Source organism: Pseudomonas fragi, from assembly GCF_025426255.1.
GTDB classification, from domain to species: Bacteria; Pseudomonadota; Gammaproteobacteria; order Pseudomonadales; family Pseudomonadaceae; genus Aquipseudomonas; species Aquipseudomonas kulmbachensis.
Genome location: NZ_CP104861.1, coordinates 911,917 through 1,373,289, shown reverse-complemented (window position 1 = coordinate 1,373,289; position 461,373 = coordinate 911,917). Strand labels below are relative to the sequence as shown.

The window sequence follows — 461,373 nt, the reverse complement described above, 5'->3', positions numbered from 1 at the left end:
AGATCACGTCATAGGCTTTGAGTACCAGGCGGGTTTTGACTTCCGGCGAATAGCTGAAGGAAGTGACGCTGGGGAAGAACTGCCGCACCAGCTGCGCCACGCCGCAGCCCAAGCCGGTGACATCGATGCCGATATAAGTAACCCAGTAGCGGTCGCAGACGCTTTTGATAAAGGCTGCCTGCTCCGCGAAGTCCATGCCCCGGAATTGATGGCGCTCCAGCACGCGGAATTTGCCGCCCGGTTCAGGACACGCTGTCGAGCACGCTCAAAAACAAGACCATCCGCGACATCATCAGTAATGTGCGTCAGGTATTCAGGCTTTACCGCACCCGCATGAAGGTGGCGCACGACCCAACCGAGGGGCTGTTTGTTCGCCTGCCCGATCCTGAAGCCCCTGATCCGTTTACCAGGGCAGAGATCAAACAGATTCTTGAGACGCCGACCAACCGCACGCAAGAACTGCTAATGATTCAGTTCATATTATGGGCTGGGCCACGGGTGTCCGAGACCATTGCCCTGACCTGGGAGGATGTCGATTTAAAACAAAGAACGGTGACGTTCCGCCGATCCAAGGTGCGCGGTGCGTACCGGGTGACAAAGACACGGCGCTCGCTGCGTAAGGTTCGGTTGCTGGAGCCAGCTTGGGATGCGTTGCGCAAGATCGACGCCATCAATCAGAACAAAATGCCCGAGACTGTGGATATCGTTGAGCGGGACAACAAGACGGTACGTAAGCACAAGTTGCACTTCGTTTTTCTGAAGACTAAAAGCGGATTGCCACACACCAATGACTTTGTTGTCCAGGATCGGTTTTTAAAGGCGCACTTGCTGGCTGCCGGTGTCAGGTATCACGGGGCGGGGCAGTGTCGGCATACCTATGCCAGTCAGTTGCTGACGACGGGGGTTGTGTCGATTGACTGGATCGCCGAGCAGATGGGGCATACCAACGGGAATATGATCCGCCAGCACTATGGGACCTGGATTAATGAGGATGGGCCGGATGTTGTCGGCATCCTGCAACACGCTCTAAATCTGCAGCCAACCAGCCCTGTAATCAGGGTTAATCGACGATACAAAAACAGCCGCCAGCCCCAGACTGGCCTCATATGGGCCTTTTTCGGCCTCCAGAAACCACAAACCCCCGACTTTCTCTAGGAAAATCAGGGGTTTGTGTTTACTTAATGTGGCGGTGAAGGAGAGATTCGAACTCTCGATACAATTTCTTGTATACACACTTTCCAGGCGTGCTCCTTAAGCCACTCGGACACTTCACCGTATCTCTTCAAACAAGTTCTGTCTGTCGAGGCGCGCTAATGTAGTCGAAAGCTTTCGATATGACAAATGTTTTTTTCAGAATTTTCATGCGCTTACGAAAATAGTCGTTTTTTAGGCACGGCCCTCGCGGGTGATTGCGCCAAATCCCGGGCCAGGCTCCTTTGCCCGTTCAGCCGTAATCGCTGCTGCGCCGCCTTCTATATAGAGGACGAAGGTCAATTGCCTGACTCACCAGTCAGTCATAGCCCTTTACCTGCGCCGTAGGGCTGGGTAACGTCTGCCCCACTTCATAACAAGGAATTGCGCCATGAGTGACTTGATTGCCTACCACCTGGAAGACGGTATCGCCACGCTGACCTTGAGCAATGGCAAGGTCAATGCCATTTCCCCGGACGTGATCACCGCGTTTAATGCCGCGCTGGATCAGGCCGAGCTGGATCGCGCTGTGGTCATCATTACCGGGCAGCCGGGTATTCTTTCGGGCGGTTATGACTTGAAGGTAATGACGGCCAGCCCTGAGCAAGCCATTGAGCTGGTCAGGCAGGGATCGACCCTGGCTCGGCGCATGCTGGCGCATCCTTTCCCGGTGGTTATCGCATGTACCGGTCATGCGGTGGCCAAGGGCGCATTCCTGTTGTTGTCGGTGGATTACCGCATCGGCGTCGAAGGCCCGTTCAGTATTGGCCTGAACGAAGTGCAGATCGGCATGACCATGCACCACGCCGGGATTGAACTGGCCCGCGATCGCCTGCGTAAATCGGCATTTCATCGTTCGGTGATCAACGGCGAAATGTTTAACCCGCTCACCGCGGTAGACGCAGGCTTCCTCGACAAGGTGGTCAAGCCCGAAGAGTTGCAGGCCGCAGCCCTGGAAGTGGCCCGCCAGTTGAAGAAGATCAATATGAAGGCCCACAGGAACACCAAGCTCAAAGTGCGCAAAGCACTGCTGGAGACGCTGGACAAGGCTATAGAAGAAGACCAGCTCCACCCGCTCTGACCTTATCCCCCCAGCACCGATCCCGATTGCAGCCTGCGGTCGGGATTCAGCCCCCTCCTCGCCTCGCGACAAATCCCCTTAAACATCTCTAGCCTGCACCTCAACCAGCCCGTTGAAACAAATGCTAAAACTTCAGCTATCTCCTACTTGTATCGGGGTAATTGCTGAATACAGTGCACATCCGTACACTGCGCCATCTTTAGTTTCAGCGAGCCTGTAAATGCTACTTTCGATACGTATGTTGTTGATGTGTCTGCATTTTATGATCGCAGGCGTGCTCGGTGTGCTGTTGGGCATGTGTCGTCCTTTCAATCCGGACAACAGTCGCCTGTGCGCGCGACTTTATGCCTGGCCGTCCAGATGGATCCTCGGGTACACGCTCAAGACCGAAGTCGGGCCGTTGATGGACAAGCCTCACAGCTGCGTGGTCATCGCCAACCACCAGTCCAATTACGACTTGTTTGTGTTCGGCAATGTGGTGCCGCGCCGTACGGTCTGCATCGGCAAAAAAAGCCTGAAGTGGGTGCCTCTGTTTGGCCAGCTGTTCTGGCTGGCGGGCAATGTGCTGATTGATCGGGGCAACGCCCAGAAAGCCCGTAAATCGATGCTGACCACCACGCGCACCCTGCAAGAAAAAGACACGTCAATCTGGGTGTTCCCGGAGGGCACGCGCAATTTTGGTGAAACCCTGTTGCCGTTCAAGAAGGGCGCGTTTCAAATGGCAATTACTGCCGGCGTCCCGATTGTGCCGGTGTGTGCCAGCACTTACAGCCAGCATCTGAAGCTCAACCGCTGGCACAGTGCTGATATCCAGATTCGCTCCTTGCCCCCGATCCCTACGGCGGGCCTGACCCTAGACGACATTCCTCGGCTGATGGAGCAGTGCCACGAGCAAATGCGCGAGTGCATCGAAGCGATGGACCGCGAACTGCTGAGCCAACATAAACGTCTGGCGCCACCCGTGGCCAGAAGCACTGCTTCAACCTCTAATCCGAACCTCTGAACGTTTGTCGACTCAAAGTGCAAGATTGCGCGCTAAGCTGCATATTCGTGCCATAACCCTTTGAAGAAGAAGCGATTAGAACTATGGGGAGAGTTGTTGCTGCTGCGGTTTACAACGCAGGCAAGAAAGTCACCGCTATCACTCTGGACGAAGGCATAGAGTGGGCCAAAAAGCCCGGCCACTTCGTCTGGATTGGTCTGGAGCAACCCGACGCGCAAGAGCTGAGCAACCTGCAACGCCAGTTCAACCTGCATGAACTGGCCATCGAAGACGCCCTTGAGAAACACAGCCGGCCCAAGCTTGAAACCTTTGGCGATGCGCTGTTTATTGTTATCTACTCGCCGGTTCGCCATGAAGGCAAACTGGAGTTCGTCGAAACCCATATTTTTGCCGGCAACGGCTACATCATCACCAGTCGCAATGGCCACTCAGCCTCGTACAAGGCCGTACGCCAGCGCTGCGAGGCGCGCCCGCTGCTGCTCGAGCATGGTGAAGATTTCGTGCTGTACGCCCTGCTCGACTTCGTGACCGAGAGCTATCAGCCCGTCAGCGAAGCCATCCATGCCGAAATCGACCAGCTCGAACAAAACATTCTGGGCAATGCACTCAATGAAGCCGATATCGTGCACTTGCATGCCCTGCGTCGCGATGTGTTGCGATTACGGCGCTATGTGGCGCCCATGGTCGAAATCAGCGAAGAATTGCAGCGCCTGACATTCCCTTTTATCGACAAGAACATGCGCCCGTATTTTCGCGATGTGCAGATTCATGTCACCCGCCAGATGGAAGACCTCACCACCCTGCGCGATATCGCCACGCAAACGATTGAAATCGTCGTATTGCTGGAGTCATCACGCCAGAGCATTGTGCAGCGCAAATTCGCAGCCTGGGCAGCCATTCTGGCCTTCCCCACTGCAGTGGCGGGCATTTACGGGATGAACTTTCAGAACATGCCGGAGCTGAGCTGGCATTACGGCTACTTTGGCGTGTTGGGGTTTATTACGCTGGGGGTGACCGGGTTGTGGGTCAGTTTCAAGCGGTCTGGCTGGTTGTGAGTTTCACTATCTGTCACACACAAGACCTGTAGCCGCTGCCACAGGCTGCGATGAGGCACGCAGCGGCCTCCTTATCGCAGCCTGCGGCAGCGGCTACAAATCAATAAGCGTTACACGGTTTCGGTTTGCGGCTTGTGCGAAACGAACCGCATCATCCACTCGGCAACGGTGCGGCCATGATGGTCTTGCTCCAGGCTGGCGATGCCAGTGCTGTAGATCTGCGCGCCCAAATGCTCCTGGCGCAGGTCAAGCAAGGCGCGTGAGTAGTCGTGGATAAACTCGGGGTGGCCCTGGAAGCACAGCACCTGATCGTTGATGTGGTAGGCGGCAAATGGGCAGAAATCGCTGGATGCAATGACTGTGGCATTGTCCGGCAAGGCCGTTACCTGGTCCTGATGGCTGATCAGTAGCGTCAGTTCCTCGACCACAGGGCTCATCCAAGGCGCCTTGGCCGCCAGTTTGTACTGATGGGTGCCAACGCCCCAGCCCTGGGTGGCACGCTCGCTCTTGCCGCCCAACAGCAGCGCCAGCAATTGATGACCAAAGCACACGCCGATCAACTTGTCGCCACGTTCAAAGCGGGTCAGCAGGTAGGCCTTCAGGGTCTGAATCCAAGGGTCGGTGCCAAATGAGTCGGCTTTACTGCCGGTCACCAGATAGGCGTCGAAGGCCTGGTCGTCTGACGGGTACTCGCCATGCATCACGTTGAACACACTGAATTGCGCAGCGATCGGCTGCGTGGAGAACAGGCGCACGAACATTTGTCCGTAGCCCTGATATTGATCAACAAACTCTGGACGCAGAATGTCGGTTTCCAGAATGCAGATGCGTAGCGACATAAAAATACCTGGCACGATAAAAGCGAAAGTAATGATGACAACTGGTCAGAGCCTGCCCTGAAAGGGTATTTCAAGGCAAGTACTGAACGTAGTAATAGCCTGTCCCGCCCTGAGAAAAGTACGCCTTGGCGGGACGAAAATACCCCGCTCCACGCTCCCGGACGAACGGTAGGGCACTAAGGATATCGACTGTAAACCAGCCCATTGCGTCTAGCTGCGGGGTGACAGCGCAAGCCAAGAAACCCTAATAGCTTTTTAGAAACCTACTGCACTTGAATGATGTAAAAGGGTTCTAAGCCATATCTTATGAGGGCTCTAAGGTTAAACCTGTCGCGGGGGGCGAGCTTTTTCAAGGATTGGTGCCCTTGTCGCTGGCATTGTCGTCCAGGAATAACAAAAAAAGGCAGATAGCCATGTTCAAACATACGAAAGTACGCCAGGCCGGACTCATTCTCTTTGCTACCACCTTGCTGCTGATCTTGCCGAACTTGACCAAGGTCATCGGCTAAAGACTCGCCCGGATGCCGAAGGCGTGCAGCCCCTGTGCGTCTTCGACGGCCATGGGTTACTGCACGCTTGAATGACCTCGCTTAAAACCAAAACGGCCAGCCCAAAGGCTAGCCGTATATACACCGCACGCGTATCAATTCAACAGGCCACGCACCTCCTGCTTGACGCCCCAGCCTTCAATAATCCCGCCCAGCGGAACCACTACCGCTTCAAAGTCCTGCTCAAAATCTCCAATACCACCATAGGTGGCGTACATCACTTTGCTTAATTCCAGATACCAGGCGCCGTCATCACGCACATTGATCTGTGCATTCAAGGATTCACCACAAAATTTACCTGCAGCTCTGCGCGCCCGCTCCTCGTCCGGGAAGATTGCGTAAAACTCGATGGGATGGATGCGTGAAAAATCAAAACCGCCTTCTTTCATGCGGCGCAGCACATAGCTGCTGAGGTCTTCTTGATGGGCTGTGCTCATGAAACGTCCTCCTCGCAATGGATAGACATTCAGCGCTTCCCTTTCGGCTGCAGGCAGGCCGTGAAAAGGGAAGAAATAAGCATGTAGCAAACAAGATCAGAGCCAGTCGATTACTTCGCTGGTCTGGATGCAGAGTAGCCCCAGGGCGCAGCGTCTGCCAAGGGGGCAAGCCATGAATTTCAACAGGTTTTACCTTTGCCGGGAAAACCGGCGCCCGGTACCCGGACAGATGCGCTGCCCAGGACCAAGCGGCCCACACCAAGGGTTACGGCTTTTCAGCGCGCTCCTTGAGCCCTTTGAGGGTGTTGAACGGAGCATCGACCACAAACTTGTTGGCCAACCAGGACGGCACGCTGCCACCCGGCTCGGTGTGCACCTGATAAGTCACTTCTGTCAGGTTGTCGCCTTTGGGCACAAGCTTCCAGAAGCCATCGACCTGGGCAACCCGTACAAAGCCCTTTTCTTCCGGGATGTAGGTCGGCTGCCCTTTGAGGGTACGGGTCAAGCTGCCATCGGCCCCTTGAACAGTGGTCACCAGCAACACCGAGTCACGCGGGGTTACCGGCCACGGCGTCTTGAACTGGGTGTAGGTCCAGCTCTGGTCGCCTTCATGCTTGAGCAGCTTTTGCGATTGGCACTCATGAATCCAGGCACAGGCGCTCGCCACGTCTTCCTGCAATTTGCTGATCTTGGCCAGTGGCGCCTTGATGGTGGTCACCCCCTGATAAGCCTTGTACTGGGAGCCGGCAACTTCGCTCAACGACACCTTGATGCCGTCCTGATCCTTGGCGACCTTCCAGTTTTCAGCCTGAGCCACGCCCACCAGCAGAACGCTCAAACCACATACCAATGCCACTCGATGCAACGAACCCATTGTCTTATTCCTTATTGTTGAAGGTCTGTTCACTGGACACAAACACACTACGCCGCGGTCATCTGCTCCCACCAGCCGATCAGGTTGATGGCTTCTTCACGGTTACTGCCGCACACCTCGATGTCTGCCTTGAAGTCGCCACACACCGCGGGACGCTCAGGCTGACCGAACAAACCGCACAAGTAGTCGACAGAAAGATGCAGGCAGCGTTCCCCGGCAGGCTTGCCATTGGGCATACCTGGCAGCGGTGTACTGATGGAAGGGGCTATGCAGCAAGCGCCACAGCCTTCACGGCAATTCATGACGTTAGCACCTCATTCGGGGCAAAGTGTGTTGATGACAAAGGATAGTACTCGCTGGAACAGGTGTTTGAAATTGACCGTTCAGCAGAATGTGCCGATAAATGACAGTGACTGAATAGTCAGTTTAGAAGCCCGTTTTTCAGCGCTCGACACTTATTGTTTGAACTCGAAATCCAGCGCTGCGCCTTCGATTTCATTGTGCCGGGCTTCATTGCGCAATTGCAGGTTCATCTCATTACTGAGCAGGCGGCCGTTGAGCTGAAAAGGGCTTTCTTCGGCTGCTTTCTCACCAAACATGTTAGGCAGTAATGGTTTGTGCGCGGGCATCGGGACAGCGCCAAGAGGATGGAGCTGCTTGACCATTTCGGGGGGCAGTCGCAAATCGAGGTGTGCGGCGGGCAAAGGATTTTTGGCGATCTCATGGGCCGACCTGGATTTTGAGGCCACGGGCGCACGCTTCTTGACCGGAGCTTTTTTCTCGCTGGCCACCGGCTTTGCGGGTGAATGGACCGTTTTTTTCTCCGCGGAGGTCGTTACAGGTTGCACTTGGGCCGCTGTCGCAACAACAGCATTAAGCGCACTCAAAACGCCCACTAACAGCAGGCCCACACAATATGTCGCTTTCATAACTCCCACAGTTTTAACCGTTCAGGTGCGTATGCTCGCGCTTTACGCACAGGGTGACAAGGTGATTATGGTCAAAAGGCCATCCCTGCGGCTGCCGCGCTTCCTCCGTAGAGGCCCGAGGCTTCCTGGCAGAGCTGGTTGGCAAGCATGCCCAAGGTCATCAAGGCCCGATCGGCTTCGCGGTTCCAGGGTATGGCGCAGTTTAGTCGTATGCAGTGATTGAACTGCTCAGTGTTACTGAAGATCAGCCCCGGCGCGATACTGATGCCTTGTTGCAGCGCCCGCACATGCAGTTCCTGAGTATTGACCCGGCCCGGCAAGCTGACCCACAGGATAAAGCCTCCGCTAGGGCGTGACATCTGTGTGCCTTCCGGAAAGTGCTGCTGAACAGCCAGTTGGAACGCACTCAGGTTCTTCCTGTATTCCTGGCGGATGAAACGCAAATGGCGGTCGTAACCGCCATTTTCAAGGTAAGCCGCCACGCCCATCTGCGTCACGCTGCACGCCGAATGGGTGGTGAAGGTTTGCAAGCGCTGGATTTCCTGCTGAAACTTGCCCGCGATCATCCAGCCAATACGCACACCGGGGGACAAGGTCTTGGAAAAGCTCGAGCAGTAAATCACCCGATCCAGGCGATCGTAGGCTTTCAAGGCCTTGGTACGACCGACCTCGAACATCAACTCGCCATAGATGTCGTCTTCGACGATCTGGATATCAAAATCGGAAGCCAGACGCAGCAACTGCTTTTGCCGCTCTTCGGGCATCGTCCCGCCTAATGGGTTACTCAGCCGCGTGGTCAGCACCAGGGCCTTGATCGACCATTGATTGGCCGCCAGTTGCAGGGCTTCAAGGCTCATGCCGGTCGCCGGGTCGCTGGGGATTTCGATGACTTTCAAGCCCAGCAGGTCAGCCAGTTGCAGCAGCCCGTAGTAGGTGGGGGACTCCGCCGCAATCAGGTCGCCGGGGCGGGTCAGCACGCGCAATGACATTTGCAGGGCATCGACACAGCCGTGGGTGATGATGACCTCCGAAGGGTCAACCACCACGCCAGCATCGCGCATGCGAATTGCCACCTGGCGCCGCAACGGTTCAAAGCCCGGGCTGAACATATAGCTGAACGCCCGCGGGCTGTGAAAGCGCGTGACCTTGGCCAGTTGCTGATGCAGCGCCCGCACAGGCAAGTAATCGACACTGGGCACGGCCGCACCCAGCGGGAACACGCCTTCACGACGGGACTCGACCAATACCTGCTGGATGATACTGCTCCGAGTGACCAGGCCTGGACGCTCTACACGGGCGATATCCGGGGTGGGAGCGGTCAGGGCCGGGGTCTGGTGCACGTAATAACCGGACTGCGGCCGCGCCCGAATCAAACCCTGATCTTCCAGATTGGCGTATGCCTGCAACACCGTGGCATGGCTGACGTTGAGCTGAGAGCTCATCTTGCGTACCGAAGGCACGCGCTCGCCTGGCTGATAAACGCCACGCCGAATATCCTCAGCCAACTGCTGAGCGATACGTTGATAGAGCAAAAGGTTGGTCATGGCGCAGCACTCGATGTTCAGGCTTTATTTTTGTGGAGAACAATACCGGAACAGTTTAGAAGTGTACGGGCACAGTTGTCACTTAACTAAGCCGTACAGGGTGTGCGCGGGTGGGAACTGTATGGGTGCGGATTAGCCACCCACGTAGCAGCTGCCGAAGGAACGAGGCTGCGTTCGGCGACGTCGTCGTCGCAAATCAGGCACCTCGGTGTGTCAGCGATATTGAGTACTTAGGTTTACGACGGCTGCGCCGCCGAACGCAGCCTCGTTCCTTCGGCAGCTGCTACAGGGCTTCAATGAAGCCCTTCGCTGCGCGCTTTAGCGAGCAGCGCCCAACTGACCTTTGTCGTCAGAAAAAACGATTTCGACACGGCGATTCTGGGCCCGACCGCGTTCGGTAGCGTTTACGTCCACCGGGTACTGATCGCCATAGCCTTCAACCTGGATGCGCTTTTCGTCGATCCCCAGGTCAACCAACACATCCGCCACAGCCTGCGCACGATCACGCGACAGCGTGAGGTTGTCCTCCTTGCCGCCAGTGCTGTCGGTGTAACCCTCGATGCGCACGATGCGCTTGGGGTTCAGCTGCAGAAACTGCACCAGTTTGAGCACCGTACGGTTGGCCGAGTTTTTCAAATCGGCTTCGCCCGTGTCGAACAATACGTCGCCCAGGGTCATTACCAAACCACGATCAGTCTGGGTAGTGGCCAGGCTAATGATTTGTTCTTCCAGCCATTGGCCCTGTTGCTGAACGCTCAACAACTTGGCTTCGCGCAAGGCCAGTTGCAGGCGCTGACGCTCGAGCTCGAGCTTGGCCGCACGTTCTTCGTTGAGCACCTGCTGCGTATGCTCGCGGGCAATTTCACTGTAGCGCTGGCTCACATAGGCGTAATGCGCCACGTCTTCGCCACTGCCCCAGTAGCTGGACAATCGGTCGGCGCGAGCGAGGGATTCGCCTGCACGAATCACGTCCTTGGGCGCGATGCGCAACACATTGGTGTCTTCTTTTACGGCCTGAAAATCGGTACTGGCCTGTTGCAAGGCCTGAGCGCTGTTGTGATGCCCGGCACACCCGGCCAGGCTGACGCAACCCACCACCAGCACCCCCATGAAAGCTCTGGACTTGAGGCTCATTGGGCCTCCGCCAGCTGTTTGCGCAAGCGCGAAATACGGGTATTGAGCACGTTCAATTGTTCCTGGCTTTTTTGCGTCAGCACGCGGGCTTCGGCCAATCGGGCATCAAGCTCAGCCTGTTCAGCCTGCATGCGCGCGTCTTTGTAGGATTCATCTGCCATATCTGCCAGCGCTTGGGCCAGCTTGTCTTCGGCTTGCTTCAGCTCAGCCATATCATCGGCTTTCGCACCTACGGCCTTGGCTTGTTCCAGGGCTTGTTCGGTCAAACGCAATTGTTCATTCGGCGCAGGATCGGCTGCACAACCCGCCAGAGCCAAAACGGCCAGGGCAGCGAAAAGAGGTCGAATTGTCACTAGGAATTCCTACTGTTTTGGGGCGCTGAGCGGTTGTAGCAACTGGGCTTTCCACCGCTCTAGATTGCGTTGCACTGCCGCCTCGGTCAGGCCGGACGCGGGCAATTCTGTCATCTTTTTGGCGAGCTGTCCGCGCAACCAGGGCTCATTGCAGGCCGAGTCATGGGAAATCGCCAAAAACAGCCCCGGTTGATCAATGGGCTGCGGGTGCGCTACCAGGTCATCGGCGATGCCCAAGGTTTGCGCAGTAGCCATACCGGCATAGCGGCCTGCCAGTACGTACTCGGCATTGCCGAGCAACAACTGCTGAAACGCCTGGGTCAGGCCTGGCAGGCGCTCCAGGGTTAGTTGGTGCTGGGCAAACTCGTTGAAGGTGTCGCTTAAACGGGATTTTTCCGAAACGGCGCCTGCATGGCCATGCAGGTCAGCCGGGGTTTCGTAGGCCAGGGGCGAGTCCTTGCGGGTCCACACCAAATAATCGTTACGCACCAGCGGGGGGTGAATGTAGTCGAACGATGACAGCCCGCTGACCGTCAGCGGCGCATCCAGCAGCATGTCCATACGCCCGGTACGTACTTCGTCCTGGGCCTGGGCGCGTTTGCCGCCATAGAGCACTTCAACCTTGATCCCCAACTCCTGGCCTGCCAGTTGTATCAGATCGGCACTGGCGCCGATCAAGTGCGCCGGGTCGGCCGGGTCGCGCCACAGATAAGGCGGTGCATCAGGGCTGCCAGTGACGATCAGGCGCTCGCACTTGCCCGCCGCCTCAGACAGCAGTGGCAAAAATGCCAATCCCACTAGCAGCCTGCTCAACTGACGCATATCCATACCCCTTCGCTCCATCCACGCAATTGACACGCATAAAAAAACCCGGTCACCCAGGCCGTGAAGAACGGGGCAAAACACTGAGTGTTCTGCCCTGCCCCACAGCCCCGATAACCGGGCTCTTTATAAGTGAAGCAGCTGGATTAAACCAGCTTCTCCAGCTCAGGTACTGCTTCGAACAAGTCCGCTACCAGACCGTAATCGGCCACCTGGAAGATCGGTGCTTCTTCGTCCTTGTTGATCGCAACGATCACTTTGGAGTCTTTCATACCAGCCAGATGCTGGATCGCGCCGGAAATACCAACGGCGATGTACAGTTGAGGCGCAACGATTTTGCCGGTCTGTCCGACCTGCATGTCGTTGGGTACAAAGCCTGCGTCCACTGCAGCACGAGAAGCCCCGACACCTGCGCCCAGCTTGTCGGCCAGTGAATACAGGTACTTGAAGTTGTCACCATTCTGCATCCCGCGACCGCCGGAGACGACGATTTTGGCTGCGGTCAGCTCAGGACGGTCCGACTTGGCCAGCTCTTCGCTGACAAACGACGAAGTGCCTGCATCGTGAACCGCTGCAAGTGCTTCAACCGCTGCCGAACCACCTTGTGCGGCAACCGGATCGAAACCGGTGGCACGCACGGTAATCACTTTGACCGGTGCAGTGGACTGCACGGTGGCAATGGCGTTACCGGCGTAGATCGGACGGGTGAAGGTGTCAGCGCTGATGACCGAGATGATCTCGGAGATCTGGTCAACGTCCAACTGCGCAGCAACGCGCGGCAGGATGTTTTTGCCGTTGGAGGTGGCAGCAGCCAGGATATGGCTGTAGCCAGCAGCAAGCTCAGCTACCAGCGGGGCAACGTTCTCAGGCAACTGATGCGCGTAAGCCGCGTTGTCAGCCACCAGGATTTTAGCCACGCCAGCAATGTTAGCAGCAGCTTCAGCTACAGCACCAATGCCCTGGCCTGCGACCAGAACGTTGATATCGCCACCGATTTTAGCGGCAGCGGCTACGGTGTTCAGCGTGGCCGGAGCCAGCGTTTTGCCGTCGTGTTCTGCGATTACCAAGATAGTCATGATTAGATTACCTTCGCTTCGGTTTTCAGTTTCTCGACCAGTTCAGCCACCGACTTGACCTTGATGCCCGCGCTGCGTGCAGCAGGCGCTTCGACTTTCAAGGTTTTGTTGGTCGACGCAGTGGAAACGCCCAACGCTTCTGGCGTCAGCACTTCAAGCGGCTTCTTCTTGGCTTTCATGATGTTTGGCAGGGACGCATAACGCGGCTCGTTCAAACGCAGATCCGTGGTGATGATCGCTGGCAAGCTCAGCGAAACAGTTTGCGCGCCACCGTCAACTTCACGGGTCACGACAACCTTGTCGCCCGCCACTTCAACTTTGGAGGCGAAAGTGCCCTGACCGTAACCGGTCAGCGCAGCCAGCATCTGGCCGGTCTGGTTGTTGTCGCTGTCGATGGCCTGTTTGCCCAGGATCATCAGCTGAGGCTGCTCCTTGTCGACCACTGCCTTGAGCAGCTTGGCCACGGCGAGCGAGGTCAGGTCTTCGGCGGACTCGACGAGAATGGCGCGATCTGCACCCAGTGCCAGCGCGGTACGCAGCTGTTCCTGAGCAGTGGTCGGGCCGATGGAGACGACGACGATTTCAGTCGCAACACCCCCTTCTTTTATAGAAAGCTCTTTCAGGCGTACGGCTTCTTCCACAGCGATTTCGCAGAAGGGGTTCATCGACATCTTGACGTTGGCGAGGTCAACGCCGGAGTTGTCCGCTTTGACGCGTACTTTAACGTTGTAATCGACCACTCGTTTGACAGCTACAAGAACCTTCATGGATTCCTCGTTACTCTCCGGTGAAAAGAAAGTCGCCTAGGCGAACCTGGCGGTTGATGCTCATCAGCACAAGGGCACCTCCAAAGATCGTTGCAATGCCCTTCTTATATAAAGAATGACGAGTGCCAAGTCCTTCTCTTGCGACCGCCTATCAGGTGTGACTAACAAGTCATACACCAAAAGGACGTGTAAACTCCGCTCAAAAAATGGCAGGCTCCTACAGGCTTGTGCCTATGCCCTGTCTTTAGAGGTGCTCTTGAAACCAACAATCAGCCTACGGCGAGCGCAAAACCGCCCGTATCTTGACCGGAACGCCTTTTGCGGTCAATACAGCAAATGGGCCAGTTTTGAGCCGCGTGTCTTTGATTTATCTGGCTTGCAGCGGATTCAAACAAACGTTTGTATTGGACGCTGCTAGTGGTGTAGATATAATGCCCGCCCATCAGAGAGAGCGGTGCGTCATCCATTGCATCTTCAACCTCAGGGTCGAGGGAATAATGGATGAAGCGCCAAACCTCCAATTAGAAAAATACCGTTGAGCCTTGAGTAGGAGATAGCCTGTGGAACGCGAATACATGGAATTCGACGTGGTCATCGTCGGCGCCGGCCCTGCCGGTTTGTCCGCCGCCTGCCGCTTAAAGCAGAAGGCCGCCGAAGCCGGTAAAGAAATCAGCGTCTGCGTGGTTGAAAAAGGCTCCGAAGTCGGTGCTCACATTCTATCTGGTGCTGTTTTCGAACCTCGCGCCTTGAACGAATTGTTCCCGGACTGGAAAGAACTGGGCGCACCGCTCAACACTCCAGTGACCCGCGACGATATCTATGTACTGCGCAGCGACAGCACCGCGACCAAGGTGCCTGACCTGTTTGTGCCTAAAACCATGCACAACGAAGGCAACTACATCATCTCCTTGGGCAATCTGTGCCGCTGGTTGGCGCAACAGGCCGAAAACCTGGGCGTAGAAATCTACCCGGGGTTTGCCGCTCAAGAAGTCCTGTTCGACGAAAACAACGTGGTCCGCGGGATCATCACCGGTGATCTGGGCGTTGACCGCGAAGGCAACCCGAAAGAAGGCCTGTACACCCCCGGCATGGAACTGCGTGGCAAATACACCCTGTTCGCCGAAGGCTGCCGTGGCCACCTTGGCAAGCAACTGATCGAACGCTTCAAGCTCGACAGCGAAGCTGATGCCCAGCACTACGGCATCGGCCTGAAAGAGATTTGGGAAATCGATCCGGCCAAACATCAGCCAGGTCTGGTCGTTCACACGGCTGGTTGGCCGCTGGATATCATCAGCAGCGAAAACACCGGCGGCTCTTTCCTGTATCACCTGGAAAACAACCAGGTCGTTGTCGGCCTGATCGTTGATCTGTCCTACAGCAACACCTTCCTGTCGCCGTTCGACGAGTTCCAGCGCCTCAAGCATCACCCGGTGCTCAAGCAATACCTGGAAGGCGGCAAGCGCATCAGCTACGGCGCCCGCGCCATTTGCAAAGGCGGCCTCAATTCACTGCCGAAAATGGTCTTCAACGGTGGCGCACTGATCGGTTGCGATCTGGGCACCCTGAACTTCTCCAAGATCAAGGGCAGCCACACTGCAATGAAGTCCGGCATGCTTGCAGCAGAGGCCGTGGCCGACTCGCTGCTGGCGGACTCCGAAGGCGGCGATGCACTCAACACCTACGTTGAAGCCTTCAAAGCCAGCTGGCTGTTCGACGAATTGTTCGCCAGCCGTAACTTCGGCCCGGCGCTACACAAGTTCGGCCCCATTGTGGGCGGTGGTTTCAACTGGCTCGACCAGAACATCTTCGGCGGCAAACTGCCGTTCACTCTGCACGACACCAAGCCAGATTATGCGTGCATGAAGCTGGCCAAGGACTGCAAGAAGATCGACTACCCGAAACCCGACGGCAAGCTCAGCTTCGACAAGCTCAGCTCGGTGTTCATCTCCAGCACCAACCATGAAGAAGAGCAGCCGTGCCACCTCAAGCTGCGTGATGCGAGCATTCCAATCAGCGTCAACTTGCCGCTGTACGATGAGCCTGCACAGCGTTACTGCCCGGCTGGCGTGTACGAAGTGATCACCCAGGAAAGTGGCGAGAAGCGCTTCCAGATCAACTCGCAGAACTGTGTTCACTGCAAAACCTGCGACATCAAGGATCCATCGCAGAACATCACCTGGGTTACCCCGGAAGGTGGCGGCGGCCCGACTTACCCGAACATGTAACTCATAAAGGCTCCTTCGGGAGCCTTTTTATTACCACCCAATCCTGTAGCAGCTGCCGAAGGAACGAGGCTGCGTTCGATTGCGAAGCGATCGTAAAGCCTGAGTCTACGCCTTAACTGATACACCGCAGACTCTGATCTCACGACGGCTCCGCCGCCGAACGCAGCCTCGTTCCTTCGGGAGCTGCTACAAGTGATCGCCAGCCTGTTAGCACCCCACCCCTTCATGCCCAGGGCTGCGCTCAAAGTAGCGCTTGTACTCGCGACTGAACTGCGAAGTGCTTTGATAGCCCACGCGCTCCGCCACTTGCGCTACACCCAGCCCTTCACTCAACAGCAACTGCTGTGCCCGCAACAGGCGCAGGCGCTTGAGGTACTGCACCGGCGACAGCAAAGTGCTGCGCTTGAAATGCTCATGAAAGGTGGATGCGCTCATATTTGCGCAACGGGCCAGCGTCTCGACATTCAGCGGCTGCGCAAAATGCTCGTGCAAATAACTCAACGACGCCGCCACCCGCGCAAACTGCCCTTGCTGCTCGACCAACGCGCGTAACACACCTGCCTGCGGACCGCGCAATGCCGCGAACAGCACCTCACGCAACCGCGCCTGCCCCATGATCCGGCACTCCAGCGGATCATGCAGGCAGCGCAGCAGACGCTCGACCGCCTCGCGCATGGCGTCATCCAAAACCGCCGAGGTCATCGACTCCGGCGTCTGCGCCACTGCACTGCGGTCAGGAGCCAGGCCCATAGCCAGCACCAACTCCCCCAGTACGGCGCGATCGATACTGATCGCAACTCCCAGCAATGGCATCTCTTCGCTGGCAAAGGTTTCACACTCGAAAGGCACCGAAAGTGCCTGCACCAGATAATGCCCGGCGCCGTACTCCAGAGTGCGCTGCCCCAGATAGGCCAACTTACTGCCTTGGGCAATCACCATTAGGCTAGGCTCATAGATCTGCGGCATACGGGCCACCACCCGGCATGCAGAAACCACCCGAACTTCAGGCAGCAGAGTCGACACAAAACCGGTTTGTGTCGCCAATGGTTCGATCAAAGACACCAGCGCGGCATTCTCATCTCGGTGACGAGTCAAAAACATGGATAAAGTTTCACAAGAGGATTAGACAGCCGCATCTTCGCAGAATTGGTCAATAAAGCGACAGTTCGCACGCGACGCCGGAGTATTAGGCATGACTTGCGGAGGAATCGTCATAGTCCTGCAAAGCATCAAGGCGCAAAATCGCCTCCTCTTCACAGTTAACGTTTCGCGAGGTTCTCATGTCCACTGTCACTTATAACGCTATCGGTTATGCCGCTCAGAATGCCAAGGCCCCTCTGGCCCCGATGCAGTTCAACCGCCGCGCCCCGCGCCCGGATGACGTATCCATCGAAGTGCTGTACTGCGGCGTTTGTCACTCCGACATTCACCAGGCTCGCAATGACTGGGGCTTCGCGACTTACCCGCTGATGCCGGGCCATGAAATCGTCGGCAAAGTAACCGCGATCGGCAGCAACGTCACCAAGCACAAGGTCGGCGACCTGGTCGGTGTAGGCTGCATGGTCGATTCGTGCCGCACCTGCTCGGCTTGCAAGGAAGACCTGGAGCAATACTGCCTGGAAGGCATGACCCAGACCTACGCCAGCCCGGACCGCATTGACGGCACGCTGACCATGGGTGGCTACTCAAGCAACATGGTAGTCAGCGAGCACTTCGTACTGAGCATCCCGAAAAACCTCGACCCGGCCAGCGCCGCACCGCTGCTGTGTGCCGGTATCACCACCTTTTCGCCGCTGCAACACTACGGCGTAGAGCCGGGCGACAAGGTCGGGATTCTGGGCATGGGCGGCCTGGGCCACATGGGCATCAAGTTCGCCAAGGCCATGGGCGCTGAAGTGACCCTGTTCACCCGCTCCCAAGCCAAGGCCGAAGAAGCCTACCGTCAAGGTGCCGACCACGTGATCGTGTCCACCGACCCGGAGCAGATGAAAGCCGCGGCCGGTAGCTTCAACTTCCTGCTGGATACCATTCCGGTGCCGCACGACCTGAACCCGTACCTCGAAACCCTGGCGTTTGACGGCGTGCATATTCTGGTGGGTTTGATCGAGCCGGTTGAGCCAGCACTGAACGCCTTTAACCTGGTGTTCAAGCGCCGCGTACTGGCCGGTTCGCTGATCGGCGGCATCGCTGAAACCCAGGAAATGCTGGATTTCAGTGCTGAACACGGGATTACCTGTGACATCGAAATGCTCGACATCAAAAACATCAACGAAGCCTTTGAACGCGTAGTTAAAGGCGACGTGAAGTACCGCTTCGTGATCGACATGAAAACGCTGAAGGCCTAAGCGTATCAGCGTTTGTGGGAGCGAGCAGGCTCGCTCCCACCGTCGTGTGCAGTGCGCTTTACCCGCCCAACTCCGCCGATATCTGCTGCGCTGCATGGGTAATGACCGGGATCAACCCGGTCATCTTCTCCAGTGACATGTAAGGCACGGTGCTGGCGATACTGATCGCAGCCACGATGTTGCGGCTGGCATCACGGATCGGCGCCGCCACACAACGGATCGACGGTTCGTTGTCTTCCAGGTCAAACGCATAGCCGCCCGCTACATAGCTGCGCATGCGCTCCTCGAACTGCTCCCACGAAGGCTCCTGATGATCTGGCCACAGCGGATTTTTACCGCCTGCCAGTTGCCCGGCTTCATACAACCGTCGCCACTCGTCCAGAGGTGAATCCAGCAACATCGCCTTGCCGATCCCGGTTCGCGCCAACGGCATGCGATGCCCTACCCGCGAACGCATTTCCGGGCCATTGCGCCCCGGGTTCTTGTGCAGGTACAGCACTTCATCATCCTCACGCACCGCCAAATGAATGGTGTCGCCGGTCAACACCGACAACTCGTCCAGATATGGCCCCGCCAGCGTCACCAGCGGCAACTCTTCACGGGCCTGAAAACCCAGCTCGATCAGTTTGGGCCCCAGCAGATACCCCACTTTTGGCAACACCCGCAGGTAACGTTCATCCACCAGGCAACTGGCCAGACGATGCGTAGTGCTGCGCGTGGTCCCGATCACCCGAGCGATGTCCTTGAGGTCGCGCGCGCCATTGGCCACGGCCTGCACCACCGCCAGCCCGCGGAGCAAGGTTTGAGTACCGGTGGGTGCGATTTTTGTGGAGTCGTCCTGCATAGCCAGCCTTTCCATTGAGAGGGGGGAGAACCGGGCAGCATTATGGTCGCCCGGCGGGCTGACTTCTACAGTTCGATCCGTTCAACCTTGCCCACCAGCAAGATGTAAGACAGAGCCCCCAGCAACGCCAGCACCGAAATATAGGTAATTGCCGGAGCAAACGAGTCGCCGCTGGCCAGAAAGCCGATCACGATTGGCGTGGTGATCGCTGACAGGTTGCCGATAAAGTTGAACACCCCGCCGGTCAGCCCCAGCAGCCGTGCTGGAGCCAGGGTCGAGACCAGCGACCAAGTGATCGAGGCCAGCCCGTTACCGAAAAACGCCAAGGCCAGGAACGCAATAACCAGCGGCGTTGAATCGACAAAGTTGGCGCCAATGATCGAGGTCGAAATCAGTAGCCCGGAAATGATCGGCAGCTTGCGGGCAAAGCCCACCGAGTACCCGCGACGGATCAACCAGTCGGAGAAGAACCCCGAACATAGCACCCCCACAAACGCGGCCAAAAACGGCAGCGAAGCCAGCAAGCCGGACTTGATAAAGTCCATTCCACGGTATTTAACCAGGTAGGTCGGAAACCAGGTCAAGAAGAACCACAGCGTCGAGTTCAGGCAGAACTGCCCCAGATAGATACCCCACAGCTTGCGCTTGCTCAGCACAATGCCCAGGTCCAGCCAACTGAACGGTGCCTTGCGCTCGGCGGTTTGGCTCTGGATATCCACCAGCCCGCCGCCCTCGGCGATCAGGTCGATTTCAGCCTGGTTGACGCCCTTGAAGTCACGGGGCTCTCGGTACACCGCGTACCAGATCCCGGCCCAGAGAATCCCCACCACACCGGTGCTGACAAACACCATGTGCCAGCCCCACTGATGCTGCAGCCAGGCCAGGACCGGGGTCAGAAACGCCAGCCCGACAAACTGTCCGGAGGTGTAAAAGCCAATAGCGGTGGCGCGTTCGCGTTCAGGAAACCAGGTGGTCACCACGCGGCTGTTGATCGGGTACGCCGGGGCTTCCAGCGCGCCCACCGCCATACGCAACACGAACAGGGCGATAAAGCTCGCCGCAAAGCCGAGCATCACCGTGGCCACCGACCACAGCAGCAGGGCAACGCTGTAGAGAATGCGCGGCGGCACGCGGTCCACCAGCCAACCACCGGGTATCTGCATGGCGGCGTAGGTCCAGCCGAATGCCGAGAAAATCAGGCCGACATGAATCGGATCGATCCCCAGATCGCTGGTCAGTGCGGGGGCGGCAATCGACAGGTTGCTACGGTCCAGATAGTTGATCACCACGGTGATAAACAACAGCACCATGATGAAAAAACGCTTACGGCTAGGCGCCACTAAAATCGCAGGCGCGACAGTGCTTGAAGATGACATGGGCATGCCTCTTTTTTATGGTTATTGAGGTCGTTGACTGACACCTGTAGCCGCTGCCGAAGGCTGCGGTGGGTTGCGAAGCAACCCTGTTTTGAAGGGCCTTCGACCCTTTTCGCAGCTTGCGGCAGCGGCTACATGAGTGGCATTACCACTCGGCAAAGCTGCCATCGGCATGGCGCCAGATCGGGTTGCGCCAGCGGTGGCCTACCAGCGCTCGCTCGCGCACATATTCTTCGTTGATCTCAATGCCCAGGCCTGGGCCATTGGGGATTTTGACGAAACCCTTGTCGTAGTCGAATACAGCTGGATCCTTGACGTAATCGAGCAGGTCGTTGCTTTCGTTGTAATGGATACCCAGGCTTTGCTCCTGGATAAACGCGTTGTAGCAAACCGCATCCAGTTGCAGGCACGCCGCCAGCGCAATCGGCCCCAGCGGGCAGTGCAAGGCCAGCGCCACGTCATAGGCCTCGGCCATGTTGGCAATTTTGCGGGTTTCGGTGATGCCGCCCGCATGGGATGCATCCGGCTGGATGATGTCGACATAACCTTCGCTGAGCACACGCTTGAAGTCCCAGCGCGAAAACAGCCGCTCACCCAGGGCAATCGGGGTACTGGTCAACGGCGCCAGTTCCTTGAGTGCTTCATAGTTTTCGCTGAGCACCGGCTCTTCGATAAACATCAGCTTGTACGGGTCCAGCTCCTTCATCAGCACCTTGGCCATTGGCTTGTGCACGCGACCATGAAAGTCCACGCCGATCCCGACATTAGGCCCGACAGCATCACGCACGGCAGCAACGTTGGCCAGTGCCAGGTCGACTTTTTCGAAGCTGTCGACAAATTGCAGCTCTTCAGTGCCGTTCATTTTGACCGCGGTAAAGCCCCGACTGACAGCCTCCATGGCCGCTTTGGCGGTGTCGGCCGGGCGGTCGCCACCGATCCACGAATACACGCGGATCTTGTCGCGCACCTGTCCACCCAACAGGTCACTGACCGACACTCCCAGCGCCTTGCCCTTGATGTCCCACAGCGCCTGATCGATACCGGCCAGGGCGCTCATGTGCACCGCCCCACCACGGTAAAAACCGCCGCGATAGAGCACGGTCCAGATGTCTTCGATATTGCGCGGGTCTTTTCCGATCAGATAATCCGACAGCTCATCTACCGCAGTTGCCACGGTATGGGCACGGCCTTCGACCACGGGCTCGCCCCAGCCAGTCACGCCTTCATCGGTTTCGATCTTCAGGAACAACCAGCGCGGCGGAACCAGATAGGTTGTCAGTTTGGTGATTTTCATCGTGTTATCTCTCTTGTTCTATTGAGCGCCGCAGCGCCAGTCAGTTGGCCTGACGCCGGGTATTCCAGGCGTGTACATAGGCCTTGGCGCAAACCGCCACTTGGTCCGGGCTCATCCCTGGCTTGAACAGACCCGAGCCCAGGCCGAAACCGGAGACGCCGGCATCCACAAACACCTGCATGTTGTCCGGGGTAATCCCGCCGACCGGGATCAGCAACGTCCCGGCAGGCAATACCGCCAGCCAGGCCTTGACCACGGCCGGGCCCATTTGCTCGGCCGGAAACATCTTCAGCACGTCGGCACCTTCGGCCAGCGCAGCAAAGGCTTCGGTAGGCGTGGCGACACCCGGCGACAAGTACAGACCAGCCGCCTTGGCCGCACGCAGCACTTTCGGATCGCTGTGGGGCATGACAATCACCTGCCCGCCTGCGGCCTTGACTTGCGCGACCTGCTCCGGCGTCAGCACCGTCCCCGCGCCGACCAGGCAGTCGGCGGGCAAGGTGCTGCGCAAAATACGGATGCTCTCGTAGGGCTCGGGAGAATTGAGCGGCACTTCAAGGGTACGAAACCCCTCGTCATACAGCACTTTTCCGATAGCTTGCGCCTCTTGAGGACGCAGACCGCGAAGGATGGCAATCAATCCGTTTTGTGCCAGTGCTTGCTTGAGCATCTCAGGCCTCCAGATGAGTGTGTTGGAGCAATCCGGCCGCTTGGGCCAAATGCCATAAACCCTGTTCGGTGGCCTGTTCTGCCAGGCTCACATCGGCAAACCCGCAGGCGCCAAGCGCCCGTTGATAGCGTTCACACAATTGGGAATTGCCGATCAGAATGATGGTGGGTAACGGCTGCTCACCCAGGTGTTGACGCAGCACAGTGCTCAGCGCCGCCAGTTCATGGCCGATCAGCAGGCCGGAGACATAATCAGGCTGCTGCGTGGCGCTCAGTTGCCCGGTCAGGCCCAGAGTGCGTGCACTGAACAGAGTCGACAGCGGGCCGAGCTGGCCTGCGGGCGACAACGCCACCTGCACGCCGCGCTCGAACGCGGCCAGATCAAACTGCGCGCTGTGCTGCTGGGTGCGACCCAGGATCGTGTGGGCGCAGACGGCGGCATACAACTCGCCCGTCATGAAAGTATCGAAATGCACCAGGCAGCCGTCTTGTACTTGCACCCATTTGGAATGGCTACCCGGCAGGCCGATCAGGTAATCGTTGAGATGGGGCAGCGTTTGCAGGACGCCCAGTACCTGGGTTTCTTCGCCGCGCATCACGTTGGGCAGGACCGAGTGCTGGATCACCCCCGGCACGATATGCACCTCAACCCCGCGTACGCTGCGTACCGTCTGCAGGGCAGTGCTCAAGGCATTGAGGCTGGCCGGTGTTTCGCGGTACGCCACTTCACGCCAGCCCTGGGCGCTGCCAACCATGCCGCAGGCAATCACCGGGATACCGGGGTTGGCATCCAGCCAGTCACCGCATGCGTCATCGAATGCAAGCTCAAAGCCATCAGTGCACCAGTGACCTGCGACCAACCGTGCCGCGTTCGGCAACTGCATGATCCCGCTGGCCAGCGAGCGTGTTTTCAGCACTTGCCCGGCGCAGCCGAGCAAATAAGCACGAAGGGAGGTCGTCCCCCAATCGAGCGCGATCAATTGCGCCTGCATCGCTTCACCTGTTTTGTTTTTAGCAGTGAATGCCGTCAATCAGTGCAAGAGACTATAAACCGAGGCCGCTATAAATCTCAACATATAAAATGCAGTCTCATATATAGGGATTTAAGCTTTTGTCTGATCGCGATAGAATCACCGCGATCAGGCAAATGCACCGAGTAGCCCGCATTGGGAGCAAGCCGCCGCCCCCTGAGCTATCAGCGTTGTTTCAACCGGTCGATCACCACCGCCAGCAGCAGGATCGAACCGCGGATCACGTACTGGTAGAAGGTGTCGATGTTCTTGAGGTTCATCGCATTTTCGATAATGGCCAGGATCAACACCCCCGCAATCACGTGCCGGATCATCCCAACCCCGCCGCTCAGCGACACTCCGCCCAATACGCAGGCCGAGATCACGGTCAGTTCGAAGCCCTGCCCAATCATCGGCTGGCCCGAGGTCATGCGCGATGCAAGGATCACCCCCGCCAGCGCACCGATCAGCCCGTGTACGGCGAAGATGATGATTTTGGTTCGGTCGACATTGACTCCCGCCAGCAACGCCGCTTCCGGGTTGCCGCCAATGGCCATGGTGTTGCGACCATAGGTGGTGTAGTTCAGCAGCCAGCCAAAAAACAGGAAGCACACAATGGTGATCAGGATCGGCACCGGCACGCCAAACAACTGACCGTTGCCGAAGACGAAGAACGACTCCTGGGACACCCCGACCGCCTTGCCGTTGGCGAAGATATACGCCAGGCCACGCACGATTTGCATGGTCGCCAGCGTGGTGATCAATGCATTGACCCGCAATTTGGCGATCACGATGCCGTTGACCAGGCCGACAATCAGCCCCATGCCCAACGCTGCACTAACGCCCAGAAACACGCTGTCGGTGTCACGCATGACCACCGCCGCCACGACCCCGGAACAGGCGATTACCGAGCCTACTGACAAGTCGAAATGCCCCGACGCCAGACAATAGAGCATGGTGCAGGCGGCAATCCCGGTGGTGGAAATCGCCAGCCCCAGGCCGCGCATGTTCAACGGCGACAAGAAGTTGTCGATCAGCAAGGTGCACAGCAGGAAGATCGCCAGCGCCGCCAGCAACATTACCCAGTCATCGAGAAAGCGTCGCAGATCCAAGGGTTTGCGCGCAGCGGGCAGTGACGTATTTTGCATTGTCATAAAAACCTCTTAGTGGATCACGCCTTCAGCCGCGCCGGCCTGGCAAGGCCATTTGCAACAAGTTGGATTCATTAGCCTGGTCGCGAGGCAGTTCGCCGCATACCCGACCTTCACACAGCACCAGAATGCGGTCGCTGATGCCCATCACTTCCATCAGGTCGCTGGACACCACGATCACCGCAATACCGCTGGCTGCCAGGGCATGGATGATTTGGTAGATCTCGGCCTTGGCGCCGATATCGATGCCCCGCGTCGGCTCGTCGAGCAGCAGCACTTTCATGGGCATCGACAACCAGCGGCCGAGAATGGCCTTCTGTTGATTGCCGCCGGACAGGTACATGATTTTCTGCGCTGCGCTTGGGGTTTTGACTTTCAGCGCCTTGATCTGCTTGTCGGCATTGCTGCGCTCCCACCCTCCGCGCAGCAGGCAACCCAGACTCGAGTGTGCGCCCCTGGCGCTGATATTGATGTTCTCGGCGACGCTGGCGAGCGGGATGATGCCCTCCTTTTTGCGGTCTTCCGGGCACAACAGTACCCCCGCATCAATTGCATCGCGGGGTGAGCGCAGCCTCAGTTCGCGGCCTTGCAGTTCAAGACTTCCGGCGCGGCAAGGGGTCAGCCCGCTGAGCAGGCGCAACAACTCGGTACGCCCCGCCCCCACCAGCCCGAACAGGCCCAGAATCTCGCCCTTGCGCACCTCGAAACTCACTGGCTCGCGCAACCCAGGGCCGAGCAGCCCCTGCACCTTGAGCGCCACCTCGCCGTGCTCACGCGGCCGGTAGTCATAAATATCCTGAATATCGCGCCCCACCATGCAGGTCACCAACTGGTCGTGGCTCAAGTCACTCATTTGCTCGAAAGTGCGCACGTAACGACCGTCCTTGAACACCGTGACCGCATCGCAAATACGGAACACCTCTTCCATTCGATGGGACACGTAGAGCACCACTTTGCCCTCGTCGCGCAGACGGGTAATGATCGCCATCAGCCGATCGATCTCGCGCGCCGAGAGGCTGCTGGTCGGTTCATCGAAAGCAATTACATGGGCGCCACGGGACAGCGCCTTGGCGATTTCGATCAATTGGCGCTGGCCCAGCGACAAGCGCGCGACCTTTTCCTGCGGGTCGATTTCGTCGGCCAGGCCCTTGAGCAAGTCCAGCGCTTGCTGGCGCAGTACGCGGCGGTTGATCAGGCCAAAACGCGCAGGTAAATGCCCCAGGAACAGATTCTCGGCCACGGTCATTTCCGGCACCAGATGCAGCTCCTGGTGGATCACCGCCACCCCGCTGGCGATGCTTTCAGCCGTGGACTTGAAGGTCAGCGACTGTTCACCGATCTGCAAATGGCCGCTGCTAGGCTGATATGCCCCACCGAGTATCTTTAACAGCGTGGATTTACCCGCGCCGTTTTCGCCCATCAGCGCATGCACCTGCCCCGGATGGGCTATGAAGCTGATATCGGCCAGCGCCTGCACCCCGGGAAACTGCTTGCCGATCCCGCTGAACTGCAGGCTGGCGGTACTGCTCATTAACGAGTTCAATTCCACAGACCAATCTTGGTCAGCTCTTCCTGGAAGTTGTCTCGGGTGATCAGCGTCACCTCATCCATTGCGGTGTACAGCGGCGGCTCTTTGCCCTCGGTGATCCACTCAAACATCATGGTCGCGGTCTTGTAGCCTTCGATATGCGGGCTGGGCAGCATTGAGCCGAAGAAGCCGCTGTTGGCCTTTTTCAGTTCGCCAATGGCGTCAGTGCCATTAATGCCAATACCGATCACATTCGCTGGCGCAAAACCGGCACTTTCCGTGGCGCGCACGCCACCGAGCACGGTGCTGTCGTTCATCCCGCCGATAATCAGGTTCTTCGCCGCGCCGGGCAGTTTGACCAGCGCCGAGTTGGTGGCGTCCATGCTGCCAGGCACATCGAGGGTTTTAAGCGCGGAGTACAGAATGTGATCGTCTGGCAGGCCCGCGGCCTTCAAGGATTTGACCGAGCCATCGGTGCGCTTTTTGCCGGTATCCAGTTCGTTAAAGGTGTTGATGACGGCGTAAGTGTCTTTCCAGTCCCAGTTGCGCTTTTTCGCTTCAGCGACCATCGCACTGCCCTGTTTCTCGCCGACTTCGAACGCCGCCATGCCGAGGTACGGCACATCCTCCATAAACTTGCCGCTGGCATCGACAAAGCGGTCATCCACGGCAATCACTTTCAGGCCGTTAAGTTTGGCCTTGGCCATGATCGCAGGACCGAGCCCCACATCCGGCGGGCAGATCACAAAACCCTGCGCGCCGTTGGCGGCCAAGCTGTCGATGGCCGACAGGGTTTTCTCGCCATCCGGTACGGCAATTTTAATCAGGGTGAAGCCTTTGTCCTTGGCGGCTTTTTCAGCAAACGCCCATTCGGTCTGGAACCAAGGCTCTTCAGCCTGCTTGACCAAAAAGCCGATCTTGACTTGCTCGGCGGCCAGCAGCGCACTACTCAGGCCGATGGCACTGACAGCCAATGCTGCACAACACAGGGAACGGATAACGGGACGCAATTTCATGGCAAACCCCTTGTTATTGTTTTTGAAGTGTTTGAGAGCCTGCTTCGTCCAGGCACAGGTTCAATCGTGGTACAGCACTGAACGCCCACCATCGATGGTGATACACGAGGCGTTGATAAACGGCGCTTCATCGCTGGCCAGGAACACGGCGGTCATTGCCACTTCCAGCGGCTGGCCGATGCGGCGCGGTGGGTGCAGATCGAGGGCGCGCTGACGCTCGGCGTGCGGGTCGGCGAAACCGTTCCAATAGTCAACGTTGAGTTGAGTCTCGATATAGCCCGGCGCGATAGCGTTGACCCGGATGCCCTTGGGCGCGTACTCGATGCCCAAGGCACGGGTCAGGCCGAGCAGGCCGTGTTTGGCCACCGGATACGGAAAGCAGCCGGGAATGATGTTGCTGGAATGGGTGGAGGCGATGTTGATGATGCTGCCCACGCCCTGCTCGATCATCTGTGGCAGTACCGCCTTGCAGCCATACCAGGCACCGTCCAGGTCGATGGCGAAACAGCGACGCCAGTCTTCCTCAGTCATCTGCAACGGATCACGGAACACGTTGACCCCGGCGCAGTTGACCAGCACATCGACCCGGCCATGCAGTTCCAGCGCCAGCGCCACCATCGCATGCAGGTCTGCCTGACAGGACACGTCGGCGCGGATCGCCTGCACGTCCCCCCCTAGTTCACGCCAATGGGCAGCGACCTTTTCCACCTTCTCGGTCTGAATATCACTAATGACCAGTTTTGCCTGCTGCGACACAAAACTGGCGACTATGGCTTCGCCAATGCCCTGAGCGGCGCCAGTCAAGACGACCACTTTGTTCTTCAGGCGTTCGCCACGGGGCGGCTCGGCAACCGGCGGCAAGGATAGAGCTTCAGCCATTGATCAGGACTCCTGGGAACAGGCACGACGAAAACCGGGCATCTGTCGATGACCGGTTAAAAAACATGGGGGATCGGGTAGGACGTGCAGACGCGCCTGCGCGCAGGAGCACCCTGGGATAGTTCGGCATCACTTCACCTGTTTTGTTTTTTTAAGTGTGAGTGCGTAGAGCTGAGGCCGACTATAAACCCAGGGAGAATTAAATCTCAATATATAATTTTACATCCCATATTAAGGGATCTTACTGCAAGCCGGGTACAACCGACTGGTTCAGGGCTCAAGCCCGATGGTGAAAAACTCGCCTGCGCTCCAGACACCCAGCCAGTTTTGCCCGTCGACTTCGCGCACCACCGCCAGCTCGACCAGTTGGTAGAACACATTGCGATGGATCAGGGCTTCGAGATTGCGCCGCACGTGCAGGTAGGGCGCGGGTTCCTGAGTAACGGGGTCGATGACAATCCGCAGCGGGTGCTCGCTGCCGGCACTGATCGACTCGTCGACATTAGTGGTAAAGCGCAGGACTTGTTGCTCACCCTCACCGTCCACATCCAGGGCAACCGCGACAAAGGGTGCGTCATCAACTTTGATGCCGACCTTCTCTACCGGAGTGATCAGGAAATAATCATCGCCGTCGCGGCGAATGATGGTCGAGAACAGTTTGACCATGGGCTTGCGACCAATCGGCGTGCCCATGTAGTACCAGGTGCCATCGCGGGCGATGCGCATGTCGATGTCACCGCAAAACGCGGTATCCCACAAATGAACGGGTGGCAGGCCCTTGTCGGCCCTGGGGATTTGCGCCAACAAATTGCTGACGTCTACCGGCTCACTCATGGTGCTCTCCTCGACTTATTGATCGCTCAAGCCTATCAAGCTGCGGGCGTACTTGGCGAGCGGCGGGCCGATCAGGTCGGCGGGCTTGTTGTCATGGAACGTCAGCAAACCACCGCGACTGCGAATGGTGGCAGTGTCGATCAGATACTGGGTACTGGTCTCGATCAGCATCACCTGGATCACCCCACTGTCGATTCCCAGACGGCTGATTTCTTCCTGGTCGAGCCATTCATCGCTGTTGCCGATCCGGTCGTCCGCCCGGGCAAAGCGGGTGTACAGCAAATAGTGTGCGCCAAAGCTGCGGGCCTCGGTCATTGCTTGATCGAGCCCCAACGGCTGCTTGGCACGGCGCACCATCGGGAAGTATTCGACAAAGCCGTTATAGGCTTCTTCAGCCACCACATTGGGCCGCACATTGGGATCACCGACCGGAGCAAATGCCCCTTGGGCGATGTAGATAAAGGAATCCGGCTGGATGCGCAGCGAGTTACTGCGCCGAGTGTTGCTGTGATCAAGCAGGCCCGCGTCACTCATCTGATAGCGCGCACCTTCGCCCAGATCGCTGACCGTCATGCAGCCGCCCAGTGTCAAAAAAGCCAGCCAAATAATCAGACCACGCATCCCGCTCTCCCGATGGCCGGTGACAGAAAACCGGCGAATAGTCGCGTGATGCAGATTGCGCGCCAGTTTTAGCGGAACAGTAGATAGGTCAAGCCCCTGTGGGAGCGAGCCTGCTCGCGAATGATCTTCGCGAGCAGGCTCGCTCCCACATTTGATGTATCTCTGCCGCCGCGAGTACCTTAGCCGCCGATGATCTTCATCACGGTGGCGCCGCCAGAGAAAGCGACTTCCTGCTTGTCGCCCAGGGCTTTCATCAGCAAGCCTTGCAGCGCAGGCAGGGCCTGGTGGCGCGGCTTGTTCAGCAGGTCGCCAACATAGTGGCGATTGCTCGACGACAGGCAACCATGCAGCCATCCCGTGGAAGACAGGCGCAAACGCGAGCAGGTTCGGCAGAAGGGCACGCTTTCGTTGGCAATTACCCCAAAATAACCGTGACCTGGGATCTGGTAGCGCACCGCCGTGGCATCAATTGGCGCATCGGCCTGCAAGTACTCGTAGCGCTCGCCAATCAGCGCCAACAGCTGTTGCAGGCTGACAAACTGTTGCAGGAAGGCATTGCCATCACTGGCCAGATGCCCCATGCGCATCAGTTCGATAAAGCGCAGTTCATAGCCGCGCTCAAGGCAATACTCCAGCAGCGGCATGACCTGATCCAGGTTCTGTCCGCGCAAGGGAACCATATTGACCTTGATCTTGATCCCCGCGTCACCGGCCTGCTGCATGCCGTCGAGCACGGTTGGCAGGTCGCCACCCCGAGCAATACGGCGAAATGCGTCAGCATCAAGCGTATCGAGGGAGACGTTGATGCGACGAATACCCGCGTCCAGCAGCAGCGGCAATTTGCGCGCAAGTAATTGGCCATTGGTCGTCAGGCTGATATCGCTCAAACCCAACCGCCCGACTTCGCGCATAAAGGTTTCAAGCTTGGGGCTGACCAGCGGTTCACCCCCGGTGATACGCAAGCGTTCAATGCCTGCGGCCTCAATCAGATAGGCCACCCCGCGCACCATCGCTTCGGCCGACAGCTCATCCTGCGCTGCAACCAGCCGCTTGCCGTTGGGCACACAGTAGGTGCAGGCGTAGTTGCAGGCAGAGGTCAGACTAAGACGCAAATTGCGAAAACGTCTGCCTTGGCGATCAACGATCATGGATGACTCCGGCACGGGGGAAATGGGGCGCGCCAAAACCTGACTCATAAATCAAGTTTTAGCAAGACCCAAGCCTGAGTATAAGCTTCAAGGCCATAAGCCATGAAGGAAATGCTTACTGCCCTGACTCTACAGCCGGGGTCTCAGGGTCACGCTTGCGCTTGTTGCCCATGCGCACGCCGATATCCATCAGGAACTGGAAAAAGCCTTCCTGATCTTCCAGCACATTGCTCCAGAACGGCGAGTGATACAGCGCCACCGCGCCGTGCACCAGAGCCCAGGCCGCACAGTAATGGAAGTAAGGCGGCACGTCTTCAAGCTTGCCTTCGCTGATACGACCCTTGATCAGCAGGGTCAGGCGCTCAAAGTTGGATGCGCGAATCTTGTGCAGTTCTTCGACCAGTTCAGGCACCTGATTGCCCTTGACGACCTTTTCTTCAAGGCGATCAAACAACCGGTAGCGCTGCGGGTCACGCATGCGAAATTCAAAGTAGGCACGCGACAGCGCCTCTTTGTCTTTATCCACGTCAGCAGAATGCAGCAGCTCATTCAAATCACGCTCGTAGTCGAGCATCAGGCGCAGGTAAATCTCGGCCTTGGACTTGAAGTGCTTGTAGATCGTGCCTTTGCCAATACCTACGGCATCAGCAATCATCTCGACGGTGACACTGTCTTCACCCAGGTCGAGGAACAGCTTGAGCGCGGTATCGAGAATTTCCTGCTCGCGGCGACGAAACTCACGGACCTTACGGGGTTCTTTGTGCATAAGAAAAGGTCTGTTTGGGTCAAAATAGAAGCGGAGTATTATGCATTAGTCACGCTAAATTGCACGGATCATCCTGCATATCGATACGTTCAAACGATTTACCCAAGGGAAAGTGAGCACTCAAGCGAAGCTCGGGTATTCCAAATCTGTTTAAAAAACGATCAATCCTGACTGGACGTTCGACAAAGCTGACCAATACTTAACATGTCGGCGCAACATCCCCCCCAAAGTGTTTCGCCGATATTGGCACCAACGGAGTGCGTGCCACTGTTTTACTCCTAATGGTCTTAACCCGGATTCCCCAGAGCCCGGGTTTTTTTTGCTTTAAAAATATGCCGCATGCCTTAAATGTAGCCGCTGCCGCCGGCTGCGATCGGGCCCGCAGGGGGCCGCCATTCGCGAAGGTCCTGCGGCCCTTGTCGCAGCCTGCGGCAGCGGCTACAGAATTATCCGACTCGTGCCAGCGGAAACAGGCGCTTGAAGTTTTCTGTAGTCTGCTCGGCAAAACGTTCGTAGGACTCACCGCGCAACATAGCCAGAAACTCGGCCACTTCACGTACGTACTGCGGCAGGTTCGGTTTGCCACGATACGGAATCGGGGCCAGGTAAGGCGAATCGGTCTCGACCAGCAAGCGATCGGCGGGCACCTGACGGGCCACATCGCGCAGGGCGTCGGCGTTGCGGAAGGTTACGATCCCCGACAACGAGATGTAATAGCCCATGTCCAGCGCGGCCTTGGCCATGTCCCAGTCTTCAGTGAAGCAGTGCAGCACACCGGCCTGGGGCAATGCCGCCTCACGCAGCATGGTCAGTGTATCGGCGCGAGCACCACGGGTATGAATCACTACCGGCTTGCCGGTCTGTTGAGCCGCCTCCAGATGCACCCGAAACGACAATTGCTGCAACTCGCCAGCTTCGGGCTCGTAGTGGTAGTCCAGTCCCGTCTCACCAATCGCCACCACCCGTGGGTGATTCAACTCGCCCAGCAGCCAGTCCAGCGCTGGCGCCGCACCCGGCTGGACATCCAGCGGGTGGACGCCCACCGAACAATCTACATCGGCATACCGATCGGTCAGGGCTTTGACATCGGCCGCGTTGTCGGCGCTTACCCCGATACACAGGAAATGCCCGACACCACGCTGGCGCGCAGCTTCAAGGGCGGCGTCCAGCGAGCCGTCATGGGCGCTCAGATCAAGACGATCGAGATGGCAATGGGAGTCAACCAGCATACAAAAATTACCTGTTTATCAATTCAGTCAAATCAGCGCTGGCCGGGCAGGCCAGCCCACTGCACCAGTAACGCTTCGATCAACAGATCACGATTAAGGTTGGCCTTGCTCAGCACTTTTTGGCGCTGGGCAAGAATCCAGTCCTGAATGCTCAGAACCTTGTCCTGCGGGGTCTTCTGCGCCAGGTATTGCAGCACTTTGCGCATGTCCTCAAGCCCCAGACCGCTTTCGTCCTGAGTCAGTTGATAACGCAGGATCAGGTTCGACCAGTCGCAAAACCAGTCAAACAACAACAGCAGCGGGATAGCTTTCCAGCTTTCAGCCAATTGACTGGCCGACAGCTCGCGCTTGAGCAACTTTTTAACCCCGTCCACCACCGCTGCACGCTGCTCGCGAACACCCTGGGCCTGCAACTTGACCGCCGCCAGCGGCGAACCGGCGGCAAGGGTCAATAACTCAACCCGCTCGGCATCACTGCTGTCAGGCAGCGCCTTGGCCAGCCATTCGAGGCTCAACTCCCGGCTCGGCAGCGGGCAAGCCTGCTGCACGCAACGGCTGCGAATGGTCGGCAGCAATCGGCTGGACTGGTGGCTGACCAACAGCAAGATGGTGTTGCCCGACGGCTCTTCAAGGCTTTTGAGCAAGGCGTTGGCGGCGTTGATGTTCATCGACTCCACCGGTTCGACCAGCACCACCTTGCGCCCGCCCAATTGGGCGGTCTGCACCACAAAGCTGACCAGATCGCGCACCTGATCGACCTTGATCGCCTTGTCCGCCTCTTCCGGCTCAAGAATGTAGTTGTCGGGATGGCTCCCGGCCGCCAACAACGAACAGGACTTGCACGCGCCACAGGCTTCAAGCCCGACGGGCTGTTTACACAGCAGGCTGGCCATCAGCCGCTCGGCCAGCGCCCGCTTACCAATGCCCGCAGGCCCGTGCAGCAAATAGGCGTGAGCATGTTGCGCGCGCCCCGCCATGTGCTGCCACAGGCTGTCTTGCCACGGATAGGCCTCAGCCACGGTGCATGCCCAGCAGTTCTGGCAACAAGGCATCCAGCTGGCCCTGCACCTGCGCCAGGGTTTGCGCGGCATCAATCAGGCGATAGCGTGCAGGTTCTACAGCGGCACGGCCGAGATAGGTGCTGCGCACCGCATCGAAGAACGTGCGACCTTCCTGCTCAAAGCGATCCAGTCGTCCACGCGCACTGGCCCGGGCCATACCGACCTCAATCGGCAGATCAAACACCAGGGTCAGATCAGGGCGCAACGACCCTTGAACAAAGGTTTCAAGGGTCGCGATGCGTTCATGCGACAAGCCCCGACCGCCGCCCTGATAGGCGTACGTGGCATCGGTAAAGCGATCACACAGCACCACCGCCCCACGCTGCAAAGCCGGACGAATGACTTCGGCCAGATGCTGGGCACGGGCTGCGAATACCAGCAACAGCTCGGTATCGGCGCACATGGCGTCATCACTGGGCGTCAGCAGCAGTTCGCGGATACGCTCTGCCAACGGCGTGCCGCCAGGCTCACGGGTCAGCACCACGTCGATACCTTCGGCGCGCAAACGCTCTGCCAGGTATTCACGGTTGGTACTTTTGCCCGCGCCTTCGGGGCCTTCCAGGGTAATAAACAAGCCAGTCACAGGCAGCAATCCTTAATCAGTGTCTTTCGGGCCTTGCGGCTCGACCGGGGTGCTCGCCGGTTCGGGCGCAGGGGTCGGCGCAGGGCTCGAACGGTAATCGGCCCGACGCTTGATCTGGAATTCGCGCACCGCATTGTTGTGCGCATCCAGGTCATCGGAAAACGTATGGCTACCATCGCCCTTGGCCACAAAGTACAAGCTGGTGCCCCCGACCGGGTGCAAGGCGGCATGAATGGCTTCACGTCCGACCATCGCAATCGGTGTCGGCGGCAGGCCAGGAATGGTGTAGGTGTTGTACGGCGTCGGCTCGCGCAAATGAGCTCGGGTCAGCTTGCCGTTGTAACGTTCGCCCAGACCATAGATCACCGTAGGATCGGTTTGCAGCGGCATGCCGATTTTCATCCGGCGCACAAAAACCCCGGCAATTTGCCCACGCTCTTGCGGCACTCCAGTTTCCTTTTCTACCAGGGAAGCCATGATCAGCGCCTGATAAGGATTGGCATAGGGCACATCCGGGTCACGCTGCGCCCATTCCTGGGCCAGCACTTTATCCAGACGGTCGTAGGCTTTTTCCAGCAGTTGGGCATCGGTCATGCCGCGCACAAAGCGATAGGTGTCAGGAAAGAATCGACCTTCAGGGAATTCGCCACCATGACCCAGTTTCGCCATGACTTCGCTATCGCTCAGGCCGTCGAGGGTCTGCTCGATTTTTTCATGCTTGGCCAAAGCGCTGCGCACCTGGCGAAAGTTCCAGCCTTCAACCAGAGTCAGGCTGTATTGCACCACTTCGCCACGCTGCCACAGGCCGATCAGGTCCTGGGCGGTCATGCCCGGGGTCATACGGTATTCGCCGCTGTGCAAGGGCTGGCCTTCGAGGTTGAAGCGCCAGTACAAGCGCAGCCAAAAGGCATCGCGCAGGGTGTCGTCAGCTTCCAGACGATTGAACGTGCCGGTCGGCGTGGCGCCTGCCGGTACGTCGAGTAATTGTTCCTGCGTCAGGTTGAGCGGTTGTTCCAGCGCCGAATTGAGCTTCCAGGCGCTAGCGCCCAGCAACAAGCCCGCCAGCACCAGACCTGTCTCCAGCAGCACCAAGAATTTACGTTTCACGAATCAAACATCCAATAGGGTGCGAGCAATGCCTTGCAGTTTACGGGTGAGTGGCCCCACCGGCCAGCTCAGGTCTGCATATGCACGTACGGGCCAAACGCCATACACGCTGTTACAGAGGAAGATTTCATCGGCCTGCTGCAGTTGCGCAAGGCTGATGTCAGTGACATGACAAGGGATGCCCAGACGCTCGGCCTCGGCCAGCAGTGCGGCCCGCATCACGCCTGCCACGCCACAGCGGTGCAGGTCGGCGGTCAGCAGAGCCCCGTCGCGCACCATAAACAAATTGCTGAATACACCTTCGATCACCCGCCCCGAGGTGTCGCGCATCAAGCCCTCGGCGTAGGCCGGGTCTTGCCATTCGGAGCGCGCTATTACCTGTTCGAGTCGATTGAGATGTTTGAGCCCCGCCAACAGCGGTTGCTCGGCCAAACGGGTGGCACAGTCAAATAGCGCAATACCTTGCAGCGCATAGGCCTCAGGGTAAGCAGCAGCCGGACTGGCTTGCAGGATTCTTCGAGGTAAAGCCTCGGGGGACGCGCCATAACCACGCAGGCTATCGCCACGGGTCAGGATGAGCTTGAGGACGCCCTCGCCCATCGCTTGCGCATAAGCCAGCAATTCGCTGCGGATCAAGGGTTGATCCGCAACAATTGCCAACCGGGAACAGCCCTGCGCCAGACGCTGCAAATGCAGCTCCAGCAACAACGGCGCGCCAGCCTTGACCGCGATGGTCTCGAATAGACCATCGCCGTAGGCCAGCCCACGGTCTTTAAGCGACGCCAGAGCGTTCGCCGGTTGACCGTCGACCCAGCTTTGCATCAGTCGGCGTACCGACGGAAAACCAACGAACCGTTAGTTCCGCCAAAGCCGAACGAGTTGGACAGCACCACGTCGATCGGCATTTCGCGCGCGGTATGCGGCACGAAGTCCAGATCGCAGCCTTCATCAGGCTCGTCGAGGTTGATGGTCGGCGGAGCGATCTGGCTGTTGATTGCCAGTACGCTGAATATCGCCTCAACCGCGCCCGCCGCACCCAACAGGTGACCAGTCATGGACTTGGTCGAACTCACGGCCAACTTGTAGGCGTGATCGCCAAACACCGACTTGATTGCCGCAACTTCTGCCAGGTCACCGGTAGGTGTCGAAGTACCGTGGGCGTTGATGTACTGCACCTGGTCAGCGTTCAGCTGAGCATCGCGCAATGCATTGGTGATGCAGCGAGCAGCGCCCGCACCATCAGCCGGTGGCGAGGTCATGTGGAAAGCGTCACCGCTCATCCCGAAACCAATCAACTCGGCGTAGATGGTCGCCCCACGCGCCTTGGCATGCTCAAGTTCTTCAAGCACCAGCGCACCGGCACCGTCAGACAACACAAAACCATCACGGCCCTTGTCCCACGGACGGCTGGCACGAGCCGGATCGTCGTTGCGGGTCGACAGCGCACGGGAGGCACCAAAGCCGCCCATGCCCAGACCACAGGCAGCCATTTCGGCGCCGCCGGCAATCATTACATCGGCTTCGCCGTAAGCAATGTTGCGTGCGGCCATACCGATGCAGTGCGTGCCCGTGGTACAGGCCGTCGAAATGGCGTAGTTAGGCCCCTGTGTACCCAGATGGATAGACAGAAAACCGGAAATCATATTGATGATCGAGCCGGGCACGAAAAACGGAGAAATCCGTCGCGGGCCTTGCTCGTGCAGGGTACGGCTGGTTTCTTCGATATTGGTCAAACCGCCAATACCCGAACCCATTGCCACACCGATGCGCTCACGATTGGCGTCGGTTACTTCAAGGCCGGAATTACGCACAGCCTGAAACCCAGCTGCCAAACCGTACTGAATAAACAGGTCAAGTTTTCGGGATTCTTTGACGGAGAGGTAATCCTCAACGTTAAAGCCCTGTACCGAGCCGCCAAAACGGGTGGAATAGGCAGAAAGATCCGTGTGTTCGATCAGACCAATGCCACTTCGGCCTGCCAGAATGCCTTGCCAGGTGGTTTGTACATCCGCACCCAGTGGCGACAACATCCCCATACCGGTGACTACGACGCGTCTACGCGACACAGCACTCTCCTTTATTCTATTGACGACACTTTGCATCACACCTAAAGAAAAAACCGCACGCCAGAGCGGCAGTGCGGTTTTTCCATGACAGCGAGCAACGATTACAAACTATTACGCCTGGTGGCTAGTAACGTAATCGATAGCTGCTTGTACAGTAGTGATCTTTTCAGCTTCTTCGTCAGGAATCTCAGTCTCGAATTCCTCTTCCAGAGCCATCACAAGCTCAACGGTGTCAAGGGAGTCGGCACCCAGGTCTTCAACGAAGGAAGCGGCATTGGTCACTTCTTCTTCTTTAACGCCCAGTTGCTCGGCAACGATTTTCTTGACGCGCTCTTCGATGGTGCTCATACCTTGTTTTCACTCCTAATGGACAAATTCAGGCAGCTGGCCAGTGGGCAAGTGTATCGAAAGCCTTTTCAGTTTTTCAACTGAAAGCTTTGCACTCACACCGCAACAACCGGCTGCCTATAAATAGATTGCAGCTTTATAACGGATTTTAGACAGCTCGTATGACATTTTTTTGAAGCAATCCGTCACATTTAACTCATGTACATCCCGCCGTTGACTGGGATTGTAGCCCCAGTCACGTAGGCTGCACCGTCAGATGCCAGGAAAGAGACCACGTTTGCGATCTCTTGAGCCTGGCCCAAACGGCCCAGCGGAATCTGTGTCTGCAAGGCGTCACGCTGTGCTTGTGGCAACTCACGGGTCATATCGGTATCGATAAAACCTGGAGCCACCGAGTTGACAGTGATTGAGCGCGAGCCCACTTCACGTGCCAGCGCACGGCTGAAACCTTCAAGACCTGCCTTGGCGGCGGCGTAGTTTACTTGGCCTGCGTTGCCCATGGCACCCACAACAGAGCCAATATTGATAATTCGTCCCCAACGGGCCTTGGTCATGCCGCGCAAAACCCCCTTGGACAGGCGATACAGACTGTTCAGGTTGGTATCGATAACGTCATGCCATTCGTCATCTTTCATGCGCATCATCAGGTTATCGCGGGTGATACCGGCATTATTGACCAGGATTGCCGGCGCGCCGAACTGTTCCTGAATGCTCGCCAACACCGCAGCAACCGATTCGTTGCTGGTGACATTGAGTTCCATGCCAGTGCCCTGAACACCGTTTTCTTTCAGGGTGGCAGCAATGCGCTCGGCACCGGCAGCCGAAGTCGCAGTACCAATGACAATGGCGCCCTGACGACCCAACTCCAATGCGATAGCCTGGCCAATGCCACGGCTAGCGCCCGTTACCAGTGCAACTTTACCTTGCAAGCTCATGCAGGCTTCTCCTGATTCAGGCCAGAGCCAATCGCGCAGCGGCGAAGGCATCCGGGGTGTTCAAATTGTGAGTGGTTACGCCTTCAGCGCAACGCTTGCTGATGCCCACCAGGACTTTACCCGGGCCGCATTCAACCAGATCAACGGGACCTGCGGCTGCCAATGCTTGCACCGACTCAACCCAGCGTACAGGCTTGTACAGCTGCTCAAGCAAATCGCGCTTGAGGGTTGGCAAGTCAGCCGCCACAGCAGCGCTGACGTTCTGCACCAGCGCAATGCTCGGCATTTTCCAGTCAATCGCTTCGATGGACTCGGCGAAACGCTCGGCAGCAGGACGCATCAGCTCGCAGTGCGAAGGCACGCTCACCGGCAACGGCAGCGCACGCTTGGCGCCTTTGGCCTTGCACAGCTCCATGGCGCGCTCAACAGCGGCTTTGGAGCCAGCAATTACGACCTGACCCGGCGAGTTGAAGTTAACCGCACTGACCACTTCACCTTGCGCCGCTTCGGCACAGGCTGCCAGCACGTCAGCATCTTCCAGGCCCAGGATTGCCGCCATGGCACCCTGCCCGGCCGGCACCGCTTCTTGCATCAGTTGGCCGCGACGCTCAACCAGCTTGACCGCCTCAGCCAATGTCAGGCATTCGGCAGCGACCAGCGCGCTGTACTCGCCCAGGCTGTGACCCGCGACGAAGTCGGGGCGCTTGCCGCCTTCAGCCAACCACAGACGCCACAGGGCAATCGAGGCAGCGAGAATGGCAGGCTGGGTAATATCAGTTTGATTCAGCTTCTCTACAGGACCTTCCTGGATCAGCGCCCACAGGTCGTAACCCAGAGCATCGGAAGCTTCTTTAAATGTTTCCAGGACCAGCGGATGCTCCGCGCCCAGCTCGGCCAACATGCCGAGGGACTGCGAACCCTGCCCTGGAAAGACGAATGCGAGGGATGTAGACATGTAACAAGCCCCTAATAATCTTGTCGTCGGAGAATTGACGTCCTACCGAGGTGGACGCAAGAAACTGACAGTTGGATGGCTGATTAGACCAAGCGGTCACATTTAAGCACCCGCCCGGTAAAACGCCTACGGTAACAACCCTTCCAGGCGTCCATACAAACGCTTTGGCAGGTCTTCATGGATTTCAATCAGTGCGCGCTCTATCGCACTCTGAAAGCCCTGAGCACCTGCCGAACCGTGACTCTTGACCACAATTCCCTGCAACCCGAGAAAGCTCGCACCATTATGCCGCGCCGGTGCAAGGTCGGCCTGCAAACGCCGCATCAACGGCAACGCCAGCATCCCTACGCAGCGACTGAACAGGTTACGCCTGAACACTGCCTCAAGCCGACTGGAAATCATCGTCGCCAGGCCTTCGCTGGATTTGAGCATGATGTTGCCGACAAAACCGTCGCACACCACCACATCTGCTTCGCCACGGTACACCCCGTCGCCCTCGACAAAACCGATGTAATGCAGCCCCGGCGCCGCCTGCAATAACGCCGCGGCCTCCTTGACCTGCTGGTTACCCTTGACGTCTTCGGTGCCGATATTGAGCAAGGCAACCCGCGGACGCAGAACACCCAGCGCCTGCGCCGCCACAGACCCCATCACCGCAAACTGGAATAACTGCGCGGCCGTGCAATCGACATTCGCGCCCAAGTCCAATAACTGACAGTAGCCAGTCTGGGTCGGAACCGCCGCCACCATCGCCGGACGATCAATTCCCGGCAAGGTCTTGAGCACATACCGGGACAACGCCATCAGCGCACCGGTGTTACCGGAGCTCACACAAGCTTGCACCTTGCCATCACGCAACAGCTCCAACGCAACACGCATGGACGAGTCCGGCTTGCTACGCAAGGCATGCGAAGGCCGCTCATTCATGGCAATCACTTCTGAAGCTGGGGTAATTGTCAGGCGCGAGCGATCCACAGCCGAATGGCCGGCGATCAGAGCTTCAAGTACGGAGGGTTGACCGACGAGGGTCAGGTGTAACGAGGGAGTTGCAGACAGGCAGGCAATACAGGCCTGAACAATGCTGCGGGGACCGAAGTCCCCGCCCATTGCGTCGATCGCGATGACCTGAGCGGACAAGTGATTACTCGTCAGCGCCCTTGTCGATCACTTTACGACCACGGTATACGCCTTCTGGCGATACGTGGTGACGCAGGTGAATTTCACCGGTGGTTTTTTCTACAGACAGAGTGCTAGCCGAAAGAGCATCGTGCGAACGACGCATGTCACGGGCAGAGCGGGATTTTTTGTTCTGCTGAACAGCCATAATTAATTAACTCCTAAACGTTTGGGTCACGCTTTAACTGCGCCAATACACTGAACGGGTTGGACCGCGTTACCTCGTCCTCGCTCGGTTCGGGCTCATCGAGACCCGCCGGCTGCTGGCATTCTTCCGGATGATGAGCAGGCACAATGGGCAAGGCAAGCAAAAGCTCTTCCTCGATCAGTGCCAGCAGATCCAAAGGATCTTCGCCCAGTTCCAGCACGTCATAACCTTGCGGTAACGACTGGGTATTTGCACCCTCTTTCACCACAGCATAACTGCACTCGCTGTGGATCGGCAGGGTGACCAGCTCAAGACAGCGCTGGCAAACCATTTTGACCTCGGTGTCGATAGAGCTGTGGATGACCACAGATCTACGTTCATCTCGTTCAAAAATAAACTTCGCCTGGACCGTTCCGAGAGTATCGGAAAGCGGGTCGCAGAGTCTCTCCAAATCAGCCAGCAGCACTTCACCTTGAAGGGTAGTGCCACGATCAGCTAATTTGCGCGGGTCAACGTGAGGTGGAATCGGGTCATTCAACATAGGCGCAGCATTTTAGGGACGACCCCCTCACCTGTCAAAGGAAATTGTGCCTGTGCGACATCCCGTGCGCCCGTTAGAATCTTCGGCCCACCACAGGAGTCGCGCATGCTGCCTTTATTACTTGCTTCAAGCTCGGTTTATCGCCGCGATTTACTGGCTCGCCTGCGCCTGCCTTTCAGTTGCAGCTCGCCTGATATCGACGAAAGCCACCGCCCTGGCGAGAGCGCCATTGAGCTGGTCAAGCGCCTGTCTCTGGAGAAGGCCCGAGCACTTTCTGCCAGCCATCCGAATCATCTGATTATTGGTTCGGACCAGGTCGCCGTTTTCGACGGACAGATCATAGGCAAACCCCACACCCACGACAAGGCGCGCCAGCAACTGATGAACGCCAGTGGCAACAGCGTCAGCTTCCTTACCGGCCTGTGCCTGCTCAACAGCCATACCGGCCTCCACCAGACCGACTGCATATCCTTCACCGTACACATGCGCACGCTAAGCACAGAACAGATCGAGCGCTACCTGCTCGCCGAACAACCCTACGACTGCGCAGGCAGCTTCAAAGCCGAAGGTTTGGGCGTGAGCCTGTTTCAGCGCACCGAAGGCGATGACGCCACCAGCCTGGTCGGCCTGCCGCTGATTCGCCTGGTAAGCATGCTGCTCGCCGAAGGCGTCGATATTCCCTAAATGAACAAGGATATCCGTAGCAGCTGCCGAACGCAGCCTCGTTCCTTCGGCAGCTGCTACGCGACCAACTTTTTGCCACACATAAAAAAACCGGCCCTCTCACAGGCCGGTTTTTTTTGAAGCACTCAACAATCAGCGCAGGGTCGGCCCCTGAAAGCCCATCCACATTGCCAATTGCTGAGCCACGCTGGCACCGAGCTTTTTCGAGAAGCGGTCGAAAGTGGATTCCTGAACCGTGAAGTCCACCAGCTCCTTGGCGCCGATTACATCGCGAGCGACCGAACTGGCATTACCCAGCCCATCGATCAGACCCAATGGCAGCGCTTGCTGACCGGTCCAGACCAGCCCCGAGAACAACTCCGGGTGCTCCTTGTCTTTCAAACGATCACCACGCCCCTGCTTGACGCTGGCAATAAACTGCTCGTGCGTCACATTCAGAACGCCCTGCCAAAACTTGGTTTCGTCCGGCTTTTCAGGCTCAAACGGATCCAGAAACGCCTTATGTTCACCCGAAGTGTAAGCGCGACGCTGAATACCCAGTTTGTCCATCGCACCGACAAAACCAAAGCCTGCCGCCGTCACACCAATCGACCCCACCAGACTGGCCTTGTCGGCGTAAATCTCGTCGGCCGCACTGGCAATGTAATAAGCGCCGGAAGCACCCAGATCGGAGATCACCGCATACACCTTGGTGTCCGGATGCAGGCCGCGCAAACGACGAATTTCATCGTAAACATAACCCGACTGCACTGGACTGCCGCCAGGGCTGTTGATGCGCAGCACCACGCCCTTGACCTTGGGATCCTCAAAAGCCGCCTGCAGACTGGTGACCAGATTGTCGGCACTGGCCTCCTCTTTGTCAGCAATCACCCCACGCACATCAATCAGCGCCGTATAGCCGGAGCCGCTGACGGCTGTACGCTCCATATCCAGCAGCGGCGTAAAAAGCACTAATACCGTGATCAGATAGCAGAACGTCAACACTTTGAAGAAGATGCCCCAGCGACGCGCACGACGCTGCTCTTGAACACCTGCCAACAAGGTTTTTTCCAGCAACTTCCAACTCTTGTCGTCACCGACAGCCGGCTCAGCCGCAGAGGGCGCCTTCCATTGATCAACCATGCACTACCCCAGCAAAAATCTTAATTAGCCTGGCGACCCAGCCAGGCGCGCAACTCGGGAAAACTATCAATCGCCAACTTCGGCTCGAACGTCAGCAAGCGCTCCATTGACTGAGCACCATAACCTACCGCAACGGAATCGATGCCCGCATTGCGCGCCATCAGTAAATCAAAGGAAGCGTCGCCCACCATCAGCGCCTGCTCCGGGCGCACATCGCAATGAGCCAGAATTCGGTTCAGCATCAAAGGATCAGGCTTGCTTGCCGTCTCATCTGCCGCACAGGTGATATCGAAAAACTCCTCCCAACCGTGAGCCTTGAGCACACGATCAAGACCGCGACGCGCCTTGCCAGTAGCAACTGCCAGGCGATAGCCCTGGGCACGGAATACTTCAAGCGACTCCCTGACCCCAGCAAACAGCGGCGAGGGCTCGGCATCCATGGCCATGTAGACATCCGCATAATGCTGGCGAAAGGCAATTACCTGCTCATGCGTCATATCCGGATAAAGCGTCAGAATCGCTTCAGGCAAGCCAAGACCAATAATCCCCTTTACCGAGTCCGCATCGCGCTCCGGGCGATCAGCACGCCGAGCCGCAACTTGCATCGCGGTGACAATACGACCGATGGAATCGGCCAGCGTGCCATCCCAGTCAAAGATCAGCAGCTTGTACTCAGTAGGGGACACTCAGTCGCTCCACGGTCTTGGCCCACATCTCATCTACCGGGGCCTGGAATTTCATTTCACCGCCATCTGGCATAGGCACGGTCAGCATATAGGCATGCAGAAACAGCCGCTTGCCGCCCAGATCACGGATCTCCTTGGAGAAGCCTTCATCGCCGTACTTGGTATCACCGGCAATGCAATGCCCGGCGTGCAGGGTATGCACGCGGATCTGGTGAGTACGACCGGTGATCGGCCGCGCCTCAACCATGGTTGCGAAATCACCGAAGCGGCGCAGCACCTTGAACACGGTCACCGACTCTTTGCCTTCTTCGTTGACTTCGACCATGCGCTCACCTGAACGCAGGTTGCTTTTCATCAGCGGCGCACGCACCTGCTTGATCGAAGCAGCCCAATTGCCACGTACCAGCGCCATGTAACGCTTGTCGATACCGTCGCCACGCAGCGCTTCGTGCAAGTGACGCAGCATGCTGCGTTTTTTGGCAATCATCAGCAGGCCGGAAGTGTCGCGATCCAGACGGTGCACCAACTCCAATTCCTTGGCGTCGGGGCGCATCTGACGAAATGCTTCAATTACGCCAAACGTCAGGCCGCTGCCACCATGCACGGCGATACCTGCAGGCTTGTTCAGCACAATCAGCGCCTTGTCTTCGTAGACAATGGCCGCCTCCAGGCGCAACAGCAAACCTTGCGCCACAGGCACCGGCTCGTCGCGCTCAGGCACGCGAACCGGCGGCACGCGCACGATATCGCCTGCCTGCAGCTTGTACTCGGGCTTGATCCGCCCCTTGTTCACACGCACTTCGCCTTTACGCAAAATGCGGTAAATCAAGGTCTTGGGAACACCCTTGAGCCGGGCAAGTAAAAAATTGTCAATGCGTTGGCCGGCATATTCCGGCGAGACCTCAAGCAGCTGGACGCTGGGGGTCGGGGGGGTAGTCGTCGTCATGCCGCGGATGATAACAATTTTTTATGGAATTGAAGCACTTAATCATTGCTGCTATAGTCGCGAACGCCGCCAAAAGCGGCCTGGACAGAGGATTAACGGTGAATAACCGGCCCTGACCAACGCTCTTAACAAGGACGCGAGGCCGTCCCACGGGGCTTTTGCTACACACGCAAGACCCGGAGTTGTAACAAGCGCAGGTGACATGAGGCCTGAAGCGAGCCTGGAAAGCGGAGTGAAAACTCGCCTTTTGCGCCGACATTCACGGCCAGTTCACAAAGTGCAGTCAGCTTCGGGAATTTCGAGCGAAAGCTTCGGAAACATCGCCTTTATTAGCCATGATGCGTGAACTCCCCTTTTGGAGAACACGGTAAATGCCAACCCGCTGCGGATTCTGCGCGCGGCAGCACCCGAATTATCAGGGATACGTGTAGGGTGGAGATGCACAACCGCCGGACTGTGTAGCAATAGGCTTTATCAAGACGCTTCATCTCGTCCACAGCCGCCGGTTGATTCCTCCTCCTGACCAGACTTTTGCTTAAGAGGTGCTTTAGCACCACAGCAAGCAGGAAGCGTAAGTCACGACTTCGTCCCCAAGGGCCGAACCTCGTTGTACACAGGAGTGGCCAACAACTCCTGACGCACCTGACACCGACCATGAGAAGTCGTGTGTGCCGAACGCCGTTTCCGGTAGCCCGGAAACCGACGGTACAACATGAAAAGAATGCTGATTAATGCAACTCAACCTGAAGAGTTGCGCGTAGCACTGGTAGATGGCCAACGCCTCTACGACCTGGACATCGAGTCGGGTGCACGCGAGCAGAAGAAAGCCAACATCTACAAAGGCCGTATTACTCGCATCGAACCAAGCCTTGAGGCTGCCTTTGTCGACTTCGGCTCTGAGCGCCACGGCTTTCTGCCACTCAAGGAAATCTCCCGCGAGTACTTCAAGAAAGCCCCTGAAGGCCGCGTAAACATCAAGGACGTCCTGAGCGAAGGCCAGGAAGTTATCGTGCAGGTCGAGAAAGAAGAACGTGGCAACAAGGGCGCAGCCCTGACCACCTTCATCAGCCTCGCTGGCCGTTATCTGGTTCTGATGCCTAACAACCCACGTGCTGGCGGTATCTCCCGTCGCATCGAAGGTGAAGAGCGTAACGAACTGCGTGAAGCGCTGAACGGCCTGATCGCCCCTGCCGACATGGGCTTGATCGTACGTACTGCAGGCCTGGGCCGCAGCAGCGAAGAAATGCAGTGGGACCTCGACTACCTGCTGCAATTGTGGACCGCCATTAAAGAAGCCTCGCTGGATCGCTCCGCGCCATTCCTGATCTACCAGGAAAGCAACGTGATCATCCGCGCCATCCGTGATTACCTGCGCCAGGACATCGGCGAAGTACTGATCGACAGCGTTGAAGCCCAGGACGAAGCCCTGACCTTCATCCGCCAGGTGATGCCGCAGTACGCCAGCAAAATCAAACTCTACGAAGACAGCGTTCCGCTGTTCAATCGTTTCCAGATCGAAAGCCAGATCGAGACCGCCTTCCAGCGCGTCGTTGAACTGCCTTCCGGCGGCTCCATCGTTATCGACCCGACCGAAGCCCTGGTGTCTATCGACATCAACTCGGCCCGCGCCACCAAAGGCAGCGATATCGAAGAAACCGCACTGCAGACCAACCTTGAAGCGGCTGAAGAAATCGCCCGTCAATTGCGCCTGCGCGACATCGGCGGCTTGATCGTCATCGACTTCATTGACATGACCCCTGCCAAAAACCAGCGCGCCGTGGAAGAGAAAGTCCGCGAATGCCTGGAAGCAGACCGTGCCCGCGTACAAGTGGGTCGTATCTCGCGCTTCGGCCTGCTGGAAATGTCCCGTCAGCGCCTGCGTCCATCCCTGGGTGAAAGCAGCGGCATCGTTTGCCCACGCTGCAACGGCACTGGCATCATCCGTGATGTTGAGTCGCTGTCGCTGGCCATCCTGCGCCTGATCGAAGAAGAAGCCCTGAAGGACCGTACTGCCGAAGTACGTGCCCAGGTGCCAATCCCGGTTGCCGCATTCCTGCTCAACGAAAAACGCAACTCGATCACCAAGATCGAACTGCGCACCCGCGCTCGCATCGTCATTCTGCCGAACGACCACCTCGAAACGCCGCACTTCGAAGTTCAGCGCCTGCGTGATGACAGCCCGGAAGCCCACACCAACCAGTCCAGCTATGAAATAGCTGCCGCTGCTGCTGAAGTGGAAGAAGTCCAGCCGGCTGCTGCCACCAGGACTCTGGTTCGCCAGGAAGCCGCGGTCAAAACAGCACCGCCGCGCACCTCGGCCCCGGTACCTACCGAAGCCGCCGCTGCACCTGCTCCGGCAGCACCTGCACCCGTTGCAACCATCTCCGAGCCAAGCCTGTTCAAAGGTCTGGTCAAGTCGCTGGTAAGCCTGTTCGCCTCCAAGGAAGAGCCTGTTGCTCCGACCGTAGTCGAGAAGCCTGCAACCCCTGAGCGCCCTGCTCGCAACGAAGAGCGTCGCAACGGCCGCCAGCAAAGCCGCAACCGCAACGGTCGCCGTGATGAAGAACGCAAACCGCGCGAAGAGCGTGCACCACGTGAAGAACGTGCTGCTCGTGAACCACGTGAAGAGCGCACACCTCGCGAAGAAACCCCGGTTGTTGCTCAAGCACCTCGCGAAGAACGCGCTCCGCGTCCACCGCGTGAAGAGCGTGCTCCACGTGCACCGCGCGAAGACCGCAAACCTCGTGGCGAAGGCCGTGAAGAACGCGTCCGCGAACTGCGCGAACCTCTGGATGCCGCGCCTGCCGTAGCTGCTGCCACTGCAGTAGTCGCTGAAGAGCGCGCACCGCGCCCACCGCGTGAAGAACGTCAGCCGCGCGCACCTCGCGAAGAGCGTGCTCCACGCGAAGAGCAGGTTGTAGCCGCTGTTGAAGACGAAGAAGTGCTGTCCAGCGAAGAGCAATCCCAGGACGAGAACCAGGACAACGCCGAAGGCGATCGTCCACGTCGCCGCTCCCGTGGTCAGCGTCGTCGCAGCAACCGTCGTGAACGTCAGCGTGATGCCAACGGCAACGTGATTGAAGGCTCGGAAGAGAACAGCGAAGAAGGCAACGCCCAAGACGCTCCTGCAACCACCCTTGAAATCGCCGCCGGTCTGGCCGTGACTGAAGCTGTTGCCAGCTCGGTAATCAGCGCTCCTGCTGAAGCCCAGGCTCATCAGCAAGCAGAGCGCGCTACTGAAGCAACCCAGGAATCGGCCCCGGCTGAAACCGCAGTTGCCGTAGAAGCTGCACAGGAAGTCATCGCTGTCGAAGCGCCTGCTGCTCAAGCGCCAGTTGCTGAAGCCACCGCTGTTGAAGCACCGGTTGTAGAAGCTGTCACTCCGATCGACGTGATCAAGGCTCCTGAAGTTGAAGTGGCTCCGGTTCAAGAAGCACAGCCTGAAGTCCAGGTCGTTGCCGAGCCGGTTGTTGCTGCTCCAGAGCCTGCCATCGAAGCCGTGGTGCAAACCCCGGTAGTTGAAGCACCGGCTATCGAAGCGCCAGTCGCCGAAAAGGCACCGGAACCTGTCAAGGAAGCCCGCTTTGTACGCGAGCCAATTGCAGAACCCGCCGTTGTTGAAGCCGCACCTGAACCCGTTGTTGCAGTTGAACCTGCAGTGGTAGCGGTTGAAGCTGTAGTCGAAACTGCAGTCACCGCACAGCCAGCTCCGGTTGAAGCTGTTGTGGCAACAGAAGTGGTTGAGGTTGTAGTGGCAGCCGCTCCGGTTGTCAGCGCCCCAAGCAATGGCCGCGCACCTAACGACCCGCGTGAAGTACGTCGCCGCAAGCGTGAAGAGGCTGCCGCAGCCGCTGCCGCTGCTCAGGCACCTGCAAGCGAAGCCGTAGCCCAGGAAGAACACGAGTCCAAACCCCTCGCGTAATTCCGTAGGCCACTAAAAAGCCCCGCCAGTTCTGAACTGGCGGGGCTTTTTTTATGCTTTCAATTTCAACTGCGAACCTCAGTACACGTTGGGTTCCATCTCCAGCTGTACTGAAAAACGCTGCAGAATGTCGGCCTGAATCCGCTGCGCCAGCGCCAGCAACTGCAAACCCGTAGCTGAGCCATGGTTGACCAGTACCAGCGACTGTAAACGATGCACGCCTGCATCCGCCTCGCGAAAGCCTTTCCAGCCCGCCGCCTCGATCAACCAGCCCGCCGCCAACTTCACCTGCCCATCGGCTTGCGGATAACCAATCAGGCCGGGGTGCGCCACTTTCAACTCAGCCGCCAACACCGCCGACACCAGCGGGTTTTTGAAGAAGCTGCCAGCATTGCCCAACACTGCCGGATCCGGCAGTTTTTCGCTGCGAATACTGCAGATCGCCCGACTGACATCACTGGCTGTCGGCTGTTCAATGCCCTGCTCGGCCAGGCGCTGACGCACAGGGCCGTATTCCAGATGCAGGTGCGTGGCGCGACTGAGGGCAAATCGTACGCGTAGAATCAACCAGCGCCCGGCCTGCTGCTTGAAGAGGCTATCGCGGTAAGCAAAGTTGCACTCAGCCAGGCTGAATTCGCGCAGCTCGCCAGTTTGCCGGTCAAGCGCCGTAAGCCCGGCGAACACATCCTTGATCTCGACGCCGTAGGCACCAATGTTTTGCATCGGCGCGGCACCCACGGTGCCAGGGATCAGACTTAGGTTTTCGAGCCCCGACAAACCCTGCGCCAGGGTCCACTGCACAAAGGCATGCCAGACCTCGCCCGCCTCGGCCTCAACCACAACCCGATCACCGTCTTCTTCCAGCACGCGAATGCCGCGACTGGCCATGCGCAAAACCAGCGCCGCAACATCACCGGTCAGCAGCAAATTGCTGCCGCCGCCAATGACCAGCAACGGCAACTTGTGATCGGCCGCACACAGCAACGCCTCACGCACATCGGCATCGCTGTGGGCTTGCGCAAACTGGCTCGCCTTCACATCAACGCCAAAGCTGTTGAAAGGCTTAAGCGACGCATTGACCTGCAGATCCAAACTCATGACTCCAGTAAGCGCCGAACGCGCTCGAGGTCTTCTACGGTATCCACTCCGGCAGGCGGGGCCTCAAGCACATCAGCCACGTGAATGCGCACGCCATGCCACAGCGCTCGCAGTTGCTCCAGACGCTCGGTATTTTCAAGCCAGCAAGGCCCCCAGCTCACGAAGTCATGCAGGAAGCCTGCGCGATAGGCGTAGATGCCGATATGCCGACGATAGGGCACGCCCGCTGGCAGTTTGTCCGGGTGTTGAGCGAAATCATCCCGTGCCCACGGCAACGTGGCCCGGCTGAATGTCAGCGCCAGCCCATTGATGTCACTGACCACCTTGACCACATTGGGATTGAACAGGGTCTCGACATCGTCGATCGGCTCGGCCAGAGTCGCCATGCTCGCTTCGCTGTGGGCGGCCAGGTTGACGGCAACCTGATCGATCACCTGCGGCGGAATCATCGGCTCGTCGCCCTGGACATTGACCACGATGGCATCGTCAGCCAAGCCCAACTGCGTGGCCACTTCGGCCAGGCGGTCAGTACCGGACTCGTGATCGGCACGGGTCAGCAGCACCTCGGCGCCAAACGCCTTGCAGGCCTCGACGATGCGCGCATCGTCAGTGGCAACCACCACCCGCTGCGCGCTGCTTTTACAGGCTTGCTCCCAGACGTGCTGGACCATCGGCTTGCCGGCGATCATTTGCAGCGGCTTGCCTGGCAAACGGGTCGATGCATAGCGCGACGGGATAACAACTGTGAAAACCGGAATCATTTATCCAGACGCTCATCAGCTGAAAGGGTGCGGGCTTCGGTTTCGAGCATGACCGGAATGCCGTCACGGATCGGATAGGCCAGACCTGCGCCCTTGCTGATCAGCTCGGTCTTGTCGGCGCTGAGTTTGAGCGGGCCTTTGCAAACAGGGCAAGCAAGGATATCGAGCAATTTGGTGTCCATAAGGGTTCCCCTGGATAAAGATGAGTCAGATCAAACGTGATCGGGCAAAAGACCCTGCAGCCGTTGATCAAACCATAGAACGAAAGCTGCCGACGGCACTGCGTCAACGGCCAGATACCACCAGTCGGGTGACGCAAAGCCGCGGCACTTCACCGCGTCCTTTTCGGTCATGACCACGGGCAGCTGCGGCGTAAAACTCAGCGCTTCGGCGCTGTAGAGCGCGTGATCGGCAAAAGCATGGGTAATTGGCCGCCAGTGTAGCGTTTCAAGAGTCGTGAAGAAACGCTGCGGATTGCCGATCCCGGCCACCGCATGCAGCGCTTGTTCAGCAGGAAAATAGTCCAGCGGCTGACGTTCACCAGTGAGCAGGTTAATCAGCGCAGTGGGCTTCAGCTCAAAGGCAAAACCGCCCTGCGGGTCGCTGCAAGCGCCGTTATACAACACCGCATCGACACTTTGCAGGCGCTCGACCGGTTCGCGCAATGGCCCAGCAGGCAGGCAGCGGCCGTTACCCAGACCTCTGGCATTATCGATCAGCACCAGCTCCAGATCCCGGGCCAGGCGGTAATGCTGCATGCCATCGTCAGACAGAATCAGGTCCAGCGATTCGCTGGCCAACAACGCTTTGACCGCACGACTGCGGTCCGGATCGATCATCAATGGCACGCCGGTACGCTGCACGATCAACAAGGGTTCATCCCCCGCCTGCGCGGCACTTTGCTCAGCGCTCACACGCCAGGGAAACTGAGGAGGCGTGGCGCCATAACCGCGACTGACCACACCGACCCGCAGCCCCTTGCGCTGGCAATGCTCGATCAGCCACAGAATCAGCGGTGTTTTGCCGGTGCCACCGACCGTGATGTTCCCCACCACGACCAACGGCACCGGGGCGCGGTAAATCTGGCCCTCACCGGCGACAAAACGTGCCCGTTTGCGCTCCACCACTCGACGGTAAAGACATTCAAGCGGGCGTAACAGGGTCAGCAGCGGGTGCCCGGTGTACCAAGCGCGCAACAAACGATCGGACATGGCCATCAGGGAGTCGCCTGCGCCTCAACAGTGGTCATGCGCAAATGGCTGAAGCCGAGCTTGCCGGCCGCGTCCATCGCAGTAATGACCGCCTGATGCCGGGTTTTACCGTCGGCGCTGATCGACAACGGCAGACTGGTATCACCGCCGGATTCTTTCTGCAGAGCCTCCATCAGGCTCGTCAGATCGCTCTTCGGCAACAACTGGTTGTTAACCGAAAACACACCGTCCGCGCTAATGGCGATATCCAGTTGCTTGGCGTTCTGGTCGTCGGCGGGCGAGCCGCTTACGGCCTCTGGCAGATCGACGCGCAGCTGGGTTTCGCGGGTAAAGGTGGTAGTCACGACAAAAAACAGCAGCAGGATAAACACCACGTCAATCAATGACGCGAGGTTGATATCGACCGTTTCCCGTGGCTTGCGGCGAAATTTCACGCTTTGCTCCCGACCACATCGACTTCGCGGTCGCCCTGTACCACTTCGACCAGCTTAATCGCTTCTTGCTCCATGCCGACCACCAGCTCGTCAACCCGACGTTGCAGGAAGCGATGGAAGAAGACTGCGGGGATGCCCACCATCAGACCAGCGGCAGTAGTAATCAGCGCCTTGGAAATACCCCCCGCCAGCACGGCGGCGTTGGTGGTCATGCCCGAGCCCATGAAGGAGCTGAAAATATCGATCATGCCCAACACGGTGCCCAGCAGGCCCAGCAACGGCGCCATTGCAGCAATCGTACCCAGCGCATTGAGGTAGCGCTCAAGCTCGTGAATCACCCGGGCGGCAGCCTCTTCGATGCACTCTTTCATGATCTCGCGACCATGCCTTGAGTTGGCCAGGCCCGCGGCCAGAATCTCACCCAAAGGCGAGTCGGCGCGCAGTAATTTGAGTTTTTCCTTGTCCATCTGTTTGTCTTTGATCCAGACCCAGACCTGGCCGAGCAGATGCTCCGGGGTCACGCGACTGGCACGCAGGGTCCACAGGCGCTCGACAATAATGCCCAGCGCGGCAACAGAGCTCAGAATGATCGGCAGCATCATCCAGCCGCCGGATTTGACCAGTTCCCACACAGTGACAATCCCCTCGAAAAAGTGCGCCACTCTACCACAGGGACACTATCAATCGCGCCAGAACCGGCGCTGGTCGCGCATGCTCTCGGCCTTGCCGTTCGCTCCCAAACGAAACCACACCGCACCTTGCTCGGCGCTGTCCCACACCTGCAACCCCAGCGCCTGGTAACGGGCCATCACGTGCGGATGGGGGTGACCAAAGTTATTAGCATGCCCCCGGGAAATCAGCACTGCTTGCGGCGCCAGCGCCTTGAGAAAAGCCATCGACGACGAGGTCTTGCTGCCGTGGTGTGGCGATTGCAACCAGCGGGTAGGAACAGCCAGCGAGCTTTTCAGCAGGGCGTGCTCGGCGCGGGCGTCGATATCGCCCGTCAGCAGCAGCCGCTCAGTACCTGCCAGCACCTGCAGCACACAGGATTTCTGGTTGCTGTCAGTCGCATCAGCCCACTGCCAGAGCGAAAACTTGACGCCATCCCACTCCCAGCCTTCCCCACTGACGCACGGCTGCGCCTGCAATTGCTCTGGCAGCCCTGGCACATCACCCCCGAGCACCCGGCCCACACTGAATGCTCGCTGCACCGCCAACGCACCGCCCGCATGATCCGCGTCGGCGTGGCTGAGCAGCATCACATCCAATGCCCCAACCCCCAATGAACGCAACGCAGGGACCACGACCCGCTCGCCCTGATCGAAATTCCGGACCTTCGGGCCTGCGTCATATAACAGCGTGTGATTACGGGTGCGCAAGACCAGCGCCAGCCCCTGCCCGACATCCAGTTGCAGTACCTCGACCTGGCCATGGGGGATCTGCTCACGGGGCGCAAATACCGCCAACAGGACCAACGGCCAACCCAACGGCCGGAGTGCTACCCCGGCAGGCAGCAGCAGGAGCAGGACTCCAAGGGCTGTCAGCAGCCAAATGTAAATCGGCGCGACTGCAGGCGACCAGGGATTAAAAACACCGCCCAGCAGGTGCAGCCCTTGAATCAATACGTCGAGCAAGCCGCCCGACAGCCACAGCAGATTTTCACCCAGCACGGGCACAGGTAGTAGCAACGTACCCAGCAGCGCTGTCGGTAGCACCACCAGACTGATCCAGGGTACGGCCATTAAATTAGCCAGCGGCCCGGTCAGGCTGATGGGCAAACCGAGGATCCACAGCAGCGGAAACAAGCCCAGAGCAATCAGCCCCTGCGGTCGCAACCATGCAGCCCGCCAGCTCCATGCCCCCAAACGCGCACTGAAGGTAAAAATCAGCACTGCAACGGCTGCAAACGACAACCACAAGCCCGGCCTCAAACTTGCCAGCGGCTCCACGAGCAACACCGCATTGAGGGCCAACAGAAAAGGCAGCCACACGCCCAGATGACGAAACCGCAAACGCCATATCAGCACCAGCCCCAGCATCACGCAGGCGCGCTGCACCGGCACTTCAAAGCCCGCCAGTGCGCCATACCCAGTAGCCCCCGCAAACGCCAGACCGCAGGCCCAGGGCAGCCACGGCAAAACCCGTGGCCACACACCATAACGCGCCATCAGGGCTATCAACCCATAGATCAACCCGGCAAACAGCCCGATATGCTGCCCCGAGATCACCAGTAAATGCACCGTGCCGGTCGCTTGCAGCAGCGCCCAGTCGTCACGGCTCAGCCCCGAACTGTCGCCCATGACCAGTGCCGCCAGCCAAGGCGTTCGACCATTGGCATCGATCTGCAACAGGCGCTGGCGCAAACCGTCACGCCAGGCATGACTGGCGGCCATCAGTAACCGGCCATCCTTGACCACACCTGTCGCACCAATCCGTTGCGCCAGCAACCAGGCCTGATAATCAAAACCCTGGGGGTTAATCAAACCCCTGGGCTTCTTGAGCTTGACCGCCAGCCGCCAACGTTCGCCACTGTTGACGGGCGGCCCGCCATACCAGCTCAACCTGATGGTCGTGGGCAATGTACCGTGGCGCGACATGGCGCCCTGCAATTCAAAACGTACTGAGCCGCCAGTGTGTTGCGGCAACCCGACCACTCGCCCTTCAATCCAGAGGGTGCGACCATCGAGTGAATCCGCCAGGCGGTCATCCAGCGCCCGTTGCCCCTGAACACAGGCCCAGCTCAACCCAAGCACAAAAAGCCCCACCTGCCAGGCGCGCGAGACCAAGAGCAATAGCCCCGCCAACAGCATCAGCAGCAACCAGCCCGCTGAGGGCAACGCGGGTAAAAACCGCAGCGCAATCAGGCCCGATGCGAGCGCAAACATCCCTGTGTACATGCCTATACTCAACTTATCCCTTTGACTCGGATTAGTTGGAATCGGGGACGCGCGCTTAAGAAATTGTCACAAAGTCTGAATAGGCATCCTGTCGAATTTGGGCATACTGCCCCCTTGACCTAGGGAGAGGCCCATGCCACGGCGTTTAATCAAACGTTTCATGCCAGATCCGGCCCTGATCAGGGAACACAAGTCCTTACGATTTTTGGGCACCTTGCTGCATGACCCCAACCTCTGGCACCTCAATCGTCACTCCGTGGCCCGAGCGATGGCAGTAGGGATCTTTGCCGCTTTTATCCCTATGCCGTTTCAAATGCTGCTGGCCGCCTTCCTGGCGATAAACGTGCGCAGCAATATGCCGATATCTGTAGGGCTGGTATGGCTGACCAATCCGATCACCATGCCGCCGGTGTTTTATTGCACCTATAAGATGGGCGCCTGGCTGATGAATGTGCCTGCACGCGCCCTGCCTGATGAATTGACCTGGGAGTGGATCAGCGGCCAACTTTCAACCGTATGGCAGCCATTTTTACTGGGCTCTGTAGTTTGCGGCGTGGTGCTCGGGACTCTGGCCTACTGCCTGACCATGCTCTATTGGCGCTGGTGGGTCAGCCGAAAGTGGAAAAGCCGCAAAAACCAGCGCCAATAGAAAAGGCCCCGAAAAGGGGCCTTTCTTATGGTCTGACCTGCAGCCGCTGAGGAGCGCAGCGAGGCAGCGATTGGCTGCGCAGCGCGCCCTGACATTCTGGCCCTTTTCGCAGCCTCATACCTCGTCAGCGGCTACAAGAGCTACTGACGCATCCCGCGGCCGCTGACCAGCAGCTTGGCGCAGCCCAAGTACAGCACGATCGTTGCGACCACCATAAAGGTCAGCGCTACGCTGATCTTGATGTCCGAAACGCCCAGAATGCCGTAACGGAATGCGTTGACCATATGCAGCACCGGGTTGGCCAGTGACACGCTCTGCCAGAATGGCGGCAGCAACGTGATCGAATAAAACACCCCACCCAGGTACGTCAGCGGTGTCAGCACGAAGGTCGGGATAATTGAAATATCGTCGAAGTTACGTGCAAATACGGCGTTGATAAACCCCAGCAACGAGAAGATCGTCGCCGTCAGCACCACGACCACAATGGTCAGGCCCAGGTGATGCACTTGCAGGTGAGTGAAGAACAGCGACAGCAGGGTCACGATCAAACCCACGATCAACCCGCGCAAAATGCCGCCGACAGTGAAGCCGATCAGAATGGTGTGGGGCGAAACCGGCGAAACCATCAGCTCTTCAATCGAACGCTGGAACTTGGCGCCAAAGAAGCTCGACACCACGTTGCCGTAGGAGTTAGTGATCACCGACATCATGATCAGGCCCGGTACGATGTACTCCATATAGGTGAAACCACCCATATCACCGATTTGCCGACCGATCAGATTACCGAAGATCACAAAGTACAGAACCATGGTAATCGCTGGCGGCAGCAGGGTTTGTGGCCAGATCCGCATAAAGCGTCGAACTTCGCGGTAAACAATGGTGTTCAACGCAATCAGGTTGGGGCGCAGCTCCGAGCTCATATCGCCACCTTTGCCAGGTTTTTTTCGACCAACGACACGAACAACTCCTCAAGGCGATTGGTTTTATTGCGCAGGCTCACCACTTCGATGCTTTGCGCTGCCAGCTGAGTGAACAGGCCGGTAATACCCACGGCTTTGTCGACTTGCACTTCCAGCGTAGTGGCGTCGAGCAATTGACTCGGATAGCCGATCAACTGCGGAGTCGCATGCTGGGGGTATTTCAAGTCGAGCAAAAAGGTCTCGACATGCAACTGGCCCAGCAGTTGGCGCATGCTGGTGTTTTCAACAATGATGCCGTGATCGATGATCCCGATATTGCGGCACAACTGCTCAGCCTCTTCCAGGTAATGCGTGGTGAGGATGATGGTGGTGCCCTGCTCGTTCAGCTCCGTGAGGAAGCTCCACATCGAGCGACGCAGCTCAATGTCCACGCCAGCAGTGGGCTCATCGAGAATCAACAGACGTGGCTCGTGCACCAGCGCCCGTGCAATCATCAAACGGCGCTTCATGCCGCCGGACAATGAGCGTGAAGGCGTATCACGCTTATCCCAAAGCCCCAATTGCGTCAGGTACTTTTCGGCACGTTCCTTGGCGACTTTCGCCGGGATGCCGTAGTAACCCGCCTGGGTCACAACGATATCAAACGTCTTTTCAAACTGGTTGAAGTTGAACTCTTGCGGCACCACGCCAATCGAGCGTTTAAGCGCGGCCGGATTACGATCAAGGTCATGGCCAAAGATATTCACCGTACCGCCGGTTTTGTTTACCAGGGTCGAGAGAATGCCGATGGTGGTGGATTTGCCGGCACCGTTAGGCCCGAGCAAGGCAAAAAAGTCACCTTCGGCAACATCCAGATCGATACCACTCAGGGCCTGGAAACCGTTGCCGTAGGTTTTGGTTAGCTGCCGTATGGACAGAGCGGAACTCATATCGGATTACGCACCAAGATGGGGAAAGGGGGAGGTATAAATAAGGGCGAACAGCCTGTAGGGCAAGTCCGACAAGGCCGTATGGTGCTTGGCCTCGCCGCACAAGTACAGTCGCCCGTATTAATAGTGGCTATTAAGTCAACGCGGTCATCACTGCATTTCTGTAGGCCGGACGCAGCTTCAGGCGCTCATACCAGGCAGCCAAATGCGGCAGGGCCGGGCGTTCGATGGGCATTTCAAACCAGGCATAAATGAAAGAGCCCAGCGGGATATCGCCCATGCCGATTTCATCACCGGACAAGTAGGGTTTTTCCGCCAGAGCCCGATCCGCAATAGCCAGCAACTCAGCGCAGGCATTAATCGCAGCGTTAATGGCCACCCAGTCCTGCTGCTCGGCAGGCGTGCGCAAGACACCCCAGAACACCGTGCGAAAAACCCCGGCAAACGAGGTGCTGGTCCAGTCCATCCACTTGTCAGCCTGAGCCCGGACACGGGCATCGGTCGGGTACCAGGACGTGTCCGCCCCGTATCGGGCCGCGAGATAACGCACAATGGTGTTCGATTCCCACAGCACAAAACCGTCGTCTTCCTCGATCACCGGCACCTGGCCATTAGGGTTCAACGCCCGATACTCAGGGCTGTTGACGACGCCAAATGCACCGCCCGCCTCTACCCGGCTATACGGCAACGCCAACTCTTCGACACACCACAATGCTTTTCGAACGTTCGACGAATTCTTGCGACCCCACACTTTCAGCATGATCTGGCTCCTGATTGATAGACGCCGAAGGAGTCTACGCCGGGATGACGAACTCCGTCTCCAACGCATGGTCACTATCCTTACGACCCTGATCGAAAGTTGCGACTAAGCTCACAAGGGTGCACGCCCCTGGTTTCATGGAGGATTGAATATGCTGTTGTTGTGGATATTGGTTTTGATTGTTGGCATCGCCTATATGGCGCATCGCCGCATCGCCCCCCTGACGACCATTGCCGTGGTCGCAGTGTATTTGCTAGCGATGGGTGTTATCGGCCATGTGCCGGGGTGGTTGCTGGCGATCCTTTGGCTGTTGCTGGCAGCGCCCACCGCTCTGCTGCTGTTACCAGACTTGCGGCGCAAACTGTTTACCGCCCCGTTATTCAACTGGTTTCAAAAAACCCTGCCGCCGATGTCGCAAACCGAGCGCGATGCGATAGACGCCGGCACAGTCTGGTGGGATGGCCAGCTGTTTAGCGGCCGCCCCGACTGGAACCAGCTGTTGGCCTACCCCAAGGCCCAGCTCACCGAAGAAGAACAAGCCTTTATCGATGGCCCCACTGAAGAGCTGTGTGCGATGGTCAGCGACTGGGAAATCGGTCAGGCCATGGATTTACCACCGCACGCCTGGGCGCATATCAAGGAACATGGCTTCTTTGCCTTGATTATCCCAAAAGCCTACGGCGGCAAGGGCTTCTCGGCCTACGCCCACTCCCAGGTCGCGATGAAGCTGGCCACTCGTAGCGGCGACCTTGCTTCCACCGTGATGGTGCCCAACTCCCTGGGCCCGGCCGAACTGTTGCTGCATTACGGCACCGACGAGCAACGCAACCATTACCTGCCGCGCCTGGCCCGTGGCGATGACATCCCTTGCTTTGCCCTGACCGGCCCGCTGGCAGGCTCCGATGCCGGGGCAATGCCCGACACCGGGATTATTTGCAAAGGCCAGTGGCAAGGCGAAGAAGTCATCGGCCTGCGCCTGAACTGGGAAAAACGCTACATCACCCTCGGCCCGGTCGCGACCCTGCTTGGGCTGGCGTTCAAGGCCCACGACCCGGAGCACCTGCTGGGCGACAAGGAAGACTTGGGCATCAGCCTGGCCTTGATCCCCATCGATACCCCCGGGGTTGAGATTGGCCGTCGCCATTTGCCTTTGGGCGCAGCGTTCATGAATGGCCCGAACTCGGGCAAAGATGTGTTTATCCCGCTGGACTACTTGATCGGCGGCCAGGAAATGCTCGGCAAAGGCTGGATGATGCTGATGAATTGCCTGTCGGTCGGGCGCTCTATTTCACTGCCTGCGGTGGGCACCGGCGCCGCCAAGTTCACCAGTCTGGTAACCGGGCAATACGCTCAGGTGCGCGAGCAATTCAATGTGCCACTGGCCGCTTTCGAAGGTATCCAGGAAGCCTTGGCGCGCATTGGCGGCAACGCTTGGCTGATGGATAGCGCACGCATGCTCACCGCCAACGCGGTGGATCTTGGCGAAAAACCTTCGGTACTGTCGGCGATTCTCAAGTACCACCTCACCGAGCGCGGCCGCGAATGCATCAGCCACGCAATGGATGTTCACGGTGGCAAGGGCATCATCATGGGGCCCAACAACTACCTGGGCCGCAACTGGCAGGGCGCGCCGATCTTTATCACCGTGGAAGGCGCGAACATTCTGTCGCGCAACCTGATGATTTTTGGTCAGGGCGCCATCCGTTGTCACCCCTTTGTGTTGAAAGAAATGGCCCTGGCGGCGCGCGAAGACAAAGATCAGGCCTTGCTGGAATTTGACGCCCTGCTGCTCAAGCACATCGGTTTTGCGATCAGCAACAAAGCCAGCACCTTTGTCTTGAACCTGGGCCTTGGTCGTTTTGAGCATGTACCGGGCAACGCCTTGAGCCAGGGTTATTTCCGCGCACTGAACCGTCAGGCTGCCGCTTTTGCACTGCTCGCCGACTTGAGCATGATGCTGCTGGGCGGCGAGTTGAAACGCCGCGAGCGTTTGTCGGCGCGGCTGGGTGATGTGCTGAGCCATATGTACTTGGCCAGCGCTGCGCTCAAGCGTTATCACGACCTCGACTCACCTGCACACCTCGACCCGCTGTTCAAATGGGCCATGGAGGAAAGCCTGGGGCATGCCGAGCGCGCACTGGATGAACTGCTGAAAAACTTCCCAAGCCGCGCTCTGGGCTTTTTACTGCGCGGTGTGGTGTTTCCGTTTGGCCGACGCCATACCGGGCCTTCAGACGCACTGGATGCTGAAGTCGCTGCGGTACTGGGGCGTGCCAAAGGTGATCCAACCCTTGAGGCGGTGCTCGCGGGTTGCTATCGCCCGCAATCGCCGGATGACGCCGTGGGTGCTCTGCAGCATGCCTGCGACCTGCTCAACGAGGCGCGCCCGCTGCACAAAAAACTCCACGATGCGCTGAAAAGCGGTCAGGTCAAACCGGCGGCAGGAGAACCGTCCATCGATGCGGCGCTGCAAGCCGGGGTGTTGCAACCGGCTGAAGCCCAGACGTTGCGCACCGCAGAAGCCGCGCGTCGCAAGGTGATTGATGTGGATGACTTCTCCAAGGAGGAACTGAGCCACAGCGAAGGAAAGATTCGCTAACAGGACAACCGGCGCCGGGGGCTTTATACTCCGGCGCCCGTTTTGCTCTAGAGGACACCCGCAATGGCCACCAACGATCTGAACCACAACCTCGTCTTGCTCGACATTCTGCGCAGCATTCTGGTTGCTGTCGGTGACGCTGAGCAGATCCCTGAGGAAAGCCACGCGTTGTTTCTGGAACGCTTTGACGATATGCGCAGTTCGCTGCCGGTTGACCCGATCAACAGCCAGTATCTGGGCCAGGACATCATGTGCCAGGTTATCGAACGCTACCCACAGATCGCCCACCTCGTCCCGCGTGACCTGCTGTGGTACTTCGGCGGCGCCTGCTTCAACTTCCTGTCGGATGAGGAGCTGGACATGTATGAGGCGCTGGAAGAGCGTCGTCACGAAGCTGAACAGAACGATGAACCGTTCGACTGGAATCAGGAAAAACAGCTGATGGCGATGCCTGTGTCTGAAGACAGCCCGAAGCACTGATTGCCCTACTGAATATTCAAAGCCCGCCCGGTTTACCTGGCGGGCTTTTTTTTGCTACTGCCAAAAATCGAAAGCCCTGTAGCCGCTGCCGAGGCACGAAGGCTGCGCTCCTCAGCGGCTACACCCGCGAACGCCAAATTTCCAGGGTTGGTTCCTGCGCCAGTCGCTCCACCAGAAAATCGATAAACACCCGCATTTTTGGCGGCAGGTAACGCGAAGGGGCATGCAGCAACCATGCTCCGCCGTGGTAGGAAGCAATAAAGCTCCACTCGGGCAACACTTGCACGACCTGCCCTTGTTCCAGCGCCTGGCGCGCCGTGAAATACGGCAAGCTTCCAATCCCTATGTGTTGCAATACCGCATCCAGTCGCACCCCGGTGTGGTTGGCCGCATAACGCCCGCGCACTCCAACGGTAACCGTTCTGGCGCCCTGTTTGAATTTCCATCGCGCATCGGCTGGTGTTTCCCCCAGATAAATACAGCTGTGCCCGCGCAAGTCTTCAGGCTGCGTCGGCACCCCGTGTTCTGCCAGGTAAGAGGGCGTGGCACACAACACATGCTCGATCGGGAACAACTGACGCCCCACCAGCCCTGGCGGCGGCTGGTCGGTAATACGAATACTCAAGTCAACGTTGTCATCAATCAGGTCGACATAGCGGTCTTCCAGAATCAATTGCACATCGACTTTTGGGTAGCACCGCAAAAACTCGGGCATATGCGGGTGAATCACATACCGCCCCACCGCCTTGGGCACGCTGACCCTAATCAGGCCTTCGGCACTCTGGGTAAAACGCCCACTGAGGTCCATCACTGACTGCGCAGCCCCCGCCACCTCACAGCAGCGTTTGAAGACCTCTTCACCCTCATCGCTCAGGCGTAATTTACGCGTGGTGCGTTGTAGCAAACGGATCGCCAGGGCTTTCTCCAGACGGGAAACACTACGACTGACCGCCGAGGGCGAAGTCCCTAGCTGACGCGCCACTTCGGAGAAGCTACCGGCCTCGACCACCTTCACAAACATCACCATTTCGGCCAGTAACGACACAGGTAGATTTATGCTCACAGCGCACAGGTCCATTGAAATTTAGGCGGATTATCACAATTGAGGCGCAACTCTATACTAAAAAAAGAAACCGACCAGGAAACCGCAATGACCCAACGCCTGTTTTTTACCGACGATGCACTGATTGCCGATATCAACGTGATCAGTTGCACCCCCCACGAAGACGGATTTGCCGTCACCGTGCAAGCCACCCCTTTTCATCCTCAAGGCGGCGGGCAGCCATGCGACCTGGGCCATATCGGTTACAGTGAAGTGGTCAAAGTGCTGCAAGAGCAAGACGCCATCGTGCATTACGTCAAACAGGTCGTAGCACTTGGCCCGGCCCGTGCGCAGGTGGACGCCCCCCGCCGCCACCTCAACGCTCGGCTGCACAGCGCCGGGCACTTGATTGGTGTGGTGGGGGAACAGGCCGGTTGGCTGCCGACCAAGGCACATCACTGGCCAGGCGAATGCCGTGTCAGCTTCACCCCCGGCGATGACGCTCAACCGTTGGAAGCGCTAGCCATCGAGCAACAACTTGAACGCTGGATCAGTGCAGACTTGCCGCGTCAGCTGAACCTCGACTCCCAGCAAAGAGCCATCAGCTTTGGCGACTTGCCGGGGTATCCGTGCGGCGGTACCCATGTGCGCTCGCTGGGTGAATTACAGGCTGTCAGTGTGCTGTCCGTGACCCTAAAAAAAGGCGTGCTCTCGGTTCGCTACCATCTCGATTAAGGGCTTTCCGTTGGCTGAACGTCCTTGAGTACGGCAAAGAAAACCCGATTAACCAAATCGCGGTCCATGTTCGCTCGATATACCGCGATGTAGTCGTCAGGGTTCCTGGCCTTGGCATACAGGGCCTTCTCACTCAAAAAACGCTGATCGGCAAATTTCAGATGCGCCACCTCAAAATCATTCACCGCAGAGCCCTGAGCCTTGTAGTGAACATGAGCAAACCATAATGGGCTGCCATCACGATCCTTGATGCTGAACTCTTGCAGGTAGTCCTTGCGTGGTCCCTTGAACAGATGCTGACGTGGCCCTTCAGCCGCGATACTCACCTCCCCCTGAGCCTTGAGGTATTCAACACCGGTACCGGTGGGCGGCAGTTTTTTAATCAGACTGATCCGCAATGCTCGTCCTTCCGCCCGTAAACGGAGGGCGCTGGCCTTGAGTTCGTGGCTCAACGTCGGCGTTGCGGTCTTGTCCTCCTGCTCCAACGCGGTAAATTCCGCACTGTCGGTGGCCACCACTTGATCAATTTTCTGAGCAATGTCTTCCAGCGAACGCGCCTTGAACTCCATGATTTCTTCAAGTTCGATCGGTATTTTTGAGGCCACTGCCCGCGCCCTGTTCTCCAGGATCGCGCCATCCACTCGCGCCAGCAAAGCCCTACCGTCGATCATCAACCTCGACAGATTTTTACTTTGAGAGATCAATACCGGGATCGGTTGAGGTGTTTTGGTGGCGCTGATCGTCACCCACTCTCCCCTTTCAAGACGGCGATAGGAGGTCAAGGGCTGACGTCTACCACCCTCCGCCTCTTCACCCACATCGACTATTTCGTCAGTGGCACCTGCAGCAGGCTCTCGTATAGTTCCGACCAAGGTTGTGTTATCGGTGGTCTTGAAGAACTTTTGCCGCGACTTGCCAGCCGCGACCTTACTGCGCACCGGCTTCATCAGCCGGCTGGGCCCCGGCCTCGGTTCATCCAGTTCTGAGGATGAGCTTTCAGAGTCGCGAATCACCATGGCCAATTGGACTTCAGCAAATTTGCGCAAATACGTGGACAACTGCGCGTCCGGGCGAAGCATGCGCTGCAGCATTCGCCAACCAGCCTCGGTAAATCCGCACTCGCCCTTGATCTTTTTCTCCAGTGCGAGCATGGGCAATTGAATGCTCATCTGGGTTTTATACAGGGCCAATCGGCCGGTTGACTCGGTGGTGTCCTCGATCAGCTTTTGTTTGAGCAGTTCGATGTAACGAGTGCCAATATCCAGTTCATCCACCAGGTTTTTGACGTAATCCACGCTCAACCAGCCCGGCAAAACCTCACTCTCCCGATCCGCAACATTCATCAGCGCTGAAGGTTTGCCACCGATATACGCCAGTGCAAACTCGGTCAAAGGCATGGCTGTTTGGGCAACCTGCCCCAATGCAAGGTTTTCAATGATCACTTCCTGGACAGTGATCTGCGCTACATCCACTGCAGATTGTGGGTATTGCGCCTTGATACGGGCCGCAAGCAACTGCTCAGCAAAAACAGGCAACGCAACAATGCCCTCCAGAAACGTTTGCCCTTTGGTCTGCGAGTGCCAAATGACTTGCTTGATCATCAGCTTGCTGTAAGCCAACAGGTCCAGCGCGCTGGCTTGCTTCAACCACAAGGGCAACCGGGACATGATGTGGTCGTAGTAAAGCCGCTGCGCCGGGCTGAAAAAAGGGAATACAGAACAGGCATCATCGAGAGTCAGTACCAAGCGCTCCACGCTCCAGCGTTCAGCCTGGGCTCTTGGGCCTGTGGCGCCAATGTCTTGAAGCTTTTTATCCAATAGGCTCAGAGCCAGGGCGGTAAAAAAATGACCTTCCGGCTCGTACAAGCTCCAGTCAAACACGCCCCCTGCACTCACACCTTGCACATACTGGCTCAAGGAAGCCCCGAACGACTGCAAGGTGTCGTACAGCTCAACCCCTTTGTCTTGCGAATAACTCAAGATCAGCAATCGATCTGTCATTTGTCGCGTCACCAGCATCATGCCTGGCAGTTGAACAAAGCCGGAAAGGTTGTTTGGAGTGCTTTCAACAGCGACCAGATAAGCATGCAAAGGGGTTTCAGCGCTGACTTGTAGACGCTCGGCCTTGTCGGGAAAGCTAACCACCACGGCCAGGGCAGCAGCCTGTTCATTCGAGAGTGCCGATCCCCAGGCTGAATTGGGCACGAAGCTGCTCACACCCGCCTGCAAGGCCCGCTTCAACCACTCAACCGGGCTGATGTTGCCTGCACTGTTCTCGCTCCAATACCGGGCCAGTGCGTGTTGATACGCTGTAATCAACAACGCAGCACAGTCGTTGATCATTACCTGCACTTGCGCCATGTCCACGCTCAGCAGGTACAGGTCTTCGACATCATCATCGGCGACCAGATAGTGGACGCCCTGTATCAGGCGAAGCGGCTGTGCGTCGATATAGCCCTGAATCATCACATCCACGACGGGCATATATCGAAAACGGGGGGAAAGGCTGGCAGATTCGGTCTCGAAAAGATCCGGATAAGGGATGGGTTCAACCAGCTTGAGCTGGCCGACGTGCACATCCCTGGAAGGGTATTTCTCTAGCCACTGCTCTTTGAACAGTTGAGCGATTACGCCTTGAAAGCTGGGGTGCGGCGCAAATGTCCGGGCGGCAAAACTGCTTATGCCAAGATCGCGCGGCATCAGGTCGGGCGTTGACGAGTGTGTGTTCATGGGCTGTCCATTGCGTTAGTCATCACAGAGCGGTCGGGCCCGAACTTGAACGCCCAGGCCAAACCTTTGCCGGTGATTAAATCCAATGAACATTTTTCAAAGGTGGTAACAGGATATTTGGCTTAAGACAAAAACAACCGTAGGGCCAGGGCCTTGTCCAGCTTCGCGCGGTACACCTGGATGTATTCATGCGCGGTCCTGGCTTTGGCGTAGAGCCCTTGCTCACTCCAGGTACGCTGCTCGGCCGTTTTCAGATGCGCCACTTCAAAGTTTTCGGCAGGGGTTTGCGACTCTGCGTAATGGAAGTGGGCAAACCATAACGCCTTGCCGTCCTTGTCGTTGATGGCGTACTCCTGGAGATAATCCTTGCGCTGGCCTTTGGCTAAATGCCGCCTCGGCCCAGCCCGGGAGACCGTGACATCCCCTTGAGTGTGCAAATATTCGACGTTCGGCCCCGTCGGTGGCAGTCGCTTGATGATCTGAATACGCAGGCTTCTGCCTTCATTACGCAACTGTACAGCGCTGGACTTAAGCTCGGCACTCAGCGCCAGTACCACAGTTCTGCGCTCATCGGTCAACGACTCGCTCTCGACTGGAGTGGCCATGACTATTTGCTCGATCTGATTGGCCACGTCCTCCATGGACTCAGCCTTGTAGACCAGGATTTCCTCGATTTCCACCGGGATTCTCGAGGTGGCGGCGCTCTCCCGGTTATCCAGAATCGCGCGGGTGAAACGCCCCAGCAACATCCGCGCATCGGCTTCAAGTTTAACCAGGTTTTTGCTGTGAGAGACCTGCAGGATCGGCGGCCGGGTACTGCCAAACTCCTCCCATTCGCCGCTTTCGACCTGGCGATAAGAGCGGAAATTCAGACCATCAATACCTTCGCTGACATCGACAATTTCGCTGTCAGCATCAGAGACCGGTTCGCGCTTGATACCGACCAACGTCTGTTTTCGCGTGGTTTTTATGATCTTCTGCCGCGGGTTCGGCAACCTGGCAGTGCTGCTCGGTGCGCCAGCCAACCGACTTGGTCCTGGCCGAGGCTCATCCTGCTCCGAGGACGAGCTTTCAGACTCGCGAATCAGTGATTCCATTTGGAACTCTGCAAAATCTCGCAGATGCCGAATCACGCTCATGGTATCGATCAAATACTCATTGCGAAAATGCTCTGAACCCAGCTCCATCAAGTTGCGGCAAACCCCCTCGGCCGAGTTGTATTGCTGGATGGCATTGTCAAAAAAATCCAGATGCTCATTGCTGTACAGGACGTCATAAAAGCGCATGTGTATCTGAGACCAGGCAGTTTCTGCCAGCGTTCCTTGCCCAAACATATCGAAGGCAAACTGCTCTTCAGGCATCAGATCAGTCGCATCACGCCGTATCAACAGCTCACTCAGAGTTGCCAGATACACCGCTCCCCAGTGACGATCAAAGTACTGGCGCCGGTAGACATCGCTAATACTCTTCAGCGCACTGTCTTTTGGTAAAGGCCGTTTCAGGATTTCGGTAATCGCCGCACTTTCGTAGACCGAATTTTTAAACAACCGTGCTTCAATCTGCTGTGCATCTTTTAATTTCGTCACCCATTGCTCATAAGCGACGCTCGATCCCGATTTTATATCCTCCACCAGCTCAATCAGTTCCGGGATATAGGTGCGCCGGTCATTGGTAACAGGTAATGCCCGCAGTGCTTCCTCCAGAAAATTCTGCAACATGAACAGTTTCATCACCAACTGTATCCACGTTTCCTGGACTCGCTGTTCATAGGCGGCAACAGGAAATATTTTATTGCATTTGGTGTTGATCCTTATAAGTTCCAGCATCCCTTTTCGCCACAAGCCGATTTCGGTTTCAAGACGCTCAAGCAGTGGCCCTTGCCGGTCAGGATTGTTTTTGAGCAGTTCTTCGGTGAGCACCAGCACCGAGTCGCGCTTTTTAAGGTCAGCCAGTAAACGCGACTCCTCCTCGAAGAGTGCCGCCAGCTTCAGGTTTTTATCATCACGCAACGCTTGAATACGCTTTTTCGGCCCGCCACCACGCAACCCCAATCGCAGATCAAGGACCCACTGTCCCGAGGCGTCCTGCCTAAGAGGCGGCCCGAGCCTTTGCGGCTGTAAATTATCCTGCAGCACCAGACTGTCTGCCTGGCGAGTGACGCGGTAGGCCTTGCCGTCCAGTCGTATAAAGGACTTGCCCTGATGCTGGATCACGCCTCTCAAGGGCCCCGTTTGCATGGGTGTTTCGCGGCTCAGATCAACGTCCGCCACAAACGTCTCCAGATGGATGCGCTGGCTATCGGTCAGCTGTAGCGAAGGCCCGAACCAGGAGAAGTCCAACGTTGAAAAACGGTCGAGGTCCTCAAACTCGGATACCTTTCTCTGCCTCAGAGGAGCGGCTTCCGGGGCCGCTACTGTCGCGGGCTTTTCATCCTCGCTCAAGGTGAACATCGGCTCATCAATGGGAGCTTTGCGGCGCAACCCATCATTGGCCTGGGCTTTAAATCGCAGCCCCTCATGCAGTAACGTCAGACTGATATTGAGCAACAGATCAATGATTGTTTGCCTCGCGGCTTCTTTATCACCGTCTATGCGGGCCTGTAAGCCACTGTGAAGACTGATCAGGGTTTGAAAGAGCCAGGCAGCTTTTTGCAGGGGGCCGCTGACAAAAAACGTCAAACCGTTAAACACATCCCATGCATAACGCTTGAGCAAAACCCAGCGACGCTCTGAGCGTGACACGGTCTGCCTGTCTGACAGGGTGATCAGGGCTTCGGCATTTGCCTGGAACAGTGCTTCGAAAATATCGCCTACTACGTATTGAGTACTTAGGGTGGCCGCACTGCGCGGTAAGAACGCCAAAGCCCCTTCCAGAATTACGCTTTCCAGGTGTGGCCGTTCAAAACCACCATCGGCGTAAAAACCGCGCGCTTCATCATCAAGCCAGGCCAGCACCAGTTCTTGCAATTCACCGGGCTGCTTGATGGCCGCCATCAATGCAGCCCACGTCGGGAACTCCAGCAACGCATCAGCGGCAAAGGGTCGATAAAGCACAAAGGGGCCAAACTGGATGTCGCGCGATCCGAATACAAACATGTTCGCGACATAATCCACCCCGGCCCCCTCGTAGGCGTGAAAACCCAATGGCCTGACGCATAGCGATGCCGGATCAAAATTGAGCAGGTGATCAAGCATCTGCCAGCCGTTATCCGTGAAACCAGCCTGCCCTCTGATCTTTTTTTCCAGCGCAAGCATGGGTAATTGAGTACTCAACTGGCGCTTGTACAACACCTGACGCCGCGCCGATTCAACCCGATCATCAATCAGCAGGCGTTTGAGCAATGCGATGTACTGGCTGCCAATATCAAGCTCTTCCAGCAGGCCTTTTACGTAACGCGAGGTCAACCAGACAGGTACGGGCTGCCCCCCTTGAATACTCACGGTCATCAGCCCCGCCGGTTTGCCGCCGATGTATTTCAGCGCAAACTCAGTCAGTGGGATGACCTCTTCCGTCAGTAACCCCAATTGCAGGTTTTCGATCGACACGTCATGGATCTCGACTTTCGATACATCCAGCGTTGAATGCGGCTGGTCCCGCTGAATCCGCGTGGCAAGCGTCTGAACGGCGTATTGCGGCAATAATGCAATGTCGTCCAGAAAAGTTTGGCCCCGGCTCTGCATTTGCCCGTTCGCTTGAGCGGCCATCAGCTTGCTGTAAGCCAATTGCTCCTGGCCCGTAGCCTGCTGGAGCCACAGCGGTAGTTTGGACATCACCCGTTCGAACTCGGAGCGCTCTTGCTGGCTGAAAAACCCAAACATTCCTCCCGCAGCATCCAGCGCTTGTTCCAGTCGCCCTACACTCCAGAGCTGCTCCTGAGCGGTTTGCCCTAACTGGGCCAAGTGCCGCAATTGTTCATCCAGCAGCGTCAGTGCCAGGCCGGTAAAGAGATTTCCGTCCGGCTCTTGCAACGACCAGGTAAATGACGGCCCCATGAGTGTCCCTTGCAAGCGTCGGCTCAAGACGCCAGCAAACTGCTGCATTGAGTCAAACACCTCGACTCCGCGGCTCAGCGAGTAACTGAGGATCAACAGGCGATCTGACATTTGCCGCGTAATCAAAACCGTTCCGGGCAACTGGAAATTCAGTGTCTCCGTTGCCTGGACACACTGAATATTGACCAGCCAGGTATGCAACGGGGTTTCTTCGGCCATTTTCGAGCGGGCCGTTTTATAGGGGAAATGTGCTGCGACGGCTAATGCTGCCGACTGTTCATTAGGCAAGTCCAACAATGGGATGGTTACGTGCAGCCCCACCTGCAGGACCTCCTGCAACCATTGAAACGGGCTGATGGACAGGGGATTGGCTTCGCTCCAGAACTGTGCCAACGCCTGCTGATAGACATCAACCACCAACGGCGCGCAGTCATTGACCAGTTTTTGCACCTGCTCCAGATCAACCGGCAAGGGCTGCGGGGCCAGCACTGTCAAGTCAGTGGTCAAGCGATGAAAGCCCTTTATCAGGCTTACGGGTGTGGCATCGATATAGCTTTGCATCAGCACGTCAGCCAGTGCCATAAACCGAAAACCACGGGGTTGGTTCGCAAGCGGCTCGGCTATCCAGAGCACCGCACTGCCAGTATCAAGGTTCGGATACTGATCTTGCAGCAGGCTCTTGAAGAGCTGGGCAATCACGCCTTGAAAGGTGGGGCGTAGAGCAAAGTCATGCTCGGCAAAACTGCCCAGCAGCGAGTAGCGGGCAATCAAGTCAGGCGTTGAAGAGAGTGTTTTCATGGCCAATCCATTGTTTGAATCACAAGAGGCGGCCTGGCTTTTAACGAATGTGTCTGCCAAACCTGATCTCGCGATTCAACGCAATGCAGCGACCTGCAAGGTAGTAGCCGGATATATGGCGCTAAGCGCTGACGCGACGACGCTGAACAAAACGATCGACATAGTCATCGGCAGGCGTCAGCAGAATGTCCTGTGCGGTGCCCACCTGAACCAGTTGCCCGTCCTTTAGGATGGCGATGCGATTGCCGATGCGCAGCGCCTCGTCCAGATCATGGGTGATAAAAACGATGGTCTTTTGCAGCGTGCGTTGCAGCGCCAGCAATTGATCCTGCATCTCGGCCCGAATCAATGGGTCAAGAGCACTGAAGGCTTCATCCATCAGGATGATATCGGTGTCAGTCGCTAGTGCCCGCGCCAGCCCGACGCGCTGGCGCATACCACCCGACAGCTGGTGAATAAAGGCCTGTTCATAGCCTTGTAGCCCTACAACTGACACCCAGTGTCGCGCCCGCTCATCGCACCGGGCCTGGGTTTCGCCCCGCACCTTGAGGCCATAAGCGACGTTTTCCAAGACGTTGCGATGGGGTAGCAGGCCGAAATTTTGAAACACCATGCTGATTTTGTGTCGCCGAAAATGGCGCAAGGCAGGCATGTCGTACTCAAGAATATTCTCTCCATCCACCAGAATCTGGCCGCTGGTAGGGTCGATCAAACGGTTCAAATGCCTGACCAGCGTGGATTTCCCCGAACCGGACAGGCCCATGATGACAAACACTTCACCGGCGCGAATCGACAGCGACAGATCGTTGATACCAATCACACATCCGGTTCTGGCCAACACCTCATCCTTGCTCTTGCCATCCCGGATCAGTGCCAGCACCTCCTTCTCGCGGTTGCCGAACACCTTGAACACGTTACGTACTTCGATCTTGTTGATCGCCACTTCACTCATTGTTGGCCTCCATGCCGAGGTCGGCCATACGCTTGGGTTATACGGTCAATGACCACTGCCAGAATGACGATAGCCAATCCGGCTTCCAGCCCTTTGCCAACGTTGAGGGTTTGAATGCCCACCAGCACATCCTCGCCCAGGCCTCGGGCACCGATCATCGAAGCGATCACTACCATCGACAATGCCATCATGGTGGTCTGGTTGATACCGGCCATGATGCTGGGCATGGCCAATGGCAATTGCACGCCAAACAACTGCTGCCAAGGGTTGGCCCCAAAGGCGTTGATCGCCTCCATCACTTCACGGTCAACCTGACGCAAGCCCAGATCGGTCAGACGGATCAGCGGCGGTACGGCATAAATCACCGTGGCGAAGATTGCCGGAACCTTGCCCAGACCAAACAGCATCAGCACCGGAATCAGGTATACGAAGCTGGGCATGGTCTGCATGATATCCAGCAGCGGTATCAATACAGAACGCAGGCGGTTGCTACGTGCAGCCAGGATTCCCAGAGGGATCCCCAGCAATACCGAAATAACCGTGGCCACCATCATCAGCGCCAGGGTTTGCATCAACTTGTCCCACAGACCAACCGCGCCCACCAGAAACAGCAGACCGACAATCAACAGCGTGCCGAGAATTTTACGCGTGGCATGCCAGGTAATCGCGCCAACGATGGCCAGCATCAGCCACCAGGGCGTTATGCGTAGCAGATGCTCGAGATTGATGATGGCCCACAGCAGCGTTTCGGAGATGTGCCGGAACACATCGCCGTAGTTGCTGACCAGCGCATCGACCCCGTCATTGACCCATCCAGCGATGGAAAACGTCAGATTGTCAGGAAACATGCCGTGCTCGTGTTCAATGGGTTAGTTGGACTTGAGCGCTGCATCGACTTTTTCAGCCGCTTGCGGGGTCACCCAGGCATGCCAGATTTGCGGTTGTTCGCGCAAAAAGGCTTCGGCAGCCTTACGCGGCTCGGTGCGTTTCTCGCTCATCTGGGCCAGGGTCGTGTTGAGCAACTCAATAGGGAAATCGACCTTTTGATAAAACTCGACCAATTGCGGGTATTGGGCTTTGAAAGGTGCTGATACGCCAATCGCCAGCTTTGCCGGTAATGAGCGCGTGCCCTTGGGGTTGGGGTTGTTGACGTCAGCCAGGGTCTTCCAGGCTTCGGCGTCAAAGGCTGGTTCTTCGAGCTTGATCAATTTGTAGCGCCCGATCAGCGGGGTCGGTGACCAGTAGTAGAACAACACCGGCTTGCCACGACGAATCGAGGAGCTGACTTCGGCATCCAGCGCCGCGCCTGATCCGGTGCGGAAGTTGACGAAATCCTTGTCTAGCCCGTAAGCCTTGAGCTTCTGGCTGTTCACAGTTTCGGAGGTCCAACCGGTAGGGCTATTGAGGAAGCGACCACGGGTCGGGTCTTCCTGATCGCGAAACACGTCTTTGTAGCGGGCCAAATCATTTACCGACTTCAAGTCCGGGGCCAACGCCTTGATGCCTTTTTCCGGGTCGCCCTTGATCACATATTCGGGCACCCACCAGCCTTCACTGGCGTTCTTGACGATGTCTCCCAAACCGAAAACCTTGCCCTCGGCTTCAGCCTTGATCCACACGGGGCTGCGCCCGGCCCACTCTTCGCCAATGACTTGAATGTCATTTTTGGCCAGGGCGGCCTCCAGGCTCACGGTGCTGCCGGGCAAGGTGTCGGTTGCAACGCCGTAGCCTTTTTCGGTGATCAGGCGCAGCACTTCAGTAATCAGGCTGCCGCTCTCCCAGGTAATGTCACCGAAGTGAACCGGCGCTGCCGAGTTGTCGGCCAGCACCGGCTGCGTGAGAAGCAAAAACGCCAATAGCGGCCCGCCGAGCCACTTCTTCACATTGTTCATACAGATTCTCTTGTTGATCCGCCCAAGAGGCGTGATTAAGCAAGTAGCATTTCCTTGCGCGCACTCAACAGTCGGGCAAATGAATCCCCGCCACACCTGTAGCGTAGCCGCTGAAATTCAGATAGCGATTCAGAGCACACCGAACGGATGCTCGCTGGAAAATAGAAACGCAGAAACGCAAAAAGCAGCCATAAGGCTGCTTTCTGTGTGTTTTTTGAAACTGCGTAGCTCCAAAAAACAAAATTTGGAGCGGGAAACGAGACTCGAACTCGCGACCCCGACCTTGGCAAGGTCGTGCTCTACCAACTGAGCTATTCCCGCAATAATGGCGTCCCCTAGGGGACTCGAACCCCTGTTACCGCCGTGAAAGGGCGGTGTCCTAGGCCACTAGACGAAGGGGACGTTGCCCGAAACATACAAGTACGTTTCAGTGCCAGATCACCAACAAAAGCTGATGTCTTGGCTTTCACTCAACTTCGCCCGAGAGCAAAGCTGCTTAAAAATGGAGCGGGAAACGAGACTCGAACTCGCGACCCCGACCTTGGCAAGGTCGTGCTCTACCAACTGAGCTATTCCCGCAATAATGGCGTCCCCTAGGGGACTCGAACCCCTGTTACCGCCGTGAAAGGGCGGTGTCCTAGGCCACTAGACGAAGGGGACGTTGCCCGAAACATACAAGTACGTTTCAGTGCCAGATCATCAACAAAAGCTGATGTCTTGGCTTTCACTCAACTTCGCCCGAGAGCAAAGCTGCTTAAAAATGGAGCGGGAAACGAGACTCGAACTCGCGACCCCGACCTTGGCAAGGTCGTGCTCTACCAACTGAGCTATTCCCGCAATGGCGTCCCCTAGGGGACTCGAACCCCTGTTACCGCCGTGAAAGGGCGGTGTCCTAGGCCACTAGACGAAGGGGACACGCTACAACTTCACTGGTTACATGCGTTTGGCTGTTCGCTTTACGCTGCAATTGGCGCGCATTCTAGGGATGGATTGGAAGGTCGTCAACCCCAATATGAAAATATATTGAAATCAATGACTTCCCGACTATTAAGGCATTTTCGTACATAGGCGCAAGCCAAGCTCCTGGCGCCTATATTCCGACACCCTACAAGGCGCTATGATTGCCGGGCCTCAGTGATGGCAGTTTGCTGCACATCGATCCTAAGCCTCTATATAGTCAGGCCGGCAGATCTCACCGAGACAGCGCATCCACACCCAGAAGAGGTTTTAACGTTGACGCCTTCCATGATCGCCCTGCTTGTCGTCGTCGGGATCGCACTATTGATCGCTATCGTCTACATGAACCATGTTGTGGAAAACAACAAACTGGAAAAAGCTCGCCTCAAGGTCGAGTTCAACGACCGTATACGTCGCTGCAGCGAGGTCAACGAGACCTTTCCCGGGCAACTGATGTCACCTGGCCTCAAGCTGCTGCTGACACGCCTTGAGCTCAATGCGACACAGCGCCTGCTGCTCCTGCAAAAATCCAGCGCGGCGCTAAAAGCCCAGGTAACCGAACTCAATGGGCTGATTGCCAAAGGCGAGTCGATACCTGTCAACAACCCGCCGAATCCTATCCTGACTGAAGCCAAAGCCAAGGACGTGCGCTTTTTGCTTGAGACCCTGCACGGTCAGATTACCCGGGCGGCCAAGGATGGGTATTTACCGACCAACGAAGCCAAACAGTGGATCAAGGAGATCCGCCACCTGCTGGTCGTTGTGCATATCGAATTTTTTAACAATCTGGGCAAAATCGCCCTGCAGAAGGACCAGCCAGCACAAGCACGCTTGGCCTTTGAGCGCGCCGTGCAGTACTTGCGCAAACAGCCGGTACCCGCCATGTACAACGCTCAGATAAAGGATTTCGAAGCGCAACTGGCACGCGCCAACGCACAGGTGCTGAGCACTCTTGAGCCGACTACGGAAGAAGTCAACGAATTGACCGAAGGCCTGAAAACAGACGACACCGATGCTGACTGGAAGAAAAAGTCCATCTACGACTGAGGCATATGTGCAGCTGCTACGAAACACTGGCCCACGCGAAATCACGCAGATCATTGCGTGCAGTAGGGCCAAGGAATTCGATGCTCGACCCAGGACAGGTCAGAGGGGCAAACATATAAAGGCAGCCCTTGGGCTGCCTTTATATTTGACGTCAGGCTACCGGATTGATCGGCTTTTCCGGGTACCACACGTCCAACAGCGGGCTAACTTCAACGCTGCTCAGCTCTGGGCGCGCTTTCAACCAGGATTCAACAGCTGCACGCTGTTCTTCGCTGACCGAGCCACGCTTTTGCAGGCAAACCAGACCGTAGTCGTCGCCGCCAACATAACCCAGGCCGTTAGCTTCCATGGCTTCAGCCAGGAAAGCTGCCAGGAATGCATCGATAGCCTCTTCCGACAGGTCTTCTTTGAAATCCAGGTTCAGCTCAAAACCCAACTCCTGAAATTCATCAACGCACAGTTTTTTGCGCAGACGCTGGGAACGATTAGTAGCCATTGAACAATCCTCTTAAGTAATAACGGGCGGCACTTTAGCAGTTTAAGAGAACCCTTGCCCGGTTCCGTGCGAACGGTTCATCGTTTTCTATACTTAAACCGCCAAACCCGGCAACAGGTGGATGCACAAGCCCGACAAGCTTGGGGCATAATGCCGACACTTTTAAGACCATTGAGGGAACTTATTATCATGCCCTCTTATTTTTTTCCCTCGCCTGCAGGGTTTTACTTCATATGATCAAATCTTTACGGCCACTGTTTCTTGCCAGCCTGTTTTTGCCACTGGCCTTCGGCGCCAACGCCGCCCCTGTCAACACCACTCTTTCGCCCAAAGTTCAGCAAGCGCTCAAGACCAACAAACTGCAGGACGATGCACTGTCTCTTGTCCTGTTGCCACTCAACGGCCCCGGCATCCCAACCGTTTACAACGCCGATGTATCCATGAACCCGGCCTCCACCATGAAGCTGGTGACCACCTACGCCGCTCTGGAAATGCTTGGCCCGACCCATCAATGGAAAACCGAGTTCTACACAGATGGCACCCTGAACAACGGGATCCTGCAAGGCAACCTGTACCTCAAGGGCGGCGGCGATCCCAAGCTCAACATGGAAAAGCTCTGGCTGCTGATGCGCGATCTGCGTGCCAATGGCGTGCAGCAGGTGACCGGCGATCTGGTGCTTGATCGCAACTTCTTCGAACAACCGCAACTCCCGGCATTCAACGACGACGGCAATGACAAGAACAAACCGTTCCTGGTCAAACCCGACTCACTGATGGTCAACCTTAAAGCCCTGCGCTTCGTGGCACGCAACGACTCAGGCAAGGTCCTGATCTCGGTTGAGCCACCGATTGCCAGCATCAAGATCGACAACCAGGTAAAAGCCCTCAACTCCAAGCAATGCACCGGTGACGTACGCTACAACCCGGTAACGCAAGCTGACGGCTCGGTACTGGTCACCGTCAGCGGGCAACTGGCCGATGGCTGCAACTCGCAGACCTATCTGTCACTGCTTGATCATGCGACCTACACCGCTGGAGCGGTACGCGCCATCTGGAAAGAGCTGGGCGGCAGCATTCAGGGCCAGGACCGTCAGGCCAGCGTGCCAAAAAATGCCAAATTGCTGGCGCGGGCCTTCTCGCCAGACCTGGCCGAGATCATTCGCGACATCAACAAGTACAGCAACAACACCATGGCCCAGCAGTTGTTCCTGAGCCTCGGAGCACAGTTCCGCAACGATGCCGACGGTGACGACGCCAAAGCGGCCCAGCGTGTCGTGCGCCAATGGCTAGCGAAGAAAGGCATTACCGCCCCGCACCTGGTCATGGAGAACGGCTCCGGCCTGTCGCGGGCCGAGCGCGTCAGTGCCCGTGAAATGGCACAAATGCTCCAGGCAGCCTGGAAAAGCCCCTACGCTGCCGAGTTCATCAGCTCCATGCCGATTGCCGGCAAAGACGGCACCATGCGCAAACGCCTGAAAACCACAGCCATGAACGGCCAGGCACATATCAAGACCGGCACGCTCAATACCGTGCGCGCAATTTCCGGCTTTAGCCGCGACAGCAACGGCAACACCTGGGCAGTGGTCGCTATCCTCAACGACCCCCGCCCATGGGGCGCTTCGGCGATTCTCGACCAAGTGCTGCTCGACCTGTATCGCCAGCCGCAAGTAGCCAACAGTGCGGTGTCCATCGCGCAATAAGGCGTTTGCCAGGCAATAAAAAAACGCCCCTGATCGCAAGATCAGGGGCGTTTTTTATTGTGGGAGCGAGCCTGCTCGCGATGCAGGCGACTCGGTTAGACGCAAAGCCGAGGTGACGCCATCGCGAGCAGGCTCGCTCCCACTACAGGCCCACCTCTACAAGAAGCAGGCAGACCAGCACTCACACACCCTTAGCGGGCCATGATTTTCCAGGCACGGTGGATTTTGCCGTTGCGAGCAAAGTCCGGATCGATAGTGCTGGCAGTAATTTCTTCGACCGCATAACGCGCTTCCAGGTTTTCATCGAGGATGAATTTGCGGAAGTTGTTCGAGAAATACAGCACCCCACCCGGCGCCAAACGCGCCATGGCCAGATCCAGCAATTGCACGTGATCGCGCTGCACATCGAAGATGCCTTCCATGCGCTTGGAGTTGGAGAAGGTCGGCGGATCGATAAAGATCAGGTCGTACTCTTCACGGCAGGCATCCAGCCATACCATCACATCGCCTTGCTCCAGGCGGTTCTTGTCCGAGAAGCCGTTCAGGGACAGGTTGCGACGCGCCCAATCCAGATAGGTTTTCGACAAGTCGACGCTGGTAGTGCTACGCGCACCGCCATTTGCCGCATGCACACTGGCCGTTGCGGTGTAGCAGTACAGGTTGAGGAAGCGCTTGCCTTCAGCTTCTTTCTGAATACGCATGCGCATTGGGCGGTGATCCAGGAACAGACCGGTGTCCAGGTAGTCCGTGAGGTTCACCAGCAGCTTAACGCCGCCTTCATTGACCTCGGTGAACTTGCCCTGAGCACTTTGACGCTCGTACTGCTTGGTGCCGCTCTGACGCTCGCGACGCTTGACGATCACGCGGTTCTTGTCGATGTTCAGCGCCTGCGGAATGGCCGCCAGGGCATCAAACATGCGTTCAGAGGCTTTTACCGGGTCAATTGATTTCGGTGCCACGTATTCCTGGACGTGAACCCAGTCGTGATACAGGTCGATAGCCATCGAGTATTCAGGCATATCGGCATCATATACACGGTAGCAATCGATGCCTTCGCGCTTGACCCACTTGCCCAGTGCCTTGAGATTCTTTTGCAGGCGATTGGCAAACATCTGCCCGCCTTCACTCAAGCGCGGCTGCTCGATCACCACCGGAACCGGCTTGATCGGGTTGCCGTTCTTGTTGAACTTCTCGTACTTGCCTGGCGCTTCGATGTTCGACGGCAGATCCGACTCAGCCTGCTCGCGATCGATCTGACGCTGCTCAGGGGTACGTCGCTCACCCGTCACGAACTGATCCGGCACAACCTTGATCAACAGCAGCTTGCACGGCAACGCGCCGTTCCAGAACGAATACTGTTTGTGGCTACGGATGCCCATGCGCTTGCCCAGATCCGGGGCACCGGTAAACACCGCAGCCTCCCAGTTCAAACAGGCCTGACGCAGACGCTCACCAAGGTTCTGGTAGAGGTAGAGCAAGCTCGCCTCGTCACCCAGACGTTCGCCGTACGGAGGGTTGCAGATGACCAGGCCTTTCTGGTTCTGGTCCGGGCGCGGCTCAAATGTCGCCACTTCACCCTGGTAGATTTTGATCCAGTGGCTCAGGCCCGCACGCTCGATGTTGTTGCGCGCTGGCTGAATCAGGCGCGGGTCGGCTTCATAACCACGAATCCACAACGGCGGCTTGGCCATACCGGCTTCTGCACGCTCAGTCGCTTCCTGGTGAAGCTTTTTCCAGATGGCCGGCACGTGACCGAGCCAGGCATCAAAACCCCAGTGAATGCGGTTGAGGTTGGGTGCCATGTCGGCTGCAATCATCGAGCCTTCAACCAGGAACGTACCCACACCACACATCGGGTCAGCCAGGGCTGCGCCTTCGGCAGCCAGACGTGGCCAGCCTGCACGAATCAGGATGGCCGCCGCGAGGTTTTCCTTCAGCGGTGCAGCACCTTGCTGAAGACGATACCCACGCTGGTGCAAGCTGTGACCCGACAGATCCAGGGACAAAATCGCCTCACCGCGATCCAGACGCAAATGGATGCGCATGTCGGGGCTGATCTTATCGATGGACGGACGCTCGCCAGACGGCGTACGCAATTTGTCGACGATGGCGTCTTTTACTTTCAGGGCGCCAAAGTGGGTGTTGTCGATGCCCGAGCCGTGGCCACTGAATTCAACGGCCAGCGTGCCATCCGGGACCATGTGGTCATGCCACTCAATGTCCAGAACGCCGTGGTACAGGTCTTCCGCATCTTTCATCGGGAAGCGCTTGAGCACCAGCAACACACGGTTTGCAAGGCGCGACCACAGACACAAGCGGTAGGCAGTTTCCATATCCGCCATGCCACGAATGGCCGAGGTATGCTCGCGAGCTTCCTCAAGGCCAAGGCCGGTGGCCTCTTCGAGGAGCAGGCCTTCAAGGCCTTTGGGGCAGGTAAGGAAGAGTTCGTAACGATCCGACATGGGATTCCTGGGCTTTTAGCTATCAGTGAGAAGGCAACGCATTGCCTGCTCCGTTTTCAATCAAGCGCTTTTCTTGAAGAGCGCTCGTGTGGCACGAAACTGTGCCATTCCACCGAGGCGTCATTCATGCCCTGAGGCACGAAGAGTTTAGACGCAGAGGCAGGTCATTCATGGAGAAACGATGAGTGATATTCAGACCCTTCGTCGAATAGTGCCCCAGCAAAACAGGCGGATATTCGCAGCAGAGAATGAAACGCATCATCTTTGTAAACACTCGCCCTATCAGGCTTTGGCCGTTTTCGGCGGCGAAAAAACGACCTTACTTATGGCCATAACACCAATATCGTTACGTCCTTATGACAAAACGATCATTCACACGCCTTGGCGCATTGGTTAGAACTCAACACAGGTTATCGCCGCACAGGCCATAACAAAATGCTCGCCACGCCGGCAGCGAGCACACCAACGGCAGAACACTCTGCCCCGACCTCAGTCAGGTCGACGCTAAACAAAACAGTCAACAAGTGAGGGCAATACCCTATGAGAAGACTTAAGCGTGATCCGTTGGAAAAAGCTTTCTTACGCGGATATCAATACGGTGTTAACGGAAAATCCCGTGAGCTTTGCCCTTTTACTCTACCGTCGGTACGCCAAGCCTGGATTAACGGCTGGCGCGAAGGACGCGGCGACAACTGGGACGGTATGACTGGCACTGCGGGCATCCACAAACTCAACGAACTTCACGCCGTCGGCTAACTCTGGGCAAATCCGACATCACCTCTAAGCTGTAACGACTCAACCTTGCCGCCCTATCCAGGCGGCGGGCTTCGGCCCAGGGGCTCCTTAGGGGAGCCCTTTTTATTGCCTGTCTGTTACGTCGCTACTTATTTTCGAGGCAAGGCAGAAATGGCATCGACTGCTTCGCGAATCAAGGCCGGGCCTTTGTAGATAAAGCCCGAGTAGATCTGCACCAGGCTCGCACCCGCAGCGATTTTCTCTGCTGCGTGCTTGCCTTCAGTGATCCCGCCTGCAGCAATGATCGGCATCCGGCCTGCCAGTTCACCTGCCAGCACCTGGACCGTGTGAGTGCTTTTTTCCCGTACTGGCGCACCCGACAAGCCACCCGCCTCGTCACCATGTTCCATACCCTCAACACCCACACGACTCAAGGTGGTGTTGGTGGCAATAACTGCGTCCATACCCGTCTCAAGCAGCGCCTGAGCCACGAGCACGGTTTCTTCGTCAGTCATGTCAGGGGCAATCTTGATCGCCAGCGGTACGCGCTTTCCGTGGCGCTGCGTCAGTTCGTTCTGACGCAACTGCAGGGCTTCGAGCAACTGCTTGAGCGAATCGCCAAATTGCAGGCTGCGCAGACCAGGCGTGTTCGGCGAGCTGACGTTCACCGTCACATAGCTGGCGTGGGCATACACCTTGTCCAGGCAGATCAAGTAGTCATCGACTGCACGCTCCACCGGGGTATCGAAGTTCTTGCCGATATTGATCCCCAGAATGCCCTTGTACTTGGCTGCCTGAACCCGCGTCAGCAAGTGATCAACCCCGAGGTTGTTAAAACCCATGCGATTGATGATTGCCTGCGCTTCAGGCAAGCGGAAAATTCGTGGCTTTGGATTGCCCGGCTGAGGGCGCGGCGTGACCGTGCCAACCTCAACGAAACCAAAGCCCAGCTGTGCAAAACCATCGATGGCTGCACCGTTTTTATCCAGCCCCGCGGCCAGCCCGACCGGGTTCGGAAAATCGAGCCCCATCACCGTCACTGGCAACCTTGCCGGCGCCTTGCACAACAAACCGTTAAGCCCAAGACGGCCGCCCGCACCGATCAAGTCCAAAGACAGATCGTGAGAGGTTTCAGGGGAGAGTTTGAAGAGCAACTGGCGGGCCAGGTTATACATGGGCTGATTGGACTCAAAGGGTAGTTTGAAAAGAACGCAATTATAGCTGTGCGGCCCGCTAAATCACAGGCAAAGAAAAACCCGGCCTAAGCCGGGTTTTTCTGAACAGCCGAGCTAAAAAATTACTTAGCTTCTGCTTGAACGGTAGCTTCTACGCGACGGTTCAGAGCACGGCCTTCTTCAGTTGCGTTGCTTGCAACTGGGTTGGCTTTACCGTGGCCGACTGCGTCTACACGGTTAGCTGCAACACCTTGGTTAACCAGAGCTGCACGAACAGCGTCAGCACGACGCTGCGACAGTTTCTGGTTGTAGGCGTCTGGACCTACGCTGTCAGTGTAACCAGCAACAGTGGTGTTGGTCGCAGGGTACTGCTTCATGAAATCAGCAACGTTGTTGATGTCAGGCATGTACTGCGATTTAACAACCGACTTGTCGAAGTCGAATTTCACGTCAAGTTCAACGCGAACAACTTCAGCGATCGGAGCTTCTGGCTCTGGCTCAGCGATTGGTGCTGGAGCTGGAACTGGAGCAGGAGCTACTTTACCGCCGTTGCCGCCGAAGTTCACACCCAGGCCAACAGTAGGAGCGTAGTCCCACTTGCCGTTGTCCAGTTTGTAGTCAGCTTCAACGCCTGCACGGGCGAACAGGTTGTCAGTGATGTACCACTTAACACCGGCGCCTGCAGTCAGGAAAGTAGAGTGATCGCGACCGCTGTGGCCATCAGCCTCAACGTTGGTCATGCTCTTGTGAGCAACACCACCGGAAACGTATGGACGCAGAGCGTCGCCTACGGTGCCGAAGTGGTACTGAGCGTTCAGACCAAAGTTGTCGCCTTTGATTTTCTGGTTGCCAGTGCCGTCATTCGAACGGGTGTGGTTGGTTTTGTCGTAGGTCAGGTTCAACGAAACGTCGTCGGTCAGGAAGTAACCGATCGATGCGCCTGGGTTGAAGCCGTCTTCTACGTGATTGACGCTGTCGTTGTACTGTTTTTTGTAGAACAGTTCACCCTCGACCGCGCCTTGGCCTTGTGCCAGGGCACCGAACGAAGTTGCGGCTACAAAGGAACCAATGGCAATGCCCAAGGTGTTTTTCAGTTTCATCCGTTAAATCCCCATCTGGTGATTGTAAAGCAGTCCCACATACCGGGGGACAACTCGGCGGCAAGTCTATCAGACCTTGCCTACACGTAGAGCCATTTGCGCTGAACTAAGTTTCAGCAATACCCGCAAATTTCTCACGCAATTTATCTAGAGCGCGCTTGTAACGCATTTTTGTCGCACTCAAACCCATATGCATTATGTCTGCGATTTCCTGAAATTCCAGTTCTGCGACAAAACGCAGCACTAAAATTTCCCGATCAATCGGGTTCACATGCACCAGCCAGCGATCAAGTCCGCCCTTTTCCTCAGGTTTCGGCGCCTTTTCTTCGGACGCTTCCTCGAGGGGGTCAATACTTAATGCGTCCATCAAGCGACGCTTTCGCCGTTCCTTGCGATACTGCGTAATGCATTCGTTGTAAGTGATGCTATATAGCCATGTCTTGAATTTCGATTTGCCTTCGAAATTTTTCAAACCGTACAGCACTTTAAGCATTACTTCCTGACAGACATCATCAGCGTCCCTATCGTTCCCTAAATACCTTGAACAAACGTTGAACAAAGTTCGTTGGTAACGCCGCATCAGCTCTTCATAGGCGCGCGTCACGTGAAACAACTCATCATGCGAGCGCGCCACCAGCTCCTCATCAGAGAGCTCGCGGGGGTCATAGCGCATGGATAGCGATTGGGCTTTATTCAAAACGAGTTGTGCCAACAGTCAGGTCAATGTCCGCCGCAGCCTGTAAATCAAGGCTTTTTCGCGGCGGCGTACATTAGCAGGGTTTGCCGCATCAGCGACTGGTTACGTGCTGTTCCAGCAAGATCCGATTCGAGAGGGAGACTAGCTCACCCTCATCGGTCAGCAACGTGGTTTTAACCGTGCCGATCTCTTCGATCTGCCCTTCGACCCCGCCTACTCGTACTTCCTGCCCAACTTGATACAACTCACGCACATAGATCCCGGCAAGTATCTGCCCCGCAATTTCCCGGCTACCCAGCCCCATTGCCAGAGCAATGGCCAGACCAACGGTAATCAGCACGATCACGATGACATGGTTCAGCAGGTCGGTTTTGACCTCTAGCTGGCTAATAGCCACCGATATACTGATGATAATGACCAGGCCTTGAGTAACCCGACCCAAACCACCGGCGTAATCAAAACCTACACTTTCGGCAGCCCCGCGTACCAGGCCATTGAGCACCTGTGCCAGCAGCACACCGGCCAGCAAGACCAGCAGCGCACCAAAGACCTTGGGCAGATATACCGTCAGCAAGTCCAACGCAGACGACACTCGATCGAGGCCCAGTGACTGCGCCGCCGAAACCAGAAATACCAACAGCACAAACCAGTACACGATTTTGCCGATCAACGTCGAAATCGGCACTTGAATACCGACCCGCGCCAGTATTTTGGTAAGACCCGTCCCGCCCATCAGGCGATCAAGGCCCAGTTTGGCGAGCAACTTCGACAGCAGGGCGTCAAGCAGTTTTGCAACCACGAAGCCCAGCAGTACCACGACCAACGCCCCGAAAAGGTTGGGAATAAAGTTGGCAATCTTGGTCCACAAGGCAGTCATTGCCGCGACCAGGCTTTGGGTCCAGACATTCAATTCCATGTTCAATCAGCCTTATCAACAGGACGAGCAGCAGGTTTGCGCCGCGAAACGGGCGCAATATGAGCCGAACCGCTGTTCAAAGCAATCATCAGTGCTTGTACCCAACGCCCCAGCAGACTGAAAAGGTCTCCCGCGCCAACCTGACGGTTAGCGGTTTTCAGTACGCGGCCCAGGCAAGCGTCGTCGTCACGATTTGACGTAGGCGCTTTGAGCATTTCACGTAAAGACTGTTCAAACGGATCGTGCATAAGCACCTCTCGGTAAGTCAGTAAAAGACGCAGGGACTTTTACCGGGGTCACATTCGCCCCACTCAAAGCCATTGCAAGCGGCGATAAAACCACCACTGCCCCGCTCCGATAATCAGCATCACACTGCAGGTCACCGCAAAACCATAAGGGTCATTGGAGAACGGTACGCCCCCCACATTGATCCCCAGCAAACCGGTAATAAAGGTGATCGGCAGGAAGATCCCCGTGAGTACGCCGAAGCGATACATGATGCGGCTCATGCGCACGTTCAAACGCCGATCTTCAGACTCCAGCACCAGCCCCACACGCTCGCGGGTCAGCTCAAGCTCTTCCAGATAGCGGGTCAGGCTGTTGTTCAATTCGTTCCAGTAGTCGGAATCATCTGCGCTAAACCACGGCAATTTGATACGGGTTAGCTGTCCGAAAATATCCCGCTGCGGGGCCAGAAAACGACGCAAGGCGGCAGCCCTTCGACGAACCTGCAAAATGGAGTTGTGGTCGGGGGTATACCGTTCGTCGGCATCTATCTTATCTTCTTCGTCGTCGACGATTTCTGATAGATCTCCGATCAAATCCTGCACCTTCAACGTCAGGTGCTGGGCCAGATACAGGATCAACTCAGAAGGGGTTTTCGGGCCTTCACCTTGGGCAAACTCACCGAGCAGCTCATCGGTAGCCCGCAACGGACGCATGCGCAGCGAGATAACCCGCTGCGCACTGCCGAAAATACGCAGTGAAACCATGTCTTCCGGCTCTGCACCAGGGTTCAGGTTGACCCCACGCATAAACAGCAGCAGCTCATTGTTGGGCAACGACACCAAGCGCGGACGGGTATTTTCTTCAAGCAGCAAATCACAGCTGAAATCACTTAAACCGCTCGAATCACGGAGCCAGCTCTGGGTCTGCGGGTGACTGCGATCCCAGTGCAACCAGACACTTTCGTGAGGCTGCAACTGCAGATCGTTCAGTTCGGTACGTGCAATCGCACGCGCACCGCCTTCCCCATCCAACACCAGCGCATGCACCAGCCCCCATTGAGCGTTTTCGTCCTCGAACATCCGTGATCCTTAGTAGTAATACGTTTAGCCCGGCATTTTCAGAGCAGTTGGTGAAATGATAACGCCATTGTTGTCGGCATAAATGAATTCTCCGGGGCGGAACGTGACGCCGGCAAACGTCACCGGCACATTCACATCACCCACACCGCGCCTGACGCTCTTGAGCGGATGACTGGCCAAGGCCTGCACTCCGAGATCAGTTTGAGCGAGCACATCGACATCGCGGATACAGCCGTAAATCACTATGCCTTCCCAGCCATTTTTCGCGGCCCTCTCGGCAATCATGTCGCCCAGCAAGGCGTGGCGCAGAGAGCCTCCACCATCCACTACCAGCACTTTGCCCTGACCCTCGAGCTCTGCCTGTTCCTTGACCCGGGAGTTGTCCTCGAAACACTTGATGGTCACGATCTCTCCACCAAAGGAGTCGCGCCCGCCAAAGTTGCTGAACATCGGTTCAAGCACCTGTACCAACTCAGGGTAGGCATCGCACAGATCGGGAGTGATGTAGTGATTCACGGGAAATCTCCTGTTCAGGGTGGGCACAACAGTGAAAACAACGGTAGCACTATGGTTATAGACGCTTTGGTGAAGGCTGGCTTTATAGATTCACAGCACCCCACCATGAGAGCCAGTTTGGATTAAAGCAACAAAGTATGACCAAGCTCGCCAATCGCGTCACAAATCAACCACTCTTGTGGGAGCTATCCTGCTCGCGAAAGTCGTTCGCGAGCAGGATAGCTCCCACGGTTGAAATTTTCTGTTACTCCTGCCTGCGAAGCAGCAGCGGCTACAGCTCGCTCAACCAATTACGCACCAACGGCCACACTTCTTGCTGAGCGGGCTGGCTGACCAGCATTTCGACATGACTGAAGTCAGAGCTGAAACCGTGCTCACGCCCTAGGCACACGAACTTGCGCTGCTCTGAACCCAATTGATCGAACAACTTTCGGCATGCCCACTCCGGTGTTTGCCGATCACCCACAGCGGCCACCACCAGAGCGGGTACCTGAACCTCGGCCAACCCTGCCCACCAGTCTTGCTCGGCGTCCTTGAAACGCCCCATAAAGCCATTCCAGCGCAAGGCTTCCAGAGCGATGCTGATCGGCTCATCTTCCGGCCCACGCTTAAGCCGCGTACCTGATAGCTGCTTGAAGCGCTTCAACAACAAATAAGCGCCCCACTGCACCGGCGGAATTTTCAGCGACCAATAGCGGCGATTGATCTGGCAGCCGAAGAACGCTGCCGACGCCACGTCCTTATCGTTCAGGTATTGCCCCCCGAGAGCCGCGGCCAAACTGATGGCGCCCTGGGAATGACCAATCCAGTGCGGAACCTGACCGCTCAACTCGCGCACAAATGCCACGATGGCAGGCAAATCGTAGCGAGCGTAATCCGCCACGCGGTTTTTGCCCCAGGCAATATTGCGCGACGAAAGACCGTGACCGCGCATTTCAGGCAGCCACACATCAAACCCGGCACGAGCCAAAAACGCCCCGAGCCCCACGCCTTTAGGCGAGTACCAGAAACGTCGATTGGAAAAGCTGCCATGTAACAGGATGACCGGCACGCCCCGCACTTGGCTATCGTCGGCCATGCCCAGTCGAGTCACCACCAGCTCAACGGAAATATCCGGGCTGTTGGCGGGTTTCAAGCGATAAACGTCTTCGCTCAAATCGCCCCGACGCTCAGCGCTAATCAGGGCAACGGGAAAAAGGAGACTGCTGCTTTGCATAATGCTCTTGCACAAAAAAGGGCGACTTCACTCAGGAACTCGCCCTACCACTGCTTATAAAGAGCAGAGCAGCCGTGTGGCTGCCCTGCCCCTCTCTCAACGACTTATGCCTGAGCCTGAGCCTGACCTTCTGCCAGGAAGAACCAGGTTTCCAGCACGCTGTCCGGGTTCAGGGAAACACTTTCAATGCCCTGCTCCATCAACCACAGCGCCAGATCCGGGTGATCGGACGGGCCCTGGCCGCAAATACCGATGTATTTGCCAGCCTTGTTGCACGCCTGAATGGCGTTGGACAGAAGCTTTTTGACCGCAGGATTGCGCTCGTCAAACAGATGCGCGATCACACCGGAGTCACGATCCAGCCCCAAGGTCAGCTGAGTCAGGTCGTTGGATCCGATGGAGAAGCCGTCGAAGAACTCAAGGAACTCTTCAGCCAGAATCGCGTTGGACGGCAATTCACACATCATGATGATGCGCAGACCGTTTTCGCCGCGTTTCAGACCGTTTTCAGCCAGCAGATCGATCACCTGGCTCGCTTCACCCAAGGTGCGTACGAACGGCACCATGATTTCAACGTTGGTAAAGCCCATCTCGTTGCGTACGCGCTTGAGCGCACGGCACTCCAGCTCGAAGCAATCGCGGAAGTTTTCGCTGATGTAACGCGAAGCACCACGGAAGCCCAGCATCGGGTTTTCTTCTTCCGGCTCGTAGAGCTTGCCGCCGATCAAGTTGGCGTATTCGTTGGACTTGAAGTCCGACAGACGCACAATCACTTTCTTCGGGGTAAACGCGCCAGCCAAGGTGCTGATGCCTTCAACCAGTTTTTCAACGTAGAAGCCAACAGGATCGTTGTAGCCCGCGATGCGCTTGTCGACGCTGTCCTTGATTTCCTGCGGCAGACCGTCGTAGTTCAGCAGCGCCTTGGGGTGCACACCGATCATGCGGTTGATGATGAACTCAAGGCGGGCCAGGCCCACACCGGCGTTCGGCAGTTGCGCGAAGTCAAACGCACGATCCGGGTTGCCGACGTTCATCATGATCTTGAACGGCAGATCAGGCATGGCATCCACGGAGTTTTTCTTGATATCGAAGCCCAACTCGCCTTCGAAAATAAAGCCCGTATCGCCTTCAGCACACGAAACAGTAACGCCCTGGCCGTCTTTCAACAGCTGGGTCGCGTTGCCGCAGCCCACCACAGCCGGGATACCCAGCTCGCGAGCGATAATTGCCGCATGGCAGGTACGACCACCACGGTTGGTCACGATGGCGCTGGCACGCTTCATTACCGGTTCCCAGTCTGGGTCGGTCATGTCCGACACCAACACATCGCCCGGCTGGACCTTGTCCATTTCCGACACGTCTTTAATGATGCGAACCTTGCCCGCACCAATACGCTGGCCAATGGCGCGACCTTCAGCGAGCACGGTGCCGGTTTCCTTGAGCAGGTAACGCTCCATGACGTTACCGGTGCTGCGGCTTTTCACGGTTTCAGGACGTGCCTGAACGATGTACAGCTTGCCGTCATCACCGTCTTTGGCCCACTCGATGTCCATCGGGCACTTGTAGTGCTTTTCGATGATCATCGCTTGTTTGGCCAGTTCGCTGACTTCAGCGTCGGTCAGACAGAAACGTGCACGATCGGCTTTGTCTACGTCGATCACCTTGACCGATTTACCGGCCGTGGCTTCGGCGCCGTAAATCATCTTGATGGCTTTGCTGCCCAGGTTGCGACGCAAAATCGCCGGGCGGCCCGCTTCCAGAGTTTGTTTGTGGACGTAGAACTCGTCCGGGTTTACCGCGCCTTGTACGACGGTTTCACCTAGGCCGTAGGCGCCGGTGATAAACACTACATCACGGAAGCCCGACTCAGTGTCCAGGGTGAACATCACGCCAGCGGTGCCGGTTTCAGAGCGCACCATGCGCTGCACGCCTGCCGACAGGGCGACCAGTTTGTGGTCGAAGCCCTGGTGCACGCGGTAAGAAATCGCACGGTCGTTGAACAAGGAGGCAAATACCTCCTTGGCCGCACGAATCACGTTTTCAACGCCACGAATGTTCAGGAAAGTTTCTTGCTGACCGGCAAAGGACGCATCCGGCAAGTCTTCGGCGGTAGCCGAGGAACGCACGGCAACAGCCATGTCCGGGTTGCCTTGGGACAGGGTGGCAAAGGCGGTACGAATTTCGGCGTTAAGCTTCTCCGGGAACTCGGCTTCCATGATCCATTTACGGATCTGGGCACCTGTTTTTGCCAAAGCATTAACGTCATCAACATCCAGCGCATCCAGCGCAGCATGGATCTGGTCGTTCAAACCACTCAGCTCAAGAAAATCACGATATGCCTGAGAAGTAGTGGCGAAGCCACCGGGAACTGAAACACCAGCGCCTGCAAGATTACTGATCATCTCGCCGAGGGATGCGTTCTTGCCCCCCACGTGCTCTACATCATGGACGCCGAGCTTATCGAGGGAAACTACGTACTCTACCAAGGTGATCTCTCCACTAACTGTGTTGGAAAAGCTCAGGGCGCTGGACCCTCATCATGAGGCATCGCAGCGATTGTGGCCTGGACCCGGAAAATAAGTGACACTGCCTGCCATGTAGCGCGACAAAATCGCGCCTATCATATCCAAGAATCGTCACCAGCTTAAGGGCCTAGGCGCAAATGAAACGATCTGCTTTCTTTATCTCCGATGGCACCGGCATTACGGCCGAAAACCTCGGTCAAAGTTTGTTGGCACAATTCGAAAATGTGACCTTCAGCAAGTTCACACGCCCCTATATAGACAGCGTGGAAAAAGCCCGGGCGATGGTACAACAAATCGATAACGCCGCCGAAAAAGACGGCTTTAGCCCGATAATTTTCGACACTATCGTCAATCAGGACATTCGCGAGATCCTCGCCACGTCCAATGGTTTCATGATCGACATCTTCTCCAGCTTCCTGGCGCCACTGGAACAGGCACTGGGTGAGCACTCCTCCTACTCGGTGGGTAAATCCCACTCTATCGGGCATAACTCCAACTATATGGAGCGTATCGAGGCGGTGAACTTTGCCCTCGACAACGACGACGGCGCCCGCACTCACAAATATGACAAGGCCGACCTGATTCTGGTGGGCGTATCGCGTTGCGGCAAAACCCCAACCTGCCTGTATATGGCCATGCAATTCGGCATCCGTGCAGCCAACTACCCGCTGACCGATGACGATATGGAAAACCTCAAGCTGCCTGCGGCCCTGCGCGAGCACAAACACAAGCTGTTTGGCCTGACCATCGACCCGGACCGCTTGACGGCCATTCGTAACGAGCGCAAGCCCAACAGCCGCTATTCCAGTTTTGCCCAGTGCGAATTTGAAGTCCGCGAAGTAGAGCGCCTGTTCCAGCGCGAAAACATCCCGCACATCAACTCCACACACTTCTCGGTAGAAGAAATCTCGGCCAAGATTCTGGTCGAAAAAGGCGTGGAGCGGCGCTTCAAGTAATCGCAGCACTGCCTGCGTGTAGCCGCTGCCGCAGGCTGCGATGGGGTGCGCAGGCCCTGAAGTTCCTTCGGCCCTTATCGCAGCCTTCGGCAGCGGCTACAAAATTCAAATCACCAGCAGGTCCACAAACCGGTTAACCGGCATCGCCTCCAACGCAGCCTGGTCCTTGCACAGCGCGAAAATTTCAGCACAACGCTGACCCACGAAACGGGTCGCCAAATTGGCCTTGAACTTGTCTTCCAGCAATGGAATCCCTTCTGCCCGACGCCGGCGATGGCCAATTGGATACTCCACCACCACTTGCTCTGTGCAGGTGCCATCGGAGAAAAACACCTGAATAGCATTGGCGATCGAGCGCTTATCGGCCTCCAGATACTCGCGGGTGTAGCGCGGATCTTCGACCACTACCATCTTCTCGCGCAACTCATCGATGATCGGATGCGCCGCGTGAAAGTCATCTTCATATTGCTCGGCTACCAGATTGCCAAAGGCCAGCGGCACGGCCGTCATGTATTGAATGCAATGATCCCGGTCCGCTGCGTTGGCCAATTTGCCTTGCTTGGAAATGATCCGAATCGCCGATTCATGGGTTGTAATCACGATTTTTTCGATTTCATGCAGACGATTCCTGACCTGCGGATGCAGCGTCACCGCCGCTTCGCACGCCGTCTGCGCATGGAACTCGGCCGGAAAGCTGATCTTGAACAGCACGTTTTCCATTACATACGTGCCATAGGGCTGGCTCAGGCTGAACTGGCGCTGACCTTCGGACTTGAGCGCCAGATCCTTATTGGTATGACTGAACAGCACATCGTAAAAACCCCACTGTGGTGCCGTAAGCACCCCGGGAACCCCCATCTCGCCTCGCAGCGCGATATCGGCTAAGCGCACGCCGCGACTTGACGCATCCCCGGCTGCCCAGGATTTGCGCGACCCCGCGTTCGGCGCATGACGATAGGTACGCAGTGCCTGCCCATCCACAAAAGCGTGGGACAAGGCCGACAGCAACTGCTCGCGATTGGCCCCCATCAGCTTGGCGCAGACCGCCGTTGAGGCGACCTTGACCAGCAACACATGGTCCAGACCGACACGGTTGAAGGAGTTTTCCAGGGCAATCACGCCCTGAATCTCATGGGCCATGATCATGGCTTCGAGCACTGCCCGTACCGTAAGCGGCGCTTCTCCATTGGCTACACGCTTTTGCGACAGGTGATCGGCCACCGCCAGAATACCGCCCAGGTTGTCCGAAGGATGCCCCCACTCCGCCGCCAGCCAGGTGTCGTTGTAATCCAGCCAACGCACGATGCAGCCAATGTCCCATGCAGCCTTGACCGGGTCGAGACGATGCGAAGTACCCGGCACCCGTGCACCAAACGGCACCACCGTACCCTCGACAATCGGCCCCAGGTGTTTGGTGCACTCCGGGAAACGCAACGCCAGCAGGCCGCAGCCCAAGGTGTCCATCAGGCAGTTGCGCGCGGTGTTAAGGGCTTCGGGAGAGGTAATTTTGTAGGTCAGGACATAATCGGCTATGTCCTGCAAAACCTGGTCATAGTCCGGGCGGTTGTTGAGGTCGACGTTGGCGCTCATGGGGTTTCTCCAAAGAGTGGGTAAGTGTCGAGTTCCATCCTCAGGGTCATCGTGCTTTTGCGGGTCTGGAGTGCCCGCTTGATGTATCCAAATCAAAAGCCCTCACCCCAATCCTTTCCCAAAGGGAGAGGATTGGGGTGAGGGCAAAGGATTCACGCATTCAAAACGAATCGCCCGGCACTCGCACCCAGCCTTCCATCAAGACTCGCGCGCTGCGGCTCATGATGGCTTTGGTCACGACCCATTCGCCATTGACCTGCCGTGCTTCAGCGCCCACGCGCAAGGTGCCCGACGGATGTCCGAAGCGCACGGCACTGCGTAACTCGCCGCCCGCAGCCAGATTGACCAGCGAGCCTGGAATCGCCGCCGCCGTACCGATTGCCACCGCAGCAGTGCCCATCATCGCGTGGTGCAACTTGCCCATCGACAAGGCCCGCACCAGCAAGTCCACGTCCTGTGCCGCCACCGGCTTGCCGCTGGATGACACATAAGCCACTGGCGGTGCCACAAACGCGACCTTGGGCGTGTGCTGGCGCTTGGCGGCATCTTCAAGCTTGTCGATCAGACCCATGCGCAACGCGCCGTGAGCGCGAATGGTTTCGAACATGGCCAAGGCTTTCGGATCGCTGTTGATGTCGTTTTGCAGTTCAGCACCGGTGTAACCGATGTCCCGCGCATTAACGAAAATCGTCGGAATCCCGGCATTGATCATGGTTACGTTCAAGGTGCCCACACCCGGCACTTCAAGGTCATCTACCAGATTGCCAGTCGGGAACATCGAACCACCTGCGCCCTCTTCATCCGCCGCAGGGTTAAGGAACTCCAGCTGAACTTCGGCTGCCGGAAAGGTCACGCCATCGAGTTCAAAACCACCGGTTTCCTGCACCGCACCGTCAGTGATCGGTACATGGGCAATGATGGTTTTGCTGATATTGGCCTGCCAGATACGCACCACAGCCGTACCGTTAAGCGGAATTCGGCTGGCATCCACCAGACCGCTGCTGACGGCAAACGAGCCCACGGCCGCCGACAGGTTGCCGCAGTTGCCGCTCCAGTCCACGAAAGGCTTGTCGATAGCTACCTGACCGAACAGGTAGTCCACGTCATGATCGGCGTGCAGGCTTTTGCTTACGATCACGGTTTTGCTGGTGCTGGAAGTCGCCGCGCCCATGCCGTCAATTTGCTTTTCATAGGGATCGGGGCTGCCGATTACCCGCAACAGCAAGGCATCACGGGCCGCACCCGGCACTTGGGCCACGGCCGGCAAGTCGAGCAGACTGAAAAACACGCCTTTACTGGTGCCTCCGCGCATGTAAGTCGCGGGGATTTTGATTTGCGCTGCATAGGCCATAAAACACAGTCCTGTTAAGGCCGGGGCACAGGGCCCCGGCGCAGTGATCACGCGGTGGCTGATTCCAGGAAGTCCTGGGCAAAGCGCTGCAACACGCCGCCCGCTTCATAGATCGAAACTTCTTCAGCCGTGTCCAGACGGCAAGTCACGGGCACTTCGACGCGCTCGCCATTTTTGCGGGTAATCACCAGGGTCAGCGTGGCACGCGGAGTGCGCTCGCCGATCACGTCGTAGGTTTCGCTGCCGTCGATCTGCAGGGTTTTACGGTTGGTACCCGGCATAAATTCCAGCGGCAATACACCCATACCTACAAGATTGGTGCGGTGAATACGCTCAAAGCCTTCAGCAGCAATGGCTTCGACACCCGCCAGGCGCACACCTTTGGCCGCCCAGTCACGGGAAGAGCCCTGGCCGTAGTCGGCGCCCGCAATGATGATCAGCGGTTGCTTGCGTTCCATGTAGGTTTCAATGGCCTCCCACATGCGCATCACCTGGCCTTCGGGCTCAAGTCGGGTCAGCGAGCCCTGCTTGACCTTGCCGTCCTCGATCACCATTTCATTGAACAGTTTCGGGTTGGCAAAGGTTGCGCGCTGGGCGGTCAAATGGTCGCCACGGTGAGTTGCGTAAGAGTTGAAGTCGACTTCCGGCAGGCCCATTTTCGCCAGGTACTCGCCTGCAGCGCTGTCGAGCATGATGGCGTTGGACGGCGACAAGTGGTCGGTGGTGATGTTGTCCGGCAGCACTGCCAGTGGGCGCATGCCTTTGAGTGGACGCGCACCGGCCAGCGCACCTTCCCAATACGGAGGACGGCGGATGTAAGTGCTCTGCGGGCGCCAGTCATACAGCGGCTCGACTTTCGGACCGGTGTCTTCGTGAATGGCGAACATCGGGATGTACACCTTGCGGAACTGCTCCGGCTTGACCGCAGCCTTGACCACGGCGTCGATTTCTTCGTCGCTCGGCCAGATGTCTTTCAGGCGGATTTCCTTGCCGTCGGCATCCAGGCCCAGCACGTCTTTTTCGATATCGAAACGGATGGTCCCGGCAATCGCATAGGCCACCACCAGCGGTGGTGAGGCGAGAAACGCCTGCTTGGCGTACGGGTGAATTCGCCCGTCAAAGTTGCGATTACCCGACAGTACGGCGGTGGCATACAGGTCGCGATCGATGATTTCCTGCTGAATAACCGGGTCCAGTGCGCCGGACATACCGTTGCATGTAGTGCAGGCAAACGCCACTACACCAAAGCCCAACTTCTCCAGTTCGTGGGTCAAGCCGGCTTCGTCGAGGTACAGGGCAACGGTTTTTGAGCCTGGCGCCAGCGAAGTTTTGACCCACGGCTTGCGAGCCAGACCGAGCTTGTTGGCGTTGCGTGCCATCAGCCCCGCAGCAATCACGTTGCGCGGGTTGCTGGTGTTGGTGCAACTGGTGATGGCCGCGATGATCACCGCGCCGTCGGGCATTTGCCCCGGCACGTCGTCCCATTGACCGGCGATGCCCTTGGCGGCCAGATCGGAGGTTGCGACGCGAGCGTGCGGGTTGCTCGGGCCAGCCATGTTGCGCACCACGGATGACAGATCAAAGCTCAGGTTACGCTCGTATTGCGCGCCCTTGAGGCTGTCGCCCCACAGGCCGCTGACCTTGGCATAGTTTTCTACAAGCTGCACTTGCTGGTCTTCGCGACCGGTCAGTTTGAGGTAGTCGATGGTTTGCTGGTCGATGTAGAACATCGCTGCCGTGGCGCCGTATTCCGGGGCCATGTTGGAGATGGTTGCACGGTCGCCTAGGGTCAGCGCGGCGGCGCCTTCACCGAAGAACTCCAGCCAGGCACCGACCACTTTTTGCTGGCGCAGGAACTCGGTCAGTGCCAGCACCATATCGGTGGCGGTAATGCCCGGTTGCAGCTTGCCGGTCAGCTCAACACCGACGATTTCCGGCAGGCGCATCCACGAAGCACGGCCAAGCATCACGCTTTCAGCTTCAAGGCCGCCGACCCCAATGGCGATCACGCCCAGGGAGTCGACGTGCGGGGTGTGACTGTCAGTGCCCACGCAGGTGTCCGGGAAGGCCACGCCGTCGCGCACCTGGATCACCGGAGACATTTTCTCCAGGTTGATCTGGTGCATGATGCCGTTGCCTGGCGGGATCACGTCGACGTTTTTAAAGGCCTTTTTGGTCCACTCGATAAAGTGGAAACGGTCTTCGTTACGACGGTCTTCGATGGCGCGGTTCTTTTCAAACGCCTCGGGGTCGTAACCGCCGCATTCCACCGCCAGCGAGTGGTCGACGATCAGTTGGGTCGGCACCACCGGGTTGACCTGGGCCGGGTCACCGCCTTGCTGGGCGATGGCGTCACGCAAACCGGCGAGGTCGACCAGCGCGGTCTGGCCCAGAATGTCGTGGCACACCACGCGTGCCGGGAACCATGGAAAGTCGAGATCGCGCTTGCGATCAATCAACTGGCTCAGCGAGGCATTCAGGGTTGCCGGATCACAGCGGCGCACCAGGTTTTCGGCCAGTACGCGGGAGGTGTAAGGCAGGGTGTCGTAAGCGCCGGGCTTGATCGCATCGACTGCCGCGCGGGTGTCGAAGTAATCCAGCCGGGTGCCCGGTAGTGTTTTGCGAAATTCAGTATTCATTGGCGCAGGACTCGATCACGGTAGTTACAAAAGGGGGAACTGGCTTGCGCAATCAGCGCAAGCCAGCTTCCTCACTCAGCGACGCTCGATTGGCACGAACTTGCGCTGTTCTACGCCGATGTACTCGGCGCTCGGACGGATGATGCGGTTGTTGGCGCGCTGTTCGAACACATGCGCAGCCCAGCCGGTGAGGCGTGAGCAGACAAAGATCGGAGTGAACAGCTTGGTCGGGATGCCCATGAAGTGGTACGCCGAGGCATGGTAGAAGTCGGCGTTGGGGAACAGCTTCTTTTGCTCCCACATGGTCTTGTCGATTGCTTCGGAAACCTTGAACAACACGGTGTCGCCCACTTCGTCTGCCAGTTTTTTCGACCAGCCCTTGATCACCTCGTTACGCGGATCGCTGTCTTTGTAGATCGCGTGGCCAAAGCCCATGATCTTGTCCTTGCGCGCCAGCATGCCGAGGGTGCCTTCCACCGCCTCTTGCGCAGAACCGAAGCGCTCGATCATTTCCATCGCCGCTTCGTTGGCGCCACCGTGCAACGGGCCGCGCAGCGAGCCGATGGCTGCCGTGATGCACGAGTACAGGTCGGACAGGGTCGATGCACACACCCGCGCGGTGAAGGTCGAGGCGTTGAATTCGTGCTCGGCGTAGAGGATCAGCGACACGTTCATCACTTTAACGTGCAACTCGCTCGGCTTCTTGTCGTGCAGCAAGTGCAGGAAGTGGCCACCGATGGACTCTTCGTCGGTCACGCAGTTGATACGTTTGCCATCGTGGCTGAAGCGATACCAGTAGCACATGATCGCCGGGAAAGCGGCCAGCAGTCGGTCGGTCTTGTCATGCTGCTCGGAGAAGTCTTTCTCCGGCTCGATGTTGCCCAGGAACGAACATCCGGTGCGCATCACGTCCATCGGGTGAGCGTCAGCGGGAATGCGCTCCAGCACTTCTTTCAGTGCTTGTGGCAGATCTCGCAGCTTTTGCAGTTTGGTCGTGTATGCAGCCAATTCGGCTTTGGTAGGCAGTTCGCCGTACAGCAGCAGGTAAGCCACTTCCTCGAAGCGGGCATCGGCTGCCAGTTCGCGTACGTCATATCCACGATAAGTGAGGCCCGCGCCTTCCTGACCTACGGTGGACAGGGCTGTTTGCCCGGCGACCTGGCCGCGTAACCCGGCACCACTCAATACTTTTGCTTCGGCCATTGCGCTTCTCCAATCTTGAATTTGTTAGGGATTCGGCAACTACTTGATTCAATACATACCACTGTGGGAGCGAGCCTGCTCGCGAACGTCGTCAATACCAGCGTTAACTTCGCGAGCAGGCTCGCTCCCACAGGATCACCGTGTTCTGTTACTTCTTCGCGGCAAACACCGCATCGAGCTTCTGCTCAAACGAGTGGTAGTTGATCGCGTCATACAGCTCCATGCGGGTTTGCATGGTGTCGATCACGTTTTGCTGGGTGCCGTCGCGGCGGATGGCGGAGTACACATTTTCGGCCGCCTTGTTCATCGCACGGAATGCCGACAGCGGGTACAGCACCAGCGATACGTCAGCGCCAGCCAGTTGTTCAGTGGTGTACAGCGGCGTGGCACCGAACTCGGTGATATTGGCCAGGATCGGTGCCTTCACCCGGTTGGCGAACAGCTTGTACATCTCGAGTTCGGTAATGGCTTCCGGGAAGACCATGTCCGCGCCCGCTTCAACGCAGGCTGCTGCACGTTCCAGCGCAGACTCCAGGCCTTCCACCGCCAGCGCATCGGTACGTGCCATGATCACGAAGCTGTCATCGGTGCGCGCATCGACCGCAGCTTTAATACGGTCGACCATCTCTTGCAGCGAGACGATTTCCTTGTTCGGGCGATGGCCGCAACGCTTGGCACCCACCTGATCTTCGATATGAATCGCTGCAGCGCCAAACTTGATCATCGATTTGACGGTACGCGACACGTTGAAGAACGAGGAGCCAAAGCCGGTATCCACGTCTACCAGCAGCGGCAGATCACATACATCGGTAATGCGCCGTACATCAGTCAGTACATCGTCCAGGCCAGTAATACCCAGGTCCGGCACGCCCAAAGACCCTGCCGCGACGCCACCACCCGACAGGTAGATCGCCTTGAAACCGGCACGCTGGGCCAGCAACGCGTGATTGGCGTTGATCGCGCCCACCACCTGCAAAGGATGTTCACTGGCGACTGCATCACGGAAACGCTGGCCTGGACTGTTCTTATTGCTCATGACTCACCTCGTGGAGTGGCTGTCTGCTGGGCGTCTTGATAGTGACGCGCAATATTGCGTTTCGAGGCGCCGATATGTCGGCGCATCAACAACTCGGCCAATTCGCCGTCGCGATCGGCAATGGCATCGAGAATACGGTGATGCTCGGCAAACGCCTGATGCGGGCGATTGGGCGTAGTAGAGAACTGGATGCGGTACATGCGCACCAATTGATACAACTCGCCGCAGAGCATTTGCGTCAGGGTGCGGTTGCCGCTGCCCTGAATAATCTTGTAATGAAAATCGAAGTCGCCTTCCTGCTGGTAGTAGCCGACACCGGCCTGAAACGCCTCGTCGCGCTCATGGGTTTCAAGTACCTGGCGCAACTCGGCGATGTCTTCATCGCTCATGCGTTCAGCGGCCAAGCGACAGGCCATGCCTTCAAGGGATTCGCGAATTTCGTAGAGTTCAATCAGCTCTGCGTGGCTCAGCGACACGACCCGAGCACCGACATGGGGCACCCGCACCAGCAAGCGCTGGCCTTCAAGGCGGTGAATGGCTTCGCGCAAAGGCCCTCGGCTGATGCCGTAGGTACGCGCCAGTTCAGGTTCGGAGATTTTGCTGCCGGGGGCGATTTCGCCTTTGACAATAGCCGCCTGAATACGCCGAAAGACATTCTCGGAAAGGGTTTCCGAATCGTCCTGAGGGATCATGGCTGGCTCTAGTGCTTGCAGCATATTGTCGACACCTTGCAAATCAATAGCGCCAAAACTAGCCATTTCGACCTGGCTAGTCAAAGAATAAATAGATATTGTCGACAATCGTCTAATAAGACCTTGATCGGACCCGCAGGACTTCCCCCTGTACAAAGCACCCCGGCGCTGGCGTCATAAAACCATCATGTTAGAATGCCGACCGCATCCGCCCTGCTCTCATCCATAGAGCAGCCGCACGAGGAAACTTGCTCTGTACTGCCAGTGCCTTGAACTGAAGATTGCAAGAGACGTGCACCGATTTATGAAATTTGCCCCCTTCTACATCCTCGCTTGCCTGCTGTGTGTACCGGGCTTGAGCCTGGCTGGCGAAAAAACCGTGTATGGCCTCAATGAATACGCCGAACTGGCAGGCATAGATCTGCAAGTGGCTGCCAAACTCGACACCGGAGCCAAAACCGCCTCACTCAGTGCCCGTGACATCAAGCGCTTCAAACGTGATGGCGAGAGCTGGGTACGTTTCTACCTGGCCATCGATGATGCCCACTCGCACCCTATCGAACGGCCGCTGGCACGCGTCAGCAAGATCAAGCGCCGCTCGGGTGACTACGACCCGCAGGCGGACAAGAACTACACCTCACGCCCGGTTATTGCCCTGGAAATTTGCATGGGCAAGGCTTTGCGCACCATCGAAGTGAACTTGACCGATAGAAGTGCGTTCCAATACCCGCTGTTGATCGGCTCCGAAGCGCTAAAACGCTTTGATGCGCTGGTTGACCCAAGTCTTAAATACGCTGCTGGCAAACCTGCCTGCGTCGCTAACGCTCAAACCGCAGAGTAATTGAAATGCGCGCGCTTACCCTTCACCTGAAAATCTTGATCACCATCCTTGTGGTGCTGGGCATATCGATTACGGCCTACCAGATTTTCGCCCTCGGCATTCCAGTGACCGAAGACGCCACGGACGACTTGTGGAATATCGACGCCAAAGTCGAATTCGTCGCCAGCTCCAAAGACCCGGTCAAGATCCAGATGTTCGTACCGCCGCTGAACCGCGACTACGTCAGTCTGAACGAGAGCTTTATTTCCAATAACTACGGAGTGAGCGTCAACCGGGTTGATGGCAACCGCAAAGTCACCTGGTCGGCCCGCCGAGTCAGTGGCAAGCAGACGCTCTACTACCGACTGGTGCTGACCAAGCGCTATTCGGGCGACAAGACCAAGGTCAAAGGCCCGGTTTTCCGTGACAGTATTGCCGTCGAAGGCCCGGAAAAAATCGCCGCCGAAGCCTTGCTGGCACCTATTCGCCAGCACTCGGCCGATGTCGAAACCTTTATCAGCGAGACCATCAAGCGCGTCAGCAACCCCAACGACGACAACGTGAAGCTGCTGCTGGCGGGCGATCCATCGACCGCACACAAGGCTCAGGTTATTGAACTGCTGTTGTCGATTGCCCACGTGCCCATGGAAAAAGTCCACACCATCCGCCTGGTGGCCGATCAGCCGCAAAATCCGGAGTTGTGGCTGCGCAGCTTTAACGGCAATGACTGGCTCTACTTCAACCCAGAGACCGGCGAGCAAGGCCTGCCCAATGACCGCCTGTTGTGGTGGATCGGCGATGAGCCAATGGTCACGGTCGATGGCGGTAAAAAACCCAACGTCACGTTCAGCCTGAACAACAGCGAAATGAACGCCATTCGCTTGGCCAAGCTGACGGACGAAAATACCGACGCCAACTTCCTTGAATACTCGCTGTACGGCTTGCCACTGCAGACCCAGCAAACCTTCATGATCATGGTGATGATCCCGATTGGCGTGCTGGTGATCCTGATCCTGCGCAACCTGATCGGCCTGCAGACCCTGGGTACCTTTACCCCAGTACTGATCGCCCTTGCCTTCCGCGAAACCCAGCTGGGCTTCGGCATCATCCTGTTTACGGTGATTACCGCGCTCGGACTGACGCTGCGTTCCTACCTTGAGCACTTGAAGCTGCAAATGCTGCCGCGTCTGTCAGTCGTGTTGACGTTTGTGGTGATATTAATTGCAGCCATCAGCCTGTTCAGTCACAAGCTGGGCCTGGAGCGCGGACTCTCGGTGGCACTGTTCCCGATGGTGATTCTGACCATGACCATCGAGCGCCTGTCGATCACCTGGGAAGAGCGTGGCGGCGGGCATGCCATGAAAGTCGCGATCGGCACACTGTTCGCAGCTACTTTGGCGTACCTGGTCATGAGCATCCCGGAACTGGTGTACTTCGTGTTTACCTTCCCGGCGATCCTGCTGATCATGGTCGGCTTTATGCTGGCAATGGGTCGCTATCGCGGCTACCGCCTGACCGAGCTGGTGCGTTTCAAAGCGTTCTTGAAGGCTGACTCCTGATGTTTGGCTTCTGGAAGACCTGGAAGGCCCTCGAAGCCAGGGGCATCATGGGCATCAATCGGCGGAATGCAGACTACGTACTCAAGTACAACAAACGCAGCCTTTACCCGATTGTGGATGACAAAATCATCACCAAGGAACGCGCCATCAAGGCCGGTATTCACGTACCGGAAATGTATGGGGTGATTTCCACCGAGAAGGAAATCGACAAGCTCGATGAAATCATCGGCGGTCGCAGCGACTTCGTGATCAAGCCCGCACAAGGTGCTGGCGGTGATGGCATTCTAGTGATCGCGGATCGCTTCGAAGACCGTTTTCGCACGGTCTCGGGCAAGATCATCAGCCATGAAGAAATCGAACATCAGATCTCCAGCATCCTGACTGGCCTGTACTCCCTGGGTGGTCACCGTGATCGGGCGCTGATCGAATACCGGGTCACACCGGACCAGATCTTCAAAAGCATCAGCTACGAAGGTGTGCCGGATATCCGCATCATCGTATTGATGGGTTACCCGGTGATGGCCATGCTGCGCTTGCCGACCCGTCAGTCGGGCGGCAAGGCCAACCTGCACCAAGGCGCAATCGGAGTGGGTGTCGATCTGGCTACCGGCCTGACTCTGCGTGGCACCTGGCTGAACAACATCATCAGCAAACACCCGGACACCACCAACGCAGTAGACGGCGTGCAACTGCCCAACTGGGACGGTTTCATGAAGCTGGCGGCCGGTTGTTATGAGTTGTGCGGCCTGGGTTATATCGGTGTCGACATGGTGCTCGATCAGGATAAAGGCCCGCTGATTCTGGAGCTCAACGCCCGCCCCGGGCTGAATATCCAGATTGCCAACGACTGCGGCCTGACCCTGCGCACCCATGCGGTAGAAGCCCACATCGAAGAACTGGCGGCCAAAGGCATCAAGGAATCCCCTGAAGAGCGCGTGCGCTTTGCCCAGGAGTTGTTCGGGCATATTCACCAATCCGAATAATCGCGAAAACCGTAGCAGCTGCCGAACGCAGCCTCGTTCCTTCGGCAGCTGCTACAACGGTTTGTGGCGCTCTCTAGCTGCGATCCACATAGATTTGCAGTCCTGCACAGGACTACAATCAGCCCCCCCGCTCCGATGGCTGATTTGCTTCGCATGTTGACCTGCTCCGTACACCCCCTGCCTTACCACGCCAACCCTGGCGCGTACTTTTCGGCGATTCGTCATGCGCCCGGTGCCGTGCTGCTCGACAGCGGCCGCCCCACTGCCGAGCGTGGCCGTTATGACCTGATGAGCGCATGGCCACTTCAGGAACTGCGGGTTCAGGCCGGAGAAACCGGTCGGGGGTTTCTACAGCGCCTGCGCGACAACCTGAAGCAACTGGGCCATGCCGTACTGCCCGCGCCGTATGAACTGCCTTTCGCTGGCGGCCTGATCGGCTATCTCAGTTACGACTTCGGCCGCCTGCTTGAGCACCTGCCAGCGCAGGCCAACAACGACCTGCAACTGCCCGAAGCGCAATTGGGCCTGCATGCCTGGGCGCTGATCAGTGACCATCATGCAGCTACCAGCCAGCTTGTATTTCACCCACGCCTCGAGACACAAGAGCGTGAGCGCCTGATCCAGTTGTTCAGCCACGCCTCACACGCGTGCAATGCGCCTTTTAGGCTCAAGCAGCCCATGCAACCGGATATCAGCGCCAGCCAGTACGAGCAGGCACTTGAGCAGATCCATCGTTATATCCAGGCGGGCGACTGTTATCAGGTCAATTACACCCAGCGTTTCAGCGCCCAGTGCCAGGGCGATGCATGGACTGCCTATTGCGCCTTGCGGGCAGCCTGCCCGACACCGTTTTCAGGCTTTATGAGCCTGACGGGCGACAACGCTATCCTCAGCCTGTCACCGGAGCGCTTTGTGCGAGTCAGCCAGAATCAAGTCGAAACCCGGCCGATCAAAGGTACTCGCCCACGGGGCAAAGACAGCAGCGAAGATGCGGCCAACGCCGCCGAACTGCTGGCCAGCCCCAAGGACCGCGCGGAAAACCTGATGATCGTCGACTTGCTGCGCAATGATCTGGGGCGCACTTGCCGCACCGGCTCGGTGAGCGTGCCTGAACTGTTCAACCTCGAAAGCTACCCAAACGTGCATCATTTGGTGAGCAGCGTTATCGGCGAGCTGGCCGACGGCAAAGACGCACTGGATCTGATCGGCGACAGCTTCCCCGGCGGTTCGATCACCGGCGCTCCGAAAATCCGCGCCATGCAGATCATCGACGAGCTGGAGCCAACCCGGCGCAGTATTTACTGCGGCTCGCTGCTGTACCTGGACGTGCGTGGCGAAATGGACAGCTCCATCGCCATCCGCAGCCTGCTGGTCAAGGACGGACAGGTCAGTTGCTGGGGCGGCGGCGGCATTGTGGCCGACTCCGACTGGCAGGACGAGTACCAGGAATCGATCACCAAGGTGAAGGTGCTGCTCGATACGCTGCAAACCCTGTAGCCCGCGCTTTTTGCTAAGATCGCGTCACTAGAGAGCGCCAAGCGCCATTCACTGTAGGAAGCCGCCTGATGAGCCATCCGTTTGACGTCGCCGAACTCGCAGCGACATACGCCAGCAAGTCCCCGCAAGACATACTCAAACTCGCCTTTGAACACTTTGGCGACGAACTCTGGATCTCCTTCAGCGGCGCCGAAGACGTGGTGCTGGTGGACATGGCCTGGAAGCTCAACAAGAACGTCAAGGTGTTCAGCCTCGACACCGGCCGCCTGCACCCCGAGACCTACCGGTTTATCGAGCAAGTGCGCGAGCACTACAAGATCCAGATCGAACTGATCTCGCCTGATCAAAGCAAGCTTGAACCCTTCGTCAAGGAAAAGGGCCTGTTCAGCTTCTACAAGGATGGGCACGGCGAATGCTGTGGCGTGCGCAAGATCGAGCCGCTGCGCCGCAAATTGTCGACAGTCAAAGCCTGGGCCACCGGCCAGCGCCGCGATCAGAGCCCTGGCACCCGCAGCCAGGTGGCCGCGCTGGAAATCGACGGCGCGTTCTCGACACCCGAGCGCACGCTGTACAAATTCAACCCGTTGGCACAGATGACCAGCGAAGAGGTCTGGGGCTATATCCGCATGCTGGAGCTGCCCTACAACAGCCTGCATGAGCGCGGCTTTATCAGCATCGGCTGCGAGCCATGCACCCGCCCGGTACTGCCCAACCAGCACGAACGCGAAGGCCGCTGGTGGTGGGAAGAAGCCACGCAAAAAGAATGCGGGCTGCATGCCGGCAACTTGATCGCGAAAAACTAGACAACCCTGTAGGCACGCAGATCCTCGTAGCAGCTGCCGAAGGAACGAGGCTGCGTTCGGCGGCGCAGCCGTCGTGAAATCAGGCTCTGCGGTGTGTCATTTAGAACCAGCACCCAAGTATTACGACGGCTGCGCCGCCGAACGCAGCCTCGTTCCTTCGGCAGCTGCTACTGAGTTCTTTGTTCCTGCCCATCGCTCAACTTGCGTTTACCCACGACTTTCGTTAAGAATTGGTAATTATTCTCAATAACGTTTAGGCAATGTCCTATGTCTTCGGGTGAACCGCCCTACCAGGCCGCCATTACAGAACTGTACTGCGAGCATCATGGCTGGCTGTTTGGCTGGCTGCGCAGAAAGCTCGGTTGCGCTCAGAATGCCGCCGATCTGGCACAGGACACCTTCACCCGAATCCTCAATGCCCGCGAGTCTGTGGCGACACTGCGTGAACCCCGAGCCTTTCTGAGCACTACAGCACGCCGACTGATCATTGATCAGGTGCGCCGTAAACAAATAGAAAACGCCTACCTGCAAGAGCTTGCCCTAACCGCTGAAGCACTCGAGGGTTTTCAATCACCCGAGCAGATTCTCACGACACTGGAAGCTCTGGAACAGATCGCATTTATTCTGGAGGGCATGCAGGACAAAGCGCGCCAGGCTTTTGTGCTGTATTACCTGGACGGCCTGACCCAAAGCGAGATTGCCCGACAACTGGAATTGTCTGACCGCACGGTGCGCAAGTATTTGATCCAGGCCTTGCTGCATTGCAGCCATAGCCTGGACACCTGATCCAGCCATGTCCGAGCAGCGCCAAAGTATTGATGAACAAGCCGCCGAATGGATTCTTCGTCTGCACGAAGAAGACTTCAGCGATGCGTTGCGCGCGCAATTCGAGTGCTGGAAACAACAAAACCCACAGCACGCAGCGGCGGCCCTGCGCATGCAGGAAGTGATCAACCGCCTGCAGTCATTGCGTGAGCAATCGGCCCCGGCCAAAGCGGCTCTGAACGCAGCATTCAACGGGCGAAAACCAGCAACCCAACGCAAACAGATCCTGCGCGCGCTGTTGATTGCCGGTTGCCTGGCAGTGCCGATCACGCTGGTCATGAAAAGCCATTATCCAGAGCAGTGGATGGCCGATATCAGTACCGGCCCCACTGACTGGAAGACCCAGCGCCTGGCTGACAATTCAACCATTACCCTGAGCGGCACCACCGCGCTCAACGTCCATTTTGACGGTCAGGAGCGGCGTATCGAATTGCTCCAGGGTGAAGTACTGGTCGACGTCGCCCATGACAATTCCCGCCCCTTTTTCGTACAGACCGCCCAAGGCAGCATGCGCGCCCTGGGCACCCGCTTCGTGGTCAAACGCCAGGGCGATACCACGGTGCTAAGCATGTTGCAGTCTCGGGTCGCGGCGCAAAGTGCAAACGAGCAACAAACCCTGGAAGTGGGAGCCGGTTCACAGGCCCTGATTCGCAGCGACTCGGTCGAACTCGGTGGGGCTATCTCCCCGGCCAGCATCAATCAAGCCTGGGAGCGCCATCAATTGGTGGTTGAAAATCAGCCCCTGCCCCAGGTTCTCGATGAAATCTCCCGTCATCGACGCGGCCATCTGCAGTTTGATCGCAAATCCCTGGCCGACCTGCGCATCTCGGCCGTACTGCCCCTGGACGATACCGACCGGGCGCTGCAACTGATCGCCGAAACCCTGCCCCTGCAGATCAAAACCTATACCCCGTGGCTGATTGTGATCAGCCAACTGCAACCGCCTAAAAAATAATAATTCCCATTCGTTCCGCTTTTCTCGAGTCAGCCGTCAAGTTAGATACATCGACTCATAAAGGACTGCGCCTTTCATGCTGACTTCCTACACATCTCGAGGACGCTTCAGGCCTCGTACCTGCACGCCGCTAGCCCTGGCCATTCACTTGGTTGTTGCTTCGACAACTGGACTGGTATGCGCTTCGACTGCTCAGGCGCAATCGGCGTCTGTGCAACGCTACGACATTCCCGCAGGCCCGTTGAGCAGCGCCCTTAATCGCTTTGCGCAACAGGCCGGTGTGGCGATTATTTTTCAGTCGAGCGACCTGGAAGGCCAGTCGACACCCGGTTTGCAGGGCGCCTATAACGAACAGAGCGGATTCGAGGCATTGCTGCGCGGTAGCGGTTATACCGCAGTCAAAAGTGCAAATGGCTACATGCTCAACGCCCTGCCCGCAGTCGGCGGTGCCCTGGAATTGGGCGCCACACAAGTCAGCGCCAACCAACTCGGGACTATTACCGAAGGCAGCGGCTCCTACACCCCCGGCTCCATCGCAACCGCAACCCGCATGGTGCTGACGCCCAGAGAAACACCGCAGTCGATTTCCGTAGTGACGCGCCAGGCGATGGACGATTTCGGCCTCAACTCAATTGATGACGTGATGCGTCACACCCCTGGCATCACTGTGGCCACCTACGACAGTGATCGCACCAGCTATTATTCCCGTGGTTTTGCGATCAAGAACTTTCAGTACGACGGCATCCCGATCCTGCAAGACCCACAATATTCTGCCGGGCACACCCTGACCGACACCGCGATCTATGACCGGGTCGAGATTCTCAAGGGTGCAACCGGCCTGCTCACCGGTGCGGGCGGTCCGGGTGGCACGATCAATATGGTGCGTAAAAAACCCACTCGCGAATTCAAGGCCCATATCGATGTGGGCGCAGGTTCATGGGACAACTACCGTTCCGAGATCGATGTCAGCGGGCCATTAACCGAAAGCGGCAATGTGCGGGGCCGGGCCGTAGCGGCCTATCAGGACAAGCACTCGTTCATGGACCACTACAAGCGCGACAGCGAGGTCTACTACGGCATTCTTGAAGTGGACTTGACTCCTGACACCCTGCTGACCCTTGGCGCCGACTATCAGGACAATAACCCTACAGGCTCAAGCTGGTCGGGCAGCGCTTCGCTGTTCAACTCCAAAGGTGACCGAATCAGCACTCCACGCTCGTTTAACAACGGCGCGAAATGGAGCAGTTGGAAGCAGTACACCCGCACGGTGTTCTCGACCCTGGAACACAACTTTGACAATGGCTGGGTAGTCAAAGGCCAATACAACCACCAGATCAACGGCTATAACGCCCCTCTCGGCGCGCTGCTCGACCCGGATGCGACCACCGGCCTGGCAAAAATGCTGGCCCGCAAGTACACCGGCGAATATGTCAGCGACAGCGGTGACCTGTTTGCCACCGGCCCGTTCAGCCTGCTAGGGCGCGAGCATGAGTTGGTCATTGGCGGTTCGGTCTCCAAGTCACACTGGACCGGCAAGGACTACACCAACGCCAATATGGTCAACAACGCCTATGACTACTACAACTGGAAAGGCGACAGCCTTGAGCCCGACTGGGGCAATGTCACTTCGTACAATGATGAGACGACTCGTCAGACCGGTACATACGTGACCGGCCGCTTCAGCCTGACCGACGACCTGAAGCTGATGCTCGGCACCCGAGTGGCCAACTACACCCTGACCGGCACCAGCCACGCCAAAGACACGGGCAAAGTGCTGCCTTATGCCGCCCTGATCTACGACATCAACGACAATATTTCTGCCTACACCAGCTATACCGAGATTTTCCTGCCGCAGTCGTACTATCGCGACCGCGACAACAAGATGCTTGAGCCCGATGAAGGCACCAACTATGAGCTGGGCCTAAAAGGCGAGTTCTTTGACGGACGTCTGAATTCAAGCCTGGCGTACTTCGAAGTGCATCAAGACAACCGCCCTGAAGCAGACACAGCCTACAACGGCAACCCGACCAATCCGGACATTGACTACGCCTACAAAGGCATCAAGGCCACGACCAAAGGTTACGAAGCAGAAATTTCTGGCGAGCTGATGCCCGGCTGGCAATTGCAGGCGGGCTATACACACAAGATCAGCCGTGATCAGGGCGGTAAAAAGGTCTCGACCTGGGAACCTGAAGACCAGATCAACCTGTACACCCGCTACAAGCTGACCGGTGATCTCGACAAACTGACCCTGGGCGGCGGCGTTCGCTGGCAGGGCACGGGCTGGCAGATGCTGAGCAACTGGAACAAAGGCGGCACCGAGGAGAAGTTCTCCCAGGACCCGTACTGGCTGGTTGATCTGATGGCGCGTTATCAGATCTCGAAAAACCTGTCGGCCACCGTCAACCTGAACAATGTGTTCGACAAGGCGTATTACACCAACATCGGTTTCTACAACTCGTCGTACTACGGTGATCCGCGCAACGTAATGGTCAGCACGCGCTGGGATTTCTAAGAAAACCTCTGCAGCAGCAGCTTGAGATACCTAAATAGTGGGAGCGAGCCTGCTCGCGAAGTTCAGTTCGCGAGCAGGCTCGCTCCCACAGGAGGCTTGATCTGAAACAGAGTATCTACAGGTTTTTGGATAACCGACAAAACACACGCGCACAAAAAAGCCTGCACTAGGCAGGCTTCTTTGCGTATCACAAGCGTTCAAGGGGCTTGTGACTCTAATATGGCGCAGCGGACGGGACTCGAACCCGCGACCCCCGGCGTGACAGGCCGGTATTCTAACCGACTGAACTACCGCTGCGCGTAACACTGAAAGTAAGTGGTGGGTGATGACGGGATCGAACCGCCGACCCTCTGCTTGTAAGGCAGATGCTCTCCCAGCTGAGCTAATCACCCTTTACTTCACTCTCGTTGCGGGGCGCATTCTCTCACACTTTTCGTGTAAGTGGTTGTTTTTATTTAAGTTTTTTTCAAAACCCTTAAAAACAACCGTTTCCAACGCCCTGCATCTTTGATTTCGTAGCGAACTACAAAATCGAAGCCTTTCAGGAAAAACCTGCATTCAGCTGGTTTAACCTAACCACAAGCGTTCAAGGGGCTTGTGGTACAAAAAATGGCGCAGCGGACGGGACTCGAACCCGCGACCCCCGGCGTGACAGGCCGGTATTCTAACCGACTGAACTACCGCTGCGCGTAACACTGTGAGCGAATGGTGGGTGATGACGGGATCGAACCGCCGACCCTCTGCTTGTAAGGCAGATGCTCTCCCAGCTGAGCTAATCACCCTTTCACTCTCGGTGTGGCGCGCATTCTACGTAGCGACCTATAGTCTGGCAAGCACTTTTTAAAATAATTTTTCTAACGGTGACAAAGGCTTAGCGCAGGGTTGGCCTATTAAGCTGATCAAGCGAATAATGCGTCTTTGTATATAGGAGTGATTCACCCCATGTGGTTCAAAAACCTGCTTATCTATCGCCTGACCCAAGATCTGCCTTTTGATACACAGGTGCTGGAAACTGCACTGGCCACCAAACTGGCACGCCCGTGTTCAAGCCAGGAAGTAGCCACCTACGGTTTCGTTGCCCCGTTCGGCAAAGGCGAAGACGCGCCGCTGGTTCACGTCAGCCAGGACTTCCTGCTGATCGCCGCCCGCAAAGAAGAACGCATCCTGCCAAGCAGCGTTGTGCGTGATGCATTAAAGGAAAAGGTCGAAGAGATCGAAGCCGAACAGATGCGCAAGGTCTATAAGAAGGAGCGCGATCAGCTCAAGGATGAAATCATCCAGGCCTTCCTGCCACGCGCCTTCATTCGTCGCTCGGCGACCTTTGCCGCCATCGCGCCTAAACAGGGCTTGATTCTGGTCAATGCTTCCAGCCCGAAACGTGCCGAAGACTTGCTCTCCACCCTGCGTGAAGTGATCGGCTCGCTGCCGGTTCGCCCGCTCGCGGTCAAAATCGCGCCAAGCGCCGTCATGACCGAGTGGGTCAAAACCCAAAAAGCGGCAGACAACTTCTTCGTTCTCGACGAATGCGAGCTGCGCGACACCCACGAAGACGGCGGCATCATCCGTTGCAAGCGTCAGGACCTGACCAGTGACGAAATCCAGCTGCACTTGAGCACTGGCAAAGTGGTTACTCAACTGTCGTTGGCCTGGCAGGACAAACTGTCGTTCGTTCTGGACGACAAACTGGTGGTCAAACGCCTGAAGTTCGAAGACTTGCTGCAAGACCAGGCAGAACAGGACGGCGGTGACGACGACCTGGGCCAGCAGGACGCCAGCTTTACTCTGATGATGCTGACCTTCGGCGAATTCTTGCCACAGCTGTTTGAGGCACTGGGCGGCGAAGAGATTCCGCAGGGGATCTAAAAGCCCCATCCATGTAGCCGCTGCCGCAGGCTGCGGCAAGGGCCGCAGGACCTTCGCCTCCTATATAGAGAGCAGAGGATGCTGCGCAACCCGGCGCAGCCTGCGGCAGCGGCTACAGGTTCCATGCCAGGACTTACCATAATCATAAAAAGGAACACCATGCGCGCACTCGCTGCTTTAAGCCGCTTTGTCGGTAATACCTTTGCTTACTGGGTGCTGATCTTCGCCGTACTGGCGTTTCTTGAACCCGGCTGGTTCGTCGGCCTTAAAGGCTTCATCGTGCCGCTGCTGGGCTTGGTGATGTTCGGCATGGGACTGACCCTAAAACTCGAAGACTTCGCCGAAGTCGCTCGCCATCCCTGGCGCGTGGCATTGGGCGTGGTTGCTCATTTCGTGATCATGCCCGGCGTGGCCTGGTTACTCTGCCAAGTATTCCACCTGCCACCCGAAATCGCCGTTGGCGTGATTCTGGTCGGCTGCTGCCCAAGCGGCACCTCATCCAATGTCATGACCTGGCTGGCACGGGGCGACCTTGCGCTGTCTGTGGCGATTGCCGCCGTGACCACCCTCCTCGCCCCCTTGTTGACCCCGGCGCTGATCTGGCTGCTGGCTTCAGCCTGGCTGCCGGTTTCGTTCATGGAGCTGTTCTGGTCGATCCTGCAAGTAGTGCTGCTGCCGATTGTGCTCGGCGTACTGGCCCAGCGCCTGCTTGGTGCACGCGTGCGCTTTGCCGTCGACGTGCTGCCGTTGGTATCGGTGGTCAGCATCGTGATCATCGTCGCCGCAGTGGTCGCGGCCAGCCAGGCACAAATTGCCAAGTCCGGCTTGCTGATCATGGCCGTGGTGATGTTGCACAACAGCTTCGGCTATTTGCTCGGCTACTTTACAGGTCGCCTGTTCAAGCTGCCGCTGGCCCAACGCAAATCCTTGGCACTGGAAGTCGGCATGCAGAATTCAGGGCTGGGCGCGGCATTGGCCAGCGCACACTTCTCGCCTCTGGCAGCCGTACCCAGTGCGCTGTTCAGCGTGTGGCACAACATCTCGGGGGCGCTGCTGTCGACGTATTTCCGCCGTATGAGCGAGAAAGAAGATCGCATGGCGGCAGCAAAATCCGAACTAGAGTGAACACACAGGGTTGCCCTTTTAACGAATAATGTGCACTATACTGCGCATCACGAGGACGACCTCGTGACTCAGTTGAGCGATTATTCGGGGACGACCCCATCAATTGATGGATATATTTATGCCCTGGATCATCCTGTTTTTCGCTGGCCTGTTTGAAGTTGGCTGGGCCGTCGGCCTGAAATACACCGAAGGCTTCACCCGTCCGCTGCCAACAACTCTGACCATCGGCGCGATGGTTATTAGCCTGGGCTTACTGGGTCTGGCCATGAAAGATCTGCCGCTGGGCACTGCCTACGCAATCTGGACTGGTGTCGGCGCGGTGGGTACGGTAATCGCCGGGATCATCCTGTTTGGTGAATCGATGGCGCTGTTCCGACTGGCCAGCGTTGCACTGATCATTGCCGGCTTGGTTGGCCTTAAAATCAGCGCATAACACCAACAACTGTGGGAGCGAGCCTGCTCGCGATTGGATCGACGTAGTTAACAACTGATCCCATCGCGAGCTGGCTCGCTCCCACATTGCGTTTTATTTACCGATTAGAGCCGCGCAACGCCATCACCCGCTCACGCAATACCTTTTGCGTAGCATCCCCGGCCGCTATCGGCACACCCGCAACCAGCGTTACCCGCGACCATAGTCGATGAAAAAAGCCCTTGTTCGGGTCACGACTAAAGAAGCTGCCCCACAACCCTTGCAATGCCATCGGAATCACCGGCACCGGCGTGCGCTCCAGAATGCGCGTCACACCCGCCTTGAACTCATCGATCTGCCCATCCGTGGTGAGCTTGCCTTCAGGGAAGATGCACACCAACTCACCATCGTTCAGATACTTGGCAATCTGGTCGAACGCCCGTTCGTAGATCACCTCGTCTTCGCCGCGCCCGGCAATCGGAATAGTACCCGCCGTGCGGAAGATAAAATTGAGCACCGGCAGGTTGTAGATTTTGTAATACATCACAAAACGAATCGGACGACGCACCGCGCCGCCTATCAATAGCGCGTCAACAAACGATACGTGGTTACACACCAATAACGCCGCGCCTTCATCCGGGATCAGTTCCAGGTTCTTGTGCTGCACGCGGTACATGGAATGACTGAGCAGCCAGATCATAAAACGCATGCTGAACTCAGGGACGATTTTGAAGATGTAAGTGTTGACCGCGATATTCATCAACGACACCACGAGAAACAACTCGGGAATCGTCAGCTTGGCCACACTTAGCAGCAGGATGGTGATAAGCGCCGACACCACCATAAACAGCGCATTAAGAATGTTGTTGGCTGCAATGACCCGCGCCCGCTCGCTTGGCGCTGTGCGCGACTGAATCAGTGCGTACAGCGGCACAATATAGAAGCCGCCAAATACGCCAAGCCCGAGAATATCGAACAACACCCACCAGGCCTGACTGAATCCCAACACGCTCAGCCAGTCGTTGGGCTGGATGTTTTGCGGCATCGACCCCGAATGCCACCACAGCAGCAGGCCAAATACGGTCAGGCCAAACGAGCCAAATGGCACCAGGCCAATCTCGACCTTGCGCCCCGAGAGTTTCTCGCACAGCAGTGAGCCCAGCGCGATACCCACCGAGAACACGGTGAGAATCAGCGTCACCACGGTTTCGTCGCCATACAACCACTCTTTGGCGTACGCCGGGATCTGCGTCAGATAAATCGCACCGACAAACCAGAACCACGAGTTGCCCACCACAGAGCGCGACACGGCAGGCGTCTGATTCAACCCCATACGTAAAGTTGCCCAGGACTCGCTGAAAATATTCCAGTTCAGCCGCAGCTGCGGCGTGTCAGCCGGTGCGCCGGGAATGGCGCGGCTGGCCAGATAACCCAGTACTGCCACTGAGATGATCACTACCGAGACAATTACTGTGTAATTGCCGGACGAGAGCATGATTCCCGCACCAATGGTGCCCGCCAGAATCGAGAGAAAGGTGCCCATTTCTACAAGACCATTGCCCCCGACCAGTTCGTCCTGATGCAAAGTTTGCGGCAGGATCGAGTACTTCACCGGCCCGAACAGGGCGGAATGAGTACCCATGGCAAACAGCGCAACCAGCATCAACGCCAGGTGATCAAAGGCAAACCCTATGGCTGCGACGATCATGATTGCGATTTCGCCGAGCTTGATCAGACGAATCAGGCGGTCCTTGGGGTATTTTTCACCAAACTGCCCCGCCAGCGCCGAGAACAAAAAGAACGGCACAATAAACAGCAGCGCACAGAGGTTGACCCAAATCCCACGGTCACCCTCGATGTTCAACTTAAAAAGGATGGCCAGAATCAGCGACTGTTTGAACAGGTTGTCATTGAGAGCACCCAGGGACTGGGTCACGAAGAAAGGAAGGAAGCGGCGCTTGCTTAGCAAACTGAATTGCGAGGGGTGACTCATCATCCATGTACTCACGTTGCGCTGATGGGCTTTCTCTTTGGAGGGCCGTTGTAACACTCAGGACACAACCTTGCTCGGGTTCTGTGTGCGATCACGGCCTATTAGCCGATTTCACACAGACCCCGAGCACACGTCTTACTTCTTCAAACCTGCAATACACGGCGATACAAACAGCTCACCGCGATAAGCGCCTTGCACGGTACGGGTGCCAACCAGCAGCCACATCAGCACCAGCGCCGCCACCAGCACACAACCGGCCACATCAAAGAAGCTCAGGTGCAGCATGCTGCCCAGACGCAAGGTGGCCAATGAGTACACCCCCAGCGGAAAGGTAAAGCCCCACCAGCCGAGATTGAATGGAATGCCTGCGCGGAAGTAGCGAACCGTGATTAACACCGCCATCACAATCCACCACAGGCCAACCCCCCACAAAATGATCCCGGAGATCAGCCCCAGACCTTCGGCAATTTCACCGATCCGCGCCAGGCCATTGGCAGCGAAGATCGCCGGAGCATCGGCCCCCAGCAACAGCAGGCCCAAGGCACCGGTGCCGATAGGTCCAAGCGCCAGCCAGCTGGACGCGGCCATGCTCTCGTGGGGCAATTTATGCAGCGCCATGCGCAGGATTAAAATGGTCAGGATACTGAACGCCACCGGCACCGAAAACGCCCACATCACGTAGCTGGTAATCAACACATGGAACTGCGCGACGGTATCGCTCAGGTAGGGCGCCAATAGCCCGCCACTGGCCGCCGCGACTTCTGCTGCTACCACCGGCAACAGCCAGACTGCAGTCATCTGATCGATACTGTGATCCTGACGCGTGAACATCAGATAGGGAATAAGCACCCCGCAGCCCAACGCCATGGCCACATCAATCCACCACAGCACCTCGGCCACCTGCACCATGTCGCCCCCCCAACGCGGCACACCGAATACCAGAAAACCATTAATGATGGTCGCCAGGCCCATGGGGATGGTGCCAAAGAACATCGACACCGTGGAGTGCCCGAAAATCCGCCGTGCCTCATGGAAATACAGGACCCAGCGTGCGCCATACAACACGCTGAACAGAATGAACAAACCGATATTAAACAGCCACAACCCCTCGGCAAAGGTATGCAAGCCGGGGATATGCACCGGTAATTGAGCCAGCGCCAACGCCAAAACCCCCGTGCCCATGGTCGCGGCAAACCAGTTCGGGGTGAACTGGCGAATCACTTCACGCGGGTGCTGCAAATGGCTGAATGGCCGAAATCCGGCTTGGGTTTTGTTTGGGCAAGTCATGGGTTACTCCTGATCCTCATTTGAGGTGGGCTTAGAGTAGAACCAAATCGAATATCTATATAACGGGTAATATCTCTAACTGTTATCTATTACGCCTATATATGATCATTGCGCACCACTTCAAATCCTGCGACACCTGGCCACGCATCGACCATGGTCGACACTGACGCGCCCCGAACATCATGCGAGACTAGCCTGCTGCTGCGGGCTTGCAGCCGCCTTATACCTTCAGGAGTGTCCATGTCGTTGTCCAGCGGGCTGATCGCCGCCGTCGCCCTGGCCTATATGGCCATCATGTTCGCCATTGCCTTTTATGGTGACCGGCGCAGCAAACCGCTGCCGCCGCGGGTTCGCGCGTGGGTGTACAGCCTGTCCCTGGCGGTGTACTGCACCAGCTGGACGTTCTTCGGCGCCGTCGGTCAGGCTGCCGAACAATTATGGGCGTTTTTGCCGATTTACCTGGGGCCGGTACTGCTACTGGTATGCGCGCCGTGGGTGCTGCAAAAGATGGTGATGATCAGCAAGCAGGAAAACATCACTTCGATTGCCGACTTTATCGCCGCCCGCTACGGTAAATCGCAGTCACTGGCCATTGTGGTGGCGCTGATCTGCCTGGTTGGCGTGTTGCCTTATATTGCCCTGCAGCTCAAGGGCATTGTGCTCGGGGTTAACCTGCTGATCGGGGCAGGCGCAGACGCCACCGGTTCCCGGGTCGAGGACACGGCACTGATTGTGACGTTGATCCTGGCGCTGTTTACCATCCTGTTTGGTACACGCAACCTCGATGCCACCGAGCACCACCGGGGTATGGTACTGGCGATTGCCTTTGAATCCTTGGTCAAACTGTTCGCCTTTCTCGCTGTCGGCGCATTTGTGACCTATGGCCTGTACGACGGGTTCGACGATCTGTTCAGTCAGGCCATGCTCGCACCGCGACTTGAAGAGTATTGGAAAGAGACCGTCAATTGGCCTTCGATGGTGGTCCAGACCGGCGTCGCGATGATGGCCATTATCTGCCTGCCCCGTCAGTTCCACGTCACGGTGGTTGAAAACATCGAGCCGCAAGACCTGCAACTGGCCAAATGGGTGTTCCCGGCCTACCTGATCCTGGCGGGAATGTTCGTGGTGCCGATTGCACTGGCCGGGCAAATGCTGCTGCCCAGCTCGGTATTGCCCGACTCGTTTGTGATCAGCCTGCCGCTGGCGCAAGCTCACCCGGCATTGGCACTACTGGCGTTTATTGGCGGCGCGTCGGCGGCCACCGGCATGGTGATCGTGGCCAGTGTTGCGTTGTCGACCATGGTTTCCAACGACATGCTGCTGCCGTGGCTGCTGCGGCACAAAAACGCCGAGCGCCCGTTTGAAGTGTTTCGCCACTGGATGCTCTCGGTACGTCGCGTATCGATTGTGGTGATTCTGCTTCTGGCCTATGTCAGCTACCGCCTGCTGGGCTCCACCGCCAGCCTCGCCACCATCGGCCAGATCGCCTTCGCTGCCGTCACTCAACTGGCCCCGGCCATGCTCGGCGCCCTGTACTGGAAGCAGGCCAACCGCCGCGGGGTGTTTGCCGGGCTGGCGACAGGCACCTTTATCTGGTTTTACACCCTGGTACTGCCGATCATCGCTCACAGCTTTGGTTGGCACCTGAGCCACTTCCCGGGGTTGGCGTGGCTGCACAGCAATCCACTGGGGCTGTCGATCACCCCACTGACTCAAGGCGTGGTGCTGTCGCTAACTGGTAACTTCACCCTGTTTGCCTGGGTCTCGGTGCTGTCGCGCACCCGCGTGTCGGAGCATTGGCAGGCCGGGCGCTTCATCGGCCAGGAACTGAGCAGCCACCCCAGCGGTCGTTCCATGCTCTCGGTACAAGTCAACGATCTGCTGGCCCTCGCGGCACGTTTTGTCGGTGAAGAACGCGCTCACCAGAGCTTTATTCGCTTCGCCTACCGCCAGGGCAAAGGCTTTAACCCTAATCAGAACGCCAATGGCGAGTGGATTGCTCACACTGAACGGCTACTGGCCGGGGTACTCGGTGCTTCTTCTACCCGGGCAGTGGTAAAAGCGGCCATTGAAGGCCGGGAAATGCAATTAGAGGACGTAGTACGCATTGCGGATGAAGCCTCGGAAGTATTGCAGTTCAACCGCGCATTACTTCAGGGCGCGATTGAAAACATCACCCAAGGGATTAGCGTGGTCGACCAGTCACTCAAACTGGTGGCCTGGAATCGCCGCTATCTGGAACTGTTCAACTATCCCGACGGGCTGATCAGCGTAGGACGCCCGATTGCCGACATCATTCGTCACAATGCAGAACGCGGCCTGTGCGGCCCCGGCGAAGCCGAAGTGCATGTGGCCCGCCGACTGCACTGGATGCGCCAGGGCCGGGCGCACACCTCCGAACGCCTGTTCCCCAATGGTCGCGTGATCGAGCTGATTGGCAATCCCATGCCGGGCGGTGGTTTCGTCATGAGTTTCACCGACATTACTGCGTTCCGTGAGGCCGAACAGGCCCTGACGGAAGCCAACGAAGGGCTGGAGCAAAGAGTCGCCGAGCGTACGTTCGAACTGTCGCAGCTGAACCAGGCATTGACCGAAGCCAAAGGTGTGGCTGAAACAGCCAGCCAGTCGAAAACCCGTTTTTTGGCCGCGGTCAGTCACGACCTGATGCAGCCGATGAACGCGGCACGACTGTTCTCGGCCGCCCTCTCCCACCAGGAAGAAGGCTTGAGTGCGGAAGCCCAGAAACTGGTGCGGCATCTGGACAGTTCCTTGCGCTCCGCTGAAGACCTGATCAGCGACCTGCTGGATATTTCACGCCTGGAAAACGGCAAGATAACTCCCGACATCAAACCTTTCGCCATTAACGATCTGTTCGACACCTTGGGCAATGAATTCACCGCACAAGCACAGGAACAGGGACTGAACTTCAGGGTTCGCGGTAGCCGTGTGCGGGTTAACAGTGATATCAAATTACTGCGCCGAATCTTGCAGAACTTCCTGACCAATGCCTTTCGCTACGCCAAGGGCCCGGTTTTGCTGGGTGTACGTCGACGCGGCGGCGAATTGTGCCTTGAGGTCTGGGACCGCGGCCCAGGCATTCCGGAAGACAAACTGCAGGTCATTTTCGAAGAGTTCAAACGTCTCGATAGCCACCAGACCCGTGCCGAAAAAGGCCTGGGCCTGGGCCTGGCGATTGCCGACGGCTTGTGTCACGTACTCGGACATACCCTGCGGGTGCGTTCATGGCCCGGTTTTGGCAGCGTGTTCAGCGTCAGCGTGCCGATGGCCAAGAGCCAGGCCGCACCGCAACCAGTCGTTGCCGAACAGAACGGTCAACCCCTGACTGGCGCTCAGGTGCTGTGTGTCGATAACGAAGACAGCATCCTGATCGGCATGCAGAGCCTGCTGACACGCTGGGGCTGCCGTGTATGGACCGCCCGCAACCGTGAGGAGTGCGGGGTATTGCTCAATGAAGGCGTGCGCCCGCAACTGGTACTGGTTGACTACCACCTGGATGACGGCGAAGTCGGGACCGAATTGATGGGTTGGTTGCGTACACAGCTGGGCGAACCGGTGCCTGGCGTGGTGATCAGCGCCGATGGCCGACCGGAAATGATTGCCGAGGTGCACGCGGCCGGGCTGGAGTATCTGCCCAAGCCGGTCAAGCCTGCGGTTCTACGAGCGCTGCTGAGCAGGCATGTGCCGCTCTGAATTGAACGGGTGTAGCCGCTGCCGCAGGCTGCGACAAGGACCGCAGAGCCTTCGAAATTCCAGGGCTGCTACGTAACCCTTCGCAGCCTGCGGCAGCGGCTACAGAAGTTCGGTGTTATTCCGCTGGATGCGCCACACCATCAGCGTCGGTCATGGCCCGCTCCAGCAGATCAGCCGGCAAGCTTTTGCTGGCTCGGGCCCCCAGGAGCTTGAGCTGCTCGCTGCGACTGACCAGATTCCCCCGGCCTTCGGTGAGCTTGTTACGGGCTGAACTGTAGGCCTTATCCAACTGCTGCAGGCGGTTGCCGACTTCATCCAGATCCTGAATAAACAATACAAACTTGTCATACAGCCAACCCGCGCGCTCGGCAATTTCACGGGCATTCTGCCCCTGGCGCTCTTGCTTCCAAAGGCTGTCGATCACCCGCAACGTTGCAAGCAACGTGGTCGGGCTGACGATCACGATATGGCGATCAAACGCCTCTTGAAACAGATTCGGTTCAGCCTGCAACGCCGCCGAAAATGCCGCTTCAATCGGTACAAACAACAACACAAAGTCCAGACTGTGAAGCCCTTCCAGACGTTTGTAATCTTTGCCGGCAAGACCCTTTACATGATTGCGCAGCGACAACACATGTTGTTTGAGCGCAGCCTGCCCAATCACGTCGTCATCGGCACCTACATACTGTTGATACGCCGTCAGGCTGACCTTGGAATCGACTACTACCTGTTTGTCACCCGGCAACATGATCAGCACGTCCGGCTGAAAACGCTCGCCGTCTGGCCCCTTGAGGCTGACTTGGGTCTGGTATTCGCGGCCTTTCTCAAGCCCTGCGTGCTCCAGAACCCGCTCCAGAATCAACTCCCCCCAGTTGCCTTGGGTTTTCTGGCCTTTCAGGGCGCGGGTCAAGTTGGTCGCCTCATCACTCAGGCGCAGGTTCAGTTGCTGCAAACGCTCCAACTCTTTACCCAGCGAAAAACGCTCGCGCGATTCCTGCTGATAGCTCTCTTCGACACGCTTTTCAAATGACTGAATGCGCTCCTTGAGGGGGTCGAGCAACTGCCCAAGGCGTTCGTTACTGGTTTCGGCGAAACGCTGTTCACGCTCATCGAAAATCTTGCCCGCCAGTTCGGCAAATTGCGCCCGCAGTTCGTCACGCGAACCTTGCAGGTCATTGAGCCGCTGCTGATGACTGTCCTGCTGCTCGCGCAACTCGGCAGCCAATCCAGAGGCGTGGGCATCCAGGCGGCGTAGCTCAATTTCTTTCTGATTGCGCTCCAGGTTCCACGCATGGGCAGCATCGCGCCCATTGTCGCGCTCAACCTGCAACAACTCGACCTCACGGCGCAGCGCAGCCAGCTCTGCTTGCTTGACCGCATTGGCCTGCCCCAGATCACTGACTTCGTCGCGACAGGCATCCAGCTGGGCACTCAGGCCTTCCTGGGATAGCTGGGCTGTAGCAAGACGCTCACCGAGCAACGCAAGCTCAGCGTGATGACCACTGGCACGGCGCTGCAACTGCCAGATAAACGCCAACAACGGCACGCCTGCTACTGCCAGGCCAAGCAACAGACTGCTCAGATCCAGGGCCATAACCCCTCCACACGAGGTAAAAGAGCAAGGTTAACCAACAGTCAGCGCCGAAGACAGTTCAGTCTTCGGTCTTGTTCAATTCCTGCTGGGCAACACGGTCGCCGGCACGGGCTGCCAGGCGCAGCAATTCATGGCCGATACGTTGATCGCGGGCGCTGCCGCACTCACGGCACATCAACTGACCCAAACGGCTCTGCGCCAGCACCACACCTTGGCGCGCAGGTTGTTTGAGCAAATGACCTGCCACGTGCTTGACGCTAGGGTTAGCGCTCAGACGAGGGTTATCCAGCAGCCAGATAGCAACCCGCAAAGAAAAGCGCTTGGGAGCTTCAGTAGGTGTATTGGGGCGAGTAACAGAGGAAGTAGCTGTGCGGAACTTCATACGACACTGTAGGGCAGAACAGAAGGCGCGCCACTCTACTCCTTTTTTCGTTTGGGTAAAGTCGAAAAAAGTCTACACCCTTGATCTAGAGCAAGCGCTTGGGACAATCCACAGAACCTGTGGATAAGTCAGTGGACAACCCCGCTTTAAGCTCCGCAAACGCCCACCCTACGGGGGCTACGGTCAAACTGTCGATTTTTTCACCAATTAAAAAAAACGATGTTTTTCATTGACTTAAATTTACAGGACAGGCTAGGAAGACTTCAATACGGGTATCTGCGCTGATTTTGTCAGCAGCACTGCAAATGTGCACAAGTTCACATTCAGAGCAACAAAGCGGACCGTAACCGAGCATGAAACGCAGGTCTACGCACCGCTACGGCGCGTCATCAAGGGCGTTTGTCAGCGATCCCCCCCTGCTCGAGGTGCGCTGGCAAATTATCAAAAGTGGGCTAATACCGTAGATAAATACCCGCCGGACTTGGCGAGACCAGCAGGTTTTGCCAGCCTGAATAGAGGCTACAGAATGTATTTTTCGCTAGCACACTTGCGTTTAAAAATTCAACCAGTTAGTATCCGCAGCGTTAGTACCAAGCTGAAAGTCAATTCGGGCCGAACAAATCCCTGCAGCCACCTTGCGTAAAGCAAAGAAGAAGCGCTGAAAAACGGGATCGACCCCCTAGATGGTTTCCAGGTAAACCTTGCGACGATACGGCCTTTGCACAAACGCACAGGGTATCGCGAAGTTCTTTTACTCTGACCGAACCAACCTGCAAATTGATCAGGATCTTCACCCGGAGCACGGAACCTTAGCTCCTGTTGTGACTGCCTGCCCTCCTAAGTACCTACCTGCCAGCCCAAGCGCCACATACTTAATGCGCTACAACTGGCGGCTTTGTTCCAGTCAGGTTCTTCGTCCAGCCAAAGAATGGCTCGACGTCACTGGAACGTTTTAACGCAGCACGGTTCTAAACCGTGTCATTTGTAGGAACACCTAATAACTATGTCTACTCAAATCCATACTCAGGATGCCATTCGCACCCTAACCAACGCCTTTGCTCCAATGAACTGCCTGATTATGGCCGCTCGCAAAGGATGCTTCAGTTTTACTCTGGTCAACGAACACGGCATCGCTCGTCACAGCGAACGCCTGTACCCCGATCAATACTCCAGCGCAGCACCTCTGCAAGCTGTGATCGAGCGTACTCGCCAGGCCCTGATAGCCTGAAAGCCTGAGCGCTACACAACAAGCCCTGCCTGATCAGCAGGGCTTTTTGTTGCCTGCAATTTAAGAAACATTCGGCATTGCTTAAGTCCTTGCGGATATATAACCAACAGCTCGAAGCCTGAAATGATTTAAAAACAGACCGTTACAGCAAAGATATGACACTACACTTCAACTCGAGCGGCACAACCCGCTTCCGGCGAACCCTCTCGATTCATGCTGCCAAGCTCTGGGTATCGCTGGTCATTTTCAGGCCCCGAGGACTTTATGGGTATCGCAGCCAGGGAGTTGAGCCTTTACGTAATTCGGCCAACGCTTTTGTATCTGGGCCAAAACAACCCGGATGCAGAAGCTCTGTTGTTGGGTATTGCGGCCAGCCAATCAAGCTTGGGCTCGGCCCTGCATGACCGACGAGGTCACGGCCTCTATTGCATACGCGAACCTCGGCATGCCGCCTTGTGGGAGGAATACCTTGCCCATGACCCAGACCTGGCGAGCCTGGTTCGCGGCCTAGCCAGCCAGCACGCATTCTTGCGCAGCCCTCACTTGGAACTCACGGTTAATTTACGTTATGCCACCGCCATTGCCTGGCTTCTTATCGAACAACAGAAAATAGCTATTCCTGCCGCTGACGACCTGCTCGGGATGGCAAGAATCTGGCGTCAAGCCTTTGAACCACATGGGCGTTTACGCGATTTCGCACAGGCTTGGCGCACCTGTGTTTCTCCTTTCAACCTTGTGACTTGAGATTTCTATAATCCTGAAATTCTGCAAATAACCTCAAACCGGTCGGATTGTCCTACAAAACATCGCTATCGTCTGCGATTTAGCCTATAGCGCTTCTACAAAAATGTTGGTAGTTTTCCTCCGGTGATCATAAGGAGTTCTAATAATGAAAAAAGTAATGCTCAAGACCACACTTGGCCTCGCTGTCACTTTGGCTTCCAGCCAGATTTTCGCCAGCGGCTTCGCACTTAACGAACAAAGCGTAAGCGGTATGGGGACCGGTTTCGCAGGTCGCTCATCTTCTGCCGATGATGCCAGCACCGTTTTTGGTAACCCTGCCGGTATGTCCCGCCTGAGCGGCCAACAAGTGACTGGCGGTATCGCCGTCATCGACGCTTCGACCGATATCAAGGATGGCCAAGGCAAATACCCTGGCACCAATAAAGGTGACATGGTGCCGTTCACCGGCGTTCCTATGGGCTTCTATACCAACAAGTTGAATGACCAGTGGGCTGTAGGCTTTGGTGTTTACGCACCTTTCGGCCTGGTTACCGACTATGAAGGCGGCTTCCAGGGTCGTGCCTTCGGCAAGAAAAGCGAAGTAAAGGTTGTCACCCTGCAACCTACCGTCAGCTATGCATTCAACGACAGGGTATCGGTGGGCTTCGGTCCGACCATCAACCGTATCAGCGGTACGCTGGAGTCCGACCTGACCGTGCTTAACCCCGCGTTCGGCGACACCAATGTAAAAGTCAAAGGCACCGATACTGCCCTGGGCTTCAACATCGGCGTTCTGGTGCAAGCAACAGACACCACCCGCATTGGTCTTACCTATCACTCCAAGGTCAGCTACAAGCTTGAAGGCCATACCAATGTGACGGCTGGGGCCAATACCCCTGCGGCATTGATGAAAAGCAATCGTTATGACGCGTCGCTATCTATCGATACTCCCGAGTCCTACGACCTGTCCGTCACTCAAGACCTGTCCGATGCCTGGAAACTCTATGCTGGCTCCACCTGGACCCGCTGGAGTCGCCTGAAAGACATCACCATTAACAACGACGGTGTTAGCCCCGGTGCTTCGGGTGCAGTCGGTTCGCAACTGTTCGGCTCCATTAAGGAAGAACAGAACTGGCATGATACCTGGGCATACGCCATTGGTACTTCCTACCAGTTGAACAAGCAGTGGGTAGTTCGTACCGGTCTGACCTGGGATCAGTCGCCAACCAACAACACCAACCGTTCGCCACGTATTCCTACCGGTGACCGTACAATCTTCAGCCTAGGTGCCGGTTATGCCGTCAACGAAAACCTGACTATTGATGCGGCTTACTCCTACCTGAAGGAAGAGTCGGTCAAGGTTCACGACCAGAACGCGCTTAACGAATACAGCGCCAAATATGAAAACAGCGCTAACGGTTTTGCTGTAGGTGCAACCTACAAGTTCTGATTCGCCGCGAGGCTAACCCCTCGCCCACCGAATCAAAAAAATCCCCGCTCTCGTTACCGAGGCGGGGATTTTTAATGGCTGCGACTCAAGGTTTTGAAGCAATGGCCTTGTCGATAGCCTCGATCAATTCCGGACTATCAGGCTTGGTCAGACTGGAGAAGCTGGCAATCACATTGCCCTGGCGATCAACCACGTATTTATAGAAGTTCCACTTCGGAGCGCTGCTCTGCTCAGCCAGCACCTTGAACATGTGCGCCGCGTCAGGCCCGCGTACATGCTGCGGATCGATCATGGTGAAGGTAACGCCATAGTTGACGTAACAAACCTTGGCCGTCTCCTCGCCGTCCTTGGCCTCTTGCTTGAAGTCATCCGACGGCACACCAATCAGCTCCAGCCCTTGCCCCTTGTAGCGCTGATTAAGCGCTTCAAGCCCCTTGAACTGCGGGGCAAAGCCGCAAAAACTCGCCGTATTGACGATCAACAGCGGCTTACCAGCAAAACGCTGGCACAGATCGATCGATTCCTTGGCCCGCAATTTGGGCAATGAGCCCTCCAGCAAAGGCGGGCATTCTGCCGCCCACACCGAACCGGCGCAGGCCAACAGCAGTACAGGCATCGCAATCCAGCGCTTGAGCATCATCGGTGTCCTTAAAAAAGTGGCAGGCTCAGAACTTACTCACCCGCTGCTGCACTAGCAAGCACCCATACCCAACTGCATCAAGGCTAACCCACCCTGATGCCAGCCCCACCAGATCAGAGCCAGCAGCAACGCACCGGTACTGACTGCACCTAACCAGATCAAGGTTGATGAATTCACCCCATACTCCCCTGCGCCTGCAAGCGGGCTACCGGACGCTCACGCACCGGCCAGTTCAGCGCGGCCGCCAACAGGCTCAACAAAATCGACACTTGCCAGATTAGAGCGTAACTACCGGTCTGATCATAGACCACGCCACCCAGCCAGCCGCCCAGGAATGCTCCCAGCTGATGGAAGAGGAATACGATGCCGCCCAGCATCGACAGGTTACGCACGCCAAACATGGTGGCCACCGTGCCATTGGTCAGCGGCACCGTCGACAGCCACAAAAAGCCCATGACCATGCCAAACAGGTACGCACTGAATTGCGTCACAGGTGCCCACAAAAACAATACGATCACTACGGCCCGCGCCAGATACAACGCCGTCAACAAGCGCGGCTTGGACATGCGCCCACCTAGCCAACCGGCGGTGTAAGTCCCAAAAATATTGAACAGGCCAATCAGTGCCAGCACGGTGGTGCCCACCGTTGCGGGCAAGTGCTGGTCCACCAGATAAGCCGGCAGGTGGATACCGATAAAGACCACCTGAAAGCCGCAAACAAAAAAGCCAAAGGCCAATAGCCAGAAGCCTGAGTGCGAACACGCCTCACGCAGTGCCTCTTTAAGGGTTTGCTCGCCGCCAAGATTGGGTAACGGACGATCCTTGAGCATGCTGACCAGCGGCACAATCAGCGCCACCAGCACACCCAACACCAGCAGCGCCGTCGACCAACCGAGCCAGCCAATCAAACCAAGAGTGCCGGGCAGCATGGCAAATTGACCAAATGAGCCCGCAGCGCTGGCGATCCCCATGCCCATGCTGCGTTTTTCAGCAGGTAATGCGCGACCGACCACGCCCAGGATCACCGAAAACGAGGTGCCGGACAGACCGATCCCGATCAACAGCCCCGCGCTCAAGGACAGCGACAACGGTGAATCCGACAACCCCATAAACAGCAGACCCACGGCATACAGCACACCGCCGACGATCACTACCTTGGCGGCACCAAAGCGGTCTGCCAGTGCCCCAGTGAAAGGCTGAGCCAGTCCCCAGATCAAGTTCTGCAAGGCGATAGCAAATGCAAAAACCTCACGCCCCCAGCCAAACTGCGCACTCATGGGCGGTAGAAACAGCCCGAATCCATGCCTTACACCTAACGACAACGCCAAAATAAGTGCGCTGCCAAGAAGGACCCAACCGCTGTTACGCCACACCGATGTCATTGTTGTTCTCCGGGAGCGGGTATATACCCATTTATAATCGAGCTACTGGCTTTTAGTCAGTACCTGCCAACTCATCCAATAGCTGTAACAGTTGTGCACGCTTGGTTTCACCCAAACGGTCCATCAAGCGCTGTTGTGCCGCTTCCCAGGCAGGCAAGGCGGCCTTCAAGCACTGATCGCCCGCCTCAGTCAGGCATACCAGCCGGTTACGCTGGTCAGCGCCCTCAGTCATCTTCAGCAGGCCTGCACCCTCAAGCACTCGCACGTTACGCCCCAACGTACTGCGATCCAGCCCCATGGCTTCTGCCAGGCTGGAGATGCTCGGTTGATCAAGACGCTTGAGATTACACAGCAAAGAATACTGGGCAACGTTGATCCCGAAGCCATCGAGAGCGCCGTCGTAATGCCTGCTCACGCCACGTGCCGCACGCCGCAGATTGGTACATAAACACTGGGTTGGTAACATTTTGTATGTATATACCCGCAATAAAATAGAATCAAGATTTAATACAGAACTTACTTCTTTGTGGGAGCGAGCCTGCTCGCGAAGCAAGCGTCAGGTCATTGCTGCATCAGCGCCAATCCCACCAGCACCAGCACTTCAAGCAACTCCAGCAACGCCCCAGCGGTATCGCCTGTGGTGCCGCCCAAACGGCGCATCATCACCCGGCGCAGCCATACAAACCCTACGGCTGCCAGCGCCAATGCCCACAGCCCGGCAGACCCGGCCAACACCACACAGGCCACGGCACCCAGCCCCAATACCCACCAGCCCGCCTTGCGTGGCAGATGGTCGGCCAGCGCCTGGCCCAAACCACCGGCACGCACGTATGGCGTGGTCAGGAACACCGCCAGCAAGGCACTGCGCCCGATCAAGGGCACGATCAGCAAAGCTGCGCCGTTGCGCTGCTCAAGTAACGCCAGCAACGCACAGAACTTGAGTAACAACACCAACACCAGCGTCACCACCGCAATCGGCCCGCTGCGCGGATCTTTCATGATGGTCAGCGTGCGCTCGCGGTCACCAAAGCCGCCCAGCCAGGCATCTGCACTGTCGGCCAGACCGTCCAGATGCAGCCCGCCACTGAGCAGCACCCAAACCGTCAGCAGCAAAGCCGCATGCAGCATCAATGGCGCATCGGCCAGCAATCCATTGAGGCCCCACAGCAGCAGACCAAACAGCAGCCCCACCAGCGGATAAAACAGTAGTGAACGCCCCAGTTCCTGGGGCTGCGGCATACCCGGCAAGCGAATCGGCAAGCTGCTTAAAAACTGCAAGGCAATCCAGAACGGCAACATTAGCCGACGACCTCGGTCAACTGACCCTTCGCGCCAACCTGCAACCCGAACAGCGCGCCATGGATCACCGGCACCTGCAGCAATTGCTCGCGGGGCAAGCCGCGGGCCTGAGCCAGCAGCAGCTTCATCACTCCGCCATGACACACCACCAGTACCCGTTCACCGGAAAATTCCTGCTGCATACGGCTGACGGCAGACAACACCCGCGCCGAAAACTCAAGTACCGGCTCGCCGTCGGGCGGGGTAAAAGCGTAGGGATCCGCCCAGAACAGACCTAGAGCTTCTGAATCGACTTCCATCAACGCCGCGGCGCTCTGCCCTTCCCAGGCACCAAAATGCAGTTCTTGCAGGTTCTTGTCGAACGACACAGGCAAATCGAGCTGTGCGCTCAACTCCCGGGCAAACAATGCGCAACGCTGCAACGGCGAACTGACAATCCGATCCCACGGCCCCTGGCCTTTAACGGCCTCACGCATTTGCGTCCAGCCCAACGGCGTCAAGGCGTCATCCAGGCTGCCGCGCAAACCACCGCCCAACTCGGTCTCGCCATGACGCAGCAAATCCAGTTGCACTGTCATGCCGGACGATCTGCAACGGCAGCTTCGGCAAATGTTGCCATCTGCCCGTGCAGGTCACACGCCAGGCGCATCAACGGCACCGCCAACGCCGCGCCGCTGCCCTCACCCAGGCGCAGGCCCAAATCGAGCAACGGCTCGGCTTGCAAGCTTTGCAGTACATGACGATGACCCAGCTCAGCCCCACGATGACTGAAAACCAACCATTCTCGACATTCAGGATTCAAACGTACGGCGACCATCGCCGCGACGGTGCAGATAAAACCGTCGACCACCGCCACGATGCCTTCCTGGGCACAGGCCACATAGGCCCCGACCAGAGCTGCAATTTCAAAACCACCCAGGCGAAACAGGGTCTGCAGCGGATCATCGAGATGGCCTGCATGCAACGCCAGCGCCCCTTCGATCACCCGCGCCTTATGGCTCACACCGGCGGCATCCAGACCTGTACCCGGCCCGGTCAACTGCGAAGCCGGGCAATCGAGCAGCGCACTGGCCACGGCACTGGCAGACGCCGTGTTGCCGATGCCCATTTCGCCGCCAATAAACAGCTCACTGCCCACTGCCTGCGCCCGCAATACGCTGTCACGTCCCGCCTGCAAGGCTTTTAATCCTTGGCTGTCGGACATCGCCGGGCCCAGCGCAAAATTGGCCGTACCTGCGCCCAACTGCAAATGACGCACACCCTCCAGCTCCAGCATCGGCGTGACCGTGCCCAGATCCACCACATCCAACTGCGCGCCCAACTGCCGGGCCAACACGCTGATCGCCGCACCGCCGCTGACAAAGTTGTGCAGCATTTGCCCGGTGACTGCTTGTGGGTAGGCCGAAACGCCTTCGTCGACTATGCCGTGATCACCTGCAAAAATCGCAATCCACAACTGATCGACACGGGGTTTGAGCCGCCCCTGCAGCCCGGCCAATTGCACCGCCAATGCCTCAAGCTGGCCCAGCGAACCCGCCGGTTTGGTCAATTGCTGCTGACGTGCGGCTGCAGCCAATTGCATGTCACGGTTAACGGGCTTGCAGGGGGTCAGCCACCACGGGGTGTTCATAGTGCAGTTCCTTTCAACGTCAGGGGCAGGCCCGCCACCGTCAGCACTACTCGCTGACAGCGCTCGGCCAGGGCTTGATGCAACCAACCGGCTTCATCGACATAGCGGCGAGTCAATTCGCCCAGCGGCACGACACCCATTCCGGTTTCGTTGCTGACAAACACAATTTCGCCCGGCAGATCAGCCAGGCATTCCAGCAGTGCATTACGTTCGGCAATCAACCGCTGAGGGTCTTCAAGCATCAACAGATTGGTCATCCACAGCGTCAGGCAGTCCACCAACAGGCAAGCATCGGCGCGAGCGTTATCGCGCAGTACCCGGGCCAGTTCGACAGGCTCTTCAATCAGCGCCCACTCGACTGGACGACGTTCGCGATGATGGCGCACGCGCTCGCTCATCTCGCCGTCCAGCGGCTGGCTGGTGGCGATATAGGTGACGGCGCAGCCAGACTCGGCCGCCAGCTTTTCAGCCAGGCGACTTTTGCCCGAGCGGGCGCCGCCCAAAATCAGTTGCAGCATGTCGATAAACCTCTGGATCTGCTGTGGGAGCGAGCCTGCTCGCGAAGTAATGTTTTTCGCGAGCAGGCTCGCTCCCACAGCTTTATATTTCGCAAAGCTCACGCAGGTAGGCCGTATCCAGGTGGTTTTCCACCAGGTCCGCCAGCCGCTCGATATCCCGCTCGCGCAGGGCGTGGTAGTCCACTTCCTGCACATCCTGCAAACCGGCCCAGCGCAGCAATGCGCTGCAAGCCGCAGGCGACTCGAACACGCCATGCAGGTAGGTGCCGAGAATTTGCCCGTCCGCACTTTGTGCGCCATCACAGCGCCCATCATCCAGCCGCACCACAGGCTGTTCCAGAGCAACACCGGTGGTCACCCCCGCGTGGATTTCATAGCCACTGACTTCGGCGTTTTCGAGAACCAGGTGCCCGCGTACATTGCGCAGCTGCTTTTCGGCTGCAAGCTCGGTGCTGAACGCCAGCAAACCCAAGCCGGCACTGGAACCCGGCGCGCCCTCAAGGCCCAGCGGATCATGAATCTGCTCGCCGAGCATCTGCAGGCCGCCGCAAATCCCCAGCAGCTTTCCGCCGTAACGCAGATGACGACTGATGGCCGCATCCCAGCCATTGGCGCGCAAATACGCCAGATCACTGCGTACGCTTTTGGAACCGGGCAGGATGATCAAATCAGCGGGCGGAATCGGCTGGCCCGGCCCCACAAACTGCAAGTCCACTTGCGGATGCAGGCGCAGCGGGTCGAAATCCGTGTGATTGCTGATGCGCGGCAGTACCGGCACCACCACCTTGAGCACCTGCTCGACCTTGTCGGTCTGGCGCTGATCGATGCCATCCTCGGCCTCGAGGTGCAAGTCCATCACATAGGGCAACACACCGATTACCGGCTTGCCGGTGCGCTGTTCCAGCCAGTCAAGACCGGGCTGGAGCAAGGCGATATCGCCGCGAAACCGGTTGATGATAAAACCTTTGACCCGCGCCTGTTCCGACTCGGACAACAGCTCCAGGGTGCCAACCAGATGCGCAAACACCCCACCGCGATTGATGTCAGCGATCAACACCACCGGGCAGTCCACCGCTTCGGCAAAGCCCATGTTGGCAATATCACCGGCCCGTAGATTAATCTCGGCCGGAGAACCCGCGCCCTCGACCATCACCACCGGATACGCCGCACTCAAACGCTGGTGCGAGGCCAGTACCGCCTGCATGGCGATGGCCTTGTAGTCGTGATACGCCACCGCGTTCATGCTGGTAACGGCACGACCATGAATAATCACCTGGGCACCGGTATCGCTGTTGGGCTTGAGCAACACCGGGTTCATGTCCGTGTGCGGCGCCAGCCCTGCAGCCTGAGCTTGTACCGCCTGGGCGCGACCAATCTCGCCACCTTCGGCGGTTACCGCGCTGTTGAGTGCCATATTCTGCGGCTTGAACGGCACCACTGCCACACCCTGGCGAGTCAGCCAACGGCACAGGGCCGTCACCAACGTGCTTTTACCGGCATCAGATGTGGTGCCTTGCACCATCAACGTACTCATAGGGTTTCCTTGGTGTACGCCGCTAATGCCAGCTCCAGGCGCAACCAGTCAGCCTCGGCAGCAGGCAGGCCAAAACGCACGCTGCTGTTGTGGGTAAACAGGCGCAGCAAAATGCCGCGATGCGCCATAAATTCGTAAAGACGGTCAGCATGGGGCGTGATCAGCCACTTGAACAATGCACAGCCCCCTTGCGGCGGTAAATCATGCAAGCCCAGCAACCGTTCCAGCCGCCCGCTAGCCAACTCGCTGCGTTCGCGCTGGCGAGCATGGCCGGCGGTGTCGAGCAGGCAGGCCTGACCGACAATGCGCGTCGGCCCACTCACGGCCCAGGGCCCAGCTTGCTCGGCCAGTAACTTGAGTAACTTTTGCTCGGCCAGTACAAAACCCAGCCGTACTCCGGCCAGACCAAAAAACTTGCCAAACGAGCGCAGCACAATCAGCCCAGTACGCTGGCTCTGTGCCGCTAGGCTCAGCTCTGGCGTGTTGTCCATAAAGGCTTCGTCCACCACCAGCCAGCCACCGCGCTGCACCAGCCGCGCATGCCATTCCAGCAAACGCTCAGGGGTCAGGCTCAGCCCCGTAGGATTGTTGGGATTGACCACGACTAATACGTCCAGCTTGTCGAGGTAGAAATCGACTTCCTGCTCCATGATTTCACGCACGATATGCCCACTGTGCCGCCAGGCATGCGCATGCTCGGCGTAACACGGCGACAGCACGCCAACCTTGCCACTGCGGCGCAGGCGCGGCAGTAACTGAATGGCTGATTGCGAACCCGCCACCGGCAGCACATTCAGTGCGCCGTAATAGGCGCAGGCTGCCTGCTCAAGACCGTCGTCGGTTTCAGGCAAGCGCGCCCAAGCACGTTCAGGTATCGGCGGAATGGCAAATGGCCAAGGCGCCAGCCCAGTGGACAAATCCAGCCAGTCGGCTTCGGCAATGCCGTAATGCAACGCTGCCCTGCGCAAACGCCCGCCGTGCTCAAGCATAGAATTCACTCCACACACACAGAATCAACAACCACAGCCACACGCCACGCTGCACCAGTTGCCAGCCACGACCAATCGAGTCGGCATCTGCCGGTACACCTTCACCCAACTGCGGACGCTCATGCAGTTCGCCGTGATAAATCGCCGGGCCACCTAGCTCAACACCCAACGCACCGGCACCTGCGGCCATGACCGGGCCAGCATTGGGGCTGTCCCACAGCGGGGCCTGTTTGCGCCAGCACTTCAAGGCCAGTCGGGTTTTACCCAGTACGGCGTAAGTCAGAGCAACCAGCCTTGCAGGAATATAGTTAAGAACATCGTCGATCCGGGCAGCGGCCCAACCAAATCGCTCAAAGCGTTCGTTGCGATAGCCCCACATCGCGTCCAGCGTATTACTCAAACGATAGAGCACCACGCCCGGCGCACCGGCCACGGCAAACCAGAAAATCGCCGCAAACACCGCATCGCTGCCGTTCTCGAGTACCGATTCGGTGGCGGCGCGGGCCACTTCAGTCGAGTCCAGCTCGCTGGTCTGGCGGCTGACCAGATACCCGACCCGGGAGCGCGCCTCATCCAGATCATTGGCGCGCAATGCCTGGGCAACCGGTTGCACATGCTCCCCGAGGCTGCGCATGCCCAGCGCGCAATACAGCGCCAGAATGTCCACCAACCAACCGATATAAGGCAGCCACGACAGTGCCGTGGCCAGAACCGTCAGCGGCAATACCGCCAGCACCCACGCCGTCACACCATGACTGCGCCAGCCACGACCACCGGAATTGAAACGCTGCTCGATACGCTCGGCCATCCGGCCAAACGCCACCAGCGGATGCCAACGCTTGGGCTCACCCAACAGTGCATCCAGCGCCACCCCGGCGACGCACAGCAACGCCACACTCATGGACTCACTCCCCAATAATTCTCATACACCAATTCACTCAGTGGGCGCGCTTGCGCCCACCCTTCCAGCACTAGCATCGGCGCCGGATAAAAAGCCTCGACCGGGCCCAGGCACAACACAGCCAGCGGCTTGGCGCCTGCGGGCAACCCCAACAGATCAGCCAACGCCTGAGGCTCGAACAACGATACCCAGCCCATGCCCAAGCCCTCGACACGTGCCGCCAACCACAGGTTTTGAATGGCACAGGACAACGATGCCATATCCATTTCCGGAAGTGTTCGTCGGCCAAAAATGTGCTTTTCGCGGTCGTCCATCAACGCCGCCACCAGCACCTCGGCGCAATCGTTGATGCCTTCGACCTTGAGCGTCATGAACTCATCGGAGCGCTGGCCCAGCGCCTCGGCGGTGCGCACCCGCTCGTCTTCGACCAAGCCCTGGATCTTGCCACGCAGCTCTCGGTCGGTGATGCGGATAAATCGCCACGGCTGCATCAACCCCACACTCGGGGCCTGATGCGCCGCTTCCAGCAAACGCGACAACAACTCGGGCGCCACACTGCCACCGCTGAAATGCCGCATATCGCGGCGTTCGGCAATGGCGCGGTACACGGCTGCGCGTTCTTCAGGGCTAAATGCGTTGTCGGTCATGGCGCCTTCACGGCGCATGGCGCAAACAACGCGGCAATGGCCTGAGGATTGGACGGGAAGTAAAAGTGCACATAAGAGGCGGTCATCCGCCCTTCGCGATATACCGCTTCAGCGCCACGCCCGCCGTTAGGGCTCAGGCCGCGGGCAATGGGCTCAAGCTCGGTACTGGTCAGTGAGTGATGATAGGTATGGCCGCGCAGCAACCCTTCGGGCATGTCCACGGCTTGCAACGCCAGCGCAGCCAGACGCTTTTGCATCGTCGCCTCCCCAGCCAGCAAACCCACCAGTTCAGCACGCTGCCCCTCAACATCGGTCAAGGCATCGAGCAGGTAAAGCATGCCGCCGCATTCGGCGAGCAGCGGCTTGCCCGCAGCGTGATGGGCACGAATCGCCTCCAGCATCGGCGTATTGCGCGACAGCTCAAGGTGATGCAACTCGGGATAACCGCCCGGCAAATACAGGCTGTCAGCCTCGGGCAAGCGGACATCGCGAATTGGCGAGAAAAACACCAGCTCAGCGCCCATCGCCCGCAACAGATCCAGGCTCGCACCATAGGTGAAGGCAAACGCTTCGTCACGGGCCACGGCAATCCGCACCCCGGCCAGCAACGGCTCGACCACAACCGGTTCAGGCGCCGCAAACTCGACCGCGGGCGGCAGCGCTACCTCACAGGTACTGGCCAAGGCATTCGCCGCCGCGTCGAGGCGTACATCCAGATCGTTCAGTTCACTGGCCTGGACCAACCCCAGGTGACGGCTCGGCAGCTCGATCCCGGTCTCGCGGGACAACGCGCCGTACCAACGCAAGCCTTCGGTCAGACTGCCTTCGAGCAACTGCGCGTGGCGCACCGTGCCGACCCGATTGGCCAGCACACCGGCAAACGGCAGATCCGGCTGATAGCGCGCCAGGCCCAAGGCCAGTGCACCAAAGGTCTGGGCCATCGCGGTACCATCGATCACCGCCAAGACTGGCACACCAAAATGCCGTGCCAGATCGGCGCTGGACGGTGTGCCGTCGAACAGACCCATAACACCTTCGATAAGGATCAGGTCCGCATCTGCAGCAGCCTCCCACAGCAGACGGCGACTTTCATCGGCGCCCACCATCCACAAATCCACCTGATACACCGGCGCACCGCTGGCGCGCTCAAGAATCATCGGGTCGAGAAAGTCCGGGCCACATTTGAACACCCGCACCTTGCGCCCCTGATTGTGATGCAACCGGGCCAGGGCGGCTGTAACGGTGGTCTTGCCCTGACCGGAAGCCGGTGCGGCGATCAACACCGCCGGGCAATGACGTGACGCTCTCATACTTCAACACTCACAATTCGATGCCTTTCTGGGCTTTGATCCCGGCCTGGAAGGCGTGTTTCACCACACCCATTTCGGTCACGGTATCGGCCAGATCAATCAGTTCAGGTTTGGCGCCGCGCCCGGTGACCAGCACATGCTGCATCGGCGGACGGGCTTGCAGGTCGGCGAGTACCTGCTCAAGGTCGAGGTAGCCGTGCTTGAGCGCGATATTCAGCTCATCCAGCACCACCAGCCCGATGGACGGGTCACGCAGCATCTCGCGGGACACTTCCCACGCGGCTTCAGCGGCGGCGATATCACGCTGACGATCCTGGGTTTCCCAGGTAAAGCCTTCGCCCATGACGTGATAACGCACCTGCTCGGGGAAGCGGCGGAAGAAGATCTCTTCGCCGGTGCTGTTGCGACCCTTGATGAACTGCACCACACCGCACTGCATGCCGTGGCCCATGGCCCGGGCCAACATGCCAAAAGCGGAACTGCTTTTACCTTTGCCGTTGCCGGTCAATACCAGCAGCAGCCCGCACTCATTGGGCGAGCTGGCAATGCGCTCGTCCATAACGGCTTTTTTGCGCAGCATGCGCGCCTGATGACGTTCGTCGCGTTCGGGGGATTCGTTCATGGCAGCTCTCCGTTGGGGCTCAATGATGCAAACGGGAGGCGGGGGACAATAAACAACGCACCATCGCCCGCCGCGAGGATGCTGGATGGATCAGGCCGGTCTCCGGGCTCACAAGCGGTTCCATCCCGAAGGACAACCCCTGACCACGCGCCTTCCCGTGCGTAAACACAGTGGCACTCAGCGTGGTTTTGACTCATTTACCGTTGCGGGGGCAGCGCCGGGATCATGGCGGTTGTGTGGGTCAAACACGCCCTCACCGGCTTCCCTGTTTCACTCTATCGATCCGGGACCATAGAGCACCTGAAACAAGCCGCGAAGGTTAGAGGGTTGGGGGTGGAGCGTCAATTAAAGGTGGCACCAAAACGCTTTATACAAGGCTCTGACCTGAACCTTTAAGCGGCTACGCTTCTCTATGACTTACAAGACCAAAACCTCATGGAGATACACATGTTCAAGCGCCAGCACGCTATTGTCATCGTACTTGCGACGGGGTTGGCTGCCTGCGGCGAGAATTCGACCCTGCAAGTGAGTGATGGCACGGGACCTACGCCGAAACTGCCCGAACCGAACAAGACACTCATCCCGACCGTCAATATCGCCCCGGCGATCGGCTGGCCTGACGGTGCCACGCCAATTGCCGCCCAAGGCCTGCAAGTAACAGCCTTTGCCGAAAACCTTGACCACCCGCGCTGGCTCTACGTATTACCCAACGGCGACGTACTGGTGGCAGAAACCAATTCACCGCCCAAACCGGATGACAGCAAGGGCATCAAGGGCTGGATCGCGGACAAGGTGATGGCCCGCGCCGGGGCCGGAGTGCCAAGCGCGAATCGGATTACCTTGTTGCGCGATGCTGACCACGATGGCGTAGCCGAAACCCGTACGGTTTTTATCGAGAATCTGAACTCGCCCTTTGGCATGACGCTGGTGGGCAATGATCTGTATGTCGCCGACGCCGACAAGCTGTTGCGCTTCCCTTATCAGGCAGGCGAAAACAGCATCAGCGCCCCACCCACCAAAGTCGTCGACCTGCCGGGCGGGCCGTTGAATCACCACTGGACCAAAAACGTCATCGCCAGCCCCGACGGCTCCAAGCTGTATGTCAGTGTCGGCTCCAACAGCAACGTCGGCGAGAACGGCATGGATAAGGAGCAAGGTCGCGCCGCAATCTGGGAAGTTGATCGCGCCACCGGCAATCACCGGATTTTCGCTTCAGGCCTGCGCAACCCCAACGGGATGGACTGGGAGCCCAAAACCGGAAAACTCTGGACTGCCGTCAACGAACGCGACGAAATCGGCAGCGACCTGGTGCCCGACTACATCACCTCAGTCAAGGACGGCGGCTTCTATGGCTGGCCCTACAGCTATTACGGCCAGCATGCGGATGTACGGGTCAACCCGCAAAACCCGGAACTGGTGGCCAAGGCCATTGCCCCGGACTACGCAGTGGGCCCGCACACCGCGTCTCTGGGCCTGAGCTTTGCCGCAGGAAGCAAACTCCCCGACTTTACTGAAGGCGCTTTTATAGGCCAGCACGGCTCCTGGAACCGCAAGCCGCACAGTGGCTACAAGGTGATTTTTGTGCCCTTCGCGGACGGCAAGCCCACAGGCATGCCGATCGATGTGTTGACCGGTTTTCTCAACGCAGACGAAAAGGCCATGGGCCGGCCGGTGGGCGTGGTCATCGACAAGCAAGGGGATTTGTTGGTGGCCGATGATGTCGGCAACAAGATCTGGCGGGTGTCAGGCAAGTAAAAGCCTGGCTGTAGCCGCTGACGAGGAACGAGGCTGTGATGGGCTGCCTAGCAGCCCCATATCCTGAAGGCCCTTCGGACCTTATCAGCGGCTACAGCAGGTTTGCGGTTACGGCAAACGCGCCAGATGCTGCTCGTTCGGCAAGACCCGCTTGGCGTTCAGATAGGCTTTTTGCCAGTAGGCTTTGTTGAGGCTGTCCAGCTTGACCGTACCGCCCGTGGCCGGCGCGTGTACAAAGCGGCCTTCGCCGACGTAGATCCCGGCGTGGCTGACCTGGGAGCCACCATTGGTGGCAAAGAACAGCAGGTCGCCGGTTTGCAGCTTGTCCTGACCAATATTCTGCGCCTGCATCACGATCATCTCGCGGGTGGTGCGCGGCAGCGAAATACCCGCTGCGTCGTTGTACACGTACTTGATCAGGCCGCTGCAATCAAAACCCGAATCCGGGGTATTGCCGCCCCAGCGATAAGGCGTGCCAACCAGCCCCAAAGCGCGAAACAGCACGTCTGCGGCAATCGGTGAGGTTTCTTCAGGGTGGCTGATAAATACAAGCGGCTTTTGCGCAACGGGAGGCGGTGCCGTGCGGTTCGCGCAGGCACTGAGCAGTGCTGCTAGAGTCAAAAGTGCAACGCGGGCCATGATCGACATAAACAGAATGTTCCTGATTCTGGATACGGCAACTCTGGCCGCGAAACCCGAAGCCGCGACAGGGGGCACCTTCGCGGCTTCAGGAATTTAACAATGCGACTGAATTCTAGCGCTTAGCAACAGAACTTCAAGTAAGACATTAACTTTACTTGCGAGCTACTACGCTCGAAGGTGCCATCGCGAGTGCGCGCTTGGCCTCAATAAAGGTCTTGCTCCAGTAGCTGTCACCCAGGTTATCAATCCGTACACCACCGCTGCGGCGGCTGCTGGAGTGGATAAACTGGTCATCGCCCAGGTAAATCCCGGCATGGCTTACACGACCACGACCATTGGTGCTGAAGAACAGCAAATCACCTGGTTTCAGATTGTTTCGTGCGACCAACGGTGCATTTACGTTGATCATTTCACGCGTTGAGCGCGGCAATTGCATGCCCGCCTCTTCTTTGAACAGATAACCGATGAAGCCGCTGCAATCGAAGCCTGCCTCAGAGGTGCCGCCAAAACGGTAACGCGTACCGATCAAGGCCATGCCACGCTCAAGGATGCTGTCAGCCAAAGCTGGCAGTTCGTAAGGCTTGCTGTTGGCGGAGAAGTCAGCCAGTTCTTTTTCGGTTGCCAGCTCTTCCTGATAAATAGCGGAAGATTGCGATACCGAGGATGACTTATGAGCCTGACGTTCGACGACTTGTTGCGACACAGGAGTGTGAGCAGCACAGCCAAACAACAGGGTAACGAGTGCGAGGGGCACGAGGGGTGCGAAGCGCTTTAGCATGGGCACGACCGTGGCTTGTAGGAAAAGTAGCCGCGACTATGCCTTCTATGATCCTCATTTGCAAATTCAATCGATCTAAATGTGACTCAAGGGTTTTCTCGATGCATCTAAGGCTTTACACCTCTGACAATCGACTTTGCGCGCGCAACCATTCTGCGACGCAGGCTTTGTGCCGCCTAAAAATTGCCGGAAAGGTCTGCAGGCTACGGTTTTAAAGGCGCGAGCTACCAGCCCAGGGTTTCTTTCAAGAACGGTATGGTCAGCTTGCGCTGCGCTTGCAAAGACGCCTGATCGAGACGTTCGAGCAAATCGAACAGCGCACTCATGCTGCGGGTGCCGCGCGTGAGAATAAAGTGCCCAACCTCGTCGGTCAGGTGCAAGCCACGACGCGATGCGCGCAACTGCAAGGCACGCAGCTTGTCTTCATCGGACAAGGGGCGCATCTGAAAGACCAGTGCAAGGGTCAGGCGGGACTTGAGGTCCGCCAGCTTGATTGGCAATTCACGGGGCGAGGTGGAGGCAGCAATCAGCAGGCGCCGCCCGCTGTCACGCAAACGGTTGAACAGGTGAAACAGCGCTTCTTCCCAGTCAGCACGACCGGCCACTGCCTGAAGATCATCCAGACAGACCAGTTCGTATTGCTCAAGGTTATCGAGGATCTCAATGCCGCGATCCAGCAACTCGGCCAGTGGCAGGTACACCGCCGGCTCACCCATCTGTTCAAAGCGCAGGCAGGCGGCCTGTAGCAAGTGCGTACGCCCGACGCCATGCTTGCCCCACAGATAGATCAGGCTTTCTGTCCAGCCGGCGTCGGCTTCGCACAGACGCTCGACATAGCCGAGTGCAGCGGCATTGGCGCCTGGATAGTAATTTATGAAGGTTGCGTCATCACGCAGACGCACACCTAGGGGCAGCTGAATCGGTTTCATGCTGACTGAACAGTTCAAACGAACCGTTAGTGGCCTCTGTGTAAGGTTTGAAAAGTTTATACCCGTCTCGCCGGGCACACAATGTAACAGACCACGAGCAAAATCAAAGGTTTGCATTATCTCTTTGAGCCACAACGAGTTTATTGATTGCGAGCTGGCACTGATACCCCCCAGCTTCGAAAACCTTCCCCACCCCTCCTCCTCGCCCGGCTTGACGCCCGAAACGAGCGCTTTCGCCTACGCATCGCTGCAGGACCTATCAATTCTGGCAGTAACCGACCGAGAAAAATCACAGATAAAGTTAAAACCACACACTGCCGAAAAAACCAATCACGCACTCCGTACCAGCCGAGGCCCCCATGAATAATGAACTGGAAATGTGGATCGAGATGAATGGCGCATCCATCATTTCAGATCGGGACACACTAAAAGGTGAGTCGCTCTATGCCTGCGCCATAAATAATCATAACGGTCAGGTGTTAAGCCTGGTCCACTACCAGCCTTCGGATGCGCAAATGGGTCACTATAGGTGGCCAAAATTTTTCTCGGACACGATTAACCAAGCCTCAGACTCAATCCGTGCAGGCAAAAAAATCGGCGAGACATTCAAAACTCATGACAGCGGCTATCCCAATAAGCTCTGGCATTCGAATCTGTGTGACATACGCGTATTTACGACGGCTTGTCATTTGGATAACTGGATAACCGCCGGATCGATTGAATCAGCAGCCAACTTGCTGCCAGACTCCTCCATCATCATCAAAGTGAAAGACAGTTCGACCGGGCACATACTTGAGACGTTGACCTTTCATCCAACGAAGAGTGAATCCACCCAATATAACTGGCCATTCTTTCTCAGTCATTTCATCAATACCAACAGTGTCTTCCTGCGCGCAGGAGAAAAAAACCTGGAAACAAGGCTCATAACCCCCCTGTTTAGCAGTTATGAAAATACGCTCTGGCTGCCTGCTCACAGTGCATTGACTGTCACTCTTGAGCATGCCCTCGCAGAGCAAGTTAAAACCAGCGCAAATACGGTTCATGGCGACCTGATTTACAAACTGCGATCCACCCCACCCGGCCAATCAGAAATTGACCACTGGATTTCCATGTTTAACAGCGGCCGTTTCTCGGATATCAAATACCCCTCGGGGAAAAAAATTAACCCTGCACCTCTTTACACTCACTTACAAAGGGCGCAAAGCATTGCCAACTATATTGCCCGAAATCAAGCTTCTGCCCCCGAGCGGTATATTGAATGCGCCGTCGATGCCTTGAATTTTTACAGCCAGCAAAATTATGACCCTGCCAACTGGTGGGATCTCAATATCGGACTGGGAAAAAGAGCTTCGATTGCAGCTCTCCTATTGTCCACCGTCGTTCGCAACAACAAGCTGAACATGTTCTTCGACTACATCAGGCAGGTGACGAACGCCGAGGCACCCGAAACCGGCGCCAACCTTGCCGACTATTGCTTTATCCAACTGATATGGAGCTTGGCCGCATGGAAAACATCTGCGGACAACGCAGAGCTTGGAAATACTTATGCGGCCTACCAGGTGCTCTCCTCACTTTGTTTTCCGGTCCATCGTCACGGCAAAGAAGAAGGAGAGGGAATCAGTGTCGACTACTCCTACAGTCAGCACAATCCAGAGTCTGGTAAGTACTCGCAACTGTATGGCGCTTCTTACGGACAGGAATTGCTTTCCAGAATATTTCAAAGTATCTCAGTCTCAAATGGGATCTTCTCCTTTACCCGGGAAGCCGTGACGTCGATCGAAGAGTTCCTTGTTCAGGGAATGGCCTGGATGGGGTATGCCAAAGTGTATGACTTTCATGCCTGCGGCCGGGCCCTGAGCCGAAACACACTGACAAACTCATCGCTGGCAGGTTGGGCCCAGCAACTTATCAACCAAGGGGCAAAGCACCCTGAAGTTTTGCTGGAACTCATCAGCCGTGCCAATGGAAACGAGGCAGACAATCAGTACTTCATCGGCAACAGGGTATTTTGGGTCAACGATTACATGTCCCACATAACCCCGAATTTTTGTCTGTTCGCTAAAATGATCTCGGACAGAAGCGTAGGCTCTGAAAGTGGAAACGGGGAAAACCTGAAGGGATATTACCTGGGAACGGGATCCTGTTTCGTTGTCAAGCACGGAGATGAGTATCGCAACATACAACCCGTCTGGGACTGGCAAAAAATCCCCGGCACCACGGTGGAGCAAGTTCCAGATTTCAAATTCCCACTAATTAACTGGGGAAACAGGGCATGGGGGAGCCATCCTTTTGCCGGCGGCGCCAGCAATGGGCATTGCGGAATCAACAGCATGAAACTGGCAAAAAATCAGATCGCCAACTCCCATAAAAGTGTCATTGCACTGAGCGAGGGCGCTGTTTTTCTGGGCTCTGCCATTAACACGATAACGACGACTCATCCGGTCACCACCACGGTCAACCAATGCCGCCTGAAAGGGGAAGTTACTGTAACGTTACATGATGGATCCCGCTCTAACCCATCCATTCCCTTTAAGATATCCTCCACTGATATCGCGCAAATCGAGCATGACGGGCTCTACTATCGATTCAGAAAAGAAGATGCTCAGGAAGTAACACTGCAACTGGCTGAGCAATCAGGTAGCTGGCGCTCGATCAATACATCAGGAAGTCTGAACATCCTGAAAGAGCCAGTATTTACCGTATGGATCAATCACTCCAAAGGTACACACGGAACGTACGCCTACGAATTAGGCAATATCGAGGTGCCCAGCAATGAGTGCCAGCGGATCTACAGTAATACTGTCCATATGGCATTGTTTTACTCACCCGCAAAAGCCATAGGTACTCTGTTCGACGCCAGCGTCAAACTCGACATCCCGCTCGGCAACGCACTGTCAGTCACACCGTTGGATGCTGTGTCCTTCATAATTGAGGAACGCGAGGGCTATCTGCATTTCACTTGTGCTGACCCGAGCCAACAACTTGAAGAGGCTCGATTTATCATTTCATTTCCTGCGCAAGGCACACTGGCTGATACCAGAGCGGAGCAGATCATCACTATTCCCTTGCCCTCTGATGACCTAGCTGGAAAAAGCGTTACGCATGCGTATCTCATCCCTTGAAAAACACACGAGTAACGCTCTTCCAAGACAACATGCAACCAGAGCACTTAATGGTCTACTACACGTTGGTCATCCAGTGCCCTGGGCTTTTATTGGCCAAGTTATAACTGAGGGTCTTCACTGCCTTTATAGACTTGGGAGTCTTTGTACAAATCCTGCACATGGCGCACCAGCACCATAATCACCGCCGCTAACGGCAATGCCAGCAGCACCCCGGTAAAACCGAACAGTTCACCCCCCGCCAGGATCGCAAAGATCACCGCCACCGGGTGCAGGCCAATTCGGTCGCCCACCAGCAGCGGCGTCAGCACCATACCCTCCAGCGCCTGGCCAACCATAAACACCACGACAATGCCGATCATGGGATACAAGTCGCCACCAAACTGGAACAACCCGGCTACCAGGGCAGCACCGATACCGATAATAAACCCCATGTAGGGCACGATGGCCGCCAGACCGGCCATCAAGCCGATCAACAACCCTAACTCAAGCCCTACCAGCATCAAACCGGCGGAATAGATCACGCCCAACGCCAGCATCACCAGCAACTGGCCACGCACGAATGCGCCGAGCACGTCGTGACATTCCTTGGCCAGCGACACAATCTGGTCGGCCCGTGAACGCGGCAACAGGTCGCGAATCCTGGCCATCATGATGTTCCAGTCGCGCAGCAGGTAAAACGCCACCACCGGAATCAACACCAGATTTGCCAAAAGGCCGATCAACACCAAGCTGGAAGCCGTTGCCTGCGACAGGACGATACCGACGATGTCAGTGGCCTGCCCCATGTTCTCGGTGATTGCCGCCTTGATCTTGTCGAACTTCCAGAAACTGTCGCTCAGGCCGAGCTTGGCTTGCACCCACGGCATTGCCGTGTGCTGCAACCAGTCGAGAACCTGCGGCGCCAATTGGTAGAGCTTCAACAGTTGCTTGGCCAGCAGCGGCACCAACACCAGCAGCAATGTCATCAAAATGACAGTGAACAACGTGAAAACCGTGATCGTGCCCCAGGTTCTTGAAAGCCCGAGCCTTTCCAGCCGATCAACCACAGGGTCGAACATATAGGCCAGAACGATCGCGACCAGAAAAGGCGTAAGTATCGGGTGCAGGAAATACACAAACAGGACGAACCCCAGCGCCACACCCCACCACACCCACCGTCGCGAATCTGCCATGAGCTACCCCATCCTTATATAAAGAAGATCAAAACCTACCAGCGAAACCGCAGTTGCGCCGCAGGCGCTGGCGTCACACCGGGCGCTTGCCCTGCGTCAGCCCCGGAAGACACCTGACCGGCAGGCACTTCCTGCAACTGCGCCAACCCCAGCTGCGAACGCAATTGCTCAGTACTGCCGTTTACCAGATACACAATACGATCACCGTCGACACTCTTTAGTTGCGCGCCGAAGGGTTCCAGCAAATGCCCAAGCTGCGCATAGCGTTGCAGCGTCATGCCCTGAACTTCGAGCAACTGCTCGGAGGAAACCCCGGGCTTCACCGCATAACGCGGGGCCAGACGCTGACTCACTGCAAGCATCACGGCATCGGCCAGCGCAGCTTGATCGGAAGCCTGAGCGCTGCCTTGCTCCTGCTGATCACCGACCCACAGACGCCACTTGGCGCTCCACTGTCCGGCGTCATCATGCGCATGCACCGCCAGCAGCGCATCCGCGCCATAGCGCTCGGATGCGTCCTTTAAAGGTGCAGGATTGCTGCCCTCAAGGTTTTCTGCTGTACCCACCAGCTGTTCACTCAAATCTGCCAACGGCAGGCGCAACGGCAATCCGCGATGCTGCGCCGCTCGGCGCAATGGCTCTGCCGCTGATTGACCGTCACCGACCAGGCTCGAACCATCGACCGAGTCGTTCAACCACCAGCCGAGCAATGCTGGACGGTTACTGCCCCACAACGACAGACCGGCCTGGCGCAACGCACGATCAGTACTCACCGGATCGAAGTCCACCTGCAGGCTTTCCGGCGGCCCCGCGTCATAGCCGTAGCGGCTGATGATTTGCTGCGGATCCTTGCGAATCGCCTCAAGACCCGGGCTTTGAATCGCCTTGGCGTCCCCGGTAAGACGAAGCACCAGGGTTTCCAAGGCCTTTTGCGTGGCCTGGGTACGCTCATCCGGCGATTGACTGGTGACCGGCTCATGCACCTGATAAAGACCCGTCAGAATTTCGGCATGACTCGCCAGGCTGAAAAATGACAAACAGCCCACGGCTAAAAATTGACTAAAACGCATGAAAAATTCCCGATGACAAAAAGCAGCCTGGAAAGGACGCCATAAAAACACTCGAACACACTTCAGACACGGCCACAGCCGAATCATTCACGCTCATCTCGCAGTTTTCATGCGGTCATAAAAACTCAAAACCAATTAGCTATACCTTATACAGGCCCGCGCGCAGACCCAAGTACGACTAAAAAAGGTTTTTTTCGACAGATATAACCCTGCCTGTCGGCCCGAGGATGGCCGCTGCCCCTCAAGCCTGATAAAATCGCGCGCCTTCGCAGACCGCCAACAGCCGGACACCCTGCAATTGCTCTGTTGCAATCATTGAGCACTTGCAAGCCTGCCCGCTGAACTCGGTCGATACCCCCGAATCCCCCCTAAAGGCCTGGATTATGAGCAAGCAACCATCCCTGAGCTACAAAGACGCCGGTGTAGACATCGACGCCGGTGAAGCATTGGTCGAACGCATCAAGAGCGTGGCCAAGCGCACTGCACGCCCGGAAGTGATGGGCGGCCTCGGCGGTTTTGGCGCCCTCTGCGAAATCCCGGCTGGCTACAAGCAGCCTGTACTGGTTTCCGGCACTGACGGCGTTGGCACCAAGCTGCGCCTGGCACTGAACCTGAACAAACACGACAGCATCGGTATCGATCTGGTTGCCATGTGCGTTAACGACCTGATCGTATGCGGCGCAGAGCCTCTGTTCTTCCTCGACTACTACGCCACCGGCAAGCTCAACGTAGAAACCGCGACCCAAGTGGTTACCGGTATCGGCGCTGGCTGCGAACTGTCCGGTTGCTCGCTGGTAGGCGGCGAAACCGCTGAAATGCCAGGCATGTACGAAGGCGAAGACTACGACCTGGCCGGTTTCTGCGTCGGTGTTGTAGAAAAATCCGAAATCATCGACGGTTCCAAGGTTGCTGCCGGTGATGCTCTGCTCGCCCTGCCATCTTCGGGCCCGCACTCCAACGGTTACTCGCTGATCCGCAAAATCATCGAAGTGTCCGGTGCCGACATCGAAAACATCCAGCTCGACGGCAAGCCGCTGACCGACCTGCTGATGGCGCCGACCCGTATCTACGTCAAGCCGCTGCTCAAGCTGATCAAGGAAACCGGCGTTGTTAAGGCCATGGCCCACATCACCGGTGGTGGCCTGCTCGACAACATCCCGCGCGTGCTGCCAAAAGGCGCTCAAGCAGTCGTTGACGTTGCCAGCTGGCAGCGCCCTGCAGTCTTTGACTGGCTGCAAGAGAAAGGCAACGTGGACGAAAACGAAATGCACCGCGTGCTGAACTGCGGCGTTGGCATGGTGATCTGCGTGGCTCAGGCTGACGTTGAAACCGCGCTGAACGTACTGCGCGAAGCAGGCGAGCAACCTTGGGTCATTGGCCAGATTGCAACGGCCGCCGAAGGCGCTCCACAAGTTGAGCTGCAAAACCTCAAGGCGCACTAATGCCTGATACCTGTGATGTAGTGGTGCTGCTTTCCGGCACCGGCAGCAACTTGCAGGCCTTGATCGACAGCGATGACGTCAAGGCCAGCCCGGCAACAATCCGCGCGGTAATCTCCAACCGCGCAGATGCCTACGGCCTGCAACGCGCCAAAGACGCGGGTATCGATACCCGCGTACTGGATCACAAAGCATTCGAGGGCCGCGAGGCCTTCGATGCTGCACTGATCAAGGTCATCGACGAATTCAATCCGAAACTGGTGGTTCTGGCCGGATTCATGCGCATTCTCAGCGCAGACTTCGTACGTCACTATCAGGGTCGCCTGCTCAACATCCACCCCTCGCTGCTGCCCAAATACAAAGGCTTGCACACGCATCAGCGGGCGCTGGAAGCGGGAGATCGCGAACACGGCTGCAGCGTGCACTTTGTGACCGAGGAACTCGATGGCGGACCTCTGGTCGTACAGGCAGTGATACCGGTAGAGTCCGATGACTCGCCGCACAGTCTGGCGCAACGGGTTCACACCCAGGAACACCGGATTTATCCGCTTGCAGTGCGCTGGTTTGCCGAAGGTCGCTTGTCACTTGACGAGCAAGGCGCATTATTGGACGGTCAATTACTCGCGGCCAGCGGCCACTTGATACGAACCTAGGAGAACTTATGCGTCGTGCCCTGTTTCTCGCCCTTGGCCTGCTGGCGTTCCCAGCAGTCCAGGCGGCCGATCTTCAGCCTTTCAAGGCCAGCTATACCGCCGACTGGAAACAGTTGCCAATGAGCGGCTCCGCCGAGCGTAGCCTGACCAAAAGCGACAACGGTGTCTGGACCTTGAACTTCAAGGCTTCGATGCTGGTGGCCAGTCTGAACGAAGAAAGCACCCTCAAGATCGAGAAAAACACGCTGATCCCGCTGACCTACCACTTTGAACGTGGCGGTCTGGGTAAAGCGAAAAAGATCGACCTGGATTTCGACTGGGCGACCAAAATGGTCACCGGCACCGATCAGGGCGACGCAGTCAAAGTGCCGCTACTGACTGGCATGCTCGACAAATCCACCTACCAGCTGGCGCTGCAGCGTGATGTAGAGGCCGGCAAAAAGTCCATGAGCTACCAGGTGGTTGATGGTAACGACGTAGACACCTATGACTTTCGCGTGATCGGCCCTGAAGTGGTCGAAACCAAGGCGGGCAAGGTAGACGCTATCAAGGTTGAGCGCGTACGCGATCCGACGCAGAACAAGCGCATCACTGAAATGTGGTTCGCCAAGAACTGGGATTCGCTGCTGGTCAAACTGCGCCAAGTCGAAAAAGACGGCAAGGAATACAACATCATGCTGCTGGACGGCACGGTGAATGGCAAAACGGTCAAGGGCAACTAAGCGACAAGCCTTTAGCTGCAAGCCGTAAGACAAAACCTCGCTTCGGCGGGGTTTTTTTGGGCCTTAAAATAGCCCTAAAACATGAAACTTTTGTCATAAAACTATCGGCAAAATCCGTAAACACCCCGTCTTTCAAGGGCTGCAGAGTTTTGCGGTTTTTAACGACATGACAGCCCGACAATTAGCTATTTACTTAGGAAGCTAACAGATTCTATAAAGAAGTCCTGCGACGCCTTGCCGCAGGCCCTTATCAGAATTTGGAGCAAGCAGATGACTATCAAAGTAACTGAGCGCGACGATTCACGTATGTTTCACCAGCTGGTAGCCCACGGTGTACACCTGTGGGATGTACATCAAGAAGACGTACTGGTTGGTATGTTCCACCGCGAAAGCGACGCTCACAGCTACAAGGCTGAGCTGGAAAAGCTGGAAGCGCAGAAACACCAAGCCTGAACTACAGCAACTACAGTCTTGAAAAACACAAACCCCGCCGAAGCGGGGTTTGTTTTGTTATGCGCTAACGCAAAACTCTGTGGGAGCGAGCCTGCTCGCGAAAGCGTTCGCGAGCAGGCTCGCTCCCACGGGTTGTGAGTGTTACCACATCAAATCGTCAGGGATCTGATAAGCCGCGTACGGATCGTCTTCTTCCGGGGTTTTCGGCTCGACCAGGATGTTCAACTGCACGATCCGACGCGGATCGCGTTCCTGGATCTTCAGCGCCGCCTCACGCGGAATGACTTCGTAACCGCCCTGGTGCTGCACGATCGCCAGCGAGCCATTGGCCAGCTTGTTACGCATCAACGTGTTGACCGACAGGCGCTTGACCTTCTTGTCATCAACGAAGTTGTAGTAATCCTCGGTAGTCAGCTTGGGCAGGCGCGAGACTTCGATCAATTGCTTGATCTGGGCGGCGCGGGCCTTTTGCTCGACCTTTTCCTGTTGCTGACGGTTCAGCTCCTGGTCGCGCTTGACCTTCTCGGCCTTGGCTTCGGCAGCCAGACGCTGCTGAGTGTCGTCCAGTTCGATCTGGCCTTTATGGGCCAGACGCTGCTGCTTCTGCTTTTCTTTACCGGCCTGCTTGGCCTGCTTCTCGTTAACCAGTCCGGCTTTGAGCAACTGGTCGCGTAGGGAAATGCTCATCTACTTACTCACTTAGGCAAACTCAGCCGCAGCTGGGCAAATTCTTTTCCTGGCGCTTGGCTTCGCCCCACAGGGCGTCCAGGTCTTCAAGGGTGCAACTTTCAATGGGACGCAGGGTATCGCGCAATGCCTGCTCGATAAACCGGAAACGTCGATCAAATTTTGCATTGGCGCCACGCAAGGCGGTTTCAGGGTCCACTTTGAGGTGCCGGGCCAGGTTGACCACGGAAAACAGCAGGTCGCCAATTTCGTCATGGATGGCCGCCGAATCGTTATCGGCCATCGCTTCCAGCACTTCGTCCAGCTCCTCGCGGACCTTGTCCAGTACCGGCAACGCGGCTGGCCAGTCAAAGCCGACCTGGGCAGCACGTTTTTGCAACTTGGCCGCGCGGGACAAGGCAGGCAGCGCCGCCGGTACATCATCGAGCAACGACAACTGTTCGGGGGCGGCGGACTTTTCTGCGCGCTCCTCGGCCTTGATTTCATCCCAGCGCTGCTTTACCTGCTCTTCGCTCAGGCGTGGCACATCCAGCGGCGCATACAGATCGCCGGTGGGGAACACATGGGGATGACGGCGGATCAGCTTGCGGGTGATGCTATCGATGACCCCGGCGAATTCAAAACGGCCTTCTTCGCGGGCCAGTTGGCTGTAATACACCACCTGGAACAATAAATCGCCCAACTCACCCTGCAAATGCTCGAAATCGCCGCGCTCAATGGCGTCAGCGACCTCGTAGGCTTCTTCAAGGGTGTAAGGCACGATAGTGGCATACGTTTGTTTGATATCCCACGGGCAGCCGTACTGCGGGTCACGCAGGCGGGCCATGAGGTGCAGCAGGTCGTCGAGGTTGTACATCAGTAATCCCTTTGGATAAAACCTGTAGGCCGCTGCCGCAGGCTGCGATGGGTTGCGTAGCGACCCCCTCCATCGAATTGACAGAGAAGGTCCTTCGGCCCTTATCGCATCCTGCGGCAGCGGCTACAGATCAGCGTGCTTCGCTGCGCCCGATCCGGCGGGTTTCGATGATGTTTGGCAATTGCGAGATACGCCCCAGCAAACGCCCCAGCGCGTCCAGCCCCGGAATCTCGATGGTCAAGGTCATCAACGCGGTGTTGTTTTCCTTGTTCGAGCGGGTATTGACCGCCAGCACGTTGATCCGCTCGTTGAGCAGTACCTGCGACACATCTCGCAGCAAGCCGGAACGGTCGTAGGCACGGATTTCAATATCGACCGGATACGTCGAGACCGGTATTGGCCCCCAGCTGACCTGAATCATCCGCTCCGGCTCGCGGCCGCCCAGTTGCAGTACCGAGGCGCAATCCTGACGGTGAATACTCACGCCACGGCCCTGGGTGATGTAACCGACAATTGCATCCCCCGGCAACGGTTGGCAGCAGCCAGCCATCTGGGTCAGCAGGTTGCCGACGCCTTCAATCTGGATGTCCCCGCGCTTGCCCGGCTTGTAGCCCGTGGCCTTGCGCGGGATCAGCTCCATCTGCTCGCTGCCGCGCTCCGGCTCGACCTGTTGCTGCGCCAGATTGATCAGTTGCGCCAGACGCAAATCACCGGCACCGAGCGCCGCATACATGTCCTCGGCGGTTCTCATGTTGGCTTTGTCGGCGAGCTTCTCGTAGTCCACCGCAGGCAGGCCCAAACGGCCCAGTTCGCGCTCGAGCATGGTTTTGCCGGCGGCGACGTTTTGGTCGCGAGCCTGCAACTTGAACCAGTGAACGATCTTCGCCCGTGCCCGCGAGGTGGTGATGTAGCCCAGGTTCGGGTTCAGCCAGTCGCGGCTAGGCGTGCCGTGCTTGCTGGTGATGATCTCGACCTGTTCACCGGTTTGCAGGCTGTAGTTGAGCGGCACAATGCGCCCGTTGATCTTGGCACCACGGCAGTTATGGCCAATTTCGGTGTGCACCCGGTACGCGAAGTCCAGCGGCGTCGCGCCCTTGGGCAGGTCAATGGCATGACCGTCCGGGGTAAAGATGTACACCCGATCAGGCTCGATATCGACCCGCAATTGATCGGCCAGGCCGCCGATATCACCCAGCTCTTCGTGCCATTCAAGCACTTGGCGCAACCAGGAGATTTTCTCTTCGTACTGGTTGGAACCGGCTTTGACGTCGGTGCCCTTGTAGCGCCAGTGCGCACAAACCCCCAGCTCGGCCTCTTCGTGCATGGCGTGGGTGCGAATCTGCACCTCCAGTACCTTGCCTTCAGGCCCGATCACAGCGGTGTGCAGCGAGCGGTAGCCGTTCTCCTTGGGGTTGGCGATGTAGTCGTCAAACTCCTTGGGGATGTGGCGCCACAAAGTATGGACAATGCCGAGCGCGGTGTAGCAGTCGCGCATTTCCGGCACCAGCACCCGTACCGCACGCACGTCATAGATCTGGCTGAAGGCCAGACCCTTGCGCTGCATTTTGCGCCAGATGGAATAGATGTGCTTGGCCCGGCCGCTGATATCCGCATCAACCCCGGTGGCCACCAGTTCGGTACGCAGCTGGTTCATCACTTCACTGATAAAGCGCTCGCGGTCAAGGCGGCGCTCATGGAGCAAGGTGGCAATCTGTTTGTACTGCTCGGGCTCGAGGTAGCGGAAGGACAAGTCCTCCAGCTCCCACTTGATATGACCAATGCCCAAGCGGTGCGCCAATGGCGCATAAATATCGAACACCTCACGGGCGACGCGGTTGCGCTTCTCGTCCGGGGCATTTTTGACGGCGCGAATCGCACAGGTACGCTCGGCCAGCTTGATCAGTGCAACCCGCACGTCATCAACCATCGCGACCAGCATCTTGCGCAGGTTTTCGACCTGCCCCTGAGTCCCCAGCACCATGGATTGTCGAGGGCTGAGGCTGGCGCTGATGGCGGCCATGCGCAATACGCCATCAATCAGTTTGGCCACCACGGGGCCGAAGCGCTGGCTGACGGCAGGCAACAGCACCTGCCCTTCGCGCACGCAACGATAGAGAATCGCGGCAACCAGAGAGTCCTGATCCAGTTTCAGATCGGCCAGGATCTCGGCGATTTCCAACCCGGTGCGAAAGCTTGATGTGCCCTCGGCCCACAGGTTTTTCGCGGCATTGGCTTGCTGCTCGGCCTCGCGTGCAAACTCGCACGCTTCTTTCAAGGCTTCACGGTCCAGCGCCACATCGACACTCACCGCATGATCGAGCCATGCCTCGAGGTTGAGACTGCCATCGGTGTTGATCGGCTGGTGTGCTCTGACCTGTACCATCTTGCTTACCTTCCCTACAGCGCACATCTAGTGCGCCGAAATCACAGGCCCTAATCCCAACCGCACGCTACAGGGCATAACTGCGCGGGTTGCGGGCCCGTCGAAATAGACAGACCGTCCTAGTCTGCTTCAAATAACGCCATCGCCTCGACATGCGCGGTTTGCGGAAACATATCGAGAATTCCGGCACGTTTTAACCGGTAACCCTGTTTCATCAACTCAACCGTGTCGCGCGCCAGCGTGGCCGGGTTGCACGACACATACACCAAACGTTTGGCCCCCAGGCCAGACAGCTTGCGCACCACTTCATAGGCGCCGTCGCGGGGCGGGTCGAGAAGCACGGCACAAAAACCCTCTTTGGCCCAGGCTGCATCTACCAGCGGCTGCGACAAGTCAGCCTGAAAAAACGCTGCATTATGCAGGTTGTTACTGACCGCGTTTTGCGCTGCGCGTTCGACCATGGTCGCAATACCTTCCACGGCCACCACTTCACGCACCTGTTGCGCCAGTGGTAATGCGAAGTTACCCAGCCCACAGAACAAGTCAAGAATCCGTTCGTCAGCTTGTGGTGCAAGCCACTTAATTGCTTGAGCCACCATGGCTTCATTGACGCCAGCATTGACCTGAACAAAATCACCGGGACGATACGCCAGCCCCAGATTCCACTGCTCCAATCGGTAACCCAGGGTCTGAGTCAAATCGACCGGCTGTGGCTCGCCTTCGCCATGCAGCCACAGTTGGGCATCATGGGTACGGCAAAAATCCTGCAAGACCTTCATGTCGGCATCGGTGAGCGGTGCCATGTGCCGCAGCAAAACCGCAATCGCTGAACCGCTGAACAACTCCACATGGCCCAGGGCCTTGGGGTTGCCCAGTTGCCGCAACATGGCGGGCAGCCCCGTCATGATAGGTTGCAAGGCCTGTACCAGGACCAAACAGTGATCAATCGCCACGATATCCTGGCTACCGGCGGCTCGGAAACCCACTTCAAGATGCTTGGCCCGCGCATCCCAACGCACGGCAATACGCGCCCGGCGGCGGTAGCCAAACTCGGGGCCGGTCAGGGGCGGCGCCCACTCCTGAGGTTCGACACCCGCCACACGAGACAGCTGCTCGGCCAACATGCGCTGTTTCAGTGCAAGCTGCTCCTCATGGGGCAAATGCTGCACGCTGCAACCGCCACACTTGCCCGCATGGGCACAGGGAGCCACGCGCCGCATGTCGCTGGCCTTGAACACTCGCTCGGTTCGGGCTTCTACGATTTTGCCGTGAGCGCCCAATACCCGCGCTTCAACTTCTTCACCGGCCAGTGCCCCCGACACAAACCAGGTACGCCCTTCAATAAAGGCAATACCCCGGCCGTCGTTGGCCAAACGCTCGATGTTCAAACGCTGTTTTTTGCCCGCAGGCACTTGCGCAGCCTTGGTGCCGCCAGCAGGCTGGAAGCGCAGGCCTCTCTCTTGCTTGGCCATCAGTTGGGCGCATCGTAAATGCCGGTCGACAGATAACGGTCGCCACGGTCACAAATGATCGCGACCATCACCGCGTTTTCGACTTCCTGGTTAAGGCGCAGCATTGCTGCCACCGCCCCGCCCGAGGACACACCACAGAAGATGCCTTCTTCACGAGCCAGGCGCCGGGTGACGTCTTCGGCTTCGCGCTGGGCCATATCAACGATGCGGTCAACGCGGTCGGCTTGATAGATTTTCGGCAGGTACTCGGTCGGCCAGCGGCGGATACCCGGAATGGCAGCACCTTCCATCGGCTGCAAACCGACGATCTGCACGCCCGGGTTCTGCTCCTTGAGGTAGCGCGACACGCCCATGATGGTACCGGTGGTGCCCATCGAGCTGATGAAGTGGGTGATCGTACCGTTGGTCTGACGCCAGATTTCCGGACCGGTGCCGGTGTAGTGCGCCTCAGGGTTATCACCGTTGGCGAACTGATCGAGCACGATGCCCAGGCCTTCGGCCTGCATCTTGTCGGCCAGGTCGCGAGCGCCTTCCATGCCCTCTTCCTGACTGACCAGAATCAACTCGGCGCCATAGGCAGTCATGGCTGCCTTGCGTTCGGCACTGGAATTGTCAGGCATGATCAAGATCATCTTGTAGCCCTTGATCGCTGCAGCCATGGCCAGTGCAATCCCGGTATTGCCCGAGGTGGCTTCGATCAGGGTATCGCCGGCCTGGATCTGACCGCGCCCTTCAGCGCGAGCAATCATCGACAGAGCCGGGCGGTCCTTGACCGAGCCTGCAGGGTTATTCCCTTCGAGCTTGAGCAACAAGGTATTGGTGGTGTTTCCTGCCAGGCGCTGCAAGCGCACCAGAGGCGTGTTGCCGACGCAATCGGCGATAGTTGGGTACTGCAATGTCATGGCGTATTCGCAATCCAGACCGCGGGGCCGCACATCATACCGACAAACGCCGACAGCCCATATCACGCAAAGTACGAAGCTTATGGCTAAAAGCTATAAGGACACCCTTACGCTCCCTTGCAGCCGCTGAAGCAGAAAGTCCTGCGGACCTTATCGCAGCCTGCGGCAGCGGCAGAGATACTTCAAGCGTGGGAGCGAGCCTGCTCGCGATCATTCGCGAGCAGGCTCGCTCCCACTGGGGCTTGACCTGGAACAGAGTATCTACAGAGGCAACTTTACCGGCAGCCGGATATGCACCCGCAACCCTGCCCCGTGGTTCTCGGCCCACAAACTTCCGCCTTGCAACCGCAACGCATTGCGCGCAATGCTCAAACCCAGGCCAAAGCCACCATCGCCAGGGCGTGAACCATCGAGGCGGGTAAAAGGCGCAAAAATCCGCTCCAGCTCTTCAGGCGCCACGCCACCGCCCTGATCATCGAGCCATAGGTGCCACATGTCGCCTTCGCGCTGCCCGCCAAGACTGACAATACCCTCGGGCGGCGAATGCCGGATGGCATTGCGCAGGATGTTCTCCAGGGCCTGGGCCAGGCTATTAAGGTGCCCACGCACCCAGCATTGCTCATCGACAAGGCAGGGCAACCGCGATTGCGGCCAGCCACTTTCGAAACGGGCATTTTCAGTCAGCATCTCCCACAGCGCCTGTACCTGAATGTCTTCGACCGGCAACGGCCCGCGCTCGGCATCCAGCCAGGCCAATTGCAGGGTGTCTTCAACCAGCCGCTGCATGCCGTCAACTTCACGGCTCAAGCGCTCACGCAGGGCCTCGAGGTCTTGCTCGCTGTCACATGCCACCCGCAGTCGGCTCAAGGGCGTGCGCAGTTCATGGGACAGATCGCGGAGCAATTGCTGTTGCTGGCTCACGGTGCTTTGCAAGCGCTCGGACATTTGATCGAAGGCACGGGCCAGTTCGCCTAGCTCATCCTGACGGCTGGTGGTCTGGCTCGACAGCCGGGCCCCCAACTGATCGGCCCGCCAAGCGTTGGCCTGCTCGCGCAAATGGTTCAGCGGCACGATCAGTACGCGGTACAGGCCCACGCACAGCAGTAACGTCAGCAAGCCGGGAATCACGCCGTTTGTAACGATCCGCCAGAGTACTTGTGAACGCCCCGGCATAAAGCGCTGCGGCAATTCGATCACCAGGCTGCCCGCCGATGGATCCTTGGGAAATGGAACCTTGATCCACGGGCGGGCCGTCTTGATATGGCTGATGGGCCAGTCCAGACCGCGCAAAAATGTCAAACGCTCACTTTCACGATCATTCAGCGGGTAGCTGCTAAGCGATTGCAAATCCTGGCCAATCACTCCGACCCAGCCGGGTTCCTTGTGCCCCATCGCCTGTAGCCACTGATCGACCCCCGTTTGCTGGCCGGTCTCCCAGGCGCGTTCAGCCTCACCGGCATAGCGCACCAGCGTGCCGTGGGCCTGCTCGGATAAAAACCCGGTGCGTTTGTCCATGTAGCGGCCCCAGGACCAACTGAGCCAAATCATCAACAGACAGAAGACCACCAGCAAACATGCCAGCTTCCAGAACACCGATTTTTTGCCGGGCACCTTACAGGGCATCGCTGGCGCTCAAGACATAACCCTTGCCCCACACGGTGCGCACTTCACGCTGGTGGTAGCCGATGGTTTTGAGTTTTCGCCGGATCTGGCTGATATGCATGTCCAGGCTACGATCATGGGCTGCATAGCCGCGTTGCAGCACCTGCTGATAGAGAAACGCCTTGCTCAACACTTCGTCGGCATTACGTTGCAGGGTATCGAACAGGCGGTATTCGCTGCGGGTAAACCCGGCCCATTGCTCGCCACAGCGCACATCGCACGCATCTTCGTCGAACAGCAGCCCGCTGTCGGCCGGAGGTTGATCCTCCGGAACCCGGGCACCAGGCATGCGGTCCAGGGCCACGCGACGCAGGATGGCCTGGATGCGCACCCGCAGCTCAGCCATGCTGAACGGCTTGGGCAGGTAGTCATCGGCCCCCAGCTGGAAGCCGCTGATGCGGTCGGCCTCGGCGCCCAGCGCGGACATCAGGATCACCGGCAAGGCGTGGGTCTGGCGCAATTGCGTCAGCACCTGCAAGCCATTCATGCCGGGCAGCAGGATATCCATCAGCACCACATCAAAGTGCTCTTGGCGGGCACGGGTCAACCCCTCCTGGCCGTTCTGGCACCAGATTACGTCAAACCCGCTGCGCACCAACTGCTCTTGCAGATAGGCGCCCAAAATGGGGTCGTCTTCAATAGCCAGAAGGCGCGAGGGGCTAACAGCTACGGGATTCATTAGCGTCTGCAAGTAATTCTCAATCATTGATTATTCAAGATTGAGCCACTGCGGGCAACCGGCACGGACTTTAGCGGGACCGATAATCGAAAATTGATGGCAAATTTTCAAAGATTTGCCAGGCACCAAGTGGCTACACTGCCACCTGGCCTGAACGGAATGCCCGGGTCACTCTTAAAAAATGCAGGGCTGGAGAGTTGCGTGCTTAAAAACCTCGGTATCAAAGGCCGCGTATTGCTGCTTACGTTATTGCCCGTCAGCTTGATGGCAAGCGTACTCGGTGGCTACTTCACCTGGCTGCAACAGTCCGAACTGCAATCCCAGTTGCTGCAGCGCGGCGAAATGATTGCCGAGCAACTCGCCCCGCTGGTGGCTCCGGCCATGGGTCGCCATGACACCGCATTGCTGGCCCGTATCGCCACCGAATCCCTCGAGCAGCAGGACGTTCGGGCCGTAGCGTTCCTCAATGCCAACCACGAGCCGCTCGCCCATGCCGGGCCGATCATGCTCAATCAGGCACCGCTGGGCAGCAGCACGCATCTGCAACAGCGTACCGACTACGATGCCACGCGCTATCTACTGCCGGTATTTGGCCGCCATCGCAACCTGGCCGGCGATGTGATCCCCAACGAAGCGCACCGCCTGCTGGGCTGGGTCGAGCTGGAGCTGTCCCACAACGGCATGTTGCTGCGCAGCTATCGCAACCTGTTCGCCAGCTTGCTGCTGATTGTTACCGGACTGGTGCTGACCACCCTGCTGGCACTGCGCATGAGCCGCACCATCAATGCACCTCTGGGCCAAATCAAACAGGCCGTGGCGCAGCTCAAGGACGGCCACCTTGAAACCCGTTTGCCACCACTGGGTAGTCACGAGCTGGACGAGTTGGCGTCGGGGATCAACCGCATGGCCGAAACCCTGCACAATGCCCAGGAAGAACTGCAACACAGCGTCGATCAGGCCACCGAAGATGTACGGCAAAACCTTGAGACCATTGAAATCCAAAACCTGGAGCTCGACCTGGCGCGCAAGGAGGCCCTTGAAGCCAGCCGTATAAAGTCCGAGTTTCTGGCTAATATGAGCCACGAAATCCGCACCCCGCTCAATGGCATCCTTGGCTTTACCCATTTATTGCAAAAAAGCGAACTGACCCCGCGCCAGTTCGACTACTTGAACACCATTGAAAAATCGGCCGATAACCTGCTCGGAATCATCAACGAGATTCTCGATTTTTCGAAAATCGAGGCCGGCAAGCTGGTGCTCGACACGATCCCGTTCAACCTGCGTGACCTGTTGCAAGACACCCTGACCATCCTCGCACCCTCGGCCCACGACAAAGGGCTGGAACTGGTCAGCCTGGTCTATCGCGACACGCCGCTGTCGCTGATCGGCGACCCGTTGCGGCTCAGGCAAATCCTCACCAACCTGGTCAACAACGCCATCAAGTTCACCCGCGAAGGCACCATCGCTGTGCGCGCCATGCTTGAAGACCAGGACGAAAACGAAACCGATGGCAGCGTGCAACTGCGCATCAGCGTGCAGGACACCGGCATCGGCCTCACCGCCCAGGACATCCGGGCACTGTTCCAGGCTTTCAGCCAAGCTGACAATTCACTGTCGCGCCAACCCGGCGGGACCGGGCTGGGGCTGGTGATTTCCAAGCGGCTGGTGGAACAGATGGGCGGTGAAATCGGCGTAGAAAGCACGCCCGGTGAAGGTTCGGTGTTCTGGATCAGCGTGCGACTGCCCAAAGCCCGCGATGATGTCGAAGACCTGCCCTGCGCGCCATTGCTGGGCCGCCGTGTAGCAATTCTGGAAAAACACGATCTGGCCCGCCAGGCCCTGCACCACCAACTGGAAGACTGCGGGCTGGAAGTCACGCCCTGCACCACCCTCGAAAACCTCACCAACTGCGTGACCGGCGCCCATCAGACCTCCCTGGCGATAGACCTGGCGGTGATCGGAGTCACGGCCAATGACACGCCGCCCGAGCGTCTCAACCAGCACATCTGGGACCTTGAACACATGGGCTGCAAGGTACTGGTGCTGTGCCCAACCACCGAGCAGGGGTTGTTTAACACCGTAGTCACCGCCCCCCACGGCCAGCTTCAGGCCAAGCCCGCCTGCACGCGCAAATTGCGCCGGGCCCTGGCCGATCTGGTCAGCCCCCGACAAGCCCGGGCCGAACCCGGTGAACCACTGGCCAGCCGCGCCCCGCGAATCTTGTGTGTCGATGACAACCCGGCCAACCTGCTGCTGGTACAAACCCTGCTTGAAGGCATGGGCGCCAAAGTAACCGCCGCAGACAGTGGCTACTGCGCAATTGAAGCGGTCAAGACGCAAGACTTCGACCTGGTACTGATGGACGTACAAATGCCCGGCATGGACGGGCGCGAAACCACCGAAGTCCTGCGCCAGTGGGAAAGCGAGCGCCAGTGCACACCGCTGCCGGTGGTCGCGCTGACGGCCCACGCCATGGCCAACGAAAAACGTGCCCTGCTGCAAAGCGGCATGGACGATTACCTGACCAAGCCGATCAGCGAACGTCAACTGGCCCAAGTGGTGTTGAAGTGGACCGGGTTGGCCTTGCGCAATCAAGTCAGCGAAAACCACCACGAACCGGTCCGCAACAACGCGCAATTGCCTGTGCTCGATCACGAAGAAGGCTTGCGCCTGGCCGCTGGCAAGCCGGATTTGGCCATCGATATGCTCGCCATGCTGCTGGCCTCGCTGGAAGCTGACCGCGACGCCATCCAGCAGGCGCGCAACGCAAAAGATAACAACGCGCTGATTGAGCGCGTGCACCGGTTGCACGGCGCCACGCGCTACTGCGGCGTCCCGCAATTGCGGGCGGCCTGCCAGCGCAGTGAAACCCTGCTCAAACAGGCAAGCCCTAACGCCAGCGCGGCCCTTGAAGAACTGGACGTGGCCATCATCCGCCTGGCCAAGGAAGCGCGCAGTAGCGCATAAAACAAACACATGCCCGCTCTCACAGACGGTCTGTGTACACCCACCAAGGAAGACCCCATGCGCACAATCCTTTTCAGCAGCCAGACCTACGACCGCGACAGCTTCGCCGCCGCCGAACAACCTGACGGTAACGAGCTGCACTTCCAGCCGGCGCGCCTGACCTTAGACACCGCGGCGCTGGCCCATGATTACGAAGTGGTCTGCCCGTTTATCAATGACGACCTGAGCGCTCCAGTACTGGAGCAACTGGCCGCAGGCCGCACACGACTGATTGCCCTGCGCTCGGCCGGCTACAACCATGTTGATCTGCCAGCGGCCAAACGCCTGGGTTTGAGCGTGGTGCGCGTGCCTGCATACTCCCCGCACGCCGTCGCAGAACATGCCGTGGCTTTGATTCTTGCGCTTAACCGACGCCTGCACCGTGCCTACAACCGCACTCGCGAAGGCGATTTCACCCTCCACGGGCTGACCGGCTTTGATCTGGTGGGCAAAACCGTGGGCGTGGTCGGCACCGGTCAGATCGGCGCCACTTTTGGCAAAATCATGGCCGGTTTCGGCTGCAAGCTGCTGTGCTTTGATCCATACCCAAACGCCGAACTGCTGGCTCTGGGCGCTCGATACGTGAGCTTGCCCGAGTTGCTGGCCGAGTCGCACATCATCTCCCTGCACTGCCCGTTGACCGCAGACAACAAGCACCTGATCAACGCCACCAGCCTCGCCACCCTCAAACACGGCGCCATGCTGATCAACACCGGACGTGGCGCACTGGTCGACACTCCAGCGCTGATCGAAGCGCTGAAAAGCGGCCAATTGGGCTATTTGGGGCTGGATGTATACGAGGAAGAAGCGCAGCTGTTCTTCGAAGACCGCTCCGATCTGCCCTTGCAAGATGATGTGCTGGCGCGGCTGCTGACCTTCCCCAATGTGATCATCACCGCCCATCAGGCATTTCTGACCCGTGAAGCGCTGAGTGCGATTGCCACTACTACTCTGAGCAATATCGCGGCCTGGAAAAACGGTACGGCGCAAAACCTGATCGAAGGTTGATCCTGGACTTTGATATCTGCGTGCTAGCATAGCGGCTTACTTGGAGGACCCATGGTCGAACACGATTTTCGCTACAGCCTGCTTAACCCGCAGCACACCCTGATTGAATGCCGCGCTCTGGCGCCAGGCCTGTATCAAGTCACCGGCAACGGTGGTTCGATTCAAGCCGGTGACGTGCTGATTGTCACCCTCAAAGGCAGCAAGACCCTGTCCATGCGCCTGAGCGTCGACAAGGTCCGCCACCTGATCAACCCGCGTGGCCAGTGGGTTGCCGTGACCAAAGGTCCGGTTTTCGGCGAGTTGGCGATTCACGAGTGGCAGGTCAACTGTGACACGTGCGCCAAAGAGTTGAAGTTCGAGTTTGCGGTCGACGCAAAACTGGGTACCAAGGCGCAAAAACCGGCAGCCTCGGCGCGTATTGCCGAATTGGGCTGGAGCACTGAAGGCAGCAAGCACGTGTGCCCGCAATGCCAAAAGGCCGCGCCATGAAACGCCTGATCCTGCTGGCTGTGCTAGGCGCAAGCCTGGCGGGCTGTGCGGGTGATCCGGTGAAGTTGCAGCAGAACCAAACCTACGTCCTGGAGTGGATTGGCGAACGTCCGTTGATCGACAGCAGCCACCTGACCGTGACCCTGGACAATGCTGGCCGGGCCTATGGCAGTGGTGGTTGCAATCACTGGTTCGCGCCTTACACCCTGGACGGCGACAAGCTGACCTTTGGTGGCGTGGGCAGCACCCGCAAAGCCTGCGCCCCGGCGCTGATGGAGCAGGAGCATCGGTTCTTCGAAGCACTGCAGACCGTACAACGCTGGGACATCTCGCCGGTTGAGCAGGTGCGTTTCTGGCCAACTGAAGGCAAGCCGCTACGGCTGTGGCCAGAAGAAGGCTGATACACCGCGGCGCCTGAATCGCGGGCAAGCCCGCTCCCACATGATTAGCGCAGAACGCTGTGGGAGCGGGCTTGCCCGCGATGGCATCACTCAAACCCCCTTCAATTCCTTGATCTTGGCCAACACCCCGGCCGCCGTCTGTTCACCCATCAAGGTCGCACGTACCTTGCCCTTGTCATCAATGATGTAAGTCACCGGCAATGCTTCGCTGCGCGGCAGATCGAACACTTCAGCCGGATCCTGCGCCAGCACGGTAAAGGTGATACCCAGCGCACTGCTCGCGTCACTCAGCTCCTTGCCCTGCAAACCATCGAAATTAACCCCGAACACCCCAACCGACTGCCCTTGCAGCTGTTTTTCCAACGCGTTGAGCTCAGGGATTTCTATGCGGCACGGCCCGCACCACTCCGCCCAGTAGTTGATGACCTTCCATTGCTTATCCAGACGCTCGGAGGCGATCTTCTGTCCGTGTTGATCGACCCCATAATCATTTCCGCAGCCAGCCAACAATAACGTGGCAGTGACGGCAGCTACTGCCATGAGTCGCTTTAACATGTGTTGATCCTTCTCGATGAATACATACAAAAAGCCATCAGCGAGCGGCCATTTACCGCATACGGTTCAGGCGCGCCCGTCAGGCGGGTAGAATAGCCGCCACCTTACGCAAGATGCGACCCGCACATGACCGATCTGACGCTTTATCACAACCCGCGCTGCTCGAAATCGCGCGGTGCGCTTGAACTGCTCGAAGCCCGAGGCCTGACCCCCACGGTGGTGCGCTACCTCGAAACGCCCCTGGACGCCGCGCAACTGCGCGAGCTGCTGGCCAAGCTAACTATCAGCGCACGGCAATTGCTGCGCACGGGTGAAGACGAGTACAAAGCCCTCAACCTGGCGGACACCAGCCTTAGCGAAGCACAGCTGATCGACGCAATGGCTGCGCACCCCAAGCTGATCGAGCGGCCGATCCTGGTCATAGGCGACAAGGCCGTGATTGGCCGCCCACCAGAAAAAGTCCTGGAGATCCTGCCGTGAGCGCGCCTTACATTCTGGTTCTGTATTACAGCCGCAACGGCTCGACCAGTGAGATGGCCCGGCAAATTGCCCGTGGCATCGAGCAAGGCGGCCTTGAGGCGCGCCTGCGTACCGTGCCCGCCATCTCCACCGAATGCGAAGCCGTGGCCCCCGCCATTCCGGATCAAGGCGCCATGTACGCCAGCCTCGACGACTTGAAAAACTGTTCGGGACTGGCCTTGGGCAGCCCGACACGCTTCGGCAATATGGCCGCGCCACTTAAATACTTTCTGGATGGCACCAGCACGCTCTGGCTAACGGGCTCGCTGGTCGGCAAACCGGCTGGCGTGTTCACCTCCACCGCCAGCCTGCACGGCGGCCAGGAAAGTACCCTGCTGTCGATGCTCCTGCCGTTGATGCACCACGGCATGCTGGTCACCGGCCTGCCCTACAGCGAGACGTCCTTGCTGCACACCACGGCGGGCGGTACGCCTTATGGACCGAGCCATCATGCGGGCGCCGATGGCAAACGCGGGCTGGACGAACACGAAGTGACCCTGTGCCGGGCTTTGGGTCAGCGTTTGGCCACTATCGCCCTGAAACTGGAGAACAACCGTGGCTAAAAAGCCAAAAGTGCTGCCGTCCATCGAGTGGCTGGAGCCACGGGTACGGCTGATGCGGGTGTTGAGCCTGGTGTGCTTCTTTGGTCTGATCGGCCTGTTATGCGCTTACTACCTGGTGTTTGCCGACCTGCATGGCGCACGCCCGTGGGTCATTCTGCTGATTGAACTGGTGCCGCTGATGCTGCTGGTGCCGGGCATGCTCAAAGGCAGTGCACGCGGGCACTCGTTCACCTGCTACGTGGTCAACCTGTACCTGATCAAGGGGGCGCTGGCCGCGTTCGACCCGAACCGCCAAGTGTTCGGCATCCTGGAAATCGCCGCCAGCGTGGCAGTGTTTGTCAGTGCGATGCTGTTTGTGCGCTGGCGTTACCAGCTGGATCGGCGCCTGAAAGGCGAAGGCGCGTAACCTCCCTTGTAGCCGCTGCCGCAGGCTGCGATGGCGGCCCTTATCGCAGCCTGCGGCAGCGGCTGCAGGGATTTGCGGTGTTAGTGATTCACCGTAAGCGCCAGCATCTGTGACAACTGGCACATCGGCCGGCCACTTTCTGCGTGCCACTGGTTGAACGCGTTCTGCACGATCGCCAGGTCCCGCAGGCTGGTAGGTGCCTTGTCCACCAGCTTCTGCGCGCTCAACGCGGCCACCACGTCATAGCTGGGCACAAAGGTGTCCTTGCCGACCATGCGCAAAAAGCGCGGCGCCGATAAACCGCCCAACTGATGTCCATGTTTGGCCAGGTACTTCCACAACCCCACGATATCGGTCACCGGCCAATCCGCGATAAACGCACCAAAGCTGCCGTGCTCATGGGTAATGTCGAGCACCATCTGCGCATTGCGAGGCACGCTCTTGAGCTTGCCCAGGTGGCGAATGATCCGCGCATCCTGCATCAACCGCTCCAGATGCTCGGCACCCATCAGCACCACTTTTTCAGGATCAAAGCCAAAGAACACCTCCTCAAACACTGGCCACTTGGCATCGACCACACTGTGCTTGAGCCCGGCTCGAAAAACGCGCAGGGCCAAGGTCGACAGGTAGCGATCATCGCTGATATGGCGCAATTGCTCCGCAGTTTTCGGGACGGGTAACTGGGCTTCCAATGCGGCTGACGAACCAAAGCGATTCAAACAGTATTCGTGCAGCCATTTGTAGTCGCGCATGCCCTCTCCTCTCGGCAATTTACAGGTTGAGCAGATTGACGAATCGCGACGCGGCGGTTTCGTCGATCTTCAGGCTCGCGAAATCAAACAGGTTACGGTCCGCCAACTGCGACGGCATCACATTTTGCAAGCTGCGAAAGATACTCTCGGTGCGGCCCGGCGTCTTGCGGTCCCACTCTTTGAGCATGTCCTTGACCACCTGGCGCTGCAGGTTTTCCTGCGAACCGCACAAGTTACAAGGAATGATCGGGAACTGCTGCCAGTCGGAGTAGGCCTGAATGTCCATCTCGTTGCAGTACGCCAGCGGACGGATCACCACATTGCGCCCGTCATCGGAACGCAGCTTGGGCGGCATTGCCTTGAGGGTGCCGTTAAAGAACATGTTAAGGAAAAAGGTTTCAATGATGTCATCGCGGTGATGACCCAAGGCCATCTTGGTCGCGCCGATTTTATCGGCAAAGGTGTACAAGGTGCCACGACGCAAGCGCGAGCACAGCGAGCAGGTGGTCTTGCCCTCGGGGATCAGTTCCTTGACCACCGAGTAGGTGTCCTTTTCAACAATGTGATATTCCACGCCCAGCGACTTGAGGTAGGCCGGCAGCACATCCTCGGGGAAGCCCGGCTGCTTTTGGTCCATGTTCACGGCAATGATCTCGAACTGGATCGGCGCGACCTTTTGCAGGTGCAGCAGCACATCGAGCAGCGTGTAGCTGTCCTTGCCGCCCGACAGGCACACCATCACCCTGTCACCGTGCTCAATCATCTTGAAGTCGGCCACAGCCTCACCGGTCAATCGACGCAGGCGTTTCTGGAGTTTGTTTTGAGAGACCGAAAGAGTGCCCATAGCGCTTCAATTCCGCGAGTTAAGACCAAAAGCCGCAGATTTTACCGAAAAAAACGCAACCAACGAACCCTTTGCCGCCTAAAGACGCCAATGCGATAAGCCCGTATCTGACAGCACAATATGCTCTAAAGGGCCGGTTCTATTGTCTGACAGGTTTCCTATACTTGCGTTTAAGGCCGCATGCCTGCCTGGTTGTTCATACGTTCTGGCTGCGCGACCGGCACGCGTCCCACTGGGGGCGATGCGTCTCATACAGGAGCGACAGCCATGATCCATCACGTAGTGGGCCTTTTCACCCACCCCGATCAAGAGTGGCGCGAGATCCGTTCTGATGCAGAAGAAAGCATCGGCCATATGTACTTCACTCACACGCTGATCCTGGCTGCGATTCCGGCCATTTCTGCGTTTATTGGCACGACCCAGGTGGGCTGGGTCATCGGTAATCGCGCACCGGTGATGCTGACCCTCGACAGCGCTTTGTGGATGACCCTGATGTCATACATCGCAATGCTTGCGGGCGTCGCGGTAATGGGCACGTTTGTCCACTGGATGGCCCGTACTTACGATGCCCAACCCAGCCTTCAGCGTTGCGTGGCCTTTGCCACCTATACCGCTACACCGCTGTTTATTGGCGGGCTGGCGGCGCTGTATCCGCATATGTGGCTGGGTATGGTGGTAGGCACCGCAGCCATTTGCTACACGGTGTATTTACTGTATGTCGGCTTGCCGACCTTTATGAGCATCGATCCGGATGAAGGCTTTCTGTTTTCAAGTTCGGTGCTGGCAGTAGGCCTGGTGGTTCTGGTGGCGATCATGGCGTTTACCGTGATTGTCTGGGGCCTGGGCGTAGGGCCGGTGTATACCAATTAGCAGGCACTACCTGTAGCCGCTGCCGCAGGCTGCGATGGGTCGCGCAGCGGACCTGATTTTTGAAGGTCCTTCGACCCTTATCGCAGCCTGCGGCAGCGGCTACAGGTTTTGCGTCATGACCATTCGGCACCTCAATACTTCGGAACCACCACGGCTTGCGGCATAATCGCCTGCTCTGGAGAACCGAATCGAATGCCCGAGTCACTCAATACCCGCGTCGAAGACTGTTTCCAACAGGCTGAAGTGTTTTTCAAACGCCCCTTCAAACGCCCCGTCGTCAGCTTCAAGCTGCGCGGGCAAAAAGCCGGTGTCGCCCATCTGCACGAAAACCTGCTGCGCTTCAATCCGCAGCTGTACCGCGAAAACAGTGAAGATTTCCTCAAGCAAACCGTCCCCCACGAAGTGGCGCACCTGATTGCCCATCAACTGTTTGGCGAGCGCATCGCACCCCACGGCGAAGAATGGCAATTGATCATGCGCGGGGTGTACGAACTGCCCCCCAATCGCTGTCATACCTACGCAATCAAACGGCGCAGCGCCACGCGCTATATCTACCGTTGCCCCTGCCCGGACAGCGACTTCGCGTTTTCGGCCCAGCGTCACGCACTGGTCAGGCAAGGCCGCGGCTATCTGTGCCGACGCTGCCGCCAGACCTTGGTGTTCAGCGGCCAAACCCGAGTCGAATAAGCAGGCATAAAAAAACCCGTCCGAAGACGGGTTTTTTATGCGCTCAAACTTACTTCAACAACACCGGGGCCGGGCCTTCGGCCACACCCAGGTCATCTTGCGGGCGAGTATCTTCCAGCGGGCGACCGCCGGAGTTCAGCTCTGTTTGCAGCGTGTCGGAGTCCAGCTCATTAACCCACTTGGCCACAACCAGAGTTGCCACAGCGTTACCGATCAGGTTGGTCAGCGCGCGGGCTTCAGACATGAAGCGGTCGATACCCAGAATCAGCGCCAGGCCTGCCACCGGCAAGTGGCCTACAGCCGACAGGGTTGCAGCCAGCACGATAAAGCCGCTACCGGTCACGCCTGCAGCGCCTTTGGACGACAGCAACAACACCAGCAGCAGAGTGATCTGGTGCGTGATGTCCATGTGGGTGTCAGTCGCTTGAGCGATAAACACGGCCGCCATGGTCAGGTAGATCGAAGTACCGTCGAGGTTGAACGAATAGCCGGTCGGGATCACCAGACCTACTACCGACTTCTTCGCGCCCAGGCGCTCCATTTTCACCAGCATGCGTGGCAGGGCTGATTCCGACGAGGACGTGCCCAGTACGATCAACAGCTCTTCACGGATGTAGCGGATCAGCTTCAGAACGCTGAAACCGTGAGCGCGGGCAATACCGCCCAGCACGATCAGCACGAACAGCACGCAAGTGATGTAGAAGCAGATCATCAACTGGCCCAGCTGCACCAGCGAACCTACGCCGTAAGCGCCGATGGTGAAAGCCATGGCACCCAGCGCACCGAGTGGCGCCAGCTTCATGATCATGTTGATGATGTTGAACATCACATGGGCGAAGCGGTCGATGAAGTCCAGTACCGGTTTGCCGTAAGCACCCAGGCGATGCAGGGCGAAACCGAAGATTACCGAGAACATCAGCACTTGCAGGATGTCACCGTTGGCAAAGGCGCCAACAATGGTCGACGGGATCACGTTGAGGATAAAGCCAACGATGCTCTGGTCCGCACCAGCTGTCACGTAGCCAGCAATTTTGCTTGCGTCCAGCGTGGACACATCAATGTGCATGCCAGCGCCCGGCTGAACCACGTTAACTACAATCAACCCGATCAACAGGGCAATGGTCGACACGACTTCGAAGTAAAGCAACGCATAACCGCCGGTCTTGCCGACCGATTTCATGCTCTGCATACCGGCAATACCGCTTACCACCGTACAGAAAATAATGGGCGCGATGACCATCTTGATCAGTTTGATGAAACCATCACCCAGCGGTTTAAGTGCAACACCGGTTTGCGGGTAGAAATGGCCCAGCAAGATGCCGATCGCAATAGCTACGATTACTTGAAAATACAGTGATTTGTACAGTGGCTGACGAGTCGTCATTGCTAAGTTCCTCAAGTGCGTCACTCAATCATCATTCCGTCTGAGACTGGTGATACCTAAAGCGCGAACCCTCCTGTACTTGGAGGGATTTGTTTTTGGAGCTGCTCTTACGGCAGACCTCTCGCACTTATTGCAAGCCGTGGGCCACATTGGGCAAAAACCCCTCAATGGCCTATAGCGCCTGATCTTGTAGGAAATTACAGACTGATTTTGTAGGACAGCATTTGGCGGGATTCCGCCCATTCAGGTCGTGGGGGCGGGTTAGATGGCGGATATCCGCCTCGCGAGCAGGCTTGAAGTATCTCTGTAGCCGCTGAGGAGCGCAGCGAGGCTGCGTTCGGCGGCGAAGCCGTCGTAAAACCAGAGATCACGGTCTTTCAGTTAAACCGCGGACACAGATTTTACGATTGCTTCGCAATCGAACGCAGCCTCGTTCCTTCGGCAGCTGCTACAGGACCACCGCCGGAAAATGAATCCGGAACGCCGCCCCGCCCAACGACGAATCATTCAGGGTCAAGGTGGCGTCATAGCTTTCAATGATGTCCTTGACCACTGCCAGACCAATGCCCTGCCCCGGATGCTGACGATCCAGGCGTTCGCCGCGTTGCAGGATCCGCGCGCGCTGATCCGGCGGCACACCCGGGCCATCGTCTTCCACGCACACCTCAATCCCGTGAATATTACGGTGAAAGCTGATGCGTACCTGGCTCAGACACAGCCTGTAGGCGTTCTCCAGCAGGTTACCCAACAGTTCCAGCAAGGCATTCTGTTCGATTGGTACATGGCTCAGCTCCGGAATGTCAAAACTGATCTTGACCCGCTTGTCGCGGTACACCTTGTCCAGCGTGTTGCACAGGCTTTGCACCACCGGCAGCAGCTCGACCTGATGACGTACCAGACCGCTTTTACGCAAGCTGGCCCGTTGCAACTGATAGCCAATTTGCTGATTCATGCGCTCGATCTGGCTTTGCAGTACCCAGGCCTGATCACGCTCTGCCGGGCGCTGAGCCATACTTTCACTCACCCCCTGCAATACAGCCAAGGGCGTTTTCAGGCTATGGGCCAGGTCGTCGAGCGAATCGCGATAACGCGTACGCTGCTCGCGTTCGCTTTGCAGCAAACGGTTCAGCGAGCCGGTCAGACGCAACAACTCCCGAGGGTGCTGCTCGCTGAGACTCTCGCGCTTGCCGGTCTCGATTTCATCCAGTTCCTGACTCAAACGTCGCAAGGCACGTAACCCCCACGTCAGACCAATCCATAGCAATGCCAGCAGCACAACCAAAGCGGCGCCGAAGCCCAGGTAAAGATTTTCGCGCAAGCCTGCCAGTGTCAGGTTGTATTCGCGCATCGGTTGCAAGGCAACAAAGCTGAAGGCGGCACTCTTGCCGCCTAGCAACTTGACCTCTACATCGTAGACAAAAAACTCTTCGCCATTGTCTTCGCGAATACTCGCAAACTCGTTGCCGCGCCCGTCATAGCGCGGCCTGTAGTTGATGGTTTCTTCTTGCGTCGCCCGCGACCGCCACACCAGGTGCCCCTCGCGGTCATAGATGTAGCCAAGCACGCGGCTGTCCGGCAGGTCGAATTGCTCATCCGGCAACAGCTCCGGCATTTTCAGGCGATTTTTCTCCATCTTTGCCGCTGAAATCAGCGTGGTTACATCCGACGCCAAACGTTGCTCAATAGCGTCCTTGAGCGCCAAACTGAACGCTCCCTGCATCGCTGGCAGCAACGCCAGCATAAACAACACGGCCAACAAGGTTGCCGCCAGCATCAATCGAACGCGAAGCGAACGAATCATCGGCAGCGCTCAGTAAACAGATACCCCAGACCGCGAACCGTATCGATTGGCTTAAAGCCGTTTGCCCCCTCAAGCTTGCGTCGCAGGCGCCCGACCAGCACCTCGATCACATTCGGATCACGTTCCTCGTCATCCGGGTACAGCTGTTCCATCAGTCGGTCCTTGGCCACCACTTGCTGGTGATGGCGCATCAGGTATTCAAGAATCCGGTATTCATAAGCAGTCAACGCCAGCGGCTCACCATCGAGCACTGCTTGCTTGCGGTTGATGTCCAGCACCAGTGCACCCGCCACGATGGTTGACTGGGTAAAGCCACTGGAGCGGCGCAGCAACGCATTGAGACGCGCTTCAAGCTCTTCAAACTGAAACGGTTTGACCACGTAATCGTCAGCCCCCGCAGCCAGCCCTTCGACCTTGTCCTGCCAGTTGCCCCGTGCCGTGAGAATCAGGATCGGAAACGTCTTGCCCCGGGCGCGCAGCTGTCGAATCAGTTCCAGGCCACCGAGCCCCGGCAAGCCCAAATCAATCATCGCCAAGTCATGATTGAACTGCTCGGTCTGGTACAACGCCTCTTCGGCATTGGCTACCGACTCGACCACATGGCCGCTTTCTGTCAGACGGGTTTGCAAGTGATGGCGCAGCAACGCCTCATCTTCAACCACCAGCAATTTCATCGCGCTCTCCCAAGCCAATCCGCGTCACGAAGGACGTGTGTCCTCTATAGCCTAGCTACACAGTAAGTCGTACGCCCTGAACATACTCTGAACAATTGCACAGCCGGACCAAGCCCCGGCACAATGCTCGGCATGAACCGACTTCCCGCCCTGCCTGCCTGCTGCACGCCTCTGCGCGCTGACTGGCCATTGCCTCAGGCACTGCCCGCCAGCGTATGGCTGAGCACCGACTTCAATCCTTCACAACTCGCAACTGGCGACTTTGCCCGTAGCGCCATTGAAATGCCTGCGAGTATTCAACGCTCGGTGGCCAAACGCCAAGCCGAATTTCTGGCCGGGCGACTCTGCGCCCGCGCAGCCCTGCTGCAATTGGACGACACCCGCGCCACTCCGAGCATTGGCGAAGACCGGGCCCCCGTCTGGCCAACACATATCACTGGCGCCATTACCCACAGTAACGGCCGCGCGGCGGCTATCGTCGCGCTTAAACGTGACTGGCAAGGCTTGGGCATAGATCTGGAAAAACTGCTCAGTACCGAGCGTGCCCAGCGTCTGGCCAAGGAAATCCTCACCCCGGACGAACTTGTGCGGATGGCCGCCGGGCCTGCCGAGCAGATCGCCCTACTGGTCACACTGACGTTTTCGGTCAAGGAAAGCCTGTTCAAGGCACTGTTCCCGCTGGTGCAAAAACGCTTCTACTTTGAACACGCTGAAGTACTGAGTTGGTCACCCGAAGGCCAGGTACGCCTGCGCTTGCTCACCGACCTGTCGCCTGAGTGGCAACACGGGCGCGAGCTGGACGCGCAATTTTGTCTGTTTGAAGGGCAGTTGCTGAGTGTGGTGGCGATCAGGGGGAACACCCACCCTGTCGCCTGATTTCGGGACCAGCCACAGCTTCAATTATTCGCTGGCCTGATAAGCCCGCCGAGTCAGCTCTTCGATCAGCAGATTGAGCTTCTGATCCCGAACAGATGCGAGTTCTGAACCTCTTTGCAACTCTGCTTCGTCCGACAGTCCGGGCTCCTCGGAGAGTTGTTGGTAATCGCGCTGGAAGTCGGCTTCGATGGCAGCGAAGCGGTCGGCATAAGTACTTTCCAGGAAACGCCGCCAAAAAACCTCGTACATGATCGAGTGCATGAACGCCGGGCTACCATCCAGAGCCAGCACACTGTCTCGGGCCTCGGCAAGCTGCTGGGCAGAAACCCCCACCGTGGATTCGTACAGCATTGACCTCGCCCGGGTCGGTAAATCAAGCGTCTCAGCCAGTTTTACCCGAAAAAAAAGTATGACTTCGGCCGCATCGGGGTTGCCACCCGCCGCTACGCGCTTCCTGACCTCGGCGTCGGAAAACTGGTCGACTTGCCTTAGACGGAACAACCGCTTGGCCAGTTTGAAAAGCTCAGCTTCACGTCCTACCTCGCCTGCATTATTCAGCGCCTCATGAATCAGCACTTGGACTTCCATGTTTTCCAACAGCACCATGGCGCCATCACCGCAGCTTCGCTCCTCACGAAATACTCTGCTCAGCAGCGAGTCACGCAGCTGGGTATTCGCCAGCATTTGCTCGACGAGTGTCCATACCCGGCCTGTCAGTTGCTCCCACGCAGGCGGCGTAATCAAGAACTGACTGGTGGTAAATAAAGCGATAGTTTCAAAAAAATCCTTAACTGCGCCTCCCGCCGCCTGCAGCAACGTCCACTGCTGCGTCCTTGCCTGCTTTTGGGCATCGGTCAGGCTCTGGGGCAGCCACGGGGCAATATTGTTTATCGACGATTGGGCCTGAGCCAAATCCATGGCATGGGCAATCGATGGGCCGTAGCCAAAATCGCTGCCGCCTCTAACCCAGTAAGCGATGATCTGATCACGGCTTTGTACAGAAATCGGGTTACCCGCGATGCTGGTAACAGCATTGGCGGTGGCCGCTTGGGGCGCATTAAAAACTGCCTCGGGGATGCTGCTGATCAGATTATTTCGAAGGTTCGCCCACAGCACATGAGTCAGCGCCCACAGCCCGTTGGGCCACTGGGTAATGTTGGTGTTTTGCAGGCTCAGATTGCGTAAAGCCGACAGTCGACTCACATCCGGTGTAGCGCCCAATGGGTTGTCATTGAGATGCAGTACCTCAAGCAATGAACCCGTGGCAAGCTGCTGAGCAGTCTGGGCGGTGAGCACAATCCGGTTGCTCGACAAATCCAGCGACCTCAACTGCGTCATGCCAGCGATAGCAGAAGGTATGCTGATCAGTCGATTGCCGGACATGTTAAGCGTGTGCAGTTGCGTAAAACCGCCCAAAAACTCGTTCGAGCCGTTACGCAAACTCATGCTGTCCATTCTCAGCACCCGGACATGGCTCAAGTCACCGCTCAGTGCGGGCAGGTCGCCTACATCAAGGCCATAAAAGTCGAGTATCGGCCCAATAGTACTGCCGTCAGTATCCCGGGCAATTTGCAACTCCCTGCGCCATGCCCGCCTGATTCGCTCGCAGACCTGGCGCCTGTGGCCAGGCGCCGCCATGCCCATATGCGAAGTACCCGTAGGGTAAAGCTGGATTTGCTCCCAGGCATCCAGCTCGGCCTGCATCGCCTTGAATTGTGCTGTGCTTGATGCCACCAGTGCCCGCCGGGAAACCTCAGTGCCCCCCAGCGCATCCAGATAACTGACAATTTTTGCGTAGCTCCATGCCGGGTAAAGGTTCTGTACTTCGCGCATCAAGTACAAGGAGTGATCCGAGTGGCCAATACTGAGCGTCAATGGATACGCGACAAACGACATATCCACATTCATCGGTGGTTTACGCGGTGATGCAGGTGGCTCCAGCCCCAGCAGCGTTCGAACATTTGCCCGGTCACTGATCGCCCGGTCACTGATTTTCTTTGCCAGGCCTGGGGTGTCGCCAACATCCTTGACCCCAATGACCGCACGCTCTTGCGGTGCAAGCACATGCAGAATCGAAGACAGCAAATTGTTGTCGTTCGCCGACTGCGCATTGAGCGCCTGACCCTCTGGCGAGCAAGCCAGATACTGCCCACCGTGCTTGACCAACACTCGCACGCTGGCAGCCTCAGCCCCCCCGATACTGTCGAGCAGCTCACCGCTGATTGCATTGCGCCGAACTTCGACCCTCACGCTTGCCGGCCAGCCCGGCAATGACTGCAGCATATGCAGGGAAAGCATTTCACTGTCAGGCGTGGCTGTGGCCCCCAGGAACAAGCCTTCATAAGCGCGGGTCAAGCGTATCTCCCTTGCCGTCCAACCGACCTGTTCCGAGAAACGCGGCGCAATCATGTCTTTATCGAAGTAGTTGGCTCGCTCTGGCCTCGTGGTATGCGTGAGCAAGTGCTCGATCACGCTCTTGGGCAGTTGCGGATAGCTTTTTTGAACCAGAGTCACGTGGGGATCCGCGCTGCGCTCCTGCCGTCCATAGAGCGAATTGAACACGTTGGTCTGGCGCTCGAGCACACGAGCGGCAACTTTTTTAGCCAGCGCCAGCATCCGCACCTCGATAACCGGGCTGTACTCGCCCAGCAGGCTCAACGTATCGGGCTGGCTCATGCGCGAGAGCAACGCGCGCAACAGCAGGCTGGCGTTATCGGTTTCATTGATCGTCAGCCTGATCCGAGACGCGCTGCTGTTCAGGACAGCGCCATACTCCTGCAGGGTATTGCCTTGCTGGTCGACAATGTGCAGCACCTTGTCAGTTGGCCAGCCGGGTAAGTCGGGTATCAGCAACAGGGGAAGATCGCTGCGAGCTTCGGCCAGGGAGTGATGCGCCTGCATTTGGTGGACGAAGCGCTGAATGTCGTTTTCGATCTGAAAACGCTTCCAGGTATCAATCAACAAAGGCGGTGGCGTGAGGTTGTTGATGTGCACCTGACGCAAAACGCCCTCGTCGATATTGCTCACAGCCATGATTTTATGGCCCATCTCATCACTGATCGACTCGGGCCGGGCGCGTAGCCTTCGCAACAGTTTGAGCCCCGCCCACTGCAACGGATTCTCAATAGTTTGGCGCCATGCGCCGTCGTAATTGTGCTCCAGCGTCGGCTCGTTAACCCCCACTTTATTCGGGTGTTTCATGCGCCATTTGTTGATCGTAGTGTCGAACTCGACCTGATAAACCGCGCCATATAAAGGCAAATAGTAGTTGCCGCCGATATCGTAAAGGCCTGCCTCGCCGGGCCGCTGATCACGCGGCACCACTACATTGCGCTCATATTGAAAAGTAGTGTTGTCCCACAAATCAACCTTGCCATCAGCCTGACGCCGGGCAAGCATGGCATCGCCCAGAATCTGGCGCAGGCCCGGTACGCTGGGGGCATTTACACCCAAGTCGATGCGTTCCTGATGGCGCAGCACCTGATTGATCGCCAGATAGAAACTGTCAGGGGTCAAACCAAAAGTGGCCGCTTCCCCGCGACGAAAGTCAGCCACTTCATAGAGACCATTGCCGTGATGGCGCAGTACGATTGTGGGGTCATCTGGCCCGGTGGATATGTAGTCCTTGGAAGTCGGGGCAGGCAGATCAATCACCACCAATCTGCGATTGAGCTTGTCGCGCAAAACACCTGCGGCAAATTCACGGGCCCACAAATCCATATCGGGGTTGTAGGCCCGTCGGTGATAAATCCCGTCCAGCGCCGCATCCACCCGTAACCTGGTCTGCAATTGCCCGGCTGCGCGGGTAAATGCCCACGGCTGTGCGCTGTGCTCCAGAGCCTGCGTAATCTGGGCCTGACTGAACGGGTGCGCAGCCAGTAAGGGTTCAAGACTTTCGATCGACAGTCCGTCATTAAGCTGATGAAGCTTGGCCAGCAATGGGGTTGTGGTGTCATGGAGTGGCGGGCAGCTCAGCGGCAAATACTTTCTGCTGGGGTCTGCGCTGGCAATCGGGTCGCTGCGTTTATGCCCGTCCAGCACTGTGAGCGCCTTGAACAGCAGGGTTTTGTCCTCTCGGGCCAACTGCGCAATTTGCTCGCGTACCGAGGCAATGCGCCCAGCCCGGCTCAGATGCGGATTGTTGTCGCGGCCAAGTGCTGAAGCCTCTGGCAATTGGTCGAGGATCAACGTGAACAGTTGCTCCACCTGGGCACTGCCTTGGGTGACATCGTTTTTGGCCACATACGAGCCGTGGTCCAGACGCTTGATCTCGATATGTCTCAACGAAGTGCCGGGCCGGTAATCCTTGCCATAGGACTCAAGCAGTTGCCCTTGCTGGCTGAACACATCGAGCACCGTGTCGCCTGGCCAGTGTTGCAGTTGGGTCAACAGGCAAAAGACCGTGTTGTCAGCGTTGACCGGCATTTCGCCGCGACGCGGCAAATCACTGACGATTTGCTCAAGCAGCCGGTCAGCCTGCAATCGACGAACGCCATCGGCCAACGGGCCGGGAATCAACTGGCCTTGCCAGGCATTTTGCAATTGCTCACGGGTGGTGCCGGTAATATTCAGCATCCGTTCAATGTCTACCAGCGCCGAATCAGGCACGTCCGACGGCAACATGCGCTGCAGCAACTGTTTATCGTCCAGGCTCTGCACATCATCCAGTGCCAGACGCCAGAGCTGCTGGCCGGAATCAAAGGCCACCGGCGGCCTGAATGCCCTGGGGTTATCGGTCTTGAGAAGGTAATGCCGAGCCTGGGGCTCATGGATGACTTCAACTGCGAGGATAGTGTCGCCCTGCTGGACCTTGGCATACAGCTTTCCATTGATCTCGTGTACACCCTGGGCATTGGCTACCCGGCCTTCGAGAAACGCAGCCGAAAAATGCGGGTAAGCACTCGGGTCCGGCCGCCACAGTTCGACGTTACCGGCCCGGTCGACAACCTTTCGCGGCTGGCCAAGAGTGCTCCACACTTTTTGCCTGCGCAGGCGCTGCGCCTTGGTGGCAACCCCCATCAAACGGGCGCTGATCAGCAAGTCTGCGCTGTCGGCCAATGAACTGGCGAAGGTATTGGCCTGCCCGCCACTGGCGTCCTTCACCCCTTGCACAAGGCTGTAGGTCAGGGAGCCGAATATGGCGGCCAGCATGATTTTATTGAGCCCCAGGACGCCACCCGGCATGGGGGTGATGAGCATTGTCAGCACCTCACTGCCAAGGTCGGACAATGCCTCCTTGAACGCTTGCCAATCCAATGCCGACTTGCTGGTGGCCAGCAGTTCCAGATTGGAACGCAAGCGCTGCGTCTGCTGCTCTCCAACCCTCTTGGCCAAAGGCTGAGAGCCGCTTGAGCGCATATCGACATACAGTTGCAGACTGTTCAAGTCGGGCTCGGGGAAGGTACTGCGAAAACTGTCATGCAAAACCCCTGCAAGCCACGTCATACCTGTAGGTCTGGGCTCGTCACTCAGCAGCGTGTTAAAAAACCCCAGGTCTTTCAGCGCCAGATGCCTGATGAACCAACCAAGCTGGCCTTTGCTGTGGTCGTGCCTGAGTTGCTGCACAAACTGCTTGAACCCGTGATCGACATCCTTGTGCCATAACAACGCGCCGCCCAGGCGCTGCGGGAAATAGCTGAAAACGCCTGACACCTCCGGAACTTTTACAAGAAACAAAGGCAGGGAAACTTCGCCCGTACCCACCAGCCCCAGGCTACTGTCGTTGCCAAACAACAGATTGGCGTCATCACGCGTGCCTGTCGCCTCGTGGGGGTAAAGCTTCGGTATCAGGGGTTTAAGCCCCATTGAAACCGGCCATATATGAGGCGTTGAGTCGCCTTTCAACATGCTGAGCAATCGTTCGTAATCCGTACGATTGACCTTTGACGCAAAGCTGTTGCGGTAAGCCTCCAGTAGATCGAACTCAAGACTGGCTTTAGCCGCTGCGACTACCAGCAGCATCAAAGAGCCATCAGCCCCTGAAGCCTGATCAAGTGCATGCTTGAGCTTCGTGCCCAAATCCAGTGTTCGCACAATCTTGATAAACGGGGCCGCAGGCCTGCCTGTAAAACCCTCGGCATAGTCGATGTAACTGGCTTGTTCAAAACTGTAGGGCCGGAGTAACACCGAGTCGGTCCGGTAGCTGAAGTTCTCACAAGCGGCCTCCCACAACGAGGCGGAGCGAAGGTGTTCAATGAATCTGGACTGGTCCAGTGCACGTGGTTCACGCGAAGGGCTGAAGGTGAACTTGGGCTCGCGGGCAACAGGCGGCCCACCGCTGATACGCGCCATGTACTCAAACAGATCCTCCTCGGTATTTTCGCGATAGCGGGTGTAGATCCGGGCGTGCTCGGGGTCGACATCCACGCCCAGCAGTGTTTTAAGCTCGGACTTGAGCACCGCAAGATGCGCCGACTTGAAATCGGCCTTGACCCGCGTGAGTTCCTCATCGACCGCCTTGTGGGCTGCCTGCGCCTGTCGATAAAGCACGGGGTAACTGAATTTTTGCGCTTCGCTCAACCCGGCAAAATTGGCCTGCGCGAGCGAAGATATATAAGAAAGCGCTTCTCTCTGAGCCCACTGCAGATTGGACAGCAGCAACGGCGCTCGACCGCGCACGGGGGGTAAATTCGTGATCATGTGTTTGATTCCGTTGGGGTGGAATCCAAGATACCCCTGAGAAAATCTGCGCCGCGGTAGATAGATATCCCTGCGCGGCCAAGGCGCTGGCGTCATGCTATGGTTCGCGCCCCCCTTTCGAGCGGTTTGCCACTATGCCTGTGACGTCTCGCGCCCTGCGTTTGGCGCTGTATTGCGTGTTGATTCTGGCCGGTGCGGCTGTGGCTGGCGGCTGGGCGATGCGTCAGGCCCAGGAACATGCGCTGGAAGAAAGCGCCAGGCGTGGGCCCGAGCAACTGAGCCTGTATGCCAACTCGCTGCACACCCTGATCGAACGCTATCGCGCCCTGCCCGCCGTACTGGCGCTGGACCCGGAGCTGGTGGCGGCCCTGAGCAAGCCCATGACCGCGCAAGTCCAGGCGGCGCTCAATCAAAAACTCGAACGCATCAATGGTGCGGCGCAGTCCTCAACCCTGGAATTGCTCGACAGCACCGGCCTGGCAGTCGCCGCCAGCAACTGGAATACCTCCAACAGCTATGTGGGCCATAACTATGGTTTCAGGCCTTACTTCAGCCAGACCCGCAGCAAGGGCGCCGGAAGCTTTTATGCCGTAGGCGTGACCAGCGGGATTCCGGGCTATTTCCTGTCCAGTGCAGTACTCGATGCCAACGGCCAGTTTTTGGGGGCGATGGTGGTCAAGCTGGAATTTCCGCAGCTTGAGCGCGAATGGAGCCAGGGCAACGACACGCTGCTGGTCAGCGACGCACGGGGCATTGTGTTTATTGCCAACCAACCCGGCTGGCGCTATCGCCTGTTGCGCCCATTGAGTGACAGCGATCGCAGCGAAATTGCCACCACCCGCCAGTACCATAATCAGCCGCTAACGTTGATGAAGACCCACACCCTGCGCAGCTTTGGTGAAAACAGCTACTTGACCCGCGTCGAAGGCCCCAACGGCCCGGCAGACTATTTATGGGACTCGCTGCCGCTCAGTGCTGAAGGCTGGACGCTGCACCTGTTGCGCCGCCCGATGGCAGCCGCTGAAGACAGCCGCAATGCTGCACTGGCTGCAATTGGCCTATGGCTGACAGGGGTGTTCCTGGGGCTATTTTTACTCCAGCGCTGGCGACTGGCGCGCCTGCGTCAGCGCAATCGCGAAGAACTCGAACAACTCGTCGAAGCCCGCACCCGGGATTTACGCACTGCCCAAGATGGGCTGGTGCAATCAGCCAAACTCGCGGCGCTGGGGCAAATGTCAGCGGCACTGGCCCATGAGATCAACCAGCCACTGACTGCCCAGCGCATGCAATTGGCGACCATGCGCCTGTTGCTTGATCACGGCCGGATCGACGATGCCTATAAAGCTCTGGTTCCGCTGGAACAGATGCTGACACGCATGGCAGCACTTACCGGTCATCTGAAAACCTACGCCCGACAAAGCCCCGGCGGCTTGCGCGAACGGCTGGATCTGGCGAGCGTGGTCGATCAGGCCCTGCAACTGCTGGAGCCGCGCCTGCAAGGTGAAGCCATCGAGCTGAGTACCAAGCTGGTACGCCCGGCCTGGGTTCGCGGCGACGCGATCCGTCTGGAGCAAGTGTTGATCAACCTGCTGCGCAACGCCCTGGACGCCATGCAAGACAAATCACGCAAGCGTCTGGAGATCCGCATCGAGGCCAATCAACAACTGTGGCACTTGACCGTTAGCGACAGCGGCGGCGGAATTGGCGAGGAGCATTTGGGTAAAATCTTCGACCCGTTCTTCACCACCAAACCCGTGGGTGACGGATTAGGCTTGGGCCTGGCGGTGTCTTACGCCATTGTTCACGAAATCGGCGGTCGCCTGACCGCCTGCAACCAGGCTGATGGCGCGCAATTCACGCTGACGCTGCCCGTCGCACAGGAATTTTGACACATGCTCAACTCGGTGATCGTGGTCGATGATGAGGCCAGTATTCGTAATGCCGTGGAACAATGGCTGAGCTTAAGCGGCTTTGACGTGCAGTTGTTCAGCTGCGCCGAGGATTGCCTGAACCAGTTGCCCGCGCATTTTGCCGGGGTGATTGTCAGCGATGTGCGTATGCCAGGGATGGGCGGCCTGGCCCTGCTGACCCGCTTGCAGCAACTGGACGCGGACTTGCCGGTGATCCTGCTGACCGGGCACGGCGATGTGCCAATGGCCGTCGAGGCCATGCGTGATGGTGCATACGACTTTCTGGAAAAACCCTTCAGCCCCGAGGCGCTGCTCAGCAGTCTGCGACGAGCCCTGGAAAAGCGCCAACTGGTGCTGGAAAACCGCCGTTTGCACGAACAGGCAGACCTGCGCGAGCAGATCGACGGATGCCTGCTCGGTGTATCGCGCAGCTTGCAAACCTTACGCCGCCAAGTGCTGGAGCTGGCACCGTTGCCAGTCAACGTGTTGATCCGTGGCGAGACCGGCAGCGGCAAAGAGCTGGTCGCCCGCTGCCTGCATGACTTTGGCCCGCGTGCCGACAAACCTTTTGTCGCCCTCAACTGCTCGGCGATCCCCGAGCAGTTGTTTGAAGCCGAGCTGTTCGGCCACGAAAGCGGCGCGTTTACCGGAGCCCAGGGCAAGCGCATCGGCAAGCTGGAGTATGCCGACGGCGGGACTTTGTTTCTGGATGAAATCGAAAGCATGCCGCTGGCCCAGCAAGCCAAACTGCTGCGGGTGTTGCAGGAGCAAAAGCTGGAGCGTTTGGGCTCCAACCAAAGCATCAGCGTGAACCTGCGGGTAATTGCTGCCACCAAACCCGACTTGCTCGAAGAGGCCCGCGCAGGGCGTTTTCGCGAAGACCTGGCCTATCGTTTGACCGTGGCCGAGCTGCGCCTGGCGCCACTGCGCGAGCGCCGCGAAGATATTGCGTTGTTGTACGACGCTTTTTCGCGCAGCGCCGCCGAACGCCTTGGCCGCAGCGCACAAGTGTTGAGCGGGCCGCAACTGTCGCGCTTGCTGAGCCACGACTGGCCGGGCAACGTGCGCGAACTGGCCAACGTGGCCGAACGGGATATTCTGGGCTTGAGCGAACCGCAATTTGAAGACGTCGGCGCAGGGCAATCACTGGTGGCACAACAGGAAGCCTTCGAGGCGCAATGCTTGCGTGCAGCGCTAACCCGGCATAAAGGCGACATCAAAGCTGTGCTCAACGAACTGCAACTGCCGCGCCGGACCCTGAATGAAAAAATGCAGCGTCACGGGTTGGTGCGTGAAGCGTTTACGCAAACCACGTAGTCGGCGGTTTTCCGCTTATCGCCACACCGAGCATCAGCGGATTCCCGCTCATTAATACCCCTCCCCCCTTGTAAACCGGGCCCTCCAGCCTTGGCACAACTCCTGCTATAGCTCAGTAAGCTCGCGTTTTGACGCGCTATAAAAAAACAATGAAAGAAGGATCCATTTAATGGATAACTCCAGCACCCTGCCTGCCGGGTCCGTGTCTGCGGCCCCTAAAGAAAAGACCACCTCCAGCCGTATCAAATCGATTTTCAGTGGTTCCGTCGGCAATATGGTCGAGTGGTACGACTGGTACGTTTACGCCGCATTCTCGCTGTACTTCGCCAAGGCTTTTTTCCCCAAGGGCGACACCACCGCACAACTGCTCAACACGGCTGCGATCTTCGCCGTAGGCTTTCTGATGCGCCCGATCGGTGGCTGGCTGATGGGCCTGTACGCTGACCGTAAAGGCCGTAAAGCAGCACTGATGGCCTCGGTGCTGCTGATGTGCTTCGGCTCGCTGGTTATCGCCCTGTCGCCAGGTTACGAAACCATTGGCGTGTGGGCCCCGGTCCTGCTGGTCTTCGCCCGTTTGCTGCAAGGTTTGTCGGTGGGTGGCGAATACGGCACCTCGGCTACCTACCTGAGCGAGATGGCAACCAAGGAACGTCGCGGCTTCTTCTCCAGCTTCCAGTACGTGACCCTGATCTCGGGTCAGCTCATCGCGCTGGGCGTGTTGATCGTGCTGCAACAAACCCTCACCGAAGAGCAGCTGTACAGCTGGGGCTGGCGCGTACCGTTCGTGATCGGCGCCCTGTGTGCCGTCGTCGCGCTGTACCTGCGTCGTGGCATGGAAGAAACCGAGTCGTTCAAAAAGACCAGGGTCAAGCCCAAGGAAAGCGCCATGCGCACCTTGATGCGTCACCCTAAAGAGCTGATGACCGTAGTCGGCCTGACTATGGGCGGCACGCTGGCGTTCTACACCTACACCACGTACATGCAGAAATACCTGGTGAACACGGTGGGCATGAGTATCTCGGACTCCACCACCATTTCGGCTGCGACACTGTTCCTGTTCATGTGTATTCAGCCGCTGGTGGGCGCGCTTTCGGACAAGATCGGTCGTCGTCCGATCCTGATCGCTTTCGGCGTGCTCGGGACCTTGTTCACCGTGCCGATCCTCACCACGTTGCACACCATCACCACCTGGTGGGGTGCGTTTTTCCTGATCATGGCCGCGCTGATCATTGTCAGCGGTTACACCTCGATCAACGCCGTGGTGAAAGCTGAACTGTTCCCAACGGAAATTCGCGCACTGGGCGTAGGCTTGCCTTACGCACTAACCGTGTCGATTTTCGGCGGTACAGCTGAATACATTGCGCTGTGGTTCAAGAGTGCAGGCATGGAAACCGGTTACTACTGGTATGTGACTGCCTGTATCGCCTGCTCGCTGGCGGTATACGCAACCATGAAAGACACCCGCAAGCACTCGCGAATCGAAACCGACTAACCGCGTAGCGGCCTCTGTGGGAGCGAGCAGGCTCACTCCCACGTTTGGTAACGGCTAAAGGTCAGGACAAGCCATCCCAGGTTGAGCTTGTCTGTTTTTGGCGTATGCCGCCCCGGCGATCATTGCCACCAATATCCCCGCCAACACCAGCGATGAACCGATAGTACCGAAGTCCAGCCCGCCCTTTTCAAGGGGTTTGGTCAGGAAATCGCCCAAGGTTGCGCCAAATGGGCGCGTCAGTACGAACGCTATCCAGAACAACACCACCGACGATATTTTGGTGAAGTAGCGCGCCAGCACCACGACTGCAATGGTCGCCCCGATAAACAGCGCGCCCCCCGCAAAACCCAGCCCTGAATCATCCGCAAGGTAATCGCCTAAAGCCGTGCCCAGCGTGTTGGAAAACAGAATCGCCATCCAATAGAACATCTCGCCACGCGGGCTCTGCACCTGGCTGACGTTTAATGATTCGCCGCTCCATTTCCAGAGCGCAAAAATCGCGACCAGAATCGACACCAAAATCAACGAGCCAGTGGCATAGCCCAGCCCCAGCGTGCGGTCCATAAAGTCGGACATGGTGGTCCCGGCTGTACTGGTCGACAGAATCACCAGCCAATACAGCACTGGGTTGTAGGTTTTGGAGAACAACTGAGTCAGCAGAGTCAGGACAAACACACTGATAAGGATCATTGAGCTGACGGCATAGCCCACATTGAGGGTCATCGACAGCAAGTCGCCCGCTGTCTCGCCCAAGGTAGTGGCGCAAATTTTCATCACCCAAAATGCAAGGGTGATCTGAGGAAGTTTGTTCATTCGGTCAAGGCTCCAGGACTCAAAGGGAAAAGCCGTTCTGGGTGCCGGCTTTTTGCAGGCTGAAGACTGGTACTTACAGGGTGAAAAATAGGTAGCGGACAGATGAAAAGCCTGTCTGTACGTATGATTTTTCCGAATTAATTGTCAGTTAATACTGTTAGTCCACTATCAATCTCAGCAAGACCTCTCGGGTCGACTGACTTGAGCAGCCGCCAACGGGAAGCAGGACAACGTGTGAAGCCTGTTTTTACGCGGGCGTATACATCGAATAAATAGATTATTTAACGCTATTTTTTGCGCTTTTTAATCAAATTAATCAGCGTAGTCTTAAACCCATAGCCACTGAACATCCCAAACACGAAACAAGGAGCTTCATCATGAAAACCAAAATTATCCTCGCCGCCGCTTTCTCCGCCCTGGCTTTCAACGCTTTTGCCGCCGATGGTTTCGACCACACCCACTCGTCGAGCTTTGCTGAAGACGGCTACAGCCGCACAGGTTCTGCTGCAGTTGCCGCCGATGGCTACGACCGCACAGGTTCTGCCACTTTTGCAGAGGACGGCTATGACAAAACCGGTTCAGCCACCTTCGCCGAAGACGGTTTCAGCCGCACCAAATCGGACACCTTCGCTTCTGATGGCTACGATCGCACCCACGGCGCCCACTTCAGCTAACACCTGAAGCAGGCACTCCAGCCCGGCCTCGGCCGGGCTTAGTCGTTTTTGGGGGAAAGCAAACTGCACAAATCTGTAGCAACTGCCAAAGAAACGAGGCTGCGTTGGCGTGGTGCGGCACTCCGACGAGGCCGTCGTGAAATCATGCTCCTGGGTGTATCAGGCAGATCGAGAACTCAGAATTTACGATTGCTTCGCAACCGAACGCAGCCTCGTTCCTTCGGCAGCTGCTACGGAGGGCTAGATCAAGCACAGATGTTTTGTCATTCACCCAAATGCCTTGCACTATATGGGCCCTCTATCTCAGCCGTTTGCGGACCAATCCCATGCATGACGACATTCACTTTTATGAACCTTCAAAGGGCCACGGCCTGCCCCATGATCCGTTCAATGCCATTGTTGGCCCACGTCCGATTGGCTGGATTTCTTCGCAAGATGCCCAAGGTCGGCTGAACCTTGCGCCCTACAGCTTTTTCAACGCGTTCAACTACATTCCGCCGATCATCGGTTTTTGCAGTGTGGGTCGCAAAGACAGCCTCAATAATATCGAGCAAACCGGCGAATTCGTCTGGAACCTGGCCACGCGCCCCCTGGCCGAGGCGATGAACCAAAGCTGCGCGATGGTCGGGCCTGAGGTAAACGAGTTTGAACTGGCAGGGCTGACAACCGTACCTTCACGGGTGATCAGCGTGCCGCGGGTGGCCGAAACGCCGGTGTCGTTTGAGTGCAAGGTCACGCAGATCATTCAACTGCAGCGAGCCGATAAAGAACGGGTGCCAAGCTGGCTGATTCTGGGGGAAGTGGTGGCGGTGCATATCGCCAGGTCGCTGCTCAAGGACGGGATTTACGACACCGCTGGCGCCGAACCGATTTTGCGCGGCGGCGGCCCGGCGGATTACTTTCAGCTAGGCCCCGAAGCCCTGTTCAAAATGCACCGCCCACGATAGAGGGTACTCTCGGTTACCAGACCAGCTCGGCGTCTTCAGTGACGCCCTGCAGGGCTTCGAGTTGCTCCGCCGCGGCAGCATCGGCGGCGGTTGCTGTTTTGAACGTTTGCTCGATCAGTATTTTGTGAAAGCGCGGCGTGCCACCTTCGTACAAGGCTTTGACCGCAATCGCCGCGTGATAGACCCCGGGTTCAACCGGAACCACGGCTGATACGGCTTCAAACTGTGCAAACTCTTTACGTGCCATGCTTCAACTCCCGGCCTATGGAAAAACCGGCATTCTACCTGTTCAACCCGCCCACATCGCTGAAGGTCTGAAAATCGAGGCTATCCACCACTTGCTGGTGTAACAGCACGCCGTAAACATCCATCAGCGATGAGTTGAAGTACGCCTGCATCGAGGGTTCATCCTGCCAATAACCCGCGACCTGCCACAGCAACGGGTCGCTCTGACAATGCTGCAAGGCAAAGTGCAGGCAACCGGGCCTCTGAAGTGTCGGTTCGATCAGTTGGCTCAGACAAGCCTCAACCTGGGCCGAACACCCTACGCGGGCGCGAACCAAGGTCATATGACTGACGGCATTGGACTGGGGCATGCTGGCCTCCACAAAGGAAAGTGGCGTTGGGGGAAGATTGAAATTTTAAAGCCCGACCTCTGACACCGTTAGTCGATTCCTGCCCCAGGCTTGCACGATTCTGCAAAACCTCACCTGCGCACCCTCTCCTTTGACCATTTGGCCTGGCGCCCACTGATCCTGATATCGAGCAAGGCTCTGCGTCTGCAACGGGTTTGGCAGGCACTTGATCTCCGGCAATGACAGGATCAGGCAATACAACAGCAGAAATCAGCTACCCCTTGGCCTTGCACAAACTTAAGCTGTGCCTGCCCCGCTGCTTTTATTAAGGATGCGCCCCATGACACTGTCGCAACCATTGCGGCCCGCGCTCGACCCCGCGCTAGAAAAACAGCGTGTGGAACTGGCCGACCTGATTTATCGCCACGCCCCTGAAGACGGCACCTTCAATACAGGGGTCGAAGCGCTGTTTGTGTCGCGCTACAGCCAGCCCAGCGATTTCGCTCCAAGCCTGCCAAAACCCGCGTTGTGCATCATGGCCCAAGGCCGTAAAGAGGTGCGTTTGGCAGATGAGCACTTCGCCTACGACCCGCTTAATTATCTGGTGGTTTCGGTGTCGATGCCGATCAGTGGCCGAGTACTGGAAATATCCCCCGAGCGGCCGGTGCTGGCCTTGCGCCTGGATATTGACCCGGTGGAAATCAACACCCTGATCAGCGATGCAGGGCCTATGGGCGTGCCGTCGCGACCTACCGGGCGCGGGCTGTACGTTGAGCCCATTGACCAGCCGATGCTCGACGCGTTACTGCGCCTGACACGCCTGCTCGATACACCCAAAGATATCGCGATGCTTGCACCCTTGATTCGCCGCGAGATTTTGTATCGCCTGTTACGCAGTCCGCAGGGCCATCGGCTGTATGAAATTGCCAGTGAGAACAGTCAAAACCACCGCGTCAGCCGGGCGATTTCCTGGCTTAACGGTAACTTCGAACAGCCGCTGCGTATCGACAGCCTGGCGCGAGAGGCCAATCTCAGCGTGTCGACGTTGCACCACCGATTCAAGGCCATGACCGCCATGAGCCCGCTGCAATACCAAAAGCAGCTGCGCCTCAACGAAGCCCGGCGACTGATGCTTAGCGAGGGCCTCGACGCATCGGCCGCGGGTTATCGCGTTGGCTATGAAAGCCCTTCTCAATTCAGCCGCGAGTACAGCCGGCAATTTGGCGCGCCACCGGTACGGGACCTGGCGCGCCTGCGCATGAGCCTATAGGCCGAGCGATTGCTGCCAGTTCAGCTCATCGATTTCGATCACGCTCGGCCCCTGGCGGTCGGCGGCATTGGCCAGGGCTATGCGCAATTGCGCCTCGCCCTCCACCGCCTGTGCGGCACAGCCCAAAGCCTTGGCCACTCCGATGAAGTCCGGGGTGTAGATATCGACCCCCACAGGCTCGATGGCCCGATTGAGCATGTACTTTTTGATTTCACCGTAACCCTGGTTGTTCCACAACAACACGATGATCGGCGTTTGCGCTTCCACCGCACTGGCCAATTCGGCCAAGGTAAATTGCAGGCCGCCATCGCCGATCAGGCACAACACCGGACCACCCGTCTTGCCTTCTGCGCAACGCCCCAGCCAGGCACCCACCGCTGCAGGCAGGGCGTAACCGAGGGTGCCGTAACCGGTTGAGGAGTTGAACCAGCGCCGTGGCTGCTCCGGGTTAAAGGTGAAGTTACCGGTGTACACCGGTTGGGTCGAATCGCCCACGCACACGGCATCCGGCAGCACATCGAACACGGCCTGCAAGAAGCGAGTTTGCGCCCGGGTCGGGGCATCCCATTCACTTTCCACCAGCGCCAGCAAACGACTGACCCTCGCTACGCCCCACTGCGTATCCCGTGGTGGTAATTGCCCAAGGCTCGCCAGCAAGGCCTGGGTCGCCAGATCTGCATCGGCCACCAGGGCCAGAGTCGGCGGGTAATTACGCACGGTCTGGTCGGGGTCAATATCGATACGCAGCAAGGCGCCGGGAATCTCGAAGCCGCCAGCAAAGGTGGCGTCGTAATCGGTTTCGGCCAGTTCGGTGCCAATAGCCAATACTACGTCCGCTTCGGCCACCAGCGCCCGGGTGGCAACCAGGGTCTGGGTCGAACCGATCAGCAGCGGATGCTTCGAGGGCAGCATGCCCTTGGCGTTAATGGTCAGGGCCACCGGCGCGCCGAGTCGTTCGGCCAGTTGCAACAGCGCGGGCGCCGCATCAATCGAGCCGCCACCGGCCAGAATCAACGGGCGTTTGGCTTGGGCCAAAAGTTGGCTCATCTGTGCGATGGCAGCAGGCGCGGCGCCGGGGCGGGCAATCCGGACGGGGTGACTGGCGAGCAGTGCATCGGCGTTTTCCACCAGCACGTCCAACGGGATCTCGATATGAACCGGCCGTGGCCGCCCGGCCTGAAACAGCGCAAACGCCCGCGCCAGCACGCCCGGCAACTCCGCCGCTGACATCAGCGTGTGGGAAAACGCCGCCACACCAGCTACCAGCGCGGCCTGATTCGGTAATTCGTGCAACTTGCCGCGCCCGCCGCCCAACTGGCTGCGCGACTGCACACTGGAGATCACCAGCATCGGAATCGAGTCCGCATAGGCCTGGCCCATCGCCGTGGTGATATTGGTCATGCCCGGCCCGGTGATGATGAAACACACGCCCGGCTTGCCGCTGGTACGGGCATAACCGTCGGCCATAAAGCCTGCACCCTGCTCATGACGCGGGGTTACGTGGTTGATGGCCGAACCCGCCAACCCACGATACAGCTCGACGGTGTGCACCCCCGGGATGCCGAACACCTGCTCAACCCCGTAGGCCTCCAGTAACTTGACCAATACTTCGCCGCACGTCGCCATGTGTCCTGCTCCTCTTCTTGTTCTGGAATGAACCATTGAAGCGGTCGGATGTGGTACGCACAACGTAAACGTGCTCATACTAGCCATGTCCTGGATTCATGGCTGACGACTGATGAAACGCCTACCGCCACTTCCCGCGCTGCATACTTTTTTGATCACGGCCCAATGTTGCAACTTCACCCGTGCCGGTGAGCAGTTGCACATCACCCAAGGGGCGGTAAGCCGGCAAATAGCCGGGCTTGAGGAGCATCTGGGCTATGCGTTGTTCCATCGCCAGGCACGCGGCCTGAGCCTGACCGAACAAGGCCAGGCGCTGTATCCGCGTATCGAACAGGCATTTGACCTAATTGGCGAGGCCATCGAGCACGCCAGCATTCGCCGTACCCCGCTGCAAATCAAGGCCCCAACCTGCATGTTGCGCTGGCTGTTGCCCAAGTTGCTGCACTGGCAAACGCTGCGCCCGGACGTGCCCGTGGAACTCACCAGCAGCATGCAGCACGGCGTGGATTTTCGTCGTGAAGCTTTCGATGCTGCCGTGGTCTACAGCCCGCTACCTGGGCCAAAACGCGTAGGGCGCCACCTGTTCGACGAACAACTGACCCCGGTCTGCGCACCTCATCTGCTGGATGGCCACGACGCCATCAACCAGCTGAGTGACCTGGCGCAACACACCCTGCTGCACCCCAGCCGTGATCAACAGGACTGGACCAATTGGCTGAATGCGGCTGGGGGAGATGTATCGGCTATCCGCAAGAGCCAGTACTTCGACACCCTGGACCTGGCCATGACCGTGGCCGCCCAAGGCAACGGCGTGGCCATAGGCGACTGGTCACTGATTGGCGATGACCTGAAAGCTGGCCGACTGGCCATGCCTTTTGATTTCAAAGTGCGGACCGGCGCCGCCTACTTGCTGGTGTGCTCACCGCGCAGCGAGCCATCGGCACCGCTGCGAGAACTGCTGGACTGGCTGGTGCAGCAGACAGAGCCTTAACTGCCGAAGTAAAACTCAATACCCCACAGTAAACCGCTGGCGGGAATGCTTGGGTTGTTCGACTTCATCGAGCATGGCGATGGCGAAGTCGGCGAAGGTGATCCAGCTTTTACCTTCAGTACCGATCAGCAGGTGATCGGTGCCCAAACGGAATTTACCCGTGCGCTCGCCTTCAACAAACTCGGCAGACGGTGACAGGAAGCTCCAGTCCAGGTCTTTCTCGGTACGCAGGGTGTCGAGGTAGACGCAGCCAGCCGAGGCTTCCGCCCGGTATTCGTCAGGGAAACCCGGACTGTCGATTACCCTGCTGTCGCCTGGCAACAGCAGAGAACCCGCCCCGCCCACAAACAGCAGGCGTTTAACCCCGGCTTTTTTCACCGGTTCGATAATTGCCGAAGCGGGCTGAGTCGAGAAATGCACCGCACTGAGCACCACGTCATGCCCCGCCACTGCGTCTTTTAGGGCCTGGGCATTGTTGATGTCGACGTCTTTGGTAACGACACCGGCACGCTCCCCCAATTTGGAGGCGTTGCGGGCAATGGCGGTAACGCTGTGGCCGCGACGTAGGGCTTCTTCCAGCAATTGGCTGCCGGCACGACCGGTCGCCCCGATAATTGCAATTTTGCTCATGATGCTCTCCAGTGAGTAGGTTTTACCGTTGGACACGTAAGCTGTTTCACCACTTCATTTCGCCCTTGGCCACTTTGGCACTCAGCTCAAGCGAAGACTCTTCGCCCAGGTCCGGGTAGCGTTTTTTCATTGCTGCAATCAGTTCGTCCGAGTTCCGGGCTTTGAGGGTTTCTTCGTCAAACGCCTTGATGTAGTCGCGGGTGAAGTGCACAGCATTCAACGAACGATCGCTCTCGCCCAGGTAATGGCCCGGCACCACGATTTTAGGTTGCAGGCTGTTGATGCGTTTGAGGGTCGCCAGCCATTGCTTATGCGATTGCGGCGTTTGGGTGTCGGCCATCCATACATGCAGGTTATCGGCCACTACCACGCCACCGACCACGGCTCTAAGCGATGGAATCCAGACAAAAGTGCGCCCCGGCTGGCGCCCGGTCAGGCCGACGATGTCCAGCTCACGCCCTTCAAGGTTCAGGGTATTGCCCTGCAGGGCCTGCGGCACAATCACCTTACTCGGTACATCGGCGCCCATTTTCGGGCCCCAGAACGCCAACTTGGCATCCTTGGTCTGGTTGATGTGTTCTACCGTCGGCGCCGAAGCCACGACCTTGGCGTCCGGGAACGCCTGGGTCAGAGTTTCAAGGCCAAAGTAGTAATCCGGGTCGCCGTGACTGATGTAGATGGTGGTCAGGTGCTTGCCGCTGGCGCGAATTTTGTCGACTACTTGCTCGGCCTGGCTCTTGCCGAATTGGGCGTCAACCAGGATGGCGTCCTTGTCGCCACTGACCAGCACCGAAGACACCGGGAAAATCGCCGCTGCTCCAGGGTTGTAAACGTCCAGGGTCAATGGCCCCGGCGCGGCGGCGGCATGCGCTGCAAAGCCCAGTACAACAGCGCTAAGGACGAAACGGCGAAGGGTCGAAAATCCGGTCATGGGTAATTCCTGAGTCAGCGGCCAAGGTCGGCAATGGACAAAGCTTAGTTGCACGATCGAGAACTAAAAATGCGATGCTTGAACATAGTTTGTTTCAGATATCGGGCAGATCATGGATCGTCTTATTGCAATGCGGGTATTTGTCACCGTCGTCGACCTCGGCAGCCAGTCAGCGGCAGCCGACCACCTGGACCTGTCGCGCCCTGTGGTGTCGCGTTATCTGGCCGAGTTTGAAGAGTGGGTGGGCGCACGCTTGATGCACCGCACCACGCGCAAGCTGAGCCTGACCGCGGCAGGTTACGAAACCCTGCCCCGCTGCCGGCAATTGCTGGAGTTGGCAGATGACATGCAAGCGGCCGTGGATGTACCCAGTGATGCGCCGCGCGGGTTGCTGCGCATCAGCGTCAGTACTTCGTTCGGCCAGGCGCAACTGGCTGCGGCGGTCACCGACTACGTTCGGCTTTACCCGCAGGTCAGCATCGACCTGCAAATGCTCGACCGCACGGTGAACCTGGTGGACGAGCGCATCGACCTGGCGATTCGTACCAGTAACGATCTGGACCCGAGTTTGATCGCCCGCAAGCTGACCGTTTGTCGCTCGGTGCTCTGCGCATCCCCGGTGTATCTGCGCGAACACCCGGCCCCGCAACAGGTCGACGACCTCAGCCAGCACAACTGCCTGACCCACTCTTATTACGGCAAGAGCCTGTGGCACTTCACCCAACACGGTGAGGAAACGTCCGTCCCGGTGCAGGGCAATATCAGCGCCAACGAAGCCAGTACGCTATTGAGCGCCACTCTGGCTGGCGCAGGGGTTTCACTGCTGCCCAGCTATCAGGCCGGGGAGTATGTGCGAGGCGGTGAACTGGTGCGCCTGCTGCCCGACGCCGAACCGCGTCTGATGAACATTTACGCGGTCTACGCCTCACGCAAACACATGCCCGCCACGTTGCGCAGCATGCTCGACTTTCTGGCCGCACGCTTTACCGACGAGCCCGGGTGGGACAAGGGCTTGTAACCGAATGCACCAATCTGCGTAGCAGCTGCCGAAGGAACGAGGCTGCGTTCGGTTGCGAAGCAATCGTAAATTCTGAGTGCACTTTTTGTCTGACACACCCCACCGCCTGAATTTACGACGACTTCGTCGGAGTGCCGCACCACGCCAACGCAGCCTCGTTCCTTCGGCAGCGGCTACAGAGGTTTCGTGTTCGAACGGCAACAGAGTTTACTCAACTAGTCCATTTGAGGGATGAAGCCGAGCATGACCACTCGTACAACTGGCATGGCAACTACCAAGGTCTGAACTAGCCTCAAGGGTGTGAAGTCAAGGGAGTGAATGCCATGACCACTAAAACAAAAACCAGATGCATGACCGTGTTTATCGTTTTTGCTGCCGCTGTTTTGTTTGCAAGCGCTTGCTATCGCGCCGAGCAAACCCGACAAGCAGTCGCTGTTACCGCCAGTTGCTCTGGCGCGCATTGCAATGCCATGTTCAGCGCTCTGAGGTAAGGAAGCCCCGGAGCATCAGGGCGGATTGATGCTGTCAGTCCGTCCTGTTCGAAATGCACTGGGTGAAGTCCCGGTCAGGCGCCGAAAAAACCGCGCAAAGTACGCCGGGTCAGCAAACCCCAAGCTGTCAGCCACTTCGCTGATGGTCATCGGCGTGTATATCAAATGCCGCTTGGCCTCCAATAACAGCCGCTGATGGATGATCTGCAACGCCGACTGCCCCGCCAGCTCGCGACAGATGCTGTTCAGGTGCGCCACTGAAATACCCACCTGATGCGCCAGTTGCTCAACATTCGGCTGTTCACGAAACAATGCCTCGACCCGTTGATTGAACAGGCTCAGGTACTCGCGCCCGCGTGCCGGTAACTGCCGTGCTTCGCGACGCTGTATCACTTGGCGCGCGACCCACACCAACAGCACGCTGATCAGCGACTGCAAGAGCATTTCGCGGGCGGGCTGTGTGCCGACATATTCGCTTTGCAGCTCACTGAACAGGTTATTGAGGTAATCGCGATCCTTGCCTGCCGGATAACTGGCGACCCGTTGCAGCAAGCTGATCGACCCGCCCAGCTGTGCTTGCAACTGAGCCACCAGCGGCGCGGCCAGGGTCAGTACAAATCCTTCAACGTTCGGTGAAAACTGAAACCCGTGCACAGACAAAGGCGGAATCACCTGAATCGCCGACTGCTCCAGCACATGGCGCTGACCTTCAACTTCAACCTGCGCCCGACCTTTGTGCACATAGAGCAACTGGCATAAGTCGGCATGCCGGTGGGGGCGAATTTCCCAGTCGTGGACGCGGCTGCGCAGCGAAATGGTTTCGCAGTGCAGCAAATCGGGGCTGAGCCAGTCTTGCTGCTCGCCATAAAGTTTGAACACCGGGATTGAAGGATTCATTGCCGCTGAGCCTGGAGATTACAGAAAACCGATAATCGCACTGATTATCGAAAAGTACCGGTAATGACGTCGTTATCACCTTCTATTGCCTATCTCGCAAGCGAAAAATACAGGCACAACTTTATAAGAACCATCTCGCCCCACAGGGTCGAGGCTGCGCGAGAGAACAATAATGAAAACTCAAGTCGCTATTATCGGCGCCGGCCCTTCGGGTCTGCTGCTGGGCCAACTGCTACATAACGCCGGGATCGATAACGTCATCATCGAACGCCAATCCGGCGACTACGTACTCGGCCGAATTCGCGCCGGGGTGCTGGAACAAGGCATGGTCGACCTGTTGCGACAGGCCGGCGTCAGCCAGCGGATGGACGCTGAAGGGTTGGTCCATGATGGCTTTGAGCTGGCGCTGGATGACCGCCAGGTGCATATCGACCTCAAGGGCCTGACCGGCGGCAAAACCGTGATGGTTTACGGCCAGACCGAAGTGACCCGCGACCTGATGGCTGCACGCGAGCAAGTCGGGGCACAAACCCTGTACAGCGCCAGCAATGTCCAGCCCCACGGAATGAAAACCGACGCGCCTTACGTCACGTTCGATAAAGACGGCGAAAGCTGGCGTCTGGACTGCGACTACATAGCAGGCTGCGATGGTTTTCACGGCGTAGCGCGTCAGTCTATTCCGAGCGATGTGCTGAAGGTTTTCGAGCGGGTATACCCCTTTGGCTGGCTTGGCGTCCTGGCCGACACTCCGCCGGTCAACGACGAACTGGTGTATGCCAAACACGACCGGGGCTTTGCTCTGTGCAGCCAGCGCTCGGCCACGCGCAGTCGCTACTACCTGCAAGTTGCGTCCGAAGAAAAGGTCGAGGACTGGTCCGATCAGCGCTTTTGGGACGAGTTGAAGACCCGCCTGCCCAAGGCGCTGGCCGAGCGGCTTGTAACCGGGCCGTCCATCGAGAAAAGCATCGCGCCGTTACGCAGCTTTGTGGTGGAGCCGATGCAGTACGGCCGTATGTTTCTGGTCGGCGACGCCGCGCACATTGTACCGCCCACCGGCGCCAAGGGCTTGAACCTGGCAGCCAGCGATGTCAGCACGCTGTTCAACATTTTGCTCAAGGTCTACGCCGAGGGGCGCACCGACCTGCTGGAACGCTACTCCGAGGTGTGCCTGCGACGCATCTGGAAAGCCGAGCGATTCTCATGGTGGATGACCTCAATGCTGCATCGCTTTCCCGACAGCGACAGCTTCAGCCAACGCATTACAGACAGTGAACTGGCGTATTTCGTCGACTCCGAAGCAGGTCGCACGACCATTGCAGAAAATTACGTAGGGCTCCCTTACGAGGCTATCGAATAGCAGGCTATCGAGTAGACTAGCGGCATTCCACCACAGGTTTGCCGCCCACAGGTGTTTCGTGACCAGTCTGAATCAGCCACCCCAGACCAAGCCCGCCATACGCAGCATTCTGATCGCCCTGATGCTGGCGATTTTCCTGGGGGCGCTGGATCAAACCATCGTCGCTGTTTCCATGCCCGCCATTTCCGCCCAGTTCAAGGATGTCAGCCAACTGGCCTGGGTGATCTCGGGCTATATGGTGGCCATGACCGTGGCTGTGCCGATCTACGGCAAACTCGGCGACTTGTACGGGCGCAGACGCCTGATGCTGTTTGGCATGGGCCTGTTTACCGTGGCCTCGCTGTTTTGCGGGCTGGCGCAGAACATGGAGCAGCTTGTTCTGGCCAGGATCATTCAGGGGATAGGCGCGGGTGGGATGATTTCGGTCAGCCAAGCGATCATCGGCGACATCGTGCCGCCCCGCGAACGCGGGCGCTATCAGGGCTACTTCAGCGGCATGTATGCGCTGGCCAGTGTCGCCGGACCGGTACTGGGCGGCTATATGACCGAGTACCTGTCATGGCGCTGGGTGTTCTTGATCAATTTGCCGCTGGGCCTGGCTGCCTGGTGGATTTCCTATCGCACTCTGGTCGGGCTGCCTGTTCCGCAACGCAAGCCGATTATTGACTACCTGGGCACGATGCTGATGATCCTGGGCCTGACCTCATTGCTGCTGAGCATTACCTTTATCGGTCAGGGTCAGAGCTGGCGCGACGATCAGGTCGCCGGGCTTCTGGCGGTTGCGTTGATCGCGCTGGGGCTGTTTGTCTGGCATGAACGACGCACGCTAGAGCCGCTGTTGCCGATGCACCTGTTTGCCAACCGCAATGCGGTGCTGTGCTGGTGCACGGTATTTTTCACCAGCTTTCAGGCCATTTCGCTGATTGTGCTGATGCCGCTGCGCTATCAGAGCATCACCGGCGCGGGTGCCGACAGCGCGGCCCTGCACCTGTTGCCCCTGGCCATAGGCCTGCCGATGGGGGCCTATTTTGCCGGGCGCATGACCTCGGTAACCGGGCGCTACAAACCAATGATTGTAAGCGGGGCGGTGCTGATGCCCCTGTCCATTCTCGGCATGGCCTTCAGCCCGCCGAGCGCGGAGCTGTTGAGTGGCGTGTTTATGCTGTTCAGCGGGATCGCTTCGGGCATGCAGTTCCCGACATCGCTGGTGGGGGCGCAGAACTCGGTGCGCCAGCACGACATTGGTGTGGCGACCAGCACCACCAACCTGTTTCGAGCATTGGGCGGTGCGATGGGGGTGGCCTTGATGTCGGCCCTGTTGCTGGCATTGCTGCACGACTCGCTACTGGCGCCTGTTGGCGGTCAGCCACTGCTGGGGGAAGGCAGTTCGGGCAATGTGTTGCTGGACGGGCTGAATGCCGTACAAGGCCCGGCGCTGGACAGCCTGCGGGCTGAACTGCTGCTGACCTTCCGCCATCTGCTGAGCATCAGCGCGGTGATTTCACTGCTGGGGCTGGCTGCGGCGATCGCCATGCCCAATCAAGAACTGCGCGGGCGTGAATACAAGGCGCGGGAGTAAATCCTCAACTGTGGGAGCGAGCAGGCTTGCGAAGGTCTCCAGAGCCTCGCGGTTACTTCGACCTTCGCGAGCGGGCTTGCTCCCACATATGTTGCGCACGCTTAAATCGAGAGGCAAAACTGTCAACGCAGACTCAAGGCCTGGCGCTGATCTGCTTCTGCAAGTTCTGAATCTGGCTTTGCAGGGTATTGATGTTGCGTGTCATCTGCGCGCGGAACACATCGAACTCGGCGGCATTGGCGCCTTGGGCCGATGCCGGACGGTTTTCCAGTTCGCTTTTGAGCACGATCATGTCTTGCTCCAGACGCTCGACAGCAGCGCTCGGATTACCTTGTTTTTTCAAGGCCGCCACGTCGACCGCCTGTTGCCCAACACTGGCCTTGAGCGTCGACAGCTCGCTGCCAAGGCCTTTGATCTCGGCCTCGAGGCGGGTCTGGGTTTCTTTCTGGGCCGTCACCTGCAACAACATCGCGGCATTGATTTGCTCAAAACGCTGATCCAGATCGCCCTGCTGCCCGACCACCAGGCCTTGCTGACGCTTGCTCTGCTCAAGCAACTGCTCTTCGAGCTGCTTGATCTGCAACTTCAAGGCTTCGCTGCCGTTGTTGATCGTCGATTCGCTGGCCACCACTTTGCCGGAAATAGCCTGCAAACGCCCCGCAGCTTCTTCGCTGATACGGGCGAAGCTCTCCTGGGTCGCCACCAACTGCTGCTCCATCAGTGAAATTTGCTGAAAACTCCACCAAGCCAGCCCACCAACAGCCAGCAGCAAGGCACAGATCAACGTCCACAATGGCCCGGTAGCAGGGCCCTTGACCTTGATCACCGGCGTGTTGCGCGAGTACACCGTGGTGCGCTCCCGTGCTCCGGCTGTTGACCCCAATTCATCGTGGTCATGGGCATCAGCACGCAGGGTTGGCACGTTGTCAAAATCGTCACGGGCATCGTTACGCATGGAAAACCTTTAAAAATAGCGGCAAGTGGTTAGCGGTACGGAGACTCCTGAGCCTTCCACCAGCCGCAGAATTCATCAAGCGCGGCCCACAGACTGACTTTTGGGTCATAGTCGAGGTAGTGCCGGGCGCGGCTAATGTCGAGGGTAAAGTCTTTGTCCATGATCTGCACCCCCAAACGCGAGAGCGTCGGTTCGGGTTGACCGGGCCACAGCTTACAGGCGGCCTCGCTCAGCGCGCCCATAGCGTAGGCACGGCCGTAGCCGCGATAACGGGTTACTTGCGGTACGTTCATCTGGCGCATCACATAATTGACCACATCCCACAACGGAATAGGCGTGCCATTGGTGATGTTGTAGGCCCTGCCCAAGGCCGAGCCACTGCACAGCAAGCTGCTCATCAGCACCTCGTTGAGATTTTGCACGCTGGTGAAGTCGACCTTGTTCAGACCGTTGCCAACGATGGCCAAACGCCCTTTGCGCTGCAGCTTCAACAACCGCGGGAAGATACTCATGTCCCCTGCCCCCGTGACAGAGCGTGGACGCAGGGCAATCACCTCAAGACCGAATTCCTGGGCACCGAAGACTTTTTGCTCGGCCAGGTTTTTGGTCGCGGCATACGGGTGACTGAAGCGCTTGGGCAACTGTTCTTCAGTCAATTGCGTGTGCGAACGACCATCGAAGTACAACGAGGCCGAGGACAAGTACACCAGACGCCGCACCCGCTGCTTCAAGCAGGCCTCAACCACGTTTTCGGTCACCAGCACGTTGTCGCGGTGGAAGTCCTGATAACGCCCCCAGGCGCCCACGTGGCCCGCACAATGCACCACAGCGTCGACATCGACACACAAGTCACGCACCAGTAAACCATCGGTCAAATCACCCGGGATAAATTCAGCCCCGCGCCGCACCAGGTGTTCAACACCCTCAGCCCGTCGCCCGCTGACCCGTACGTCAAAGCCCTGCTCCAAGGCAAAACGCGCAAAGCGTCCGCCAATAAAGCCGCTTGCGCCGGTGACCAGAATCTTCATCAATCACTCCAAATGCTGTAATTCTTGCTGCTTGCTCTTTAAACGCTGGCTATCAGGCCAAAGGCACTAGCCGAACGAGACAAATGTTCGGTCAATTGCCTCAGCAGTTCTCCGCCATTGCGCCAATGATGCCAGTACAGTGGCACGTCGATGGGTTTATCTGGCAAAAGCTCTACCAGCGTTCCGCTTTCAAGCTGCTCGCGCACCTGCAACTCAGGGACCAGCCCCCAACCCAGACCAGCCTCGGTCAAGCGGATAAAACCTTCGGAAGACGGGCACAGGTGGTGCTCGAACCCGCCATCAACGCCCAAGGCAGCCAAATAACGATGTTGCAGGAAATCATCCGGGCCGAACACCAGCGCAGGTGTTTTCGACAGCTGCGCGGCGCTCACGCCCTGAGGAAAATGCCGCGCAATAAAAGCAGGGCTCGCCAGTGCCCGGTAGCGCATGGCCCCCAGCAACACGCTGCGGGCTCCGGCAACCGGTCGCTCACTGGCACACAGGCAAGCTGCCACTTCACCGGCACGCATGCGTTTGAGGCCAACGGTCTGGTCCTCAACCACGAGGTCCAGCAACAGGTGCTGCTCGGCGCAGAAATCACCCACTGCCTGCGCCCACCAGGTGGCCAGGCTGTCGGCGTTCAAGGCGATCCGCAGCCGTTCGGGCAAGCCCTCATCGTCCAGCGCCGGTACTGCACTTTGCAGGTCACGCTCCAGCAAGCGCACTTGCTGCACGTGGTTGAGCAAGCGCCGGCCAATCTCGGTCGGGCTAGGTGGCGTGGCCCGCACAAGCACCGGCAGACCGATACGCGCCTCAAGCAATTTTATGCGCTGGGAGACGGCCGATTGCGACAGGCCAAGCACCTGCGCAGCCCGTTCAAAGCCAGCCTGTTCTACTACCGCGGCCAGGGCCGAAAGCAATTTATAGTCGAACATCAGTTTTCCTAATGAGCGATCAGCAATATTGGTTTTTCTTATACAGCCAAGCACCTGACAATAGCCAGCAGCAACCCCGCCTGCTGTACGACGAGTAACTCTTATGTGGCAAAGCTACCTTAATGGCCTGTTGGTCGCGTTCGGCCTGATTATGGCTATCGGCACCCAAAATGCCTTTGTGCTGGCGCAAAGCCTGCGCCGTGAGCACCATCTCCCCGTGGCGGCGTTTTGCGTGGTGTGCGATGCCTTGCTGGTGGCGGCCGGGGTGTTTGGCCTGGCGACCATTCTGGCGCAAAACCCGTTGTTGCTCAGCGTTGCTCGCTGGGGGGGCGCGGTGTTTTTGCTGTGGTACGGCACTCAGGCGCTGCGCCGCGCGTTTTCAAAGTCGAGCCTTGAGCATACCGCTGGCCAGACTGCCCGCTCGCTAAAGGCCGTGATGCTCAGTGCGCTGGCCGTCACCCTGCTCAACCCTCACGTGTATCTCGACACGGTATTGCTGATTGGCTCTCTCGGCGCGCAACAGAGCGTGCCAGGGGCCTATGTGGTGGGCGCGGCCAGTGCTTCGCTGCTGTGGTTTTTCACCCTCGCATTGGGCGCCGCTTGGCTTGCGCCATGGCTGGCACGACCAAACACCTGGCGCATACTGGACTTGCTGGTGGCGGTGATGATGTACGCGGTGGCAGTGCAATTGATTGTTTCGGGCTGAGATTAACCCCGTTGGAAATACTTGGCAGGCTCAAATTCAGCACTGAACATACAGGCCAAAACTGATCGGCTTTTTCTATCAATCGAGCTGAAACGTCTATCCCACACAGTTGTCTCGTGGTTATGCCGTCACCCCGGTGCTATGATCCTGACCCTGCGCCGCAAAGAGTAAAAACTCATCGGCGCGTGTTTGGCCGCCCGTGATCGGCCTTGCGCTCATCGCAACTGACCTGATTAGGAGAATCATCATGGCTTTCGAATTGCCGCCGCTGCCGTACGCACACGATGCCCTGCAGCCGCACATCTCCAAAGAAACCCTGGAGTTTCACCACGACAAGCACCACAACACCTATGTCGTGAACCTGAACAACCTGGTGCCAGGCACCGAGTTCGAAGGCAAAACCCTGGAAGAGATCGTTAAAACCTCTTCGGGCGGTATCTTCAACAACGCCGCTCAGGTCTGGAACCACACCTTTTACTGGAACTGCCTGGCGCCAAACGCCGGCGGCGAACCAACTGGCGCGCTGGCTGATGCCATCAACGCAGCCTTCGGCTCGTTCGACAAGTTCAAAGAAGAATTCAGCAAAACCTCCATCGGCACTTTCGGCTCCGGCTGGGGCTGGCTGGTGAAGAAAGCTGACGGTTCCCTGGCTTTGGCCAGCACCATCGGCGCCGGTAACCCGCTGACCAGCGGCGACACCCCGCTGCTGACCTGCGACGTTTGGGAACACGCTTACTACATCGACTACCGCAACGTGCGTCCGAAGTATGTTGAAGCATTCTGGAACCTCGTTAACTGGAAGTTCGTTGCTGAGCAGTTCGAAGGTAAAGCCTTCACTGCCTAAGCCTGACTCCAGGGAAAAACCCGGCATTGCCGGGTTTTTTTTGGCTCGATTAAAAGTGCCAATTGACCCGCCCGACTAATCCGGGCCAGCTAATATGAGAACGTCGGTTTTTTTATTCCGCGCCTCAAGTTCGAGATACCTATACCGACACAGTAGCGATCGTGAACGTTGCACGATTGCTGCTTGTATACCTGCAATAAAAATTGCCACATAAAAGAAAGGCCATAGGCATTATCGGCAAGGAACAAGGAATAGCGTTTTGAAGCGGCAATTCAAGAACAGCTTGTCACTGAAGTTACTCCGGATCGTATTGCTGTCAGCAGTCGTCGTCGGGGCGGTGCTGAGTTGCGCTCAAATTGTGTTTGACGCTTACAAAGTCCGACAAGCCGTCGCGATTGATGCTGAGCGCATCCTGGGCATGTTTCGCGATCCTTCAACTCAGGCGCTATATAGCCTGGACCGTGAAATGGCGATGCAGGTCATCGAAGGCCTGTTCCAGGATGATGCCGTGCGCCAGGCAACTATCGGCCACCCCAGTGAAACGAACCTCGCGCAAAAGACACGCGAGCTGAAAGCTTCGTCAAGCCGCTGGCTGACCGACCCAATTTTAGGCAAGGAGCACACTTTCAGCACTCCATTGGTGGGTCAGGGGCCTTACAGCGAGTACTACGGCGACCTGAGCATTACCCTCGACACCGCCACTTACGGCGAAGGCTTCCTGGCCGATGCCGCGATCATGTTGTTATCCGGTATGTTGCGCGCCCTGCTGATGGGGCTGGTGTTGTACCTGGTCTACCATTGGCTGCTGACCAAGCCGCTGTCACAAATCATCGGCCACCTGACCAGCATCAACCCGGATCGCCCCAGCGAGCATGTGATCCCTCTGTTTAAAGGCCACGAACACAACGAGCTGGGGGTTTGGGTCAATACCTCCAATCAGTTGCTGGCCTCGATTGAACGCAACACCCGATTACGCCACGAAGCCGAAAGCTCCCTGCTGCGCATGGCTCAGTACGACTTTTTGACCGGCCTGCCCAATCGCCAGCAACTTCAAGGTCAACTGGGCAAGATCCTCACCGATGCTGGCCGCTTGCAACGCCGGGTCGCGGTGTTATGTGTTGGCCTCGACGACTTCAAAGGGATCAACGAGCAGTTTGGTTATCAAACCGGCGACCAGCTGTTGCAGGCCCTGACCGATCGTTTGCGTGCCCACAGCGGCAGCCTGGGTGCGCTGGCGCGCCTGGGTGGTGATCAGTTCGCTCTGGTTCAGGCCCATATTGAGCAGCCCTACGAGGCTGCCGAGCTGGCCCAAAGCATTCTGGATGATCTGGAGATACCGTTTACCCTTGATCAGCAAAACATCCGCTTGCGCGCCACCATCGGCATAACGCTGTTTCCCGAAGACGGCGACACCACCGAACAGCTGCTGCAAAAGGCCGAGCAGACCATGACCTTGGCTAAAAGCTACTCGCGCAGCCGCTACCAGTTTTATATCGCCAGCGTAGACCGCGAAATGCGGCGTATGCGCGAGCTGGAAAAAGACCTGCGCGAAGCCCTGATCTGCAACCAGCTCTACCTCGTCTACCAACCACAGATCCGCTACAGCGACCACTGCGTGGTCGGGGTCGAAGCCCTGTTGCGCTGGCAGCACCCGGAGCACGGCATGGTCCCGCCCGATCTGTTTATTCCGCTGGCCGAGAAAAACGGCAGCATTATCGCCATCGGCGAATGGGCTCTGGACCAGGCTTGCCGCCAACTGCGCGAATGGCACGATCAGGGCTTCAGTGAACTGCGCATGGCGGTCAATCTGTCCGCCGTGCAGTTACACCACGTTGAACTGCCGCGAGTGGTCAATAACCTGTTGCAGCGCTACCGTTTGCCAGCGCGCAGCCTGGAACTGGAAGTCACCGAGACCAGCCTGATGCAAGACATCAGCACCGCCGCCCAACACCTGCTGAGCCTGCGCCGCTCCGGAGCGTTGATCGCGATTGATGATTTCGGCACCGGTTACTCGTCATTGAGCTACCTCAAAAGCCTGCCACTGGACAAAATCAAGATCGATAAGAGTTTTGTTCAGGACCTGATTGATGATGGCGACGATGCAACCATCGTGCGTGCCATCATCCAGCTCGGTAAAAGCCTCGGCATGCAGGTCATTGCCGAAGGCGTCGAAACCACCGAGCAAGAAGCCTATGTCATCGGTGAGGGCTGCCATGAAGGCCAAGGCTATCTGTACAGCAAACCCCTTGGCGCGCGGGAATTGCTCGCTTATCTGAAGCAGGCCAAGCGGCGCAAGACCGTCATTATGTAATTCCATGTTTCATCTTTCGCGAAAGATCCGCTGCAGAGCTGGGTAAATAAGAAATATTTCCAACAGTAACCCTTTACACAAAATGCATATCTTTCGCATTATGTGGCAGTTTTGCGTGCAGCCGCACGCTTGTCCCACCTCTCGAAGCAGGATTTTCGCCATGATTCGTATGCCTCTGGCAACCGCCAGTCTGCTGGCCATTGCTATCTCACTCGCCGGTTGTGGCGACAAGGACAAGGAAAAAACCGCCGCAGCTCCTGCGCCAGCAGCTGCAACCAGCACCGCGACCCCTGCCGCTGACATCAGCGCGGCAAAAGTTGACGAAGCTGCAGCCAAGGCCGTCGTCGCACATTACGCGGACATTGTTCACGCCGTGTTCAGCGATGCTGAAACCACCGCCAAAAAGCTGCAAAGCGCTATCGATGCGTTCCTGGCCAAACCCAACGACGACACACTGAAGGCCGCCCGTGCCGCTTGGGTTGAAGCCCGAGTGCCTTACCTGCAGAGCGAAGTTTTCCGTTTCGGCAACACCATCATTGATGACTGGGAAGGCCAAGTTAACGCCTGGCCGCTGGACGAAGGCCTGATCGACTACGTTGACGCCAACTACGCTGGCGCACTGGGTAACCCTGGCGCTAACGCCAACATCATCGCCAACACCCAGATCCAGGTCGGCGAAGACAAAGTCGACGTGACCGAAATCACCCCTGAAACCCTGGCCAGCCTGAACGAGCTGGGCGGTTCCGAGGCCAACGTGGCTACCGGCTACCACGCCATCGAATTCCTGCTGTGGGGCCAGGACCTCAACGGTACAGGCCCGGGTGCAGGCAACCGCCCTGCTTCTGACTACCTTGAAGGTGAAGGCGCAACCGGCGGCCATAACGATCGCCGTCGCGCTTACTTGAAAGCCGTAACCCAACTGCTGGTGAACGACCTCAACGAAATGGTCGGCAACTGGGCACCGAACTCTGCCGACAACTACCGCGCTACGCTGGAAGCCGAGCCGGCACAAAACGGACTGCGCAAAATGCTGTTCGGCATGGGCAGCCTGTCGCTGGGCGAACTGGCTGGCGAGCGCATGAAAGTGTCTCTGGAAGCCAACTCGCCGGAAGACGAGCAGGATTGCTTCAGCGACAACACCCACAACTCGCACTTCTACGATGCCAAGGGCATCCGTAATGTGTACCTGGGCGAATACCTGCGTGCTGACGGCACTAAAATGACCGGTCCAAGCCTGTCATCGTTGGTAGTGGTCATTGACCCGGCCACAGACGCTACGCTGAAGTCCGATCTGGCCGACACAGAAGCCAAGATCCAGGTCATGGTTGACCGTGCCAACAAGGGCGAACACTACGACCAACTGATCGCAGCCGACAATACTGCGGGCAACCAGGTGGTACGTGATGCCATCGCCGCTCTGGTCAAGCAGACCGGTGCTATCGAGCAAGCCGCTGGCAAGCTGGGCATCAGCGATCTGAACCCGGACAACGCCGATCACGAGTTTTGATCTGCCGCGTTTGAGTCAGTGAAAAATGAGGCGACCTTCGGGTCGCCTTTTTTGTGCGCTCTATCATGTAGGCGTAGTCACTATCGATGGCTGCAGTCTCGCACGAAGCATCAGCGTTTTTAGTTTTTGCATATTATGCGCAACGCGCTTTCTATGGGCTTAAGCCTTACGCAAAGGCACTTTCGTCACACAGACACAACTTTGATGCACTTGGAATCAAGCGCCAATATTGCTATAGACAATACATATGCATAGCCATCACTGCATTTAAACCTGATTCAATTAAAGCCCAACAACTTACTGAACGAGTAACGCATGGCTATTAACTACACCCCTTTCCAAACTAGCGGCACCCCCTTACTTCCACCAAATCAAATGATGTCGCCAGGGCAATATCTTATGTCCGAAAACGGACATTTTAGACTGGTACTACAAGCCGATGGAAACCTGGTAATTAAAGAGGGTGAAACGATCGTCTGGATGGCCGATAGCAATCAGGCTTACAGCAAAACTTTGCAGCGCAAAAAAATGCGCGAACACCTTCATTTCGTCATCAGCAATAGTGGTTTTCTCTATGATCCGTCCAGAAGGCGCTTGTGGATTGCTGAAAGCACTCACAGCGTTGATAAATCGCTCTGGTACAACGCGTGCATGGTCATACAAAACGATGGGAATTTGGTCATATATGATCAACGCACAGGAAATCTATGTTGGGCTCGGTTTGGGTTTACTCCAGGTCGCATGCCAAAAAGAACATTCACCGTGGTCAACATACTACCGAACGGAGTACCGTTTACCTTATGGGAGTTTTAACTCACCAACCCCGCCTCGACCAACCATTTGCGGCACCATTAATTTTTAAATAGCGCTGGAGGGTGCAGACAATAAAAACCGTACGGGTCAGTCTGGCACTTATAAGCAAGTTCAGGGCTATATCCTTTAGGAAATAGCCGACCGTTTGCACAGCCAGAAATCGCGACCAATATAAACACTGTCAAAAGCGTTTTCATACTTACTCCGTTTTTTTGGAAAGCATAGTATTCCAAGGAAAAACTGCATATCGTTTATCTCTGATTACTCTGTGGGAAATACCTTTTGTATTACGAAGTCATGTAGGATTTAACTCATGCGAGTTAATGGCAAGCCTAATGCCAGTCAGTCAAGCTGATTGGCATTTTCAATCATGATCGATTTAACCTCTAGACCGTACTGGCCGCCATCGCAGGCAAGCTCGTTCTCGTGAATTTGGCTGCCACAAGCCAAACCAAACGCTAATCCCTCTTATTTCAATTCACCTTCCCTGATAAACTTTGCGCCCTCGATTTTGCTCACTGATCTGGACGCTTGATGCCTTTGCTGCCTCTTCGCCTGTCCCTGCTGCTGCTGGCCCTAAGCCTTGGCGGTTGTGATGATGCCCCGCGCTTTACCAAACCCGAGCCCGGCGAAGCCCGCTCCGGCGGGGCTACTACGGTGCGCAAAACCGATCAGAATGCGTTTTCCATGCCCTCCGCCAACCTTTCGCCCACCCGGCGTCTGGATTTCAGCGTCGGCAACAGTTTCTTTCGCAGCCCCTGGGTCATAGCCCCGTCCACCACCACCGCACGTGACGGCCTTGGTCCGCTGTTTAATACCAATGGCTGCCAGAACTGCCATATCAAGGATGGCCGTGGCCACCCTCCCGCTCCCGGCGCCAAAAACTCGGTGTCGATGCTGGTACGCCTGTCGATCCCCAACGACCCCACTTATGCCACGTTGATCGAGCAAGCCGGCATCGTGCCCGAGCCGGTATATGGTGGTCAGTTGCAGGACATGGCCGTGCCTGGAGTAGCCCCTGAGGGCAAGGTGCGGGTCGATTACGACCCCGTCACTGTGAGCTTCAAGGACGGTACTGAAGTCGAGTTGCGCAAGCCAATGTTGCAAATCACCCAATTGGGTTATGGCCCGATGCACCCCGACACCCGTTTCTCGGCGCGCATCGCGCCGCCGATGATTGGCCTGGGGCTGCTCGAAGCCATCCCGAACGAAGCGATTCTGGCCAATGCCGACCCTCAGGACAAAAACCGCGACGGCATCACCGGACGCCCGAATTGGGTATGGGATGACGCTCAACAAAAGACAGTTTTAGGCCGTTTTGGCTGGAAAGCCGGGCAACCCAACCTCAACCAACAAAATGTTCACGCCTTTTCTGGTGATATGGGCCTCACGACCTCCCTGAGACCCTTCGATGATTGCACCAAGGCTCAAACGGCCTGCCTCGAAGCACCCAACGGCAATGGCCCGGATGGCGAACCCGAGGTCAGCGACAACATTCTGCGCCTGGTGGAGTTCTATACCCGCAACCTGGCCGTGCCCGCCCGACGTGATGTCGGTGCGCCGCAAGTACTGGCCGGTAAAAACCTGTTCTACCAGGCTGGTTGCACATCGTGCCATACGCCGACGTTCACCACTTCAGCCAACGCGGCCGAGCCTGAACTGGCCAACCAGGTCATTCATCCTTACAGCGACCTCTTGCTCCACGACATGGGCCCGGGCCTTGCCGACAATCGCACCGAGTTCGCCGCCACCGGCCGCGACTGGCGCACCCCTCCGCTATGGGGCATTGGCTTGACCCAGGCGGTGAGCGGTCACACTCAGTTTTTGCACGATGGCCGTGCACGCAACCTGCTGGAAGCCGTACTGTGGCATGGCGGCGAGGCTGAGCCTTCGAGGCAACAGGTTTTACGTTTTAATGCCGAGCAGCGCGCTGCGCTGCTGGCGTTCCTGAACTCTCTTTAACGCCTTACAAGATCGGGGACCCCGACATGTTTCGACCCAAGCTTTTGTTCACCAGCCTTGCCGCTATCGCCTTGGCTGCATGCTCGCCACAAGACCCGCAGGCCGTCACCTCGGCAGCCATTGCCAAGCAAGTAATCTTGCCAACCTACAGCCGCTGGGTTGAAGCCGATCGCCAATTGGCGGTCAGCGCTCTGGCTTACTGCCAGGGCAAGGAAAACCTTGAGACTGCCAAAGCCGACTTCTTGCACGCGCAAAAAGCCTGGGCAGAGCTGCAGCCTTTGCTGATCGGGCCTCTGGCCGAAGGCAATCGTTCGTGGCAGGTGCAGTTCTGGCCGGACAAAAAGAACTTGGTCGGCCGTCAGGTTGAGCAGTTGGTGGTTGCCCAGCCGCAGATCGATGCCACCGCACTGGCCAAGTCCAGTGTTGTGGTGCAGGGCCTGTCGGCTTATGAATACATTCTGTTCGACAGCAATATCAACCTTGCTGACGATGCGCAAAAAGCCCGCTACTGCCCACTGCTGATCGCCATCGGCGAACGTCAAAAGCAACTGGCCGAAGAAATCCTGGCCAGCTGGAACAGCACTGACGGCATGCTCGCTCAAATGAGCAAGTTCCCGAACCAGCGCTATGCCGACTCCCACGAAGCCATCGCTGACGTGCTGCGCGTGCAGGTAACCGCGCTCGATACCCTGAAGAAAAAACTCGGCACGCCAATGGGTCGCCAAAGCAAGGGCATTCCACAGCCATTCCAGGCTGATGCCTGGCGTAGCGAGTCGTCACTCAAAAGCCTGGCAGCCAGCCTGGCGGGTGCTCAAACCGTATGGGTGGGTGTCGACAACAAGGGTTTGCGCGGTCTGTTGCCTGCCGAACAAAAACCATTGGCTGACAAGATCGATGCTGCGTATGCCGCCTCGCTCAAGCTGCTCAATGACAATCAGCACACTCTGAACGAACTGCTGGCAGATGACGCTGGGCGCGCTCAACTGAATGCTATCTACGACAGCCTGAATGTGGTTCACCGCCTGCACGAAGGCGAGCTGGCCAAGGCCCTGGGCATCCAGCTGGGCTTTAACGCCAACGACGGCGATTGATGAAGGAAGGTTCGATGATGCGCAGGCAAGCTCTCAAGCTCGGTGGTTTATTGCTCAGTGCCGTCACGCTGGGCGGCTGGTCACTGTTCAAGCACAAAGACCAAAGCCCGATGTTGTTGAGTGCCCGTGACGATGTGGACGGTAATCACTTTGCTGTCGGTTATCGCCTGGATGGCACTCAAGTGTTCAGCACCCGGGTTGGCCAGCGTTGCCATGACATCATCAACCACCCGACACTGCCCATTGCACTGTTTGTAGCTCGGCGCCCCGGCACCGAAAGCTATCTGATCAACCTGGCTGATGGGCAGTTGCTGCAAACCCTGACTTCCCTGCCCGATCGGCATTTTTATGGTCACGCGGTGATCCATAAAGACGGCGAGTGGCTGTACACCACCGAAAACGACACCACCGATCCGGGGCGCGGCCTGCTGGGGGTTTATCGCTTTGAAGGCGAACGCCTGATCCACAGTGGAGAAATCCCCACCCACGGCGTGGGCCCGCATCAGGTGTCGTGGATGCCGGACGGCGAGACACTGGTGGTGGCCAACGGCGGGATTCGTACCGAGGCCGAAAGCCGGGTCGAAATGAACCTGAATGCGATGGAGCCCAGCCTGGTACTGATGCAGCGCGACGGGACCTTGCTCAGCAAGGAAACCCTGAGCCAGCAGATGAACAGCGTTCGGCACTTGGGTATCGCCAGTGACGGCACTATCGTGGCCTGCCAGCAATTTATGGGCGATGCCCATGAGTTGTCCGAGTTATTGGCCATCAAGCGTCCCGGCCAGCCATTTGAACCCTTCCCGGTGGCCGAGCAACAACTGCGTGCCATGGGCCATTACACGGCCAGTGTCGCGGTACACAGCGACTTGCGGCTGGTCGCGCTGACCGCACCGCGGGGCAATCGGTTCTTTGTCTGGGATCTGGACAGCGGTGCCTTGCGTCTGGATGCGCCGTTGCCCGATTGTGCCGGGGTGGGTGCGGTGAAGGATGGGTTTGTGGTTACGTCCGGCCAAGGTCGTTGCCGGTTCTACGATTGCCGCCAAAGCGACCTGATGACCAAGCCTTTGGAATTACCCTCCGGGCTGTGGGACAACCATCTACATGTTATGTAGAGCTGCAAAATTCTGTAGCAGTTGACGAGTAGTGCGAGGCTACGTTCGGCTGCACAGCAGTCGTAAAACCATTCAGCTTTGGTGTTTCTGAGACACCGTGTTTACCGGGTTTACGACTGCTGCGCAGCCGGACGCTGCCTCGTTCCTTCGGCAGCTGCTACAGGGCCCCTTACTTCTTCAGCCCCTGACTCATTCCAAACATAAACAGCAACAGGTCGTGATCGGGTTTTGCCGCTACCGCCACCTTGACTACGCGCGGCAGCGGGCAATGAACCCCCTCTTGCGTCCCACCCAACACTTGGGTCACAGGCTGCTCCCATGCAGCAAATGCCACGCCAGCAATGGTCAGAGCACCCAGAAAAAACAAACTTCGTGCTAATTCTCGCTTCATCACCGTAAACCTTTGATAGCGCTGCCAAACACCGTCTTATAAAAGTAGATCAGTCTGTCCCAGTCCGTGGAGTTCCACGACGAATGGCGGCGCAGTTGTTTAAGATCGTGGGAGGCTGCCTTATGAGCTGTCAGGCGTTGCCGGCTTTTTTCGAGATCCAGCAGAGCCACGCTTATCTGTGCGCTATCGCCCTGGCCGATGACTCGTACAAACACATGTTTGGCGTAGAGGCAGCCATGTTGCCAGCGCCCCAGATGCATACGCGCCAGGGTTTGACCAATCGCTTGAAGTACACGCTCATGCACCGCTTCACCCAGGCGTTCGCGTTCACCGGCGGCATACCAGTTGTCGATCTCGACAAAACCGTCCAGAGCGACAGTCACCAACAGTGCCCGCCATTGTTTGTCTGCCGCTTGTTGAGCCCCGCAGTACACCAGTTCAGGTACACCGACCGATAAATGGTTCAAGGCGAGCAACGCATCACGCTCGCGCAATACTGTTGGGCGACCCAGCGGGTAACGCCAACTACGGTAGGTGTGCCCGACCTGACGCTTGACATAGAGCAGGCGTCCGCTGGCATCGTGAACCCGTTGTACACCACTCTCCCCGCCACGACGCTGATTGGGCTCTTCAACCCATTCGCCTTTTTGATTCCAGTAAAACTCAAATTGGTCTTCAGACGCAGAGGGGGATTGCTGTACAAAATCAACGGTCATGACTTATCTCTTTCGTAATACGTAAACCCGCCACATCGCATAGAGCGGAATAAAATCCAGATGATCCTGAATGGTGAAGCCGGCCTTTTTAAACTCCGACTCCACTGTAACAGCAGGTAACACGAAACGGTTTTGGTAACCGTCCTGTTCTGTTTCTGTAGTCCGTTTGTGCTCAAGACGCTTGCGTTTCCAGGCCTTGAAATTGCCATCGACCCACAATGAAATAATCAGACTGTCCCGGCTGACGCGATGAAGCTCGCGTAATAGAGCCATCCGATGGCTTGCATCACCAATATGGTGCAGCAGGCGCATGCAAAAAATGCTGTCCACGGAGTTGTCTGGCATATCTATTTCAAATGCAGAGGTCTGCAATCGCCGTACCCGTTTCACCACATCGGCCGGTTGCGCCAGCGAAGCCACCTCCAGCATCGATGCAGAGTTATCCGCACCAATGATTTCACGGTTCGGCATTTGCGCAAGCAACGGCCAAAAACGGCCTGCACCGCACGGCAAATCCAGGACGACCGCAGGCTCACCCGCCAAGTGCAGAGCGCGGCGTGCCAACTGCTCGTCGCGTTTGTGCGAGAGACGGCGGGCCAGTCCATCCTGGTGCTTGATCAGGTAATCGGCAGCGTGTTGCTGGTCGTACTTTTCAGAAAACTTGAGTTTGATGATCGGATTCATGGAAGTGCTCCTGAAGCATATAAGCACTACCTTAATCAGGAAAACGTATGCATCAGGTCATCAGCAAGTGAAAATTCCGTGTATGCGTCCTACACAAACGTTGCAAGGTTTTACAGGCCGCGAATGCTGGCGCGGGGCCAGTTATGCATAAAACATCGGCTGACACGGCCTGCAGGGCGCAGGCCGCTTGAGGGGTTTCAGGCGTCAGCCGGGTCAAGCTCGACGTGAAAGCGGCAACCATTGGGCTCCATCGTGGTGAGGGTAACCCGCCAGCCCTGGCTATCGCAGATGCGCTGAACCAGTGACAGGCCCAACCCGAGCCCTTCGCCACGTTTTTCACTGCCACGAACAAAGGGTTGGAACATTGCCTGACGCTTCTCTTCCGGGATGCCGACTCCACTGTCTTCCACCACAAAGCCGCCGGGTTCAAGGGTCAATCGGATAAAACCGGTGTCGGTGTAGTGCAGTGCATTGCGCAGCAGGTTACCCATGACTGCATGCAGGAAGGTGGCGTTATAGCAAGTGTCCAGCGTATTGCCGGGGTCATAAATCAGTTCAAGGCCTTTAGCCTCGATGGGCTCACGCCACAGGCTGATCAGGCCTTCGGCCACGACTGGCAGTGTCACCTTGGGCGACATACTGGCATCTTGATGCTGAGCTCGGGCCAACATCAGGAAGGTCTGCACCAGTTCCCGCATCTCTTCGCATGCTCGCGATATTCGTTCGACCTGTGAACGACTGCGCTGATCCAGCGCCGGGTTTTCCAGCAACAGTTCGCAGGAGCTGGCCAACACCATCAACGGAGTGCGCAGCTCGTGGCTCACGTCGCTGGTGAACAGCCTTTCGCGCGTCAGGGTGTCCCGCAAACGACCCAGCGTGGCATCGAACGCCACCGCCAACTCGCCCACTTCATCGGCAGCGTAATCCGGCGCCAGAGGCGGTGCCAGGCCCAGCAATTGATCGCGATGACGAACCTGGCGGGCCAGGCGGACTACTGGCGCCATCACCCGACGGGCCAAGGTCCAGCCTAAAAAGACCGCCAGCGCCAGCGCCAGCACGAAACCGACCACGACCACGGCAAACAGCACGCGCTCACGCTCTTCGAAATCACTCTGATCCTGCAGCAGCACGTAACGCCGGCCATCGACCACTTCAACCATCGCGTGGTACGACAATTGATCCCGAAACACTTCATGAAAACCCGGATCCAGGTGGCGTAGATCCTTGGGCAAAGCAAAATCACCACGCCCGCCACTGAAGTAAAACAGTTGGCTTGGCTTGGGCCGATGGTTCCAGTCTGCACCATTGTCCATCAGCAACAAACGCTGCAAATCGCCGCCCAGACCGGCTGATATGAGCTTTTCTTCGACCAGGTGTACGGTGGCAATAATGCCTACGGCGAATGTTCCCGCGACCAATGCGCTCATCAATGCAAAGGCAATGATGATCCGCTGGGCGAGACTTTGCTTAAACTCCATCGCGAATCTCGGCGAGGCGGTAGCCCACACCATGCACGGTTTGCAACAGAGGCTTGTCGAACGGTTTGTCGATCACCTGCCGCAATTGGTGCACGTGGCTACGCAGGCTGTCGCTATCGGGACAATCATCACCCCACAAGGCTTCTTCGAGGACTTCGCGGCGCAGCACGTGGGGGCTTTTTTGCATCAAAACCGCCAGCAATTTCAGGCCTACCGGGTTGAGCTTGAGCAGGCGGCCTTCACGGGTAACCTCAAGGGTATCCAAGTCATAACGCAACTCACTGACCTGCAACTCGCGCCGCCCCCCGCCTTGAGCGCGGCGTAATACAGCCTCGATCCGAGCAGCCAGTTCCGACAGGGCAAACGGCTTGAGCAGATAGTCATCAGCGCCGGACTTGAAGCCTTGCAGGCGGTCATCCAACTGGTCCCGGGCGGTCAACATGATCACCGGGGTATCGCGTCGGGCGTCTTCACGCAGGCGCTTGCACAGGGTGTAGCCGTCGATCCCGGGCAACATGATGTCGAGCACAATCAGGTCGTAATGCTCGGTAGCCGCCAGATGCAGGCCGGACAAACCGTCTTGCGCACAGTCAACGGTATAGCCCTTGAGACCCAGGTAGTCGGCCAGATTGGCGAGGATATCGCGGTTGTCTTCTACCAATAAAATTCGCATGGGCATTCTCTCCGTTCACAGTTACGGCCGTCTTGGCCCGCGCAGCTTAAGGCCAAGCACCGCGCAGAGCCAGCACCGCAGGGCGCTGAAGCCATTTAGTTAGGTTATGCGCAAAAATGACATTTTTTTTACTAACGGTTCACAAACTCAATACAGTGGCGCCAGCACACTCTCGCACCCCCGCGTTTAAGGAAAAACAACTAATGCGTCTGCTGCACACCGCGCCAATGCGCTACCTCCTTCTGTTGACTGGCTGTTGGCTGGCGACCTTTCTAATTACCCGAGGCGTTCTGCTGGTCACCCATCTAGGAGAGGCAGGTAACAACTGGCTGCCGGTGTTTGGCATTGGCATGCTTTACGACCTCGGCTTTCTGACTTATGCCGCTCTGCCGCTGGGCCTGTACCTGTTGTTGTGCCCGCCAGCGCTGTGGCGTCGTCGTGGTCATCAGTGGTTCTTGCAAGGTCTGCTCACTGTAAGCCTGTTTGCCATGTTGTTCACGGCCGTGGCCGAGTGGTTGTTCTGGGATGAGTTCGGCGTACGCTTCAATTTTATCGCTGTGGACTATCTGGTCTACTCCGATGAAGTGCTGAACAACGTACTGGAGTCCTACCCGATCGGTATCCTGCTCAGTGCCATTGCCCTGGCAGCCATCGTATTGAGCCTTGCCTTGCGCAAGCCGTTCAACGCAGCCATGAACGCACCGCTACCAGCCTTTGGCGCTCGCCTTGCTACCTTTGCCGGTTTGTTGCTGGTCGCGGGCTTGAGCATGCAATTGCTCGATCAGGACGGTCCTCGCGGCCAAGGCGGCAACGCCTATCAGCATGAACTGGCGAGCAATGGCCCATATCAGTTCTTCGCAGCGTTCCGCAATAACGAACTGGATTACCAGCAGTTTTACGCCAGCCTGCCAACCGACGTTGTCGCAAAGCAATTACGCACCGAGCTGGCCGAGCCCAACGCAACTTTTGTTGGCCAGGACCCGCTGGATATCCGTCGCAACATCGACAACCCGGGCACGGCACGTCAGCCCAACATCGTTCTGGTGACCATCGAAAGCCTCAGCGCCAAGTACCTGGGCAGCAACGGCGATGGCCGCAATCTGACGCCAAACCTCGATCAACTGCGCAAAGAGAGCCTGTACTTCAATAATTTCTATGCCACCGGTACTCGTACCGACCGCGGCCTGGAAGCGATTACCCTGGCCATCCCACCGACGCCTGGACGCTCCATCGTCAAGCGCATCGGCCGTGAAAGCGGTTTCGCCAGCCTGGGCCAACAGCTTAAGGGCGTAGGCTATGACAGCGTGTTCGTGTATGGCGGCCGTGGTTATTTCGACAACATGAATGCGTTCTTCAGCGGCAATGGTTACCGCGTCGTCGACCAAAGCAGCGTCAATGAAGCCGATATCCACTTCAAAAATGCGTGGGGCATGGCTGACGAAGACCTGTACCGCGAAACCCTGAAGCTGGCCGATGCCAACTATGCGCAACAAAAGCCGTTCCTGTTGCAGTTGATGACCACCTCGAACCACCGCCCGTACACTTACCCTGAAGGCCGGATTGACATCAAATCAGGTAACGGTCGTGACGGTGCGGTGAAGTACACCGACTACGCCATTGGCCAATTCCTCAAGGATGCGCGTCAAAAGCCCTGGTTCGATAACACGATCTTCATTTTCGTGGCCGACCACACGGCAGGCAGTGCCGGCAAGGAAGACTTGCCGATCACCAACTATCAGATCCCGCTGTTTATCTATGCGCCCAAGTTGATCGAAGCTCGTGAAGACTCACAACTGGCCAGCCAGATCGATTTGGCACCGACATTGCTCGGGTTGCTGAACCTGGATTACCAGTCGACTTTCTTTGGCCGTAACCTGCTGCAGGAAAATCCGCTACCGCCGCGTGTGGTGGTGGGCAACTATCAGCACCTGGGTTTGTTTGACGGTAAAGATCTGGCCATTCTCAGCCCACGCCAGGGCCTGCGTCGCCACGATGAAGCGCTGACCACCAGCATTGAGTCCCGCGTACCGGCGACCGATCCGTTGATTGAACGGGCGATCACCTATTACCAGGCCGCCAGTCATGACTACAAGCAGCAACTGTTAGGCTGGAAGCCGGTGCAGGTGGCGCCGGTGCAGACTGCAGCGAAGTAATTTGAATCCATGGGAGTCAGCCTGCTGGCGATGCAGGCGGCTGGGTCTGCCTGACTCACCGCACTGATGTTATCGCTGGCTAGCCAGCTCCCACAAAGCAAAAAAGCCCCGCCTGATTACTCAGGCGGGGCTTTTGCGTATCGGGGTAAGGCTGGCTTACATCATGCCGCCCATACCACCCATGCCGCCCATGTCTGGCATACCGCCGCCAGCTGCCTTGTCGTCCTGGATCTCAGCGATCATCGCCTCAGTGGTGATCATCAGGCTGGCAATCGACGAAGCCGCTTGCAGAGCCGAACGAGTCACTTTAGCTGGGTCAAGGATACCCATTTCGATCATGTCGCCGTATTCGCCAGTGGCTGCGTTGTAACCGTAGTTACCCGAACCCTGCTTAACCTTGTCGACAACTACGCTTGGCTCGTCACCGGAGTTGGCAACGATCTGGCGCAGAGGTGCTTCAACAGCACGACGCAGCAATGCGATACCAACGTTCTGATCAGCGTTGTCGCCTTTCAGATCAGCAATGGCCTGCAGAGCGCGAACCAGTGCCACGCCACCGCCAGGTACCACGCCTTCTTCAACGGCTGCACGAGTTGCGTGCAGGGCGTCTTCAACGCGGGCTTTCTTCTCTTTCATTTCTACTTCGGAACCAGCGCCAACCTTGATCACTGCAACGCCGCCAGACAGCTTGGCCAGACGCTCTTGCAGTTTTTCACGGTCGTAGTCCGAAGTGGTGTCAGCTACCTGGGCACGGATCTGAGTCACACGAGCCTGGATGTCAGCTTCAACACCGGCACCGTCGATAACGGTGGTGTTTTCTTTGGTTACGGTGACGCGTTTGGCATTACCCAGGTGTTCCAGGGTAGCGCTTTCCAGGCTCAGACCGATCTCTTCGGAGATAACGGTACCGCCAGTCAGAACAGCGATGTCCTGCAGCATTGCCTTGCGACGATCGCCGAAGCCAGGTGCTTTAACAGCAACCACTTTCACGATACCGCGCATGTTGTTCACAACCAGAGTCGCCAAGGCTTCGCCTTCAACGTCTTCGGATACGATCAGCAGTGGGCGACCAGCTTTGGCAACAGCTTCCAGAACTGGCAGCAGTTCACGGATGTTGGAGATCTTTTTGTCGACCAGCAGGATCAGAGGACCGTCGAGTTCGGCAGTCATGGTTTCTGGTTTGTTGACGAAGTACGGGGACAGGTAGCCACGGTCAAACTGCATGCCTTCAACAACAGACAGTTCGTTTTCCAGGCCCGAGCCTTCTTCAACAGTGATCACGCCTTCTTTACCGACTTTTTCCATGGCTTCGGCAATGATGTCGCCGATGGAGCTGTCGGAGTTGGCAGAGATAGTACCTACCTGAGCGATTGCCTTGCTGTCAGCACATGGCTTGGCCAGGGATTTCAGCTCTTTGACAATGGCGATGGTCGCTTTGTCGATACCGCGCTTCAGGTCCATCGGGTTCATGCCGGCAGCGACGGCTTTCAGGCCTTCGTTGACGATCGATTGAGCCAGAACGGTTGCAGTGGTAGTACCGTCACCAGCGTCATCGTTGGCACGGGAGGCAACGTCTTTAACCAGCTGCGCGCCCATGTTTTCGAAGCGATCTTTCAGCTCGATTTCTTTGGCAACGGAAACGCCGTCCTTGGTGATGGTCGGAGCGCCGAAGCTCTTCTCGATAATCACGTTACGGCCTTTAGGGCCCAGGGTCGCTTTTACTGCGTCAGCCAGGACGTTAACACCGGCCAGCATTTTTTTACGGGCGGAGTCGCCGAATTTAACTTCTTTAGCAGCCATGTTCGTTCTTCCTTAAATACTTTGTAGTAACGGGAAAAGGAGCGGGAGATCAGCCTTCGATTACAGCGAGAATCTCGTTCTCAGCCATAACCAACAGGTCTTCGCCGTCAACTTTCACAGTGTTGCTGCCGGAGTAAGGGCCGAACACAACCTTGTCACCCACTTTCACGGCCAGCGCACGTACTTCACCGTTGTCCAGCACGCGGCCGGTACCGACAGCGAGAATTTCGCCGCTGTTGGCTTTTTCGGCAGCAGAACCCGGCAGAACGATACCGCCAGCGGTTTTCTTTTCTTCTTCGCTGCGACGGATTACGACGCGGTCATGCAGAGGACGAAGCTTCATTGTCGATCTCTCCTAATTGTGGTGTTCATCGGCCGGTGTCAATACCGGCTGGGTTTGCAAATCCGGAAATGCCGGGTGCGATTCGCTGAAGGGGTAGTGCTGTTGCCAGTAAAACCCTGCGGTGTCCGTTACATAAGGGCGCATCCACTTATTACAAGGGCGCACCCATGAAATTTTTAACCTTGCGTGTCGCAGAAAACAAACACGGCACCCAAGGTGCCGTGTTGATCACGCTCTATGCCTTATTTATCGCGGTGCTCAAACTCGCCTTCGATTACATTGGGCTCACGCCCCAGAGGCTGTTGGGACCGTGGACGAGCGGCTTCAAAATCTTCAGCAAATGCACGCTGGCGAATAGCTTGTTCTTCTGCACGCTTGCGCAGACGGTTGACCAAAAATCGACGAACCGGCGGGAACAGCAACAGCAAGCCAGCTGCATCGCTGATAAAACCTGGCAGCACCAGCAAGCCGCCACCCAACGCCAGCATCAGGCCTTCAAGCATTTGTTGAGCAGGCAGTTCGCCGCGATTGAGGCTTTCGCGCGCTCTGAGCGCCGTGGCCAAACCTGCGACGCGAACGACCAGAACACCCAGCATGGAACCGGCAATGATCAGCAGCAACGCAGGGAAAAACCCGATAGCGGTGCTGACCTTGAAAAAGACGTACAGCTCTAGCACTGGAAACAACAGAAAGAGCAATAGAAAAGCGCGCATCAAATGATTCCTCTCCGGAAGAATATCTTCCAACCCAACCTAAATGACGGCGCGCCTGTACAAATTCAAGGCTATACCGTCTGTTTTTTCGGCCACTCGCTTGCACGAGCCAATAAAACCAAGGCTTCGCGCACCTGTGTCGAAGTGTTGCAAGGTTCTGGGAAGCCCAACCAGTACAAACTTTCACCCACCCGCAAATGCATGCCTTCGCTGTCGATACCCACCAGTTTAGCTGGCCCCGTTTGCGGCAACCCGGTTAATTTCACGTAGTGCTCGAGCGCATTGGCGTGGTCGCTATTCATGTGCTCGACCATGCGCGCTTCAACTTGCCCGGCAAAAGGGTTGGGAAGCGTGACCTGGTCCAGCCAGTGAATGGCTCCGAATCCGCCTATATAACGGTGGCGAACAGGGTTTAGTACCCAAAAGTCGAAATCATGCGCGGTGTCGTAGCCCCGCGCTTCAGGGAAGTAGCGGTAATAACGTTCGCCAGCAGCTGCAATCGCTGCGGCATCGGTCAGTTGCTCGGCTTCGGCCAGGTAAGTCAGGCGCCCAACGGCCTGGACATCTTCAGCCCCGCGCTCACCGACCATCAAGGAGCACTTGGGGTCCTTGCGCAGGTTATGGGTGTGCTGGGCAATGCGGCTGATCAGAATCAGCGGCCGCCCCTGCTCATCCAGGCAGTAAGGCACCACGGAGCCAAACGGAAACCCCGGCATGGCCTTGGACAAAGTGGACAAGGCCCCCCGGTATTCCTTGAGCAGTAATTCTCGGGCATGCTTGGCAGCTTCAACGCTCAACTTATGACTCCTTAATAAAAAATCCGTCGATAACGGTCGAGATCAGGGCACTCATGCAACTAAAAGACAAAGTAATCATTATTACTGGCGGCTGCCAGGGGCTGGGTCGCGCCATGGCCGAGTATCTGGCTGCCAAAGGTGCCAGGCTGGCACTGGTCGACCTTAACCCGGAAAAGCTCGAGCTGGCGGTTGCGGCTTGCCAGGCGCAAGGTGTCGAAGCCCGCGCCTACCTGTGCAACGTCGCCGACGAAGAACAGGTTACGCAAACCGTAGCCCGGATTGCGGAAGATTTTGGCGCGATCAATGGTCTTGTCAACAATGCCGGGATTTTGCGTGATGGGCTGCTGCTCAAGGTCAAGGACGGGGTCATGACCAAAATGAGCCTGGCGCAATGGCAGGCCGTGATCGACGTCAACCTGACCGGGGTTTTCCTGTGCACCCGTGAGGTGGCGGCGAAAATGATCGAGTTGAACAGTCAGGGCGCGATTATCAATATCTCGTCGATTTCGCGTGCAGGCAACGTCGGCCAGACCAACTACTCGGCGGCCAAGGCCGGAGTAGCCGCTGCAACCGTAACCTGGGCCAAGGAGCTGTCTCGTTACGGTATTCGTGTGGCCGGGATTGCGCCGGGCTTTATCGAAACCGAAATGACCTTGGGCATGAAGCCCGAAGCACTCGAAAAGATGACGTCGGGCATCCCGCTCAAACGCATGGGCAAGGTTGAAGAAATCGCCCACTCGGCGGCATATATTTTTGAGAACGATTACTACACCGGGCGGATTCTGGAGCTCGATGGCGGCTTACGGATCTAAGCCCCGACACAAATCGACCTGTAGCAGCTGCCGAAGGAACGAGGCTGCGTTCGGCGGCGAAGCCGTCGTAAACCCTGAGAACGAGATTTTTCTGGTACACCGCAGTGCCTGATTCTGCGACGGCTGCGCCGCCGAACGCAGCCTCGTTCCTTCGGCAGCTGCTACGGATATTTGTTGATGGCCCTTACCAGAGCACCCCAAACCCAACGGTATAGCGGGTTTTGTTAAGGGCATTATCAGACCCGCTGGAGCTGCCTATCAGGTCTTTCTCGGCTTTAAGGTTGAGCGATGCCCATTCGGTCACTTTGTAGCGCAAGCCGATTTCAGAATCGAGACTGTAGTCCGAGGCCCCTTCCAGTGACTTGCCCAACTCACCATTGGTGAAGATCGAGACCGTTTTGCCCAGCAAATAACGGTTGTAATCCCACTTCATGGCCAGCGAGTAGAAGTTGTCTTTCTTGCCGTCAGAATATTCATAGTCGGTGCGGTTCAGTAGTGAACCCAGCGAAAACGCGCCCAGCTCGTCATCCCAAAACTGATAGCCCGGGCCTGTACCTACGGTGCGTTGGCGGGAAATGTCTTCAACCCGGTCGCGGTTATAGGTCAGCCGACCTTGCCAGTACCACTTGTCATCAATGAAGTGATCAAGCGCGTATTCGGCAGTCCAGTTGTCAGCCGTTACGACGTCGTTCTGAAACTCGCGGTTGTATTCGCCTTCAGCGTGATGACGCCAGGCGCCGTGGCGAGCCGTGGTTTTGAAGTCGATATCGTAGTCGTCGGTGTCTTTGTCCGCCCGCTTGTAGTCCAGCGCCACATCAATATTGCCTTTCCAGACCATGTCTTCAATCAGCGGTTTGGGCTTGATGATTTGCTGGATGCTGGCCAACGCAACTGTCTTTGGCGCTTCGCCATTAGCCAGGGTCACGCTGCCATCTTCGGCAGCCAACAACGATTTGGCTTTTTCACCGGTATAAGCATCTTGTTTGACCAGTAGTTCCTGATCACTCTCAAGCGTTTTGACCTGCTTCCAGTCAATCGGGACGGCACCCGCATACTCGGTCTGAATCAGCAATTTGCCGCCATCAAACACCTTGATCTTGCCGGTCAGGCGATCGCCATTTTTCAACCATACCGTATCGGCAAGCAACGGCGTAGACACACTCAAGACAGCAAGGCATAACAGGGTTCTGGACAACATAAGCAGATGCGAAACTCAGGAGTGCGAAAGAATGGCGGCATTATCCCGATGGATACGCCCTTAAGGAACAAAGACCGACTCATTGAGTTGGAGTTCCTTCTATAGTTCAGCCAACAGTACCGATCCAGGCCCCTCTGATCAGAAGTCCGCCGTGAGCATACCAACCGACACCCCGCTAACCCCTGCCGAGATTCGCCGCACGGCACTGTACTCAACCTTGATGCTGGTGCCGGCCGGGCATGTCGTGACCTATGGGCAACTGGCCGAAATGGCAGGCTTGGGCCGGGCGGCGCGCTGGGTGGGACGAACGCTCAGCCAACTCCCCGAAGGCTCGCGCCTGCCGTGGCATCGGGTGCTTGGCGCCGGGGGTCGTATCAGTTTGCCAGCAGGTACGCCGTCGGGTGACGAGCAGCGTGCGCGTTTACGTGCCGAAGGCTTGAGCATTATGAATAATCGCGTGGATATGCGACGTCATGGCTGGCGCCAGATAGAGCACTACGGTTAGAGTGCGCCCTTTGTTTCCGCAACCAGAGGCAGACTCCAGTCCATGCCCCGTAAAACCTGGCGCGAAGCGCTAGCTGCCTATTCCAGCCCCTCAACCCTTGTGCTGTTACTGCTCGGTTTTGCCGCCGGTTTACCGTACATGCTGGTATTTTCAACGCTTTCCGTATGGCTGCGCGAAGCCGGTGTGGCCCGTGAAACCATTGGGTATGCAAGCCTGATCGGACTCGCCTACGCCTTTAAATGGGTGTGGTCTCCGCTGTTGGACCAGTGGCGTTTACCGCTGCTCGGAAAACTTGGCAGGCGTCGCTCGTGGCTGGTGCTGTCACAGACGCTGGTGATCCTGGGCCTGATTGGCATGGGTTTTTGTGATCCACAAAAACATCTTTCCTGGCTGATCGCCATTGCGGTTGTCGTGTCCTTCGCATCAGCGACCCAAGATATTGCCGTAGACGCCTATCGCCTGGAAATCGCCGAAGACAACCGACAGGCCGCGCTCGCCGCCAGTTACATGTCCGGTTATCGCGTGGCCGCCCTGCTGGCCACGGCAGGCGCCCTGTTCTTTGCCGAAGGCTTCGGTTCTACGGGTTTCAACTACAAGCACTCAGCCTGGACCGGCACTTACGTGCTGTTCGGCTTGCTGATGGTACCGGCGCTGCTCACCACCTTGTTCATGCGCGAACCGCCGGTGCCGCTGCGCACCCAACTGTCAGCCGGGCGCTACAGTTTTGGTCACCAACTGGCATCTGTTTTCGTCCTGATCGTGTTGCTGGTTTCAGTTCCGGCCATGTTCACTCAGCTCTACAACACCGATTTTGCAGGCGTGCTGTTTGAAGGCGTCAGCCCGATGAATCTGGTACTCGAAGATCGGGCCTTTTTGCGCGCCATTCTGTACACCCTGCTGACGGTGCTGTGCCTTTCATCGATGGGACGACGCGGGTTGGCCCCGGTTCTTACGCCGGTAAATGACTTCATCCTGCGCTATCGCTGGCAAGCTCTGCTGCTACTCGGCCTGATTGCCACCTATCGGATGTCTGACACGGTCATGGGCGTAATGGCCAACGTGTTTTATATCGACCAAGGCTTCACCAAGGATCAGATTGCCGGTGTCAGCAAGATATTCGGTTTGATCATGACCCTCGTCGGCGCTGGCATGGGCGGCTTGCTGATCGTGCGCTTCGGCATTTTGCCGATCCTGCTGATTGGTGGCGCGACCTCGGCAGGCACCAACCTGCTCTTTATGCTGCTGGCCGACATGGGCCCTAACCTGGAAATGCTGGTTGTCACGATTTCACTCGACAACTTCAGCTCCGGCCTCGCCACCTCTGCGTTCGTGGCCTACCTGTCCAGCCTGACCAACCTCAAATTTTCCGCGACCCAATACGCCCTGCTCAGCTCAATCATGCTGCTGTTGCCACGTTTGATGGGCGGCTACTCGGGCGTCATGGTCGAGAAATTTGGCTATCACAAGTTCTTTATCATCACCGCGTTGATGGGCATCCCGACGTTGCTTCTGATCAGCCTGCACTGGTATCAGGAAAGTCGCCGGGCCCGCCAAAAACCCGTGGTCGACCTCGAAAAACACCCGTAAATACTAGGGGGAGCCCCACTCCCCCGCCTGCCCTGTACGCAAGCACATCTCGCCCGTACAATGGCCCGTTATTACTCGTCTTCAGCAACGGCAACGGCTAACCATGCGCACCAGTCAATATTTGCTCGCCACACAGAAAGAAACGCCTTCCGATGCGGTCGTTATCAGCCATCAGCTGATGCTGCGCGCCGGCATGATTCGCAAACTCGCTTCCGGCCTGTACACCTGGCTGCCCATGGGCCTGCGTATCATGCGCAAGGCTGAAGCCATTGTTCGCGAAGAAATGAACGCTGCAGGCGCTCTGGAAGTGCTGATGCCGAGCATCCAGCCGGCTGAGCTGTGGCAAGAGTCCGGTCGCTGGGAAGAATACGGCGCCGAACTGCTGCGTCTGAAAGATCGTCACGGTCGCGAGTTCTGCGTGGGTCCGACCCACGAAGAAGTCATCACCGACCTGTGCCGCAACGAGCTGAACAGCTACAAGCAGTTGCCGATCAATCTGTACCAGATCCAGACCAAATTCCGTGACGAAACACGCCCGCGCTTCGGTTTGATGCGCGGCCGCGAATTCATCATGAAGGACGCCTACTCGTTCCACGTTGACAACGCTTCGCTGCAGGTCACGTATGACCGCATGCACGAGGCCTACTGCAAGGTGTTCACCCGTCTGGGCCTGAACTTCCGTCCGGTTGAAGCGGACAACGGCTCCATCGGCGGCGCGGGCTCCCACGAGTTCCACGTTCTAGCAGAGTCCGGCGAAGACGACATCGTATTCAGCAATGGCTCCGACTACGCGGCCAACATCGAAAAAGCCGAAGCAGTTCCAGTCGAAACCTCGCGCCCTGCTGCTACCCAAGAGCTGCGCCTGGTCGACACGCCTGACGCCAAGACCATTGCTCAATTGGTAGAAGGCTACGACCTGCCAATCGAAAAAACCGTCAAGACCCTGATCGTTCACGCTGCCGAAGAAGGCAAGCTGATCGCGCTGGTAATCCGCGGCGATCACGAACTGAACGAAATCAAGGCTGGCAACCATCCGCTGGTAGCAAGCCCGCTGACCATGGCTTCTGACGCAGAACTGCGTGACGCCATCGGCGCTGGCGCTGGTTCCTTGGGCCCGCTGAACCTGCCATTGCCGTGCATCATCGATCGTTCGGTCGAGCTGATGAGCGACTTTGGCGTGGGCGCCAACATCGATGACAAGCACTACTTCGGTGTGAACTGGGAACGTGACTTGCCAGTACCAACCGTTGCCGACCTGCGTAACGTGGTCGCCGGCGACCCGAGCCCGGACGGCAAGGGCACGCTGGAAATCAAACGCGGCATCGAAGTCGGTCACATCTTCCAGCTGGGCACAAAGTACAGCGAAGCGATGAAGTGCCAGGTACTGGGCGAAAACGGCAAGCCGGTAACGCTGGCAATGGGTTGCTACGGTATCGGGGTTTCTCGCGTTGTTGCCGCAGCCATCGAGCAGAACAACGACGAGCGCGGCATTATCTGGAGCGATGCTCTGGCTCCGTTCCAGGTGGCACTGGTGCCACTGCGTTACGAAACCGAAGCTGTTCGCGAAGCCACTGACAACCTGTACGCCCAACTGACGGCCGCAGGCTTTGAAGTACTGCTGGACGATCGCGACAAGAAAACCAGCCCGGGCATCAAGTTCGCTGACATGGAACTGATCGGCATCCCGCATCGGATCGTCGTCAGTGATCGCGGTCTCGCCGAAGGCAACCTGGAATACAAGAGCCGCACCGAAGCAGAGCCACAAGCCCTGCCAGTTGCTGATGTACTTGCATTCCTTCAGGCGCGTATCCGTCGCTGAATCCAGATAGAGACGCCATGTTCAATCGAAACACCTTAACCCTCGGGGGCGCCGCCATGTGCGGCGCCCTGCTGTTGAGCGGCTGTGCCAATCACATGTCGCAACGCAGCGAACACGAGGAGCGCATCGAGCGCAAACTGCTCGCCCACAGCCTCCAGATAGATGTCGGCTCACCTTCGGTGCTTGAGCTGCCGCAACGCCGTGTGCGGATCAACGAACAAAAGACCTTTGAGGTCACAGAGTTCGATGTCACCCGGCATTACGACCGCTATACGCCTTACCAGCCGTGGCGCGAGATCTATGAAGTGCCGCTGGGCGCAGTGGCAATTGTCGCGGGGGTGGGTGCCAATGTGCTCAACGTCTTCATGTTCGGCCAACTGCCCGACAGCGTGACCAAAGACTGGATCAACTACGGCTTCGCAGGCATAAACCCGGCCATGAACGTGCAGTCCCATGGCCGCGCCGAGCAGAATCTGGCTGGCATTGACGATATTCAGCGCGATAAGCGTCTGGAGTATTCAAGCTTGCCGTGGGCCGAACGACCGGTTGTGGTCAAGGCCGGCAAACAGAGTCATGAGCTGACCACGGATCGCAACGGTGTGCTGCGCCTCAACCTGCTGGACAGCCCTTTTGCCGAGCAGGACCTCAATCACATCGGCAAACTGACGATCATGGTTGAAGACGCCCAGGACGAAACCCATTCGGATTCGACCCTGTCGATCAGCAGCAGTTTGCGTGGCAAGTTGCTCGAAGCGCACAACCTGATCTACGACGACCTGGAGGGTGACGACGTCAACCAATGGGTACATCGGGTCAAGCGCTTGTCGGAACTGGGGCTGGAAGAGGAAGCCAGTGAACTGGAACAGAGCCTGATCGAACTCACGCGTAACGACCCTGAGCTACAACGTGAATTCCTTCAGTCCCTGACCAAAAATGCCGGGCGACTGGTGGCGGATCCGGGCGTCAGTTGAAGAGCACCGAGGCAGCTGCCGCAGGAACAAGGCTGCTGCTACGAAATTCAGTGTTTACACTCATCTACTAGCGCTTGAACAACTCCAGTTGCTCATGCCCGCTGTTCAAATCCTGCAAGCGCACGCCAAGCCCGAGCAATCGAACGGGCTTGGCGCCGCGTGCAAATGCCTGACTCAACAGCCCCTGATAACTTTCAAGATCACGCCCGGCACCAGACTGCTCCAGGGTGGTTTGGGTGAAGTCGTGGAATTTCACTTTGACGAACGGTTTGCCTGGCCGGTAACTGCTGTCGATACGCGCAATGCGTCGGCTCAGTGTTTCAAGCAACTCCGGGAGCTTTTCCAGGCAGCTCGCCAAGTCTGGCAAGTCGGTATCGTAGGTGTTTTCCACGCTAACCGACTGACGCCGACTATCACTCTGCACCAGACGCTCATCTATTCCTCGGGCCAAACTCCACAACCGCTCACCAAAACTGCCGAATTCACGCACCAAGGCCAGTTTGTTCCAGTCACGCAGCTGTAAGCAGGTCTCGATTCCCAATCGCCCAAGCTTGTCAGCGGTCACCTTGCCCACACCGTGCAGTTTATTAACCGCCAATGCAGATACGAAATCTTCAACTTGATCCGGCGTAATGACGAATAGCCCGTTGGGCTTTCTCCAGTCACTGGCGATCTTGGCCAGAAACTTGTTTGGCGCCACACCGGCCGACACAGTTATATGCAACTGATTGGAGACCCGCCGCCGGATATCCTGAGCAATACGCGTGGCACTGCCGGCAAAGTGCGGGCTGTCAGATACATCAAGGTAGGCCTCGTCCAAGGACAGCGGCTCAATCAACTCGGTGTAATCGCGCAAGATGCCGTGAATTTCTTTGGACGCTTCTTTATAGGCGTCCATTCTGCCGTTGACGATGATCAGGTCCGGACACAGCTTGAGCGCATGCCGCGATGCCATCGCCGAGCGCACACCATAGGCCCGCGCCTCATAGTTACAGGTTGAGATCACACCGCGCCGATCAGCCGAGCCCCCGACGGCCATGGGCTTGTTCGCCAGGCTCGGGTCATCACGCATCTCAATAGCGGCATAGAAACAGTCACAGTCGACGTGGATGATTTTGCGCTGCGTCATGTAAGGCGGTGTTCTTCAAGGGAGTAGGCAATGCTCAGCGCAAGTATGTCACTGCGAACTGTATATAGCACCAGTAGTCTCGATTCTGAGCGACAGACGTGGGAATTTTCGATGATGAATTTGTTTTTTCAATCGAATTGGAAGCATCAATAGAGCTACAGCCCATACAGAACATGGCCTGCAGCCATTTTAATAGCTTAACTTTATAGCTAAGCAGTTGAAGCAGAACGACTTTTTCTAAATTAACGTTTGACAGCCCAGCGTATCGCTGTAGAATCCACCACACAGACGCGGGATGGAGCAGTCTGGTAGCTCGTCGGGCTCATAACCCGAAGGTCGTCGGTTCAAATCCGGCTCCCGCAACCAAACATCGAAAAAGGCTACTCGAAAGAGTGGCCTTTTTTGTGCGCATGTGTTTTGTAGCCCAGTCCTACTTGTTGTAGCAGCTGCCGAAGGAACGAGGCTGCGTTCGGCGGCGTAGTCGTCGTGAATCAGGCGCCCTGGGGTGTCAGGCTTATTGAGTGCTCAGGTTTTACGACGGCTTCGCCGCCGAACGCAGCCTCGTTCCTTCGGCAGCTGCTACAGGCCCGACTAAGGCCTTGTCAGGGCTCCGCCCACAAAAGATTCTGCCCATATCCAAAATTCATGCCTATTTTGATCTTATTTACGGTATTTGTAGATTAAAGGTTGACTCCCCCACCCAGCACTGTAGAGTGCGCTCCACAGACGCGGGATGGAGCAGTCTGGTAGCTCGTCGGGCTCATAACCCGAAGGTCGTCGGTTCAAATCCGGCTCCCGCAACCAAACATAAAAAGGCTGCTCGAAAGAGTGGCCTTTTTTGTGCCTGAGTGTTTTTGCCCTCTGCTGCACATTCAGGGGAAAAGGATTAAAGCCGGGTATTTCAACCGCTTACGACATTTAAGGTTGACACCCCGGCGATCCTCTGTAGAATGCGCCCACACAGACGCGGGATGGAGCAGTCTGGTAGCTCGTCGGGCTCATAACCCGAAGGTCGTCGGTTCAAATCCGGCTCCCGCAACCAAACATCGAAAAAGGCTACTCGAAAGAGTGGCCTTTTTTGTGCGTGCTCGAAAAGTACCCCCAAGTCATGCCTTGTCATGCACGGGACATCTCCACCCGCTAAGCTGAACGACCACAATTACCTTTTTTTCACACCCCGAACCTGAACATCAGGCAAACAGCTGAAAATATTTAGAAATATTTTGACCAAAAGGATTGGTAACTTGAGCCTATGCCTCCATCCTATCGCGCACGATCCACGAGGTGATTGATGCCCGATAACTCGCCAGAACTTAAAGAAGCCGTTACAGCAGCCCACCCGATTGCCGCGACCCGTTTGCGCTGGCTGGATTTGCTGAGCAAGTATCGCCAACCCATTGGCCTCGCACTCACTCTTCTGCTGTTTGCGATAGCGCTGATTGCTTGTCGCCACCTGCTCAGCGAACTTGACCTGTACGCTCTGCACGACTCGATTCTGGAAGTCCCCAAGCCCGCCCTCCTCGGCGCCGTGGCTGCAACTGCAGTGGGCTTCCTGATTCTGCTCGGCTATGAGTGGTCCGCCAGCCGTTATGCAGGGGTCAAGCTGCCACCTAAAACCTTGGCCCTGGGTGGTTTCACGGCCTTTGCCATTGGCAATGCCATCGGTTTGTCGCTGCTCTCCGGCGGCTCGGTGCGCTATCGCCTGTATGCACGTCATGGCGTCGGCGCATCCGAAGTCGCCCATATGTCGCTGTTCGCCAGCCTGTCGCTGGGCTGTGCCCTACCGCCCCTGGCCGCACTGGCGACGCTGAGCAATTTGCCCGCCGCTTCTGCCGCCCTGCATATCCCTGCCTATATATTGGGGGCGATAGCTTTTGCGGTTCTGGCACTGTTTGCCTTGTTGGCGCTGGGTATTTATCGCCGACGCCTGCCCGAGCAACCTATCCCGGACAACCTGCTGGTCAAGGCCGGACGTCGTACATTGCGCCTGCCAAGCCCGCGCCTGACGTTCCTGCAACTGGTAATTACTGCGCTGGACGTTGCCGCCGCGGCCACGGTGCTGTACTTACTATTGCCCGAAGCACCGCCTTTCGGCGCATTTATGCTGGTGTACCTGCTGGCACTGGCTGCCGGCGTGCTCAGCCATGTGCCTGGCGGGGTCGGGGTTTTTGAAGCGATCTTGCTGGCAGCCTTTGCCGACAAGCTCGGCGCGGCCCCCCTGGCTGCCGCGCTGCTGCTGTATCGCATGATCTATGTGATCCTGCCGCTCCTGATCGCCTGCCTGATGCTGCTGATGAACGAAGCTCAGCGCCTGATTCACACCCGGCAAAGCCTGCGGGTTGCCTCAGGCCTCGCGGCTCCGGTGCTGGCGATTCTGGTGTTTATGTCCGGCGTGGTGTTGCTGTTTTCCGGCGCCACACCCGAGATCGACACACGCCTTGAACACATCGGCTTTCTGATCCCTCATCGCCTGATTGATGCCTCGCACTTTGGCGCCAGCCTGGTCGGCGTGCTTTGCTTGCTATTGGCACAAGGCCTGCGTCGACGCCTGTCAGCCGCCTGGATGCTGACCACGATCTTGCTACTGGTCGGCGCCGTGCTTTCCCTGCTGAAAGGCTTTGACTGGGAGGAAGCCACGGTCCTGGTGCTGACCGCCAGCCTGCTGGGCTTGTTCCGCCGCTCGTTCTACCGCCCGAGCCGCCTGACCGAGCTGCCGTTTTCGCCGCTGTATCTGGTGGCCAGCGTTTGCGTACTAGGCGCCTCGATCTGGCTGCTGCTGTTCGCTTATCAGGACGTTCCTTACAGCCATCAACTGTGGTGGCAGTTTACCCTCGACTCTGATGCCCCACGGGGTCTGCGCTCGTTGCTGGGTGCAGCAGTGCTGCTGGTAGTCGTCTCGCTGACCTGGCTGTTGCGCACCGCACGTCCGGTGATCCACCTGCCCGATGCCGCCGAGCTGGAAAAAGCCGGAAAAATCATCCTCGCCTCCGACCAACCCGATGGCGGCCTGGCGCTGACCGGCGACAAGGCCCTGCTGTTCCACCCGGATGACAACGCCTTCCTGATGTACGCCCGTAGAGGGCGCAGCCTGGTGGCGCTATACGATCCGATCGGGCCGGCGCAACAGCGTGCCGAGTTGATCTGGCAGTTTCGCGACCTGTGCGACACCGTCCATGCCCGCCCCGTGTTCTATCAGGTACGCGCCGAGAACCTGCCGTTCTATATGGACATCGGCCTGACCGCAATCAAGCTCGGCGAAGAAGCCAGGGTCGACTTGCACCGCTTTGATCTCGAAGCCAAAGGCAAAGAGATGAAAGACCTGCGTTACACCTGGAACCGTGGCACCCGTGACGGCCTGTCACTGGAGATCCACGAGCCAGGTGAAGCTCCGATGGATGAGCTGAAGGTCATTTCGGATGCCTGGCTTACCGGCAAGAATGTGCGTGAAAAAGGCTTCTCGCTGGGACGCTTCAGCGAGGAATACATCAAGCACTTTCGCGTGGCGATTATTCGCTTTGAAGGCAAACCGGTGGCCTTCGCCAACCTGCTTGAGACTCACAGCCACGAGCTGTCGAGCCTCGACCTGATGCGCGCCCACCCCGATGCCCCAAAGCTGACCATGGAGTTCATGATGGTCGGCCTGATTCAGCATTATAAAAAGCATGGATACGCACGTTTCAGCCTGGGGATGGTACCTCTGTCCGGCTTGCAACCGCGTCGTGGCGCACCCTTGACCCAGCGTTTGGGGTCGATGTTGTTCCAGCGCGGCGAGCACCTGTACAACTTCCAGGGTTTGCGTCGCTTTAAAGACAAATTCCAGCCCGACTGGGAACCTCGTTATATGGCCGTGCCCGCCGGACTTGATCCGCTGGTCGCGCTGGCTGATACCGCCGCCCTGATTGCAGGCGGCTTGACTGGATTGGTGAAACGTTAATGAAACATCGTTCCTGGCGGTTTTTGTTGCTTGCCTTGATAGTTCTGGTCGCGCTTGCAGCAGGCGGCTATTGGTTCTGGAATCGCCCTGCGCCAGAACCTGTGATCGAACACCTGAACCAGGCTGATGGTTCGACACTGACCAAAGTCACTCCCGGTCAAAAGGCCCAGGCTCAGGTAGTGATCGCCACTCCCGCCGAAGAAGCGCTAAACGACAAGCAATTATTGGCCTTGAGCCGTGGTGGCAAAGCGCAATTGGTGCAAGTGATCCTGCCCAAGGACGATTGCACGCTGCAGCAGCAAGCGCTGCAAACCGCGCTGCAACAACTCAAGGGCCCGGCGACATTGGTCAGCGGTATCGGCCCTGGAGCTACCTTGGCCTGGCGCTGGCTGGCTGAGCAAACCAACGACAAGGCCAAGGCTGTGTCGGTAGGTTTCAAGCTTGAAGAGCCCGGCTGCGCCCTGCCCGTCCCAAAAGCGGCTGCCCACGGTAGCTGGCTGGTCGCTTGGAACGATAACCCTGACGATCCTAGTGCTGCTTTCGTACGTGATCAGCCTAACGCTCAGACCAGCATCAGCGACTACGACATTCACTACCCGCAGGTACTGAGCAACGAGTTGCGCAAAATCCTGGTGGGCGATGAAAACGGCGGCCTGAGCATGCCGGTGGTTGAAGTCCCTGCTGGCCAGCAGAACAGCACCGTGACCCTGTTCCTGTCCGGTGACGGCGGCTGGCGTGACCTGGATCGCGACGTGGCCGGTGAAATGGCCAAGATCGGTTATCCGGTCGTCGGCATCGACATGCTGCGTTACTACTGGCAGCACAAGACCCCCGAACAAAGCGCCACCGACCTGACCGAGCTGATGCAGCACTACCGTCAGAAATGGGGCACCCAGCGTTTTGTACTGGTCGGCTACTCGTTTGGCGCAGACGTACTGCCTGCCACCTACAACCGCTTGCCGGAAGCCGAGCAAAAGCGGGTCGACGCGATCATGTTGCTGGCTTTTGCCCGCAGTGGCAGCTTTGAGATCCACGTCGATGGCTGGCTCGGCAAAGCTGGCGCAGAGGCTGATACCGGTGAAGAAATGTCCAAGCTGCCCGCCAGCAAAGTGGTGTGCATCTATGGCGCAGAAGAGGTCGATGAAAGTGGCTGTACCGCCAAGACAGCCGTCGGCGAAAGCCTGAAGCTGCCCGGCGGGCACCACTTCGATGAAAACTATCCGGCCCTGGCCCAGCGCCTGGTGGACCTGATCAAGAAGCATCAGGCCACTGCCGAGTAAGCAGTACCCTCACCCCACCCCTCTCCCGGAAGGCGAGGGGTGGGGGGATATTTCAGAATCCCTGCAGCCTGATGGTACTGAGTTGAATCCTGCATCAGCTCGGTCAGTCCCCTCTCCTTCCGGGAGAGGGTTAGGGGCCTTTGCCAGCGACCCTACATCTCGACCTGAGTACCCAGCTCAATCACCCGATTGACCGGCAGCTTGAAGAACCGCAGGTTGCCGTTGGCGTTCTTGAGCATGAAGGCGAACAACCCTTCGCGCCAGCGCGCCATACCTACCAGCTTGGAGGCGATCACCGTTTCCCGACTGAGGAAATAAGTGGTGCGCATCGGACTGAAATCCAGATCATCCAGATGGCACAACTTCAACGCCTCAGGAACATCCGGCTCATCCATAAAGCCGAAGTGCAGGATCACCCGGAAGAACCCGTCACCATAGGCATCCACCTCAAAACGCCGCGAGGTGGGCACCCGGGGTGAGTCTTCGTTGACCACAGTGAGCAACACCACCTGCTCGTGCAATACCTGGTTATGCAGCAGGTTGTGCAACAGGGCATGGGGCACGGCGTCCGGACGAGCTGTCAGGAACACCGCAGTACCCTGTACGCGATGCGGCGGCTGTACTCGAATGCTGCTGATAAACAGCGGCAGCGGCAACGCGTTTTCATCAAGTCGGTCCACCAGCAGCTGCTTGCCGCGCCGCCAGGTGGTCATCAGGATAAACAGCACGATCCCCGCCAATACCGGGAATGCCCCGCCCTGAAAGATTTTCGGGACGTTGGCAATAAAGAACAGCCCGTCTACCAGCAGAAAGCCGATCAATACCGGCACAGCCAGAACAGGCGGCCATTTCCACAGCAGTAACATGACCGCCGACACCAGAATGCTGGTAATCAGCATGGTCCCGGTTACTGCTACCCCGTAGGCAGAAGCCAGGGCACCCGAGGACTCAAAGCCCAGCACCAGCAAAATAACCCCGACCATCAGCGACCAGTTCACCGCACCAATGTAAATCTGCCCCTGCTCGGCGCTGGAGGTGTGCTGGATATGCATACGCGGGATGTAACCGAGCTGGATCGCCTGATGGGTCAGGGAGAAAGCCCCTGAAATCACCGCTTGGGAAGCAATCACCGTCGCCAGCGTGGCCAGTCCCACCAAAGGAATCAGCGCCCAGGCGGGGGCCAGCAGGTAGAACGGGTTACGGGCCGCGTCCGGGTTTTCCAACAGCAAGGCGCCCTGACCGAAGTAGTTAAGCACCAGCGCTGGCAAGACCAAGATGAACCAGGCCCGGGCAATCGGCTTGCGCCCAAAGTGCCCCATGTCGGCATACAGCGCCTCAGCACCCGTCAACGCCAGCACTACGGCGCCCAAAATGGCCACGCCCATACCCGGATGAGAAACAAAGAAACGCACGCCCCACACCGGGTTCAACGCATTGAGCACTTCCGGGTGCTGCATGATGCCGTTGACTCCCAGCCCCCCCAGCACCACAAACCACACCACCATGACCGGCCCGAACAGCTTGCCGATACTGGCCGTACCATGGCGTTGAATCAAAAACAGCAGGACCAGCACAATCAAGGCCAACGGCACGACCCAACGTTCCAGCCCATCAAATGCCAGTTCAAGCCCTTCCACGGCCGACAGCACCGAGATCGCCGGGGTGATCATGCTGTCGCCATAAAACAGCGCAGCCCCGATCAATCCCAGAATCACCAGCACCGAACGCAGCCTGGGATAGGGCGAAGCGGCCCGGCGCGCCAACGCAGTCAGGGCCATGATTCCGCCCTCGCCTTCGTTGTCGGCGCGCAGAATAAACAGCACGTACTTGATCGAGACCACCCAGATCAACGACCACAGGATCAGTGCCAAAATACCGAACACACCATCATGGTTGACTTGCACCCCATACCCACCGGAAAACACCTCTTTAAGGGTGTACAGGGGGCTAGTACCGATATCGCCATACACCACACCGACCGCTGCAACCAGCATCCCTATCGGCTTGGCCTTTGAGTGACCGTCTTCTGCCGCCTGACTACTTGCCTGCCCCATCAACCACCCCTACGACCATGGACCGCGTTTCTTAATGGTTTGCGCTACATTTGATCAGCAGCATGCGCTGATTTTCTGACTCTGGCCCTCGAAATATGGGTGATTAAAAACCCTATTTTCGCGACGGCGCGCAGCATAGCGCAGCACTCGTCGTAAATCCCCGTATAACGCTGGTCAAGTGCGTTGACCATAGCTAAAATTGCGCACTTTTTTTGATCAGAGGCGCACAAGAGTCTGTTACCGCTTGGTTGATAACCTCAACAAAGCGCCAACAGGCCCAAAGCGCCCGCTCGTCGTGCAGCCTTTACGGGCATGTAACGTCACTACATACCGAGGTTCGCCATGTCCACCGTTACCACGCCAGCCGCCCCAAAGGTCGGCTTCGTCTCCCTGGGTTGCCCAAAAGCTCTGGTCGACTCCGAGCGCATCCTTACGCAGCTGCGTATGGAAGGCTACGACGTCGTCTCCACCTACCAGGACGCTGACGTCGTGGTAGTCAACACCTGCGGCTTCATCGACAGCGCCAAAGCGGAATCGCTGGAAGTGATTGGTGAAGCTATCAAGGAAAACGGCAAGGTCATCGTGACTGGCTGCATGGGCGTGGAAGAAAGCGCCATCCGCAAGGTTCACCCGAGCGTGCTCGCCGTCACCGGCCCGCAGCAGTATGAGCAAGTGGTCAACGCCGTTCACGATGCCGTACCGCCTAACTTGAACCACAACCCGCTGATCGATCTGGTGCCACCACAAGGCGTCAAGCTGACACCGCGTCACTATGCGTACCTGAAGATATCCGAAGGCTGTAACCATAGCTGCAGCTTCTGCATCATCCCGTCGATGCGCGGCAAGCTGGTCAGCCGTCCGGTTGGCGACGTCCTCGACGAGGCTCAGCGCCTGGTCAAGGCTGGCGTGAAAGAGCTGCTGGTTATCTCTCAGGACACCAGCGCCTACGGCGTTGACGTGAAGTACCGCACCGGCTTCTGGAACGGCGCGCCGGTCAAGACCCGCATGACTGAACTGTGCGAAGCCCTGAGTTCGCTGGGCGTATGGGTGCGTCTGCATTACGTCTACCCGTACCCACACGTTGACGAGCTGATCCCGTTGATGGCGGCCGGCAAGATCCTGCCGTACCTGGACATCCCGTTCCAGCACGCCAGCCCGAAAGTGCTCAAGGCCATGAAACGCCCGGCGTTTGAAGACAAGACCCTGGCCCGAATCAAGAACTGGCGCGTTATCTGCCCGGACCTGATCATCCGTTCGACCTTTATCGTCGGCTTCCCGGGCGAAACTGAAGAAGACTTCCAGTACCTGCTCGACTGGCTGACCGAAGCACAGCTCGATCGTGTGGGTTGCTTCCAGTACTCACCAGTTGAAGGCGCACCCGCCAACCTGCTGGACGCGGCCATCGTGCCGGACGACGTCAAGCAGGATCGCTGGGACCGCTTCATGGCCCATCAACAGGCCATCAGCGCCGCACGCCTGCAGATGAAAATCGGCAAGGAAATCGAAGTCCTGATCGACGAAGTCGACGAGCAAGGCGCTGTTGGCCGCTGCTTCTTCGACGCTCCGGAAATCGACGGCAACGTGTTTATCGCCACCGAGCAAGACATCAAGCCGGGCGACAAGATCATGTGCCGCGTCACCGACGCCGACGAGTATGACTTGTGGGCTGAAGTGATCTAAACCGCGACAGCCTCGCAAAAAGCCCTGCCGCCTTCGCGTCAGGGCTTTTTTTACGACTATTGTTAGCCCATCGCTTCCATCATCAGTGTCAGGAGACACACACGATGCAACAACACTGGGTCGTCCATACGCCACGCCTTGCGGACTTCGAAGAACTCACCAACGTTTGGGAAGCATCGGTACGCGCCACCCATGATTTTTTGCCCGACAGCTATATTCATCTGCTGCGCGCCCTGGTCAAAGACCAATACCTGGACGCCGTGATGCTGATTTGCTGCAAGGACCCGACCAGCAAACGCATCTGTGGCTTTGCCGGCATAGCGGCAGGCAAGGTTGAAATGCTGTTTATCCACCCTGATTACCGAGGACAAGGCATTGGCAAGGTCCTGCTCAGGTTCGCCATCGACGAACTGAACGCCGAACGGCTCGACGTCAATGAGCAAAACCCGCAAGCCATTGGTTTTTACCTCAAACAGGGTTTTGAGGTGATTGGACGCGGCGAAAAAGACGGCCTGGGGCAGCCTTATCCACTGCTGCACCTGCGGTATAAACGCCCAGCACGCGCATAAGGCAAATGTTGCCGGGCTTAACCGGCGCCAGGCGGGTACAATAGCCGCCCAATTCCTTTACGGCCCCTGTCATGTCTGAACCGATACGTCTCTCCAAACGCCTCATCGAACTCGTCGGCTGCTCCCGCCGTGAGGCCGAACTGTTCATTGAAGGTGGCTGGGTCACGGTAGATGGCGAAGTCATCGACGAGCCGCAATTCAAGGTCGACAACCAAAAAGTCGAGCTGGACCCTGAAGCCAAGGCCACCGCGCCCGAACCTGTGACCATTTTGCTGAACGCCCCGGCGGGCCTTGATGCCGATAGCGCCATGGCGTTGATCGGCCCGGATTCTCTGAGCGATGAGCACCGTTTCGGCAAACGCCCGCTCAAGGGGCACTTCCTGCGCCTGAGCATGGGCAACGAACTGCAGGCCAACGCCAGCGGTCTGCTGGTGTTCACCCAGGACTGGAAAATCGTGCGCAAGCTGACTGCCGATGCTAACAAGATCGAGCAGGAATACGTGGTTGAAGTCTCTGGCGAGATGGCACCCCACGGCTTGAACCGTCTCAATCACGGTATGACCTACAAGGGTCGCGAGCTGCCTGCGGTCAAAGCCAGCTGGCAGAGTGAAAACCGCCTACGCTTTGCGATGAAGAATCCGCAGCCGGGCGTTATTGCACTGTTCTGTCAGGCCGTCGGCCTTACCGTTATCTCGATCCGCCGTATTCGTATTGGCGGTGTGTCGATGGGCAAGCTGCCCGTTGGCCAATGGCGCTATATGAGCGCCAAAGAAAAGTTCTAAAAACAGAACTACCCCGCACATTTAGACACCGCAGCAATGCCTGCGGTGCTCACTGCTGAATATCAGGATTGCCCACATGATTCATAACGACGTACTGCGCAGCGTGCGCTACATGCTCGACATCAGCGACAACAAGGTTGTCGAAATCATCAAGCTTGGTGGCCTGGACGTGACCAAGGAAGACGTTCTGACCTACCTGAAAAAAGATGAAGAAGAAGGTTTTGTCCGTTGCCCGGACGAAGTGATGGCGCACTTCCTTGATGGCCTGGTGGTCTTCAAGCGTGGCAAGGACGAAAGCCGTGCGCCGATGCCTGTTGAACTGCCGGTGACCAACAACATCATCCTGAAAAAACTGCGTGTAGCCTTCGAACTCAAGGAAGACGACATGCACGCCATCCTCAAGGCAGCCGGTTTTCCGGTGTCCAAGCCTGAGCTAAGCGCCTTGTTCCGCAAATTCGGCCACACCAACTACCGCACCTGTGGCGACCAGTTGCTGCGCAACTTCCTGAAGGGTCTGACCCTGCGCGTTCGCGACTGAGTTACCGTTGCACTGACAAAGCCTTTGTAGCCGCTGCCGCAGGCTGCGACAAGATCTGAAAGATCTTCAAGGCCTTATAGACAGGGGCCGCTGCGCTGCCCATCGCAGCTTGCGGCAGCGGCTACAAGGTTTCCGTAAATGTCCTACACCGTCTCTCCCATCGGCTTTGTGCGCTCCTGTTTCAAGGAGAAATTCGCCATCCCGCGCCAGCCACAACTGGCCCCGGCTGCCCGTGGCGTGCTGGAATTGGTCGCGCCATTCGATCAGGGCGATGCGGTGCAAGGTCTGGAGCAGGTTAGCCATGTCTGGTTGCTGTTTGTGTTCCACCAGGCGCTGGAAGACAAACCCCGCCTCAAGGTGCGTCCACCGCGCCTGGGTGGCAACAAGTCCATGGGGGTGTTTGCCACCCGTGCGACCCATCGCCCGAATGGCATCGGCCAGTCCGTGGTCAAGCTGGACAAGGTTGAAGCCAATCGCCTGTGGATTTCCGGAATCGACCTACTCGACGGCACACCGATTCTCGATATCAAGCCGTATGTGCCTTACGCAGACATCATCACCGAAGCCAGCAATGGCATGGCCAGTGCTGCACCGGTATTGATTCCTGTGCACTGGGCTGACACCGCCCTACAACAGGCACATACACAAGCCATGCGCCTCCAGGAGCCGCTGGTGGAGCTGATCGAGCAGTGCCTGGCGCAAGACCCGCGCCCAGCCTACCAAACGCCTACAGCCGAACGAGAGTACGGCGCACAGTTCTGGGATCTGGACGTGCGCTGGCATTACCCCGAGCCTGGCGTGATCCGTGTGCTGGAAGTGATTCCCAAGAAGTAACCTGAAACGCAATGTGGGAGCGAGCCTGCTCGCGATTGTGAAATGCCAGTCACTGTAAAGGTGACTGACAGACCGTAATCGCGAGCAGGCTCGCTCCCACATTTTTTGATCCGCGTTTGTTACTTCTCGACGAAGGCACGCTCGATCAGGTAATCACCCGGCTCACGCATCCGCGGCGAAACTTTCAGACCGAAGCTGTTAAGCACTTCGCTGGTTTCGTCGAGCATGCTCGGGCTGCCGCACAACATGGCGCGGTCGTCCTGCGGGTTGATCGGTGGCAGACCGATGTCGCTGAACAGCTTGCCGCTGCGCATCAGGTCGGTCAGACGGCCTTCGTTTTCGAATGGCTCGCGGGTAACAGTTGGGTAGTAGATCAGCTTGTCACGCAGCGCTTCGCCGAAAAACTCGTTCTGCGGCAGGTGTTCGGTAATGAATTCACGGTAAGCGACTTCATTGACGTAACGCACGCCGTGGCACAGGATCACTTTTTCGAAACGCTCGTAGGTTTCCGGATCCTGGATCACGCTCATAAATGGCGCCAAGCCAGTACCGGTGCTGAGCAGGTACAGATGTTTGCCCGGCTTCAAGTCGTCCAGCACCAGCGTACCCGTAGGCTTTTTGCTGATGATGATCTCGTCGCCTTCTTTCAAGTGCTGCAACTGGGAGGTCAGCGGGCCGTCCGGCACCTTGATGCTGAAGAACTCCAGATGCTCTTCCCAGTTAGGGCTGGCGATCGAGTAGGCACGCATAAGCGGACGGCCATTGGGCTGTTGCAGGCCGATCATCACGAACTGACCGTTCTCGAAGCGCAAGCCCGGGTCACGGGTGCACTTGAAGCTGAACAGGGTGTCGTTCCAGTGATGAACACTGAGGACACGTTCGTGGTTCATGTTGCTCATGTACGGGGCTCCTAAATTCGCCTGCGCTGACTATGGGCGCGATTGCACAGCATTCTAATGGCGGCGACAATATCTGTTAACTGAATTATCAAGATAAGGGTTATCGGTTATATAGATATGCGATTTACTCTCAGACAACTCCAGGTGTTCGTTGCCGTCGCCCAACAAGAGAGCGTGTCTCGCGCTGCTGGCTTGTTGGCCCTTTCACAATCTGCTGCCAGTACTTCGATTACCGAACTGGAGCGCCAAACCAGCTGCCAACTGTTCGACCGTGCGGGCAAGCGTTTGAGCCTCAATGCACTGGGTCGCCAACTGCTGCCACAGGCCGTCGCCCTGCTCGATCAGGCCAAGGAAATCGAAGACCTGCTCAACGGCAAGTCCGGCTTTGGCTCATTGACCGTGGGCGCGACTCTGACCATCGGCAATTATCTGGCGACCCTTCTGATCGGCAGTTTTATGCAGGCGCACCCTGAAAGCCAGGTCAAGCTGGTGGTGCAAAATACAGCGCATATCGTGCAACAAGTCGCCCACTACGAAATTGATCTAGGTCTAATCGAAGGCGATTGCGCTCACCCGGACATCGAAGTGCAGAGCTGGGTCGAGGATGAACTGGTAGTGTTTTGCGCCCCGCAGCATCCGTTGGCCGCTCGGGGCCACGCGACACTGGAGGAGTTGACCCGCGAAGCGTGGATCTTGCGCGAGCAAGGCTCGGGCACCCGCCTGACGTTCGACCAGGCCATGCGCCATCACCAAACGGCACTCAATATTCGTCTGGAGCTGGAACACACCGAAGCGATCAAACGCGCCGTGGAGTCGGGCCTTGGTATTGGCTGCATCTCACGCCTGGCGTTGCGCGACGCCTTTCGACGCGGCAGCTTGGTAGCCGTGGAAACCCCCGAGCTGGATCTGGCCCGGCAGTTTTACTTTATCTGGCATAAAAAGAAGTATCAGACATCCGCCATGCGCGAATTTCTGGAACTGTGCCGCGCCTTCACCGCAGGGGTTCAGCGCAGCGACGAGATCGTATTGCCGACGATCGCTTAAAGCAGAATGACCGCCCACACCACGGCAATCATGGTCAGCACCACAAACTGGGCGGCGCTGCCCATGTCCTTGGCGTTTTTCGACAATGGGTGCAGGTCGAGGGAGATGCGGTCAACCACCGCCTCAATCGCCGAGTTCAACAATTCGACAATCAATGCCAACAGGCATACTGCAATCAGTAATGCGCGCTCTACTCGGCTGACATTCAGAAAAAAGCTCAGCGGGATCAAGATCACGTTTAGCAGCACCAACTGCCGAAAAGCTGCCTCGCCAGTAAAGGCTGCACGCAAACCGTCCAGCGAGTAACCGCCAGCATTCAAAATCCGTTTAAATCCGGTTTTACCCTTGAAAGGCGACATAGATAGGCAACTGCATAAAAAAAGAGAGGGGAACGCTAGTTCACGCTTCGTCAAAAAAGCGTGAAGACTGGCATGTTAATGGCTCGAAATTGATTCAAGTTGCTGCAAGAGTAACGCGGCCTGGGTTCGTGTGCGAACCCCCAGTTTGCGGAAGATGGCCGTAACGTGAGCCTTGATGGTCGCCTCGGAAACACTCAGTTCGTACGCGATCTGCTTGTTCAACAGACCTTCGCAGACCATGGTCAACACTCGGAACTGCTGAGGCGTGAGGCTGGCCAGGCCTTCGCTTGCCGCCTTGGCCTCAGCCGAAACCTGAACCTCTTCAAAGGCCTGAGGCGGCCAGCTAACATCCCCATCGAGCACCGCACGAACGGCCTTTTGAATCTCGTCCAGCGAGCTGGATTTAGGGATAAACCCACTGGCGCCGAACTCGCGCGAACGCACCATGATCGACGCTTCTTCCTGGGCCGACACCATCACCACCGGAATTTGCGGGTACTGACCACGCAGCAACACCAGCCCGGAAAAACCGTAAGCACCCGGCATGTTCAAGTCGAGCAGTACCAGATCCCAATCAGCCTTGATCGCCAGCTGTTTTTCAAGCTCGGCGATACTGGCGACCTCAACCAGGCGAACATCAGAACCCAGCCCAAGGCTGACAGCCTGGTGCAGCGCACTGCGAAACAGCGGATGGTCGTCGGCAATCAGGATTTCGTATGTGGCCATTTTTTAAATGATCCTGTTTTTCAGGCGAGCCCTGATGAATTCCAGCACTCGCTAAGGCAACTCGAGCAATAGCTCAAAGACTGTGGGTCAAAGGGCGCGATTTACGCTAAACGTCGGCAAATATAAGTGTTTTAACAGCAGCAGCTGCCGAATCGGCGCCAAGCATGCCCAGCGAAACGGGGAGGGTCAAGTTGAAAACCTGACACCTGGGTCCACGCAGAAGCCATCACAACGCCATCGTCCAAAAACGAACAATGACGCTCGCTTACATCTGTCCGAAAATTGTAGCGCTACTTCTTTAGTCTATTGAGCCCGATTCCGGGGAAGGTCTTTTACAAAAACACCCAGTTCCTGATGTGCCACGCTGGCTTCATTCATCGGCAACTGATTTTTCGCGTCCAAATAATGCTGACTGAACACGTCGAAATAGGCATCCAGCGCACTTGAGGCCTCGGTATCGCCCGCAAGTTCGAGGCATAAACTCGCCACTTCCGCGGTACACAGGTGCTCACTGCGTGTGGAACGGCGCAAGCGGTAGCGCGAAAGTCTCTCCGGCAGCAGGCTCAAAATCGGCAAGGCATCGAAGTACGGACTTTTACGGAAGATCTTGCGCGCTTCAGTCCAGGTTGCGTCGAGCAGAATAAACAGCGGCCGCTTGCTGCTGTCGATCTCCACGGTGTGGGTTACCCGTTTAGGCTCAACGTACTCGCCGGGAAATACCAGGTATGGCTGCCACTGCGGGTCGGACAACAACGCCAGCAGAGCATCGTCGGTTTCAGTTCTCGACCAGATAAAGGCAAAGTTGTCGCTTATTACGTCAGCAATCAACCAGCCTGTATTGCTGGGCTTGAATACTTCCTTTTTAGTCATGACCAAGCATACACCCGAGCGCGCACTGACCTTGGGTCGCCAGTTGCACAGGCAGTGGCTTTCAATCACACGGCAGGTATGACAACGCCGAGCTCGTGAGCCGCGCGCCAAATAGGGCTTGGTGCTCTCCTCTTCACGCTCGTCTCGCAAACGGGCTACAGCATTCGGGGAAAAGGTCGTCAGGGTCATGGATTTTTACTTAAAGGCGCCAACCGTCTATTCGCCAAGGTTGGCGCACGCACGGATTCACAAGAGAAAGGCGCCAAGTTTAACAGAGGTGCGAATCCATGACCTTTGGCATTTCCTGCCAGGTCATGCTGACCTATACTCCCGCGCCACTGAACGCACAGATATGTGGTCGGTCTAAACCTGCGTCACTGAACGCATAGATACGTGGCCGGTCCAACCTGCGTCACTGAAATCAGGAGAGTTTCATGCTGCGCCATATCATTCCGACCGTCGCTCTTATGCTTGCACTGCCTCTGGCCGCACAAGCCGCTTCTCTCAAGGATTTTGAGCTGAACAAAAACCTGCTCAAGGTTGCCGAGAAAAGCAACGAAGGCAAACCGCGGGCAATCAATGCGGACCTTTTGGATAAAGGCTTTACGGTAGACGGCACTGTTCTGATCAACAACCTGGAAGCCAGCCCGACATTGGCCGCCCAGATGCGCTCCAACCCCGAAGAAACTGTGCCGCAACTTGGTCGCAGCGTGTGCAGCAACGCAGGTTTCCGCACCCTGATGGCTCAAGGGGCGACGTTGCGCTACAGCTTCAAGGAATACAAGACCAACAATCCGGTCCTGATCCAGGATTTCCGAGCCGAGAACTGCCAGCGCAAAAAGTAACATCCCTTGCCACGCCGTACCCCGTACGGCGTATAAGCCCCACCATCGGGCTCAGCCCGCACGCCTCCCTACCCTGCTCCCTTTCGTTAAACTTCATGTGTGTCAGGCAATTAGCTATTGCCAGCCAAGACATCGCAGGACCATCATCGAACCATCATGGTTGACACTCTGTGTCTCAGCGCCCGTCTGTAGTGCGGCGCTTTCAAGGATGTTGTGCAGAAGGAGAAGTACATGCCTGATCAATCCAATGACACCCTGACGCTGCACTTTCAGGAACAGGGCCTGGATCTTGCTCATGAAGTCGACGAGCAGTTGCAACGAGTCGCACCCAATAGCCCGAACCGGGCGCTTTACCGCGAGATGTTACTGACCGTATTGCGCATGGCCCACGACGACTTTGATCGCTGGAATGCCAAAATCACCCTGCAAGCCATCCGTGAACTCGAGAAAACCTTTCGGACACTGGAGCAGTTCAAGGGGCGACGCAAAGTTACGGTATTCGGCTCGGCAAGAACCCCGGTCGAACACCCACTGTATGCACTGGCCCGCGAAATGGGTGCCGTCCTGGCAAAATCAGACATGATGGTTATCACCGGCGGCGGCGCTGGCATCATGGCCGCAGCCCACGAGGGTGCAGGCCTGGATCACAGCCTGGGGTTCAACATCACCCTGCCGTTTGAACAACGGGCCAACCCGACCATCAACGGCACTGCCAATGTGCTGGCATTCCATTTCTTCTTTACCCGCAAACTGTTTTTTACCAAAGAAGCAGATGCCCTGGTGATGTGCCCGGGAGGCTTTGGCACGCTGGATGAAGTGCTGGAAGTGCTGACCCTAATGCAAACAGGCAAAACGCCGTTGGTACCGGTGGTTTTACTGGACGTGCCTGGCGGGTCATTTTGGCAGGGTGCGCTGGACTTCATACATAACCAGCTGGAAGCCAACCAGTACATTCTTCCCAACGATTTGAAGCTGATGCGCCTGGTGTACAGCGCCGAAGAGGCCCTTGCTGAAATCAATCAGTTCTACAACAACTTCCACTCAAGCCGCTGGCTGAACAAAACCTTCGTGATCCGCATGAAACGGCCTGTCAGTGTTTTAGCCCTTAAGGAGATACAGCAGAATTTTGCCGATATCTGCCTCAGCAATGGTTTCCAGCAACAGGGATACTGCGGTTTTGAGCATGATGACCCCAAGCTTAACCACCTTACCTGCCTGAGTTTTGCATTCAGCGGCCGCAACCAGGGACGGTTACGTGAGTTGGTCAACTTTATCAACCAGCCACAGAACTGGGCTGCAATAGATAACGTGACTACGCCAGAACAGCGTATATCGGTTGAATGAGAACCAATGTAGTCGCTGCCGCAGGCTGCGATAAGGCCCGCTGGGCCTTTAAAGGCAGGGGCCGCTACGCAGTCCATCGCAGCCTCGTACCTCGACAGCGGCTACAGAAGGTTGCGTAAGAGCCGCCAGTTTGCGCTTTCAGTCATCAAACTCTCGGCCGCTCAACAAGCGGCCGATCATTTCAAGCGGATACCCCCGATAACTCAAGAAGCGCCCTTGGCGAGCACGTTCCTTTGCATCTGCAGGTAACTGACCGGAAAACTTGCGACGCCAGGTGTCTTCCAACTGCTCTTGCCAGTTGAAACCACATTCGCGCAATGCTTCTTCTATATCCCCACGCGCCAAGCCACGCTGGCCAAGCTCTTCGCGAATACGCAAAGGGCCATAACCGGAACCGGCACGGTAGTTGATATAGCTTTCGAGATAGCGCGACTCCGACAACAATCCCTCTTCCGTTAGACGGTCAAGGGCTGCGTCGATCATGTCGGGGCAAGCCCCACGCTGACGCAATTTGCGCGTCAGCTCGACTCGACCGTGCTCGCGTCGCGCGAGCAGGTCCATTGCAGTCCGTCGCACCGCGACGGGGGTATCCAGGACGGCGATCATGATGTCTATCAGTTATCGCTGTCGGTAGCGTTTTCCATTTCTTCGGCTTCAGCCAGTGCAGCAGCTTCCTTGGCAGCCTTGCTCAGTTTTGGCATAACTTTGATTTCTGCCATCTCAGCGTCGGTCTTTGGCCCCAGCAACTTCTCACGCAGCTGCTTTTCCAGCGCGTCCTTGATGTCCGGATTGTCGTCCAGGAACTTGGCGGAGTTGGCCTTGCCCTGACCGATTTTGCTGCCGTTGTAGCTATACCAGGCGCCGGCTTTTTCGACGAAGCCATGCAACACGCCCAAGTCGATCATCTCACCATTCAGGTAGATACCCTTGCCGTACAAGATCTGGAACTCAGCCTGACGGAACGGCGGTGCCACCTTGTTCTTGACCACTTTAACGCGGGTTTCGCTACCCACTACCACGTCGCCTTCTTTCACCGCGCCTGTGCGGCGGATATCCAGACGTACCGAGGCGTAGAACTTCAGTGCGTTACCACCGGTTGTAGTTTCCGGGCTACCAAACATCACGCCGATCTTCATACGGATCTGGTTGATAAAGATAACCAGGCAGTTGGCGTTCTTGATGTTACCGGTGATTTTACGCAGCGCTTGCGACATCAAACGGGCTTGCAAGCCAACGTGGGTGTCACCCATGTCGCCTTCGATTTCAGCTTTTGGGGTCAGTGCAGCTACGGAGTCGATGATGATCACGTCAACCGCGTTGGAACGCACCAGCATGTCGGTGATTTCCAGTGCCTGCTCGCCGGTGTCCGGCTGGGAAACCAGCAGGTCGTCGACGTTTACACCCAGTTTGGCTGCATATTCAGGGTCCAGGGCGTGCTCGGCATCGACGAAGGCGCAGGTTGCACCGACCTTTTGCGCTTGTGCAATCACGGACAGGGTAAGTGTGGTTTTACCCGAAGACTCTGGACCGTAGATTTCAACAATACGGCCTTTTGGCAGACCGCCAATGCCCAGTGCGATATCCAGACCCAGCGAACCGGTAGAGATCGCCGGAACAGCCTGACGCTCCTGGTCGCCCATCAGCATCACGGCACCCTTGCCGAATTGACGTTCGATCTGACCCAGGGCCGCAGCCAAGGCTTTCTTCTTGTTGTCGTCCATTAAAGTCCTCTCGTAATCAATAAGGCCCGACGGCCGATAACTGTATAAGTAGCCAGTATTATTCCACAGGGTTAGAGGATCGCCTACCCCTGATTTTTTATTTCTCGTACCGTTCGGCGTATTAAGCCTTCCAGGGCAGCAATCACCGTTTGCTGGCGGACCTCATCGCGGTTGCCCGGAAAGTGTCTGCGCTCGGTCGATACTTCGTCACCAGCCCCCCACGCCAGCCAGACGGTGCCAACCGGCTTCTCTGGTGAACCGCCGCCCGGCCCGGCCACGCCACTCACCGCAACGGCAAATCGCGCCCCACTCTGCGCTTGAGCACCGTGCACCATGGCTTCAACCACCTCGCGGCTGACGGCCCCCACTTGAGTGAACAAAGACTCAGGAACATCCAGCTGCCTGATTTTTTGCTGGTTGGAGTAGGTCACAAAGCCCGCCTCAAACCAGGCGGAGCTGCCGGCAATGCGGGTGATGGCCTCTGCAATGCCGCCTCCGGTGCAAGACTCGGCGGTCGTCACCTGGGCATTAAGAGCCTGTAACAGCAGCCCAAGTTCAGCCGCAAGTTGAGATATTTGATCCACGATCCTCTCCTGATGGGCGGTTCTGCGCCATAACCTACACCAAAAAAGCGCCTGCTACGGCTCGATCCGCGAGTCGCCAGGCGAACCGTCGACTCCAAGCCGCTTCGCAGCCCAACGCTGATACAGGCTGATGGCCGCATCTGCACCGGCCAACGCGGTCAGGCAACCCAATGCACCGGCCGACAGGATGGACATCCCGGCTGAGTAAAGCAGCATGAAGGTCGATACGCCGCACACCATGCAGGCTCCCGAACGCAGTGCAAGGCGCCGCATCAGTGGCCATCCGCTAGCGCCATCTTTGTCCGCCCGCCACATCTCACCAAAAATGCCGCCCACCAGGGCAAGAAGGATGACCAGTAAAACCGGCATTTCCAGCAAAGCCTGCGGTTCATTCATCATGTCATCACTCCTATGTCCTTATTGATAAGCGCCAATTTCCGGCCCGACTGTAACGTCACACCCCTGCCCGAGATCCATCGTTGGTCGTCATGCAACAAAGACTATGCATGTATGGATATACAGTCAATGCACCAGTGCATATATTTATTCAGGCGATTGCAGCAAGTCGGCCAAGGCCAACAAATACAGTGAGAATTGTCTTCTTAATGGCTAAAAAAACTGCCATGGGAACGAGCCTGCTCGCGAAGACTTGTTCGCTCCCACAGTATTTTCAGAAACTAACGGCTAGCGGGCGTACATGCCCCACCAGAACACATGACCAAGGATGACCAACTGTTCATCCTCAAGATCGTTGTAGGCGTAGTCCTCATCCGGGAACTCATCACGATTGAAGCTGCGCAAGCGAATGCCGCCTGCCAGGCGATACAACTGCTTCACCCGCAACTGGCCATTGTGATTGACCGCATACAGGTCACCATCGATGACCTCGTCAAGCGTGCGCTTGCCGGCATTGACCCCAACCGTTGCACCATCGCGCAACACCGGCAGCATGCTGTCACCACGAACCGTCACGCACTTGGCCTGATCGAACTCCACGCCGTTGTGGCGCAAGCTGCGCTTGCCGAAACGCAGCTTGGCGCGCTCGCTCTCTTCAATGGCAAAGCGCCCGGAACCGGCCGCCAGTTCAACCTGACGCAAGAATGGAATGGATACTTCATCATCCGCCACCGGGGTGTCGTCATCCCACAGGCAAATGTCACGCAGCTCAGGGTGACGCAGCTCGGGTTCAGACACTGCAGGCGTGTGGATATCGCCCCGGCCACGCAAGCGATCCGTACTGATGTTGAAATACTCGGCGATCCTGGAGATTTGTCTGTCGGAAGGGTCGACAATTTTACCGCTCAAAATGCGCGAGAGTGTGGACTGCGGCACCCCTGTGCTCCGGTGCAGCGCCATGGCGCTGATCTGGTGGTGGGCAAGCAGTTCCTTGAGGACGGTTGAAACAGTTCGTTTGGACATGAGAGCAATAGTGCTGAGCGTGTTTATCGAAGGCAAATCCTATTTCTTCTATTTATAGCTGCGTGTCAGCGCACCCCGAGCACACCTGTAGGTGCAGGGGGCTGACATGTTAACCTTGCGTCCATTGCGAAAACCTCAGGCTACGGCCTGTCTTTCCCCACTTCTGAACGAATCCGCCTAAGTCCTGATGAGTAAAAATACCTCCGACCTGTCCAGCCACACGCCGATGATGCAGCAGTACTGGCGCTTGAAGAACCAGCACCCTGATCAGCTGATGTTTTATCGCATGGGCGATTTCTACGAAATCTTCTACGAAGACGCGAAGAAAGCCGCCAAGTTGCTGGATATCACACTCACGGCCCGTGGGCAGTCTGCAGGCCAGGCGATCCCGATGTGCGGGATTCCTTACCATGCCGCCGAGGGCTATCTGGCCAAGCTGGTAAAGCTCGGTGAGTCGGTGGTGATTTGCGAACAGGTCGGAGACCCGGCCACCAGCAAAGGCCCGGTGGATCGTCAGGTAGTACGCATTATCACTCCGGGCACGGTCAGTGACGAGGCGCTGATGGATGAGCGCCGCGACAACCTGATTGCTGCCGTGCTCGGCGATGAGCGCCTGTTTGGCCTCGCCGTGCTGGACATTACCAGCGGTAACTTCTCGGTACTGGAGATCAAGGGCTGGGAAAACCTGCTGGCTGAACTGGAGCGCATTAACCCGGTTGAATTGATGATCCCGGACGACTGGCCACAAGGTCTGCCCGCCGAAAAACGCCGTGGCGTACGTCGCCGCGCACCGTGGGATTTTGAGCGCGACTCGGCCCTGAAAAGCCTGTGCCAACAGTTCTCAACCCAAGACCTTAAAGGTTTTGGCTGCGAAAACCTGACCCTGGCCATTGGCGCCGCCGGTTGCCTGCTCAGTTACGCCAAGGAAACCCAGCGTACCGCCTTGCCCCATTTGCGCAGCCTGCGCCATGAGCGTCTGGATGACACCGTGGTCCTGGACGGCGCCAGCCGTCGCAACCTGGAGCTGGACACCAACCTGGCCGGTGGGCGCGACAACACGCTGCAGTCCGTGGTCGATCGTTGCCAGACTTCGATGGGCAGCCGCCTGCTGACCCGCTGGCTGAACCGCCCGTTGCGCGACTTGAGCGTACTGCTGGCACGCCAGTCGTCGATCACCTGCCTGCTGGACGGCTATCGCTTTGAAAAGCTGCAGCCACAGCTCAAGGAAATCGGCGATCTGGAGCGCATTCTGGCCCGTATCGGCCTGCGCAATGCCCGCCCCCGCGACCTGGCACGGCTGCGCGATGCCTTGAACGCATTACCGCAACTGCAAGACGCGATGATCGGCCTCGAAGCGCCGCACCTGCAGCAGTTGGCTACAACCACCAGCACTTATCCCGAGCTGGGAGCCCTGCTGGAAAAAGCGATCAACGATAATCCGCCTGCCGTGATCCGCGACGGTGGCGTGTTAAAGACCGGGTATGACGCCGAACTGGACGAGTTGCAGTCGCTGAGCGAAAACGCCGGTCAGTTCCTGATTGACCTGGAAGCCCGCGAAAAAGCCCGTACCGGCCTGGCCAACCTGAAGGTCGGTTACAACCGGGTACACGGCTACTTTATCGAGCTGCCAAGCAAGCAGGCCGAGCAGGCACCGGCCGATTACATCCGCCGCCAAACGCTCAAAGGCGCCGAGCGCTTTATCACCCCGGAGCTCAAAGCCTTCGAAGACAAGGCCCTGTCGGCCAAAAGCCGCGCCCTGGCCCGCGAGAAGATGCTCTACGAAGCATTGCTCGAAGAAATGATCAGCCATCTGGCGCCGCTGCAAGACACTGCCGCCGCACTGGCCGAGCTGGATGTACTGAGCAACCTGGCAGAGCGCGCACTGAACCTGGACCTGAACTGCCCGCGCTTTGTCGACGAGCCGTGCATGCGTATCAGCCAAGGCCGCCACCCGGTGGTCGAGCAAGTACTGACCACGCCATTTGTGGCCAACGATCTGGCGCTGGATGACGATACCCGCATGCTGGTGATTACCGGTCCTAACATGGGCGGTAAATCGACCTACATGCGCCAGACCGCATTGATCGTGCTACTGGCCCATATCGGCAGTTTTGTTCCGGCAGCGAGCTGTGAGCTGTCGCTGGTTGACCGCATCTTCACCCGGATCGGCTCCAGCGATGACCTGGCGGGCGGCCGTTCGACCTTTATGGTCGAGATGAGTGAAACCGCGAACATTTTGCACAACGCCACCGAACGCAGCCTGGTCCTGATGGATGAAGTGGGCCGCGGCACCAGCACGTTCGACGGTTTGTCGCTGGCCTGGGCTGCGGCAGAACGTCTCGCCCAATTACGCGCCTATACTTTGTTTGCCACCCACTACTTCGAACTGACGGTACTGCCCGAAAACGAACCGCTGGTGGCCAACGTGCACTTGAGTGCGACCGAGCACAACGAACGCATCGTGTTCCTGCACCATGTATTACCGGGCCCGGCCAGTCAGAGTTATGGCTTGGCCGTGGCGCAATTGGCGGGCGTGCCGACCGAAGTCATCACCCGTGCCCGCGAGCACTTGAGCCGCCTGGAGACCACCAGCCTGCCCCATGAAGTGCCGCGTCCGACCACCGGTAAAAAGTCGGTACCACAGCAAAGTGACATGTTTGCCAGCCTGCCTCACCCGGTGCTGGATGATATTTCCAAGCTGGATCTGGACAACATGACGCCACGTAAAGCGCTTGATTTGCTCTACACATTAAAGACACGCCTTTAAAAGCTGCTAGAATCGCGCGCGGTTCGGGATGCTAGTGACCTTTTAGCCTGGTCATTAGATATCACTCCCGAACCCGGTGAACCCGACCTGGAAGGGTTTCGCTGCCGCCGCCTGAGGAGAGAATTAGAAATGACCTTCGTCGTCACCGACAACTGCATCAAGTGCAAGTACACCGACTGCGTAGAAGTCTGTCCGGTGGACTGCTTTTACGAAGGCCCGAACTTCCTGGTGATTCACCCGGATGAGTGCATTGACTGCGCGCTTTGTGAGCCTGAATGCCCTGCACAGGCGATCTTCTCTGAAGATGAAGTGCCTGCGGACATGCAAGAGTTTATTCAGTTGAATGTTGAGCTGGCTGAAATCTGGCCAAACATCACTGAGAAGAAAGACGCTCTGCCGGACGCGGAAGAGTTTGATGGTGTGAAAGGCAAGATCAAAGATCTGGAACGCTGATTCACGCTGCAGCAAAAAGCCCCTTTTGGGGCTTTTTGTGTTTCTGAGCCTGACAAAAAACCTGTAGCCGCTGTCGTGCTACGCGAGGCTGCGATCGGGGGCGCAGCGCCCGCAAATCCTGAGCCCCAAATATATCCGCCAAATCGAGGCTTCTGGTTTGCGACTGCTACGCACCCTATCGCAGCCTTCGTACCTCGGTAGCGGCTACAGGCGTGTATTCAGCCGTTAATTGAGCAGCCGGTTGCTTCTTGCAGTTGCTCGAGGCTAACCCCCGCGGCCAGCTCAACCAGTTGGAGCCCTTGCTCCGTCACATCGAGCACCGCCAGGTCGGTAATAATCCGGTCAACCACGCCCACGCCGGTCAGCGGCAGGTCACACTGTTTGAGCAGTTTATGGGTGCCACCCTTGGCCGTGTGCTCCATCAGCACTACCACGCGCTTGACCCCGGCCACCAGGTCCATCGCCCCGCCCATGCCCTTGACCATCTTGCCCGGAATCATCCAGTTGGCCAGATCGCCCTTCTCGGAGACTTGCATCGCGCCAAGAATCGACAGGTTGATATGCCCACCGCGAATCATCGCAAACGAGTCGGCGCTGTTGAAAAAACTGCTGCCCGGCAGGGTCGTAATAGTTTGTTTACCCGCGTTGATCAGATCGGCATCGACCTCATCTTCGGTCGGAAACGGGCCAATCCCGAGCAGGCCATTTTCACTTTGCAGCCACACATCCATGCCCTTGGGAATGTAGTTGGCCACCAGGGTCGGCAAACCGATGCCCAAATTGACGTAAAAACCGTCCTGCAGTTCTTGGGAGGCGCGCTGCGCCATTTCTTCACGAGTCCAGGCCATGGTCAGGCGCTCCGTACAGTGCGATGTTCGATACGTTTTTCCGGGCAGGCATTGAGCACCAGCCGCTGCACGTAAATCCCGGGCAAATGAACCTGATCGGGCTCGATCTCGCCAATCTCGACAATTTCTTCCACTTCCACCACGCACACCTTGGCCGCCATTGCGGCCAATGGATTGAAATTGCGTGCGGTTTTGTTGAACAGCAGGTTGCCGGACTTGTCGGCTTTCCAGGCCTTGACCAAGGCCACATCGGCCCGCAGTGAACGCTCCATGACGTACCACTCGCCATCAAACTCACGAGTTTCCTTGCCTTCAGCCACCAAAGTGCCGTAACCGGTCTTGGTGAAAAATGCCGGTATACCCGCCCCGCCCGCCCGCAGTTTTTCCGCGAGGGTGCCTTGAGGGGTGAACTCCAGTTCAAGTTCGCCAGCCAGGTACTGACGTTCGAACTCTTTGTTCTCGCCCACGTAGGAAGAAATCATTTTGCGGATCTGACGCGTCGTCAGCAGTTGCCCCAGGCCGAAACCATCAACCCCGGCGTTGTTACTGATGACCGTCAGCTCGCGCTTGCCAGTGTCACGCAGGGCAGCAATCAGCGCTTCCGGAATCCCGCACAATCCAAAGCCGCCGACAGCCAGGGTCATGCCGTCTTCGACCAGCCCCTGCAAAGCGGATTCAGCACTCGAGTAAATCTTGTTCACTTGTTATTCCTCGAATTGCCCACGACACACAACACCATCGTGGTCTGTTTGCTTTAGTCGAGAGAGGGCCAACACTTTGGCCGTCGCCCGCTCCCCGATTTTGGCTGCTCTGGCCTGCGGCCAAAGCGTTGCTCAAGTGTAGGGGAAGCCGACGTGAGAAGGGTTAAATGGGAGAAATAACCAAGAAAGATGCCGAAGTCATGTAGTACTTAAAACCCGTTGCCTATAGCTTGTTTATCGATGACTGTGGGGCATTTCACTGAGTCATCACAATTTAGCTACAAAATACTTAGCTCGCTAACTTTAAACCTGCAGGCTAGACGTATATAAATGCCGTTAGCCAGCAAATGCTCCAGAGGGCAAATCTTCACTCGCCTTATTGCCCGAGCCTACTAGACTCCCTCTCGGATATTGGCGCTAATTCGTAATGTTGGGCTTAAACGCAGCATATCCAGACCCGTATCGACCCAGGACTCAGCGTTCTTGAAAAGCTCGAAGCTGTCAGGAACCAGCAGCCATTGCCCGAGAATTCCGTCGATATAGGCATGCAAGCAAATAGCAGCACGGCGAACATCCAGCGTTACAGGGAGTTGTTGACGGTGAATGGCATTGGTAAGGGCCAGTTCGATTCTGCTGTTGCAATCAACCATCGCAACCTGGCGCTGAGCCCGAAAATCACACATTTCGTCTGTGAATTCGCACTTATGAAACAAAATTTCATTGATACGCCGGGTTTTTGGATCAATGGCAACTTGGCGAAACAAATGAATCAGCAATTGGCGCATGCAGCCGAGCGGATCAATTTCGTTCTGGTTTTCACTGGCCTTGGCCATTTCATCCAGCGGTTCATGCAGGCTATCGAGCATGGCCTGCACCAGATCGGCCTTGTTGCTGAAGTGCCAGTAAATTGCACCGCGGGTGACACCCGCCAACGCGGCAATATCAGCCAACGTCGTGCGTGCGACACCCCGCTCGTAAAAGGCCTGCTCGGCCGCCTCGAGGATTTTGCTCCGGGTTTCAAGCGCTTCTTCTTTGGTACGACGCACCATGGCAATAAAAACCTCAATCAGGAGGGTCCGGGCAGTTGCGATCACTCGCCAGGACCAACATCGGGTGGCGCTTGTTATGCCTTATCCCGGTCTACTTCATACTTTAAAAATGGCTCTGCAGGACGTAGCGAGACACGTTCCCGCTATTTACAAACAGACACGAATGTAAGTATATTCCTTAGCAAGCTACTTATCCACCCGGAACAGCTTTCTTTACCCTTCCACTATTCTTGTGCGCTTTCGCGTGCCTGACCCGAGGATTTTCATGCAATTCAAGCCAGCTGTTACCGCTCTGGTTGCTGCCATCGCCCTAGCTTCGCTGCTCAGCGGATGCAAAAAGGAAGAGGCAGCACCTGCCCCGCAAATCCCTCAGGTCGGCGTCGTGACGCTAAAAACCCAGCCCTTTACCTTGACCACCGACCTGCCGGGTCGTACTGCGTCCTATCGTTCGGCTGAAGTTCGTCCTCAGGTAAACGGCATCATCCTCAAGCGCCTCTTTAAAGAAGGCAGCGACGTAAAAATCGGCCAGCAGCTGTATCAAATCGATCCAGCGATCTATGAAAGCGCAGTGCTCAGCGCTCGTGCCACTCTGCAATCGGCAAAATCCCTTGCTGATCGCTACAAGCAATTGGTTGCAGAGCAAGCCGTAAGCCGTCAGGAATACGACAACGCCGAAGCCGCACGCCTCGAAGCCGAAGCTGCCCTGAACACTGCCCAGGTCAACCTGCGCTACACCAAGGTGCTGGCGCCGCTGACCGGTCGTATCGGTCGCTCGCTGTTCACCGAAGGTGCACTGGTCACCAGTGGTCAGGCGAACGCATTGGCCGTGATCACCCAACTGGACCCGATCTACGTTGATGTGACCCAATCCTCGGTGGAAATGCTCGAACTGCGCCGCGATCTGGCCAGTGGCCGCTTGAAGAAGGCCGGTGATAACTCCGCCAAGGTCAAGTTGACCCTGCCGGACGGCAGTGAATACCCGCAAGAAGGTCGTCTTGAGTTCTCCGAAGTCTCAGTGGATGAAGCCACCGGCTCCGTCACCCTGCGCGCCGTGTTCCCGAACCCTGACGAAGTACTGCTCCCAGGCATGTTTGTCCACGCACAACTGGAAGCAGGTATCGACAGCAATGCGATCCTGGCACCTCAGATTGGCGTGACCCACAACCTCAAGGGCCAACCCACTGCCTTGATCGTTGGGCCGGACAACAAGGTTGAAATGCGTGTGCTGCAAGCTTCGCGCACAGTCGGCAGCGACTGGCTGGTCGAGAAAGGCCTGAACCCTGGCGACCGCCTGATTACTGACGGCCTGCAGTTCATCAAGCCTGGCATTGAAGTCAAGATCATGGACAAGCCACAAGGCGAAACCCCGGCACCTGCCCCGGCAACTGAAAAAGCTGCAGGCAGTAAAGGGGAGTAAACCATGTCGAAATTTTTTATCGACCGTCCGATTTTCGCCTGGGTAATTGCCCTTGTGATCATGCTGGTCGGGGCTCTATCGATCCTCAAATTGCCGATCAACCAGTACCCGAGCATCGCGCCACCGGCAATCTCGATCTCCGTGACCTACCCGGGCGCTTCGGCGCAAACCGTGCAGGACACCGTGGTCCAGGTAATCGAGCAACAGCTCAACGGTATTGACCACCTGCGTTATGTGTCATCTGAAAGCAACTCTGACGGCAGCATGGCCATCACCGCTACGTTCGAGCAAGGTACTGACCCCGACACCGCTCAGGTGCAGGTACAGAACAAGCTAAACCTGGCGACCCCACTGCTGCCTCAAGAAGTTCAGCAGCAAGGTATCCGTGTTACCAAGGCAGTGAAAAACTTCCTGATGGTAATCGGTGTGGTGTCTGAAGACGGCAGCATGAACAAGGACGACTTGTCGAACTACATCGTCTCCAACATGCAGGACCCGATCTCCCGTACCGAAGGTGTGGGCGACTTCCAGGTGTTCGGTGCCCAGTACGCTATGCGTATCTGGCTCGATCCGGCCAAGCTGAACAAATACAACCTGACCCCGGTGGACGTGAAAGCGGCCATCAGCGCACAGAACGTACAGGTGTCCTCCGGACAACTGGGTGGTCTGCCTGCGGTCAAAGGTCAGGAGCTGAACGCTACCATTATCGGTAAAACCCGCCTGCAAACCGCCGAGCAGTTCAAAAAGATCCTGCTCAAGGTCAACAGCGACGGTTCTCAGGTTCGCCTGAGCGATGTGTCCGAGGTTGCTCTGGGTGGTGAGAACTACAGCATCAGCGCCCAGTTCAACGGCAAGCCGTCTTCGGGTCTGGCGATCAAGCTGGCTCCGGGCTCCAACGCCCTGGACACCGCAAAAGCACTGCACAAGACTATCGGTGACCTGGAACCTTTCTTCCCGCAAGGCATGAAAGTCGTTTACCCGTACGACACCACTCCTGTGGTCTCGGCCTCGATCAAGGGCGTAGTTGAAACCCTGGTTGAAGCCGTTGTACTGGTGTTCCTGGTGATGTTCCTGTTCCTGCAGAACTTCCGCGCCACCATCATCACCACGATGACTGTGCCGGTAGTATTGCTCGGCACATTCGGCATCCTGGCCGCGGCCGGTTTCAGCATTAACACCCTGACCATGTTCGGTATGGTATTGGCCATCGGCTTGCTGGTGGACGATGCGATTGTGGTGGTTGAAAACGTCGAGCGGGTGATGTCCGAAGAAGGCCTGCCGCCCAAGGAGGCGACCAAGAAATCCATGGAGCAGATCCAGGGTGCTCTGGTCGGTATCGCCTTGGTGCTGTCGGCGGTACTGCTGCCAATGGCCTTCTTCAGCGGCTCCACCGGTGTGATTTACAAACAGTTCTCGATCACCATTGTTTCGGCCATGGCGCTCTCGGTACTGGTTGCTCTGATTTTCACCCCGGCCTTGTGCGCCACCATGCTCAAGCCAATCCAGAAGGGTGATCACGGCGAGAACAAGCGCGGCTTCTTCGGCTGGTTCAACCGCACGTTCGACAGTGGCGTCAAGCGCTACGAGAAAGGTGTGGGCAGCATCCTGCGTCACAAGGCGCCGTACCTGCTGGCCTACGTACTGATCGTGGTCGGCATGGTGTTCCTGTTTACCCGTATCCCTACCTCCTTCCTTCCCGAAGAAGACCAGGGCGTACTGTTTGCACAGGTTCAGACCCCAGCAGGCACCACTGCAGAACGCACCCAGGATGTGATCGACAGGATGCGTGAGTACCTGTTGAAAGAAGAGTCGGGCGCGGTGTCTTCGGTGTTTACCGTAAACGGCTTTAACTTCGCCGGTCGCGGTCAAAGCTCCGGCCTTGCGTTCATCATGCTCAAGCCTTGGGGTGAGCGAGATGCGGACAACAGCGTGTTTGCACTGGCTGCCCGCGCTCAGGCGCACTTCTCCACCTTCCGCGATGCAATGGTGTTCGCCTTTGCCCCGCCGGCAGTAATGGAATTGGGTAACGCCACCGGTTTTGACGTTTACCTGCAAGACCGTTCCGGTATTGGTCACGAGAAGCTGATGGCGGCCCGTAACCAGTTCCTGGGCATGGCTGCGCAAAGCAAGATCCTGGCAGGCGTACGTCCAAACGGCTTGAACGATGAGCCGCAGTACCAGCTGGAAATTGACGACGAAGCAGCTCGCGCCCTGGGCGTTGACCTGAGCGACATCAACAACACGCTGTCGATCGGCCTGGGCGCCAGCTACGTCAACGACTTCATCGACCATGGCCGAGTGAAGAAGGTGTTCCTGCAAGGTACAGCCGACTCCCGGATGAACCCGGAAGATCTGAAGAAGTGGTTCGTGCGTAACAGTGAAGGAACCATGGTGCCGTTCTCGGCATTCGCCAAAGGCAAGTGGATCTACGGTCCGCCCAAGTTGTCACGCTATAACGGCGTAGAGGCCATGGAAATCCTGGGTGCTCCAGCTCCGGGTTACAGCAGTGGTCAGGCCATGGCTGAAGTAGAAGCCTTGGCCAAGAAGCTGCCAGCGGGCGTGGGTATTTCCTGGACCGGGCTGTCATTCGAAGAGCGTCTGTCTGGTTCGCAAGCACCTGCCCTGTACGCTATATCCTTGCTGATGGTATTCCTGTGCCTTGCAGCACTGTACGAAAGCTGGTCAATCCCGATTGCAGTCATGCTCGTGGTGCCGCTGGGGATTATCGGTGCACTGATGGCGACCAGCCTGCGAGGGTTGTCCAACGACGTGTACTTCCAGGTGGGCTTGCTCACGACCATCGGTCTGGCATCGAAAAACGCCATTCTGATCGTCGAGTTTGCCAAAGAGTTGCATGAACAAGGACGAACACTGAGCGAGGCCGCAATCGAGGCGTGCCGCATGCGTCTGCGTCCAATCATCATGACCTCGCTGGCGTTTGTACTGGGTGTGATCCCGCTGGCCATCTCCTCGGGCGCAGGCTCGGGCAGCCAGCACGCTATTGGTACGGGTGTTATCGGTGGCATGATCACCGCCACCGTACTGGCCGTGTTCTGGGTACCGCTGTTCTTTGTGGCCGTATCGTCCTTCGGCAGCAAAAAAGATTCCGAAAAGAAAGTGGACCTGACTAAAACTCCAAACCAAGAGGCTGGCCAATGAGCAAGTCGCTTCTCGCAGTAGCCATCGCAGCGTTTACGCTGGGCGGCTGCTCGCTGATCCCCGACTACCAGCGCCCTGAAGCGCCGGTAGCGGCGCAGTACCCGCAAGGCCCGGCCTACTCCCCTACCGAGGCGGCCAATCAGGCCGCTGCAGAACAAGGCTGGCGTCAGTTTTTCCATGACCCGGCGCTGCAGCAGCTGATTCAGACCGCTCTGGTCAACAACCGCGACCTGCGTGTCGCGGCGCTGAACATCGACGCCTATGCCGCGCAGTACCGCATCCAGCGGGCCGATCTGTTCCCGGCGGTCTCGGCCACTGGCAGCGGCAGCCGTCAACGCACCCCGGCAAGCATGTCGCAAACCGGCGAGTCGGGCATTACCAGTTCTTATTCGGCGACCCTTGGGGTCAGCGCGTACGAATTGGACCTGTTCGGCCGGGTTCGCAGCCTGAGCGATCAAGCGTTGCAGAACTACTTTGCAACCGAAGAAGCCCGACGCACGACTCAGATCAGTCTGGTGGCCAGCGTCGCCAATGCTTACCTGACCTGGCAGGCTGACAAAGAGCTGCTGAAACTGACTGAAGACACCCTCAAAGCGTTCGACGAGAGCTACAAGCTCACCTTGCGCAGCAATGAAGTGGGTGTCGCCTCGGCACTGGACGTAAGCCAGTCGCGTACCTCGGTGGAAAACGCCAAGGTACAACTGGCCAGGTACACCCGTCAGGTAGCTCAGGACCAGAACAGTTTGGCGCTGCTGCTTGGTACCACCATCCCGGACAACCTGCCTGCAGCCAAACCACTGGCAGCTGACCTGTTGAACGAAGTACCGGCTGGCTTGCCATCAGACTTGCTGCAACGTCGTCCGGACATTCTCGAAGCCGAACACAAGTTGCTGGCCGCTAACGCCAACATCGGCGCGGCGCGGGCAGCGTTCTTCCCAAGCATCAGCCTTACGGCCAATGCCGGGACCTTGAGCCCTGACCTGTCGGGGCTGTTCAAGGGCGGTTCGGGCACCTGGCTGTTCTCGCCGCAAATCAACCTGCCGATCTTTAACGCAGGTGCCCTGCGCGCCAGCCTGGACTACTCGAAAATCCAGAAGGAAATCACCGTTTCTCAGTACGAGAAAACGATCCAGACCGCCTTCCAGGAAGTCTCTGATGGCCTGGCGGCGCGTCAGACCTACAACCAGCAGTTGCAGGCACAAACCGACTTCGTTAACGCCAACCAGGATTACTACCGGTTAGCCGAGCGTCGTTATCGGATTGGCATCGACAGCAACCTGACCTTCCTCGATGCCCAGCGCTCGTTGTTCAGCGCGCAGCAATCGTTGATCACCGATCGTCTTTCGCAGCTGACCAGCGAAGTCACGCTGTACAAGGCGTTGGGTGGCGGTTGGTACGAACAGACCGGGCAGAACCGCCCGGTTTCGGATCAGCCACCAAAGGCGTGATACGTACCGCATAAACAACAAACCCGCCTTTTGGCGGGTTTGTTGTTTGTGTGATGCCCGTTTTGTAGCCGCCGAGGAGCGCAGCGAGGCTGCGATGGGGTGCGTAGCAGCCCCGGCAACTGAAGGCCCTTCGGTCCTTATCGCAGCCTCGTTCCTCGGCAGCGGCTACAAGGAAGAGCGGTTACACCCGCGACTCAGCCCCCAACTCATCCCACACCGACTCAGCCAAGTGGAAGGTCGCGTTAGCCGCCGGGATGCCGCAGTAGATGGCGCTCTGCATGATCACTTCTTTGATCTCGGCACGGGTCACGCCGTTGTTGGCCGCCGCACGCAGATGCAGTTTCAGCTCCTCATTGCGATTCATGCCGATCAACATCGCAATAGTAATCAGGCTACGGGTATGCCGCGCCAGTCCAGGGCGGGTCCAGATATCACCCCAGGCGTGGCGGGTAATCATTTCCTGAAATTCGCTATTGAACTCGGTCAAGGCATTGAGGCTGCGATCGACATGGGCGTCGCCGAGCACCGCACGGCGTACTTGCATACCTTCGTCGTAACGTTGTTTCTCGTCCACAAACAGCTCCTTAAACCGCTTTACCGGCTAACAAAAAGTCCAACACGCGCTGGCTGAAGGCATCCCCGGCCTGCACGTTGGACAGGTGCGCGGCATAAAACTCGGCGTACTGCGCACCGCGTACATGTTCCTGGATGAAATGGCTGCCCGCAGGCGGAGTTACAGCGTCTTCCGTGCCTGCGATCACCAGCAGGGGCACGTCAATTGCGCCCAGTTGATCGCGAAAATCCGCATCGCGCACTGCCGCGCAGTTGGCGGCGTAGCCTTGGGGGGAAGTGGCGGCGAGCATGTCGGTAATACGTTTGGCCTGCTCAGGGTTAGCCTGGGCGAAATCTGCGGTAAACCAGCGCGCAATCGATGCGTCACGCAGCCCGGCCATCGCCGCCGCGCCGTCACGCAACACCATTTCGATTCGCGGGTTCCACATCAAAGGCTCGCCAATTTTGGCGGAGGTGTTGCACACAATCAGCTTGTGCAAACGCGAACCGGCATTGATGCCCAACCACTGGCCAATCAGCCCGCCCATCGACAGCCCGCAAAAATGTGCCTGTTCGATATGCAATGCATCCAGCAGCGCCAGCACATCGCCGCCCAGTTGCTCAATGCTGTACGGCCCTTCGGTTACCAGCGACTGGCCGTGGCCACGAGTGTCGTAGCGCAACACCTGGAAATGCTCGGCGAACGCCGGAATCTGTGTGTCCCACATCCCCAGGTCAGTGCCCAACGAATTGGACAGCACCAGCACCGGCGCGCCTTGCGGGCCGTCCAGGCGGTAATTGAGTTCACCTTCAGCGAGTTGTACACGTCCCACGAGCTTCTCCTTTAGAGGACCAACGCAAAATGTTCAGCCCGCGCACGCTCGACCCACGTCGTCGCTTGGCCAAGGTAATAAGCCGGATCGAGCAAGCGATCCAGTTCGTCTGCACTCAGGTGCGCGGTGATTTGCAGTTCATCGCCCAGCACCGCACGTAAATGGCGCTGCTCGGCCACCGCACGTTTGCAACATTGCTCCAGCAGATGGTGCGCGGTTTCGCGCCCTACCCTCTGGGCCAGCACAATGCTCACGGCTTCGGCCAGTACTAGCCCGTGCGTCAGGTCGAGATTGCGCGCCATACGCTCGGGGTCCACTTCCAGCCCTTGGGCAATATTCAGCGCCTGCACCAGCGCCCCGGAGACCACACAGCAAATCTCGGGCAGGGTCTCCCATTCGGCGTGCCACAGGCCCAGGCTGCGTTCATGCTCCTGGGGCATGGCGCTGAACAGAATGCTCAGCAAACCCGGAACCCGCGTCGCAGCGCTGATCAATACCGCCGAACCCACAGGGTTGCGCTTGTGCGGCATGGTCGACGAACCGCCCTTGCCCGGCGCCGACGGCTCAAATACTTCAGCGGCCTCGGTCTGCATCAGCAGGCTTATGTCCCGGCCAACCTTGCCCAGCCCACCGGCGATCAAGCCCAACACCGCGCCGAACTCCACCAGTCGGTCACGCTGGGTGTGCCACGGTTGCTCAGGCAGGTTCAGGCCCAGTTCGTCGGCCAGCGCCTGCGCCACCGGCATCGCCTGTTCACCCAGTGCCGCCAGGGTGCCCGAGGCTCCGCCGAATTGCAGGCACAGCAGACGCGGTTTCAGCTCATTGAGACGCTGGCGGCTACGGGTCACGGCGCCCAGCCAACTGGCGATTTTCATCCCCAACGTGACCGGGGTCGCCTGTTGCAGCCAGGTCCGTCCGGCCAAAGGGGTAGTGGCATAACGCTGAGCCTGGGCGGCGAGCACATCGGCCAACTGCGTCAGATCACGCTCGATCAATCCGAGGGCTGCGCGTAATTGCAGCACCAGCCCGCTGTCCATTACGTCCTGACTGGTAGCCCCCAAATGTACATAACGCTCGGCCTCGGGCGCGCTGCTGGCAATCTGTTTACCCAAGGCTTTCACCAGAGGAATTGCCGAATTGCCGGCACTGGCTATCGCCTGGCCCAAGGCTGAAAAATCGTAGAATTCAGCTCGACATGCCGCTGTAATCGGCCCGAGTGCCGAGTGAGGAATCACCCCAACCCCAGCTTGCGCCCGGGCCAGAGCCGCTTCGACGTCGAGCATGGCCTGCACCCGGCCATGATCGCTGAACACCTCACCCATAGCCTTGGCCGTAAAGTACGCATCGAACAGCTGATTACTCATAAACCTTCCTTAGAAGGCGCGCGCCATAAAGGGGCGCGCGCAGGTACATCACAAATCGTGGTGCAGGTACTTGGGTTGTTTGGGCAACCGGAAGCTGAACAGGAAGGCGACTGCCATCATGGCAGTCACGTACCAGTAGAAGGTGTTTTCCATGCCCATCGACTTCAGGCCCAGTGCCACGTATTCCGCCGAACCACCAAAGATCGCGTTGGCTACCGCATACGCCAGGCCGACGCCCAACGCCCGAACCTGGGGCGGGAACATCTCGGCTTTAACCAACCCGCTGATCGAGGTGTAAAAGCTGACAATCGCCAGCGCCAGGGTAATCAGCACAAAGGCCAGAAACGGGCTGGTGATGGTTTTCAGGCTCAGCAGGATCGGCACGGTACACAGCGTACCCAGCGCGCCAAACCAGAGCATGTTGTTACGTCGACCGATCTTGTCCGCCAGCATGCCGAACAACGGCTGCATGCACATATAAAGAAACAGGGCGCCGGTCATGATGTAACTGGCGGTTTTGGCATGCATCCCGGCGGTGTTCACCAGATACTTCTGCATGTAGGTGGTAAAGGTGTAGAAAATCAGCGAGCCGCCGGCGGTGTAACCCAGCACGGTAATAAACGCCGCTTTATGGTCACGGAACAACGCCGCCACGCTACCTGCATCCTTGTCCTGGCGGGTTTCGGCGCTGGTGGTTTCTTTCAGGGTACGACGCAGCAGCAACGAGATCAGCGCCGCAATGGCACCGATCACAAACGGCACGCGCCAGCCCCAAGCCCGCAGTTCATCTTCTGACAGGAACTGCTGAAGAATCACCACTACCAATACCGCCAGCAGTTGCCCGCCGATCAGCGTCACATACTGGAACGAGGCAAAAAAACCGCGCTGCCCCTTGAGCGCAACTTCGCTCATGTAGGTTGCCGTGGTGCCGTACTCGCCCCCCACCGACAGGCCCTGAAACAGCCGCGCCATCAACAGCAAGGCCGGAGCCCAGGCGCCAATCGAGGCGTAGGTCGGCAGAAAGGCGATGACCAGCGAGCCGGCGCACATCATCAGCACCGAAATCATCATTGAATTCTTGCGCCCGTGTTTATCAGCGACTCGGCCAAACAACCAGCCACCAATGGGGCGCATCAAAAAACCAGCCGCAAACACGCCGGCAGTGTTGAGCAACTGCACCGTGGGGTCATCGGAGGGGAAGAAAGCAGGCGCGAAATAGATCGCGCAGAAGGCGTAAACGTAAAAGTCGAACCATTCGACGAGGTTGCCGGAGGACGCACCGACAATCGCAAAGATCCTTTTTTTACGCTCCTCTCCTGTGTAGTGAGTTTCTGTTGTCATGTTTATTTACTCATCAGGTTTTTAGTTGCAATCGGACACACCTTGCAACACATAGCGCCGTAACCGCAATAAGCCGAACGACTGAGGTCACAGTCGCTCGGCTTTAACTGTAGCGCTATCAGACCCGTTCGATAGCCAATGCCAAACCTTGGCCGACACCGACACACATAGTTGCCAAGCCTTTCTTGCCGCCGGTTTTCTCCAACTGGTGCAAGGCGGTCATCACGATACGTGCACCACTCATGCCCAGCGGATGGCCCAGGGCAATCGCTCCGCCATTGGGGTTAACCTGCGGTGCGTCGTCAGCCAGGCCCAACTCGCGCAATACAGCCAAGCCTTGGCTGGCGAAAGCCTCGTTGAGTTCAATCACATCAAAATCGCTGACCGCCAAACCCAGGCGCTCCACCAGCTTGCGTACCGCAGGTACCGGGCCGATGCCCATCACCCGCGGCGCAACACCGGCGCTGGCCATTCCCAGCACCCGAGCTCGGGCGGTCAGACCATGGCGTTTAACCGCCTCGGCCGATGCCAAAATCAAGGCTGCCGCACCATCGTTCACCCCCGAGGCATTGCCCGCGGTCACAGTCTTGTCCGGGCCGTTGACCGGTTTGAGTTTGCCCAGGGTTTCCAGGCTGGTGTCGGCACGCGGGTGCTCATCGTGTTCAACGATGGTCTCGCCTTTTTTGTGGGCAATACGTACCGGTACGATTTCTTCGGCAAAGTAACCAGCAGCCTGAGCGGCGGCGGTACGTTGCTGGCTACGCAGGGCGAAAGCGTCCTGATCGGCGCGGGAAATTTGGTAATCGTCGGCCACGTTATCCGCGGTTTGCGGCATCGGATCGATCCCGTACTGGGCCTTCATCAGCGGGTTGATGAAGCGCCAGCCGATGGTGGTGTCTTCCAGCTTCATGTTGCGCGAAAACGCCGCATCGGCCTTGCCCATCACAAACGGCGCTCGCGACATGGACTCGACGCCACCGGCAATCGCCAGCTCCATCTCGCCGCTGGCAATTGCCCGGAAGGCGGTGCCGATTGCATCCATACCCGAGGCACACAGGCGGTTGAGGGTTACCCCAGGAATGGTTTCCGGCAGACCGGCCAACAACGCCGCCATGCGGGCCACGTTGCGGTTGTCTTCACCGGCCTGGTTGGCGCAGCCGAAGAACACTTCGTCGACTTCGCTCCAGTTCACGTTTGGGTTGCGCTCGATCAGCGCCTTGATCGGCGCAGCAGCCAGATCGTCAGCACGAACGCTGGCCAGGCCACCGCCAAAACGGCCAATGGGTGTACGAATCGCGTCACAGATAAAGACCTCACGCATCACGCTTCTCCCGGTGCCTGGCCGTGAGCCAGTGCAGTTCGAGCCTCAAGGTCACGCAAGGCGGTGAGCTCAACCTCGGTCGGTGCGGCCGTCTGTTGCACGTTATCGGCAAAGCGAATCGCCCAGCCGGTAGCGGCGACCACTTGCTCGCGAGTCACACCAGGGTGCAAGGCCGTTACCACGAATTCGTTGGTTTGCTCCTCGGGTTCCATGGTGCACAGATCAGTGATGATCCCGACCGGACCGGCACCTGGCAGGCCCAGGCGTTTACGCGAGTCGCCGCCTTCGCCGTGGCCGACAGAGGTGATGAAGTCCAGTTTGTCGACAAATGAACGGGCCGACTGCTTGAGAATGATCAGCACGCTTTTCGCCGACCCGGCGATCTCCGGTGCCCCACCGGCACCCGGCAGGCGCACTTTTGGCTGATGGTAGTCACCGACCACGGTGGTGTTGATATTGCCGAAGCGGTCAACCTGGGCCGCACCTAAAAAGCCCACATCGACCCGGCCGCCTTGCAGCCAGTAACGGAAAATTTCGCTGGTGGACACTACTGTGTCGGCAGTTTCGGCCAGCTCGCCGTCGCCAATCGACAGCGGCAAGACGTAAGGCTTGGCACCAATCGGACCGGATTCGTAAATCAGTACCACATCGGGTGAAGAGGTCAGACGCGCCAAATTGGCCGCTTTGGAAGGCAGGCCGATGCCGACAAAACACACCGAGCCGTTTTTCAAACGGCGAGCGGCGGCGACAGTCATCATTTCATTGGTGGAGTAAGCCATTATTTTGCCTCCGAAGCGCGGGCCAGCTTGGCCTGGAACTCGCTGAAATTCGCAGTGCCGTGGATGTATTCATTGATCCAGGCAGTAAAGGTCTCACGGTCGCGGGCAATTGGGTCCCACGCCTGATAGAAACGGTTATCACGCTCGGTGTATCCATGAGCGTAGGACGGATGCGCACCGCCCGGCACATGGCACACCGCGCTCAGGGCCCAGGTCGGCAGCACACAGGCGTTCATCGGCGCTTGCAGGTCATCGACGATTTCTTCAACCGTGACGATGCAACGCTTGGCCGCCAGTGCCGCCTCCTTCTGCACCCCCAGAATGCCCCACAGCAGCACATTGCCTTTGCGGTCAGCCTTTTGTGCATGAATCACCGTCACGTCCGGGCGCACTGCTGGCACGGCGGCCAATACTTCGCCGGTGAATGGGCAAGTCACGGTCTTGATCAGCGGATTGACCTTGGGCAGGTCTGAACCGGCGTAGGCACGCAGTACCGCAAACGGCAGGCCCGAAGCGCCTGCGACGTAGGCATTGGCCAGGTCGGCGTGGCTGTGCTCTTCGATTTCCAGCGGCTGCGGCCACTGTTTCTCGACGGCATCGCGTAAACGGTGCAAGGAACCGACACCCGGATTACCGCCCCAGGAAAAGATCAACTTTCGCGCACAACCGGCACCGATCAACTGGTCATAGACCAAGTCAGGCGTCATCCGCACCAGGGTCAGGTCTTTCTTGCCCTGGCGGATGATTTCATGACCCGCAGCAGTCGGAATCAAGTGAGTGAAACCTTCGAGAGCAACGGTGTCACCGTCGCTCACAAATTGTTTCACCGCGTCGTGTAACGAAATGATGTCTGCCATCTGGGTAGCTCCCGTTTTTTTTGTAGGCCGCTGCAGTTGAAGAAGGTGCGCTAGCACCGGATGTTCAGCAGATTAAGCCGCGGCTTTCGGCCAAACAATCCGATAATCGACTATGTGTTCGTTAATCGAACACATAGTTAGCGTGATAACGATCAGGTTGCATCCGCATGGCTGACCATGCCCTTGATCAATACCGCAGCGGTTGCCAGGGCAGCCGGGATCACCAACGCGGTCAGTACTTGCTCGAAGTTCCAGCCCAGCCCCAGCAGAGTTGCCCCCATCCAGGCGCCTAGAATGGCGCCGAAGCGGCCAATCCCGAGCATCCACGACACACCTGTGGCCCGACCCTGGGTCGGATAAAAACGCGCAGCCAGGGACGGCATCGCCGATTGCGCACCGTTGACACACATACCGGCCACCAGCACCAGCGTGGCGAGAAGGGTGATATTGCCCAGGCTCTGCCCTACCGCGTAGGCAAATACCCCAGCTAGCAGGTAGAAAATGCCGATAACTTTATGAGGGTTGAACCGGTCCATCGCCCAGCCCACCCCTACCGCACTCAGTACCCCACCGAACTGGAACAGCGCGCCAATAAACGCTGCCTGCTCCATGCTCGCACCACTGTCGCGCATCAGCGTCGGCAGCCAGCTGGTCAACAGGTAAACAATCACCAGGCCCATAAAGTAGGTGAGCCAGAGCAACAGGGTGCCGGTGCTGTAAGTGCCGGAGAAAATCACCGCGAATACGTTGCGGGCCTTGACGGTCTTTTGCTCCGGTACGCTGAAGCTTGCAGCTTGAGCCACAATTGCCGGGTTTATTGGGGCCAGTGCTTTTCGAATAAGCTCAATGCTGCGATTGCGCACCACTAGAAAACGCGCAGACTCAGGCAACCACGCCACCAAGACCAGGGTCAGAATCAGCGGCAAAATCCCGCCAATCAGCAGCAGGCTATGCCAGCCATACATCGGGATCAGCTTGGCCGAGATAAACCCGCCGCCTGCCATGCCGAGGTTGAAGCCGCAGAACATACTGGTCACCAGCAAGGACTTGTGCCGCTCAGGGGTGTACTCCGATAGCAAGGTGGTGGCATTGGGCATCCCGGCGCCCAGCCCCAGGCCGGTCAAAAATCGCAGAATCAGCAACTGGTCAACGTTACTGCTGTAGGCCGACGCCAGGCTGAACCCGCCAAACACCAACACCGCCACCACCAGCACCACTTTGCGACCAAAGCGGTCCGCCAAGGGCCCCGAACCCAGGGCACCAAACACCATGCCGATCAGCGCGGCGCTCATGACCGGGCCCAGGCTGGCGCGTTCAATACCCCAGTCCTGCGACAGAGCTGGGGCAATAAAGCCCATTGCCGCAGTGTCCAGGCCATCGAGAAAAACGATCAGAAAACACAGGATCACCACGCGCCATTGGTAACGCGACAGCGGTTGAGCGTTGATGAAGGACTGCACATCGAGGCAGCTGCCGACAGAAGACTGAGGTGAATTCATTATTTTTATACCGAGTAAAAACCAGGGCGAACGAAAACCGGCTAACGGCCAGGGTCACACTAAAAGCTATCGGGGATCAGCGGATCTTCGGGCGACTGCGCAGTGACTGGGTCAGTGACGGGCAGTTGGGGATGTTCATGGCGTATAGCCTCTTCATTATTATTTTGGCCAAGTCCTGAGCAACGCTTGAGCGGGCTTCGAACGGGGGCGCTGAAGCGACATTAATCAGCGCACTGCCAGCGCGCAATTCGATAAACGCTTAACTGTGCGTTTATCGAACGCTTAGTTCCCTCTGATTCAGCTAAACAACTGGGTGCTCAGCTCACGGCTGGCGTTGAGCATGATCGGTAAAAAGCGCTGTTCCAGCTCCGTACGTGTCACCCGCCCGGCGTGGGTGCTGACGTTCAGGGCCGCCAGCACTTGGCCCGACGCGTCATACACCGGTACGGCAATCGAGCGCAGCCCTTGCTCCAGTTCTTGATCAACGACACACCAGCCTTGTGCGCGTACCTGCTGCAAACACTCAAGCAACGCCTCTGGGGTATGCAAGGTGCGACTGGTTTTGGCCTGGAACTCGCCATGGGCCAGGTACTCGTTCAGCGTCACATCGTCCAGCGCCGCCAGCAGGATGCGGCCCATTGACGTGCAGTACGCAGGCAAGCGGCCACCTACCGACAAGTCCACCGAGATCAGGCGCTGGGTGGTGGCCGAGCGGGCGATATAGAGGATATCGTCGCCTTCGAGGGTGGCCATGTTGCACGCTTCGTGCAATTGCTCACTCATACGGTCCAGATACGGCTGGGCCGACACCGCCAGCGGCGACGAAGACAGATAGGCGTGGCCCAGGGTCAGCACTTTGGGCAACAAGGAGTAGGTCCGACCATCAGTGGTCGCGTAGCCAAGCTTGATCAGGGTGTACAAACACCGGCGCACCGCTGCCCGTGGAATTTCAGTGCGATGGCTGATCTGAGCGATGGTCAGATGCCGCTTGCGCTCCTGAAACGCCTGCACCACTGCCAAACCTCGGGCCAGTGACGACATAAAGTCAGGGTCACCGGTAAACGCCTGAATCCGCTTGGCCGGCGACGCCACAATCGGCGGTGCGATACTGGCAACGGCATTACGCAGTTGATCACTCATTCCCAACCCCCAGCTTCAGCTGCTTATAGTTATTACATGCCGGGCGATTATCGAACCGTCAGCCGATAATCGCAATCCACCCATCAACCTGGACGCAAGCTAAAGATTCACAGGCTGCCCCTTGGCGTGAGGTTTATTAAAATCAAGCGCCCCACACAATCAATCCGTTCAGTGATAGAAAACGTCTGCTTTATATGTAATCCGGTTAAGTCCAGCCCGGCGGTTAAATAACTTGATTCGGCAATTAGCCGGCGACCGTATTAATAGAGTGCGCCGAGCATCCTGCGCTGTAATTCATGACTATTCATAACTCGTCACGCACTTGGAAGTTGACGCGCCCGAAGTTATTCGGCGATAGTAGTGATTCTCCTCCGCCTTGGAGGAGTGCAAGTGATCGAGAGCACAAGGTCAAGCCTGTGCGACAGATTGGATCCAGCCAATTCGTTGAGTTCAATCGGCCCTCGCGGCTTAACCCAAGTGCATTGTGTGTTGTGGCCCAGTGGGGGTGAACACTTACAAACGGCGACGTTCATGTGTTAGTTGATGACGTGGCGGTGTGCATCGCGTGGCGTATTTAAATGTGACGTTGTAAATAGGCAATTGCCTTATCGCCTATCATTCGTCAAATGAATCAACCGCCCCTGCACGGTGATTCACCAGATTTAAACTTAACTCAATTAGGTAACACAGTGACGAAAGACGAACTGCGCGCAGAACTTGAGCGTCAGGAACAACGATTCAAGGATGTTTACGGCGGTGAAGTGACGACCTACGCCGCTCGGCCAGAGCCAGAGCGTAAACCTTGGCGCAAACGTGCCAGCCTGCTCGATCAGGCTTTCTCTCAAGAAATTCAGAAAATTGAAAAAGAGCTCAATGCCGAAGAGCCCTGACCTGAGAGCCTGAAAATAGCCTGCTGCCACCCTTGCTTGCTTGCCATTTGCACGAGCGGGTATGGCTATTTGCTGTGTCAGAGCTGAAACCAGTCCGGCTCAACCTCCGATTCGAGATATTTCATGTGCTCGAATCAGGGCCTCGACAAGGGGTAAAGTTTGCCCCCTGAAAGCCCTCATAGCCTTTGCTATCAGTGGCTTGAGGGAATGTGCCTACGCGTTCTTTCAGAATACTCTGACGAGTTTTTTCATTTATAGATGTTACCAACGGGCAGCTAGTGCATTGATTAGCAGGGTTTTCTGGCATAATCCGCCCCCCTTTATGACCGTGTCAGAAAACCTTCATGATCGATCTATTAAGCGGATTGGACGCCTGGGTTCTTATCAGCCTCTTCTTCGCCCTAGCCTTTGTTCTCGCGTTTGAGTTCATCAACGGCTTTCATGACACCGCAAACGCGGTAGCGACTGTCATCTACACCAAAGCCATGCCGCCTCACCTGGCGGTGTTCTTTTCCGGTGTGTTCAACTTCCTCGGCGTTCTGCTGGGCGGGGTCGGCGTGGCTTATGCCATCGTCCACCTGCTGCCGGTAGAGCTTCTGGTGAATGTAAACACCGGACATGGCCTGGCCATGGTGTTTTCACTGCTTGCAGCAGCCATCACCTGGAACCTGGGAACCTGGTATTTCGGGATTCCGGCCTCAAGCTCGCACACTTTGATCGGTTCGATCCTGGGTGTCGGCCTGGCCAATGCCCTGATCAGCGGAATCCCGGTGAGCGAAGGGGTTAACTGGCAGAAGGCAATCGACATTGGTGCCTCGCTGGTGTTCTCGCCAATTGCGGGCTTCCTGATTGCCGGCCTGGTGTTGATCGCCCTGAAGTGGTGGCGTCCGGCGTCCAAGATGCACAAGACGCCAGAGCAGCGCCGCAAGCTGGACGACAAGAAGCATCCGCCGTTCTGGAACCGCCTGGTTCTGGTGATCTCGGCCATGGCAGTGAGCTTTGTTCACGGCTCCAACGATGGCCAGAAAGGCATCGGCCTGATCATGCTGGTCCTGATCGGCATCGTGCCAAGTGCCTTCGTACTGGATCTGAACAGCACCACGTATCAGATCGAGCGTACTCGTGACGCCACCCTGCACCTGAACCAGTTCTACCAGCGCAACAACGCTTCGCTGAGCGAGTTTCTGGCCTTGGGCAAAAGCATCAAAGGCGACTTGCCTGATCAGTTCAGCTGCAACCCGCAGCAAACCGAACCGACCATTGAAGCGCTGCTTGGCTCATTGAAAGGCGTGGCAGACTACCATTCGATCCCGGCTGAAAAGCGTATCGAGATCCGTCGCTACCTGCTCTGCCTGGATGACACTGCAAAGAAAGTCAGCAAACTGCCAGTACTTGATTCGCGCGAAAAAGCCGACCTCGACAAACTGCGCAAAGACCTGACCGCAACCACAGAGTACGCCCCGTTCTGGGTGATTCTGGCAGTAGCACTGGCCCTGGGCCTGGGCACCATGGTTGGCTGGAAGCGGGTGGTTAAAACCATCGGTGAGAAGATCGGCAAGCAAGGCATGACCTATGCCCAGGGCATGGCGGCACAGATCACCACTGCCTTCGCAATCGGTATGGCCAACATCTTCTCCCTGCCGGTATCGACTACGCACATCCTGTCGTCAGGCGTTGCTGGCACCATGGTCGCCAACAAGAGCGGCCTGCAAGGTGGCACGATCAAGACCATCCTGATGGCGTGGGTGCTGACCTTACCGGCCACCATCGCGCTGTCTGCGACGCTGTTCTGGCTGGCGTCCAAAGCGCTGGCCTGATTCTGCGCCGAACAAAAAAGGTACGTCCCTCACGGGCCGTACCTTTTTTTTTGTGCAGTAATAAGTTGTGGGAGCTAGCCTGCTCGCGAAGCCCCCAAGAACATCGCGATTTTCCAGTCAATACACGCTGATACTTACACCCTTCGCGAGCAGGCTCGCTCCCACAGACGGGTTCAAGCTGTAGACAAAACACACAGGCAAAAAAATAGGCGACCGAAGTCGCCCAAAATGCCTTGCGTGCTCATTCCCTGAAAAGACTCGGCGCTATTTGCGCTTCTGGGAGTCTTTCCAGATAAAAATGCCCAGACCGGCGAAGAACAAAACCATGAGGCCGACAGTAAGTACTCCGGCGATAACCACATTATCGAGAAACATGACGGCCTCCTGCGTTTGTCTGATTGTGTCTGTTGAAGCTAGATTAACCAGACGCGCAGGCGCACAACTTGACCGGGATCAATAGAGATCCACGGCCAGCTCGAAGTTGATGGGAATAATTGACTCAGGTCAGCGGAATCGCAGCAGCTCAGCGCTTTTTCGGTTTTTTCTTTGGTTTCTTCGCTGCTTTTACCAAAGGCATTGCCTGCTCGAATGCCAGGCGAACTTCGTTCAAGCGCTTTTCATTGAGGTCGTGTACCCGTTTGGCGCGCTCGGCGCCCAGATCAACCAGCTTGGTGTCTTGGCTCATAAAAAATCAGACCACTGTCAGTGTGTTTCAGTGCGCCAATAATGCGACGCGTATTCAGCGCTGACCAGAAAAAACCATCTAGACTTTTATATCGACCCACAACCCCTGACGCTGCATGCCATCAATCAGGGGCGCATCCGGCGCACCGTCATCAGTGCCCGCCTCTGCCACTGGGTTCTGCTCCAGGGATTCGCGACGGCGCTTGTCGTGTTGGCGCTGCTGTTCTTCGCGTAACAGCAGCGTGGCCTGATCGTCATCGCTGTGTTTCAGATCGATCGCACATTCACTGGAGCTGGCTTGCGTTGGCACCACGGGCGGGATCTCGGGTCGAGGACGGACAGGGCCGCAGGTAACGGTTACTGCGCCAAGCGGCAAAATTGACGGCAACATGGTTAATGTTCTCCTGTCGTCAGTCTGTCAGCGGCAGCCCGTCGAGGTCAGCCGTTCGTCGATTACTGCCCCGGCTGATTTTAAGCCCGGCAGCTTTTTATGAGAGTCCTTTGGACTGAGGCCTTTGATCCGTTAATATACTCGGCTTTTTCAAAGCGGGAGTCAGGCAGCATGGCGCAGCAGTATCAACCGGGGCAACGCTGGATTAGTGACAGCGAAGCAGAGCTAGGTTTGGGCACCGTTCTGGCACAGGACGGTCGCTTGTTGACCGTGCTCTATCCGGCCACTGGCGAAACCCGCCAATATTCGCTGCGCAACGCACCGCTTACGCGTGTACGGTTCTCGCCGGGTGACACCATCATCCACTTCGAAGGCTGGAAGATGACCGTGCGCGAAGTCGATGACGCCGATGGCCTGCTGGTCTATCACGGCCTCAACGAACAAAACGAAACCGTCACCCTGCCAGAAACCCAGCTGTCGAACTTCATCCAGTTCCGTCTGGCCAGTGACCGTCTGTTCGCCGGGCAAATCGACCCGCTGTCCTGGTTCTCGCTGCGCTACCACACCCTGGAACACACCAGCCGCCAGCTGCAATCGCCGCTGTGGGGCCTGGGCGGCGTGCGTGCGCAACCGATTGCACACCAACTGCACATTGCCCGCGAAGTGGCAGACCGAATCGCACCGCGGGTTTTGCTGGCCGACGAAGTAGGCCTGGGTAAAACCATTGAAGCGGGTCTGGTGATTCATCGCCAACTGCTCAGCGGCCGCGCCAACCGTGTACTGATCGTAGTCCCGGAAAACCTGCAGCACCAATGGCTGGTCGAAATGCGTCGGCGCTTCAACCTCGAAGTGGCGCTGTTCGATGAAGAGCGCTTTATCGAGAGCGATGCCAGCAACCCCTTCGAAGACAGCCAACTGGCCCTGGTTGCCCTGGAATGGCTGGTTGACGACCCCAAGGCCCAGGCCGCGCTGTTCGACGCCGACTGGGACTTGCTGGTCGTCGACGAAGCACACCACCTGGTGTGGCATGAAGACAACGTCAGCCCTGAATACGGCCTGGTCGAGCAACTCGCTGGCGTGATCCCGGCCGTGTTGCTGCTCACCGCGACCCCGGAACAACTGGGTCAAGACAGCCACTTTGCACGCTTGCGCCTGCTCGACCCGAACCGCTTCCACGACCTGGCCGCTTTCCGCGCCGAGAGCGAAAACTATCGCCCGGTCGCTCAAGCCGTACAGGAGCTGCTGGATAAAGGCAGCCTGTCACCTGAAGCGCATAAAACCATCCACGGTTTCCTCGGTGCCGAAGGCGATGCCCTACTGGCTGCCGTCAATGATGGCGATGCCGAAGCCAGCGCCCGCTTGGTGCGCGAGTTGCTTGACCGCCACGGCACCGGCCGCGTGCTGTTCCGTAACACCCGTGCCGCAATCCAGGGCTTCCCGGAACGCAAACTGCACGCCTACCCGCTGCCGTGCCCGGCCGAATACCTTGAGTTACCGCTAGGTGAACATGCCGAGCTGTATCCAGAAGTCAGCTTCCAGTCACAGCCAGACGCCAGTGATGAAGAACGCTGGTGGCGCTTCGACCCTCGGGTTGAATGGCTGACCGACACTCTGAAAATGCTCAAGCGCACCAAGGTGCTGGTGATCTGTGCCCACGCCGAAACCGCGATGGATCTGGAAGACGCCCTGCGCGTGCGTTCCGGCATTCCTGCAACGGTCTTCCACGAAGGCATGAACATTCTTGAGCGCGACCGTGCTGCGGCCTACTTCGCAGATGAAGAATTCGGCGCCCAAGTGCTGATCTGTTCCGAAATCGGCAGTGAAGGCCGCAACTTCCAGTTTGCTCACCACCTGGTGCTGTTCGACCTGCCAGCCCACCCGGACTTGCTGGAACAGCGTATTGGCCGTCTGGACCGGATCGGCCAGAAGCACATCATCGAAGTTCACGTGCCATACCTTGAGACCAGCCCGCAACAGCGCCTGTTCCAGTGGTATCACGAAGCGCTGAATGCCTTCCTCAACACCTGCCCGACCGGCAACGCCCTGCAACACCAGTTCGGCCCGCGCCTGCTGCCGTTACTGGAAGCCGCAGACGATGAAGAATGGCAAGCGCTGATCGACGAAGCACGGGTTGAGCGCGAGCGTCTCGAACAGGAATTGCACACTGGCCGCGACCGCTTGCTGGAGCTTAACTCAGGTGGTTCGGGCGAAGGCGAAGCACTGGTTGAGGCGATCCTTGAACAGGACGACCAGTTCACCCTGCCGATTTACATGGAAACCCTGTTCAACGCCTTTGGCATCGACAGCGAAGACCATTCCGAAAACGCGCTGATCCTCAAGCCCAGCGAAAAAATGCTCGACGCCAGTTTCCCGCTGGGCGACGACGAAGGTGTCACCATCACCTACGATCGCAACCAGGCCCTGTCACGCGAAGACATGCAGTTCATCACCTGGGAACACCCGATGGTGCAAGGCGGCATGGACCTCGTGTTGTCTGGCTCGATGGGCAACACCGCCGTCGCACTGATCAAGAACAAGGCCCTGAAGCCCGGCACTGTGCTGCTCGAGCTGATTTACGTCAGTGAAGTGGTTGCCCCGCGTTCACTGCAACTGGGTCGCTACCTGCCCCCGGCGGCCCTGCGCTGCCTGCTCGATGCAAACGGTAACGACCTGTCGTCCCGCGTGGCCTTCGACACATTGAACGAACAACTGGAAAGCGTACCCCGCGCCAGCGCCAACAAGTTCGTTCAGGCCCAGCGCGACCAGCTGACGCCGAAGATCAACGCCGGTGAAGCCAAGATCGCGCCACGTCACGCAGAACGCGTGGCCGAAGCGCAACGCCGCCTGGCTGCCGATACCGAAGAAGAGCTGGCACGCCTGACCGCCTTGCAGGCAGTCAACCCGAGCGTACGCGACAGCGAACTGGTGGCCTTGCGCAAACAACGCGAACAAAGCCTGGCCATGCTTGAAAAAGCCGCCCTGCGCCTTGAAGCCATTCGCGTGCTGGTCGCCGGTTAAAACAACACTTGTAGCCGCTGGCTCAGGCTGCGATAGCTGGCCCAATGCCTGGAAGGCTGGTGAAGATCCTGCAGATCTTTGCGCAGCCTTTACCAGCGGCAGAGATACTTCAAGCGTGGGAGCGAGCCTGCTCGCGAAGATCATTCGCGAGCAGGCTCGCTCCCACTGGGCTTGACCTGGAACAGAGTATCTACAAGCCCCCTTCAATACCCGCAACTATCAACTCCCTTCCTTGACTCCCTATTGCGCCACTTTTGCACTCAGAGTGCCCATAGCGGGGCATCTGTATTGCAGGCACAAAAAAACGCCACCGTACCAACTGTGGCGTTTCTCCACGGCAAATTGCCACTACTCAGAGCCGGGTTACTGAGCTACACACTCCCGGCACTTCAATTCAGTGCAAAAAAATGCTCCCGTTTGGTGCGCGAGGTTATTTTTGCGCCCTTTCCTGGACCATAACCCAAGGCGAAACCACCACCGCCCATAGCTGCGGGTCACGTTCAAGAACGTCTAGCGCCTGCTCCTCAGTCATCTTGCCAAGCACCCCGGACGCCATCCAGGCCGAGACTTTCTCTGCATCATCCTGAGTCACTGCCTGCGCCGCTTCGATCAAGTCCAGCTCGGGTTTAACCCACAACAAATCACCTTTGGCGAAGAAGGGTTGCAGGGCTTTCCATTCAATAGTTGAGGTCTCGCCAAGCAGCTTGGCATAGAGGGTGCTAGGTTCTTGATTCATGGGATTCACCGGGAAAAATATCGGCGCAATGATAACGCCGCACACCCGGTAGAAAAACCCGGCTTTTCAGGTAAAAAAGCGAGAAAAGAGTAGAAGGCCAAGGACTGGTGCGTTGATTTAGCAACATTCTGATAACTATCAACAGCCTAATCCGCCGCCATTCTGTCTTTTTCTTACGTTTAAGCGACATTTCCTGTTTTTTCCCCCGCCAGTACGCTATTCAAGCGCTGAACCGGCGCTCTACACTGTACCGGTACAGTTGCAGGGGGGATTGACCGGGAATTTCGTTACAAGAAAACCCGGTCCGGCTGCCTTGGCTTCCAGGACTATAAAAATTACAACATAAGAGTGGAGCACCAATAAAGATGGCTACAAAGCAGATTACTAAACTGTTTGCCGCTATGGTTTTGGCCGGGTTCGCCAGCCATTCATTTGCCGCAGACACCATCAAGATCGGTATCGCGGGTCCGAAAACCGGGCCTCTGACTCAGTACGGCGACATGCAGTTTGCTGGCGCAAAAATGGCTATCGAACAAATCAACGCCAAGGGCGGCGTTGATGGCAAAAAGCTTGAAGCGGTTGACTACGATGACGCCTGCGACCCGAAACAAGCGGTTGCCGTTGCCAACAAAGTGGTCAATGACGGTATTAAATTTGTAGTCGGTCACCTGTGCTCCAGCTCCACTCAGCCTGCTTCGGACATTTACGAAGACGAAGGCATCATCATGATTACCCCGGCCGCTACCGGCCCGGAAATCACCGCTCGCGGTTACAAGATGATTTTCCGTACTATCGGTCTGGACAGCGCCCAAGGCCCTGCAGCCGGTAACTACATCGCGGATCACGTGAAGCCGAAAATCGTTGCGGTATTGCACGACAAACAGCAATACGGTGAAGGCATCGCTACCGCCGTTAAAAAGACCCTGGAAGACAAAGGCGTGAAAGTCGCAGTCTTTGAAGGCGTCAACGCTGGCGAAAAAGACTACTCCTCTGTTATTGCCAAGCTCAAGCAAGCCAACGTCGACTTCGTCTACTACGGCGGCTACCACCCAGAGCTGGGTCTGATCCTGCGCCAAGCCAAAGAAAAAGGCCTGAACGCCAAGTTCATGGGCCCTGAAGGCGTGGGCAACGAGTCCATCTCGCAAATCGCTCAAGGTGCTTCCGAAGGCCTGCTGGTGACTCTGCCAAAAGCATTTGATGCAGACCCGGCCAACAAGGCGCTGGTTGAGTCCTTTGCTGCCAAGAAACAAGACCCTACCGGTCCATTCGTGTTCCCGGCATACGCAGCAGTTGAAGTAATTGCTGGCGGTATCGAGCAAGCGAAAAGCGAAGACCCGGCCAAAGTTGCTGAAGCCATCCATAAAGGTACTTTCAAGACGCCTACCGGCAACCTGAAGTTTGACGCCAAAGGCGACGTGGAAGATTTCAAATTCGTAGTTTACGAATGGCACTTCGGTAAGCCTAAAACTGAAGTAAGCCCTCAGTAAGGGTTGGTCCTGGCCTAACAACGAAGCCCACTGCGCCCGCGGTGGGTTTTGTTTTAAAGGCCGGCGGTTCATGGAAATGGGGCCGCGCTTTCGTGATCCGAAAGCCTGCCCACCTGAAAATCTTTAAAACCGTCACCAGCGGTTCGCTGGCAGAAGACCTGTGTTCAAAGTGGGTGAAAACCCATACAGCCCAGGCCGGAAAATGACTCCACCAGTGAAATGCGTCTCAGGTTTTTAGGAGCTTTGTAATGCCTGACATCTATCACTTCTTCCAAATGCTGGTTAACGGCCTCAACGTTGGCAGCACTTATGCCCTGATCGCCATCGGCTATACGATGGTTTACGGCATTATTGGAATGATCAACTTCGCCCACGGCGAGGTGTACATGATTGGTTCCTATATTGCGTTTATCGCCATCGCCGGCTTGACCATGATGGGTCTGGACAGCGTGCCACTTCTGCTGACTGCCGCGTTTCTCGCCAGCATTGTGGTTACCAGCGCCTACGGCTACAGCATCGAACGGGTTGCCTACCGTCCCTTGCGTGGCAGTAATCGGCTTATTCCGCTGATTTCTGCCATCGGCATGTCGATCTTCCTGCAAAACACCGTACTACTGGCACAAGACTCAAAAGACAAATCAATCCCCAACCTGATCCCTGGCGGCTTCACCTTTGGCCCTGGAGGCGCTAGCGAAGTTATCGTCTCCTACATGCAAATTGTGGTCTTCGTCGTCACCTTCCTCGCAATGCTCGGCCTGACCATCTTCATTTCTCGTTCACGTATGGGCCGCGCCTGCCGCGCCTGTGCCGAAGACATGAAAATGGCCAACTTGCTGGGTATCAACACCAACAACGTGATTGCGCTGACCTTCGTGATCGGTGCTGCCCTGGCAGCCGTTGCTGCGGTGCTGATCAGCGTGCAGTACGGCGTGATCAACCCCAACGCAGGTTTCCTGGTAGGCCTTAAAGCCTTTACCGCTGCGGTATTGGGTGGGATCGGCAGTATTCCTGGCGCGATGCTCGGTGGCCTGGTACTCGGTGTGGCTGAAGCCTTTGGTGCCGATATCTTCGGCGACCAATACAAAGACGTTGTGGCTTTTGGCTTGCTGGTGCTGGTGCTTCTGTTCCGTCCGACCGGCATTCTGGGGCGTCCGGAGATTGAAAAAGTATGACTAGGAATCTTAAGTCGGCGCTCTTCAGCGCCCTGTTGGTCTGGGCCGTCGCCTACCCGGTACTCGGTCTGAAACTGACTATCGTCGGGATCAACATTGAAGTTCACAACACCAGTACCTTCACCCTGAGCGTGATTGCGATCTGCTCCTTACTGATGTTTGTGCGCGTGTTGTTCAACCAGCAACTGACCACAGCCTGGAAGAACTCACCCAGCCTGCCGAAAGTGCCTACCAAGGCCAGTTACTTCCTGACCCTGCCCAGCACTCAACGCTGGATCATACTGGGCCTGGTGGTCATTGCATTGATCTGGCCGTTCTACGGTTCGCGCGGTGCAGTGGACATTGCCACGCTGATCCTGATCTACGTCATGCTCGGCCTGGGCCTGAACATCGTGGTCGGCCTGGCGGGTCTGCTCGACCTGGGTTATGTCGGGTTCTATGCCGTGGGTGCCTATACCTACGCGCTGCTCGCGCATTACTTCGGGCTGAGCTTCTGGATCTGCCTGCCATTGGCTGGATTGATGGCGGCAACCTTTGGCTTCCTGCTTGGCTTCCCGGTGCTGCGTTTACGCGGTGACTATCTGGCTATCGTGACCCTGGGGTTCGGTGAAATCATCCGTTTGTTCCTGCGTAACCTGACGGATATCACCGGTGGGCCAAACGGTATCAGCAACATCCCGAAACCAACGCTGTTCGGTCTGAGTTTCGACAGAACCGCCGCCGAAGGCATGCAAACGTTTCACGAGTACTTTGGCATCGCCTACAACTCGATCAACAAGGTCATTTTCCTGTACCTGATCGCGCTGGTGCTGGTGCTGTTGGTGTTGTTCGTGATCAACCGCCTGCTGCGCATGCCAATCGGTCGCGCCTGGGAAGCACTGCGTGAAGACGAAATCGCCTGTCGCGCCTTGGGTTTGAATCCGACAGTTATCAAGCTTTCAGCCTTCACCTTGGGTGCTACTTTTGCAGGTTTTGCTGGCAGCTTCTTTGCCGCACGCCAAGGCCTGGTAACACCGGAATCGTTCACCTTCCTTGAGTCGGCGATCATTCTGGCCATCGTGGTACTCGGCGGTATGGGCTCGCAACTGGGTGTCATCCTGGCAGCTGTGGTGATGATCCTGTTGCCGGAAATGATGCGTGAATTCAGCGAATACCGGATGCTGCTGTTCGGAGCCCTGATGGTGCTGATGATGATCTGGCGTCCGCAAGGTCTGCTGCCAATGCAACGTCCTCACCTGGAGCTGCGAAAATGAGCCGCGAGATACTGAAAGTCAGCGGCCTGAGCATGCGCTTTGGCGGCTTGTTGGCGGTGAACGGCGTGGCCCTGACCGTCAAGGAAAAACAGGTAGTGTCGATGATCGGCCCTAACGGCGCCGGCAAGACCACCGTGTTCAACTGCCTGACCGGTTTTTACAAACCGTCGGCGGGCACGATCCTGCTCGATGGCCAACCTATTCAAGGGTTGGCTGGCCATGAAATTGCGCGCAAAGGGGTCGTTCGTACCTTCCAGAACGTGCGATTGTTCAAGGACATGACGGCCGTTGAGAACCTGCTGATTGCCCAGCATCGTCACCTCAACACCAACTTCCTGTCGGGCCTGTTCAAAACCCCGTCGTTCCGTAAAAGCGAACGCGATGCCATGGATTACGCTGCGTATTGGCTGGACAAGGTCAACCTGACCGAGTTCGCCAACCGCCCGGCGGGCACCTTGGCCTATGGCCAACAACGACGCCTGGAAATCGCCCGTTGCATGATGACGCGTCCGCGCATCCTCATGCTCGACGAACCGGCAGCGGGCCTGAACCCCAAGGAAACCGAAGACCTCAAAGCGCTGATCAGCATTTTGCGCAATGAGCATAACGCCACCGTGCTGTTGATTGAGCACGACATGAAACTGGTCATGAGCATTTCCGACCATATCGTGGTGATCAACCAGGGCACACCTTTGGCTGACGGGACGCCGGAACAGATCCGTGACAACCCTGAAGTGATCAAAGCCTATTTGGGGGAAGCGTAAATGCTGCAATTTGAAAACGTTTCGACCTTTTACGGCAAGATCCAGGCCCTGCACAGCGTCAATGTCGAGGTACGCCAGGGCGAAATCGTCACCCTGATCGGCGCCAACGGCGCTGGCAAATCAACCCTGATGATGACGTTGTGCGGTTCGCCGCAAGCTCACAGCGGCAGCATTCGTTATATGGGCGAAGAGCTGGTGGGGTTGACCTCGGCGCAGATCATGCGCAAAAGCATCGCCGTTGTACCTGAAGGGCGTAGGGTATTTGCTCGCTTGACCGTGGAAGAGAATCTCGCCATGGGCGGTTTTTTTACCGAGAAGCATGAGTACGAAGAGCAAATGGACAAGGTTCTGCACTTGTTCCCACGCTTGAAGGAACGCTTCATTCAACGCGGCGGCACCATGTCCGGGGGCGAACAGCAAATGCTCGCGATTGGCCGGGCGCTGATGAGCAAACCCAAGCTGCTGTTGCTTGATGAACCGTCACTGGGGTTGGCGCCAATCATTATCCAGCAGATTTTCGACATCATCGAACAACTGCGAGATGAAGGCGTAACCGTGTTTCTGGTGGAGCAAAACGCCAACCAGGCACTGAAAATTGCTGACCGAGCCTACGTGCTGGAAAACGGCCGTGTGGTCATGCAAGGCACTGGCGAGCAATTGCTCAACGATCCGAAAGTGCGTGACGCGTATCTGGGCGGCTAAACCTGCCTGCGATACAGAACGGCCCTTCGGGGCCGTTTTTTTTTGCCCTGAAGGCAGCGTTTTGGTTAAAGCTGGTTAATGGCCTCACCACTGCGCTGAAACCAACCCACGAGGTAATCCGCCAATACCTGGGTGCGTTTGGGTAAGCCGCCCTGATAAGGGTGAACCAGATACATGGGATTACTACGCGTTTGATAGTCACGCAACAACCCGCATAAACGCCCATCCGCCAATTCGGTACTGAGCATGTACGAGGGTAGCCGGGCGATGCCAGCACCGATCACGGCGGCCTTTTTCAGCAAGCTGTAGTGATTGCTGGCAAACGGTCCCGAAACCCGCACCCGATGCAGTTCATGCTGACGGTGGTACTGCCATTCTTCGCGACCGCTGTAGTGACTGTTAAGCAGGCAACGGTGCTCGGCCAGTTGTTGAGGCGTGGTCGGTTCGCCGTATTGCTCAAGATACGCGGGGCTGGCGCAGGTAATTTCGTGCCAGTTAAGTACCAGCTTGGCCACCAGTCGCTCGTTGCTGGCAACCTGCGAGCGGATCGCCAGATCAAACCCCTCCCGCGCCATGTCGCGGTAACTGTTATTGAGTTCAAGCTCAATTTGCACCTGTGGGTACTCGCGGGAGAACTCCAGCAGCAGCGAATCAAAAAAGGTTTCGCCCAAAGACACAGGCACGGTCATACGCACCGGGCCAGCCATATCGTCCTTGAGTCGGGCCAATGCCTGACGCGCACGTTCCACTTGTACGACCAGTGCCTGGGCCTGAGGCAATAACGCTGCACCCGCAGCCGTCAGGCTCAAACGCCTTGTGGTGCGGTGCAGCAACACCACTGAAAACTGTGCCTCCAACTGACTGATGCGCTTGGACAGTTGTCCCTTGCTGCAACCCAATTGCTGAGCGGCCAAAGTAAAACTGCCAGCGTCGATCAATACCGCAAACGCCGCCAAGTCATCCATTTCGCTCATGGATTGTTTCCATATGAAAACCAAAGGTTGCCTATTAGTGCGCTTATCGCGCTAAAAAACCACCCCTAGACTGAGCGCTCACCTCATCCATAAAGGTACACACCATGAAAATCCTGTTGATTGGCGCTCACGGTACGATTGGTTCAGCTATTGATCGCGAACTGTCACCGCGCCACGAGATCGTGCGCATCGGCCGCAAAAGCGGCGATTTTCAGGTTGATATCAGCGACAGCGCATCGATTCGCCAACTGTTCGAACAAACCGGACGCTTCGATGCACTGATCTGCGCGGCTGGCAATGTCAGCTTTGTGCCACTCATGGAGATGAGCGAGAAAGATTTCGCCCTGGGCTTGCAGGACAAACTGATGGGCCAGGTCAACTTGCTGTTGATCGGTCGCGAGTTTGCCAACGATGGTGCATCGTTCACTTTCACCAGTGGCGTCATCAGCCGTGAGCCGATTCGCACCGGCAGTTCGGCGGCACTGGTCAACGCGGCACTCGACGGTTTCGTAAAAGCTGCCGCCATTGAGTTGCCACGCGGGCTGCGGGTTAACTCCGTAAGCCCTACAGTGCTGGAAGAAGCAATGGAACACTACGCGCCGTACTTTCGCGGCTTCAAGCCCGTAGCGGGCGCCGATGTGGCCCTGGCCTACGCCAAAAGCGTAGAAGGCCTGCACACCGGGCAAACCTATCCAGTCGGCTGACCCAAAACCCAACGTTTGGGCCCCATGAACCCGTGTGGGAGTCGTCGCACCGCCGCTCCCACATGGTCGAGAAACCCTCCCCATCCACCCTCCCCCCTTGTGATGCACGGCGAGCCTGAGTAACGTGGCGGCTCCAGTCAGGAGTCCCAATGATGCGTGCTGTTCGTCCCTTGGTTTTGTTTGCCCTGCTGCCCGTGTTTGCGGGCTGCCAACTGCTTAACAGCAAACCTGCTGACACCAACGCTGGTCTGACCCGCTTGCAAGGTGAGCTGGTTTCTTCCAATGACCAGCTCGTGTTTCAACCGTGCGTCGGCCAACAGCGCTACGTCGTACGCGACAGCGCCAATACCACCCTGGTGCAAGACGCGTCTTACATGCCCAATTCTCCGGGCAAGTTGTTCGCCGATATTCGCGGCCGCTTTGTCGCCAGCCAGACACCCGGCACTGACGGTGAGGTCGAGCTGCAGCAGCTCTATCGCCTGGAGCGCAGCAACAGCGCCTGCCAGGACCCGAACTTCAAGCAACTGACCGTTCACGCCAACGGCAATGGCCCAGCGTGGGAAATACAGGCCGGGGGCAAGGGTATGGTGCTTAAACGCGAAGGCCAGCCAGACTTGGCTCTGCCGTACGTTGAAGAACAGGTCGGTGATGGCCGTTTCTCCCTGTCCACTGAAGCCAACAACCAGCACATCGAGCTGTGGGTTGCCCCACAACGTTGCACCGACAGTAGCAACGGCAGCGTGCAGCATCTGGGTGCCGAGCTGCGGATCAACGGTCAGATCCAGCGCGGTTGCGGTTATTTCGGTGGCGCGCGTAACGACTAGCCGACAACTGTTGCCGCATATTGCCTCGAAGCAGCTTACAATTGGCGGTTCTGCCAGGGTTTACCTGGCCCCCCGATACTGGACACTGTCATGTTACGAATTACCGAACTCAAGCTGCCGATCGACCATCCCGAAGAAGACCTGCGCCCTGCCATCCTGCAGCGCCTGGGTATTGAAAGTGATGACCTGCTCGATTTCACCTTGTTCAAGCGCAGCTACGATGCGCGTAAAAAATCGTCCGAATTGTGCTTTATCTACACCATCGATCTGAGCGTGCGCGATGAAGCACCGCTGCTGATCAAGTTCGCGGACGACCGTAACGTCAATCCAGCGCCAGACGTCAGCTACAAAGTTGTCGGCCAGGCCCCCCAGGATTTGAGCGAACGCCCGATTGTGGTGGGCTTTGGCCCCTGCGGTATTTTCGCCGGGCTGCTGCTGGCACAAATGGGCTTCAAGCCGATCATTCTTGAACGCGGCACCGAAGTTCGCCAACGTACCAAGGACACTTGGGGCCTGTGGCGCAAAAACGTGCTCAACCCCGAGTCCAACGTGCAGTTTGGCGAAGGCGGCGCAGGCACGTTCTCGGACGGCAAGCTCTATAGCCAGATCAAAGACCCGAAACACCACGGCCGCAAAGTGCTGCACGAGTTTGTCAAAGCCGGCGCACCGGACGAGATTCTCTACGTCAGCAAACCGCATATCGGTACATTCCGTCTGACCGGTGTGGTCGAGAACATGCGCCAGCAAATCATTGCGCTGGGCGGCGAAGTACGCTTTCAACAGCGTGTGACTGACGTACTGATCGACGACGGTCAACTGACCGGTGTCGTCTTGGCTGACGGTGAGCAACTGAACTCGCGTCATGTCGTCCTGGCCCTGGGCCACAGCGCCCGTGACACATTCCGCATGCTCCACGGTCGTGGCGTGTACATGGAAGCCAAACCGTTCTCGGTGGGTTTCCGCATTGAACACCCGCAGTCGCTGATCGACAGCGCCCGTCTGGGCAAGTACGCCGGTCACCCGAAGCTGGGTGCTGCCGATTACAAACTGGTACACCACGCCAAAAACGGCCGCTCGGTTTACAGCTTCTGCATGTGCCCTGGTGGCACCGTGGTTGCCGCCACCAGCGAACCGGGTCGCGTTGTGACCAACGGCATGAGCCAGTACTCGCGTAACGAACGCAATGCCAACTCGGGCATCGTGGTCGGCATCACGCCAGAAGACTACCCGGGCGGGCCATTAGCCGGGATCGAACTGCAGGAACGCCTGGAGGCCCACGCCTACGTCCTGGGCGGCAGCAACTACGAGGCTCCGGCGCAACTGGTCGGCGACTTTATTGCCGGCAAGCCGTCCACGGCCCTGGGCACTGTCGAGCCGTCCTACAAGCCGGGTGTATCCCTGGGTGATTTGGCTCTGGCTCTGCCGGACTTCGCCATTGAAGCCATCCGCGAAGCCTTGCCGGCGTTCGAGAAGCAGATCAAAGGCTTCTCGATGCATGACGCGATCCTGACCGGGATCGAAACCCGCACCTCGTCGCCGCTGCGCATGACCCGTGACGCGTCAATGCAAAGCCTTAACGTCAAGGGCTTATTCCCGGCAGGCGAAGGCGCAGGCTACGCAGGCGGGATTCTGTCGGCAGGTGTCGACGGGATCCGGATTGCCGAAGCTGTGGCTCGCGACATTCTGGGCATCGAAGCGTAAGGCCCAGTCGAGGCTTGCTCAATACTTGTAGCAGTTGCCTAAGGCTGCGTTCGATTGCGAAGCAATCGTAAAACCTGAACCCGGCGTATAACTGATAAGTCGGGGTCGCTGATTTTACGACGGCTTCGCCGCAGAACGCAGCCTGCGGCAGCTGCTACAAGAGCATCTTCAAATCCCCGCCCGCAACACTCCAGCAGGCAATGCCGCGCCCTGCTCCACACAGGCTTTGACCGCGCCGATCAAGCCATCCAGCTCATAACCCTGGGCCTTGAGCCACTGCGCATCGTAGTAGGTGGTGGCATAACGTTCGCCGCCATCACACAAAATCGCCACGATTGATCCGCTCTCGCCGCTCGCAACCATATGTTGCGCCGCGATCAGTGCGCCGATCAGATTGGTTCCGCTCGACCCTCCGACCCGCCGCCCCATGCGCTGCGCCAAATAATGCATGGCCGCCAGCGACAAGGCATCTGGCACCTTGACCATCGCATCGATCACTTTCGGCAAAAAAGAAGCCTCAACCCTGGGCCGACCAATACCTTCGATACGTGAACCGCAGTCCAGACGCAAATTGGCATCACCACTCAGGTAGTAGTCGAAGAACACCGAACGCTCGGCATCTGCGCACAGTACGCGAGTGTGGTGCTGGCGATAGCGCACATAGCGCCCCAACGTCGCGGTAGTACCGCCCGTGCCCGGACTGGAGATCAACCAGCTCGGCTCTGGGTGACGCTCAAAGCGCAGTTGCTGAAAGATTGACTCGGCGATGTTGTTATTCGCCCGCCAGTCCGTGGCCCGTTCGGCATAGGTGAACTGGTCCATAAAATGGCCGCCGGTCTCCAGTGCGAGACGCTCGGACTCGGCGTGAATTTGCGTCGGATCTTCTACCAGATGGCTTTGGCCGCCATAAAAGGCAATTTGCTCAATCTTCGCGGGCGAGGTACTGGCAGGCATCACGGCAATAAAGGGCAAACCCAGCAGCCTGGCAAAATAGGCTTCAGACACTGCCGTTGAACCGCTGGAAGCTTCAATGACCGGGGAGCCGGCTTTTAGCCAACCATTACACAGCGCATACAAAAACAGCGAGCGCGCCAGACGATGCTTGAGGCTGCCCGTGGGGTGACTCGATTCGTCCTTGAAGTACAACTCGATACCCGGCAACCCCGGCAGCGACACAGGAATCAGATGGGTGTCAGCGCAACGCTGAAAATCCGCTTCAATCGTACGAATGGCTTCGCGGGCCCACTGGCGATCTTGGTTCATTGAGGGTGGCTCGGTGGTAACAAGAAGGAAAAGCACAGCAGCGCGTGCAGTAAAGAACAACTAATCCTAAGGCATTTCCTACGGCCGCTACAGACACAAAACAGACTCAATTTGACACACAACTGCTAGGCTCTTTAGCGATGTGAGATCACGCTCCCGCTTATAACAAAAAAGAATATAGTTTTTGTTTTAACAACTATCCCCACAGGTTAGGGTGTCGCACCCTTTACTTAATCGATGGAGAGCGACCTTGCCTCTGCGTAGCACTTTCACTCGTTTCTTTCAGTTGGAAGCTGCCAGCGGTCTGCTGTTGATTGCCGCGGCCGCTCTGGCTCTGATCATCAATAACTCACCGCTTTCCCACTACTACACGGCCTTTCTGGACGTACCGGTAGCGGTACAGATCGGCGCCCTGCAAATCGCCAAGCCTTCGCTGCTGTGGATCAACGATGGCCTGATGGCCTTGTTCTTTCTGCTGATCGGCCTGGAGGTCAAACGCGAGCTGCTCGATGGCCAGCTGTCCAAGCCCTCGCAAGTCGTGCTGCCCGGTGCAGCCGCGATTGGCGGGATGGTCGTACCGGCACTGATCTACTGGTACATCAACAAGGACTACCCGGACGCACTCGGTGGCTGGGCGATCCCCATGGCCACCGACATCGCCTTCGCCCTCGGCGTGCTGGCCTTGCTCGGCAAACGTGTGCCGGTATCGCTCAAGCTGTTTCTGATGACCCTGGCGATCATCGATGACCTGGGCGCAATCATCGTGATTGCGGTGTTCTATTCCAGCGAACTGTCCGGTGTGTCGTTGATGCTGGCAGCCGCGTGCCTGGTGGCTCTGATTGCGATGAATCGCATGGGGGTGATCAAGGTCGCGCCTTATATGATCATCGGTCTGATCCTCTGGGTTTGCGTACTCAAAAGCGGTGTGCATGCCACGCTGGCGGGTGTGACCCTGGCGTTCTGTATCCCGCTGCGGACCAAAAATTCCGAACCCTCTCCGTTACTGACCATCGAGCATGCGCTGCACCCGTGGGTGGCTTATGCGATCCTGCCGTTGTTTGCATTCGCCAATGCCGGGGTATCCTTGACGGGCGTCAGCATGCACAGCTTCGTCAGCCATGTGCCGATGGGCATTGCTGCGGGCTTGCTGATCGGTAAGACCGTAGGTGTCTTCGGCTTGACCTGGATCGCCATCAAGATCGGCATGGCAACACTGCCAGCAGGGGCCAACTGGGGCCAGGTACTTGGCGTGGCCATTCTGTGCGGCATCGGCTTTACCATGAGCCTGTTCGTTGGCTCGCTGGCGTTCGTAGCGGGCAGCAGCGACTATGTGGGCATGGACCGCATGGGTATCCTGACCGGCTCGATCCTGGCAGCGTTGATCGGCTATTCCGTGACGCTGTTCTTCAGCCGTAAACAACCGGTAGCGTGACCCTGCTTTAATGTGGGAGCGGGCTGGACCGCAACAAGGGCAACGCACATTACCTGCGTTGCCCTTGTTGCTTGTAAACCGCCAAAAGAGAATATCGTGGCCGAAAAATTTCAGATAGTGCAATACGCGGGCATTACCGTGATGTTTCCGGCAGCGTTGGTCATTGCTGCCTGGCTATGGTCTGCCGCGTCGAAAAAAATCGCTCTTTTGTGGTTGGGCGTGCTGGTGTCTGCGTACCTGATCGTGGGCGTGAGCAAGATCCTGTTCAAGGGCTGGGGCATTGGCCTGCATGATCTGGGCATTGCGGTCTTCAGCGGCCACGCGATGAACGCCTGCCTGGTCTTCACCGTGATGCTCAACCTGTTGTGCCAACAGCTCGATCAACGCTTGCGCTGGCCTGTGCTCGGTGCGGGGTTGCTGGCGACCTGGTGGTTCGCCATCAATTACGTGGCCCATACCATCCACCCACTGCCGGAAGCCATAGCAGGTGCCCTGATCGGCTCGGTTGCCGCGTGTGTATTTTTGTTCAGCCTGAAAAAACACGACATCAGTAACATCCCGCGGCCCGCTTTGGTGATGGGGCTGGCAGTGGTGCTGGCGTTCAACTGCCTGCCTAAATACACGGCTGAACGTTTGCTGGACCGCATAGCCATATCGCTATCCGGGGCAGATCAGGCGTTCAAACATTCGTCCTGAGCCGTTTTAGAGACGTAAAAAAACCCCGGCCAGTTAGCACTGGCCGGGGTTTTGTTTTAGCGCTGTAACCCGATTTACTGGGTAACGCGGCTAGTACCGTCAACGGTCATGATGCGCACGCGCTCGCCGGTACGGAATACCTGGTTCGGCTCAACCTGTTGTACATAAGCGCGGGTGCTGCCGTCGTCTTCACGTACGGTGATTTCTACACCCTGGGTCTTGGTCAGACCCGATTCGGCTGCCGAACCCAACAGGCCACCGGCTACTGCGCCGATAACAGCTGTCACGATGCTGCCACGACCGCCGCCGATGGCGCTGCCGCCAACACCACCCACGATGGCACCAGTCGCGGCGCCGATTGGGGTTTTGGTGCCTTCGATTTGTACAGGACGCAAGGCAACGATAGTACCCATACGAACGGTCTGTACACGTCGAGCTTCGTCACGCGAGTAGGTGTCGCCGGTCAAGCTGGAGGTGCAGCCGCCCAACAAGACAGTCATGGTTGAGAAGGCTGCAACTAACAGAACGGATTTACGCATAGGATCAACTCCAAAAGATCAGGGATTCATTAAACTCCGCAGCCAGTGACCTGTCACGTTTCAGCGCGGATAAAAAAGCTCTATTCAGGCCCTGTACAGTAAAAACAGAGCCTTCTTCCATTTCAAAACTTGCGCAAAGCGTAGCTTGTAACAGCCATTTTGCACTGCGCGCGTGCGGCGCAGCTTACGCTTTCAGGGCGCCAGCCGCTCACGCGTCCAGATACTGCCGTCACTTCGATAGTTAAGACGGTCGTGCAAACGGCTTGGACGGCCCTGCCAAAACTCGATCCGTTGCGGCAGTAGCCGGTAGCCACCCCAGTGTTCCGGGCAATGCGGTTGGGTGTCGCTGAAGCGCGCTTGCGTGGCCTCAAGCAACTCGACCAGCTCGTCCCGATCCGCAATCACCTGGCTTTGCGGCGAGGCCCAGGCCCCGATCCGGCTACCCAAGGGGCGCACTTGATAATAAGCATCGGACTCTTGCGGCGTCACCTTGACCACTTGCCCCTCGATACGCACCTGGCGCTCCAGGGTTGGCCAGAAAAAGGTCATTGCCGCGAACGGACGCTCAGCCAACTGCTGGCCTTTGGCGCTGGTGTAATTGGTGAAAAAGGTAAAACCCTGTTCATCCAGACCTTTGAGCAAGAGCACCCGGCAATGCGGGCGCCCCTCACCATCTACTGTTGCCAGGGTCATGGCATTCGCTTCGACCGGCGGCTGCTCGGTGTTGACCGCGTCGTTGAACCACTGATGAAACAGCGCAAAAGGCTCTTCCGGGGCCTGAGCCTCGGTCAGCCCGTCGCGAGAGTAATCACGCCGCATATCGGCCAGTGCTTGAGTCATGACGCAATCCTTTCCTGAATCAATCAGTTCTTGGCCTGATCGTTGGCTGCCACTTTCTTGTCTGCAGCGGGTTTGGCCTTAGCGACTACTGACTTTTTGGCTGGAGCCGGCTTTGCCGCCTTTTTCGCCGGTGCAGATTTTTTCGCTACGACGCCTTTTTTAGCCGGTGCCGCTGCCTTCTTCTTGGCAACCGAAGGTGCCACTGCAGGCTGTACCGCGACCAGATCGGCTGGCGACAGGGCTGGCTGGCTGTACTTGCTGACCAGCGCGACCATGGTGGCTTGCGGGGTCATAAGGATTTCAACCCGGCGATTCAACGCACGGCCTTCATTGCTGTCGTTGGCTGCACGCGGCATCACGGAACCCATACCGCGCAAGGTCAGACGGTTACTTTGCAAACCGCTCATGCGGAAGATCGCCGCGACCGACTTGGCACGATCCAGGCTCAGACGGGTATTGGAAGCCATGGCGCCTGCGGAGTCCGCATGGCCAAGTACCAGTACGGCAGTCTTGGGATCGCCTTCAACTACTTTAGCCACACGGGTGAACGGGCCAAGCATCGACGGCATCAGCAAATCCGGACGGGTAGCCTTGAACGAGCTGTCAGCCGCGGCCACGATCACCAGCAGGTTCTCGCGACGTTCCAATTGCAGGTTGGTGTCTTTGATGGCGATACGCAGGCGTGGCTCGTATTCATCCAACCAGGCTTGGGTGATTTTCGGATCCGGCATCGGGATCACGCCAACCGTTGCGCCTTTGGAGTCCTTGGCATCGCTACCAAACGGCCACCACCAGTTCTTGGTAGAGGTTGCAGCAACTGGGGCGACGTCCGCTACTTTGGCCTTTTCAACCGGGGCGTCTTTTTTCGAGGAGTCAGAACCAAAAGGCCACCAGCTAGAACCGCTGTCTTTGGCAACGGTTGCCGGTGCAGCCGCATTTTTTGCAACTGGCACTGGGGCAGCAGCGGTTTTGGCGACTGGCGCTGGAGCCGCGGCAGTCTTGGCAACTGGCGGGGTCACTTTGGTGTCTGCTGGCTTGGCTGCAGCACTGACGCCTTTATCTGCTGGAGTCGACGCCTGGTCGGACGAACCCAACTGCCACCATTTGTGGCCGCCTTCGGCGTCATTCTGTGGAGTTTGTGCGCAACCGGTAATAGCCAGGCAAAGAGCCAGAGCGAGGGTCTTATTAGATGACATTGAATATCCACACAATGAATTAGGAATAAAGAGGCGCTAAGCCCACATAAAAAACGTATTGAAAACAGAAAAGCTACAGAGTTCCGACCTACGGCCTACAAATCTCCTGTTATAGGCACTGAGCCAAGACACTCACCAGCTTTTGCGCCCGTGGGTCCATCAAGACATAAGGCCCCAGAGTATTAGTCACAAAACCAAAGGCTACCTCTCGGTCCGGGTCGGCAAAGCCGATCGACCCACCCGCACCAGGATGGCCAAAAGCCTTTGGACCAAGGCCGAAGGTCGCGTTAGGCACGGTCGGCTGATCCAGCATGCAACCCAGTCCAAGACGGGTCTGGGTGCGCAGGGTTTTATCCTCGCCGAGGCTATGCTCGCGGGTCAGTTGCTCAAGCATCTCGGCTTCGAGCAGGCTGCCATCGAGCAAACCACTATAGAAACCAGCCAGGCTACGGGCATTGCCATGCCCATTGGCGGCAGGCTGTTCCATCCGGCGCCACTCCGGCTTATTGGTGCTGGTCATGATCGAGGGCGGATTAGTGAACGCCCGAGTGCTCATGGATGTCGGCTCGTTCATCATCGCCTTCAACAGACGCTGCGCTGCCGCATCCCCCATAGTGCCCTTGCTCCGAGCAATATGGGCCACCCGGTAAAACTCCTCGTCCGCCAGCCCGACATGAAAGTCCAGCCCCAGCGGCCGGGCTGTGCGCGCCATGATCGACTGACCGGCACTGCGACCGTCGGCACGACGAATCAACTCGCCCACCAGCCAGCCATAAGTGATCGCGGCATAACCGTGACCTTCGCCAGGCGTCCACCAAGGAGCTTCAGCGGCCAGCGCATCAACCATGGTCTGCCATTCATATAACGCCGCAGGCGGCATTAACTCACGCAACGCCGGCAAGCCGGCCCGATGGCTCAGCAACTGGCGCAGCGTGATGGATTCTTTGCCCGCAGCCGCAAACTCAGGCCAGTAGCGAGCCACGGGAACATCGAGTTCCAGCTTGCCCTCTTCCACCAATTGCAGCGCGGTGACAGCGGTAAAGGTTTTGGTACAGGAAAACAGATTCGCAATAGTGTCTGTATGCCACGGTTGCTCACCGTCCTTGTCAGCCGTACCGGCCCACAAGTCGAGTACTGTTTCGCCACCGATCTGGATGCACAGTGCTGCGCCGCGCTCTTGCGGATCATTAAAAAGATCGGCAAACGCTTCGCGTACTGTTTCGAACTTAAGGTCGTGAAAACCCTGAATCTGCACCCGCACCTCCTGGATCAAGCATGGCTCTACAAGGCGTGCATTGTTCCAGCACCAGTAAGATTTTGAAACAGAGCAAACAGCTCAGAGCGCACAATTTTTGTGCGCTGATGAGTCGGCGCGCAAAGTATCAGCACCGGAGTGGTTTTTTTGTGAAAAAGGTAAACCCTGCCGGGCACAAATCCCGCTTAAAGCGAGGCGTAGACCCCGCGCTGCAGATTTTTTGGTGCCCAAGCCATAACGCATGGTTGCAGGCTTAGTGACCTTTACCCGAGTGCCCCCCAGCATGTCCCGCGCCAGAGCTCCCGCCACTGCCATCATCAGAGGCATGCACCGGGGCTTTTACTGTTTTTTCAGCTTGGGTCTGAGCTTTTGCTGCTTCCTGGCTCAACTGGTCAAGAGCTTGCAGGTTAGCCTTGCGCACGCTGTCAACAAAGCCGGTAAACGGCAAGTCGGTAATGCCGATCATGCCGAAGTGGCCGTTCTCGCCATCCAGCAAGCGGCCGGTTACAGGCTGGTCCAGATACTGGAACCAGTGCACGCCGACAATCGATGGCTCAGCCACGGCCTGTTTGAGAAATTTACTGTAAGCCGGGCCACGGGCATCTTCGTTGGCCACCTCGGTCACACCCCCCCAGAACGGGCCACGGTCGCGGGAACCGAAGTTGAACTCGGTAATCATCACCGGTTTGTCCAGTTCGCGCAGTTTGGCGAAGTCGTAGCCGTCCTGCGGTTGCAGGGTATAGAAGTTGAAACTCAGGACATCACAGTACTTGGCACAGGATTCTACGGCTTCTGGGGTGCTGACGGCGAAGCGCCCGCCCAGCAGCAAGTGATTCGGGGCATGCCATTTCAGCGAATCGGAAATGGTCTTGAAGTAGGTGTCGGCGAAAACTTTTTGGAAGTACTTATAGTCAGCTTCGATTTCCGGGTGCTCGGCATTAGGCAAAGGCGCCTCGAAGCCCGGATCTTCCATCAGTTCCCACGCCGGAATATCGACACCCCAGGCCTTGGACAGACCTTGCTGGTTGCGGTACTTGTCGCGTAACTGCTTGAGAAATGCACGCTTGGCCGGTGCGTCGGTGGTCATGCGCAGAGTGCCAAAGGCCAGCGCATAACGCGACTTAGGGTCATCTCCCGGGCCAGCCCAGGCCAGTTCGTTGTCGGCAAAGTAGCCAATCAACCAGGGATCATCCCGATGGTCACGCGCGGCAATGGCCACGGCACGCTCGGTGGCCATGGCAAAGCGCGGGTCAAACGGATCAGGCATGCCGCCCCACCAGTCAGTACCGGTACTGATGCTGGTGTAGTCGCCAACAATCGACAACGGCAAGGTGTAAGGCACACGATCATTGAGGCCCAGTTGCGGGTCGCTCCAGTTACCAATCGTGTTGAACCCCCAGGCTTGCAGGCGATCCAGGGTATGGGTTTGCCAGCGTTTGGCATCAAAGACTTGCGGCGCACACGGAATGGCAGGGTCACTGCCAGGTTCTGTCTTGGCTGTTACGCAAGGCTCGCCATAGATCCGTTGCAGGTTGGCGCCATAGAAGTTGTACCAGCGCCCAGCGTTAAAACCACGTCCCTGCGAGGCACCATTACCGTTGTTATTGTTCCCGGCACCGTAATAGCCGGCCAGTGCAGTACCGTCCTTTGGCAAGTCGGTGAACATCCATTCACGCCCTGCAACGTAGGTCTGGCTATCGCTGGCCGTTACTGAGTTCAGGCCCAACGAGTAAAACGGGTGGCCTTCAGGAGTGATCAGGTTCCAGCGGCCATTGCGTTTTTCGGTACGAAAGAAACCGGTCGCGTCAAATGCCGGGCCCTTGAGCCAGCCGCCAAACTTGTCCTGGTCAGCACGGCTGGCCAGCCAACCCTTGATTTGCTGCTGTTCCTTGGCTGCCGCGGCCTTGAGCTGGTCGTCATTGGCAATTCGCTCAGGCCATTTGGCCCGGGTCGACTGGCCATAGCCGTCGACAATCGAGCCATACACGGCCTTGATCACGCCATCGCCGTCCTGCACCCCAAAGCGCTCCAGCAGAATACTTTGCGCGGCGGTCGGTTGCGGTATCGACAAGCTCACAGAGACCACTTGGCTCAGATCAATTTCACCCTGGCTGCTGGCCAGCAAAATGCGCTGACCATCAACTGTCATCGGCATCGGCGGACCAGCGCGCATGCCCTGGCTATGCGGCGTATTGGCCTTCAATGGCAACAGCAGCGTCTGCGCCGGGCCTGCAGGCAGGTCGACGCGGCTGATCAGGGTTTTGCCGTTACTGCTTTGTACGGTCACGTCCAGAGTGAGCGCCCAGTTCATGGCGTTCTGGATGCGCAGGGTCATCATCCCCGACTGCGACCAGTCCCACACCCCGGTTTGCGGCGTTAAACGCAGGCTTGGCGCTGCAGCCGGGTTAAAGATCACACGACGCAGCACTTCGCCTTCGGCCGTTTGCTCCGCATTGTATTGCGGCAAACTCGCATCCACGGTTGCCACTTGCACTACATCGGCCGGGCGAACGAAATTGAACAGGGTTTGTTGACCAGCAGGCGCCGCCAGTAACGGGGTCGTAACCAGCAACGCAAAAACAGCAGACAGCGAACGGCGAATCATATGGATCTGGTTCTCCCAAACGGCCGAAAACGGACCTGTGAGGTGGTGAAAGTCAAAGCATAGACAGCAAAGTCGACGATAACGCCGACTCGCGCTTAAGAAATTTCGCGCCTGAATGGCGGCAGTGCATTAAGAATCGCTTTGCCGTAGCGCTGAGTGACCAGTCGCCGATCCAGCAAAGTGATGGTGCCGCGGTCCTGTTCGGTTCGCAGCAGACGCCCGCAAGCCTGTACCAGCTTGAGCGAAGCGTCGGGCACCGAAATCTCCATGAAGGGATTGCCGCCCCGCGCTTCGATCCACTCGGCCAAGGCCGCTTCGACCGGATCATCCGGCACCGAAAACGGAATTTTGGCAATCACTACGTGTTCGCAGTAGGCGCCGGGCAAGTCCACACCCTCGGCGAAACTGGCCAGCCCGAACAGCACGCTGGAGTCTCCGCCATCGACCCGCGCCTTGTGTTTGTTGAGGGTCTCCTGCTTGGACAGGTTGCCCTGGATAAACACCTGTTTACGCCAGTCACGCTCCAGGCCGTCGAATACGTCCTGCATTTGCTTGCGCGATGAAAACAGCACCAGCGTGCCCCGCGAGCCTTCGACCAGACCAGGCAGCTCGCGAATGATCGCCGCCGTGTGGGCTGTGGCGTCGCGCGGGTCAGCCTTGAGGTCCGGCACTCGCAACACCCCTGCATCGGCGTGATGGAAAGGGCTTGGCACCACCGCCGTTACAGCGGTTTTTGGCAGACCCGCACGCATGCGGAATCGATCGAAAGTGCCCAGCGCAGTCAGGGTTGCCGATGTAACGAGCACCCCATAGGCCACGTTCCACAGGTTACGGCGCAACATTTCAGCAGCCAGGATCGGGCTCGCGTTGACTTCGATATCAAACAGCGAACCGCTTTCAGCCAAGGTCAGCCACCGAGCCATTGGCGGGTTGTCTTCAGGGTCTTCGACGGTAAACGCGGTCCATAACTCCCAGTTGCCCTGGGCACGGGACAGCAGGCTGCCAAACAGCGGATACCACTCTTCGGCCTGGTTGCTGGTGATGCCGATGTTGACCTCACCGTCCATGCCGTCCTTGAGAATCTCGGTCAGCCGGGTGAACAGATCGGTCAGGCGCGAAAAGCCCTTTTTCAGTTCGATGCCCATTTCACGCATGTGATCGGGAATCAAGCCGCCGATAAAGCGATGGCGCGGGCGCTCACGGCCCTCAGGCTCTTCGCCTACTTTAAAGTCGGCAATTTGCTCACAGGCTGTGAACATGAACTGTTGCTGGGCCTTGATCTCTTTGGCCAGCTCCGGCACTTGCTCCAACAAACGCCCCAGATCGCCCGGCAACGGATGCTGGGCAAGCAGTTTGGTGAGGTTTTTGGCGGTTTGCTCAAGCCAGTCGGCCGTAGAGCGCAAACGGGTGTAATGGGCGAAATGGCCAATGGCCTTGTCAGGCAGGTGATGGCCTTCGTCGAACACGTAGACCGTGTCACGCGGGTCAGGCAACACCGCGCCGCCGCCCAGGGCGAGGTCCGCCAGCACCATGTCGTGGTTGGTGACGATCACGTCCACCTTACTCATGCCTTCACGGGCCTTGTAGAAGGCACACTGGCCGAAGTTGGGGCAGTGACGGTTGGTGCATTGACTGTGATCGGTGGTCAGACGCGCCCAGTCCTGATCTTCAAGTGCCTGGGGCCAGCTGTCGCGGTCGCCGTCCCATTTGTTGCCGGCCAGCTTCTCGATCATGCTGGTAAACAGCTTCTGGCTGGCCTCATCGACTTCAATCTTGAAGCCTTCCTCTTCAAACAGCTGCGCCGTCGCGGTTTGCGCGTGGCCCTCTTGCAGCAGCATGTCGAGTTTGGACAGGCACATATAGCGCCCACGACCTTTGGCCAGCGCAAAGCTGAAATTCAGCCCGCTGTTACGCATCAGGTCGGGAAGGTCCTTGTAGACGATCTGTTCTTGCAGCGCGACGGTCGCCGTGGCAACTACCAGCCGCTTGCCTGCAGCCTTGGCCACAGGAATCGCTGCCAGGCAGTAAGCCACGGTTTTACCGGTACCGGTGCCCGCCTCAACGGCGACCACAGCCGGGTCGCCACTGCGGTGGTTTTCTTCGTCGGTGTCGATATCGCCCAGCACTTTCGCCACTTCAGCGATCATCAACCGCTGACCGTAACGTGGCTTGAGGCTCTTGGATTCGAGAAAACGCGAGTAAGCGCCCTGGATCTGGGTTTTGAGTTCGGTACTAATCATGATTCTTCGGGCGCAAGAAACGCTGGATAAATTTTCAGTGGTTCGAATGGCCGCTATCATACCCCGCTAATTCATCCCGCGCCGAACGGAGTACCCCCATGACTGCCTTTGCTCTCACCTACAGCCTGCATGTATTGGCCGCCTTGATCTGGGTGGGCGGCATGTTTTTCGCCTGGATGATCCTGCGCCCAGCGGCTATCACGGCCCTTGAAGGCCCTGCGCGGTTAAAGCTGTGGGTTGAAGTGTTTCAACGTTTTTTTGTCTGGGTATGGATCGCGGTGGTGATTTTGCCGATAAGCGGTGTGGGCCTGTTACAGATGCGCTTTAACGGTTTTGAAACGGCCCCGCGCTATGTGCAAATCATGATGGGGTTGTACATAGTGATGGTGGCCTTGTTTATCCGCATTCAGTCACTGCAACTGCCTGAATTGCGCAAAGCCGTCGAAGCTCAGGCGTGGGCTGAAGGAGCTGTGGTGATGGGCCGGATTCGGCGCCTGGTGGGGTGCAACCTGATTGTGGGGCTGGTGTTGGTGACGATTGCCGCGGCACGGCCGGGGTTTTAAGAATAACAACTTGTAGCAGCTGCCAAAGGAACGAGGCTGCGTCCGGCTGCGAAGCAGTCGCAAAATCAGAAATTGCGCTATATCAGTTAAACCCGACTCTCAGGGTTTACGACCGCTTCGCGCTCGAACGCAGCCTCGTTCCTTCGGCAGCTGCTACACATTTTTTGCGTACGGCACGGGTTACAACCGCTGAATAGTCACCGCGCCGGCTGTACCGACGTCACCCGGTTGCCCGACCAGGCCTGCGCGACCCGATTTACCGCCATCGGTGCTGTAGACAATACAGCCTTTGGATTTTCCGCCTGCGCCCGGGCGCCCTGCCTCACCGGGTTTACCGCCCGCACCACCGTCTACCCGCACGCTAACCTGCTCGGCCGGGTAGTCGCGAGGCAGTTCGACTCGCACCTGTCCCCCAGCCGCACCCGGATGACCATTGCCACCGTTGTCGCCATCGGCTCCGGAACCCGCCGAACCCCAGGTGCAACCAGGCTCATCACCGTTACCACCATCAAGTCCGACAAAACCCGGCGCCCCCGTACCGCCACGGGCATCGATGGACAGTTGCGGTGCTTGCAGCGACTCAATGCGCAAGCTCAGATCACGCGCTGGCCGAGCAGGTTTTTCGAAGGTCCCGGGAGCGCCACGGGCATTGATTTGGCTGCCTTCGCCCAATTGCGCGTGAGCCACGCGCAACTCGATTGCGCGCTCGGACGGCACCAGGGTGATACGTGCTTCACGGCCCAACTGCAGCTGGTCGATATTGACCTGGGTAACTCCGGCCGGAATCAGCAACGTGCCGTAGTCAGCTACATCCAGTTTTTCCAGGTGCAACACACTGGCATTAGCGGGCAGGCGCATCAGCGAGTTGGCTGCAACCAGTACTACATCAGCGTGGGCAAAAGGGCTGCACAAGGCGGCCAACAAACACAACTTACGCATGGCTGGCGTCTCGTTCGCAGGAGGTTGGAAGGATATGAGCATGGAAAAAACCAAACACAAGCATCAGCAGGCGATCACGCCAGGGATGCGGGCGACCCTGCAGGCGGCTTTTGAACAGCAGTACCTCAAGCACATGAACCAGCAGCAACAGGCTACCGACGAGGTTAATCAATAAATCGAACGGGTTGATCAAGGGCTTGAACAGATTGATCAGTACCAGCCCCCAAAACATCAGCGTCAATGCCTTCCCCAGCCCCCAAAGCACCTTCATATATCCGCCTTCGCATTTTTCTTTGGACGCACATTAACGGCTTGCAGGAGCACGACGCCAGATACCTTTACAAAAAGATTCGCCGCGGGTTTGACCTTACCGATCAAGCTTGCGGCGAACCTTGTCACCCAGTGCCTTTTTAACGAATGATCTGAATCTCGGTCCGTCTATTTTGGGCACGACCCTCCGGGGTGTGGTTGCTGGCAACCGGGTTCGACTCGCCCGCACCGGCCACGGAGACAAACTGGCTGCGCGGGATGCCACTGTCGATCAAGTACTCGACCACCGAGTGGGCGCGCTCTTTGGACAGTTTCAGGTTATAGCTGTCGCTACCGACGCTGTCGGTATAACCCGTGACTTTAAGCTGAGCATTGGCAGCGTCTTTTTTCAGACGTGCGGCAATGACATTCAGTTTGTCCTTGTCGGCAGCGGTCAGTTTGGCGGAGTTAAATTCGAAATGAACGTCACGCACCACGATGGTTTCCTCCTTAACCACCACGGTTTCAACCACAACCACTGCCACTATCGGGCAGCCCGCGGCATCGACTGTCACCCCTTTAGGCGTGTCAGGGCACTTGTCGCGGCTGTCAGGGACGCCATCACCGTCCGCATCGCCGTCGCCGTGTACCCAGCAATACGCTGCGGCCATACCCGCACCAAACACGGCGCCACCCCCGGCCCAGGCGGAGCTTTTTATTGCACCCAACGCCGCTCCTCCTACACCACCGACTGCGGCACAGGTAGGCCAGTCGGTTTTTTGTAAACCGGCACAGCCCGTCAACACACTGGTGAGAACAATCAAAGGTACTGCTGTCCTGATGATGCTCATATTAGGGTCTCTCCTGAGGGGTCGGCGTTTGGCCGATGCTCCGAAAGTAAAGACCCGGGTTGAAGGAAGCGCCAGCATCGTGACAGTACGGGTCTAGGCCGCGAGGCCCGCACAGGCTAGTCTTGAGCACTCTGATTGAGGATTTTCAATGACGCTCGATATTTCCACGCGTACGCCCCAACAAGCGCTGGCAGCACTGCTTGATCGCTATGCGCCACAGCGCCTGCTGGTCGTCGGCGCCAGCAACTTCCCGGCACTGGCCGCCTTTCAGGCCGCGCACCCCGAGGCACTGGTCGCCCAAGCAGCCCCCGGCGCCTTGCCACAGGACCTGGCGGCACAACGCTTTGACCTGGCACTGGTGATCGATTGCCTGGAACACCTGCCAAAGCGCACAGGGCTGGAACTGCTGGGCGGAATTCGCAACCTGAATGCCAGTCGCATCGCCGTACTGGCAGACCTGGCAGCCTGCGATTGGAAAGAAACCGACTTTTTCTCTCTTGCCCTACAAAGCAATGAGCGTTTTCAGCGTGACGAACAAGTACTGACCCTATTTACTTACGACCTACGCGAGTACAAACAAGTACCAGACTGGCTCAATGCCAGGTTTTGGGCCAACCCGGAAAACTTCGGCAAGTATTGGTGGTAACCCAATGAGTACATCCATTTGCCCCTGTGGCAGCGGCAATTTGCTGGACGCCTGCTGTGGGCATTATCACGACGGGCACCCGGCCCCAAGCGCAGAAACGCTGATGCGCTCGCGTTACAGCGCCTATGTGTTGGGGCTGATTGATTATCTGGTCAGCACCACATTGCCTGTGCAGCAAGCCGGGCTGGATCTCCAGGCTATTGCCGACTGGAGCGCGCAGAGCACCTGGTTGGGGTTGACCGTTGAAAACAGCGAAGTGTTCGGCGGCCAGCCTGAACATGGGTTTGTGACCTTCACTGCGCGCTGGCACGACGCCAACGGCGAACACAGCCACCGCGAACGCTCGTCATTTGTGCAAAGTTCAGGGCGCTGGTTCTTCATCGACCCCACCGTACCGCTCAAAGTCGGGCGCAACGATGCCTGCCCATGCTCCAGTGGTCTTAAATTCAAAAAATGCTGTGCCGGCTTTTTCGGTCAATAGACTGATCAGGGGCACGCTCTCTCAGGAGTAAGGAATGGAATCTCGGGCTCGAATAACAAAAACAATTGCCCTGGCTATGATCCTGATGCTGTCGGGATGCAGTTCCTGGTTCGATTCAGGCAACAAAGACCCTGACGTGCACCTGGTGAAGGTTGAACTGGTTCAGGCCAAGCTGCTGGAGCAACGCTTCAAGCTGCATTTCCGGGTAGACAACCCGAATGACTCGACCCTTACGGTGCGCGGCTTGAGCTACACCGTGTACTTGGGCACGATAAAACTGACTGAAGGCGAGCATGAAAAGTGGTTCAGCGTGGAGCCCAACAGCCACGCAGATTTCGTGATCCCTGTGCGTACCAATCTTTGGCCACATGTGCGCCCGCTGGTCAAATTGCTGGAATCACCTGACCGGCCCATCCCGTATCGATTCGAGGGCACGCTGGAAACCGGCCTGTTCTACGGTTACGACGTGCACCTGACGCGTAAAGGCGAGATAATCCCCGGCGATTTTATTCCAGAGTGATTGAGCAATGACCCAACAACCCCACGTTCATGGCCCCGACTGCAACCACGATCATGATCATGGTCACACCCATGACCACGACAACGGTCATGTACATGGCCCGCATTGCGGCCATGCACCTCAAGAGCCTGTGCGCAACGAGCTGAAAGACGTTGGCCGCAACGATCCATGCCCATGCGGCAGCAGCAAAAAATTCAAGAAGTGCCACGGCGCCTGATCCTTCCGGAAGCCCTGCACACGCCGCACCTGCCTTGAGCACGTGCGGCGTTTGTGTTTTTGCTTTATGAAAAATCCGCTTCAGAAGCCAGCACTTGCTTTCATCCGACGCGCTTTTGGGAGTAAAACTGACAGCCCATGTAGCTGCGTGAAAATCCCCTTCTGGAGCCCTTCATGATCGATCTTTATTACTGGACCACGCCCAACGGCCACAAAGTCTCATTGTTTCTTGAAGAAGCTGGCCTGCCCTACAAGGTTCACCCGATCAATATCGGCAAAAACGAACAGTTTGCTGCGGATTTTCTCAAGATTGCCCCGAACAATCGTATTCCTGCCATTGTCGATCAGGCACCGGCAGATGGCGGCGAACCGCTGTCGCTGTTTGAATCCGGCGCCATCCTGTTATACCTCGCGGAAAAAACCGGGCAGTTTTTGCCCCAGGATCTGCGCGGTCGGCAAATGGCACTGCAGTGGCTGTTCTGGCAGATGGGCGGCCTGGGGCCAATGGCCGGGCAAAATCATCACTTCAATCGCTTCGCGCCTGAAAAAATCCCTTATGCGATCAAACGCTACACCGATGAAACCGCCCGCCTGTATCGCGTTTTGAACAAACAGCTGGAAGGCCGGGAATTTGTCGCTGGAGCCGAGTACAGCATCGCCGATATGGCGATTTACCCGTGGATCGTGCCCCATGAATTCCAGGGCCAGAACCTGGATGACTTCCCGGCATTGAAGGTGTGGTTCCACCGCGTCAAGGCGCGCCCAGCAACAGAACGTGCCTACGCGCTGGTAGATAAAATCAACCCGCCCAAGTAACCAAATCAGGCTGTGTGTAGCCGCTGCCGCAGGCTGCGATGGGCCGCGGAGCGGCTCTGTGATGTGAAGGCCCTTAGGACCTTATCGCAGCATTGGGCAGCGGCTACAGTTTTCGCGCACGGCAAGGCACTTCAACACCCCAAGATAGCGCTTGCACGGTGTCATCGGCCTCACTAACGTAGCGGCTTTCGATGACACCACCCCCGCAGGAGCTTTGCCATGGCCTCGCCAGCCCTTACTCATTTTCTACCCCGGTTCGGCGTTGCCGCGGCAGTGGCCAGCCTGTTGGGCTTGACCGGTTGCCAGATAAACACTCATTCCGTTGAAAGCCTGGTGCCAACCTCTGGCATGCAACCGCTCAAAGGGCTGGCGCAAAATGTCTCGGTGCGCCGCAACAGCCAGGGTATGCCGCTGATCGAAAGCAGCAGTTTTCATGACGCCCTGTTCACCTTGGGTTACGTACACGCCGGCGACCGTATCAGCCAGATGGTGCGCTTGCGCTTGCTGGCACAAGGCAGGCTGGCCGAGTTGAACGGTGCCGATGCATTGGAAAGCGACCGGTTGATGCGCAGCATCAATCTGAAAAAGAACGCTGACGAACTGTATAAAAGTTCGTCCCCGCGCCTTAAAAAGTTTTTCGAGGTCTACGCCCGTGGGGTCAACGCCTACCTGTTCCGCTACCGCGACAAGCTCCCGGCTGATCTCGCGCAAGCCAGCTATACAGTCGAATACTGGAAACCTGAAGACTCGGCGCTGATTTTCAGCCTGCTGAACTTCGGGATGTCGGTCAATCTGCAAGAAGAACTCAACTCGCTGGTACTGGCACAAAAAGCCGGTACTGAAAAACTGGCGTGGCTGACACCGACCTATCCCAACGAAGCCCTGCCCACCGGCGAAGCCGACAAGCTCAAAGGCCTGGCCCTGGGTAGCCAGCTGCAAGGTTTGAATGCAGTGGCCCAAGCCCTTGAACAGGTGACACAACTGAGCCTGCCCGGGGTCACAGCATCGAGTGACTGGGCAATTGGCCCGCAGCGCAGCCGCAGTGGCAAAAGCCTGCTGGCCAACGATATCCACCAGCCCATCGGCGTACCTTCGGCATGGACTTACGTACAAATTCGCGCGCCTAAATACCAGGCTGCGGGGGCAACCATCGCAGGCTTGCCGACCCTGTTTGCCGGTTTCAACGGCAAGGTGGCATGGGGCATGAGCATGGCCATGGGCGACAACCAGGACGTGTTCCTGGAAAAACTCAAACGCCAAGGCAACAGTCTGTACTACTTGGCTGACGGAAAATGGCTACCGGCAACGGTGCGCAACGAAACCTTCTTCGTCAAAGGCCAGCGCCCGATTCGCGAGGCCATTTACGAAACCCGCCACGGGCCGCTGCTCAATAGCGCCGTAGGCAGCCCCAATGCGCTGAACAGCAGCCTTGGCCTTGCCCTGCAAACACCGGACTTGAAGGGCGACAAGTCGCTTGATGCATTTTTCGACCTGTCCCGCGCCCAGGACAGCGAAAAAGCCTCGGACGCCAGTCGCGAAATCCGCGCTGTAGCGCTGAATTTAATGTACGCCGACGCCAATCACATTGGCTGGCAAGTAACCGGGCTCTACCCCAATCGCCGCGAAGGCCTTGGCCTGTTCCCGTCCCCGGGCTGGGACAGCCGCTACGACTGGGAGGGTTACGCCGACCCGATGCTGCACCCCTACGATCAGGACCCGGCCCAAGGCTGGCTGGGCACGGCCAACCAGCGCACGGCCGCCTATGGCTACGGCATGCAACTGTCCAACTCGTGGCTAGCGCCTGAACGCGGCGAGCGCCTTGCGCAGTTGGCAGGCAGCGGCAAGCAGGATGCACGCAGCATGATCGCGATGCAGTACGACCAAACCACCCTGTTTGCGGCCAAGCTGAAAACCATGCTGGCCGCACCCGGCATGGCGCAACCACTCAAACAGGCGATCGCGGCAATGCCCGCAGCCGAGCAGGCGAAAGCCCGCGAAGCTCTTGGCCGATTGATGGCTTTCGACGGAAAACTCAGCCCTACCTCGGCCGATGCAGCTTTGTACGAACTGTTTTTGCAGGAAAGTACCCGGCAAATCTTCCTTGATGAACTGGGCCCCGAGAGCAGCGCCAGCTGGAAGGCATTTGTCGCCAACAGCAATCTGTCGTACTCGGCTCTGGCAGACCACTTGCTCGGCCGCGAGGACAGCCCCTTCTGGGACGACATCCGCACCCCGCAAAAAGAAGACAAACCAGCCATTCTGGCCCGCAGCCTGGCTGGCGCCATCAGCACCGGCGACACGTTGCTGGGCAGCGACCACAGGGCGTGGCAGTGGGGCAAGTTACATCGCTACGTGTGGAGTAATGCCAATGGCCAGACGGTTTACGGCCCGGTCATGGCAGGCGGCGATCACACCACGCTGAACACCGCGGCTTACAACATCGCGGGCTCAAGCTTCGACGCTACGCTGATTCCGGCAATGCGCATGATCGTCGACTTCGGGCAAATCGAACCGATGATGGGGCAAAACAGCACCGGGCAATCCAGCAACCCGGCCAGCCCGCACTACACCGACGGCATAGACCCGTGGCTCAAAGGGCAGTACATCAGCTTCCCGATGCAGCCGCAGAACTTCGACAAAGCCTACGGCAAGACCCGCCTGACCCTGGTGCCCGGAAAGTAACTGACCTTTACTGCACAAATGGCTGGCAAGCGCTGTCCCACCCGGCTCACAAGGACGTCACCATGCAGCGACATCAAATTCACCCCTTGCTGGCGCCTGTGCCGGGTACTGAACGTCATATTCACAGCTTTCACTACGGACCTTCCCTGCCGCAGGGCAAGGTCTATATTCAGGCCTCGCTGCATGCTGATGAGCTGCCGGGCATGCTGGTGGCCTGGCACCTCAAGCAGCGCCTGGCCGAACTGGAAGCGGCGGGGCGACTGCGGAGTGAAATAGTGCTGGTACCGGTGGCCAATCCGGCGGGCCTGGACCAGGTGCTGATGGATATCCCGCTGGGCCGTTATGAGCTGCAAAGCGGGCAAAATTTCAATCGAAACTTCCTGGATCTCAGTGAGCAAATCGGTGATGAGCTTGAAGGAAAGTTAAACAACGATCCCGCGCACAATCTGCAGTTGATTCGTCGCCACTTGCGCGAGATGTTGGCCGCGCAAGTGCCAACAACACAGCTGCATTCGCAACGCCTGATATTGCAAACGCTGGCCTGCGACGCTGATGTGGTGCTCGATCTGCATTGCGACTATGAGGCTGTGGCTCATCTGTACACCACCCCTGAGGCCTGGCAGCAGGTCGAACCGCTGGCGCGCTACCTCGGAGCCCAAGCCAGCCTGCTGGCGACGGACTCCGGCGGTCTGTCGTTCGATGAATGTTTCACCCTGCTGTGGTGGAAATTACAACAACGTTTCGAGCATTGTTTCGCCATTCCGCAAGGTGGTTTTTCCGTCACGTTGGAATTGCGTGGTCTGGGCGACGTCAGCCACAAGCATGCCGAGCACGACTGTCAGGCGCTGATTGACTACCTGATCGATTTTGGCGCGATTGACGGTGAGTCCAGCCCTTTGCCTGCCCTGCTCTACCCCGCGACGCCCCTGGCTGGCGTAGAGCCAGTAGCGACCCCTGTTGGCGGGTTACTGGTGTTCAGTGCCAAACCTGGGGACTATCTCAACGCTGGCCAACTGATTGCAGAGGTCATTGACCCGATCAGCGACCGACTCACCCCGGTGTACTGCACCAACGCTGGATTGCTCTACGCCCGCACGCTTCAGCGAATGGCCACCGCAGGCATGGTGATTGCCCACGTGGCGGGCCAAGAAGCTTATCGCAGTGGTTATCTGCTCTCTCCTTGAGGCAATACAGGTTCAGGCAATCGGGGCAGGTGGTGGCTCGTCAGGCAGTGTGGGCACGCCTGGCTCCGGTTCGATCGGTTGCGGGGTATCAGGGTCAGGCTGGCCGGGGATGCCACCTGCATGTAACTCGGGAAAGGCGAGCAGAGACCACGCCAGTAACCCTACCTGATTAGGCTCAAGGCTTGCCATTTGGGCGCGGATACTCGGATCAATCTTCATGAGGCACTCCTGAGCGATGATCCGGCTCGCTGGATGCGTAACCGGAAATACACTCAATAGAGTGCTTTATCGCTCAAGAATTCCTTCTGTTCGTCAGGTGCGTGGCAAAGTCACGCCGCGCTGGCCCTGATACTTGCCGCCACGGTCCTTGTACGACACTTCACACTCTTCATCCGATTCGAAGAACAGCATCTGCGCCACGCCTTCGTTGGCGTAAATCTTGGCTGGCAATGTCGTGGTGTTGGAGAACTCCAGCGTTACATGGCCTTCCCACTCGGGCTCAAGCGGCGTCACGTTAACGATGATGCCGCAACGTGCGTAGGTGCTTTTACCCAGGCAGATGGTCAGCACGTTACGTGGAATACGGAAGTACTCAACGGTGCGCGCCAGCGCGAAGGAGTTGGGCGGAATGATGCACACGTCGCTGATGACATCAACAAAGCTGCCCGCGTCGAAGTTCTTCGGATCAACGGTCGCCGAATTGATATTGGTGAACACTTTGAATTCATTTGCGCAACGAACGTCGTAGCCGTAACTCGATACGCCGTAGGAAATCAGGCGGTTTTCGCCTTCTTCACGCACCTGACGCTCGACGAAAGGTTCGATCATGCCGTGCTCTTGCGCCATGCGGCGAATCCACTTGTCCGGTTTGATGCTCATGGCGGGTGTCCTGAATAGCGAGGTAGAAAATTCTGTCGGGCATCTTACCGCCCCCTAGGGTCCGGTTCAAAAGTATGGGACAAAAATATCAAAAATAGCTGTAGATGCCGTGAATACAGGGCGCAGAGGCAACCGTCAGTCACGTTTTTAAACAATCCTTCGCAAAGACCCTTTGCACGTTCGTAAAAAAGCGTTAAGGTGGCGCCACTGTGTTGCTTGTGTCACTGAGAATCTCTACACGATATGTTGAATTTCGATCCAACCATCTCCAAGAATTTTTCCTGCTCTTTGCACTCAGTCTCGGCCAGGGCTTTTCCTGCGTCGCAGTTATCTTTGTTCAAGGAGTTACACCATGTCTAATCGCCAAACTGGTACCGTTAAGTGGTTCAACGATGAAAAAGGCTTCGGCTTCATCACTCCACAATCCGGTGACGACCTGTTTGTTCACTTCAAAGCAATCCAATCCGACGGCTTCAAAAGCCTGAAAGAAGGCCAACAGGTTTCTTTCATCGCTACCCGCGGTCAGAAAGGCATGCAAGCTGAGGAAGTTCAAGTTATCTAACTTGTTCTGATCCAGTAAAAAACCCCGCCCTTAAAAGCGGGGTTTTTTTATCCCCGCAATAACCCGCCCCCACCAATACCCGCTGTCATGGGTATGGCAACTCCAGTGGGAGCCGGGCTTGCCCGCGATAGCATCACCTCGATGCATCAGGCAAACCCGTATCAAGCAAGAATCAGTCGTCGCTGGTGGTAATGGTCGGCATGGCCTGCGAAGCAGCTTCATGCAAAACAATACGTGCGCCCACCTGACGGGCCAATTCCTGATAGATCAGTGCAATCGGGCTATCTGGGTCGGCAATCGCCGTTGGCTTGCCGTTATCGGCCTGCTCGCGGATTTCCATCGACAACGGCAGCGAGGCCAGTACCTCAACGCCATATTGAGTCGCCAGCTTCTCGCCACCGCCCTCGCCAAACAGATGCTCTGCATGACCACAGTTCGAGCAAATGTGTACCGCCATATTCTCCACTACGCCCAGCACCGGAATGTTCACCTTGCGGAACATCTCGACACCCTTGCGCGCGTCCAGCAAGGCCAAATCCTGCGGAGTGGTCACAATCACCGATCCCGTTACCGGGACTTTCTGTGCCAGGGTCAACTGGATATCACCGGTACCCGGTGGCATATCAATAACCAGGTAATCAAGGTCGTTCCAGGCCGTTTGCGTCACTAGCTGCAGCAGCGCACCCGACACCATCGGACCGCGCCAGACCATCGGCGTATTGTCGTCGGTCAGAAACGCCATCGACATGACTTCAACGCCATGGGCTTCAATGGGCACAAACCACTTTTGATCGCGAATCTTCGGCCGGGTGCCTTCAGCGATGCCAAACATCACGCCCTGGCTCGGACCATAGATATCTGCATCCAGAATCCCGACCCGCGCACCTTCACGAGCCAGCGCCAGTGCCAGGTTGGCTGCAGTAGTGGATTTACCCACCCCACCCTTGCCAGAAGCTACGGCAACGATGTTCTTCACATTGGCCAGACCCGGGATTTGCGCCTGGGCCTTGTGCGCAGCAATCACGCAATTGACTTCAACCTTGGCCGAGGTCACGCCATCCATATTCTCGATGGCCATTTGCAGAATTTGCGCCCACCCGCTTTTGAACAAGCCGGCGGCATAGCCCAACTCGAGCTGAACACTGACGCGTTCGCCCTGAATTTCAATATTGCGGATGCATCCGGCACTCACCGGATCCTGATTCAAATAAGGGTCGGTGTACTGGCGGAGGACGGCCTCCACCGCTGCGCGATTGACTGCGCTCATGGGCAACTCCCGTAAAGACTGAGTAAAACAGGCCGCTATCCTACCTGTAATAAACCGCAGGCAGCAGGCTTTTGAAATGATCAAAAACAGCACAAACGATCAGATACGCGACCACAGGGTGAAATATATTGCTCGGCGCTTTATAGTGGCCGACCACCGTCTCATCAAGTAGCCGAGCCCCATGTCCGAGCCACGCAAGATCCTCGTCACCAGCGCCCTGCCCTATGCCAATGGTTCAATTCACCTTGGCCATATGCTTGAGTACATCCAGACCGATATGTGGGTGCGCTTCCAGAAGCTGCGCGGCAATCAATGCACCTATGTCTGCGCAGACGACGCCCACGGCTCGGCCATCATGTTGCGCGCCGAGAAAGAAGGCATCACCCCCGAGCAACTGATCGCCAATGTCCAGGCTGAACACAGCGCCGACTTTGCCGAGTTCCTCGTCGATTTTGATAACTTTCATTCGACCCACGCCGAAGAAAACCGTGAGCTGTCGAGTGCGATTTACATAAAGCTGCGCGAAGCTGGGCATATCGCCACCCGTTCGATCACCCAGTACTTCGACCCGGAAAAGAAAATGTTCCTGGCCGATCGCTTCATCAAGGGCACCTGCCCTAAATGCGGCACTGAAGATCAGTACGGCGACAACTGCGAAAAATGCGGTGCCACCTACGCACCTACTGACCTGAAGAACCCGAAGTCGGCAATCTCAGGCGCCACTCCGGTGCTCAAGGATTCCGAACATTTCTTCTTCAAGTTGCCCGACTTCGACGCCATGCTCAAAAGCTGGACCCGCAGCGGCGCCCTGCAAGATGCAGTAGCCAACAAGATCGCCGAATGGCTGGATGCCGGCCTGCAACAGTGGGATATCTCCCGTGATGCGCCGTACTTCGGCTTCGAGATCCCGGACGCACCAGGCAAGTACTTCTACGTATGGCTGGATGCACCTATCGGCTACATGGCCAGCTTCAAGAACCTCTGCGCACGCCGTCCTGAACTGGACTTCGACGCGTACTGGGCCAAGGACTCCACCGCCGAGCTGTACCACTTTATCGGCAAGGACATCGTCAACTTCCACGCCCTGTTCTGGCCAGCCATGCTCGAAGGTGCAGGCTATCGCAAGCCTACCGCCATCAACGTTCACGGCTACCTGACCGTCAACGGCCAGAAAATGTCCAAATCGCGCGGCACCTTTATCAAGGCCCGCACATATCTGGATCACCTGGCACCGGAATACCTGCGCTACTACTACGCCTCCAAGCTCGGTCGCGGCGTGGATGACCTGGACCTGAACCTGGAAGACTTCGTACAGAAGGTCAACTCGGATCTGGTCGGTAAAGTGGTCAACATCGCCAGCCGTTGCGCGGGCTTTATCCACAAGGGTAACGCCGGAGTAATGGTCGAGGGCAATGCCGCTCCCGAGCTGACCGAGGCATTCCTGGCCGCCGCGCCAAGCATTGCCGAGGCCTATGAGGCCCGCGACTTTGCGCGTGCCATGCGTGAAATCATGGGGCTGGCCGACCGCGCCAACGCCTGGATCGCTGACAAGGCGCCTTGGGCAATGGCCAAGGTCGAAGGCAAGCAAGCTGAAGTTCAGGCCGTCTGCGCTTTGGGCATCAACCTGTTCCGCCAACTGGTGATCTTCCTCAAACCGGTGCTGCCAGTACTCGCAACCGACGCTGAGGCATTCCTGAATGTCGAACCCTTGACCTGGAACGATCACAACGTGTTGTTGGTCAATCATCAGCTGAACGCCTTCAAGCCACTGATGACCCGTATCGACCCGGTCAAGGTTCAAGCCATGACCGACGCCTCGAAAGAAGACCTGGCTGCCAGCCAGACCGACACCGGCAGCGCCGCACCGCAAGGTAACGGCGAGCTGGTCAAGGAACCGCTGGCTGCAGAGATCGAGTTCGACACCTTCGCCGCAGTCGACTTGCGTGTTGCGCTGATCCTCAAGGCAGAAGCTGTTGAAGGTGCCGATAAGCTGCTGCGCTTGACGCTGGATATCGGCGACGAGCAACGCAACGTGTTTTCCGGGATCAAAAGCGCTTACCCGAACCCGGCTGAACTTGAAGGCCGCCTGACCATGATGATTGCCAACCTGAAGCCACGTAAAATGCGCTTCGGCATGTCTGAAGGCATGGTGATGGCTGCTGGCCCTGGTGGTGAAGAAATTTACCTGCTGAGCCCGGACAGCGGCGCCAAGCCAGGTCAACGCATCAAGTAACACCGTCCCTTTGCAACGTCTGGTGGCCAGCAGGTCGCCAGACGCTGGCCGCCCTTCCCGACATGCCGGATAATCAGCAGCATTTGCTGGACCCGACCGATCTTGCATGTGCGCTTGACCGCCACGCCTTTATTTATCTTTGCGCATGTTGAGCGTCGCCCCAGATGCGACCCGCCGTACCTGGACTGATCACACCATGAGCCTGATTCAACGAATTGACGCTTTATTACCGCAAACTCAATGCGGAAAATGCGGCCATCCAGGCTGCAAACCCTATGCGCAAGGCATCGCCCAAGGCGAAGCAATCAACAAGTGCCCGCCCGGTGGCGCTGAAACCATTGCAGCACTTGCCACCTTACTCAATATTCCCGTACTGGCACTGGATACCGAGCGCGGAACGGCCCCGCCACAAGTGGCCTATATCCGTGAAGCCGAATGCATCGGCTGCACCAAATGCATACAGGCTTGCCCGGTCGATGCCATTCTCGGCGCAGCCAAGCTCATGCACACTGTCATCGTCGATGAGTGCACCGGCTGCGACCTCTGCGTCGCCCCCTGCCCTGTCGACTGCATTGAGATGCGACCTCTACCTGCCAATGTAATCCCGATTCTCGGTGGGCTCGCTCACGAAGCAGAGCAGTACAACGCGCGCAACCACAAGCGTGACCATGCCCGGCGTCGCTACGAGCTGCGTGACGAGCGGCTGCGACGAGAAGAGCAGCATCGACTGGCTGAACGCCTCGCGCGCGCCCAACGAGCTCCGGCAGCCACTGACAGCGGCACTCGTCTTGAGAGCCAGACAGCAGAACAGCCCAACCTCAACGACGCTGCGCTTAAAAAGGCCAAAGTCACACTCGCCATGGCGCGTGCGCAATTAAACAAATCGCTCAAAGCGTTTGGCCATCCTCCAACCGCACAGCAGCAATCTCAACTGGTGATCCTGCAAAAGCAGTTTGAATCAGCAGAGCAGGTTTTGGCTCAACTGGAATCTGGCCCTGAGGTTTCTATCGCTGCACCCGCGCCAAACAACGCAGAACTCAAACGCGCAAAAATCCAACTTGCCATGCGTCGCGCCGAGCTTAAAAAAGCCATTAACCAAGAGCAGCCCAACGCTCAATTAACGCTTTTGACTGAGGCTGTCACACAGGCAGAATTGGTACTTAACGCGCTGGACCCCGCCAATATTTGAAGGGTCTTTGATCATCAGGCAAGCCAACCTTCGTTTAACGGACAGCTACTCAGGAAACGTTTTTACCCATGAATGCCGCAAAGCGCCTTGAAATATTTCGCCGGTTTCACGAAGACAACCCTGAGCCCAAAACAGAGCTGGCCTACTCATCTCCGTTTGAGCTGTTGATTGCGGTAATTTTGTCCGCTCAAGCCACTGACGTAAGCGTCAACAAGGCAATGGCCAAATTGTTTCCAGTCGCCAATACACCAGAAGCCATCTACGCTCTGGGAGTAGATGGGCTGTCGCAGTACATCAAGACTATTGGCTTGTATAACAGCAAGGCCAAAAACGTGATTGAAACCTGCCGTTTATTGATTGAACGTCATGGCAGTCAGGTTCCGCAGACGCGAGAAGAGCTTGAGGCGCTTCCTGGTGTAGGCCGCAAAACTGCAAATGTCGTTCTCAACACAGCCTTCAGACAGCTGACAATGGCTGTAGACACCCATATTTTCAGGGTCAGCAACCGAACCGCAATTGCGCCAGGCAAGAATGTGGTGGAAGTAGAAAAGAACCTGATGAAGCACGTACCCAAACCGTATCTGCTGGACGCCCATCACTGGCTCATCCTGCATGGGCGCTACGTCTGCCAGGCGCGCAAGCCTCGTTGTGGAAGCTGTCGCATAGAAGACCTGTGCGAATTCAAGGAAAAAACCTCTGATGATTGACCGATAGAGATTTTATGGACTGATCGATTGAGAAAATCTTTTTTACCCGCGCAGTGATTATCGCTATAAGGGGCGCCATTGACTGTCTTAGCCTGGAGTGAACTGAATGAGCACTGGCAAAGAAGAACTGGAAGTAGAAGAAGATTTTGCAATCGCCGATCAGGAAGAGATCGTGGAGCCTGTTGTCGAGGTGGCTAAAACCAATTTGGCTAAACGTCGTACTATTGACGCGCTTCTAGAAGAAAAACGGCTCAGAAAAGAGCTCGAAGATTATGGGTACGATCTCTAATCCCTTGCACAAAACCCTCAAAAGCCTCCTTTAGCGGAGGCTTTTATTCAGAGGCTGGTGGGGGGATCACACCCTCACCCCCCCTCCCTCATACCAGACCATTGCGCTGTGCAAGCTCGATCAAATCAACGAGTGAGCGAGCATTGAGCTTCAATAAAAGGCGCGTTTTGTAGGTACTTACCGTTTTATTACTCAGAAACATCCCATCTGCGATTTCCTTGTTACTTTTCCCCCTTGCTAACTGCTGTAGAACCATCATCTCGCGCCCTGAAAGCCGATTGACCATATCAGCCTCACTGGCATTCCCCAGACTTGATCGCACAGAGTGCAGCGCCTGATTAGGGAAGTAGCTATAGCCTGACAGCACAGCCTTGATTGCACTCAACAGTTCGGTTAAATCCTGCTGTTTGCACACATAACCTGCTGCACCGGCCTGCATGCAGCGCATGGAGAAGTGACCTGGCGCTTGTGAGGTTAGCACCAACACCTTAATAGGCACTGCAGGCGTAGACAACCGAGCTATAACTTCAAGCCCGTCAAGTTTAGGTATTCCTATATCCAAAATCACAATGTCAGGCGCGTACTCACGCGCAAGCTGTAAAGCATCCACTCCATTGTCCGTCTCTGCGATGACTTCATAGCCATGTCGTTCCATGAGCATACGCACAGCCAGACGAATTACAGGATGATCATCCACGATCAGCACTTTATTCATGGGTAATTCCAATTTATCGCTGTTCGAATTTTTAGAACCAGCACAATAGCCTAGTCATAACAACCTGGGCATAGTGTCCCCCCCCAAGCATCAACAACCAAAGACACTTCCTACAGATATTAAAGAATTACCCTACAGAAATAGCCCATTAAAACTAAGCCTATATTTCACGCTAACGCAAATAGCCTCACATGCAAAAATCACTACTGCAAGACCACTTTAATATTTAAAACACAAGCCCCATGATCACTGGCGCACCTTCTCACAATTAGCAGAAAACCCTTAAAACAAACAAAAACCCAAAATAAATACTGACTCCCTACAAAACCCTCCTTGATATATAAATACCTCAGCACAACAATAACTTAATTACAGAGCATCCCCTCTGTTCGGAAATCACCACACAGGCCAATCAAAAATCAACAAAACCTCAGCCCCAAACCTCTCAACATCCAGCGAGACTTAAATCTACTATTTTTCCAGAGAAAAATATTACAATTTTGTACTTACAGAATAGGACTACAGATCAATCAGAAAACACCCCAAATTAAAACATATCAAAAAAAAGACTCACACTCAGTCAATTCAAAAAACAAGCGACCGAACAAGAACACAAAAAAATGATAAAAAAACCCACCAACAAACAACTTAAAACACCGCACCTCCAGCCACACTCGAGCCACTCATAAAAAACTTACAGCGCCCTACTCCCCAGCCTTAACCACTCCTATAGAACTCACCACAGATAACACCAAAACGCCTACACAATATTCAAGCAACCAACAAAACCAAAAGCCCCACCCATTAACATGACGAGTAACACTTACATCCCATTTGCGATTTCAAAAAAATGCGTCTAACTTCAAAGCAACCCTGCCATAAAAATCAAGATTCTTCGCCCTTCAGTCCACCGCGCAATCGCGCACTAGCTATCCTTCACTAGCCCAACACTTTTAAACTACATAACTATGGCCTTCCTCATGATTAAAAATAATTTAAAAATCAACAACCCACTCACAGTGATCGCCATTTTCTCGATGTTGACCGAGGCTTCCGCTGCCGTTTCATTGCCCTATATAGATATTGAGCATCAGAATATATACATCTGGTTCCTTGTTGTATTCCCAACGCTTCTAGTTACGCTATTTTTCCTGACCTTGAACTTCAACAACAAAACACTTTACACGCCTTCCGACTTATCCAAGGCTGACAGCCACCCCAAAACGACATCGTATACCCCTGCCGCCTATGCAGGACAAACGCTAACATTCAAGAGCACGAAAGTTCCGGCACTGGCCTGTTCACGGCATCATCACCCCGGCACGAGCTTTCACTCTTTCAGCCCACCTGCTTTTACTTTTCTTCCACAAGGCCACAGAACCTACGATTCCACACCAACAGCGTCCAACTGGACAAACAACACATCTGCAAATCGACCGCTACCTAAGTACGTGCTCATAGAGAGCTCCGCATTTAAAAATATTCATTTGTTAAACCTTAGCCATCCCCCCCTGCAACGACTAAACAACACATCGAACATCCTGGAGGCACTCCATACGCATTGCAAAATGCCACACAAGCACAAAAACAACACGTCTAAAAATGACCTGCTTTTTTTATTAACAAACAGGCAGTCCGACATTCCGCCAGAGACGCTAAAGCGCTCTATTGCCCTCTCTAAAAACCTACTATTTACGTCTCAATCTACCGTCATCACCTACAACACTGACACGCATATACTCAACATCGTAAACCCGCCCTCTCTTTCGATAAACTACTGAATTCCAAGCAAAAAAAAGCCCCGACCAAATGGCCGGGGCTTTTTTAATCCGGGTCGTATCAGAACAACTTACGGCCTTTGTTTGCCGCAATTCGCATGCGCAAGGCATTCAACTTGATGAAGCCGGCTGCGTCGGCCTGATTGTAGGCTCCGCCATCTTCTTCAAACGTTGCAATGTTTGCATCAAACAACGACTCGTCAGACTTTCGACCTGTCACGATCACATTGCCTTTGTACAGTTTTAGGCGAACGACACCGTTAACGTGGGCCTGAGAAGCATCAATCATTTGCTGCAGCATGATGCGCTCTGGGCTCCACCAGTACCCGGTGTAGATCAGGCTGGCGTACTTAGGCATCAACTCATCTTTGAGGTGAGCCACTTCACGATCCAGAGTAATCGACTCAATGGCACGGTGAGCACGCAACATAATGGTGCCACCCGGGGTTTCGTAGCAACCACGGGACTTCATGCCGACGTAACGGTTCTCAACGATGTCGAGACGACCGATACCATTCTCTCCGCCGATACGGTTAAGCGTTGCCAATACGGTGGCGGGTGTCATTTCAACACCGTCAAGAGCAACGATATCGCCGTTGCGGTAAGTCAGTTCCAGATAAGTCGGCGTGTTAGGCGCGTCTTCTGGCGACTTGGTCCAACGCCACATGTCTTCTTCATGCTCGGTCCAGGTATCTTCCAGCACGCCGCCCTCGTAAGAGATATGCAGCAAGTTGGCGTCCATCGAGTAAGGAGACTTCTTCTTGCCATGACGCTCGATCGGGATATTGTGCTTTTCAGCGTAATCCATCAGCTTTTCACGGGAGAGCAAATCCCATTCACGCCAAGGAGCAATAACCTTCACCCCTGGCTTCAAGGCATAGGCGCCCAGTTCAAAACGAACCTGGTCATTCCCTTTACCCGTTGCGCCGTGCGAAATGGCATCTGCACCAGTTTCGTTGGCGATTTCAATCAGGCGTTTAGCAATCAGCGGACGAGCGATTGAGGTACCCAGCAGGTACTCGCCTTCGTAAACGGTGTTGGCACGGAACATCGGGAAAACGAAGTCTCGAACAAACTCTTCACGCAGGTCATCAATGTAGATTTCCTTAACGCCCATGGCTTGCGCCTTGGCACGTGCAGGTTCGACCTCTTCGCCCTGACCCAGGTCAGCGGTAAAGGTTACGACTTCACAGTTATAAGTATCCTGCAGCCACTTCAGGATCACCGAAGTGTCCAGGCCGCCCGAATAAGCCAAAACGACCTTGTTTACGTCCGCCATGCCATCACTCCACGGGTTGTTCGAAAAGCCGAACAGTCTACCGCCCATATCCATTAATTTACAGAGGCGCGACAGCTTAAGACGACAAAGCGACAGTTTATGTCAAAGGGGCGACGAGACCGCTACCTCAGGAAATCGCTGCAGGGTTGGTAACACCCTGTGCCGGAGCAGCTTTTTCTGGCATGGGAAGTCGCTCCAGACGGACACTGACCCGGCGGTTTTTGGCACGATTTGCTCGGTTGCTATTAGGGACCAGCGGGTATTGCTCGCCATGGAAGCGAACCGTGATCTGCGACTCCTGCAGACCATGTTCCTTGAAGTAATCCATAACAGCCAGTGCCCGGCGTCGTGACAGCTCACGATTGGTCAGGCGATTACCCAAATTGTCCGAATAGCCGTCCAATGAGACGTGATTGACCGTTGGGTCTGCTCTCAAGTATTCCACCATGACTTGCAAGCTGATCCGGGCAGTGGCGTCCAACTCGGTACCGCCACCAGGAAACCCAATCCGGCTTTGCCTGACCTGTTCGAAATTTTTGGGTAAAAGCTTTGCGGTACAGGCCTCGTAATCCCCGTAAGCCTGGCGAAACCTTGCCGGCAACAGGCGCACTTCCGAGACGCCACCCTCTCGGGAGTAGTGCCTGAGCAACGGGCTACGCCCTTCAAGCAGCCCGCGAAACAAACTTGCAGCCTGGGCTTGGGAACTGTTGAACAGTATCTGCCCACGCCCTATGCGCACCGACCCCAGGTCAATATCCCCTCTGCCCGGTTGCCACGGTGCAGCGGCGGCCAACAGTTTTGCAGAACCCTCGCCGAGCATCGAGTTAGAGGCATTGAGGCGGAAAACGGCCTGTTCTCCTGCGCGACGTACAAACGCTCCTGAGCCGAAATCGGTAATGGGCTGGATCAGGCGGCATTCGAATTTGTCACCTTCCACTTTCCACTCGATATTCTCCAGCCGCGTCTGGAAAGTCAGAGCCATGGCCGGCAGGCTGGCAAACATACTGAGCAGGATGAAATAACGCTGGCGCACGGGTGGCTCCAAAGGCTTGCACTGCAAAAAAACCGAGAACCGATATACGGCTTACGCATGAGATATCGGTTAGCAATCACAAAACTTGATAGCGAGTGCCTGATAGAGTCTTTTCCGGTAGCATTCACATCAGTTTGACCCGCCTGGAATCCCCAATGTCTGACCGCCTGACCCTGCTGCGTCCCGACGACTGGCATATACATCTTCGCGATGGTGCTGTGTTGCCTCACACTGTCGCGGATGTTGCGCGCACTTTTGGCCGCGCCATCATCATGCCCAACCTGGTACCTCCGGTGCGTAACGCTGCCGAAGCCGATGCCTACCGCCAGCGCATTTTGGCTGCTCGCCCGGCCGGTAGCCGTTTCGAGCCGCTGATGGTGCTGTACCTCACCGATCGAACACAGCCGGAAGATATTCGTACGGCCAAGGCCAGTGGATTCGTCCATGCCGCCAAGCTGTATCCGGCTGGGGCAACGACCAACTCCGACTCTGGCGTGACCAGCATCGACGCGATCTTCCCGGTTCTTGAAGTCATGGCTGAAGTTGGCATGCCTTTACTGATCCACGGTGAAGTCACGCGCGCTGGCGTGGACGTCTTTGACCGCGAAAAAATCTTCATCGACGAGCATATGCGCCGCGTTGTAGATCGCTTCCCGACGCTTAAAGTCGTGTTTGAGCACATCACCACTGCAGAAGCAGTGCAGTTCGTCAACGAGGCTTCAGCCAACGTTGGCGCAACCATTACTGCTCATCACCTGCTCTACAACCGCAATCACATGCTGGTTGGCGGTATTCGCCCGCACTTCTATTGCTTGCCGATCCTCAAGCGCAACACCCACCAGGAAGCCCTGCTGGATGCGGCCACCAGCGGCAGCGAGAAGTTCTTCCTGGGCACCGACTCGGCGCCACATGCCCAGCACGCCAAAGAAGCTGCGTGCGGTTGCGCAGGTTGCTACACCGCCTATGCGGCCATTGAGATGTACGCAGAAGCCTTTGAACAGCGTAATGCGCTGGACAAACTGGAAGCCTTTGCCAGCCTGAATGGCCCGCGCTTCTACGGATTGCCTGCCAGCACCGAACAAATCACCCTGGTTCGCCAGGAGTGGACCGCCCCTACCAGCCTGCCTTTCGGCGCGCTGACCGTAATCCCGCTGCGCGCCGGTGAAAAACTGCGCTGGCGCCTGCTGGAGGAACAGCTGTGAGTGACGACCATTATGATGACGAACACGAAGGCGGCCATGGCGGCGGATCACGCCACCCGATGGCCGAGCGTTTTCGCGGCTATCTACCGGTCGTAATCGATGTTGAAACCGGTGGTTTCAACAGCGCCACCGATGCCTTGCTGGAAATCGCCGCTGTAACGATCGGCATGGACGAAAGAGGCTTTGTGTTCCCGGAACACACCTATTTCCACCGTGTAGAGCCGTTTGAAGGCGCCAACATCGAAGCCGCTGCTCTGGAATTTACCGGGATCAAGCTCGATCATCCGCTGCGCATGGCCGTTAGTGAAGAAACAGCCCTGACCGATATCTTCCGTGGCGTACGCAAGGCTCTGAAAGCCAATGGCTGCAAACGCGCCATCCTGGTGGGCCATAACAGCAGCTTCGACCTGGGCTTCCTCAACGCCGCTGTCGCGCGTCTGGACATGAAACGCAATCCGTTTCACCCATTCTCGAGTTTTGACACCGCGACCCTCGCGGGTCTGGCCTATGGCCAAACGGTACTGGCCAAAGCCTGTCAGACCGCCGACATCGATTTTGATGGACGCGAAGCGCACTCGGCTCGTTATGACACCGAGAAAACCGCTGAACTGTTCTGTGGCATCGTCAACCGCTGGAAACAAATGGGCGGCTGGAAAGACTTCAACGACTGATCCTGTCGCTGAGGCTTACCACGCCCCATAAAAAAACCGGACACTGGGTCCGGTTTTTTTATGCCTCAAACTGACCCTTACAACTGGTCAGCATTCTCGGTCAGGTACGCTGCAACACCAGCAGTCGATGCGGTCATGCCTTTGTCGCCTTTCTTCCAGTTGGCAGGGCAAACTTCGCCGTGCTCTTCGTGGAATTGCAGAGCGTCAACCAGACGCAGCAGCTCGTCCATGTTACGACCCAGTGGCAGGTCGTTAACGATCTGGGAGCGTACAACGCCCTTGTCGTCGATCAGGAACGCGCCGCGCAGTGCAACGCCGCCTTCGGTTTCAACGTCATAGGCCTTGCAGATAGCGTGATTGATGTCGGCAGCCATGGTGTATTTCACCTGGCCGATGCCGCCATTGTTCACTGGGGTGTTGCGCCATGCGTTGTGAGTGAAATGGGAGTCGATGGACACAGCAACCACTTCAACGTTACGCGCCTGGAACTCAGGAATGCGGTGATCCAGAGCAATCAGCTCGGACGGGCAAACGAAAGTGAAGTCCAGCGGGTAGAAGAACACCAGGCCATATTTGCCTTTGATGGCAGTGGACAGCGAGAAGCTGTCAACGATTTCGCCATTGCCAAGTACGGCGGCGACGGTGAAGTCAGGGGCTTGTTTGCCTACGAGTACGCTCATTGGATATCTCCTGGTGTGCTGCGTGAAGAACAGAATCTGGTCATGACGGCCCTGTAACAGCAGTCTTTTGACCCGTTCCTGCGTAAAAATGACCGTCCATCATACACCGCCGCGTCTGGACGGGCCTCAACCCTTTTTCAACATCGAGCAGCAGCCCCTTCAAGACCGTTCGTCAGCACGACGCTGGCGGGCATCAATTGAGGCCCAAGGTACTTTGACAATCATTCTCGTTAACATTAAGATCCTGTCATTGAATCCCAACCAGTGATGGTTCTTATTTATGTACGTTTGCCTTTGCACTGGCGTGACCGATGGAAAAATTCGCGACGCAATCTACGACGGTTGCTGCAGCTACCGTGAAGTGCGCGAAGCAACAGGTGTCGCCAGCCAATGCGGCAAATGTGCCTGCCTGGCCAAGCAAGTGGTTCGAGAAACCCTGGCTTCGCTGCAAACCAGCCAGGCCGTAATGAGTTTCCCGGCAGAATTTTCAGCCGCTTAATTAATAGATTCCAAAGAACCGGACTTAGCGTTCGGTTTTTTTATGCCCGAAATTCAAGTGGTTAGCCTCAAGACGCGGAACACAAACATTCTTATTCCGATTAATTTTCATTTATTATTCAAATACTTAGGTTTGACAGTCAGCAACCTGCGGATCAAACTCTGCCTTATATACAGTTAAATAAGGCAGGCCCCAGCCATGAAAGGCGACATTTCAGTTATTCAGCACCTCAATAAAATTCTCGGCAACGAACTGGTCGCAATCAATCAATACTTCCTGCATGCACGCATGTATCAGGATTGGGGCCTGGAGAAGTTGGGTGCGCACGAGTACCACGAATCCATCGACGAGATGAAACATGCGGACAAGCTGATCAAGCGCATTCTGTTCCTTGAAGGCCTGCCAAACGTTCAGGACCTGGGCAAGCTGCACATCGGCGAGCACACCAAGGAAATGCTGGAGTGCGACCTGCGCATTGAGAAGACCGGCCACGCCGACCTCAAAGCAGCTATCGCCCATTGCGAAGTTGTCGGAGACTTTGGCAGCCGCGAAATGCTCGAAGATATTCTCGAGTCTGAAGAAGAACATATCGACTGGCTGGAAACTCAGTTGGGCCTGATCGATAAAGTTGGCATTGAGAATTACCTGCAATCGCAAATGGGTGAGTAACTAACACCCACTAAAAAGCCCCGCCCTGTTTATCACAGACGCGGGGCTTTTTTATGCGCGCTACATAACAACTGTAACGACGCGACTGAGATCAGGCTTCAGTCTTGTTTGCAGCCGCTTTCTCTACAGCTTCTTTAATCAAAGCTTGCAAGGAACCATCGGCGGCCATTTCAGCCATGATGTCGCTACCGCCTACCAACTCACCACCGACCCACAGCTGTGGGAAGGTTGGCCAGTTTGCGTATTTCGGCAGATTGGCGCGAATTTCCGGGTTCTGGAGAATGTCCACGTAAGCGAACTTCTCGCCACAGCCCATGACTGCTTGAGCAGCTTTAGCCGAAAAGCCGCACTGCGGGGCATTCGGGGAGCCTTTCATGTAGAGCAGAATGGTGTTGTTGGCAATCTGGTCTTTAATAGTTTCGATGATATCCATGGAGCACCTCGGCTGAACTTTCCGACTCAGTTGTCGGCACGGTGGCGCATTGTAACGGAAAGCCGAGCATCACGCTCGGCCTCCCCGACAGACAATCGTCGGCCCTGCCTATGCAAAAATCTGTAGTCGCTGCCGATAACGTAACGGTAACAAAACCCGCACAATTGCCAAGCAACGTCAGGGCAGTGTACAAATGAGCAGCTGAGGTGAGGCAAACCACTTGATCGTGGTTCCGGCCGCGTGCTCATGCAGCGCAAGACTCGCTCAAACCTCTCTACACGTGACCCTTATTGGCAAGACGCGACATTTCCTTATAAGATCGCGCCTTCCCCTATTTCGTCGCCCCGTGCGGCTTTCGCCGCAGGTCTCGCCCGTTTTTCCGAAAACCCCGGCTTTGAGCATCTGCGGTCGTTGCAAAAAAGGTAGTTAATGATGAGCGCAAGGCACTTTCTCTCCCTGATGGATTGCACGCCCGAAGAGCTAGTCAGCGTGATTCGTCGCGGTATCGAGCTGAAGGACCTGCGTCAACGCGGCGTTCTCTTCGAACCCCTGAAAGGTCGCGTACTGGGCATGATTTTCGAGAAATCATCGACCCGCACCCGCCTGTCATTCGAAGCCGGCATGATCCAGCTGGGTGGCCAGGCAATTTTTCTGTCGCCACGCGACACCCAACTTGGCCGTGGCGAGCCGATTGGCGACTGCGCCATCGTAATGTCGCGCATGCTCGACGCCGTCATGATCCGTACCTTTGCCCACAGCACCCTGACCGAATTCGCGGCCAATTCCCGCGTACCGGTAATCAACGGTCTGTCAGACGACTTGCACCCGTGCCAGTTGCTGGCCGACATGCAGACGTTCCAGGAACATCGTGGATCGATCACGGGTAAAACCGTGGCCTGGATCGGCGACGGCAACAACATGTGCAACAGCTATATAGAAGCGGCCATCCAGTTCGACTTCCAGTTGCGGGTTGCCTGCCCGGAAGGCTATGAGCCCAACCCCGAATTCGTAGCGCAAGCCGGTGATCGCGTGACCATCGTACGCGACCCGCGTGATGCAGTAATGGGTGCCCACCTGGTAAGCACCGATGTGTGGACCTCAATGGGCCAGGAGGAAGAAACCGCCAAACGTCTGGAGCTGTTCGCCCCGTATCAGGTCAACTGCGCCCTGCTCGACCTTGCTGCCGACGACGTGCTTTTCATGCACTGCCTGCCGGCTCACCGCGGCGAAGAAATCAGCCTCGATCTGCTGGACGACCCGCGCTCCGTGGCATGGGATCAAGCCGAAAACCGTCTGCACGCGCAAAAAGCGCTGCTCGAATTCCTTGTCCAACCGGCGTACCAACCCGCATGAGTCAACCGTTATTGCTCAACCTAAGCGATCTGGCCTGTGGTTATCAGGGCCAGAGCGTTGTACAAAATCTCAACCTGCACCTCAACGCCGGAGATATTGGCTGCTTGCTGGGCTCTTCGGGCTGCGGAAAAACCACCACTCTGCGGGCGATCGCCGGTTTTGAGCCGGTGCATCAGGGTGAGATCCGTTTGGCAGGTGAAGTTATCTCCAGTGCCGGCTTTACCCTGGCACCCGAGAAACGTCGTATCGGCATGGTGTTTCAGGACTACGCCCTCTTTCCGCACCTGAGCGTGGCCGACAACATTGCGTTCGGGATTCGCAAACACCCGAACAAAGACCGAGTGACCGAAGAGCTGCTTGAACTGGTCAATCTCAAAAACCTCGGTAAACGTTTCCCCCACGAACTTTCCGGTGGTCAGCAACAGCGTGTTGCCCTTGCCCGCGCATTGGCACCCGAGCCGCAATTACTGTTGCTGGATGAACCCTTTTCCAACCTTGATGGCGAGTTGCGACGCAAACTGAGCCATGAAGTGCGCGACATCCTGAAAGCTCGCGGTACCAGTGCGATTTTGGTGACACACGACCAAGAAGAAGCCTTCGCTGTCAGCGACCACGTAGGCGTCTTCAAGGAAGGTCGTCTTGAGCAGTGGGATACGCCCTACAACCTCTACCACGAGCCGCAGACACCGTTTGTAGCGAGCTTTATCGGTCAGGGATACTTCATTCGAGGGCAGTTGCTGAGCCCTGAGTCGGTACAGACCGAGCTGGGGGTTTTACGCGGTAATCGGGCTTATACCTGGCCAACCGGTGCCGCGGTTGATGTATTGCTGCGCCCGGACGATATCGTTTACGCGCCCGAAAGCGATTTAAAAGCCCGGATTATCGGCAAGACATTCCTGGGTGCTTCCACCTTGTATCGCCTGCAACTGCCGACAGGCTGCCAGCTCGAGTCGATCTTTCCGAGCCACGCCGACCATTTACCCGGCGCCGAAGTAGGGATTCGCGTTGCGGCTGAACATCTGGTGATGTTTCAAACCAGCGGCAGCATTGCAGCACAAATCCCTCATTCTGAAACCGGCGTCAGGCGCTTCAGTACAGCTCACTAAAAACGCTCACAGAACCTGTGGGAATGCTTAAGCCCGCCCTACCCCTGCAAATTTCGCCTGCGTGTGCTCTGCCAGCACCGCAGGCGCCAGTTCAACTTCCAGCCCGCGTCGTCCGGCGCTGACAAAAATAGTCGAAAACCCTTCAGCGCTTTTATCAATAAAGGTACGCAGGCGTTTCTTCTGCCCCAACGGACTGATCCCGCCCAACAAATACCCTGTGGAACGCTGAGCCGCCGCCGGGTCCGCCATCTCGACTTTCTTTACTCCAGCAGCATGTGCCAGTGCTTTTAAATCAAGACTTCCGACGACCGGTACAACGGCGACCAACAACTCACCCTTTTCACTGCTGGCCAACAACGTCTTGAACACTTGGGCAGGCTCCAGGCCAAGCTTCTCTGCGGCTTCCAACCCATAGGACGCAGCCTTTGGGTCGTGCTCGTAGCTGTGTACCCGATGTTCGGCGCGAACTTTTTTCAGCAGATCCAATGCAGGCGTCATAGCAGCTCCAGTCTTGAATAAGGAAGAGATAACCGATCGCCAATTTTAGGCTATTGGCCTGCAAAAAGGCGCTAGGCCGAGGGTTAGCGCTGTGTTTTTAGCTGAAACGCTACATCAAGGCCTACCAATTTGTAGTGTTTGATTACACAAAAACCAATACCAAAGAACTGGTCCCGAGTCAGAATGTGAATACCCGTTCACTTTCGACCTTTGACAGCAGCGTTTCTTGTCTATATTTTTTCGAATCTGAATATACTCGAACGACTTTGCCTGGCCGTGAAAATCAGACATGCGCAACTCCCGGCCCGGACCAAGACGCACTACCACCCTGATTGACGACGTCAAAAAACAACAATAACGAGGTTTCACATGTCGACTGCATCGCAGCACCCTACGCTTTCAGGCCAATGCATGGCCGAGTTTCTCGGTACCGCACTTTTAATTTTCTTTGGCACCGGTTGTGTCGCAGCCCTCAAGGTCGCGGGCGCCAGTTTTGGCTTATGGGAAATCAGCATCATCTGGGGCATTGGCGTCAGCATGGCGATTTACCTGACAGCAGGCGTTTCCGGCGCACACCTGAACCCGGCGGTCAGCATTGCGCTGTGCCTGTTCACCGACTTTGAAAAGCGCAAACTACCCTTCTACATCCTTGCGCAAGTCGCGGGGGCCTTCTGCGCCGCTGCGTTGGTTTACACGCTCTATAGCAACCTTTTCTTCGATTACGAACAAACCCATCAAATGGTCCGCGGTAGCCAGGCAAGCCTGGAACTGGCCTCGGTATTCTCGACCTACCCGCATCCCGCGCTTACCACCCTGCAAGCCTTCCTCGTCGAAATGGTGATCACCGCTATCCTTATGGGCGTGATCATGGCCCTGACCGACGACAAGAACGGCTTGCCGCGTGGCGCATTGGCACCGCTGCTGATCGGCTTGCTGATTGCCGTCATTGGCAGTTCGATGGGACCGCTAACCGGCTTTGCGATGAACCCTGCTCGTGATTTCGGGCCTAAGCTGATGACTTTCTTTGCCGGCTGGGGTGAAATTTCGTTCACTGGCGGACGCGATATTCCTTATTTCCTGATTCCAATCTTTGCGCCGATTGTGGGTGCTTGCCTGGGTGCAGCCATTTATCGCGGGCTGATAGCCCGCCATTTGCCTGAGGCAACACCGGTGGCCGCAGACACCCAAGCCGCAACTCAAGTGAAAACCCAGGCTTCCTGATACCGACTTATGAAACGGGGCGCACGAGACCTACTGCCCATTACCTGTCTCGCGCCCGCAACCTCCCTCATTCTGCAAGGCAACTTCACATGACCGACATTCAGAATAAGAACTACATCATCGCGCTTGACCAAGGCACCACCAGTTCGCGAGCGATCATCTTTGATCGTGACGCCAACGTGGTGTGTACGGCGCAACGCGAGTTTCAACAGCACTACCCGCAACCGGGCTGGGTTGAACACGACCCGATGGAAATTTTCGCAACCCAAAGCGCCGTGATGGTCGAAGCCTTGGCTCAAGCCGGTCTGCACCATGACCAGGTTGCCGCTATCGGCATCACCAACCAGCGCGAAACCACCGTGGTATGGGACAAGGTCAGCGGTCGCCCGATCTACAACGCCATCGTCTGGCAGTGCCGCCGCAGCACCGAAATTTGCGAACAACTCAAACGCGACGGGCACGAGCAGTACATCAGCGACACCACAGGCCTGGTCACCGACCCGTACTTCTCCGGCACCAAGCTCAAGTGGATCCTCGACAACGTCGAAGGCAGCCGCGAACGTGCGCGCAATGGCGAGTTGCTGTTCGGCACCGTCGACAGCTGGCTGATCTGGAAATTTACCGGCGGCAAAACCCACGTTACCGATTACACCAACGCATCGCGCACCATGCTCTTCAACATCCACACCCTGGAGTGGGATACCAAGATGCTGGAGGTGCTGGATATCCCCCGCGAAATGTTGCCTGAAGTGAAGTCGTCTTCAGAGATCTACGGCCGCACCAAAAGCGGTATCGCTATTGCCGGTATTGCAGGCGACCAGCAAGCTGCGTTGTTTGGCCAAATGTGTGTCGAGCCGGGCCAGGCCAAAAACACCTACGGCACCGGCTGCTTCCTGCTGATGAACACCGGTTCCAAAGCCGTCAAATCGAGCCACGGCATGCTGACCACCATCGCCTGCGGCCCACGCGGCGAAGTTGCCTACGCCCTGGAAGGCGCCGTATTCAACGGTGGTTCCACCGTGCAATGGCTGCGCGACGAACTGAAGATCATCAACGACGCTCACGACACCGAATATTTCGCGGGCAAGGTCAAAGACAGTAACGGCGTGTATCTGGTACCCGCATTTACCGGCCTCGGCGCCCCTTACTGGGACCCGTATGCCCGTGGCGCACTGTTCGGCCTGACTCGAGGCGTACGCGTAGATCACATCATTCGTGCAGCACTGGAGTCGATTGCCTACCAGACACGCGACGTACTGGACGCCATGCAGCAGGATTCGGGCGAACGCCTCAAAGCCCTGCGCGTAGACGGTGGAGCCGTAGCCAACAACTTCCTGATGCAATTTCAGGCCGATATTCTCGGCACCCGGGTTGAGCGCCCGCAAATGCGCGAAACCACGGCGCTGGGTGCTGCGTACCTGGCCGGTTTGGCCTGCGGTTTCTGGGGCAGTTTGGACGAATTGCGCGGCAAGGCCGTGATCGAGCGCGAATTCGAACCCGCACTGGACGAAGCCAGCAAAGAGAAGCTTTATGCAGGCTGGAAAAAAGCCGTGAGCCGCACCCGCGACTGGGAACCCCACGAAGAAAGCAACTAAGGCCCAGGGTAATGACAGCTGCGGGCGCCACTGGCGCGCGCAGCTGCTTATGGGCTTGATGGCACCTGCAAGTAGCAGACGGCGCTTTCCTGCGGCATCATGGGCGAATTTTGCTTCGCCGCCCAAAGGAAACTCCATGAATCTGCCTCCACGCCAGCAGCAGATCCTCGAACTCGTTCGCGAGCGCGGCTATGTCAGCATCGAGGAAATGGCTCAGTTGTTCGTCGTTACACCGCAGACCATTCGCCGTGACATCAATCAGTTGGCGGAAGCCGATCTGTTGCGCCGCTACCACGGTGGGGCTGCCTATGATTCCAGTGTCGAAAACACGGCCTACGCCATGCGCGCCGACCAAATGCGCGATGAAAAACGCCGTATTGGCGAGGCCATCGCCGCCCAAATCCCTGATCACGCCTCGATTTTCATCAACATCGGTACCACCACCGAGTCGATTGCCCGGGCGCTGCTCAACCACAACCATCTGAAAATCATCACCAACAACCTGCACGTGGCCTCGATCCTGAGTGCCAAGGATGACTTTGAAGTGCTGATTGCCGGCGGCAACGTACGCCGCGATGGCGGTATCGTGGGTCAGGCCAGCGTCGACTTTATCAACCAGTTCAAGTTCGACTTCGCACTGGTGGGTATCAGCGGTATCGACTCAGACGGCAGCCTGCTGGACTTCGACTATCAGGAAGTCCGCGTATCCCAGGCTATTATCGCCAATGCTCGACAAGTGATTCTCGCAGCCGACTCCAGCAAATTCGGCCGCAATGCGATGGTGCGCCTCGGCCCGATCACCCTGATTGATTGCCTGGTCACTGACCAGCCGCCGGTGCCCGAGCTTGCGCAGTTGTTGGCCCAGAACAAGATTCGCCTGGAAGTGGTTTAAACCAGGGCTGGTCAGGTTTTTTGTGGGAGCGGACTTGCTCGCGATACAGGCAACGCGGTGCGCCTGTCACTACGAGGTGACTCCATCGCGAGCAAGCCCGCTCCCATAGAATCAACACTTCCACTCCGAAATGTTCGAAATTATTCCTTTTAGCCCCACCCGATGAGTTTTTTCAATCGAATGGTGCTGGATGTGCTCGCCCTTATCCGCTAATATTTTCGCAAATGAACATTAATGTTCGAATTCAAATATGCGTAAAGAACGCGAGGCCAACACATGCCCCTGACCACCTTGCCTGCCACTCCCCTCGCTGAGGTTTACGACGTTGCCGTTATTGGCGGCGGAATCAATGGCGTCGGGATTGCGGCAGACGCAGCCGGTCGCGGCCTGTCGGTGTTCCTTTGCGAAAAGGACGATCTGGCCAGCCATACCTCGTCCGCCAGCAGCAAGCTGATCCACGGCGGCCTGCGCTACCTTGAACACTATGAGTTCCGCTTGGTGCGCGAAGCCCTGGCTGAACGTGAAGTGCTGCTGGCGAAAGCCCCGCACATCGTCAAACCCATGCGTTTTGTATTGCCGCATCGCCCGCACCTGCGCCCGGCGTGGATGATCCGCGCCGGGCTGTTCCTGTATGACCACCTGGGCAAACGCGAAAAACTCGCTGGCTCAACCAGTCTCAAGTTCGGTGCTGACAGCCCATTAAAGGCAGAAATCACCAAGGGCTTTGAATATTCTGACTGCTGGGTAGATGACGCACGCTTGGTAGTACTCAACGCCATGGCCGCACGGGAAAAAGGCGCCCATGTTCACACCCAGACTCGTTGTGTAGGTGCGCGCCGTAACAAAGGGCTGTGGGAACTAAACCTGGAGCGCGCAGACGGCAGCCTGTTTTCGATTCGCAGCAAAGCACTGGTCAATGCCGCCGGCCCTTGGGTAGCCAAATTCATCAAGGACGACCTCAAGCTGGATTCGCCTTACGGCATCCGCCTGATTCAAGGCAGTCACCTGATCGTGCCGAAGCTGTATGACGCCCCTAACGCGTTCATTCTGCAAAACGAAGATCAGCGAATTGTGTTCACCATTCCGTACATGGACCAGTTCACCATCATCGGCACAACCGACCGTGAATACACCGGTGATCCGGCCAAGGTCAGCATCACCGAAGAAGAGACCGATTACTTGCTCAATGTGGTCAACGCCCACTTCAAGCAGCAAGTAAGCCGCGCCGATATCCTGCGCACGTACTCCGGTGTGCGTCCGTTGTGTAATGACGAGTCCGACAACCCTTCCGCCGTGACACGCGATTACACTCTTGCCCTGTCTGGCGCGCCAGGCGAGGCACCGCTGCTGTCGGTGTTTGGTGGCAAACTCACCACATACCGCAAGCTGGCCGAATCGGCCATGGCCCAGTTGACCCCGTACTTCCCCCTGATCAAGCCAAGCTGGACAGCCAGCGCGACGCTGCCCGGCGGCGAAGACATGACTACGCCAAAAGCCTTGAGCGCAGCCCTGGTCAGCCAGCACAGCTGGCTGGATGCCGCGATTGCCAAACGCTGGGCAATCACCTACGGCAGCCGCTCATGGCGCTTGCTGGAAGGCGTGCAAGGCCTGAGTGACATGGGCGAGCACATTGGCAGCGGCCTCTATAGCCGTGAAGTTGACTACCTGTGCAGTCAGGAATGGGCACTGGAAACACAGGATATTCTGTGGCGCCGGACCAAACTGGGGCTGTTCACCACCGCTGAAGAGCAGGCCCATCTGACGCAATACATGACCAACCTGGGCCTCAGGCACCGCAAAATAGAAGCAGCTTAAGCACCTTACCCGCCCCACAGGTTTCACATCACTTGTGGGGGCGGCAGTGCGAAGACTCGACTTGCTCGCGCCTACAACCTCGACTGTAAAAAACTTGAGCGCCCGAATCGCCAGCAGCTCGCCCCGCCTTTCATTCGGTTTTCCGAACACCCTAAGCCTGCCGGATTCGGCTTTCCGGGCATCGCTGTGTTTATGCTCCGCCGAAAACAAACTAAAAACCCTTACAAATCAGCACGTTAGACATAAATACAATGTCTGGCACGACTCATGCTCTACACTCTAGACCGAATGCTGAAACAGTGCGTCTCGCCTGTTAAGACATTTGAAGTACAAAAGAGCCCACGAACGGGTTTAATAAAAAAAACAATGTCGAGGAAAACAACGATGCGCATCGTTCCGCAACTTTTGGGCGCAGCAATTGCTGCAGCTCTGATTAGCACTCCAGTTTTTGCAGCCGAATTGACCGGCACACTGAAGAAAATCAAAGAATCCGGCACTATCACCCTCGGGCATCGTGACTCCTCCATTCCGTTTTCCTACATCGCGGACGCTACCGGCAAGCCGGTTGGCTACTCCCACGATGTTCAACTGGCCATTGTCGAAGGGCTGAAAAAGCAGCTCGACATGCCCGACCTCAAGGTCAAGTACAACCTGGTCACTTCCCAGACCCGTATCCCGCTGGTGCAAAACGGCACCGTTGACGTTGAGTGTGGTTCCACCACCAACAACGTTGAACGTCAGCAACAGGTCGACTTCTCGGTTGGCATCTTCGAAATCGGTACACGTCTGCTGTCCAAAAAGGACTCGCCTTACAAGGACTTTGCTGACCTGAAAGGCAAAAACGTCGTAACTACCGCGGGCACTACCTCCGAGCGCATCCTCAAGGCGATGAACGCCGACAAGCAGATGGGCATGAACGTGATCTCGGCAAAAGACCACGGCGAAGCTTTCAACATGCTTGAGTCGGGCCGCGCCGTAGCCTTCATGATGGACGACGCCCTGCTGGCCGGTGAAATGGCCAAGGCCAAGAAGCCAACTGACTGGGCCGTTACAGGTACGCCTCAGTCCTACGAAATCTACGGTTGCATGGTGCGCAAAGGCGACCCGGATTTCAAAAAGGCCGTGGATGACGCAATCGTTGCCTACTACAAGTCTGGCAAGATCAACGACACCTACACCAAATGGTTCCAGTCGCCTATTCCACCTAAAGGCCTGAACCTGATGTTCCCTATGAGCAACGAGCTCAAGGCGCTGATTGCCAACCCGACCGACAAGGCTGCAGACGACAAGCCGGCAGAAGAAAAGAAATCCTGATTTCTGGCTGCTGACACTTCCGGGCGTGAGCCATCACGCCCGGAGTTGTCGACCACCTTTGTACTGAGCTTCTTATTGCATTAGAGAACACTCGGACCGCTGGTTATCGAGCGGGTTCTGCGTGCCCGACGACCCTGTCGGACAGGAACGGATTCCCTGAAGCAAGTGCTTGTTTATAGACCCATCTGAGGGGAGACCCTGCATGAATTACAACTGGGACTGGAGCGTGTTCTTCAAGTCCACCGGCGTAGGCAGCGAGACGTATCTCGACTGGTTTATTTCTGGTTTGGGCTGGACCATCGCTATCGCTGTTGTCGCCTGGATAGTCGCGTTGATCCTGGGTTCGCTGCTGGGCGTCATGCGCACGCTGCCCAACCGTTTTATCGCGGGTATCGCCACGGTTTACGTGGAAATCTTCCGTAACGTTCCGCTGCTGGTGCAGCTGTTTATCTGGTACTTCCTGGTACCCGATTTGCTGCCTCCGGATTTGCAGGAGTGGTACAAGCAAGACCTCAACCCGACCACCTCGGCTTACCTGAGCGTTGTCGTGTGTCTGGGCCTGTTTACCGCAGCACGGGTTTGCGAACAGGTACGCACCGGTATTGAAGCACTGCCGCGAGGCCAGGAAGCTGCCGCCCGCGCTATGGGTTTCAGCATGATGCAAATCTACTGGAACGTACTGCTGCCACAAGCCTATCGCATCATCATTCCACCGCTCACCTCCGAATTCCTCAACGTGTTCAAGAACTCGTCCGTGGCTTCGTTGATCGGTTTGATGGAGCTGCTGGCACAAACCAAACAGACCGCCGAGTTTTCCGCCAACCTGTTTGAAGCCTTCACCCTGGCCACTCTGATCTACTTCACCCTGAACATGAGCCTGATGTTGCTGATGCGTCTGATCGAGAAGAAAGTAGCGGTGCCCGGTCTGATGTCTTTGGGGGGTAAATAATGGACTTCTTCGATTTCAGCGGGATTGTTCCCGCCCTGCCAGGCCTGTGGAACGGCATGGTCATGACCTTGAAACTCATGATCCTGGGTGTTATCGGTGGTGTCGCGCTGGGCACTGTGCTGGCATTGATGCGTTTGTCGTCAAGCAAGTGGATGGCCAACCTGGCAGGCGCTTACGTCAACTACTTCCGTTCGATCCCGTTGCTGCTGGTGATTACCTGGTTCTACCTGGCCGTACCCTTCGTATTGCGCTGGATCACCGGTAAAGACACTCCGATCGGCGCTTTCGAGTCGTGCATGGTGGCCTTCGTCATGTTCGAAGCCGCCTATTTTTGCGAGATCGTCCGAGCGGGCGTACAGGCCATTCCGAAAGGCCAGATGGGAGCAGCCAAAGCGCTGGGTATGAGTTATGGCCAGGCCATGCGCCTGATCATCCTGCCCCAGGCATTTCGTAAAATGACCCCATTGCTGCTGCAACAGAGCATCATCCTGTTCCAGGACACCTCATTGGTGTACACAGTTGGCCTGGTGGATTTCCTCAATGCCTCGCGTTCCAGTGGCGACATCATCGGCCGCTCCAATGAGTTCCTGATCTTCGCCGGTCTGGTGTATTTCATCATCAGCTTTTCCGCCTCGCTGCTGGTCAAGCGTCTGCAAAAAAGGTTTGCCGTATGATCTCGATCAAGAACATCAACAAGTGGTACGGGGACTTCCAGGTACTGACCGATTGCAGTACTGAAGTCAAAAAGGGTGAAGTGGTCGTAGTCTGTGGCCCGTCCGGCTCGGGCAAGTCGACCCTGATCAAGTGCGTCAACGCCCTTGAACCGTTCCAGAAAGGCGACATCGTGGTTGATGGCACGTCCATTGCCGACCCAAAGACCAACCTGCCGAAACTGCGTTCGCGCGTTGGCATGGTGTTCCAGCATTTCGAACTGTTCCCGCACATGACCATCACCGAAAACCTGACCATTGCACAGGTCAAGGTACTGGGTCGCAGCAAGGCCGAGGCCACCAAAAAAGGCCTTGAACTGCTGGAACGCGTCGGCCTGTCGGCACACGCCCACAAGCACCCCGGCCAACTTTCTGGTGGTCAGCAACAGCGAGTGGCAATTGCCCGCGCATTGGCCATGGACCCGATCGTCATGCTGTTTGACGAACCGACCTCGGCGCTTGACCCGGAAATGGTCAACGAAGTACTCGACGTCATGGTGCAACTGGCCAACGAAGGCATGACCATGATGTGCGTAACCCACGAAATGGGTTTTGCGCGCAAGGTGGCCAACCGAGTGATCTTTATGGACCAGGGCAAAATCGTCGAAGACTGTGAAAAAGAAGAGTTCTTCGGCGACGTTAGTGCCCGCTCCGAGCGTGCACAGCACTTCCTCGCCAAGATCCTGCAGCACTAAGTCCGGCGTAAGTAAAATACCTGTAGCCGCTGCCGCAGGCTGCGACAAGCTCCGAAGGGGCTTCGCTTTTAAACAAAGCAGGGCTGCATCGCAGCCCATCGCAGCCTGCGGCAGCGGCTACAGTTTTCGCGTGCCTCTTATCGCGACAAGGCATCTGTGATGAAATGCGACCCCATTCTTTATCGCGGTGCTCCGCCCTCACTTGCCGTGAAACCTCGTCTGCTCCGTCACTTTCTGTTGCCGCTGCTGATCATCCTGCTGACGATTGGCCTGGGTTACGCCGGCTATCGCATCAGCGAACATTTCGGCATCCGCACCCTCAGCGAAACCGGCGAACGCCAGCTTGAACTCCACGCCCGCACCGTCGAAAGTGAGCTGGGCAAATACACTTACCTGCCCAGCCTGCTGGAACTGGAGTCCAGCGTTTCTCAATTGCTGGCCGACCCGAGCGCGCAAAACCGGGTCACCGTCAATCAGTACCTCGAAGGCCTGAACCGCCGCAGCCGCAGCCGGGCTATCTATGTACTCGATACCACCGGCCGTGTGATGGCCACCAGCAACTGGCGTGATACCGACAGCTACCTTGGGGAAGACCTGTCTTTTCGTGCTTACTTCCAGGACGCCGTGCGCGGTCAGCCGGGGCGCTTTTATGGCATCGGCAGCACCTCTGGCGAGCCGGGTTACTACCTGGCTCACGGCCTTGAAGAGCAAGGCAAAATCATTGGCGTAGCCGTGATCAAGGTCCGTCTCGAAGCCCTTGAAGAGCGCTGGCAACGCGCCCGCCTCGAAGCCTATGTAAGCGACGAGAATGGCATCATCATTCTGTCCAGCGATCCGAGCAGACGGCTCAAGTCAATTCGCCCACTCAGCGCCGACACCAAGGAGCGGCTGGCGCGCAGCCTTCAATACTACTGGTGGCCGCTCAACGAGCTGCAACCACTGGAGCGCGAGAGCCTGGCCGAAGGGGTCGAGAAAGTCACCTTTGCCAACAACAGCGAAGTCGTCACCGATCATCAGGAAGTCAGCTACCTGGCGCAAACCCGCAGGCTCAACGACACGCCTTGGGACATTACTCTGCTTACACCACTGCAAGACCTGCGCCGTGAAGCGGCGAATCAGGGAATGCTGGTAGCAGTGGCGTTTGCCCTGCTGGCCTTTTTGCTGATTGCCTGGAATGAGCGGCGCAAAGTAATCGCCACCCGCCTGGCCGCACGTGAAGCCCTGCAAGAAGCCAACAACCAGCTGGAACGCAAGATCACTGAACGCACCACCCACCTGCGGGCCAGCAACGAACGGCTCAAAGGTCAGATTCGCGAGCGCCGTCAGGCCGAAGACACCTTGCGCCGAGCCCAGGATGAACTGGTACAGGCAGGTAAATTGGCGGCCATCGGACAGATGTCGACCAGCATTGCCCACGAGCTGAATCAGCCGTTAGCGGCCCTGCGCACACTGTCGGGCAACACCGTGCGCTTTCTTGAGCGCGGAGATCTCAAGGTCGCCGCAGACAACCTCGGCACTATCAACAATCTGGTCGACCGCATGGGGCGCATTACCGCCAACCTGCGCTCGTTCGCCCGCCGTGGCGATGATCATGGCCAGGCCAGCCTGGGCAAGGCCGTCGACGCAGCTCTGCAATTGCTCGCCAACCGTATGGAAGAGTCGGGGGTGCAACTGCATCGTGACCTCAATGATGAACTGCTGAAGATCGATCAAACCCGACTGGAACAAATTCTGGTTAACCTGATCGGCAACGCGCTGGACGCCATGCAGGGGCAGCCAACGCCGCCCCAGCTGTGGCTGACGGGCGAATTCAGTGACGACAAATACCGTTTGCGCGTACGTGATAACGGTCCCGGGATTGACCCCGAAGCCCGCAAACATCTCTTCGAACCGTTCTTCACCACCAAACCCGGCGAGCAGGGCCTGGGCCTGGGCCTGACCCTGTCAGCCAGTCTGGCCGCAGCCGCTGGCGGCAACCTCAGCGTTGAGTTCCCGGCCATTGGTGGTGTCGCATTTGTCCTTCTTTTACCGCTGGTGCAACCCGCTAAGGCCGAGCCGATATGAATAACGACCTGACCGTCCTGATTGTTGAAGACGACCCCCATGTCCTGCTCGGATGCCAACAGGCGCTGGCACTCGAAGACATTCGCAGCGAAGGCGTGAGTACTGCCGAACAGGCGCTGGCTCTGGTGGGCGATAACTTCCCCGGCATAGTCATCAGCGACATTCGTCTGCCTGGGATTGATGGTCTCGAGCTGCTCAAGCGCCTCAAGGCCCGCGACCGCAGCCTGCCGGTGGTACTGATTACCGGTCATGGTGATATTTCCATGGCGGTGGGTGCCATGCGTGACGGCGCCTATGACTTTATGGAGAAACCCTTTTCCCCCGAACGCTTGGTGGACGTGGCCCGCCGCGCACTGGAGCAACGCAGCCTGGCGCGAGAAGTGTGGTCGCTGCGGCGCCAATTGGCCGAACGCGACTCGCTCGAGGGCCGCATCATCGGGCGCTCACCAGCCATGCAGCAATTACGCGAACTGATCGCCAACGTCGCCGATACATCTGCCAACGTGTTGATTGAAGGCGAAACCGGTACTGGCAAGGAACTGGTCGCCCGCTGCCTGCACGACTTCAGCCGACGCCAGCCCCAACAGTTTGTCGCCCTCAACTGCGGCGGCTTGCCGGAAAACCTGTTTGAAAGCGAGATTTTCGGCCACGAAGCCAACGCCTTCACCGGCGCAGGCAAACGCCGCATCGGCAAAATCGAACACGCTCATGGCGGCACACTGTTTCTCGATGAAGTTGAAAGCATGCCGCTTAACCTGCAGATAAAACTGCTGCGGGTGTTGCAGGAGCGCACGCTGGAGCGCCTGGGTTCCAACCAGAGCATTGATGTCGATTGCCGAGTGATCGCGGCCACCAAATCCGACCTCGACCAACTGAGCAAAGCCAGCCAGTTTCGCAGTGACCTGTATTACCGGCTGAACGTAGTGACCCTCGAACTGCCGCCATTGCGCGAACGTCGCGAAGATATCCTGCAATTGTTCGAATACTTCCTGCAGCAATCGTCCCTGCGTTTCGACCGCACGGCCCCCGAGCTGGACAACCAGACCCTGTCGAGCCTGATGAGCCATGACTGGCCGGGCAACGTACGTGAGCTGCGCAACGTGGCCGAGCGTTTCGCCCTGGGCCTGCCTGCGTTTAAAAAGCCGGGGAGCAACGCGGCACAGGGGCTGGGGTTCTCCGAGGCGGTGGAAGCGTTCGAACGCAACCTGCTCAATGACGCTTTGCAACGCAGTGGCGGTAACCTGACCCAGGCCAGCCTGGAACTGGGGATGGCCAAGACCACCCTGTTCGACAAAGTCAAAAAATACGGGCTCGCGCACTGATGGATCTGATTCTGAAAGCAGCTTTGGGCGCCGCCGTAGTAATCGTTCTGGCGATGCTGGCCAAGACCAAAAACTACTACATCGCGGGTTTGGTTCCCTTGTTCCCGACCTTTGCCCTGATTGCGCATTACATCGTCGGCAAAGGCCGTTCAGTGGACGACCTGAAAACCACCATTGTCTTCGGCATGTGGTCGATCATTCCCTACTTCGTCTACCTTGCAACGCTGTATGTGTTGGTCGACCGCATGCGCCTTGAAGCGTCACTGGCGCTGGCAGCCGTGGCCTGGCTGATGGCCGCGACCGTACTGGTCAGCGTGTGGGTGCGCTTGCACTAACGCGCTTTTATATGTGTGGGGACGAGCCTGCTCGAGGAGTTCTTGAGATCTTCGCGAGCAGGCTCGCTCCCACAGGTCACGTGATTAAACGCCACATTGGCCCGCCCCTTGCATTTACCCCCTGAAGCCCGCCCTGCCTCAATCGGCGGCGATTTAATGGGGTAAATGACACGTTGAATATTCTCGATCTTGATCACAGCCTGACCGCCCAAGAGCCCATTGTGCAGCGCCTGGCCGATGGTCGCGCGACACGTTTGGACTTGCTGGAACTGGGCCCGCAATTGCGTCTGTGGTCCACCGAACGCAATTACCAACGCTTCACCCAGCGCCTGCAGCAGCGCCCAAAGCGCTCTACACAGCGGCCTGAAGTGTTCTTCGTCGGCTCCGGTGACTATCACCACCTGACACCAGCCTTGCTCAGCAACTTGCCCGAACCCATAACCCTGATCCACTTCGACAACCACCCCGACTGGGTACGCTTTGCCCCCCGCCGTCACTGCGGTTCGTGGATCAATCGCGCGCTGAAAATGCCGAACATCAAGCGCATCGTCACCCTCGGCCCATGCAGTGACGACCTGCAAAACCCGCAATTGAAGGGCGGCAACCTGGGAGCTCTGCGCCGTGGCGATTTGCAGTTATTTCCCTGGCAACACGCCCCCACCAAAGTCTGGGGCAGGATCGGCGATGGCGCCGGACACGAACAGCGCGAGAACCACCTGCACTGGCGCAATCTCGCCGATCAGGACTGGCCGAGCTTCCTCGACAATCTGATCCAGAGCCTGCCCACGGAAGCAATCTGGATCACCGTGGACAAAGACGTGCTTGCCAGTGAAGACGCCGCCACCAACTGGGACCAGGGCGGGATGCGCCTGACCCACTTGCTCCAGGCCATCCGCGCCCTCGCCACCAGCAAACGCGTGCTGGGCATCGACATCTGCGGCGAATTCGCCAAGGCGCCCCACCACAATTTGCTTAAACGTTGGGAGGCCAAGTCCGACCAGCCTGCACCTGAGCGATGGAGCGAGAGTGATTTGCTGCGTAACTCGATCACCAATGCAGCGCTGCTCGAATTGTTTGAGGAGCTGTTTCCGTGACCTTGATCGTGATTGCCTTGGTGGCGTTCTCCATCGTGCTCGATGTGATTGGCCAACTGTGTTTCAAAATCGGCCTGGACCGGTTGCCTGAACTGGAGGGTGGCTTTCGCCTCAATGCGTTCTGGGGCCAGGTATTCAATGCACCGCTGCTGTGGGCCGGGATCGGCGCCTACGTGATCGAGTTTTTCGTCTGGCTCCAGGCCCTCTCGCGGGCACCGCTAAGCCTGCTGTTCCCGGCCGCGGCGCTGGCGTATTGCGGAGCGGTGTTCGCCGGTAAGGTGTTCCTTGGCGAACACGTCAGCCGTCGGCGCTGGATGGGCACCTTGGTGATTACCCTTGGCGTGATGCTCGTCTGCATCGCCGGGGCTTGAGGAGTTGAGCAATGGAAAATACTGACACGCTGAAACTGGCAGACCACGGCTGGCTGCATGGCCGCCTGGGTACGATTGTGCTGTGGGCATTGTTGATCGCCCTCGAAAGCTCAGGGCAAATAGCCACCAAAGTCGGTGGTGATCAATTGGGACAGATGGACTTCACTCTGCAATGGCTCCACGCAGTGATGCTCAACCCCGGGGTATGGATCGCGATTGCCTGTTATATCGGCGCGTTTTTCGTCTGGATGCTGATCCTGCGCCGCAGCAGCCTGTCGCTGGCATTCCCCTTGAGTTCACTGGTGTTTGTCGGCGTTTTACTAGGCTCATGGCTAGGCTTGGGCGAACACATCAGTACGTTGCACTGGATCGGCGTCGCGGTGATTATTGCCGGGATTGCCGTGCTGGCGGACGGCGAGCCGGAACACTGACAGTTGCATCGATACATTACAGGGGTTGGGAGACGTCAGAACTTATAGCTGATCGCCGTCTGCACCGACCCCTGATTCACATCGCCCTGTTCCCTGACGATGCTGCTGTGTGCCGCCGAGCCCAGCAGATGAGTCCAGCTGGCGCTGGCCACCAGCGACCAGTGCTCAGCCAGCGGGAAGTCAAAATTCTGGGTCAGGGTCACGCTCTGAAATCCACCACTGGCCTTGTAGGACGAAATACCGGAGGCCTGAGCCTCGCTGTCACTCACACCAAAGAACGTCGACATCTGTCGAGCATCCGCAAAGTGCGCCGCCAACTGGCTGCTGCCAATAATTCCCAGCCCCAGCGGATACCCCAGCTCACCGCCGACCTGCCCCAACACGCCGCCCTGACCGCCCCCGCCACCCACTGCCTGCCCCAACTGCGCATACACTCGCCAGAACTCGGCCGGGCTGTACTGCACAAAGCCGCCAAGCTCAGCCATATCAGACACATCGCGTAAACCGCGCAACGAACCATCGGCATCACGTCCCGAAAGATAGTTGATAAACGGACCCGCGCTCCAGCCATCGACATTGAATGCGCTCCAGGTCAGGCCGTCATCGGTATTGAGGCTGACATCCCCCCAGTCCAGATCAAAGTACGGCAAGGGCACCGTCTCATAGCGACTGGCACTCGGATCGTACGGCTGATAGCCAACCCCCACGCCCACCTCTCCACTCGGGCCGTCTGCGGCGTACGCGTCAGCAGTACCCCCTAGCAAAGTGAGGAGCAAAAAAATACAACCGGAGGTTTTCATGACAAAAGTTCCATTAAAGTTCATACGCGCATCAATCTCTTTTTCAAGCAGCAGAGGCAAGCACTGATGTTGTTTGTAGCAAGCTACAAAAATTGTAGCTGCAAAGCCTGAACACACCGCCATATCTGCGAAGGGCACCGGCCCGCTGGGCTTACGCGGGTTGGCACAATCAATGCAATGTCCTGTAGCAAGCGCAAAAAGCGCACCTACTCAACAGGACAATGCAGATGATGCAATGGCATATTGTGTGTGATTTCGACGGGACCATTACCCGCACCGACGTCATCGACAACATTCTTCAACGCTTCGCCGACCCCAGCTGGGAAGCGATCGAAGATCAATGGTTGCAAGGTGAGATTGGTTCGCGTGAATGCCTGAGCCGCCAGCTGTCGCTGGTCAAAGCCTCGCCAGCCGAACTGCTGGCCTATTTCGACACGGTTGAGATTGACCCGGACTTTCCCGATTTCGTGGACCACGTCATCGGCCTCGGCGCCACTCTTGAAGTGGTCAGCGACGGCATCGAACAAGGCATCGCCCGTATCCTGGCCCGCAACTACGTGAGCCTGTTGCCGATTCTTGCCAACCGCCTGCGCCAGGTCGACCAGAACAGCTGGCGCATCGACTTCCCGTACTCCAGCGACGCCTGCCGTGCGGCCGCGGGCAACTGCAAATGTAAATCCACTCCCAGCGGCAAGCGCGTGCTGGTGATCGGTGATGGCCGCTCCGACATGTGCGTGGCCTCCAGCGCCGATTTTGTGTTCGCCAAAGACAGCCTGGCCGAACATTGCGAACGCAACGGCATCCCCTACGCCCGCTTCGACTCTTTCGCCGAACTGCCGGCCCTGCTCGCCAAATTGCCGAGCAACGCCGCTAACGCCCCCCATTACTCTCGTGAACAGCAGGAACTCTTCAATCATGTCTGATATCCGAATCGCTACGCCTGAAGACCAGATTCTTCTGGATAAAGAAGCCAAGTACTGCTCGTACGGCGACACCGTTCACTACATCGAACCACCGCGTATTTTCAGCCGTTGTGAGGGCTCCTACGTCTGGGACACTGAAGACCAGGCCTATCTCGACCTGCAAATGTGGTACTCGGCCGTCAACTTCGGTTACTCCAACCCACGCCTGAACAACGCGCTCAAGCAACAGATCGACACCCTGCCGCAGATCGCCAGCCAATACCTGCACAAAGGCAAGATCGAACTGTCGGAACGCATCGCGGTGGATGCCAAAAACAAGTTCGGCCTCGACGGTCGCGTGCACTTCAACGTCGGCGGTTCACAGTCCATCGAAGACTCGTTGAAAGTGGTGCGTAACGCCAGCAACGGCAAAAGCCTGATGTTTGCGTTCGAAGGTGGCTACCACGGCCGCACCCTTGGCGCCTCGTCGATCACCTCCAGCTTCCGCTACCGCCGTCGCTATGGTCACTTTGGCGAGCGCGCCAACTTCATCCCGTTTCCGTATCACTTCCGCGGCCCTAAAGGTATGACCAAGGAAGAGTACGGCAGCCACTGCGTGCAGCAATTTGCTCGTTTGTTCGAGACCGAATACAACGGCGTTTGGGACCCAAAAACCAATCAGTGCGAATACGCAGCGTTTTACGTCGAGCCGATCCAGGGCACCGGTGGTTATGTAATTCCACCGATGAACTTCTACAGTGAGCTCAAGCAAGTACTGGATCAACACGGCATCCTGATGGTGGTCGACGAAATCCAGATGGGCTTCTGGCGCACCGGCAAGCTGTGGTCGATTGAACACTTCGACGTCAAACCCGATGTAATCGTGTTCGGCAAGGCTCTGACCAACGGCCTCAACCCGCTGGGTGGCATCTGGGCCCGTGAAGAGCTGATCAACCCGAAAGTCTTCCCTCCGGGCTCGACTCACTCCACCTTCGCCTCCAACCCGCTGGGCACGGCGGTAGGTCTGGAGATGTTCAAGATGACCAGCGAAGTCGACTATGGCGCGATGGTCATGGCCAAGGGCAAGTACTTCCTGGACGGCCTGCAGGACCTGCAAAAACGTTACCCGATCATCGGCGACGTCGACGGCCTGGGCCTGGCACTGCGCTGCGAAATCTGCGGCCCGGACGGTTTCACTCCGGACAAGGCAACCCTGGACTTCATAGTTGAAGAAGGCATGAAGGGCGACATCGAAATCGACGGCAAGCGTCTGGGGCTGATTCTGGACGTGGGCGGCTACTACAAAAACGTGATCACCCTGGCCCCGTCGCTGGAAATCAGCTACGCCGAAATCGACCTGGGTATCGCCCTGCTCGACCGCCTGCTGGCCCGAGCCATGAAACGGTGAACGCGCCAGAGATCGATCTGGGCGAAGGCGACGCCGGTTTCGTTCTCGGCACAGGTGAGGTCGCGGTGTTGTTGATCCACGGCCTCACCGGCACCCCGACGGAGTTGCGTCGGGTGGCCCAGGGCCTGGCCAAGGATGGGACGTGCACGGTGTACGTGCCCACCCTGGCCGGGCACTGCGGTGACAACAGCGACCTGCAAGCCACTGGCTGGCTGGACTGGTACGAAGGTGTACGCAAAACCTTCGTCGGCATCCGCCAGCGCCACCAACAGATTTTCGTCGGCGGTTTATCGATGGGGGCGGTGATGTCGATGTACCTCGCCTCCGAACACCCGGACCAAATCGCCGGTTTGTTGATGTACTCCACCACCCTGCGTTACGACGGCTGGAGTATTAACAAGCTGGCCTTTTTGACCCCATTGCTGATGAAAATCCCCTTTGGCGTACGCCTGTGCAGCTTTGAAGAAAAACCGCCTTACGGGATCAAAAACGAGCGTTTGCGCGCCATCGTCGAGCGTCAGATGAAAGCCGGCGAAAGCAGTAATGCCGGACTGTTGACGATGGAAGGCGTCACCGTGCGCGAATTGCACCGGATGAATGCCGTGGTGAAACAACGCATGCCGTCGATCACCACCAAGGCGCTGGTAGTGCATTCCATCGAAGACGACATCACCAGCCGCTGGAACGCCGATTATGTCGAGCGCCATCTGGGCGGGCAGGTGACCAAAGTGCTGCTCGACAACTGCTATCACATGATCACTGTCGACCTGCAATACCGCCGGGTGATCGAACTGAGTGACGCGTTCATCAAGAAAAACAGCATCGCTGCGCTGGCTCCTGTAGAGCATTTACAGCGGGCCTGAGCCAAAGGATGTCTCATGATTACTGCCCAAGCCTTTTCATCCATCCAGGCGATCGACCGCGCGGCCTGGAATGACTGTTTTCCGGGTGCCCTTGAGGATTGGGACTACATTGTGGCGGTTGAAGAGGCCAGCATCGAGGGCTTCGAATGGCGTTACCTGACGCTATTCCAAGACCAGACCCTGATCGCCGTGGCGACTGCATTTACGACCTGCTATCGCCTCGACACCACGGTTCAAGGGCTCAGTAAACGTTTCACCGAAACACTCAACCGGGTGCTGCCGGGGCTGGTGCAACTGCAGCTGTACGCCATCGGCTCGCCGGTGACCGAACAGTGCAGCGCGGGTATGGCCAGCCATATTCCGGGGGCGCTGCGCCCTGCCTTGCTCGCCCGACTGCTGGCACTGGCCCAGAAGGACGCCGCTCGGCTGGGCATCGGTCTGATCGCCGTCAAGGACGTACCTCGCCATGACGAAGACTGGGCACACAGTTGCAAGACTGCAGGTTTTCAGTCGATGCCCGGCCTGCCCAGCGCGATGCTGGCGGTGCCCTTTGGCTCGGTAGAGGGTTATCTGGGCTCACTGGGCAAGTCCACCCGTAAAGACATGCGCCGCAAGCTGCGCGCTCCAGGGCCACGGGTGGAATGGCGCAGCGCCATCGATGACGTTTTGCCCGAAGTCATGCGTTTGTACGAGGCCAGCCTGGAACGCAGTGATCTGCAACTGGAGCGCTTACCACCGACATATTTCACGGGTATTCTCCAACAGCTCGGCGATCGGGCATTGTGCGTACTGTATTGGGTCGACGAGCAACTGGTGGCGTTCAATCTGGTACTGATTGACGAAAACAGGCTGATCGACAAGTTTTTCGGCCACGACCTTGAGCTGACCCGCGACTACAATCTGTACTTCAGAAGCTGGCTGGTAAACGTCGATTACTGCATTCGACACAAGATCGCACTGTACGAATGCGGCCAGGCTGGCTACGCCAGCAAGATTCGTCTGGGCTGTACCTTTCAAAGTAATATGCTGTTTTTCCGCCACCGTAACTGGCTGCTGAACAACGTACTCAAAATGGTCAAACTGTTCATCCGCCCTGACCGCCATGACCCTGCCCTGGCGGCTGCGATAAGCGAGTATTAATGCCCAGCACGCCTGCCAAATCGAACCAGCCTCAACCCTTCAAAGTGTCGCGCTGGACGGTGCAGCGCAAGCTGGTGCTGGCCTTTTGGCTGGTCAGCGTGATTCCGACCATGATTGCCGCCGAACTGGCCGCGACTACCCTGTCGCAAATTTTCGATAGCAACGTGCGGGTCTGGTTGCAGGAGTCGACCAAGATCGTCAAGGACGAGATCAGCGAAATCCTTGCGGACAATGCCAGGGTCGCCAAGCTGTTTTTGCAATACACCCATCCGCCAACGTCCAATAAAGCAATCCGCCATGACCGACTGACTGCCGACATCGCCGATGCGATGGGCATCGATGTGGTGGCGTTGATTCGCGACAGCGACCATAAAGTGGTGTTCAGCACCGCCAGCGATAGCATCGTCAGCCAGATCAGTCTGGAGCCGAATGCGGTTTTGCAAACCATCAACGTAGGCCAAGTACCCACCGGCACCGTAGTTTCGACTTTTCCTACCAGCCAGGACGGCGTCGACTACCAATTGCTGGTGGCCACCTACTTGGACAGCAGCTTTCTGACCAGCGTCGCCGAGGTGCATTCCCTTGATCTGCGCCTGTACCTGCACAACACCGTCGGGTTCGCCGAAATCTTCTCCAGCCAACGCTTTGAAGACCGCCAGCCCACCGTCTCGCGTGCCATTGAACAGACCTTGCGCGAAACAAAATTACCCAGCGAGCAATTCACCAGCCGTTACAGCGGCTTGTACTGGCCGATTCTCAACGACACCGGTGAGCTGCAAGGCGTGATCTACAGCGGTCTGCTGCGTCATACCAGCCTAGTGGGGCTGTTCAACCAGACCAACCTGTTCGCGCTGATTTTTCTGCTGGGTTCGCTGCTATCGCTGACCGTAGGCTGGCTGGTGTCCGAGCGCCTTACCCGCCCGCTGCGCGGCCTGTCGGCGGGTGTACGGGCCGTGACTGCCGGGGATTACAACCAGCGCGTGGCCGTATCGGGTAACGATGAACTGGCCGAGCTGAGCAGCACCTTCAACCACATGGCGGCCCGCCTGGGCCAACTGCACCATCTCGAAGCCCAACTGCGCCGTCGCGACCGCCTGCATGCCCTGGGCGAAGTGGCCATGGGCCTGGCGCACGAAATTCGCAATCCGCTGGGCATTATCAAGACCGCGACCCAACTGCTGCACCGCCGCGCCGACCTGGGCGAGACCGACAAGCGCCATCTGGAATACGTGGTCAGCGAAGTCACCCGGATCAATGACCTGATCACCGAATTTCTCGACTTCGCCAAACCCAGCGCCCCCGTCCGCGCACAACAGGCTGCGCGGCCTTTGGTTGAAGAGATTCTGGGTTTCTGCAAGCCGGAACTGGAAAGCCACAACATTGATACCCGCATCGACGATCAGGCGCCAGACGCAACCCTGTATGCCGATGCCGGGCAATTGAAACAGGCGTGCTTGAACCTGATCATCAACGCCATAGATGCCATGCCCACAGGGGGCTGCCTGACCGTGCGCATTGCCCGCGAAAACGAGTACACCGTGATTGGTATTGCCGACACTGGCGAAGGGATAGCATCCGACATGCTCGAACGTATTTTCACGCCCTTTGTGACGACCAAAGCCTCAGGCACCGGTTTGGGTCTGGCCAAGGTCTTTTCGATCATGGACAGCCACGATGGACGCATCGAATGCATCAGCGAAAAAGACGCCGGTGCCACTTTCAATCTGTACATTCCGGCCCACGGAGGGGATGAGACATGAGTCATAACGTGCTGGTGGTCGATGACGAACCCAAACTCTGCGACCTGCTCAGCTCGGCACTGAGTCAAAACCAAATACAGGTCTTCACTGCAGGCAACGGCCTGCAGGCGCTGGCGATTCTGGAACAGGAAGACATCGACCTGGTGATCAGCGACTGGCGCATGCCCGGTATGGACGGGCCGCAGTTACTGGCCGAGGTCAAACTGCACTACCCGCATCTGCCAGTAATCGTAATGACCGCCTACAGCACGGTGAAAAACGCCGTACAGTCCATGCGTAACGGCGCCTACGACTACATCGCCAAACCCTTTGATATCGACGAACTGGATATTACGGTCAGTAAGGCCCTGCAATTTCGCGACATCCTGCGCGACAACGCCCGCATGCGCGCCGAACTGGACGAGCACCAGCACATCGACAGCCTGATTGGCGACAGCCCCAGTTTTCGTCGGGTGCTGCAGGCCATCGACTCGGTTCGGGACAGCAACGCCACCATCCTGCTGACCGGCGAAAGCGGCACTGGCAAAGAGATGGTCGCCCGCGCCATTCATAAACACGGTAGCCGCGCAGACAAACCTTTTGTCGCGGTCAACTGTGCGGCCATTCCTGAAGGGCTGCTTGAAAGCGAGATGTTCGGCCACCGCAAAGGTGCGTTTACCGGTGCCGTGGCGGATCGCGTCGGACGCTTTATGCAGGCAGACAAAGGCACGTTGTTTCTCGATGAAGTGGGCGATATGCCCTTGGCGTTGCAAGCCAAGATCTTGCGGGCCTTGCAAGAGCGGGTGATTGAACCGGTAGGTGATCCGCGAGAGCGCAAGGTCGATGTGCGGGTGATTGCGGCCACCAACAAGAACTTGCTGGAGGCCGTGGCCAACAAAGAGTTTCGCGAAGACTTGTACTACCGCCTGAATGTGTTTCCGATCCCGCTGCCCGCCTTGCGCGAACGCGTGGAAGACATCACCCCGCTGGCACGGCACTTTGCCCATATTCTGGGTGCCACGGCAGGTAAACGGATAACCGGCTTCAGCCCCAGCGCCTTGCAGGCAATGGCCGAGTACGGCTGGCCGGGCAACATTCGCGAGCTGCAGAACTGCGTCGAACGCGCCACCATCGTGGCCAGCAGCAACACCATCCAGGACAGCGACCTGCCGCCCTACCTGTTCAGTGCCCAACCCGGCCAAAGCAACGCGCTGCTCACGCCAGGGCCGAGCGTACCGCCCGATCTGGAAGCAGCCCTCGCTGAAGTCGAGAAAACCTACATCCTTGCCGCACTACAGCAAGCCCAAGGCGTGCAGGCTGCTGCTGCGCAGTTGATCGGTATTTCAGAGCGCAGCTTCTGGTATCGCCTGAAAAAACTCGATATCCATGTCGATAAAATCGTCAGGTAACGTCCAAAAAAGTAGCCGCTGGCACCGACTGCGCCAGCGGCTACAGATTTGTATCTTCACTGCTATGCGATTACCGGATCGTGTAACCGACATGCAAAATGATGTCGTTCAAACTCAGCAACATCGCCTGCTGGCCGCGTTGAGCATTTGGAAACACCAATGAGAATGAGCCTGTCTCGACCGATAAGCCTTCAAACGGCAGGTACTTGCCATCATTGAAGTCCAGCTGAAACTGCCCGCTGTCATCCAGCCCATGGGACAACGCCACGGCCTTGCAGCCATTGGCCAACGGCTGGCTACTGTCATAGCGCAACAAGGCCTGCACGTTCTCATACGGGCCCAACAAAGCCGGTAGCGTCACGCTAAAGGTCTTGATCAGGCGACTGCTGCCCAGGTTAAGGCTTGATGGGTAATCACCCAAAATGTTCAAGTCATCAAGCTTGAAGCTCAGGCTCAGGTTACTGTTGCTGTCGAGCGCCACCTGTACTTTCGATTGGGTAGTGTCGAGGTCCACGTTGACCAGACTGTCAGGCGCAAGCAGTTGCTTGATCCGGTTGATCAGCGTGGCGTCCAGAGTGCGCAGCGAAGCGGTTTTACGTACCTGCAGCGTACGCTGGTCCCAGCTCAGGTAAGCCGCTTCCATCTGTTGCAGGCTCAGCAACTGGCTCTCGCCGGCCAGCAGGCCCTGATACAGATCGCTCCAGTTACCGGGGCGCAGGTAATTGCGCTTGTCGCGGGTTTCCCAGTGCAGGCTGGCTTGGGTCTGCGCGCACAGCGAAGACACTGAGTCGTATAGTTGGTAATACAGCGTCGATAGTCGAGCAGCCTGCCAGTTGAACAGGGCCTTGCCGGTAAAACGGGTGCCCAGCATTTCCAGCACCACGTCGTTATTGGCCTGCTCCATTTCGGTCTGCTGGCGTTGTTTTTCGGCCATCGTGATCTGTTCCTTGAGGGCATCGATCTGGCTCGTGATCACTTCACCCTCACGCCGCGCCTGGTCACGCTGCAAGTCCCAGTCTTGACGCCGACGACGGTATTGCTCGGAAACATCCACCTTGGCGGCTTCGCCCTGCATGATCCCGGACGCCAGGCGCAGTACATCACTGCTGGCGTCAACAACGCTGCCCAGTTTGCCCCAGCCGGCGCCCCCCATCCCAAAGGCAAAAGCGACTCCGGCTCCCGCACCCGCCATTGCCATGGTCGGCAGGGCATTAAGGCCCCCGGCAACCAAGCGTAAGGCTCCTGCCGTGTAATCCAGGTAGTTAGCGTCGCTGCGCAAGTCCATCGCATGCTGCTCACGTTCGGAAATATTTTCCTCGAACAGCGCATCATAATGTTGCTGACGCGCCAGGATCGCTGCCTGACTACCTTCCAGCCCGCTCAAGGTATGTTGCAACGAAGCCTGATTGGCCATATGGGCTTCGCGCATCAGGGCCAGCAAGCCGCCCTGCTGGGTTTGTTGCAAGACGCTCAAGGCATCGGCGTCCCGCCGTTCCAGTACACCTTGCAGGTTGGCGCCAAACTGAACCACCTGCTGCACAGCATTGCGCGCCCGATCCAGCAGCACCATAAAGCGTTGCGGCCACAGTGCCGGGGCCGATCCGGCCTGGAGGCCACCGGCACCGTCACCGGCCTGACGAGCAAGCTGTAGCGAACGCGGGTCCGCCGCAGGTTCGAACAATGCCAACGACAGCGGCTGACCATCGATGGACAGGTGCCGACGCAGGTTATACAGACGCCCCTCGAAGCGATCCCAGTAAGCCAGCACCGCGGTATCGACCGGTGGCCGAAACGGCCCATTGGCTACCACGACCTGTCGCAGCGAAGCAGGTGCCAGCAGCGCCTGTCGCTCCTCGACCAGGGTTTCCAGCTCCAGCAGGCGCAGATTGTTGCTACTGCTGGCGGCCTCCAGCGTCGGCGCATCCCAGGCCAGGGCCAGCGGCAATACCGGGCGTGTACCGAGCAATTGCAAGGCCTGCATGTACCACATCTTGGCCTCGCTCAAGCTATCGCGAGTTTGCTGGCGATACAGCTGGTCACCCCGGGCAGCCAACAGCTCCAGCCCACGCAAAAAAACCGCCAGTTTGTAGTTCATCGGATCGGCCGTGGCGATCACGTCCGGATCGTCGGTATCGATCGGCGCCGCAGAGCCCCAAGTGACATCCTCTTGCAGCGGTCGTACATTCCAGTAGCGCGGCTTGGAGTTCTCTGTTTGCAATACACCTTTTGAGTCTCGATAACCCGCCGGATCAAAAATGCGCTTGAACCAGAGATCGGCCTCATCAAAACGCTGCTCGGCCAGCAGACGATTGGCAATCAGAAATGGGGCATGAAAGAACAACTCCCACGTATAGAGCCCAACTCCCCCTTCGAAACTGGTAATTCGAGAAATATTGCTACCGTTATATCCACTGGGATCGACCTTGGTCTGTTGCACATCCCACGACAGCAGTGCCTGCACGTCCTCCAGCATTTTTTGTTCCAGCAGCGGCCCAGCCAACGTGGTGAGCACGTACTCGCTGGCATTGCCAGGTTTGGTGTACAGCATTTGTGTACGGCCTGCGCTGTCGCGGGCGGTAGGTATCCACAGAGAGGAAGAAGAGCTGAAATTTTTTAATGTTAAGGGTTCTCCTGGACTACTCCTTTGCAGGGGGATTGGTCTCGTCACCGCCCCCTTTATAAAATCTACACGTGTTGAAGCGTCTTTTACAAAGTCATCAAATGAAAAAGGTGTATTAATCACATATGTCTTTTTCGTCGTCCCAGACATATTAAAGCCAAATCGCTCCAATATCACTCCAGCCTGATACAACATAATGGATATAGCTCCACCGTGTCCGAATTTATCTTCTGCCTCGATGGAAATACTTAGTGAACTGCCATTCTTGATAAACCTTACATTTGTAAATCTGCAATATAAGTTACCGTCCACCTGTTCATAACTAAAAGTACTCGTCATCGAGTAGTCGAAAGGAGACGTTGGCGCTTGTGAAAGTAGCGGTTGTCGCACAGGTATATCGTGATAGTCGGGAAAAGTCTTATCCGCGTAAATAAACAAACAGCTCACCGCCGTTCCTGGTGCATCAATCAACTGTAGAATTTTACTGAAGCGATATAGACTAAGCCCCTCAGAAGTATAAAAAAACACCCCCAATACCGGCTCAATTTCTCCCTCGGCATCACGCAGTTCAGCCGCAAAAACGTCTCTAGGACTATTACTGAGAGGCCAACTACGCAAGCTCCACTGCCCACTGGGCCTTAGTGTGGCAATCTGCAATTCCTGCAGCATATTCAATTCGGTGTCGCCTTGGGTACCGACTGCAGTAACACCACCGTTATATTGATGCACACACAACACATGCAAGCGATTGGCAAAGAACACAATCGACGGTGTGGTGCCTGGTATCGGCTGCAACGGCGCATCAATCTTCAGCCATTCACTCCAGGAGGCTGCATTGCGTACTTTAGCGTTTGTGCCAAAGTCGGTGTAATCCGTTCGGCGCCAGTAATACTCACCCGTTGTTCCGGGTATGCTGCCGCAGAAATACGCCGCCCCCTTCTCGCTGGCTGGTTCTACCTGATAACCACTGTCATAACGGATATCGAGCACAGTGCGCAGGCCGCTCACGTACTGGGTAAAGGCCTGTTCGACGCGCTCTTCGGTAATACGGCCCTGATTGATGGCTGACTCCAGTTCCTTGAATAACTGAGTCTTGCTGTAACGCAGTTCGGGATCAATATAACTGGCCGGGTAGTACAACAGCCGCTGCAGACCGGCCCAGGTAGCATAGCGTTTGTTGTAAGCGTTCCAGCGACTGAAATAGCCGTTGTCGCGCGAAGCGTCTTGCATCGCGACCATGTTGGTATTTGGCTCCAACTGTTCACGACAGCGGTGCAGATACAGCTGGGTACTGGCCACGGCTTCGGCAATACGGCTGGTCTTGATCTGCCCGGACACCTTCGGATCAAGCAGCAGGTATTCGTACAGATCTTCCGCGGTGGTGATCTTCTCAGCCAACGTGCCAAGATTACGCGCGGGGATCACATACTTGAGGTAATACGGCACCATTGCATCACGCCGGGATTCGTTCAGACCGGCCATTAATTTCTCGTTCATCACATTTTCTCCCGGGTTAGCCGCGTGCGGCTGCGATAACTTTGGCGGCTATCAAAGTGAGCGTGGCCTGATCAACTGTGGCGGTTTCAGTCAGTTTGCCGACCCACTGCAAATCCGTAGGCGACAACCCAAGCCGTTGGCAGAACTGCGTTTTTTGCAGTAGCGGCAGCAATGCCACAAAGTTGCGTGGCACGGCGTCATTCATCAACACCAGGGTTTGCGTCAGGTCCCAGCCATGCAGGTCGCTGAGCTGTTTCGCGGCGACCTGCAGCGTCAGTGCCGGATCCTGCGCAGCAGCACGCAGGATAAAACCACGGGCCTCGGCCACTGTGCCGGTCAGCCGCCGCTGCCAACTGCGATAACGTGACAACAGCAGCAGCACATCCAATGTCAATTGAGGGGCCGTCAGTGCGCCGGTCAGCGCTGAAGGCTGGCCCGCCCCCGCAGGCATCAACACCTGCAAATCCTGCTCGCCAAGCTGGGCCCAATGGCAGACCTGGACGAACTGGCGTAACAAGTAGGCGTACTGCACGGCACGGGATACGTCGTCCAACGTGGTAATGCCCTGACAGACGCGTTCGATATCGGCCCAGAAGTTCAGCAGGCCATAACCCTCCAGTGTGGAAGCCATGTCCTTGGCCGCAGCGTCGGCCCAAGCCATTACGGCAGTGGCGATATTGGGTTTCAGGTTGAATTCGGCGCCGATATGGCGCGCCAATTGCGCCCGTAATACCTCGCCATCTGCCGCCTCTGCAGCGGTACGACCAGCCAGTGTGCTGTAGATGTTTTCAATAAAGGTTTGCAGTTCGGGTGTGCTCTGGGCCGGATAGCGGCGACTGGTCAGCGCGATAAGCTGCTCCGGATCCAGCTGTGCGGCGTGCATCCAGTCGACCAGATAACCAGTGCGTATCAGCACCCCCTGCGCGACCTGGTTGGGTTTGGGTTGAGCCAGGGCGCGGACAACTGCCTCGGGCGCGGCCAGCAAGTCCCATAAATGCAAGGCCTGGGCCACGCTCAGGCCAAACAGCCGAGGTATCGCTACGAGCCGGTACAACGCAGAAATCTGCTCCAGCCCCAACTCCGGTAACACACCATTGGCGCTTAGGCCTGGCAGGTACTGCGCCAGCAAAGTGAGGGTTGCATCGTCTACCTTCAGGCCCTGACACAGGCTGGCCCTGGCACGCAGTGAAGTTTGACTGAGGGTTGTTTGCTGGAAGTCGATATTGCTTGAACCGATCAGTTCAGCCTCGCCAAACAAGGCGCTGTAGAACGAGGGCTTGCCACCAGCATGGAAGGTATTGAGCAGGTGCAGACAGGCGCCAAAACTGTCGACCGTCATGCCATAGCGCTGGCGTAACGGCATATAGACCGCCAGCGCCTGCAAGGCCTGGGTCAGGGGGTGAGCGCTGAGATCATCGCTGGCCTGGCAGATCAGCCAGTCCAGTTCCTCGAAAGACAGTTGTTTCACATGCTGTTGCAAGCGAAAGATGCGGTTCAGGCGCTCGAAGGCGCGGCCATTACGGTTATACAGACCACTGTTGGACGGACTGTTGGCTGGCTGAGGCACGGGCTGACCGAGGGCGGCACCGACATACCAATAGAGTGGTTTGGCCGGGTTTTGCGTACCGTCTGACCAGCCATTGAGATAGCGGGCGCCGTAGGTCTGGGTCGGAACGATATCCCGCGACGACAGGTTGTAAAAAGGCCCGCCTCCCAGCGCCAGGACGATGGTTTCCTCTGGCAATTGGAGTGCAGTTTGCAGGCTCGATGAATACTGCATTTGACCGAACGAGCTGTAACCAAAATATCGGGCGACCGAGGCATCGGTGGTGTTTCTGGCCTCAGTCATGATGCCTGCCAACTCCGGAGACATACCCAACGCATCGCGCGCATAGGCCGCTGGCATCTTGTTCGCCCAACTGCGCAGATCGGTTTCGCGCGTCAGTGCCTGACCTTCGTAATCCTTCAACACCGACCAGAGTTCGGCCGGGCTGCTTTTGCTGGCTGCCATACCTTGCAGTATCTGTTCGCTGGCATGGTTGTAAGGCAGGTTCATCGGGTACAGGGCAGTACGTAGTACCTCGTCCACATCGCCTGTAATACCCGCCTCCAACACTTCCAGGGTCAGCGCCAGGGTGCTGACTTCTTCATTGAGGTTGGCATCGCTAAGCGTCAACTGGCCCAGGTCAGGCCGCCGCTGGTTCAGTTGCAGGCCGTTGCTGACCGGATGGAGCGGCTTGGCAGCCCGATACAGGTCAGTCAGATAGCTGGCCGGGGAAAACAATGAGCCTGCCGAGTCAGGATGGGAGAACCCACCGCTATTGGTTTGCACAAACCAACTGGCGTAATTGCCGCCACTACTGAGCGATCGCAACATCCAGGAGCGATCTTCGGGCGCCTCAAGCTTGAGTACCGCATGCAAGGCCGGCTCACCGCGTGCACAGAGCTGTGCATAACGCCGGGTCAGGCTGGCGGCACGGGCTTGGGCTTGTTCATAAAACGCCTCAGTCGGGCCGTTATCTACAAGCTTCGATAACTGTTTTACTTTCGTCAGGACCTCTGTACGGCCATCACGTACCACGTCGAACACGGAGCTAAAACCAAGACTCGTGAGCTGCTCGTGCAACACCACCAAGGATTCGCGGGCCGCGATATCGCTTTCAGACTCGAGGTCTGGCGCAGGCTCGTCGCCTTGCGCGGGCTTATCATCCAGCGGTGGTTCATCCCCAATGACAATGACCTCTGGTGCAGGCTCTTCATCCTGCGGTGGGTCGGTAAACGATTGCCTGGTGATGGCGACCTGTTCTTTATTGGCTGCCTTGCCGACGCCTTTCCCGGTTTCAGATTTCCCTGAAGATTTTTTGCTCGCCATGACCATAACCTCAAGCGGATTGCGTATCCGCACTGGCAGGAACCATCCCCGGCTGTCGGCCAACGCATGGCCGGAAAACCGGTGTTTATGAGCCTGATAACTGACTCTATTGGGATTAATTACGCGCTTTGAGACGTGGCCTGCCTACTGTCAGAAGTAACAGAGCAAGCAGCCATTCATCAGAATGGTTGGCACGTGGTATTTGGTTTTCTGACGCCAGGCTATGGGGATCCTGGAGGGGGGAAGTGTTGCCATTGAAGCGGTTAACGAAAGCGAAACCGGGGGCCGGACATCATTGCGATGCTCCGCCCCCCATGCTTTAAACGGGCTTAAGCCACCTCGGCGCGCAACTGCCGTGCGGCCGCAACCATGTTGATCAATGCGGCTTCAGTCTCGGCCCAGGCGCGGGTTTTAAGACCGCAGTCGGGGTTGACCCACAAACGCTCGGCAGGAATACGTTTGGCGGCCTTACTCAGCAACTTGACCATCTCGGCCGTGTCCGGCACCCGTGGCGAGTGGATGTCATACACACCTGGACCGATGTCGTTCGGATAGTCGAACGCTTCAAATGCATCCAGCAGCTCCATGTCGGAGCGCGAGGTTTCGATGGTGATCACGTCGGCGTCCATCTCGGCAATCGACTTGATCACATCGTTGAACTCGCTGTAGCACATGTGGGTGTGGATCTGGGTTTCATCACCCACGCCAGATGCACACAGACGGAACGCTTCTACTGCCCAGTCCAGATACTCCTGCCACTGTGCACGACGCAACGGCAAGCCTTCGCGGAAAGCCGCTTCGTCGATCTGCACGATCTTGATCCCGGCTTGTTCCAGGTCCACCACTTCATCGCGGATCGCCAGTGCCAATTGCTGCGCCTGAACCTTGCGCGATACATCTTCGCGCGGGAACGACCACATCAGCATCGTCACCGGGCCGGTCAGCATGCCCTTCATCACCTTGTCGGTCAGGCCCTGAGCGTATTTTATCCACTCCACGGTCATGGCTTGCGGACGGCTCAGGTCGCCGAAAATGATCGCCGGTTTCACACAACGCGAACCGTAACTCTGTACCCAGCCATATTGGGTGAATACATAGCCATCCAACTGCTCGGCGAAGTATTCCACCATGTCATTGCGCTCGGCTTCGCCGTGTACCAGTACGTCCAGGCCCAAACGCTCCTGGACTTGTACGGCATTACGGATCTCGCTGTGCATGGCGTCTGTGTATTCGCTGGCCGACAGTTTTCCTTGTTTGTACGACTGGCGTGCCAGGCGAATTGAAGTTGTCTGTGGGAACGAGCCAATAGTAGTTGTCGGAAACGCTGGCAGATTCAGTCGGGCGCGCTGCAACTCAATACGGGTGGCAAACGGTGACTGGCGCTGGCTGTCAGCCTCGGTAATCGCTTCGATACGAGCCTGCACTGCTGGCTTGTGAATTCGCGGCGAATTGGCCCGACTTTGTTGTACGGCGCGGCTTTGAGCCAGTGCTGCTTGTATCTTGGGGTCTTGCGCAATATTCAGCGCATCACGCAGCACGGCAATTTCGCCACACTTTTGCTTGGCAAAGGCCAGCCAGCTTTTGAGTTCGGCATCCAATTTGGTTTCGCGGTCCAGATCCACCGGGCTATGCAGCAGCGAGCAAGAACCGGCAACCCACAGGTTGTCGCCAAAGCGTTCTTCGGCTTCCTGCAATTGCGCCAGGGCGTTTTCCAGATCACAGCGCCATACGTTGCGCCCATTGACCAGGCCCAGCGACAGCACTTTGTAGGTCGGCAGACGATCCAGAATGGCATGCAACTGGTCGGGAGCACGCACCAGGTCGACGTGCAAACCATCTACCGGCAGCCCGACAGCCAGGCCGAGGTTGTCTTCCAGGCCGCTGAAGTAGGTGGCAACCAGCTTCTTCAGTGGCGAGTACTGAAGAATGTGATAAGCGCGCTCAAAGGCGTTTTTCCACTCCTGCGGCAAGTCGAGCGACAGGATCGGCTCGTCGATTTGAACCCATTCCACTCCCTGCTCAGCCAAGCGGGAAAGAATTTCAGCGTAAACCGGCAACAGGTTTTCCAGCAGCTCGAGCTTGTTGAATTCGTCGCCCTTGGCCTTGCCCAGCCACAGGTAGGTTAGCGGGCCGATGATGACAGGCTTGACCTTATGGCCCAGCGCCAGTGCTTCACCAGTTTCTTCAAATAACTGGTTCCAGCTCAGTTCAAAGCGCTGGTCCAGGCTGAATTCCGGCACCAGATAGTGATAGTTGGTATCGAACCATTTGGTCAGCTCCTGAGCGTACTGACCTTTACTGTGTTCGCCGCCGCAGCAGCTCTGGCTGGCGCCGCGCGCCATGCCGAACAAAGTGTCCAGGGTTGGACGGCGCTGCTCGTCCAGGGTGCTGGCAAAACGCTCAGGGATGACGCCGAAAGTCAGCGAGTGGGTCAGGACCTGGTCGTACCAGGCGAAGTCACCGACGGGCAGCAAATCGATGCCTGCATCTTTTTGCAGCTGCCAGTGTTTGGCTCGCAATTGGCGGCCAACGTTTTCCAGCGCGGCCTGATCGATATCGCCCTTCCAGTAGGCTTCAAGGGCTTTTTTCAGCTCGCGGTCTGCACCGATGCGGGGGAAACCAAGATTGTGGGCCAAGGCCATGACGACATTCCTTCGTGTAAGTAATGGCACAATTATCGACACTCACTGCAACATGAGACAAACTCAACGTTTTCGTGTTGATCATCAAATTTACTCATGGAGCCACTGTGCTGGAAATTCGTCACCTCAAAACCCTGCACGCGTTGCGCGAGTCAGACAGCCTGGTCGAAGCGGCTGAACGCCTGCACCTGACGCAGTCCGCTTTATCCCACCAGTTCAAAGAGCTCGAAGAGCGCATGGGCATGCCGCTGTTTGTGCGTAAAACCAAACCGGTACGTTTCACCAGCGGCGGCTTGCGCCTGCTGCAACTGGCCGACGCTATGCTGCCGCTGCTGCGCGGTGCTGAGCGTGATATCGCCCGTTTGGTCGGCGGTACGGCCGGGCGTTTGCACATGGCTATCGAGTGCCACAGCTGCTTCCAGTGGTTGATGCCGACCATCGATCAGTTCCGTGATGCCTGGCCCGAAGTCGAGTTGGACCTGGCGTCCGGTTTTGCCTTCGCACCGTTACCGGCACTGGCCCGGGGTGATCTGGATTTGGTGGTAACGTCCGATCCGCAAGAAATTGCCGGCCTGACCTATGTGCCGCTATTTACCTACGAAGCCATGTTGGCTGTGGCCAATCAGCATCCATTGGCCAGCAAGCCGTTTATCGTGCCTGAGGATCTGAGTACCGAGATTCTGATCACCTACCCGGTGGAACGCGATCGACTCGATATCTTCACCCGTTTCCTGGAACCTGCCGACGTCGAACCGGCGCAGGTACGCACGTCAGAACTGACAGTAATGATGATGCAGCTCGTAGCCAGTGGCCGCGGTGTATGCGGGATGCCGCACTGGGCGTTGCATGAATACAGCTCACGCGGATATGTAAAAGCCAAGCGTCTGGGCGAGAAAGGATTGTTTGCGACGCTCTACGCCGCGATCCGGGCTGACATGCTGGATGCGCCGTATATGCGCGACTTTTTGCTGACCGCCAAAGACACATCGTTTTCGACGCTGGATGGGGTGAGTGCGGTTCGGTAGTAGAACCGTGCATATCTGCAAGAAAATCGTGTAGCAGTTGCCGAAGGCTACGTCCGATTGCAAAGCGATCGTAAACCCTGAATATGCGGTTTTTCTGTAAAAACGCATGACCTGATTTTACGACTGCTGCGCAGCCGAACGCAGCCTCGTTCCTTCGACAGCTGCTACGGGCCGTTCACCCTCTACTTCAGCTGTCCTCAATATTTACCAACCGGCGCATATGCACCCGGTCGTAATATTCCTCCCCCACCCGGATCGCGCAGTCTTCCAACCCCGATTGCTCAAACCCGCAGCGCTGGTACAACGCCAGCGCGGCCGGGCTGTTGGCACTGACGGTGAGTTGGATCAGTTTGATTTCAGGCTCTTGCCCGGCCAGTGACAGCACCGCTTGCACCAGGTGTTCGCCCAACCCTTGCCCGCGAAAGGCTTGGGTGACGTACAAGCCAAACAGCGTGGCCTTGTGCCGGGCATCTTCCCAGGGTTCAAAAGCCAGGCCGACGATCCCCACCAGTCGGCAATCGACAAAGGCGCCGAACAGAGCACTGAGTTCATCATCCAGCTGCGCCTCCCACCAGCTCAACGGCAATTTCTCACGCTGAGCTATGGTGGACACAAATGCCTCCGGGTGCAGCGCATAAGCCTCAAGCATCAACTGGCGATAGGCCTTGGCATGTGAGGGGTCAAGCAGTTCTATAGCCATTACAGGTCCAGGTCATACGGTTTTACGTTGCTCCAGCATCAACCTCACTGCCAGTGCAGCCAACACACAGCCCATCACATAACGCTGCACGGCCAACCACAACGGGTTGCGTACAAACCAGACGGCGATGCCGGAAGCAAACAGCGCGATCAGCAGGTTAACAGTGAAGCTGACGCTGATTTGGGTCAGGCCCAGCACAATACTCTGGGTAAACATCGAACCGTGTTCAGGGCTGATAAATTGCGGGAAAACCGACAGGTAGAACACTGCCACCTTGGGGTTCAGCACGCTGGTCATAAACCCCATCATTACCAGTTTTGACGATGAGTCGGGGGCCAGTTCCTGAGCTTCAAACGGTGACCGGGCACCCGGCCTGACCGCTTGCCAGGCCATCCATAACAAGTACAGGGCACCGGCCCACTTCAGCGCCTCATAGGCCATCGGCACCGCCAAAAACACCGCAGTCAGGCCCACGGCAGCGGCAAACATATGAACAAAAAACCCCGCCACCACCCCGAGCAAAGACGTGACCCCGGCTTTACGGCCCTGACAGATCGAACGGGAAATCAAATAAATCATGTTAGGTCCCGGCGTCAAGACCATCAGCAAGCAGGCAGCAGCGAAAATCAGCAAATCATGCGTTGGTATCATGGGGCATTCCTTGTCAGAAAAGCATTGCGATAAAACGGCAAAATCTGGTCCCGGGTCAAAGGCGCCAGCACCAGGCCGCCATCACCGTTGGGATCGATCCACTGTATTTCTTCAATTTCGGCTGCCGCTGATACGGTCTCGCTGATATGCAGCAGAAACAACTCGGCCTGCACTTCAAACCCCGGCTCGTTGGCCGCCACAGCTGAAAAGTTGCCCAGATAGGTCGCACTTGCCGGATCGATCACCAGCGCCAGTTCTTCTTCGAGCTCACGGGCCAATGCACTGATCGGCGGCTCCCCGGCTTCGATCTTGCCGCCGGGCTGCATAAAAGCCTGGGTGTCACGCTTGCGCACCAGCAGGGTGCGGCCATCGGGGCCAATCAGTACTGCGGCAGCAATACGAATGGTTTTAGGTGTTACGTCAGAGAAGTGTTCTGCAGAAGTCACTAAATTCAGCCAACCGGAAAGAAAGTTCGCACAGGATCACATGGCCCAACATGCCTGCAAATACACAGATGGCGCTTTTGCTCGCGCCGTCTGTATGAAGTGCCCGACTTTGGTCGGGATGGCACAACATTCAAAATCCCGTTCAATGAATAATCTGACGGGAAGATGGCATTTGCGTGATACATGACCAACACTCCCCCTGCAAACCTCCGACTCAAAGAGAGGGTTCTATTGTCCTTTTTCTGTTCTCGACCTCTTCAGGCACAACCGCCTGACGGAACAGACCAGCCTGAAACAGGAAACCGTATGAGCCTGTCACTGTTAAGCCGTTATGCGTTTTTTGCATTTTGCGTCATCTTCACCCTCGCAAGCCTGCCGTTTATGCACCATGAGTGGTTATGGCCCTTTACTGCAGTGACCCTGGGCTTGAGCCTGCTGGGGATTTTCGATCTGCTGCAAAGCCCCCACGCCGTACGCCGCAACTACCCGATCCTGGGCAATATTCGCTATCTGGTGGAAGCTATCCGCCCGGAAATTCGCCAATACCTGCTGGAGTCTGACAGCGACGCGCTGCCCTTCTCACGCGCTCAACGTTCGCTTGTGTACTCTCGAGCCAAGAATGAAAGCGCCGACAAACCCTTCGGCACCCTGGTTGACGTGTACCAGCCCGGCTTTGAATTTATCGGCCACTCCATGCGCCCTGCCCCACTGACTGACCCCAGCAGTTTTCGGGTCGTGGTGGGCGGCCCGCAATGCAGTCAGCCGTACTCGGCGTCGCTCTTCAATATATCAGCCATGAGTTTTGGCTCACTAAGCGCCAACGCGATTCGCGCCCTGAACCAGGGGGCCAAACTCGGTAACTTTGCCCACGATACGGGCGAAGGCAGTATCAGCAGCTATCACCGTGAGAACGGTGGTGACTTGACGTGGGAACTGGGTAGCGGCTACTTCGGCTGCCGCACCACAGACGGGCGTTTCGACCCACAGCGTTTTGCTGCCCAAGCCCAAACGCCGCAAGTGCGAATGATCGAAATCAAGATGAGCCAGGGTGCCAAACCGGGCCATGGCGGTATCTTGCCCAAGCACAAGGTGACCGCGGAAATTGCCGAAACCCGTGGTGTACCAATGGGTGAGGACTGCATTTCCCCGTCGCGTCACAGCGCGTTTTCGACCCCGATAGAGCTGATGCAATTTATTGCGCAATTGCGTGAGTTGTCCGGCGGCAAGCCCGTAGGCTTCAAGTTTTGCCTGGGCCATCCGTGGGAGTTCATGGGGATCGCCAAGGCCATGCTCGAAACTGGCATCCTGCCGGACTTTATCGTCATCGACGGCAAGGAAGGCGGTACAGGTGCCGCCCCCGTGGAGTTCACCGACCACATTGGCGCTCCGTTGCGCGAAGGCTTGCTGTTTGTGCACAACACGTTGGTGGGTCTGAACCTGCGGGACAAGATCAAGCTGGGCGCCAGCGGCAAAATTGTCAGCGCCTTCGACATCGCCAGCGTGCTGGCCATTGGCGCCGATTGGGCAAACTCAGCCCGGGGCTTTATGTTCGCCATTGGCTGCATTCAGTCGCAGTCCTGCCATACCAATAAATGCCCTACCGGCGTGGCCACCCAGGACACTCTGCGCCAACGTGCTCTGGTGGTGCCGGACAAGGCTCAGCGGGTATTTCAGTTCCACCGTAATACCCTTAAAGCCCTGGCCGAGATGCTGGCGGCGGCAGGCCTGGAACACCCGGCGCAACTCAAGGCCAAGCACCTGGTGCGACGCATGTCCGCCACCGAAATCAAACTGTTCTCGCAGCTGCATGTGTTCCTCAAACCCGGTGAACTGCTGACTGGCGAAGTCAACGGCGAGTTCTATTCGCGCATGTGGCAAATGGCTCGGGCGGACAGTTTTGAAGCCAACGAAATAGCTGCGGCCTAAACTGCCTGCTGCACGCACGCCGGATGGGAGAACACCGTCCGGCTACTGTTTTATTAAACTAAAGGTATTACATGGTTATTTATCAGTATTGAATACTTGATTGTCCGACCCACCAGAACAACCACTATTTAGACTTTTTAGCGACCTTCTTACTTCATAGACTCAGAGGACACTTAACGATACGGATATTGACCCATGCCTGACGCAAACCCGCCGCTTGACGACGCTGACCTGCGCAAAGTCGGCATCCACCATGACCTTATAAAAACATCCGTTAAATACTTACCCCCTTACTTGATAGAACACTTAAACAACTCCCCCTTCAGCCTTCCTCAATGGTTTACCCACGCGACACCCCAGCAACGTCATGATTTAAAGCACACACAACAACTCAATGATCAGTCATTCAGCGCGGTCAGCACCTATCTGGAGCAGATCAGTACGGTCGAATCTTTTGCCGCGCCCTTACTGGAACACGCCTTAAAGGCTACTTTCGGGATTACCTGCGACGTCAAAAAAAATGTGATCACCATCACCACACTCAACCGGTTTACCCAAGAGGTTGAAAGCTCGACGACCCAGACCCTCCTGCAAGCAGCACTGCATAATTTTAACGCCGCACAGACCGAGCCCGGAGGTATCCCACGCAGGTCAAACCTTTGGGACTACCAATCGCTGCGCCCCAGGGATCCTCCGGCCAAACGGCTAGAGATAGAACCGGTTGCCTTTGCCCGCCTGTGCCGGGACCTGGATATCGGCGGCCAATATCAGACCCACCTGAATACGCTTTTTAACCCGTCAGATGTGGCTATAAAAACAACCCTGGACCAGGCCTTTGTCCAGCATGAGCGTCATGTATTGATGCTGCAGGCACAGAGTGCCCTGATGAAAGGGGATATTACTGAACGTACCCATGCAACGCTGATAAGTTACTGTCGCGGCCCACATAATCCGTTATTTAACGACCTGCCAATGACGTGTAACTCATTGGCCCTTGACGATATCCCGTTCACCTCAATGATTCTGGCGCATGGCTCGCCACTTGAGCAGGGGCAGCGCTGCATCGTGTATATACCTGGCGACCCTGTAAGTTGCCTCAAGGAATACCCTAGTGTCCGCGATGCGGCTGCCGATCTGGAAGAAAAACTGCAAGACAAAAACTACCGGAGCTTCTTTATTCATCTGGCGCCTCAATATCAAAAACTGAAACTGGCAAAACGCTTGAACAGACGCTTTGTCGATGCCAGCCGGGACCCTCTGGAAATGCAGTTCAACCCCGTCGCGAGCAACCTCTTTGAGTATTTATACGCGCAGAAAAAACAACAACTCCTGCGCGACGCTTACTTCCTTGCGGTACCCACCGCCGCTATCAACCGCGTGTCGCTGATTGACCGCATCGAGCACTACTTTGATACCGCACTGAATGTTCTGAATGTAGCGGCCCTGTTTGTGCCCGGTGTGGGGGAGCTGATGGCGGTGGTCTTTGCGGCTCAGGTCATGACCGATATTTATCACGGCATTGAAGCCTGGGAACAGGATGAAAAAGCCCTTGCCTGGGCCTATACCCGAAGCGTGTTGATCAACGCAGCCCTGGTAGCAGCGGCGGGCAAGCTGGCCAGCGAAGTGGTCAAACCGGTGCCCATTGAGATATCGCCCTTTGTTGAAGAGCTGGATGTCATCACCTTGGCCCAGGGCAAGACTCAACTGTGGAAGCCCGACCTCAAACCCTATGAGCACGAAATCAGTTTTGATTCATCGATAAAAGCCGACAAGCACGGATTGTATCGCCACGAGGAAAAGAACTACCTGAAACTCGAGGGCAAGCACTATCAAGTCGAAACCGCAGCCGATGGCAGCTACCACTTGCAACACCCTACAACCCCGCAGGCCTATACACCGGTAATTCGTACTAACGGCCAAGGCGCCTGGGTGCATGAAGTTGAAGAGCTTGAACAGTGGAACGACCCCACATTTGTGCGCCGTCTTGATCCTTCAGTCCACGACTTGAGCGACCAGCAGGCACTCGACATGTTCCATGCCTCGAACACGGATGCAGGCCAACTGCGCCAGAGCTTTATCGACCAGCAGCCGCCTCCTGCGTTGCTGGAAGATTGCATCAAGCGCTTTGATGCCAATCAAACCCTGGACCATTTTATCGCGCAGATGCGCACTGGCAATGTAGCGGCCGATCCACTTCTGCAACTACAAGTACTGGTTGAGGCAGACACCTGGCCCCGTACCAAGGCGTTGCGCTGTATCGACAACCTGGGCAACACCATCGTGGAGTACGGCAACACAACCTCTCTCAAATTACCCGTCATTCAAATACTCGACAGTCAGGTGCGCCAAGGGCATTTGCTAAAAACCGTACTGCAATCACTGGACACCGCCGAAACAAGATTTCTGATCGGACCCGACCCCGTAACAGGCTCCGTGGTGTACGACCTTGACGCGCAAGTTCAGCAACTGAGCACCAGGATTGCCGAGCATGCCGAGCGCCTGCGCGAAGGTTTGTTTACGTCCCTGTATGAGCTGACACAACGGTCCCGTAACCCTCTGGTAAAACAGCTTGTCGATGTATTTCCAGAGCTGCCGGTTGCCGCCGCCAATGAAATGATCAGCGCTGCAACCTCGACTGAAATCCGGCAACTGCAGGACGGCGTCCGCGTACCTCTGCGCCTGCAGGAAGAAGCCCGGACATTTGCCCAGGAAGCTCGGCTGATGCGAGCATACGACAGTTATTTTTTTGGTTACCAGTCCACGCCGGATACGCAAAAACTGATTTTGCACAGCCTTGAGCAAATGCCCGGCTGGCCAGCCGACCTGCGCCTGGAAGTACGCGAGCGCACGCTTGCCGGGCGCCTGCTTGATCATGTTGGCCCCACAGATGCGCCGATCCGCAAAGTTCTGGTCAATGAGGGCAATCGCTACACCACCTACAACGGCCACGAACAAATGCTCCACGGCCTGGATGACATCTACGCCTCAGTGCTCCATGCACTGCCAGACGAGCAACGGGCAGCACTGGGTTTCCCTCATACAGGTCAAGGCCAGGCCCTAAAGGAGGCGCTGGCCGAACGTGCGCCGATGGCGCGACAAACCCTGAGAAAGGTTCTTGGCCTGCAACCGACTACCCTGAAAGCCGAGTCCCCGCTGCAACTGGCCAAAGGCCGTGCTGGTTATCCAGCGTTGGATATACAACCCGCACGCTGTGGCCGGGCGCCTTTTGCGTGCATGCCAGCCAATCCGAGAAGGATCCGGCATCTGAAGTCCAAGCTCTTTCCCATGCATACCTATGAGGTCGTTGAGGACTTTCTGGAACTTCAAAGCCTCTACAGTCGAGCAGGACTGGCCCGGCTTGAGGCGCTGAATAAAGAATACAAGGTACTCAAGGACACCCTGGTCGACTGGATCAACGGGCCTCTGGAAATGGTCCAGATCAGCGAGTCGCACATACGCCCCGTGCATATCCGCGACAAGACCCGTGCCGCCAACAAAATCATCAGATGCTGGCAACGCAGCTCCGGGCTCGGTGGAGAGCATCCTGGAACCATACTCAATATCAGCGATATGGATCTGGCCAGATTACCTCCCATCAATGCCGGCTTCAGTCACGTCACCTCGTTGCAAATGAACGATATGTACCTGCACCACAGCATTGACCCGTTCCTGGCCCAGTTCCCCAATCTGCAAGAGCTGAAATTCGAATCGGCCCACCTGAAAGAGCTCCCGCCGTCATTGTTCAACTTGCAGGCCTTGAAACAGCTTCACCTGTCGAATAACCGCATAACCCTCACTGCTGAAGCCGCAGACAAATTGGCAACCTTGAAAGACCTCAGGGTGCTCAACTTGAGCAACAACCCGCTCGGGGTCATACCGGGCTTCACGCAAATGAGCGAGTTGGCGCGCCTGAACCTGAAAAACACCGGGCTCACACAGTGGCCAGCAGGCATTGAACAGCTGGAGCGGCTGATGCATCTCGATCTGCGCGATAACAACCTGACAACCGTGCCAGAGGGTTACTTCCAGATACCGGCGCAAAGGTTGAGAAATACCTTTTTGCACGACAATCCTTTGGATAACTCGACCTTTGCCGCGGTCAATGCATACCGAACTCGCCTGGGGCTTGCCCTGGAAAATCGCGTCCATGTGCCCGAGCCGGTCAACCGCGCCAATCTGTGGCTCGATCTCAACCTGGACGAGCCAGAGCGTGCTCTGAGAAGCGAGCTGTGGGCGGCTCTGGAGGCAGAGCCACACGCTGAGAACTTCTTCAGGATCATTCGCGATCTCGTAGCTTCAGCGGACTTCGAACGCGCTCGCCCACTGTTGACCGAGAGAGTCTGGAAAGTACTTGAGACCACTGCCGAAGACGCAGGGTATCGAGAAGAGGTCTTTGCCAACTCCCAGGAAAACGAAACCTGCGTCGATCGCACCTCGACCATTTTCAGCCGCTTCGGGTTCAAGCTGTTGCTGCGCGAAGCGTTGCTGGCTGAAGGCAGTGTCAAGGAAAGCAAGCTGCTCACGCTTATGAAAGGTCGAGTGCGTTTGCTTGAGCTGGATGACATTGCCCAAACCCAAATTGCCTTGCAGACCCATGCATACGAATCGGCCGTGAGCGAAGGCGTGTTATCACCCCCCGAAATACAAAGACTTAAACCTGACGAGCTTGAGGTAAAGCTGGTCTATCAGGTGGACTTGGCGCAACGCCTTGATCTGCCCTGGCAGCCGTCGCATATGCTGTTTCGGGACATGGCAAAAATATCCCCGGCGCAAATCGAGGAGGCCTATCAGATCGTGCTCAACCAAGAAGCCGTACCCGGTTACATGGCCAAAAAGTTGCTCGAAGAAAGCATCTGGCGTGACTTCATCGAAACTGCCTACAGCGACGATATACGAACCAGTAACGCACTTGTAGAACAGCGCAATCACGACCTGGAAGCCCTTCAGGAAAAACAGCAGCAGTGGGTGGATACCACAGGCAGTAATGACACCGCCGCCCGCAGGCTATTGCAAAGCGACTTGAAGCAACTGGCGCAAAGACTGGTTATCGATGAGGCCCGGGTTTTCGGCGGTGCCCCCATGCCTGATACCGACTATTACGCCGAGCTTGAAAAAATGGACCAGCAGAAGAAGAAAACCCTGGAGCGCATTACCCAGCGAATTCTCGATAAAAAACCGCTGGAGACTATTATCGAAGAGTGATCCCTACCCCTTGATCACAAAGCAATGCTTCTGTGGGAGCGAGCCTGTTCGCGAAGGTCGTTAACAATACCGCGTGGTTGCTGAATAACCGTGATGTTGTTGAAACCGTCGCGAGCAGGCTCACTCCCACAGCCGGGTTCACTCGAAACTTAAGTGAACAGCACGACCTTTGCATTTAAGTTCTATTAACGTCACCCTGCGCGCCGCCATCAGGTGGCGCGCAATCACCACAGCGCCATTTTTTTTCTTCAATCTTGACCTGAGTACTTGCAGTGATACTTAACGGACGCGACCACCGCATCGACTTTTTTCGCGGGCTGGCGCTGATTTTTATCTTCTGGGATCACATCCCGCACAACCCGCTGGCCGAACTGACCGTACGCAATTTCGGGTTTAGTGACGCGGCGGAGATCTTTGTGTTTCTGGCCGGTTATGCCGCCGTACTGGCCTACGGCAAAATTGCTCAACGCGATGGATTTCTGGTCGCCAGCGTGAAAATCCTGCGCCGCGCCTGGGTGCTGTACGTGGTGCATATCTTTCTGCTGGCGGTGCTCATGGGCATCGTCTTTTATGCCAACAACCACGTCGAAACCCGTGATCTGGTGCAGGAAATGGGCTTGCAGTACTTCCTGAGCAACCCACAACAGGCGCTGACCGACGAGTTGCTGCTGCGCTTCAAGCCCAACCTGATGGACCCGCTGCCGCTGTATATCGTGCTGCTGCTCGGTTTGCCGCTGGTGCTGCCGATGCTGCTGCGCAAGGCCGTGTACGTGGTTGGCGCATCACTGGCCCTGTACCTGCTGGCGCCGGTATGGAACTTCTCGGCACAGGAAGGTGGCGTGTGGTTTTTCAATCCCATGGCCTGGCAGTTCCTGTTTATTCTGGGCGGTGCGGCGGCGATCCAAGGGCAACGGGCCAAGGCTCCTGAAACCCGGCCATTATCGCGCCAGCCTTTGTTTCTGGCGGCAGCGGTGTACTTGTTGCTCACTGGTTTGCTGGCTTTGTCATGGAAATGGCCGCAGCTTCACGATGCTCTTATGCCGCTGTGGCTGGGCGAGCATTTGTATCCGATCAGCAAGACCAACCTGTCACCAGTCCGCCTGCTGCACTTTTTGGCCCTGGCTTACGTGGTAGCCAAAGTGGTGCCCCACAGTGACTGGCTTAACAACTGGTTTGCTCGCCAAACCTGTCGTATGGGTCGCTATTCACTGGAGGTGTTCTGCTTGGGCGTGATCCTGGCGCCGCTGGCTGACATGCTCAATGCGCTGGGCGGTGACACAATGGTGATGCAGCTATTCAGCGCGTTGATGGGCGTAGGCATCATGGCAGTCCTGGCAGCATGGCTGGACTGGAACAAGCGTCTGGGCAAAGCCTGACGCAAGAATGGAGGGTAGTTTTTAGCTTTTGTGGGAGCTGGTTTGCCTGCGATGCAGGCGCTGCGGTCTGTGAGGTAGACCGCAGTGATGCGATCGCGAGCAGGCTCGCTCCCACAAAGGCTGTGGGAGCGAGTATCCGTTAACGCGCTTCGGAAGCTGTCGCTTGAGTCGGCTGCAACTTGAACACATAAAACAGCACGGTCAGCAGGATCAGGAATGCCGGGCCTACAAACAAAGCGATTCGCGTCTCTTCGAAGTAGGCCATTAGCCCTACCACCATCAACAAGAATGCCAATGCCGCGTACGAGCTATACGGGAACAGCCACATGCGGTACTTCAGGGCGGCGGCTTCTTGCGGGCTCAGATTTTTGCGGAAGCGCAATTGCGCCAGCAAGATCATCAGCCAGGTCCAGATCGCGCCAAAGGTCGCAATGGCCGTCACCCAGACAAACACCTTTTCAGGTGCCATGTAGTTAAGCACGACACCCAACAGCAACACGGCAATCGACAGCAGCAACGCTTGACGCGGAACACCGTTCTTTGAGGTGGTGCCGAAGTTGGCCGGAGCCTGGCCGTTTTGCGCCAGGCTATAAAGCATGCGACCGGTGCTGAAAATCCCGCCATTGCACGACGACAAAGCTGCGGTAATCACCACGAAGTTGATGATCCCGGCCGCCGTCTTGATCCCCAAACGCTCGAAGGTCATTACAAACGGACTGCCCGAAGTACCTATTTCGTTCCACGGGTAGATCGACAGGATGACAAACAGGGCGCCTACGTAGAACAACAGAATGCGCCAGAACACCGAGCCAATCGCGCTAGGGATAGTCTTTTGCGGGTTCTTGGCTTCACCGGCGGTCAGGCCGATCATCTCGACACCGAGGTAGGCGAACATCACCATTTGCAGCGACATCAGCACGCCCTGGATGCCGTTGGGCATAAAGCCGCCGTGGGTCCAGAGGTTGGAAATACCCAGCGCAACACCATCATTGCCGAAGCCAAACGCGATGATGCCAATGCCACCGAGTACCATCGCAATGATGGTGACGATCTTGATCAACGCAAACCAGAACTCGAACTCACCAAACGCCTTGACCGCGATCAGGTTGATCGAACCCATGCTGATCAGCGCCGCCAGGGCCCAGATCCAGCGCGGTACATCGGGGAACCAGACACCCATGTACACCGCCACGGCGGTGATTTCGGCGACACAGGTCACCAGCCACAGGAACCAATAGTTCCAGCCGGTCAAAAAACCGGCCAACGGGCCAAGGTAGTCTTGGGCATAGCGGCTGAACGAGCCGGCAACCGGGTTGTGCACGGCCATTTCGCCGAGTGCGCGCATGATCACCAGAATGGCCAGGCCACCGATGATGTAGGACAGCATGATGGCCGGACCGGCCATTTCGATTGCTTTGGCCGAACCCAGAAACAGGCCGACACCAATGCAGGCGCCAAGCGCCATCAGACGAATATGGCGTTCGCCAAGTTCGCGTTTGAGTGGACCGCCTTGCACGGTTTCACCGTGGGGCTGGTGGTTGCCGACTGGCATAAAAGTACAACCTCGTATTGTTATTGGATATACATCAGCAGAGCGCTCGAGAAAGACGGGAGGATCACCTGTCTTGCCTCTTGATCAGCCACGACCTTGTAGGCCGACAGATCAAAAAGGAGATGCCCTACTAAGATCGGCGGCGAGTATTGCACAGCATTGGTGCACAGTCATGCCCCTACCCAAGACGTATTTACCTAGTTTGAAGGCTCTATTCCCACACTCAGGATTCAGGGGGATCTGTTGCTGTCGCCGGATGCGGCGTAGATCAAAGTCCTTCAATAATCCTTGCCCACAATATTGTCAGATATGACTCACAAATTTTTCGCCTGTATCTGTCAGCGTCTACGCTTCAATCAAGCGCAACCAATATGCGTACATGGACCTGTCGACTATGGGCGTACTGAGGCATCCAAACTCCAGTAACACGACGGCGCCATCAGGGGTAATGGACGATATTGCGCCCCCGCCGCCACCTCGGCGCAAGCGCTATGGATGGCTTCTGTTCGGGCTATTAGTACTGATCGGACTGGTCGTATTGGGGTTTGCAATTGCCCAAGAGGTGCGCAGCTCCAGGCTGCAGGCCCGCGAGTTCAGCCGCTTTGCCGCGTCGCTGAGCTATTCGATGCACCCGGGGCCTACCGACTCGATGCTGTATCCCGGCGAAGGGCCTTTCGACAAGCGTTTAGGCTATAGCTCACTGGGTTACTTTCTGCCGCGCCTGCAAAAACGTGACTACGTGATAACCCAGCAAACTCGCTTTTCGCCAGCGTTACTGAGTTATAGCGAGAAAGGATTTTTCGTACCCTACCCAGAGAAGATTCAGGCAGGACTCTCGATCACCGATTGCGCGGGCAGCGCGTTGTATCAGTACAACTACCCGCAGCAGCTGTATTCGAGCTTTGCCAGTATTCCGCCGCTGGTGGTACACAGCTTGCTGTTTATCGAGAACCGCGACCTGCTTGACCCTAAAGAACCGCTGGCGAACCCCGCTGTGGACTGGCCGCGTTTTGGCATGGCGGTTTACTCCCAGGCAGCCAAGTTACTGCATCTGCCGGGGCAATCCGCGGGTGGCAGTACTCTGGCCACTCAGCTGGAAAAGTATCGGCACTCACCGGATGGGCTGACGTTGTCGGGCAGCGAAAAATTGCGCCAGATGATCTCGGCCAGCGTGCGCGCCTACCAGGACGGCCCCCAAACACTCCCCGCACGACAACAGGTGGTGCGTGATTACCTCAACAGCGTACCGCTGTCGGCCGTGCCCGGTCACGGTGAAGTCCACGGCATGGCTGAAGGGTTACGGGTGTGGTACGGCGCAGACTTCAATCAGGTCAACCAGCAATTGAGCAGTACCGCCACTGACCCCAAAAGCCTGGCGCAACGCGGGCTGGCCTTGCGCGAAGTACTGTCGTTGATGATTGCTCAGCGCAGGCCCTCGCACTATCTGGCCAGAGGCCGCGACGAACTGGCGCAACTGACCGACAGCCATATTCGCCTGCTGGCACTAAACAACGTGATCACCCCCGCGCTGACTGACGCCGCACTGGCCAGTCACGTTACCTACCGCGATTGGACGCTGGCGCCAACAATGCAACCCAACGAAACCAACAAGGGCATCAGCGTTGCCCGCAGTCGGCTTTCAGTCCTGCTCAAGCGCCCGCTGTATGACCTTGATCGCCTTGACCTGTCGGCCACCAGTACCTTGCAGGGCGATTTGCAGCGCCAGGTCAGTGACTACCTGCGCCAACTGGCTGACCCTGCTTTCGCTGGAAAAATGGGCCTGCTGGGCCCCTACCTGTTGACCGCCACCAGTACCGCCCAAGTACGTTACAGCTTCACCTTGTTCGAGCTCACCCCGGACGGTGCACGCGCACGCGTACAAACCGACAGCACCGACCAGCCCTTCGACATCAATGAGGGCAGCAAGCTGGAACTGGGCTCCACCGCAAAACTGCGGGTACTGACCACCTATCTGCAAATCATTTCAGAGTTGCACGAGCGCTACGCCAGCCAGCCCAGTGTCACGTTGAAAAAAATCCAGATCACTGACCAGGATCCCCTGACCCGCTGGGCACTGAGTTACATGATCCAGAATCCTGGCTCAAACCTGGCGCCAATGCTCGATGCCGCGCTTGATCGCCAATACTCAGCCAACCCCGGCGAGGGTTTCTTCACCGGTGGCGGCATGCATCACTTCCATAACTTCCGCAATCAGGACAACAACCGCAGCCCGACGCTGCGCGACGCGATACGCGAATCGATCAACCTGCCATTTGTACGTCTGATGCGTGATGTGGTGCGTTACACCAGCTATCAATCGCCGACCAACAACGCCGAGCTGCTCAGGGACGATCTCAACCCGCTTCGCCAGGAATATCTGAGCCGGTTCGCCGATCGCGAAGGCACGACCTTCATGCTCAAGTTCTGGAAAAAATACAAAGGCAAAGAATCCAAGGCTCGCCTCGACACCTTTTTGGACAGCATGCACCCCACCGCCATCCGCATGTCTGCGGTACACCGCTACCTGTTCCCCAATGCTGACCAGGCCACGTTTGACCGCTTTGTGCGCTCACACCTGAGCAGCGACAAAATCCCTGACGAGCGCCTGGCCAAGCTGTATCAAAGTTACGGCCCTGGAGCCTATAACCTGCCCGACCAAGGCTATATCGCCAAAGTCCATCCGCTGGATCTGTGGTTACTGGGATATTTGCTCAATAACCCGCAGGCCACCTTCCAGCAAGCCGTGGCCGCGAGCGAACATGAACGGCAGGAAGTTTACAGCTGGCTGTTTAAAAGCCGACACAAGAGCGCTCGCGACAGTCGTATCCGCACCATGCTGGAAATTGAAGCGTTCCTCGATATCCATCAGCGCTGGCAAAAAGTCGGCTACCCGTTTGACCATCTGGTGCCCTCCCTTGCCACCGCGTTGGGCAGCTCCGGGGATCGTCCGGCGGCACTCTCCGAGCTGATGGGAATCATACTGAACGATGGCGTACGTTTGCCGGTATTACGTATTGACACCCTGCATTTCGCCGCAAATACGCCCTACGAAACCCGCCTGACCAACGACCCTGACAAAGGTGAACGGGTAATGCCCAGCGAAGTCGCCACAGCCGTACGTGACGCCCTCTCGCAGGTGGTGGATGCCGGTACTGCACGCAGGGTCTCAGGCAGTTTCAAACTTGACGATGGTTCGCCGCTGGCCATGGGCGGCAAAACCGGCACCGGCGACAACCGCATAGAGAGCATGGGCGCTGGCGGACGAATCCTCAGTTCCAAGTCAATCAATCGCACAGCCACCTTCGTGTTTTATATTGGCGAGCATCACTTCGGCACCTTGACCGCCTTTGTCCCTGGGCGCTCGGCCGAGGCCTTCAAATTCACCTCAGCGTTACCGGTACAAGTGCTCAAGGGCATGGCCCCGATCCTTACGCCTTATCTGCAACCTGGCACCAATACCTTGTGTCATGCACCTGTGGCGGTACAAACCGCAAGCAATTAAAACCCTACCTGTAGCCGCTGCCGAAGGCTGCGATAAGGGCCGCAGGACCTTCGCTTCAGATTCAAAAGCAGAGGTCGCTGCGCAACCTTTCGCAGCCTGCGGCAGCGGCTACAGGGTTTCGCAACACAGTTGAGAATAATTACCGTTCGTCGTCCGAGTTTTTACATTTCTTAAGATATATCTTAAGTTGTATCTAACTTAAAAAGAGGACGAAGAGAAATGAGCGAACATCATCCCCATCATCGCGAACATGGCACGGGCCAGGACGGTTTTGAGAAGCGTACCGGTCGCGAACGTGGCGGCCGCGGCCCCCGAGTATTTGCCCCTGGTGATTTGAAATTATTGCTGCTGGCACTGATCGCCGAGCAGCCTTGCCACGGCTACGACCTGATCCGCCAGATCGAAGGTTTATTCGACGGCGCCTACAGCCCGAGCCCCGGCGTGATTTACCCCACACTGACCTTTCTTGAAGAAAGCGAAATGATTCAAGGCGACGCGCAAGGCGGGAAAAAACGCTATTGCGTGACCGACCTTGGCCGCCAGTCCCTGGCCGACCAAGCTATTGCCCTGGACGGCGTGCGCATGCGCATCGATGTCAGCAAACGCTCCTTGCGCGGCCATGATCGCCCCGCAGAAATCCACGAGGCGGTGCACAACCTGCGCCATGCCCTGCAAATGCACCACGGTCGCTGGAGCCCCGAAGAGATCCTGCGGGTGCGCGATCTGCTCAACAACACCGCCAAAGCCATCGTCGATGGCCCTGTTACTGCCCAGCCTACGCAGGAGAACGCTGAATGAATGCCGCAAACCCACAGACCATTCACCGGGTCATGCATGAAATCAAACGTCGCAAACTTGAAGTGCTGCGAGTCGTCGACCTGACCCCGCGCATGCGCCGCATTACCCTGGGCGGGCCTGAGTTGGCAGGTTTTATCAGCTTGGGCAGCGATGACCACGTAAAACTGTTTTTCCCGCAAAACGCTGAAGAACAGACAGCCCTGGAAAATCTGCAATTGAGCGCAGGTCAAAAAGGCAACGCCATGCCGCCGATGCGCGACTACACCCCGCGTCGTTATGACTTGAACAGCTTTGAGCTGGATATCGACTTTGTACTGCACGGGGACGGCCCAGCCGCTACCTGGGCCGCTCAGGCCGCACCCGGTCAACTCCTGCATATCGGCGGACCACGCGGTTCGATGGTGGTGCCGGACATCTTCGACAGTTACCTGCTGATCGGTGACGAAACCGCATTGCCAGCCATCGCCCGACGCCTGGAAGAACTGCCAGCCAATCGCCGTGCTTTAGTGGTGGTCGAGGTGGAGAACGCCCTTGAGGAACAACCACTGAACAGCGCTGCTTCGGTTGAGGTGATCTGGGTACATCGCGACGCCCCTGAGCAGGACCTGCTCAACACGGTTGAGGGCCTGAGCATCCCGACTGGCGAGTTGTACGCTTGGGTCGCCACGGAAAGCGGCCTGTCGCGCAAAGTGCGCAGAGTCCTACTGGACACCCACGGTTTGAACGAAGAGTTCGTCAAAGCTGTTGGCTACTGGCGGTTGGATGGCAGTACAGAAGAGTAATTGCTCTCGACATCTTGTAGCCGCAGCCTCGTTCCTTCAGCAGCGGCTACGCGCGTGTTCCAGACCGACGATCCACCGCCATCACTACCAGCGCCACCGCAACAAACCCCGCCAAGATCCCGCTGGCATTGATAAACGTCTGCGCATAGCCAATCTTTTCGACATCTACAAACGGATATGGGTACACACCCAGCAGGTGCCCTCGCAGCAGGATGTAGGCGAAATACATCAGCGGATACACAACCCAAAGCCCGATATGACAGGCCCGCAATGAACCCTTGGGCACACAAAACCACCAGTACAACGCAAACAGCAGCGGCATCACATCGTGCAGTATTTCGTTGGCCAGCCACTGCAAACCTTCAGGCTGCCAGAGCTGGCGCAGCAGTAAGCTATACGCCGCACCCACCACAATAATGCTGACGGCAATACCGCTACCGACCCACGGCTGCAAGAAAAACGTCCTGCCCCTGGAGACCCTGGTGTCTGCCGCATAAGTCAGTACGGTGGCCGCCAAGGTGTTAGTCAGGATGGTAAAAAAACTGAAGTAACTCACCAGCCCGCCCACCACACTTGCGCCGCTCGCCCAGCGAGCGAACAGCACCAGTTCAAGCTGAATCGCCAAACCGCTCCAGCCCAGGATCGCCATCGCGACGCAAAGCCTGTGCTTTGTCACTGCACTCATACGCAGATCAAAGCTCGCGTTTGGTGCGAGCGTATTTCACATACAGTTTTTCAACTTTTTCCCGCGCCCACGGCGTTTTACGCAGGAACGTCAGGCTCGACTTGATGCTCGGGTCGCTCTTGAAGCAGCGAATATCAATACGCTCGGCCAGACCTTCCCACTCGTAATGCGCCACCAGCGCAGTGAGGATCTGTTCCAGCGTCACGCCGTGCAATGGGTTGTTGTTGGGTTCAGTCATGCCGGGCCTTTAAAGCAAAAGAGAGAAAGCCGCGCACCTTAGCCGAGCACCTGCTCAGGGGGAAGTGCATTCGGTACGGAGCAAGTCTAGCCCTGACTCGAGGCACGAATGAAAGTTCCGCTAGGAGAGCATGAAAGTAATGTTATATTGTAACTATAGCTTTCGATTCAAAGAGCGCTCAGCGCCGCTTTCTTCTCCACACTTGCCAAGGAACTTGCAATGTCCTCCCCTGCCTTCCCGCGTCACCTGCGACGTCTTCGTCTAACACCACTCGCCACTGCACTGCTCCTCGCCTCCCCGGCCTACGCCCTTGAACTGCAACCGCAAGTGATTACCGGCAACCCACTGGGCAACAGCCAACTGGCCTCGCCAACCACCGTGCTGGAAGGCGACGACCTTACCCTGCTGCAGCAAGGCAGCTTGGGCGAAACCCTCAACAAGCAGCCGGGCGTGTCTTCTTCCTACTTCGGCCCAGGCGCCAGCCGACCGATCATTCGCGGACTGGATGGCGACCGTATCCGCATCCTGCGCAACGGTGTCGGAGCACTGGATGCCTCGTCGCTGTCGTATGATCACGCCGTACCGCTGGACCCGGTCAACGTTGAACGCATCGAAATAGTGCGCGGCCCGGCAGCCCTGCTGTACGGCGGCAATGCCATTGGTGGCGTGGTCAACACCTTCGACAACCGTATCCCCACCGCCGCTATCGATGGCATTCACGGCGCGGGCGAACTGCGCTACGGCGGCGCTGACACAACCCGCAGCAGTGCCGGCAAACTGGAAGCCGGTGATGGCACCTTCGCCCTGCATCTGGATGCCAACGCCCGCGAGTTCAATGACCTGAAAATCCCTGGCTATGCCCGCAGCCGTCATGCCCCTGAAAGCGACGATGGCGACGAAAAGAAAGGGCGTTTGGGCAACAGTAATGGCCGTCAGGACGGGGGTGCCGTGGGCGGCTCCTACACTTGGGAGGATGGTTACGCAGGTCTGTCCTACAGCACTTACGACGCCAACTACGGATCACCGGCCGAGCAGGACGTACGCATCCGCATGAAGCAGGATCACTACGCCTTCGCCTCGGAAATCCGCAATCTGCAAGGCCCCTTCAGCTCACTGAAAATGGACGCCGGTTACACCGATTACGAACACCGTGAAATCGAGGGCGGCGAAGTCGGTACTACCTTCAAAAACAAAGGCTACGAAGCCCGCGTTGAAGCGCGCCATGTACCCATTGGCCCGCTCGAAGGCATCGTCGGAGCACAGGTCAATCGCAATGAGTTTTCGGCCCTGGGCGAAGAGGCTTTCGTGCCGCAGACCGACACCAACAGCGGCGCGCTGTTTATTCTCGAAGAACTGCAAGCCACCGACCGACTCAAGCTCAGCCTCGGCGGGCGCCTGGAACACACCGTGGTCGACCCCGATGCCAAGGGCAACGAGCGCTTTGCGGCGGCCGACAGTTCCAAAAGCTTCACCTCGGGCAGCCTGTCTTCAGGCGCCGTGTTCACCCTCACCCCGATCTGGTCGCTGGCCGCTACCTTGGGCTACACCGAACGCGCACCAACGTTCTACGAGCTGTACGCCAATGGCGCCCACGTCGCCACCGGCACCTATGAAGTGGGCAACGCCAATCTGGCGAAAGAAAAAGCCGTCTCCAGCGATCTGGCACTGCGCTTTGACAATGGCACCCACAAAGGCAGTGTCGGCGTGTTCTACAGCCACTTCTCCAATTACATCGGCTTGCTGGGCACAGGTCGCACCCTGAATGACGAAGGTGAACCTGACGCAGATGGCATTCCCGAATACACCTATTCCGGGGTACGGGCACGCTTCACTGGCTTTGAAGCCAAGGATCACTGGAAGTTGGGTGAAAGCGCTTACGGTAAGTTCGCCCTTGAGCTGTCGGGGGACTACACCCGCGCCACCAACCTCGATACCGGCGAAGCATTGCCACGTATTGCCCCCTTGCGCCTGAGCAGTGGCCTGCTGTGGGAGCTGGACCGCTGGCAGGCAAGGGTCGATGTCGAACACGCCAGCAATCAGGGCCGCGTGCCGGCCAATGAATCCGGCACCGACGGCTACACCACCCTGGGCGCCAGCGCCGGTTATCACTTTGATGTCGGTAGCAGCCAATGGCTGGCATTCGTCAAAGGCGACAATTTGACCAACCAGACTGTGCGTTATGCCAGTTCTATTTTGCGTGACATAGCACCCGCGCCAGGACGCGGTATCGAAGTCGGCCTACGCACCACATTTTAAGCTGCACATCAGTAAATACGCGGCCTCCAATCAAGGGAGGCCGCGACAAAAACGCCCTGGGGCGAACGGTCGCAGCACACTGTTACCGAATCCGAAATGATGCATGTCACTTAAAGTGCTGTTTCTAAACGATTCATCCCTTTATCATTTCATCACCAAGGGCTAAAACGATTCACCCGGCCCTTGAATCTCTATGTGTGAGCCCTGCCTCCAAAGACAGCGCTACCCACAGCCACAGCCATACCTATAAAGACTCACTATTTCGACCTATGTCCACATTCCTGAACTTGCGCAAGCACAGCGCGCTATTGCCTATGGCCGGGCAAAAAGCCCTGACTCTGATCGGCGGCATTACCGCTTTTGGCCTGGCCACCTGCGTACAGGCAGCTCCTGCCTTCGACAGCGACTCCAAGTGGATGCTCGGTGATTGGGGCGGCACCCGTAGTGAACTGGAAAAAAAGGGTTACTCCTTTTCCCTCGACTACGTAGGCGAAGTAGGTTCGAACCTGCACGGCGGCTACGACCATGACCGTACAGCGCGCTATAGCGACCAGTTCGGTTTGGGCACGCACCTGGACTTGCAGAAGATCCTGGGCTGGGATGACGCCGAGTTTCAACTGACGATTACCCAGCGCAGCGGCAACAACATCAGTAATGACCGCATCAACGACCCACGCGTCGGCGGCTTCACCTCGGCCCAGGAAGTCTGGGGGCGCGGTCAAACCACGCGCCTGACCCAGATGTGGTACCAGCAGAAGTTCCTCGATCAGAAGCTCGACATCAAGGTCGGTCGTTTCGGCCAGGGCGAAGACTTCAACAGCTTCCCGTGTGACTTCCAGAACCTGGCATTCTGCGGCTCGCAGGTCGGCAACTGGGCCGGCAGCATTTGGTACAACTGGCCTGTCAGCCAATGGGCCCTGCGGGTCAAATATCATCTGACGCCCGAGTTGTACGCACAGGTCGGCGCCTATGAGCAGAACCCGTCGAACCTGGATCGCGGCAACGGTTTCAAACTCAGCGGTAGCGGCACCCAAGGCGCGGTGCTGCCGATTGAACTGGTGTGGACGCCAAAAATTAATGGCCTGCCAGGGGAATATCGTGCGGGGTACTACTACAGTAATGCCAAGGCAACAGATGTTTACAAAGATGCCAACGGCCAGCCCGCGGCCTTGACCGGCGAGGCGTATCGCAGCAGTTCGAGCAAACATGGGATGTGGCTGGGCGTGCAACAACAGCTCACTACCCGCGCCAGCGATCAGTCGAGGGGCTTGAGTGTGTTCGCCAATGCCACTATGCACGACAAGAAGACCAACGCCGTGGACAACTATGTTCAGGCGGGCGTCGTCTACAAAGGCGTGTTCGATGCCCGTCCCAAGGACGATATCGGCTTTGCCATGGCGCGGGTTCATGTCAACCCGGCTTATCGCAAGAACGCCCAGGCCAGCAACCAGGCCCGCACCCTCTACGACTTCGACAACCCTGACTACCTGCCACCCCAGGACACGGAATACAGCGCCGAACTGTACTACGGCGTGCACGTGACCAATTGGCTGACCGTTCGACCGAACTTGCAATACATCCGCCACCCCGGTGGCGTCAGCCAACTGGATGACGCGTTGATTGGCGGTCTGAAAATTCAAAGTTCGTTCTGACCAACGGGCTGCAACAGCAACCTTTAAGGTTGCGACCAAACACTTATTTAACTGATCCACTCCCGCGATGGTTCGTCCCTCAAGACCCACCCCCGCGGGAATACCTCAAACGCAACGGAGAACCACACTATGAGCACTGAAGGTGCTTTCAGTCGAAGCCGCCTGCTACCGAGCCTTCTCGGTATCCTGCTGCTGCTAATGGGCCTGGCCATGTTGGCCGGGGGTATCAAACTGGTCACGCTTGGCGGGTCGTGGTACTACCTGCTGGCCGGTATCGGTTTTGGCTTGTCGGGTGCACTGCTGATTGCAGGGCGCCGTGCGGCACTGGCTCTGTACGCTCTGGTGCTGTTCGCCAGCACCGTATGGGCACTGATGGAAGTGGGTCTGGACTGGTGGCAATTGGTGCCACGTCTGGCCGTATGGTTCGCTATCGGTATCGTTCTGCTGCTGCCATGGTTCCGTCGCCCGGTTCTGCGCGGTCAGTCGGCACCTATGGCTACCGGCGCGCTGAGCATTGCCGTGGTATTGGCCGGCCTAGCTGCTCTGGCCAGCCAGTTCACCAGCCCTGGAGAAATCAAGGGGCAACTGGACCGTGATGCCGTACCTGGCATGACCAATGCCGCACCGGCCATGCCGGATGGCGACTGGCAGTCCTACGGTCGTACCGCCTTTGGTGACCGCTACTCACCGCTCAAGGAAATCACTCCGCAAAATGCCCACAAGCTGGTTCCAGCCTGGACATTCCGCACCGGTGACATTCCTGGCGAAGGCGATCCCGGCGAAACAACGGCCGAGAACACCCCGCTGAAAGTCAACGGCATGCTGTACGTGTGTACTCCACACAGCCAGGTGATTGCTCTTGACCCCGACACCGGCAAGGAAATCTGGCGCTACGACCCGAAGATCAGCACTCAGAACGCTGCCAACTTCAAAGGCTGGGCGCACATGACCTGCCGTGGTGTGACTTACCACGACGAAAACGCCTACGCCAAAGTCAGCACCGAACAAAGCGTTGCCGAGCCTGCTGCTGCCACATCCAGCAACTCGTGCCCGCGTCGCCTGTTCCTGCCGACTGCTGACACCCGTCTGATCGCCCTGAACGCCGACACCGGTAAAGTGTGTGAAGAGTTTGGTGACAATGGCGCAGTTGACCTGCGTCACAACATCGGCACCTTCGCACCAGGTGGCTACTACTCCACCTCGCCACCTGCCGTGACCAAAGATCTGGTGGTGATTGGCGGCCACGTGACCGACAACATCTCCACTGACGAGCCATCGGGCGTGATCCGTGCGTACGACGTACGTACCGGCAAGCTGGTTTGGAACTGGGATAGCGGCAACCCGGAAAAAACCACACCGATTGCTGAAGGCGAAACCTACACCCGTAACTCGCCAAACATGTGGTCGATGTTCGCCGTCGACGAAAACCTCGGCATGCTGTATCTGCCGATGGGCAACCAAACGCCTGACCAATATGGTGGCGACCGTACCGAAGACTCCGAGCGTTATGCCGCTGGCATCACTGCCCTGGACATCAACACCGGTAAAGTCCGCTGGTATCGTCCGCTGACTCACCATGACCTGTGGGACATGGACGTAGGTGGTCAACCAACACTGATGGACCTGAAAACCGCTGATGGCGTGAAACCGGCTCTGCTGGCTTCCACCAAGCAAGGCAGCATCTACGTGATGGACCGTCGCACCGGCGAAGCCATCGTGCCGATCAACGAGATCCCGGCTCCTGGCGGCGCAGTAGAAGGCGACCACACGGCGCCGACCCAGCCTCGTTCGGACCTGAACATGATCCCGCCGGTTCTGACCGAACGTGACATGTGGGGTGTGACCCCGTTTGACCAGATGCTGTGCCGGATCCACTTCAAATCCCTGCGTTACGATGGCATGTACACCCCGCCTTCGCTGCAAGGTTCGATCGTGTATCCAGGCAACTTCGGCGTATTTGACTGGGGCGGCATCTCGGTTGACCCGGTTCGCCAGATCGCATTCCTGAACCCGAGCTACATGGCTTTCACCTCCAAAATGGTTCCCCAGGCGGACGTAGCTGCCATGGGCCCACGCAAAGGCGAAACCTCCGGCGTTCAACCGAACAAAGGCGCACCTTACGGTGTGATTCTGGAGCCTCTGCTGTCACCCCTGGGCCTGCCGTGCCAAGCACCGGCGTGGGGTTATGTTGCAGCAGTCGACCTGACCAACAACCAGGTGATCTGGAAACACAAAAACGGCACCGTGCGTGACAGCTCGCCGGTTCCGATTCCATTGTCGATGGGCGTTCCAAGCCTGGGCGGGACCTTCACCACCGCAGGTGGCGTTGCCTTCCTCAGCGGTACCCTTGACCAGTACCTGCGTGCTTACGATGTAAACAACGGCAAAGTACTGTGGGAAGGTCGTCTGCCAGCTGGCGGCCAGACCACCCCAATGACCTACACCGGCAAGGACGGCACCCAATATGTGCTGGTCATGGCGGGTGGTCATGGCGGTTTGGGCACCAAAAAAGGTGACTATGTAATGGCGTTTAAACTGGCTGAGTAAGTTTTACAGCGAGTTATGAAAAAGGCGGCTATCGAGAGATAGCCGCCTTTTTTGTGGGTGTTGTCACGATTAAACAAGCTCACCAAAACGAGCATCATTCAATGGGCGCATAAAATGCATTACTAGAACGGACATAAAAACAGCACCCCCAAGAAAAACCTCACTTAGCGCCTCTACTTATAGTAGTGCTGCACAATATAACCAGCAAATTCTTACAAAAAAAACTCTACCCTCCCACATACACATCGAACACTGAAAGCTAAGAATACGCCCTTGGAAAAGCCTTCGAACTCTTCAAGGAGCAAAACAAAGATGGCCGACAGCAAGGATCAAAAAAACAAATTCAGCAACTACAAAAAAATGATATCCACGGCAGATACCCACTGGAAAAATGCCGATCTAAATAAAATATCCAACCTTAACGTCATAATCGAGGGCACCAACCATTTCAGAGATCAGCACAACCGAACATTTCATCATTTCTGTACTACTTCTTACCTTGGACTCGATTACCATCCTGCACTGCTGAATGGTGCTATTGAAGCGCTAAAAAACACCGGATCATTACGCATCCCAAACTCTAAAAATCGCTGCAAACTTAATATCCTTGAACTCTACGAACAAGAACTATCAACTCTTTTTTCCGCTCACTGCCTCACAACACTTTCATGCAGCGCAGCAAGTGCAAGCATCCTCCCCTTGCTGGCCTCCGGGACGTTCACCCACAACTCAGCTCCTCTTATGTGTTTTGACAAAAACGCTCACTACTCAATGAATCATTTAAAAGCTGCTTGCGCCGATGAAACCGAGGTTATAACTTGCCCGCATAACGACATGAATTACCTAGAGGACCTGTGCAAAAAACACCAACGTGTCGCCTATATTGCCGATGGTGTATACAGCATGGGAGGCGTCGCAAACATTGAGGCCATTCAGTATTTGAAAGACCGATACAACATGTTTATTTACATAGATGACTCACACTCACTATCTGCAACAGGCAAGCAGGGCACCGGACACATCAGATCAAACCTTAAAGAGCTGGACAACAACTCAATAATTGTTGCATCTCTCGCAAAATCGTTTGGTGCTAGTGGAGGCGTCGTCATGTTCGGAAACTCCGAACACAAACAAAAAACGTTGCGCTACGGTGGTCCCAACAACTGGTCACAAAGTCTTAACAGTGCAGCCATTGGTGCTGGTCGAGCGTCTATTTTGCTACATTACACTGATGAGTTAGACCAACTACAACATAAATTAAGAGCGAACACTGCACTCTTCGACAGCCTAGTAAAAACAAAGCAGCAGGGAAATTTTACAGCCATTCGACTTATCCATTGCGGACAGCCTGAAACAGCAACTCATGCAGTCTCCTACCTTGCTAATAATGGTTTTTTTACGGCCTCTGTATTTTTTCCAGTCGTGGCCAAAGACCAAGCTGCAATAAGAGTAACTCTACGCGCGGACATGACCCAAGAGCTGATAAAAAATTTTTGTCATCTCGTCCATAGGTACTGGCAGGACAATAACTTACCAACACTCACTTAACGACCTCCCTCTGCCCACTCACACTGTACAAATATTGCCCCCTCCCCCTTTCAAGAGTGATATGGATGCTGTGCTTACAGACGTCATTGTTAATCAGCTTATCTTCCCTGACCGTCTTCCTGGCGCAACTGGGCATGATGATGTACTTGCCAGCGCTGCCGTCTATAGCCCTCTCACTGAACACTACGCAAAACCTGGCTTCTTTATCACTGCCGACTTATCTGGTGGGCATGGCTATGCCTATGTTGCTATGGGGTAAATGGGGAGCTGCATGGGGGATAAAACCGGTCTTGATAGCGTCGTTATTAATATTCAGTTTGACTAACGCGCTGCTGGCCGCTTGTGTACAGATTGAGACCTTTCTCTCCCTTCGATTTTTGCAGGGACTTGCTGCAAGCGGCATGTCAGTTATGGCCAGATCGCTTGTGGCACAACACTTTAAGGGTAATCAAGTCGCCAAAGCACTTTCGTGGCTATCCATCGCGTTTGTTATCTCATTAGGGGTTGGGCAATACGCGGGGGCAATTTTAATGAGCACTTTTGGCTGGCCCGCTACCTTCTGGTGCTTGGCCATTGGTGCCACCCTTCAGGCCGGATGTGTTTATCGCTGGCTTTCAGGTGCTCGCCAGGCAAGTAGCACACCCGTTTGCTGGAGGCATTACCTGACAATATTTCGTCATGCGCCGTTCCTGCGCCCTACGCTGATTGGTGGACTGGGTTACGGAATCATTATTGGCTTCAACACGGCCGCCCCTTCGGTTTTCCAGACAACTTATGAGTGGTCGGTCAGTGAGTATGGCGCATTGGGATGGGCAATGAGTCTGGCTTATGTGTTGGGATCGCTTATCGTCAATCGCTACGTTTTGATCCGTGGGCAATCGCAACTGAGCGCCATCGCCACAAGTATCATGGTAGCTGGCAGTGTCGTGATGGTGCTTGGTGTCATTGCTAATACCACATTTGCCGCGCTGCTATGGGTGCCTTACTGTTTAATTGTGCTCGGCCAAGCCATCAGTTACCCCATCAGTTTGTCCACCGCCAGTGCTCACTCTCCAGTCAAGGGGCCTTATTCAATGGCGTTGTGCGGATTAATTCATCAACTGGTAGCTGCTTTCGTTGGAGTTACCGTCAGCCTGCTCAGTGTTCAAAATCCACTTTATCTGGCCACTCTCTGCCTACTAATGACGGTTTTGGTGCGCGTGTTGAACATCACCCAACCAAACTCATGAGCGCAATGCTGTTCAGTTAAGTCGGCGGTGCATCTGTGGACCTTCGCGAGCAGGCTCTCTCCCACAGTTGTGGGCACACGGATTTGAGTGAACGGGCTTTATCGTCGGGTAGCACTGAGCTTGCCCAACAGCTCAAACTATCGCACTTGAGTTCGATAACCAGACCTCAAACGCCGCTGCATCCAGCGGGCGGCTGATCAGGTAGCCCTGCGCCGTGTCGCAGTGCCAGCGCTGCAGCAGGTCAAGGGTATGTTGATACTCAACGCCCTCAGCCACTACCTTAAGCCCCAGGTTGTGGCTCATTTCGATGGTTGAACGTACGATCACCGCGTCTTCGCTGGTTTCGTCGAGGTCACGGATAAACGATTGATCGATCTTCAGCTCTTGCACTGGCAGTCGCTTGAGGTGAGCCAGCGACGAATAACCCGTGCCAAAGTCATCCACCGACAAACTGATACCGGCATCGCGCAGTTTCTCAAGCACGCTGAGCGAATGTTCCGGGTCGTGCATGGCCGTACTTTCGGTGATTTCGAAAATCAGCTGTTCGGCAGACAGCGCATAGCGCTTGAGCAGACCTTCAACGGCTACCAACAGATCTTCGCCCTGCAAATCCGCCGCAGAGATGTTCAATGACAGTTGCAGATGCAAGCCCCTGTGATTCCACTCAGCCAACTGACGAATACCTTCCTCAATCACCCACCCTGTAAGTAACAACATGCTGCCCGTACGCTCGGCCAGCGGGATAAATTCAGCCGGTGAGACCAGACCCAGTTCCGGGTGCTGCCAGCGCAGCAGCGCTTCAGCCTGGCGTACAAGGCCACTGCGAATATCCAGTTTGGGCTGGTAATGCAAAAACAACTGGCCTTCATCAGCGGCATTGCGCAAGTCCCTGATCAGCTGGATTTGCCGCTGATAAACCAGGTCGCGATCCTGCTGATATACCTGCAAGTAACCCGGCAAGGCTGCGGCATCGCGGCACGCAATTGCAGCACGACTGGTCAGCTCATCAACGCTTTGCCCGTTAAGCGGGTATGCGGCAATACCCATGCAGATTTCCAGCACCACCTCATGCCCATCAATACTCAGCGGACAGCTCAATAACGCATATAGACGGTCTGCCATCGCAACACCTGCATCAACCTGGGTGCTTTCGAGCAATAGCAAAAACTCGTTGCCCGTGATGCATGCCGCCGTATCGTGTTCGCGCAGCGTTTCGCGCATCACGCGAGCGGATTCACGCATGATCAGCTCTACCCCCTCCGGGCCAGTGCTGTCCTTGATCACACGATAGTTTTCGATACTCAAATGGATCAACACCACACTGCGTCGTGCACTGATGGCGCTGCCCAGACGTTCCATGACCAAGGTACGATTGGGTAAGCCTGTGACTGAGTCGTGCAGGGTGTTATGCACCAGTTGCTGTTCCCGTGCAGCAATCCCGCTTTGCATGGCATTGATTGCGCTGGCCAGAAACCCAAGCTCATCCTTGCGTTTGAGCTCCACCGGAGTTTCGTAATGACCCCGCCCAATGCGCTGCGCAGCCTCGGCCAGCAGGCTGACTGGCCGTGAAACTGCACGCGCCAGCCATAATGCGCCGAGCAATGAAGCCAGCAGCGCCGCCCCCAGGATCAAGAGAAACTTGCGATCCAGCGAATTGAACGCCTGTATGGACTCATCCAGAGGGCTTTGTAAAACCGCCAACACCTGCCCATTGCCCGGGTCTGCGGTATTGGCCAGTTGCAACAGTTGCCCAAGAAAGCGTTTACCGTGAATCTCGCTGAAATGGATCATTGAACTCGGCGTATGCTCGTCTACAAATTTGATGATACTGGCACTCATAAAGTCCGGCTGAGTCCCCTTCAGTATTCCGCTCTCGCCTTGTTTAACCGTCAGGAACGACACCTGCAGGTTGCTGAGTGAGCTCAACTCATGGGCGAACGCTTCACCCATCGGCATTCCCGACACCACTCGCACTACGGGCAACGGCGCCAGCACCGCACTTTGCACCATCATGTATGGCCTGCCAGCAAGTATGCCGATCACCATGGTTTGAGAAGTACGACGCGCCCGCTTCAAGGCCTCGGCATAAGGAAACACTTGCCCTGCCGGCAGGGCTTTGAGCGTGCTGGTGATAAGCCTGCCGTCGAGATCCAGCACAAACAGCTCGCTGCCCTTCAGGCTCGATTCGAACTCCGCCAAGACACGCTCTATCAACGAAGGGCTGCCATTGATGGTCGCTTCACGAAACCCCGAGTCGTTGGTCAACCAATCAAGGCCGTACTGAATGCGGTTCCAGCGCAAATCCATAAACCGTTCAAACACCCGCGTGCCGGTTTTAAGCTGTTCTTGCGCCTGATCGCGGGACACCGAAATGGTCACGGCTTTAACGGCGAAGTACACCGCACCGATGACCAATAACAGGAGCAGCGCAAGAAACACGCTGATACGCGCCTGAAAACTGTTACGCAACTTCATGCTGCGCCCTCAATCCATTGAGTGAATGCCAATTCCCACATAAGCGTTCCCTCGACTTCCTTGAAAAAGCCAGACCAGTGACCTTTCAGTCCATCTTTATTGTTATGGATCCAACTGCCGCACAAAGAAGATCACCCAATAAATACAGGCCGTCTACTGTCAAGTTGTTGGCGACAAAGGCCTAGCGCAGGGGGGTTGCTTATTTATTTCTTCAATCGGGAAATATGCAAAACCTTGTAGTCGCTGACGAGCCCCGCGAGGCTGCGTCCGGCTGCGCAGCAGTCATCAACCATTCAATCCGTTAATTCAGAAACACTGCGTTTACCGGGTGTACGAGGACTGCGCCTCGGAAGCAGCCTCGCTACGCTCCTCAGCGACTACAGAATTTCTTCACCCAGCTACCGCTTATGCCGCCAATTGATCATGAAACTCTGTTCACCATTGAAACCACTGGCACCGCGCCCCATCTAATACCCATACCCAATTGCGCAGGTGCCCTATGAGCGACCAGCAAGAATTTCCGGACGACACCGCTGAATACACCGAGGTAGAACACTCCGAACACCAACCGCACGCTGGAGGCACTGAACTGGCGTTGCCTGAGCAGAACCTGCCGGACAAGGTGTACATCATCCCGATCCACAATCGGCCATTCTTCCCGGCACAAGTCCTGCCGGTCATCGTCAATGAAGAGCCCTGGGCCGAAACCCTGGAATTGGTCAGCAAGTCGCCTCATCACTCGTTGGCGCTGTTTTTTGTCGACACACCTCCCGATGATCCTCGCCATTTCGACACCAAAAGCCTGCCGGAATACGGCACGTTGGTGAAGGTTCATCACGCCAGCCGCGAAAACGGCAAATTGCAATTCGTGGCCCAGGGCCTGACCCGCGTGCGCATCAGCACCTGGCTCAAACATCACCGCCCACCCTATCTGGTAGAGGTCGAATACCCGCAGCAACACAAGGATCCTTCCGACGAGGTGAAGGCGTACGGCATGGCGCTGATCAATGCGATCAAAGAGCTGCTGCCGCTCAATCCGCTGTACAGCGAAGAACTGAAAAACTACCTCAATCGCTTTAGCCCCAACGATCCATCGCCCCTGACTGACTTCGCGGCTGCGCTGACGTCAGCCACCGGCAACGAGCTGCAACAGGTGCTCGATTGCGTCCCGATCCTCAAGCGCATGGAAAAAGTGCTGCCCATGTTGCGCAAGGAAGTCGAAGTTGCGCGGCTGCAAAAAGAGATTTCGGCCGAGGTTAACCTCAAGATCGGCGAACATCAGCGCGAGTTTTTCCTCAAGGAACAACTCAAGGTGATCCAGCAGGAACTGGGCCTGACCAAGGACGATCGCAGCGCCGATATCGAGCAGTTCAAGCAACGCCTTGAAGGCAAGACGCTGCCGCCCCAGGCGCAAAAGCGTATCGATGACGAGATCAACAAGTTGTCGATCCTGGAAACCGGATCGCCAGAGTACGCCGTCACCCGCAACTACCTGGACTGGGCGTCGTCAGTACCATGGGGCGTATTCGGTCAGGACAAGCTCGACCTCAAGCACGCGCGCAAAGTGCTTGATGCTCACCATGCCGGGCTGGACGACATCAAAAACCGAATCCTCGAATTCCTCGCCGTGGGCGCTTACAAAGGTTCGGTGAGCGGTTCGATTGTGCTGCTGGTAGGCCCGCCAGGTGTGGGTAAAACCAGTGTCGGCAAGTCGATTGCCGAGTCCCTGGGCCGTCCGTTTTACCGCTTCAGCGTCGGTGGCATGCGCGATGAGGCCGAGATCAAAGGCCATCGCCGTACCTACATTGGCGCTCAGCCGGGCAAGCTGGTGCAGGCGCTCAAGGATGTCGAAGTGATGAACCCGGTGATCATGCTCGACGAGATCGACAAGATGGGCCAAAGCTTCCAGGGTGATCCGGCATCTGCCTTGCTCGAGACCCTGGACCCGGAACAGAACGTCGACTTCCTCGATCACTACCTGGACCTGCGCCTGGACCTGTCCAAGGTGCTGTTTGTCTGTACTGCCAACACTCTGGACTCGATCCCGGGTCCCTTGCTCGACCGCATGGAGGTGATTCGCCTCTCGGGGTACATCACGGAAGAAAAGGTCGCGATCGCCAAGCGTCACCTGTGGCCAAAACAGCTGGAAAAAGCCGGGGTATCCAAAAATAGCCTGAGCATCAGCGACAGCGCCCTACGTGCGGTGATCGACGGTTATGCCCGCGAGGCCGGGGTGCGCCAGCTTGAGAAGCAGTTGGGCAAACTGGTGCGCAAGGCGGTGGTCAAGTTGCTCGACGATCCGCAAGCGGTGATCAAGATCGCGCCCAAGGATCTCGAAGCATCACTGGGCATGCCGGTGTTCCGTAACGAGCAGGTGATCAGCGGCACCGGGGTGATTACCGGCCTGGCCTGGACCAGCATGGGCGGCGCGACGTTGCCGATTGAGGCAACGCGCATTCATACCCTTAATCGCGGCTTCAAGCTGACCGGGCAACTGGGCGAGGTCATGAAAGAGTCTGCCGAAATCGCCTATAGCTATATCAGCTCCAACCTCAAGCAGTTTGGCGGGGATCCCAAGTTCTTCGATGAGGCCTTCGTACACTTGCACGTGCCTGAAGGCGCAACCCCCAAGGACGGCCCGAGCGCAGGCGTGACCATGGCCAGTGCGCTGCTGTCACTGGCACGTAATCAACCGCCGAAGAAAGGCATTGCCATGACTGGCGAGCTGACTCTGACCGGGCATGTTTTGCCGATTGGTGGCGTGCGTGAAAAAGTAATTGCGGCGCGCAGGCAGAAAATTCACGAACTGATCCTGCCCGAGCCTAACCGGGGCCACTTCGAAGAACTGCCCGATTACTTGAAAGAAGGCATCACCGTGCACTTCGCCAAACGCTTTACCGATGTAGCCAAAGTGTTGTTTTAAAACAACCCTGTAGCCGCTGCCGCAGGCTGCGACAGGACCAAAGGGCCTTCGCCGTTGCGCGACCCATCACAGCCAATGGCAGCGGCTACAGCCTTTATGTGTCATACCTGTTGTGCTTTAAACGGCTCTACTGTCATTTCTGACAGTAGACGCCTGAGTGTTTCCCGCCGCTAATAGAGTCTAATCCCACAAAAATAACGCAGGAGCCGACGACCATGCCACTTCATCATCCTGCGTTTGAAAACCCGGATGTCCTCAGACAAAAAGAGTCAGGCCAGAAGGTGTTCAACCCCAGAACCCGGGGAGAACTCAAAGCCGAGCTGCTCGACCGCCCTGCGTTTGCCGCTCAGGAAATGACCTTTGCCAGCAGCCAGAAAAAAATTGTCATTACCGGCGAGTTCGATGACTTCGGTTCAACCGTTTATCGTGCTGTTTCCCTGACCCTGGACATCAACATCCAGTCCGGCACTTACCTGTTCAAAAAAGGCGAACACGGCCCCGTTCACTCGATGTCGTACATCGAATGCGTTGAAGTGGCCGGGCGTGAGCTCTATCACTTGAACCAGGCCGACATTGGCACCCTGCACCTGAGTGTGGTCGAGAGCTGCTACAGCGCCCGACTGTTCACAATGGAATGCCTGGACCACAACGGCAATAGCCTGGAGATGTGTGGCGATTTCACGATCAGCCCGCCGCATGCCTCTTTCTGATCCGCAGCCGACAAATGGCGCCGCGCCCATCATGGGTTATGCTGCGTCATTGTGTTTGTCTGACCGGAGCCTTCAATGCCCCTTGCACGTTTTATCCCTCTGCTCGGCCTCAGCCTGCTGATGGCCTGTGCGCAACAGCCTGCACACAACGTTACCGTCGAAGAACAAAGCGACTGCCCCAAGCTACTGCACGTTGGCCAGCACCTGATTGTGTCGCTGCCAAGCAACCCCACCACCGGTTACCGTTGGGCCATTCAGGACTCCGCTGGCGGCGTGCTGCGCAGCCTCGGCCCGGAGGTTTACAGCAGCAGCGACGATGGTCAGTTGCTGGGCAGCGGCGGGCTCTCGACCTGGCGTTTCCAGGTGTTTGCCGCTGGCAGCGGGCGCCTGCGCTTGACCTCTCAACAACCCTGGGAACCCGAGGCAGAACCGGCCCAGGTATTCGACTGCCCAATCACGGTGAACTGATATGGCTTGGCTGATCCTCGCGGTAATGGGCGCTGGCACTTACCTGTACGGGCTCAGCCTGCATGCCACGTTGCTGTGTTTGCTGAGCAAACCGGTGCCGGTACTGGCATTGCTCGGCTGGCTGCAAGATGCTCGCCCCAGCCCCTATCGACGCTGGATCAGCCTCGGCCTGTTGTTTTCCCTGCTGGGCGACATTCTGCTGGCCTGGCCACAGGACCTGTTTGTTTGGGGGCTTGGCGCATTTTTGTTCGCCCACCTGGCTTACCTCAAGGCCTACCTCGTGGACTGCCGTCGCCCGGCCTTGCTTGCCTTGGCATTGGCGCTGCTGGCAGGTGTTAGCCTGTTCAGTGTGATGGCGGCCAAGGGCCTGGGCGATTTACTGATTCCGGTGGCGGTCTACGCTCTGGCCATCAGTGCCATGCTGTGGCGCGCCCTCGCCCGCCTGGGCACCCGCATCTCCAAGGGTTCAGCCTGGCTGGCAGCCGCCGGCGCGCTGGCATTCGTGGTCTCGGACAGCCTGATTGGCATTGATCGTTTTGTTCTGCCCTTCGGCGCTGCACCCTACCTGATCATTCTCAGTTACTGGCTTGGCCAATGGGGCATTACTGCCTCGGTGTTTTCTCAGGGCAAGCGCTGAACGGTTTATCAGACAGACCGCGCATCCCGGCGCTAACTTGGCTAAAATGCCGCCCCTTTAAAATTTCCATCGCCGGAACCGCCGTGAGCAAAGAACCCGACCGTATTTTCGCCCAGCCCCTGGCCCAGGTGCCGGACTTCGCCTTCAACGAAGACGTGGTGCGGGTGTTCCCGGACATGATCAAGCGCTCGGTGCCCGGCTACCCCACCATTGTCGAAAACCTTGGTGTGCTCGCAGCCCAGTTTGCCCAGCCCGACAGCGTTCTGTACGACCTGGGCAGCTCGTTGGGTGCAGTCACCCAGGCACTGCGTAGACATGTGCGTACCGACGGCTGCAAGGTGATCGCGGTAGACAACTCGGCGGCGATGGTCGAGCGCTGCCGCGAATACCTCAATGGGCAAAACTCGATGTTCCAGGAGTTGTTGCCGGTTGAAGTGATCGAAGGCGATATCCTGGCACTGGCGTTTGAGCCCGCGTCGGTGGTGGCGTTGAACTTTACCCTGCAGTTTATTGCTCCAGAGGAGCGTCTGGCACTGCTGAGTCGTATCCGCCAATCGCTGCTGCCGGGCGGTGCTCTGATTCTCTCGGAGAAACTGCGCTTCAGTGATCCCGAAGAACACGCGCTGCTGACCGATCTGCACGTTGCCTTCAAGCGCGCCAACGGCTACAGCGATCTGGAAATCGCGCAAAAGCGCAGCGCCATCGAAAACGTCATGAAGCCCGACAGCCTCGAAGAACACCGCGAACGCCTGCTGGCGGCCGGGTTCTCGAAAGTCGTGCCGTGGTTCCAGTGTCTTAACTTTGCCTCGTTGATTGCCTTGCCATGATTGATTTGTCCCCTCTTGCCCGGCGTCTGGCCGGCACTCCACTGGCTGAATGGGCCAACACCCTGCAAGCCCAGCTCGACGTCAAAATGGACAAAGGCCACGGCGATCTGGAGCGCTGGCAAAGTGCGCTGGATGCGCTGCCTGACGTTATGCCGACCGAGATCGATCTGCTCAACGGCCTGACTCTGGACACCGACTGCGACGACGAAACCCGTGCGCAGATGCGTCAGGCGCTGATGGGCCTGTCACCCTGGCGCAAGGGCCCGTTCGACCTGTTTGGTGTACACGTCGATACCGAATGGCACTCGGACTGGAAATGGTCGCGGGTTGCGCCGCACATCAACCTCAAGCACAAGCGCATCCTCGATGTGGGTTGCGGCAATGGCTACTACATGTGGCGCATGCTCGGTGCCGGTGCCCACAGCGTGATCGGGGTTGACCCCAACTGGCTGTTCTTCTGTCAGTTCCAGGCGGTGCAGCGCTTTTTGCAGCAAGAGGCCGCGTGGCACCTGCCCTTCCCGTTTGAAGACCTGCCGCCAAACCTTGAAGGCTTTGACACGGTGTTTTCCATGGGCGTGTTCTACCATCGCCGTTCGCCCATCGAGCATTTGCTGGCATTGAAAGACTGCCTGGTCAAAGGCGGTGAACTGGTGCTGGAAACGCTGGTGATTGAAGGCGACGTGAATCAAGTGCTGGTGCCTGAAGACCGCTACGCGCAGATGCGCAACGTGTGGTTCCTGCCCTCGATCCCGGCGCTTGAGCGCTGGTTGCGCCGCGCTGGTTTCAGCGATGTGCGCTGTGTTGACGTGAGCGTCACGACGGTCGAAGAACAGCGCGCCACCGAATGGATGAAATTCCAGTCACTGAGCGACTACCTCGACCCCAATGATCACAGCAAAACCATTGAAGGCCTGCCCGCGCCGATGCGCGCAGTGATCATCGCCAGGAAATAACCACGACCTGTGGGAGCGGGCTTGCTCGCGATAGCATCACCGCGCGAATCCAGATTGACCGCGCCGTCTGCATCGCGAGCAAGCCCGCTCCCACAGGTTGGGTGGTTGATGTACCTAGGATTTGGCTCTTCGGGCCTTGAAAAACTCGCTGAGGATCGCCCCGCATTCTTCGGCCAGCACCCCACCTTCGAACAACACCCGGTGGTTGAGAAAACCCTGGGTGAAGAACTGCCCCTGGCTTTGCACTATCCCGGCCTTGGGCTCCAGCGCGCCGTAGACCACCCGCGCCACACGCGAGTGCACGATCAGCCCCGCACACATGCTGCACGGCTCCAGCGTCACGTACAACGTGCTGCCGGGCAGCCGATAGTTGCTGGCCGCTGCGGCTGCCGCGCGGATGGCAACCATCTCGGCATGGGCGCTGGGGTCGCTGCCGCTGATCGGGCAATTGAAGCCACGACCGATAATTTCACCGCCCTGCACCAGCACCGCGCCCACCGGCACTTCACCCAGTGCCGCACCTTGAGCGGCCAGGGTCAGTGCTTCGCGCATAAAGTCTTGATCGCGGCTGCGGTCGATGATCTGGGGTTGACGCCCTTGTCGCATCAGGAAACCTCAATAGCGGCCATCAGGCCGGTTTCCATGTGGTCAATCACATGGCAGTGGAACATCCACACGCCGGGATTATCCGCCACCAGCGCCACGCGGGCACGCTCGTTTTTGCCCAACAGATAAGTGTCGGTGAAGTACGGAATGATCTTTTTGCGATTGGACGCCAACACCTTGAAGCTCATGCCGTGCAAGTGGATCGGGTGCTGGTACTGGGTCATGTTCTTCAACTCGAAGATATAACTCTGGCCCAGTTTGAGTTTGGCAATGGGCCGGTCGGCGCAGGTCTTGTCCTTGATGTCCCAGGCCACACCGTTGATCTGCCACAAGCTCGGCGGCTGGTCAGGGCCCAGGTCCTCGGAGACCGAGCCGACCCATTCAAAATTGAAGTTGAGCTTCTCGGCATTCGCCACGTCGGGCTCGGCAACCGGGTTGGCGGGCAACGCCGGCGGCCATTCGCCCGGTGCGTCGGTACTGGCAACCGAAAGTAAGGTGCCCAAACGTACCGGGCCGTCGCGCAACGACAACTCTTCGCCCGCAGCCGGAGCCTTGATTGCCAGGCAAATGCGCATGCCCGGGCCCAGCCAGTAATCCTTGCCCAAAGGCCTTGGCTCAATGGGGTTGCCGTCCAGCGCGTAGATTTTGGCCTCCACGCCAGGAATATTCAGGCGATAGGTCAGGGTGTTATCGAGGTTGAGAATGCGCACTCGGGTGATCTGCCCAGCAGGCAGCTCTATGGTCGGCACATGAGCCCCATTGATCGTCGACAGGCGCCCGGCCGTACCGCCACGGGCGGCTTCGCGAGTGATGCTGAACGGCACAAAACCGCCCTCTTCGTCCACGTGCCAGTTTTTGATACTCAGGGTGCGTTCGTGCTTGAACCCGGTGGGATCGCGCTCTTCGACAATCAACGGCCCGACCAGACCACGGCCCAGCTCTTCGCTGCTGTTGACGTGCGGGTGATACCAATAGCTGCCAGCATCCGGCACGCGGAATTTGTAGTCAAAATACTCACCGGGCAGCACCGGCAGTTGCGAGACGTAGGGCACACCGTCCATTTCCAGCGGCAGACGAATACCGTGCCAATGAATGGTGGTCGCGACCGGCAGATGGTTGATAAAACGCACCCGCAGCCACTCGCCCTGACGCACACGCAGTTCGGTGCCGGGCGCCGAAGGGCCAAAGGCCCAGGCTTCGGTTGTGTGACCGGGCACCAGCTCGACGTCCAAAGGCGCTGCAATCAGCTCGTAATCGTGGCCAGCGTTCTCGGCGGCCACCTTGCCCAGCCAGTAACGCGAAGCGCCTCCTGCGCCAACACCCACCACTACCAGGCCGGCCAGACCACCGAGTATTTGTCGACGGGTAAAGGACATGGGTTCAACTACCTCTCGTATCCGGCGCGGGCGTTGAACCCGCAAAAGGCGAATACGATACACCTGCAATTGGGAAACAGTAAGGGCAATAGCTGCACGGTAGCCGCTACGGAGCCTGGGGGTTACAAGCCCACCACCAAATGCACCAACCCGCCCGGCAGGCTTAATACCCCCGGCACCCCTGCCAAGCGCAGGGCGTGCGGGTCCAGGCGAGTGATATCGTCAAGCTCTACACGAATACGGGTCAGGGCCACCCGCTGTTCGGATTTGACATTGCTGGCACCGCCCAGAGCCGCCACTATCGCTTCATCCAGGGTCGAAGCAGGCTTGGCGGGCGCATCCGCCACCAGATCCGGAGTCAGGGCTTTCCAAAACGCCTTGCGCACTTTATCGAACATATTCAGTACTCCAACACGGTCATGGGTTGCTGCAATGGCAACAAGGCGGCTCGCACCTGCTCAGCACTTTCCAGCCCCAGCACTTGCTGCGCCAGGGTCTGGCACGCTGCAAAATCCAGCTCCCGCACCCGGGCCTTGATCGCAGGAATCAGCGGCACGCTCACCGACAACTCATCGACACCCAGCCCCAGCAACAGTGGCACCGCCAGCGTCTCGGAGGCCAGCGCACCACATACGCCGACCCATTTGCCGTGAGCATGGGCGGCCTTGACCGTGGTAGCGATCAAGCGCAGCACCGCCGGGTGAAAGCTGTCGGCCTGACTGGCCAAACGCGGATGGTCACGGTCCATCGCCAGGGTGTACTGGGTCAGGTCGTTGGTACCAATCGAGAAAAAATCGACTTCGGGGGCAAACAGATCCGCCATCAACGCTGCTGCCGGAACTTCGATCATGATCCCCAGTTTTGGCAGGGCCTTGATCCCCAGCGCCAGCGCCTGCTCTTCGAGCAACTGGCGGGCCATGCGCAACTCGGACAGCTGGGTGACCATCGGCAACATGATGTGCAGGCGGGTCAGGTCGGCGCTGGCGAGTATCGCACTGAATTGTTCGCGCAGCAGTTGCGGGCGCTCCAGACACAGGCGAATCCCGCGCATGCCCAAAAATGGGTTGGCCTCGTGATCCATCGGCACGTAGGCCAGCGGTTTGTCGCCGCCCACATCCAGGGTGCGCACCACCAGATTGTGCTCAGTACCCACGGCACGGGCGATGGCGCTGTAAGTGGCCACCTGCTCGTCGTGGCTCGGAGCGCTGCTGCGGTCCAGATACAAGAACTCCGAACGCAACAAGCCCACCCCTTCTGCCCCTAGGGTCACGGCTTGCTCAGCCTCGGCCAGGGACGCGATATTGGCGCTGACTTCAATACGCTGGCCGTCACGGGTGCAGGCCGCCAGAGCCGCCTGCTGCAAGTCTTGCTGCTTACGCTGGTGCTGGCGCTCGCGCAGATTATCCAGCTGTTTGATGCGCTCGGGGGCCGGTTGCAGGTGTAACGTGCCCAGATCAGCATCGAGCACGACCGGCGTGCCATTGGCCAGCGCCAGTACCTGCGCGGATATCCCGCAAATCGCCGGCAAGCCCAACGCCCGGGCCAGAATCGCGACATGGCTGGTGGCGCCACCGCCAACGGTGGCAAAGCCCGCAACCTTACGGGTATCCAGCCCGGCGGTCTGTGACGGGGTCAATTGCTCGGCAATCAGGATCGCCTGGTCAGGCAACACCAGCGCACTGTCCTGCACGCCAAGCATCAATTTGAGCACCCGCTGGCCGACGTCCTCCAGATCCAGTGCGCGCTCGGCCAGCAAGCGATTGCCCAGGCTTTTAAACAGCGCCGAGGTCGCTTGCGTTGCACTTTGCCAGGCAAAGGCTGCGCTCTTGCCCTGCTCGATCAGCGCAAAGGCGTGCTCCAGCAAGTCCGGGTCTTGCAGCAGTTCCTGATGCGCCTTGAAAATTTCAGCCTGGGCCTTGCCAGGGGCGTTATCGCACAGAACTTGCAGCGCCCCGGTGGCCTCTGCCAGGCCCTGATTTAAACGCTCGCACTCGCTGTGTGAGTCCGCCGCAAACTCGGCGAGTTGCAGCGCGCTTTCGCTCAGCTGAACCACATGACCGAAGGCCGAGCCTGGCGATGCACACACCCCGCGCAGCACGTCGGTTGCTGCCTGCTCAGGGGCTGCAATCGCCTGCGGCTCGACCGCCACGGCCGTGACCGTTTCGCCGCAGCCCGACGCCAACAGTTCGGACAGCACCGTAAGCGCCTGCTCGGCATCAACCCCCGCCGCGCTGAGATGAACACTGTCACCGTGTACCGTCTGCAAGGCCATGATCGCGACCAGCGACTTGGCATTGGCGCTGCCTTGCTGCTTGTGCAGGCGAATGGTCGCAGCAAAGCCTTTCGCTGCCTGGGCGAACACCGCCGCCGGGCGGGCGTGCAGGCCGTTGGCGTTGGGCAGGATTTGAGGCTCCGAGAACTGCGCGGCGCCAGTTTGATCCTCAGCTACAGCCTCAGTGGCGGTCAGTTGCAAACGCAGCAACGGCTGGCCACATTCAACCAGACCGCTACCCGGCTCCAGCGGCACAAGCGGTTCGCCGCTGACCACCAGCATCAACGTCAACAGGCTGCGGGCATGCAGGGCGATGTAGTCCGCGTCGAACTCGATCAGCGCCTGCCCGGCAGCCACCTGTTGGCCCTCCATGACCAGCGGCGTGAAACCTTTACCGCCCAGGTTCACCGTATCCAGGCCGATGTGCAGCAACACCTGCACGCCATTCTCGCCAGTGATGCTGATGGCGTGACCAGTGTGCTGCAGGTTGCTGATCACCCCGGCCAGCGGCGCGCACAGCACTTGCGAGGTCGGGTCGATGCACAGACCGTCGCCAATCAGGCGGCTGGCAAACACCGGGTCCGGTACGTTATCCAGCGCCATCAGCACACCGGACAGCGGCGCCAGCAATTGCAGTTGTTGGGATGTGACCATGACTTCACCTGCGGTTGATTCGGTTAAATGCCGATGGAGCGCGAGCCCCGACAGCTCGCTTACTTCCACCAGTACTCGACTTGCAAACCTGCGTTTGAACCATGCCGGGCCGAACCAAATGCGCCGCTATCGGATAGCGCAGACCCTGCATCGAATTCATTGGCCGCACGCTGTGCCGCAGCGTTCCAACTGGCATAGGTGTAATACAGACGCACTTCGGGGCGCGTCCAGAAACCCGGCCCCTTGGGTGACCAGGTGGGCGCAAAGGTAAACTTGCTCAGCTTGCGCGTACCGTCCGCAGCCTTGACCTGATCGTGCCCCAGTTCGGTGACCAACTTGAACTGCTCGCTGATCGCATAGGTCGGGCGCACGCCCAGGGACAGCCATTCCTGATTGCCGCCGTCAGGGCGAAAATCCTTCTGGTACACCGCCTCGATCTGCCCGCCGAAACGCGGCGTCATCTGCCAGTCAAAGAACTCGACGATCCGATAGCGCTTGCTGCTGTTATCCAGTCGGGTATCGCCGGTGTAGCCCAAACCAGTGCCCGAGCCTTCGCCATACTGCACGGCAAACTTGTTTTTACCGCCCAAAAATTCGCTTTGCACGTGCTGCGCAGTGATCGCCCAGCCGCTGTGGGCATCGGTGCGTTCAGGCTTGTCGAGGTAACTCAGACCAAACTCCAGCTGACCACCGGGGTTGGTATCGAAACCGGCTACGTTGAAGTCATGACGGGTTACGTAATCTTCCTGATAGAGGCTGTCTTTGCGCGACAGGGCGTAGCTGTATTTCAACCCGCCGATCAGTACGTCTTCGATACCGGCACCGGTGGCGCTCTGGTTCCAGTAGTAGAAGTCGGAAATATGGATGTCGTTACGCTTGTAATAGCGCCGCCCGGCCCACAGCGAGCCGCCGTTGAGGCTGGGCAGGTTGGACCACTGCGCATACAACTGCGGCAGGCGGGCCGAGCCGTTATCGCCCTGAAAGGTCAGCTCGCGATCATATTGGTTGTACAACGAGGCCATGCCGTCAACGCTCAGCACCGAGCCATCGTCGAAGCTGTAAACGTCCTGGCGCAGCTCCAGCTCGGCGTATTGCTCGCACTCGTTGCCCAGCCGGTATTTGGACTCGGCGCCGGGCAGTTTGAAACAGGATTGCTTGCCGCCATTGAGCGAGTTGCCCACGCCACTGCGCAAGTAACCGGCGAACTCCAGAGCGCTGGCTGAAAGCGGTGCCAGCAGGCACAGGCTGGCGATGCAGATGCTGTGGTTGAGTGAAGATTTCATTGAGCGACCTTTTTTATTTTTATGGGTAGAACCGGTGGTTGCTTCTGCGGGAGCGAGCAGGCTCGCTCCCGCAGAGGGTTATTTAAGGTGCAGGACAAAAGACTCATACGGACGCAGCGAAATACGGTTGCGGCGCACCGGGCAATCGTCGTAGTTACTGATCAGCAACCGTTGCTCCATGCCTTCGCCAATCACACCTTCGGGCAATTCGATGTCGCACGCCGAGCCATAGAAGTTGCTGAGCACCAGCAACGCTTCGCCCTCGCCCTGACGCAGATAGGCCCACACCTGCGAATGTTCAGGCAGCAATTGGCGATACTCGCCGTGTTGCAGCAGCGGCTCTTCGCGGCGCAAGGCAATCAGGTGACGGTAGTGATGCAGCACCGAGGCCGGGTCATTGCGTTGGTCTTCAACGTTGATAAAGGCCGCGTTCTCAGGGATCCCGATCCACGGCTCGGCGCTGCTGAAACCGGCATTTGCCTGGTGATCCCATTGCATCGGCGTACGGCTGTTGTCCCGCGATTTTTGCTTGATCGCAGCCATGCACTCGTCGTGCGACATGCCCGCTTCACGCTTGAGACGATAGATATTCAGGGTTTCGACATCGCGGTACTGCTCGATGTTTTCGAACCCCGGATTGGTCATGCCGATCTCTTCGCCCTGATACACATACGGCGTGCCTTGCAGAAAGTGCAAGGCAGTGGCGAGCATCTTGGCCGAGACCACACGATGCTCGCCGTCATCACCAAAGCGCGAGACCACCCGCGGCTGGTCGTGGTTACACCAGAACAAAGCGTTCCAGCCCCCGCCCGCCTGCATACCGACTTGCCAATCCGACAAAATTCGCTTGAGCTGCAGAAAGTCGAAATCAGCCCGCACCCACTTCTGCATGTTCGGATAATCGACTTTCAGGTGATGGAAGTTGAAGGTCATCGACAGCTCTTCACTGGCAGGTCGCGAGTAGCGAATGCAGTGTTCAAGACTGGTGGACGACATCTCACCAACACTGACCAGATCATGGCCAGCGAACACTTCGCGATGCATCTCTTGCAGGTACTCATGCACGTTGGGGCCATCGGTGTAAAAACGGCGCCCGTCGCTGCTGTCTTCCGGGAAATTGGCCGGCTTGGAGATCAGGTTGATCACATCCAGGCGAAAACCGCCCACGCCCTTGTCGCGCCAGAAGCACATCAGTTTGTAGACTTCGGCCCGCACCTTGGGGTTATCCCAGTTGAGGTCGGCCTGGGTGTGGTCAAACAGGTGCAAAAAGTACTGGCCGGTTTGCGCCTCGTATTCCCACGCCGAGCCACCGAACTTGGACTCCCAGTTATTCGGTTGATCGCGCCAGATGTAAAAGTCGCGGTACGGGTTGTCGAGACTGCTGCGCGCCTGCTGGAACCACTCGTGTTCAACGGACGTGTGGTTGACCACGATATCGAGCATCAGCTTGATGCCGCGAGCGTTGGCTTCGCGGATCAGCAATTCGCAGTCGGCCATGCTGCCGTAGCTTGGATCGATGGCGTAGTAGTCGCTGATGTCATAGCCGTTGTCGCGCTGGGGCGAGCGCAAAAACGGTGTCAGCCACAGGTAGTCGACACCCAGCCATTGCAGGTAATCAAGTTTGTCGACCACCCCCAGCAAGTCACCGGTCGCGTTGCCCGCGTGGCTGTAAAAGCTTTTTGGGTAGATCTGATAGATCACCGAGCGCTGCCAGTCTTGCATGTGGGGGTTCCTTAAAACGGAGGATCGTCGATCAGGCGACGCGATAACCGGGGCGAATGATTTTCAGGCTCAGGGCGCAGGTCAGGACAAACGGCACGACAATGGCCACCAGCATCCCGATCACAAACATCGGGATGTATTGCGGAATGATCGAGATAAAGCCCGGCAAGCCACCGACCCCGATAGCCGAGGCCTGAACCTTGTTCAACGACAGGAAGATGCTGCCCAGCGCCGAGCCGATCAGCGCCGCATAGAACGGGAATTTGTAGCGCAGGTTGATCCCGAACATGGCTGGTTCAGTGATGCCGAAATACGCGGAGACGGCAGAGGTCGAAGCCATGCTGCGTTCGCGTACATTGCGGCTCATGTAGAACACGCCGAGGGCAGCACTGCCCTGGGCCAGGTTGGACATGACGATCATCGGCCAGATAAACGTGCCGCCATGGTTGGCGATCAGTTGCAGGTCAACGGCCAGGAACATGTGGTGCATCCCGGTGATCACCAGCGGTGCATACAGCAGGCCGAAAATCATCCCGCCGAGCACGGGCGCCAGGTCGAACAGCATGACGACGCCTTCAGTGATCAAAATCCCCAGGTGGCGGGTCACTGGACCAATGATTGCCAGCGCCAGCACGCCGGTGATGACGATGGTGGTAATCGGCACTACCAACAGTTGAATCGCATTAGGCACCCGTGCGCGCAGCCATTTTTCGATCACGCTCATGACATAGGCCGCCATCAGAATCGGCAGGATTTGCCCTTGGTAGCCCACCTTCTCGATCTGGAACAGGCCCAGAATATCGAAGTACGGCAGGCTCTGACCGTCCAGACCAGCCACGGCCTTGCCGTAGTTCCAGGCATTGAGCAAGTCGGGGTGAACCAGCATCAGGCCCAACACAATGCCGAGAATTTCACTGCCGCCAAAACGCTTGGCCGCCGACCAGCCCACCAGTGCGGGCAGGAATACGAAGGAGGTGTTGGCCATCAAGTTGATCAGGCTCCATATCCCGTCCAGTTGCGGATAGGCATCGAGCAAGGTTTTGTCGGCAATGAACATGCCTTTGGCGCCGAGCAGGTTGTTAACCCCCATCAGCAGGCCGGCAATGATCAGCGCGGGCAGGATGGGCATAAACACATCCGAGAACACCCGCACCAGACGCTGCATAGGGTTGGCCTTATCGGCGCCCTGTTGCTTGACGTCGGCGATGGTGGCAGCAGCCAGACCGGTCTGCTCGCGCAAGGCAGCGTAGACCTTTTCGACTTCGCCGGGGCCAATCACCACTTGATACAGGCCGCCGGTGAAGAAGGAGCCTTTGACCAGATCGATCTGGTTAAGGGTGGCACTGTCGACCCGGCTTGGGTCCTTGAGCGCCAGACGCAAACGCGTGACGCAATGGGCGGCCTGCTCAACGTTATCGGCGCCACCGAGGCTGTGCAGCAACTCGCTGGCGATCTTGGAATAGTCGTGGCTCATGCGTTGTCTTCCGCTTGGATTTTTATTATGGAGCGTCGTTTTGGCAGCACGCCGAAACGAAAAATACTCGTCTGTACCAGTTAAAGCAACAACTGGTACAGACGAGTTTATATATTTTTCCTTGCCGCCTTGGTCCCGGGGCTTGCGCTGCCTACCCCCTGCCCTTAAGGTTCGGGCCCTGAGCCCCAACGGCATAGAGCCCTCGCCATGACTAAATACAATCAGATCTATACCGATCTGCTTGCCAGCATCACCACCGAACGCCTGGCACGCGGCGCGCGCTTGCCCTCCGAAGCCGAGTTAATGGCCAGTTATCAGGCCAGCCGCGGCACCGTACGCAAGGCGATTGAACAATTGCAGGAACGCGGTTTTGCGCAAAAAATTCATGGCAAAGGCACCTTTGTCCTGTCATCGAGCCCGATCGAGTTTCAGTTGGGCGGTATCGTCAGCTTTCAGGAAACTTACCCACGTCTGGGCGATAACGTCAGCACTGACGTGGTCGAATTCAGCCAATTCCCGCTTGAAGGTGCGCTGTGCGAAAAGTTCGACGTCGAAGCAGGCAGCCTGATCACCCGGATCAAACGGGTGCGCCGCATTGATGGCAAACGAGTGATTCTGGACATTAACCATTTCGTCAGCGATCTGATCCCAGGGCTGGATCAGGACATTGCCCAGCACTCGATTTATGCCTACATCGAGAAAACCCTGAACCTGCAGATCAGCTACGCCCAACGCACCATCGAAGCGGTGCCGCGCAGCAAGGACGACCAACAGCACCTGGACCTCGACGGCCAGAGCCATGTGATCGTGGTGAGTAACCAGACGTTTTTGCAGGATGGGCGCCAGTTTGAATACACCGAGTCGCGGCATACATTGGACAAGTTTTACTTTTCGGATGTGGCGCGGCGCTGATATCAAAAACCCCCTGAGTCCAACACTCTGCCGAAGAGCGGGTGCAAGGGGTTTAACATGGCCGCGCGTTACTTCGTGGTGCACTTCGTGTCGGGCGGAAAGTCCAGATGTGCCACATGAATATCCCACTCGCGTTTAATGATCGTGTAAGGGATAAATATGCTGACCCTCAACGCCCCCTTCAAGCCCGGCTGAGTGATCTTTTCATTCATTGAAGTCGAGTAGAAACCGGTATTGATACCGATAACCTTACCGTAACTGCCAATGACCGGCCCACCCGACATGCCCACGACCAGCGGGGCATCATGAATGGCATAATGATCACCGCTCTCCTCTGCAGTATCCAGGAAGGGAGTTTCATAGACTTTGCCAACCCCGGTAGTGGTCACCAGGTAAGGGCTGGTTCCCACAGCCGTTATATTTTCTCCCGTACGTCGTGGGCGCCATGATGGGCAACGACCCTTGGCCTTTTTATGAATAAAGACGAGATCGCAGTTTGTGCTGCAAACGTGTTTCACGTCGGTAATGAAAGGGGTGTGGCGGACAGTGACGGCGTAGTCATCATTCCATTGCACGGCCGATGCCATATATAGAAGCGGCGCAGGGAAGCCCGAAAAAACTGTAAAGTATGAATCACTATGGGGGCCCGCCAAGTCGGGCTGTACGATTCCGTTGCATCCTGCAATGACAACTCCTATAAAAAAGTAGACCATGATCTTGATCATGATTTTTCACCAATTTAATAGGGCGAGCATGACTGTTTTGTTGTTGTCAGCTTTTTGTATTTGTCAAAGTGCAGTGCTCCAAAACAATTACGCTGATTGACCGTTAAATAACTTATGGCTCAGTTTTTAATCACCCGTATGAATCAATCGAACTAGGTTCAATTGCCTTTTTAGCAATTTGTATACATCAAATAATTGGCGCCGTAAAAACACCGAAATTAATTAAAGACGTGGGCATTTCCACGACTGCTGTGCAGCCTGACTGCGCGCTTCAGCGATAATACTTCAAGCGTGGGAGCGAGCCTGCTCGCGAAGAACATTCACGAGCAGGCTCGCTCCCACAAGGGGCTTGACCGGGAACAGAGTATCTACGGGATTTTCGGGCGACTTAAACAAAAAAGGCGGTCAACACAGGGTGTTGACCGCCTTTTTAAATCAAGCCGGTTGCCCGGCCAGACTTATTCCCACTCAATCGTTGCCGGCGGCTTGCTCGACACGTCATACGTTACGCGGGAGATGCCTTCGATTTCGTTGATGATCCGGCCGCTCACGGTTTCAAGCAGCTCGTAAGGCAGGTGCGCCCAACGTGCGGTCATGAAGTCGATGGTTTCTACGGCACGCAGGGCAACAACCCAAGCGTAACGACGGCCATCGCCTACAACGCCAACCGATTTGACCGGCTGGAACACCACGAATGCCTGGCTGACTTTGTGATACCAGTCGGCCTTACGCAGCTCTTCAATGAAGATGTGGTCAGCACGACGCAGGATGTCGGCGTATTCCTTCTTCACTTCACCCAGGATGCGCACACCCAGGCCCGGGCCCGGGAACGGGTGACGGTAGACCATGTCGTACGGCAGGCCCAGTTCCAGACCCAGACGACGGACTTCGTCCTTGAACAGCTCACGCAGTGGCTCAACCAGCTTGAGGTTCATCTCGTCCGGCAGGCCGCCCACGTTGTGGTGCGACTTGATGACGTGAGCCTTGCCGCTTTTGGCGCCAGCCGACTCGATAACGTCCGGGTAGATGGTGCCCTGGGCCAGGTACTTGATGTTGTCCAGCTTGCAGGATTCGGCATCGAACACGTCGATGAAGGTGCGACCGATAATCTTGCGCTTCTTCTCCGGATCGCTTTCGCCAGCCAGGTTGCCCAGGAACTGTTCGGCAGCGTTGGCGCGGATCACTTTGACACCCATGTTCTCGGCGAACATGGCCATCACTTGCTCACCTTCGTGCAGGCGCAGCAGGCCGTTGTCCACGAATACGCAGGTCAACTGATCGCCGATAGCCTTGTGCAGCAAAGCCGCAACTACCGAGGAGTCAACGCCGCCGGACAGACCCAGCAATACGTTGTCGGTGCCGACCTGAGCGCGGATGTTGGCAATTGCGTCTTCAGCGATTTTCGACGGCGTCCACAAGGCTTCACAGCCGCAGATATCGAGGATAAAGCGCGACAGAATGCGACCGCCCTGCTTGGTATGGGTCACTTCCGGGTGGAACTGCACGCCGTAGTAGCCGCGCTCGTCGCTGAACATGCCAGCGATCGGGCAGCTTGGAGTGCTGGCCAGAACGTGGAAGTCGGATGGCATTTTGGTGACTTTGTCACCGTGGCTCATCCACACGTCGAGACCAAACAGGCCGTCCGCGTCGATATGGTCTTCGATGCCGTCCAGCAGGCGGCTTTTGCCGACTACGTCTACACGGGCGTAACCGAACTCACGCAGCTCGGAACCTTCAACCTTGCCACCCAGCTGTTCAGCCATGGTCTGCATGCCGTAGCAGATACCGAAAACCGGTACGCCCAGGTCAAATACAGCTTGTGGCGCGCGCGGGCTGCCAGCTTCGTGCACGGATTCCGGGCCACCGGCGAGGATGATGCCTTTAGGGGCGAATTCGCGGATCGCTGCGTCATCCATATCGAACGGGTGCAGTTCGCAGTAAACGCCGATTTCGCGCACGCGGCGGGCGATCAGTTGGGTGTACTGGGAACCGAAGTCCAGAATCAGGATGCGGTGAGCGTGAATGTCGAGGGCCATGACAAAATCTCGATTAATTTCAGAAACGACACGGGGCTGAATCAAACAGCCCCGGTGATTAAATTCGTATCGCACCCGGGTTTTGGCCTGGGTGCGATCACTATCAACTTACGCGATAGTTTGGAGCTTCCTTGGTGATCTGCACGTCGTGGACGTGGGATTCAGCCATACCGGCGCCAGTGATACGCACGAACTCAGGCTTGGTACGCATTTGCTCGATGTCGGCACAGCCGGTGTAACCCATCGAAGAGCGCAGACCGCCCATCAGTTGGTGCACGATGGCGGTCAACGAGCCTTTGTACGCCACGCGACCTTCGATGCCTTCCGGCACCAGCTTCTCGGCACCCGCGGAGGAGTCCTGGAAGTAACGGTCGGAGGAACCCTGGGATTGCGACATCGCACCCAGCGAACCCATGCCGCGGTAGGCCTTGTACGAACGGCCCTGGTACAGCTCGATCTCGCCCGGTGCTTCTTCAGTACCGGCGAACATCGAACCCATCATCACGCAGGATGCACCGGCAACGATGGCCTTGGACAGGTCACCCGAAAAACGGATGCCGCCATCAGCGATCAACGGTACGCCAGTGCCTTCGAGGGCAGCGGCAACATTGGCAATCGCGCTGATTTGCGGAACGCCAACACCGGCAACGATACGGGTGGTGCAGATCGAGCCTGGGCCGATACCGACCTTGACTGCGTCAGCGCCGGCTTCAGCCAGGGCCAGGGCAGCAGCGCCAGTGGCGATGTTGCCGCCGATCACCTGAACTTCAGGGAAGTTCTGCTTGACCCAACGAACGCGGTCGATCACACCTTTGGAGTGACCGTGAGCGGTGTCGACAACCACCACGTCAACGCCTGCGGCCACGAGGGCAGCAACGCGATCAGCAGTATCTTTGCCAGTACCGACCGCAGCGCCTACGCGCAGACGACCCTGGTCGTCCTTGCTGGCCAGCGGGTAAGCCTTGGCTTTTTCGATGTCGTTGACGGTCATCATGCCTTTGAGGACAAATTTGTCGTCGACGATCAGCACGCGCTCGATGCGGTGCTTGTGCAACAACTCGCGGGCTTCGTCCTTGTCGGCGCCTTCCTTGACCGTGACCAGACGCTCTTTAGGCGTCATCACATCACGGACGGTAGCTTCCAGACGGTTTTCAAAGCGCACGTCACGGGACGTCACGATGCCGACCAGGTCGCCATTGTGCAGTACAGGAACGCCGGAGATGTTGTGCTGGCGGGTCAGTTCAAGCAGTTCACGTACCGTGGCATCAGCCTCGATGGTGATCGGCTCTTTAACCACGCCTGCTTCGAAACGCTTGACCTTGCGAACTTCATGAGCTTGCTGCTCGATGGTCATGTTCTTGTGGATGATGCCGATACCGCCTTCCTGAGCCATGGCAATTGCCAGACGGGCTTCAGTTACGGTGTCCATTGCGGCGGAAACCAGAGGAATATTCAGTTCAATGCCACGGGTCAAACGAGTCTTTAGACTGACTTCGTTCGGGAGAACCTCGGAATAACCGGGGACGAGAAGGATGTCATCGAATGTGAGTGCTTCTTGGCTGATACGCAGCATCGCTGGGGCTCCCGAGCGGGAAAATGGAAGCGCGCCATTGTACTCAAAACACCTGCGTCTCTCAACGTAAACCTTTAGAGAGTTTTGCGCTAAGGGCCATGATTTATTGACCCGCAGGGCAGGAACCGCCCAGATACTTCAACCGTGGGAGCGAGCCTGCTCGCGAAGATCATTCGCGAGCAGGCTCGCTCCCACAGGAACAGAGCATCTACAGGTTTACAGCTCCACCTTCACCCACGCCACCGGCTGATCGAGCCAATCGGCGAACTCGTCAAGGAAGCTTTGCTTGAAACCCGCCTCGGCCCAGTTATTGAAAATAAAGCCCAGATTGGAAAACGCACAAGGCTGCAAAAACAGGAAACCATTGATGTCGTCTTCATGAGCGCACAGCGGGCAGATGAAGTTGTCGGTGCGGCCCGGCATCCAGTCTTCAAGGCTGTCGAACAGCGCCTCGCCCACTTCCTTGCGGCACTCGGCACAGCCAGCCTCTTCAAGAAAGCCCTTGGACGGGGTGTAGATACAGCGTTTGGTGATGATCTCGAGACCATTGACCGGCTGACCAAATGGCAACGCCTCGGGGTGCAATACCACCTCTCGGGCGCCCGCTGCGATGGCGTAAGCCATGCCGTTGCCAGTGCGCCCGCAAGTAGTCAGTTCTTGTTCAATGATGTTCTTGCGTACCAGCCAGCGCACGATGGCTCGGGCACGCGGCTCATGAACCGGCAAGGTGGAAATTTTAGGGACGATGATGCTCTGCGAATTCATGGGTACGGCACATGTTGGGAGATGAAAACCTGCTGTCTGTGGGAGCTTAAAGCCTCAACTTCTGAGGTCAAGCGCTCAGGTATCGCGCAATCAGCGCAATTCCACTGGCCAGTACCAACCACGTTACCAGCCGCACAAAAGCCTCACGGGACAATTTGCGGGTCAACCGTCGGCCAATCCACAACCCCAAAGCCATCGCCGGCAACAGACAGGCCGCGAGTAACAGCAACGCGCCATCGGCATACACCCCGGCAATCACAAACAAGCTCAAGCGCACCACAGTGCTGCAACTGATCAGCGCACTTTGCGTGGCGCGAGCCGCATCCTTCGGTAAGCGTGCATTCAAATACAGCGCATACAGAAACCCACCACTGCCGAACAGGGCGCCAAACAACCCGCCCGTGATGCCGGTGGGAATGGCCCAGCCGGCAGCGACCTGCGTCGGCTTGACCTTCACCGCCAGGCTGTACAAGGCATAAGCGGTGATAAAAATCCCCATCAACAGCAACAACAGGTCGGACTTGAGGTTAAGTAAAAACACCACACCGATGACACAACCTATGGCCATGCACGGTAATAAACGCAGCAACTCAGGCCGTGCAACATCGCGGCGCGAAGGCAACCAGTTGCCAAATGCTGCGACAAAATCCAGCAGCACCAGCAAAGGGATGATTTTCGACAAGGGCAGACACAGGATCAGCAGCGGACCTGCGACCAGTGCCGTACCAAACCCGGCCACGCCAAACACGATATACGCCAGCGCAATGGCCAGCTCCAGCAACACCCATTCACTACCGCTAAAAGGCAAATCCATTGCTCAGCTTCCCTGTTTTTAGTGCGCAGACTTCTATCAGACAGGTGCAGTGATAACAATCCGCCCTTATGATGAGGCCCATGATTAAAGACCCCTTTGCAAGACTCAACCTCGACCGAGAAGTCCTGACCGTCAGCCAGCTCAATGGCCGGGCGCGGGTGTTGCTCGAAGACGTGTTCAGCAACATCTGGGTTGAAGGCGAAATATCCAACCTCGCCCGCCCGGCCTCTGGCCATGTGTATTTCACCCTCAAGGACAGTGGCGCCCAGGTGCGTTGCGCACTGTTCCGCAATAACGCTGCGCGGGTGCGCCAGGCCTTGAAAGACGGCCTGGCGGTCAAGGTTCGCGGCAAGGTGTCGTTGTTTGAAGGGCGTGGCGACTACCAACTGATCCTCGACACTGTAGAGCCCGCAGGCGATGGTGCGCTGCGCCTGGCGTTCGATGCGCTGAAAGAAAAACTCAGCGCCGAAGGCCTGTTCAGCCCCGAACGCAAAGTCGCCCTGCCCGCTCACCCGCAACGCATCGGAATTATCAGTTCGCCAACGGGCGCGGTGATTCGCGACATCATCAGCGTGTTTCGCCGCAGGGCCCCGCAAGTCGAACTGACCCTGATCCCCACCGCCGTACAAGGCCGCGAAGCGACGGCGCAGATTGTCCGCGCCTTGAAGCTGGCCGATGCACGCGGCTTCGACGCACTGATTCTGGCCCGCGGTGGCGGCTCGCTGGAAGACCTGTGGTGCTTTAACGAAGAAGCCGTGGCCCGCGCCATTGATGCCTGTGTGACGCCAATCGTCAGTGCTGTAGGTCACGAAACCGATGTCTCCATTGCCGACTTCGTGGCTGACGTACGGGCGCCAACGCCGTCTGCGGCCGCAGAGTTGCTGGCACCGGACTCCAGCGATCTGCAACGGCGTATCGACAGCCTGCACCGACGTCTGGTGATGCGCATTCGCGACCGCTTGATGCGCGACCGCCTGCGCCTCGACGGCCTGGCCCGTCGCTTGCGTCACCCCGGCGAACGCCTGCGCCAGCAAGCCCAGCGCCTGGATGATCTGGACATGCGCATGCGCCGCGCTTTCGAACGCAGCCTCAATACCCGCCGCGAACGCCTGATCCGCCTCGAAACCCGCCTCGCGGCGCAGCATCCGGGCCGCCAGCTGAGCATGCTGCGCCAACGCCTGGACAGCCTCGCCGAGCGCTTGCCCCGGGCCATGCGCGAAGGGCTGAAAGCACGGCGCCTACAACTGCAAAGTCAGATGCAAACCCTGCATGTGGTCAGCCCGCTGGCGACTCTTGGCCGCGGTTACAGCATCTTGTTGGATGAACGCGGCAACGCCATTCGCAGCGCCGGGCAGACCCATAACGGTCAGCGTTTGAAGGCCAAACTGGGCGAAGGCGAGCTGCAAGTCCGCGTTGAGGACAATCACCTCACGCCCGTCACCCTCTCTTTACTGGATTAACTGATGCCGCGTTTTCTCTCTGCCGTCTTGTTACTGTGCCTGACCCTCAATGCGCACGCTGCTGACAGCTACATCACTCGTTTATTGAACAAACCGGTGCCTGGCGGCGTAGCCGTAATTGAGCTGGGCACCGGCGCGCAAGCGCCCAAGGCCACGTACGACGGCAAGCCTGTGCTGGTGATCAAAGAACAGGATACTTGGCGGGCGATTGTCGGCATTCCACTGACAGTCAAACCCGGGGCCCAGCAGATCAGCAGCGGCGGCCGTGAACTAGGCTTTACGGTGGGCAACAAGAAATACCCCGAACAGCGCATCACGCTAAAAAACCAGCGCCAGGTCAATCCCAACCCGGCGGATATCAAACGCATCGACAACGAGCTGGCGATTCAGATCAAGGCTTACCGCACCTTCAGCCCCAACAACCCGAGCAACCTGCTGCTGGACAAACCGGTCAACGGACCGCTGTCGAGCAAATTCGGCGTACGCCGCTTCTTTAACGGCGAAGAGCGCAACCCCCATGCGGGCCTCGACTTTGCGGTGCCAGCGGGCACGCCGATCAAAACCCCGGCGGCGGGCAAAGTGATTCTGATCGGCAACTATTTTTTCAACGGCAACACCGTGTTTGTCGACCACGGCCAGGGCTTTATCAGCATGTTCTGCCATATGTCGAAAATCGACACCAAGGTCGGCCAGCAACTGGCCCGTGGTGATGTGGTGGGCAAGGTCGGTTCCACTGGCCGCGCCACCGGCCCGCACATGCACTGGAACGTCAGCCTGAACGACGCACGGGTTGATCCGGCGATCTTTATCGGTGCCTTCCAGCCTTAACGCAAACGCGGCATCAGCCACCCTTGTCTGCCCTGGCAGATTTGGCGTGGCATGCCGAGGCGGCCAAACGAATAAGTGCTGGGGCCCAGTTTCAACACTTGAACATAGACGTCCTCACCTGGCGGGCTCATAAATGCCAGATGCTGATCATCATCAAGCGTGTCACCCTGCTTGCGCGTTACTTTAGTGACCTTGTTTTTCAAATAAGGACCCGCTTGCACATACTTGAAATCAATAAAACGATTAAAGTTGTGCACTCGGGTTTGACCGTTTTTCAAGGTGCGTACTTTACGGCCACTGATCCTTGAAAAACCCAGGTTATTACCATAAAAAAACTGACTGTATGACCCCAGGGTTCGCTCCGCGGTTTGATCGGATGAGCTCACCAGCATTTCAAAGTCCAGATGGCACTCCCATACCACTCGCCCCGCAGAGTAGAACCACGTAGAGACCAGCCAAGGCAAAGCGATGAGTGCGATAAACATCATCCCCGGCACACTCGACTTTACGATGGCCATTATTCGGCCCCCTCCACAATAAAATAGGAAATACACCCTGAAACACTGACTTCTATCGGATCCCGGCATAGAAAGTACCCATAAACGTCATCCCTAAGCGCTCCATTCAAATACACATACCCATAACTCGCCAAGGTCGTGAATGCAGGCGGTTTTTCCTTCAACTTGAGCATATGGGCATTGATTCGTTCAGGGCTTACGTTTAAACCCGGTGCCGAAAACAAATGCAGGTTGTACGCCCCCGGCACCGGTAAGTAGGTTAATTCGATTGCCGGAGACAGCGGCGAACTCAACGTCAACGTATGCCAGCCAAACGCCACAAACGCGTTACACAACAGCAACCCGGCAAGAGACAGATACTTGCGTCTGCTGCTGAAATTTTTCTGTGCCGGCACACCAGGCTGATCACCCGGCATCACCGACAATGGCGTGATATTGCGCCCGCAGCCATGGGCATCACTCGACAGAGGTTGCGTACCGTCACCCAGTTTCTCAATCGATAAAGCATCGCTGACTTTGTAACCAATGCGCGGCACCGTGACCACGTAATCGCAATGCCCCACGGTGGATAAACAGCGGCGGATCTGGGCAATGGATTGGTTGACGCTGTTGGCAGACACCTGCTGCCCGTAACGCTCCCACCCCGCATGCAGCAACTCCTTTTTAGTAACTATGGCGCCCTGGGCCTCAAGTAATGTCGAGAAACAACGACTGGCTGCGGCTCCCAGCACCACGGCCTGAACAACGCCACCGACACCGGATACTTCATACAACTCATCATCAAATAACATTACGCCAGCTATCAAATAACGGGCCATAGTATTACAGCCTTATAAAATGAGTAGACGGACTGCCTGCGTCCGCCCGTTCAACTCCCGAGTTAAACAACACTCTACATCAATCATTTAGCGCTGCGATATCTCACTCACCCGTCTGATCCTTGATTAAGCATCAACTCCCGCTTGATCCCTACACACAATAAACCAACGCTGCGACACCTCCGTCAATCGAGTGATTGGAATCAGGGTATAAGTAGGAAATTTCAATGATTCGACATTAAAACAAACAGGCCGCACCCTCAACAAACTGACCTGCTGTGCACAGGGTGTCGACCTGATTGTTATCCAGACACGTCACATAGGGGAAATGTGCGCAGAGTGAAGCGGCACGCTGACCGGGTCAAGTCGGGCAACAACCCGACACCGGTACTGTATTAACATAATTATTATGTGAAGGGTTCGCGGGGACCCGCGCACATGCTGCCGTCATCAGTAGTTTTATTAAATACAACGCTCAAGCACTGACTATCACTGTAATCAAACAATCACAATGTTTCTATCGTATGTCAGGTATTGACATCAAATATGATCGTCACCACCCCCGTGTAAGTACTGCCGGGGTTATCGACCATGAGCTCCGTCACCTCAGGCTTTATTTCATAATTCATGGTGGCTCCACGCGACACTTGGACCCCCTCAATGTCGAAGCTCACCGCATGGTGTATACCCTGTGCCAGGGGCACTTTAATAGCCGTACGCTTACCGGGCGCTAATGTAATACCGGCTGGAAAACTCACCATAGTATCTACCACCGCCACCTGAGCATTTTTCGTGGCCGACTCTGCGTAAATAGCGCAGTCGGTGCCGACCGAGTATTGACAGTCCAGGTACATTTTAAAATTGCTGGAGGTGGACAGTTTAAAGTTCTGAAACGCACTCAACCCTGGTGCTTTGCGCCCCGAATTAAGCCAGCCCTGCCAGCCTTCCCTGGGTTGCAACACGGCCCGCTGAGAACCGGGCGGGAAGTCCACGCTTAATGCACTGTTCACGACAAATTTGAAATCAAGCACCAGTTGGCTATCGGAGGGCAGCATCAGTTCACCGAGGTCATAATCCTGACCCGGCCCCACGCTATAGAGTGTGCTGGCAGCATAATCACCCGGCTCCATATCCAGCGGGTTAGGCATTACAAATTCAAACGCGGTTTGAACCCGCTCATAAATAAAAGGGCCGGGGATGTCGTACAGCGCTTTCTTGGTGCACGTGTCCTTGCTGCGATACTCCCAAAAAAACTCATGGATGGTACTGACCAAATACCACAGCCTCGACGAATAACACGGCGACACCTCATGCCACGTGCCTCCTTGCCAGAGCAACCCGTGTCCCAGGTAGGGCGCCGTCGGGCCTCCCGGGGACAGTTCTGCCGCAGGCCTGGTTAAAACGTAGCGCCCGCCTATCGCAGTTGCCCGAACTTTCAGCTCTGCCTGCGAGCCTGTTTTAGTGTTGACCAACATCACGCTGCGCCAACTCAAGGGGATCTTCATATAGGCCCCTTGCCGTTGATCGTTCGCGTTCGCTGCAGGATCAATACCCGTCGGCGATTCAAATATAACCGGCCAGAGCATGCCCCATGCCCCGCTACACGTTGAAGGCATCCCGCAATGACCTTCGGCGGGCGTTTGCAGGACGAATGTATTCTTCATTGGGTTGTTCGGATCCGGTGTATAGACCGCCTCAATGGTTTTTTCATAGGCTGACGTCGGTAACACGCAGCACATCAATATCAGTGCCACCCCGTAACGGGTGAAGACTTGAGCATTAACAAGTAACGAGATCCGCATAATAATTACTCAGTTCAAAATGATAAATCACACGCTCCTTGTGCACCCTGTAGCACCTGCATGGCCGCGACATGGCCTCTCACGGCCCTTTCGCAACGCCCACCGAAGAGGGATGGCAGACAATATCGGCCACCAGCAGCACATTGTTTTCGCGCTTATGTTTGCCCGGCTCCAGGAGGACACTGCATGCTGGCTGCCCCCGATGATTAATTTGCAGGCTGGGAGACGATTCGCTCATTTCCAGTACAAAGAACCCGTCGGCCTCAGTCACACCGCTGCTGGCATGATTAACAATATGTGCGCCCGCCATGGGACGGCCCTGTGGATCAACAAGGCGCCCAAGCACGGACAAGGTTTTGAGTACGCGCACTTTCTGATACATCACCCCGCCCTTATTGAGGTGGTAGCGCGCCTGCGCAGGTTGTATCGACGCGGCGTGAGCATCATTGCCGGTGAAGTCGAAGTGCACCGTGCCACTTTTATAAGCGCCCACCGGCACTACATTTCTGCCGGGTTTAAGCGCAGCGCCAAAACTGCCGCCCAAGTCATCAGCGCTTAATACAAGGTTGTCGATGTCCGAATCCAGGTCGACGATCATTGCCCCGTCGCCCCCATAAAAACTACCGCTGGCAGCCACTGTTCCGCCACCCACCGCTACGGTACTGCTGAGGTTCAAACCACCGCTGACCTCGCCGTTATAGGATGAACGCTGAGCATAGGCGTCGCCGTTGAGCATCAGGGTTTCAAATTGCGTGGCGCCGTTCAAACCTGCGCCGTAACTGTCGGCCGTGAGGCTGGTGGAGTAGCTTTTGAAAAAAGCACCGTCGAGAGTCTTGTTGTAACCCACTGAGCCATTGAGTTCGCGCTCGCCATCACGGGAGGTTCGGCTGCCGATACTGGCCGTGAGATTGCCACCCGGTTTGCCCAGCGCCAGGTTGATGCTCAGGTCGATCCCGCGATTACGCTGGCTCCCGGTGCTGATGCTCGAAGGGCGGTCAAACAGCGACAGTTGCCAATTCACATCACTGCCAAACAGCGTGCTGCTGCGCAACCAGCTCAGATCCACCCCTGTGCCGTTGGTATTGCCGCTGCTGTGGCTAACCCTACCCGTCAGGCTGCTGGTCAGGCTCAGGCGCTGGGAAAGCGCGAGCGAGGTGCTTTGAGTTCGGCCGTTGTAGCGGTTTTTCGGGCGAATCGCGACGGTGTCCAGATAATCGAGGTCGTTTCGGGTATCAAGCCAGGAGCGCGAGTGAGAAAACATCACGCTGCCACCGTGGTATTGATAACGGGCCTGAATGTCCATTCCGGTACCGTAGCCCGCCGTTTGATACACATTGCTGTTGAGACTGATTCTGTCCGACAGGCTCCAATCGATGGAACTGCCGAATTGCATTTTTTGCGCCACACGCTGGGCGTCCACCCCAAGAATGACTCGCGGGTGCAGCAAGTAATTGACTAGGACGCCGTAGGTCAAGCCTTGATCATATTGAATGTCATCGCCCCAGTTGTTGAACAACTGGCGTCGTTTGCCACCGAACACGCTATAGCGCCAGGGTTGATCGGCATTGCGCCAATTGTTGGGTTTGTAGATCACCTCTTCGGTTGTAGAGGTCACTTGACCGTCCTCGATCAAGCGCACCTGGACCGGGTAAATACCGCCGGGCAAGCGCCGGGTGTCGAGTGTTTGCAAGCCACTGGCAACGGCCTGGCTGTAAATCAGAACACCGTCGCGATAGACCTCAACCAGGCCCTGGCGGCTGGGCGTGACATAGACGGGATAAGTGCTGGGGCTTGAGTCGTTGACGGCCAGGCTGTCGCTGGTGCCGTACATGAAACCGAGGGTGGTATCGGGGCTGGCGCCAAAATTGCGCGGGCGTCGATAAACCCCTAACGCATCCGGGGTGAAATACCCCAGACGGAAAAAATTGCCGGCAAATTCACGCTGGCCGTAGAGCTGGTTAAGTGAGTGATAGGTGGGAGAGTCGGGTTCACCGGTACGCGCCAGCTCAGCCGAAGCCACCTGTGTCCAGTTACCGATGCTGCTGCTGGCCTGAACGTTGTAACGCGCTGCCGTGCTGGCTGCGGAGCCACCACCTCGGGCAATGTTCAACTGATTGTGCAGAATCAGGCCAGCACTGCCGTCTTCAGGGAGGCTGTGATATTGCGCAGAAACACCTTCACGTTCGGCGTTATCGGTCAAAATCGAAAATAGAGAGTCTTGCAGGTTGTAATGCAAGGCCACCAGGCCATTTGCACAGTTGCTGGTACAGCTACCCAGCGCAGTCGGCATGGACAACTGAGCCAGCCATTCGGCACGCTCTGCCTCAGGTAATGCGCTTTCTTGTGTATCGGTAAAGCTCAACAGTCGAATTTTCTCATCACGACCGAGGATCACCAGGGCATCGCCAAGCAACTTGGCATTCACATCGATGCGCACGGCCAGAGGCACATCGAAGAAGTGCTCCTGAAAACCATCAGGCAAAGACTCTGCCTGACTTAACACACCTAATTTTGACGGTGAATTAACCTCAGCGTTAAGGCCAGTCGATAATATAATCGAACAGCAAACAGTCAGGGCACGACCCATTACAGAGTTCAATAGTTGGTATCCAGACAAACTGACATCGTTTATGTAAAACCCTCACAACTACACTTTCCAGGCAGCCGAAAACATCGATCGCTGTTCGACCACCCGGAAAGCAAGTTTTAGAACTCAGGTCATACTAAAGACGGTTTAAGGTGTGACCGGGGCAACGGCATCGAAGGTCATATTGACGATGGCACTGTATTCACCCGGAGCATAATCCCGGCCTATATCGGCTGCGGCAATGGTCAGGTCAACACGTTTACCGGCAGCGGCTTCAGTGGCGTTGATAAATTCCTGGCTTGTAGCAGTAAGCTCCTTGTTATTGATATGAACGTAGAGCGGAACCACATCAGTGCCACTCGACAGATAAGGTCCGCCGGCATCGGTCAGACGCGCGGCAATCGCACCTGAACTGTTTTTGACATCAAAAGCCTTGCGCAGAGTGCTCAACTGGCCATATCCCGTGCCCATATTGGGCGTCCACTCCATACGTTGCGGCACACTAATCCAGCCGGTTTCTGCGGGCACGACATAGAAGTTGTCCGATGGAATACTGGCGATCAATTGAATTTGTACATCGACTGGATCAGCAGCCGATACGTGAGTGGCGCCCAGAGTGGCAAGCAAAGCGAGGGCCAACGGACTAACAGTAGCCATAAAAGTACGGTGCATGTTTTACATCCTTTTTCAGGTTTATCGTCAGGGGTGATACATCATTTATGTGCAATTCAAATTCAAACGCGAGTAAATGAAACCGTGCGCTTGGCCGTCCCCTCTTGAAGGACAAAGCTATGGACCTTATTGTGCTCTTTGGTGAAGGTATAAGTTGTACCGGGCAATACGTAGTGCTGAATAATATTCGAGCATTCGTTGGCTTTATCGGCATGGCAACTTTTAACGAAGTCCAGCGCTACAACACTATTGCCTGCGTTATGAACGCTGTACGTATCCTTGTCATCTTTAAGCCGGGTATCGAACGTGACCTTGTCCGGTCTGACAAACAGCAGCGTGCCGAACCCGGTCAACAGGGTTACTTGCGCTGCCAAGTCTTTCTTGTAGGCCTGCTGATCATCCGGACTCTGGTCAAAACTGTCGGCACTGGACGGCAACACGGGAATAAAGCGAACCCGGTAATACCGCTCGTGGTCCCGACGGCCCATAAACAACAGACGCGTCGACTGCATGCCATCAGCAGGAATAATCATCCGTGCCGGGCTGGCCAGCAATGTGTCCTGCTCAGCCAACGGCGCAGTTGAGAGCGCTTTTGGCGGCTGCTCGACAGGCTGGCCCTGAGCGTCATAGATGATTTCCTGCACCACTACCTTGACGAATGCAGTGCTGGTCCCGGAGTTATAAATACGTTTCAGGACGGCGCTTTTACCATCCTCCAAAAAGCCGAACATCGGCCCCGGATTGATGGCTGGCGAAGCGATTGCCGAGGCACTCAAGCCCCAAACACAACCCATCAACAGAAAGAGATAGCTGTAAATACGCATCGTAATACCTGGCGGCTGATAACAGGTCCCTACAGAGCGTGTGACACTGCTGTGGAAGCGGAATCAAGTATTACGAGGATTGGACTGATGAAGTGAAAACCCTCATCAGTGATCATGCCTTAGCACCGTAAAACAAGGCTTTTCACAGGTTTTCACGATTGATGACGGAGCCTGTCACAGCTTTGAGGCACCAAAATTCCTGACCGTCAGCACGCACCCTCCCAGGGTTCAACCGGCACCGACTGATATTGCCTGCGGCAAACAGCACCCGATGTATGCCCGACACTTTTGCTGCGCAATAAATTATGCAACCTGAAGAAAATATCGCGATAAAAATCCAAATATTCGCCATATTCGAGCAGTTATCTCAATGTTATTTGCCTACTTGCCATCCTTCTCACCAATGGTTAGGGTTGAGGTCATGAACACATCTCATACCCTCATTCTGCTTCGCCAACATCGCAGCCTTTGCTTGGTCAGTGCACGACTGCAAAGCTAATTGCGGTGCCTCGCCTTCTGCTTTGTATTTTTCCGGCTGGCCGCATCTGATTAGTCGGCCCGCACATAAAGGATTGCCTGATGACCATGCTCAAAAACCCATCTTCCAAATACCGCGCCTTCCCGGTCATTGATTTGCCTGACCGTACCTGGCCTTCGAAAACCATCACCAGCGCGCCAATCTGGTGCAGCTCCGATTTGCGCGACGGCAACCAGTCGCTGATCGAGCCGATGGATGCGGTGAAGAAACTGCGTTTCTGGAAGACACTGGTCAGCGTTGGCGTTAAAGAAATCGAGGCGTCGTTCCCGGCTGCGTCCCAGACCGACTTCGACTTCGTGCGCACTCTGATCGAAGACGGCCATATCCCTGATGACACCACCATCCAGGTGCTGACCCAGGGCCGTGAAGACTTGATCGCGCGCACCTTCGAGTCGTTGCGCGGGGCGAAAAAAGCCATCGTTCACTTGTACAACGCCACCTGCCCTGCCTTCCGCCGCATCGTGTTCAATCAGGACAAGGACGGCATCAAGGAAATCGCGGTCAGCGCCGCCAAGCTGTTCGTCAAATACGCCGCTCAGCAGCCTGAAACCCACTGGACCTTTGAGTACTCGCCAGAGACGTTCAGCGCCACCGAACTGGAGTTCGCCAAGGAAGTGTGTGACGCGGTGATCGAGGTGTGGAACCCGACGCCAGAGCACAAGATGATCCTCAACTTGCCTGCAACCGTTGAGTGCGCGACCCCGAACATCTACGCCGACCAGATCGAGTGGTTCGGTCGCCATATCAATCGCCGTGACAGCGTATTGATCAGCCTGCACACCCACAACGACCGTGGTACTGGTGTTGCTGCTACCGAACTGGGCCTGATGGCCGGTGCCGATCGCGTTGAAGGCTGCCTGTTCGGCAACGGTGAGCGCACCGGTAACGTCGATCTGGTGACTGTGGCCTTGAACATGTACACCCAGGGCCTGGACCCGCAACTGGACTTCTCGGACATCGACGGCGTGCGCAAAGTCGTCGAAGAGTGCAACCAGATCCCGGTTCACCCACGTCACCCGTATGTCGGCGACCTGGTCCACACCGCGTTCTCCGGCTCGCACCAGGACGCTATCCGCAAGGGCTTCACCCAGCAAAAACCGGATGCCTTGTGGGAAGTGCCGTACTTGCCAATCGACCCGGCTGATATTGGCCGCAGCTACGAAGCCGTGATTCGGGTTAATAGCCAATCGGGCAAAGGCGGGATTGCTTACCTCCTGGAGCAGGAATACGGCATCAACTTGCCGCGCCGGATGCAGATCGAGTTCAGCCAGGTGGTGCAGCGTGAAACCGACCGTCTGGGTCTGGAAATGACCGCTCAGCAGATTCACAACTTGCTGCGCACTGAGTATTTGCAGGCCAACACGCCGTACGCGCTGGTCAGCCACCGCTTGCAGGAAGAGAACGGCCACAGTGCTGTCGAGGTTGAAGTGTCGGCCAAGGGCGATGGCGAAACCAACCTGCGCTGGAGCGGCAAGGGCAACGGCGCGCTGGAAGCGCTGGTAGCCGGCCTGCCGGTTAATGCCGAAATAATGGACTACAACGAGCACGCGATTGGCGCTGGCACCAACGCCAAGGCCGCGGCCTACATTGAACTGCGAGTCGATGGCGGACGTGCAGTACATGGCGTGGGCATTGATGAAAACATCACCACAGCAAGCTTCAAAGCCCTGTTCAGCGCCCTGAACCGTTCGCTGAGTGAAGTTGAAGCGAAAGCTGCGTAAGCATCGCCAGAAACACAAAAGCCCCCAAGGCGAGAGCCTTGGGGGCTTTTTATTGGCCTGAATACACAACGCCTTTTAGCAGCTGCCGAAGGAGCGAGGCTGCGTTCGGGCGCGAAGCGCGCCGTAAATCCTGAGCTCCCTGTTTACCTGGCACACCGCAGTGTCCGATCTTACGACGGCTTCGCCGCCGAACGCAGCCTCGTTCCTTCGGCAGCTGCTACGGAGCGTTCAACAGTCAGCGCAGCTCGAAATCATCTGCATCCAGGTACGCGGGGAAGCGCTCGCGATAAGCCCCCAACTCGGCTGCATTCAGGCTCATGGTGAAAACACCATCCGCCTCCCCTGCACTGAGCAACGACTCGCCCTGGAAGTCGAAGATGTGACTGTCCCCCGTGTAAACCATCCCTTTACCGTCGGTGCCCACCCGATTCACTGCCGCGACATAACACAGGTTTTCAATGGCCCGTGCAGGCAATAAACGGTTCCAGTGCAATCGACGCGCACCTGGCCAACTGGCGGTGTACAGCAACACGTCGGTGTCATGCGGGTCGCAGCTCCACGCCGGAAAACGCAGGTCATAGCAAATCAGCGGGCGAATCCGCCAGCCTTTGACTTCGAACTGAACCTGACGCTCACCCGGGGTGAAGTGCTCATGCTCACCCGCCATTCGAAACAGGTGCCGTTTGTCGTAGTGCAGCACTTCGCCATCGGGGCGCGCCCACAGCAACCGATTGCGATGACTGCCATCCGCAGCCTGCACAATCACGCTGCCCGTCACCACGGCATTCAACCTTTTAGCCTGCTTGCGCAGCCAGTCAGTGCTCGGGCCGTTTTCAGGTTCAGCCAGAGTCTTGGACTCCATGCTAAACCCGGTGGTAAACATTTCCGGCAGCACCACCAGATCGGCGCCCCGAGCCTGCTCAAGCAGCTCGTCGAAATGCTCGAAGTTAGCCTGGCGGTCATGCCATGCCAGCGTGGTTTGCACCAGCGCCACAGCTAGATCGGGTAAACCACTTAGATCACGCATAGTTTTTCTGCTGCTTCACGCAGCGTCTCCTCGCGTTTTGCAAAACATAGACGAACCAGCCGCTGCCCTGCGGGCGGGGTCTGGTAGAACACCGACACCGGAATAGTCGCCACGCCGTGTTCGCGGGTCAGCCATACAGCCATGTCGACATCGTTCAGGTCCGGACGAATTCGGGAGTAATCCACCAACTGGAAATAAGTCCCTGCCACCGGTTTGAAGGTAAAACGCGATGGGCTTAACAAATCACAAAACAGGTCTCGCTTGGCCTGGTAAAACCCGGGCAACTCTTCAACGTGTTCAGGGTGAGCGGCCATAAAGTCCGCCAACGCATACTGCAAAGGTGTCACACCACAGAAACTGACGTACTGGTGAACCTTGCGCAACTCGGCGGTCAGGGCAGGCGGTGCGACGACGTAACCGGTTTTCCAGCCTGTCACGTGGTAGGTCTTGCCGAATGAGCTGACAACGAAAGCTCGATGGTACAACTCAGGATGGGACAAAACACTGACGTGGGGCACGCCATCGAACACCAGATGCTCATACACCTCGTCGCTGACGAGGTAGATGTCGCGGTCGGCAATCAGCTTGGCCAACTGATCCAGCTCGGCACGATTGATCAGGGCTCCACTTGGATTGTGCGGACTATTGAGAATGATCATGCGCGTGCGCGGGCTCAGCGCATCTTCCAGTTTCTGCCAGTCAATCGAGAAGTCATCCAACCCCAGTTGCACATGCACGCAACGACCGCCAGCCAGTTCAACCGAGGGCTCGTAGCTGTCGTAGCACGGATCAAAGACGATCACTTCATCGCCGGCATTAATCACGGCCTGGATCGCGCAGAAAATAGCCTGGGTTGCGCCGGGGGTGATCGTCACCTCGGTGTCGGCATCCACCTGAACCCCGTAACTGCGGGCGATTTTTGCCGCCACCTGTTGACGCAATGCAGGCAGGCCGGTCATGGGCGAGTATTGATTGTGGCCATTGGCAATATGCTGGCCGACTGCATCACGCAATGCCTGCGGGCCGTCAAAATCGGGGAACCCCTGAGACAGGTTGAGTGCACCGGTTTCTGTGGCGAGCTGCGACATGCGTGTGAAAATAGTTGTGCCGACGTTTGGCAACTTGCTGGTGATCATGGCCGTTCCCTGTTGAGTTCCCGGCACTGACTGCGGCACAGGACCCACCGAGAATAGCCCAAACATCAGACACGAAAAAGGGCCCTTTCGGACCCTTTCTCATTACGCTTTAAGCTTGCGCTATTAGCGTTTGTCTTTGCGGTTTTTCTCGGCTTTCTTGTGGTGCGACATCATGCGGCGCTTCTTGTTGACCTGACGGTCGGTAAGCGAGTTCTTGTTGCCTTCGTACGGGTTCTCGCCACCTTTGAACTCGATGCGGATCGGCGTACCGACCAGCTTCAAGACACGACGGTAGGTGTTTTCGAGATAACGGACATAAGACTTCGGAACCTTCTCAACCTGGTTACCGTGGATCACGATAATCGGCGGGTTAGCACCACCCAAGTGGGCATAACGCAGCTTGATTCGACGGCTATTGACCATCGGCGGCGCGTGCTCGCCAACCGCGTCTTCCAGAATCTGGGTCAAACGGTTGGTCGGCCAGCGGGTAACCGCGGACTTGAAGGAATTCTGCACCGATTGGTACAGGTTACCCACGCCAGTGCCATGCAGGGCCGAGATAAAGTGAATGTCAGCGAAGTCGACGAAGAACAGGCGACGAGTCAGCTCGACCTTGACGAAATCACGTTCGCTCGGGGTCATGCCGTCCCACTTGTTGATCGCGATGACCAGAGCACGACCGGCCTCCAGTGCAAAGCCCAACAGGTTGAGGTCGTGGTCGACCACGCCTTCACGGGCGTCCATCACAAAGATCACCACGTTGGCGTCTTTGATCGCTTGCAGGGTTTTGACCACGGAGAATTTTTCAACTTCTTCGTGGATCTTGCCGCGCTTGCGCACACCGGCGGTGTCGATCAGCGTGTACTTCTCGTCGTTACGCTCGAACGGGATGTAGATGCTGTCGCGCGTGGTGCCTGGCTCGTCATAAACAATAACCCGATCTTCACCGAGCATGCGGTTGACCAGGGTCGACTTGCCGACGTTAGGACGACCGATGATGGCGATCTTGATGCCGTCTTTTTCGCTGGGACCGGGAATGCGCTTGGCTTCCTGACCTTCAAGAACGACTTCGGCTTCGCCTTCTTCTTCCTCTTCCGGATCTTTAGGGAAGTCGCTCAGGGCGATTTCCAGCATCTGGGTGATACCACGGCCATGAGCACCCGCGATCGGGATCGCATGGCCCATGCCCAACGGTGCAAATTCTGCACGCGCCAATTCCGGGTCGATGTTGTCGACCTTGTTGGCAACCACGTAGGAACGCTTGTTACGCTTGCGAAGGTGTTCGCCGATCATCTGGTCAGCGGCGGTGAAGCCTGCTTTTGCATCTACCAGGAACAGAACGACGTCAGCTTCTTCGATAGCCAGCAGCGACTGCTCGGCCATCTTTTCGTCCATACCATGCTCGTCACCGGAGATACCGCCGGTGTCGACCAGAATGTAGGAACGCCCTTGCCACTTGGCCTCACCGTATTGGCGATCACGGGTCAGACCGGACAAGTCGCCAACGATGGCGTCACGAGTCCTGGTCAGGCGGTTGAACAAGGTGGACTTGCCGACGTTTGGTCGGCCCACCAGGGCGATTACGGGAACCATGCGGCTCTCCACTTCGTTATTTCAGAAAATACAAAAGCCGCTGCAAGGCAGCGGCCAGAGTTCGGAACAGCACAAATGTGCCGCAAACCTTGCCAGAGCAAGGCTGCCTGAGACTGAAGCCTCAAGCATAGACGCCTTAGCGAATGGTCAGGGCTTCCAGTTTGCCGCTGTTACCAAACACGTAAATCATGTCACCGACCACCAGCGGACGTGCCCGAAGGCCGTCACTGTCAACGCGGGTACGGCCCACGAAACGACCATCGACCTGGCTTAACAGGTGCAGATAGCCTTCCATGTCACCGACCGCCACGTAGCTGGAGAAGACTTCCGGTGCCGACAATTGACGGCGAGCCAGAGCATCATTGCTCCACAGTGAGGTGGTCGAACGCTCGTCAACGCCTTCTACGGTGCCCGACGCCAGGCTGATGTAGACGCTGCCAAAACCTTGGGCGACACCGGCATAGCTGGAAGCATCGCGTTGCCAAAGCACACGACCCGATTCCATTTCCAGTGCCGCCATGCGGCCCTGGTAGCTGGCGACGTACAGTGTACCGCCAGACATCAGCAGGCCACCGTCAATATCGACAATGCGTTCAAGCTCGGAGCGACCTTGCGGGATAGCAACACGTTGCTCCCACACAGGCACACCGTTGCGCGTATCAAGGGCAACCACTTTACCAGTCGACAGACCGGCAATTGCCAGGTGATTGGTCACCAGTGGTGCGCCAGTACCGCGCAAGGTCAGCACACCTGGCGTGCTGTCATACGTCCAGCGTTGATTACCGGTGTCAGCATCCAGACCGATCAGGCGATCGTCCTGAGTCTGTACCACAACGATATCGCCGTTGGTCGCAGGCGGTGCAAGCACCTCGCTGTTAACGCGAGAGCGCCATTTTTCTTCGCCAGTGCTGGCGTCCAGGGCAATCACGTCACCTTGCAAGGTGCCGAGCATGACCAGACCATAGCCCAGGCCTACAGCGCCGGAAACAGGCAGCTCGAGGTCTTTTTTCCACTCGACGTCGCCGTTCATACGGTCCAGGGACATCACTACACCCGTTACGTCAGCGGCGTAGATGTTGTTACCTTCAACAGCCGGAACCAGCATGTTGTAGGTTTTGCCCTGGCCGTCACCGATCGAACGACTCCATTGCTTTTGCAGCACGACTTCTTCTTTGAAGTCGGTCAGCTCAGCCGGTGGCAGTTCTTTTTTGCTGTTGCTGCTGCAACCCGCGGCCAAAATGACCAGAGCCAGCAGTGCCGCATGTTTCCAACGCATCACGTCACGCATCCCCTTTGACCAGGTCATCGAGCTTGATTTGCAAACCGCCTACTGCAGCCTCATCCGACAATCCAGCCTTGGCTTTTTCGTAGGCTGCGCGTGCGTCGTCGGTGCGACCCTGCTGTACCAGCAAGTCGCCCTTGAGCTCTTCACGGCTGGCCAGGAATGCCTTGTCCGAATCACCTTCAAGCAACTTAAGGGCATCATCAACCTTGCCCTGCGCCGCCAGAACCTGAGCCAGACGCTGACGCGCCACTTCACCCAGGGTGGCATTGGCAGGTTTGTCGACAATGGCTTTCAGCTCAGTTGCCGCGTCATCCAGCTTGCCGTTGTCCACTGCGACCTTGGCCACAAACAGACCGCCAAATTGCGCGTAGGCCGAACCGGCGTACTCGTTTTTCAGCTTGTTGGCCAAGTCAGCCACACGGGCCACATCGGGCTGACCGTCAGGCGTGAGCGTGGTTTCAAGCAATTGTTGGTAGAGAATCGACGCACCCTGCGACTGATTACTCTGATATTTGTGCCAAGCCTGCCAGCCGAACACCACCACCAGCGCCAGCAAGCCGCCAGTGACCAGGGGTTTGCCGTTGCGCTGCCACCAGTCTTTCAACTCGCCCAGCTGATCATCTTCGTTACTCGACACCCCAACACTCCTTTTTCGCTAAATCGGCTGTTTTACAGCTTCAACCCTGCACGATGCAGGTGGCCAAGTGCTCAGCAAGAGCATCCCAGGCAATCGTTTGTTGTTCGCCCTGGCCACGCAGGGGTTTGACACCTACCACTTGCTGGGCCAATTCGTCGTCACCCAGGATCAGCGCGTACAGCGCGCCGCTCTTGTCAGCCTTTTTGAACTGGCTTTTGAAGCTGCCTGCACCGGCATTGATCTGCAAGCGCAGGTTCGGGAGCTGATCGCGAACACGTTCGCTCAAAGCCAAGGCTGCCAGTTCGGCGGCCTCACCGAAAGCGCACAGGTAAACATCAACCTGACGCGCGATTTCTTCCGGGATTTGCTCAAGGGTTTCAAGCATCAGGATCAAACGCTCGATGCCCATGGCAAAGCCAACGCCCGAAGTGGGCTTGCCGCCCATTTGCTCGACCAGACCGTCATAACGACCGCCAGCACACACGGTGCCCTGAGCGCCCAGTTTGTCGGTGACCCATTCAAATACGGTTTTGCTGTAGTAATCCAGGCCACGAACCAGTTTTGGATTGATCGTGTATGGAATGCCAGCGGTATCGAGGCGCGCCTTTAGGCCCTCGAAGTGCACGCGGGACTCTTCGTCGAGGTAATCCACCATCTTCGGTGCATCGACCAAAACCGCCTGGGTATCGGCATTTTTGGTGTCGAGGACGCGCAAGGGGTTGGATTTCAAGCGACGCTGGCTGTCTTCGTCAAGCTCGCCCAGACGCGAGGACAAGTATTCGACCAGTGCCGCACGGTAGCGTGCACGCGCTTCGCTGGTGCCAAGGCTGTTGAGTTCGAGCTTGACCGCATCACGGATGCCCAGCTCGCCCCACAGGCGCCAGGTCAGCACGATCAGCTCGGCATCGATGTCCGGACCATCAAGGTTGAACACCTCGACCCCGATCTGGTGGAACTGGCGATAACGGCCTTTTTGCGGACGCTCGTGGCGGAACATCGGGCCGATGTACCACAATTTTTGCACCTGACCGCCGCCCGTGAGGCCGTGTTCAAGTACAGCACGCACGCACGCCGCAGTCCCTTCAGGGCGCAAGGTCAGCGAATCGCCGTTGCGGTCTTCGAAGGTGTACATCTCTTTTTCGACGATGTCGGTCACTTCACCGATCGAGCGTTTGAACAGCTCGGTGAATTCGACGATCGGCATACGGATTTGCTTGTAACCGTAGTTATCCAGCAAACGCGAAACCTTGCTTTCAAGATAGCGCCACAGAGGCGTCTGCTCCGGCAGGGTGTCGTTCATGCCACGAATGGCTTGCAAAGACTTGCTCACAATAAATCCTTTATTCGTCTGGTTAGCCGCGCGCGATAACTGCTGCGTCAGCTTCGACCTTTTCGGCCGCCTTCTGCCGGATCAGCTTTTCGAGATGATCCACCAGGTTTTCATTCGTCAGTTTGTGCGACGGCTTGCCGTCGATGTAAATCAGGTTAGGTGTACCACCGGTCAGCCCCACATGGGCTTCCTTGGCTTCGCCTGGGCCGTTGACCACACAACCGATCACCGCGACATCCAACGGCACCAGCAGGTCTTCAAGCCGCACTTCGAGTTCATTCATGGTTTTCACCACGTCGAAGTTCTGCCGCGAGCAACTTGGGCACGCGATAAAGTTGATGCCGCGCGAGCGCAGGTGCAGGGACTTGAGGATGTCGTAACCGACTTTTACTTCCTCTACCGGGTCTGCAGCCAAGGAAATGCGAATGGTATCGCCAATCCCGTCGGCGAGCAGCATACCTAGGCCCACGGCAGATTTCACTGTGCCTGAGCGCAAACCACCTGCTTCGGTAATTCCCAAGTGCAGTGGCTGGACGATTTCCTTGGCCAGCAAACGGTAGGCTTCAACGGCCATAAACACGTCGGAAGCCTTTACGCTGACCTTGAAGTCCTTGAAGTTAAGGCGCTCAAGGTGTTCAACGTGACGCAGCGCCGACTCGACCAGAGCGGCAGGCGTAGGTTCGCCATATTTCTTTTGCAGGTCTTTTTCGAGCGAACCGGCGTTGACGCCAATGCGGATCGGGATCCCACGATCGCGGGCCGCATCAACCACCGCACGCACACGGTCTTCACGACCGATGTTGCCCGGATTGATTCGCAGGCAATCCACACCCAATTCCGCTACGCGCAGAGCGATCCGGTAATCGAAGTGGATGTCGGCAACCAATGGCACCTTGACCAGTTGCTTGATTCGGCCAAAAGCTTCAGCCGCGTCCATATCCGGTACGGAAATCCGCACGATATCGACACCTGCTGCTTCCAGACGATTGATTTGAGCAACGGTTGCAGCGACATCATTGGTGTCACTGTTGGTCATGCTCTGTACAGCGATAGGGGCGTCGCCACCTACGGGTACATTGCCGACCCAGATTTTGCGCGATTCGCGACGTTTGATTGGAGATTCGCCGTGCATGACTTATTGACCCAATTTCAGACGAGCAGTCTCGCCACTGGTGAAAGGAGCTATATCCACAGACTGACCGTTGTAGCTTACCTGCGCACCGCGGGCGTAACCCAGACGCAGAGTCAGTGGAGACTTGCCGCTCACTTCTAGATTTTCGCCTTTGCGTTTCAGGCCACCGAACAGCACTTTGCCCGTGGCGTCGGTAACCTGGGTCCAGCAGTCAGCGGTGTATTGCACACTGACCTTGCCTGCACCGGCGGCCGGCGCTGCAGCAGGCGTTGCCGGGGCAACAGCAGGTGCTACCGGTGCCGCAACAGCTGGCGCTGGCGCAGGTTGAATCAGCGGGGTGGCGGCTGGCGTCAGAGGCGCCGCTGCCGGAGCGGATGGCAGTGCCAGCGCAGTTGTTGCAGATTGCTCAGGAGCACCTTCAGTTGCAACAGGCGCTTGCCCTTCAACTGCGGCCTCGGCCACAGCCTGATCTTCAGGCTCATCAATCGGGTGGATCCGGGTTGTACCGTCAGCCCCTTCAACTTCAACGTGTTCCGGGGCCAGGCCAACCAGGTCCTTGGCGCGCATGGACGTTTGATCCTGCCACCAGATAAAACCGCCACCGATCACGGCGATCAGCAACAACAGGCTGACGATGCGCAAAATGGTATGGGATACCCGCACCGGCTCTTCTATACGGCCCAGGCTGTGCACATTGCTGCCATTGGCATCTGTGCCGGTGTAAAGGTCAAATTCACGTACCAGGCTGGCCTGGTCCATGCCCAGCAATTTTGCATAAGCACGGATGTAGCCGCGAGCAAAGGTATGCCCCGGCAGCTTGTCGAACGCTCCGGTCTCAAGGTTGCTCAAGGAGCTGGCCGTGAGATTGAGTTTCAAGGCGACTTCAGCCAACGTCCATCCATTGTTTTCACGGGCCTGACGCAGAGTCTCACCGGGATTGACACGAGTCGCTGCTAGAACTTCGGGGTGCGCCGCTTTCATCATTGCTCCGACAGGTATTGCTGATATTCCGGCGTGCCGGGATAGAGTCGTTTTAGTTGCTGGCCAAAGTTGGCAGTTGGGGTGCGGTCGTCGAAAACACTCGCCAGTCGCGCACCGAGCAATAGACTACGTGCATTTTGCCCGCTAAGCAGGCTAAAACGATCGTAAAAGTCACGTGCAGATACATATTGTCTGTCTTGATATGACATCTCAGCCATTTCGAGCAGCGCGCGCGGTTGCCTCGGGTTCAGGCGCAGAGCTTTTTCGAGCTGCTGACGACCTGTCTCACGTTGCCCCAATTGAAGCGACGTCATACCCAGGTTCTCGTAGATTCGGGAACGCTCCGGGTAAAGGTTGTCTGCCGCCGCTTTTTGAAACTGGACCCGGGCGTCCTGATAGCGCTGCTGCGCAAACAGAAAGCTGCCGTAATTATTGAGGATGCGAGCATCGCCAGGGCGACCGTTCAACGCAGTACGGAATGCCTGCTCGGCCAGCTCAAACTCCATTTCGGACTGAAACACCAAGGCCAGCGCAGCGTTGGTGTCCGGGTCAGCCTTGTCGAGTTCAAGGGCTTTGCGCAATGGGATTTTGGCCTGTTCGGTCATCCCTTGCTGCAGATAACCCAACCCCAGCTGAACATAAGCCTCACGCGCTTCGCTACGTCCCTTGTCGCCGGTCATCGAGCTTGAATCGCCCGATGACACGCAGCCAGCCAACAAGCTGACCAAAACGACGGGGAGCGCGGCGCGCAAGATCATGGATGTCCTCTCTCAGGGTGCAGAGGCAGCGCTTTGCGCTGATTCGGCATCGGCGCTGAGCTCACGCGCCGCAATAAGGCGCGAACTGCGACGGGTGCGGTCATTGACCTGGCCGACCAGTTGCCCGCACGCCGCGTCGATATCTTCACCACGGGTGGTGCGAACGGTCACGTTATACCCGGCTTGCTGCAACAGCTCCTGGAAACGGCGAATGGCGTTGTTGCTTGGACGCTCATAGCCAGAATGCGGGAACGGGTTAAACGGGATCAGGTTGATCTTGCACGGAGTGTCCTTGAGCAACTCGATCATTTCGCGAGCGTGATCGACATGGTCGTTCACGTCCTTGAGCATGGTGTACTCAACGGTCAAAACACGCTTTTCGCCAAGGGTCGACATATAGCGACGGCAAGACTCGAGCAGCATCTGGAGCGGGTACTTCTTGTTGATCGGCACCAACTGACTGCGCAATTCGTCATTGGGTGCATGCAGCGACAACGCCAAAGAGACGTCGATGTGCTTGGCCAGCTCATCGATCATCGGCACCACGCCCGAGGTAGACAGGGTCACCCGGCGCTTGGAGATGCCATAGCCCAGGTCATCCATCATCAGATGCATGGCGGCAATAACGTTGTCGAAGTTCAGCAGCGGCTCACCCATACCCATCATCACCACGTTGGTGATGGCACGGTCGATGGTTGCCGGGACGCTACCAAAGGATTTGTTGGCAATCCACACCTGGCCAATAACTTCGGCGGCGGTGAGGTTGCTATTGAAGCCTTGCTTGCCGGTGGAGCAGAAACTGCAGTCCAGGGCACAGCCAGCCTGGGACGAAACGCACAAAGTGCCACGCTTGCCCGAGGGAATATAAACGGTCTCGACGCAGCTGCCGGACTCTACGCGGACCACCCACTTACGGGTGCCATCGGTAGAAATATCCTCGCTGACGACTTCAGGTCCACGAACCTCAGCAATAGCCTTGAGCTTGTCGCGCAAGGCCTTGCTGACGTTAGTCATGGCGTCGAAATCATCGACGCCAAAGTGGTGAATCCACTTCATGACCTGACCGGCACGGAAACGCTTCTCCCCGATTGAGTCGAAGAATTTCTCCATTTCCGGTTGAGTCAAACCCAACAGGTTGGTTTTGCCAGTCGTTGCAATCATGTCTTCACCCTCACTCACAAGCTAATACTTAGCGAGTGGTTACTTCAGTAGCTGCGAAAAAGTACGAGATTTCACGAGCAGCAGCTGCTTCAGAATCGGAACCGTGAACAGCGTTAGCGTCGATGGATTCAGCGAAGTCAGCACGGATAGTGCCAGCAGCTGCTTCTTTAGGGTTGGTAGCGCCCATCAGCTCACGGTTCAGAGCGATAGCGTTTTCGCCTTCCAGAACCTGAACAACAACTGGACCGGAGATCATGAAAGCAACCAGGTCGCCGAAGAAGCCACGAGCGCTGTGCTCAGCGTAGAAGCCTTCAGCTTCTGCTTTGGACAGTTGCTTCAGTTTGGAAGCTACAACCTTCAGGCCGGCTTTTTCAAAACGAGTGGTGATCTCGCCGATAACGTTTTTTGCAACAGCGTCAGGCTTGATGATGGAGAAAGTGCGTTGAACAGCCATGGTGTAACTCCAGAAACAGTGATTTAAGCGAAAAATTAAACCCGCGAATTATACGCGGGTTCTTGGGTATTTCATAATTACGTCGATTACAAGCTTAGTCGGCTTCTTCGATCCACAAACCCTGAATGGCTTCGAGAACCTTCTCTCCGCCGCGATCAGGGATATCGTCGAACTCAGGCAGTGCCATGACCAGATTGCGTAGCGTGACGAAATTCACCGAGAGCGGATCGACATCCGGGTGAGCTTCAGCCAGTTGTATGGCGATTTCCTGCACATCAACCCATTTAAGGCTCATGACAATTCCTTATAAGCAAATTCTGAGGCCACTCAAAACCTAGTAGCCGTTCAGCGTTATCAGTGCGGCGCTTCGGCAGCATGGTTGAGCGAGTACTTTGGAATCTCGACGGTAATGTCTTCAGTCCCGACGCGAGCCTGACAGCTCAGGCGCGAAGTCGCTTCCAGACCCCATGCCCGATCAAGATAGTCCTCTTCCAGCTCGTCAGCTTCGTTCAGCGAGTCAAAACCCTCGCGAATCACGCAGTGACACGTGGTGCAGGCGCAAACGCCACCGCAGGCACTTTCGATTTCGATGTGATTGTCGTGGGCCACTTCGAGAATGGTCTTGCCGGTCTCAGCCTCTACAACCATACCGTCCGGGCAATGCTCGGCGTGTGGCAGAAAAATGATCTGCGGCATCAGTTATTCCTCGATTTCATTCAGGTTGCGACCCGCAAGGGCGGCCTTGACGGTCAAGTCCATGCGACGGGCAGCAAAGGCATCAGTCACTTGCGACAGACGCTTGGTCTGCTGCTCGATGGCATAACCATCGGTGCCTTTCAACAATTCGGACAATTCCTGCATTTGCAGCTCAATGACCATGCGCTCTTCAGCGTCCAGCAAGCGTTCACCATCGACCTCAAGAGCCGCTTGCACGGCCTCGATAAGCCGCTGGGCATCCACCTGCTGCTCACGCAATACGCGGGCGACCTTGTCGTCACTGGCGTACTGGAACGAATCCTTGAGCATTTTGGCAATTTCGCCGTCGGTCAGACCGTAGGACGGCTTGACCTGGATATTGGCTTCAACGCCTGAACCCAGCTCGCGAGCCGACACACTCAGCAGGCCATCGGCATCCACCTGGAAGGTCACGCGAATTTTCGCGGCACCGGCCACCATCGGCGGGATACCGCGTAATTCAAAGCGTGCAAGGGAACGGCAATCACTGATCAGTTCGCGCTCACCTTGCAACACATGAATCATCATGGCCGTCTGGCCGTCTTTATAGGTGGTGAAGTCCTGAGCGCGAGCCACCGGAATCGTGGTGTTGCGCGGAATGACCTTTTCCATCAGCCCGCCCATGGTCTCAAGACCCAGCGACAACGGAATAACGTCAAGCAGCAGCAGTTCGCCACCATCACGCTTGTTGCCCGCCAAGGTATCGGCCTGGATCGCCGCGCCAATGGCGACCACTTGATCCGGGTCGATATCGGTCAGCGGCTGACGGCCGAACATCTGGGCTACAGCTTCGCGCACCCGAGGTACTCGGGTAGACCCACCAACCATCACCACTGCCTGGACTTCTTCCAACTCAACGTTGGAATCGCGCACAGCACGACGGCAAGCCTTGAGGCTGCGCGCAATCATTGGCTCGATAAGGGCATCAAAGGCTTCACGGGTCAGCTCTGCATGCCAGTCGCCAAAGGCAACCGATACAGAAGACGAGTTCGTCAGAGCTTCTTTGGCCGCACAGGCAATTTGCAGCAGCTCGCGCTGAGTGCCCGGATCAAGATCAGCGGACAAGCCCGCCTGCTCGACAATCCAGCTGGCAATCGCATGGTCAAAGTCATCGCCACCCAACGCGGTATCGCCGCCGGTCGCCAGGACTTCAAACACACCACCGGTCAAACGCAGGATTGAGATATCGAACGTACCACCACCCAGGTCATAGATAGCGACCACGCCTTCGGCGTGCTGATCCAGACCATAGGCCACGGCAGCAGCCGTTGGCTCATTAAGCAGACGCAACACATTGAGCCCGGCAAGCCGAGCAGCATCCTTGGTAGCCTGACGCTGGGCATCATCGAAATAAGCCGGAACGGTAATCACCGCACCCACCAATTCGCCGCCCAAGGTCTTCTCGGCACGCTCGCGCAACACCTTCAGAATATCGGCCGACACCTCTACCGGGCTTTTAGGACCCTGCACGGTGTCAATAAACGGCATATGCGACTCACCGCCAACAAAGCGGTAAGGCAACTGCTCGCCCAATTGCTTGACGTCGGACAGACCACGACCCATCAAACGCTTGACCGACAACACGGTATTGAAAGGATCACTGGAAGCCGCCAGACGAGCAGACTCACCCACCTCGATGCGATCGGCGTGATAACGCACCGCAGACGGCAAAATGACCTTGCCTTCAGCATCAGCCAGAGGCTCGGAAAGACCGCTGCGCAATGCAGCAACCAGCGAATTGGTAGTGCCCAAGTCGATCCCCACAGCCAGACGTCGCTGGTGCGGTTGAGGACTTTGGCCGGGTTCGGCGATCTGCAGTAGGGCCATCGTAATCAGGGCTTATCTGTAATCAGGCGTGCAACCAGGGCAGCACGGGGTTAATCGTCGAGGCGCTCTTCTAACTGGCGCACTTCGTAAGTGAGCTTGTCGAGGAACTGCATGCGCCGCATCAGGCGTTCGGCCTGTTCACGTTGCGCAGCATCATCCCAGCAAGCAGCGAAGCTGTCGTTCAATTGATCCTGAGCGACTTTAAGCCGACGCTTGAAGGCTGCAATACCTGCCATATCGGCGCTGTCCTGCAAATCTTCAAGTTCTTCGCGCCATTGCATCTGCTGCATCAGAAACTCGGGATCATGCACCGTCACTTCCAGCGGCATCTCACGCCCATTCATCGCAAGCAGGTAACGCGCGCGCTTGGGTGGGCTCTTGAGCGTCTGGTAGGCCTCATTGAGGTTGGCGGATTGCTCTAGCGCCAGCCGCTGCTCACGCTCGGAAGCATCAGCAAACCGGTCTGGATGAACACCACGCGCCAACTCACGGTAGCGCGTAGCCAACTGCTCGAGATCGAGCGAAAAGCCCGGCTGCAGTTCAAATAATGCGAAATGACAAGGAGTACCCACGAGTAGCCTCAGATATTGAAGCTTTCGCCGCAGCCACATTCACCGCGCACGTTGGGGTTGTTGAACTTGAAACCTTCGTTCAACCCTTCCTTGGCGAAATCGAGCTCGGTCCCGTCCAGATAGGTCAGGCTTTTAGGATCGATGATCACTTTTTCGCCATGACTTTCAAAGACTTGATCGTCGCTGCCAACCTCGTCAACAAACTCAAGCACATAGGCAAGACCGGAACAGCCCGTGGTGCGAACACCCAGACGAATCCCCTCACCTTTGCCGCGCCCATCAAGGGAACGACGAATATGCCGAGCCGCCGCTTCTGTCATGCTGATAGCCATCAGGACTCCTTACATATCGCCAGTATCTTCACCACGCTCATGCCGTTACCGGCACGGGGTCGAAGATCAGATCAAACCTTTCTTCTGCTTGTAATCGCGAACAGCCGCCTTGATGGCGTCTTCAGCGAGTACCGAGCAGTGAATTTTTACCGGTGGCAGAGCCAGTTCTTCGGCCAGCTGAGTGTTCTTGATGGTCTCTGCTTCATCCAGAGTCTTGCCTTTCATCCACTCGGTAGCCAGGGAGCTGGAAGCAATTGCCGAACCGCAACCATAGGTCTTGAACTTGGCATCTTCAATGATGCCCTGATCGTTGACCTTGATCTGCAAACGCATCACGTCGCCGCACGCCGGAGCGCCGACCATGCCGGTACCGACATCCGGGTCTTCCGCGTCCATCTTGCCGACGTTGCGCGGGTTCTCGTAGTGGTCAATGACCTTTTCGCTGTAAGCCATGGTACTAATCCTCACTCATCAGAGAGTCGCTCTCGAGACGCTGTAAAAGCTGCTGTTCGCTACGCTACAGCGTCTACTTACGGCGACTTAAATTGTTAGTGCGCCGCCCATTCGATTTTCGAGATGTCGATGCCGTCTTTGTACATGTCCCACAGCGGCGACAGAGCGCGCAACTTGGTGACAGCCTCGCAAACCTTCTGCGCGGCGTAATCGATTTCTTCTTCGGTAGTGAAGCGGCCGAACGTGAAACGAATCGAGCTGTGAGCCAATTCGTCATTGCGGCCCAGGGCACGCAACACGTAGGACGGTTCCAGAGAGGCCGAGGTGCAAGCCGAACCGGACGACACTGCCAAATCCTTGAGCGCCATGATCAGCGACTCGCCTTCAACGTAGTTGAAGCTCAGGTTCAGGTTGTGCGGAACGCGGGCAGTCATGCTGCCGTTAACGTACAGCTCTTCAAGATGTTCAACCTGCTTGAAGAAACGATCGCTCAACGCTTTGATACGGATATTTTCCGCCGCCATCTCTTCTTTGGCAATCTGGAACGCTTCGCCCATACCCACGATCTGGTGGGTGGCCAAGGTGCCCGAACGCATGCCGCGCTCGTGACCGCCGCCGTGCATGGTGGCTTCGATACGCACGCGAGGCTTGCGGCTTACGTACAACGCGCCGATGCCTTTAGGGCCGTAGGTCTTGTGAGCCGAGAACGACATCATGTCGACCTTCAGCTTGGCCAGGTCGATCTCAACCTTGCCAGTGGACTGTGCCGCATCAACATGGAACAACACGCCGCGCGAGCGAGTCAGCTCACCAATGGCAGCGATGTCGTTGATGGTGCCGATTTCGTTGTTCACATGCATGATCGAAACCAGAATGGTGTCGTCGCGCATGGCGGCCTCAACCATGGCTGGCGTTACCAGACCGTCGGTGCCCGGCTCGATGTAAGTCACTTCAAAGCCTTCGCGCTCCAGCTGACGCATGGTGTCGAGGACGGCCTTGTGTTCAATCTTGTCGGTGATCAGGTGCTTGCCCTTGGTGGCATAGAAATGCGCAGCACCCTTGATTGCCAGGTTGTTGGCCTCGGTAGCACCGGAGGTCCAGACAATTTCACGCGGGTCGGCATTAACCAGATCTGCAACCTGACGGCGACCATTCTCAACCGCTTCTTCAGCCTTCCAGCCAAACACGTGGGAACGCGAAGCCGGGTTACCGAAGTTCCCGTCAACCAACAGGCAATCGCTCATTTTTTGAGCAACACGCGGATCAACCGGGGTAGTGGCTGAGTAATCGAGGTAAATTGGCAATTTCATGGACTATCTCCTAAATCAGGCTGGCTGGCGCACCGTCGTTTTTATGCAATCAATCGACGGCGGACGCTTCGATCTTATCCAGGTGCGGCGCCTTGCCATTACAGCGGCGCAGATCCTGACGCTGGGCTACCTCTTGTACCTCACGGCGAGTGACAAGGTCAGCCAAGCTGATACCGCTGAGAAAATCGTGTATTTGCGAGCTGAGGTCGCACCACAAGTGGTGGGTCAGGCAAGTGTCGCCGGCATGGCAGTCGCCAAGGCCCTGGCAACGCGTTGCGTCGACCGACTCGTTCACGGCATCAATAACCTGAGCCACCTGGATGCCCTGCATGTCGCGCGACAGCTGATAGCCGCCACCCGGGCCACGCACACTGGAAACCAGGCTGCTGCGGCGCAATTTGGCAAACAGTTGCTCAAGGTAGGAAAGAGAGATGCCTTGGCGCTCGGAAATATCGGCCAGGGACACCGGCCCGTGCTGTGCGTGCAACGCCAAATCGAGCATTGCAGTTACGGCGTAACGGCCTTTTGTAGTCAGTCTCATGGACAGGTACCACGGAATTCGGAATGGAGACGAGTATGCTATTCCCGACTATTTAAGTCAACTATTAGACCTAGTACTTTAGTCGGGATTACCCGCAAAAGAGCGCGCGTATTGTAGCAGGGTCTGCGGCGTAATGGCACATGGAGCCACGCCAAACACTCGTCAAACCCTGTAGCCACTGCCGGAGGCTGCGACAAAGGCCACAGGACTTTCCTTCGACCTCAAAAGCACGACCGCTTCGCGCTCGATCGCAGCCTGCGGCAGCGGCTACAGCAGCTTCACACCGCCTTGCTTTCGTCCTTGTCCTTGACGCAGGCGAAGTCTTCTTCGCGCAGCTCAGGCAGATCTTTCGCACAGTAAGGGCTACCCAGATCCTTGAGCGCACCGCACATCCCATCAAGCTTGCCGTCGACCGCCTGCAAGTGATCCAGCAACTGACCAATGGCACGCGCCACCGGATCCGGCATGTCCTCACCGACGCCATAGGCATCAAAACCGATTTTCTCGGCCATCGCCTTGCGCTTGGCCTCGACCTCATCATCGCTTTTGACAATGATCCGCCCCGGAATGCCCACCACAGTCGCACCCGCCGGAACCGCCTTGGTCACCACCGCATTGGAACCAACCTTGGCCCCGGCACCCACCGTGAACGGCCCCAAGACCTTGGCGCCCGCCCCGACCACAACGCCATCTCCCAGCGTCGGGTGGCGCTTGCCCTTGTTCCAGCTTGTGCCGCCCAGCGTCACACCCTGATAGAGGGTTACGTCATCACCGATCTCGGCGGTCTCGCCGATCACAATACCCATACCGTGATCGATAAAGAATCGACGCCCCACCTTGGCCCCCGGATGAATTTCGATCCCGGTCAGCCAGCGTCCGAAGTTCGACACCAGACGTGCCAGCCACTTCCAGCCGGCCTGCCACAGCAGCCTCGACAAGCGGTGAATCCAGATCGCATGCATCCCCGGATAGCACGTCAACACCTCGAAAGCGTTGCGCGCTGCAGGATCACGATGAAACACACTTTGGATATCTTCACGCAGACGCTCGAACATCTTTAATCCTTGCGCTTGAGCAGCTCGCCACGGGCTGCTTTTTGGGTTTCGGTGAGAATGCCACGCAAAATGTTCATTTCTGCCCGACTAACGGAGCTACGCCCGTACAGTCGACGCAAGCGCGCCATCAGGTGACGCGGCTTTTCCGGATCAAGGAACTCAATAGCTACCAGCGTTTGCTCCAGATGCTCGTAAAAGCGCTCCAGCTCATCCATGGTTGCCAACTCGCCACTTTTAGTGGACGCCACCTCATCCTTCTCGACCTTGCTCGGCTGCCCCTGAGCCGCCAGCCAAGACATGCGGATTTCGTAGCTCAAGACTTGCACGGCCGCACCCAGATTCAGCGAGCTGAACTCAGGATCCGACGGGATATGCACATGAAAGTGACAGCGCTGCAACTCGTCATTGGTCAGGCCGGAGTCTTCACGACCAAACACCAACGCAATTTCAGCACCTTGCGCCGCCTCCTCAACCACTTTTTGCCCGCACTCGCGAGGATCCAGCAGTGGCCAAGGGATACGACGATCTCGAGCACTGGTGCCCAGCACCAGATTACAACCAACCAGGGCATCTTCGAGGGTCGCAACGACTTGTGCATTCTCAAGAATGTCACCCGCCCCCGACGCCCGCGCATCAGCCTCATGGTGCGGAAACACTCTTGGCTCCACCAGCACCAGCCGCGTCAATCCCATGTTTTTCATGGCACGCGCAGCACCGCCGATGTTCCCGGGATGGCTGGTATTGACCAGAACGACACGAATATTAGGCAGCAAAGGAAGCGCTCACAGACCAGCAAAAGGGTGCAAATCTTACCTAAGCAAAACGCCATAAGCTACGAAAGCTAACGCAAACCTTCATCTACCAAAGTTTTCTGATAGAATATTCGGCTTTCTTTAACAACCTTAGGTGAAACGTCCATGCAGCCCATGCTGAATATCGCGCTGCGCGCCGCCCGCAGCGCCAGTGAATTGATTTTCCGCTCCATCGAGCGCCTGGATACCATCAAGGTTGACGAAAAAGACGCCAAGGATTACGTCTCTGAAGTCGATCGTGCTGCTGAACAGAAAATCATCGACGCCCTGCGCAAGGCCTACCCGACGCACGGCATCCTCGGTGAAGAAACCGGCATGCACCCAGGCAGCGGTGAAGGTGAAGACTACCTGTGGATCATCGACCCACTGGATGGCACCACCAACTTCCTGCGCGGCGTTCCACACTTCGCCGTCAGCATCGCTTGTAAATACCGTGGCCGCCTTGAGCACGCAGTGGTTCTCGACCCGGTTCGCCAGGAAGAGTTCACCGCCAGCCGTGGCCGTGGCGCCCAACTGAACGGTCGTCGTCTGCGCGTAAGCGGCCGCACCAGCCTCGAAGGCGCCCTGCTGGGCACTGGCTTCCCGTTCCGCGACAACCAGATGGACAACCTGGATAACTACCTGGGCATGTTCCGCAGCCTGGTTGGCCAGACTGCCGGTATCCGCCGCGCAGGCGCTGCCAGCCTGGACCTGGCTTACGTTGCTGCCGGGCGTTTTGATGCATTCTGGGAGTCGGGCCTGTCCGAGTGGGACATGGCTGCAGGCGCACTGCTGATCCAAGAAGCCGGCGGCCTGGTCAGTGACTTCACCGGTAGCCACGACTTCCTTGAAAAAGGTCACATCGTTGCCGGCAACACCAAGTGCTTCAAAGCTGTTCTGACCGCAATCCAGCCACACCTGCCGGCCTCGCTGAAACGCTAAGCGAAATTCGGACATAAAAAAAGCACCCTTCGGGGTGCTTTTTTTTGGCCAGTATTTACTCTCAACGTCACCAGCAAGCCCGCCCCACAAAAAAGGCAGGCTGCGGCTTAATTCAGAATCAGCTGACCCTGCTTGTCCACGGCAATTTCCTTGCCTGGCTCGTGATCCATCCGCACCTTGCCTTCCTTGCCATTAAGCGAATAACGCACGTCGTAGCCGACGACCTTGCTGCTGATGTCGTTGACCGTATTACAGCGCGTCTGGGTCGTAGTGTAGGTATCACGCTCCTGCATGCCTTCCTGCACCTTGTTCCCCGCATAACCACCGCCGACCGCACCGGCTACCGTGGCAATTTTCTTGCCGGTACCGCCACCAATCTGATTACCCAGCAAACCGCCCGCCACCGCACCGATCACGCTACCAACGATCTGATGCTGATCCTTGACCGGCGCCTGACGTGTCACAGCCACATCCTTGCACACCTCACGCGGTGTCTTGATCTGCTGGTTGACCGGCACCACAGCCAGAACCTGCGCAGCATCAGGAGCTTTTACCAAGCTGTAGGTCGCGAAAGCACCTCCGGCAGTCACACCGACAGCACCCAATACAGCACCCACCAGCAAAGACTTGTTCACGTGAACCTCCAGACCATCACAAGTGGGAACAGTCCCACGCTACTCCCAGCCTTGGAGCACAAAAAAAGGCGCGAGTTCAATACTCGCGCCTTTTTGGTACAACCTTGTCGATAACTACCCGTTATGGACGGTCATCAATCTCTTTTTCACTCGCCACAGGCGGGATCAGATCCTCGGCACTGAGGTTCAACCAGATCAGCACCACGTTGGCGATGTAGATCGACGAGTAAGTACCCGCCAATACACCCACAAACAGTGCAATCGAGAAGCCCCACAAGTTATCGCCACCGAAGATCAGCAGCGCAGCAATTGCCAGCAAGGTGGAGATCGAAGTCGCCATGGTGCGCAGCAGGGTTTGCGTAGTCGAGATATTGATGTTCTCGACCAGAGTGGCCTTGCGCAGCACGCGGAAGTTCTCCCGTACCCGGTCAAACACCACAATGGTGTCGTTGAGCGAGTAACCGATGATTGCCAGCACCGCCGCCAACACCGTCAGGTCGAAGGTAATCTGGAACCAGGACAGGATGCCCATGGTCACGATCACGTCGTGAACCAGAGACACGATCGCGCCGACCGCGAACTTCCACTGAAAGCGGAAGGCCAGGTACAGCATGATGCCGCCCAGCGCCATCAGCATGCCAAGGCCGCCCTGGTCGCGCAGCTCTTCACCTACCTGCGGACCAACGAACTCGACGCGCTTGATGACTGCCGGGTTGGCCGTGTCTGCCTGACCCAGCGCAGCCGCTACCTTGTTACCCAGCAACGGGTCGTCACCAGGCATACGCACCAGCAAGTCAGTTGTCGCACCAAAGCTCTGCACCACAGCATCGTGGAAACCGGCCGAAGCCAGCTCGGTACGCACCTTGGTCAAATCAGCCGGCTTCTCGTAGGTCAGCTCGATGAGCGTACCGCCGGTGAAGTCCAGGCCGTAGTTCATGCCCTTGTGGAACATGCTGAACAAGGCCAGCACGGTAAGCAGTACAGTGGCGCCGAACGCAATGTTGCGAACGCCCATGAAGTTGATTGTACGTAACATGGCAGCCCCTTAAATCCACAACTTCTTGAAGTCCCGACCGCCATACACCAGGTTAACCAGTGCGCGGGTGACCATAATGGCCGTGAACATCGAGGTAAAGATCCCCAGAGACATGGTCACTGCAAAGCCTTTAACCGGCCCAGTACCCATGGCGAAGAGGATCCCGCCGACCAGCAGAGTTGTCAGGTTGGAGTCGACAATCGCTGTAAAGGCACGACTGAAGCCTTCGTTGATAGCCCGCTGCACTGTCATACCATTGGCAATTTCTTCACGTATCCGCGAGAAGATCAGTACGTTGGCATCGACCGCCATACCCATCGTCAACACGATACCGGCAATACCCGGAAGCGTCAGGGTTGCACCCAGCACCGACATCAGAGCCAGCAGCAAGACCATGTTTCCCGCCAGCGCCACCGTCGCGATCACACCGAAGAAGCGGTAGATGGCGATGATGAAGATCGACACAAACAACATGCCCCACAGCGATGCATCAATACCCTTGGTAATGTTGTCAGCACCCAGGCTCGGACCAATAGTGCGCTCTTCAGCGAAGTACATTGGCGCCGCCAGACCACCGGCACGCAACAGCAGAGCCAGCTCCGAAGCTTCACCCTGGCCATTCAGACCGGTAATCCGGAACTGACTGCCCAGCGGCGACTGAATGGTCGCCAGGCTGATGATTTTTTTCTCTTCCTTGAACGACTGAACCGGTACGTCCTTCTCAACACCATCAACCACTTTCTTGACGTAAGTCGTCACCGGCTTCTGCTCGATGAAGATTACCGCCATGCTGCGGCCAACGTTGCTGCGAGTGGAACGGCTCATCAGCTCGCCACCATGACCATCAAGCTTGATGTTCACCTGTGGCCGGCCGTGCTCGTCAAAACCTGCCTGGGCGTCGGTTACCTGGTCACCCGTGATGATCAGGCCACGCTCGATCTGAGCCGTAGGACGGTTGCCTTCACGGAACTCGAAGGTTTCGGAAGTGGCTTTGGAAGCGCCCGGCTCAGCAGCCAGACGGAACTCAAGGTTGGCCGTCTTGCCCAGGATACGCTTGGCTTCGGCGGTGTCTTGTACGCCTGGCAGCTCAACCACGATGCGGTTGGCACCCTGACGCTGAACCAAAGGCTCGGCAACACCCAACTCGTTGACCCGGTTACGGACGGTTGTCAGGTTTTGCTTGATGGAATATTCACGGATTTCCGCCAGCTTGGCCGGGGTCATCGCCAGACGTAGAACCGGCTGACCGTTCAGGTCGGCAGCGGTAATGTCGAAGTCATTGAAGCTCTTGCGGATCAGGCCACGCGCTTGCTCACGAGTTGCTTCATCAGTAAAGCCCAACTGAATGGCACCGTTGAGTTGCGGCAGGCTGCGATAACGCACTTTCTCTTTACGCAGCAGGCTTTTGACATCGCCTTCGTACACTTTCATACGTGCATCGACAGCTTTGTCCATGTCCACTTCCAGCAGGAAGTGCACACCACCCGACAAGTCCAGACCCAGTTTCATTGGGTGAGCACCCAGACTACGCAACCATTGAGGCGTGGTCTGTGCCAGGTTGAGCGCTACGACATAGTCGTCGCCCAAGGCCTTGCGTACGACATCCTTTGCCGGCAGCTGGTCGTCTTTCTTGACCAGACGCAGCAAACCACCTTTGCCATTCTGGGCCAGGGAAGCACCCTTCACAGCAATGCCTGCATCCGTCAGCGCCTTGCTTGCGCGATCCAGATCAGCTTGAGTGACCTGCAGGGCCGTGCTCGCACCCGACACTTGGATAGCCGGATCATCAGGGTACAGATTGGGAGCGGAATAAATAAAACCGATCGCCAGCACTGCCAGGATCAGTATGTATTTCCACAGAGGGTATTTGTTCAGCATCAATCACGCCGCCCGCTTAAAACGCGGGGCGCCTTGCGCGCCCCGTCGATTGTTAAAAGTTGAAACTTAGATCGCTTTCAGCGTGCCTTTTGGCAACGTGGCTGCAACAGAGCCTTTCTGAATTTTCAACTCGACAGTGTCAGACACTTCGATAACAACAAAAGCATCGGAAACCTTGACGATTTTGCCGGCGATACCGCCAGTGGTCACGATCTCGTCGCCTTTTTGCAGGTTACCCAGCAGGGCTTTCTGCTCTTTAGCGCGCTTGGCCTGTGGACGCCAGATCATCAGATAGAAGATGACCAGGAAGCCGACCAGGAAAATCCATTCAAAACCACCACCCATAGGGCCAGCAGCGGCAGGTGCAGCAGCGTCCGCGAAAGCGGAAGAGATGAAAAAGCTCATGAAGCACTCCAGTTGCAATGTTGTTTCTTAAAGGTCCGAAACTCAGTCCAAAGGCGGCACAGGCAGCCCGCGCTTGGCATAGAAGGCGTCGACAAAGGTGGCCAATGTACCCTGTTGAATAGCCTCGCGCAAACCAGCCATGAGCACCTGATAGTGCCGCAAATTGTGGATGGTATTGAGCATGCTCCCCAGCATTTCGCCGCACTTGTCCAGATGATGCAGATAAGCGCGGGAGAAGTTCTGGCAGGTGTAGCAGTCGCAAGTCGGATCCAGCGACGAATCATCATGGCGATGGAACGCATTGCGGATCTTGATTACACCGGTGTCGATAAACAGATGCCCGTTGCGGGCATTGCGGGTTGGCATCACGCAATCGAACATGTCCACACCGCGGCGCACACCCTCAACGAGATCTTCTGGCTTGCCAACCCCCATAAGGTAACGAGGTTTGTCAGCCGGCATCATCGCAGGCAGATAGTCCAGCACCTTGATCATTTCATGCTTGGGCTCGCCTACCGACAAACCGCCGATGGCCAGGCCGTCAAAGCCGATCTTGTCCAGACCGTCCAGTGAACGCTTGCGCAATTCCTGGTGCATGCCGCCCTGAACGATACCGAACAACGCCGCGGTGTTGTCGCCATGGGCATTTTTCGAACGCTGAGCCCAGCGCAACGACAGCTCCATGGAGATACGCGCCACGTCTTCGTCAGCCGGGTACGGGGTGCATTCGTCAAAAATCATCACCACGTCCGAGCCCAGGTCACGCTGGACCTGCATCGACTCTTCCGGGCCCATGAACACCTTGGCGCCATCGACCGGCGAGGCGAAAGTCACGCCCTCTTCCTTGATCTTGCGCATGGCGCCCAGGCTGAACACCTGGAAACCGCCCGAATCCGTCAGGATCGGACCTTGCCACTTCATGAAGTCGTGCAGGTCGCCGTGCTTCTTGATGACTTCAGTGCCAGGGCGCAGCCACAGGTGAAAGGTGTTACCCAAAATCATCTGCGCGCCGGTATCGACGATATCGCGCGGCAGCATGCCCTTGACCGTGCCGTAGGTACCGACCGGCATGAACGCCGGGGTTTCAACCACGCCACGGGGAAAGGTCAGACGACCGCGACGAGCCTTGCCATCAGTGGCAAGTAGCTCGAAAGACATACGACAGTTGCTCATGCTTGATCCTCTGGGGCCGGGGCAGGAGCCGTCGGCGCAGGATTGCGGGTGATGAACATTGCATCACCGTAACTAAAGAAGCGGTACCCATGCTCAACCGCAGCCTTGTAGGCCGCCATGGTTTCGGGATAACCGGCGAACGCCGAAACCAGCATCAGCAGCGTGGATTCCGGCAAATGGAAATTGGTCACCAAAGCATCGACCACATGAAACGGTCGACCCGGGAAAATAAAGATATCGGTATCGCCACTGAACGGCTTGAGCACGCCATCACGGGCAGCACTTTCCAGCGAACGCACGCTGGTGGTACCCACGGCAATCACCCGCCCGCCACGCGCCCGGCACGCAGCCACGGCGTCGACCACATCCTGGCCAACTTCAAGCCATTCGGTGTGCATATGGTGATCTTCAAGGCGCTCGACCCGCACCGGCTGGAACGTACCCGCCCCCACGTGCAAAGTCACAAATGCCGTATCGACGCCTTTGGCAGCGATGGCCTGCATCAGCGGCTCATCAAAATGCAGCCCCGCCGTCGGTGCCGCTACGGCACCCAGGCGTTGTGCGTAGACCGTCTGATAACGCTCGCGGTCTGAACCTTCGTCCGGGCGATCGATATAAGGCGGCAACGGCATATGCCCGACACGGTCCAGCAACGGCAGAACCTCTTCGGCAAAGCCCAGCTCGAACAACGCATCGTGGCGCGCCAACATCTCGGCTTCGCCACCACCGTCAATCAGGATCTTCGAGCCTGGTTTTGGCGACTTGCTGGAGCGCACATGCGCCAGCACCCGGTGACTGTCGAGCACCCGCTCAACCAGAATTTCCAGCTTGCCGCCCGAGGCTTTTTGGCCAAACAAGCGAGCCGGAATCACCCGGGTATTGTTAAACACCATCAAGTCGCCCGGGCGTAAATGCTCAAGCAAATCAGTGAATTGACGATGTGCCAGTACGCCGCTCTCCCCGTCCAGGGTCAGCAGGCGACTGTTGCGGCGCTCCGCCAAAGGATGGCGTGCGATGAGCGAATCAGGGAGTTCGAAAGTAAAGTCAGCAACGCGCATGATAGGTTTCGTCTAGCAGGGCCGGGGAGTTTAACGGACTTAGTAAAAATAGACCAATAAGTTGTTGACCGACCTAAATCTCATCTCTATACTTCGCCGCCATTGAGCCCTGATGGCGGAATTGGTAGACGCGGCGGATTCAAAATCCGTTTTCGAAAGAAGTGGGAGTTCGAGTCTCCCTCGGGGCACCATATAGCAGTACCTGCAAGTCTCTACCAGGACTTGCAGCACAGAGAAACCGGCCCCCGCGCCGGTTTTTTTGTGCCTGTCGATCTACCCCTGTCTCTCCCTATCCGCTGTGTCCCTGCATCCCTATATCCCCAATTGTATCCCGAGAAAAATACCGAGCTCTGGGATACAAGGATGAAGCGCGCCGACCCTCTGGAACAGAAACGTTCTGCCAAAGCTGCCATCGACATTGCCAAAGCCCGCTCCTTTCGCGCAACTGCTGACGCATGACTCAAGGCCGGGGACGCTGACACGCCGTCGGCGGCTCGAGCGGGTTTGGCATTGCAGAGGCCGTGATCTGGTGGCGATTCAGCAATGGGTGCAGGAGTGGAACGACCTGATGAACATGGAAGACCAGGCGGCGCTGATTAATGACCAGATCGCGCCCTACCAGTAAGCATTGGCGGCAAGTAATCGTCATTGGGGCGGCGGATGCTACTCGCCTCCTCCTGCAGTCCTTCGACCGAAGGCGATCATTGTCGAGGCTATGAATGGAAAGGTTTCTCATTTATATTTACAGCCGCTCTGCATCGCCTCAGGTCCATCATGTCGTTCGACCCAGCCAAGCCATCGCTGATCAGCACCCTGGTGCGTCACTACGACGACTTGGTCGACCATGTTCGTCGACGTTTCGGGGATCGGGGATTTGCCCGCGAAGTGGTGCATGACGTCTGCGTGCAATTGCTGGAAAAACGCGAACGAGAGGATGTGCGCACGCCATTGGCCTTGTTGCGCAAGATTTCCCACGACCAGGCGGTCAGCCGTTATCGCAGCGAACGCCGGCGCCAGGCCTTGATCGTCGCCCTGCCCGACCTGAGCGAGCCAGTGTGCGAAGCCCCCCTGCCACCGCGTCAATATGAGGCCGCCCGGGAATTCGAGCGCCTGGCCCAGGCCATCGCACAATTGCCGCCGCGCTGTCAGATGGTCTTCGTCATGCACAAGATTCATGAACTGTCGCAGGCCGAAGTGGCGGCGCAGATGGGCGTCTCCTTGAAGACCGTTGAAAAGCATCTGCGCCTAGGCCTGGCCGCCTGCCGCGCCTACCTTGATGACACTGATCTGCATGCCATGGAGCTTGCCCAGTGAGCCCCACGCGCCCCCCAAAACCGCCACTGTCCCGTGAAGATGAAGCACTCGCGCGCCATCGCGAAGAGTTGCGCAATCGCTTCCCGTTGCCGACACCTACGCCGCGCAAACCGCGCAAAACTCTAGGTGCCGCGATGTTGCTGGTGATGCTCGGCGCGGGGCTGGCCTGGATCGATCCGGCCTATCACAGCGAGCAGTTCCATACGGCGGTCGGCGAGCGCCGGGTATTGAATCTCGCCGATGGCAGTCACATGACTCTGGACAGCGACTCCCGGGCCTCGGTCACCTGGCACCTGCGTTCCCGGCATGTGCAACTGCAGTCCGGTCAGGCGCTGTTCGATGTGTCGAAGACCAGAATCCGACCGTTCCGCGTGGACGCGGGCACCACCCAAATCAACGTCCTCGGCACACTGTTCAGCGTCAGCCACCTCACGGATGCCGTGCGCGTGACGCTGGTGCGTGGCGCTGTCAGCGTGGGCACCACCGCCGATGCCGGGCACACCGTGCAACTGGTGCCGGGGCAGCAAGTCGATGTGCGGCAAAACCAGCTACAACCACCGCTCGCCGTCGACACCGAGGCCGCCATTGCCTGGAAGGACAATCGGCTGATTTTCTACCGCACGCCACTGGCCGAGGCGCTGGGGCAAATCCAGCGCTACCGCAAACCGTCTATTGTGCTCGATGACCCGAGCTTGGCCAGCCTGCCGATCAGCGGCGTGTTCGATAATCGTAACGTCGAAGACTTGTTGAACCTGCTGCCGAGCATCCTGCCCTTGAGCCTCAACACCGAGGCCGATGGCACTACGCATGTGCGGCGCAAGGCGGCGAAAAAATAATTTCCGACAGAGGTAGGGTTTTTCCGCACCCGTGGCGGCTAGTAAGGCAGACCCCACTTTCCAAGGAACACCGTCCATGAAGTACCGCCGGCATTTGCCTTTGTCCGTCCTCGCCACCAGCCTGTTGTTCGCCCTGTCGGCGCAGGCCCAGGACAAGGTCGAACTCGACCTGCCGAGCACCAGCCTGGACAAGGCACTCAATGCCCTGGCGCGGCAATCGTCGGTGCAGATCATCTTTGCCAGCGACATTACTGCGGGCAAAACTACCAACGCGGTCAAGGGCAGCTATACACCACAACAAGCCTTGTCGCGACTGCTCGACCACAGCGGCCTGCAATCCCGAGTGCGCGATGAGCACACGTTCATCATCGTCCCGGCACAGGAACCGGTGGCCGCCAAACCGCCCGAAGTCCAGTACATCGCGCCAATGGTGATCAAGGGCGACGTGCTCGGTGGCGCAACGGACCCGGAAGTCCTCACCTACCCCGGCAGCCGTTCGATGGTCAAAGAAGAAGACCTGAAAAAAGCCAGCGTGCGCGGCGTCGACGATGCGTTGCAACGGGTGCCTGGAGTGAAAATCTTCGACGAAACCGGCACCGGTGCCCTGCCGCAGATTTCCGTCAGAGGCCTGTATGAAAGCCGTAGCGGCCGGGTCCAGGCCTTGTCAGACGGCATTCCCCTGGCCCTCGCGCCTTACGGCCAGACCGGTTTGTCGCTGTTCCCGGTGACTCTCGCGACCGTCGACCGGATCGACATCGTGCGCGGTGGCGCCGCAGTGCAATACGGCCCGAACAACGTCGGCGGGGTGATCAACTTCATCAGCAAACCGATTCCCAAGGAATGGGAAACCACCTTGCAGGAACGCACCACGTTCAACGCCGGAGGCCGCCAATTGTGGGACACCTACATCGGCACCGGCGGCTACCTGACCGACAACTTCGGCCTGCAACTGGACCTCAATACCATCAATGGTGAAACCGCCCGCGAGCATTCCGACACCGATATCCAGAACTATCGCCTGCGTGGCCAATGGAACATCGACGATGATCGCGACCTGAGCTTCGGCGTGCAGCATTACAAGGCCGACATGGACCTGGCCGGCGCCCTCAGCGTCAAGGATTACAAGGACGACCCACGCCAATCGACCCGCCCATTGGACCGCTTCGAAGGCGATACCGACCGCGTCTGGGGCACCTACACCCAGCAATTGGGCGCGATGGGCCCGTTCGATTCAGTGGCATTCAGCTGGACCAACTTCGCTCACAACAGCTACCGCAACTTCGTGGTCGGCCTGCCCTTCACCCCGGACGGCGCGGCGGTGACCAAGCAGGACGGCCCGCGCGACTTTAAGGTCTGGGGCACTGAACCGCGCCTGAGCATGAGCATCGATGGTGACAGCTTCAGCCAGACCTGGTTGCTGGGCGCGCGTTACGTCAAGGAAGACATCGACTACAAGGTCAATCGCCAAAGCCTCGCCACAGGCACCACCACGCCGTTCCGCGACTGGACGTTCGAAGACGATGCCAAGGCCTTTTACCTCAGCAACGCCATCGGCCTGCTCGACAACCGGCTGACCATTACGCCGGGCGTGCGTTACGAAAACGCGCGCATGAACTACGACGACGGCATCACCGGGTTCCAGCATGAAAACAAATCAGAAGAATGGCTGCCCGGCCTGACCGTGGGCTTCCAGGCCAGCGATGACTGGTTCATCTACGCCAACGCGCAGAAATCCCTGCGTCCGCCGCAGGTCACGCAGATCGTCAAGGAAGGTGACGTCGGCGCCGAGTTGGCCTGGAACTACGAGACCGGCGTGCGTTATACGCCATGGCAAGGTCTGCGGGTGGACGCCGGTCTGTACCGTATCGATTTTAGCGACCAGATCGTCTATAACGCGACCACCGACCGCTTCGACAACCTTGGCAGCACCCGTCACCAGGGCATTGAGACCGAAGTGTTCTGGACCCCGGCCGCGCTGCCCGACCTCGACCTGCACGCCAGCTACGCCTACCTCGATGCCAAACAGCGCAACGGCGCCTTCAAGGACAACGAAGTCCCGTTCGCCTCAAAAAACCAGTTCAATGTCGACGGCCGTTATCGCTTCGCCGAGCACTGGACCTACAGTCTTGACGGCCTGTTCGTCAGCAGCGCCTACACCGACGCCGCCAATTCCGGTGACGAAGGCGCGACGGCTTCGGTGGGCAAACTCCCGGCCTATTGGGTATGGAATACCGCGATCGAGCGTGAGTTCAAACTCCAGGATAACAGCCTGCTGACCGCTTCAGCAGGCGTCAGCAACCTGTTCAACCGCGAGTATTACTTCCGCGGCATCGACACCAGCCCCTGGGGCCGTCAACCGGCACCTGAGCGGTCGTTGACGCTTGGGCTCAATTACCGGTTCTAATCCCATTAAGTTCAGAACCAAAAGATCGCCCCCCCCGTTTCACTCGACAGTTCCTGCAGGGGATACGCACTCCAAATGAACTGCCCCCAAAAGTTGGACACCAATCCTGACTTTTGGGGGCACAAACTCTGACTTAGTTCCTTCCCTGCTATTCAAGATCAACGAAAATCAGCTCGCCCTAGAGGCCCCAATCATGGAATGTCCGAAGTGGCAGAGATGCGCGGATCGGCGGACGCAGCCGACAATGTTCGGGGCGTCCTGATCTCAAGGTGCTGCTCAATGCACCTTGAATACAAAAAAACCGTGCTGCCTGCGGGATACAACTGCACTCGCAGCAGACTGCATCAAGGGATCTCTGGCTCAACCAGTTGGGCCAGCAGTACCAGCGACTCCTGCCACCCCAGGTAGCACGCCTCTGGCGGAATGATCTCGGGGATCCCCTCTTGCACCACAGTCAACTCCACGCCACAGAACACCTCACGCAAAGACACGGTTGTCTGCATGACGCCCGGCAGGGCGGGATCGTCGAATTTGTCCGTATAGCGAATCAGCTCATGGGGTACCAGCTCAAGGTATTCCCCGCCGAACGAGTGAACCTGGCCGCTACCAAAATTGCTGAACGACATTTTGAAAGTCCCACCTACCTTTGCGTCCAGATGGTGAACCTTGCCCGTAAACCCGTTCGGGGGCAGCCATTTGGTCAGGGCATCGGCATCCAGAAACGCACGATATATGCGCTCCGGCGTTGCTTTGATTATGCGGTGAAGCCGAATGGTATTAGAGGTCATGACTGCTCCAGAAATTATCGGAAACTGCGACCTTACAGCTTAGAAGACCCTGCGCACGCCGTGCCCGGCGGTGACGAGTGACCTGATGGCGACAGCTTTAGGCGGATAGCAATCCCTGACTGTACAATCGCGCGGCATAGCACCCATTGCATGAAGTACAGAATTTAATAGAGGACCCGGACCATGGAATTGACGCTGGAGGCAGTCGCCCTTTTCTCTCTCAAGCTGGTGCATGAGACGGACGGCAGCAGCCCGATTTTGCGCGACGATCCGGTGATGGACGACTATCAGCGCGACGTGTTTGCCTTTGAAGTGCGCAATGCCGATATCGATACCATCCAGCATAAAGTCGACCAGTGTCTGGATCTGGCGCTGAACGCTTTAGGCGGCGAACAGACACCCATGGGCCGCGAGCTGCAAAAGCTGTCCTGCGATGTCAGAAACGCGCAGACCCTGGAACAGATGCACCCTGCACTGCTGACGCTCAAGGATTACTTGAAGGCCGTTCAGTGATCACTGCCCCTGAAACGTCTCAATGTAAGCCAGCAGGTTGTCGATTTTCTCGGGATCACTGATCCCCCAGAAGATCATCCGCGTGCCACTCACCACTTTTTTCGGAGCCTCGATATAGGCCGCCAGTTTTTCCCGGGTCCACACCACGCCAGAGTTTTTCATGGCGTCGGAGTACTGGTAGCCAGCGCTCGCCCCGGCCAGCCGCCCGATCACGCCGTTGAGTTGCGGGCCAAAGCCATTGCGGGCGTTCTCCCCGATGCTGTGGCAGCCACCACAGGTTTTAGTGAACAGTGTGCCGCCCGCTTGCGCATCACCTGCCGCAGCCGCACCGGTGCTGAACAGTCCACCCGTGAGGATCAGGGCCAAGGTCAGCAGGGCGAGGGGCTTCATGGGTGACTCCGAATCAGGTGAGGGGGTTCAGGCGCCGATTATGCCTGCTTGCAGAGCCTTTCCCCAGCCGCAGCACCTGATGCCCACTCAACCCGCAAATCCACCCTCATTCAAAAACATGCGCTCCTGTTCGGTGGTCTCGCGTCCTAGAACATCGTTGCGATGTGGAAAGCGTCCGAATCTCTGGATGATTTCAGCGTGGTCTTCTGCCCATTTTGAGTCCTTCGGATCGAGGGCGTGATGCAGTTGCAGCGACAGCTGCTGGTCGTCACTGTTTTCCGAATGCTCAAACGGCAAATAACAAAACAGGCGCAAGGCCGCATCGACTTGCTTGTCCATACCACCAGCAATCATCTGGCGGGCGTAGAAGCGCGCCAGCGGGTCCGTAGCGAACATATGCGCGGTGCCGCGAAATGAATTTCGCGGGTACTGATCCAGCAGCAACAGCAACGCCAGTGCGCCCTCGGGCTGCTCCATCCAGTGCTCAAGTTCGCGTCTGGCGGCCTGGAAGTGAGCTGTGTAGAAGGTCTCGCGAAATAGATCGTCGAACGTCTCATCCTTGGCGAACCAGTGCCTGGGCCCCGCCTGCTTCCAGAAATCAATCACCGCCCGCGGCGTTGTGTGCAGATCGCTTTCAGTGGTTGCCACAGCTTCATCCTCGGTAGTCTGGGGGAGCCTCAACTGTAGGCCTGCTCCGCCAGCAACACCACCGCGATCAGGACCATCACCGCGCCAGACACCCGACTGACGTTTTTCGCCGCACTTGGCCGGGTCTGTAATACGGCCTGGGCACTAAAGCCGACCATCAGATATACCGCAGCACAACTGACCGCATGCAACGCACCCAGGGCAATGATTTGCGTCGGTATCGGCCAGGTCGACAGCGGGTCGGTAAATTGCGGTAAAAGGGCCAGAAACAGCAACAAAACCTTGGGGTTCAAGCCACTGACACACAACCCCTTCCACGCCCAGCGCGACCATGAATCAGATACCTGCCCCTGCCCGGACTGAGGCGTCGCGGGATCCCTGAGCATGCACACACCCAACCAGAGCAAATA

The 461,373-nt window shown here is 57.2% G+C and carries 404 protein-coding genes, 15 tRNA genes, 2 pseudogenes and 1 riboswitch (2 of these 422 cut by a window edge); of the genes and pseudogenes, 172 read left to right on the top strand and 249 right to left on the bottom strand.

Annotated elements, in window-relative coordinates:
- Positions 1 to 241 (bottom strand): annotated as a pseudogene (locus tag N7D90_RS06460) (terminase) (its annotated part extends 224 nt beyond the left edge of the window); the annotation flags it as partial.
- On the opposite strand from N7D90_RS06460, the pseudogene N7D90_RS06455 reads away from it, so the two are divergent.
- A pseudogene (locus tag N7D90_RS06455) lies at positions 241 to 1,035 on the top strand (tyrosine-type recombinase/integrase); the annotation flags it as partial. The pseudogenes N7D90_RS06460 and N7D90_RS06455 overlap by 1 nt on opposite strands.
- A 149-nt stretch (positions 1,036 to 1,184) precedes the next feature.
- Here N7D90_RS06455 and N7D90_RS06450 read toward each other — a convergent pair.
- Positions 1,185 to 1,274: transfer RNA gene (locus tag N7D90_RS06450), tRNA-Ser, on the bottom strand.
- Positions 1,275 to 1,582: 308 nt separating this feature from the next.
- Here N7D90_RS06450 and N7D90_RS06445 point away from each other — a divergent pair.
- The 3 genes from N7D90_RS06445 to N7D90_RS06435 all read left to right on the top strand — a co-directional run bounded on the left by N7D90_RS06445 (position 1,583) and on the right by N7D90_RS06435 (position 4,330).
- Positions 1,583 to 2,272 carry a crotonase/enoyl-CoA hydratase family protein gene (locus N7D90_RS06445; RefSeq protein WP_261741385.1) on the top strand — a complete coding sequence of 230 codons (690 nt, stop codon included), beginning with the start codon at positions 1,583 to 1,585 and terminating at the stop codon, positions 2,270 to 2,272.
- 220 nt (positions 2,273 to 2,492) lie between these two features.
- Positions 2,493 to 3,275, top strand: a complete 783-nt coding sequence (locus tag N7D90_RS06440; protein WP_261741384.1) for a lysophospholipid acyltransferase family protein — start codon at positions 2,493 to 2,495, stop codon at positions 3,273 to 3,275.
- A gap of 83 nt (positions 3,276 to 3,358) precedes the next feature.
- Entirely contained in the window at positions 3,359 to 4,330 is a 972-nt protein-coding gene (locus N7D90_RS06435) for a magnesium and cobalt transport protein CorA (protein ID WP_261741383.1), read from the top strand.
- Between the two features lie 110 nt (positions 4,331 to 4,440).
- Here the strand turns inward: N7D90_RS06435 and N7D90_RS06430 are convergent, their stop codons facing one another.
- The 11 genes from N7D90_RS06430 to N7D90_RS06380 all read right to left on the bottom strand — a co-directional run bounded on the left by N7D90_RS06430 (position 4,441) and on the right by N7D90_RS06380 (position 13,653).
- Entirely contained in the window at positions 4,441 to 5,169 is a 729-nt protein-coding gene (locus N7D90_RS06430; RefSeq protein ID WP_261741382.1) for an amidotransferase, read from the bottom strand.
- Positions 5,170 to 5,812: 643 nt separating this feature from the next.
- On the bottom strand, positions 5,813 to 6,154 hold the full coding sequence (locus tag N7D90_RS06425) for a ribonuclease E inhibitor RraB (protein ID WP_019827425.1): 342 nt from the start codon (positions 6,152 to 6,154) through the stop codon (positions 5,813 to 5,815).
- A gap of 265 nt (positions 6,155 to 6,419) precedes the next feature.
- A complete protein-coding gene (locus N7D90_RS06420) occupies positions 6,420 to 7,028 on the bottom strand; it encodes an START domain-containing protein (RefSeq protein WP_261741381.1) in 609 nt (202 codons plus the stop codon).
- 47 nt (positions 7,029 to 7,075) lie between these two features.
- A complete protein-coding gene (locus N7D90_RS06415; protein WP_048358771.1) occupies positions 7,076 to 7,330 on the bottom strand; it encodes a YkgJ family cysteine cluster protein in 255 nt (84 codons plus the stop codon).
- Positions 7,331 to 7,483: 153 nt separating this feature from the next.
- The gene (locus tag N7D90_RS06410) at positions 7,484 to 7,957 is read right to left on the bottom strand and encodes a translation initiation factor 2 (protein WP_261741380.1); all 474 of its coding nucleotides are present in this window, start codon (positions 7,955 to 7,957) and stop codon (positions 7,484 to 7,486) included.
- Between the two features lie 71 nt (positions 7,958 to 8,028).
- The gene (locus N7D90_RS06405) at positions 8,029 to 9,501 is read right to left on the bottom strand and encodes a PLP-dependent aminotransferase family protein (RefSeq protein ID WP_261741379.1); all 1,473 of its coding nucleotides are present in this window, start codon (positions 9,499 to 9,501) and stop codon (positions 8,029 to 8,031) included.
- A 318-nt stretch (positions 9,502 to 9,819) separates the two neighbouring features.
- On the bottom strand, positions 9,820 to 10,635 hold the full coding sequence (locus tag N7D90_RS06400; protein ID WP_261741378.1) for an OmpA family protein: 816 nt from the start codon (positions 10,633 to 10,635) through the stop codon (positions 9,820 to 9,822).
- Positions 10,632 to 10,988: a DUF4398 domain-containing protein gene (locus tag N7D90_RS06395; RefSeq protein ID WP_261741377.1), complete on the bottom strand. Its 357-nt coding sequence runs from the start codon at positions 10,986 to 10,988 to the stop codon at positions 10,632 to 10,634. The genes N7D90_RS06400 and N7D90_RS06395 overlap by 4 nt, the downstream gene beginning before the upstream one ends.
- Positions 10,989 to 10,997: 9 nt before the next feature.
- Complete coding sequence (locus N7D90_RS06390) at positions 10,998 to 11,816, bottom strand: substrate-binding periplasmic protein (RefSeq protein ID WP_261741376.1); 819 nt, start codon at positions 11,814 to 11,816, stop codon at positions 10,998 to 11,000.
- A 140-nt stretch (positions 11,817 to 11,956) separates the two neighbouring features.
- Positions 11,957 to 12,886, bottom strand: coding sequence for an electron transfer flavoprotein subunit alpha/FixB family protein (locus N7D90_RS06385; RefSeq protein ID WP_261741375.1), 930 nt, complete (start codon positions 12,884 to 12,886; stop codon positions 11,957 to 11,959).
- A gap of 2 nt (positions 12,887 to 12,888) precedes the next feature.
- Entirely contained in the window at positions 12,889 to 13,653 is a 765-nt protein-coding gene (locus tag N7D90_RS06380) for an electron transfer flavoprotein subunit beta/FixA family protein (RefSeq protein ID WP_261741374.1), read from the bottom strand.
- 560 nt (positions 13,654 to 14,213) lie between these two features.
- Between N7D90_RS06380 and N7D90_RS06375 the strand changes: the two genes are divergently transcribed.
- Entirely contained in the window at positions 14,214 to 15,878 is a 1,665-nt protein-coding gene (locus N7D90_RS06375) for an electron transfer flavoprotein-ubiquinone oxidoreductase (protein WP_261741373.1), read from the top strand.
- 207 nt (positions 15,879 to 16,085) lie between these two features.
- Here the strand turns inward: N7D90_RS06375 and N7D90_RS06370 are convergent, their stop codons facing one another.
- Positions 16,086 to 16,979 carry an AraC family transcriptional regulator gene (locus tag N7D90_RS06370; RefSeq protein ID WP_261741372.1) on the bottom strand — a complete coding sequence of 298 codons (894 nt, stop codon included), beginning with the start codon at positions 16,977 to 16,979 and terminating at the stop codon, positions 16,086 to 16,088.
- A gap of 179 nt (positions 16,980 to 17,158) precedes the next feature.
- On the opposite strand from N7D90_RS06370, the gene N7D90_RS06365 reads away from it, so the two are divergent.
- Complete coding sequence (locus N7D90_RS06365) at positions 17,159 to 18,223, top strand: NAD(P)-dependent alcohol dehydrogenase (protein ID WP_261741371.1); 1,065 nt, start codon at positions 17,159 to 17,161, stop codon at positions 18,221 to 18,223.
- Between the two features lie 58 nt (positions 18,224 to 18,281).
- Here the strand turns inward: N7D90_RS06365 and N7D90_RS06360 are convergent, their stop codons facing one another.
- From N7D90_RS06360 to N7D90_RS06240, 25 genes are all read right to left on the bottom strand, one after another.
- A complete protein-coding gene (locus N7D90_RS06360; protein WP_261741370.1) occupies positions 18,282 to 19,067 on the bottom strand; it encodes an IclR family transcriptional regulator in 786 nt (261 codons plus the stop codon).
- Between the two features lie 65 nt (positions 19,068 to 19,132).
- Positions 19,133 to 20,443 (bottom strand): MFS transporter, encoded by a 1,311-nt coding sequence (locus tag N7D90_RS06355; RefSeq protein WP_261741369.1) that lies wholly within the window; start codon positions 20,441 to 20,443, stop codon positions 19,133 to 19,135.
- 145 nt (positions 20,444 to 20,588) lie between these two features.
- A complete protein-coding gene (gene dgoD, locus N7D90_RS06350; RefSeq protein WP_261741368.1) occupies positions 20,589 to 21,737 on the bottom strand; it encodes a galactonate dehydratase in 1,149 nt (382 codons plus the stop codon).
- Between the two features lie 40 nt (positions 21,738 to 21,777).
- Complete coding sequence (locus tag N7D90_RS06345) at positions 21,778 to 22,407, bottom strand: 2-dehydro-3-deoxy-6-phosphogalactonate aldolase (protein ID WP_261741367.1); 630 nt, start codon at positions 22,405 to 22,407, stop codon at positions 21,778 to 21,780.
- A gap of 1 nt (position 22,408) precedes the next feature.
- On the bottom strand, positions 22,409 to 23,398 hold the full coding sequence (locus tag N7D90_RS06340) for a 2-dehydro-3-deoxygalactonokinase (protein WP_261741366.1): 990 nt from the start codon (positions 23,396 to 23,398) through the stop codon (positions 22,409 to 22,411).
- 203 nt (positions 23,399 to 23,601) lie between these two features.
- Positions 23,602 to 24,570, bottom strand: a complete 969-nt coding sequence (gene araH, locus N7D90_RS06335; RefSeq protein WP_261741365.1) for an L-arabinose ABC transporter permease AraH — start codon at positions 24,568 to 24,570, stop codon at positions 23,602 to 23,604.
- 25 nt (positions 24,571 to 24,595) lie between these two features.
- Complete coding sequence (gene araG / locus N7D90_RS06330; protein WP_261741364.1) at positions 24,596 to 26,098, bottom strand: L-arabinose ABC transporter ATP-binding protein AraG; 1,503 nt, start codon at positions 26,096 to 26,098, stop codon at positions 24,596 to 24,598.
- An 8-nt stretch (positions 26,099 to 26,106) separates the two neighbouring features.
- Positions 26,107 to 27,111 (bottom strand): substrate-binding domain-containing protein, encoded by a 1,005-nt coding sequence (locus N7D90_RS06325; RefSeq protein ID WP_261741363.1) that lies wholly within the window; start codon positions 27,109 to 27,111, stop codon positions 26,107 to 26,109.
- A gap of 60 nt (positions 27,112 to 27,171) precedes the next feature.
- Positions 27,172 to 27,990: an SDR family oxidoreductase gene (locus tag N7D90_RS06320; RefSeq protein ID WP_261741362.1), complete on the bottom strand. Its 819-nt coding sequence runs from the start codon at positions 27,988 to 27,990 to the stop codon at positions 27,172 to 27,174.
- A 270-nt stretch (positions 27,991 to 28,260) separates the two neighbouring features.
- The gene (locus N7D90_RS06315; RefSeq protein WP_261741361.1) at positions 28,261 to 28,824 is read right to left on the bottom strand and encodes a DUF1285 domain-containing protein; all 564 of its coding nucleotides are present in this window, start codon (positions 28,822 to 28,824) and stop codon (positions 28,261 to 28,263) included.
- A gap of 15 nt (positions 28,825 to 28,839) precedes the next feature.
- Positions 28,840 to 29,445, bottom strand: coding sequence for a DUF4823 domain-containing protein (locus tag N7D90_RS06310; protein ID WP_261741360.1), 606 nt, complete (start codon positions 29,443 to 29,445; stop codon positions 28,840 to 28,842).
- A gap of 179 nt (positions 29,446 to 29,624) precedes the next feature.
- The gene (locus N7D90_RS06305) at positions 29,625 to 30,593 is read right to left on the bottom strand and encodes a GTP 3',8-cyclase MoaA (protein ID WP_261741359.1); all 969 of its coding nucleotides are present in this window, start codon (positions 30,591 to 30,593) and stop codon (positions 29,625 to 29,627) included.
- Positions 30,594 to 30,708: 115 nt separating this feature from the next.
- A complete protein-coding gene (locus N7D90_RS06300; RefSeq protein ID WP_261741358.1) occupies positions 30,709 to 31,359 on the bottom strand; it encodes a TetR/AcrR family transcriptional regulator in 651 nt (216 codons plus the stop codon).
- A gap of 446 nt (positions 31,360 to 31,805) precedes the next feature.
- Complete coding sequence (locus tag N7D90_RS06295) at positions 31,806 to 32,588, bottom strand: TatD family hydrolase (protein ID WP_261741357.1); 783 nt, start codon at positions 32,586 to 32,588, stop codon at positions 31,806 to 31,808.
- 32 nt (positions 32,589 to 32,620) lie between these two features.
- Positions 32,621 to 33,607: a DNA polymerase III subunit delta' gene (locus tag N7D90_RS06290; protein WP_261741356.1), complete on the bottom strand. Its 987-nt coding sequence runs from the start codon at positions 33,605 to 33,607 to the stop codon at positions 32,621 to 32,623.
- Positions 33,600 to 34,232: a dTMP kinase gene (tmk, locus tag N7D90_RS06285; RefSeq protein WP_261741355.1), complete on the bottom strand. Its 633-nt coding sequence runs from the start codon at positions 34,230 to 34,232 to the stop codon at positions 33,600 to 33,602. Before tmk ends, N7D90_RS06290 begins: the two co-directional genes overlap by 8 nt.
- Before the next feature lie 12 nt (positions 34,233 to 34,244).
- Positions 34,245 to 35,339, bottom strand: coding sequence for an endolytic transglycosylase MltG (gene mltG, locus N7D90_RS06280; protein ID WP_261741354.1), 1,095 nt, complete (start codon positions 35,337 to 35,339; stop codon positions 34,245 to 34,247).
- A 3-nt stretch (positions 35,340 to 35,342) separates the two neighbouring features.
- Positions 35,343 to 36,161 carry an aminodeoxychorismate lyase gene (gene pabC, locus N7D90_RS06275; protein ID WP_261741353.1) on the bottom strand — a complete coding sequence of 273 codons (819 nt, stop codon included), beginning with the start codon at positions 36,159 to 36,161 and terminating at the stop codon, positions 35,343 to 35,345.
- Positions 36,161 to 37,405, bottom strand: a complete 1,245-nt coding sequence (fabF, locus tag N7D90_RS06270; RefSeq protein WP_261741352.1) for a beta-ketoacyl-ACP synthase II — start codon at positions 37,403 to 37,405, stop codon at positions 36,161 to 36,163. Before fabF ends, pabC begins: the two co-directional genes overlap by 1 nt.
- A gap of 111 nt (positions 37,406 to 37,516) precedes the next feature.
- Positions 37,517 to 37,753, bottom strand: coding sequence for an acyl carrier protein (gene acpP, locus N7D90_RS06265; RefSeq protein WP_016779952.1), 237 nt, complete (start codon positions 37,751 to 37,753; stop codon positions 37,517 to 37,519).
- A 191-nt stretch (positions 37,754 to 37,944) separates the two neighbouring features.
- Positions 37,945 to 38,688 carry a 3-oxoacyl-ACP reductase FabG gene (fabG, locus tag N7D90_RS06260; RefSeq protein ID WP_261741351.1) on the bottom strand — a complete coding sequence of 248 codons (744 nt, stop codon included), beginning with the start codon at positions 38,686 to 38,688 and terminating at the stop codon, positions 37,945 to 37,947.
- 16 nt (positions 38,689 to 38,704) lie between these two features.
- Positions 38,705 to 39,643 (bottom strand): ACP S-malonyltransferase, encoded by a 939-nt coding sequence (gene fabD, locus N7D90_RS06255; RefSeq protein WP_261741350.1) that lies wholly within the window; start codon positions 39,641 to 39,643, stop codon positions 38,705 to 38,707.
- Positions 39,644 to 39,769: 126 nt separating this feature from the next.
- On the bottom strand, positions 39,770 to 40,780 hold the full coding sequence (gene plsX / locus N7D90_RS06250; RefSeq protein ID WP_261741349.1) for a phosphate acyltransferase PlsX: 1,011 nt from the start codon (positions 40,778 to 40,780) through the stop codon (positions 39,770 to 39,772).
- Positions 40,781 to 40,784: 4 nt separating this feature from the next.
- The gene (gene rpmF / locus N7D90_RS06245) at positions 40,785 to 40,967 is read right to left on the bottom strand and encodes a 50S ribosomal protein L32 (RefSeq protein ID WP_003442519.1); all 183 of its coding nucleotides are present in this window, start codon (positions 40,965 to 40,967) and stop codon (positions 40,785 to 40,787) included.
- A gap of 13 nt (positions 40,968 to 40,980) precedes the next feature.
- The gene (locus N7D90_RS06240; protein ID WP_261741348.1) at positions 40,981 to 41,508 is read right to left on the bottom strand and encodes a YceD family protein; all 528 of its coding nucleotides are present in this window, start codon (positions 41,506 to 41,508) and stop codon (positions 40,981 to 40,983) included.
- A gap of 105 nt (positions 41,509 to 41,613) precedes the next feature.
- On the opposite strand from N7D90_RS06240, the gene N7D90_RS06235 reads away from it, so the two are divergent.
- Positions 41,614 to 42,192: a Maf family protein gene (locus N7D90_RS06235; RefSeq protein WP_261741347.1), complete on the top strand. Its 579-nt coding sequence runs from the start codon at positions 41,614 to 41,616 to the stop codon at positions 42,190 to 42,192.
- Positions 42,193 to 42,324: 132 nt separating this feature from the next.
- On the opposite strand, the gene sppA is transcribed toward N7D90_RS06235, so the two are convergent.
- The 3 genes from sppA to rluC are packed head-to-tail and all read right to left on the bottom strand — an operon-like array spanning position 42,325 to position 44,946.
- A complete protein-coding gene (sppA, locus tag N7D90_RS06230) occupies positions 42,325 to 43,314 on the bottom strand; it encodes a signal peptide peptidase SppA (RefSeq protein WP_261741346.1) in 990 nt (329 codons plus the stop codon).
- Between the two features lie 20 nt (positions 43,315 to 43,334).
- Positions 43,335 to 44,000, bottom strand: a complete 666-nt coding sequence (locus tag N7D90_RS06225) for an HAD-IA family hydrolase (protein WP_261741345.1) — start codon at positions 43,998 to 44,000, stop codon at positions 43,335 to 43,337.
- Positions 43,987 to 44,946, bottom strand: a complete 960-nt coding sequence (rluC, locus tag N7D90_RS06220; protein ID WP_261741344.1) for a 23S rRNA pseudouridine(955/2504/2580) synthase RluC — start codon at positions 44,944 to 44,946, stop codon at positions 43,987 to 43,989. The genes N7D90_RS06225 and rluC overlap by 14 nt, the downstream gene beginning before the upstream one ends.
- Before the next feature lie 721 nt (positions 44,947 to 45,667).
- Between rluC and rne the strand changes: the two genes are divergently transcribed.
- Entirely contained in the window at positions 45,668 to 48,868 is a 3,201-nt protein-coding gene (gene rne / locus N7D90_RS06215; protein WP_261741343.1) for a ribonuclease E, read from the top strand.
- A gap of 78 nt (positions 48,869 to 48,946) precedes the next feature.
- Here the strand turns inward: rne and murB are convergent, their stop codons facing one another.
- From murB to N7D90_RS06180, 7 genes are read right to left on the bottom strand one after another with little or no spacing between them, the layout of a single operon-like run.
- Positions 48,947 to 49,966 carry a UDP-N-acetylmuramate dehydrogenase gene (gene murB / locus N7D90_RS06210; protein WP_261741342.1) on the bottom strand — a complete coding sequence of 340 codons (1,020 nt, stop codon included), beginning with the start codon at positions 49,964 to 49,966 and terminating at the stop codon, positions 48,947 to 48,949.
- On the bottom strand, positions 49,963 to 50,727 hold the full coding sequence (kdsB, locus tag N7D90_RS06205) for a 3-deoxy-manno-octulosonate cytidylyltransferase (protein ID WP_261741341.1): 765 nt from the start codon (positions 50,725 to 50,727) through the stop codon (positions 49,963 to 49,965). The genes murB and kdsB overlap by 4 nt, the downstream gene beginning before the upstream one ends.
- The gene (locus tag N7D90_RS06200) at positions 50,724 to 50,909 is read right to left on the bottom strand and encodes a Trm112 family protein (RefSeq protein WP_019827923.1); all 186 of its coding nucleotides are present in this window, start codon (positions 50,907 to 50,909) and stop codon (positions 50,724 to 50,726) included. Before N7D90_RS06200 ends, kdsB begins: the two co-directional genes overlap by 4 nt.
- Positions 50,910 to 50,939: 30 nt before the next feature.
- On the bottom strand, positions 50,940 to 51,944 hold the full coding sequence (gene lpxK, locus N7D90_RS06195; RefSeq protein WP_261741340.1) for a tetraacyldisaccharide 4'-kinase: 1,005 nt from the start codon (positions 51,942 to 51,944) through the stop codon (positions 50,940 to 50,942).
- Complete coding sequence (locus N7D90_RS06190; RefSeq protein WP_261741339.1) at positions 51,944 to 52,372, bottom strand: ExbD/TolR family protein; 429 nt, start codon at positions 52,370 to 52,372, stop codon at positions 51,944 to 51,946. Before N7D90_RS06190 ends, lpxK begins: the two co-directional genes overlap by 1 nt.
- A complete protein-coding gene (locus tag N7D90_RS06185; protein ID WP_261742390.1) occupies positions 52,369 to 53,004 on the bottom strand; it encodes a MotA/TolQ/ExbB proton channel family protein in 636 nt (211 codons plus the stop codon). Before N7D90_RS06185 ends, N7D90_RS06190 begins: the two co-directional genes overlap by 4 nt.
- Before the next feature lie 48 nt (positions 53,005 to 53,052).
- Entirely contained in the window at positions 53,053 to 55,257 is a 2,205-nt protein-coding gene (locus N7D90_RS06180; protein WP_261741338.1) for a DNA internalization-related competence protein ComEC/Rec2, read from the bottom strand.
- Positions 55,258 to 55,402: 145 nt separating this feature from the next.
- Here N7D90_RS06180 and N7D90_RS06175 point away from each other — a divergent pair, with 145 nt between their 5' ends.
- Positions 55,403 to 55,918: a DUF2062 domain-containing protein gene (locus N7D90_RS06175; protein WP_261741337.1), complete on the top strand. Its 516-nt coding sequence runs from the start codon at positions 55,403 to 55,405 to the stop codon at positions 55,916 to 55,918.
- A 140-nt stretch (positions 55,919 to 56,058) separates the two neighbouring features.
- Here N7D90_RS06175 and N7D90_RS06170 read toward each other — a convergent pair whose 3' ends face one another.
- The 3 genes from N7D90_RS06170 to N7D90_RS06160 form a co-directional block, all read right to left on the bottom strand.
- Entirely contained in the window at positions 56,059 to 56,838 is a 780-nt protein-coding gene (locus N7D90_RS06170) for an ABC transporter permease (protein WP_261741336.1), read from the bottom strand.
- Positions 56,835 to 57,767 (bottom strand): ABC transporter ATP-binding protein, encoded by a 933-nt coding sequence (locus N7D90_RS06165; RefSeq protein WP_261741335.1) that lies wholly within the window; start codon positions 57,765 to 57,767, stop codon positions 56,835 to 56,837. Before N7D90_RS06165 ends, N7D90_RS06170 begins: the two co-directional genes overlap by 4 nt.
- 133 nt (positions 57,768 to 57,900) lie before the next feature.
- On the bottom strand, positions 57,901 to 58,527 hold the full coding sequence (locus N7D90_RS06160; protein WP_261741334.1) for a glutathione S-transferase family protein: 627 nt from the start codon (positions 58,525 to 58,527) through the stop codon (positions 57,901 to 57,903).
- A 151-nt stretch (positions 58,528 to 58,678) separates the two neighbouring features.
- Here N7D90_RS06160 and N7D90_RS06155 point away from each other — a divergent pair, with 151 nt between their 5' ends.
- Both N7D90_RS06155 and N7D90_RS06150 read left to right on the top strand, forming a co-directional pair.
- A complete protein-coding gene (locus tag N7D90_RS06155) occupies positions 58,679 to 61,126 on the top strand; it encodes an acyl-CoA dehydrogenase (protein ID WP_261741333.1) in 2,448 nt (815 codons plus the stop codon).
- A gap of 63 nt (positions 61,127 to 61,189) precedes the next feature.
- Positions 61,190 to 61,606 (top strand): PA2817 family protein, encoded by a 417-nt coding sequence (locus N7D90_RS06150; RefSeq protein WP_261741332.1) that lies wholly within the window; start codon positions 61,190 to 61,192, stop codon positions 61,604 to 61,606.
- A 118-nt stretch (positions 61,607 to 61,724) separates the two neighbouring features.
- On the opposite strand, the gene N7D90_RS06145 is transcribed toward N7D90_RS06150, so the two are convergent.
- On the bottom strand, positions 61,725 to 62,669 hold the full coding sequence (locus N7D90_RS06145; RefSeq protein ID WP_261741331.1) for a LysR family transcriptional regulator: 945 nt from the start codon (positions 62,667 to 62,669) through the stop codon (positions 61,725 to 61,727).
- An 87-nt stretch (positions 62,670 to 62,756) separates the two neighbouring features.
- Between N7D90_RS06145 and N7D90_RS06140 the strand changes: the two genes are divergently transcribed.
- Complete coding sequence (locus tag N7D90_RS06140; protein ID WP_261741330.1) at positions 62,757 to 63,383, top strand: alanyl-tRNA editing protein; 627 nt, start codon at positions 62,757 to 62,759, stop codon at positions 63,381 to 63,383.
- On the opposite strand, the gene N7D90_RS06135 is transcribed toward N7D90_RS06140, so the two are convergent.
- The 11 genes from N7D90_RS06135 to N7D90_RS06085 form a co-directional block, all read right to left on the bottom strand.
- Complete coding sequence (locus N7D90_RS06135; RefSeq protein WP_261741329.1) at positions 63,380 to 66,112, bottom strand: dermonecrotic toxin domain-containing protein; 2,733 nt, start codon at positions 66,110 to 66,112, stop codon at positions 63,380 to 63,382. The two genes, N7D90_RS06140 and N7D90_RS06135, sit on opposite strands and share 4 nt — an antisense overlap.
- A gap of 122 nt (positions 66,113 to 66,234) precedes the next feature.
- The gene (locus tag N7D90_RS06130) at positions 66,235 to 70,902 is read right to left on the bottom strand and encodes a dermonecrotic toxin domain-containing protein (RefSeq protein WP_261741328.1); all 4,668 of its coding nucleotides are present in this window, start codon (positions 70,900 to 70,902) and stop codon (positions 66,235 to 66,237) included.
- Between the two features lie 121 nt (positions 70,903 to 71,023).
- The gene (locus N7D90_RS06125; RefSeq protein ID WP_261741327.1) at positions 71,024 to 71,854 is read right to left on the bottom strand and encodes a glycine betaine/L-proline ABC transporter ATP-binding protein; all 831 of its coding nucleotides are present in this window, start codon (positions 71,852 to 71,854) and stop codon (positions 71,024 to 71,026) included.
- Positions 71,851 to 72,702 (bottom strand): ABC transporter permease, encoded by an 852-nt coding sequence (locus N7D90_RS06120; protein ID WP_261741326.1) that lies wholly within the window; start codon positions 72,700 to 72,702, stop codon positions 71,851 to 71,853. Before N7D90_RS06120 ends, N7D90_RS06125 begins: the two co-directional genes overlap by 4 nt.
- 21 nt (positions 72,703 to 72,723) lie before the next feature.
- A complete protein-coding gene (locus N7D90_RS06115) occupies positions 72,724 to 73,746 on the bottom strand; it encodes an ABC transporter substrate-binding protein (RefSeq protein ID WP_261741325.1) in 1,023 nt (340 codons plus the stop codon).
- A 245-nt stretch (positions 73,747 to 73,991) separates the two neighbouring features.
- A tRNA-Gly gene (locus tag N7D90_RS06110) sits at positions 73,992 to 74,067 on the bottom strand.
- Positions 74,068 to 74,072: 5 nt separating this feature from the next.
- Positions 74,073 to 74,148 (bottom strand) — tRNA-Glu (locus N7D90_RS06105).
- A 101-nt stretch (positions 74,149 to 74,249) separates the two neighbouring features.
- Positions 74,250 to 74,325, bottom strand: a tRNA-Gly gene (locus N7D90_RS06100).
- 5 nt (positions 74,326 to 74,330) lie between these two features.
- Positions 74,331 to 74,406, bottom strand: a tRNA-Glu gene (locus tag N7D90_RS06095).
- Between the two features lie 101 nt (positions 74,407 to 74,507).
- Positions 74,508 to 74,583 (bottom strand) — tRNA-Gly (locus N7D90_RS06090).
- 2 nt (positions 74,584 to 74,585) lie between these two features.
- Positions 74,586 to 74,661: transfer RNA gene (locus N7D90_RS06085), tRNA-Glu, on the bottom strand.
- Positions 74,662 to 74,991: 330 nt separating this feature from the next.
- On the opposite strand from N7D90_RS06085, the gene N7D90_RS06080 reads away from it, so the two are divergent.
- Positions 74,992 to 75,750: a hypothetical protein gene (locus N7D90_RS06080; RefSeq protein ID WP_261741324.1), complete on the top strand. Its 759-nt coding sequence runs from the start codon at positions 74,992 to 74,994 to the stop codon at positions 75,748 to 75,750.
- A gap of 151 nt (positions 75,751 to 75,901) precedes the next feature.
- Here the strand turns inward: N7D90_RS06080 and N7D90_RS06075 are convergent, their stop codons facing one another.
- Entirely contained in the window at positions 75,902 to 76,246 is a 345-nt protein-coding gene (locus tag N7D90_RS06075) for a YggL family protein (RefSeq protein WP_261741323.1), read from the bottom strand.
- 233 nt (positions 76,247 to 76,479) lie between these two features.
- On the opposite strand from N7D90_RS06075, the gene dacB reads away from it, so the two are divergent.
- Positions 76,480 to 77,946: a D-alanyl-D-alanine carboxypeptidase/D-alanyl-D-alanine-endopeptidase gene (dacB, locus tag N7D90_RS06070; protein ID WP_261741322.1), complete on the top strand. Its 1,467-nt coding sequence runs from the start codon at positions 76,480 to 76,482 to the stop codon at positions 77,944 to 77,946.
- Positions 77,947 to 78,137: 191 nt separating this feature from the next.
- On the opposite strand, the gene rlmKL is transcribed toward dacB, so the two are convergent.
- Positions 78,138 to 80,408, bottom strand: a complete 2,271-nt coding sequence (rlmKL, locus tag N7D90_RS06065) for a bifunctional 23S rRNA (guanine(2069)-N(7))-methyltransferase RlmK/23S rRNA (guanine(2445)-N(2))-methyltransferase RlmL (protein WP_261741321.1) — start codon at positions 80,406 to 80,408, stop codon at positions 78,138 to 78,140.
- A gap of 181 nt (positions 80,409 to 80,589) precedes the next feature.
- On the opposite strand from rlmKL, the gene N7D90_RS06060 reads away from it, so the two are divergent.
- Together N7D90_RS06060 and rmf are read left to right on the top strand one after the other, a co-directional pair.
- Entirely contained in the window at positions 80,590 to 80,805 is a 216-nt protein-coding gene (locus N7D90_RS06060; protein ID WP_261741320.1) for a hypothetical protein, read from the top strand.
- A 143-nt stretch (positions 80,806 to 80,948) separates the two neighbouring features.
- The gene (gene rmf, locus N7D90_RS06055) at positions 80,949 to 81,164 is read left to right on the top strand and encodes a ribosome modulation factor (RefSeq protein ID WP_261741319.1); all 216 of its coding nucleotides are present in this window, start codon (positions 80,949 to 80,951) and stop codon (positions 81,162 to 81,164) included.
- A gap of 128 nt (positions 81,165 to 81,292) precedes the next feature.
- Here rmf and N7D90_RS06050 read toward each other — a convergent pair whose 3' ends face one another.
- From N7D90_RS06050 to ppsA, 9 genes are all read right to left on the bottom strand, one after another.
- Positions 81,293 to 82,318 (bottom strand): quinone-dependent dihydroorotate dehydrogenase, encoded by a 1,026-nt coding sequence (locus tag N7D90_RS06050; protein ID WP_261741318.1) that lies wholly within the window; start codon positions 82,316 to 82,318, stop codon positions 81,293 to 81,295.
- A gap of 122 nt (positions 82,319 to 82,440) precedes the next feature.
- Entirely contained in the window at positions 82,441 to 83,418 is a 978-nt protein-coding gene (locus N7D90_RS06045) for an OmpA family protein (protein ID WP_261741317.1), read from the bottom strand.
- A 106-nt stretch (positions 83,419 to 83,524) separates the two neighbouring features.
- The gene (gene sigX / locus N7D90_RS06040) at positions 83,525 to 84,115 is read right to left on the bottom strand and encodes an RNA polymerase sigma factor SigX (RefSeq protein ID WP_029611289.1); all 591 of its coding nucleotides are present in this window, start codon (positions 84,113 to 84,115) and stop codon (positions 83,525 to 83,527) included.
- Positions 84,116 to 84,206: 91 nt separating this feature from the next.
- On the bottom strand, positions 84,207 to 85,031 hold the full coding sequence (locus N7D90_RS06035; RefSeq protein ID WP_261741316.1) for a mechanosensitive ion channel family protein: 825 nt from the start codon (positions 85,029 to 85,031) through the stop codon (positions 84,207 to 84,209).
- Between the two features lie 2 nt (positions 85,032 to 85,033).
- Positions 85,034 to 85,279, bottom strand: coding sequence for a CrfX protein (locus tag N7D90_RS06030; RefSeq protein ID WP_261741315.1), 246 nt, complete (start codon positions 85,277 to 85,279; stop codon positions 85,034 to 85,036).
- A gap of 63 nt (positions 85,280 to 85,342) precedes the next feature.
- The gene (locus N7D90_RS06025; protein WP_261741314.1) at positions 85,343 to 86,338 is read right to left on the bottom strand and encodes a CorA family divalent cation transporter; all 996 of its coding nucleotides are present in this window, start codon (positions 86,336 to 86,338) and stop codon (positions 85,343 to 85,345) included.
- A gap of 24 nt (positions 86,339 to 86,362) precedes the next feature.
- Complete coding sequence (rraA, locus tag N7D90_RS06020) at positions 86,363 to 86,854, bottom strand: ribonuclease E activity regulator RraA (RefSeq protein ID WP_261741313.1); 492 nt, start codon at positions 86,852 to 86,854, stop codon at positions 86,363 to 86,365.
- A 271-nt stretch (positions 86,855 to 87,125) separates the two neighbouring features.
- Entirely contained in the window at positions 87,126 to 88,070 is a 945-nt protein-coding gene (locus N7D90_RS06015) for a lysophospholipase (RefSeq protein WP_261741312.1), read from the bottom strand.
- Positions 88,071 to 88,174: 104 nt separating this feature from the next.
- Entirely contained in the window at positions 88,175 to 90,556 is a 2,382-nt protein-coding gene (gene ppsA, locus N7D90_RS06010; protein ID WP_261741311.1) for a phosphoenolpyruvate synthase, read from the bottom strand.
- Positions 90,557 to 90,732: 176 nt separating this feature from the next.
- Here ppsA and N7D90_RS06005 point away from each other — a divergent pair, with 176 nt between their 5' ends.
- Positions 90,733 to 91,551: a pyruvate, water dikinase regulatory protein gene (locus N7D90_RS06005; RefSeq protein WP_261741310.1), complete on the top strand. Its 819-nt coding sequence runs from the start codon at positions 90,733 to 90,735 to the stop codon at positions 91,549 to 91,551.
- A 105-nt stretch (positions 91,552 to 91,656) separates the two neighbouring features.
- Here the strand turns inward: N7D90_RS06005 and prpD are convergent, their stop codons facing one another.
- From prpD to N7D90_RS05975, 6 genes are all read right to left on the bottom strand, one after another.
- A complete protein-coding gene (gene prpD, locus N7D90_RS06000; RefSeq protein ID WP_261741309.1) occupies positions 91,657 to 93,141 on the bottom strand; it encodes a 2-methylcitrate dehydratase in 1,485 nt (494 codons plus the stop codon).
- A gap of 160 nt (positions 93,142 to 93,301) precedes the next feature.
- A complete protein-coding gene (gene prpF / locus N7D90_RS05995) occupies positions 93,302 to 94,492 on the bottom strand; it encodes a 2-methylaconitate cis-trans isomerase PrpF (protein WP_261741308.1) in 1,191 nt (396 codons plus the stop codon).
- A gap of 47 nt (positions 94,493 to 94,539) precedes the next feature.
- Positions 94,540 to 97,131 (bottom strand): Fe/S-dependent 2-methylisocitrate dehydratase AcnD, encoded by a 2,592-nt coding sequence (gene acnD / locus N7D90_RS05990; protein ID WP_261741307.1) that lies wholly within the window; start codon positions 97,129 to 97,131, stop codon positions 94,540 to 94,542.
- A gap of 75 nt (positions 97,132 to 97,206) precedes the next feature.
- Positions 97,207 to 98,334, bottom strand: coding sequence for a 2-methylcitrate synthase (gene prpC, locus N7D90_RS05985; protein ID WP_261741306.1), 1,128 nt, complete (start codon positions 98,332 to 98,334; stop codon positions 97,207 to 97,209).
- A 148-nt stretch (positions 98,335 to 98,482) separates the two neighbouring features.
- The gene (gene prpB / locus N7D90_RS05980) at positions 98,483 to 99,370 is read right to left on the bottom strand and encodes a methylisocitrate lyase (protein ID WP_261741305.1); all 888 of its coding nucleotides are present in this window, start codon (positions 99,368 to 99,370) and stop codon (positions 98,483 to 98,485) included.
- Positions 99,367 to 100,086, bottom strand: a complete 720-nt coding sequence (locus N7D90_RS05975; RefSeq protein ID WP_261741304.1) for a GntR family transcriptional regulator — start codon at positions 100,084 to 100,086, stop codon at positions 99,367 to 99,369. The genes prpB and N7D90_RS05975 overlap by 4 nt, the downstream gene beginning before the upstream one ends.
- A gap of 280 nt (positions 100,087 to 100,366) precedes the next feature.
- On the opposite strand from N7D90_RS05975, the gene N7D90_RS05970 reads away from it, so the two are divergent.
- The 8 genes from N7D90_RS05970 (at position 100,367) to N7D90_RS05935 (ending at position 110,019) form a co-directional block, all read left to right on the top strand.
- Positions 100,367 to 100,903, top strand: a complete 537-nt coding sequence (locus N7D90_RS05970) for an ATP-dependent zinc protease (protein WP_261741303.1) — start codon at positions 100,367 to 100,369, stop codon at positions 100,901 to 100,903.
- Between the two features lie 5 nt (positions 100,904 to 100,908).
- A complete protein-coding gene (locus N7D90_RS05965; RefSeq protein ID WP_261741302.1) occupies positions 100,909 to 102,441 on the top strand; it encodes an inactive transglutaminase family protein in 1,533 nt (510 codons plus the stop codon).
- Positions 102,441 to 103,424 carry an alpha-L-glutamate ligase-like protein gene (locus tag N7D90_RS05960; protein WP_261741301.1) on the top strand — a complete coding sequence of 328 codons (984 nt, stop codon included), beginning with the start codon at positions 102,441 to 102,443 and terminating at the stop codon, positions 103,422 to 103,424. The genes N7D90_RS05965 and N7D90_RS05960 overlap by 1 nt, the downstream gene beginning before the upstream one ends.
- Positions 103,425 to 103,577: 153 nt before the next feature.
- The gene (gene pabB / locus N7D90_RS05955) at positions 103,578 to 104,921 is read left to right on the top strand and encodes an aminodeoxychorismate synthase component I (RefSeq protein WP_261741300.1); all 1,344 of its coding nucleotides are present in this window, start codon (positions 103,578 to 103,580) and stop codon (positions 104,919 to 104,921) included.
- A 68-nt stretch (positions 104,922 to 104,989) separates the two neighbouring features.
- Positions 104,990 to 105,724, top strand: coding sequence for a phosphoadenylyl-sulfate reductase (locus tag N7D90_RS05950; protein WP_095030642.1), 735 nt, complete (start codon positions 104,990 to 104,992; stop codon positions 105,722 to 105,724).
- 267 nt (positions 105,725 to 105,991) lie between these two features.
- Complete coding sequence (locus N7D90_RS05945) at positions 105,992 to 106,510, top strand: sigma-70 family RNA polymerase sigma factor (protein WP_261741299.1); 519 nt, start codon at positions 105,992 to 105,994, stop codon at positions 106,508 to 106,510.
- Positions 106,511 to 106,517: 7 nt separating this feature from the next.
- Positions 106,518 to 107,504, top strand: a complete 987-nt coding sequence (locus N7D90_RS05940; RefSeq protein ID WP_261741298.1) for a FecR family protein — start codon at positions 106,518 to 106,520, stop codon at positions 107,502 to 107,504.
- 76 nt (positions 107,505 to 107,580) lie between these two features.
- On the top strand, positions 107,581 to 110,019 hold the full coding sequence (locus N7D90_RS05935; protein ID WP_261741297.1) for a TonB-dependent siderophore receptor: 2,439 nt from the start codon (positions 107,581 to 107,583) through the stop codon (positions 110,017 to 110,019).
- A gap of 220 nt (positions 110,020 to 110,239) precedes the next feature.
- Here N7D90_RS05935 and N7D90_RS05930 read toward each other — a convergent pair.
- The 4 genes from N7D90_RS05930 to N7D90_RS05915 all read right to left on the bottom strand — a co-directional run bounded on the left by N7D90_RS05930 (position 110,240) and on the right by N7D90_RS05915 (position 110,801).
- A tRNA-Asp gene (locus N7D90_RS05930) sits at positions 110,240 to 110,316 on the bottom strand.
- Between the two features lie 19 nt (positions 110,317 to 110,335).
- Positions 110,336 to 110,411 (bottom strand) — tRNA-Val (locus N7D90_RS05925).
- Positions 110,412 to 110,629: 218 nt separating this feature from the next.
- Positions 110,630 to 110,706: transfer RNA gene (locus N7D90_RS05920), tRNA-Asp, on the bottom strand.
- Between the two features lie 19 nt (positions 110,707 to 110,725).
- Positions 110,726 to 110,801 (bottom strand) — tRNA-Val (locus N7D90_RS05915).
- 160 nt (positions 110,802 to 110,961) lie between these two features.
- Between N7D90_RS05915 and rdgC the strand changes: the two genes are divergently transcribed.
- The 3 genes from rdgC (at position 110,962) to sugE (ending at position 113,440) form a co-directional block, all read left to right on the top strand.
- Positions 110,962 to 111,882, top strand: a complete 921-nt coding sequence (rdgC, locus tag N7D90_RS05910; RefSeq protein ID WP_261741296.1) for a recombination-associated protein RdgC — start codon at positions 110,962 to 110,964, stop codon at positions 111,880 to 111,882.
- 159 nt (positions 111,883 to 112,041) lie between these two features.
- Positions 112,042 to 113,007, top strand: coding sequence for a bile acid:sodium symporter family protein (locus N7D90_RS05905; protein WP_261741295.1), 966 nt, complete (start codon positions 112,042 to 112,044; stop codon positions 113,005 to 113,007).
- Positions 113,008 to 113,125: 118 nt separating this feature from the next.
- Positions 113,126 to 113,440 carry a quaternary ammonium compound efflux SMR transporter SugE gene (sugE, locus tag N7D90_RS05900; protein WP_261741294.1) on the top strand — a complete coding sequence of 105 codons (315 nt, stop codon included), beginning with the start codon at positions 113,126 to 113,128 and terminating at the stop codon, positions 113,438 to 113,440.
- A 97-nt stretch (positions 113,441 to 113,537) separates the two neighbouring features.
- Here sugE and N7D90_RS05895 read toward each other — a convergent pair whose 3' ends face one another.
- Together N7D90_RS05895 and N7D90_RS05890 are read right to left on the bottom strand one after the other, a co-directional pair.
- Positions 113,538 to 115,412, bottom strand: a complete 1,875-nt coding sequence (locus N7D90_RS05895) for an MFS transporter (RefSeq protein WP_261742389.1) — start codon at positions 115,410 to 115,412, stop codon at positions 113,538 to 113,540.
- 135 nt (positions 115,413 to 115,547) lie between these two features.
- Positions 115,548 to 116,699 (bottom strand): TDT family transporter, encoded by a 1,152-nt coding sequence (locus tag N7D90_RS05890; RefSeq protein WP_261741293.1) that lies wholly within the window; start codon positions 116,697 to 116,699, stop codon positions 115,548 to 115,550.
- Positions 116,700 to 116,939: 240 nt separating this feature from the next.
- Here N7D90_RS05890 and N7D90_RS05885 point away from each other — a divergent pair, with 240 nt between their 5' ends.
- On the top strand, positions 116,940 to 120,410 hold the full coding sequence (locus tag N7D90_RS05885; RefSeq protein ID WP_261741292.1) for a PAS domain-containing hybrid sensor histidine kinase/response regulator: 3,471 nt from the start codon (positions 116,940 to 116,942) through the stop codon (positions 120,408 to 120,410).
- Positions 120,411 to 120,525: 115 nt separating this feature from the next.
- Here the strand turns inward: N7D90_RS05885 and rmuC are convergent, their stop codons facing one another.
- A complete protein-coding gene (gene rmuC, locus N7D90_RS05880) occupies positions 120,526 to 121,890 on the bottom strand; it encodes a DNA recombination protein RmuC (RefSeq protein WP_261742388.1) in 1,365 nt (454 codons plus the stop codon).
- Between the two features lie 172 nt (positions 121,891 to 122,062).
- Complete coding sequence (locus N7D90_RS05875; protein ID WP_261741291.1) at positions 122,063 to 122,386, bottom strand: sel1 repeat family protein; 324 nt, start codon at positions 122,384 to 122,386, stop codon at positions 122,063 to 122,065.
- 1,003 nt (positions 122,387 to 123,389) lie between these two features.
- Between N7D90_RS05875 and N7D90_RS05870 the strand changes: the two genes are divergently transcribed.
- From N7D90_RS05870 to N7D90_RS05860, 3 genes are all read left to right on the top strand, one after another.
- Positions 123,390 to 123,614: a hypothetical protein gene (locus N7D90_RS05870; RefSeq protein ID WP_003442709.1), complete on the top strand. Its 225-nt coding sequence runs from the start codon at positions 123,390 to 123,392 to the stop codon at positions 123,612 to 123,614.
- Between the two features lie 264 nt (positions 123,615 to 123,878).
- Positions 123,879 to 124,358 (top strand): hypothetical protein, encoded by a 480-nt coding sequence (locus N7D90_RS05865; RefSeq protein WP_261741290.1) that lies wholly within the window; start codon positions 123,879 to 123,881, stop codon positions 124,356 to 124,358.
- Positions 124,359 to 124,503: 145 nt separating this feature from the next.
- On the top strand, positions 124,504 to 125,787 hold the full coding sequence (locus tag N7D90_RS05860; RefSeq protein WP_261741289.1) for an OmpP1/FadL family transporter: 1,284 nt from the start codon (positions 124,504 to 124,506) through the stop codon (positions 125,785 to 125,787).
- Between the two features lie 85 nt (positions 125,788 to 125,872).
- Here N7D90_RS05860 and N7D90_RS05855 read toward each other — a convergent pair whose 3' ends face one another.
- The 14 genes from N7D90_RS05855 to cobO all read right to left on the bottom strand — a co-directional run bounded on the left by N7D90_RS05855 (position 125,873) and on the right by cobO (position 137,259).
- A complete protein-coding gene (locus tag N7D90_RS05855; RefSeq protein WP_261741288.1) occupies positions 125,873 to 126,424 on the bottom strand; it encodes a glutathione peroxidase in 552 nt (183 codons plus the stop codon).
- A 54-nt stretch (positions 126,425 to 126,478) separates the two neighbouring features.
- The gene (locus tag N7D90_RS05850) at positions 126,479 to 126,604 is read right to left on the bottom strand and encodes a hypothetical protein (RefSeq protein ID WP_261742536.1); all 126 of its coding nucleotides are present in this window, start codon (positions 126,602 to 126,604) and stop codon (positions 126,479 to 126,481) included.
- Positions 126,601 to 127,809, bottom strand: a complete 1,209-nt coding sequence (locus tag N7D90_RS05845; RefSeq protein ID WP_405046624.1) for an MFS transporter — start codon at positions 127,807 to 127,809, stop codon at positions 126,601 to 126,603. Before N7D90_RS05845 ends, N7D90_RS05850 begins: the two co-directional genes overlap by 4 nt.
- A 52-nt stretch (positions 127,810 to 127,861) precedes the next feature.
- A complete protein-coding gene (locus N7D90_RS05840) occupies positions 127,862 to 128,275 on the bottom strand; it encodes a MarR family winged helix-turn-helix transcriptional regulator (RefSeq protein WP_261741287.1) in 414 nt (137 codons plus the stop codon).
- Positions 128,276 to 128,370: 95 nt separating this feature from the next.
- The gene (locus N7D90_RS05835; protein WP_261741286.1) at positions 128,371 to 129,108 is read right to left on the bottom strand and encodes an adenosylcobinamide-GDP ribazoletransferase; all 738 of its coding nucleotides are present in this window, start codon (positions 129,106 to 129,108) and stop codon (positions 128,371 to 128,373) included.
- Positions 129,108 to 129,686 (bottom strand): alpha-ribazole phosphatase family protein, encoded by a 579-nt coding sequence (cobC, locus tag N7D90_RS05830; RefSeq protein WP_261741285.1) that lies wholly within the window; start codon positions 129,684 to 129,686, stop codon positions 129,108 to 129,110. Before cobC ends, N7D90_RS05835 begins: the two co-directional genes overlap by 1 nt.
- Complete coding sequence (gene cobT / locus N7D90_RS05825) at positions 129,683 to 130,738, bottom strand: nicotinate-nucleotide--dimethylbenzimidazole phosphoribosyltransferase (RefSeq protein ID WP_261741284.1); 1,056 nt, start codon at positions 130,736 to 130,738, stop codon at positions 129,683 to 129,685. The genes cobC and cobT overlap by 4 nt, the downstream gene beginning before the upstream one ends.
- The gene (gene cobU, locus N7D90_RS05820) at positions 130,735 to 131,256 is read right to left on the bottom strand and encodes a bifunctional adenosylcobinamide kinase/adenosylcobinamide-phosphate guanylyltransferase (RefSeq protein WP_261741283.1); all 522 of its coding nucleotides are present in this window, start codon (positions 131,254 to 131,256) and stop codon (positions 130,735 to 130,737) included. The genes cobT and cobU overlap by 4 nt, the downstream gene beginning before the upstream one ends.
- An 82-nt stretch (positions 131,257 to 131,338) precedes the next feature.
- Positions 131,339 to 132,790 carry a cobyric acid synthase gene (locus N7D90_RS05815; protein ID WP_261741282.1) on the bottom strand — a complete coding sequence of 484 codons (1,452 nt, stop codon included), beginning with the start codon at positions 132,788 to 132,790 and terminating at the stop codon, positions 131,339 to 131,341.
- On the bottom strand, positions 132,787 to 133,779 hold the full coding sequence (cobD, locus tag N7D90_RS05810; RefSeq protein WP_261741281.1) for a threonine-phosphate decarboxylase CobD: 993 nt from the start codon (positions 133,777 to 133,779) through the stop codon (positions 132,787 to 132,789). Before cobD ends, N7D90_RS05815 begins: the two co-directional genes overlap by 4 nt.
- Positions 133,772 to 134,680 carry an adenosylcobinamide-phosphate synthase CbiB gene (gene cbiB, locus N7D90_RS05805; RefSeq protein WP_261741280.1) on the bottom strand — a complete coding sequence of 303 codons (909 nt, stop codon included), beginning with the start codon at positions 134,678 to 134,680 and terminating at the stop codon, positions 133,772 to 133,774. Before cbiB ends, cobD begins: the two co-directional genes overlap by 8 nt.
- Complete coding sequence (bluB, locus tag N7D90_RS05800; RefSeq protein ID WP_261742386.1) at positions 134,677 to 135,327, bottom strand: 5,6-dimethylbenzimidazole synthase; 651 nt, start codon at positions 135,325 to 135,327, stop codon at positions 134,677 to 134,679. The genes cbiB and bluB overlap by 4 nt, the downstream gene beginning before the upstream one ends.
- Positions 135,324 to 136,637, bottom strand: coding sequence for a cobyrinate a,c-diamide synthase (locus N7D90_RS05795; protein WP_261741279.1), 1,314 nt, complete (start codon positions 136,635 to 136,637; stop codon positions 135,324 to 135,326). Before N7D90_RS05795 ends, bluB begins: the two co-directional genes overlap by 4 nt.
- A 10-nt stretch (positions 136,638 to 136,647) precedes the next feature.
- Positions 136,648 to 137,259, bottom strand: a complete 612-nt coding sequence (cobO, locus tag N7D90_RS05790; RefSeq protein WP_016779866.1) for a cob(I)yrinic acid a,c-diamide adenosyltransferase — start codon at positions 137,257 to 137,259, stop codon at positions 136,648 to 136,650.
- Positions 137,260 to 137,334: 75 nt separating this feature from the next.
- Positions 137,335 to 137,578, bottom strand: a riboswitch (cobalamin riboswitch).
- Between the two features lie 128 nt (positions 137,579 to 137,706).
- Between cobO and N7D90_RS05785 the strand changes: the two genes are divergently transcribed.
- Complete coding sequence (locus N7D90_RS05785) at positions 137,707 to 139,014, top strand: PQQ-dependent sugar dehydrogenase (protein WP_261741278.1); 1,308 nt, start codon at positions 137,707 to 137,709, stop codon at positions 139,012 to 139,014.
- 108 nt (positions 139,015 to 139,122) lie between these two features.
- On the opposite strand, the gene N7D90_RS05780 is transcribed toward N7D90_RS05785, so the two are convergent.
- From N7D90_RS05780 to hda, 3 genes are all read right to left on the bottom strand, one after another.
- Positions 139,123 to 139,662, bottom strand: coding sequence for a C40 family peptidase (locus N7D90_RS05780; RefSeq protein ID WP_261741277.1), 540 nt, complete (start codon positions 139,660 to 139,662; stop codon positions 139,123 to 139,125).
- 145 nt (positions 139,663 to 139,807) lie between these two features.
- Positions 139,808 to 140,434, bottom strand: a complete 627-nt coding sequence (locus N7D90_RS05775; RefSeq protein WP_261741276.1) for a C40 family peptidase — start codon at positions 140,432 to 140,434, stop codon at positions 139,808 to 139,810.
- A gap of 224 nt (positions 140,435 to 140,658) precedes the next feature.
- Complete coding sequence (gene hda / locus N7D90_RS05770) at positions 140,659 to 141,363, bottom strand: DnaA regulatory inactivator Hda (RefSeq protein WP_261741275.1); 705 nt, start codon at positions 141,361 to 141,363, stop codon at positions 140,659 to 140,661.
- Positions 141,364 to 141,722: 359 nt separating this feature from the next.
- Here hda and N7D90_RS05765 point away from each other — a divergent pair, with 359 nt between their 5' ends.
- Positions 141,723 to 144,485 (top strand): polysaccharide lyase family 8 super-sandwich domain-containing protein, encoded by a 2,763-nt coding sequence (locus tag N7D90_RS05765; RefSeq protein WP_261741274.1) that lies wholly within the window; start codon positions 141,723 to 141,725, stop codon positions 144,483 to 144,485.
- Between the two features lie 101 nt (positions 144,486 to 144,586).
- Here N7D90_RS05765 and N7D90_RS05760 read toward each other — a convergent pair whose 3' ends face one another.
- Together N7D90_RS05760 and N7D90_RS05755 are read right to left on the bottom strand one after the other, a co-directional pair.
- Complete coding sequence (locus N7D90_RS05760; protein ID WP_261741273.1) at positions 144,587 to 145,660, bottom strand: AI-2E family transporter; 1,074 nt, start codon at positions 145,658 to 145,660, stop codon at positions 144,587 to 144,589.
- Between the two features lie 35 nt (positions 145,661 to 145,695).
- Entirely contained in the window at positions 145,696 to 146,730 is a 1,035-nt protein-coding gene (locus N7D90_RS05755) for a DUF2066 domain-containing protein (protein ID WP_261741272.1), read from the bottom strand.
- 383 nt (positions 146,731 to 147,113) lie between these two features.
- Between N7D90_RS05755 and purM the strand changes: the two genes are divergently transcribed.
- The 4 genes from purM (at position 147,114) to N7D90_RS05735 (ending at position 149,997) form a co-directional block, all read left to right on the top strand.
- Positions 147,114 to 148,172, top strand: a complete 1,059-nt coding sequence (purM, locus tag N7D90_RS05750; RefSeq protein WP_019827729.1) for a phosphoribosylformylglycinamidine cyclo-ligase — start codon at positions 147,114 to 147,116, stop codon at positions 148,170 to 148,172.
- On the top strand, positions 148,172 to 148,822 hold the full coding sequence (gene purN / locus N7D90_RS05745) for a phosphoribosylglycinamide formyltransferase (RefSeq protein ID WP_261741271.1): 651 nt from the start codon (positions 148,172 to 148,174) through the stop codon (positions 148,820 to 148,822). The genes purM and purN overlap by 1 nt, the downstream gene beginning before the upstream one ends.
- Positions 148,823 to 148,830: 8 nt before the next feature.
- Positions 148,831 to 149,544 carry a DUF3108 domain-containing protein gene (locus N7D90_RS05740; protein ID WP_261741270.1) on the top strand — a complete coding sequence of 238 codons (714 nt, stop codon included), beginning with the start codon at positions 148,831 to 148,833 and terminating at the stop codon, positions 149,542 to 149,544.
- A 270-nt stretch (positions 149,545 to 149,814) separates the two neighbouring features.
- Positions 149,815 to 149,997, top strand: coding sequence for a hypothetical protein (locus N7D90_RS05735; protein ID WP_261741269.1), 183 nt, complete (start codon positions 149,815 to 149,817; stop codon positions 149,995 to 149,997).
- 141 nt (positions 149,998 to 150,138) lie between these two features.
- Here the strand turns inward: N7D90_RS05735 and N7D90_RS05730 are convergent, their stop codons facing one another.
- The 7 genes from N7D90_RS05730 to N7D90_RS05700 form a co-directional block, all read right to left on the bottom strand.
- Positions 150,139 to 150,684, bottom strand: coding sequence for a DUF2058 domain-containing protein (locus N7D90_RS05730; RefSeq protein WP_019827734.1), 546 nt, complete (start codon positions 150,682 to 150,684; stop codon positions 150,139 to 150,141).
- A gap of 22 nt (positions 150,685 to 150,706) precedes the next feature.
- Positions 150,707 to 151,540 (bottom strand): nucleoside triphosphate pyrophosphohydrolase, encoded by an 834-nt coding sequence (gene mazG / locus N7D90_RS05725; protein ID WP_261741268.1) that lies wholly within the window; start codon positions 151,538 to 151,540, stop codon positions 150,707 to 150,709.
- A 130-nt stretch (positions 151,541 to 151,670) separates the two neighbouring features.
- A complete protein-coding gene (relA, locus tag N7D90_RS05720; protein WP_261741267.1) occupies positions 151,671 to 153,923 on the bottom strand; it encodes a GTP diphosphokinase in 2,253 nt (750 codons plus the stop codon).
- A 119-nt stretch (positions 153,924 to 154,042) separates the two neighbouring features.
- Positions 154,043 to 155,395: a 23S rRNA (uracil(1939)-C(5))-methyltransferase RlmD gene (gene rlmD, locus N7D90_RS05715; RefSeq protein ID WP_261741266.1), complete on the bottom strand. Its 1,353-nt coding sequence runs from the start codon at positions 155,393 to 155,395 to the stop codon at positions 154,043 to 154,045.
- Complete coding sequence (cysM, locus tag N7D90_RS05710) at positions 155,395 to 156,297, bottom strand: cysteine synthase CysM (RefSeq protein ID WP_261741265.1); 903 nt, start codon at positions 156,295 to 156,297, stop codon at positions 155,395 to 155,397. The genes rlmD and cysM overlap by 1 nt, the downstream gene beginning before the upstream one ends.
- A 261-nt stretch (positions 156,298 to 156,558) precedes the next feature.
- Complete coding sequence (locus tag N7D90_RS05705) at positions 156,559 to 157,920, bottom strand: sensor histidine kinase (protein WP_261741264.1); 1,362 nt, start codon at positions 157,918 to 157,920, stop codon at positions 156,559 to 156,561.
- Positions 157,910 to 158,638, bottom strand: coding sequence for a response regulator transcription factor (locus N7D90_RS05700; protein WP_261741263.1), 729 nt, complete (start codon positions 158,636 to 158,638; stop codon positions 157,910 to 157,912). Before N7D90_RS05700 ends, N7D90_RS05705 begins: the two co-directional genes overlap by 11 nt.
- A gap of 201 nt (positions 158,639 to 158,839) precedes the next feature.
- Here N7D90_RS05700 and N7D90_RS05695 point away from each other — a divergent pair, with 201 nt between their 5' ends.
- The 4 genes from N7D90_RS05695 to N7D90_RS05680 are packed head-to-tail and all read left to right on the top strand — an operon-like array spanning position 158,840 to position 163,542.
- A complete protein-coding gene (locus N7D90_RS05695) occupies positions 158,840 to 161,605 on the top strand; it encodes a response regulator (RefSeq protein ID WP_261741262.1) in 2,766 nt (921 codons plus the stop codon).
- A 57-nt stretch (positions 161,606 to 161,662) separates the two neighbouring features.
- Positions 161,663 to 162,652: a 2-hydroxyacid dehydrogenase gene (locus tag N7D90_RS05690; protein WP_261741261.1), complete on the top strand. Its 990-nt coding sequence runs from the start codon at positions 161,663 to 161,665 to the stop codon at positions 162,650 to 162,652.
- Positions 162,653 to 162,703: 51 nt separating this feature from the next.
- Positions 162,704 to 163,141, top strand: coding sequence for a hypothetical protein (locus N7D90_RS05685; RefSeq protein ID WP_261741260.1), 438 nt, complete (start codon positions 162,704 to 162,706; stop codon positions 163,139 to 163,141).
- Positions 163,138 to 163,542, top strand: coding sequence for an META domain-containing protein (locus tag N7D90_RS05680; RefSeq protein WP_261741259.1), 405 nt, complete (start codon positions 163,138 to 163,140; stop codon positions 163,540 to 163,542). The genes N7D90_RS05685 and N7D90_RS05680 overlap by 4 nt, the downstream gene beginning before the upstream one ends.
- A 90-nt stretch (positions 163,543 to 163,632) precedes the next feature.
- On the opposite strand, the gene N7D90_RS05675 is transcribed toward N7D90_RS05680, so the two are convergent.
- On the bottom strand, positions 163,633 to 164,097 hold the full coding sequence (locus N7D90_RS05675) for a TlpA disulfide reductase family protein (protein ID WP_261741258.1): 465 nt from the start codon (positions 164,095 to 164,097) through the stop codon (positions 163,633 to 163,635).
- 126 nt (positions 164,098 to 164,223) lie between these two features.
- On the opposite strand from N7D90_RS05675, the gene arsC reads away from it, so the two are divergent.
- From arsC to N7D90_RS05660, 3 genes are read left to right on the top strand one after another with little or no spacing between them, the layout of a single operon-like run.
- Entirely contained in the window at positions 164,224 to 164,577 is a 354-nt protein-coding gene (arsC, locus tag N7D90_RS05670) for an arsenate reductase (glutaredoxin) (protein ID WP_261741257.1), read from the top strand.
- The gene (gene wrbA / locus N7D90_RS05665; protein WP_261741256.1) at positions 164,574 to 165,179 is read left to right on the top strand and encodes an NAD(P)H:quinone oxidoreductase; all 606 of its coding nucleotides are present in this window, start codon (positions 164,574 to 164,576) and stop codon (positions 165,177 to 165,179) included. The genes arsC and wrbA overlap by 4 nt, the downstream gene beginning before the upstream one ends.
- Positions 165,172 to 165,585 (top strand): DUF2069 domain-containing protein, encoded by a 414-nt coding sequence (locus N7D90_RS05660; protein WP_261741255.1) that lies wholly within the window; start codon positions 165,172 to 165,174, stop codon positions 165,583 to 165,585. Before wrbA ends, N7D90_RS05660 begins: the two co-directional genes overlap by 8 nt.
- An 80-nt stretch (positions 165,586 to 165,665) precedes the next feature.
- On the opposite strand, the gene N7D90_RS05655 is transcribed toward N7D90_RS05660, so the two are convergent.
- On the bottom strand, positions 165,666 to 166,337 hold the full coding sequence (locus N7D90_RS05655; RefSeq protein ID WP_261741254.1) for a DNA-3-methyladenine glycosylase I: 672 nt from the start codon (positions 166,335 to 166,337) through the stop codon (positions 165,666 to 165,668).
- Between the two features lie 19 nt (positions 166,338 to 166,356).
- Entirely contained in the window at positions 166,357 to 167,181 is an 825-nt protein-coding gene (gene ttcA / locus N7D90_RS05650; protein WP_261741253.1) for a tRNA 2-thiocytidine(32) synthetase TtcA, read from the bottom strand.
- Between the two features lie 267 nt (positions 167,182 to 167,448).
- Between ttcA and N7D90_RS05645 the strand changes: the two genes are divergently transcribed.
- Together N7D90_RS05645 and N7D90_RS05640 are read left to right on the top strand one after the other, a co-directional pair.
- Positions 167,449 to 168,051: a Yip1 family protein gene (locus N7D90_RS05645; RefSeq protein WP_261741252.1), complete on the top strand. Its 603-nt coding sequence runs from the start codon at positions 167,449 to 167,451 to the stop codon at positions 168,049 to 168,051.
- A gap of 192 nt (positions 168,052 to 168,243) precedes the next feature.
- Positions 168,244 to 168,738, top strand: a complete 495-nt coding sequence (locus N7D90_RS05640) for a SprT family zinc-dependent metalloprotease (protein WP_261741251.1) — start codon at positions 168,244 to 168,246, stop codon at positions 168,736 to 168,738.
- Between the two features lie 49 nt (positions 168,739 to 168,787).
- Here the strand turns inward: N7D90_RS05640 and N7D90_RS05635 are convergent, their stop codons facing one another.
- From N7D90_RS05635 to N7D90_RS05625, 3 genes are all read right to left on the bottom strand, one after another.
- A complete protein-coding gene (locus N7D90_RS05635) occupies positions 168,788 to 170,122 on the bottom strand; it encodes a dicarboxylate/amino acid:cation symporter (protein ID WP_261741250.1) in 1,335 nt (444 codons plus the stop codon).
- A 448-nt stretch (positions 170,123 to 170,570) separates the two neighbouring features.
- Positions 170,571 to 171,923, bottom strand: coding sequence for an ATP-binding protein (locus tag N7D90_RS05630; RefSeq protein ID WP_261741249.1), 1,353 nt, complete (start codon positions 171,921 to 171,923; stop codon positions 170,571 to 170,573).
- A complete protein-coding gene (locus tag N7D90_RS05625; RefSeq protein WP_261741248.1) occupies positions 171,920 to 172,597 on the bottom strand; it encodes a response regulator in 678 nt (225 codons plus the stop codon). Before N7D90_RS05625 ends, N7D90_RS05630 begins: the two co-directional genes overlap by 4 nt.
- Positions 172,598 to 172,729: 132 nt before the next feature.
- Here N7D90_RS05625 and N7D90_RS05620 point away from each other — a divergent pair, with 132 nt between their 5' ends.
- Entirely contained in the window at positions 172,730 to 173,473 is a 744-nt protein-coding gene (locus N7D90_RS05620) for a 4'-phosphopantetheinyl transferase (RefSeq protein WP_261741247.1), read from the top strand.
- 24 nt (positions 173,474 to 173,497) lie between these two features.
- Here N7D90_RS05620 and N7D90_RS05615 read toward each other — a convergent pair whose 3' ends face one another.
- Positions 173,498 to 180,112 carry an NEL-type E3 ubiquitin ligase domain-containing protein gene (locus tag N7D90_RS05615; RefSeq protein WP_261741246.1) on the bottom strand — a complete coding sequence of 2,205 codons (6,615 nt, stop codon included), beginning with the start codon at positions 180,110 to 180,112 and terminating at the stop codon, positions 173,498 to 173,500.
- A gap of 134 nt (positions 180,113 to 180,246) precedes the next feature.
- On the opposite strand from N7D90_RS05615, the gene N7D90_RS05610 reads away from it, so the two are divergent.
- The 3 genes from N7D90_RS05610 (at position 180,247) to N7D90_RS05600 (ending at position 184,831) form a co-directional block, all read left to right on the top strand.
- Positions 180,247 to 182,001, top strand: coding sequence for an ATP-binding protein (locus N7D90_RS05610; protein WP_261741245.1), 1,755 nt, complete (start codon positions 180,247 to 180,249; stop codon positions 181,999 to 182,001).
- Positions 182,002 to 182,004: 3 nt separating this feature from the next.
- A complete protein-coding gene (locus tag N7D90_RS05605; protein WP_261741244.1) occupies positions 182,005 to 183,339 on the top strand; it encodes a sigma-54-dependent transcriptional regulator in 1,335 nt (444 codons plus the stop codon).
- A gap of 169 nt (positions 183,340 to 183,508) precedes the next feature.
- The gene (locus N7D90_RS05600; RefSeq protein WP_261741243.1) at positions 183,509 to 184,831 is read left to right on the top strand and encodes an MFS transporter; all 1,323 of its coding nucleotides are present in this window, start codon (positions 183,509 to 183,511) and stop codon (positions 184,829 to 184,831) included.
- A gap of 54 nt (positions 184,832 to 184,885) precedes the next feature.
- Here N7D90_RS05600 and N7D90_RS05595 read toward each other — a convergent pair whose 3' ends face one another.
- Positions 184,886 to 185,644, bottom strand: coding sequence for a hypothetical protein (locus N7D90_RS05595; protein WP_261741242.1), 759 nt, complete (start codon positions 185,642 to 185,644; stop codon positions 184,886 to 184,888).
- Positions 185,645 to 186,021: 377 nt separating this feature from the next.
- On the opposite strand from N7D90_RS05595, the gene N7D90_RS05590 reads away from it, so the two are divergent.
- Together N7D90_RS05590 and N7D90_RS05585 are read left to right on the top strand one after the other, a co-directional pair.
- Complete coding sequence (locus tag N7D90_RS05590; RefSeq protein WP_261741241.1) at positions 186,022 to 186,318, top strand: hypothetical protein; 297 nt, start codon at positions 186,022 to 186,024, stop codon at positions 186,316 to 186,318.
- 326 nt (positions 186,319 to 186,644) lie between these two features.
- Positions 186,645 to 187,265 carry a flavin reductase family protein gene (locus N7D90_RS05585; protein ID WP_261741240.1) on the top strand — a complete coding sequence of 207 codons (621 nt, stop codon included), beginning with the start codon at positions 186,645 to 186,647 and terminating at the stop codon, positions 187,263 to 187,265.
- Positions 187,266 to 187,278: 13 nt separating this feature from the next.
- On the opposite strand, the gene N7D90_RS05580 is transcribed toward N7D90_RS05585, so the two are convergent.
- Entirely contained in the window at positions 187,279 to 187,512 is a 234-nt protein-coding gene (locus N7D90_RS05580) for a hypothetical protein (protein WP_016779817.1), read from the bottom strand.
- A 34-nt stretch (positions 187,513 to 187,546) separates the two neighbouring features.
- Entirely contained in the window at positions 187,547 to 187,861 is a 315-nt protein-coding gene (locus N7D90_RS05575) for an antibiotic biosynthesis monooxygenase family protein (RefSeq protein ID WP_261741239.1), read from the bottom strand.
- A 319-nt stretch (positions 187,862 to 188,180) separates the two neighbouring features.
- Here N7D90_RS05575 and N7D90_RS05570 point away from each other — a divergent pair, with 319 nt between their 5' ends.
- A complete protein-coding gene (locus N7D90_RS05570; protein WP_261741238.1) occupies positions 188,181 to 189,110 on the top strand; it encodes an AraC family transcriptional regulator in 930 nt (309 codons plus the stop codon).
- Here N7D90_RS05570 and N7D90_RS05565 read toward each other — a convergent pair.
- Positions 189,105 to 190,736, bottom strand: coding sequence for a 5-guanidino-2-oxopentanoate decarboxylase (locus N7D90_RS05565; protein ID WP_261741237.1), 1,632 nt, complete (start codon positions 190,734 to 190,736; stop codon positions 189,105 to 189,107). The genes N7D90_RS05570 and N7D90_RS05565 overlap by 6 nt on opposite strands.
- A 112-nt stretch (positions 190,737 to 190,848) precedes the next feature.
- Here N7D90_RS05565 and N7D90_RS05560 point away from each other — a divergent pair, with 112 nt between their 5' ends.
- Positions 190,849 to 191,727 (top strand): LysR substrate-binding domain-containing protein, encoded by an 879-nt coding sequence (locus N7D90_RS05560; protein ID WP_261741236.1) that lies wholly within the window; start codon positions 190,849 to 190,851, stop codon positions 191,725 to 191,727.
- 15 nt (positions 191,728 to 191,742) lie between these two features.
- Here the strand turns inward: N7D90_RS05560 and N7D90_RS05555 are convergent, their stop codons facing one another.
- Positions 191,743 to 192,357: an NAD(P)-dependent oxidoreductase gene (locus tag N7D90_RS05555; RefSeq protein WP_261741235.1), complete on the bottom strand. Its 615-nt coding sequence runs from the start codon at positions 192,355 to 192,357 to the stop codon at positions 191,743 to 191,745.
- Between the two features lie 46 nt (positions 192,358 to 192,403).
- The gene (locus tag N7D90_RS05550; protein ID WP_261741234.1) at positions 192,404 to 193,288 is read right to left on the bottom strand and encodes an MBL fold metallo-hydrolase; all 885 of its coding nucleotides are present in this window, start codon (positions 193,286 to 193,288) and stop codon (positions 192,404 to 192,406) included.
- Between the two features lie 112 nt (positions 193,289 to 193,400).
- Here N7D90_RS05550 and N7D90_RS05545 point away from each other — a divergent pair, with 112 nt between their 5' ends.
- Entirely contained in the window at positions 193,401 to 194,306 is a 906-nt protein-coding gene (locus N7D90_RS05545) for a LysR family transcriptional regulator (protein ID WP_261741233.1), read from the top strand.
- A 506-nt stretch (positions 194,307 to 194,812) separates the two neighbouring features.
- Here the strand turns inward: N7D90_RS05545 and N7D90_RS05540 are convergent.
- Positions 194,813 to 195,694 carry a helix-turn-helix domain-containing protein gene (locus N7D90_RS05540; RefSeq protein ID WP_261741232.1) on the bottom strand — a complete coding sequence of 294 codons (882 nt, stop codon included), beginning with the start codon at positions 195,692 to 195,694 and terminating at the stop codon, positions 194,813 to 194,815.
- Between the two features lie 172 nt (positions 195,695 to 195,866).
- On the opposite strand from N7D90_RS05540, the gene pobA reads away from it, so the two are divergent.
- Positions 195,867 to 197,051 (top strand): 4-hydroxybenzoate 3-monooxygenase, encoded by a 1,185-nt coding sequence (pobA, locus tag N7D90_RS05535; RefSeq protein WP_261741231.1) that lies wholly within the window; start codon positions 195,867 to 195,869, stop codon positions 197,049 to 197,051.
- 58 nt (positions 197,052 to 197,109) lie between these two features.
- The gene (locus tag N7D90_RS05530; protein WP_261741230.1) at positions 197,110 to 198,630 is read left to right on the top strand and encodes an MDR family MFS transporter; all 1,521 of its coding nucleotides are present in this window, start codon (positions 197,110 to 197,112) and stop codon (positions 198,628 to 198,630) included.
- Between the two features lie 133 nt (positions 198,631 to 198,763).
- On the opposite strand, the gene N7D90_RS05525 is transcribed toward N7D90_RS05530, so the two are convergent.
- From N7D90_RS05525 to N7D90_RS05515, 3 genes are read right to left on the bottom strand one after another with little or no spacing between them, the layout of a single operon-like run.
- Positions 198,764 to 199,585, bottom strand: coding sequence for an ATPase (locus N7D90_RS05525; protein WP_261741229.1), 822 nt, complete (start codon positions 199,583 to 199,585; stop codon positions 198,764 to 198,766).
- A 29-nt stretch (positions 199,586 to 199,614) separates the two neighbouring features.
- Positions 199,615 to 200,613: an NAD-dependent epimerase/dehydratase family protein gene (locus tag N7D90_RS05520; RefSeq protein WP_261741228.1), complete on the bottom strand. Its 999-nt coding sequence runs from the start codon at positions 200,611 to 200,613 to the stop codon at positions 199,615 to 199,617.
- A gap of 38 nt (positions 200,614 to 200,651) precedes the next feature.
- Positions 200,652 to 201,548, bottom strand: coding sequence for a LysR family transcriptional regulator ArgP (locus tag N7D90_RS05515; RefSeq protein WP_261741227.1), 897 nt, complete (start codon positions 201,546 to 201,548; stop codon positions 200,652 to 200,654).
- 103 nt (positions 201,549 to 201,651) lie between these two features.
- On the opposite strand from N7D90_RS05515, the gene N7D90_RS05510 reads away from it, so the two are divergent.
- From N7D90_RS05510 to N7D90_RS05475, 8 genes are all read left to right on the top strand, one after another.
- Positions 201,652 to 202,254, top strand: a complete 603-nt coding sequence (locus N7D90_RS05510) for a LysE/ArgO family amino acid transporter (protein WP_261741226.1) — start codon at positions 201,652 to 201,654, stop codon at positions 202,252 to 202,254.
- 247 nt (positions 202,255 to 202,501) lie between these two features.
- Complete coding sequence (locus N7D90_RS05505) at positions 202,502 to 203,098, top strand: superoxide dismutase (RefSeq protein ID WP_019827796.1); 597 nt, start codon at positions 202,502 to 202,504, stop codon at positions 203,096 to 203,098.
- A gap of 259 nt (positions 203,099 to 203,357) precedes the next feature.
- On the top strand, positions 203,358 to 205,409 hold the full coding sequence (locus tag N7D90_RS05500) for a putative bifunctional diguanylate cyclase/phosphodiesterase (protein ID WP_261741225.1): 2,052 nt from the start codon (positions 203,358 to 203,360) through the stop codon (positions 205,407 to 205,409).
- 160 nt (positions 205,410 to 205,569) lie between these two features.
- Entirely contained in the window at positions 205,570 to 206,916 is a 1,347-nt protein-coding gene (locus N7D90_RS05495; RefSeq protein ID WP_261741224.1) for an imelysin family protein, read from the top strand.
- Positions 206,917 to 207,231: 315 nt separating this feature from the next.
- On the top strand, positions 207,232 to 207,729 hold the full coding sequence (locus N7D90_RS05490) for a hypothetical protein (protein WP_261741223.1): 498 nt from the start codon (positions 207,232 to 207,234) through the stop codon (positions 207,727 to 207,729).
- Between the two features lie 534 nt (positions 207,730 to 208,263).
- The gene (locus tag N7D90_RS05485; RefSeq protein WP_261741222.1) at positions 208,264 to 209,691 is read left to right on the top strand and encodes a di-heme oxidoredictase family protein; all 1,428 of its coding nucleotides are present in this window, start codon (positions 208,264 to 208,266) and stop codon (positions 209,689 to 209,691) included.
- A gap of 26 nt (positions 209,692 to 209,717) precedes the next feature.
- A complete protein-coding gene (locus N7D90_RS05480) occupies positions 209,718 to 210,782 on the top strand; it encodes an imelysin family protein (protein ID WP_261741221.1) in 1,065 nt (354 codons plus the stop codon).
- 14 nt (positions 210,783 to 210,796) lie between these two features.
- Positions 210,797 to 211,894: a DUF1513 domain-containing protein gene (locus N7D90_RS05475; protein ID WP_261741220.1), complete on the top strand. Its 1,098-nt coding sequence runs from the start codon at positions 210,797 to 210,799 to the stop codon at positions 211,892 to 211,894.
- Positions 211,895 to 212,063: 169 nt separating this feature from the next.
- On the opposite strand, the gene N7D90_RS05470 is transcribed toward N7D90_RS05475, so the two are convergent.
- From N7D90_RS05470 to colR, 5 genes are all read right to left on the bottom strand, one after another.
- Positions 212,064 to 212,285 carry a hypothetical protein gene (locus N7D90_RS05470; RefSeq protein WP_261741219.1) on the bottom strand — a complete coding sequence of 74 codons (222 nt, stop codon included), beginning with the start codon at positions 212,283 to 212,285 and terminating at the stop codon, positions 212,064 to 212,066.
- On the bottom strand, positions 212,285 to 213,001 hold the full coding sequence (locus N7D90_RS05465) for a lipopolysaccharide kinase InaA family protein (protein ID WP_261741218.1): 717 nt from the start codon (positions 212,999 to 213,001) through the stop codon (positions 212,285 to 212,287). Before N7D90_RS05465 ends, N7D90_RS05470 begins: the two co-directional genes overlap by 1 nt.
- A 3-nt stretch (positions 213,002 to 213,004) precedes the next feature.
- Complete coding sequence (locus N7D90_RS05460) at positions 213,005 to 213,685, bottom strand: class I SAM-dependent methyltransferase (protein ID WP_261741217.1); 681 nt, start codon at positions 213,683 to 213,685, stop codon at positions 213,005 to 213,007.
- 197 nt (positions 213,686 to 213,882) lie between these two features.
- On the bottom strand, positions 213,883 to 215,163 hold the full coding sequence (locus tag N7D90_RS05455) for a sensor histidine kinase (RefSeq protein ID WP_261741216.1): 1,281 nt from the start codon (positions 215,161 to 215,163) through the stop codon (positions 213,883 to 213,885).
- Positions 215,153 to 215,836, bottom strand: coding sequence for a two-component system response regulator ColR (gene colR, locus N7D90_RS05450; protein WP_261741215.1), 684 nt, complete (start codon positions 215,834 to 215,836; stop codon positions 215,153 to 215,155). Before colR ends, N7D90_RS05455 begins: the two co-directional genes overlap by 11 nt.
- A 203-nt stretch (positions 215,837 to 216,039) precedes the next feature.
- On the opposite strand from colR, the gene N7D90_RS05445 reads away from it, so the two are divergent.
- Complete coding sequence (locus N7D90_RS05445; protein WP_261741214.1) at positions 216,040 to 217,989, top strand: LTA synthase family protein; 1,950 nt, start codon at positions 216,040 to 216,042, stop codon at positions 217,987 to 217,989.
- A 156-nt stretch (positions 217,990 to 218,145) separates the two neighbouring features.
- Here N7D90_RS05445 and groL read toward each other — a convergent pair whose 3' ends face one another.
- The 4 genes from groL to N7D90_RS05425 form a co-directional block, all read right to left on the bottom strand.
- Positions 218,146 to 219,789, bottom strand: coding sequence for a chaperonin GroEL (gene groL / locus N7D90_RS05440; protein WP_019827814.1), 1,644 nt, complete (start codon positions 219,787 to 219,789; stop codon positions 218,146 to 218,148).
- Between the two features lie 49 nt (positions 219,790 to 219,838).
- The gene (locus N7D90_RS05435) at positions 219,839 to 220,132 is read right to left on the bottom strand and encodes a co-chaperone GroES (protein WP_019827816.1); all 294 of its coding nucleotides are present in this window, start codon (positions 220,130 to 220,132) and stop codon (positions 219,839 to 219,841) included.
- A 242-nt stretch (positions 220,133 to 220,374) separates the two neighbouring features.
- Complete coding sequence (locus N7D90_RS05430) at positions 220,375 to 220,845, bottom strand: FxsA family protein (protein ID WP_261741213.1); 471 nt, start codon at positions 220,843 to 220,845, stop codon at positions 220,375 to 220,377.
- A gap of 71 nt (positions 220,846 to 220,916) precedes the next feature.
- Positions 220,917 to 221,642 carry a HugZ family protein gene (locus N7D90_RS05425; protein WP_261741212.1) on the bottom strand — a complete coding sequence of 242 codons (726 nt, stop codon included), beginning with the start codon at positions 221,640 to 221,642 and terminating at the stop codon, positions 220,917 to 220,919.
- Positions 221,643 to 221,695: 53 nt separating this feature from the next.
- On the opposite strand from N7D90_RS05425, the gene N7D90_RS05420 reads away from it, so the two are divergent.
- Positions 221,696 to 222,454 (top strand): SDR family oxidoreductase, encoded by a 759-nt coding sequence (locus N7D90_RS05420; RefSeq protein WP_261741211.1) that lies wholly within the window; start codon positions 221,696 to 221,698, stop codon positions 222,452 to 222,454.
- Between the two features lie 184 nt (positions 222,455 to 222,638).
- Here the strand turns inward: N7D90_RS05420 and N7D90_RS05415 are convergent, their stop codons facing one another.
- Positions 222,639 to 223,652: a DUF481 domain-containing protein gene (locus N7D90_RS05415; RefSeq protein ID WP_261741210.1), complete on the bottom strand. Its 1,014-nt coding sequence runs from the start codon at positions 223,650 to 223,652 to the stop codon at positions 222,639 to 222,641.
- 151 nt (positions 223,653 to 223,803) lie between these two features.
- On the opposite strand from N7D90_RS05415, the gene N7D90_RS05410 reads away from it, so the two are divergent.
- The 4 genes from N7D90_RS05410 (at position 223,804) to N7D90_RS05395 (ending at position 228,534) form a co-directional block, all read left to right on the top strand.
- On the top strand, positions 223,804 to 224,157 hold the full coding sequence (locus N7D90_RS05410) for an MGMT family protein (protein ID WP_261741209.1): 354 nt from the start codon (positions 223,804 to 223,806) through the stop codon (positions 224,155 to 224,157).
- A 42-nt stretch (positions 224,158 to 224,199) separates the two neighbouring features.
- On the top strand, positions 224,200 to 225,744 hold the full coding sequence (locus N7D90_RS05405) for an AmpG family muropeptide MFS transporter (protein WP_261741208.1): 1,545 nt from the start codon (positions 224,200 to 224,202) through the stop codon (positions 225,742 to 225,744).
- 103 nt (positions 225,745 to 225,847) lie between these two features.
- Positions 225,848 to 227,563 (top strand): proline--tRNA ligase, encoded by a 1,716-nt coding sequence (locus N7D90_RS05400; protein WP_261741207.1) that lies wholly within the window; start codon positions 225,848 to 225,850, stop codon positions 227,561 to 227,563.
- Positions 227,564 to 227,580: 17 nt separating this feature from the next.
- Entirely contained in the window at positions 227,581 to 228,534 is a 954-nt protein-coding gene (locus tag N7D90_RS05395) for a hypothetical protein (RefSeq protein WP_261741206.1), read from the top strand.
- Positions 228,535 to 228,601: 67 nt separating this feature from the next.
- On the opposite strand, the gene dinB is transcribed toward N7D90_RS05395, so the two are convergent.
- A complete protein-coding gene (dinB, locus tag N7D90_RS05390; protein WP_261741205.1) occupies positions 228,602 to 229,663 on the bottom strand; it encodes a DNA polymerase IV in 1,062 nt (353 codons plus the stop codon).
- Between the two features lie 289 nt (positions 229,664 to 229,952).
- On the opposite strand from dinB, the gene N7D90_RS05385 reads away from it, so the two are divergent.
- The 5 genes from N7D90_RS05385 to N7D90_RS05365 all read left to right on the top strand — a co-directional run bounded on the left by N7D90_RS05385 (position 229,953) and on the right by N7D90_RS05365 (position 234,877).
- Positions 229,953 to 230,029: transfer RNA gene (locus tag N7D90_RS05385), tRNA-Met, on the top strand.
- Between the two features lie 361 nt (positions 230,030 to 230,390).
- Positions 230,391 to 230,467: transfer RNA gene (locus N7D90_RS05380), tRNA-Met, on the top strand.
- Positions 230,468 to 230,628: 161 nt separating this feature from the next.
- Positions 230,629 to 230,705 (top strand) — tRNA-Met (locus tag N7D90_RS05375).
- Between the two features lie 249 nt (positions 230,706 to 230,954).
- Positions 230,955 to 233,597, top strand: coding sequence for a bifunctional lysylphosphatidylglycerol flippase/synthetase MprF (mprF, locus tag N7D90_RS05370; protein WP_261741204.1), 2,643 nt, complete (start codon positions 230,955 to 230,957; stop codon positions 233,595 to 233,597).
- On the top strand, positions 233,597 to 234,877 hold the full coding sequence (locus N7D90_RS05365) for a virulence factor family protein (protein WP_261741203.1): 1,281 nt from the start codon (positions 233,597 to 233,599) through the stop codon (positions 234,875 to 234,877). Before mprF ends, N7D90_RS05365 begins: the two co-directional genes overlap by 1 nt.
- Positions 234,878 to 235,029: 152 nt before the next feature.
- Here the strand turns inward: N7D90_RS05365 and N7D90_RS05360 are convergent, their stop codons facing one another.
- A complete protein-coding gene (locus N7D90_RS05360) occupies positions 235,030 to 236,931 on the bottom strand; it encodes a potassium transporter Kup (RefSeq protein WP_261741202.1) in 1,902 nt (633 codons plus the stop codon).
- Between the two features lie 342 nt (positions 236,932 to 237,273).
- On the opposite strand from N7D90_RS05360, the gene rimO reads away from it, so the two are divergent.
- The 5 genes from rimO to tsaA all read left to right on the top strand — a co-directional run bounded on the left by rimO (position 237,274) and on the right by tsaA (position 241,334).
- Positions 237,274 to 238,611, top strand: coding sequence for a 30S ribosomal protein S12 methylthiotransferase RimO (rimO, locus tag N7D90_RS05355; RefSeq protein ID WP_261741201.1), 1,338 nt, complete (start codon positions 237,274 to 237,276; stop codon positions 238,609 to 238,611).
- Positions 238,612 to 238,715: 104 nt separating this feature from the next.
- Entirely contained in the window at positions 238,716 to 239,180 is a 465-nt protein-coding gene (locus N7D90_RS05350) for a GNAT family N-acetyltransferase (protein WP_261741200.1), read from the top strand.
- A 71-nt stretch (positions 239,181 to 239,251) separates the two neighbouring features.
- Positions 239,252 to 239,962 (top strand): rRNA pseudouridine synthase, encoded by a 711-nt coding sequence (locus tag N7D90_RS05345; RefSeq protein WP_261741199.1) that lies wholly within the window; start codon positions 239,252 to 239,254, stop codon positions 239,960 to 239,962.
- Positions 239,963 to 240,038: 76 nt separating this feature from the next.
- Positions 240,039 to 240,500 carry a DUF1456 family protein gene (locus N7D90_RS05340; protein WP_261741198.1) on the top strand — a complete coding sequence of 154 codons (462 nt, stop codon included), beginning with the start codon at positions 240,039 to 240,041 and terminating at the stop codon, positions 240,498 to 240,500.
- A 138-nt stretch (positions 240,501 to 240,638) separates the two neighbouring features.
- Positions 240,639 to 241,334: a tRNA (N6-threonylcarbamoyladenosine(37)-N6)-methyltransferase TrmO gene (gene tsaA / locus N7D90_RS05335; protein WP_261741197.1), complete on the top strand. Its 696-nt coding sequence runs from the start codon at positions 240,639 to 240,641 to the stop codon at positions 241,332 to 241,334.
- Positions 241,335 to 241,453: 119 nt separating this feature from the next.
- Here tsaA and fpr read toward each other — a convergent pair whose 3' ends face one another.
- Positions 241,454 to 242,233, bottom strand: a complete 780-nt coding sequence (gene fpr / locus N7D90_RS05330) for a ferredoxin-NADP reductase (protein WP_003443014.1) — start codon at positions 242,231 to 242,233, stop codon at positions 241,454 to 241,456.
- 117 nt (positions 242,234 to 242,350) lie between these two features.
- Here fpr and N7D90_RS05325 point away from each other — a divergent pair, with 117 nt between their 5' ends.
- Complete coding sequence (locus tag N7D90_RS05325) at positions 242,351 to 243,277, top strand: LysR family transcriptional regulator (RefSeq protein ID WP_095029105.1); 927 nt, start codon at positions 242,351 to 242,353, stop codon at positions 243,275 to 243,277.
- Here the strand turns inward: N7D90_RS05325 and N7D90_RS05320 are convergent.
- The 3 genes from N7D90_RS05320 to N7D90_RS05310 form a co-directional block, all read right to left on the bottom strand.
- Positions 243,274 to 243,636, bottom strand: a complete 363-nt coding sequence (locus N7D90_RS05320) for a diacylglycerol kinase (RefSeq protein WP_261741196.1) — start codon at positions 243,634 to 243,636, stop codon at positions 243,274 to 243,276. The genes N7D90_RS05325 and N7D90_RS05320 overlap by 4 nt on opposite strands.
- 75 nt (positions 243,637 to 243,711) lie before the next feature.
- Entirely contained in the window at positions 243,712 to 244,362 is a 651-nt protein-coding gene (gene erdR / locus N7D90_RS05315) for a response regulator transcription factor ErdR (protein WP_261741195.1), read from the bottom strand.
- Positions 244,363 to 244,665: 303 nt separating this feature from the next.
- A complete protein-coding gene (locus N7D90_RS05310) occupies positions 244,666 to 245,421 on the bottom strand; it encodes a tRNA-uridine aminocarboxypropyltransferase (protein ID WP_261741194.1) in 756 nt (251 codons plus the stop codon).
- 245 nt (positions 245,422 to 245,666) lie between these two features.
- Between N7D90_RS05310 and N7D90_RS05305 the strand changes: the two genes are divergently transcribed.
- Both N7D90_RS05305 and N7D90_RS05300 read left to right on the top strand, forming a co-directional pair.
- On the top strand, positions 245,667 to 246,077 hold the full coding sequence (locus N7D90_RS05305) for a quorum-sensing-regulated virulence factor family protein (RefSeq protein WP_261741193.1): 411 nt from the start codon (positions 245,667 to 245,669) through the stop codon (positions 246,075 to 246,077).
- 231 nt (positions 246,078 to 246,308) lie between these two features.
- The gene (locus N7D90_RS05300; RefSeq protein WP_261741192.1) at positions 246,309 to 247,421 is read left to right on the top strand and encodes a TIGR00730 family Rossman fold protein; all 1,113 of its coding nucleotides are present in this window, start codon (positions 246,309 to 246,311) and stop codon (positions 247,419 to 247,421) included.
- Positions 247,422 to 247,559: 138 nt separating this feature from the next.
- Here the strand turns inward: N7D90_RS05300 and recX are convergent, their stop codons facing one another.
- From recX to N7D90_RS05275, 5 genes are all read right to left on the bottom strand, one after another.
- Positions 247,560 to 248,027: a recombination regulator RecX gene (gene recX / locus N7D90_RS05295; protein ID WP_261741191.1), complete on the bottom strand. Its 468-nt coding sequence runs from the start codon at positions 248,025 to 248,027 to the stop codon at positions 247,560 to 247,562.
- A gap of 8 nt (positions 248,028 to 248,035) precedes the next feature.
- Positions 248,036 to 249,142, bottom strand: coding sequence for a recombinase RecA (gene recA, locus N7D90_RS05290; protein ID WP_261741190.1), 1,107 nt, complete (start codon positions 249,140 to 249,142; stop codon positions 248,036 to 248,038).
- Positions 249,143 to 249,225: 83 nt separating this feature from the next.
- Positions 249,226 to 249,726 carry a CinA family protein gene (locus N7D90_RS05285; protein ID WP_261741189.1) on the bottom strand — a complete coding sequence of 167 codons (501 nt, stop codon included), beginning with the start codon at positions 249,724 to 249,726 and terminating at the stop codon, positions 249,226 to 249,228.
- A 54-nt stretch (positions 249,727 to 249,780) separates the two neighbouring features.
- Positions 249,781 to 250,125, bottom strand: a complete 345-nt coding sequence (locus N7D90_RS05280; RefSeq protein WP_261741188.1) for a phage holin family protein — start codon at positions 250,123 to 250,125, stop codon at positions 249,781 to 249,783.
- Between the two features lie 285 nt (positions 250,126 to 250,410).
- On the bottom strand, positions 250,411 to 251,145 hold the full coding sequence (locus N7D90_RS05275; protein ID WP_261741187.1) for a helix-turn-helix transcriptional regulator: 735 nt from the start codon (positions 251,143 to 251,145) through the stop codon (positions 250,411 to 250,413).
- A 187-nt stretch (positions 251,146 to 251,332) separates the two neighbouring features.
- On the opposite strand from N7D90_RS05275, the gene mutS reads away from it, so the two are divergent.
- Entirely contained in the window at positions 251,333 to 253,912 is a 2,580-nt protein-coding gene (gene mutS, locus N7D90_RS05270; RefSeq protein WP_261741186.1) for a DNA mismatch repair protein MutS, read from the top strand.
- 129 nt (positions 253,913 to 254,041) lie between these two features.
- Positions 254,042 to 254,365: a ferredoxin FdxA gene (gene fdxA / locus N7D90_RS05265; protein ID WP_003443045.1), complete on the top strand. Its 324-nt coding sequence runs from the start codon at positions 254,042 to 254,044 to the stop codon at positions 254,363 to 254,365.
- Positions 254,366 to 254,583: 218 nt separating this feature from the next.
- Here fdxA and N7D90_RS05260 read toward each other — a convergent pair whose 3' ends face one another.
- From N7D90_RS05260 to N7D90_RS05250, 3 genes are all read right to left on the bottom strand, one after another.
- The gene (locus N7D90_RS05260) at positions 254,584 to 255,213 is read right to left on the bottom strand and encodes a CoA transferase subunit B (protein WP_261741185.1); all 630 of its coding nucleotides are present in this window, start codon (positions 255,211 to 255,213) and stop codon (positions 254,584 to 254,586) included.
- 2 nt (positions 255,214 to 255,215) lie between these two features.
- Positions 255,216 to 255,914 carry a CoA transferase subunit A gene (locus N7D90_RS05255; RefSeq protein WP_261741184.1) on the bottom strand — a complete coding sequence of 233 codons (699 nt, stop codon included), beginning with the start codon at positions 255,912 to 255,914 and terminating at the stop codon, positions 255,216 to 255,218.
- A 392-nt stretch (positions 255,915 to 256,306) separates the two neighbouring features.
- Positions 256,307 to 256,963: a TetR family transcriptional regulator gene (locus N7D90_RS05250; RefSeq protein WP_261741183.1), complete on the bottom strand. Its 657-nt coding sequence runs from the start codon at positions 256,961 to 256,963 to the stop codon at positions 256,307 to 256,309.
- Between the two features lie 265 nt (positions 256,964 to 257,228).
- On the opposite strand from N7D90_RS05250, the gene N7D90_RS05245 reads away from it, so the two are divergent.
- The 3 genes from N7D90_RS05245 to N7D90_RS05235 are packed head-to-tail and all read left to right on the top strand — an operon-like array spanning position 257,229 to position 262,987.
- Positions 257,229 to 258,380 (top strand): efflux RND transporter periplasmic adaptor subunit, encoded by a 1,152-nt coding sequence (locus N7D90_RS05245; RefSeq protein WP_261741182.1) that lies wholly within the window; start codon positions 257,229 to 257,231, stop codon positions 258,378 to 258,380.
- Positions 258,381 to 258,383: 3 nt separating this feature from the next.
- Positions 258,384 to 261,539 carry an efflux RND transporter permease subunit gene (locus N7D90_RS05240; RefSeq protein WP_261741181.1) on the top strand — a complete coding sequence of 1,052 codons (3,156 nt, stop codon included), beginning with the start codon at positions 258,384 to 258,386 and terminating at the stop codon, positions 261,537 to 261,539.
- A complete protein-coding gene (locus N7D90_RS05235) occupies positions 261,536 to 262,987 on the top strand; it encodes an AdeC/AdeK/OprM family multidrug efflux complex outer membrane factor (RefSeq protein WP_261741180.1) in 1,452 nt (483 codons plus the stop codon). The genes N7D90_RS05240 and N7D90_RS05235 overlap by 4 nt, the downstream gene beginning before the upstream one ends.
- A gap of 181 nt (positions 262,988 to 263,168) precedes the next feature.
- Here the strand turns inward: N7D90_RS05235 and pcaC are convergent, their stop codons facing one another.
- The 9 genes from pcaC to pcaR form a co-directional block, all read right to left on the bottom strand.
- The gene (gene pcaC / locus N7D90_RS05230; RefSeq protein ID WP_261741179.1) at positions 263,169 to 263,561 is read right to left on the bottom strand and encodes a 4-carboxymuconolactone decarboxylase; all 393 of its coding nucleotides are present in this window, start codon (positions 263,559 to 263,561) and stop codon (positions 263,169 to 263,171) included.
- Between the two features lie 10 nt (positions 263,562 to 263,571).
- On the bottom strand, positions 263,572 to 264,372 hold the full coding sequence (pcaD, locus tag N7D90_RS05225) for a 3-oxoadipate enol-lactonase (protein WP_261741178.1): 801 nt from the start codon (positions 264,370 to 264,372) through the stop codon (positions 263,572 to 263,574).
- Positions 264,373 to 264,383: 11 nt separating this feature from the next.
- Entirely contained in the window at positions 264,384 to 265,736 is a 1,353-nt protein-coding gene (locus N7D90_RS05220) for a 3-carboxy-cis,cis-muconate cycloisomerase (protein WP_261741177.1), read from the bottom strand.
- Positions 265,737 to 265,784: 48 nt separating this feature from the next.
- Positions 265,785 to 267,077 (bottom strand): MFS family transporter, encoded by a 1,293-nt coding sequence (locus tag N7D90_RS05215; protein ID WP_261741176.1) that lies wholly within the window; start codon positions 267,075 to 267,077, stop codon positions 265,785 to 265,787.
- Between the two features lie 118 nt (positions 267,078 to 267,195).
- Positions 267,196 to 268,401: a 3-oxoadipyl-CoA thiolase gene (gene pcaF, locus N7D90_RS05210; RefSeq protein WP_261741175.1), complete on the bottom strand. Its 1,206-nt coding sequence runs from the start codon at positions 268,399 to 268,401 to the stop codon at positions 267,196 to 267,198.
- Positions 268,398 to 269,180, bottom strand: coding sequence for a CoA-transferase subunit beta (locus tag N7D90_RS05205; protein WP_261742385.1), 783 nt, complete (start codon positions 269,178 to 269,180; stop codon positions 268,398 to 268,400). The genes pcaF and N7D90_RS05205 overlap by 4 nt, the downstream gene beginning before the upstream one ends.
- Positions 269,177 to 270,034 (bottom strand): CoA transferase subunit A, encoded by an 858-nt coding sequence (locus tag N7D90_RS05200; RefSeq protein ID WP_088379144.1) that lies wholly within the window; start codon positions 270,032 to 270,034, stop codon positions 269,177 to 269,179. The genes N7D90_RS05205 and N7D90_RS05200 overlap by 4 nt, the downstream gene beginning before the upstream one ends.
- Before the next feature lie 152 nt (positions 270,035 to 270,186).
- Positions 270,187 to 271,533, bottom strand: coding sequence for an MFS transporter (locus N7D90_RS05195; RefSeq protein ID WP_261741174.1), 1,347 nt, complete (start codon positions 271,531 to 271,533; stop codon positions 270,187 to 270,189).
- Positions 271,534 to 271,830: 297 nt separating this feature from the next.
- Positions 271,831 to 272,673, bottom strand: coding sequence for a pca regulon transcriptional regulator PcaR (gene pcaR / locus N7D90_RS05190; RefSeq protein ID WP_261741173.1), 843 nt, complete (start codon positions 272,671 to 272,673; stop codon positions 271,831 to 271,833).
- A gap of 689 nt (positions 272,674 to 273,362) precedes the next feature.
- On the opposite strand from pcaR, the gene N7D90_RS05185 reads away from it, so the two are divergent.
- Positions 273,363 to 273,563: a hypothetical protein gene (locus N7D90_RS05185; RefSeq protein WP_261742384.1), complete on the top strand. Its 201-nt coding sequence runs from the start codon at positions 273,363 to 273,365 to the stop codon at positions 273,561 to 273,563.
- 344 nt (positions 273,564 to 273,907) lie between these two features.
- Positions 273,908 to 275,380 (top strand): inorganic phosphate transporter, encoded by a 1,473-nt coding sequence (locus N7D90_RS05180; RefSeq protein WP_261741172.1) that lies wholly within the window; start codon positions 273,908 to 273,910, stop codon positions 275,378 to 275,380.
- Between the two features lie 264 nt (positions 275,381 to 275,644).
- Here N7D90_RS05180 and ccoM read toward each other — a convergent pair whose 3' ends face one another.
- The 3 genes from ccoM to N7D90_RS05170 form a co-directional block, all read right to left on the bottom strand.
- Complete coding sequence (gene ccoM, locus N7D90_RS24630; RefSeq protein ID WP_016779744.1) at positions 275,645 to 275,755, bottom strand: cytochrome c oxidase subunit CcoM; 111 nt, start codon at positions 275,753 to 275,755, stop codon at positions 275,645 to 275,647.
- Between the two features lie 148 nt (positions 275,756 to 275,903).
- On the bottom strand, positions 275,904 to 276,065 hold the full coding sequence (locus N7D90_RS05175; RefSeq protein ID WP_261741171.1) for a hypothetical protein: 162 nt from the start codon (positions 276,063 to 276,065) through the stop codon (positions 275,904 to 275,906).
- Positions 276,066 to 276,143: 78 nt separating this feature from the next.
- Positions 276,144 to 276,455, bottom strand: a complete 312-nt coding sequence (locus N7D90_RS05170; RefSeq protein WP_261741170.1) for an aspartate-semialdehyde dehydrogenase — start codon at positions 276,453 to 276,455, stop codon at positions 276,144 to 276,146.
- A gap of 171 nt (positions 276,456 to 276,626) precedes the next feature.
- Here N7D90_RS05170 and rapA point away from each other — a divergent pair, with 171 nt between their 5' ends.
- Positions 276,627 to 279,473 carry an RNA polymerase-associated protein RapA gene (rapA, locus tag N7D90_RS05165; protein WP_261741169.1) on the top strand — a complete coding sequence of 949 codons (2,847 nt, stop codon included), beginning with the start codon at positions 276,627 to 276,629 and terminating at the stop codon, positions 279,471 to 279,473.
- 430 nt (positions 279,474 to 279,903) lie between these two features.
- Here rapA and N7D90_RS05160 read toward each other — a convergent pair whose 3' ends face one another.
- On the bottom strand, positions 279,904 to 280,209 hold the full coding sequence (locus N7D90_RS05160) for a DUF2288 domain-containing protein (RefSeq protein ID WP_261741168.1): 306 nt from the start codon (positions 280,207 to 280,209) through the stop codon (positions 279,904 to 279,906).
- Between the two features lie 359 nt (positions 280,210 to 280,568).
- Between N7D90_RS05160 and N7D90_RS05155 the strand changes: the two genes are divergently transcribed.
- The 5 genes from N7D90_RS05155 to N7D90_RS05135 all read left to right on the top strand — a co-directional run bounded on the left by N7D90_RS05155 (position 280,569) and on the right by N7D90_RS05135 (position 285,587).
- A complete protein-coding gene (locus N7D90_RS05155; protein WP_261742383.1) occupies positions 280,569 to 281,696 on the top strand; it encodes a branched-chain amino acid ABC transporter substrate-binding protein in 1,128 nt (375 codons plus the stop codon).
- Between the two features lie 248 nt (positions 281,697 to 281,944).
- Positions 281,945 to 282,868, top strand: a complete 924-nt coding sequence (gene livH / locus N7D90_RS05150) for a high-affinity branched-chain amino acid ABC transporter permease LivH (protein WP_261741167.1) — start codon at positions 281,945 to 281,947, stop codon at positions 282,866 to 282,868.
- Positions 282,865 to 284,121, top strand: coding sequence for a high-affinity branched-chain amino acid ABC transporter permease LivM (locus tag N7D90_RS05145; protein ID WP_261741166.1), 1,257 nt, complete (start codon positions 282,865 to 282,867; stop codon positions 284,119 to 284,121). Before livH ends, N7D90_RS05145 begins: the two co-directional genes overlap by 4 nt.
- The gene (gene livG, locus N7D90_RS05140; protein ID WP_261741165.1) at positions 284,118 to 284,885 is read left to right on the top strand and encodes a high-affinity branched-chain amino acid ABC transporter ATP-binding protein LivG; all 768 of its coding nucleotides are present in this window, start codon (positions 284,118 to 284,120) and stop codon (positions 284,883 to 284,885) included. Before N7D90_RS05145 ends, livG begins: the two co-directional genes overlap by 4 nt.
- Positions 284,886 to 285,587 carry an ABC transporter ATP-binding protein gene (locus N7D90_RS05135; protein WP_261741164.1) on the top strand — a complete coding sequence of 234 codons (702 nt, stop codon included), beginning with the start codon at positions 284,886 to 284,888 and terminating at the stop codon, positions 285,585 to 285,587. It abuts the gene before it with no gap.
- A gap of 65 nt (positions 285,588 to 285,652) precedes the next feature.
- Here the strand turns inward: N7D90_RS05135 and N7D90_RS05130 are convergent, their stop codons facing one another.
- Positions 285,653 to 286,561 carry a LysR family transcriptional regulator gene (locus N7D90_RS05130; protein WP_261741163.1) on the bottom strand — a complete coding sequence of 303 codons (909 nt, stop codon included), beginning with the start codon at positions 286,559 to 286,561 and terminating at the stop codon, positions 285,653 to 285,655.
- 104 nt (positions 286,562 to 286,665) lie between these two features.
- On the opposite strand from N7D90_RS05130, the gene N7D90_RS05125 reads away from it, so the two are divergent.
- The 3 genes from N7D90_RS05125 to N7D90_RS05115 all read left to right on the top strand — a co-directional run bounded on the left by N7D90_RS05125 (position 286,666) and on the right by N7D90_RS05115 (position 289,790).
- On the top strand, positions 286,666 to 287,265 hold the full coding sequence (locus N7D90_RS05125) for a short chain dehydrogenase (protein ID WP_261741162.1): 600 nt from the start codon (positions 286,666 to 286,668) through the stop codon (positions 287,263 to 287,265).
- Between the two features lie 152 nt (positions 287,266 to 287,417).
- On the top strand, positions 287,418 to 288,089 hold the full coding sequence (locus N7D90_RS05120; RefSeq protein ID WP_261742382.1) for a COG3650 family protein: 672 nt from the start codon (positions 287,418 to 287,420) through the stop codon (positions 288,087 to 288,089).
- 90 nt (positions 288,090 to 288,179) lie between these two features.
- A complete protein-coding gene (locus N7D90_RS05115; RefSeq protein ID WP_261741161.1) occupies positions 288,180 to 289,790 on the top strand; it encodes an NAD(P)/FAD-dependent oxidoreductase in 1,611 nt (536 codons plus the stop codon).
- A 168-nt stretch (positions 289,791 to 289,958) separates the two neighbouring features.
- Here N7D90_RS05115 and N7D90_RS05110 read toward each other — a convergent pair whose 3' ends face one another.
- The gene (locus tag N7D90_RS05110) at positions 289,959 to 291,053 is read right to left on the bottom strand and encodes a PLP-dependent cysteine synthase family protein (protein WP_261741160.1); all 1,095 of its coding nucleotides are present in this window, start codon (positions 291,051 to 291,053) and stop codon (positions 289,959 to 289,961) included.
- A gap of 250 nt (positions 291,054 to 291,303) precedes the next feature.
- On the opposite strand from N7D90_RS05110, the gene nhaA reads away from it, so the two are divergent.
- Both nhaA and N7D90_RS05100 read left to right on the top strand, forming a co-directional pair.
- Positions 291,304 to 292,485 (top strand): Na+/H+ antiporter NhaA, encoded by a 1,182-nt coding sequence (gene nhaA, locus N7D90_RS05105; protein ID WP_261741159.1) that lies wholly within the window; start codon positions 291,304 to 291,306, stop codon positions 292,483 to 292,485.
- A 96-nt stretch (positions 292,486 to 292,581) separates the two neighbouring features.
- Entirely contained in the window at positions 292,582 to 293,181 is a 600-nt protein-coding gene (locus tag N7D90_RS05100) for a hypothetical protein (RefSeq protein ID WP_261741158.1), read from the top strand.
- A 74-nt stretch (positions 293,182 to 293,255) separates the two neighbouring features.
- On the opposite strand, the gene N7D90_RS05095 is transcribed toward N7D90_RS05100, so the two are convergent.
- The 6 genes from N7D90_RS05095 to dinG all read right to left on the bottom strand — a co-directional run bounded on the left by N7D90_RS05095 (position 293,256) and on the right by dinG (position 301,856).
- A complete protein-coding gene (locus N7D90_RS05095) occupies positions 293,256 to 293,720 on the bottom strand; it encodes a glycine zipper 2TM domain-containing protein (RefSeq protein ID WP_095002981.1) in 465 nt (154 codons plus the stop codon).
- A 192-nt stretch (positions 293,721 to 293,912) separates the two neighbouring features.
- Entirely contained in the window at positions 293,913 to 294,560 is a 648-nt protein-coding gene (gene pdxH / locus N7D90_RS05090; RefSeq protein WP_261741157.1) for a pyridoxamine 5'-phosphate oxidase, read from the bottom strand.
- A gap of 23 nt (positions 294,561 to 294,583) precedes the next feature.
- The gene (locus N7D90_RS05085) at positions 294,584 to 295,756 is read right to left on the bottom strand and encodes an OmpA family protein (protein ID WP_261741156.1); all 1,173 of its coding nucleotides are present in this window, start codon (positions 295,754 to 295,756) and stop codon (positions 294,584 to 294,586) included.
- Between the two features lie 109 nt (positions 295,757 to 295,865).
- A complete protein-coding gene (locus N7D90_RS05080; protein WP_261741155.1) occupies positions 295,866 to 297,011 on the bottom strand; it encodes a serine hydrolase domain-containing protein in 1,146 nt (381 codons plus the stop codon).
- 253 nt (positions 297,012 to 297,264) lie between these two features.
- Positions 297,265 to 299,616: a beta-galactosidase gene (locus N7D90_RS05075; protein WP_261741154.1), complete on the bottom strand. Its 2,352-nt coding sequence runs from the start codon at positions 299,614 to 299,616 to the stop codon at positions 297,265 to 297,267.
- A 95-nt stretch (positions 299,617 to 299,711) separates the two neighbouring features.
- A complete protein-coding gene (dinG, locus tag N7D90_RS05070; RefSeq protein ID WP_261741153.1) occupies positions 299,712 to 301,856 on the bottom strand; it encodes an ATP-dependent DNA helicase DinG in 2,145 nt (714 codons plus the stop codon).
- A 98-nt stretch (positions 301,857 to 301,954) separates the two neighbouring features.
- Between dinG and N7D90_RS05065 the strand changes: the two genes are divergently transcribed.
- Positions 301,955 to 302,419 carry a CopD family protein gene (locus N7D90_RS05065; protein WP_261741152.1) on the top strand — a complete coding sequence of 155 codons (465 nt, stop codon included), beginning with the start codon at positions 301,955 to 301,957 and terminating at the stop codon, positions 302,417 to 302,419.
- Positions 302,420 to 302,599: 180 nt separating this feature from the next.
- Here the strand turns inward: N7D90_RS05065 and N7D90_RS05060 are convergent, their stop codons facing one another.
- From N7D90_RS05060 to N7D90_RS05050, 3 genes are all read right to left on the bottom strand, one after another.
- Complete coding sequence (locus N7D90_RS05060; RefSeq protein WP_261741151.1) at positions 302,600 to 303,358, bottom strand: collagen-like protein; 759 nt, start codon at positions 303,356 to 303,358, stop codon at positions 302,600 to 302,602.
- A complete protein-coding gene (locus N7D90_RS05055) occupies positions 303,351 to 303,629 on the bottom strand; it encodes a DUF1145 domain-containing protein (RefSeq protein WP_261741150.1) in 279 nt (92 codons plus the stop codon). Before N7D90_RS05055 ends, N7D90_RS05060 begins: the two co-directional genes overlap by 8 nt.
- Before the next feature lie 139 nt (positions 303,630 to 303,768).
- On the bottom strand, positions 303,769 to 304,458 hold the full coding sequence (locus N7D90_RS05050; protein WP_261741149.1) for an OmpA family protein: 690 nt from the start codon (positions 304,456 to 304,458) through the stop codon (positions 303,769 to 303,771).
- 148 nt (positions 304,459 to 304,606) lie between these two features.
- Here N7D90_RS05050 and N7D90_RS05045 point away from each other — a divergent pair, with 148 nt between their 5' ends.
- The 7 genes from N7D90_RS05045 (at position 304,607) to N7D90_RS05015 (ending at position 311,003) form a co-directional block, all read left to right on the top strand.
- Positions 304,607 to 305,104 (top strand): DUF6231 family protein, encoded by a 498-nt coding sequence (locus N7D90_RS05045; protein WP_261741148.1) that lies wholly within the window; start codon positions 304,607 to 304,609, stop codon positions 305,102 to 305,104.
- 4 nt (positions 305,105 to 305,108) lie between these two features.
- Positions 305,109 to 305,585, top strand: coding sequence for a YchJ family protein (locus N7D90_RS05040; protein WP_261741147.1), 477 nt, complete (start codon positions 305,109 to 305,111; stop codon positions 305,583 to 305,585).
- A gap of 34 nt (positions 305,586 to 305,619) precedes the next feature.
- The gene (locus N7D90_RS05035) at positions 305,620 to 306,105 is read left to right on the top strand and encodes an LEA type 2 family protein (protein WP_261741146.1); all 486 of its coding nucleotides are present in this window, start codon (positions 305,620 to 305,622) and stop codon (positions 306,103 to 306,105) included.
- 7 nt (positions 306,106 to 306,112) lie between these two features.
- A complete protein-coding gene (locus tag N7D90_RS05030) occupies positions 306,113 to 306,322 on the top strand; it encodes an SEC-C metal-binding domain-containing protein (RefSeq protein ID WP_019823514.1) in 210 nt (69 codons plus the stop codon).
- Positions 306,323 to 306,495: 173 nt separating this feature from the next.
- Positions 306,496 to 307,137, top strand: a complete 642-nt coding sequence (locus N7D90_RS05025) for a glutathione S-transferase N-terminal domain-containing protein (protein ID WP_261741145.1) — start codon at positions 306,496 to 306,498, stop codon at positions 307,135 to 307,137.
- 219 nt (positions 307,138 to 307,356) lie between these two features.
- Positions 307,357 to 309,819 carry a penicillin acylase family protein gene (locus tag N7D90_RS05020; protein WP_261741144.1) on the top strand — a complete coding sequence of 821 codons (2,463 nt, stop codon included), beginning with the start codon at positions 307,357 to 307,359 and terminating at the stop codon, positions 309,817 to 309,819.
- 62 nt (positions 309,820 to 309,881) lie between these two features.
- On the top strand, positions 309,882 to 311,003 hold the full coding sequence (locus N7D90_RS05015) for a succinylglutamate desuccinylase/aspartoacylase family protein (RefSeq protein ID WP_261741143.1): 1,122 nt from the start codon (positions 309,882 to 309,884) through the stop codon (positions 311,001 to 311,003).
- Positions 311,004 to 311,015: 12 nt separating this feature from the next.
- On the opposite strand, the gene N7D90_RS05010 is transcribed toward N7D90_RS05015, so the two are convergent.
- Entirely contained in the window at positions 311,016 to 311,222 is a 207-nt protein-coding gene (locus N7D90_RS05010) for a hypothetical protein (RefSeq protein WP_261741142.1), read from the bottom strand.
- 93 nt (positions 311,223 to 311,315) lie between these two features.
- On the bottom strand, positions 311,316 to 311,882 hold the full coding sequence (gene dcd / locus N7D90_RS05005) for a dCTP deaminase (protein WP_048359020.1): 567 nt from the start codon (positions 311,880 to 311,882) through the stop codon (positions 311,316 to 311,318).
- 352 nt (positions 311,883 to 312,234) lie between these two features.
- Between dcd and N7D90_RS05000 the strand changes: the two genes are divergently transcribed.
- Positions 312,235 to 312,444 carry a cold-shock protein gene (locus N7D90_RS05000; protein WP_002554837.1) on the top strand — a complete coding sequence of 70 codons (210 nt, stop codon included), beginning with the start codon at positions 312,235 to 312,237 and terminating at the stop codon, positions 312,442 to 312,444.
- Positions 312,445 to 312,616: 172 nt separating this feature from the next.
- Here the strand turns inward: N7D90_RS05000 and apbC are convergent, their stop codons facing one another.
- The gene (gene apbC / locus N7D90_RS04995) at positions 312,617 to 313,711 is read right to left on the bottom strand and encodes an iron-sulfur cluster carrier protein ApbC (RefSeq protein WP_261741141.1); all 1,095 of its coding nucleotides are present in this window, start codon (positions 313,709 to 313,711) and stop codon (positions 312,617 to 312,619) included.
- A 181-nt stretch (positions 313,712 to 313,892) separates the two neighbouring features.
- Between apbC and metG the strand changes: the two genes are divergently transcribed.
- The 4 genes from metG to N7D90_RS04975 all read left to right on the top strand — a co-directional run bounded on the left by metG (position 313,893) and on the right by N7D90_RS04975 (position 318,129).
- Complete coding sequence (metG, locus tag N7D90_RS04990; RefSeq protein ID WP_261741140.1) at positions 313,893 to 315,944, top strand: methionine--tRNA ligase; 2,052 nt, start codon at positions 313,893 to 313,895, stop codon at positions 315,942 to 315,944.
- Positions 315,945 to 316,140: 196 nt separating this feature from the next.
- A complete protein-coding gene (rsxB, locus tag N7D90_RS04985; RefSeq protein WP_261741139.1) occupies positions 316,141 to 317,133 on the top strand; it encodes an electron transport complex subunit RsxB in 993 nt (330 codons plus the stop codon).
- 68 nt (positions 317,134 to 317,201) lie between these two features.
- Positions 317,202 to 317,840, top strand: coding sequence for an endonuclease III (nth, locus tag N7D90_RS04980; RefSeq protein WP_261741138.1), 639 nt, complete (start codon positions 317,202 to 317,204; stop codon positions 317,838 to 317,840).
- A 106-nt stretch (positions 317,841 to 317,946) separates the two neighbouring features.
- Complete coding sequence (locus N7D90_RS04975) at positions 317,947 to 318,129, top strand: PA3496 family putative envelope integrity protein (protein WP_261741137.1); 183 nt, start codon at positions 317,947 to 317,949, stop codon at positions 318,127 to 318,129.
- An 88-nt stretch (positions 318,130 to 318,217) separates the two neighbouring features.
- Here the strand turns inward: N7D90_RS04975 and N7D90_RS04970 are convergent, their stop codons facing one another.
- Positions 318,218 to 318,844 carry a response regulator transcription factor gene (locus N7D90_RS04970; RefSeq protein WP_029611271.1) on the bottom strand — a complete coding sequence of 209 codons (627 nt, stop codon included), beginning with the start codon at positions 318,842 to 318,844 and terminating at the stop codon, positions 318,218 to 318,220.
- A 980-nt stretch (positions 318,845 to 319,824) separates the two neighbouring features.
- On the opposite strand from N7D90_RS04970, the gene N7D90_RS04965 reads away from it, so the two are divergent.
- Positions 319,825 to 320,625: a hypothetical protein gene (locus tag N7D90_RS04965; protein ID WP_261741136.1), complete on the top strand. Its 801-nt coding sequence runs from the start codon at positions 319,825 to 319,827 to the stop codon at positions 320,623 to 320,625.
- Between the two features lie 58 nt (positions 320,626 to 320,683).
- Here the strand turns inward: N7D90_RS04965 and N7D90_RS04960 are convergent, their stop codons facing one another.
- Positions 320,684 to 321,901 carry an argininosuccinate synthase gene (locus tag N7D90_RS04960; RefSeq protein WP_133075884.1) on the bottom strand — a complete coding sequence of 406 codons (1,218 nt, stop codon included), beginning with the start codon at positions 321,899 to 321,901 and terminating at the stop codon, positions 320,684 to 320,686.
- Positions 321,902 to 322,028: 127 nt separating this feature from the next.
- The gene (locus N7D90_RS04955) at positions 322,029 to 322,934 is read right to left on the bottom strand and encodes a flagellar protein MotY (RefSeq protein ID WP_261741135.1); all 906 of its coding nucleotides are present in this window, start codon (positions 322,932 to 322,934) and stop codon (positions 322,029 to 322,031) included.
- Between the two features lie 155 nt (positions 322,935 to 323,089).
- On the opposite strand from N7D90_RS04955, the gene pyrC reads away from it, so the two are divergent.
- On the top strand, positions 323,090 to 324,136 hold the full coding sequence (gene pyrC / locus N7D90_RS04950; RefSeq protein WP_261741134.1) for a dihydroorotase: 1,047 nt from the start codon (positions 323,090 to 323,092) through the stop codon (positions 324,134 to 324,136).
- Positions 324,133 to 324,807, top strand: a complete 675-nt coding sequence (gene rnt, locus N7D90_RS04945; protein ID WP_019823542.1) for a ribonuclease T — start codon at positions 324,133 to 324,135, stop codon at positions 324,805 to 324,807. Before pyrC ends, rnt begins: the two co-directional genes overlap by 4 nt.
- A 77-nt stretch (positions 324,808 to 324,884) precedes the next feature.
- Here rnt and N7D90_RS04940 read toward each other — a convergent pair whose 3' ends face one another.
- Positions 324,885 to 325,487: a peroxiredoxin gene (locus N7D90_RS04940; RefSeq protein WP_003443181.1), complete on the bottom strand. Its 603-nt coding sequence runs from the start codon at positions 325,485 to 325,487 to the stop codon at positions 324,885 to 324,887.
- Between the two features lie 280 nt (positions 325,488 to 325,767).
- Between N7D90_RS04940 and N7D90_RS04935 the strand changes: the two genes are divergently transcribed.
- Both N7D90_RS04935 and bfr read left to right on the top strand, forming a co-directional pair.
- Positions 325,768 to 325,986 (top strand): bacterioferritin-associated ferredoxin, encoded by a 219-nt coding sequence (locus N7D90_RS04935; RefSeq protein WP_019823547.1) that lies wholly within the window; start codon positions 325,768 to 325,770, stop codon positions 325,984 to 325,986.
- Between the two features lie 198 nt (positions 325,987 to 326,184).
- On the top strand, positions 326,185 to 326,655 hold the full coding sequence (gene bfr / locus N7D90_RS04930; RefSeq protein WP_016779692.1) for a bacterioferritin: 471 nt from the start codon (positions 326,185 to 326,187) through the stop codon (positions 326,653 to 326,655).
- 91 nt (positions 326,656 to 326,746) lie between these two features.
- On the opposite strand, the gene grxD is transcribed toward bfr, so the two are convergent.
- Entirely contained in the window at positions 326,747 to 327,088 is a 342-nt protein-coding gene (gene grxD, locus N7D90_RS04925; RefSeq protein WP_016779691.1) for a Grx4 family monothiol glutaredoxin, read from the bottom strand.
- A gap of 432 nt (positions 327,089 to 327,520) precedes the next feature.
- Here grxD and argF point away from each other — a divergent pair, with 432 nt between their 5' ends.
- Together argF and N7D90_RS04915 are read left to right on the top strand one after the other, a co-directional pair.
- Positions 327,521 to 328,441, top strand: coding sequence for an ornithine carbamoyltransferase (argF, locus tag N7D90_RS04920; RefSeq protein ID WP_261741133.1), 921 nt, complete (start codon positions 327,521 to 327,523; stop codon positions 328,439 to 328,441).
- Positions 328,438 to 329,547 (top strand): ABC transporter ATP-binding protein, encoded by a 1,110-nt coding sequence (locus N7D90_RS04915; protein WP_261741132.1) that lies wholly within the window; start codon positions 328,438 to 328,440, stop codon positions 329,545 to 329,547. Before argF ends, N7D90_RS04915 begins: the two co-directional genes overlap by 4 nt.
- Positions 329,548 to 329,574: 27 nt before the next feature.
- On the opposite strand, the gene ybaK is transcribed toward N7D90_RS04915, so the two are convergent.
- The gene (gene ybaK / locus N7D90_RS04910) at positions 329,575 to 330,045 is read right to left on the bottom strand and encodes a Cys-tRNA(Pro) deacylase (protein ID WP_261741131.1); all 471 of its coding nucleotides are present in this window, start codon (positions 330,043 to 330,045) and stop codon (positions 329,575 to 329,577) included.
- A 369-nt stretch (positions 330,046 to 330,414) separates the two neighbouring features.
- On the opposite strand from ybaK, the gene N7D90_RS04905 reads away from it, so the two are divergent.
- The 14 genes from N7D90_RS04905 (at position 330,415) to N7D90_RS04840 (ending at position 344,853) form a co-directional block, all read left to right on the top strand.
- Positions 330,415 to 331,266, top strand: a complete 852-nt coding sequence (locus tag N7D90_RS04905; RefSeq protein WP_261741130.1) for an MIP/aquaporin family protein — start codon at positions 330,415 to 330,417, stop codon at positions 331,264 to 331,266.
- 89 nt (positions 331,267 to 331,355) lie between these two features.
- Positions 331,356 to 332,861 (top strand): glycerol kinase GlpK, encoded by a 1,506-nt coding sequence (gene glpK / locus N7D90_RS04900; protein WP_261741129.1) that lies wholly within the window; start codon positions 331,356 to 331,358, stop codon positions 332,859 to 332,861.
- 136 nt (positions 332,862 to 332,997) lie between these two features.
- Positions 332,998 to 333,753 (top strand): DeoR family transcriptional regulator, encoded by a 756-nt coding sequence (locus N7D90_RS04895; RefSeq protein WP_261741128.1) that lies wholly within the window; start codon positions 332,998 to 333,000, stop codon positions 333,751 to 333,753.
- A gap of 276 nt (positions 333,754 to 334,029) precedes the next feature.
- The gene (gene glpD, locus N7D90_RS04890; RefSeq protein WP_261741127.1) at positions 334,030 to 335,568 is read left to right on the top strand and encodes a glycerol-3-phosphate dehydrogenase; all 1,539 of its coding nucleotides are present in this window, start codon (positions 334,030 to 334,032) and stop codon (positions 335,566 to 335,568) included.
- A gap of 384 nt (positions 335,569 to 335,952) precedes the next feature.
- On the top strand, positions 335,953 to 336,882 hold the full coding sequence (locus N7D90_RS04885) for a glutamate/aspartate ABC transporter substrate-binding protein (protein ID WP_261741126.1): 930 nt from the start codon (positions 335,953 to 335,955) through the stop codon (positions 336,880 to 336,882).
- 202 nt (positions 336,883 to 337,084) lie between these two features.
- Positions 337,085 to 337,831 carry an amino acid ABC transporter permease gene (locus N7D90_RS04880; RefSeq protein WP_261741125.1) on the top strand — a complete coding sequence of 249 codons (747 nt, stop codon included), beginning with the start codon at positions 337,085 to 337,087 and terminating at the stop codon, positions 337,829 to 337,831.
- On the top strand, positions 337,831 to 338,505 hold the full coding sequence (locus N7D90_RS04875) for an amino acid ABC transporter permease (protein WP_261741124.1): 675 nt from the start codon (positions 337,831 to 337,833) through the stop codon (positions 338,503 to 338,505). The genes N7D90_RS04880 and N7D90_RS04875 overlap by 1 nt, the downstream gene beginning before the upstream one ends.
- Positions 338,502 to 339,236: an amino acid ABC transporter ATP-binding protein gene (locus N7D90_RS04870; RefSeq protein ID WP_016779681.1), complete on the top strand. Its 735-nt coding sequence runs from the start codon at positions 338,502 to 338,504 to the stop codon at positions 339,234 to 339,236. Before N7D90_RS04875 ends, N7D90_RS04870 begins: the two co-directional genes overlap by 4 nt.
- A gap of 159 nt (positions 339,237 to 339,395) precedes the next feature.
- Positions 339,396 to 341,300: an ATP-binding protein gene (locus N7D90_RS04865; RefSeq protein ID WP_261741123.1), complete on the top strand. Its 1,905-nt coding sequence runs from the start codon at positions 339,396 to 339,398 to the stop codon at positions 341,298 to 341,300.
- 44 nt (positions 341,301 to 341,344) lie between these two features.
- A complete protein-coding gene (locus N7D90_RS04860) occupies positions 341,345 to 342,622 on the top strand; it encodes a sigma-54-dependent transcriptional regulator (RefSeq protein WP_261742381.1) in 1,278 nt (425 codons plus the stop codon).
- Positions 342,623 to 342,630: 8 nt separating this feature from the next.
- Positions 342,631 to 342,957 carry a GlpM family protein gene (locus tag N7D90_RS04855; RefSeq protein ID WP_261742380.1) on the top strand — a complete coding sequence of 109 codons (327 nt, stop codon included), beginning with the start codon at positions 342,631 to 342,633 and terminating at the stop codon, positions 342,955 to 342,957.
- A 173-nt stretch (positions 342,958 to 343,130) separates the two neighbouring features.
- The gene (locus tag N7D90_RS04850) at positions 343,131 to 344,051 is read left to right on the top strand and encodes an arginase (protein ID WP_261741122.1); all 921 of its coding nucleotides are present in this window, start codon (positions 343,131 to 343,133) and stop codon (positions 344,049 to 344,051) included.
- On the top strand, positions 344,048 to 344,422 hold the full coding sequence (locus tag N7D90_RS04845; RefSeq protein ID WP_261741121.1) for an EamA family transporter: 375 nt from the start codon (positions 344,048 to 344,050) through the stop codon (positions 344,420 to 344,422). Before N7D90_RS04850 ends, N7D90_RS04845 begins: the two co-directional genes overlap by 4 nt.
- Positions 344,423 to 344,433: 11 nt before the next feature.
- Entirely contained in the window at positions 344,434 to 344,853 is a 420-nt protein-coding gene (locus N7D90_RS04840) for a transporter (RefSeq protein ID WP_261741120.1), read from the top strand.
- Positions 344,854 to 344,888: 35 nt separating this feature from the next.
- On the opposite strand, the gene N7D90_RS04835 is transcribed toward N7D90_RS04840, so the two are convergent.
- On the bottom strand, positions 344,889 to 345,653 hold the full coding sequence (locus N7D90_RS04835) for a MipA/OmpV family protein (RefSeq protein WP_261741119.1): 765 nt from the start codon (positions 345,651 to 345,653) through the stop codon (positions 344,889 to 344,891).
- Between the two features lie 227 nt (positions 345,654 to 345,880).
- On the opposite strand from N7D90_RS04835, the gene N7D90_RS04830 reads away from it, so the two are divergent.
- Genes N7D90_RS04830 through N7D90_RS04805 form a run of 6 tightly spaced genes read left to right on the top strand, consistent with a single transcriptional unit; the run spans position 345,881 to position 353,114 of the window.
- Positions 345,881 to 346,576 carry an MtnX-like HAD-IB family phosphatase gene (locus N7D90_RS04830; RefSeq protein ID WP_261741118.1) on the top strand — a complete coding sequence of 232 codons (696 nt, stop codon included), beginning with the start codon at positions 345,881 to 345,883 and terminating at the stop codon, positions 346,574 to 346,576.
- Positions 346,569 to 347,963 carry an aspartate aminotransferase family protein gene (locus N7D90_RS04825; protein WP_261741117.1) on the top strand — a complete coding sequence of 465 codons (1,395 nt, stop codon included), beginning with the start codon at positions 346,569 to 346,571 and terminating at the stop codon, positions 347,961 to 347,963. The genes N7D90_RS04830 and N7D90_RS04825 overlap by 8 nt, the downstream gene beginning before the upstream one ends.
- A complete protein-coding gene (locus N7D90_RS04820; protein WP_261741116.1) occupies positions 347,960 to 348,826 on the top strand; it encodes an alpha/beta hydrolase in 867 nt (288 codons plus the stop codon). The genes N7D90_RS04825 and N7D90_RS04820 overlap by 4 nt, the downstream gene beginning before the upstream one ends.
- A gap of 15 nt (positions 348,827 to 348,841) precedes the next feature.
- On the top strand, positions 348,842 to 349,966 hold the full coding sequence (locus N7D90_RS04815) for a GNAT family N-acetyltransferase (protein ID WP_261741115.1): 1,125 nt from the start codon (positions 348,842 to 348,844) through the stop codon (positions 349,964 to 349,966).
- On the top strand, positions 349,966 to 351,726 hold the full coding sequence (locus N7D90_RS04810) for a sensor histidine kinase (RefSeq protein WP_261741114.1): 1,761 nt from the start codon (positions 349,966 to 349,968) through the stop codon (positions 351,724 to 351,726). Before N7D90_RS04815 ends, N7D90_RS04810 begins: the two co-directional genes overlap by 1 nt.
- Positions 351,723 to 353,114 (top strand): sigma-54-dependent transcriptional regulator, encoded by a 1,392-nt coding sequence (locus tag N7D90_RS04805; RefSeq protein WP_261741113.1) that lies wholly within the window; start codon positions 351,723 to 351,725, stop codon positions 353,112 to 353,114. Before N7D90_RS04810 ends, N7D90_RS04805 begins: the two co-directional genes overlap by 4 nt.
- Before the next feature lie 70 nt (positions 353,115 to 353,184).
- On the opposite strand, the gene N7D90_RS04800 is transcribed toward N7D90_RS04805, so the two are convergent.
- The 3 genes from N7D90_RS04800 to metE form a co-directional block, all read right to left on the bottom strand.
- Positions 353,185 to 357,231 (bottom strand): neuraminidase-like domain-containing protein, encoded by a 4,047-nt coding sequence (locus N7D90_RS04800; protein WP_261741112.1) that lies wholly within the window; start codon positions 357,229 to 357,231, stop codon positions 353,185 to 353,187.
- Positions 357,232 to 357,247: 16 nt separating this feature from the next.
- Positions 357,248 to 360,103 carry a Tc toxin subunit A gene (locus N7D90_RS04795; RefSeq protein WP_261741111.1) on the bottom strand — a complete coding sequence of 952 codons (2,856 nt, stop codon included), beginning with the start codon at positions 360,101 to 360,103 and terminating at the stop codon, positions 357,248 to 357,250.
- A gap of 329 nt (positions 360,104 to 360,432) precedes the next feature.
- Entirely contained in the window at positions 360,433 to 362,745 is a 2,313-nt protein-coding gene (gene metE, locus N7D90_RS04790; protein WP_261741110.1) for a 5-methyltetrahydropteroyltriglutamate--homocysteine S-methyltransferase, read from the bottom strand.
- Positions 362,746 to 362,852: 107 nt separating this feature from the next.
- Here metE and metR point away from each other — a divergent pair, with 107 nt between their 5' ends.
- Positions 362,853 to 363,770 (top strand): transcriptional regulator MetR, encoded by a 918-nt coding sequence (gene metR, locus N7D90_RS04785; RefSeq protein WP_016779668.1) that lies wholly within the window; start codon positions 362,853 to 362,855, stop codon positions 363,768 to 363,770.
- 187 nt (positions 363,771 to 363,957) lie between these two features.
- On the opposite strand, the gene N7D90_RS04780 is transcribed toward metR, so the two are convergent.
- Genes N7D90_RS04780 through N7D90_RS04770 form a run of 3 tightly spaced genes read right to left on the bottom strand, consistent with a single transcriptional unit; the run spans position 363,958 to position 365,567 of the window.
- Positions 363,958 to 364,470 carry a GNAT family N-acetyltransferase gene (locus tag N7D90_RS04780; protein ID WP_261741109.1) on the bottom strand — a complete coding sequence of 171 codons (513 nt, stop codon included), beginning with the start codon at positions 364,468 to 364,470 and terminating at the stop codon, positions 363,958 to 363,960.
- A gap of 12 nt (positions 364,471 to 364,482) precedes the next feature.
- Positions 364,483 to 365,121, bottom strand: coding sequence for a LysE family translocator (locus tag N7D90_RS04775; RefSeq protein WP_261741108.1), 639 nt, complete (start codon positions 365,119 to 365,121; stop codon positions 364,483 to 364,485).
- On the bottom strand, positions 365,118 to 365,567 hold the full coding sequence (locus N7D90_RS04770; RefSeq protein ID WP_261741107.1) for an NUDIX hydrolase: 450 nt from the start codon (positions 365,565 to 365,567) through the stop codon (positions 365,118 to 365,120). The genes N7D90_RS04775 and N7D90_RS04770 overlap by 4 nt, the downstream gene beginning before the upstream one ends.
- A gap of 306 nt (positions 365,568 to 365,873) precedes the next feature.
- On the opposite strand from N7D90_RS04770, the gene N7D90_RS04765 reads away from it, so the two are divergent.
- The 3 genes from N7D90_RS04765 to N7D90_RS04755 all read left to right on the top strand — a co-directional run bounded on the left by N7D90_RS04765 (position 365,874) and on the right by N7D90_RS04755 (position 374,071).
- Positions 365,874 to 367,493 carry an FMN-binding glutamate synthase family protein gene (locus N7D90_RS04765; RefSeq protein ID WP_261741106.1) on the top strand — a complete coding sequence of 540 codons (1,620 nt, stop codon included), beginning with the start codon at positions 365,874 to 365,876 and terminating at the stop codon, positions 367,491 to 367,493.
- A 195-nt stretch (positions 367,494 to 367,688) separates the two neighbouring features.
- On the top strand, positions 367,689 to 372,695 hold the full coding sequence (locus N7D90_RS04760) for a dermonecrotic toxin domain-containing protein (protein ID WP_261741105.1): 5,007 nt from the start codon (positions 367,689 to 367,691) through the stop codon (positions 372,693 to 372,695).
- A gap of 275 nt (positions 372,696 to 372,970) precedes the next feature.
- Positions 372,971 to 374,071, top strand: a complete 1,101-nt coding sequence (locus tag N7D90_RS04755; protein WP_261742379.1) for an OpgC family protein — start codon at positions 372,971 to 372,973, stop codon at positions 374,069 to 374,071.
- A 139-nt stretch (positions 374,072 to 374,210) separates the two neighbouring features.
- Here N7D90_RS04755 and N7D90_RS04750 read toward each other — a convergent pair whose 3' ends face one another.
- A complete protein-coding gene (locus N7D90_RS04750; RefSeq protein WP_261741104.1) occupies positions 374,211 to 375,623 on the bottom strand; it encodes an amino acid permease in 1,413 nt (470 codons plus the stop codon).
- Between the two features lie 394 nt (positions 375,624 to 376,017).
- Between N7D90_RS04750 and N7D90_RS04745 the strand changes: the two genes are divergently transcribed.
- The 3 genes from N7D90_RS04745 to N7D90_RS04735 all read left to right on the top strand — a co-directional run bounded on the left by N7D90_RS04745 (position 376,018) and on the right by N7D90_RS04735 (position 380,705).
- Complete coding sequence (locus N7D90_RS04745) at positions 376,018 to 379,125, top strand: transglycosylase domain-containing protein (protein WP_395246856.1); 3,108 nt, start codon at positions 376,018 to 376,020, stop codon at positions 379,123 to 379,125.
- A gap of 219 nt (positions 379,126 to 379,344) precedes the next feature.
- On the top strand, positions 379,345 to 379,923 hold the full coding sequence (locus N7D90_RS04740) for a PadR family transcriptional regulator (protein WP_261741102.1): 579 nt from the start codon (positions 379,345 to 379,347) through the stop codon (positions 379,921 to 379,923).
- On the top strand, positions 379,920 to 380,705 hold the full coding sequence (locus N7D90_RS04735) for a siderophore-interacting protein (protein ID WP_261741101.1): 786 nt from the start codon (positions 379,920 to 379,922) through the stop codon (positions 380,703 to 380,705). The genes N7D90_RS04740 and N7D90_RS04735 overlap by 4 nt, the downstream gene beginning before the upstream one ends.
- A gap of 46 nt (positions 380,706 to 380,751) precedes the next feature.
- On the opposite strand, the gene N7D90_RS04730 is transcribed toward N7D90_RS04735, so the two are convergent.
- Both N7D90_RS04730 and N7D90_RS04725 read right to left on the bottom strand, forming a co-directional pair.
- On the bottom strand, positions 380,752 to 381,390 hold the full coding sequence (locus N7D90_RS04730; protein WP_261741100.1) for a Pr6Pr family membrane protein: 639 nt from the start codon (positions 381,388 to 381,390) through the stop codon (positions 380,752 to 380,754).
- Positions 381,391 to 381,397: 7 nt separating this feature from the next.
- Positions 381,398 to 381,628 (bottom strand): VF530 family DNA-binding protein, encoded by a 231-nt coding sequence (locus N7D90_RS04725; RefSeq protein WP_003443274.1) that lies wholly within the window; start codon positions 381,626 to 381,628, stop codon positions 381,398 to 381,400.
- Positions 381,629 to 381,847: 219 nt separating this feature from the next.
- Here N7D90_RS04725 and N7D90_RS04720 point away from each other — a divergent pair, with 219 nt between their 5' ends.
- The 5 genes from N7D90_RS04720 to N7D90_RS04700 all read left to right on the top strand — a co-directional run bounded on the left by N7D90_RS04720 (position 381,848) and on the right by N7D90_RS04700 (position 390,860).
- Entirely contained in the window at positions 381,848 to 383,884 is a 2,037-nt protein-coding gene (locus N7D90_RS04720) for a TonB-dependent receptor (RefSeq protein WP_261741099.1), read from the top strand.
- Between the two features lie 269 nt (positions 383,885 to 384,153).
- Entirely contained in the window at positions 384,154 to 385,536 is a 1,383-nt protein-coding gene (locus tag N7D90_RS04715) for a carbohydrate porin (protein WP_261742378.1), read from the top strand.
- Positions 385,537 to 385,665: 129 nt separating this feature from the next.
- Positions 385,666 to 388,083: a glucose/quinate/shikimate family membrane-bound PQQ-dependent dehydrogenase gene (locus tag N7D90_RS04710; protein ID WP_261741098.1), complete on the top strand. Its 2,418-nt coding sequence runs from the start codon at positions 385,666 to 385,668 to the stop codon at positions 388,081 to 388,083.
- Positions 388,084 to 388,395: 312 nt separating this feature from the next.
- Entirely contained in the window at positions 388,396 to 389,631 is a 1,236-nt protein-coding gene (locus N7D90_RS04705; protein ID WP_261741097.1) for an aminotransferase class I/II-fold pyridoxal phosphate-dependent enzyme, read from the top strand.
- A 65-nt stretch (positions 389,632 to 389,696) separates the two neighbouring features.
- Positions 389,697 to 390,860 carry an MFS transporter gene (locus N7D90_RS04700; protein WP_261741096.1) on the top strand — a complete coding sequence of 388 codons (1,164 nt, stop codon included), beginning with the start codon at positions 389,697 to 389,699 and terminating at the stop codon, positions 390,858 to 390,860.
- A 132-nt stretch (positions 390,861 to 390,992) separates the two neighbouring features.
- On the opposite strand, the gene N7D90_RS04695 is transcribed toward N7D90_RS04700, so the two are convergent.
- On the bottom strand, positions 390,993 to 393,335 hold the full coding sequence (locus N7D90_RS04695; protein WP_261741095.1) for a bifunctional diguanylate cyclase/phosphodiesterase: 2,343 nt from the start codon (positions 393,333 to 393,335) through the stop codon (positions 390,993 to 390,995).
- Positions 393,336 to 393,834: 499 nt separating this feature from the next.
- On the opposite strand from N7D90_RS04695, the gene lon reads away from it, so the two are divergent.
- The 6 genes from lon (at position 393,835) to cmoB (ending at position 399,853) form a co-directional block, all read left to right on the top strand.
- Positions 393,835 to 396,258: an endopeptidase La gene (gene lon, locus N7D90_RS04690; RefSeq protein ID WP_261741094.1), complete on the top strand. Its 2,424-nt coding sequence runs from the start codon at positions 393,835 to 393,837 to the stop codon at positions 396,256 to 396,258.
- A 215-nt stretch (positions 396,259 to 396,473) separates the two neighbouring features.
- Positions 396,474 to 396,968 (top strand): hypothetical protein, encoded by a 495-nt coding sequence (locus tag N7D90_RS04685; RefSeq protein ID WP_261741093.1) that lies wholly within the window; start codon positions 396,474 to 396,476, stop codon positions 396,966 to 396,968.
- Between the two features lie 75 nt (positions 396,969 to 397,043).
- Positions 397,044 to 397,436, top strand: a complete 393-nt coding sequence (locus N7D90_RS04680) for a protease inhibitor I42 family protein (protein ID WP_261741092.1) — start codon at positions 397,044 to 397,046, stop codon at positions 397,434 to 397,436.
- Position 397,437: 1 nt separating this feature from the next.
- Entirely contained in the window at positions 397,438 to 398,073 is a 636-nt protein-coding gene (locus tag N7D90_RS04675) for a lysoplasmalogenase (RefSeq protein ID WP_261741091.1), read from the top strand.
- Between the two features lie 83 nt (positions 398,074 to 398,156).
- The gene (gene cmoA / locus N7D90_RS04670) at positions 398,157 to 398,900 is read left to right on the top strand and encodes a carboxy-S-adenosyl-L-methionine synthase CmoA (RefSeq protein ID WP_261741090.1); all 744 of its coding nucleotides are present in this window, start codon (positions 398,157 to 398,159) and stop codon (positions 398,898 to 398,900) included.
- Positions 398,897 to 399,853, top strand: a complete 957-nt coding sequence (cmoB, locus tag N7D90_RS04665) for a tRNA 5-methoxyuridine(34)/uridine 5-oxyacetic acid(34) synthase CmoB (RefSeq protein WP_261741089.1) — start codon at positions 398,897 to 398,899, stop codon at positions 399,851 to 399,853. Before cmoA ends, cmoB begins: the two co-directional genes overlap by 4 nt.
- A 114-nt stretch (positions 399,854 to 399,967) precedes the next feature.
- Here the strand turns inward: cmoB and tadA are convergent, their stop codons facing one another.
- The 7 genes from tadA to treP form a co-directional block, all read right to left on the bottom strand.
- Positions 399,968 to 400,459 carry a tRNA adenosine(34) deaminase TadA gene (gene tadA / locus N7D90_RS04660; protein ID WP_261741088.1) on the bottom strand — a complete coding sequence of 164 codons (492 nt, stop codon included), beginning with the start codon at positions 400,457 to 400,459 and terminating at the stop codon, positions 399,968 to 399,970.
- Complete coding sequence (locus N7D90_RS04655; RefSeq protein ID WP_261741087.1) at positions 400,459 to 401,835, bottom strand: multicopper oxidase family protein; 1,377 nt, start codon at positions 401,833 to 401,835, stop codon at positions 400,459 to 400,461. Before N7D90_RS04655 ends, tadA begins: the two co-directional genes overlap by 1 nt.
- A gap of 122 nt (positions 401,836 to 401,957) precedes the next feature.
- Positions 401,958 to 402,233, bottom strand: coding sequence for a PTS transporter subunit EIIB (locus N7D90_RS04650; protein WP_261741086.1), 276 nt, complete (start codon positions 402,231 to 402,233; stop codon positions 401,958 to 401,960).
- 2 nt (positions 402,234 to 402,235) lie between these two features.
- Entirely contained in the window at positions 402,236 to 404,761 is a 2,526-nt protein-coding gene (gene ptsP / locus N7D90_RS04645) for a phosphoenolpyruvate--protein phosphotransferase (RefSeq protein WP_261741085.1), read from the bottom strand.
- A gap of 59 nt (positions 404,762 to 404,820) precedes the next feature.
- On the bottom strand, positions 404,821 to 406,044 hold the full coding sequence (locus N7D90_RS04640) for a maltoporin (RefSeq protein ID WP_261741084.1): 1,224 nt from the start codon (positions 406,042 to 406,044) through the stop codon (positions 404,821 to 404,823).
- A 78-nt stretch (positions 406,045 to 406,122) separates the two neighbouring features.
- Positions 406,123 to 407,766 carry an alpha,alpha-phosphotrehalase gene (treC, locus tag N7D90_RS04635; RefSeq protein WP_261741083.1) on the bottom strand — a complete coding sequence of 548 codons (1,644 nt, stop codon included), beginning with the start codon at positions 407,764 to 407,766 and terminating at the stop codon, positions 406,123 to 406,125.
- A gap of 31 nt (positions 407,767 to 407,797) precedes the next feature.
- On the bottom strand, positions 407,798 to 409,240 hold the full coding sequence (gene treP, locus N7D90_RS04630; protein WP_261741082.1) for a PTS system trehalose-specific EIIBC component: 1,443 nt from the start codon (positions 409,238 to 409,240) through the stop codon (positions 407,798 to 407,800).
- 207 nt (positions 409,241 to 409,447) lie between these two features.
- Here treP and treR point away from each other — a divergent pair, with 207 nt between their 5' ends.
- A complete protein-coding gene (treR, locus tag N7D90_RS04625) occupies positions 409,448 to 410,152 on the top strand; it encodes a trehalose operon repressor (RefSeq protein WP_261741081.1) in 705 nt (234 codons plus the stop codon).
- 68 nt (positions 410,153 to 410,220) lie between these two features.
- On the opposite strand, the gene N7D90_RS04620 is transcribed toward treR, so the two are convergent.
- The 5 genes from N7D90_RS04620 to N7D90_RS04600 all read right to left on the bottom strand — a co-directional run bounded on the left by N7D90_RS04620 (position 410,221) and on the right by N7D90_RS04600 (position 416,065).
- Positions 410,221 to 410,877 carry a serine protease gene (locus N7D90_RS04620; RefSeq protein ID WP_261741080.1) on the bottom strand — a complete coding sequence of 219 codons (657 nt, stop codon included), beginning with the start codon at positions 410,875 to 410,877 and terminating at the stop codon, positions 410,221 to 410,223.
- A gap of 458 nt (positions 410,878 to 411,335) precedes the next feature.
- Positions 411,336 to 412,913 carry a glutamine-hydrolyzing GMP synthase gene (gene guaA, locus N7D90_RS04615; protein ID WP_048359089.1) on the bottom strand — a complete coding sequence of 526 codons (1,578 nt, stop codon included), beginning with the start codon at positions 412,911 to 412,913 and terminating at the stop codon, positions 411,336 to 411,338.
- A gap of 103 nt (positions 412,914 to 413,016) precedes the next feature.
- Positions 413,017 to 414,486 carry an IMP dehydrogenase gene (guaB, locus tag N7D90_RS04610; RefSeq protein WP_261741079.1) on the bottom strand — a complete coding sequence of 490 codons (1,470 nt, stop codon included), beginning with the start codon at positions 414,484 to 414,486 and terminating at the stop codon, positions 413,017 to 413,019.
- Between the two features lie 216 nt (positions 414,487 to 414,702).
- Positions 414,703 to 415,251, bottom strand: coding sequence for a sugar ABC transporter ATPase (locus tag N7D90_RS04605; RefSeq protein ID WP_261741078.1), 549 nt, complete (start codon positions 415,249 to 415,251; stop codon positions 414,703 to 414,705).
- Positions 415,252 to 415,318: 67 nt separating this feature from the next.
- Positions 415,319 to 416,065, bottom strand: coding sequence for a sulfite exporter TauE/SafE family protein (locus N7D90_RS04600; protein WP_261741077.1), 747 nt, complete (start codon positions 416,063 to 416,065; stop codon positions 415,319 to 415,321).
- Between the two features lie 80 nt (positions 416,066 to 416,145).
- Between N7D90_RS04600 and xseA the strand changes: the two genes are divergently transcribed.
- A complete protein-coding gene (gene xseA / locus N7D90_RS04595) occupies positions 416,146 to 417,525 on the top strand; it encodes an exodeoxyribonuclease VII large subunit (protein ID WP_261741076.1) in 1,380 nt (459 codons plus the stop codon).
- Between the two features lie 3 nt (positions 417,526 to 417,528).
- Positions 417,529 to 418,353: a M23 family metallopeptidase gene (locus N7D90_RS04590; protein WP_261741075.1), complete on the top strand. Its 825-nt coding sequence runs from the start codon at positions 417,529 to 417,531 to the stop codon at positions 418,351 to 418,353.
- Here N7D90_RS04590 and N7D90_RS04585 read toward each other — a convergent pair.
- From N7D90_RS04585 to N7D90_RS04560, 6 genes are all read right to left on the bottom strand, one after another.
- Entirely contained in the window at positions 418,350 to 418,871 is a 522-nt protein-coding gene (locus N7D90_RS04585) for a hypothetical protein (protein WP_261741074.1), read from the bottom strand. The genes N7D90_RS04590 and N7D90_RS04585 overlap by 4 nt on opposite strands.
- A complete protein-coding gene (locus N7D90_RS04580; RefSeq protein ID WP_261741073.1) occupies positions 418,871 to 419,689 on the bottom strand; it encodes a transcriptional regulator in 819 nt (272 codons plus the stop codon). Before N7D90_RS04580 ends, N7D90_RS04585 begins: the two co-directional genes overlap by 1 nt.
- 527 nt (positions 419,690 to 420,216) lie before the next feature.
- A complete protein-coding gene (locus N7D90_RS04575) occupies positions 420,217 to 421,491 on the bottom strand; it encodes a hypothetical protein (RefSeq protein ID WP_261741072.1) in 1,275 nt (424 codons plus the stop codon).
- A gap of 79 nt (positions 421,492 to 421,570) precedes the next feature.
- Complete coding sequence (locus tag N7D90_RS04570) at positions 421,571 to 424,078, bottom strand: TcfC E-set like domain-containing protein (protein WP_410012064.1); 2,508 nt, start codon at positions 424,076 to 424,078, stop codon at positions 421,571 to 421,573.
- A gap of 147 nt (positions 424,079 to 424,225) precedes the next feature.
- Positions 424,226 to 424,750 carry a fimbrial protein gene (locus N7D90_RS04565; RefSeq protein ID WP_261741070.1) on the bottom strand — a complete coding sequence of 175 codons (525 nt, stop codon included), beginning with the start codon at positions 424,748 to 424,750 and terminating at the stop codon, positions 424,226 to 424,228.
- A gap of 62 nt (positions 424,751 to 424,812) precedes the next feature.
- On the bottom strand, positions 424,813 to 425,574 hold the full coding sequence (locus N7D90_RS04560) for a hypothetical protein (RefSeq protein ID WP_261741069.1): 762 nt from the start codon (positions 425,572 to 425,574) through the stop codon (positions 424,813 to 424,815).
- A gap of 579 nt (positions 425,575 to 426,153) precedes the next feature.
- Here N7D90_RS04560 and leuA point away from each other — a divergent pair.
- Positions 426,154 to 427,833: a 2-isopropylmalate synthase gene (gene leuA, locus N7D90_RS04555; protein WP_261741068.1), complete on the top strand. Its 1,680-nt coding sequence runs from the start codon at positions 426,154 to 426,156 to the stop codon at positions 427,831 to 427,833.
- A gap of 235 nt (positions 427,834 to 428,068) precedes the next feature.
- Here leuA and N7D90_RS04550 read toward each other — a convergent pair whose 3' ends face one another.
- The 21 genes from N7D90_RS04550 to trmJ all read right to left on the bottom strand — a co-directional run bounded on the left by N7D90_RS04550 (position 428,069) and on the right by trmJ (position 446,925).
- Positions 428,069 to 428,860, bottom strand: a complete 792-nt coding sequence (locus N7D90_RS04550; RefSeq protein WP_261741067.1) for an amidohydrolase — start codon at positions 428,858 to 428,860, stop codon at positions 428,069 to 428,071.
- On the bottom strand, positions 428,848 to 429,996 hold the full coding sequence (locus tag N7D90_RS04545; RefSeq protein WP_261741066.1) for a pyridoxal phosphate-dependent aminotransferase: 1,149 nt from the start codon (positions 429,994 to 429,996) through the stop codon (positions 428,848 to 428,850). Before N7D90_RS04545 ends, N7D90_RS04550 begins: the two co-directional genes overlap by 13 nt.
- Positions 429,997 to 430,119: 123 nt before the next feature.
- Entirely contained in the window at positions 430,120 to 431,589 is a 1,470-nt protein-coding gene (der, locus tag N7D90_RS04540; RefSeq protein WP_261741065.1) for a ribosome biogenesis GTPase Der, read from the bottom strand.
- Between the two features lie 136 nt (positions 431,590 to 431,725).
- Positions 431,726 to 432,877 (bottom strand): outer membrane protein assembly factor BamB, encoded by a 1,152-nt coding sequence (gene bamB / locus N7D90_RS04535; RefSeq protein WP_261741064.1) that lies wholly within the window; start codon positions 432,875 to 432,877, stop codon positions 431,726 to 431,728.
- The gene (locus N7D90_RS04530; protein ID WP_261741063.1) at positions 432,870 to 433,511 is read right to left on the bottom strand and encodes a YfgM family protein; all 642 of its coding nucleotides are present in this window, start codon (positions 433,509 to 433,511) and stop codon (positions 432,870 to 432,872) included. Before N7D90_RS04530 ends, bamB begins: the two co-directional genes overlap by 8 nt.
- Before the next feature lie 40 nt (positions 433,512 to 433,551).
- Positions 433,552 to 434,841, bottom strand: coding sequence for a histidine--tRNA ligase (gene hisS / locus N7D90_RS04525; protein WP_261741062.1), 1,290 nt, complete (start codon positions 434,839 to 434,841; stop codon positions 433,552 to 433,554).
- Positions 434,842 to 434,863: 22 nt separating this feature from the next.
- Positions 434,864 to 435,973 carry a flavodoxin-dependent (E)-4-hydroxy-3-methylbut-2-enyl-diphosphate synthase gene (ispG, locus tag N7D90_RS04520; protein ID WP_048359105.1) on the bottom strand — a complete coding sequence of 370 codons (1,110 nt, stop codon included), beginning with the start codon at positions 435,971 to 435,973 and terminating at the stop codon, positions 434,864 to 434,866.
- A gap of 3 nt (positions 435,974 to 435,976) precedes the next feature.
- Positions 435,977 to 436,954 carry a helix-turn-helix domain-containing protein gene (locus N7D90_RS04515; RefSeq protein ID WP_261741061.1) on the bottom strand — a complete coding sequence of 326 codons (978 nt, stop codon included), beginning with the start codon at positions 436,952 to 436,954 and terminating at the stop codon, positions 435,977 to 435,979.
- On the bottom strand, positions 436,954 to 437,712 hold the full coding sequence (pilW, locus tag N7D90_RS04510) for a type IV pilus biogenesis/stability protein PilW (RefSeq protein WP_261741060.1): 759 nt from the start codon (positions 437,710 to 437,712) through the stop codon (positions 436,954 to 436,956). Before pilW ends, N7D90_RS04515 begins: the two co-directional genes overlap by 1 nt.
- A gap of 12 nt (positions 437,713 to 437,724) precedes the next feature.
- On the bottom strand, positions 437,725 to 438,873 hold the full coding sequence (gene rlmN / locus N7D90_RS04505) for a 23S rRNA (adenine(2503)-C(2))-methyltransferase RlmN (RefSeq protein WP_261741059.1): 1,149 nt from the start codon (positions 438,871 to 438,873) through the stop codon (positions 437,725 to 437,727).
- Between the two features lie 28 nt (positions 438,874 to 438,901).
- Positions 438,902 to 439,327 carry a nucleoside-diphosphate kinase gene (gene ndk / locus N7D90_RS04500; protein WP_003443361.1) on the bottom strand — a complete coding sequence of 142 codons (426 nt, stop codon included), beginning with the start codon at positions 439,325 to 439,327 and terminating at the stop codon, positions 438,902 to 438,904.
- A 94-nt stretch (positions 439,328 to 439,421) separates the two neighbouring features.
- Positions 439,422 to 439,622 carry a Fe-S cluster assembly protein IscX gene (gene iscX / locus N7D90_RS04495; protein ID WP_016779607.1) on the bottom strand — a complete coding sequence of 67 codons (201 nt, stop codon included), beginning with the start codon at positions 439,620 to 439,622 and terminating at the stop codon, positions 439,422 to 439,424.
- A 59-nt stretch (positions 439,623 to 439,681) separates the two neighbouring features.
- Entirely contained in the window at positions 439,682 to 440,023 is a 342-nt protein-coding gene (fdx, locus tag N7D90_RS04490) for an ISC system 2Fe-2S type ferredoxin (protein WP_003443365.1), read from the bottom strand.
- A gap of 3 nt (positions 440,024 to 440,026) precedes the next feature.
- Complete coding sequence (hscA, locus tag N7D90_RS04485; protein WP_261741058.1) at positions 440,027 to 441,889, bottom strand: Fe-S protein assembly chaperone HscA; 1,863 nt, start codon at positions 441,887 to 441,889, stop codon at positions 440,027 to 440,029.
- Positions 441,890 to 441,939: 50 nt separating this feature from the next.
- Entirely contained in the window at positions 441,940 to 442,461 is a 522-nt protein-coding gene (gene hscB / locus N7D90_RS04480; RefSeq protein WP_261742377.1) for a co-chaperone HscB, read from the bottom strand.
- Between the two features lie 8 nt (positions 442,462 to 442,469).
- Positions 442,470 to 442,793, bottom strand: a complete 324-nt coding sequence (gene iscA, locus N7D90_RS04475; RefSeq protein WP_048359112.1) for an iron-sulfur cluster assembly protein IscA — start codon at positions 442,791 to 442,793, stop codon at positions 442,470 to 442,472.
- Positions 442,794 to 442,859: 66 nt separating this feature from the next.
- Positions 442,860 to 443,246: a Fe-S cluster assembly scaffold IscU gene (gene iscU / locus N7D90_RS04470; RefSeq protein ID WP_261741057.1), complete on the bottom strand. Its 387-nt coding sequence runs from the start codon at positions 443,244 to 443,246 to the stop codon at positions 442,860 to 442,862.
- Between the two features lie 95 nt (positions 443,247 to 443,341).
- Positions 443,342 to 444,556 (bottom strand): IscS subfamily cysteine desulfurase, encoded by a 1,215-nt coding sequence (locus tag N7D90_RS04465; RefSeq protein WP_261741056.1) that lies wholly within the window; start codon positions 444,554 to 444,556, stop codon positions 443,342 to 443,344.
- A gap of 49 nt (positions 444,557 to 444,605) precedes the next feature.
- Positions 444,606 to 445,097 (bottom strand): Fe-S cluster assembly transcriptional regulator IscR, encoded by a 492-nt coding sequence (gene iscR / locus N7D90_RS04460; RefSeq protein WP_261741055.1) that lies wholly within the window; start codon positions 445,095 to 445,097, stop codon positions 444,606 to 444,608.
- A 278-nt stretch (positions 445,098 to 445,375) separates the two neighbouring features.
- A complete protein-coding gene (cysE, locus tag N7D90_RS04455) occupies positions 445,376 to 446,152 on the bottom strand; it encodes a serine O-acetyltransferase (protein WP_261741054.1) in 777 nt (258 codons plus the stop codon).
- A 2-nt stretch (positions 446,153 to 446,154) separates the two neighbouring features.
- On the bottom strand, positions 446,155 to 446,925 hold the full coding sequence (gene trmJ, locus N7D90_RS04450) for a tRNA (cytosine(32)/uridine(32)-2'-O)-methyltransferase TrmJ (RefSeq protein ID WP_261741053.1): 771 nt from the start codon (positions 446,923 to 446,925) through the stop codon (positions 446,155 to 446,157).
- A gap of 144 nt (positions 446,926 to 447,069) precedes the next feature.
- Between trmJ and suhB the strand changes: the two genes are divergently transcribed.
- Positions 447,070 to 447,885, top strand: a complete 816-nt coding sequence (gene suhB, locus N7D90_RS04445; RefSeq protein ID WP_026013996.1) for an inositol-phosphate phosphatase — start codon at positions 447,070 to 447,072, stop codon at positions 447,883 to 447,885.
- A gap of 107 nt (positions 447,886 to 447,992) precedes the next feature.
- Here the strand turns inward: suhB and N7D90_RS04440 are convergent, their stop codons facing one another.
- The 6 genes from N7D90_RS04440 to queA all read right to left on the bottom strand — a co-directional run bounded on the left by N7D90_RS04440 (position 447,993) and on the right by queA (position 454,070).
- Positions 447,993 to 448,520: a glycine zipper 2TM domain-containing protein gene (locus N7D90_RS04440; RefSeq protein ID WP_261741052.1), complete on the bottom strand. Its 528-nt coding sequence runs from the start codon at positions 448,518 to 448,520 to the stop codon at positions 447,993 to 447,995.
- Positions 448,521 to 448,641: 121 nt separating this feature from the next.
- Positions 448,642 to 449,556 carry a protein translocase subunit SecF gene (gene secF, locus N7D90_RS04435; protein WP_261741051.1) on the bottom strand — a complete coding sequence of 305 codons (915 nt, stop codon included), beginning with the start codon at positions 449,554 to 449,556 and terminating at the stop codon, positions 448,642 to 448,644.
- A gap of 9 nt (positions 449,557 to 449,565) precedes the next feature.
- On the bottom strand, positions 449,566 to 451,434 hold the full coding sequence (gene secD, locus N7D90_RS04430) for a protein translocase subunit SecD (protein ID WP_261741050.1): 1,869 nt from the start codon (positions 451,432 to 451,434) through the stop codon (positions 449,566 to 449,568).
- 66 nt (positions 451,435 to 451,500) lie between these two features.
- Positions 451,501 to 451,839 (bottom strand): preprotein translocase subunit YajC, encoded by a 339-nt coding sequence (gene yajC, locus N7D90_RS04425; RefSeq protein WP_003443398.1) that lies wholly within the window; start codon positions 451,837 to 451,839, stop codon positions 451,501 to 451,503.
- A 42-nt stretch (positions 451,840 to 451,881) separates the two neighbouring features.
- A complete protein-coding gene (tgt, locus tag N7D90_RS04420; RefSeq protein WP_261742376.1) occupies positions 451,882 to 452,997 on the bottom strand; it encodes a tRNA guanosine(34) transglycosylase Tgt in 1,116 nt (371 codons plus the stop codon).
- A gap of 11 nt (positions 452,998 to 453,008) precedes the next feature.
- Complete coding sequence (gene queA, locus N7D90_RS04415; protein WP_261741049.1) at positions 453,009 to 454,070, bottom strand: tRNA preQ1(34) S-adenosylmethionine ribosyltransferase-isomerase QueA; 1,062 nt, start codon at positions 454,068 to 454,070, stop codon at positions 453,009 to 453,011.
- A 106-nt stretch (positions 454,071 to 454,176) separates the two neighbouring features.
- Here queA and N7D90_RS04410 point away from each other — a divergent pair.
- From N7D90_RS04410 to N7D90_RS04390, 5 genes are all read left to right on the top strand, one after another.
- Positions 454,177 to 454,261, top strand: a tRNA-Leu gene (locus N7D90_RS04410).
- A 227-nt stretch (positions 454,262 to 454,488) separates the two neighbouring features.
- Positions 454,489 to 454,695: a hypothetical protein gene (locus tag N7D90_RS04405; RefSeq protein WP_395246886.1), complete on the top strand. Its 207-nt coding sequence runs from the start codon at positions 454,489 to 454,491 to the stop codon at positions 454,693 to 454,695.
- A 149-nt stretch (positions 454,696 to 454,844) separates the two neighbouring features.
- The gene (locus N7D90_RS04400; RefSeq protein WP_261741048.1) at positions 454,845 to 455,384 is read left to right on the top strand and encodes an RNA polymerase sigma factor; all 540 of its coding nucleotides are present in this window, start codon (positions 454,845 to 454,847) and stop codon (positions 455,382 to 455,384) included.
- Complete coding sequence (locus N7D90_RS04395; RefSeq protein WP_261741047.1) at positions 455,381 to 456,220, top strand: FecR family protein; 840 nt, start codon at positions 455,381 to 455,383, stop codon at positions 456,218 to 456,220. Before N7D90_RS04400 ends, N7D90_RS04395 begins: the two co-directional genes overlap by 4 nt.
- A 76-nt stretch (positions 456,221 to 456,296) precedes the next feature.
- Positions 456,297 to 458,624 (top strand): TonB-dependent siderophore receptor, encoded by a 2,328-nt coding sequence (locus N7D90_RS04390; protein ID WP_261741046.1) that lies wholly within the window; start codon positions 456,297 to 456,299, stop codon positions 458,622 to 458,624.
- 344 nt (positions 458,625 to 458,968) lie between these two features.
- Here N7D90_RS04390 and N7D90_RS04385 read toward each other — a convergent pair whose 3' ends face one another.
- Positions 458,969 to 459,412, bottom strand: coding sequence for an SRPBCC family protein (locus N7D90_RS04385; protein ID WP_261741045.1), 444 nt, complete (start codon positions 459,410 to 459,412; stop codon positions 458,969 to 458,971).
- Between the two features lie 183 nt (positions 459,413 to 459,595).
- Here N7D90_RS04385 and N7D90_RS04380 point away from each other — a divergent pair, with 183 nt between their 5' ends.
- Positions 459,596 to 459,925, top strand: coding sequence for a hypothetical protein (locus tag N7D90_RS04380; protein WP_261741044.1), 330 nt, complete (start codon positions 459,596 to 459,598; stop codon positions 459,923 to 459,925).
- On the opposite strand, the gene N7D90_RS04375 is transcribed toward N7D90_RS04380, so the two are convergent.
- The 3 genes from N7D90_RS04375 to N7D90_RS04365 all read right to left on the bottom strand — a co-directional run.
- Complete coding sequence (locus tag N7D90_RS04375) at positions 459,926 to 460,315, bottom strand: c-type cytochrome (protein WP_261741043.1); 390 nt, start codon at positions 460,313 to 460,315, stop codon at positions 459,926 to 459,928.
- Between the two features lie 87 nt (positions 460,316 to 460,402).
- A complete protein-coding gene (locus N7D90_RS04370) occupies positions 460,403 to 460,963 on the bottom strand; it encodes a DUF924 family protein (protein WP_261741042.1) in 561 nt (186 codons plus the stop codon).
- A gap of 29 nt (positions 460,964 to 460,992) precedes the next feature.
- On the bottom strand, positions 460,993 to 461,373 hold the 3' portion of the coding sequence (locus tag N7D90_RS04365; RefSeq protein WP_261741041.1) for a LysE family translocator. It continues 237 nt past the right edge of the window; only the last 381 of its 618 coding nucleotides appear in the window; its start codon lies off the right edge, out of view; the stop codon is at positions 460,993 to 460,995.

Coding starts and splice junctions, on each gene's coding strand:
- N7D90_RS06445 (WP_261741385.1), top strand. CDS start 1,583: ATGAGTGACTTGATTGCCTACCACCTGGAAGACGGTATCGCCACGCTG.
- N7D90_RS06440 (WP_261741384.1), top strand. CDS start 2,493: ATGCTACTTTCGATACGTATGTTGTTGATGTGTCTGCATTTTATGATC.
- N7D90_RS06435 (WP_261741383.1), top strand. CDS start 3,359: ATGGGGAGAGTTGTTGCTGCTGCGGTTTACAACGCAGGCAAGAAAGTC.
- N7D90_RS06430 (WP_261741382.1), bottom strand. CDS start 5,169: ATGTCGCTACGCATCTGCATTCTGGAAACCGACATTCTGCGTCCAGAG.
- N7D90_RS06425 (WP_019827425.1), bottom strand. CDS start 6,154: ATGAGCACAGCCCATCAAGAAGACCTCAGCAGCTATGTGCTGCGCCGC.
- N7D90_RS06420 (WP_261741381.1), bottom strand. CDS start 7,028: ATGGGTTCGTTGCATCGAGTGGCATTGGTATGTGGTTTGAGCGTTCTG.
- N7D90_RS06415 (WP_048358771.1), bottom strand. CDS start 7,330: ATGAATTGCCGTGAAGGCTGTGGCGCTTGCTGCATAGCCCCTTCCATC.
- N7D90_RS06410 (WP_261741380.1), bottom strand. CDS start 7,957: ATGAAAGCGACATATTGTGTGGGCCTGCTGTTAGTGGGCGTTTTGAGT.
- N7D90_RS06405 (WP_261741379.1), bottom strand. CDS start 9,501: ATGACCAACCTTTTGCTCTATCAACGTATCGCTCAGCAGTTGGCTGAG.
- N7D90_RS06400 (WP_261741378.1), bottom strand. CDS start 10,635: ATGAGCCTCAAGTCCAGAGCTTTCATGGGGGTGCTGGTGGTGGGTTGC.
- N7D90_RS06390 (WP_261741376.1), bottom strand. CDS start 11,816: ATGGATATGCGTCAGTTGAGCAGGCTGCTAGTGGGATTGGCATTTTTG.
- N7D90_RS06385 (WP_261741375.1), bottom strand. CDS start 12,886: ATGACTATCTTGGTAATCGCAGAACACGACGGCAAAACGCTGGCTCCG.
- N7D90_RS06380 (WP_261741374.1), bottom strand. CDS start 13,653: ATGAAGGTTCTTGTAGCTGTCAAACGAGTGGTCGATTACAACGTTAAA.
- N7D90_RS06370 (WP_261741372.1), bottom strand. CDS start 16,979: ATGTTTTTGACTCGTCACCGAGATGAGAATGCCGCGCTGGTGTCTTTG.
- N7D90_RS06365 (WP_261741371.1), top strand. CDS start 17,159: ATGTCCACTGTCACTTATAACGCTATCGGTTATGCCGCTCAGAATGCC.
- N7D90_RS06360 (WP_261741370.1), bottom strand. CDS start 19,067: ATGCAGGACGACTCCACAAAAATCGCACCCACCGGTACTCAAACCTTG.
- N7D90_RS06355 (WP_261741369.1), bottom strand. CDS start 20,443: ATGTCATCTTCAAGCACTGTCGCGCCTGCGATTTTAGTGGCGCCTAGC.
- dgoD (WP_261741368.1), bottom strand. CDS start 21,737: ATGAAAATCACCAAACTGACAACCTATCTGGTTCCGCCGCGCTGGTTG.
- N7D90_RS06345 (WP_261741367.1), bottom strand. CDS start 22,407: ATGCTCAAGCAAGCACTGGCACAAAACGGATTGATTGCCATCCTTCGC.
- N7D90_RS06340 (WP_261741366.1), bottom strand. CDS start 23,398: ATGCAGGCGCAATTGATCGCGCTCGATTGGGGGACGACCTCCCTTCGT.
- araH (WP_261741365.1), bottom strand. CDS start 24,570: ATGACAATGCAAAATACGTCACTGCCCGCTGCGCGCAAACCCTTGGAT.
- araG (WP_261741364.1), bottom strand. CDS start 26,098: ATGAGCAGTACCGCCAGCCTGCAGTTCAGCGGGATCGGCAAGCAGTTT.
- N7D90_RS06325 (WP_261741363.1), bottom strand. CDS start 27,111: ATGAAATTGCGTCCCGTTATCCGTTCCCTGTGTTGTGCAGCATTGGCT.
- N7D90_RS06320 (WP_261741362.1), bottom strand. CDS start 27,990: ATGGCTGAAGCTCTATCCTTGCCGCCGGTTGCCGAGCCGCCCCGTGGC.
- N7D90_RS06315 (WP_261741361.1), bottom strand. CDS start 28,824: ATGAGTGAGCCGGTAGACGTCAGCAATTTGTTGGCGCAAATCCCCAGG.
- N7D90_RS06310 (WP_261741360.1), bottom strand. CDS start 29,445: ATGCGTGGTCTGATTATTTGGCTGGCTTTTTTGACACTGGGCGGCTGC.
- N7D90_RS06305 (WP_261741359.1), bottom strand. CDS start 30,593: ATGATCGTTGATCGCCAAGGCAGACGTTTTCGCAATTTGCGTCTTAGT.
- N7D90_RS06300 (WP_261741358.1), bottom strand. CDS start 31,359: ATGCACAAAGAACCCCGTAAGGTCCGTGAGTTTCGTCGCCGCGAGCAG.
- N7D90_RS06295 (WP_261741357.1), bottom strand. CDS start 32,588: ATGCTGGTTGACTCCCATTGCCATCTCGATCGTCTTGATCTGAGCGCC.
- pabC (WP_261741353.1), bottom strand. CDS start 36,161: ATGCAAAGCTGGGTCGACGGTCAACCGGCGAACGCTCTGGCGTCGCTT.
- acpP (WP_016779952.1), bottom strand. CDS start 37,753: ATGAGCACCATCGAAGAGCGCGTCAAGAAAATCGTTGCCGAGCAACTG.
- fabG (WP_261741351.1), bottom strand. CDS start 38,688: ATGAGCTTGCAAGGTAAAGTTGCACTGGTAACGGGCGCTAGCCGTGGC.
- fabD (WP_261741350.1), bottom strand. CDS start 39,643: ATGTCTACATCCCTCGCATTCGTCTTTCCAGGGCAGGGTTCGCAGTCC.
- rpmF (WP_003442519.1), bottom strand. CDS start 40,967: ATGGCTGTTCAGCAGAACAAAAAATCCCGCTCTGCCCGTGACATGCGT.
- N7D90_RS06240 (WP_261741348.1), bottom strand. CDS start 41,508: ATGTTGAATGACCCGATTCCACCTCACGTTGACCCGCGCAAATTAGCT.
- N7D90_RS06235 (WP_261741347.1), top strand. CDS start 41,614: ATGCTGCCTTTATTACTTGCTTCAAGCTCGGTTTATCGCCGCGATTTA.
- sppA (WP_261741346.1), bottom strand. CDS start 43,314: ATGGTTGATCAATGGAAGGCGCCCTCTGCGGCTGAGCCGGCTGTCGGT.
- rluC (WP_261741344.1), bottom strand. CDS start 44,946: ATGACGACGACTACCCCCCCGACCCCCAGCGTCCAGCTGCTTGAGGTC.
- rne (WP_261741343.1), top strand. CDS start 45,668: ATGCTGATTAATGCAACTCAACCTGAAGAGTTGCGCGTAGCACTGGTA.
- murB (WP_261741342.1), bottom strand. CDS start 49,966: ATGAGTTTGGATCTGCAGGTCAATGCGTCGCTTAAGCCTTTCAACAGC.
- kdsB (WP_261741341.1), bottom strand. CDS start 50,727: ATGATTCCGGTTTTCACAGTTGTTATCCCGTCGCGCTATGCATCGACC.
- N7D90_RS06200 (WP_019827923.1), bottom strand. CDS start 50,909: ATGGACACCAAATTGCTCGATATCCTTGCTTGCCCTGTTTGCAAAGGC.
- lpxK (WP_261741340.1), bottom strand. CDS start 51,944: ATGGCCATGTCCGATCGTTTGTTGCGCGCTTGGTACACCGGGCACCCG.
- N7D90_RS06180 (WP_261741338.1), bottom strand. CDS start 55,257: ATGTTTGCGCTCGCATCGGGCCTGATTGCGCTGCGGTTTTTACCCGCG.
- N7D90_RS06175 (WP_261741337.1), top strand. CDS start 55,403: ATGCCACGGCGTTTAATCAAACGTTTCATGCCAGATCCGGCCCTGATC.
- N7D90_RS06170 (WP_261741336.1), bottom strand. CDS start 56,838: ATGAGCTCGGAGCTGCGCCCCAACCTGATTGCGTTGAACACCATTGTT.
- N7D90_RS06165 (WP_261741335.1), bottom strand. CDS start 57,767: ATGAGTTCCGCTCTGTCCATACGGCAGCTAACCAAAACCTACGGCAAC.
- N7D90_RS06160 (WP_261741334.1), bottom strand. CDS start 58,527: ATGCTGAAAGTGTGGGGTCGCAAGAATTCGTCGAACGTTCGAAAAGCA.
- N7D90_RS06155 (WP_261741333.1), top strand. CDS start 58,679: ATGCTGTTGTTGTGGATATTGGTTTTGATTGTTGGCATCGCCTATATG.
- N7D90_RS06150 (WP_261741332.1), top strand. CDS start 61,190: ATGGCCACCAACGATCTGAACCACAACCTCGTCTTGCTCGACATTCTG.
- N7D90_RS06140 (WP_261741330.1), top strand. CDS start 62,757: ATGACCCAACGCCTGTTTTTTACCGACGATGCACTGATTGCCGATATC.
- N7D90_RS06135 (WP_261741329.1), bottom strand. CDS start 66,112: ATGAACACACACTCGTCAACGCCCGACCTGATGCCGCGCGATCTTGGC.
- N7D90_RS06130 (WP_261741328.1), bottom strand. CDS start 70,902: ATGAAAACACTCTCTTCAACGCCTGACTTGATTGCCCGCTACTCGCTG.
- N7D90_RS06125 (WP_261741327.1), bottom strand. CDS start 71,854: ATGAGTGAAGTGGCGATCAACAAGATCGAAGTACGTAACGTGTTCAAG.
- N7D90_RS06120 (WP_261741326.1), bottom strand. CDS start 72,702: ATGTTTCCTGACAATCTGACGTTTTCCATCGCTGGATGGGTCAATGAC.
- N7D90_RS06115 (WP_261741325.1), bottom strand. CDS start 73,746: ATGAACAATGTGAAGAAGTGGCTCGGCGGGCCGCTATTGGCGTTTTTG.
- N7D90_RS06080 (WP_261741324.1), top strand. CDS start 74,992: ATGATCGCCCTGCTTGTCGTCGTCGGGATCGCACTATTGATCGCTATC.
- N7D90_RS06075 (WP_261741323.1), bottom strand. CDS start 76,246: ATGGCTACTAATCGTTCCCAGCGTCTGCGCAAAAAACTGTGCGTTGAT.
- dacB (WP_261741322.1), top strand. CDS start 76,480: ATGATCAAATCTTTACGGCCACTGTTTCTTGCCAGCCTGTTTTTGCCA.
- rlmKL (WP_261741321.1), bottom strand. CDS start 80,408: ATGTCGGATCGTTACGAACTCTTCCTTACCTGCCCCAAAGGCCTTGAA.
- N7D90_RS06060 (WP_261741320.1), top strand. CDS start 80,590: ATGAGTGATATTCAGACCCTTCGTCGAATAGTGCCCCAGCAAAACAGG.
- rmf (WP_261741319.1), top strand. CDS start 80,949: ATGAGAAGACTTAAGCGTGATCCGTTGGAAAAAGCTTTCTTACGCGGA.
- N7D90_RS06050 (WP_261741318.1), bottom strand. CDS start 82,318: ATGTATAACCTGGCCCGCCAGTTGCTCTTCAAACTCTCCCCTGAAACC.
- N7D90_RS06045 (WP_261741317.1), bottom strand. CDS start 83,418: ATGAAACTGAAAAACACCTTGGGCATTGCCATTGGTTCCTTTGTAGCC.
- N7D90_RS06035 (WP_261741316.1), bottom strand. CDS start 85,031: ATGGAATTGAATGTCTGGACCCAAAGCCTGGTCGCGGCAATGACTGCC.
- N7D90_RS06030 (WP_261741315.1), bottom strand. CDS start 85,279: ATGCACGATCCGTTTGAACAGTCTTTACGTGAAATGCTCAAAGCGCCT.
- N7D90_RS06025 (WP_261741314.1), bottom strand. CDS start 86,338: ATGTTCGAGGACGAAAACGCTCAATGGGGGCTGGTGCATGCGCTGGTG.
- N7D90_RS06015 (WP_261741312.1), bottom strand. CDS start 88,070: ATGCAAAGCAGCAGTCTCCTTTTTCCCGTTGCCCTGATTAGCGCTGAG.
- N7D90_RS06005 (WP_261741310.1), top strand. CDS start 90,733: ATGAAACGATCTGCTTTCTTTATCTCCGATGGCACCGGCATTACGGCC.
- prpD (WP_261741309.1), bottom strand. CDS start 93,141: ATGAGCGCCAACGTCGACCTCAACAACCGCCCGGACTATGACCAGGTT.
- prpF (WP_261741308.1), bottom strand. CDS start 94,492: ATGGCCTATGCAGCGCAAATCAAAATCCCCGCGACTTACATGCGCGGA.
- acnD (WP_261741307.1), bottom strand. CDS start 97,131: ATGAATACTGAATTTCGCAAAACACTACCGGGCACCCGGCTGGATTAC.
- prpC (WP_261741306.1), bottom strand. CDS start 98,334: ATGGCCGAAGCAAAAGTATTGAGTGGTGCCGGGTTACGCGGCCAGGTC.
- prpB (WP_261741305.1), bottom strand. CDS start 99,370: ATGAGCAATAAGAACAGTCCAGGCCAGCGTTTCCGTGATGCAGTCGCC.
- N7D90_RS05975 (WP_261741304.1), bottom strand. CDS start 100,086: ATGCTGCAAGCACTAGAGCCAGCCATGATCCCTCAGGACGATTCGGAA.
- N7D90_RS05970 (WP_261741303.1), top strand. CDS start 100,367: ATGAAATTTGCCCCCTTCTACATCCTCGCTTGCCTGCTGTGTGTACCG.
- N7D90_RS05965 (WP_261741302.1), top strand. CDS start 100,909: ATGCGCGCGCTTACCCTTCACCTGAAAATCTTGATCACCATCCTTGTG.
- N7D90_RS05960 (WP_261741301.1), top strand. CDS start 102,441: ATGTTTGGCTTCTGGAAGACCTGGAAGGCCCTCGAAGCCAGGGGCATC.
- pabB (WP_261741300.1), top strand. CDS start 103,578: ATGTTGACCTGCTCCGTACACCCCCTGCCTTACCACGCCAACCCTGGC.
- N7D90_RS05950 (WP_095030642.1), top strand. CDS start 104,990: ATGAGCCATCCGTTTGACGTCGCCGAACTCGCAGCGACATACGCCAGC.
- N7D90_RS05945 (WP_261741299.1), top strand. CDS start 105,992: ATGTCTTCGGGTGAACCGCCCTACCAGGCCGCCATTACAGAACTGTAC.
- N7D90_RS05940 (WP_261741298.1), top strand. CDS start 106,518: ATGTCCGAGCAGCGCCAAAGTATTGATGAACAAGCCGCCGAATGGATT.
- N7D90_RS05935 (WP_261741297.1), top strand. CDS start 107,581: ATGCTGACTTCCTACACATCTCGAGGACGCTTCAGGCCTCGTACCTGC.
- rdgC (WP_261741296.1), top strand. CDS start 110,962: ATGTGGTTCAAAAACCTGCTTATCTATCGCCTGACCCAAGATCTGCCT.
- N7D90_RS05905 (WP_261741295.1), top strand. CDS start 112,042: ATGCGCGCACTCGCTGCTTTAAGCCGCTTTGTCGGTAATACCTTTGCT.
- sugE (WP_261741294.1), top strand. CDS start 113,126: ATGCCCTGGATCATCCTGTTTTTCGCTGGCCTGTTTGAAGTTGGCTGG.
- N7D90_RS05895 (WP_261742389.1), bottom strand. CDS start 115,412: ATGAGTCACCCCTCGCAATTCAGTTTGCTAAGCAAGCGCCGCTTCCTT.
- N7D90_RS05890 (WP_261741293.1), bottom strand. CDS start 116,699: ATGACTTGCCCAAACAAAACCCAAGCCGGATTTCGGCCATTCAGCCAT.
- N7D90_RS05885 (WP_261741292.1), top strand. CDS start 116,940: ATGTCGTTGTCCAGCGGGCTGATCGCCGCCGTCGCCCTGGCCTATATG.
- N7D90_RS05875 (WP_261741291.1), bottom strand. CDS start 122,386: ATGAAGTTCCGCACAGCTACTTCCTCTGTTACTCGCCCCAATACACCT.
- N7D90_RS05870 (WP_003442709.1), top strand. CDS start 123,390: ATGTCTACTCAAATCCATACTCAGGATGCCATTCGCACCCTAACCAAC.
- N7D90_RS05865 (WP_261741290.1), top strand. CDS start 123,879: ATGGGTATCGCAGCCAGGGAGTTGAGCCTTTACGTAATTCGGCCAACG.
- N7D90_RS05860 (WP_261741289.1), top strand. CDS start 124,504: ATGAAAAAAGTAATGCTCAAGACCACACTTGGCCTCGCTGTCACTTTG.
- N7D90_RS05855 (WP_261741288.1), bottom strand. CDS start 126,424: ATGCTCAAGCGCTGGATTGCGATGCCTGTACTGCTGTTGGCCTGCGCC.
- N7D90_RS05845 (WP_405046624.1), bottom strand. CDS start 127,809: ATGACATCGGTGTGGCGTAACAGCGGTTGGGTCCTTCTTGGCAGCGCA.
- N7D90_RS05840 (WP_261741287.1), bottom strand. CDS start 128,275: ATGTTACCAACCCAGTGTTTATGTACCAATCTGCGGCGTGCGGCACGT.
- N7D90_RS05835 (WP_261741286.1), bottom strand. CDS start 129,108: ATGTTGCCGTTCTGGATTGCCTTGCAGTTTTTAAGCAGCTTGCCGATT.
- cobC (WP_261741285.1), bottom strand. CDS start 129,686: ATGACAGTGCAACTGGATTTGCTGCGTCATGGCGAGACCGAGTTGGGC.
- cobT (WP_261741284.1), bottom strand. CDS start 130,738: ATGAACACCCCGTGGTGGCTGACCCCCTGCAAGCCCGTTAACCGTGAC.
- cobU (WP_261741283.1), bottom strand. CDS start 131,256: ATGCTGCAACTGATTTTGGGCGGCGCCCGCTCGGGCAAAAGTCGCCTG.
- N7D90_RS05815 (WP_261741282.1), bottom strand. CDS start 132,790: ATGAGTACGTTGATGGTGCAAGGCACCACATCTGATGCCGGTAAAAGC.
- cobD (WP_261741281.1), bottom strand. CDS start 133,779: ATGCTTGAGCACGGCGGGCGTTTGCGCAGGGCAGCGTTGCATTACGGC.
- cbiB (WP_261741280.1), bottom strand. CDS start 134,680: ATGAGTGTGGCGTTGCTGTGCGTCGCCGGGGTGGCGCTGGATGCACTG.
- bluB (WP_261742386.1), bottom strand. CDS start 135,327: ATGACCGACAACGCATTTAGCCCTGAAGAACGCGCAGCCGTGTACCGC.
- N7D90_RS05795 (WP_261741279.1), bottom strand. CDS start 136,637: ATGAGAGCGTCACGTCATTGCCCGGCGGTGTTGATCGCCGCACCGGCT.
- cobO (WP_016779866.1), bottom strand. CDS start 137,259: ATGAACGAATCCCCCGAACGCGACGAACGTCATCAGGCGCGCATGCTG.
- N7D90_RS05785 (WP_261741278.1), top strand. CDS start 137,707: ATGTTCAAGCGCCAGCACGCTATTGTCATCGTACTTGCGACGGGGTTG.
- N7D90_RS05780 (WP_261741277.1), bottom strand. CDS start 139,662: ATGTCGATCATGGCCCGCGTTGCACTTTTGACTCTAGCAGCACTGCTC.
- N7D90_RS05775 (WP_261741276.1), bottom strand. CDS start 140,434: ATGCTAAAGCGCTTCGCACCCCTCGTGCCCCTCGCACTCGTTACCCTG.
- hda (WP_261741275.1), bottom strand. CDS start 141,363: ATGAAACCGATTCAGCTGCCCCTAGGTGTGCGTCTGCGTGATGACGCA.
- N7D90_RS05765 (WP_261741274.1), top strand. CDS start 141,723: ATGAATAATGAACTGGAAATGTGGATCGAGATGAATGGCGCATCCATC.
- N7D90_RS05760 (WP_261741273.1), bottom strand. CDS start 145,660: ATGGCAGATTCGCGACGGTGGGTGTGGTGGGGTGTGGCGCTGGGGTTC.
- N7D90_RS05755 (WP_261741272.1), bottom strand. CDS start 146,730: ATGCGTTTTAGTCAATTTTTAGCCGTGGGCTGTTTGTCATTTTTCAGC.
- purM (WP_019827729.1), top strand. CDS start 147,114: ATGAGCAAGCAACCATCCCTGAGCTACAAAGACGCCGGTGTAGACATC.
- purN (WP_261741271.1), top strand. CDS start 148,172: ATGCCTGATACCTGTGATGTAGTGGTGCTGCTTTCCGGCACCGGCAGC.
- N7D90_RS05740 (WP_261741270.1), top strand. CDS start 148,831: ATGCGTCGTGCCCTGTTTCTCGCCCTTGGCCTGCTGGCGTTCCCAGCA.
- N7D90_RS05735 (WP_261741269.1), top strand. CDS start 149,815: ATGACTATCAAAGTAACTGAGCGCGACGATTCACGTATGTTTCACCAG.
- N7D90_RS05730 (WP_019827734.1), bottom strand. CDS start 150,684: ATGAGCATTTCCCTACGCGACCAGTTGCTCAAAGCCGGACTGGTTAAC.
- mazG (WP_261741268.1), bottom strand. CDS start 151,540: ATGTACAACCTCGACGACCTGCTGCACCTCATGGCCCGCCTGCGTGAC.
- relA (WP_261741267.1), bottom strand. CDS start 153,923: ATGGTACAGGTCAGAGCACACCAGCCGATCAACACCGATGGCAGTCTC.
- rlmD (WP_261741266.1), bottom strand. CDS start 155,395: ATGGCCAAGCAAGAGAGAGGCCTGCGCTTCCAGCCTGCTGGCGGCACC.
- cysM (WP_261741265.1), bottom strand. CDS start 156,297: ATGACATTGCAGTACCCAACTATCGCCGATTGCGTCGGCAACACGCCT.
- N7D90_RS05705 (WP_261741264.1), bottom strand. CDS start 157,920: ATGCCCTGTAAGGTGCCCGGCAAAAAATCGGTGTTCTGGAAGCTGGCA.
- N7D90_RS05700 (WP_261741263.1), bottom strand. CDS start 158,638: ATGAATCCCGTAGCTGTTAGCCCCTCGCGCCTTCTGGCTATTGAAGAC.
- N7D90_RS05690 (WP_261741261.1), top strand. CDS start 161,663: ATGCGCACAATCCTTTTCAGCAGCCAGACCTACGACCGCGACAGCTTC.
- N7D90_RS05685 (WP_261741260.1), top strand. CDS start 162,704: ATGGTCGAACACGATTTTCGCTACAGCCTGCTTAACCCGCAGCACACC.
- N7D90_RS05680 (WP_261741259.1), top strand. CDS start 163,138: ATGAAACGCCTGATCCTGCTGGCTGTGCTAGGCGCAAGCCTGGCGGGC.
- N7D90_RS05675 (WP_261741258.1), bottom strand. CDS start 164,097: ATGTTAAAGCGACTCATGGCAGTAGCTGCCGTCACTGCCACGTTATTG.
- arsC (WP_261741257.1), top strand. CDS start 164,224: ATGACCGATCTGACGCTTTATCACAACCCGCGCTGCTCGAAATCGCGC.
- N7D90_RS05655 (WP_261741254.1), bottom strand. CDS start 166,337: ATGCGCGACTACAAATGGCTGCACGAATACTGTTTGAATCGCTTTGGT.
- ttcA (WP_261741253.1), bottom strand. CDS start 167,181: ATGGGCACTCTTTCGGTCTCTCAAAACAAACTCCAGAAACGCCTGCGT.
- N7D90_RS05645 (WP_261741252.1), top strand. CDS start 167,449: ATGATCCATCACGTAGTGGGCCTTTTCACCCACCCCGATCAAGAGTGG.
- N7D90_RS05640 (WP_261741251.1), top strand. CDS start 168,244: ATGCCCGAGTCACTCAATACCCGCGTCGAAGACTGTTTCCAACAGGCT.
- N7D90_RS05635 (WP_261741250.1), bottom strand. CDS start 170,122: ATGACGACTCGTCAGCCACTGTACAAATCACTGTATTTTCAAGTAATC.
- N7D90_RS05630 (WP_261741249.1), bottom strand. CDS start 171,923: ATGATTCGTTCGCTTCGCGTTCGATTGATGCTGGCGGCAACCTTGTTG.
- N7D90_RS05625 (WP_261741248.1), bottom strand. CDS start 172,597: ATGAAATTGCTGGTGGTTGAAGATGAGGCGTTGCTGCGCCATCACTTG.
- N7D90_RS05620 (WP_261741247.1), top strand. CDS start 172,730: ATGAACCGACTTCCCGCCCTGCCTGCCTGCTGCACGCCTCTGCGCGCT.
- N7D90_RS05615 (WP_261741246.1), bottom strand. CDS start 180,112: ATGATCACGAATTTACCCCCCGTGCGCGGTCGAGCGCCGTTGCTGCTG.
- N7D90_RS05610 (WP_261741245.1), top strand. CDS start 180,247: ATGCCTGTGACGTCTCGCGCCCTGCGTTTGGCGCTGTATTGCGTGTTG.
- N7D90_RS05605 (WP_261741244.1), top strand. CDS start 182,005: ATGCTCAACTCGGTGATCGTGGTCGATGATGAGGCCAGTATTCGTAAT.
- N7D90_RS05600 (WP_261741243.1), top strand. CDS start 183,509: ATGGATAACTCCAGCACCCTGCCTGCCGGGTCCGTGTCTGCGGCCCCT.
- N7D90_RS05595 (WP_261741242.1), bottom strand. CDS start 185,644: ATGAACAAACTTCCTCAGATCACCCTTGCATTTTGGGTGATGAAAATT.
- N7D90_RS05590 (WP_261741241.1), top strand. CDS start 186,022: ATGAAAACCAAAATTATCCTCGCCGCCGCTTTCTCCGCCCTGGCTTTC.
- N7D90_RS05585 (WP_261741240.1), top strand. CDS start 186,645: ATGCATGACGACATTCACTTTTATGAACCTTCAAAGGGCCACGGCCTG.
- N7D90_RS05580 (WP_016779817.1), bottom strand. CDS start 187,512: ATGGCACGTAAAGAGTTTGCACAGTTTGAAGCCGTATCAGCCGTGGTT.
- N7D90_RS05575 (WP_261741239.1), bottom strand. CDS start 187,861: ATGCCCCAGTCCAATGCCGTCAGTCATATGACCTTGGTTCGCGCCCGC.
- N7D90_RS05570 (WP_261741238.1), top strand. CDS start 188,181: ATGACACTGTCGCAACCATTGCGGCCCGCGCTCGACCCCGCGCTAGAA.
- N7D90_RS05565 (WP_261741237.1), bottom strand. CDS start 190,736: ATGGCGACGTGCGGCGAAGTATTGGTCAAGTTACTGGAGGCCTACGGG.
- N7D90_RS05560 (WP_261741236.1), top strand. CDS start 190,849: ATGAAACGCCTACCGCCACTTCCCGCGCTGCATACTTTTTTGATCACG.
- N7D90_RS05555 (WP_261741235.1), bottom strand. CDS start 192,357: ATGAGCAAAATTGCAATTATCGGGGCGACCGGTCGTGCCGGCAGCCAA.
- N7D90_RS05550 (WP_261741234.1), bottom strand. CDS start 193,288: ATGACCGGATTTTCGACCCTTCGCCGTTTCGTCCTTAGCGCTGTTGTA.
- N7D90_RS05545 (WP_261741233.1), top strand. CDS start 193,401: ATGGATCGTCTTATTGCAATGCGGGTATTTGTCACCGTCGTCGACCTC.
- N7D90_RS05540 (WP_261741232.1), bottom strand. CDS start 195,694: ATGAATCCTTCAATCCCGGTGTTCAAACTTTATGGCGAGCAGCAAGAC.
- pobA (WP_261741231.1), top strand. CDS start 195,867: ATGAAAACTCAAGTCGCTATTATCGGCGCCGGCCCTTCGGGTCTGCTG.
- N7D90_RS05525 (WP_261741229.1), bottom strand. CDS start 199,585: ATGCGTAACGATGCCCGTGACGATTTTGACAACGTGCCAACCCTGCGT.
- N7D90_RS05520 (WP_261741228.1), bottom strand. CDS start 200,613: ATGAAGATTCTGGTCACCGGCGCAAGCGGCTTTATTGGCGGACGCTTT.
- N7D90_RS05515 (WP_261741227.1), bottom strand. CDS start 201,548: ATGTTCGACTATAAATTGCTTTCGGCCCTGGCCGCGGTAGTAGAACAG.
- N7D90_RS05510 (WP_261741226.1), top strand. CDS start 201,652: ATGTGGCAAAGCTACCTTAATGGCCTGTTGGTCGCGTTCGGCCTGATT.
- N7D90_RS05505 (WP_019827796.1), top strand. CDS start 202,502: ATGGCTTTCGAATTGCCGCCGCTGCCGTACGCACACGATGCCCTGCAG.
- N7D90_RS05495 (WP_261741224.1), top strand. CDS start 205,570: ATGATTCGTATGCCTCTGGCAACCGCCAGTCTGCTGGCCATTGCTATC.
- N7D90_RS05490 (WP_261741223.1), top strand. CDS start 207,232: ATGGCTATTAACTACACCCCTTTCCAAACTAGCGGCACCCCCTTACTT.
- N7D90_RS05485 (WP_261741222.1), top strand. CDS start 208,264: ATGCCTTTGCTGCCTCTTCGCCTGTCCCTGCTGCTGCTGGCCCTAAGC.
- N7D90_RS05480 (WP_261741221.1), top strand. CDS start 209,718: ATGTTTCGACCCAAGCTTTTGTTCACCAGCCTTGCCGCTATCGCCTTG.
- N7D90_RS05475 (WP_261741220.1), top strand. CDS start 210,797: ATGATGCGCAGGCAAGCTCTCAAGCTCGGTGGTTTATTGCTCAGTGCC.
- N7D90_RS05470 (WP_261741219.1), bottom strand. CDS start 212,285: ATGAAGCGAGAATTAGCACGAAGTTTGTTTTTTCTGGGTGCTCTGACC.
- N7D90_RS05465 (WP_261741218.1), bottom strand. CDS start 213,001: ATGACCGTTGATTTTGTACAGCAATCCCCCTCTGCGTCTGAAGACCAA.
- N7D90_RS05460 (WP_261741217.1), bottom strand. CDS start 213,685: ATGAATCCGATCATCAAACTCAAGTTTTCTGAAAAGTACGACCAGCAA.
- N7D90_RS05455 (WP_261741216.1), bottom strand. CDS start 215,163: ATGGAGTTTAAGCAAAGTCTCGCCCAGCGGATCATCATTGCCTTTGCA.
- colR (WP_261741215.1), bottom strand. CDS start 215,836: ATGCGAATTTTATTGGTAGAAGACAACCGCGATATCCTCGCCAATCTG.
- N7D90_RS05445 (WP_261741214.1), top strand. CDS start 216,040: ATGCGTCTGCTGCACACCGCGCCAATGCGCTACCTCCTTCTGTTGACT.
- groL (WP_019827814.1), bottom strand. CDS start 219,789: ATGGCTGCTAAAGAAGTTAAATTCGGCGACTCCGCCCGTAAAAAAATG.
- N7D90_RS05435 (WP_019827816.1), bottom strand. CDS start 220,132: ATGAAGCTTCGTCCTCTGCATGACCGCGTCGTAATCCGTCGCAGCGAA.
- N7D90_RS05430 (WP_261741213.1), bottom strand. CDS start 220,845: ATGCGCGCTTTTCTATTGCTCTTTCTGTTGTTTCCAGTGCTAGAGCTG.
- N7D90_RS05420 (WP_261741211.1), top strand. CDS start 221,696: ATGCAACTAAAAGACAAAGTAATCATTATTACTGGCGGCTGCCAGGGG.
- N7D90_RS05415 (WP_261741210.1), bottom strand. CDS start 223,652: ATGTTGTCCAGAACCCTGTTATGCCTTGCTGTCTTGAGTGTGTCTACG.
- N7D90_RS05405 (WP_261741208.1), top strand. CDS start 224,200: ATGCCCCGTAAAACCTGGCGCGAAGCGCTAGCTGCCTATTCCAGCCCC.
- N7D90_RS05400 (WP_261741207.1), top strand. CDS start 225,848: ATGCGCACCAGTCAATATTTGCTCGCCACACAGAAAGAAACGCCTTCC.
- N7D90_RS05395 (WP_261741206.1), top strand. CDS start 227,581: ATGTTCAATCGAAACACCTTAACCCTCGGGGGCGCCGCCATGTGCGGC.
- dinB (WP_261741205.1), bottom strand. CDS start 229,663: ATGACGCAGCGCAAAATCATCCACGTCGACTGTGACTGTTTCTATGCC.
- mprF (WP_261741204.1), top strand. CDS start 230,955: ATGCCCGATAACTCGCCAGAACTTAAAGAAGCCGTTACAGCAGCCCAC.
- N7D90_RS05365 (WP_261741203.1), top strand. CDS start 233,597: ATGAAACATCGTTCCTGGCGGTTTTTGTTGCTTGCCTTGATAGTTCTG.
- N7D90_RS05360 (WP_261741202.1), bottom strand. CDS start 236,931: ATGGGGCAGGCAAGTAGTCAGGCGGCAGAAGACGGTCACTCAAAGGCC.
- rimO (WP_261741201.1), top strand. CDS start 237,274: ATGTCCACCGTTACCACGCCAGCCGCCCCAAAGGTCGGCTTCGTCTCC.
- N7D90_RS05350 (WP_261741200.1), top strand. CDS start 238,716: ATGCAACAACACTGGGTCGTCCATACGCCACGCCTTGCGGACTTCGAA.
- N7D90_RS05345 (WP_261741199.1), top strand. CDS start 239,252: ATGTCTGAACCGATACGTCTCTCCAAACGCCTCATCGAACTCGTCGGC.
- N7D90_RS05340 (WP_261741198.1), top strand. CDS start 240,039: ATGATTCATAACGACGTACTGCGCAGCGTGCGCTACATGCTCGACATC.
- tsaA (WP_261741197.1), top strand. CDS start 240,639: ATGTCCTACACCGTCTCTCCCATCGGCTTTGTGCGCTCCTGTTTCAAG.
- fpr (WP_003443014.1), bottom strand. CDS start 242,233: ATGAGCAACATGAACCACGAACGTGTCCTCAGTGTTCATCACTGGAAC.
- N7D90_RS05325 (WP_095029105.1), top strand. CDS start 242,351: ATGCGATTTACTCTCAGACAACTCCAGGTGTTCGTTGCCGTCGCCCAA.
- N7D90_RS05320 (WP_261741196.1), bottom strand. CDS start 243,636: ATGTCGCCTTTCAAGGGTAAAACCGGATTTAAACGGATTTTGAATGCT.
- erdR (WP_261741195.1), bottom strand. CDS start 244,362: ATGGCCACATACGAAATCCTGATTGCCGACGACCATCCGCTGTTTCGC.
- N7D90_RS05310 (WP_261741194.1), bottom strand. CDS start 245,421: ATGACCCTGACGACCTTTTCCCCGAATGCTGTAGCCCGTTTGCGAGAC.
- N7D90_RS05305 (WP_261741193.1), top strand. CDS start 245,667: ATGCTGCGCCATATCATTCCGACCGTCGCTCTTATGCTTGCACTGCCT.
- N7D90_RS05300 (WP_261741192.1), top strand. CDS start 246,309: ATGCCTGATCAATCCAATGACACCCTGACGCTGCACTTTCAGGAACAG.
- recX (WP_261741191.1), bottom strand. CDS start 248,027: ATGATCGCCGTCCTGGATACCCCCGTCGCGGTGCGACGGACTGCAATG.
- recA (WP_261741190.1), bottom strand. CDS start 249,142: ATGGACGACAACAAGAAGAAAGCCTTGGCTGCGGCCCTGGGTCAGATC.
- N7D90_RS05280 (WP_261741188.1), bottom strand. CDS start 250,125: ATGATGAATGAACCGCAGGCTTTGCTGGAAATGCCGGTTTTACTGGTC.
- N7D90_RS05275 (WP_261741187.1), bottom strand. CDS start 251,145: ATGTCCAAACGAACTGTTTCAACCGTCCTCAAGGAACTGCTTGCCCAC.
- mutS (WP_261741186.1), top strand. CDS start 251,333: ATGAGTAAAAATACCTCCGACCTGTCCAGCCACACGCCGATGATGCAG.
- fdxA (WP_003443045.1), top strand. CDS start 254,042: ATGACCTTCGTCGTCACCGACAACTGCATCAAGTGCAAGTACACCGAC.
- N7D90_RS05260 (WP_261741185.1), bottom strand. CDS start 255,213: ATGGCCTGGACTCGTGAAGAAATGGCGCAGCGCGCCTCCCAAGAACTG.
- N7D90_RS05250 (WP_261741183.1), bottom strand. CDS start 256,963: ATGGTGCGTCGTACCAAAGAAGAAGCGCTTGAAACCCGGAGCAAAATC.
- N7D90_RS05245 (WP_261741182.1), top strand. CDS start 257,229: ATGCAATTCAAGCCAGCTGTTACCGCTCTGGTTGCTGCCATCGCCCTA.
- N7D90_RS05240 (WP_261741181.1), top strand. CDS start 258,384: ATGTCGAAATTTTTTATCGACCGTCCGATTTTCGCCTGGGTAATTGCC.
- N7D90_RS05235 (WP_261741180.1), top strand. CDS start 261,536: ATGAGCAAGTCGCTTCTCGCAGTAGCCATCGCAGCGTTTACGCTGGGC.
- N7D90_RS05220 (WP_261741177.1), bottom strand. CDS start 265,736: ATGAGTAATCAGCTGTTCGATGCGTACTTTACGGCCAAGGCTATGGGT.
- N7D90_RS05215 (WP_261741176.1), bottom strand. CDS start 267,077: ATGACAACAGAAACTCACTACACAGGAGAGGAGCGTAAAAAAAGGATC.
- N7D90_RS05200 (WP_088379144.1), bottom strand. CDS start 270,034: ATGGCAGACATCATTTCGTTACACGACGCGGTGAAACAATTTGTGAGC.
- N7D90_RS05195 (WP_261741174.1), bottom strand. CDS start 271,533: ATGAATTCACCTCAGTCTTCTGTCGGCAGCTGCCTCGATGTGCAGTCC.
- pcaR (WP_261741173.1), bottom strand. CDS start 272,673: ATGAGTGATCAACTGCGTAATGCCGTTGCCAGTATCGCACCGCCGATT.
- N7D90_RS05180 (WP_261741172.1), top strand. CDS start 273,908: ATGATCGATCTATTAAGCGGATTGGACGCCTGGGTTCTTATCAGCCTC.
- ccoM (WP_016779744.1), bottom strand. CDS start 275,755: ATGTTTCTCGATAATGTGGTTATCGCCGGAGTACTTACTGTCGGCCTC.
- N7D90_RS05175 (WP_261741171.1), bottom strand. CDS start 276,065: ATGAGCCAAGACACCAAGCTGGTTGATCTGGGCGCCGAGCGCGCCAAA.
- N7D90_RS05170 (WP_261741170.1), bottom strand. CDS start 276,455: ATGTTGCCGTCAATTTTGCCGCTTGGCGCAGTAACCGTTACCTGCGGC.
- rapA (WP_261741169.1), top strand. CDS start 276,627: ATGGCGCAGCAGTATCAACCGGGGCAACGCTGGATTAGTGACAGCGAA.
- N7D90_RS05160 (WP_261741168.1), bottom strand. CDS start 280,209: ATGAATCAAGAACCTAGCACCCTCTATGCCAAGCTGCTTGGCGAGACC.
- livH (WP_261741167.1), top strand. CDS start 281,945: ATGCCTGACATCTATCACTTCTTCCAAATGCTGGTTAACGGCCTCAAC.
- N7D90_RS05145 (WP_261741166.1), top strand. CDS start 282,865: ATGACTAGGAATCTTAAGTCGGCGCTCTTCAGCGCCCTGTTGGTCTGG.
- livG (WP_261741165.1), top strand. CDS start 284,118: ATGAGCCGCGAGATACTGAAAGTCAGCGGCCTGAGCATGCGCTTTGGC.
- N7D90_RS05135 (WP_261741164.1), top strand. CDS start 284,886: ATGCTGCAATTTGAAAACGTTTCGACCTTTTACGGCAAGATCCAGGCC.
- N7D90_RS05130 (WP_261741163.1), bottom strand. CDS start 286,561: ATGAGCGAAATGGATGACTTGGCGGCGTTTGCGGTATTGATCGACGCT.
- N7D90_RS05125 (WP_261741162.1), top strand. CDS start 286,666: ATGAAAATCCTGTTGATTGGCGCTCACGGTACGATTGGTTCAGCTATT.
- N7D90_RS05120 (WP_261742382.1), top strand. CDS start 287,418: ATGCGTGCTGTTCGTCCCTTGGTTTTGTTTGCCCTGCTGCCCGTGTTT.
- N7D90_RS05115 (WP_261741161.1), top strand. CDS start 288,180: ATGTTACGAATTACCGAACTCAAGCTGCCGATCGACCATCCCGAAGAA.
- N7D90_RS05110 (WP_261741160.1), bottom strand. CDS start 291,053: ATGAACCAAGATCGCCAGTGGGCCCGCGAAGCCATTCGTACGATTGAA.
- N7D90_RS05095 (WP_095002981.1), bottom strand. CDS start 293,720: ATGCGTAAATCCGTTCTGTTAGTTGCAGCCTTCTCAACCATGACTGTC.
- pdxH (WP_261741157.1), bottom strand. CDS start 294,560: ATGACTCAAGCACTGGCCGATATGCGGCGTGATTACTCTCGCGACGGG.
- N7D90_RS05085 (WP_261741156.1), bottom strand. CDS start 295,756: ATGTCATCTAATAAGACCCTCGCTCTGGCTCTTTGCCTGGCTATTACC.
- N7D90_RS05075 (WP_261741154.1), bottom strand. CDS start 299,616: ATGATTCGCCGTTCGCTGTCTGCTGTTTTTGCGTTGCTGGTTACGACC.
- dinG (WP_261741153.1), bottom strand. CDS start 301,856: ATGATTAGTACCGAACTCAAAACCCAGATCCAGGGCGCTTACTCGCGT.
- N7D90_RS05065 (WP_261741152.1), top strand. CDS start 301,955: ATGACTGCCTTTGCTCTCACCTACAGCCTGCATGTATTGGCCGCCTTG.
- N7D90_RS05060 (WP_261741151.1), bottom strand. CDS start 303,358: ATGCGTAAGTTGTGTTTGTTGGCCGCCTTGTGCAGCCCTTTTGCCCAC.
- N7D90_RS05055 (WP_261741150.1), bottom strand. CDS start 303,629: ATGAAGGTGCTTTGGGGGCTGGGGAAGGCATTGACGCTGATGTTTTGG.
- N7D90_RS05050 (WP_261741149.1), bottom strand. CDS start 304,458: ATGAGCATCATCAGGACAGCAGTACCTTTGATTGTTCTCACCAGTGTG.
- N7D90_RS05045 (WP_261741148.1), top strand. CDS start 304,607: ATGACGCTCGATATTTCCACGCGTACGCCCCAACAAGCGCTGGCAGCA.
- N7D90_RS05040 (WP_261741147.1), top strand. CDS start 305,109: ATGAGTACATCCATTTGCCCCTGTGGCAGCGGCAATTTGCTGGACGCC.
- N7D90_RS05035 (WP_261741146.1), top strand. CDS start 305,620: ATGGAATCTCGGGCTCGAATAACAAAAACAATTGCCCTGGCTATGATC.
- N7D90_RS05030 (WP_019823514.1), top strand. CDS start 306,113: ATGACCCAACAACCCCACGTTCATGGCCCCGACTGCAACCACGATCAT.
- N7D90_RS05025 (WP_261741145.1), top strand. CDS start 306,496: ATGATCGATCTTTATTACTGGACCACGCCCAACGGCCACAAAGTCTCA.
- N7D90_RS05020 (WP_261741144.1), top strand. CDS start 307,357: ATGGCCTCGCCAGCCCTTACTCATTTTCTACCCCGGTTCGGCGTTGCC.
- N7D90_RS05015 (WP_261741143.1), top strand. CDS start 309,882: ATGCAGCGACATCAAATTCACCCCTTGCTGGCGCCTGTGCCGGGTACT.
- N7D90_RS05010 (WP_261741142.1), bottom strand. CDS start 311,222: ATGAAGATTGATCCGAGTATCCGCGCCCAAATGGCAAGCCTTGAGCCT.
- dcd (WP_048359020.1), bottom strand. CDS start 311,882: ATGAGCATCAAACCGGACAAGTGGATTCGCCGCATGGCGCAAGAGCAC.
- N7D90_RS05000 (WP_002554837.1), top strand. CDS start 312,235: ATGTCTAATCGCCAAACTGGTACCGTTAAGTGGTTCAACGATGAAAAA.
- apbC (WP_261741141.1), bottom strand. CDS start 313,711: ATGAGCGCAGTCAATCGCGCAGCGGTGGAGGCCGTCCTCCGCCAGTAC.
- metG (WP_261741140.1), top strand. CDS start 313,893: ATGTCCGAGCCACGCAAGATCCTCGTCACCAGCGCCCTGCCCTATGCC.
- rsxB (WP_261741139.1), top strand. CDS start 316,141: ATGAGCCTGATTCAACGAATTGACGCTTTATTACCGCAAACTCAATGC.
- nth (WP_261741138.1), top strand. CDS start 317,202: ATGAATGCCGCAAAGCGCCTTGAAATATTTCGCCGGTTTCACGAAGAC.
- N7D90_RS04975 (WP_261741137.1), top strand. CDS start 317,947: ATGAGCACTGGCAAAGAAGAACTGGAAGTAGAAGAAGATTTTGCAATC.
- N7D90_RS04970 (WP_029611271.1), bottom strand. CDS start 318,844: ATGAATAAAGTGCTGATCGTGGATGATCATCCTGTAATTCGTCTGGCT.
- N7D90_RS04965 (WP_261741136.1), top strand. CDS start 319,825: ATGATTAAAAATAATTTAAAAATCAACAACCCACTCACAGTGATCGCC.
- N7D90_RS04960 (WP_133075884.1), bottom strand. CDS start 321,901: ATGGCGGACGTAAACAAGGTCGTTTTGGCTTATTCGGGCGGCCTGGAC.
- pyrC (WP_261741134.1), top strand. CDS start 323,090: ATGTCTGACCGCCTGACCCTGCTGCGTCCCGACGACTGGCATATACAT.
- N7D90_RS04940 (WP_003443181.1), bottom strand. CDS start 325,487: ATGAGCGTACTCGTAGGCAAACAAGCCCCTGACTTCACCGTCGCCGCC.
- N7D90_RS04935 (WP_019823547.1), top strand. CDS start 325,768: ATGTACGTTTGCCTTTGCACTGGCGTGACCGATGGAAAAATTCGCGAC.
- bfr (WP_016779692.1), top strand. CDS start 326,185: ATGAAAGGCGACATTTCAGTTATTCAGCACCTCAATAAAATTCTCGGC.
- grxD (WP_016779691.1), bottom strand. CDS start 327,088: ATGGATATCATCGAAACTATTAAAGACCAGATTGCCAACAACACCATT.
- argF (WP_261741133.1), top strand. CDS start 327,521: ATGAGCGCAAGGCACTTTCTCTCCCTGATGGATTGCACGCCCGAAGAG.
- N7D90_RS04915 (WP_261741132.1), top strand. CDS start 328,438: ATGAGTCAACCGTTATTGCTCAACCTAAGCGATCTGGCCTGTGGTTAT.
- ybaK (WP_261741131.1), bottom strand. CDS start 330,045: ATGACGCCTGCATTGGATCTGCTGAAAAAAGTTCGCGCCGAACATCGG.
- N7D90_RS04905 (WP_261741130.1), top strand. CDS start 330,415: ATGTCGACTGCATCGCAGCACCCTACGCTTTCAGGCCAATGCATGGCC.
- glpK (WP_261741129.1), top strand. CDS start 331,356: ATGACCGACATTCAGAATAAGAACTACATCATCGCGCTTGACCAAGGC.
- N7D90_RS04895 (WP_261741128.1), top strand. CDS start 332,998: ATGAATCTGCCTCCACGCCAGCAGCAGATCCTCGAACTCGTTCGCGAG.
- glpD (WP_261741127.1), top strand. CDS start 334,030: ATGCCCCTGACCACCTTGCCTGCCACTCCCCTCGCTGAGGTTTACGAC.
- N7D90_RS04885 (WP_261741126.1), top strand. CDS start 335,953: ATGCGCATCGTTCCGCAACTTTTGGGCGCAGCAATTGCTGCAGCTCTG.
- N7D90_RS04880 (WP_261741125.1), top strand. CDS start 337,085: ATGAATTACAACTGGGACTGGAGCGTGTTCTTCAAGTCCACCGGCGTA.
- N7D90_RS04875 (WP_261741124.1), top strand. CDS start 337,831: ATGGACTTCTTCGATTTCAGCGGGATTGTTCCCGCCCTGCCAGGCCTG.
- N7D90_RS04870 (WP_016779681.1), top strand. CDS start 338,502: ATGATCTCGATCAAGAACATCAACAAGTGGTACGGGGACTTCCAGGTA.
- N7D90_RS04865 (WP_261741123.1), top strand. CDS start 339,396: ATGAAATGCGACCCCATTCTTTATCGCGGTGCTCCGCCCTCACTTGCC.
- N7D90_RS04840 (WP_261741120.1), top strand. CDS start 344,434: ATGGAAAATACTGACACGCTGAAACTGGCAGACCACGGCTGGCTGCAT.
- N7D90_RS04835 (WP_261741119.1), bottom strand. CDS start 345,653: ATGAAAACCTCCGGTTGTATTTTTTTGCTCCTCACTTTGCTAGGGGGT.
- N7D90_RS04830 (WP_261741118.1), top strand. CDS start 345,881: ATGATGCAATGGCATATTGTGTGTGATTTCGACGGGACCATTACCCGC.
- N7D90_RS04825 (WP_261741117.1), top strand. CDS start 346,569: ATGTCTGATATCCGAATCGCTACGCCTGAAGACCAGATTCTTCTGGAT.
- N7D90_RS04815 (WP_261741115.1), top strand. CDS start 348,842: ATGATTACTGCCCAAGCCTTTTCATCCATCCAGGCGATCGACCGCGCG.
- N7D90_RS04810 (WP_261741114.1), top strand. CDS start 349,966: ATGCCCAGCACGCCTGCCAAATCGAACCAGCCTCAACCCTTCAAAGTG.
- N7D90_RS04805 (WP_261741113.1), top strand. CDS start 351,723: ATGAGTCATAACGTGCTGGTGGTCGATGACGAACCCAAACTCTGCGAC.
- N7D90_RS04800 (WP_261741112.1), bottom strand. CDS start 357,231: ATGAACGAGAAATTAATGGCCGGTCTGAACGAATCCCGGCGTGATGCA.
- N7D90_RS04795 (WP_261741111.1), bottom strand. CDS start 360,103: ATGGCGAGCAAAAAATCTTCAGGGAAATCTGAAACCGGGAAAGGCGTC.
- metE (WP_261741110.1), bottom strand. CDS start 362,745: ATGGCCTTGGCCCACAATCTTGGTTTCCCCCGCATCGGTGCAGACCGC.
- N7D90_RS04780 (WP_261741109.1), bottom strand. CDS start 364,470: ATGGCTATAGAACTGCTTGACCCCTCACATGCCAAGGCCTATCGCCAG.
- N7D90_RS04775 (WP_261741108.1), bottom strand. CDS start 365,121: ATGATACCAACGCATGATTTGCTGATTTTCGCTGCTGCCTGCTTGCTG.
- N7D90_RS04765 (WP_261741106.1), top strand. CDS start 365,874: ATGAGCCTGTCACTGTTAAGCCGTTATGCGTTTTTTGCATTTTGCGTC.
- N7D90_RS04760 (WP_261741105.1), top strand. CDS start 367,689: ATGCCTGACGCAAACCCGCCGCTTGACGACGCTGACCTGCGCAAAGTC.
- N7D90_RS04750 (WP_261741104.1), bottom strand. CDS start 375,623: ATGCCAGTCGGCAACCACCAGCCCCACGGTGAAACCGTGCAAGGCGGT.
- N7D90_RS04745 (WP_395246856.1), top strand. CDS start 376,018: ATGGGCGTACTGAGGCATCCAAACTCCAGTAACACGACGGCGCCATCA.
- N7D90_RS04740 (WP_261741102.1), top strand. CDS start 379,345: ATGAGCGAACATCATCCCCATCATCGCGAACATGGCACGGGCCAGGAC.
- N7D90_RS04735 (WP_261741101.1), top strand. CDS start 379,920: ATGAATGCCGCAAACCCACAGACCATTCACCGGGTCATGCATGAAATC.
- N7D90_RS04730 (WP_261741100.1), bottom strand. CDS start 381,390: ATGAGTGCAGTGACAAAGCACAGGCTTTGCGTCGCGATGGCGATCCTG.
- N7D90_RS04725 (WP_003443274.1), bottom strand. CDS start 381,628: ATGACTGAACCCAACAACAACCCATTGCACGGCGTGACGCTGGAACAG.
- N7D90_RS04720 (WP_261741099.1), top strand. CDS start 381,848: ATGTCCTCCCCTGCCTTCCCGCGTCACCTGCGACGTCTTCGTCTAACA.
- N7D90_RS04715 (WP_261742378.1), top strand. CDS start 384,154: ATGTCCACATTCCTGAACTTGCGCAAGCACAGCGCGCTATTGCCTATG.
- N7D90_RS04710 (WP_261741098.1), top strand. CDS start 385,666: ATGAGCACTGAAGGTGCTTTCAGTCGAAGCCGCCTGCTACCGAGCCTT.
- N7D90_RS04705 (WP_261741097.1), top strand. CDS start 388,396: ATGGCCGACAGCAAGGATCAAAAAAACAAATTCAGCAACTACAAAAAA.
- N7D90_RS04700 (WP_261741096.1), top strand. CDS start 389,697: ATGCTGTGCTTACAGACGTCATTGTTAATCAGCTTATCTTCCCTGACC.
- N7D90_RS04695 (WP_261741095.1), bottom strand. CDS start 393,335: ATGAAGTTGCGTAACAGTTTTCAGGCGCGTATCAGCGTGTTTCTTGCG.
- lon (WP_261741094.1), top strand. CDS start 393,835: ATGAGCGACCAGCAAGAATTTCCGGACGACACCGCTGAATACACCGAG.
- N7D90_RS04685 (WP_261741093.1), top strand. CDS start 396,474: ATGCCACTTCATCATCCTGCGTTTGAAAACCCGGATGTCCTCAGACAA.
- N7D90_RS04680 (WP_261741092.1), top strand. CDS start 397,044: ATGCCCCTTGCACGTTTTATCCCTCTGCTCGGCCTCAGCCTGCTGATG.
- N7D90_RS04675 (WP_261741091.1), top strand. CDS start 397,438: ATGGCTTGGCTGATCCTCGCGGTAATGGGCGCTGGCACTTACCTGTAC.
- cmoB (WP_261741089.1), top strand. CDS start 398,897: ATGATTGATTTGTCCCCTCTTGCCCGGCGTCTGGCCGGCACTCCACTG.
- tadA (WP_261741088.1), bottom strand. CDS start 400,459: ATGCGACAAGGGCGTCAACCCCAGATCATCGACCGCAGCCGCGATCAA.
- N7D90_RS04655 (WP_261741087.1), bottom strand. CDS start 401,835: ATGTCCTTTACCCGTCGACAAATACTCGGTGGTCTGGCCGGCCTGGTA.
- N7D90_RS04650 (WP_261741086.1), bottom strand. CDS start 402,233: ATGTTCGATAAAGTGCGCAAGGCGTTTTGGAAAGCCCTGACTCCGGAT.
- ptsP (WP_261741085.1), bottom strand. CDS start 404,761: ATGGTCACATCCCAACAACTGCAATTGCTGGCGCCGCTGTCCGGTGTG.
- N7D90_RS04640 (WP_261741084.1), bottom strand. CDS start 406,044: ATGAAATCTTCACTCAACCACAGCATCTGCATCGCCAGCCTGTGCCTG.
- treC (WP_261741083.1), bottom strand. CDS start 407,766: ATGCAAGACTGGCAGCGCTCGGTGATCTATCAGATCTACCCAAAAAGC.
- treP (WP_261741082.1), bottom strand. CDS start 409,240: ATGAGCCACGACTATTCCAAGATCGCCAGCGAGTTGCTGCACAGCCTC.
- treR (WP_261741081.1), top strand. CDS start 409,448: ATGACTAAATACAATCAGATCTATACCGATCTGCTTGCCAGCATCACC.
- N7D90_RS04620 (WP_261741080.1), bottom strand. CDS start 410,877: ATGATCAAGATCATGGTCTACTTTTTTATAGGAGTTGTCATTGCAGGA.
- guaA (WP_048359089.1), bottom strand. CDS start 412,913: ATGGCCCTCGACATTCACGCTCACCGCATCCTGATTCTGGACTTCGGT.
- guaB (WP_261741079.1), bottom strand. CDS start 414,486: ATGCTGCGTATCAGCCAAGAAGCACTCACATTCGATGACATCCTTCTC.
- N7D90_RS04605 (WP_261741078.1), bottom strand. CDS start 415,251: ATGAATTCGCAGAGCATCATCGTCCCTAAAATTTCCACCTTGCCGGTT.
- N7D90_RS04600 (WP_261741077.1), bottom strand. CDS start 416,065: ATGGATTTGCCTTTTAGCGGTAGTGAATGGGTGTTGCTGGAGCTGGCC.
- xseA (WP_261741076.1), top strand. CDS start 416,146: ATGATTAAAGACCCCTTTGCAAGACTCAACCTCGACCGAGAAGTCCTG.
- N7D90_RS04590 (WP_261741075.1), top strand. CDS start 417,529: ATGCCGCGTTTTCTCTCTGCCGTCTTGTTACTGTGCCTGACCCTCAAT.
- N7D90_RS04585 (WP_261741074.1), bottom strand. CDS start 418,871: ATGGCCATCGTAAAGTCGAGTGTGCCGGGGATGATGTTTATCGCACTC.
- N7D90_RS04580 (WP_261741073.1), bottom strand. CDS start 419,689: ATGGCCCGTTATTTGATAGCTGGCGTAATGTTATTTGATGATGAGTTG.
- N7D90_RS04575 (WP_261741072.1), bottom strand. CDS start 421,491: ATGCGGATCTCGTTACTTGTTAATGCTCAAGTCTTCACCCGTTACGGG.
- N7D90_RS04570 (WP_410012064.1), bottom strand. CDS start 424,078: ATGGGTCGTGCCCTGACTGTTTGCTGTTCGATTATATTATCGACTGGC.
- N7D90_RS04565 (WP_261741070.1), bottom strand. CDS start 424,750: ATGCACCGTACTTTTATGGCTACTGTTAGTCCGTTGGCCCTCGCTTTG.
- N7D90_RS04560 (WP_261741069.1), bottom strand. CDS start 425,574: ATGCGTATTTACAGCTATCTCTTTCTGTTGATGGGTTGTGTTTGGGGC.
- leuA (WP_261741068.1), top strand. CDS start 426,154: ATGACCATGCTCAAAAACCCATCTTCCAAATACCGCGCCTTCCCGGTC.
- N7D90_RS04550 (WP_261741067.1), bottom strand. CDS start 428,860: ATGCGTGATCTAAGTGGTTTACCCGATCTAGCTGTGGCGCTGGTGCAA.
- N7D90_RS04545 (WP_261741066.1), bottom strand. CDS start 429,996: ATGATCACCAGCAAGTTGCCAAACGTCGGCACAACTATTTTCACACGC.
- der (WP_261741065.1), bottom strand. CDS start 431,589: ATGGTTCCCGTAATCGCCCTGGTGGGCCGACCAAACGTCGGCAAGTCC.
- bamB (WP_261741064.1), bottom strand. CDS start 432,877: ATGCGTGACGTGATGCGTTGGAAACATGCGGCACTGCTGGCTCTGGTC.
- ispG (WP_048359105.1), bottom strand. CDS start 435,973: ATGCACGGCGAATCTCCAATCAAACGTCGCGAATCGCGCAAAATCTGG.
- N7D90_RS04515 (WP_261741061.1), bottom strand. CDS start 436,954: ATGAAAGCGGCGCACCCCGAAGTTCTAGCAGCGACTCGTGTCAATCCC.
- pilW (WP_261741060.1), bottom strand. CDS start 437,712: ATGATCTTGCGCGCCGCGCTCCCCGTCGTTTTGGTCAGCTTGTTGGCT.
- rlmN (WP_261741059.1), bottom strand. CDS start 438,873: ATGATTGCAACGACTGGCAAAACCAACCTGTTGGGTTTGACTCAACCG.
- ndk (WP_003443361.1), bottom strand. CDS start 439,327: ATGGCTGTTCAACGCACTTTCTCCATCATCAAGCCTGACGCTGTTGCA.
- iscX (WP_016779607.1), bottom strand. CDS start 439,622: ATGAGCCTTAAATGGGTTGATGTGCAGGAAATCGCCATACAACTGGCT.
- fdx (WP_003443365.1), bottom strand. CDS start 440,023: ATGCCGCAGATCATTTTTCTGCCACACGCCGAGCATTGCCCGGACGGT.
- hscA (WP_261741058.1), bottom strand. CDS start 441,889: ATGGCCCTACTGCAGATCGCCGAACCCGGCCAAAGTCCTCAACCGCAC.
- iscA (WP_048359112.1), bottom strand. CDS start 442,793: ATGGCTATCAGCATGACAGAAGCGGCGGCTCGGCATATTCGTCGTTCC.
- iscU (WP_261741057.1), bottom strand. CDS start 443,246: ATGGCTTACAGCGAAAAGGTCATTGACCACTACGAGAACCCGCGCAAC.
- N7D90_RS04465 (WP_261741056.1), bottom strand. CDS start 444,556: ATGAAATTGCCAATTTACCTCGATTACTCAGCCACTACCCCGGTTGAT.
- iscR (WP_261741055.1), bottom strand. CDS start 445,097: ATGAGACTGACTACAAAAGGCCGTTACGCCGTAACTGCAATGCTCGAT.
- cysE (WP_261741054.1), bottom strand. CDS start 446,152: ATGTTCGAGCGTCTGCGTGAAGATATCCAAAGTGTGTTTCATCGTGAT.
- suhB (WP_026013996.1), top strand. CDS start 447,070: ATGCAGCCCATGCTGAATATCGCGCTGCGCGCCGCCCGCAGCGCCAGT.
- secF (WP_261741051.1), bottom strand. CDS start 449,556: ATGTTACGTACAATCAACTTCATGGGCGTTCGCAACATTGCGTTCGGC.
- secD (WP_261741050.1), bottom strand. CDS start 451,434: ATGCTGAACAAATACCCTCTGTGGAAATACATACTGATCCTGGCAGTG.
- yajC (WP_003443398.1), bottom strand. CDS start 451,839: ATGAGCTTTTTCATCTCTTCCGCTTTCGCGGACGCTGCTGCACCTGCC.
- tgt (WP_261742376.1), bottom strand. CDS start 452,997: ATGTCTTTCGAGCTACTTGCCACTGATGGCAAGGCTCGTCGCGGTCGT.
- queA (WP_261741049.1), bottom strand. CDS start 454,070: ATGCGCGTTGCTGACTTTACTTTCGAACTCCCTGATTCGCTCATCGCA.
- N7D90_RS04400 (WP_261741048.1), top strand. CDS start 454,845: ATGTCGTTCGACCCAGCCAAGCCATCGCTGATCAGCACCCTGGTGCGT.
- N7D90_RS04390 (WP_261741046.1), top strand. CDS start 456,297: ATGAAGTACCGCCGGCATTTGCCTTTGTCCGTCCTCGCCACCAGCCTG.
- N7D90_RS04385 (WP_261741045.1), bottom strand. CDS start 459,412: ATGACCTCTAATACCATTCGGCTTCACCGCATAATCAAAGCAACGCCG.
- N7D90_RS04380 (WP_261741044.1), top strand. CDS start 459,596: ATGGAATTGACGCTGGAGGCAGTCGCCCTTTTCTCTCTCAAGCTGGTG.
- N7D90_RS04375 (WP_261741043.1), bottom strand. CDS start 460,315: ATGAAGCCCCTCGCCCTGCTGACCTTGGCCCTGATCCTCACGGGTGGA.